This is a genomic window from Pelomonas sp. Root1217 (genome assembly GCF_001425705.1).
Taxonomy (GTDB): domain Bacteria; phylum Pseudomonadota; class Gammaproteobacteria; order Burkholderiales; family Burkholderiaceae_C; genus Pelomonas.
The window spans coordinates 1-442,784 of the sequence record NZ_LMDC01000001.1; the positions used below are offsets into that span (position 1 = coordinate 1).

Consider the following 442,784-nt stretch of genomic DNA (forward strand, 5'->3'; position numbering starts at 1 on the left):
CCCGCCAAGAAGGCCGCTCCGGCCAAGAAGGCTGCTGCGCCCAAGAAGGCCGCTGCCAAGCCCGCCGCGAAGCCTGCTGCGAAGCCGGCTGCCAAGAAGGCCGCTGCTCCGAAGAAGGCTGCTGCCAAGCCTGCCCCGGCTGCCAAGCCTGCCGCTGCTGCGACCGCTCCTGCGGCCAAGACGGCTCTGAGCCCGCAAGCTGCCTGGCCCTTCCCGACCGGCAACAAGCCCTAACCAGGCGATCCGCTGACTCGCCGCCGAGTGGTTAGTCCACCCGGATCCCGGCGAAGCAGGCAACCCGGCCCGAAATTTTCGGCGCCGGGTTTTTATTTCCGGCGTACTTTTCGCAGGGCCGGGATGCATCTGCTAACGGCTTGTCCGGGCGATGCGGCATGGTCCTACAGGGCCTGCTAACCTGCCGGCCTAAAGTCAATTCCGGGCGCAGACCCCTTGCCTCTCTCCCCGCAGCACGCCAGCGTGTTCCGGCCTGACGTCTGACGTTGGTCGAAGCGCTCAAGTCTCAGGGACTCGCATGGGCTCTGTGCCTTTCCCGTTGGGGATGCGACGAGGCCCATGACGCGGACGGCACCCGTTGGGCAGTCGGAATCGACGCTATCAGGGGTAGAAGATGTTGACGCTGTAGCCGCTGACCTTCTGGCCACCCGTTCCGAACACCAGGCTCAAGGCCTGCTCAGAATCGGCATTGACCTGCGTCAGCACCGGGTTCAGGGTTTCGGGACCGAGTACACGTCGGGAGAATGCCGCGCCGTTGGCATCGGTCAAGCTCAATTCCACCCAAGGTGCGGCGACGTCCACGCCGGTCTTGTTGCGCAAGGCGAGGCTGAGCTTGTAGCTGCCGGCGCCCACCGGGCTGAGGGCCGTTGATTCGATGCTGAGCGCCTCTATGCGCCGCCACGGCTTGACTTCGCAGCCGGCGGCGCCGCACAGCGCCTTCAATGGCTCGCGCAGGGGCGGGTGCAAGGCGGCGATGGCGTCGCGGAAGTGCAGCGTCACCTGCAGGGCCAGCAATGTGGCAAGCAAGAGGGATGCGACGCCGAGTGCCACACGCACGGCCGGGCGATTCCAGCGTGCGGTGTTCTCGGCCTTGCGCATGAACTCGGGCACGGGTTTGCCCGCCGCCTCGGCCTTGCCGGGCTTCTGCAGCCTGGCGGCTTTCGCGGCTTTTGCGGGCTTGCCTGGCCGCTCCGCCGGCTCGGCCGTGATGGGAGCCATCTCGGCCATCGACGGTTCCGGCCCGACGTCACGCGCCACCATGGGCGGGGACGCGGCAGCCGGCTCGCCGACGTGGTCGTCCCCTACCCAGTGAGGTTCGGGCCTGACGTCCTGCCGGCCATATTCCGAGGGCCAGCCGGTAGGCAAGGCCTCGGCACGGGGCTCGGGCTCGGGGGGCGGCAGCCAGTCCGCTGGCGGTGTGTAGGCCGGCGGTGGCGGCGGCGGCGGCAGGGGCTCGGGCTCCGGCACCACGGCGGCCGGCGCATATTGTGGCGGCCAGGGCGGCGGCGCATCGTGCTCGATGTCGAACAGCAGTTCGCGGGCGTCGAAGATCTCGGCGCAACGGCCACAGCGCACCCAGCCATCGGAAACGCGCAGCTGGTCCTCGACGATCCTGAAGATCGTTCCGCAGGCCGTGCAGCGCGTTGCGAGGCTCATGCCGGTCGTTGGGTCGTCATCAGGATCCAGCCATCCTCTTCGTCATTGACTTCAAGCGCCAGCCAGGGTGCGTAGGCGGCCTTCAGTTCTTCAGCCTGGCGGCTCAGGATACCGGCCAGGATCAGGTTGCCGCCGGGCGCGACATGTGCACAGAGCAGTGGTGCGAGCAGCTTCAGCGGCGTGGCCAGGATGTTGGCCATGACCAGCGGGTACTCGCCCCGGGCCAGTTCTGGCAGGCCGGGTTTCAGCGTGACGCTGTTGGCCGCCGCGTTGTCGCGCGACGAAGTGACGGCGGCCGGGTCGATGTCGACGGCGTCGATGTCACGCGCGCCGTGCAGGGCCGCACCAATGGCGAGGATGCCGGAGCCACAGCCGTAGTCCAGCACGCGAATCCATGGCTGGGAATGCGTCGCGATCCAGCGCAGGCACATGCGCGTCGTCGGGTGCGTGCCGGTGCCGAAGGCCAGACCGGGGTCCAGGCGCATGACGCGCTGGGCCTGCGGCGGCGCCTCGTGCCAGCTCGGCACGATCCAGAACTCGGGCGTGATCTCGACCGGCGCGAACTGGCTTTGCGTCAGGCGCACCCAGTCCTGCTCGGGCACGGCCTGGATGGCTTGTACATGCACATCTGTAGCCCAGTCCTGGGCCAGGATCAGCGTCGCCGCCTCGGTGGCCTCGGGTTCGGTGGGGAAGAGGGCCTTGACGACCGAGCGCTCCCAGCCGGCTGCGGGCGCCGGCATGCCGGGTTCGCCAAACAGGGCGTGCTCAGCCTCGGTGTCTGCATCGGCATCCTCCACCGAGACCGCGAGAGCGTCGATCTCCATCAGCGCATCGCTGACGATCTCGACGTCGGCCTCGCGGCAGACCAGGGCCAGTTCAAACAGATTGCTCATCAGCGTTTGTGGGCAGCCATCCAGCCTTCGAGGTAATGGATGGATGTGCCACCTTCGATGAACTTGGCGTCCGCCATCAGCTCGCGATGCAGCGGGATGTTGGTCTGGATGCCTTCGACGACCGTCTCGCTCAGTGCGATGCGCATGCGCGCCAATGCCTGCTCGCGCGTGTCGCCGTGGACGATGATCTTGCCGATCATGGAGTCGTAGTTGGGCGGCACGAAGTAGTTCGTGTAGGCATGCGAGTCCACGCGCACGCCGGGGCCGCCCGGCGCGTGCCACATCGTGATGCGGCCGGGCGAGGGCACGAACTTGACCGGGTCTTCGGCATTGATGCGGCATTCGATGGCGTGGCCGCGCATCTCGATCTGGCGCTGTGTGAACGGCAGCTTTTCGCCGGCTGCGATCTTGATCTGCTGCTGCACGATGTCGATGCCGGTGACCATCTCGGTGACCGGGTGCTCCACCTGCACGCGCGTGTTCATCTCGATGAAATAGAACTCGCCGTTCTCGTACAGGAACTCGAAGGTGCCGGCGCCGCGGTAGCCCATCTTCTTGCAGGCAGCGGCGCAGCGGTCGCCGACCTTCTCGATGTTGCGGCGGGGAATGCCGGGCGCCGGCGCTTCCTCGATGATCTTCTGGTGGCGGCGCTGCATGGAGCAGTCGCGCTCGCCCAGCCAGACAGCGTTCTTGAAGGTGTCGGCGAGGATCTGGATTTCCACATGACGTGGGTTCTCCAGGAACTTCTCCATGTAGACCTCGGGGTTGCCGAAGGCCGCACCCGCTTCGGCGCGTGTCGTCTGCACCGCGTGCACCAGAGCCGCCTCGGTGTGCACGACGCGCATGCCGCGCCCGCCGCCGCCGCCGGCCGCCTTGATGATGACGGGGTAGCCCACCGATCGGGCGATCTTGATGATCTCCTTCGGGTCCTCGGGCAGGGCGCCTTCGGAGCCGGGCACGCAGGGCACGCCGGCGCGGATCATGGCCTGCTTGGCCGAGACCTTGTCTCCCATCAGGCGGATGGACTCAGGCGTTGGGCCGATGAAGGTAAAGCCGCTGCGCTCGACGCGCTCGGCGAAGTCGGCGTTCTCGCTGAGGAAGCCGTACCCGGGGTGGATGGCTTCAGCGTCCGTCACCTCGGCCGTCGCAATGATGGCCGGCATGCTGAGGTAGCTCTGGGCCGAGGGCGCCGGGCCAATGCAGACGGCCTCGTCGGCGAGGCGCACATATTTGGCGTCGCGATCGGCTTCTGAATAGACGACGACGGACTTGATGCCGAGTTCTCGGCACGCTCGTTGAATGCGCAGAGCGATCTCTCCGCGATTCGCAATAAGGACCTTCTTAAACATCGAGTGGCCTCACTCGATCACGAACAGCGGTTGTCCGAACTCTACGGCCTGGCCGTTCTCGCACATGACCTTGGTGATCGTGCCGCTCTTGTCGGCTTCGATCTCATTCATGATCTTCATCGCTTCGATGATGCAGATGGCTTCGCCTTCCTTGACCTGCTGGCCAACGTCGGCAAACGGCTTGGCGTTGGGGCTGGACGCACGGTAGAAGGTGCCGACCATCGGCGACTTGACGATATGGCCGGTCTCGACCGGCGCGGCGGCCGGGGCCGCTGCGGCGGCGGGCATGGCGACCTGGGCCGGTGCATGGGCGACGGGAGCGGCGGCGTAGACCGGCTGCATGGCCACGGCGGCGGCCGGGTCAGCCTTGACGATGCGGACCTTGCCGTCGGCCTCGGTGATTTCCAGTTCGGAAATATTGGATTCCGAAACCAGGTCGATCAGGGTTTTGAGCTTGCGAAGGTCCATCTTGGCTCCAGGCGGTGTTGTTGTTGTGGGGGAAGAGAAAAAGCGGCGCGAGACCGGAGGTCAGGCGCCAGCTTCCAACGATTCGAGGGCGTGGCGCAGCGCAAGGCGGTAGCCGTTGGCGCCGAGGCCGCAGATGACGCCCACCGCCAGCTCACTCATATAGCTGTGGTGGCGGAAGGCTTCGCGGCGGTGGATGTTCGACAAATGAACTTCGATGAAGGGCAGGGCCACAGCCGCCAGCGCGTCACGGATGGCGACACTGGTGTGGGTGTAGGCGGCCGGATTGATGATGATGAAGCGCGTGCCGTCGGTGCGCGCAGCCTGGATGCGGTCGACCAATGCTCCCTCGTGGTTGCTCTGGAAGCTGTTCAGCGTGGCGCCGGCATCCGTGGCGATCTTGCCGAGTTCGGCATCGATCTGCGCGAGAGTCTGCGCGCCGTAGACCTCGGGCTCGCGGGTGCCGAGCAGGTTGAGGTTGGGGCCATGCAGGACGAGAACTTGCATCAAACATGTGGCGGCGCGCCTGCCCGAAGGTCTAGAGAGTCGCTACTAAATTGAGGAAGGGCGAACTTTACGCGTTTTGGACCCGATTTCCTGCTGGATAGGGAAATTCTCGGGTCGCTTCAGCTTTGAGCCAATTGGCGCAGTTCTTCCAGGCGACTCACGCCAAGTCGCCGCCAACTGATCTCGCCGGTCTGATCGAAAACGACGGAAAACGGCAGGCCGCCGGCTGGGTTGCCCAGCTCGCGCACGAGGCTCAGGCCTTCCGGCCCGGCCAGCGCCACGGCGAAGTCCAGCGGTGTCTTCTGCAGGAAGGCCTTGACCGGCCCGGCCTGGTCCACCGCCAGGCCCAGAACCTGCCAGCCCTTTCCCTTGGCCTCCTTGTAGAACTGGTTGATCTCCGGCAGTTCCTTGATGCAGGGCGGGCACCAGGTGGCCCAGAAATTGACCAGCAGGGGCTGGCCACGCCAGCGGGCGACGTCCAGATCGCTACCGTCCAGAGCAGGGAAGTGCCGCGCCCAGAATGCTTGGGCGACGGCGGAAGCGACCGGTGGGTTCAGCTTGCGCCAGGCGAAAGCGGCACCCAGCGCTGCGGCCCCGGCGCCGGCGCCGGCCAGGATCAGGCGGCGGTTGATGGGCGTCATTCGGCGGCGTCCAGCAGGTTTTGCAGCGCGGCGAGGTCGCCGCGCTCGGTCATGCCACGCGCGTCGGGCTTGAGAGCGCCGCGCAGATCGTCGAAGTCCAGGATCGTCAGGCAAAGAGTCACCCGCTCGCCCAAGGCGGCGCAGGGCGCGTCGAGGATGAGCATGTCGACCTGGCGCCCGCGGCCGGCTGTGGTCTCGGCCACGTCGAAGTTGATGCCGCGATCCAGCAACGCGATCTCGGCGGCCTTGCTGTCGTCGCAGTACAGCTGCAGGTGCACGTTGGACAGCCTCGTCGCCGTGCCGCGCCAGACAGCGCCGGTGAGATGCGGGCGGAACTCCGCCAGCCGCGCCATCCATTGCGCGGCCAGTTCACGCAGGGCACGCAGCTCGGCCGGCTGGGTGTCGGCATGGAAGATGGCGATGTGCTCGCGCACCGCGTCCTCCACTTCGTCGTTGCCGGGCAGGGCGGCGCGCGGCGCGCCCAGATCGCGCGCGGCGCGCTGCTTGGCGGGCCCCCAGTCCATGCCTTCATCGACGATGAGCCGCGCGGCCACGGCAGCAATCTCGGCGGCGATGCCTTCACTCATGGCAGTTGGGCGCTGTTCATGCGGCTGGTGATGATGCCAGCCCGCCCCATCACATAGGCCGACCCCGGCTGGCGTTCGAAGCGCTTGGGCGCCGGCAGCATCACCGCCAGGCGTGCGGCCTCGAAGGCGCCGAGGCGGGCGGCATCGGTGTGGAAGTAGTGCCGCGCGGCGGCCTGGGCGCCGAACAGGCCTTCGCCCCATTCGACACTGTTCAGATAGATCTCCAGGATGCGGCGCTTGTCGAGCAGGGCCTCCAGCATCAGCGTCAGGATGAGTTCCTGGCCCTTGCGCAGCAAGGTGCGCTCGCCGGAAAGAAAGAGGTTCTTGGCCAGCTGCTGGGTGATGGTCGAGCCGCCAATGACCTTGGCGGTGGGCTTGCCGCGCGCTTCGGCACGGGCCTGCGCCTTCTCGTTCTTCTTCCAGGCGCCCTTGAGCGCCTCCCAGTCGACGCCACCATGCTCGGCAAAGGAATCGTCCTCGCTGGCGATGACGGCGCGCTTGAGCGTGGTGGGCAACTGGGCGTCGCTCACCCATTGCTGGCTCCAGGCGACCTGCTGCTTCTCCTTCAGCAGGCGCACCACCTCGCTGCGCTGGAAGCTGGTCGACTGCGGCGCGATGAAACGCATCAACGCGATGCGGCCGGCAAACCAGAGCTGCAGGCACAGCACCGCCAGCGCCAGCACGGCGAGCAGGCGGCCCAAATGGTTGAACATTGGGCGGATCACAGTGCTGCCCTCAGGGCCTTCAGCACCGCCGCAGTGTCCGGCCGCACGCCACGCCAGAAGAAAAAGGCCTCGGCCGCCTGCTCAACGAGCATGCCCAGGCCGTCGCGGGGCTCGGCGCCGTGGGCGGCGGCCCAATCCAGGAAGCCTTGGGCCTTGGGCCCGTACATCATGTCCAGCGCCAGCGCGCCGCGGCCCAGCACGCGGGCATCGACCGGCGAGGCCGCGCCGGCCAGGCTGGTGCTGGTGGCGTTGATGACGATGTCTTGCGCAGCGGGTGCCTCCGCCAACGTGACAGCAGCGAGGGGGACGCCCAGGTCGGCGTGGCTGGCCACCAAGGCCTGGGCCTTGTCCACCGAGCGGTTGGCGATGGTGATGCGCCCCGGCTTGCCAGCGATTAGGCTGCCCAGCACGCCGGCCGCTGCGCCTCCGGCGCCCACCAGCAGCACCTGCAGGCCTTCCAGCGGCCGGCGGGCGTTGCGCTGGATGTCGTTGACGAGACCGACGCCGTCGGTGTTGTCGCCCACCCAGCCCCCTTCGTCGAAGCGCAGCGTGTTGACGGCGCAGGCCAGCGCGGCGCGTTCCGTATGCTCGGTGGCCAGCGCAAAGGCATCGAACTTGAAGGGCACGGTGATGTTGCAGCCCTTGGCGCCCGCAGCGGCGAAGGCGCGCAGGGTGGGCTCGAAGGCATCCAGCGGCGCGAGCAGCCGCTCATAGATGAGCTGCTGCCCCGTCTGCTCCGCAAACATCGCATGGATGGCCGGCGAGCGGCTGTGCTCGACCGGGTTGCCGACGACGGCATATCGATCAGTCATTGCGGCTGCCCCTGCAAGGTCGTTTCCAGGCTCTCGTCACGCGTGAACTTGAAGCGTGATGTGATGACCAGCACCTCGGCACCCCGCAGCATCTCCTTGCTGAAATTGCCGAAGGGCGAGGCCGCCTGCACGATGGCAACGGCACGCTTGTCCAGCGTCGGGTTGCCGCTGGAGGCGACGATCTCGGTTTCGATGACGCGGCCCTTGTGGTCGATATGGATGTTCATCGTCAGTTCGCCATAAAGCTTCTTGCCGCGCGCTTCGGGGAAGTCGCGCGTGCCTCGCTCCTCGATGCGGCGGCGCAGGCCGTCGTAGTACTGGGCGTAGACCACCTCGCGCGTGGCCGGGCTGACGTAGCGCTTGCGCGGCCGGGCGCTCTCGTCGTTGACGCGCTTCTCGATCTCGGCGAGCAGGTCGACGAGCTGGCGGCGTTTCTCGGCCAGGGCGCGCTCGGCGGCGTCGGTCTTTTCACGCCTGGGGTCGGGCGGGGGCAGCAGGGCCAGCTCGCGCCTTACCTGGGTCAGCAGCTGCTGTTGCTGCTGCTGCAACTGGGCGATCTGCGAGCTTTGTGCCTCGGCCGCATCGCCCACTTCGCTTTGCCGCGCCGGTGGCAGTGGCGAGGTCGCGCGCCCGGTTTCCATGTTGCCGCCACCAGCCAGATTGGCCTGGGCGAGGGCCTGGGCCTTGACGGGCGCCTCATTGGAGCGCGTGTTGACGAGCACCACCTCCAGTGGCGTGTCTTGAAAGATGCGGTTGAAAGCCTCGGGCGCGGCGATGCGCATGAACATCAGCGCGATATGCACGCCGAGTGAAAACGCGAGCGCGATCTGCAGCGTGCTCGGGCGGCGCATGTCAGCTTTGCGAGGCCGCTTCGGCGGGTTCTGCCTCGTTCACATCGATGGCCAGCGTCAGCGGCGCCGCCGCAGCCTCGAGCTCGTCCTCGTCGCCTTCCGGCCCTTCAGCTGCCGGCGCTTCGTCCAGCCGCTCGACCAGCGTCGCATGCACATCCAGCGTCATCTCGTCCAGGCCGGTGATGCGCACCTTCACATGGCTGCCGCGCGGCAGCGAGTCGCAGCCCAGCGCCTTGAACACTAGCGGCAGGTCGTCGGCGCGCACCAGGCCGTCCTTCATGACGGCTGCGGTCAGCTCGGTGGTGCCGCTCTGCTGCAGCCAGCGCAGCGTCCAGAAGCGCTCGATGCCGTTCTGGAAGCCGTTGTAGGCCATGTAGGCGGACTCGAAGCCGGAGATGATGGAGAACAGTTGTGCGTCCTTGGGCTTGAAGGGCGCGGCCAGTGCTGCCATCTTGCCGTGGCGCGCGCAGGCAATGATCTGCCACTGGTTGACCAGGTCGACATAGCGGCGCAGCGGCGACGTGGCCCAGGTGTACTGCGCCACGCCCATGCCGGCATGGGGCAGTGCCTTGACGCCCATGCGCACCTTGATGCCCGGCGCGAGGCTGGCCTGGCTGCGGTAGATGCCCGGCAGGCCCAGCTCGGCCAGCCAGCCGCCCCAGGCGGAGTTGGCCAGGATCATGGCCTCGGCCACGATCAGGTCCAGCGAACTGCCGCGGGCGCGCATGCTGATCTCGACGGACTCCGTGCCGTTCGGCGCCTCCGAGCGTTCGCCGGCAAGGCGGAAGTTGTAGTCCGGCCGGTTGAAGTTCTCGGGTTTGCCGCGCACGACCTCGCGCTGGGCCTTCAAGTGCTTGGCCAGGCGCCAGGTGAAGGCGAGTTCGGGTGCGAAGGCGTAGTCGGCCGGCGCATCGCCCGACAGTGTGGCGTCGGTGACGACGCCGTCGAGCTTGTCGTGGCGCAGGTTGGCGGCGATGTGCACGCGCTCCAGCCTGGTCTCGCGTGCCTTGATCTCGAAGGTGGCCTCATCCATCGTGAAGTAGATGGAGACTGCCGGGCAGTCGCGGCCCTCGATCAGCGTGTAGGCCTGCACGACGTCGTCGGGCAGCATGGTCAGCTTCCAGCCCGGCATGTAGACGGTGGACAGCCGCTCGCGGGCGACCTTGTCGACAGCAGAGTCTGGCGTGATGGCCAGGCCCGGTGCCGCGATGTGAACGCCGAAGGTGACAGTGCCCGTGCCCAGGCCCTGCACCGACAGCGCGTCATCGATCTCGGTGGTCTGCGAGTCGTCGATGGAGAAGGCGCGCGCCGGCGACAGCGCCAGCTCGTCCTTGATCTCCGGCGCCGTCAGCGCGGGGAAGCCGGCGCCCTTGGGGAAGTTCTCGAACAGGAAGCGCTTCCAGTGGAACTGGTAGGCGCTGGTGATGGCGCCGGCGCCCTGCAACAGGTCCAGCGGCGCTTTGTGCGACTTCTTGCTGGCCTCGACGACAGCCTTGTATTCCGGGCCGTTCTTGTCGGGCTTGAAGAGGATCTTGTAGATCTGGTCCTGGATGGGCGCGGGGCAGGTACCTGCCGCCAGTTCGTCAGCCCAGGACTCGATCTGCAACTGTTGCTGGCGCTTGCGCTCGATGCCCAGCAGCGCAGCCTTGACGATCTCCTCGGGCGCCTTCTTGAACTGGCCCTTGCCGGCGCGGCGGAAGTAGTGTGGCGCCTCGTACAGGCGAAACAGCGCGGCGGCCTGCTGCAGCGTGCCGGCCTTGGCGTCGAAATAGTCGCGCGCCAGGTCAGCGAAGCCGAATTCGCCCTCGGGGGCGAACTCCCAGGCCAGGTCGAGGTCGATGTCGTCGGCCAGCTTGCGGGCCTCCGTCAGCAGCACGGCTGGCGCCGGCTGTTCGAATTTCAACAGCACATTGGCCGACTTGACCTTGACCCGCTTGCCCGAGTCCAGCTCGACCTGCAGCGAGGCATCGGCCTCCGACATCACCCGGCCGGCGAGAAACTTCCCGGCGTCATCAAACAGCGCAAACATAGGAGGGCGATTGTCGCCTTAGCCTTGCAGGTGTTTGAGCACGCCCGGCAGATGGTCTTCGAAGTCGGTCAAGCCGTGGTCGCTGCCCTCCAGCACCTCGCCGGCGCAACCCGCATAACGGGCCAGCATCTCGCGCCAGTCCAGCAGCTCGTCGCCCTTGGCGATCAGCGCGTAGTAGCGCAGCGGGTTCGTCAGGCGCGCCGGCGGCGTCAGCGCCGCCAGCTCGGCCACGTGCTGGGCCGTGAACTCGAACTTCAGCTGCGGGTCGTGCCATGCGGTCAGCGTGCCGATGTGGCGGGATAGATCGCGCGCCGGGTCCACGGCAGGGTTCAGCACGGCGACGCGCCAGCCGCGGTGGGCGCGCTGTTCGGCCAGCGACGTGGCGTAGAAGCCGCCGAGCGAGCTGCCAACGACGGCCGCACCTTCGGCCGGCCAATCCGCCACGATTCCGGCGACGAGGGCCATCGCGTCCAGCGGGGACGGCGGCAGCTGCGGGCAGGCGAAGGTCAGGCCCGGCTGGGTGGCCGCCCAGGCGGCCATTCGCAGCGCCTTTGCTGAGCTGGGCGAGGAACGGAAGCCGTGCAAATACAGCAGATGTGTGAGATCCATGACGGAAGTTTTGACGTGAAGTTTTGTGCCCCCGCGACGCGGGAGTCATCGTATTGACGCGAGTGTCGCTGCCAGCCACAGTGCCTGCCTTTGCGCAATCCCCGGACCGTCACCTCATGATTCCGATGCCCCGCACCGCCCTGGCCGCCGCCGCCCTGCTCGCGCTGGCCGCGGTTGCTCAAGCCCAGACCCCGTCCGCGCCCAACGGTGCCGCTTCGGCCCCCGGCACTGCTGCGTCGGCGCCCGCTCCGGCCCGTCCGCCGGCCGACCCGACGGCGCCCAAGCCCTTTGCCGACGTCATCAAGGGCGCCAAGGAGCAGCCCGGCCTGTTCCCGATCTGGCGCAAGGACGAAAAGGTCTGGATCGAGATTCCCAAGGAGGCCTTCAACAAGCCCTTCCTGTTCAGCGTCAACGTCGCCAACGCCGTCGGTGAGCGAGGCCTGTACGCCAGCCAGATGCTGGGCGACGAACTGGCCGAGTGGCGTCGCATTGGCAACCATGTGCAGCTGATCGCGCTGAACACCAAGTTCCGCACGGACAACCCGTCCAGCAAGCTGGCCATCGAGCAGGCTTTCTCGCCCAGCCTGATCGGCGGCGTGCCGGTCGCCAGCGCCGACCACCCCGACCGCAAGTCGGTGCTGATCGACGCCAGCAACCTGCTGCTGGGTGACATCCCCGGCTACTCGACGCGCCTGGAATTCGCCTACCGGCTGCCGTTCGCGCCCGACCGAGCCAACTCCTTCATCGAAGCCACACGCGCCGATGCCCAGGTTTCCACGCTGACTTCACGCGTGCACTTCGCGACTCAGCGCATTCCCGCGCCGCCGCTGGTTCCCGTGCCGGTGCCTGTGCCCACGCCACCCCAGGCCACGCCGGACCCGCGCTCGATGTTCTTCAGCTTCGTCTACAGCTTCCGTGCCTTGCCCGAGCAGCCGGCCGCCGCGCGCCATGCAGACCCGCGCCTGGGTCACTTCATGGAGAGCTACAGCGACTTCGGCGACGACCTCAAGGCCAACCCGCGCGTGCACATGATTGCCCGCTGGCGCCTGGAGAAAAAGGACCCGGGCGCGGCGCTGTCCGAGCCGGTGCAGCCCATCGTCTACTGGATGGACAAGAACATCCCCACCAAATATCGCGCGGCGGTCAAGGCGGGCATCGAGGAGTGGAACAAGGCCTTCGAGAGGATCGGCTTCAAGGACGCCGTGCAGGCCAAGCAGCAGCCAGACGACGCCGACTGGGACAACATGGATTCGACGCACGCGTCCATCCGCTGGTTCACCGGCTCCGACGTGGGCTTTGCCATCGGCCCGAGCAACCGTGACCCGCGCACCGGTGAAATCCTCGATGCCGACATCGGCATGAGCGACGTCTTCGGCCGCGGCACCCGCCGCCTGGCCGTCGATGACGTACTGCCCGGCGGCCAGCAGGCCCTGACAAGCTGGATGGGTGAGCGCAGCCAGCACCTGGCCGAGCAGCAATGCAGCTATATGGCGGATCAGGCCAACGAACTCGGCTTCGCGCTGGACCTGCTCGCTCTGCGCGACGGCATGGACATGAACGGCCCCGAGGCCGAGGCGCTGGCCCAGGCCGTCATCAAGGACGTGGTCATGCACGAGGTCGGCCACACGTTGGGCCTCAAGCACAACTTCCGGTCCTCCACGACCGTCACCCAGGCCCAGCTCAAGGACAAGGCCTTCACCGAGGCTAATGGCATTTCCAACTCGGTGATGGACTACAACGCCTACAACCTGCCGCTCAAGGGCGAGCCCAAGGCCAGCCTGACGAACACCACGCTGGGCGCCTATGACTATTGGGCCATCGAGTACGCCTACAAGCCCATCGCTGCCGAGCAGGAAGCGGCGGAACTTGCCAGGATTGCCGCGCGTTCGACCGAGCCCAGGCTGGCCTATGGCGACGACTTCGACCAGGGCGTTGGTGGCCCCTACGATGGCTTCGACCCGCGCACCAACCAGCGCGACCTGGGCGACGACCCGCTGGCCTACGCCAGGAAGCGCCTCAAGCTCAGCCAGGAGCTGTGGGAGCGCGTGCAGTCGCGCCCGGCCGTCGTTGGCGACGACCCACTGCGCAACCGCCGCTCCATCTTCGAGAGCTTCCGCCAGCTGGGCATGACGGCCAACAACATCAGCAAATACGTGGGCGGCCTGTATGCGGAGCGCGTGGTGCCGGGTGTCACGACCGGCCCGGCCTTCAAGCCGGTGGACAACGCCCAGCAGCGCGAGGCCCTGCGCTTCATCGCGACAGGCCTGCTGTCCAGCGATTCCTTCAAGTTCAAGCCTGAGTTCCTCGTGACCCAGACGCTGGACTACAACGAGTGGGACCGCGGCCTGCCCATCTCCATCCCGGACAGCGTCAGCGCGCTGCAGGGCCGGGTGCTTGACCGCCTGATGTCGCCCAACACCGCGCGCCGCCTCATCGAGCAGGGCGCCTACCTGTCCGAGGCCCAGCGCAAGGGCGCGGTGTCGCTGAGTGAGGTCTATGGCACGCTGCAGGGCGCGATCTTCAGCGAGCTCAAGACCGGTACCGAGATCGACCGCATGCGCCGCAGCCTGCAGCGCGAATACCTGCGCCGCCTGCAGGCCCAGCTGAACCGTGCGACCAATGGGGCGACGGTGTACGCCGACGCTTTCTCGATGGCCCGCTGGCACGCAACCCAACTCGCGAACGAGCTGCGCGTGGCTTCGGCCAAGCCGGGCCTGTCGGTCGAGACGCGCGCGCATCTGGCGGAGACGCTGGACATGCTGAACTCGATGCTGAAGGCGTCGTTGGTGCGCAGCTGATCGGCTTCGCGCAGTCGATCAAGGGCCGGCTTCATGCCGGCCTTTTTTCTTGTCTTAGCATCGTGCGCATTGCGAGGATCAGCGATGTCCACAACCGACCAACTCAATCAATTCGGCGCGAAGAATCTGCCTGGCTATCTGGGCATCGTCTTCACGCAAGCTGACCCCGCCGAGATCAAGGCCGAACTGGTGGTGCGCGAGGAACTGATGGCACCTAACGGCTATCTGCACGCCGGCAGCATCGTCACGCTGGCGGACAGCTGCGCCGGCTACGGCTGCATCGCCAACCTGCCGCCGGGCGCCGTGGGCTTCACGACCATCGAGCTGAAGTCCAACCACCTCAGCACGGCGCGCGAAGGCACCATCATGTGTGTGGCCCGGCCGGTTCACCTGGGAAAGACGACGCAGATCTGGGATGCGGTGGTGACGAACAAGGAGACTGGGAAGACGATGGCTTTGTTTCGGTGTACGCAGATGGTGTTGTATGGGAATTGAATTGGTGCGGGTTGCTTTCGCCTAGGTCCTTTCGACCCGGCGTAGTGCCGCGGGAATCCGCCCCGCGAAGGCGGGTAACTTTTCTCTGACGCGCCAGGAGGGTGTCGAAGAAGAAAGTTACCCGGCCGCCGGGACGGGCTCCCGGCAATGCACCGAGCAGACGCTATTTGGTCAGAGCGTCCAACAGCTTCTCGTGAATCCCACCAAAGCCGCCATTGCTCATGCACAGCAGATGGTCGCCCGGCTTGGCCGCCTTGACGACGGCAGCCACCAGCGCATCCACATCCGCGCCGACGAAGCCCTGGGCCCCCATCGGCGCCAACGCCTCCTTCGCGTCCCACGTCAGCCCCTGCTGATTGCAGAACGCCAAGTCCACTTCCTCCAGCGCCCACGGTAGCTGGGCCTTCATCGTTCCGAGCTTCATCGTGTTCGAGCGCGGCTCGAAGATGGCGAGGATGCGTTCGACCGGTGCGATGCGGCGGCGCAGGCCGTTGACGGTCGTGCGGATTGCCGTGGGGTGATGCGCAAAGTCGTCGTAGACCTTGATGCCTCGCACCTCACCGCGCAGTTCCATGCGCCGCTTGACGTTCAGGAACTCGGTCAGAGCCGCCGCCGATTGCTCGGGTGACACGCCGACATGCTCCGCTGCGGCGATCGCAGCCAGTGCATTCAGCTGGTTGTGCTCGCCCATCAGCCCCCACTCGACACGCGCCACCTTCAGGCTGCCGCGCAGCACGTCAAAAGCCTGAGGCTCGCCGCGGGCGCGCAGCATGCCGGCTTCTTCCTTCTTGGCGCCAAAGCGCAGCACCTCGCTCCAGCAGCCGCGCGCGATGACGCGCTGCAAGGCCTCCTCGCGGGCGTTGACGACCAGGCGGCCGCTGGCCGGCACGGTGCGCACGAGGTGATGGAACTGCGTCTCGATGGCGGCCAGGTCCGGGAAGATGTCGGCGTGGTCGTGCTCAAGGTTGTTCAGCACAGCCGTGCGCGGCCGGTAGTGCACGAACTTGCTGCGCTTGTCGAAGAAGGCGGTGTCGTACTCGTCCGCTTCGATGACGAAGGTCTTGCCCTCGCCGAGCCGCGCGGAGACGCCAAAGTTCTGCGGCACGCCGCCGACCAGGAAGCCGGGCTTCTGGCCCGCATGCTCCAGGATCCACGCCAGCATCGACGTCGTCGACGTCTTGCCATGCGTGCCGGCTACGGCCAGCACGTGGCGGCCCTGCAGCACGTGTTCCGCCAGCCATTGCGGGCCGGAAACATAGGGCAGGCCGGCGTCGAGGATGGCTTCCATCAACGGAAAGCGCTCGCCGCGGGTGATGACGTTGCCGATGACGAACACGTCGGGCTTCAATGCCAGCTGTTCCGCATCAAAGCCGGTGATGAGCTCGATGCCCAGGGCCTCGAGCTGGGTGCTCATCGGCGGGTAGACATTGGCGTCGCAGCCGGTGACCTTGTGGCCGGCTTCGCGTGCGAGCGCCGCGAGGCCGCCCATGAAGGTGCCGCAGATGCCGAGGATGTGGAGATGCATGTCAGCGCGCCACCAGGGGCGTCAAAGGATCAGCGCAGGGCGGTGCGCGCGGCCGTCAGCGTGGCGTCGATATCGGCGGGGCTGTGCGCCGCCGACACGAAGCCCGCCTCGTACAAGGCCGGAGCAAGATAGATGCCGGCGTCCAGCATGGCGTGGAAGAAGCGGTTGAAGCGCTCCTTGTCCGTCGTCATGACGGTGGTGTAGTTCTGCGGCAGTTCGGGCAGCAGGAAGAAGCCGAACATGCCGCCCTCGCAGTCGGCGCTGAACGGCACGCCGTTCTCGGCAGCAACCGCCTTGAGGCCATCGACGAGCTGGCGGGTCTTGACCGACAGCGATTCAAAGAAGCCGGGCTTCTGAATCTCGCGCAGCGTCGCCAGCCCGCAGGCCGTCGCCACCGGGTTGCCGGACAGCGTGCCGGCCTGGTAGACGCCGCCCAGGGGTGCCAGATGCTGCATGACCGCGCGCCGCGCGCCGAAGGCTGCCAGCGGCATGCCGCCGCCGATAACCTTGCCGAAGACCGAGATGTCGGGTGCAAAGCCGGGAATCAGCTTCGCGTAGTGGGCCTGCGCCGAGCCGAGGCCGACGCGAAAGCCCGTCATCACCTCGTCCAGCACCAGCAGGGCGCCGTGCTGGGTGCACAAGCGGCGCATGGCGCTCATGAAGGCGACCGACGAGCGCACGAAATTCATGTTGCCGGCGATGGGCTCGACGATGACGCAAGCCAGTTCGCTGCCGTGCTGGGCGAAGACGGCTTCCAATTGCTCGACGTTGTTGTACTCAAGAACGACCGTGTCGGCTGCCGCACCGGGCGTCACACCGGCGCTGGTCGGGTGGCCGAAGGTGGCCAGGCCCGAGCCGGCCTTGACCAGCAAGGCGTCGGTGTGGCCGTGGTAGCAGCCCTCGAACTTGATGAACTTGGCGCGGCCGGTGGCGCCGCGCGCCAGGCGGATGGCGCTCATGGTCGCCTCGGTGCCCGAGCTGACCAGGCGCACCTGGTCCATGCTGGGCACGAGCTTCAAGATCTCCTCGGCCAGCTCGATCTCGCGCTCGGTCGGCGCGCCGAAGGAGAAGCCCTCGGCTGCGGCCTTTGTGACTGCTTCGAGCACGGCCGGGTGGCCGTGGCCGAGGATCATCGGCCCCCAGGAGCCGATGTAGTCGACATAACGCTTGCCTTCGGCGTCATGGATGTAAGCGCCTTCGCCGCGCTGGATGAAGCGCGGCGTGCCGCCGACGGCGCGGAAGGCGCGCACGGGCGAATTCACGCCCCCGGGAATGACGCGCGCGGCGCGCTCGAAGAGCTCTGAATTGCTGGCCATGAGAGAAAAATCAGGAGATCAATGCATGCGCCGCGGCGTCTTGGGCGGCTGCTCGGGTTCGGGATCGGGCTCGAAGTCGGGCGGCTCGCCGCCTTCTTCGTCCGCCGCGGGCAGAGCCCAGAAGAAGCGGTCGGGGATGACGTTGCCCATGCCGGGACGGAACCCCGCGTCCAGCGACTGGTCCAGGAAGGACAGGGCTTCGCTGACGGCCGAGTGCAACTCTGCGCCCACCGACAGCAGCGCCGCGAGCGCCGCCGACAGCGTGTCGCCGGCGCCGACGAAGGCCGTCTCGAAGCGCTCGAACTTCTCGCCGGTGATGGGCCCTTGCGAGTTGGCCAGTACGTTGTCCACGAACTGGTTGGGCAGCTGGATGCCGGTCACCAGCACATGCTGGGCGCCGGCCTGGGCGGCGGCGACGGCCAGCTCGCGGGCCGACGGCGCGCGCTCGTTGTCCCAGTCGGGCAGCAGGAAGTCCGTCATGGTCTTGTGGTTGCCCACCAGCACGGCGGTCTGCGGCAGCACCAGCTCGCGCAGCGCGTCTAGATACTGCTGCTGGTCGTCCTCGTCGATCCAGGCGACGGAGGGTAGATAGGTCACCAGCGGCACGTCGGGGTAGTCGCTCAGCACCTCGGCCACTGCGCTGACAGCCTCGGCATTGCCCAGGAAGCCGACCTTCCAGGCCGTAATGGGCACGTCTTCCAGGATGTGGCGTGCCTGCTCGGCGACGGTGTCGGCGTCGAGGTTTTCATGCTCGAAGATTTCGGCCGTGTCGCGCAGCACGATGGCGGTGACGACGGGCAGGCAGTGCGCGCCCATGGCCGCAATCGTGGCCACATCGCCGGCCAAGCCGCCTGCGCCGGAGGCGTCGCTCGCATTGAAGCTCAGCACGCAAGCTGGCGGCGGGCTTTCCTGTTCGTCTTGGGCATCTTCGGCCGCGGGGTCGGTGGGGAGGGGTGTTGGGCTCATGTGGAAGTCATGGCGGTCGCGGCCAAATAGCAGCCGCAAAGCGTGGAGTCTGCCGCTAAAAGGGCGCTTCTGAGGCCCGGGGCACAGGCGTTTGCCCTCAGCATTGCGCTTTCGGGCCCTGGCTAGAATGATTCGATTGTAGTGAGCAAACTCTAAGCACCGTGAGCGAACCCAGTACCTGGATGTGCCTGATCTGTGGATGGATCTATGACGAAGCAGCGGGCGATCCGGAGCACGGCATCGCGCCGGGCACCGCCTGGGCCGACGTGGACATGAACTGGACCTGCCCCGACTGCGGCGCACGCAAAGAGGATTTTGAGATGGTGCGCATCTGACTCGGCCTCACAAGCCTCACAGGGGGCCGAAAGGGCCGGGCCCCGAGCTGAAGTTCCGAGGAGACGACGTTTGAACGAGCAAGTTTCCGGTGCAGGACCCACCCGCATCCTGGTCATCGACGACAGCAACACCATCCGCCGCAGCGCGGAGATCTTCCTGAAGCAGGGCGGCCATGAGGTGGCCCTGGCCGAGGACGGCTTCGATGCGTTGGCGAAGCTGGGCGACTTTCATCCCGATCTCGTGTTCTGCGACATCCTGATGCCCCGCCTGGACGGTTATCAGACCTGCGCCATCATCAAGCGCAACCCGCAGTTCTCGGGAGTGCCGGTGATCATGCTGTCGTCAAAAGACGGCCTCTTCGACAAGGCCCGCGGGCGCATGGTGGGCTCGCAGGACTATCTGACCAAGCCTTTCACCAAGGACCAGCTGCTTCAGGCGGTGCTCCAGCACCGTCGGCAAGAAGCGCGTACCTAAAGAGAACTGCCATGAGCATTCACAACATCCTGCTGGTTGACGATTCCAAGACCGAACTGCATGCCCTCTCGGAAATGCTGGGCAAGCGCGGCTTCACGGTCCGCACGGCCGAAAACGCCGAGGAGGCCATGAAGCGCCTGGCCGAGGCCAAGCCCGACCTGATCCTGATGGATGTCGTCATGCCCGGCCAGAACGGCTTCCAGCTGACGCGCGCCATCACCCGCGACGAGCGCTACATCGGCATTCCCATCATCATGTGCACGAGCAAGGGCCAGGAGACCGACAAGGTCTGGGGCATGCGCCAGGGCGCCAGCGACTACGTCGTCAAACCCGTCAAGGCCGAAGAGCTGCTGGCCAAGATCAAAGCCCTGGGCTGAAATGATGAGGCCCCCACGTTCACTTCGTTCACTGCCCCCCGCGGGGGCGCTTCATCGCCTTCGGGCGGCCGGGCGGCGCTGAGCATGGCAAACAAGACGGCACTCCGCGAACTCCAGCAGCGCTTGGCCGAGCGCATGGCGGCCGCGCGTGAGCAGACGCTCGTGGCGAACTGGCTCGCCGTGGAATGTGCCGGCGTCGGCCTGCTGTTCTCGCTGAAGCAGGCCAGCGAAATCTTCGCGCCCGTGCCCATCAAGCCGGTGCCCTATGCCAAGCCATGGCTGGCGGGCGTGGCCAACCTGCGCGGTGGCCTGTTCACCGTGGTCGACCTGGCCGTCTACCTGGGCCTGCGCGATCCCGCGCCCGGCCGCGCCGTGGCGGTGCAAAGCCGCCTGGTGTCGCTGGGCAGCGATCTGAACCTGAACTGCGCGCTGCTGGTGGACCGCCTCGCCGGCCTGCGCAGCGACGAGCAACTGCCGCTGGCTCCGCAACAGCCTGCCGGTCCTCTGCCGCGCTTTGCGGGCTCGCTGCGTCGCGACGAAACCGGTCGCAATTGGCAGGAAATCAATCTCGAAGCGTTGTCGCGGCAGGAGAATTTCCTGCACATCGTCGCGTGATGCGCGCATCTGTTTCCAAGCTTCAAGCCGCGTGCAAGTGCGGCACCACAAACACTGAAGGACGAGGGTGAGATGAGCCTGCTGGACAAAATCAGGGGAAAGTCCGAAGCCGATGACATGCCGCTGGCGCCGCCGGAAGGCGTCGACACGACCATCGATTCGCGCAGCAACGTCGGCTTCGACGCCACCCGCAACGCCGACTCCACCCTGGCCGGCGTCGAGATTCCCGCGCGAACCGAGGTGTATCCACGCACCGAGGCGCCGTCCATCATTTCGCAGGCCGTGCCCACCGAGCCGGGCCCGAACAGCGAGTTCCCGCCAAGCAGCACGATGAGCTTCGCGCCCACCACGCAGGCTGCCGACCCGACCATGCTGCCGCCCCGGGCGGCCACCGGTGCCGAGAAGCTGACCGATCTGTTCGGCCGCCATCGCCAGCGTGCGCTGACCGGCCTCGTCGTCCTTGGCCTGGTCGGCACGGCCGTGTCGGTCAGCCTGGTGCTGGCCAGTTCCAGCCGCAGCGCGGCCCAGGTGCGTGCCACCGGCCAGGCGCTGATGCACTCGCAGCGCATGGCCAAGTCCGTGTCCGCGGCCCTGGTCGGCAATCCAGCCGCCTTCGCGGAACTGCGCGAGTCGGTCAGCACGCTGAGCGGCGTCGTCAACAACCTGCGCACCGGTGAAGGCGACCTCGCGGTCGCGCCGGCCGCCGTGCAGCCGACGCTGGACATGGTCAAGCCGCTGGTTGAACGCGCCGAGAAGAACGGCAAGGTCGTGCAGTCGCAGGAAAAGATCCTGACCCAGGTCGGCCAGGCGCTGCGCGCCATCAACCGCCAGTCCAGCGACCTGCTGGAAAGCGCCGAGGCCGTGTCATCTCAAGCCCTGCAGATCGGCTCGTCGGCGGGTGAAGTCTCTGCCGTCGGCCAGCTCGTCATGCTGACCCAGCGTATCGGCAAGAGCGCCAACGAATTCCTGACCCAGGAAGGCGTCAGCCCCGAGGCGGTGTTCCTGCTGGGCAAGGACTTGAACTCCTTCAAGCTCATCACCGAAGCGCTCATCAGCGGCAGCCCCGAGCTGCGCCTGAACGCCGCGCGCGACCCGCAGCTGAAGGAACGCCTGCAGACCCTGCTCAAGCAGTACGAGCAGACCCGTACGCAAGCCTCGGCGATTCTGGGCAACCTGCAGGGCCTGGTGTCGGCACGTGAAGCGCAGACCGCCATCCTGAACGATTCCGAGCCGCTGCGTAAGGGCCTGGAGCAGGCCGCCGGCGAGCTGGAAAAGTCCGGCGGCGCGGGCTGGGGCCTGATCGCCTTCATGGTGCTGTCGCTGATCGCTCTGGTGCTCGGCGCCTTGGGCTTCCTGCGCCTGTTCGTGGCGGACCAGTCCGAGCGCGCCGCGCTTGCTGAAAGCCAGCGCCGTGAAGCCGAGGCCCAGGAGCAAGAGGCCAAGCGCGTCAACGACGCCAACCAGGCCGCCATTTTGCGGTTGATGAACGAACTGGCCAGCGTCGCTGAAGGCGACCTGACGCAACAGGCCACGGTGACGGAAGACATCACCGGCGCGATCGCCGACTCCGTGAACTACACGGTGGAGGAGCTGCGCAACCTGGTCGGCCAGGTGCAGGCGACGGCAGCGCGCGTGACCGACACGACAGGCGCGGTGGACCAGACGTCCACCGACCTGCTGGCCGCGTCCAAGGAACAGCTGCACGAGATCCGCGCCACCGGCGAGGCCGTGCTCGGCATGGCGAGCCGAATCACCGACGTGTCCGCGCAAGCGCAGACAACGGCCGGCGTTGCGCGCCAGAGCCGGCAGGCTGCCGAGCAGGGGCTCTCCGCGATGCAGAACAACATCGCCGGTATGAACACCATCCGCGACTCCATCCAGGAGACCTCCAAGCGCATCAAGCGCCTGGGCGAGTCGTCTCAGGAGATCGGCGAGATCACGGAGCTGATCTCGGACATTACGGAACAGACCAACGTGCTGGCCCTGAACGCCGCCATCCAGGCTGCGTCCGCTGGCGAAGCCGGTCGCGGCTTTTCCGTGGTTGCGGAAGAAGTGCAGCGCCTGGCGGAACGCTCGGGCGACGCGACGCGGCGAATCGCTGCGCTGGTCAAGACCATTCAGACCGACACCCACGATGCGGTGGCCGCCATGGAGCGGTCGACGCGCGGGGTGGTGGAAGGTACGCAGCTGTCTGACGCGGCCGGCAAGGCGCTGGAAGATATCGACAGCGTGTCCCGCCAGTTGGACAACCTGATCGGCCAGATCTCGACCCAGGCCCAGCAGGAAGCCGAGCACGCCAACGAGGTGGCCTCCAACATCCAGCACATCTTCGCGGTGACCGAGCAGACGTCGGAGGGCACGCGCTCCACCGCCCAGATGGTGCATGAGCTGTCGCGCTCTGCCGAGGCGCTGCGCACGTCCGTGTCCCGATTCAAGGTCGCCTGACATGGAGCCCCTCGCCCAGTCTTGCCGCGCTGGACGCGCGCAAGCCCAGTCGGTCCCCCGAGGGGACGGCGATGCTTGCCGGATCGACCGGCAAGCACATCGCCCATCGGGCCGGCTTGGGGCGGCCCGGCGCTCGGCCCGCAATACCAACATCTCAGGGCTGGCGCACGGCGCCATGAATCACTGACATGGACAGCTCCCTGCGAGACTCCGAACTCCCGGCCGACCTCAGCCCGCTGGCCTGGGTGCAGGAGGAGTTGCGCCGCTCCCTGGAGTCGGTGCACAAGACCCTGCGCCGCCTCGTGCGCGACACTGGCGACAACCGCCTCTCCGCCTTTGGCGGTGATGCCCAGCCCAGCGCGCCGCTGCAGCAGGCGGCCGCGCAGTTGCACCAGGTCAGCGGTGTGTTGTCGCTGGTCGGCTTGCCGGCCGGCGCCAGCGTGCTGCGCGCCGCCGAAGTGGCCGTCGCGCGCCTCGCCGAGCGGCCGCTGGAGGTCGAAGCCAGCACCGTCGACACCATCGAACGCGCCGACTTTGCCCTGCTGGCCTATGTCGCCCGCCTGCTGGCTGGCAACAAGACCTCTTCGCTGGCCCTCTACCCGGGCTATCGCGCGCTGCAGCAGCTCAACGGCGCTGAGCGCATCCATCCGGCCGACCTCTGGCAGTACGACTGGTCCTGGCGCAGCATTGCGCCCGAGGCCGGCGTGCCGCCGCGTTCGCCGGAGGCCGTGCGCGCGCCTTTTGAAGCCGCGCTGCTGCGCCATATGCGCGAGCCCAGCTCGCAGCATGCGGCCAATCTTTCCGGCCTGTGTGCTGGTCTGGCCGCGGCTTTGCCGGCTGGCACGACGCGCACGCTGTGGCAGCTCGCCGCCGCCGTCTTCGAAGGCCAGGCGCTCAAGCTGATTCCCAGCGACGGCTATGCCAAACGCCTGGGCTCCAAGCTGCTGCATGAACTGCGCCTCGTTGGCCATGGCGACCAGATGGACCCGGCGCGCGAACGCCTGGCCCAGGACCTGCTGTTCTTCTGCGCCCAGTGCCGCGTCACCCAGGGCGCTGGCCCGCGCCTGAAGGCGGTGCATGAAACCTATCGCCTCACCGACGAGCATGTCGGCGACTACGAGGACGCCAGCCTCGGGCGCATCGATCCCGCCTGGGTCGCGCAAGCCAAGCGCCGCGTGATTTCAGCCAAGGAAAGCTGGTCCAGCGCCGCCGAAGGCGACCAGCACCGCCTGGCCGGCCTGGACGAGCAGTTCGCCGGCCTGGCCGACTCGCTGACCCGCCTCTTCCCAAGCGGTGAAGTGCTGGCTCAGACGCTGCAGCGCGCCGTCGTCGCGACGCTGCGCTCGCGCAGCACGCCGCCGCCCGCGCTGGCCATGGAAATCGCCACCAGCCTGCTCTACGTCGAAGCCGCGCTGGAAGACGCCGCCTTCGACCAGCCCGAGCAAGCCGATCGCGTGCGCCGCCTGGCGCGCCGCGTCGAGGCCGTGGCCCATGGCCAGACGCCCGAGCCGCTGGAAGACTGGATGGAGGACCTGTACCGCCGGGTTTCCGACCGCCAGACATTGGGCAGCGTCGTGCACGAGCTGCGCGCCAGCCTGTCGGAAGTCGAAAAGCAGTGCGACGAATACTTCCGCGACCCGGCCCGGCGTGAACTGCTGATCCCCGTGCCCGGCCAGTTGCAGGCCATGCGCGGCGTGCTCAGCGTGCTCGGCCTGGACCAGGCCGCCCAAGCCACCGTCCGCATGCGCGACGAGGTCGACGGCCTGGCCAACACCGAGATCGATTTCGAGCGCGCCAGCGCCCGTGATGTGTTCGAACGCCTGGCCAACAACCTCGGTGCGTTGGGTTTCCTCATCGACATGCTCAGCGTCCAGCCTCAGCTGGCCAAACGCATGTTCCAGTTCGACGACGCCAGCGGCCGCCTGGACGCGGTCATGGGCCGCCGCGAAGGCGCCGTCGAGCTGCCGAGCTTCGAGGCCAGCGGCTTCCACGTCGACCTGGGCGACGAATCGCCCCAGACTGCCGCCCCCGCCGCTTACGACGCCACCCAGCCCTTGCGCATTGACCTGGGGACGCTGGACCTGCCCGACCTCAGTCTGCCCGATGTCGACCTGTCGCAGCCGGTTGCGCCCGCGCCGGCTCCCGCCGCTGTCGTTGCGCCGCCGCCGCCCGCGCCCAGCGTCGCGGACGACCCTGAGATGCGGGAGATCTTTCTCGAGGAAGCCGACGAGGTCATCGGCAACGCCCGGGCCGCGCTGGAAGAGCTGCGCCAGGCTCCCGCCGACCATGGTCAGCTCACCATCGTGCGTCGCGCCTTCCACACCCTCAAGGGCAGCGCCCGCATGGTCGGCCTGGATCCCTTCGGTGAAGGTGCCTGGGCCTGCGAACAGCTCTACAACGCCCGCCTCGCCGAAGCCACCCCGCAGGCGGACGCAGCCTTGCTGGGCTTCACCGCCGAGGCGCTGGACTACTTTGCCCACTGGCGCAACCAGATTGCCGGCACGGAGCCGGGCCTCGGCCTGCCCGACCCGGTGCGACGCAGTGCCGATTCGCTGCGCCTGCATGGCCAGCCGCTGCCTATTGCCGTTTCGGCGGCCGAGGCCGCTGAGACTGTCGGCGCCGCCGAAGTGGTGGAAGCCCAAGGCCTCGACCTGCCGCTGGACGCTGCGACCCCGGTCGAAGCCATCGAGCGTGGCTCAGAGGCCATGGCCGAGCCGGCCGCAGAACCCGTCGTCGCCGCGCTGCCGGCGGAGATGGAGGAGACGCCGCCGCTGGTGCCCGACTTTGTTCTCGAGCTGGGCGCACCGGCCAATGAGGCTTCCATCGAGGCCAACATCGACCTCGCCCTGCCCGAAGTCACGCTGGATCTCGATCCGACCGAACTGCCTGCCGAGCTGGTCAGCGAGTTCGGCGCCCACGCGCCGACCGAACCCCTGCCGCTGCCACCCACGCCGGATGAAGAACCGACCCTGGCCAACTTCGGCGTCGTGCTGGATCTGGACGAGGAGCCTGAGCCTGTCGTTGCCGCCGAGCCCCTGGCCGAGCCCCCGGTCCGGCCGGAGGAGTCCACGCTGGCCTTGCACAAGCTGCTCGAGGAGGATGAGGAGCCTGCCGCGCCGGTTCTCACGCTGGTCAGCCCTGCCGAGCCGGAGCCCGAGCCTGAACCCGAGCCGGCCGACCCCGACGAAGGCTTCAAGGTCATCGGCTCGCTGCGCATCAGCATCGCGCTGTTCAACATCTTCCTGAACGAGGCCGACGAGCTGTCGCGCAAACTGTCCATCGGCCTGGCCGAGTGGGCCGTCGAGCTCAGCCACCCGGTGCCACAGAGCTGCGAAGTGCAGGCTCATGCCCTGGCCGGCAATGCCGCCACGGTGGGCTACGAGGACCTTTCCATCCTGGCCCGGGAACTCGAGCACACCCTGGGTCGCGCGCATCGCGCCGTGCGCTACGAGCAGGCCGACGCCGACCTGTTCGTGCGCGCCGCCGACGACATCCGCCGCCTGCTGCACCAGTTCGCAGCCGGCTTCCTGAAGCCCAACGATCCCGAGGTCGTTGCGCAACTGCATGCCTACGAGCCGCAGGAAGAGGCCTTCACGGCGTCCGCGCCGCTGGACGCGCTGCCTTTGCCGGCCCTGCACGACACCCTTGCCGGCGATCTGGACGACCAGGTCACCGTGGCTGCTGATTTGCCGGAGCCCGGCGTCGACCTTGTCGACTTCGTCGATCTGGCCGAACCCGTCATTGAGCCCGTCGCCGTGCCGATCGCGGAGACGGTTGCCGAGGCTGCGCCGGAAACCGAGCCTGCCCCGCTGTTGGCGGCCGAGGATGAGCCCGAGCCGGGCCTGCCCGACCACATCGAACCCGACCTCTATCCCATCTTTGAAGAGGAAGGCCGCGACCTGCTAGAACAACTGCACGGTGCGCTGCGCGACTGGCTGGCCCATCCGGGCGAGCTGGGCCGCTCCGACGCCTGCATGCGTGCTCTGCACACCTTCAAGGGCGGCGCCCGCCTGGCCGGCGCCATGCGCCTGGGCGAGCAGGCTCACAACCTCGAGTCCGCCATCGAGAACCTGCTGAGGGCCGGCAGCGCCGATCACGGCCAGGTCCAGGCGTTGCAGCATGAGGGTGATGCCCTCGAGCACGCCTTCGAGGAACTCGGTCGCCGGCTCGCATCCGCGGCCGTGCCCGCCGTCATCGCCCCACCGCCGCCCGCGCCCGCGCCCGCTGCCAAGCCGCCGGTCGTTGTCGAGGCGGCTGCACCGGCGCCCGAATCCGACCGCCCGCTCGCCGAGATTGCCCAGGCCGATGTGCGGCCGGTCGCATCCACCTTCGTCGAGAAGCCCGTCGAACCGGCGCGCGAAATCGACTGGAGCCGCTTCACCGACACCGCCGAGATCGCTGCCGGCAGCGACAACCTCGCCATCGGCCAGGCCCTGGTGCGTGTGCGCGGCAGCCTGCTGGAGCGCATGGCCACGCAGGCCGGTGAGGTCAGCATCCGCCGTGCGCGGATGGAGTCCGAGCTGGTCCAGATGAAGGGCGCGCTGCTTGACCTGGACGACAACCTGGAGCGCCTGCGCGCCCAGCTGCGCGAGCTGGATCTGCAGGCCGAGGCCCAGATGCACGCCCAGCAAGAGGCGGCGCAGCAGGGCGGTCGCGAGTTCGACCCGCTGGAGTTCGACCGCTACACGCGCTTCCAGGAACTGACCCGCATGCTGACCGAGTCGGTCGGTGACGTGGCCACGCTGCAGCGCACACTGGGCCGCAACGTCCAGACCGGCGAAGACGAGCTGGCCGCGCAGTCGCGGCTGACGCGCGAGCTGCAGGACGACCTGCTGCGCACGCGCCTCGTCGACTTCGACAGCATCGGCGAGCGCATGCACCGCGTCGTGCGGCAGGCTGCCCGCGATGCCGGCAAGCAGGTCAAGCTGGAGATCACCGGCGGCCAGACCGAACTGGACCGCTCGGTACTGGAGCGCACGGCAGGTGCCTTCGAGCATCTGCTGCGCAACAGCGTCGCTCACGGCATCGAGTCGCCCGAGGTGCGCACGGCTTCGGCCAAGGACCCGGTCGGCACGTTGCGCATCGAGGTCAGCCAGCACGGCAACGAAGTGCTGCTGAATTTCTCCGACAACGGCGCCGGCCTCAACCTCGGACGCATCCGCGAGCGCGGCCTGCAGCTCGGGTTGATCTCGCCCGACGCCGAGCCTGACGACGCGCAGCTCAAGCGCCTGATCTTCGCGCCGGGCTTCTCCACGGCCAGCCAGGTCACCGAGCTGAGCGGCCGCGGCATCGGCATGGACGTCGTGCGCGCCGAGGTTGGCACGCTCGGCGGCAGCATCGAAACCACGTCGACAGCCGGGCAGGGCACCAGCTTCCTGCTGCGCCTGCCGCTCACCACGGCGCTGACCCAGGTCGTGCTGCTGAAGAGCGCCGACCAGGTCATCGCGGTCCCCGCGGCGCTGATGCAGTCGGTGCAGCGCGTGCCTGTGGATGCAGTCGAGGCCGCCTATGCCACCGGCAAGCTGCAGCATGGCGGTGTCGAAATGCCCTTCTACTGGCTCGGCGGCCTGCTCGGCCACGCGGGTCGTGGCCATGTCCATGGCCGCCACACCCACGTGGTGCTGGTGCGTAGCGCCCAGGGTGCACTGGCCCTGCATGTGGATGAGGTCGTCGGCAACCAGGAAGTCGTCGTCAAGAACCTCGGCGCCCAGCTCAACCGTGTACCGGGCCTGGCAGGCATCAGCCTGCTGGCCTCGGGCGAGGTGGCGCTGATCTACAACGTCGTGGCACTCGCCGACTGGTACGGCCTCGACGCCCAGGCCCGCCTGGCGGCGGCCCATGCCATGTCGCTGGGCGAAGCGCCGCAGCAGGCCGCACCGGTCGTCGAGACGGTGACGCAGGCGCCGCTCGTCCTCGTCGTCGACGACTCGCTGACGGTGCGCCGCGTGACCCAGCGCTTCCTGGAGCGCGTCGGCTTGCGCGTCATGCTGGCCAAGGATGGCCTGGATGCGATGGAGAAGCTGTCGGGCGACGAGTTGCCTTCGGTGGTACTGTCCGACATCGAAATGCCTCGCATGGACGGTTTCGACCTGGTGCGCAATATGCGCGCCGACTCGCGGCTGGCTGCTCTGCCCGTCATCATGATCACTTCGCGCATTGCCCAGAAGCACCGCGACTACGCGGCTCAGCTGGGTGTCGACCACTATCTGGGCAAGCCTTACGATGAGGAGTATCTGCTCGGGCTGATCCGGCAGTTCACCCAGCAGGCCGTGCCGGCCTGAGCACCCGCCCCATGTCCCAGGTTGTCGACCATCTTGCCGAACTGACCGGTTTTCGTGACCGGGACGTCATGGACGTCACCCTGGTCATGGCGTTGCGTGACCTGCTGGAGCCCGAGTCCGTCGCGATCTACCGCAGCGTTGGCGAGCCGGGCGACGAACGCTGGCTGACCCGCGCCCATCTGCGCGCAGGTGATGCGGTCGCGTCGGCCGACCCGCTGTGGGCCAAGCCGAACGCATTGCCGAAGGCGACCGACCATCCGCTGCGTCTGGAGGCCATGCGCAGCCGCAGCGTCACCCAGGTGGCCCAGGGTGGCCAGTGGTTGTATCTTTTTCCGATTGCCACCGATCGCGACGTCATCGGCGTCATCGAGATCCTGTCCACGCGGCGCCTTGGCACCGGTGCGCAGCGCATGGTCAGCAGCGTGCTGCGGATCTATCACAACTTCCAGGGCCTGCTCGACTACTCCGAGCGTGACACGCTGACGGGGTTGTTGAACCGCAAGACCTTCGACGAGAGCTTCCTGAAGGTGCTGTCGGACATCCCGACGCGTGCCGACGTGACGCACGAGGCCGAGGACCGTCGCCACGAGACGGCCATCCAACACTATGTGCTCGGCGTGATCGACATTGATCACTTCAAGACCGTCAATGACCGCTTCGGGCACCTGATCGGCGACGAAGTGCTGTTGTTGCTGTCGCGCCTGATGCGCGGCTCTTTCCGCTTTCACGACATGCTCTATCGCTTCGGCGGCGAGGAGTTCGTCGTGCTGATGCGCTGCGACGAAGAGATCCACGCGGGCGAGGCCTTCGAGCGCCTGCGCCTGAATACCGAACGCTATGCCTTCCCGCAGGTCGGCCGCATCACCGTCAGCATCGGCTTCACCGAGGTGCGACCGGGCGACGGGCCGGCCGATGCGTTCGAGCGCGCCGACAAGGCGGTCTATCACGCCAAGGGCCATGGCCGCAACCAGGTCCACAACTACGCGGCCCTGGTGGCCAGCGGCGTGATCCAGGAATCGGCACAGCTCAGCGACGTCGAGCTGTTCTGAAGCCGCCGCGCTGAAGCATTCGTCACCCGCGCAAGACCGCAGGCTGACCTTTTTGCTCTCCGTTCATCGCCTGACGACGGCGTAGCGGGCCAGCGTGCGCTCCCGTGCGATGGCGTGGTCGACGATGGGGCGCGGGTAGACGCTGCCCTGCATCTGCAGCGGCGCGCGCGTCCAGGGCTCGTGGATGGTCTTGGCCGGTAGCTCCGCCAGTTCGGGGCAGTAGCGGCGGATGAAGCGGCCCTGCGCGTCGAACTTCTCGCTCTGGCTCACCGGGTTGAAGATGCGGAAATAGGGCTGGGCGTCGCAGCCGCTGCTGCTGGCCCACTGCCAGCCACCGTTGTTGGCCGCGAGGTCGAAGTCCAGCAGTTGCTGCGCGAAATAAGCCTCGCCGCGTTGCCAGGCGATGCCGAGATCCTTGGTCAGGAAGCTGGCTGTCACCATGCGCAGGCGGTTGTGCATATAGCCCGTCTGGTTGAGCTGGCGCATGGCGGCGTCCACCAGCGGGTAGCCGGTGCGGCCCTCGCACCAGGCGGCGAACAGCGCGTCGGCTTCAGCGCCCGTCTCCCAACGGATGGCGTCGTACTCGGGCTTGAAGGCCGCCGTCATCGCATGCGGGTGGTGGTGCATGACCTGGTGATAGAAGTCGCGCCAGATCAGCTCCGACAGCCAGATCTCGGCGCCATGGTCGCCGCCCAGCATCCGCTGGTGCGCGATGCGCGCCAGGCGCCGGATCGACACCGTACCGAAGCGCAGGTGCACGCTCAGATAGCTCGGCCCCTTCATCGCCGGGAAGTCACGCCTGCTGTCATACGCGTCGATGCGGTCCAGGAAGTCCTCCAGCAGCGCTTCGGCGCCGCGGCTGCCGCGGCCGACGTGGTCGGTCAGCCCAGCGGCCCGGAAGGCGATGTCTTCGAGTGCGGGGACGCCCTTGGCCAGGGCGCTGTCTGCCAGGGCATGCGCATGGCGCTCCACCGGGTAGCTGCTGAGGTAGAACTCGTCGACCTTGCGCAGCCAGGCGTTCTTGTAGGGCGTGAACACGCCATACGGCCCGCCGGCGGCGGTCATCACCTCGCGGCGCTCGAAGATGACATGGTCCTTGAAAGTGCGCAGCTCGGCGTTGCAGGGCTTGAGCAGGTCGGCAACCCGCGCGTCGCGCATCAGCGCCTGCGGTTCGTCGTCGTGGTTGGTGAACACGGCCTGCACGCCGAGCTCGGCCGCCAGGCGCGGGATCTCGTCGGCCGCAAAGCCATGCCGCACGATCAGCGCGCCGCCGAGCTTGCGCAGATCCTCGTCCAGCACCTGCAGCGCGCCCAGGATGAACTCGACACGCCGGTCTGCGCGGGGCAGGGCGTCGAGGATGTCGCGGTCCAGGATGAAGGCGCAGGAAACCTGGTCGGCGACCTTCAGCGCCTGGTACAGCGCGGCCTGATCGGCCACGCGCAAGTCGCGGCGGAACCAGACGAGCGCACGGTCGATGCGGATGGTCATGACCAGCAGAATAAAATGTCTTTCATGCCCGCCGACCGGATCGTCCTGACCAACCAGTTCCTCATCGCCATGCCTGGCATGGCCGACGAGGCCTTCGCAGGCACGGTGGTCTACCTCTGCGAGCACAACGACAACGGCGCCCTGGGCCTCGTCATCAACAAACCCATCTCTCTGACGCTGGGCAATCTGTTCGAGAAGGTCGAGCTCAGCCCACCCGCGGAACCGCTGGCCGACAGCCCCGTCTTCTACGGCGGCCCGGTGCAAACCGACCGGGGTTTCGTGCTGCACGAGCCGCTGGACGAGGAGGGCGGCCACTACAACGCCACGTTGGCCGTGCCTGGCGGCCTGGAGATGACCACCAGCCGCGACGTGCTGGAGGCCCTGTCCAATGGCGCCGGCCCCAGAAAGATCTTCGTCACCCTCGGCTACAGCGGCTGGGCCGCGGGCCAGCTCGAAGAGGAAATCGGCCGCAATGGTTGGCTGACGGTCGACGCGGCGCCCGAGATCATCTTCGACACGCCGGTCGAGCAGCGCTACGAGCGCGCGCTGGCGCTGCTGGGGGTGGACCCGCGCATGCTCAGCTCGGACGCGGGGCACGCATGATGGCGGCCTTGGCGCCGTCGCATCAGATCTTTCTTGCTTTTGATTTCGGCACCCGTCGCATCGGCGTGGCCTCGGGCACGCGCCTGCTCGGTTCGGCCGAGCCGCGCGGTACCCTCAAGAGCGGCGACTTTGACGCGATTGCCGCCCTCGTCAAGACCTGGCAACCCGACGCCCTCGTCATCGGCGTGCCGCGCCATCCCGACGGAGCGCCTCACGAGATGACGGCCAAGGCACAGAATTTCGGCCGCCGGCTGGCCGGGCGCCATCACCTGCCGGTCTTCGAGGTGGACGAGCGCTACACCAGCGTCGAAGCCGAGGCCGAAGGCGCGCACGACGTGGATGCCGCGGCCGCCGCCCTGATCCTTGAACAATTTTTCCGGGAACACCCATGAGTGACCTCAAGCTGGATGCTGAAGGCCTGTACCTTGAACTCAAGCGCGGCGTGCAGCGGCTGCTGACCGCCGACACCGCCCTCGTCGGCATCTGGAGCGGCGGCGCCTGGCTGGCCGAGCGCCTGGCCGTTGACCTGGGCCTGGCCGACGCCGGCACCATCTCCAGCGTGCTGCACCGCGACGACTTCGGCTCACGGGGCCTGGCCAAGGCCGACCACACCTCGCTGCCTTTCGACGTCAACGGCCGCGACATCCTGCTCATCGACGACGTGCTCTACACCGGCCGCACGACGCGGGCCGTGCTCAACGAGTTGTTCGATTTCGGCCGCCCGGAGAGCGTGCAGCTGGCGGTGCTGGTGGACCGCGGCGGGCGGCAACTGCCGATCGAGCCGGCATTCTCTGCGGCCCGCGTCACGCTGAACAGCGAGCAAAGCCTGCGCCTGGCGCGCAAAGACGATGGCCGATTCGCGTTCGAGGTGAAGTGATGCTCAGCAAGCGAAATCCCCAGCTCAACAAGCACGGCGAGCTCATCCACCTGCTGTCCACCGAAGGCCTGCCGCGTGCGGTCATGGAGCAGATCCTGGACACGGCCGGCAGCTTCCTCTCGGTCAACGACCGCGAGGTCAAGAAGGTGCCGCTGCTGCGCGGCAAGTCGGTGTTCAACCTGTTCTTCGAGAACAGCACCCGCACCCGCACCACCTTCGAGATCGCTGCCAAGCGATTGAGCGCCGACGTCATCAACCTCGACATCGCGCGCTCCTCCACCGCCAAGGGCGAGACGCTGCTGGACACGGTGGCCAACCTCAGCGCAATGCACGCCGACATGTTCGTCGTGCGCCACAGCGAGAGCGGCGCGCCCCACCTGATCGCCCAGCATTGCGCGCCGCATGTGCACGTGGTGAATGCCGGCGACGGCCGGCACGCACACCCGACGCAGGGCCTGCTGGACATGTACACGATCCGGCACTTCAAGAAGGACTTCCGCAACCTGACGGTGGCCATCGTCGGCGACATCGTCCACTCGCGCGTCGCCCGCTCCGACATCCACGCGCTCAACATCCTCGGCGTGCCCGAGATCCGCGCCGTCGGCCCCAAGACCCTGGTGCCGGGCGACCTGCGCGACATGGGCGTGCGCGTCTGCCACGACATGGCCGAGGGCGTGAAGGGCGCTGACGTCATCATCATGCTGCGCCTGCAGAACGAGCGCATGAACGGCGGCATGCTGCCCAGCAGCGGCGAGTTCTTCAAGCACTTCGGCCTGACACCCGACAAGCTGGCCCTGGCCAAGCCCGACGCCATCGTCATGCACCCCGGGCCGATCAACCGCGGCGTCGAGATCGCGTCCGAGGTGGCCGACGGCAAGAGCAGCGTCATCCTGCCTCAGGTGACATTCGGCATCGCTGTCCGAATGGCTGTCATGGCCATCCTTGCCGGGAACGAAGCATGAAGATCCTGATCAAAGGCGGCCGGCTGATCGACCCGGCATCCAGTCTCGACCGCATCGGCGACGTCGCCATCGCCAATGGCCGCATCGTGCACCTGGGGGATGTAGGCGACTTCGTTGCCGACCGCACCGTGGACGCGACCGGCCTCATCGTCGCGCCCGGCCTCGTCGACCTGTGCGCCCGGCTGCGCGAGCCCGGGCACGAGCATGAAGGCCTGCTCGAAAGCGAACTCGCCGCCGCGGCCGCTGGCGGCGTGACCAGCCTGGTCTGCCCGCCCGACACCGACCCGGTGCTGGACGAGCCCGGCCTGGTGGAGATGCTGAAGTTCCGCGCCCGCAAGCTGAGCCGCTGCCGCCTGTTTCCGCTCGGCGCGCTGACGCGCCAGTTGAACGGCACCGCGCTGACCGAGATGGCCGAGCTGACCGAGGCTGGCTGCATCGGCTTCTCGCAGGCCGAGGTGCCGATCAAGGACACGCTGGTGCTGAGCCGCGCGCTTCAATACGCCGCCACCTATGGCTACACGGTCTGGCTGCGCCCGCTGGATGCCTACCTGGGTGGCGGCGTCGCGGCCAGCGGCGCGGTCGCGACGCGGCTGGGCCTGTCCGGCGTGCCAGTTAGCGCCGAGACGGTGGCCCTGCACACCGTTTTTGAATTGGTCCGCGCCACGGGCGCCCGTCTCCATATCTGCCGCCTCAGTAGCGCCGCCGGCGTCGAGCTGGTGCGCGCGGCCAAGCGCGAGGGCCTGCCGGTCACGGCCGACGTGTCCATCAATTCCCTGCACCTGAGCGACGTCGACATCGGCTACTTCGACTCGGCCATGCGCTTGACGCCGCCGCTGCGCCAGGGCCGTGACCGCGACGCGCTGCGCGCCGGCCTGGCCGACGGCACCATCGACGCGCTGGTGTCTGACCACATGCCCGTCACGACCGACGAGAAGGCCGTGCCCTTCGCTGAGGCCACGCCGGGCGCCACGGGCCTGGAGTTGTTGCTGAGTCTGGCGCTGCGCTGGGCCAAGGATGCCGAGTTGCCCCTGCAGCGGGCACTCGCCGTCGTCACCGCGGAGCCAGTGCGTGTGCTTGGCAGCGCACTGGGTTCACTGTCCGCCAGCGCGGGTCGCCTGGTGGAAGGCGGCGTCGCCGACGTCTGCGTGTTCGACGCGAACGCGAGCTGGTCGGTCACGCCCGAGGCGCTCGCCAGCCAGGGCAAGCACACGCCGTTCGCCTTCGCCTCCAGCGGCTTCGAGCTGCCAGCCAAAGTGCGCTGCACGCTGGTCGCAGGCCACATCGCCTACGAGGCCTGATGAGCGCCTGGATCGCCACTTGGCGCCTCGCGCGCCTTGTGCCGCATGTGCTGCACGGCCTGTGGATCGTCAGGCGCCGCTTCGAGCTGCTGACGACGGCCGAGCGGCACGGGCTGATCCAATGGTGGTCGGTCAAGACGCTGCGCATCCTCGGCATCGCGCTGAAGTCCGAGGGGCAAGCCCTGCCCACGGGTCATCTGGCGGTGGCCAACCATGTCTCATGGCTGGACATCGCCGCCGTCCACGCGGTGCTGCCGCAGGCGCGCTTCGTGTCCAAGGCGGACGTGAAGCACTGGCCGGTGGTCGGCGCCCTCGTCGAAGGCGCCGGCACGCTCTTCATCGAGCGCGCCAGCAAGCGCGACGCGTTGCGCGTCGTTCACCAGACGGCTGCGGCATTGCAGGCGGGCGATTGCGTGGCCGTCTTTCCGGAAGGCACGACCGGCGCGGGCCCCGAGCTGCTGCCCTTCCACGCCAATCTGCTGCAGGCGGCGGTGTCGACGGGGGCGCCCGTGCTGCCGGTCGTGCTGCGCTGGCACGGACCGGGCGAGCGATTCAGCAGCTCCGCCCGCTTCATTGGTGACACGACTCTGGTACAGAGCCTGTGGCGCATCGCCTCGGCCAAAGGCCTGGGCGTCGACGTTCAGATCCTGCCCAGCGTGATGACAGAAGGCCAGGACCGCCGCGCCCTCGGCGAGGCGTTGCGCGCGGCGATCAGCGCGCGGCTCTGAGCCAGGCCAGGCCGGCCGAGGTCGCGCCGCGCGGGCGGTATTCGAGGCCGATGGCGCCGGGCCAGGCGCGTTCGTCCAGCAGCGTGAACTCAGCGGCGTAGTCGCCCGCCTCGGGTTCATGGCGTCCGTTGACGCCGGCGACCTGTACATGGCCCAGCAGGCCCAGATCCAGCGCCCTGGCCAGATGCATCAGCGATTCGCCCTCCGCGACGCGGCAGTGGTAGAGGTCGAGCTGCAGTTGCACGCGCGGCGTGTTCAAGGTCGCCAGCAGCGCGAGCGCCTGGGCCTGGCGGTGCAGAAAATAGCCAGGCATGTCGCGGCGGTTGATGGGCTCGACAACCAGGGGCAGGGGCGACTGCTCGGCGGCCCAGCCGAGGTTGGCCAGCCAGGTTGAGCGGTGCTCCGGCGCGTCCTCGGCCAGGCCTGACAGCAGATGCACGCGGGCCGCGCCGAGGCGGTGAGCCAAGTCCAGGCCGCGCAGTGTCGCGTCGCGAAACTCAGCCTCGCGGCCGGGCAGGGCGGCGAAGCCGCGCTCGCCGACGGCCCAGTCGCCGGCAGGGGCGTTGATGAGGACGACCTTCAGCCCCGCCAGCGCGGCCGTCAGCGGTGGGCGGTCGTGCAGATGCGGTTGCTGCAGCTCGACGGCGGCAAATCCGTCGGCCCGTGCCACCGCCGGCCGGTCGAGATAGGCGTGCTCGGTGTAGAGCCAATCGAGATTGGCTGCGAAGCGTGGCGGGATCACTGCGATTGCGCTGCCAGGGCGGCGTCCTGGATGGCGATCACTTTGACTGAGGAGGGCAGGGTGATCTCGGGCACGGAGGACGGGCCGACGCAGAGAGAATCCCGCGTCACTTGTAGAGATTTGTTGATGATAGAAGCCCGACCGTTGATCGTCCGCCTGCGCAACTTCGTTGGCGACACGGTTTTGAGCATTCCGGCGCTGCGGCTGCTGCAAAGCCACGGCTATCGCCTTGAACTGGTCGGCAAGAGCTGGGCACGCGGGTTGTTGGAGACGGAAGGCTGGCCCGTCCATGTGCGGCCCGAGAGGCTCGGCGAGCGCGTGGCGCAGTTGCGCGCGCTGCGGCGGCAGCTGCGTGCGCAAGACCCCGGATTCGACCGGCGCTCCAATACGCTGCTGTTTCCCTACGCGTTCTCAGCGGCGCTGGACGCGCGACTGGCCGGCCTGCGCGCCGAGGGCCATGCGGTGGAGGGGCGCACCTGGCTGATGCGCCGTGGTCACCCGCGGCGCCCGGGGCGGCACACACTGGTCGAATACTGGGAACTGGCCTGCGACTTCCTCGGCATCGACGAGCCGCCGCCGCCGGCCATCGGTCTGCAGGTCAGCGAACCCCAGCGGGAGCGGGCCGCGGCCCTGCTGGCGGCGCAAGGCATCGCGCCGGGGCGCTACGTGATGATCTGCCCGTTCGCCAACGGGAAAACCGAGGTCCTGGACCGGACGTGGCCGGCTTTCCCGGAATTCGTGCGCCGCCTGAATGCGGCGGGGCGCCGCATCGTGATGGTGCCGGGGCCGACCGAACTGGAGGGGGCCCGCCAGCTCTACCCCGACGTGGTGCGGTTCGAAGGCGTGGGCCTGGGCATCTACGCCGCGTTGCTGCAAATGGCCGGCATCGTCGTCTCCAACGACACCGGGCCGGGCCACATCGCCGCCGGCGTCGGCGCACGGCTGCTCACCCCCTGGGGGCCGGCCGATCCCGCGGTCTGGGCGCCGTGGGGGCCGACGGTCAAGCTGCTTCAGTACTGGCCCGGCTGGGCCAGCGTGGAAGAGATGCTGGCCGAGGTGGATCAGGCCTTGCCCTGATTGGCCACCGCCGCGGCGGCCTTGGCGGCGGCTTCGGCGTCGCCCAGGTAGTAGCTCTTGATCGGCTTCAGGTTCTCGTCCAGCTCGTAGACCAGCGGGATGCCGTTGGGGATGTTGACGCCAACGATGGCGTCGTCGGCGATGTTGTCGAGGTATTTCACCAACGCGCGGATGCTGTTGCCGTGGGCGGCGATCAGCACGCGCTCGCCACCCTTGATGGCAGGCGCGACCGTCTCATTCCAGAACGGCAGCACGCGGGCGACCGTGTCCTTCAGGCATTCGGTCAGCGGAATGTCCTCGGCATCCAGGCCGCGGTAGCGGCGATCGCTGCGCTCGCTGCGCGGGTCGGTCGCTTCCAGGGCTGGCGGCGGCGTGTCATAGCTGCGGCGCCAGATCAGGACCTGCTCGTCGCCGTACTGCTTGGCCATGTCGGCCTTGTTCAGGCCCTGCAGGGCGCCGTAGTGGCGCTCGTTCAGGCGCCAGGCGTGGCGCACCGGCAGCCAGGTGCGGTCCATCTGGTCCAGGCAGTGCCACAGCGTCCACACGGCACGCTTGAGCACCGAGGTGTAGGCGATGTCGAAGTCATAGCCCGCCTCCTTCAGCAGCCGGCCGGCCGTCTTGGCCTGCTCGACACCGGTGGGCGTCAGGTCCACGTCGGTCCAGCCGGTGAAGCGGTTTTCCAGGTTCCAGGTCGATTCGCCGTGGCGGATGAGGACGAGCTTGTACATGGGCAAGGCGCGCGAAGGTGGTGGGAAGCGGCGGATTATCGGACCCAGCGATAATCGCCGGCTTCGTTGAATTACACGGGATGCTTGCTTGAACTTCCTGATCGAGAACTGGGTTTTGATCGTCGCCGCGCTGGTCTCCGGCGGCATGTTGCTGTGGCCCCTGCTGGTGTCGGGCTCTCAAGGTGGCGGCCTCAGCCCTGCGGAGGCGGTGCAGTTGGTCAACCGCGAGAAGGGCGTGCTGATCGATGTCAGCGAGCCGGAGGAGTTCGCCAAGGGCCATGCCGTCGGCGCGCGCAACATCCCCTTTGGCCAGGTCGAGGGCCACAAGTCCCTGCCATCCAACAAGGCCCTGCCGCTGGTATTGGTGTGCCCGACCGGTGCACGTGCCGGCCGCGCCGCGGGCATGCTGCGCAAGCTGGGCTATGAAAAGGCCCAGGTGCTGGCAGGTGGCCTCAAAGCCTGGCGGGAGGCCAATTTGCCGGTGGAGAAGTCTGCATAAGCAGACTTTCGCCAAACTGGACTGCATTCTGTTTTCCATTTGGCAAAAAACGGCCTCGAGGAGATAGAGATGGCTGCCGTCAAGATGTACACCACCCTGGTCTGCCCTTTCTGCGTGCGCGCCAAGATGCTGCTCAAGCAACGCGGCGTCGAGCAGATCGACGAGATCCGCGTCGACCTGAATCCGGGCGAACGCCAGGAGATGATGGCCCGTACGGGCCGCCGCACCGTGCCGCAGATCTTCATCGGCGACACCCATGTCGGGGGGTGCGATGACCTCATCGCCCTGGATCAGCGAGGCGGCTTGCTGCCCTTGCTCCAAGCGGCCTGAAGGGTCGCTTTGGGCATCCTTGCCTGATTTCAACACCGGACAAGCCCGATCGGCTTGTCACGTGGCCTCGCCCATAATCCAGCCACCGCCCGCAGCACGCCGCCTGCGGGCTTTTGTTTGACGCTTCGCTAGAAAGAATTCCATGGCCGACGAGATCCAAGCCGCCGCAGAAGGCACCCCCGTGTTCCAGATCCAGCGCATGTACCTGAAGGACCTGTCGCTGGAGCAGCCCAACGCGCCGCACATCCTGCTGGAGCAGCAGCAACCTCAGGTCGACATCAACCTGACGCTGTCGGCCGAGAACGTCACCGACGGCATCTTCGAGGTCTGCGTGACGGCCACGGTCAACACCAAGGTCGGCGACAAGACGCTGTTCCTGGTCGAAGCCAAGCAGGCCGGCATCTTCGAGATCCGCAACGTGCCGCAGGACCAGCTCGAAGGCATCCTGGGCATCGTCTGCCCGCAGATGGTCTACCCGTATCTGCGCGCCATCGTGTCGGACGTCTGCACCCGCGCCGGCTTCCCGCCCGTGCTGCTGACCGAAGTGAACTTCCAGGCCATGTTCGAGGCCCAGCAGGCGCAGCGCGCCGCCCAGGGCGGCCAGGCCGTCAACTGAGCATCGAGGCTCGCCTCGTGACGACGCCCCGCCTTGAGCGGGGCGTTTTACTTGGGTGACACTTCTGCGCATGACGACGATGAAGATCAGCGTTCTTGGTGCCGGCGCCTGGGGCACGGCCCTGGCCATCCAGGCGGCCAACGCCGGCCATGACGTGAGCCTGTGGGGCCGTGATGCCGCCGCCATCGGGCAAATGCGGGTGAGCCGCCGCAACGCGGCCTATCTGCCCGACGGCGAACTGCCCGCCGCCCTCGACCTGACCAGCGACTGCGCCGCAGCCATTGCGCACGCCGCCGACGGATTGACCATCGTCGCGACGCCGATGTCCGGCCTGCGCGAAACCCTCGCCGGCCTGCCGTCCACGCAGCGCGTGCTGTGGCTTTGCAAGGGCTTCGAGGCAGTCACCGGGCGGCTCGGCCATGAGATCGCCCGCGAGTTGCAGCCGTCAATGCGCGTGGGCATCCTGTCTGGCCCCAGCTTTGCGCAGGAAGTGGCCGCTGGCCGGCCCACGGCCCTCGTTGCGGCGAGCGAGGATGCCGACCTCGCCCAGGCCGCCGTCGATGCCTTTCACGGCGAACGGCTGCGCGTCTACACGTCCAACGATCCGGTTGGCGTCGAAGTCGGCGGCGCGGTCAAGAACGTCATGGCCATAGCGGTGGGCGTCTGCGATGGCCTCTCCGGCGCCGCACCTGATGCGCCGGGGTTGAACGCCCGCGCCGCGGTCATCACGCGCGGTCTGGCCGAGATGCTGCGCCTGGGCCTGGCCCTGGGCGCCAAGGCCGAGACCTTCATGGGTCTGTCGGGCCTGGGCGACCTGGTGCTGACCGCCACCGGTGACCTGTCGCGCAATCGCCGCGTCGGCCTGATGCTGGCGCAGGGGCTCGCATTGCGGGACATCCTGGCCAAACTCGGCCACGTGGCCGAAGGCGTCTATAGCGCGCCGACGGTGCTGGCGCGTGCGCGTGAGGCCGGCATCGAGATGCCGATCACCGAGGCCATGGTGGCCTTGCTGGATGGGCGGCTGCGTGTCGGCGAGGCGGTCGAGCACCTGATGGGCCGCGAGGCCCGCGCCGAGTAGTTCAGGCGCCGCCTGCGTAGCCGTTCTGCCGCCAGGCTTCGAACACGGCGACCGCGACGCTATTGCTCAGGTTGAGGCTGCGCTGGCCCTCGCGCATCGGCAGGCGCACGCGCTGCTCGACGGGGAAGCTTTCTCGCAGTGCCGGCGCTAACCCGGCCGTCTCGCTGCCGAAGACAAGCCAGTCGCCCGGCTGCCAGGCTACCTCGCCAAAGGGCCGGCTGCCGCGCGTGGTGAAGGCGAACATGCGCGCGGCATCGGGCGACTCGGCCGCCAGGAAGGCTGCCCAGCCCGTATGGCGTTGCACGCGGGCGTACTCGTGATAGTCCAGGCCGGCGCGTTGCAGCAACTTGTCTTCCATCGAGAAGCCCAAGGGCTCGATCAGGTGCAAGCTGCAGCCGGTGTTGGCAGCGAGCCGGATGACGTTGCCGGTGTTGGGCGGGATCTCCGGCTTGACGAGAACGATGTTGAACATGAGGCGGAAGTATCCCGCCAGCTCGCGGCGATCACCGTGTTGCATTCGGGCCGAGCGCCGGGCCGCTACCAAGCCGGCCCGTCGTGGCGATGTGCTTGCCGGTCGATCCGGCAAGCATCGCCGTCCCCGTGGGGGCTGAGGCCGGACACGGCAAGTCCTGTGGACTTGTCGTGCCTGCCGAAGAGCAGCCGCTCCGTCGGCTGCGCGGTCTGCAAGACGGGCCAGGCCTGCCGCGTCCAGCGGGGCAGGATGGACGAGGGGCCTCATTCTCCTGGCTCGGGCGTGCGCGCAATGACCCAGGCCTGCACGCTCATCGCACCGGCCTGCAGCAGCACATGGGCCAGCTCGAACAGCGTCGCGCCGCTGGTCATCACGTCGTCGAGCAGCGCGACGCAGGTGCCGCGCAACTGCGCCGCGCGCAGCGGCTCGACGGCGAAGACGCCGCGCACATTGGCTGCGCGCGCCTCCAGCTTCAGGCTGGCTTGGGCAGCGTTGTGGCGTACCCGCAGCAGCATCTCCGGCTCGCAGCGCAGGCCGCGCCGGCGCGCCAGGGCCTTGGCCAGCTCGTGTGCCTGGTTGTAGCCGCGCTCGCGCAGGCGGTCGTTCGACAGCGGCACGGGCAGCAGCCAGTCTGGCGCGTCGACCTCGGCCGCGGTCAGCGCCGTGTTCAGGCGCTCCAGCAGGCTCTCGCGCAGTTCCAGGGCCTGGTGGTATTTGAAGTGCTGCAGCAAGCCGTCCCAGGGGAAGCGGTAGTCCAGCGCAGCCACGGCGCGGTCCAGCGGTGGTGCCGCGTGCAGGCAGCGCCCGCATTGGGGACGGGGCCTGCCGGTCAATTCGATGGGCAGCCTGGCCGCGCAGGTCCAGCAGCGCGGCTGCGGGCGTGCGTAGAGGGCCAGGCAGGCTTCGCAGATGGTCTGGTGGCTCCAGGCGCGGCAGACGGCGCACTGGCCGGCGCAGCGCAGCAGGACTTTCTCGATCAGAGCAGGCTTCGTTGCCGACAGGGAGCGCTCGGGCATCGGCTCAATATACTGACCGCTCCATGAGTGAACCGGCTTCGACCCCTACTTCAAACAAGGGGCCGCGGCCCCAGGACCTCGACGCCGCCGCCGTGCGCCACCAGGCGCGCCGCCTCGCGGCCGCTGCGCAGCCGCCGTGGTTGCACGACGAGGTCGCCGGGCGCATGGCCGAACGGCTGGTCTATATCAAGCTGCAGCCCAATCGCGTGCTGGATGCATCGCCGGCGCTGGGCGCCAGTGGCGAGCTGCTGCGCCTGGCCTACCCCAGCGCGGAGCTGCTTTGGCATGAGGCCGATACGGCGCTGGCCGCTCGCGCAGCCGAGAAGCGCCAGCGCAACTGGTGGCAGAAGTTGCGTGGCACCTCCTCCGGCCATGTCGATTCGCTGCCGGCGATGCCCCAGGTCGACCTGCTGTGGTCCAACATGGCCCTGCATGCCTGCGCCGACCTGCCGGAGCTGCTTGACGCCTGGCAGGCCAGCGTCGCGGTCGGCGGCTTTGTGATGTTTTCCTGCCTGGGCCCGGACAGCTTCATCGAGCTGCGGCCGTTGTATGCGCGCGCCGGCTGGGGCCGGCCGGCGCCGGACTGGTGGGACATGCACGACATCGGCGACCTGGTGCTCAAGGCCGGCTTTGCCGACCCCGTCATGGACCAGCAGCGGCTGCGCCTGACCTGGGCCACGCCCGAAAGCCTGCTGGCCGACCTGCGGGCGCTGGGCGGCAACCTGGCGCCTGCGCGCTTTGCCGGCCTGCGCGGCCGCAAATGGAAGGCGGCGCTGCTGGCGCAGCTGGAAACGCTACGCGACGGCGAGGGCCGGCTTGCGCTGACGCTGGAGCTCGTCTTCGGCCACGCCTTCAAGGCGGCGCCGCGGCTGACGATGGCGGCCGAGACCCATGTGTCCATCGATGCCATGCGCGCAACGCTGCGTAAAGGCCGTGAAACCGGGTGAAGGGGGATGAAGGGGGTGAATCCCCGGGGGCGGCATGGGCCGTCCCTCTCGGAGCCTGGGCTAAAATCCCGCGCCGCATAGAGGGCTTTGGGGCAACACCCGGCTCAACCCACGGAACTTGCCTCCCAAATCCGGCTGTCGGGCTGGACAAGCAAGCCCCGCTCTTCAAAGAACCAAGTGACAACCATGACGATGATGAACGCACGAGTGCATAGCGCCTCACGCGCTTGGGGCCGTTGGGCCACGGCGGCGATGGCGGCCCTGGCAGCCGGCCCAGCCCTGGCGGTCAACGACCTGAAGGGCGGCCCCGGCGTCAATCAGCTCAATCTGCACGAGCCGGTCACGCGCATCGCGGCCGACCAGATGTGGCTGCACAACTTCGTGATGATCGTCTGCCTGGTCATCTTCGTCGCGGTGTTCGGGGTGATGTTCTATTCCATCTTCAAGCACCGCAAGTCCAAGGGCGCGGTGTCGGCCAACTTCCACGAGAGCGTGGCCGTCGAGATCGCCTGGACGGTGGTGCCCTTCCTGATCGTCATCGGCATGGCGCTGCCGGCCACCAAGGTGGTCGTCGCAATGAAGGACACCACCAATGCCGACGTGACCATCAAGGCCACCGGCTACCAGTGGAAGTGGGGCTATGACTACCTGAAGGGTGAAGGCGAAGGCATCGGCTTCCTGGCTACGCTTGACACCGCGCAACGCGAGTCATCCAACACCGGCAAGCCCGAGCCGGTCGACAACTACCTGCTCAAGGTCGACAACCCGCTGGTCGTGCCGGTGGACAAGAAGGTCCGCATCATCACGACGGCCAACGACGTCATCCACGCCTGGATGGTGCCAGCCTTCGGCGTCAAGCAGGACGCCATCCCCGGCTTCGTGCGCGACACCTGGTTCAAGGCCGAGAAGATCGGTGACTACTACGGCCAGTGCGCCGAGCTGTGCGGCAAGGAACACGCCTACATGCCCATCCACGTGAAGGTCGTGTCCGCCGCGGACTACACGGCCTGGGTCGATAGCGAGAAGAAGAAGATCGCCGCCAAGGCCGATGACCCGAACAAAGTCTGGGAACAGGCAGCCCTGATCGCCCGTGGCGAGAAGGTCTACGGCGCCAACTGCGCCGTCTGCCACAAGGCCGATGGCTCGGGCGCCGGCCCGATCAAGCCGCTGGACAAGTCGCCCGTCGTGCTGGCCGAAGACAAGCTGCAGCAGATCCAGGTTGTGCTGAACGGCCGCATGGACAAGGGCATGCCCGCCTGGAAGCAGCTCAGCGACACCGACATCGCCGCCGTGATCACGTACACGAAGAACAGCTGGTCCAACAAGACGGGCCAGACGGTGCAACCGGCCGAAGTGCTGGCCGCCCGCAAGTAATTCCGAACACCGAATCAGAGGAATCCAAATGAGTGCAGTGCTTCCCCCCCACGGTGTTCACGCTGGCCATGGTGACGGCCACGCCCACGACCACGACGAGCATCACGGTGCCCCCCACGGCTGGCGCCGCTGGGTGTTCGCGACCAATCACAAGGACATCGGCACCCTCTACCTGCTGTTCTCCTTCACGATGCTGATGGTCGGCGGCATCCTGGCGCTGTGCATCCGCGCCGAGCTGTTCCAGCCGGGCCTGCAGTTCTTCAACCCCGAACTCTTCAACCAGTTCACGACCATGCACGGTCTGATCATGGTGTTCGGCGCCATCATGCCGGCCTTCGTCGGCTTCGCGAACTGGATGATCCCGCTGCAGATCGGCGCCGGTGACATGGCCTTCGCGCGGATGAACAACTTCAGCTTCTGGCTGCTGATTCCCGCCGCGCTGATGCTGGTGGGCAGCTTCTTCATGCCGGGTGGCGCTCCCGCCGCCGGCTGGACGCTGTATGCGCCACTGACGCTGCAGATGGGCCCGTCCATGGACGCCGGCATCTTCGCGATGCACATCATGGGCGCCTCGTCCATCATGGGCTCCATCAACATCATCGTCACCATCCTCAACATGCGCGCCCCCGGCATGACGCTGATGAAGATGCCGATGTTCGCGTGGACCTGGCTGATCACCGCCTACCTGCTGATCGCCGTCATGCCCGTGCTGGCCGGTGCCATCACGATGACGCTGACAGACCGCCACTTCGGCACCGCCTTCTTCAACCCCGCAGGCGGCGGCGACCCGGTCATGTACCAGCACATCTTCTGGTTCTTCGGCCACCCCGAGGTCTACATCATGATCTTGCCGGCCTTCGGCATCATCAGCCAGATCGTGCCGGCCTTCGCCCGCAAGCGCCTGTTCGGCTATGCGTCGATGGTTTATGCAACGGCCTCCATCGCCATCCTGTCCTTCATCGTCTGGGCTCACCACATGTTCGCCACCGGCATGCCGGTGACGGGCCAGCTGTTCTTCATGTACGCGACCATGCTGATCGCCGTGCCCACGGGCGTGAAGATCTTCAACTGGCTGGCGACGATGTGGCGCGGCTCGATGACCTTCGAGACGCCGATGCTGTTCGCCGTCGGCTTCATCTTCGTGTTCACGATGGGTGGCTTCACCGGCCTGATCCTGGCGATGGCGCCGGTCGACATCCAGCTGCAGGACACTTACTACGTCGTGGCCCACTTCCACTACGTGCTGGTGGCGGGCTCGCTGTACGCCCTCTTCGCTGGCGTCTACTACTGGGGCCCGAAGTGGACCGGCGTCATGTACTCCGAGACGCGCGGCAAGATCCACTTCTGGGGCTCGCTGATCGCCTTCAACGTGACCTTCTTCCCGATGCACTTCCTGGGCCTGGCCGGCATGCCGCGCCGCTACGCCGACTACCCGATGCAGTTCGCCGACTTCAACGCGATCGCCTCGATCGGCGCGTTCTGGTTCGGCCTCATGCAGGTCTACTTCTTCCTGTTCGTCGTCGTGCCGATGATGCGCGGCAAGGGCGAGAAGGCCTCGCAGAAGCCGTGGGAAGCCGCCGAAGGCCTGGAGTGGGAAGTGCCGTCGCCGGCCCCCTTCCATACCTTCGAAGAGCCGCCCAAGCTGAACGCTTCGGCCACCAAGATCGTCGCCTGATGGCCATGACGCCCGAACAGCGCAAGGCCAACCGTCGGCTCGGCCTGATCCTGTTGTCGATTGCATTGGTTTTCGGCATCGGTTTCGTCACGAAGATGGTGCTGCTGGCCCACTGACATGCGCTTCCTGGCCGCTCTTCATCGCGACAACCGGCAGCTCGTCATGAAGCTGGCGGTGGTGGTCGCGTTGATGTTCGGCTTCGGTTACGCGCTGGTGCCGCTGTACAAGGCCATCTGCAATGCGCTGGGCATCAACGTGCTGTCGCTGGCTGAGCGCCAGACCGCGCTTTCAGCCAAGGGCATCGCCGACGGCAACGGCCAGATCGACTTCAGCCGGGAGATCACGGTCGAGTTCGACACCAACGCCCGCGGTCCATGGGACTTCAAGCCGGCGGTGCGCCACCTGACGGTGCACCCGGGCGAGCTGACCCAGGTCATGTACGAGTTCAAGAACGTGCAGGACCGCACGATGGCCGCCCAGGCTATCCCGAGCTATGCGCCCATGCAGGCGAGTGCGCATTTCAATAAGCTGGAGTGCTTCTGCTTCAACGAGTACACGCTGAAGCCGGGCGAAAGCAAGCAGTGGCCGGTCGTGTTCGTCATCGACCCCAAGCTGCCCAAGGATGTAAAGACCATCACCCTGTCCTACACCTTCTTCGAGGTGGCGGGCAAGGGCGGTGTGAAGTTGGGCCAGGCGCCCAAGGCTACGGGAGCGGCGCTGTGAGCGAAGCCGGCAAGGATCTGAAGGAAGCCGTGGGCCGCAAGGCCTCGTTCGCCCAGACGATCTCGGCCGTGGCCTGGAGTTTTTTCGGTGTGCGCCGGGGCAAGGACCATGAGAGAGACATGGCCAAGCTCAACCCGGTGCATGTATTGATCGCGGGCGTGCTTGGCGCCGCCCTGTTTGTATTGGTGCTGGTGCTGTTGGTCCGTTGGGTCATCAGCAGTGGCGTGGCCGGGGCCTGAGGGCCCGCGCCGCAACAGAGTTCAGAACGAGCGAGTACTAGGAGAACAACATGTCGGCAGCGACTACCCCGGGCAAGACCCCGTACTACTTCGTCCCGGCGCCTTCACGGCATCCGGTGATGGCCGCGATCGGCCTGTTCTTCGTCATCCTCGGCGCCGGCCAGTGGGTCAACGGCCATGGTTGGGGCATGTACTCGCTGTTCGGTGGCCTGGCCTTCTGGGCCTTCGTGCTGCAGCAATGGTTCCGCCAGGCCATCGGCGAGAGCGAGGGCGGCCTGTACAGCGATCGCATCGATGTTTCGTTCCGCTGGAGCATGGGCTGGTTCATCTTCTCGGAGGTGATGTTCTTCGCCGCCTTCTTCGGGGCCTTGTTCTGGTCGCGCCTGTACTCGGTGCCGGTGCTGGGCAGCCTTGAGAACGCGCTGCTGTGGCCCGACTTCAAGGCCATCTGGCCGAGCACGGCGCCCGGCTTTACCGCTGCGCCCGCCGGCACCGTCGAAGCCTTCAGCACCATGGGTCCCTGGCCCATCCCGACGATCAATACGGCACTGCTGCTGACCTCCGGTGTCACGCTGACGATTGCCCACCACGCGCTGATCGCCGGCAACCGCGGCAAGACCATTCTTTGGATGTGGATCACCGTGCTGCTGGGCGCGACCTTCGTCGGCTTCCAGGCCTATGAATACCACCATGCCTACACCGAGCTCAACCTGAAGCTGAACTCCGGCATCTACGGCTCGACCTTCTTCATGCTGACCGGCTTCCACGGCTTCCACGTCTGCGTGGGCGCGCTGATGCTTCTGTTCATCACCATCCGCCTGATGAAGGGCCACTTCACGCCCGAGCGCCACTTCGGCTTCGAAGGCGCCGCCTGGTACTGGCACTTCGTGGACGTGGTGTGGCTGGGCCTGTACGTCATCGTCTACTGGCTGTGACGGCGCTGTGCCCACAATGAGAAAGCGCCGCAGCAGCGGCGCTTTTTTGTTGCTGAAGCTCAGGATTTCACCGGCAGTCCGGTCGGCTGTATCCAACCCATCTTCCAGCTCAGCAGGATGATCAGGAACAGCGTCACCGACACGGCGACCCGCACCGCCAGCGCACGGGCCATGTTGGGGCTTTTCTTGTTGCCGCCTTTGCGCAGCATGAAGAAGCCGGCCGCGCCGAGCGCGCCAAGGATGCCGATGAAGGCGATCAGGATCACGAATTTCATGGTGTCGAATTATCCGCCCCGGGGTTTTGCATGACCGGCAAGCGCTGGCTGGTGCTGCTGGCGGCCCTGCTGGGCGCGGCGCTGACAGCGCGGCTTGGTGTCTGGCAGCTCGACCGTGCCGCGCAGAAGATCGCGCTGCAAGCGGCCATCGAGGCCGAGGCCGGCAAGCCGGCGCTCACCCAGGCCGAATTGGGCGGCGAAGGCCAACTGCACCGCCGTGTGGCCCTGCGTGGCACCTGGATGGCCGAACGCACGATCTGGCTGGACAACCGGCCCATGGACGGCCGCACGGGCTTCTTCGTCGTCACGCCGCTGCGCCTGGCGGGCCGCGACGACGCCGTCCTGGTACAGCGCGGCTGGGCGCCGCGCAATCAACTCGACCGCCAGCAGCTGCCCCCATTGCCCACGCAGCCCGGCGAGGTTGCCGTCGAAGGGCGGCTGGCGGCGTCGCCCTCCCGGCTTTATGAGCTGGGCGAGGGGTCGGCCGGCACGATCCGGCAAAATCTCGACCCTGCGGCCTTCGCCGTCGAGTCCGGCCTGACGCTGCTGCCGCTGACCGTCGTGCAGACTGCCGGGGATACGCCCGACGACACGTTGCTGCGCCATTGGCCAGCGCCCGACCTCGGCCTGCAAAAACACTATGGCTATGCCTTTCAATGGTTCGCGCTCTGCGCGTTGATCGTCGGTCTCTATGTCTGGTTCCAACTCATCCGCCCCCGGCTCCGCCACCAGCAGTCCTGAACCGCTGACCTTCGCGGTGCACAGCCTGCCCGATCCGCGCACGACGGGGCAGCAGCGCGTCGGCCGCTGGAAGATGCTGCTGGTGCTGGCCATGTGCGCGGCGCCGGTCGTCGCCTCCTACTTCACCTTCTACGTCGTCAAGCCCAGCGGCTCGGCCTATGGCGAACTGATCGCGCCGACCATCGACATGCCTGCCGACCTGTCGCTGACCGACCTGCAGGGCCGGGCGGTCGCCCCGGCTTCCTTGCGCGGCCAGTGGCTGCTGGCCGTCGTGCACGGGTCCGACTGCCCGGCCGCCTGCGAGCGCCAGCTCTTCGTGCAGCGCCAGCTGCGCGAGATGTTGGGCAAGGAGCGGGCGCGTGTGGACAAGCTCTGGCTCATTCCCGATACCGGCACGCCGCGTCCCGAAGTGATGGCTGCCGTCAGCCAGAAGGGCGCCGAAGTCACCATGCTGCGCGTGCCCAAGGACCGGTTGGACGCCTGGCTCAAACCCGCCCCGGGCAAGGCGCTGGCTGACCATTTCTACATCGTCGACCCCATGGGCAACTGGATGGAGCGCGCGCCTGCCGAGCCCGAGCCCAAGAAGCTCAAGGCCGACCTCGACAAGCTGCTGCGTGCCAGCGCCAGCTGGGACACGGCAGGCCGATGATCGACAGCTTGCTCCCGCTGGGCCAGGTGGCTGCCATTGGTGGTGCCGTGGCCATCGGCCCGCTGCTCTGGTGGCGCCAGCGCTCGCGCGAGAGCACGCCAGCGGGGCGTCTGCGCGCGCTGACCCTGCTGACGCTGTTCCTGACCTTCGACCTCATCGTTTTCGGTGCCTTCACGCGCCTGACCGACTCCGGCCTGGGCTGCCCGGACTGGCCAGGTTGCTACAGCGCCGCCAGCCCGGCCGGCGCCCACGCCCATATCGAGGCCGCCCAGACCGCGATGCCAACAGGCCCCGTCACGCACGGCAAGGCCTGGATCGAGATGGTTCACCGCTACCTGGCCAGCGGCGTGGGCCTGCTCATCCTGGTCATGGCCGTGCTGAGTTGGCGGCTGAAGCGTCGCAGCGCCGAGAGCGCGCCGTCGCCCTGGCTGCCGACGCTGACACTGGCCTGGGTCTGCGTGCAGGGTGGCTTCGGCGCGCTGACGGTCACGATGAAGCTCTTTCCGGCCATCGTCACGCTGCACCTGCTGCTCGGCATGGGCCTGCTGATGCTGCTGGCCTGGCAGCACGAGGCCTACCAGCCGCAGCCGGTCGCGGCGCCGTTGGCGTTGCGCCGTGCGGTCGCCGTCGTCTTCGTGCTCGCACTTGTCCAGGTTGCCCTTGGCGGCTGGGTCAGCACGAATTACGCCGTGCTGGCTTGCGATGAGTTCCCCACTTGCCACGGCGGCCAGTGGTGGCCGCATCTGGACTTTGCTCAGGGCTTCCAGCTCTGGCGGGAACTGGGCCAGCGTGCCGACGGCGGCTGGCTGGGTTTCGAGGCGCTGGCTGCCATCCACATGGCCCACCGCATCGGCGCGGCCGTCGTCTTCGCCGCCATCCTCTCGCTCGCCTGGGCCTTGCGTCGGCATGCACCAAGCTGGTCGCGCTGGCTGCTGGCCGCCGCCGGCTGGCAGCTCGCCTCGGGCCTGTCCAACGTCGTGCTCGACTGGCCTATCGTGGCCGCCCTGGCCCACACCGCAGGCGCCGCCATGCTGCTGGCCTTGCTCATCACCTTGCTCGCTCGCCTGAGATGAAACGACCCCTCGCCCAGTCTTGCCCTGCTGAACGCGGACAAGCCCAGTCGGTCCCCCGCGGGGACGGCGATGCTTGCCGGATTGACCGGCAAGCACATCGCCTCACGGGCCGGCTAGGGAGCGGCCCGGCGCTCGGCCCGAAAACCGTCAGAGTTACGGACAACTGATATGGCTTCCACGTCCACCGCCAGTGCCTTCGTGCACAGCCCGCGCTGGCAGCAGTTCTACCAGCTGACCAAGCCGCGTGTCGTCCAGCTCATCGTCTTCTGCGCCGCCATCGGCATGGCCCTGGCCGTGCCCGGCATGCCGTCGCTGCAACAGGCCCTGACCATGCTTGCCGCCGTCGCCGGCATCTGGCTGGTGGCCGGCGCCGCCGCAGCCTTCAACTGCCTCATCGAGGACGGCATCGACGCGCGCATGAAGCGCACCGCCTGGCGCGCCACGGCCAAGGGCGAGCTCAGCCGTACGCAGACCCTGACCTTCTCGGCCCTGCTGTGCGCGGCCGGCATGGCGCTGCTGGGCTTTTACGTCAATGTGCTGACGATGTGGCTGACCTTCGCCACCTTCATCGGCTACGCCGTCATCTACACCGTCATCCTGAAGCCGATGACGCCGCAGAACATCGTCATCGGCGGCGCCTCGGGTGCCATGCCGCCGGTGCTGGGCTGGGCCGCCTTGCGTGGCGACCTCGGCCCTGAGCCCTGGCTGCTGTGCTTGATCATCTTCCTGTGGACGCCGCCGCACTTCTGGGCGCTGGCCCTGTACCGCGCCGAAGACTACGCGCGTGCCGGCCTGCCCATGCTGCCGGTCACGCACGGCAACGACTACACGCGGCTGCAGATCCTGCTCTACACCTGGGTGCTGTTCGCGGCCACGCTGCTGCCCTTCCTGACCGGCATGAGTGGCTGGTTCTACCTCGCCAGCGCCGTCGCACTCGGCCTGGGCTTCTGCGGCTATGCCTTCCGGCTGTGGCGCTCATATTCGGAGATGCTGGCAAGGCGGACCTTCTGGTTCTCCATCTGGCATCTGTCGCTGCTTTTTGCGGCCTTGTTGATCGACCACTACATCGCATGAACACCCGCCGCTTTGCGCTGGCCGCGCTGACCGCCTTGGCTCTTGCTGGTTGCCAGAAGGCCGGGTCCGACAAGCCCGCCTTCAAGGGCATCGACCTGACCGGCGCCGAGTACGCCCGCACGCTGAACCTGACCGACCAGGACGGCCGGGCCCGCTCGCTGGCCGACTTCAAGGGCAAGGTGCTGGTGGTCTTCTTCGGCTACACCCAATGCCCCGACGTCTGCCCGACGACGATGGCCGAGGTGGCCGAAGTCAAGCGCAGCCTGGGCGCGGACGGCGACAAGGTGCAGGGCATCTTCGTCACCGTCGACCCGGAGCGCGATACGGCGCAGCTGCTCAAGGCCTATCTGGCCAGCTTCGACCCCAGCTTTGTCGGCCTGCGTGGCAGCGAGGAGCAGACGAAGGCCGCGGCCAAGGAGTTCAAGGTCTTCTACGCCAAGGCGCCGGGCAAGACACCCGAGACCTACACGATGGACCATACGGCGGCTAGCTTCATCTTCGACACCGAAGGCCGCGTGCGCGTCTATGCGCGCTACGGCTCGGGCGCCCAGCCGCTGGCGGACGACATCAGGCTGCTGCTGGCCGAAGCCAAAAAGTAGAAAAGGCCCCGAGGGGCCTTTTGCTTGGAGCGGAAGAGGGTCAATCAGGCCGCTTCGGTCAGCGCCTTCTTCATCTTCTTCATCGCCGCCACCTCGATCTGGCGGATGCGCTCGGCGGACACGCCGTATTCGGCAGCCAGCTCGTGCAGCGTCATGCCGCCCGACGAGTCGTCGTTCACCTTCAGCCAGCGCTCCTCGACGATGCGACGGCTGCGCGGGTCCAGCACGTCCAGCGCGCGGTGGATGCCGTCGCCGGCGAGTTCGTCGCGCGAGCGGGCCTCGATGACACGGGTCGGCTCGTGGCTGTCGTCGGCCAGGTAGGCGATGGGCGCGAAGGTCTCGCCTTCGTCGTCGGTCTGAGGCTCCAACGCCACATCGCCACCCGACATGCGGGTTTCCATCTCCAGCACTTCTTCGCGCTTGACGTTCAGCGTGCTGGCGACATGGGCCAGTTCGGCCTCGGTGAGCGTGTTGCGATGCGTCTGGCCGTCGGCCTGGTCGGCCTTCATCTGGTGCTTCATCGAGCGCAGGTTGAAGAACAGCTTGCGCTGGGCCTTGGTCGTCGCGACCTTGACCATGCGCCAATTCTTCAGGATGTACTCGTGGATCTCGGCCTTGATCCAGTGCATGGCATAGCTCACCAGGCGCACGCCCTGGTCGGGGTCGAAGCGCTTGACGGCCTTCATCAGGCCGACATTGCCTTCCTGGATCAGGTCGCCCTGCGGCAGGCCATAGCCCATGTACTGGCGGGAGATGGCCACCACCAGGCGCAGATGCGACAGCACCATGCGGCCGGCGGCTTCCAGGTCGCCCTTGTCGCGCAGGCTGCGCGCGGCGGAACCTTCTTCCTCGGCCGTCAGCAGCGGCAGGCGGTTGACGGCGGAGATGTATGCGTCCAGATTGCCCAGCGAGGGCACCATGGCCCAGGGGTCGCGGACGGCAATGGCAGAAGAGGCGGACATCGTCATGAATCCTTGCTAAACCGCGGCGCGGAATGCCGCGGTGAATAAGATATTAGCACTCTGGTTTGGAGAGTGCTAAGTCAGTTCGTGACGCTGCTGGAATGCAATGTTTCCAACGGTGAAACAGTCAGCAATCGCTAACTTCCATCAGTCGACCAAGCCGAAATCCGGGCTTTTGATCATCGCCTCGATGTCCAGCAGGATCAGCATGCGCTCGCCGAGCTTGCCCAGGCCGGTGATAAAGCGTGCGTCCAGCGCCGCGGCCACTTCTGGGCGGGGCTTGATCTCGTCGGCGCTGAGCTCCAGCACGTCAGACACCGAATCGACGACGACGCCGACGACGCGGCCGGCCACGTTGAGCACGATGACGACGGTGAAGGCGTTGTATTCACCGGCCTGGCCGAGGCGGATGCGCAGGTCCACGATGGGCACGATGACGCCGCGCAGGTTGACGACGCCCTTGACGAAGGCCGGCGCGTTGGCAACGCGGGTGGGCGGCTCGTAGGAGCGGATTTCCTGCACGCGCAGGATGTCCAGGCCGTATTCCTCCGCGCCGATGCGGAAGGTCAGGAACTGGCGGCCATTGGTGCGTGCCAGGGCCTGCACGGCCTGGGCACCGGTGCTGGGAACGAGGTCGGTGGAACTCATCGGGCGCTGATGCGTGTTGGGGGCTGGGCCCTCATTCTGCCCCCGCCGCACCGCCGCCCGCCGCCAACAATTCGTCGACCAGGGCGAGCAATTCACGCACGTCCAGCGGCTTGGTCAGATAGTGCTGGGCGCCCGCCACCTCGGCGGCGGCGATCTGCTCGGGCTGGGCATTGGCCGACACGACGACGACGGGGGGGAGCGGCTGGCCCAGGTCGCGCATGCGGCTCAGCAGCGTCAGGCCGTCGCCGTCGGGCAACTGCCAGTCCAGCAGCAGCAGGGCCGGCGGGCGCTCGCGCAGGGCGCGCAGGCCGGCTTCCACGGTCGGCGCCACTTCCAGCTCGATGCCGGGCCGCTGGTCCAGGATGCCGCGCATGACTTCGGCATTGAGTGTGTTGTCTTCCACGTAGAGCACGCGCCGCTGAGGGCTGGGGCGCGGGCTGGTGGGTTCTTGCAGGGCCGTCTCCTGGGGCAGTGCAGCGGCCGCGCCGCTGGCCGGCAGCCTCAGCACGAAGCAGGCGCCGGGGCCGTCCTGCGCTTCGGCGCGCAGGCTGCCGCCCATCATCTCGGCCAGGCGCTGGCTGATGACCAGGCCGATACCCGTGCCCGGCAGGCCGCTGCGCTCGCGGCCGAGGCGGTTGAACGGTTGGAAGAGAGCGGCGCGCTGCTCCGGCGTGAGCCCCATGCCGGTATCGCGAACGGCGATCTCGACCCAGCCCGGCTCGGGGCAGGCCGCCTCAACGCTGACGCTGCCACCCGGTCGGTTGTACTTGACCGCGTTGCTGAGCAGATTGGTCAGGATCTGCGTGACCCGCGTCGGGTCGCCCACCAGCCGCACGGCCGACGGGTCGACGCGCTGGCTGATGGCCAGGCCGCGCTCTGTCGCCTGGCCCTGCACGAGTGCCAGTGCGCGGGCCAGCAGCGGCGGCAGTTCCAGCAACACAGGCTCCAGGCGCAGTGAGCCGGCCTCGATGCGCGACAGATCCAGCGTGTCGTTGATCATCTCCAACAGATGCCAGCCCGCCTGGGCGATCTGCTGGGCGCGTGCGCGCTGGCCGGGCGCGAGCGGTTCACCCGCGTCCATCTGCATCAACTGCGTGAAGCCGAGGATGGCGTTCATCGGCGTGCGCAGCTCATGGCTCATGCGCGACAGGAACTCGCTCTTCGCCTGGTTGGCCGCCTCGGCGGCCTCGCGGGCACGGTCCAGTTCCTCGATGCGCAATTGATCGGTGATGTCCTCGATGATGCCCACCAGCCGGTGCGGCCGGCCGTCCGCGCCACGCAGCAGGCTGACCAGCACGCGGGCGTGGGCGATGCTGCCATCGGGACGGATATAGCGTTTCAGGCGGCGGTAGAACGGGATCTCGCCGCGCATCAGCTGGCGTGCCAGGCGGATGTCCTCACGGCGGTCATCAGCATGGGTCACGTCGATGGAGCGCTTGGCCGCCAGCGCCTCGGCCGTGTAGCCGACCAGGTGGCAGAAATGGGCATTGACCTCCTGGAAGCCGCCGTTGAGGTCGGTGAAGGCGATGCCGATGGGCGCGGTCTCGAAGATGCTGTGAAAGCGCTGCTCGCTCTGGCTCAGCGCGCGCTCGCCCTGGGCGCGGTTGGCGACCTCGCGCTCCAGCGCGGCTGTGCGTTCCTGCACCAGCGCCTCGACATGCTGAGTGCGGCCCGACATCAGCAGCAGCAGCGCGCCCACCATGGCCGTGGCCAGCAGGCCGACGAGGGCGAAGGCCCAGCTGCGCCCCGGCGCTTGCACCAGGCCGGGCAGGTCATAGATGCGAATCTCCCATGGCCGGCCGCCGAACTCCAGCGGCATCTTGACCAGGGGCAGGTCGGCGCCCCCGCGTTGCACGGCCTCGCAGCCCAGGCGCCCACCCAGTCGCGGATAGAGCGCGCCGCGCTCCAGGTCGACGAGACAGGCGCCGAGATGCTCGGGCCAGTTGGCCGCCAGGCGCGACAGCAGCAGGTCGGGCCGCAGTGTGGCGAAGACGACGCCGTCCAGCGCCTGTTCGCTGGGCCCCGCCTGGCCCCGGTAGAGGGGCTGATAGACGACGACGCCGACCGCGGCCTCCTTGTCCTGCGACAGCTGGAAGGCCGCCGACGCCACCGGTTTCCCCAGCGCAGCGGCGCGCTCGATAGCCGCGCGCGCGCCGGGGATGGTGCGCACGTTCACACCCAGCGCACCGGCATTGCGCGACAGCGGTTCAATGAGGCGGATGGCCAGCATGTCCTCGTCCGCCGGTGGGCGCAGGTCGCCGGCACGCAGCCGGTCGCGCGCCTGGTAGCCGCCGGGAAAGGCATCGGCCGCGGCAGCCGCGTTGAAGCGGTCTACATCGGCACGCGCAACGCGCAGCGTCAGGCCCAGCGCAATCAACGGGCTCTCCTCGGTCAGAAAGCCGCTCGTCGCTTGGGCGAACTCCGCGCGCGTCGGCCTTGGCTTGACCTTGACGAGGCCGTGCACGCCCTCCAGTGCCAGCAGCGGCTCGCGCAGCCGGCCGGCCAGGTCCTGGGCGGCGCTGGTCGCGTCGCGCGTGAAGTCGGCGCGGTTGCGCTGGCGGTCCCATTCCATCGTGACGGCCACGCCCAGGCCCACGAGCAGCGTGGTCAGCAGCATCGGCAGGCCGACGCTGAAGCGCCGCGTTGCCCAGGCCGAACGCGGCTGGCCGATCAGGGCCAGGGTGATCGGCGTGGCGATGAGCACGCCCATCAGGTCGCCGGTCCACCAGATCGTCCAGACCAGGCCCATCTGCGCGGTGGCTATGACGCCGAAGGCCTTCAGCACCAAGCTCGCGCAAGTTGGGCTGACGACGCCCGCCAGCGCCGCCGCGAACAGATAGCCGGCGATCTCGCGCGGCGAGGCCAGCACCAGCGGCCGGCCGCACCAGCGCCGCATCAGCAGCGTGCCGGCCACCGCCTGGGCGGCGGCACCCAGGCCGATGCCCAGGGCCAGCGGCAGCACGCCGCTGAGTTCGTTCATCGTCGTGGCTTGCACGATGAAGGACCCGAGGGCCACGGCCGGCGTGTAGCGCAGGCCCCAGACCAGCAGCACGGCCAGGCCCCAGCCGGCCGCGGGGTAGATGGGCGCGACCTGGTAGGGCGGCAGCACCATCAGCAGGCCCAGCCGCGCCAGCACGTAATAGACGGCGACGATGGCCGCCGACAGCGCCAGGTAGCGGCCCACGGCGCGGGCGCTCAGCGGGCGCATGGCCTTCATTCGGCCTGGGCCTCCCTCAGCGTCTGCACGACGGGCCGCTGCAGCACGCCGCGCAGGCTCCACCAGCCGGCGCTCCAGGCCAGCAGTGCGCCGCAGGCCGCGCCAACCAGCGGCACCCAGGGTTTGATGTGCCAGTCGAACTCGAAGACGAAGCGCGCCAGCAGGGCCGCCAGCACCAGCGCCACGGTGCCGGCCAGGAAGCCGGCCAGGGCGCCGACACCCAGCAATTCGGCGCGCTGCACCTGGGCCAGCAGCGACGACGGCGCGCCCAGCGCCCGCATCAGCGCGAACTCACGCGTACGCGCCTCGCGCGTGCTGCCCACGGCTGCCAGCAGCACGACCAAGCCGGTCGCCAGCGTGAAGCCGAACAGGAACTGCACGGCCTGGATGACCTGGTCCAGCACACCCTGCACTTGGTTGAGCTGGGCCGACACGTCGATGACCGTCAGGTTGGGGAACTGGCGCGCCAGCTCCCGGTCCAGCCTGGTGGCCGGCGGGCTGCGGTAGGCGGCGATCTGCGTGGATGGCAGCTCGGGCAGTTCGGCCTTCTCGAACAGCACGAAGAAGTTGACCCGCATGGACGACCAGTCGACTTTGCGCAGGTTGGTGATGCGCCCCTGCACGGGCTGGCCGGCGATGTCGAAGGCCAGCGTGTCGCCGAGCTTCAGGCCGAGCGTCTGCGCCAGGCCTTCCTCGACGCTCAGGCCGGTCTCATCGGGCTTGGCATCACCCCAGCGGCCGCTGGTGATCTGGTTGTGGGCCGGCTTGTCGGCCGTGTGGCTGAGGTTGAACTCGCGCTCGGCCAGGCGCTGGGCGCGTTCCTCGGCAAAGCGCTTGGCCTGCACGGGCTCGCCGTTGATCGCCGTCAGGCGGCCGCGGATCATCGGGTACCAGTCGTAGTCCTTCACGCCGGCGTCCGTCAGCGTCTTGCGAAAGGCAGTCGCCTGGTCGGGCTGGATGTTGATGACGAAGCGGTCCGGTGCGGCAGCCGGCGTCGCGCGGCGCCAGCTGTCGATCAGGTCGGTGCGCAGCAGCACCAGCAGCGCCAGCGCCAGCAGGCCAACCGCAAGCGACGACACCTGCATGACTGCAAAGCCCGGCCGCGCCGCGACCTGGCGTGTCGCCAGCAGCAGCCAGCGCGGCACGCCGGCACCGCTGACATTGACCGGCACCAGTCGGCGCAGCAGCCAGACCGCGGCCCAGGCCAGCAGCGCGAACAGCAGCACCGCAGCGGCAAAGCCCGCCGCAGCGATGGCGCCGAGTTTCATGTCGCCCGCCAGCACGACGAGGATGGCCGCGAGGCCCGCCACACCCGCGCCGAGCACCAGCAGCGAGCCGGCCTTGGGCGCGCCGAGGTCGCGGCGGATGACGCGCAGCGGCGGCACGGCCGCGAGCTGCAGCACCGGCGGCAGACCGAAGCCCAACAACAGCGACAGGCCCAGGCCCAGGCCCAGCAGGGCCGGCCAGATGCTGGGCGGTGGCAGGTCGACGTCGATCAGCCCGGCCAGCAGCGACACGAAGACCTGGTGAAGGGCCAGGCCGCCCAGCACGCCGACGGCGCTGGCGCTCAGGCCTGCGAGCAGGAACTCCATGCCGTACGCCCAGGCGATGCGGCGCTGGGGCTGGCCGAGCACCCGCAGCATGGCGCAATCGTCCAGATGGCGGGCCGCGAAGTCGCGCGCGGCCAGTGCCACGGCGACGGCTGCCAGCAGGGCCGACAGCATCGCCACCAGGCGCAGGAAGCGGGCCGCGCGGTCCAGCGTCTGGCGCATCTCGGGGCGGCCGGACTCCAACGACTCCAGGCGCACGCCGCGCAGCTTGTCCTTCTCGACGAGTTGCTCGGCGCCGGCCACGAAGCGGCCGACGGCGCCCGGTGCAGCGCCCGGGCCGGGCACGACCGCCATGCGGTAGGTGAGGCGGCTGGCGGGCTGCACGAGATGGGTGGCGGCGAGGTCGGCCTCGGCCAGCATGACGCGCGGCGCGAAGCTCATGAACCCGGCGCCGCGGTCGGGCTCGGTCTCGATCAGCGCAGCGAGCTTCAGCTTCGCGTCACCGAGCAGCAGCGTGTCGCCGAGCTTCAGCCCCAGGCCATCGGCGACGGCCGGGTCGACCCAGATCTCGCCGACGGCTGGCGAACCGCTGCGCCCGGGCAGGGCCTCGCGCAGCTTGATGCTGCCGCGCAGCGGATAGCCGGCACTCACCGCCTTCACCGCCACCAATCGGCTCTCGCCGCCATGGGCCTCGTCGCTGCGCGCCATGCTGGGGAAGGTGGCCGTGCGCACGGTGGTCAGATTCTGAGCGGCGGCCAGGTCGACGAGGGCAGGGGCCGTGGGCTGGTCACTGGCAACGACGGCATCGCCGCCAAGCAGCTTGGCGGCGTCGCGACGCAGGCCCTGGTCGAGGCGGTCGGACAGGAAGGCCACGGCGCACAGGGCGGCGACCGCGAGAGCCACGGCCAGCATCAGCAGGCGCAATTCACCGGCCCGCCAGTCCCGCAGCAACTGGCGCCAGGCAATCAGCAAAGTGGCAGGCGGACGCTGGGCGGGCGAGGCAGGGGACGACATGCGCGCGACTGTAGCCGCGCGGGGCCGGATCAATGCGTGTCGGTCGCTGCCAATGTGGCGCGCGTCGTGTCTCGCCAGGCCGGCTCGGCGGCGTCCGCGCGCTGCACGGCCCGCTCGGCCGCCACGCGGGCGCCGGAGCGGTCGCCAGCGTCCAGGCGCAGGCGCGCGAGGTTGTTCCAGGCCACGGCGCTGTCATGCTTGAGCGTGACGGCCTCGAAGGCGGCGCGCGCGCCGATGAGGTCGCCGGCTGCGTGGCGGGTGTTGCCCAGGCCGATGCCGGCCAGCAGGTTGCCGGGCCAGCGCGCCAGCAGGGTCTCGTAGGCGAGGGCGGCACGGGTCGGTGGCGCGGCGCGTTCGAAACCGAGGGCGGCGTCCTGGGCTTCGGCCTCGCGAGCCGTTGCGGGCAGGCGATCCGGCGGCAGCACGGCAATGGCCCAGTGGCCGCCGCGGGCCCAGGTGTACTCGAAGGTGCGCAGTGCCAGCCGCTCGCGCGGCGTGGCGCCGCTGCGCAGCAGCAATTCGCGGCGGTCGAGGTCGTAGCCGACGACGACGGCGTAGTGCCAACGCGGCAGCCAGGCCAGGCCGAGGTTTTGCAGCACGACGACGGCGTGCCCCGCGGCGACCTCTTGCAGCACAGCCCGCAATTCACCAGGCAGGCGGGTCGCGACAGCTCCCCGGCGTCGCGCGCCGCCGAGCATGTCGAGCTGCAGGCTGCCGCCGCGCGAGGGCAGGAAGACGGCATCGGCCATGGCGTCCGGGTCAGCGGGCAGGCCGACGTCGGCAAGCACCGTCGCCAGGGCGGCCGGCCCGCATTGGTCGCGTGTCTGCGCGAAGAAGGGCACTGCGGCGAGCTCAACCTGCGACGCCAGTTCCGGTGGCGGTTCGGCCAGCAGCGCGGCCGTCTGGGGTGGCGTGAAGAAGGACGCGCAGCCGCTCAGCAGCAGCGCGCCGGTGACCGCGACAAGCCGTGGGATCAACGCACTGAGCGCGTGAACGGGAAGACCTTGGTCAGGCCCAGGATGTCGGTCACCAGCAGGACGATAAAAATGGTGAAGAGCACGCCGACAACGTCGCTGCTGCCGGCAGGCGCCTGGTCGATTTGGGTCAGCATCTGCTGAGCCTCGGCATCGGTCAGCGCATCGACGCGGGCACGCATCTCATCGGCCGAGACACCGCGCGCCTGCAGCATGGCGGCGAGGTCGGCACGGTCCAGTACGGCCCGCAACCGGGCATGGGCTTCGCTGTACGCAACGGCCTGGGTGGCTGCGGCGGCTTGCTCGGTGCTGATCAGCGCGGTCGGCGCGGCCTGCGCCATGCCGCTGAAGATCAGGGACGAGATCAGGACGGAAGTGAGGATGCGCCGGGCTTGGTTCTTCATGGAAGTCTCCTGCTTGGGGAGGCGGTTGTGGGTGCGGCATGCTAGGGCAGCCCTCGCCACGCCGGCCGCGCAACCACCATGTCGCGGCCTTGTCCTACACGCCGGATCGAGCTTTTTGGATCACGCAAACGCGCGGCCCATTGCGGGTTTAGCGAGGCCGAGGAATCGGCCCAGCCTATTCCGATCATTCCCAGCTGCCTCATGGCGTGCTTTCAAACATGACCTCGACCTTCCTGGTCTGAGGCCTTAGTCACGTAAACTCGCGGCCCATTGCGGGTGTAGTTCAATGGTAGAACTTCAGCTTCCCAAGCTGACTACGTGGGTTCGATTCCCATCACCCGCTCCAAATGCAGACGGCCCCTTCACGGGGCCGTTGGCATTTGGGGTGAGGGCTTGGGATGAGAACCCACCCGGGTTCGCTCAAGGACAGCCAGTGGCTGTCCTTGGACGGCGCCGTGCGCCGGGCCGAGTACCAGCGAGGCCGAGGAATCGGCCCGACCGATTCCTCGCATTCCGAGCATTCCTTTCCGCCGCCCATCACCCCTCCACCCAACTCACCCGCCCCCTTCCCGCCGCCTTCGCCAGATACAACGCCTTGTCCGCCGCCTCGACGAGCCCCTGGGCCTGCGACCCCGCCGACACCCCCAGGCTGATCGTCACGCAACCTTCCACCCCCGGATGCGGCAAGGACTGGGCCCTCACCGTGTCCTCCATCAACTGCGCCACCCCGATCGCCCCTGCCAGATCGGTGTCCGGCAGCAGGCAGACGAACTCCTCTCCGCCGTAGCGCGCCAACAAATCAGTCGGCCGCCGCAGGCAAGCGCGCAATGCCCCCGCCACACGTCGCAGGCAGTCATCCCCCGCCAGATGCCCCAGCGCATCGTTGTAGCGCTTGAAGTGGTCGACATCGGCCAGCACGATGGCCAGCGGCGAGCGCGAGCGCTGCGCACGCCGCGCCTCGGCGATGAAGCGCTCGTCGAAATGCCGGCGGTTGTGCACGCCGGTCAGCCCGTCGATGAAGGCGAGCTCGCGCAAAAGGTCCGACTGGGCTTTCAAGGTCAGCTGTGTCCGCACCCGCGCCCGCACGACGGTGGGGTTGAAGGGCTTGGTGATGAAGTCGGCCGCACCTGCGTCCAGCGCGCGGGTCTCGTCCTCGGGCTGGTCCTGCGCGGTCACGAAGATGACAGCGATGCTGCGCAGCAGCGGGTCAGCCTTGAGTTCGGCACACAGCTGGTGTCCGTCCATGCCGGGCATCTGAACGTCCAGCAGCACGAGGTCGGGCAGGCGGTCGCGGCACAGCTGCAGGGCGCGGGCGCCGTCGGTGGCCATCAGCACCTGGCAGTCGCTGGCGAAGACGCGGTGCAGGGCCTGGATGTTGACCGGCTGGTCGTCGACGATGAGCAGGCGCGGGCGGCGGCCGACAGGTGCGTGGCCAGGTGTCAGTGGCGCACGGTCGGGCAGGGAGAGCTGCATCATGTCGGGGCCTCCAGCGTCGTGCGCAGGCGGCGGCACAGCGTCAGTGCGGTGCCGAAGTCGAGGGCTTCCATGGCCGCATCGAGGGCAATCGTGGTGCCTTCATCGGTCTCCTGCCGCAGCCGCTCGCGCAGGCCCTGATGGAAATCGAGCGCAGCGAGGTCGGCGCCGTCGAGCAGTTCGGCGAGGGCGTCCACGCGCTGGGCGAGGCTGCCGGGCGTCGCAGGCCGCTGCTGTTCGGCGAGATCGTCATGCAGGGCTTGGCGGGCGTGCAGGTCGGCGGCGAGCCGGTCCAGCGCAGCAAGGTCGGCCTGGCGGCGCTCAAGAAAACGGCGGCGCCAGTCTTCGTCGGGCGCGGCGGCATGTTCTCCTTCGGCGGCCAGGGCAGCCAGTTCCCCCGCGCCCAGCATGGCGGCCAGCCCGCGGTAGCCATGCAGGCCGCGCGTGGCGGTGCGGCCGCCCTCGGCCAGGGCCCGGGCGAGCTTGCGATCCTGTTCGTGCAGGGCGGCCAGCGTGCGTTCAAACAGCTCGATGCGGCCGGACATGCGCGCGAGCGCCTCGGCCAGCGCGATGCCGGCACGGCCCGCGTCGGCCAGCAGGGCGGGGGGCAGGTCGGCGGCCGCGGTCCTGGGCGCCGTGGGCGCTGCGCCGCAGCGCCGGCTGATCACGGCGACCAGCACGTCGGGGTCGAAGGGCTTGCCGATGTGCTCGTCCATGCCAGCCTCCAGGCAGGCCTGGCGTTCGGCGTCCAGCGCGCCCGCCGTCATCGCGATGATGGGCAGGGTGAGGCCCAACTGGCGGCGGATCAGCCGCGTGGCCGTCGTGCCGTCCATGACGGGCATCTGCACGTCCATCAGCACGGCGTCAAAGCCGCGCCGCCCGCGGGTCTGGGCGAGCAGGGTCAGGGCCTGCTGGCCGTCGCCGGCCAGGCTGACCTGGGCGCCTTCCAGTTCAAGCAGTTCGCGTGTGACCTGCTGGTTGCCGGGGTTGTCCTCGACGACGAGGAGTTGCAGGCCGGCCAGGCGCTGCGGTGCCGGTTGGGGCGGCTCGCCGTCACTGCAGCGTGCCTGGATGGCCGCGCTGACGGCCTGGCTCAGCAGGGTGGCGGTGATGGGCTTGACGAGGAAGCCGTCGAGCAGGGCCTGCTCGGCCGCGCTGCGCTGGGCCAGGCGTTCGCGGTCGTAGCTGGTGACCATCAGGATCAGCGGCTCGGGGCCGAGGCGCTGGCGCAGGTGCACGGCGGTCTGCCAGCCATCCATGCCGGGCATGACCCAGTCGAGCAGCACGACCTCCGGCGTGCCGCTGGTGATCAGCTCCAAGGCCTCGGCGCCGCTGGCTGCCAGGCGCGCCGTCCAGCCCAGCGATTGGGCCAGCGTGCCGATGACCCGCCGCGCCTCGGCATGGTCGTCGATGACGAGGGCCTGCAGGGCCTGGCGCGGCGCCGGGGAGGGCTCCTCGGCAGGCAGCGGGAAGCTCAGCGTGAAGCTGAAGCGGCTGCCGCGGCCGGGCGTGCTTTCGAGGTGGATGTCCCCGCCCATCAGGCGCACCAGGCGGCGGCTGATGGCCAGGCCCAGGCCGGTGCCGCCGAAGCGCCGGGCCGTTGACGCCTCGGCCTGGGCGAAGCCCGAAAAGATGCGCTGCTGCTGCTCGGGCGCGATGCCGATGCCGGTGTCGCGCACCGAGAAGGCGAGCACGACGCTGCTGGCGTTCTGCGACACGAGCGAGATGCCGAGCACGACCTCGCCGGCCTGCGTGAACTTGAGGGCGTTGCCGGCCAGGTTGATGAGCACCTGCTGCAGGCGCAGTGCATCGGCGACCACGACCGGCGGCAGGGTGGGGTCGAGGTCGAACAGCAGTTCGAGTTCACGCTTGTCGACGTTGGCGGCCAGGATGACGGAGAGGTCGCGCAGCAACTCGTCCAGGCGTGTCGGGTGCGGGTCCAAGCCGAGATGGCCGGCCTCGATCTTGGAGAAGTCGAGGATGTCGTTGAGCAGGCCGAGCAGGCCACGCGCGGCGCCTTCACTCTTGACGGCGTAGTCACGCTGGCGGGCATCCAGTGGCGTCTTCTGCAGCAGCCGCAGCATGCCCAGCACGGCATTCATCGGCGTGCGGATCTCGTGGCTCATATTGGCCAGGAAGCGCGTCTTGGCTTGCGACGCGCGCTCGGCGGCGAGACGGGCCTGGGCCTGGGGCGTCAGGTCGAGGACCGTCAGCACGAGGCCACCATCGGGAAGGGGCGCTGTGCGGGCCTCGATGAGGCGCTCGCCGGTGCGGTAGGTCTCGAGGCGGTTGGCGCGCTGGTCGCGGCCCAGGGCCAGGGCCGCGTCGACCGCGGCGCGGGCCTGTTCGCCTTCGCCATAGTCGCCGCGCGCGGCGAAGAAGAGGATGAGGTCGTCGAAGCGCAGCGGCGGCTCTTCGAAGAGGGAGGCCGGCACATTGAGCAGGCGCTCGAACTCGGCGTTGTGCACGAGCAGGCGGCGTTCGGCGTCGAAGACGGCCAGGCCGCAGGGCAGGTGGGCGATGACCTCGCGGATCAGCGGGCTCGGCGTGCCGGGCGTGAAGCTCGCGGCTGCAGGACCGGCCTGAGGCTGGGCGTCACCGCCGGCTTGCATGTCCCACGCCATCACGCCCCCGAGCCGCTGCTGCCCGGCCAGCAATGCCGAGCGCTTCGAGTCTAGGGCGGCCCCGTCAGGGCGCCAGGCCGGGGTCGCTACAAGGAGTTACAGGTTTGCCCTAGTCGCGCACGATGCGGCCCGGCGCCGCCTGGGAAAGCGCCTGCGGGTTGTCGCGCAGCAGCTCGACGAGGGCGTCGATGTCGGTGCCGAGCACGGCGCGGTCGCGGCCATGCTTGAAACCCGCCTGGGCGTCGCCGCCTTCGGAGAGGAAGTTGTTGATGACGACGCGGTAGTTGCGCGCCGGATCGATCGGCTCGCCGTTGATGCGAGGGTCGACGAGTTGGGCGACGCCATCGGCCGCCGCGCGCCAGTGGTAGCGCAGCGTCGACGAGGGCTGCAGCATGCGCGGGGCCGCATCGGCCTTGGGCAACTGGCGTTGCAGGATGTCCAGCAGCTGCTGGCCGGTCAGCGTCACCGCGACGATGTCGTTGCCGAAGGGCTGGATGGCCAGCAGGTCGCTCATCGTCGTGGGCTTGCCGGGCTTCACGGCCAGATCGGCGCGGATGCCGCCCGGGTTCATGAAGGCCACGTCGGCCGGGCCCTGCTTGCGCGCAAAGGCGAGCTGGCTGTCCGCGATGAGGTTGCCGAGCGTGGAGTCGCCGTTGGGCTCCTTGGCGTTGCGCGAGGCGCCCTGCGTCAAGGTGGTGACCGGCTTGTTGCGGGCGGCTTCGGTCAGTGCGGCGGCTTGGGCCACCAAGGCGGCCAGTGCCGGGTTGGGCGCGTAGGCCGACTGCAGCACCGGGTGGTTGACGGCCTGGGCGTCAATCACGCGGCCGGCCGCGTCGAACTTGAGGTGGCTCTCGGTGATCCAGCCGCCATAGCTGCCGGCCTGCACGACGAGGCGGCCGTCGATCTTGCACGTGTAGGCCTGATGGGTGTGGCCGCCGATGATGATGGCGTAGGCGGGGTCCAGGCGCTTGGCGATATCCTGCACGCGGCCGGTCAGCGTCGGGCAGGCGTAGCTCGGGTCGTTGGCGCTGGCGTCCCTTCCTTGAACGCCACCCTCGTGCATGACGGCCACCAGCACTTGCGCGCCCTCCGCCTTGAGCTGGGGGACGAGCGCATTCAGCGTGTCGGCCTCGTCGGCGAAGCGGATGCCCTTGATCGCCCGGGCGACGATGACATGGGGCGTCTCCAGCGTCGCCACGCCCGCGATGGCGACCTTCAGCGCGCCAGCCTGTTTGATGACATGGCTGGGCAGCAGCGGCTTGCCGGTGTTTGCGTCCAGCACATTGGCGCCGAGATAGGGAAAGCCGGGGCCCTTGTAGCCCGGCCACAGGCAACCGCCCGCGCCGCATTCGCCGCGGGTCTGGCGCAGCAGCTCGGGCAGGCCGGCATCCAGCTCATGGTTGCCCAGGGCGCTGGCGGCGATGCCGAGCTGGGACATGGCGGTCAGCGTCGGTTCGTCGCGCAGCAGATTGGAGATCAGCGGCGAAGCGCCAATCAGGTCGCCGCCTGCCACAACCAGGGCATCGGGGTTCCTGGCCTTCAGCGCGGCCAGGGCCGTGGCCAGATACGCGGCGCCGCCGGCAGGCTGGGACTTGAGCGCGCCTGTGGCGTCGGGGAGGCGCGGCAGCAGCGGCGTGGGGTCGGCGGGCTGGATGTTGCCGTGGAAGTCGTTGATGGACAGCAGCGTCAGCTCTGTCGTGGCGGGCTGCTGCTGGGTGGCGCAGCCGGCGAGCACGGCGCCCAGCACGAGGCCGGCACCGAATCGGAAGGAATGGGTAAAGGCCATGGCGGAGCTGCTTGGAGGAGGCTGGGATCGTGGAGGTCGGTTTGTAGCGCGAGTTTGTCGCGGTTTCGCGACATCACGGGGTTCCAGCGCAAGGTTTACATTTCAGTAAAGAATGCACCATTGAGGTGCATTCAGGAAGCGAATTCGTGGCTTGGTTCCGCGATTCCCAAGTCAGCGGGCCCAAAAATGGGAGCAATGTCGCCGGCTGGCGACGCACTGTCACAGTGCTTCACGCCGGGCGCGGGTGTCTGAAACGGGCCACTTCTGACTTACCCGTAAAGTTCTGTCACAGAAAGTCATGACAATTCCGCCACCGTTGCAGCCACGCCCTCTTCGGCGGCCGGGAAACGCAACCGCGGCAAGCGCTTGATGACGCTTCCGTGACGACTTTCGACACATCAGCAGCGTGCCTGCCGCGCGCACAACAGGAGTGATTGGGATGAGCAACAGGTTTGGGTCCGGATTCCCGCTGTCGGCGCTGTGCGCCGCCGTGGCCATCGTGGCCGCCGCGCCGGCAATGGCGCAGAACACGACGGCCGCCATTGGTGGCCAGGTGGTCGGCGCTGATGGCAAGCCGATGGGCGGCGCCACCGTCACCATCGTGCACCGTGAATCGGGCTCGACCAACACGCTGACGACCGACGCTGATGGCCGCTTCTCCGCTCGCGGGCTGCGCGTTGGCGGCCCTTACACGGTCACCGCTATCAAGGGCAGTGATCGCGAAGTTCAAAACGACATTTACCTGGCGCTGGCCGAAACGCTCAATCTGGAACTGCGCGTGCGCGGCGCCAATGTGCTGGAGACCGTCGTGACGACCGGCTCCGCCACCGGCGGTGCCGCCAAGTTCGACGGCAGCGCCATGGGCGCCGGTACCAGCATCGGCAAGCAGGAACTGGCCGCCTACGCGTCCATCTCGCGCAGCCTGCAGGACTACGCCCGCAACGACCCCCGCGTCGCCCAGTCCGACAAGGGCAACGGCGAAATCTCGGTCGCCGGCCAGAACGGCCGCTTCAACACCGTCACGGTCGACGGCGTGAAGGTCAATGACACCTTCGGTCTGGAACTGAACGGCCTGCCCACGCTGAAGCAGCCGATCTCCATCGACGCCATCCAGGCGGTGCAGGTCAACGTCTCCAACTACGACGTGACGCAGCAGGGCTACACCGGCGCCAACATCAACGCGGTGACCAAGTCCGGCACCAACGAGTTCACGGGCAGCGTCTACTACGTCTACCGTGACGAGAAACTGACCGGCGACCGCTATGACCGCGCCCGCAACGTCACCTTCCGTACGCCGGGCTTCTACGAAAAGATGTACGGCTTCACGGCCGGCGGCCCGATCATCAAGGACAAGCTGTTCTTCTTTGCCGGCTATGAGGAACTGCGCAGCAGCCGCTCCGCCCCGGCATTCGGCCCGATCGGCAGCGACAGCGTCAACGTCGGCATCACGCAGGCCCAGATCCAGTCGGCCATCGACCTGGCCAAGAGCAAATACAGCATGGACATCGGCAACCTGTCCTCGCCCAAGGGTGTCGAGCTGGTCGCCAAGGACACGCTGCTCAAGCTTGACTGGAACGTCAGCGACAACCACAAGGTCAACGTCCGCTACACCAAGTCCGAGGAAAGCAACCCGATCTTCCCGAACTTCACGGCCAACCAACTGTCGCTGTCATCCGACTGGTACACCCAGGTCAAGACGCTGGAGACCGTCGTCGGCCAGTGGTTTGGTGACTGGACCGACAGCTTCTCGACCGAGCTGAAGCTCTCGCAGCGCGACTACAAGAGCGATCCGAAGAACAACAGCGACCTGCCCCAGGTCGGCCTGATCTGGACGACCGCCGCGCCCTCTGGCACCGCCAGCGGCAACCGCACGCTGACCTTCGGCACCGAGCAGAGCCGCCACTTCAACAGCCTGCAGACCAAGACCTTCAACGGCTTCTTTGCCGGCAACTGGTTCCTGGACAAGCACGAGATCAAGGCAGGCGCCGACGTCGAGCGCAACGAGATCTTCAACGCCTTCCTGCAGAACACCAAGGGCGTCTACACCTTCAGCGGCAGCGATCCCATCGACCTCTGGAACAAAGGCGTGCCGACGTCCTATCAGGCGCAGATGCCGCTGGCCGGCAACACGCTGCGCGACGGCGCCGCGAACTGGACGCTGTCCAACATCGGCCTGTTCGTGCAGGACACCTGGAAGGTCAGCAAGGCGCTGAACATCGTTGCCGGCTTGCGTCTGGACACACTGTCGACCGACGACAAGCCCAAGTACAACGCGGCCGCCTCGGCCCCGATGACCATCGGCACCAATGGCCGCCAGGCCGGCGGCTTCGGCTACGACAACAGCTATACGCTGGACGGCCAGAAGATCGTGCAGCCGCGCGTCGGCTTCAACTACCAGTTCGATCCGGTCGACAAGCTCAAGACCCAGCTGCGCGGCGGCGTGGGCCTGTTCATGGGCTCCTCGGCCTCCGTCTGGCTGACCAACCCCTACCAGAACACCGGCGTCACGACGGCCAACCTGAGCTGCGGCAGCGGCACGGTGGCCTGCTCGACCATCCAGTTCTCGGCCAATCCGAACGCCCAACCCTCGCTGCCGACAACCAACCCGCCGGCCGCCAACGTCGACTTCATCGCCCCGGGCGTGAAGCAGCCGACGGTCTGGAAGATGAACCTGGCCATCGACAAGGAACTGCCCTGGTACGGCCTCGTCGCCGGCGCCGAATGGTTGCACACCGAGGTCGACAAGGGCCTGTATTACAACTACCTGAACCTCGGCCCGGCCACCTCTACCTCGCCGGTCGATGGCCGCGAGATGTACTACAACAACAACGGCCGTAATCCGTTGTGCTATGCCGGCGGCAATGACAGCAGCCCGGTGAACTGCGGTGCGCCGGCACCCGCGGGCAACACCAATCCGCTGCTGGGGGCAGGTCGTGTGACCAAGGCACTGAACAACACCGCGTTCAACAACGTGACCGTGTTGAAGAACACCAGCAAGGGCGACGGCGATGTGCTGACCCTGTCGCTGAACAGCCCGAACCGCTCCGGCCTGGGCTGGGGCGTCGCCTACACCTACACCCGCGCCACGGAAGTCAGCGGCCTGACCTCGTCGACGGCCAACTCCGGCTGGCTGAACCGCGCCGTCTTCAACTCGAATGAGGAAGTCGCGGCCAACTCGGCCTCGCTGATCCGCAACCGCTTCACGGGCAATGTGAACTGGTCCAAGGCCTTCTTCGGCAAGTACAAGACCACCTTCGGCATGTTCTACGAGGGCCGCACGGGTCATGCCTACAGCTGGACGTTCAACAACGACGTCAACGGCGACGGCGTGGCCGGCAACGACCTGCTCTACATCCCGAAGGGCCCGGGCTCCGGCGAAGTGCTGTTCCGCTCGACCAACACCGGCGGCACGCTGAACCAGGCGCAGCTCGACAACCTGATGGCCACCACGTCCGCCACGGCCGAAGCCAAGTTCTGGTCCATCGTCGACGCCAACCCCAGCCTGCGCAACTCCAAGGGCCAGGTGGTCGGCCGCAACAAGGCGTTCTCGCCCTTCGTCAACAGCTTCGACGTGCGCGTGAGCCAGGAAGTCCCCGGCTTCTTCGGCAATAACAAGGGCACGCTGACGCTGGACATCCTGAACTTCGGCAACCTGATCAACAAGCGTTGGGGCCGCATCGACGAAGTCGGCTTCGGCACGGGCGGCGCAACCCGCCGCTGGATCAACTACGCCGGTATCGATCCTTCAACCGGCAAGATGATCTATTCGGTCAACGATCCGGGCGACTACGTGACCAAGCAGACCCGCGGCGAATCGCAGTGGGCCATGCAGATCACGGCCAAGTACGAGTTCTGAGGCCGCACCGAAGACAGCGCCTGCGCGCTGTCTGACGGCTGCCGAAGGCCCGAGCATGTCTCGCATGCGAGGGCATAAAGAGACAGAGCAGAAAGGCTGGGCCGCCTTATCGGTCCAGCCAAAGCAAAGGGGCCCCAAAAGGGCCCCTTTTTTACTGCCAGTCGAAACCGGGCCGGCTACTTCTGGATGTCACCCAGGCAGAGGTACTTCACCTCGACATAGTCCTCGATGCCCTGGCGCCCGCCCTCGCGGCCCAGGCCCGATTGCTTGACGCCGCCGAACGGCACCTCCGCGGTCGAGATCAGGCCGGTGTTGACGCCCACCATGCCGTACTCCAGCGCCTCGCCGACGCGGAAGATGCGGCCGATGTCGCGGCTGTAGAAATAGCTGGCCAGGCCGAACTCGGTGGAGTTGGCCAACCGGATCGCATCCTCTTCGGTCTGAAACTTGAAGATGGGCGCCACCGGGCCGAAGGTTTCCTCGCGTGAGCACAGCATCTGCGGCGTTGCGTCGGCCAGCAACGTCGGCTCGAAGAAGTTGCCGCCGGCCGTGTCGATGCGCTTGCCGCCCGCCAACAGCTTGGCGCCCAAGGCGATCGCGTCGGCCACGTGGGTCTCGACCTTCTCCAGCGCCGCCGCATCGATCAGCGGCCCGACGTTGATGCCGCTCTCAAAGCCATTGCCTGTCTTCAGCGCCGCCACCTTGGCCGCGAATTTCTCCAGGAAGGCGTCGTAGACACCCGCCTGCACATAGATGCGGTTGGCGCAGACGCAGGTCTGGCCGGCGTTGCGGTACTTGCTGGCGATGGCGCCTTCCACGGCGGAGTCGAGATCCGCGTCGTCGAAGACGATGAAGGGCGCGTTGCCGCCCAGTTCCAGGCTGAGCTTCTTGATCGACGGCGCGCACTGCTTCATCAGGATGCGGCCGACCTCCGTGCTGCCGGTGAAGGACAGGTGGCGCACGACGTCGCTTTCGCACAGCACCTGGCCGATCTCGATGGACTGCTGCGAGTCGGCCGTCAGCACGTTCAGCACGCCGGCGGGCATGCCGGCCTGCTGGGCCAGTTCGGCAGCAGCCAGGGCTGTCAGCGGCGTCGCCTCGGCCGGCTTGATGATGACGGTGCAGCCGGCGGCCAGGGCGGGGGCGACCTTGCGCGTGATCATGGCCAGCGGGAAGTTCCACGGCGTGATGGCCGCGCAGACACCCACGGCCTGCTTGATGACCAGATAGCGCTTGGTCGGGTCGGTCGTCGGGATGGTCTCGCCGTAGACGCGCTTGCCTTCCTCGGCGAACCAGTCGAGGAAGCTCGCGCCGTAGATGACCTCGCCACGTGCTTCGGCGAGCGGCTTGCCTTGTTCGGCCGTCATCAGCCGGGCCAGGTCGTCGGCATGCTTGACGAGCAGTTGCTGCCAGCGCACCAACACGGCGGCGCGTTCCTTGGCCGGTTTGCTGCGCCAGGCGTTCAGCGCATTGGCGGCGGCGGCGATCGCCGAATCGGCGTCGGAGCGGCCGAGGTTGGGCACCTGGGCCAGTTCGCGGCCGGTGGCCGGGTCGTTGACCGCAAACGTGGCGGAGCCGCCGACCCATTCGCCATTGATCAGCGCCTGCGTGCGCAGCAGACCGGGATTCTCGAGCGCCTCCAGCGGCGAATTCGCGTCCATCAAGGTTCTCCAATCGAATTGAGAGGCACTCTACCCGGGCGATGTAAAGCCCCCTCTCTACAATCGCCCCTCCTTGTCACAGACCTTTTCCAGGGAAGTCGCTGAATGAAAGCCGCCGAGATCCGCCAGACCTTTCTGAAGTTCTTCGAGTCGAAAGGCCACCAGATCGTCGCGTCCAGCCCCGTCGTCCCGGGCGACGACCCGACGCTGCTGTTCACGAATGCGGGCATGAACCAGTTCAAGGACGTGTTCCTGGGCTTTGACAAGCGCGCCTACACCCGTGCCACCACCAGCCAGAAGTGCATCCGCGCCGGCGGCAAGCACAACGACCTGGACAACGTCGGCTACACGGCGCGCCATCACACCTTCTTCGAGATGCTGGGCAACTTCAGCTTCGGCGACTACTTCAAGAAGGATGCGATCAGCTATGCGTGGGAGCTGCTGACCGTCAATTTCAAGCTGCCGGCCGACAAGCTCTGGGTCACCGTCTACGAAGACGACGACGAGGCCTACGACATCTGGAACAAGACGGTTGGCGTGCCCGCCGAGCGCATCGTGCGCATCGGCGACAACAAGGGCGCGCGTTACATGTCCGACAACTTCTGGATGATGGGCGACACGGGCCCCTGCGGCCCCTGCACCGAGATCTTCTACGACCACGGCCCCGACGTGGCTGGCGGCCCCCCGGGCTCGGCCGAGCAGGACGGCGACCGCTACATCGAGATCTGGAACAACGTCTTCATGCAGTTCAATCGGACTGAAGACGGCGTGATGCACGCGCTGCCCAAGCCGAGCGTGGACACCGGCATGGGCCTGGAGCGCCTGGCGGCCGTGCTGCAGCATGTGCACAGCAACTACGAGATCGACACCTTCGTGAACCTGCTCGCGGCGGCCAAGAAGGCTGTCGACGAAGCCGGTGGTGGCGACTGCGATGCGACGAGCCCGTCGCTGAAGGTCATTGCCGACCACATCCGCGCCTGCTCGTTCACCATCGTCGACGGCGTCATCCCCGGCAACGCCGGCCGCGGCTATGTGCTGCGCCGTATCGCGCGCCGCGCCATCCGCCACGGCTACAAGCTCGGCGCGCGCACGCCGTTCTTCCACAAGCTGGTGGCTGCGCTGAGCGCCGAGATGGGCGAGGCCTACCCCGAGCTGCGCCAGGCGCAGGCCCGCGTCACTGACGTGCTGAAGCAGGAGGAGGAGCGCTTCTTCCAGACCATCGCCACCGGCATGGAAATCCTCGAATCGGCGCTGGCCAAGGGTGGCAACGTCGATGGCGACACCGCCTTCAAACTGCACGACACCTACGGCTTCCCGGTCGACCTGACCGCCGACGTCTGCCGCGAGCGCGGCGTGACGGTGGACGAGGCTCGCTTCAATGAACTGCTGGACGAGCAGAAGAACCGCGCCCGCGCCGCTGGCAAGTTCAAGATGGCGCAAGGCCTGGCCTACAACGGCGCGCCGACCGAGTTCCACGGCTACGAGCACCTCGTCTGCGAGCACAGCAAGGTCACTGCGATCTACGTCGATGGCGCGCAGGTCAACGAGGCGCAAGCCGGTGACGACGCCGTCATCGTGCTCGACCACACGCCCTTCTATGCCGAGAGCGGCGGCCAGGTCGGCGACGCTGGCGAGCTGCGCAACGGCACGACGCGCGTCGTCGTCGCGGACACGATCAAGATCCAGGCCGACGTGTTCGGCCACCATGGCCAGGTCGTCGAAGGCACGGTCAAGGTGGGCGATGTGTTCGTTGCCCGCGTCGATGCCGAGCGCCGCGCCAAGACCGTACGCAACCACAGCGCCACCCACCTGATGCACAAGGCCTTGCGCGAGGTGCTGGGCGCGCACGTGCAGCAGAAGGGCTCGCTGGTGAACGCCGAGCGTACCCGCTTTGACTTCGCGCACAACGCGCCGATGACGGCCGAGGAGATTCGCGAGGTCGAGGCGCTTGTGAACGCCGAGATCCTGGGCAACGCCGGGGCCAACGCCCAGGTCATGGCGCTGGACGACGCGCAGAAGTCCGGCGCCATGATGCTGTTCGGCGAGAAGTACGGCGAGACGGTGCGGGTGCTGTCCATCGGCTCGTCCAAGGAACTCTGCGGCGGCACCCACGTGAAGGCGACGGGTGACATTGGCCTGTTCAAGATCGTGGCCGAGTCGGGCGTTGCGGCCGGCATCCGCCGTGTCGAAGCCGTCACCGGCGACAACGCGCTGGCCTATCTGCAGCAACTGGAGTCCACCGTGCAGGGCGCCGCGATGACGCTCAAGACCTCGCCGCACGAGCTGGGCGCCCGTCTGCATGCGGTGCTGGACCAGATCAAGGCGCTGGAGAAGGAGCTGACCGCCGCCAAGAGCAAGCTGGCCTCCGCGCAGGGTGACGAGCTGATGGCCCAGGCCGTCGACGTCAAGGGCCTGAAAGTGCTGGCTGCCAAGCTCGAGGGCGCCGACGCCAAGACGCTGCGCGAGACGATGGACAAGCTCAAGGACAAGCTCAAGACCGCGGCCATCGTGCTGGCGGCCGTGGACGGCGACAAGGTCCAGCTCGCGGCCGGCGTGACCGCCGACAGCATTGGCAAGGTCAAGGCGGGCGAGCTCGTCAACTTCGTCGCCCAGCAGGTCGGCGGCAAGGGCGGCGGCAAGCCTGACCTGGCCATGGCCGGCGGCACGCAGCCGGCCGGCGTGGCGGCGGCGCTGCAGAGCGTCGCGGCCTGGGTGGCCGAGCGCGTTTGATCGACGGTTCCACCCCGCACTGACCGAGGCCCGCGAATCGCGGGCCCTTTCTTTGGTGGGTGCGGCGGTCCGTGACCGACCATGCCGCAGATCGTGCATTTCGTCGGCCGGCGCTGGCATGCAGGGAGGGCGCCAACAACACTGCGCAGCCCTCCAACCCTCCTCATGCCTCAAGGGGGCGGTCCTGCTTCGTCGCTTCGAGCTGCGGGATCGGTGTGTCCCAACTGAATCAGCCGCCGAGATGAATCAAAGAATCTGCACGATCGCCCTGGCCGTTTGCGCCACCTCTTTCACCGCCCTCGCTGCCGATGCGCCGCAGACGCCCGCATCTGCAGCCAAGGCAGTGCCCACCTTCAGCCTGCAAGCCCGCCTCGAAGCCAGTCTGGGCGGCAAGGTGCCGGCCATGGGTGCCGTGTTGATACGTGGTGGACAGGTGACAGAGCTGGTGGTCGCAGGACTGCGCGCCCAGGGCGAGGCCGAACCGGTCCGGCGTGGCGACGTCTGGCATCTCGGCTCCAACGGCAAGGCCATGACGGCCACAATGGTCGCGCGCCTGGTGGAGCGCGGCCTGTTGTCGTGGGACACCCCGCTGAGTCAGTTGCTGCCCGAGCTGGCAGCCGACATGCAGGCCGCCTACCGTGACGTCACGCTGCGTGACCTGCTTGCACACCAGGCTGGCCTGCAAGCGGACATCGATGAATCCTGGGCGGCGGTCTTCTACAAGGACAAGCGCCCTTTGCATGAACAGCGCCTGGCCTTCGCCCGCATCGCGTTGGCGCAGCCACCCGCCTTTGCGCGCGGTACCGGCGACGGCTACTCGAACTCAGGCGTGGTGATCGCCGGCCTGGCCGCCGAGCGCGCCGCTGGCCTGCCCTACGAGACTCTGATGCAACGCGAGCTGTTTGAGCCGCTGGGCCTGCACAGCGCGGGGTTTGGCGCCACCCGGCGCGGCCAGCCCCTGGGGCACAAGGCTGGCGAACCTGTCGAAGGCGTCGAGGCGGACAACCCCGCCGTTATCGCGCCGGCTGGTGGCATCCATATGTCGCTGGAGGATTGGTCCAGATTCGCGATCGACCAGATGGCCGGCGAGCAAGGACGCGGCCAGTTGCTGAAAGCGCCGACCTACCGCCTGCTGCACCAGCCGGCGCGCGACGGTGGCAAGTTCGCTCTCGGTTGGCGGATGCAGGACAGCATGGCTGGCGTGAAGGGTCGCCACCTCGCCCACACCGGCAGCAATGGGGCTTGGTTCGCCCTGATCGTGCTGAAGCCGGACACAGAGGATGCCGTGCTGGTGACCAGCAATGCCAGCGAAGACGTCGAGGCCGACAAAGCCGTCCGCGCGGTGGCGGTTGGCGCCCTCAAGGCCATGGCGCCCTAAGCGCGCATCAACGGCAGCACGTCAAGCTCAAAAGGTTTCCCAGTCGCCTTCCTCGGCTGCCGGTGCGGGCGCCGGGGCCGGGCGAGGCGCGCTGACGGGCGCGGGCCTGGCGGCCGGCGAGGCAGGGCGGGATGCTGTTGCCTTGGGCGCAGGCGCTGCGGCCTTGGGAGCGGGCTTGGGCGCCGCTTTGGGTGCCAAGACGGGCGCGGGTGCCGGCCGCGGTGCCGAGACCCGATGCGACTCGCCACCAGCGACGCGGAAGACGGCGACCGCTTCGACCAGGCGCTGGGCTTGCTCCTTCAAGCTCTCGGCCGCCGCCGCCGATTCCTCGACGAGGGCCGCGTTCTGCTGCGTCATCTGATCGAGTTGCACGACCGAGGTGTTGACCGAATTGATGCCCTCGCTCTGCTCGGTGGCGGCCGAGCTGATCTCGCCGATGATGTCCTGCACGCGCTGCACGCTGGAGACGATCTCGCCCATCGTCGTGCCGGCCGTCTGCACCAGGCGGGCGCCGTTCTCGACGCGCTCGACGCTGTTGCCGATCAGGGCCTTGATCTGCTTGGCTGCCTCGGCGCTGCGGCCGGCCAGCGAACGCACTTCACCGGCCACGACCGCAAAGCCGCGGCCTTGCTCGCCGGCGCGGGCCGCTTCCACCGCCGCGTTCAACGCCAGGATGTTGGTCTGAAAGGCGATGCCGTCGATGGTGCCGATGATGTCGGCGATCTTCTTGCTGGCTGCATTGATCTCGTCCATCGTCGTGACGACCTGGCCGACCACCTCCCCGCCGCGCGTTGCGGCTGACACGGCCGACTGCACGAGTTGGTTGGCCGTGCGGGCCGAGTCGGCCGTCTGGCGCACCGTGCCGGTCAGCTCGCTCATCGACGACGCGGCGTTCTGCAGGTTGCTGGCCGTCTGCTCGGTACGCTGGCTCAGGTCGAGATTGCCGGTGGCGATCTCGGTGCTGGCCGTGCCGATGCTGTCGACCGAGTTGCGCACCGTGCCGATGGTGGTGGCCAGGCGCTGGCGCATGCCCTCGGTGTCCTGGATCAGTGAGCCGATCTCGTCATTGCGGCTGCTGCTGACCGACTGGGTCAGGTCGCCCTCGGCAATTGCGCCGACGGCCTTCTGCAGCGAGGCCAGCGGCTGGGCGACCCAACGGCGCATCATCCACATCAGGCCGAAGCCCAGGCCCACGGCGGTCAGTGCGAGGGCGCCCCAGAAGAACCACAACGTCGTGCGGCCGGCGGCCTGAGCCTCGCCGCGCGAGACCTGGGCGACGACCCAGTAGCCGGTCTTCTCGCTCTTGCGCGCCACGGCGAAGTTGTCGGTCTTGCCGTTGCCCAGCACATCGGGCACGTCGTCCAGTACTACTTCGTTGGTCGTTTGCTCGGCCAGCGTCTTCTCGAAGCCCGGCGCCACGCTGGACAGCAGCTTGCCCTTGGCCGTCGGGTGGGCGGCGAGCAGGGCCTTGGTCGGGTCCTTGGGCACCGCGACGATGTAGGTGCCGCCGTGCTCGAAGAACTTGGCGCTGCCGGCCATGCGGTCCATCGCCAGCTCGAAGGCGTCGAGGTCGAAGCCGACGAAGAGGATGCCGATGATCTTGCCGGCGTCGCTCTTGATGGGCTCGTAATAGGTCATGTAGGCGCGCCCGAACAGCAGCGCGCGGCCGGTGTAGGGCTTGCCGGCGGCGATGGATGCATAGGCGGGGCTTTGCTTGCCCAGCAGCGTGCCCATGGCGCGCTCGCCCTTCTCGTTCTTCAACGAGGTCGTGATGCGCTCGAAGTCGTCGCCCTTGGCCGCGAAGACCGTGGCCACGCCGCCGTTGACGGCTGCGAACTTGTCGACCTGGGTGAAGTTGCCGTTGAGCTTGGGGCCCCAGTCGCGCAGGTCGCCGGTGGCCTCGTCCAGCGTGAAGCTGGGGCCGAAGTCCTGGCGGAAGGAACCGAAGCTGCGCTGGATCTGCTTGGCGGCGACATCGTCCATCGCCTGCATCGCGTCGACCAGCGACGCGGCCTTGTCGCCGACCCAGGTCTGCACCTGGTCATTGGCGGAGCGCTTCAGCAGCGTGCCGACGATGAGGCTGACACCCAGCAGCACCACTGCGACGGCGGTTGCGCCGGTCAGAGACACCTGGCGGGCAATGGAGTTGTTGGGCTGACTCATGCGAATCTCCAGGGGCCAAAGCAAGCAAGGCTCCGCGCACCCCGCCTCGTTGCGGGGGCACGTGAACAGGAATCAGGGCAGGGCGGTCAAGCGGCGATGGCCGCATCCATCAGGCCCATCTCGGCACTGCTCATCAGGCCTTCGATGTCCATCAGGATCAACATGCGGTCGCCGACGGACCCGATGCCGGTGATGAAGCTGGTGTCCACCGACGCCGAGCTCAACTCGGGGGCCGGCTTGATCGCGTCGCGGCTCAGCTCCAGCACGTCGGAGACCGAGTCCACGACGGCGCCGACGACGCGGTTCTTCACGTTCAGCACGATGACGACCGTGAAGCTGTTGTACTCGGCGCTCGGGCAGTTCAGCTTCAGGCGCAGATCGACGATGGGCACGATGACGCCGCGCAGGTTGACGACGCCCTTGATGAAGTCCGGCGCATTGGCGATGCGGGTGGGCTGCTCGTAGGAACGGATCTCCTGAACTTTCAGGATGTCGATGCCGTATTCCTCGGAGCCCAGACGGAAGGTCAGGTACTCGCCGCTCTTGGGGCCGTGGGCCTTGGCGCTGAGAGCACCCGGTTGGCGCAGGGCAGGGACGTTGCTGGCTTCCATGCAGACCTCCTAGTTATGTGATGGTTCAGTGGCGCGAACGGCGCACGAGGCTGCCGACGTCCAGGATCAGCGCGACGCGGCCGTCGCCCATGATGGTGGCGCCGGATACGTCGTTGACCTTGCGGTAATTGGCTTCGAGGTTCTTGACGACGACCTGCTGCTGGCCGAGCAGTTCGTCCACCAGCAGCGCGACGCGGCCGCCTTCGGCCTCGACGACGACCATGATGGAGCTGACGTGCTCGAAGTCGAAGCGCGGCACGTCGAAGACTTTCTCAAGCTCGATGACCGGCATGTACTCGTCACGCACCTCGACGACGCGGCCGGAGCCGGCGACGGTCTTGATGGTGTCGGACTGCACCTGGAAGGATTCGACGACGGAGGACAGCGGCAGGATGTAGCACTCGTCACCGACGCCCACGCTCATGCCGTCCATGATGGCCAGCGTCAGCGGCAGGCGCACGGACACTTTCATGCCGTAGCCTTCCGCCGAGTCGATCTCGACGGTGCCGCCCAGCGACGTGATGTTCTTCTTCACGACGTCCATGCCGACACCGCGGCCGGACACGTCGGTGACCACGTCGGCCGTGGAGAAGCCGGGCGCGAAGATCAGGCTCCAGCACTCGGCGTCCGTCATCGTGTCCGGCGCGTCGATGCCCTTCTCACGCGCCTTCTTGATCAGCTTGTCGCGGTTCAGGCCGCGGCCGTCGTCGCGAACCTCGATGACGATGCTGCCGCCCTGGTGGGAAGCGACCAGCGTGATCGTGCCCTGCTCGGGCTTGCCGCGGGCGGTGCGGTCCTCCGGCATCTCGATGCCGTGGTCGCAACTGTTGCGCACCAGGTGGGTCAGCGGGTCGGTGATCTTCTCGACCAGGCTCTTGTCCAGTTCGGTGGCTTCACCCTGCGTGACCAGCTCGACCTTTTTGCCCAGCTTGGCCGCCAGGTCGCGCAGCATGCGCGGGAAGCGGTTGAAGACCGTCGACATCGGAATCATCCGGATCGACATGACCGATTCCTGCAGGTCGCGCGTGTTGCGCTCCAGGTCGGCCAGCCCCGAGGTCAGCTGCTGGTACATCGCCGGGTCGAGTTCGCGGCTGTTCTGGGCCAGCATGGCCTGGGTGATGACGAGCTCACCGACGAGGTTGATGAGCTGGTCGACCTTCTCGATCGACACGCGCAGCGTGGTCTGGTCCATGGCCGCCGGCTTGGCCTCGGCCTTGGCGACGGCGGTGGCCGGGCGGGACGGCACGATGGCGGCCGTGGGTGCGGACTCGGCGGCAGGGGCTGGCGCAGCGGCACTCTCGGGCACGCCGGGGGCATCATCGAAGAAACCGTAGCCGGGGTCGGCGGACGGTGCCTCGGCCGGTGGTGCGCCGGGCGCGCCGTCGTAGAAGCCGAAGCCGGGGCCGAGCGGGATCAGCTTGACCTGTTCGCGGGCGACGTGGAAGGTGAAGAGGTCCAGCAGGTCGTTGTCGGTCGAGCTGGTCAGCACCTTGAAGCGGCGCATGCCGTCGGAACTCTGGCCGGCGTCCAGCGGCTCGATGTTGCCCAGGTCGGTGATTTCCTTGAACAGCTCGACCAGGTTGTCGGCCAGGCTGAGGTCGGTCAGCGGGCCGACCTGCAGCTCCAGCAGTCGCGCGCCGGACTTGAGCGGTACGGCGGGCGCGGCGGCAGCGGGCGCGGGTGCCGCCTTGGGCGCCGGTGCGGCTGCCGCAGGTGCGGGCGCGCCACCGCCTTCAACAAAACTCTTGATGCTGACCAGCAGGTCGGTCGTGTCGAACACGTCGCCGCCGGAGCCCTGGTGGCGGGCAAGCTGGGTGCGCAGCGCGTCGCCGGACTGCAGCAGCACGTCCACCATGGCCGCGTTGGGCTGCAGTTCGTGGCGGCGCAGCTTGTCCAGCAGCGTCTCCATCTGGTGGGTCAGCTCAGCGACATCGCTGAAGCCGAAGGTTGCCGCGCCGCCCTTGATCGAGTGGGCGCAGCGGAAGATGGCGTTCAACTCCTCGTCGTCGGCCGCCTCGACGTTCACATTGAGCAGCAGCCGCTCCATGTTGTCGAGGTTCTCGCCGGCTTCCTCGAAGAAGACCTGGTAGAACTGGCTGAGGTCGATCCCAGCACTGATGCTGGCGCCTTCGGTGGTCATGTCGCCCATGGCTGGTGCTCCGGTGGACCGAATTTCAGCGAATGACCTTGCCGATCACTTCGATCAGCTTGGCCGGGTCAAAGGGCTTCACCAGCCAGCCGGTGGCGCCGGCAGCCCGACCCGCCTGCTTCATCGCATCGCTGGATTCGGTGGTCAGGATCAGGATGGGCGTGGTCTTGAACTTGGGGTTCTCGCGCAGCTTCTTGGTCAGGCTGATGCCATCCATGCGCGGCATGTTCTGGTCGGTCAGCACAAGGTCGAAGTCACGCTGCCCCGATTTCTCCCAGGCGTCCTGCCCGTCCACCGCTTCCACCACGTTGAAGCCGGCATTCTTGAGCGTGAAGGCCACCATCTGGCGCATCGAGGCCGAGTCGTCGACAGCGAGGATTGAGTGCATTTGAGTTTTCTCCGAGGGACTTGTTGCCGGGGGGGGCTGAGATTGGCGGGGGAGTCAGAAAAGTTCGATGGAGCCAGCGTCCATCTCGTCCTGGGTGACCGGGTTGGGCCGCAGCGGCGCGATCTCGACGACGGCCGCGCCGTCCTCGTCATCTGCGCCGAAGGTGTCGCGGGCCAATTGATCGGCGCAGTTGCGCAGGCGCTGGCTGGTGTGGGCGATGAGCTGGGTCGCCATGTCCTGGAACTGCAGCGCGGTGATGGCGCCGGCGATGTCCTGCATGATCTGCTTCAGGCCCTCGGAGGCGGGTGTGCCGTCGCTGCTGCTGAGCAGGGACATGACCTCGCCGGACGCGCTGTAGAAATGCGTGGACAGGGCTTCACCGGCGTCGTCGAGAAGGCGCTGCAGGCGCTCGAGGTCGTTCGTCACCGTCATCAGGTGATCCTGCAGTTCCGCGGCCGCCAGCAGCGGCATGGCGGCCACGGCTCCATCGAATTCGGCGGCGGTGGAAGGTTCTGTCTGCATCGTGTCTCCGCGAGGGGATGCTGCTTCTTGTCCCAGCCCTGTGGATACCCTCAGGGCGAATGCATCATGGCATGTTCACTCCTTTTTTGGCCCCTGTCGACCTGGAGATGTCACGAGAACGAGCCGTATTACCGCTCTGACCCGCGTCAAGTGTGGCGACGGGCCACCTGCCGCGAGCGGCGGCATACTGCGCCCCCATGACCATTTCTGCTGTGGAGCAGGCGCCCCGGGTCCTGCGTGTGCTGCATGTCGAGGATTCCGAACTCGACCATCAACTCATCCTTGCCCAGCTCGGCCGTGCAGGGCTCAAGGTCGAGATGCAAAGGCTGGACGCGCTGCCCGCGGTGCTGGCCGCGCTGGAGCGCCCCTGGGACGCCATCATCTCGGACTACAACCTGCCTGGCTACTCGGGCCTGGATGTGCTGGAGGCGGTGAAGGCACGCCAATTGCTGACGCCCTTCATCCTGGTTTCCGGCGAGATCGGCGAGGACACCGCCGTAGGCGCCATGCGCAATGGCGCCTCCGACTATCTGCTGAAGAACAACCTGAACCGGCTGGCGCCCGCCCTGCTGCATGCCATCGACGCCACCGAGAACGAGAAGGCCCGGGTGGCCGCCGATCACGAACTGGTCAAGTCGAAGCAGCGCCTGCACCAGCTGGCCGGCCACCTGCAGACCAGCGTCGAGCTGGAGCGGGCTGCCATCGCGCGGGAGATCCATGACGACGTCGGCGGGTCATTGACCGCCGTCAAGTTCGACCTCGCCTGGATCGACCGCCATGCCCAGGAGCCCGAGGTGCGCCAGCGCGTCGCCGCGGCATTGGAAACCGTGAATGCTGCCATCGAGGCCAGCCAGCGCATCATGCACAACCTGCGTCCGGCTATCCTGGAGCAGGGCCTGGTCGCCGCCCTGCAGTGGATGACAGCCCGCTTCGAGCGCCGCACCGGCATCGAGGCCGGCCTGCGCATCGGCGAGGAGCGGCTGGAGCTGCCATCCGGCGTGCCGCTGGTGGCCTACCGCACGGCGCAGGAGGCGCTGACCAATGTATCCAAGCATGCGCTGGCGACCCGGGTCGACATCGAGCTCAGCCAGGACTCCGGCGTGCTGACGCTGGAGATCCGCGACAACGGGCGCGGCATGGGGCGGGGCGACCTCGCCAAGGAGCGGTCCTTCGGCATCCGTGGCCTGCACGAGCGCGCCGCGACGGTGGGCGGCTGGGTCGACCTGTCCAGCCCGCCGGGCGGCGGCACCAGCCTGATCCTGACCGTGCCGCTGGCCCAGGACGCCATCGACGCACTGGACGACTCGACCGACTTCGGCAAGGATGACCCCAACTCAATCTGGGGACGCGTGTGATCAAGGTCATCCTCTGCGACGACCACGGCCTGATCCGTCGCGGCATCCGCGACACGCTGGCCGATGCCCAGGACATCGAGGTCATCGGCGAAGCCGGCGACTACACCGAGCTGCGTGGCCTGCTGCACACGCTGGGCAAGGACAACCCCTGCGACGTGCTGGTGCTGGACATCAACATGCCCGGCCGCTCCGGCCTGGACGTGCTGCATGTGCTCAAGGACGAGGGCAACCCGGTGCGCACGCTGATCGTGTCCATGTATCCCGAGGACCAGTACGCCATCCGTGCACTCAAGGCCGGCGCCTATGGCTATGTCAACAAGGGCGGCGACCCCGCCACGCTGGTGCAGGCGGTGCGCACAGTGGCCCAGGGCCGCAAATATGTAACGCCCGAGATCGCGCAGATGCTGGTCGAAAGCCTGACCGCGCCCGTCACCGAGCAGGCCCACCACAAGCTCTCCGACCGCGAGCTGCAGACCCTGGTCATGATCGCCTCGGGCAAGCGCCTGTCCGACATCGCCGAGGAGCTGATGCTCAGCCCCAAGACCGTCAGCGTCTACCGGGCGCGCATGCTGGAGAAGCTCGGCCTGAGCAACAACTCCGAGTTGACGGTCTATGCCATCCGCAACGGACTCGTCGCCAGCTGAATGACGCCGGGCTGGCGGCCGGGGTGAAACCGGCGCGCCAGGACTGACGGCCGCCGTTCATCGCCTCTGGCTGTCGATTCGCCACCGCCAGCCGCCGTCCATCGATTGATGACATGCTGTGGCAGCAGCCGCTGCACAATGCGCCCCGGTTCCAAATGGGTGGTCGAAAGACCGGTGCTGCTGCGGGCCTGAGGGTCCGCCCAAGCCAACTGTTCAAGGGGGCGTGTCATCGATACCGGATTGCTGAAGGAATTGCGCATTGACGGTGCGCATCGCGAGGACCACGGCGGCGGTGGGCCGCCGAAATGGGTCTGGGGTCTGGGGGCTGCGCTCGCCGTGCTGGCCCTGGCGGGCGGGGCGGCCTGGTGGTACTGGGCGGGCAACAAGCCCGTCCCCGTGCAGACGGCCACCGTGCGCGCCAACGGCCAAGGCGCCAGTGCTGACACGGTCCTGCAGGCGACGGGTTATGTGACAGCGCGCCGGATGGCGACCGTCTCGGCCCAGATGACCGGCACGTTGACTGAGGTGCTCATCGACGAGGGCTTCAAGGTCAAGAAGGGGCAGGTCCTGGCCCGGCTCGATGACACCGGCTTGAAGGCGGGCCTCGCCGCGGCCGAGGCGCAGATCCGCACGGCCGAAGCCAATCTCGGCCAGGTGCGCGCCCAGCTTGCCCAGGCCCAGGCCGACGAGCGGCGGCAGGTCGAGCTGAACGCCAGCGGCATGACTACGCGCCAGTCGCGCGAGCAGGCGGCCACGGCGGTGAAGACGGTGAGCGCCCAGTTGGAGGCCTCGCAGCGCCAGGTGGAAGCTGCCCAGGCCCAGGCCCGCCAGGCGAAGGTCAATTTCGACTACGCCACCGTGAGGGCACCGTTCGACGGCGTCGTCACGGCGCGCGCGGCCCAGGTCGGCGAGATCATCTCGCCGCTGTCGGCCGGCGGTGGTTTCACCCGTACCGGCGTGGGCACCATCGTCGACATGGACTCGCTGGAAGTGAACGTGGACGTCAACGAGGCCTATATTGCCCAGGTCAAGCCCGACATGCCCTGCGAGGCCGTGCTCGACGCCTACCCGGACTGGAAGATCCCGGCCCATGTCGTCGCCGTCATCCCGAGCGCTGATCGTGGCAAGGCCACCGTCAAGGTGCGCGTGGCACTGGAAAAGAAGGACGAACGCCTGGTGCCCGACATGGGCGTGCGCGTGAGTTTCCTGGCGGCCAAGCCCAGGACCGAAGCCAAACCGGTACCCGGCGTGCTGCTGCCGCCGGAAGCCCTGGTGCAGCGCGACGGCGGCGACGCCGTGTTCGTCGCCCAGGATGATCGCGCGGAGCAGCGCGCCGTGAAGCTGGGCGCCGACGTGGGCAAGTTCAAGCTGGTCACCAGTGGGTTGAAGGCGGGTGAGACGGTCGTGCTGTCGCCGCCCACCGAGCTGAAGCAGGGTTCCAACATCGTGAAGAAGGACTGAAGAGATGAGCGCACTGATCGAGATCCGTGACCTGTCCAAGGTCTACACCCGTGGCAAGCAGAAGGTGGAGGTGCTCCACCACATCGAACTGGATGTGCAGCAGGGCGACTTCCTTGCCTTGATGGGCCCCTCGGGTTCCGGCAAGACGACGCTGCTCAACCTCATCGGCGGCCTGGACACGCCCAGCGGCGGCGCCATCAGCGTTGGCGGCGAGCGCATCGACAAGCTCTCTGGCGCGGCCCTGGCCAAGTGGCGGGCTTCGCGCGTCGGCTTCGTCTTCCAGTTCTACAACCTGATGCCCACGCTGTCGGCGCAGAAGAACGTCGAGCTGCCGCTGCTGCTGACCAAGCTGTCGGCGGGTGAGCGCAAGAAGCGCGCGGCGATTGCGCTGCAGCTCGTCGGCCTGGCCGACCGCGCCTCGCACAAGCCGACCGAGCTGTCGGGCGGCCAGCAGCAGCGCGTGTCCATCGCGCGGGCCATCGTGTCGGACCCGACGCTGCTGGTCTGCGACGAACCCACCGGCGACCTGGACCGCCAGTCCGCCGAAGATGTGCTGACGCTGCTGCAGGCCCTCAACCGCGAGCATGGCAAGACCATCGTCATGGTCACCCACGACCCACGCGCCGCCGCCAGAGCGAGCCACACGCTGCACCTCGACAAGGGGACTTTGGTCACCGAGGCTGACACGGCCGCGGCCTGAAGGGAACAAGCATGAAGCCCCCACGCAAACTTCATTTGCTGCCCCCCGAGGGGGCGCCCAGCCTCCTTGAGGCGGCTCTGCGGAGACTGGCATGAAATACCTCCACCTGATCTGGGCGGCGCTGTTCCGGCGCAAGGGGCGCACCTTCCTGACCCTGGTGTCAATCATCACGGCCTTCCTGCTGTTCGGCCTGCTGGACGCAGTCCGTGTCGGCTTCGACCAGGCCGGTAAAAGCGCCAATGGCGCCCAACGGTTGCAGACCGGCTCCAAGCTCAGCTTCATCCAGTTGCTGCCGATGTCACTGCAGGGCCGCATCTCGCAGATCGACGGCGTCAAGGACGTGGCCTTCGCCAACTGGTTCGGCGGCGCGTACCAGAAGCCCGAGAACCAGGTGTTCAGCTTCGCCGTTTCGCCCAACTACCTGGACATCTATCCGGAGATGGAAGTCTCGGCCGAGCACCGCAAGGCCTTCGCCGAGACCAAGGACGGCGCCATCGTCGGCGAGGGCCTGGCGCGCAAGTTCGGCTGGAAGGTTGGCGACCAGGTGCCGATGCAGTCCACCATCTTCCCTGACCGCAACGGCAGCCAGAACTGGCCGTTCAAGATCGTCGGGCTCATCCATGTGACCGACAAGAAATCCGGCGCCTGGTACGACCAGATGTTCCTGCTGAACTGGAAGTATTTCGACGACACCACGCCCTGGAACCAGGGCCAGGTGGGCTGGTACGTGACGCGGGTCAAGGACGTCAACCAGGCCGACCGCGTGCTCAAGGCCATCGACGAGATCTCGGCCAACTCCGACCACGAGACGCGCACCCAGACCGAGGCGGCCGCCATGTCCAGCTGGATGAAGCAGGTGGCCGACATCAACCTCATCGTCACGTCCATCATGGGCGCCGTCTTCTTCACGCTGCTGCTGCTGGCCGGCAACACCATGATGCAGGCCGTGCGTGAGCGCACCGGCGAGATCGCGGTGCTGAAGACGCTGGGCTTCTCGGGCGAGAGCGTGCTCTCGATGGTGCTGGCGGAGTCCGTGCTGCTGCTGCTGATCGGCGGTGCGGTCGGCCTGGGCCTGGCCAGCGTCATCGGCCCCATCGTCAGCAAGGGCAGCGGTGGCGCACTCAACCTGCCGGCCGCGGGCTTGGACAGCTGGCTGATCGGCGTGGGCCTGGCCCTGGTGTTCGGTCTGGTCGTCGGCGCGCTGCCGGCATTGCGCGCCATGCGCGTGAACATCACCGATGCACTGGCCGGGAGGGCATGAGCATGAAATTCCTGAAGAACTTCGGTCTCATCCTCCTCACCGTCCTGATGCTGGCCGCGTGGATCCTCATGCCTTGGTATGGCGCTCTCGCGCTGGCGGCACTGCTGGCGCTGTGGATGCTGCTGTTCCGCAGCGGCGCACAGGCCCGCTCGGTCACCGCGGTGGGCATCAGCACGCTGACGCAGCGGCTCGGTTCCTCGGCCGTCATCGTCGTCGGCATCGCCGGCGTGGTGGGCGTGCTCGTGTCGCTGCTTGCCATGGCCGAGGGCTATGCGCAGACGCTGCGCAACTCGGGCAGCCTGGACACCGCCATCGTCATGCGCGGCGCCTCGGCCAACGAGGTGTCGTCGTCGCTGACGCGGGAGGACGTCGTGCAGATCGGTCAGGCGCCGGGGGTGTCCCGCAACGCCAAGGGTGAGCCCATCCTGTCGGCCGAAACCGTCGTGGCGGCCAACCTGCCGGTCAAGGGCGGCAAGACTGGCGACCAGGGCAGCGCCCAGGTGCGCGGCGTCAGCGAAGCCGCTTTCACGGTGCGGCCCAATGTCAAGATTGTCGAGGGCAAGGTCTTCCAACCGGGCCTGCGGGAATTGGTTGTCGGCAAGGGCGCGGTGCGGCAGTTCGACGGGCTCACGGTGGGCGCCACGTTGAAGCTCGGCAACCAGCCCTGGACCGTCGTCGGCATCTTTGCCTCGGGCGACGCGATGGAATCTGAGTTGTGGGGCGACGCGACGATGGTCAACGACGCCTACCGCCGAGGCAACGGTGCCAACTCGGCCACGGTGAAGCTGGACAGCCCGGCGGCGATCAAGGCGTTCAGCGAATCGCTCGAGAACAACCCGCAGCTCAAGGTCAAGGCCACCACGACGGTGGAGTTCTTCGCCAAGCAGAGCGAGCAAATGACCAAGATCCTGCGCATCATCGGCATCGTGGTCGGCTCCATCATGGCCGTGGGTGCGGTGTTTGGCGCGCTGAACACCATGTTCGCCGCCGTGGCCGCACGGGCCCGCGAGATCGCCACGTTGCGCGCCATCGGCTTTCGTGGCCTGCCGGTCGTTGTCGCCGTGATGCTGGAGACAACGCTGCTGGCTTTGATCGGCGGCCTCATCGGTGGCGGCATCGCCTGGCTGATCTTCAACGGCTATGAGGCCTCCACGATGGCGGCCGGCTCGGTCGGCAAGCTCAGCTTCAACCTGGCCGTGTCGCCTGGCCTGCTGTGGGAGGGCATCAAGTGGGCGCTGGCCATCGGCTTCGTCGGCGGCCTGTTCCCAGCGGTGCGGGCGGCTTCCCTGCCGGTGACGACGGCCTTGCGGGAAGCCTGAGTCCGCGCGCAAGAGGCGGGGGCGGGCGCTTCGGACTTCCGGAAGCCCAAGGCACTGCCACCGTCCAACAGTGCCTTTTTTTCACAGCCTGTCCGCCGCAGACGGGTTTCCCAACCGAATTGCCCGGACGCATCTGGGGATGGGGCGCGACGGCGGAACGGACCGGCAGAACGCCGCCGCGCCGCTTGTTGATCAGTCGGTCGGTCCGTCCGTTGGCCGGGACCTCTGCGCCATCAGGCGCTTGCGCACCGCATAGATGTTGTTGCGCAGCGCGTAAAGCTCTTCGGCATAGGACAGCGGCACCGCAATGCGGTGTGTGACGCGGTCCAGCTCATCGAGCTCGTCGAGCAAAGCGTCGCGCTCGCCTGCGCCGGTTTCAAGCTTGGCTTCCACCTCGCGCAGCCGTGCATACCAGCGGAACACGCGCGAGCGCACACGGAAGGTGTAGAGCGGCGGCACCACGCGCGACAGCGGCAGCATCAGCACCAGCAGGCCGCCGATCACCAGCCACATGCGTTCCAGCAGATTGCCGGCCCAGAAGGGCAGGTAGCGCGCCCAGGCCGGTGGCGTGCCGTTGATCGCGCGGTCGCCCTCGGCGCTGACGGGCAGCTCGCTGGTGCGGGTGTTGGGAAAGTCGCGAGCGCCATTGAACCAGCCCGCCTCACTGTGCTGGCTCAGGGCCGCCTGCGCGAACAGCTGGCGCAGCGCAGGGTGCGTCTGCTCGCGCGCCAGCAGTGCGGTGGTGGTGGCGAGCAGCGGTACGTCGTGCGATGGCAAATCGGCCGCCAGGTCCACCACACCGCGCGGCAGCGTCACTGTGGACAGAAAGGGCAGATGGCGCGAATAGGCCTCGTTCTGCTCGAAGGCCATCAGCGCGATGGCCGGGTCGCGCAGCAGCGCGCGGATCAGGCCGGACTGCGGCGCCGAGATCAGCACCGCGGCGTCCAGCCGGCCCTGGCGCAGCGCTTCACCCGCGGCGTCGGGCGCCAGATTGGACAGCCGCAAATCGGTCGGCTTCAGGCGGTTCAGCGCTAGCAGCTTCTCGACAATCTGCGGTACACCGCTGCCGTCCTGATCCACATTGACCCGCAAGCCGCGCAGCTGGTCCAGGCGCTGCAGTTCACCGTCGCGCTGGCGGCGCGCGATGCCGAGATCGCGGCGGTAGAAGATCCAGATCGGCTCGTAGAACAGACTGCCCAGCGAGACGATGCCGGCCTCGGTATCGGCCACCGGATCCGCCATGCCGCCACGTACGAAGCCCACATCGGCCGTGCCCGCGCGCAGAGAGGCCAGATCGTCCTGCGCGCCTTCGCTGGCGATCAGCTCCACCTGGATGCGCTCGCGCGCCAGCGCTTTCGCATAGCCCTCGCCGAAGCCGGCGTAGGCACTTCCGGCCGGGCCGGTGGCCAGCCTCACCTGGCGCGGCGGCTGCGGATCCAGCCACCAGTAGGCCGCTACCAGCAGGCCTCCGCCGAGCAGCAGCAGCGGCCCCATCGAGACCATCAGGTCGCGCAGCGTCTGCAACAGCAGGTGCAGGCTGCGGGTGGCTTGCCATTGCTGAATCGGGGTCACGGCTTGCCGTCCTGAGTCGGCAGCGACTTGGCCTGCTTGTTGCAGAGTCGCTCGCATTCCCGCGCGCCCGCTTGAGTGGTGGCTGTAAGGGTGAGGATGATCGTGATGCCGAGGCGTCGCACGGGCTGGGCCTTTGCCGATGGAGGACTGGCCGATCGTATGGGAGGCGCGCTGGCCGGACTGTTCTGCCCTGCAGAGCCAACTTCTGCCGTTGCAGCCTTCCCAACTAGCTGAACGCCGCCAGCAATCTCTCCAATGCCACCGTGAAGGGCGTCTGCATCAAGGGCAGCGTCGCGACCATGCCGATCAGGCCAATGCTGACGGTCAGCGGGAAACCGACCGAAAACACGCCGATCTGCGGTGCGACGCGCGAAATCACGCCGAGTACGAGGTTGACGAACATCAGCATCGTGATCAGCGGCAGCGCGATCCACAGGCCGATGCTGAAGATCTCGGCGCCCCATTGCTGGGGCGTGGCCACGCGCAAGAAGGCGAAGGGCTCGCCCCCCACCGGGAAGGCGTGGAAGCTCTGGATCAATGCGTTGATCAGCAGCAGATGGCCGTTGATGGCGATGAACAGAAAGGCCACCATGCTGCCGAAGAAGCGTGCGCTGGCCGTGCCCTGGGCGCCGGTGCTGGGGTCGAAGAAGCCGGCGAAGTTCAGGCCCATCTGCAGGCCGATGATATCGCCGGCGAACTCCAGCGCCGCGAAGACGATGCGCACCGCGAAGCCCATCGACAGGCCGATCAGCAGCTGCTGAGCCACCAGCAGCGTCAGCGCGGGCAGGGAGTCCAGCGGCGTGACCGGCATCACCGGCAGCGAGGCTTGCGCGGCGACCGAGATGAACAGGGCCAGGCCGACGCGCAGGCGCAGCGGCACATTGCGCTGGCTGAAGGTGGGCATGCCGGCGAACAGGGCCAGCGTGCGGATGAAGGGCCACAGGAGTGGGTTCAGCCAGGCGAGGAGTTGGGGTTCGGTGACGGAGAACATTTGGTGTTTGTTGCTCCGTTCAGGGCTTGTCGCCAGGGGGCGTGCGATTTTCGGTGCTTTGGGTGGGCGCCACGTTGCCGGGAGTCCGTCCCGGCGGCCGGGTAACTTTCTTCTGCGGCGCCAGAAGAAAGTCACCAAAGAAGAGGCGCCGAACCGCACACGACCGGGGCGCCGCCACGAGCGGCGCGCGAAAACGTCCACTGCGATTCCGGGCAGACGCGACCCGCTGCGCTCTCGCTGCTGTCTTTTTGACGACCGCCACGCATCGCCGCTTCATGCCGGTTAACGCCGGCTGCACGCCGGGCTCATCAGGCAATACCACGTCGCTGGGGCGACGCCTCGGTGGATGCTGCGCAGCGATCGCGTCGCCCGAGCGACGCTGCATTGGCTGTTCTGGTGAGCCCGGCGTGCAGCCGCGCGTTAAGCGGGCAGGTGGTGCGATGGATGGTGCAATTGATAAGGACAGCAGCGAGAGCGCAGCGGGTCGCGTCTGCCCATTCACCGAGCGGCTGTTGCACGGCGCAGCTCGTGCATGTGGTGCTGGTGTGCGGTTCAGGGCCTCTTCTTTGGTGACTTTCTTCTGGCCCCGCAGAAGAAAGTTACCCCGCCGCCGGGCGGGACTCCCGGCACCGTGGCGCGAGCCTAAAGCAGCGGATGGGCACCAGCTCATGGCGTCAGCTATCCCACCACGTTAGGAATTGTCATTAGCGTGCGCTGGATGTACTCCACCAGAGTCGTCATCATCCACGGCCCAGCCACAGCAAGTGTCAGCACCGTGGCGATGACTTTGGGCACGAAGGACAACGTCGCCTCGTTGATCTGCGTAGCCGCCTGGATCACGCTGACGACGACGCCGACGAGCAGCACGACGATCAGCACCGGCGCGGCCACCAGCATCATCATGTACAGGCCTTGCTGGCCGAAGGTGAAGACTTGTTGAGCATCCATGATCAGGTCACAAACGAAGCGGCAAGAGAACCGAGAAGCAAATTCCAGCCGTCCGCCAAGACGAACAGCATCAGCTTGAAGGGCAGGGCGACGAGCACGGGCGACAGCATCATCATGCCCAGGCTCATCAGCACGCTCGCCACGATCATGTCGATGACGAGGAAGGGGATGAAGATCAGGAAGGCGATCTGGAAGGCGCTTTTCAGCTCGCTGGTCACGAAGGCCGGTACCAGCACCTTGAAGGGCACGTCCTCGGCCTTGACGCTGGCGTCCAGCTTGGCCAGGCGCGAGAACAGGGCCACGTCGGCCTGGCGCGTCTGCTTCAGCATGAAGCCGCGCATCGGCACCTCGGCGCGCTTCAGGGCCTCGTCGAACTGGATGGTGCCGGCGCTGTAGGGCTGCCAGGCCTCGGCATAGACCTTGTCCAGCGTCGGGCTCATGACGAAGAAGGTCAGGAACAGGCTCAAGCCTACGATGACCTGGTTGGGCGGTGCGGCCTGCGTGCCCAGCGCCTGGCGCATCAGGCTCAGCACGATGGCAATGCGCGTGAACGCCGTCATCATCAGGATGACCGCCGGCAGGAAGCCCAGGGCCGTGAAGAACAGCAGCGTCTGGATCGGCACCGAGTAACTGCCGCCGGCGCCTTGGCCGATCAGCAGCGGCACCGAGGCGGGTGGCGGCTGGTTCTGTGCATAGGCGGCACCGGCCGCGAGCAGCAGGCCGGCCGTCAGCAGGGGCTTAAACCGCATCACCGCGCTCCTTGCTCAGCAGCTTGGCGAAGCTGGCGGGCGGGACCGGTTCGGCCTGGGGCGGCATCACATGCAGCGTGGTGATGTTCTGGGCGGTGGCGCCCAGCACCAGCCAGCGGCGGTCATCGCCCTGGCCGACCTCGACGACGAGGATGCGCTGGTTCGGCGCCGTGGGCAGTTGCGCCACGACACGCAGCACGCCGATGGCCGCCGCACCACCCAGCGGCGTGCGCTTGAGCAGCCACAGCGCGACCGGGATCAGCGCGACGATGCCGAGGAACCAGAGAAAGGGGAGCAGGCCGGAAGCATTCATGCCTCGGCATTCTGCGGACGGACTTGAGTTGCCGAACCCCCTAAATGGCCCGGCAAACCCTTGGTTGTCCGAAGACCATGCCTCGGGCGTGGTCTCAAGCGGCCTTGGACAGGCGGCGCATGCGCTCCGAAGGCGTGACGATGTCCGTCAGCCGGATGCCGAACTTGTCGTTCACGACCACCACCTCGCCCTGGGCGATCAGGTAGCCGTTGACCAGCACGTCCATCGGCTCGCCGGCCAGTGCGTCCAGCTCCACGACCGAGCCCTGGGCCAGTTGCAGGATGTTCTTGATCGGGATGCGGGTGCGGCCCAACTCCACAGTCAGCTGGACGGGGATGTCCAGGATCATGTTGATGTCGTTGCCCGGCCCCGCGCCGCTGGTCGGCGTGAAGTTGGCGAAGCTGGGCGTGGACACCTGCTCCGGCACCTCGGTAACGACCTCGGTGGCGACGGAAGGCGCGGGCGCGGCCTCGGCCAGCGCTGCGGCCCATTCGGCCGCCATCGCGTCTTGTTCTTCTTGGCTGGGTGAATCAGGGCTCATGTTTGGCTCCCAACCAGCTCTCTTGAGGGCCGGTCAGCATCTTGTCGATCTTGAGGGCGTAGCGCCCGTTGGACGTGCCGTAGTGGCAGTCGAAGACGGGCACGCCGTCCACCTTGGTCTGGATCATGGGGTCCAGGTCCAGTTCGATGAAATCACCCGGCTTGAACGCCAGCAGTTGCTCCACCGTGGCCGGCGCCGTGCCCAGTTCGGCCACCAGTTCAACTTCGGCCGATTGGATCTGGGTCTTGAGCAGATTGATCCAGCGCCGGTCCGGCTCGGAGGAGTCGCCGACCGTCGTCGAATACAGCACGTCGCGGATGGGTTCCAGCGTCGAGTAGGGGATGCAGAAATAGATGGTGCCGCTGGTCTCGCCGATTTCCAGCGTGAAGGATGTCGACACGACAATCTCGCTGGGGGTGGCGATGGTGGCGAACTGGGGCTGCATCTCCGAGCGCTGGTATTCCAGCTCAAGCGGATAGATGCCCTTCCAGGCCTTGTGGTACTCGGCAAGGATGACCTCGACGATGCGGGTGATGACGCGCTGCTCGGTGGGCGAGAAGTCGCGGCCCTCGATGCGGGCGTGGAACTTGCCGATGCCGCCGAACAGGGAATCGATGACCGCGAACACCAGTGTCGGGTCGCAGACGATCAGCCCGCTGCCACGCAACGGCTTCACCGACACGATGTTGAAGTTGGTCGGGACGACGATCTCGCGCAGGAAGGCGCTGTACTTCTGCACCTTGATGCCGCCGATGGCGACTTCCGGGCTCTTGCGGATGAAGTTGAACAGACCGACGCGGATGTTGCGCGCGAACCGCTCGTTGATGATTTCCATCGTGGGCATGCGCCCACGAACGATGCGTTCCTGGCTGGCGAGGTTGTACTCGCGTATGCCGCCAACCTGCTCCTCTTCCTGCTCGAGCTTCTGGCTCTCGCCGGTGATGCCCTGGAGCAGTGCATCGACTTCGTCTTGGGAAAGGATCTGCTGATTCATGGTCGAACCAGGGCTTACTGGACGATGAAGTTGGAGAACAGGACTTGCGTCACGGGGCTTTCGACATGGGCCTTTTTCTTCTTTTTCTTCTTGGGCGCGTCGGCGGACCCGGGCTCGTCTTCCTCGTCGAGCTCGATGCCCATGGGGCGCACCGACTCGCGCATGATGTCCTTGGCGAGCTTTTCCTTGCCCTCGCGGGTCAGGAGCTCGGCGGCGGTCTTGTGCGCCAGCACCATCAGCACATTGCTGCGGATGGCGGGCATGTAGGCCTTGATCTGGTCGGCGAACTTCGGGTCGTCGACCTGCAGCGTGACGCCGATCTGGGCGAAGCGGTCCACGTCCTTGTCGGCCAAGTTGACCGTGAAGGGGTCCAGCGGCACGAAGGTGGGCGGATGGTCGCTCTTGGCGTGGGCCTTGGGCTTGGCCGGGCTCTCGGTGGCGGCTTCGGCGCCGTCTTCACCGTCCTCGGCCACGGGCTTCTTCTTGAGCAGCATGACGGCCGCGCCGCCGCCCACCAGCACCAGCACCAGCACGGCGGCGAGGATGATGATGAGCTTCTTGCTGCCTGCCCTCTTGGGTACGGCAGTTTCCGCAGCAGCCGGCGCAGTCGCCATGAGCACTCCTTGAGACGTCCATCGCCCAGGCCAGCCACTGCAGGCCGTGGGCACATGCGCTCGATTATTGACCCCGGGCCCGCCGGGCAAGCGCTGATTAGCTGGAGCGAGGTGTGCCTATTTCCGCTTCAGCTTCAGGCAAATGTGTCGAGCAGGCCGACGGCGCGCCGGGCGGGCGCTGCCGCGGTGCCGGCGGCGATGCGCCCGCCGCCCGTCGTTGTTCGCGAACTGCGGCCGTCACCGCTGTTGCCGGCGTCGGCATCGCCGCCCTCCGAATCCTTCGGGTCCTTCTGGGCCTGCTGGAAGACGCCCCCTCCCGACAAGGTCAGGCCCTGGCTCTGCAGCGCGGCCGCCAGGTCAGGCAGGCTCTGCTCCAGCGCCTGGCGGGTTTCGGCCTGTGCGGCATGGAAGGAGACCTGGGCCTGGGAGCCGTCGATGACGATCTGCACGGCCACCGGGCCCATGTCGGCCGGGTTGAGCTGCAGTTCGGCCTGCTGCACGCCGTCCACCGCCAACAGGCTGACCCGCGCGCCAAGCTCGGGCGCGAAGGCATTGCTGTGAACGGCGGCCTGCACCTGACCCCTGGCGCTGACCGGGGCTGCGGCCGCCATGGCCGGCATGGCCTGGGCGAGCATCGCGGCGAAGCTGGTGGGGAGGGCGTCAGGCGAGGTGGCCGCGTGAGCCGTGCTGGTATCGCCGGGGGAGGCGGCTTGCAGGGCGTCACTGAGGGTGGCCGCGCGTGCCGCCACCTTGTCGGCGGCAATGGCTTGTTCCAAGCCCTTGGCGCGAGGCGCGACGTCCTGCGAGGCGGCATCCGCGGGGCGGCGCTCGAAGGCTCCGACCGAAGCGGCGTCGGCGCCGGTACTGGCGCGGGCCGCTGATGGACTGTCGTCGTCGGCCAGGTGGTTGATGCGTCCGCGGGCGACGTGCTTGCCGCCAGGCGTGTCGTCTGCCGCGGCCTCGCTGCCCGGCAGAGCGGCCGCGACGGCCTGAGCGGCCTGAGCGGGCAGGGCTTGCTGCGTCAGACCGATGAGCTGGGTGAACTCGTCCAGGCCCGAAGTTTCTGGGCCTTGCGCGCCGTCGCCGTCGGCCGTGGCGACGGTGCTGTCGTCGCCTGCCTCGCCGCTGACGGCTTCCTGCTCGGGTTTGGCCGAGGCTGCAGCGTCAGGCGTGCGGGCCTGCGCCGGTTTGGCGGGTGCAGGCGCAGCAGCGCGGCGCGTCGTGGCTGCGGCGACAGTCGGCGCGGGCTCGTGGGTCGCCGACTCTGGTTCGCGCGGCACCGGGTCGGCGTGGGGCGGCGGCGTCGGCAACCCGGGCTGGTCGTTCAGGAATTGCGCAAAGCTCGGTCCGCCGGCCGAACCGCTGCCGGGCAGTGCGGATTGGGCGGGCTGAGAAGGTTGCGCGGAGGCCGGCAGGCCGGCCGGCTTGGGAGCGATGGTCTGCGAGGAGGCGAGCATGACGGCGACCTCCTCCTCAGGCGTGTGCCATGCGGCGCAGGTGGGCGCGCGCGGCAAACTCGTCGGTGGCGCGCTGTTCGCTGCGCTGGGCGGCCTTGGCGGCTTCGGCCTGGCGGCGGGCGATCAGCTGGCGCAGGGCGGCGACGCGCATCTCGGCCTGGCCGAGGGCCTCGCGGGCGCGCACCTGGCGCTGATCGGCGTGGCTGGCAACATGGCCCTGCGTGTCCACGGCCTGGTCGATGCGGCGGCCAAAGCTCTGGTAGCAGCCGACGATGTCCATGGTTGCGGCCTGAGAGAAGGTCTGCGTCCAGCGCTGCTGGTAATCCTGGCGGTAGCCGGCCAGCTCACCATGCTGGGCACGGGCGGCCTGCGCCTGGGTGCTGGCGGCATGCAGGGCCTGGGCGGCGGCGTCGCGCTCGTTCTCGGCGCGTTCCAGCAGCAGGCCCAGTGTGTCTTTGGCGGGTGCACTCATTCAAAACTCCAGCACAGCACCCGGCCGGTGGCCTGATGCTAAAGAGGTATCGGCGGCCAGACCCGGAGGTTTAGGCGCCTTGGACCACGGCCTGCAATTGGCTGACGCTGGCGTGAAGAAGTGCCGGGCTGTGCATGTCCTGCTGCAGCAGCCGCGTCATGTCGGCATGCAGGCGTACGGCCAGGTCCAGCTCAGGGTCCGCGCCCGGGGCGTAGGCGCCGAGCTGGATGAGGTCGCGGGCCTTGTTGTATTTCGCCAGAAGCTGGCGGAATCGACGCGCGGAATCGACCTGGTTTTGGGGTGCAACACTGGTCATCACCCGGGAAATGGAGCGCTCGATGTCGATAGCCGGGTAGTGGCCGGCCTCAGCCAGGTCGCGCGACAACACGATGTGGCCGTCCAGGATGCCGCGCGCCGCGTCGGCGATCGGGTCCTGCGGATCGTCGCCCTCGGTCAGCACCGTGTAGAAGGCCGTGATCGAGCCCTCGCCCGGCAGGCCGTTGCCACTGCGCTCCACCAGCTGCGGCAGCTTGGCGAAGCAGCTCGGCGGATAGCCCTTGGTGGCGGGCGGCTCGCCGATGGCCAGCGCAATCTCGCGCTGGGCCATCGCGTAGCGGGTCAGCGAATCCATCAGCAACAGCACATGGCGGCCCTGATCGCGGAAATGTTCCGCGATCGCCGTGGCGTAGTGCGCGCCCTGCATGCGCATCAGCGGCGGCGAATCGGCGGGTGCGGCGACGACGACACTGCGCTGGCGACCCTCAATGCCGAGGATGTCCTCGATGAATTCCTTGACTTCGCGACCGCGCTCGCCGATCAGGCCGACGACGATGACATCGGCCTGGGTGTAGCGGGCCATCATGCCCAGCAGCACCGACTTGCCGACGCCAGTGCCGGCGAACAGCCCGAGGCGCTGGCCCCGGCCGACGGTCAGCAGCGCGTTGATGGCGCGCACGCCGGTGTCCAGCGGGATGCGCACCGGGTCGCGGTCCATCGCGTTGATGGGGCGCCGCACCATGGGTTCGTTGTGGATGTCGGCCAGCTCGCCGCCGCGGTCCAGCGGGTGGCCGTGGGGGTCGACGACCCGGCCGAGGAGGCCGTCGCCCATGGGCAGGTGCAGGCCGCGGTCCTCGCCGCGCCGCCAGGGGTGCAGCGGCTGACCCAGCTGGGGAGCGAGCGGTGGCAGGTGGCGCGGTACGACGGTGGCGCCGCTGGACAGACCCTGGACCTCGTCGGTCGGCATCAGGTAGGCGCGGTCGCCCGAGAAGCCGACGACCTCGGCATTCACCGGCGCAGAGCCGCGGCGCGGGTTGTTGCCGCTGCTGGGCATCTGGATGCGGCAGACCGAGCCCATCGGCACCTTGATGCCGGTGGCTTCCAGCACCAGGCCGGCCACGCGCACGAGCTTGCCGTGGGATTCCAGCGGCGCGGTGTTGGCGGCCAGCGTTTCGAGGTCGGCCAAGTAGCGCTGCCAGCGGTCCGTGCGGGCGGAGGTCATTCTTCCTCGTCCTGGCGGCGGTCTTCCCAGATCGACTGCTGGCCGATGGCCGAGACGGCGTGCTGCCAGCGCGTGGCAATCGTCGCGTCGACGCTGGCGATGTCGGCATCCACCTTGACGCCGCCGCGCGGCACCTCGGGATCGGGGATGAGCTGCGCCTCGCGAGCCTGCAGTTCTTCACCGGCGCCATCGCGCACGAGCGGGTAGTCGTCCGGATGCACGCGCAGGCGCACGTGGCGCGCCGACAACTGCAGGGCCTCGACGGCATCGTGGGCCACCCGGGCGATCAGCTCGGGGCGTTGCTCAAGCTCGCTGCGCACGACCTGGCGGGCCAGCTCGACGGCGATGCGGGCGATGGACTGGGCCATCTCGTCTTCCAGCGCGCGCATCTCAGTGTCAAAGCCGGTCACCAACGTGCCGAGCTGCTTGCTCATCTGCTGGGCAAAGCTCTGCTTGAAGGCGTCCAGCGCAGCCATGCCATCGCGGTAGCCGTCCTGGTAGCCGCTTTGGCGGGCGGCATGCAACAGCTCGTGCGGGCTGGGCTCGGGCGGCGGGGGCGGTTCCACCGGCGCAGCGGCGGGGGACGTGGCCGGCGGGTTGCCCGGGCGCATCGGCGCGAAGGGCGAGGGCGCGGCGTTGCCCAGGTTGTCGAGGTTCCAGGCCTTGGCGCCTTGCAGCTCCTCGCCCGGGATGAAGCGGGCATAGCTGCCGCGCCGGTCGGTTTCGCGGCGATCGGGTGGCGGCACTTGCCGCGGGGGTTGGCGACCGGTGGCCATGTCGCGACCTTAAACGAATTGGTCGTCGCCGCCGCCAACGAGCACGATCTGGCCCTCGTCGACGAGGCGGCGCACGATCTTGAGCATTTCCTTCTGCTCGGCCTCGACCTCGGACAGCCGCACCGGCCCGCGGGTCTCGAGGTCCTCGCGCAGCGTCTCTGCCGCGCGCGTGGACATGTTGCGGAAGATCTTTTCTCGCAACTCGGCACTGGAGCCCTTGAGCGCGACGATGAGGCTCTCGCTCTGCACTTCCTTGAGCATGGACTGGATGCCCTTGTCTTCGATCTTGTTCAGATCGTCGAAGGTGAACATGTTGTCCATGATCTTCTGCGCCAGGTCGGAATCGGCCTCGCGGATGTAGTCCAGCACAGAGGCCTCGACGCTGGAGCCCATCATGTTGATGATCTCGGCGGCCGTCTTGGCGCCGCCCAGCGAGCTCTTCTTCATGCGCTCGCCGCCGGCCAGGATCTGGCTCATCACTTCGTTGAGGTCCTTCAGCGCCGTCGGCTGGATGCCGTCCAGCGTGGCGATGCGGATCAGCACCTCGTTGCGGCCGCGTTCGGTGAACATCTTCAGCACCGAGCTGGTCTGGTCGAAGTCCAGATGGGCCAGGATGGCGGCAATGATCTGCGGGTGCTCGTTGCGCAGCAGTTCGGCCACGCTGGCGGCGTCCATCCACTTCAGGCTTTCGATGGAGGAGACGTCGCTGCCCTGCAGGATGCGGTCCAGCAGCAGGTTGGCCTTGTCCTCGCCGAGGGCCTTGCGCAGCACGGCGCGCACGTATTCGTCGGTGTCGGTGACCAGGGTGCTCTGGGTCTCGGCGACGGCGTCGAACTTGTCGAGCACGGTCTCGACCTGGGCCCGCTTGATGACCTTGAGCTTGGCGATCTGCTCACCCAGCGCCTGCACCTCCTTGGGCGACAGATGCTTGAAGACCTCGCTGGCTTCTTCTTCGCCCAGCGACATCAACAGGATTGCAGCGTTCTCTATGCCCTTGTCATCCATGATCAAACCTCAAACACCCGACACGTAGTGCCTCCCGGGCCGAGCGCCGGGCCGCCCCCGAGCCGGCCCGCCATGGCGATGTGCTTGCGGCTGAATGCCGCGAGCATCGCCGTCCCCTCGGGGGACCGACCGGACAGACCCGCGTTCAGCGCGGTCGGGATGGGCGAGGGGTTCATGTTTATGCGGCGGTTTCGCCGGCCATCCAGTCGCGCATGATGTTGGCGACCGCGACCGGATTGTCGCGGGCCAGGGCGCGGGCACGCTCGAGTTTTTCGTTATGAATCGGCGCTTCAAGGCGCGGCATGCCGGCGCCCCCAGGCAGCAGCTCCTCGTCATCGACGACTTCATCCACAGTCTCGGCCTTGTCCTCGGACGGCTGTGGTGCGGCGGCCTTGATGGCGGGGCGGATCATGCCGAACACGGCGATCAGCGCGATGGCGACGAAGGCCAGCGGCACGATGGCGCTGCGGGCAACGTCCAGCAGCCAGGGCTGCTTCCAGATCGGCACATCGGCCGGTTCGGTCTTGTCGACGACGAAGGGGGCGCTGATGACCTTGACCGAGTCGCCCCGTTCGGCGCTGAAGCCCATGGCTTCCTTGACGAGATCGGTCAGGCGGGTGATTTCCTCGGCCGGTACGGGCTGCTGCGTCGTCTTGCCCTTGGCATCGGTCACCGAGCGGTGGTTGACGACGATGGCCGCGTTCAGGCGCTTGACGTTGCCGACTGCGCCGCGCGTGACGCGCACCGTCTTGTCGAGCTCGTAGTTGGTGACCTGTTCGCGGCGGCTGTTGCCGCCGGCTCCCGCTCCTTGAGCGGCCTGCAGCGGGGCACTGGCGCCGTTGACGGGGGCGGTGGCCGGCACTGGCGGCTGGTTGGTGGCAGCACCGGGCACGCCGGTGGGCGTGGCATTGCTGGCGTTGTTGCTCTCGTTGCTCTGGCTGGAGCGCACCGAGGCTTGGGTGTTGGGCCCCTGGTTGGGGCGGTATTCCTCGGCGGTCGCCTCGGTCTGGGAGAAATCCACGTCGGCGGTGACCGAGGAGCGCAGGTTGTCACGGCCGACCACCGGCTCCAGCAATTCGAAGATGCGCTTGTTGAAGCCGGCTTCGACCTGCTGCTTGTAGAGCAGTTGCTGGCTGTCCAGCCCGGTGGCGGCGTCCGCGCCGGTCTGGGAGATCAGGGCGCCGGTCTGGTCCAGCACGCTGACGGCCTTGGGATTCAACTCCGGCACGGCGCTGGAGACGAGGTGCACGATGCCGGCGATCTGGTTGCGGTCCAGCGTGCGGCCGCCGCGCAGAGTCAGAACGACGGAGGCGCTGGGCTTTTGCTGCTCGCGGAAGAAACCGTTTTGCTGCGGGATGGCCAGGTGCACGCGGGCATCGGCCACGTCCGACATGGCGGTGATGGTGCGAGTCAGCTCGCCTTCCAGGCCACGCTGGAAGTTCAGGCGTTCGTTGAACTGGGTTTGGCCGATGCTGGACTTGTCCATCAGCTCGAAGCCGACGGCATTGCCGGTGCCGCCTGAACCCGATTTCGGCAGGCCCATCGCCGCCAGCTTCATGCGCAGCTCGTAGACCTGGCCGGCGGGCACGAGGATGGTGCCGCCTGCCTCATGCTTGTAGGGCACCTGCAGGGCCGACAGCTGGCCGATGACGGCGCCACCGTCCTTGTCGGCCAGGCCGCTGAACAGCGGGCGGTAGTCGCCCTGGCTGGACCAGAGCGTGATGGCCAGCACGGCGCCGGCCAGCGCGGCCAGGCCGGCGCCCATGGTCAGCTTGCTGCGCAGCGGCAGGCCGTTCAAGCGCTGCACGAAGTTGGGCTGGGCGTTGATCGGGGTGATCATCACCGGGGCAGCAGCAGCAGAGGCGCTCAGGGCGTTGTCCATCGGGTGGGCGAATACAGCGAGGGCCGGGGAATCCGGCGATGGCGCAAATTATTCGTGCCGGGCCCCTAAAGAAAGCGCCGAAGTGGCCGACTGAGCCCGCGCATCTCCGCCCTTAGTGCGCGTGACTTGCTGCCAAAGTCCTGGCCCATGGACATGAAGTTGCGCCCCTTCGACTTTGCACAGGCCGCCGCCCGAGCGGGCCTGGCGGTCAATGGCACGCCGCTTGCGCCCAAGCCGGCCGCCACGTCAGGCGCCAGCTTCGGCGATGCGATGACGCAGGCGCTGAAGAACGTCAGCGCCTCGCAGAACGAGGCCGCCCGCCTGCAGCGCGAGGTGCAGCTGGACAATCCGACCGTCAGCCTTGAAGAGACCATGGTCTCGATGCAGAAGGCGCAGATCGGCTTCCAGGCCACGCTGCAGGTCCGGAACCGCCTGGTCTCGGCCTACTCCGAGATCATGAACATGCAGATCTAGCGATCGCTGGTTTGTTGCGGAGCGTGCGGGCCGAGCGCTGGGCCGCCCCGAGCCGGCCTGCAGGCGATGTACTTGCGGCTCGACGCCGCAAGTATCGTCGTCCCCTCGGGGGACCGGTCAGGCTTGCCCGCGTGCAGCGCGGCAAGCCTGGGCGAGGGGCTTCTAGCAGGCGCCTTTTCGTGCGTCTGCTCCGCAGATCGCCGGCCGGCCCAGGGGGTTCAAGTCCAGATACAGCTGCTGGTTGCGGTCGTTGGAGATGCCGATGCGCGTCCATTCCAGCGCCCGGCCCATGCCGGCCTGGAAAGTGACGCTCTGGCCGGACTGCAGGAGCGTGCTCTTGTGGTCGCGGTAGTTGACGGCACCGAGCTCGCAGCGCGGCGCGCCGGTGGCGCAGTCGCAGGGCGCGGTGCGGCTGGTGCCCCAGCACCATTGCGCGCCACTGCTGAAGCTGACATAGATGTTGCGGCCCTCGTCCACGCTGAGGCCGCGGGCGCGGCGCAGATCCTGCTCCAGCATCTCGGCCACGTGGCGCAGGCGCTGGCGGGCCAGATAACTCGCGTAGCTGGGCACGGCCACCGACAGGATGATGCCCAGCACGGCCAGCACGAAGACCACCTCGAGAAGCGTGAAACCTTGCCCCTCGGCGCGCGAGTACGCGCACCGGCCTTGCAGGCCGCGCTGAGGCATTTGCCGCAGCTCTTCGGCAGGCGCAGCCGTTCCACTGGAACGGCTGTGTCCGGCCTCAGCCCCCGAGGGAACGCGGGCTGGCTTGGGAGCGGCCCTGCGCTCAGCCCGTCCGCCGGCCGCGTTCATGGATCCAGCTTCAGCAGGCGACGGCGCTTTTGCGTCTGGTCCACATAGACCTGCAGCGAGCGGCTTGCGTTGGCATCGAGGTCGACGAAGGAGCATCCCAGCTGCTGCATGCCGCTTGCATCGCCGGCGATGGGGCTGACATGGTGGGGCAGCAGGGTGACGCGCAAGGCGCTGATGCGATCCAGCTCGAGCACCAGGCCGTCGCTGATCTCGCCCACGGGCAGGGGGCTGAAATCGGGCGGCAGCGCCAGCGCGAGACCGCCGATGCTGAGGTCCAGCACGCGCAGTGCGCGGCCGGGTTGTTCGGTGCCGGGCAGCACGATGCGCGGATAGGCGCTGCCGGCCGGTTGCACGCGGAAGGACTGACGGCGCTGGAAGCGGTACAGGCGGGCCGGCAGCGCGCTGCGCAGCACCGTGCCTTGTTCCCCGCTGACGAGGACGGGCCCCTCGAGTTCGAATTGCAGCTTGATGGCGCCGAGGTAGGCAACGGCGGTGATCTCGCCGTCGGCCACCAGGGCCTGGCTGATGCCTTCGGGATCGGTACCGATCTCCAGGCCGATGAGGTCGGCGCCGATGTCCAGCGCCACGATGCGGCTGGACAGGCTCTGGCCCTGGGGGCCACTCAGCAGCACGCCGGAATTCTCGCGCTGCAGCTGCTGCAGATACGCCGCGATCTCGGCAGAAGAGGCGACGCGCAGTTCCTCGGAGGTGGGTTCAGGAGCGGTCATTGCAGGATGGTAGCCGTCTTGCCTTTTCGGGCCGAGCGCCGGGCCGCTCCCAAGCCGGCCCGCCTGGCGATGTGCGTGCGGCTCAATGCCGTACGCATCGCCGTCCCCCCGGGGGACCGGCTGGGCACGCCCGCGTTCAGCGCGGCGAGACCAGACGAGGGGTCAATGGACCATCCGGCTCTTGCCCTTCATCACATGATCCAGGTCTTCCAGCCAGGGTTCGGCCAGATGGCGGATCTCGGCGTCATTGAGCAGGATGCGCTGCATGATGCGGGTCTTCAACGCCGACTCGCTCGGGGCCAGCTGGGACTGGTTGGCGGCGGACTTGAGCTGGGAGATCAGCAGCACGCAGGCGCCTTCAAGCTTGACGACTTCATCCCAGTTGCCGGTGCGGGCAGCTGACAGCATGTCGGCGCTGGCTTGTTCGATGGCCTCGTAATAATTGAGCAGTTGGGAATTCATGGTTCGTACCGGAAAAGCGTAGGCAGGGCGGGGCGAAGAGGAATCAGGCGGCCTTGGGCGCGCGCACAGCCGGGTTGTCGGCAATGGCGTGCCAGGCGTCACGCACCGGTTGCAGCAGGCGCTTGCATTCCTCGATCGCGGCGGTGTCGCTGTGCAGGTTGGCGTGGGTCAGCCGCACGCACAGATAGGCATAGAGGTCACGCAGGTCGTGGGCGAGCGGGGTGGATTCGAGGTTGAGGGCCGCCTTGAGGCCCTCGTCCAGGATGCGTACGCAGCGGCACAGTGAGTTGTTCTTGACCGGCGTGTTACCAGCCTGGATCGCGGCCAGGGCCAGATTCATACCTTCCATGACGCCGTCGAACAGCAGGGCGACAAGGCGGTGCGGGCTGGCGCTGAGGACATCGGTCTCGACGCCGACCTTGCCGTAGGCGGAGCCGGCGCGGTGAGCTCGGGAAGCAAACGGGGAGGAGGATCCGTACATGGGGGCTCTCTGGGCTGGATACCTACAAATTTCGGCGCCCGACCGGGGAACTTGAGGCGGCCGACCCCCGCTGGCGGCGTGAAAAAGGCGCCCTAAGGCGCCTTGTTCGCAAATCTTTCACGGGCTCAGCTCGAAGAGTTGCTGCCGAACTGCTTGGAGACATAGGACGACAGCGCGCTGAGCTGGCTCATCTTGGTGTCCAGCGCGCTGTACTGGGCACGCAGGCGCTTTTCCGTCAGCGTCAGCGAGTCCTGCATGTGGCTGATCGTGTTGTCGTTGCTGGCGATGCGCTTTTGCAGGCTGCTCTGGCCGTTGGTGATGGCGCCGTCCGTGCCCAGGATCTGGGTGGCGAAGCTGTTCCACTGCAGCGCGAAGCCCTGGTTGCGCGGCGTGGCGGCGTCGGGCGCCGCGAACAGCTTCTTCAGGTCGGTGAGATTGGTCAGCGCCTTGTCGAGCTTGGTCGCGTTGATCGTCAGCGCGCCGTTCTGGCCCGGTTCCAGCCCGATGTCGGCCAGGCGGCCGAAGGCACCGGCGAGTGTCGTGCTGCCGCCGGTGATGCCGCGCAGCATCTGCTGCACCGAGACCGCCTTGGTGTCGCCCTGCAGCACGCCGGCGGTCTTGGTGCCGGCGTCGTACTTGGTCTGGTCGCGCATCAGGTTGAGCAGCTTGTTGTAGGAGTCTGCGAAATCCGTGATCGCCTTCTTGATGCTGGTCGTGTCGTTGCTGGTACCGACAGTGATGGTGCTGGCCGTCGTCTTGAGCAGCGTCACGCTCACGCCATCGGTGATGCCGGTCAGCGTGTTGCTTTCGGAGGTCAGGTCCAGCCCGTCCCAGTTGTACTGGGCATTGCTGGCGGCCTGGGTCTGGGTCATGCCGGCGCCGTTGGCGGGGTCATAGGTCAGGTCGGCCAGAGCGGCATCGGGGCTCGTGATCTGGAAGGCCTGGTTCTCGCCGGTGCTCAGCGACCGGATGACCAGGCGCGTGCCGGCCGCGTCGTTAACCAGGCTGGCGTTGACACCGACATTGGCGGCGTTGATCTTGTCGCGGATGCTGGACAGCGTGTCGGTGGCGTTGACGGTGATGGCGGCGGGCGTGCCGCTGCCAGGCGTGAAGACCGGCGGGTCGCCGGCCCAGCGGCCCAGGGCGATGGTCAGCGTGCCGTCGCCGATCGTGCTGCTGCCGTTGGTGAAGATGCGGCTGGCCACCGATTGTGCCGAGGCCAGCTGGCTGACCTTGAGCAGGTGGTTCTGGCTGCCAGCGCTGCTGGCGCTGACGGTGGCGACCGTGGGGTCGGAGACGCTGACCGTGGAGGCGTTCCACAGGTTGGCGTCGGACAGCTTCTGGGCGGCCGTCTGCATGCTGGATACGGCCGACTGCAGCTGGCCGTAGGCGGAGATCTTGGTCTGAAGCTTGGCAGAAGCCTGCTTGATGTTGTTGATCGGCTGCTGCTCGATCGACATCAGCTTGCTGACCAGGCTCTCGACATCAAGACCACTGCCGATACCGAGCGATGAGATGGTGGCCATAGCCCTTTCCTGTTAAGACCCGTTCCGTAGGGCCTTCGGCATGCCGGTGGCGAACTTTAGGAAAATTTTGGCCAACTCAGCGCCAAAATGACAACGCCGGGACTTCCGACACGCGGATCCCGGCGTTTTGGTACGGCGTGCGACTCAGCCCTTGAGCAGTTGCAGCACCTGCTGCGGCAGCTGATTGGCCTGGGCGACCATGGCGTTGCCAGCCTGCTGCAGGATCTGTGCCCGCGACATGTTGGACGTTTCCTGGGCGTAGTCGGCATCCATGATGCGCGAGCGGGCCGCGGTCTGGTTCTCGACGGCGACCTGCAGGTTGCCGATCACCGAGTCGAAGCGGTTCTGGATCGCACCGTAGGTCGAGCGGGCCAGATTGACCTGGGCGAGTGCGAAGTCCAGGAACTGGACAGCCACCGACGGGTCACCCTGGTCCGCGCTGGCGCCAGTCAGGGCAGGCGGCGCGCCAGCTGCGGCGAAATCCACCGCCGCGGTCGGCGGTACGCCCCCCGTACCGCTGCCAGCGGCGCCCAGGATGTTGATCTTGGTGCTGTTGATGGCGGCTTCCAGGGCACCGTCATTGCCGTTGGGCGTGCCGGTGGTCCCCAGGGTCGTCGTCAGGATGTCGCTTTGCCCGATGACGATCTGGTCATCCACCGTGGCGTTGGCGCCGACCTGGAAGGTGAACGAGGTCGATGCGCCGGTCAGGATCTGTGAACCGTTGAAGTTGGTATTGCGTATGAGGCGCCCCACTTCGGTCTGCAACTGCGTGAACTCGTTGTTCAGCGCCGAGCGGTCCTGCACGTTGTTGGTGCCGTTGGCCGCTTGCACGGCCAATTCACGCATGCGTTGCAGCATGTCGCCGACCTTGCCGAGCGAGCCTTCAGCCGTCTGCGCCAGCGAGATGCCGTCATTCGCATTGCGCATGGCGACCGACATGCCACGGACCTGGGTGTTCATCCGTTCGGCGATCGCCAGACCGGCGGCGTCGTCCTTGGCGGAATTCACACGCATGCCAGAAGACAGGCGCTGCATCGACACCGCCAGCAGTCCTTGGGAACTGTTCAAGTTCCGCTGCGCGTTCATCGATGCGATGTTGGTATTGATCGTCTGGGGCATTTAAGCACTCCTGCAACAGCCCGGTTGATTCCGGTGTCCGCGCCGCAGAAGTCAGCGACGCGATGGAGTGAATTGTGTTGGTGCCCTCCGCAGGTCAAACCCGCGAACAACGGTCAAAACCACGGCTATTAAGGAAGCGTTGTTCAACGCTTCTCAAGCCCGTGCCGGCGGCGCCCCACCGCCGGTGGCCTTGCTTCTATCAGCCGCGCAGCAGCGTCAGCACCTGCTGGGGCAGTTGGTTGGCCTGCGAGATCATCGCCGTGCCGGCCTGCTGCAGGATCTGCGCGCGGCTCAGATTGGCGGTTTCGCTGGCGTAGTCGGCGTCCATGATGCGGCTGCGTGCGGCCGACTGGCTTTCCACCGACACCTGCAGGCTGGAGATGACGGCGTCAAAGCGGTTCTGGGCGGCACCGAAGGTGGAGCGGGCCGTGTTCACCTGGGACAGCGCCTGGTCGATCTTGGCGACCGAGTCCAGCGCACCCTTGGTGCCTGTGCCGGTGTAGAGATCGAAGGTGGCGCCGGTACCGGCCGCGCCAACCAGCAGGATGTCGGTGTTGGTCGTGTTGGTGACCTCGGCCAGGGCGCCCTGGTTGGTGCTGGCAGCGGTGGCGGCATTCAGGATGTCGGCACCGGTGATCGTGATGGTGTCGTTGGCCGTCGCGTTGGCGCCCACCTGGAAGGTGGTGGCTGCGGAGCCCGTCAGGATGGAGTTGCCGTTGAAGTTGGTGTTGCTGGACAGGCGCGTGATTTCGGACTGCAGCAGTGAGAACTCGTTGTTCAGCGCGGTGCGGTCGTCGGTGTTGTTCGTGCCGTTGGCTGATTGAACGGCCAGTTCACGCATGCGCTGCAGCATGTCGCCGATCTTGCCCAGCGCGCCTTCAGCGGTCTGCGCGAAGGAGATGCCGTCGTTGGCGTTGCGGATGGCCACGCTCATGCCGCGCACCTGGGTGTTCATGCGTTCGGCGATGGCCAGGCCAGCGGCGTCGTCCTTGGCCGAGTTGACACGCAGGCCCGACGAGAGGCGCTGCATGCTGACCATCAGCGAGCCCTGCGAGGCGGACGTGTTGCGCTGAGCGTTCAGCGAGGCGAGGTTGGTGTTGATGATTGCGGACATGGCGCGTTCCTTTTCAGTGCCAATGGATTGAATCCGAGCCCTGGGCAGCCGGCGCATGGGCCTGTTGTGTGGCCTGGTGCGTTGGCTGACGAGCTGGGACCCGTTGAATCCGTTATCGGAACGGTCGGGGGAACGCTTGAGAGTGATCCTTTGTAAAACGGGCCGCTCAATCTCGCGAATTGCGGGGTGATTGGCGGCCTTTTAAGGTGCTTGAGCTGGCGGGCTTTGCCCTCGGGGGTCGACGACGACGGCTGTCGCGTCGGAGCTCAGGGCCAGCGTCGAGGCTGGCCCAGGATCATCGAAGAAGCGACAGCACTTGCTGCGGTTGCTGGTTGGCTTGGGCAATCATGGCCGTACCCGCCTGCTGCAGGATCTGCGCGCGGCTCAGGTTGGCAGTTTCCATCGCGTAGTCGGCATCCATGATGCGGCTGCGGGCGGCGGACTGGTTCTCGACCGCGGTGCCCAGGCTTTCGATCACGGCGTCGAAGCGGTTCTGGGCGGCACCGAAGGTCGAGCGGGCCACGTTGACCTGGGCGATGGCCTGGTCGATCTTGGCGATCGAGTCCAGGGCGCCCTTGGTGCCGGTGCCGGTGTAGGCATCGAAAGTGGCGCCGGTGCCGGCCGCGCCGACGTTCGAGATGTCGGTGTTGGTCGTGTTGGCCACTTCAGCCAGCGCGCCGTCGTTCTTGCCGACTGCGGTGACGGTGCCCAGCATGTTCTGGCCGCTGATCGTGATGGTGTCGTTCGTGGTCGCGTTGGCGCCGACCTGGAAGTTGAACGCCGTCGTGTTGGTCAGCACCGCCTGACCGTTGAAGGTCGTGTTCGTGCTCAGGCGGGTGATTTCGCTCTGCAGCTGCGTGAACTCGTTGTTCAGCGCGGTGCGGTCGTCGGTGTTGTTGGTGCCGTTGGCGGACTGCACGGCCAGTTCACGCATGCGCTGCAGCATGTCGTTGACTTTGCCGAGGGCGCCTTCAGCCGTCTGTGACAGCGAAATGCCGTCATTGGCATTGCGGATGGCCACATTCATTCCCTTGACCTGGGAATTCATGCGTTCAGCGATGGCCAGGCCGGCGGCATCGTCACGTGCGGAGTTCACCCGCAGACCGGACGACAGACGTTGCATGGAGGTCGCCAGCGCGCTTTGCGCGGAACTGGCATTGCGCTGCGCGTTGAGCGACAGCAGGTTGGTATTGATAACTGCGGGCATGATGCGCTTCCTTTTAGCTAGAGATGACCCGGCAAAGCGCCGGCGAAGACCCGAGTGCCCGGGTGAGGCACCCGTGCTGCCCACGCAGACTCGCCTTACTAACTAATAGGCAAGCCCTTGTGGCTACGCCCGACGCCAGTCAACCGTTGAAGCTCGTCCGCCGCCTGGGCTTTGGACATCGCCTCGGCTTTCCAGCCGGACCACGGAACCGTTGCCGGCGCCGTTGCAATGGCTATCGGACGGGCTGACACGTTTCTTGAGGCGCTTTTGTCAAGGGGTGTGATCTTTTGAACAGAGGCATCTGCAAAGCCTTGTTCATCGGATCAGTCCAATGAAAACTTTTTGGGCTGCTCGGGCCTGCCTTTTCCTTGGATCGGTCGTCTGAGGCCTGCCTAAAGTCCGCTCCATCCCGGCCGAACCCGCACGCCGGACTGGAGCCTGCGATGCCCGCCTTGTCCGCCTCGACCCGTCAAAAAGCTGTTCACCTTCCCACCGCTGCCACGCAGCCGGAGGAACCCCTGATGCTGCTGGCCCGCGCCCGCAATGCCGCCTTTGCCGAGGCTGCCCGAGGCAATCTGGGTCAGGGACTGGGCATCCTGCAGGACGCCCTGGCCGACGAACCCATGAGCCACGAGCTGCTGGCCGACATGGGCGCGCTGCTGCTCGTGGCCGGCCGCCACGACCAGGCCGCTGCCAGCGCCGAGCGCGCGCTGAAGATCCAGCCTGATCACGGGCCCAGCCTGTACACCCTGGGCTTTGCGTTGTCCGGCCGCGGCGAAAAGAAGCGGGCCATCGAGGTGCTGACGACTCTGCAGTCCGGCCCCGGCGCTGACAGCCTGCGCGCCGAGTCGCCGGAGCTGATGCCGGTCGCCATGACGGAATTGCAGCGCTTGCAGCGCGTCTGACGCGACTAATTTCACACCTTCAAGGCCCCGGCCAGCGCGAGCTGCCGGGGCCTTGGTTTTTGGGCGCTGGCCGGCCCGACGCGGCTGTAGGAATTTGGCTGACAAGGCCTTCCACAAAAGGTGACGCCGGGCACCGACGCTGCCTGATATCGCGAAAGAAGAGGGGTCAACACAATCCGTTTCACTGATCCGCAACACCCCATCACCTCTGACGGAAGCCGCCATGAACACCGACCAAATGCTCGCCGAGATCCGTGAAGCCAACCTGTCCTACCTGATGCTGGCCCAGAGCCTGATCCGCGCCGACCGCGAACAGGCCCTGTACCGCCTGGGCATCAGCGAGGACACGGCCACGCTGATTGGCACGCTGAGCCCGGCGCAGATCATGAAGATCGCTTCCGGCAACACGCTGCTGTGCGCCTTCCGCATGAGCGACGACCTGGTGTGGGGCCTGCTGACCAACCACAGCAAGCCCGGTGCGAACGAGAGCGTCAGCCGCCTGCACGCCTCCATCCTGATCGCCGGCCGCCACGAGCACGCCTGATCTAGAACCGCCCTTACTGATTCCGGAGCCACACCATGCGCGTCAAAAGCATCCTCACCGAAGCCAAGCAGATCGACCGTGCCGTTCAGCTGATCCACCTCGGTGCCCGCCTGCAGGTGCTGGAATCGGAAACCGACCTGTCCTACGAGCGCCTTCTGCGCCTGTACAAGGAAGTGAGCGGCAAGTCGCCGTCCAAGGGCCAGCTGCCCTTCTCGACCGACTGGTTCATGACCTGGCAGCCCAACATCCACGCCAGCCTATTCCTGAACATCCACGAGTACCTGAACAAGGCCGCGGAGATGGACGAGATCGACACCGTCATCAAGGCCTACCAGCTCTACCAGGAGCAGACGACGGCCCAGGGCCTGGAAGCCATGCTGTCCGTCACGCGCGCCTGGCGCCTGGTCAAGTTCGTCGACAACGGCATGCTGACCCTGACCAAGTGCGCCAAGTGCAATGGCCAGTTCGTCACCCACCCGCACGAGATCGCCCGCCATTTCGTCTGCGGCCTGTGCAATCCGCCCGCACGTGCCGGCAAGGGTCGCGCGCAAGGCTCCATCCAGATGCATTGACTGATAACAAGGCGACACTGTCGCCATGTGGATCACCCGTTGGCCGCTGCCGGCTCTGTTGAGCTGGCTGGCGGCCTGGTTCATTTATGCGGCCGCGCTTTTTGCCGGCTTGTCACCCGGGCCGGCCCTGGCGTTGGGCGCGGCCGTCGCTGCGGCCCTGGCCTGGCTGCATGGCGAGCGCTGGCGGCGGCTCATCGTCGCGCTGGGCTTCCCGGCCTCCGTGCTGGCGCTTGGCTGGCAGGGCGGTGAAGGCCTCACGAGAGGCCTGCTGTGGCTGGCGCCGCTGGCGCTGCTGTGGTGGCTCTACCCACGCAGGACCTGGTCCGAGGCGCCCCTGTTCCCGACCCCGTGGGGGGCGCTCGGCCGCTTGCCTGCCCTGGCGCCATTGCCGCCGGGCGCCCGGGTGCTTGATGCCGGCTGTGGCGTTGGCGATGGCCTGCGTGAACTGCTGCACGCTTACCCGCAGGCACGCGTCGAGGGCGTTGAATGGAGCAGGCCGCTGGCACTGCTGGCAGGCTGGCGGCTGCGTGGCGCCAGGGTGCGCCAAGGCGACCTCTGGGCCGACAGCTGGACGCCGTTCGCCCTGGTCTATGTCTTCCAGCGCCCCGAGTCCATGCCGCGCATCTGGGCCAAGGCCTGCGCTGAACTGGCGCCCGAGGCCTGGCTCGTCAGCCTGGACTTCGCCGTGCCCGGCGCCGTACCGGTTGCCAGCTGGCAATTGTCCAGCGGGCAGTTCGTGTGGCTTTACCGCCCGGTGCAGAAAGCGGCGTCAAAGACCGCCAATTGAGGCGTTCACAACGCCTGCTGCGCGGCATACTTTCTTCAGCCCCCCGGCACCGGGCCGATAAGGCCTGAACTCCCACAACCCCACAGCACATGTTCGTCATCATTGGCTGGGCCGTCTCGATGGTCTGCATCTTCGGCGTGTTCATCGCTCACGGCGGGAACATCGGCGTGATCCTGCACGCCCTGCCGTTCGAGATGATCACCATCTTCGGCGCCGCCATCGGCGCCTTCCTGGCCAACAACCAGATGAAGGTCGTCAAGGCGACGGCCAAGGGCCTGGGCCTGTGCTTCAAGGGCAGCAAATACAGCAAGGCCCGCTACATGGAGCTGCTGGCGCTGATGTACGACATCCTGCAAAAGGCCCGCAAGGAGGGCCTGATGTCCATCGAGAAGGACGTCGAGGACCCGCACAACAGCCCGCTGTTCCAGAAGTACGCGGTGGTGGGCAATGACCACCACGTCACCGAATTCATCACCGACTACCTGCGCATGATGGTGTCGGGGAACCTGAACGCCCATGAGATCGAGTCGCTGATGGACAGCGAGATCGAGACCCATCACCAGGAGGAACACGCCGCCGTAGCCGCGCTGCAACGCCTGGCGGGCGGCCTGCCGGCCTTCGGCATCGTGGCCGCCGTGCTGGGCGTCGTGAACACCATGGGCTCGGTCGGCCAGCCGCCGGCGGTGCTGGGCGGCATGATCGGCTCGGCCCTGGTCGGTACCTTCCTGGGCATCCTGCTGGCCTACGGCTTTGCCGAGCCGCTGGCCGGCCTGCTGGAGCAGAAGGTCGAGGACGGCGGCAAGGAATTCCAGTGCATCAAGACCACGCTGCTGGCCAGCATGCAGGGCTACGCTCCGCAGGTGGCCATCGAATTCGGCCGCAAGGTGCTGTTCTCGGGTGACCGCCCGAGCTTCACCGAGCTCGAAGGCCACGTCAAAAAGAAATGACGAGGACCTGACATGGCGGGGGACGCGAAAAAACTCCAGCCCATCATCATCAAGAAGGTGAAGAAGGGCGGCCATGCGGTGCATGGCGGTGCGTGGAAGATCGCGTATGCCGACTTCGTCACGGCCATGATGGCCTTCTTCCTGTTGATGTGGCTGCTCGGCTCCACGACCGAGGGCGACAAGAAGGGCATCGCCGACTTCTTCCAGTCGCCGCTGAAGGTGGCCATGCTCGGCGGTTCCGGCTCGGGGGACTCTTCCAGCGTCATCCGCGGCGGCGGCAAGGACCTCACGCGCGAGACCGGCCAGGTCAAGGAAGGCGAGAGCGCCGCCAAGCGGGCCAGCTACACCTTGCGTGCACTGAAGGAAGAACAGCGCAAGGCCGAGAAGGCGCGCCTGGAGCAACTCAAGACCAAAGTCGAGCAGGTGCTTTCCGAGAACCCCAAGCTGGCCGCTCTGGGCGGCCAGATCCGGCTGGACATGACCAAGGAAGGCCTGCGCATCCAGATCGTCGACGAGGGCAACCGGCCGATGTTCGACAGTGGCAGTGCCATCGTGAAGCCCTATATGCGTGAACTGCTGCGCGAGCTCGGTAGCGTGCTGACCGAGGTGCCCAACCGGCTCACCGTGGAGGGGCACACCGACGCCCAGCCCTTCTCCGGCGGCGACAAGGGCTACAGCAACTGGGAGCTGTCGGCCGACCGCGCCAATGCCTCGCGCCGCGAGCTCGTCGCGGGCGGGCTGTCGGAGGCACGCATGCTGCGCGTACAGGGCCTGGCTGCCAGCAAGCTGCTCGACGCCAAGGACCCCAACGGCGCGCTGAACCGGCGCATCAGCATCATCGTCATGAACCGCGATGCCGAGGACGCCGTGCTGAAGAATCTGCCCGACGAGCCCGAAGGCGACGCTGCGCCCGCGCAGACCGAGTCCACGCAAGTGCCGCAGAACGGAAAAATGCCGCAAACTCAATCGTCGGCGCCGGCTCGCTAGAAACTAGACTGCGTGCTGACCCTGAAATACCGCCTGCACCCGAGAGAGGATCGCCATGAGCACTGATATGAAATTCCTGGTCGTCGACGACTTCTCCACCATGCGCCGCATCGTGCGCGGCCTGCTCAAGGAGATTGGCTACAACAACTGCGAAGAGGCCGAGGACGGCGTCGAGGCGTTGAACATGCTCAAGGGCGCCAAGTTTGATTTCGTCGTCAGCGACATCAACATGCCCAACATGACGGGCTTCGAGCTGCTGAAGGCCATCAAGGAAGACCCCAACCTCAAGCACCTGCCCGTGCTGATGGTCACCGCCGAGGCGCGCAAGGAAGACATCGTGCTGGCCGCCCAGTCGGGCGCTGCGGGCTACATCGTCAAGCCCTTCACGAAGGCGACGCTGGAAGAAAAAGTCCTCAAGATCATGCAGAAGCTGGCCGCCGCGGCCTGACAACACCAAAAAGGGGACTGTCATGTCGATGGATCAACTGGAGCAACTGGGCAAGGCCCAGGAGCCGCTGCTCGTCTCGCCCGAAGTCTTTCAGCAACTCGGCACGATCACGCGCACGCTGCATGACACCATGCAGCGCCTGGGCGTCATGCCCAAGCTGCAGGTGGCCACCGACGGCCTGCCCGACGCGCGCAGCCGCCTGAGCTACATCGCCGAGAAGACCGCGGCCGCCGCCGAGAAGGTGCTGAACTCCGTCGACCAGGCCAAGGGTGAGCACGCCGGCATCAGCCGGGCGACCAAGGAATTGGCTGCTGCCATCGTTGCCGACCCTGTGCGCGCCGTTGCCAGCGGCGCCGTGATGAACTTCGTCAAGGACGTCGAGAACCGCACCGCGAGCATTGATGGCCACCTGACGGACATCATGCTGGCCCAGGACTTCCATGACCTGACCGGCCAGGTGGTGGCCAAGGTCGTGAAGCTGGCCAACGACCTGGAAGACAGCCTCGTCAAGCTGCTGGTGCAGGTCGTGCCGCCCGAGCAGCGCGAGAAGGTCGACCCGACCATCCTGCAGGGCCCGGTCGTCAATGCCGAAGGCCGTACCGACGTCGTCACGAACCAGGGCGAGGTCGACGACCTGCTGGCCAGCCTCGGCTTCTGAGGCGCTGCTTCGCGTGCAAGGCCGGCCTCGTGCCGGCTTTTTGCTTTGTCACTCGGCCTCGGGTACCAGCTCGCGGATGGCCTGATTGAGCTTGTCCAGCGTCTGTGGCTTGACCTGCAGGGAGCAGGCCAGGTAGCGCAGTTCCCCGCGCGGCATGTCGGTGAACTCGACGCGCACCAGGGGCAGGGGGGCGAATTCGGGGTCCTTGCGCAGCCAGTTCAGGTCTTCTTCGTCGATCAGCATGTAGTCGGCGCGGCGCACGCCCACCATGCGCGCCAGCTGCAGTGGCGCCAGCTGGGCGCGCAAGGGCGGCTTGGCCGCCGTGGCGAGGAACTGGTCCAGCTGTGAGCCGTAGGACACACCGTCCAGGATGCCGGGTTGCAGCGAAGCATCCGCAAACAGCTGGGCGACACGCGGGATGGCGCGGATCTGTGCTGCGACGCTGGCATGGGCCAGCACCACATGCGGCCGGTCGCGGTGAATGGGCAGGGAGAAGCGGGCAAAGGCCTCGCGCTCGGGATTCTTGTACAGGCCCGGTGAGCACAGGGCAGCCTGGTTGGCCTGCAAATTCTGAAGCGTGCGTCGTATCGGCACTTCGGCATAACGGGGCTCGATGCCAGCGCGCTTGAACAGTTTGGCGGTGCGCTCCATCAGAAAGCCGGCCGGCTTGCCGTCCACCGTGTAGCTGTAGGGCGGCTTGTCGCGGTACTCGATGGCCAGCGGGGCCGCCTGGGCCAGGGCTGCGCCGGCGCAGGACGCGGCCAACAGGGTGAGCAGGCGGGTGGAGCGGGGCACGGCCCAAGGTTAGCGCCAGCAGCGCCGGCCTCGCCACCCCGGCGGCGGCAATCCTGCACACCTGGGCCGGCGCGCTGCGGCCCGATTGGGAATAGCCGGGCATCCCCCCTGTTTTTCTCGCTCAAGTTTCAGCGGCTGCCTCGAACAATTCGGTTCAGCTGCAGCACCACCATGGCCGACCACGACGCACAGGATCGCAACTTACCCGCCTCGCCCAAGAAGATCAAAAGATCTCGGGCCGAGGGCCAGGTGCCGCGCTCGCGCGACCTGCCGCATTTCGCCATGATGGTCGCCGGTGGCGCCGCGTTGTCCGTGGGTGGGCCGCAGATCGTCGAGAAGCTGCGCCAGACCATGATCACCGGCCTGCATTTCGACGCACGCCTGCTGGCGCAAAAGGGTTTCATGGGCGAGCGCCTGGCCGAGATGACGCTGGCCTTCGCCGCCGTCATGGGGCCGATCGCCGCGCTGCTGGTGATCGTCGGCATCGCCAGCAACCTGGCCAGCGGCGGCTGGAACTGGACGATGAAGCCGCTCGCCCCCAAGTTCTCACACCTGAATCCTCTCGCCGGCCTGGGCCGCCTGTTTACCGGCCAGGGCTTCGGCTCGGCCCTGAAGGCGGTGCTGCTGGCCCTGGTGCTGGGCATCGTCGGCGCGATGGTGCTGAAGGACCGCCTGGCGGCTTACGTCGGCATCATGTCCGTGCCGCTGCCGTCCGCCCTGGCCTACGCGGGCCAGCAGCTGATGGGGGGACTGGGTCTGCTGGCCGTGACGCTGGCGGTGTTCGCCGCCATCGACGTGCCGCTGCAGCGCCAGCTCTGGCTGCGCCGCATGCGCATGAGCCGCGAAGAGGCCAAGCAGGAAATGAAGGAGGTCGAGGGCAACCTCGAGATCAAGGCCAAGATGCGCGCCATCATGCGCGAGATGGCCAAGCGCCGCATGCTGGCTGCCGTCCCGCAGGCCGACCTGGTCGTCATGAACCCGACCCACTATGCCGTCGCGCTGAAGTACGAGGAAGGCAAGATGGCCGCGCCCAAGGTCATCGCCAAGGGCGCCGACCTGCTGGCCATGAAGATCCGCGACCTGGCCAAGGAATCGAAGGTGCCGGTGCTGCAGCAACCGGTGCTGGCCCGCGCCCTCTACGCCCACGCCAAGGTCGACCACGAGATCCCCGCCGCGCTGTTCGGCGCCGTGGCCCAGGTGCTGGCCTACGTCTACCAGCTGCGCGCCGCCCTGGCCTCGCGCAACATGGCCCGCCCGGATGTGCCGCATCCGCATGTGCCGCCGGAGCTCGACCCGCACAACAATCCGGGCTGGGCACCCGAGCCCGAGGAAGACTTCACGGAGTGAGCGCTGCGGGGAGAACAGCCCGGCTTTCCCGCCGTTTCTCCGGCTCAAGTTTTCCGGGCCGCCGCGAAGAATGCAGGTGAGACCCCACCTGCCGCATGAACCAGCTCACCGCCAAACTCCAAGCCCTGCTCGGCCCACGCGCGGGCATCATCGCCGCGCTCGGCGCGCCCATCGCGGTGCTGCTCGTGCTGTCCATGATGGTGCTGCCGCTGCCGCCCTTCGCGCTGGACCTGCTGTTCACCTTCAACATCGCGATGGCGGTGATGGTCATGATGGTCGCCGCCCACATGGTGCGGCCGCTGGACTTCGCAGCCTTCCCGACCGTGCTGCTGCTCACCACCCTGATGCGCCTGTCGCTGAACGTCGCGTCCACGCGCGTCGTGCTGCTGGAGGGCCACACCGGCACGGGCGCCGCCGGCAAGGTCATCGAATCGTTCGGCCACTTCCTCATCGGCGGCAACTTCGCGGTCGGCCTGATCGTCTTCGCCATCCTGGTGGTCATCAACTTCATCGTCGTGACCAAGGGCGCGGAGCGCATTGCCGAAGTCGGCGCGCGCTTCACGCTGGACGCCATGCCCGGCAAGCAGATGGCGGTGGACGCGGACCTGAACGCCGGCCTCATCAACGAGGCCGAGGCCAAGCGCCGCCGCGTGGAACTCTCCGACGAGGCCGACTTCTTCGGTTCCATGGACGGTGCCAGCAAGTTCGTGCGCGGCGACGCGGTCGCCGGCATGCTGATCCTGGCCATCAACATCGTCGGCGGCTTCATCATCGGCGTGGCCCAGCATGGCCTGTCCGCCGGCCAGGCCGCCGACAGCTACATCCTGCTGGCCGTCGGTGATGCGCTGGTCGCCCAGGTGCCGGCCCTGCTGATCTCGGTCGCGGCTGCCATGGTGGTGTCGCGCGTCGGCACGGACAAGGACATCGGCAGCCAGATCGGCAAGCAGGTCTTCGGCTCGGCCAAGTCGCTGGCCATCACGGCCGGCGTCATTGCCGCGCTGGGGCTGATCCCTGGCATGCCCCACGTCGTCTTCCTGCTGATCGCCGCCGGCCTGGGTTACCTGGCCTACTGGCTGCGCAGCAAGGAGCAGGCGCTGGAAGCCGCCAAGGCCGTCAAGCCCATCATGCCCAGCAGCGAAGGCGCCGGCGAGGCGAGCTGGGAAGACCTGGTGCCGGTCGACACGCTGGGTCTGGAAGTTGGCTACCGCCTGATCACGCTGGTGGACAAGAGCAAGGAAGGCGATCTGCTGTCCCGCATCAAGGGCGTGCGCCGCAAGTTCGCGCAGGAAGTCGGCTTCCTGCCGCCGCCGGTGCACATCCGCGACAACCTGGAACTGCGCCCCAGCCAGTACCGCATCTCGCTGCGCGGCGCCGTCGTCGGCGAGGCCGAGGCCTTCCCCGGCATGTGGCTGGCCATCAACCCGGGCCATGCGACGCAAAAGCTCATCGGCACGCCAACGACCGACCCGGCCTTCGGCCTGCCGGCCGTGTGGATCGAGGAGCGGCAAAAGGAGATGGCCCAAATGAGCGGGTTTACGGTCGTTGATTGCTCGACCGTGGTGGCCACCCACCTTTCACACTTGATGCAAGTGCACGCGGCCAAGTTGTTGGGCCGCGTGGAGACACAAGCCCTGGTGGAACACCTCACCAAGCAGGCACCGCAATTGATCGAAGACGTGATTCCCAAGATGGTCAGCATCGCCACACTGCAACGCGTTCTCCAGCTGCTGCTGGAGGAGGGCGTGCACGTTCGCGACATGCGCTCCATCGTCGAATGCCTGGCCGAGCATGCCGCCGCCGTCACCGACCCGGTCGAGCTGGCCCGCCGCATCCGCACCCATATCGCGCCGGCCATCGTGCAACAGATCTACGGCTCCACCAAGGAGCTGGACGTCATCGCGCTCGAGCCCGAGCTGGAGCGCCTCGTCACCCAGGCCCTCAATTCGCCGCACGGCGCAGCCCTGGACCCGGGCGTGGCCGACACGCTGGCGCGCAGCGCCGCCGAGAACGCCCAGAAGCAGGAAGACCGCGGCGTGCCCGCCACGCTGCTGGTGCCCGACCTGATCCGCGCGCCCATGGCCCGCCTGCTCAGGCGCGCCGCGCCGCGACTCAAGGTGCTCGGCCACAGCGAGATTCCTGAGACCCACACCATCCGCATCGGCTCCATCATCGGAGGCACAGCATGAACGTCCGCAAATTCACCGCTCGCACATCCCGCGAGGCGCTCGCGCTCGTCAAGCAGGCGTTCGGCGCCGACGCCGTCGTGCTGTCCAACAAGTCCGTGCCGGAAGGCGTGGAAGTGCTGGCCATGGCCCCCGAGGGTATGGGGCAGATCGAGCAGATTGCCTCGAGCGCGCCGCGCACCGCCGCGCGCCCGCAGATCGCACCGCCGCCGACCCAGCCCGCCCAGGCCCCAGCCCGCGCCAGCTTTGCCGACCGCGCCCGCCAGGAGCCCAGCTTCGGCGCCCCTGAAGTGCAGGGCGACGTGGAACAGCTGGCCATGAGCACGCTGAGCTTCCAGGACTATGTCCGCGAACGCGTGCTGCGTCGCCGGCAGGCCGAGATCAGCGGCCAGCCCGATCCCATCGCACCGGCACCTCGGATCGCACCTCCGCCGACTCAGCCCGCTGCCAGCTCGCTGGACGCCGCCCGCCAGCAGCGCGACCGCCGCGCCGCGGAGGCGATGGCCGCGCTGACGCCCAAGCGCGCCGTGCCGCCGCCCACGGCACCCCAGGCCCGCCCCGCGCCGCCGGTGCTGCGCGACGAGATCCGTATCCCCGCTCCGAACGCGCAGCGTGCCGTGCCGAAGCTGAGCGACATCGGCGCCGTGGAGCCCATGCCCCTGCCCGGCCAGCCCAATGCCAGCCAGCGCAACCAGATGGACATGGCCTCCGAGCTGCGCCAGATGCGCGGCCTGATCGAAGAGCGTTTTTCGTCGCTGGCCTTCATGGAAAAGCTGCAGCGCCAGCCCGTGCAGGCTCGTTTGACGCAAAAGCTGCTGGAACTGGGCTTCAGCCCGGCCCTGGTTCGCAAGCTGGCCGAGTGCTGCCCGTCCGAGTTCAAGCCCGGCTCGCCCGCCGACCCGGCCGACGAGACCGCCTGGGCCGCCCATGTGCTGTCACGCAACCTGCAGACCGATGAGGCCGCCCCGGCCATCGAGGACCGCGGCGGCGTGTTTGCGCTGATCGGCTCCACCGGCGTCGGCAAGACGACGACGACCGCCAAGCTGGCTGCCCACTTCGCCACCAAGTTCGGTGCCAGCCAGCTCGGCCTCATCACACTGGACGCCTACCGCATTGGCGCCCACGAGCAGCTGCGCGCCTACGGCCGCATCCTCGGCGTGCCGGTGCACACGGCCCACGACCGCGCCTCGCTGGACGATCTGCTGGACCTGCTGTCCAGCAAGAAGCTGGTGCTGATCGACACCGCCGGCATGGCCCAGCGCGACAGCCGCACCCAGGAGCTGCTGGAGATGCTGGCCCACCCCAGCATCAAGAAGCTGCTCGTCATCAATGCCGCCCAGCAGGGTGAAACCATTGAAGACGTCGTCAACGCCTGGAAGGGCGCGGCCTGCGAAGGTGTCGTGCTCAGCAAGATCGACGAAGCCGTCAAGCTCGCCCCGGCCCTGGACACCCTGATCCGCCACAAGCTCAAGGTGCTGGGCGTGGCCAACGGCCAGCGCGTGCCGGAAGACTGGCACCGCCTGCCCAGCGTCGGCCTGGTGCAGCGCGCGCTGAAGGGCGCCGCCTCCGGCGCCTGGCGCATGGACAACACGGACGTCAACCTCATCTTCGCCGGCGGCCCGCTGACCGAAGGCATGAGGGCAGTCCACTGATGTCCATCATGCAAGACCAAGCCCACGGCCTGCGGCGGCTGTTCGCCGCTTCCAAGACCCGCTTCGTGCCGGTCGTCAGCAATCCGCGTGTCATGGGGGCCGGCGTGCTGCTGGAAGGCCTGTGCGCGGCCTTCGCCGAGCTGAACCTGAACACCCTGGTCGTCGACGCCGGTGAACACTCGGCCAAGCCTTCCGAGCTGGCCAGTGTGGATTTGTCCAACTGCATCGAGCGCCTGTCGCCCAAGGTGTCCTACCTGGCCGCGCGCGGGCTGCCGCTGCGCCACATCAATGCCCATGGTTCGGCGGCCTCTTTCCTGGAGGCCGTGGCCGACGCCGCACCCGACGCCGACGTCATCCTGCTGCATGCTCCGGCGGCCGAACTCGCCCGCATCGTGGCGCTGCGCGAGGTGCGCCCGCTGCTGCTGGCTGATACCGAGCCCGCGAGCGTCACGGAAGCCTACGCAGGCATGAAATGGCTCACACAACGAGCGGGGCTGATGGTCTACAGTCTGCTGATGGCCTGCCACCCTCAGCTGCGCGTGGCCACCCGCATCGCGCAACAGCTTCATTCCTGCGCCGACGGCTTCCTCGGCGCGGTGCTGCGCGACTGGGCCTGCCTGGACCCGCGAGCCTCCCAGCATGCACCACTCACGCCCGAGTTGCGCCATCTCGCTCGCGAGCTGCTGCTTGCGGCGCCCCCGGGAGCGGCCGTTGACGCCGCCTCCGACGCGACTCCGCTGCGCCCGGCGCGCAAGACGTCTTCCCCGTTCATCGCTGCGCATTGATCTCGCCGGAGACCAAACATGATGCCCCCACGCTCACTGCGTTCGCTGCCCCCCGCGGGGGCGCTTCAGCCCCTTCGGGCGGCCGTGCGGAGCTGACCATGTACACACCCAAAGGCCGCCTCGACAACAGCACGCTGATCAAGCAGTACAGCCCGCTGGTCCGACGCCTGGCGCACCAGATGATTGCCAAGCTGCCGGCCAATGTGGAGGTGGATGACCTGATCCAGGTCGGGCTGATCGGCCTGACCGACGCGCTGTCGCGCTTCGATGCCGAGCAGGGCGTGCAGTTCGAGACCTTCGCCACCCAGCGCATCCGCGGCGCCATGCTCGACGAGTTGCGCGGCGGTGACTGGATGAGCCGCGGCACACGCCGCCAGCAGCGCGAGATCGAAGTCGCGGTGCACAAGGTCGAGCAGCGCCTCGGCCGTGCGCCGCGCGAGGATGAGATCGCTGCCGAGATGGGCCTGCCGCTGGCGGAATACCAGGAGCTGCTTGGCAAGGTGCGAGGTACCCAGCTGGTCTATCTGGAAGACATGTCGGGCGCCGACGGCGACAACGACTATCTCGACCGCCATGTGGCCGACGAGGGCGCCAACCCGGTCGCCCAGCTGCAGGACCACCGCATGCGCGAGGCGCTGGTGGCCGCCATCAAGAACCTGCCCGAACGCGAGCAGTTCGTCATGAGCATGTACTACGAGCACGACATGAATCTCAAGGAGATTGCGGCCGTGCTCAAGGTCACGGAGTCCCGCGTGTGCCAGTTGCACAGTCAGTCGATTGCAAGGTTGCGCGTTAAGCTGCGTGACTGGTAATCCACGGGGCCGCTTCTTGCCGAGCCCCGGCCAATAAGCGGGGACAAATGCATGTTCAAGTGGCCCAAGGGCGGGAGTTCTTCCCCCGCCATCACTCGGGATGAGCCGGTCCGGCGAGATGACAGTGCGGCGTTGAATGTCGTCAAGCGGCTGGCCCGCTCGATTTCCACGGTCGGCAAGGATGCCGCGGAAGTGCGCGGTGCCCTGGAAGATACCCAGCGCATCGTGCAGGCCCAGAGCCAGGCCATGCAGGCCCTGGCCCAGCAGCTCAACCAGATCGGTCAGGCGCAGACCGCCATCACCACCGCCACCGCCCAGAGCACCGCCGCCGTTCAGCGGGCCCGTGGAGCACTCGGCGTCGTCGGTGGCGAGGTCGTCGGCATGGCGTCCACGCTGGCCCAGGTGTCAGGCGCCGCGGCCGAGATCACCAAGATTTCGTTGCAGACCCGGCTGGTCGCCTTCAATGCCGCCGTCGAGGCCAAGCATGCGGGCGATGCTGGGCGCGGTTTCGCTGTCGTTGCCGAGGCGGTCAAAGCCCTGGCCGGCCAGGTCGAGTCCTCGTCCAAGGCCATCGTCAGCGCCATCGCCAGCCTGCAGGAGCGTATCGACCGCTTCAGCGCCGAGCTGACCGAGAACCCGTCCAAGCCCAGCCAGATCCACGCCGCCTTCCATGAGGTCGAGCAGGACGTGCAGCGCATTTCTGCATCGGCCGGCGAGAGCGGCCAGCAGATGAGCCTGCTCAATGAGCGCGCCCATGAGCTGGAGCGCGAGGTGTCCCAGGCCTCGCACGGGCTCAAGGTGGCCTTCGACGGCAGCGACCGTTTCCTGCGCATGTCCGAGGAGCTGGTCGAGCAGATCGCCGAGAGCGGTGTCGAGGTCGACGACATGCCCTTCATTCGCACGGCACAGGCCGCCGCCGCGGAGATCAGCGGGCTCCTCGAAGAGGCGCTGCGCAGCGGCCAGATCAGCCAGGCCGACCTGTTCGACGACAAATATCGCCCCATCGACGGCACCAGCCCGCAGCAGCACACGACGCGCTTCTGCCAGTTGACCGACCGCCTCTTCCCCGCCGTGCAGGAGAAGATGCTGGCCTTCAGCGACAAGGTGGTGTTCTGCATTGCGGCCGACCGCAATGGGTATATCGCGACGCACAACCGCAAGTACTGCCAGCCGCAGCGCCCGGGCGACACAGTCTGGAACACGGCCAACAGCCGCTACCGCCGCATCTTCAACGACCGCACCGGCCTGGCGTCGGCGCGCAACACGCGCCCTTTTCTGCTGCAGACCTATCGCCGCGACATGGGGGGTGGCCGCTTCGTCATCCTGAAGGAAGCCGCGGCGCCCATCATCGTCGCCGGCAAGCACTGGGGCGGCTTGCGCCTGGCGTTCAATTTCTGATCGGAAGCTACTGCACGGTGACGAAGAAGCTCGATGCATCCTGCCCAGCCACCACGGTCGCCCCATTGCTGCTGATCGAGCTGAACGCACCGCTGAGGCCGCCGCTGGCCTGGATCAGCACGAGCTTCTGCCCCCGGGCGTAGCTGCCGCTGAAGTTCAGCACCAGGCTGCCACCGAGCATGGCGGGCCCGGCAACGCTGACATGGTCGTGGGTGACGCCGGGTGCAGTGCCGGCGATAGAGAGCGTGAGCTGGCCGGTCGCGCCCTGCCGGAAGCTACCCACCAGCGCCAGTTCATGCTGGCCGCTGGCCAGCCCCAGGGCCGCGTTGCTGACGACGTCGCCCGTGCCCATCGCATTGGCGCTGCCAGCCCAGGTGGTGCCCCCATTGAGCAGCGTGGTACCTCTGTAGCTGTTGTTCTGCAGCGTGAGCGCAGCAGCGCCGTTGTGAGCTAGGCTGCCACTGCCGCTGATGTTGGACAGCGTGATTGCGGTCGTGGTGTTCTGGACGATCAACTTGCCGTCGTTGACGATGGCATTGCTCGCCAGGCCATTGGGCGACTCGGCCGTCAGCAGGCTGGCGTCACCGCTGTAGGTAGCCTGCAGGAAGGTCGATTTGCCCTTGCTCGCATTGACGGTGATGTAGTTCAGCGGCACGGGTGTTCCTGTGCCCAGGCGCAGGATGGCGTTGGCGCCGATGGTCGTGGTGCCGTTGTAGTTCTGTGGTTGGGCGAAGGTCACGTCGTTGCCTGGCGTCGGCATGATCTTGACGTTGCCCGTACCGACCGCGCCGTCCCGGTGCGGGCCTCCCCCGCCGCCGGTGATGCCCACGTGCAGCGTCACCGGTCCGTTGTAGTTGAAGGCCAGCGTGCCGCTGCGCAGGTTGATATAGGCGTTCTTCTTGCCAAGCGGCGGGTAGGGGTCGGCCGGCGACGGTGCCGACGGCAGAAAGAAGTTGGCATGTGTGCCGTCGCCCCATTGGACGATGCCGGCGCCGCGCTCGATGTTGATGCCGCGGTAGCTGCCGTCGTTGCCGTTGACGTCGTTCGCGCCGCCCCGGTAGATGACCTTGGCGAAGTTCAGGCTGGGGTCGCTCAGGCCCGGGTCGAGCAGGTTGGGATGGTTGTGCGGGCTGTTGTCGGTGTGGCTGTAGACGCCCGACATGACGATGGTCGACGGGCCGATGGCGTGGAAGTTGATGTCGTTCCCGTAGGCCGCTTCATAGATGTTCTGCGTCACCGTGACGACGCTGCCTGGCGGGCTCCAGACCAGCCATGAGCCTTCGTTGAGGACCGCCTTGGCATTGGCCAGCGATGCAGCGACATGGTTGCTGCCGAAATCCTGCCCCACGGTGAGAGCGAGCACACCCGAGTAGGTATTGACGCCACCCGATGAGTTGCCGCCCCAGACGTCCGGGGCCTGGACGATGCTGCCGCTGCCGCTGATCTGGCCCAGCAGCACGAACTGCGCACTGCTGAGGATGATCGTGCCGTTGTTCAGGATGTTGTTGAGGTTGATCTCCCCGTTGATCAGACTCGCGTCATTCTTGCTGTCGGACGTCGCGATGACGTTGGGGGAGCTGTCGGCACTGGTGTTGGTGCCGATCTGCAACGTGACGCCGGGATCGATGGTCAGCACCGGCGGGTTCAAGCCGGTGCGGGTCAGCGCGTAGCCCGCGCCGGGATAGATGGTCTTTTTGATGACCTGGACTTGCTGGGCCGCCGGTAGCGTGAACGTGCTGGTGCGCGTGATGGTCAGCGTGCCCGTGCCGGCGGCGGGCATGAGGCGCAACGTGCCTTGTCCGCTGATGACACCGGAATAAGTCGTCGTGCCCGCGGGCAGCTTGATGACGGCGCTACCGTCCAGCGTGATGTCGCGATTGGCGAGAACGTCCGCTGTGATATCTCTGGTGGCCTGGACCGCCTGGGCGGAGGCGTCCGCTGTCGAGCTCGTGCTCTGGGCGTCCCCACCGCCGCCACAGGCCGTCGTGAGGACGGCGCAGCCGGCCAACAAGATTCCGCGCCGGCTGGCGCCAGTAAAGGTCGAACGCAAGGAGGCTCCTGCTGCATGGTCTGCGAGCGCCGGTTGCCGCGCCCGCGCGCATCATGCCGGCGAGCCCGCTCTCGGTCGGAGCGCCAATTGCAACTTTCCGTTCACTCCAGGGGAACCGCGTCAAAGTTGGCGTGCAGCCTGTTTTGGCACGCGCCCGTGCAAATCACTCCGCGATACACGCCCGGTTCTTGCCGGTGTGCTTGGCCTCGTACAGGGCCACGTCGGCGCGGTCCAATGCGGCCTCCAGCGTCTCGCCGGGGCGGTAAAGCGTGACGCCGGCCGAGAAGGTCACGAAGACATCCTTGCCTTCGTGGTTGAACAGCGCGCTGGACAACGAGCGCTGCAGCCGCACGAGCACCTGCTGGGCCTCGTCCAGCGGCGTGTTGGGCAGCATCAGCACGAACTCTTCGCCACCGTAGCGAGCCACCATGTCGCCAGGGCGGAGGGACGCCTGGGTGCGCTCGGCCAGCGACTTCAGCGCGATGTCGCCGGCGTGGTGGCCGAGGCTGTCATTGAGCTTCTTGAAGTTGTCGATGTCCAGCAAAGCCAGGGCCACGCGAGTTGACTCCCGTTCGGCCTTGGCCTGCTCGATGCCAAAGGCCTGGATCAGGCCGCGGCGGTTGGCCACTTGTGTGAGCTGGTCGGTGTGGACTTCGTTGGACAGGCGGCGCAGTTCGCCCTCCAGCTCGTCGACACGCTGGTTCAGCGCGGCCGCGCGGTCGTGCTCGAGCGTCAGGCGCGCCTGAGTCTGGGACACCAGGCTCTGCACGCTGCGGCTCTCCTCGACCATCTCGCGCACGGTGCCGGTCAGGCTTTCCAGCGAATCGGCCTGCTCGATGGCCTCGGCATAGCGGCCGACACTGCTCTGGAAGCGGTCGGTGTGCTGGCCCAGCTCACCGAGTTCGGCCAGCATGCGCTGGATGAGGCCCTTCAATGAGTCTCGCGCCTTGGAGCGTTCCTCGCGCAGCGCGCGCTGGCGCTCGCGTGTGCCCGACAGCAGTTCGGACACGGTGCGCACGCCGCGGCCCGACAGGCCTTGGGCGAGTGTGTTGTTCATCGCCTCGGCCTGGCCTCGGGCCCAGGAGTCGTCCTCGGCCAGATCGACGAGGCTGCCGCTGAGTTCGCGGCACAGGCCGCCCAGTTCATCGAAGAGATGGCGGCGGTGGTCCAGCAGGTGGCGCGCGCGCAGGCACAGCGCCGCCATCTGCGTGGCGCGCTCAGGGCTGGCACCATGAGATTTCAGTTCGGCCTGTGCGGCGTCGAGCTCGCGCATCAACGCGTCGGCCGGCGTTGCCTCGGTCTGCGGCGAGCGCAGCGCATGGCGCACGGTGCCGTTCAGCTCGCTGCTGACGTCGGCCCAGTGGGGGCTGGTATCGACCGGCGCCGGCGTGTCGCGCAGGCCGGTGCGGCTCAGCTCCCCAAATCCAGTGCTCTCGCGGAATCCCGTCTCGGCAAAGGTGCTCTCGGAGAAGAACTGGCTGGGTGTGCCACCGTCCTCATCCGTCTCCACGCCGCTGCCGTCGCCGTCCTTGTCCCAGCTCGCGACGAGCTGGCCCAGGCGCTTGACGAGTTTGCCGCTGTCGTTGCGGCCCAGCTCCAGCACGCGGCTGACGCCATCCTTCTTGCGCGCCAGCGTCCAGTGCTTGCCACCGCGCTCCAGGCCGCGCACCAGGCGCTCGATGGCCTGGGCCAGGGCCTCGGCCTGGGCCGCGGGACCGGCCACGTCGAGCAGCTTGTCGACCTGGCGTTGCAACTCGTCGAGCTTTTGCTCACGCAAGGCGGTCTGCAGCTCCTGGCGCGTGCTGCCCGAGGGCAGGGCCAGGCTGATCAGCTTGGACATCAGCTGCTGGAGGCGCTCGGAGACGGCGCTGTTGGCGCCGCCGGCGGCCGGTGCCGGCTCGCCGCCATTTTCGATGGCGTAGGCACGCGCGTAGTTTTCGGGGGTAGGTTCCAGCCGGGCCTGGGCGAGGCGTTGCAGCGCGGCCTTGGCCAGTTGGGCCGGCGGCAGTTGCGAACGCATTACCGTTGCCCGCGAGATGCCGCGTCGGTACTGCCGTCGGCCTGCGTGATCCAGGGGGCCTTGCGTGGCAGCACGGTCTGGGCGATCCAGCGCTCCAGCTCATCCGCCGGTAGCGCCTTGCTGAACAGGAAGCCCTGCATCAGCGAGCAGCCCAGGCGGTGCAGCACTTCCATCTGGCGCAGCGTCTCGACGCCCTCGGCAATGACGCGCAGGCCCAGCGCCCGCGCCAGCGCAATGATGGCCGTGACGACGGCCGAGCTCTGCGGCGTGATGCCGAGATCGCGCACAAAGGTGCGGTCGACCTTGACCTCGGAGATGGGCAGCGTCGTCAGATAGGCGAGTGATGAATAGCCGGTGCCGAAGTCGTCGATGGAGATCTCGACGCCCACTTCGTTCAGGCGGTGCAGGGACGGGATGACGTTCTGCAGGTCCTTCATCAGGTTGTTCTCGGTGATCTCAAGCTGGATCGACCGGTGCGGCACGCCATAGGCGCTGACGCACTGGTGGATGTGCTCGACGAGATCGGTGCGCTCGAACAGCCTGCTGGGCAGGTTGACGGCGATGGAGTCGCTGAAGCCGAACTGCAGCGACCACAGCTTGGCTTGGCGGGCCGCCTCCTTCAGCGCCCATTCGGACAGCGGCACGATGAGGCCGGTTTCCTCGGCCAGCGGGATGAAGTCGGCCGGCGGTACCAGCACATTACCGCGCTGCCAGCGCATCAGCGCCTCGGCGCCCACCATGCGGGCGGCGCGCACGTCGATCTTGGGCTGGTAGTGCAGCACGATCTCGTTGCGCTCCAGCGCCTTGTGCAGGGCGCTTTCCAGCTCGAGCTTTTGCTTGCCGTGGCCGGCCAGCTGCGGCGAATAGACGGCCGAGGCGTTGCGGCCCTGGCTCTTGACCGCGTACATGGCCACGTCGGAGTTGCGCAGCAGGTCGGCCATGGTCTGGCCGTCGCGCGGGTACAGGGCAATGCCGACGCTGGCCGTGACGAAGCATTCCTGGCCGCCGACGAAGATGGGTTCGCGCAGGGCGTCAAGCACGCGCTGGGCGACGCGCTCGGCATCGCGCTCATCGGTCACCTCGGGCAGCAGGGCGACGAACTCGTCGCCACCCAGGCGCCCCACGGCCTCCAGGCCGCGGTGGCTGCGGTTGCCCAGGCCGTCGAGCACGCCTTCCAGGATCTGGTCGGAATGGCGCACGCAGCTGCGCAGGCGCCGGCCCACCTCGACGAGGAGTTCGTCGCCGGCGGCGTGACCCAGGGTGTCGTTGATGACCTTGAAGCGGTCGAGGTCGATCAGCAGCAGGCCCACCTCGTGGCCGCCGCGGCGCGCGCTCTCGATGGCGCGCTCGACACGGTAGATCAGCTGGCGGCGATTCGGCAGGCCGGTCAGCGCGTCGAAATGGGCGAGCTGGCGGATGCGGTCCTCGGCCTGGCGACGGTCGGTCACGTCCTGCAGGATGCCGGTGTAGCCGTTGACGCCGCCCTGTTCATTGAATTCGGGCTCGGCCTCGATGTGGACGACGCGCTGGCGACCGTCGGGCAGGATCAGCGGCAGGTCGGTGACCAGCACCGAGGTATGGGCGATGACGTCGCGCAGCAGGCGCAGGAAGACATGGCGGTCATCGGCCGGCACCATGCGCATGACGCCGATGAAGTCCAGCCGGTCCTGCGGGCCGCGGCCGAAGACGCGCAGGCCCTCGGCGGAAATGACGAAGCTGGCGGCCGTGTCGCGCCACCATTCAAAGCTGCCCATGCGCGCCAGATCCTGGGCGCGCGCCAGCTTGGCCTTGCTGCGCTCCAGCTCCAGCCGCGTGCGCGAGCTGCGCAGCAGATAGCGCAGCCGGCCGTCGAGCAGGCTCCACTGCGGCGACTTGACGAAGAAGTCGGTCGCACCGGCCTGGTAGGCGCGGTTGATGGAGGCCTCGTCGTCCAGACCGGTCAGCATCAGCACGGGCAGGGATTCGAAGCCAGGCGTGGCGCGCAGCAGCGAGCAGGTTTCGAAGCCGTCGAGTTCAGGCATCAGCGCGTCCAGCACGACGACGTCGGGCGTGCGTGCGGACAGCAGCCCCAGGGCCTCGCTGCCGCTGGAGGCTTCGGTGACTTCAAAGCCGCGCTCGCGCAGCGCGGCGGCGGTCAACAGCAGATTGACCTCGTCGTCGTCCACCAACAGCACGCGCGGGCGCGGCGGGAGGTCGTCGAGGGCTTGACCGGTAGGCAGCATGCTTCTCTTAGAGCAACGCGGCCAGGGCCGCGCGTACCTGTTGGATGTCTTGGAGCATAGCGTCCAACTGTTCGGAAAGGCCGTCCACGCGGCCATCGCGCACCATGGTTTCGATGTCGGCGCAGCGCGCAGACAGCGCCATGGCGCCCAGGCTCGCCGACGAGGATTTCAGCGTGTGGCTCACGTGGCGCACGACGGTGAGGTCAGGTGTGGCGCCTTCACGGGCACGGGCGAGGTCGGGCAGCAAACGGTCCAGTGAGTTGGAGAACGCCGCCACGACGCGTTCCAGCAGCTTGTTGCCGCCGCTCGGGTCGAGCTCCCGCAGGCGACGAATCGCCTCGGGATCGAGCAGGGCTGCGGGCTGTGAGGCGGTCATGGACTGGTCTGCGGGTCAGGGACTCGGCACGCCTAAATGTATCTCGGGTGGGAGGGGGGTCAAACGCGAAGGAATGCACACTTTCGGCCGGCCGCGCTGTGGTTATTGACATCGGGCGACACCGGGCATGCCCAGGCCCTGTTGCCGGGGAAGCGCTGCCTACAATGAAGCGCATGAACAGCCTCAGCGACGACAGCGCGCTCATCTCGCGCCGCCAGGAGCGACGACTGCCGATGCGGCTGCTGATGCTGACCCTGGCCACGGTCTCCATCCTGATGCTGGTGTTGGGCGGCCTGGTGGTGCTGGCGTTGATGCGGGTCTGGGGCGGCGAGGTTGGCCTCGTGCACGCGGCGCTGGTGCTGACGGCATTCTTCACCGGAGTCCTGCTGCTGGTTGCGGCCGCGTTGGGTTGGCACGCCGGCGTGCGGTTGACGCGACAGCGCCTGACCGAGCCCCTGCGCGAAGTGCGCCAGCAGTTGCTGATGCAGACCCAGTTGCAGCGTGACTGGCAATGGGCCACCGATGCCGAGCACCGCCTGGTGCGCTGGCAGGCGCCGCAGGGGGCACCGTCATCGAGCTGGGTGGGTGTGGGCGCCAGCACCCAGCAGCTGTGGGAGCGCTTCGAGGTTGCCGAGCCGGCCGCCCAGTTGCGCGAGCGCCTCGATGCCCATCAGCCCTTTGCCGACTTGCTGATCACCGCTGCCGATGGCGGCACCGCCTGGCGCCTGCGCGGTCTGCCCTGCATCGACTCGCACGGCCATTTCTCTGGTTATCTCGGCACGGCCCGCCCCGACCAGCCTGCTGAGGCGGCGCCAGCGCCCCAGCCGGCGCAGGCCGGCGACCTGGCCGCCGAGCACGAGTCCTTCAGCTACACGGTTTCCCATGATCTGCGCGCGCCACTGCGCGTTGTCGAGGGATTTGCGCGCATCCTCAAGGAAGACTACGGCGCGCGGCTGGATCGCGTCGGCAATGACCATCTCGACCGCGTCATGAGCGCGGCCGCTCGCATGAACAGCATGATCGACGCGCTGCTGTCGCTGAGCCAGTTGTCGACCCGGCCACTGGCCTGCCAGCCTGTCAACCTGTCACAGCAGGCCGGCTATGTGATGGAAGAGCTCAGGCGTGGGGCGCCGCAGCGCGAACTGCTGCTGGACATCGAGCCGGGCCTGACGGTGCAGGGCGACCCGACGCTGCTGCGCATGGTGCTGGAGAACCTGCTGGGCAATGCGTGGAAGTACAGCGGCAAGGTCGAGTGCCCGCAGATCGGTTTCGGCTGCGTGCAGCAGGGCGGGCGGCGCGTCTTCGTCGTGTCGGACAACGGCGCGGGCTTTGACATGCGCTTTGCCGAGCGTCTGTTTGGCGTCTTCCAGCGCCTGCACAGTGCCAGCGACTTCCAGGGCACCGGTGTCGGCCTGGCCCTGGTGCGGCGCATCGTCCGCCGCCATGGTGGTGACATCTGGGCCGAATCCGCCGTGGGCGAAGGGTCCCGTTTCTACTTTACGCTGGGCTGAGTAGGCCCCTCGTCCGGTCTCGCACCGCTGAACGCGGGCGCGCCCAGCCGGTCCCCCGAGGCAACGGCGATGCATGCGGCGTTGAGCCGCATGCACATCGCCTGAGCGGGCCGGCCAGGGAGCGGCCCGGCGCTCGGCCCGCAGAAGGGCACTACGGCCACCCAAATTAGCGGGTCAGCGTGCGCCTGGCCTGGCCAGCAGTTCCAGCGCATCCACGACACGCCGAGCCTGCTCGGGCAGGCTGTGGCCGTCGGCAGAGGCCAGGCTCATCAAGCGGGCGAGGGCCTCGTCGCGTGGCAGGGAATAGCGGTGCATCAACACGCCGACGGCCAGGGCCGTCACGTCCATTGACGGCATTTCGGAAGGCGCCTCAAAGGCCTCGGCCATCGCGGCCGGTGCCGCCGGGGCTGAGGTGGCGACGGGCGTCGTCGAACGCGTGGTTGAACGTGCAAAAGCGGCCTCGACGGCCGGCACGATCTGCGAGATGTCCAGCGGCTTGACGAGGTAGGCGACGGCGCCCAGCTCCTTGACCTTGGCCACTGTCGCCTCATCCGCGAAGGCGGACAGGAACATGAAAGGCGTCTGCAGGAATTCGCGCAGATAGGCGGCCACATCGAAGCCGGTCAGGCCTTCCATGCGGATGTCCAGCAGCGCCAGTTCGGGCCGGTGTTCGCGGGCGAGCAGGATGGCGTCGTCGCCGTTGTCGGCGTCGATGACCTCGAAGCCGGCCTGCGTGAGCCCATAGCTCAGCGTCGCCAGTACCAGACGGTCGTCATCGACGACCAGGATCTTGCCCTTGCTCACCGTGCCCCTCTATCCAGAACTTGGTTTTGTGGCCGGATTGTGAACCACGCTGGGTGGAATCAGTTCCAGCCGGCAGACCACGTCCTCGCCTTGCTGTTCCAAGCTCAGGATGGCGCTGCGCCGCGGCAGCAGGGCACGCACCAGGCCCAGGCCCGACACGCCGCTCTTGACGTTCTGCAGCAGGAAGCCCTCGGGCAGGCGCCCAGGGTTGGTGATCTCGACGGTGATGCCTGCCGTGTCGCAGATGAGCTGGCAGCGCACCTGGGCGCCGTTGCTGTGCCGCAGTGCATTGCCGAGCAGTTCGTTGAGGCTGAGCGCGATCGGGATGGCCTCGGCCTCGGGCAGGCACCAATCCTCCAGCAACGCGCCGCCCTCGGTGGCCGTGGTGATGACGCGGCCCTGCATGCGTTGCACCGAGCCGACGATGGCGTCGAACACCCGCTTGAGCACCAGCGGCCCGGCGGCGCCGACCTGCAGGCCGTAGACCTGCGCGATGGCCTGCACCTGGCCCACCGCCTCCTTCAGCACCCCGGCCACCTCGGGCCGACGCACGGCAATCTGCTGCAGCAGCCCGGCCACGCCCTGCAGGTTGTTCTTGATGCGGTGGTGTACCTCGCGCACCAACAGCTCGCGCTGCGAGATGGCGGCCTGCAGCCTGGCCTGCTCGGCGGCACGCTGCTCGGTGACGTCGCTGGCCACCAGCAGCAGCAGTTCGGGCGTGTCGTCGCCGCCGACACCGGCCAGGTGCAGCAGCCGCGCGTCCCAGATGCGCGTCGAGTTGCCGGCCGGCACGTGGTATTCCCGCTGCACGACGGTCTGGGATTCCAGGGCCTCGCGCATGTCGGCGACCACCTGCGCCCCCTGTTCGTCGCCGAAGAGCTGCGCCGGCGTGCCGCCCAGCATCGCGGCCTCGGGGCGGCCGGCGAGCGTGGCGGCAGCATGGTTGAGCTTGACGATGCGCAGGCTCTGCGCCTCGTGCAGCGTGATGGCCAGCGGCGCGCCTTCGATGATGCGGGCCAGTGACGCCTGGGCCAGCCGGCTCTGGGCCTCGGCCTGGCGGCGGCGGTCGATGTCCAGCAGGGCATAGGTCAGCTGCGTCTGACCGTCTTCGCGCGGCGTCTGCACCGCATTGCCGATGACCCAGAACTCGCGCCCGTCGCGGCCGCGCAGCCGGCACTCGAAGACATCGGCGCCGGGTTCCGTGTGAAAGGCGTGTTCGTCATCCTCCGGCGCCAGCACGCCCATGGGCTGGCCCTGCACGTCCTCGAGTTCGCAGCCGAACATGCGCCGCGCCGAGCGGTTCATCCACTCGATGCCATCAGGCCCGACGGTGACGATGCCCACCAGCACCGAGTCCAGCACCGCGCGCTCGCTCTCGGCGCGCAGCAGCAGCGCGTTCTCGGCCTGGGCCTGGGCCGTCACGTCGAGCGTGACGACCGACGTGGAGCGCCGCCCGCCGGCCAGCAGGCCCGGCGCGACGCGGGTCAGCAGCCAGCGCCGGCCGAGCTCGGGGTGGCGCACGGCATAGCGAACCTCGACGGCGTCGCCCTTCTTGAGCGCGCGCTGCAGGCGCTCGAACTCGGGCAGGGAGGCGGGCTCGACGATCTCACGGCTGATGCCCTGCAGCGAGCCGGCCGTACCTGTCGTGCCACCTGGCTGTTTGCTGCCGGTCTTGAAGGGCGAGCCCTTGCGATGGGCCTTGAGCCAGCCGGCTTCGGGCTGGAAGGTGGCCAGGCCCACAGCTGCGGTGTCCATCAGCGCGTCGAGCTGCTGATGGGCGAGGTCGCGCTCATGCAGCGTGCTGTGGTCCTCCAGCACGGCCAGCAGCAGGGCGCGGCCGGCATGGCGCCACAGGCGCAGCCGCGCCTGCAGCCAGCGGTGCTGGCCCTGCGGGTCGACGTACTCGGCCTCGGTGATCAGCGGCCCGTCCTGCGGGCGCTGCGCCGTCAGCGCCGGCAGCGGTGTGCCGCGATGCCAACCCAGCAGGGCCTGCAGCAGATCGGGCAGGTCGTTGAGGTGGCGGGGTGCGCCGGCGTAGAGGCCGGCAAAAGCGGCGTTGTGGCGCAAAAGCGTGCCGCTGGCGGCGTCGGCCAGCAGGGCGGGCAGCGGCAGCAGGGCCAGCCACTCGGCCAGCGGTGGCTCGCCGGGGTCGGTGGCGCTGAGGCGGGCATGCAGCACCCAATTGGGCCGTTCGCGCAGCAGGTGCAGGGTGGCACGCTGGCCGTCGGCGAGCTTGAGCGGTGGCGCAAGTGGCGGCGCGCGACCGGCGTCGATGGCATGGGCCGCCTCGCGCAGCCAACTCTCCAGCCGCGCTCCGGCGGCATGGCGAAGCAGCCGCCAGCCTTCGGCGGCGTCGGCGCCCAGCCATTCGCGTGCCGCTGGATTGGCGCGCAGTGCGGACAGATCCGCCCGCAGCGTCAGCACCGGGTCGCCGACGAGGTCGAGCAGGGCTGTGGAGGCGGGCGGGCCGAACATGGCTCAGCCGGCGTGCGGACGGGTTCGCACGGAGCGGCACGCTCCTGGAAAAGGCGCCCCGCTCATTCGAGCTGAGTGGCCTTGTGCAAGGCCCGCAGCACGCAGGCATTGATCTCGCCGGCGCCCAGCATCAGCGCGTCGGCGCGTTCGCGGTAGTCGAACACGCTCTCGGACTCGATGGCGCGCACCAGCTCCAGATAGGGATGGAAGGGGCCGGCATCGTCCACCAGGGCCTGGCGAACCCGCTCGGGCACGGGAATGCTCTGCAGCAGCTTCTCGAACGGCGCCTTGAGCATGTGGTCCAGCAGCGAGAACAGGCCACAGATGAACATCTCGTCGCGCTGCTCGCGGTCTTCCATGCCGGCGGCGAATTCCTCCATCAGCAGGCCGCGGCGCACGGCGCCGAACATGATGGGACGCATGCTGTGGTCCTTGCTGGCCGTCGTCAGCAGCAGGGCCAGCCAGCGCTTCAGCCGCGCATAGCCGAGCAGCATGATGGCGTGGCGAAAGCTCGACACCTCCACCGGCAGGCCGAAGGCGGCCGAGTTCATGTAGCGCAGCAGCTTGAAGGCGAGGCTGGGGTCGCGCTTCAAGGTCTGCTCCAGGCGCTCGACGTCCTCGCCCTCGTCGACGCGTGAAATGAGCTCCATGATGACCTGCAGGTCGGCCGCGATCTCGGTCTTGGGCGCGCCGGCGGTCGCTTCGTAGGGGCCGTCCATCGGCCAGCCGATGACGATTTCAGCGCCGGCCTTGAAGCTGGCGTCGATGGCTTCGGCGCCACGCACGCCGGCATGCACGACGGCAACGCCGGCCGGCGCGGCCTGGCCGGGCTCCAGCACCACCTGCCTGAAGGCGGCGCCCACAGCGGCCGGCAGCGGTGCATTGGGCAGGCCCTTGAGCAGGCCGGTGTGGCCAGCCGCCTTCAGCGCGGCGATGGCGTCGGCGTGGGCGGCGTCGGCGGCGATGAAGGCCGGTACCTCGATCTGCGTCGGCTCGGCCGGCGGCTGGGCCAGCAGGGCGGACAGCAGGGCCTCGCCCTGGGCGCTGATGACGGCGCCACCCTTGGGCCAGGTCGCGGCCAGCGCGGCCAGCAGTTCGGCGTGGTCGATCCGGGCATCGGCACGCAGCGGCACCAAGGTCAGCCTGGTGCCGGCAATGTTGCGCTGGCGGTCAATGACCGGGGCATAGCCCAGGGCGACACCTGGCAGGATGGCGTGATCGAGGGCGGCGGGGGAGTTGTCGGGCATGGCGCGGCGCGGGGGGCGATGAATGCGGCAGTCTGCCACGCCCACCCGGACTCCATGACGCCAAATCGTGACAGCTTCACGCGCAGCTGCCCGTGAAACGCGTGATCAACCCTGGATGTACTGGAACAGCGTCATGCGCTGGACCATGGCATAGGTCTTGAGCGCCGTCTCGTAGCCGGTCTGCTGGTTCTGGAAATCGGAAATGCCTTGCACCATGTCCAGATCCTCGGCGGCGCTCTTTTCCTCGGCGCTGTACTGCTTCAAGGCGGCCAGGCGGCTTTCGGTGCCGTCGAGGTTGTTCAGCCGCTCGCCCACCTGGCTGCGCATGCTCTGCATATTGCCCATGACCGCGTCGATGTCGCGGATGCTGGCCGTGTTGGCCTGGGTCACCTGCGTGGGGGTGCGCTGGGTGGTGTTGAGGTCGGCGATGGCCTTGTCGATGACGTCGAAGACCTTGAGGCCGTTCCTCGAGCCGGCGATGGCGAAGGCGTCGCCGTCGACCGGCGTGCCTGAAACGGTGAAGGCCATGCCGTCGCCCGTGATGGCCTGGCCCGGCTTGAAGCTGCCGCTGGAGACGACGCTGCCGAGGTCGGTGTCGGTCAGCGTGTAGGTCTGCGAGGGCGTGGCGCCGGCGATGTCGACACGGTAGTTGTGGCCGGTCAGCAGTTTGGGGTCGATGGTGCGGCCGCTGTCGATCCAGCCCGAGGCCACATTGCCGGTGATGCCGTTGACCAGCGGGCCGCCGGTGGCGGGGTCGATCAACTGCACGACGGACTTGCCGGTTGTGGGGTCGGTGGTCAGCGTGCGCGGCGCCGTCTCGAACGAGCCATTGCCACTGCCCGCCTGCTCCCAGGATGCGCGGCCATCGATGGTCAGCTGGAAGTTGTCGAGGTTGCCGGTCTGGATGTTGCCGGGCACGCCGATGTAGCTGACGCCGCCGGCTTGATCCAGGAAGGGCGGGGTGGAGGCGCCCTGGCCGGAGAAGATGTAGCCGCCGGAGCCGTCGGGCCGGTTGGCAATGGCCAGCAACTGGTCGCGGATGCCCTTGAGCTTGGTGGCCAGCCCCTGGCGTTCGGCGTCGGAATAGCTGGCATTGCCGGCCGAAACCATGGTTTCACGGGCCTGCTGCAGCAGCTCGTTGGCGTCGCCCAGGGCCGATTCGCCCAGGGTCATGCTGTTGCGGCTGGCCTCCAGTGCGCGCTGGTTGGCCTCGACGCGGCCGATGGAGGCCAGAGCCCGCTCGGCACGCGCGGCGCCGGTGGGGTCGTCGCTGGCCAGGGCGATGCGCTTGCCCGAGGTCAGCTGCTCCTGCTGGGTCTGCATCGCGGTCTGACGGCGCTGCAGATTGGCGATGGACGCGTCGAAGAGGTTGGCGGTAGCGAGTCTCATGATTTACCTCTGCGCCTAGCGCTGAGCAATACGCATCAGTTCGTCGAACAGGGTCTGGGCCGTCTGCAGCACCTTGGCGGCGGCCTGATAGCCCTGCTGGAACTGCATCAGCCGCGAGGCTTCCTCGTCGAGGTTGACGCCGGCCTGGCCGGCGCGGCTGGTCTCGGCATCGCCGGCGACGCTGGTGGACACGTCGGACAGGTAGTTGGCGCTCTGCACCCGTGCGCCGATGTCGCTCATCGCCGCGGCGTAGGTGTCGTTGATGGTCGAACCCGGCGTGAAGCCGCCACCAGCCAGCACCTGGCGGCCGACGAAGGTCTCGCTCTGGATGTTGAGGAAGGCCTTGGCGTTGCCGTTGTTCGTGGCCGTATAGATCGTCGGGTCGATGGCGATCTTGTCGCCGCTGCGCGGCACGCCGTTGGTGCGCAGCTCGAAGCCGAGGTCGATGCCGGCGGCCGGTTGGTTGCCGATGGGCTGGCCAGAGCTCCAGATGCCGCTGAGCACGCTGCCGTTGGCCAACGTCAGCGTGTACTGCACATTGTTGGCGTTGGCCGGATCGGGGGCGCCGAACTGCACGGTCATCGGCGCATTCGCTGGATCGAAGTTCTGGTTGACCGCGTAGATGCTGTCGACGCTGAGAGTGCCGGTGTTGTTGACGTTCGTGGAGGCGGTCAGCGGCGAGGCAGCAGCAATGCCGGTGGGGGCATCCAGCACGCGCTTCATGTTGACGGCGGCGGAACCCACGGGCTCGATGAGGAAGCTCTCGCCCGCGGCCGGCACCCCAGGCGTAAAGACGATCTTGAAACCGTCGATGGTGTCGCCGTCGTTGACGGTGCGCACCAGCCCGTCGGACAGGCGGGTCAGCTCATAGCTGCCGGGCGTGCTGGAGCTCAGCTTGTAGCTGCTGGCCTGCAACTGGCTGGCGTCGACGATGCTGGCCGCCACGCCGTTGGTGAAGCCACCGCCGGGGTTGCGCTGGTTGCTGGCCGCCGGTAGTACGTTCGGCACGGCGACGCTGAAGATGGCGGCACCCTTGCCGGGCGGATTGGACAGGTCCAGGCCGAGGGCGTTCTGGTCGTTGACGCGCGTGCCGATGGCGGCTGCGAGCTGGCCCAGCAGGTTCTTGGCGTCCTGCAGATCCTTGTTCTGGAAGCCCAGCAGCGCGGTCACGGAGCCGCCGGTCAGCACGCTCTCGTCCAGCGGCCGGCTCTGGCCACCTTCGTTGAGCGACACCACGGCGCGCAGCGGGTCGTAGGCGTCGGCCGAGACCTGCAGCGACGAGGCCTGGTTGCCGAGCACGAGGCGCTGGCCGCCGCCGATGAAGACGCCAACGGTGTCGTCGTCAGCGGCCAGCGTCGTGACAGCCACATGCTCGCCGAGCTGTGAGATCAGCTGTTCGCGCTGGTCCATCAGGTCGTTGGGTGTGTGGCCGCTGCCGCGGGTCTTGGAAATCTGGTCGTTGATGTTGGCGATCTGCCGCGCGAGCTGATTGACGACGACGACATTGGCCTTGAGGTCGCTGACGACGCCGGCCTGCAGATCGGTGACCTGCTGGCCGGCGTTGGAGAAGCGCACGGCCAGCTCGTTGGCGCGGCCCAGGGCGACCTGGCGTGCCGACGGGTCGTTGGGGCGGCTGGTCACGTCGACCATGGCGTTCAGGAACTGGCTGGCGGCATAGCCCAGGCCCTCGGTGCCGGGCGGGAAGATCTTCTCCATGCGCGCCAGCTGCTCGGCGCGGGTGGAGTCAGCCATGGCGGTGGCCTTGGAAGAGGCGGCCTCCTTGGTCAGGAACTCGTTGTGCGAGCGCACGACGGTCTGCACGTCCACGCCCTTGCCGAAGAAGCCCGCACCGGTGTATTGGCCGGCCGAGGTCGTCAGCACCACGGACTGGCGCGAGTAGCCCGGCGTGTTGGCGTTGGCGATGTTCTGGCCGATGGTCTGCAATGCCGCCTGGTTGGCGAACATCGCGCGGGCGCCGAGAGTAAGCAAGCCGGCCATCTCAGTTCTCCGTTCCGCGCTCGCGGCAGTTGCGATGCATCAGGTTTGCGGGCCGAGCGCCGGGCCGCTCCCTAGCCGGCCCGCGCTGGCGATGTGCTTGCCGGTCGAGCGGGCAAGCATCGCCGTCCCCGCGGGGGACCGACCAAGATTCTTCTTGGGCGAGGGGCTTCATGTCAGGCCATCAGCGTGCTTTGCACGCGCTGGGTGGTTTGGATGGTCTTCGCCAGCTTCTCGGCGTAGGCCGGGTCGGTGGCGTAGCCCGCCTGCTGCAGGCCGCGGGCGAAGCCGGCGGCGTTGCCGTTCTGGGCCTGGGCGACGACCTTGGCATAACGGTCGTTGCCGCTGATCAGCTTGGCGTAGTCCTTGAAAGCCTCGTCGTAGCTGCCGTAGGCGCGGAACTTGGCCGTGACCTTGACGGCCTGGCCGTTGATGACCTCGGTGGTCTTCACGTCGACGGTCTTGCCCTTCCAGCTCGGCGTCGCCTTGATGCCGAAGATGTTGTGCGAAGGAGTGCCGTCTGCGCCAGTGATCTCACGCTTGCCCCAGCCGCTCTCGTGGGCGGCCTGGGCCACCATGAAGCTGGCCGGGATGCCGGTGGCGGCGGACGCGGCACGGGCCGCGGCGTCGTGCTTCTGGATGAAGCCTTGCACGTGGTTGGGAATGCCCTTGGTGGCCAATGCAGGCAGCGCCTGAGCCAGCGTCGTCTGGCTGTTCTTCTTGATGTTCTCGGGCGACAGGTCCTGGATGCCCATCTGGCGCTGCAGCTGCTTCTGGATGGCCTCCGACAGGCCGCCGGGCAGGCCACTCATCTTGCCGGCGAACTGCGTGTCCAGCATTTCGGTACCGAGTTGGGTTGCGTTGTTGTCCAGCATGCCGCTGGACAGCGTGGACGCACGCATGCTCTTCATGACCTCCTGCATGAAGAGCGACTCGAACTGCTTGGCCGTCTCGCGGATGCTCGCCTTGGGGTCGCGTGAGGCCTGGGCCTTCAGCGAATCGAGGCTGCCCAGGCTCTGGCCGGAAATGGACTGGAACGACGACGACATCAGATCACCTCGAGCTCGGCATTCAAGGCGCCCGCGCTCTTCATGGCCTGCAAGATCGCGAGCAGATCCTGTGGTGTCGCGCCGAGGGAGTTCAGGGCCTTGACCACGTCCGCCAGGCGCGCACCGGCGGCCAGCTGGATGAGGCTGCCGGGCTCCTGGCGGATGGAGATGTCGGCCTTCTCGGCCACCGTGGTCTGTCCGCCGGACAGTGCATTGGGCTGGCTGATGATGGGCGTTGAGCTGATCGTCACCGACAGGCTGCCGTGGGCGACGGCGCAGGACGACAGCGTGACGGCCTGGTTCATGACGATGGAGCCGGTGCGCGCGTTGATGACGATGCGGGCCGCAGGTGTCGCCATGTCGATGGCGAGGTTCTCGACGTCGGCCAGGAAGCCGACGCGTTCGTCCGGCGTGGATGGCGCCTTCACGCGCACGACGCGGCCGTCCAACGCCTGGGCGATGCCCGCGCCCTTGGCCTTGTTGATGGCCTGGGCGACGGCGCGCGCGGTGGCGTAGTCGCTGCTGTTCAGGTCGAGCTGGATGCTGTCGCCCTGGGACAGGGGCGTGGGCACCGAGCGCTCGACCAGAGCGCCTGCGGGGATGCGGCCGGCGCTGAGGTGGTTGATCTGCACCTTGGAGCCGCCGGCGGAAGCGCCCGCGCCGCCGACCACGAGGTTGCCCTGCGCGATGGCGTAGATCTGGCCGTCCGCGCCGCGCAGCGGCGTGGCGACCAGCGTGCCGCCGCGCAGGCTCTTGGCATTGCCGATGGAGGAGACGTTGATGTCCAGCTGCTGGCCGGGCTGGGCAAAAGGCGGCAGCGAGGCCGTCACCATGACGGCGGCGATATTGCGCGGCTGCATCGTGACGCCCTGGGGCAGCAGCACGCCGAACTGCTGCAGCATGGCCGTCAGGCTCTGGCCGGTGAAAGGCGCCTGCGTCGTCTGGTCGCCCGTGCCGTCCAGACCGACGATCAGGCCGTAGCCGGTCAACGGGTTGGAACGCACGCCGGCGACCGAGGCGACTTCCTTGATGCGGGCGGCCCGGGCAGGAGCGACGGGCGCCAGCACGATGGCCAGGCTGAGGAGGAGGGCTTGCAGGTACTTCACTCGACCGATTCTGCGGATCCTTGAGCGCGCGAAGCCGTCGAAAAGGACGTGGTCAGCCCCGCTTTTCCAAACCACTGGTCGTGGCTGCGGCGAAGGGCGGGGATTTTTCACACCCCGCCGGGGCTGTAAGGCCGGCGACCTTTGCCCGACCACTGACCACCTGTGAGCACTGAGGCGCCCAGTCAGCACAGCAACTCTCTTCCACCATCCTTTCTGGAGACTGATATGACACGCCTTTCCCTGCTGACCCTTGTGCTGGCCACAGCCCTCACCGCCGTCTCGGCGCCCGTCCAGGCCCAGGGCCTGACTCGCGAACAGGTCAAGATGGAGCGCGACAGTTTTCTGGCGTTGATGCGCTGGGACGAACTCACCGGCATGTGGGTGCTGAAGTCCGGCATGGAGCCGCCCAAGGGTGTCATGTCCCGCGCCGAGGTTCTGGCGATGCGCGACCAGTTCCTGCGCATGAATGTCTACGACGACACCGTCGGCAGCTGGGTGCCGATCAAGGCGCCACGCGACATGAGCACGTTGACGCGTGAGCAGGTCAACATGGAAACGCTGCGCTTTTTGATGATGCATCGCTACGACGAGCAGCGCAACGAGTGGGTCAGCAAGATGCGCTGAGCCCCAGCCCTGTCAGAGCAAACAGGAAATGGATGCCCGACCGCTTGGTCGGGCATCTTTCGTGGACGTCTCCGTGGACGTCTGCAAGGTCCCGCTAAGCCCTTGGGCAAGCGTGCGTGAGATCCTGTCAATCCCGACTTTCGGCCCGCCGTCGATAGCTGGCGGCCACGACGTCCGCGCCGGCTCAGCGGCGCTGATAAACGTTTTCCCGCATTGGAGCCAATTGCAGCCGTTTGAGAGCAATTAGCGGTTAAGCGGCACCCGTTTGGGGAGTGACGTGACAGGTTTCTGAATGTGTATATCGGTAAAGTTTTGCTTACCGATTCGAGCTGCATTCAGTTGCCAGACCTGCCATGCCCCCGCCCTTCGAACCGTTGACCCTGGTTCATGTCGTGTTTTCATCCCGCATTGCGGGCGGTGAGCGGCATTGCATCGACCTCGCCAATGCCCAGGCCGCGCTGGGCCATCGTGTCCACGTCATTGGCACGGCCAATTCCGCTGTTGCCGCTGCGCTGGCCCCCGCCGTGCGCTTCCATGGGTTGAAACTGCCGCTGCTGCGCGGCTGGCGCGTGGCCACCCTGGCGCGCCGGCTGAAGGCCGACGTCTGCCATGGCCACCTCGGCCCGGCCTGCAAGGCCGTCGCTCACGCCCGGCCTGCGACCCGCATCGGCACCCTGCATGTCGGCTACAAGGCCCATCACCATGCACGCCTGGACGGCCTCATCTGCGTGAACCGCGCTCAGTACGAGAGCCTGCCAGAGGGTGACCCGCTGGCCAGCGTCATCTACAACTGGGCGCCGGAGCGCGACGCCGCTGCCGCCGCCCGTCACACCGATCTGCGCGCTGAACTGCGCCTGGCGCCCGGCCAGCTGCTGGTCGGCAGCGTTGGCCGCCTGCACCGCAGCAAGGGCATGGACTTGCTGATAGCCGGCTTCAAGGCCCATGCGCCGGCCGACGCCGTGCTGGCCATCCTGGGCGAAGGGCCGGACGAGGCCGCGCTGAAGCAACTCGCGGAGGGCGACTCGCGCGTGCGCCTGCTGGGCTATCGCGGTGATGTCGATCAGGCGTTGAAATCCTTTGATCTCTTCGTGTCGCCGTCGCGCGAGGAGGCTTTTCCGCTCGCCATCCTGGAGGCCATGCGCGCCGGGTGCGCCGTGCTGTCCAGTGCCACCCAGGGCCCACGGGAGATGCTGGCCGGGCAGCCTGCCCGGTTGGTGCCGGTGGGGGATGCCCACGCTCTGGGCTACGCGATGGCCGAGGAACTGGCGCGGTTGCGCAGCCTGCTGCCTCAGGAGCGCGGCGTGCGTTACGCGACGGCGGCCTACGACCGCATCAATGCGGTTGCCCGCACGCTGGGCTTCTATCGCGACGTGATGCTGCATCAGTCTGGCCGGGCCAGGGGCTTCGACGCCGAGGGTGAGGTCCACGCCGCCTGGCACGTTTGATGTTCAAGCGGCCGCGCACCGACTTCTGGCAGGTCGGCATCGTCCCTGTTCCCATTGAAGACATCGATGCCGGCCGGCTGAGCGCCGCCAGGGAGCGCATCACATGGTTGCCCGATGCCGGCCGCTGGCGCTACCTGGCCGACCCTTTCGGCCTGGTGCGTGGAGACGCCCTGCACGTGTTCGTCGAGGCCTTCGACTACCGCGTCAAGCGTGCCACCATCGAGCGCCACGAGTTCGGCCTGCCGGACCTGGCCTGGCGCCGCCACTCGACAGTGCTGGACCGGCCCTTCCACCTGTCCTATCCCCAGGTCTTCGAGCATGACGGCGAGACCTGGATGGTGCCGGAGAGCTACCAGGCCGGTGAGATTGCCCTCTACCGCGCCTGCGACAGCTCCCTCGATCACTGGGAACGCGAATGTGCCTTGCTGAGCGGCCTGCCCGGGGCGGATGCGTCCGTCATCGAGCATGAGGGGCGTTGGTGGATGTTCTACACCCTGGTCGGGCCGGGAGCGCGCGACCAGCGTGAGCTGCACATCGCCCATGCACCTGCATTGGTCGGGCCCTGGGTGCCACTGCCCGCCAACCCGGTGCGCGTGAACCGCGAAGGTGCCCGCCCGGCCGGCCGGCCCTTCATCGGCCGTGACGGCGTGCTGACCCTTCCGGTGCAGGACTGCTCCACCGGCTATGGCGGCGCGACGCGCCTGCTGCGTTTTCCGCGCCTGACGCCCGGGCAGGTCGAGATCGAGGCGGGCCCTGAGCGGCTGACGGGCGATCTGGTCAGCGACAGCCACCAGGCCGGCCTGCACACACTGACGGGCTGCGGCGGTTACACGCTCATCGACGTGAAGCGCATCGACCGCTCGCGGGGCAAGCAGTGGTTGGATCTGAAACGTCGCTTTACACGGATAGGGCGCCTGTTGGATCGCTGAGACGCCGCCCGCACACACCTGGGCCGCGCAGGTCTACCATGGCTCTTCATGAGCCCCCAGCCCCCTTTTAGCGAGCGCATCGCCGCGCTGACGGCGGCCCTGGAGCCCCAGGTCATCGCCTGGCGGCGCGACCTGCACCAGCACCCCGAGCTCGGCAACCGCGAATTCCGCACCGCATCCGTCGTCGCCGAGCATCTGCGCAGCCTGGGCTTTGACGAGGTCAAGACGGGCATCGCCCACACGGGTGTCGTCGGCCTGCTCAAGGGGGGCCTGGCCGGTGGTGTCGTCGCGCTGCGGGCCGACATGGATGGCCTGCCGGTCACCGAAGAAGTGGAGCTGCCGTTCGCATCCAAGGCCCGCGCGGTATGGAACGGTGAGGAGGTCGGCGTCATGCATGCCTGCGGGCATGACTGCCACGTCGCCATCCTGATGGGCGTTGCCAGCATCCTGGCCAGCCTGCGCGCCGACCTTCCCGGCACGGTCAAATTCATCTTCCAGCCGGCCGAGGAGATGCCACCCGAAGGCGAGGAGGGCGGGGCGGCGCTGATGATCAAGGAAGGCGTGCTGGAAAGCCCGACGCCCAGCGCCATCTTTGGGCTGCATGTCACCTCGCGCCAGCCGGCCGGTGTCATCGGCTACCGGCCCGGGCCGACGATGGCGAGCAGCGACAGGCTCAAGATCACCGTGCAGGGCAAGCAGACCCATGGCGCCGCGCCGTGGCTGGGCATCGATCCCATCGTCACGTCCGCGCAGATCGTGCTGGGCCTGCAAACCATCGTCAGCCGCACGCTCGACCTGAACCGCGAACCGGCCGTCGTGACCATCGGCGCGATCAAGGGCGGCGTGCGCGAGAACATCATCCCGGACTCGGTCGAGATGCGCGGCACGATCCGCAGCTTCGACGAGGGCATGCGCGAGGCCATCCATGAGCGCGTGACCCAGCTGGCCGAGGGCATCTCGGCCGCGTCACGCGCGACGTGCAAGGTCTGCATCACGCGCAACTACCCCGTCACGCGCAACGATCCGGTGCTCACCGAGCAGATGGTGCCGACGCTGACCCGCGTCGCCAGCACCGGCCCGAGGCCCATGGGCATCGAGGTCGTGCCCAAGGCGACGGGCGCGGAGGACTTCTCCTTCTTCCAGCGCCTGATCCCCGGCCTGTTTTTCTTCGTTGGCGTGACGCCGCCGGACATTGAGCCTAGCAAGGCCTACTCCAACCATTCGCCGCGATTCATCGTCGATGAACGTGGGCTGGAGGTGGGCGTGCGCGCACTGGCCAATCTGGCGGTCGACTACCTGGCCAGCAAGGCTTGATCAGGTGATTCTTGCGAGGCGCCGTTATCACGCAGGCGTCTCAGTTTATCGAGCGTCTCGACCGTCTTTTCATCCGGTTCAGGCGCATCCCACCGCCACGTCATTGATCCGCCGCAGAGCCCTACATGACGATTCTCTTGAATAAAGAAGAGATACGTTTGACCTGGACTCAGTGCAATGTCGTGCACCTCCGACGTGGAGTAGACGTCATCCCGATTGACCCCAGACTGCTTGAAGGACTCTAAGACTACGTACTTAGCTATGTACTTCGCACCGTATCGCCCCTCACCTTCCTTTTTCGTCTCGGTGACGCGAACAATCATCACTTCTTGAGCGCGCTGGAATTGTCTCTCCAGGGTCATCGAAATGCACATGGCCGAAGCGGTGCCCTGGTTTAGAAATAGGGCCAAAGCAATCGCGATGTACTTCATTGGGTGTCAACGCTTGAGTGCAGCCGACCAGCCAGCGGGGTTGGCGCTGGTCGGCTGCAATGAATGGTGAGACCGCCGCATGAAGTGCCTCAGACCCGCCCTTGATGACCGGACTTTGCCGAGCACCGATGCTGGTCACCGCATCGTAGTCGCGAAGGGTGGACCGGTCCTGGCAGCGAACTACCACCCGTGGCCTGCGCGCTGATCAGCGGCAATGGCAAGGGCTGCGCAGAGGGCACTTCTGAGCGTGCCTGCGCCGCCCGCTCAGCTCGGCGCAATATTGAGGAAGAAGCGCGACAGCCAACCCACCGCGTGAGCGTCCGCCGCCGCGCCGCGACCGCGCTGTTCGATGCGCACATTGGCCACCGACGTCGATGGCACGGCATTGCCCTGGGCAATCATGCGCGGGTCAACCTGGCCGGAGAAGCGCAGCACGTCGACATTGCGGTTCACGCCGATCTGCTTTTCGCCGCTGATCATCAGGTGGCCGTTGGGCAGCACACCGGTCACGACGGCCGTGATGGCGCCGGTGAACTCGTTGGTGTTCTGGTTGCTGCCCTTGCCCTTGTTGTCGTTGGAGGAGGTTGCCTCGGCGGTGGCTCGGGCGAAGGCCTTGGGCGAGATGCCCGGCACGGCGCTGATGCCGGCCGACAGGCCGCCGGTCTTGCTCAGCTCGCTGGTGCTCGTCTGCGAAGCCGAGACGCGTTCGGTGATGTTGACGGTCAGCGTGTCGCCGACGAGGCGTGCGCGGTGGTCTTCGAACAGCGGACGGTAGGCGGCGGCCTGGTAGATGGAGCCGTTGGTGGGCACCATGGCCTGGACCGGCGGCAGGTTGACGACCGGCGTGTGGGCCAGTTCGACCTGGGGCTCGGGGTAGGGCGTGGCGCAGCCGGCGAGCAGGGCGGGGATGGCGATCAGGGCGAGGTACTTCATGGCGATTGCCTTAGATCTGGGCGAGCTTCTGCAGCATCTGGTCGGAGGTCTGCACGGCCTTGGAGTTCAGCTCATAGGCGCGCTGGGTCTGGATCATCTGCACCAGTTCCTCGACGACGTTGACGTTGGAAGTCTCGACGAAGCCCTGTTGCACCGCGCCAATGCCGTTGTTGTTGGGTGAGCCGGTGTTGGGCGTGCCGCTGGCGGCCGTTTCGGTGAACAGGTTCTGGCCCTTGGGGTCCAGGCCGGCCGGATTCACGAAGGTGGCGAGCTGCAACTGGCCGACGGTCTGCGGCGCAGCTTGGCCGGGCAGCGTGACGCTGACGGTGCCGTCGTTGCCGATGGTCAGGCTTTGCGCGTTCTGCGGGATCGTGATGCCGGGCAGCAGCGTGTAGCCGTTGTTGGTGACCATCTGGCCATTGGCATTGAGCTGGAACGACCCGTCGCGCGTGTAGGCGGTCGTGCCGTCTGGCTGTTGGATCTGGAAGAAGCCATCGCCCTTGATGGCCAGGTCCAGGTTGTTGCTGGTCTGCTGCAGATTGCCCTGCGTGTAGATGCGGGCAGTGGCCACCGGGCGCACGCCCAGGCCGACTTGCAGGCCGGTGGGCAGCGTGGTCTGGTCGGTGCTGTTGGCACCGGCCTGGCGCATGTTCTGGTAGATCAGGTCCTCGAAGACGGCGTGCGAGCGCTTGTAGCCATTGGTGGCGACGTTGGCGAGGTTGTGCGAGATGTTGTCCAGCTGGGTTTGCTGGGCTTCCATGCCGGTCTTGGCGATCCAGAGCGAGCGCATCATGGTCAGGTACTCCCTAAAAGTTTGGCGGACTGCTGACCCTGGGTCTGCGCGATCTGCAAGAGCTTCATCTGCTGCTCGAACTGGCGGCCCGCGGCGATCATGGCGACCATGGTCTCGACCGGGCTGACATTCGAGCCTTCCAGCGCACCGTCCTGCAGGCGGGCGGCCTGGTTGGCAGGCAGGTCGCCCTCTAGAGCGCGGAACAAGCCGTCGTCCCCGCGCGCGAGTTGGTTGGCCGCTTCGGGCGTGACGAGCTTGAGCCTGCCCACCGTCGTCGGTTTCTGGTTCGGTGCCTTGGCGCTGACGGTGCCGTCGCTGCCGATGGCCACCTCGCTGTTGGCTGGCACGTTGATCGGCCCGCCGTCCCCAAGCACTGGCATGCCGTTGCGCATGACGAGGATGCCTTCGGCGTTCACGTCCAGCGAGCCGGCACGGGTGTAGGCCTCGGTGCCGTCATTGGCCTGCACGGCCAGCCAGGCATTGCCCTGCATGGCCACGTCGAGGTTGCGGCCGGTGGGCGTGAGCGGCCCCTGGGCGTCGTTGTAGCCGATGGTGGTCTCCAGCGCGAAGGCGCGCGTGGAGGCGCCGTCGCCGCGCACCGGCACGGCGCGAAAGGCCTGCAGCTCCGCGCGAAAACCATTCGTGGTGACGTTGGCAAGATTGTGCGAGAGCACGTCCTGCCGCTGCATGGCCGCCTTGGCGCCGGCCATCGAGAGGTAGATCATGCGGTCCATCGCGCGTCCTCAGTCGTCGTGATCAGCGCAGGTTGACGATGGTCTGCAGGACCTGGTCCTGCGTTTTGATCGTCTGCGCATTGGCCTGGTAGGCGCGCTGGGCCGTCACCATGTTGACGAGCTCGGCGGTCAGGTCGACGTTGCTTTCCTCGAGCGCGCCGGATTGCAGCGCACCCATGTTGCCGTCGCCCGGCACGCCGACGACCGCGTCACCCGAGGCCACCGTGCGGATCCAGACGTTGCCGCCCATGGTCTGCAGGCCTTGCGGGTTGCGGAAGCTGGCGAGTTCGACCTGGCCGGCCGGCTTGCTCTGGCCGTTGGAATAGCGAGCCTGGACGATGCCGTCGTTGGCGACCTGGATGCCGGTCAGCTGGCCCGGGGCATAGCCGTCCTGGGTCAGGTTGGTGACCGCGAAGCTGCTGCCGTTCTCGGTCGCGCCGGTCAGGTTGAGCTGGATGCCGGGAATCGCCAGCGTCGGGTTGCCGCGCGTGCTGGTGCCGGCCGGCACGGACATGGAGATCGTGCCGGGCGGTGTCGTCGCGCTGCCGGCGATGGCCGAAGGCGCGCCGCCGGTGGGCGGGAAGGTGACGGTGGTGTAGGGGATCGTCGGGTTGCCGTTGGCGTCCAGCGGGATGGCGTTGCCGGAAGCATCGGTATCGAAGGGCGTGCCGTTGGCGGTCGCGTAGACGTTCCAGACGTCATTGGGCGGCACGGCGCCACTGGGGTCGGTCGCGCGCTGGAAGTAGAAGGTCACGGCGACGTCCTGGCCCTTGGCGTCGTAGGCCGTCATGGACGTCGCGTTGTTGTAGGTCGTGCTGTCCTTCAGGTCCATGCCGGTGCCCGTGCCGCCACCCGGGGCGGTGGCCTTCAGGCGGGAGTCGAGGTTGAACTCCATGCTGACCTTGGTCGTCACGGCGGGCGGGATGCCGCCGGTGGGCAGTTGCAGCGGCTGAGCGGTACCGGGCTGGATGACACCAGCGCCATTGGCCGGATAGCCCATCAGCTTGAGGCCTTCGTTGTTGACGATGAAGCCATCCTTGCTGACCTTGAACTGGCCGTTGCGGGTGTAGCGCGTCGGGTTCACGCCGTCGCTGACCTGGAAGAAGCCGCCACCGTTGATGGCGAGGTCCATCGGGTTTTCGGTCGTCGTGATATTGCCCTGGGTGAACTGCTGGGCGACGGACTGCAGGCTGGTGCCGATGCCGACCTGGTTCGCGCCGGCGCCGTTCAGCGCGGCGGCGTAAACGTCGGAGAACTCGGCCCGCGAACCCTTGGCACCAAAGGTGCCGGAGTTGGCGATGTTGTTGCCGATGACGTCCAGGTTCTTGGAGGCGGCATTGAGCCCGGAAAGGCCTTGCTGGAAGCTCATGAGGAGTCCTTGCTATGCAGGAGGGGTGATCAGTTGACCGAGGAGACGGCCGTGTAGTCCACGGGACCGAGGCGTTCGAGATTGAGCTTGAGGCTGCCGTTCTCGCTGTAGACGGCGTCCACCTTGTCGTGGGCGTAGAGCGTGGACGTGACGGCCTTGGCGCCGTTGGCGGCCGTGATGCGGTACTTGACCTCGGTGCCCTCAGGCACCTTGGTGCCGGCGGGCCAGGAGAAGGTCTGGCGGCCCGAGCCCTGGGCACCCAGCTGCACGGTGTCGATGACGTTGCCGGCCCCGCCGAGGATCTCCAGCTTCACGGTCTGGGCCGCGCCGTCGAGCTCATAGCTGCCGTCGGCAGCGCCGTTCTCGACCTGGATCTTGTCGCTGGGCACACTGACCTCGCGGCCCACCAGCGAGATGGATTGCAAGGCCTGCATCTGGCCGAGCTGGCCGCCTAGGCTCTTGATGCTGGTGTCCAGTGTGGACAGGCTCGTCACCTGCTGGATCTGCGCCATCTGGCTCGTCACCTGGGCGTTGTCCATGGGGTTGAGCGGGTCCTGGTTGTTCATCTGCGCGACGAGCAGCTTCAGGAAGCGGTCCTGGGTTTCGGCGGCGTTCTTGGCGGAAACGGTGGGCGTGCCCGTCGTGCTGCCGTTGAGTGCGGTGATGTCCATGGCGGGCTTTCAGCGGTCAGGACTGGCCGAGTTGCAAGGTCTTGAGCAGCAGGTTCTTGGCCGTGCTCATCACCTCGATGTTGTTCTGGTAGGAGCGCGACGCCGAGATCATGTTGACCATCTCTTCCACCGGGTTCACGTTGGAATAGGTCACATAGCCGTCGGCATCGGCCTGCGGATGCTTGGGGTCGTGCACGCGGCGGCCGGGGGTCTGGTCCTCGGTGACGCTGGTCACGCGCACGCCGGCGCTGCCGCTGTCGTTGCCGGCGCCCATCAATTGGGTCTGGAAGACGACCTGGCGCGCCTTGTAGGCCTGGCCATCCGGGCCGGCCACGGTGTCGGCATTGGCCAGGTTGCTGGCCACGACGTTGAGGCGCTGGCTCTGGGCGCTGACCGCGCTGCCGGCGACGTGAAAGATCTGGAACATGGACATGGTTCAGCTCTCCTCAGCTCTGGTTGTGCGACTTCATCGCATCCAGCGTCGTGCGTACGGCGCCGTTGATGAAGCGCAGCGTCGCCTCGTACTTCACCGAGTTGTCCGCGAAGCTGGCGCGTTCGCGGTCCATGTCGACACCGTTGCTGTCCAGGCTGGTCTGGGACTGCAGAGCGTATTCCTTACCGCTCTCGCCGCGCGCACCGGCCAGCGGCGCGATGTGACCGCGCTGCGTGGCGGCAAGAGCGCCGGGCGTGCCGATCTCGCCAGTGGCTTCGCGCAGGGCCTTGGCGAAGTCCATGTCGCGAGCCTGATAGCCAGGCGTGTCGGCATTGGCGATGTTGCTGGCGAGCTGGCGCTGACGCTCCGCCCGCAGCGTGAGCGCCTGGGTCTGGAAGTTCAGCGTGTCTGTCAATCGGTTCAACATCTGGGGGCCTCTTTCGAGGTTGCTTTCGAGCTGAAGGGCCGGGATGGCTCTTCTCGCAAATTGTCTGGAGCTGACCCGAAAACATGAGCGGGATTAGCGGCAGCAAAGCAGCTCAATTCCGACCTAGGGAGCGCCCCTGCTCTCTCTAGAGTTGCGGCCATGCTGCGTCGAACTGCGTTCCTGTCTTGCTTGCTGCTCACCGGGCTGGGTGCCCGGGGACAGACCGTGCTCGACCCGGCACTGTTGGAGCGTGTGCGGATGCTGGCCGAGACCGCCGCCCGCGCTGCAGCACCACCCAACACCCGCGTTGCCGTCGAGATCGGCGCGCTCGACGCCCGCCTGCGCTTGGCGCCCTGCCAGCAGATCCAGCCCTATCTGCCGCCTGGCATGGCCGTTTGGGGCAAGAGCCGCATCGGCCTGCGCTGCACCGATGGCATGGCGCGCTGGAATGTCACGCTGCCGGTACGCGTTGCCGTCTTCGGCCGCGCCGTTGTCGCCAGCGGCCCGCTGCCGGCCGGTGTGAATTTGTCTCAAGAACAGCTGGCCGTGGCCGATATCGACATCGCTGCCGAGCCCGGCGCCGTCTTCACCGATCCGGCCCTGTTGATCGGCCGCACGCTGGCCCGGCCGCTGGGCGCCGCCGAGGCGGTGCGCGCGCCGGCGCTGAAGTCGCGCCAATGGTTTGCCGCCGGAGAGACCGTGCAGGTCCGGGTTGCGGGTGAGGGATTTGCTGTCGCCTCCGAGGCGCAGGCTCTGTCGGCCGGCATCGAGGGCCAGGAGGTCAGGGTGAGGTTTGAGAGTGGTCGCGTCGCCAGCGGCCGGCCGGTCGGCGAACGCCGGGTGGATGTGCTGCTATGAGCAAACTGCCACGAATCTTGAGAACTGGCCGGAAAAACCGGCCAAATCCCGCTCAAGTTCCTAGGCCTGGGGCCGATACAGGAGGAAACTCCCCTGCAATGCCCTCTGCGGGGCCCGCCCCGCACCCTGGAGAAGCTCATGAAGATCGGTAACAGCCCAGACGGCACCGCCAGCCCGCCCAAGGCCGAGCGCCCCGCCTCGCGCAAACCCGAGGCCAGCACGGCCGACGTCGTCCGTCAGACCGCCCAGGCCGCCACCTCCGCGCCCAGCGCCCAGGTCGCCATTTCCAACACCGCCAAGCTGGCTGCCAGTGGCAGCGCCGACGACGGCAGCTTTGACGCCGCCAAGGTCGCACGCATCTCCAAGGCCATCAGTGAGGGTAAGTTCACGGTCAACGCGAACGCCATCGCCGACAAGCTGGTCTCAAATGCGCAAGAATTGCTGGACAGCCGCGTCAATAAGCACTGAACCATGACCGCCATCGCTCCGTCCAACCTTGGCACCGAACTCGAACAGCCTCTGCTGGCTGTCGAGGCCGCGCTGAACCAGCTCGGTGATGCGCTGGCCCGCCGCGACGCGATGGCCATCGAACAGCATGCCGCCGAGCTGCACCAGCACCTGGCCCGCGCTGTGCAGAGCTTCAGCGAAGCCGCCCGCACCGGCAGCGTGCCCAGCGCCTTGCGCAACCGCCTCGTGCGTGCCGGCGGCCTGCTGGCTGCCCAGCGTGAAACCCTGGCCCGCGGCAACGCCTCGCTGGACCGCGCGCTGGACGTGCTGATCCCGAGCGAGCCCACCGGCCTGTATGGCGCTGGCGGCAAGGCCGAGCGCCGCAGCGTCGGCGGCGGCAGCTACCAGGCCTGATCGGTCGCTGAATACAGGAAGCCACCTGCGGGTGGCTTTTTTTCGCCTTGTCGCCCCACAAGCGCCAAAAAGAAGAGCGGCCCCGGAGGGCCGCTCGTCATGGTGCAGGGCTCCGCTTACTTGGCTGCCAGCGCAGTGGCGCGGCGCACGACCGGGGCCGGGAAATCGCCCAGCTCGCGAGCGGCGTTCTCGCCATGGTCGGCGGCCAGCGCAGCGGTCTGCTCGACTTGCAGTTCGGTGGCCTTGACTGTCAGGATGGCCTGACGGGGCAGCTTGACGGTTGCAACGGCGGCAGCCTTGGCGGTGGCCGGTGCGGTCGTTTCGACACCCTTCTCACCTTGGAGGGCGGCCAGTTCGCCACTGTTGCGAGCGGCCGCCAGGTCGGCGATGACGGCTTCGCGGGTCGTTTGTGCGGAGGCGGCGCCGGCGGCGATCAGCAGGGCGGCGGCAAAAACGGTAGACAGCTTGTTCATGATGATTTCCTTCAAGTTCCGTGGCGGATCGTTCCGCCTGGTTTGCTTGGGCATCGCGACCGCGGTGTCCATGGGCTGAACTCTAGGCAGTGCGACTCGGTAGAAACACCAGGGGCGCAGCAACGCGTCGTTCAGAAAAGGAAAACAATCAACGAACCGAATTGGCTGTTGTGCCGAAAAAATATGGAATTTCTCCGGTGCTGACCGGGCTCAGCGAGTCGCCGCCTGGCGCACCTTGTCCAGATAGGCGTGCCCATCGGGCGGCAAGCCGCTTCGCTGGGACGCCCACACCATTTCCCCTAGTGCTTCCATGGCCACATGGTGGGCCTCGTGGCGGGAACTTCGCTTGGCGGCCAGAAGGTCGACGGCCTGGCGGATGCCCGAGGGCTGGTCGATGGCGTGTTGCTCGGTGATGGTCAGGTGCATGGACAGGTGCAGGAAGGGATTGGTGCGGCCTTCCTCCACCGTGTAGACCTTCTCCAGCGCAGCGGCTTCGTCGGCGAGATCGGCGTGGTACTCCGGATGCTCGGCAATCCAGTCCGCGGCGATCGCTTCCATCGGGATCAACGGCGCGCCGTCGCGCCACTTGCGGTAGGTGGCGCAGAAGAAGCGCCGGACTTCGAGCTGGGAGGGGGCGAACATGATTCGATTGTCGCCGCGCACCTTCCAACCCTGCGCTCAAGGAGGCGGTGCGGCGTCCTGCCTGTCCCAGCCGCCGCGCTGCGCCTTGCGGTGGGCGTCCTCGGCCTCGCGCTCGGCGGCGATCAGCTGCTCGAACTGCTGGCGGCCCAATCGGGCGGCAGCGATCAGCGCGCCTTCGTCGCCCTGCAACGGCACCATGGTGTTGAGCACGTCGATGTTGTGGCGCCGGAAGCGCATGGCCTGGCGGCGTGCGGCGTGCGGTTCCATGCCGGTCAGCTCCAGCACGCTGCGCGCGCTCATCAGCGCGGCGTCGAAGGTTTCACGTTCGATGTGGCGCACGCCGGCCTCGTGCAGCTGGTAGTAGTGCTGCACATTGCGCGCCCGGGCGACGACGGTGAGCTGCGGGAAATGCTCGCGCGCCAGCTCGGCGATCTCGACGCTCTGGGCGATGTCGTCAATGGCGATGACCAGGATGCGGGCCGTCTGTGCGCCGGCCGTCTTGAGCATGTCCAGCCGCGTGGCGTCGCCGTAGTAGACCGTCCAGTCGAAGCGGCGCAGGCTCTCGATGGCTTCGGAGTCATGGTCCAGCACCGTGGCCTCCAGGCCGTTGGTGCGCAGCATGCGGGCAACGACCTGGCCGTAGCGGCCGCTGCCGGCAATGATGATGGGCGAGGGCGGCGGTGGCGTCGCCTCGGCGCGCTTCTTGAGGCCGCGGCGGGCAAGCTTTTGCGACATCAATCGGTCGCCGCCGGTCAGCAGCAGCGGCGTCAGCGCCAGTGACAAGGCCACGGCTGCCACCAGGGCCGAGTTCTGCGCCGCGCTGATCATGCCTTCGCTCTGCGCGAGCTGGAAGACGACGAAGCCGAACTCACCGCCCTGGGCCAGCAGGATGACGAAGGCCGGGCGCTCGACCAGAGGAATCTTCATGGCCTTGGACATGGCCACGAGCACGAAGATCTTGCAACCCAGCAGGGCCAGCACCAGCAGCGCCACGAAGCCGGGCTGGGCGGCGACGGCCTTCAGGTCCAGTCCCATCCCGACGGCAATGAAGAACAGGCCCAGCAGCAGGCCCTTGAAGGGCTCCAGGTCGGTCTCCAGTTCGCGGCGGTATTCGCTTTCGGCGAGCAGCACCCCGGCAAGGAAGGCGCCTAGGGCCATGGACAGGCCGACCAGCTGCATCAGCGCTGCCGTGCCCAGCACCAGCAGAAGCGCCGCGGCGGTGAAGATTTCGGGCGTCTTGCTCTGGGCAATCCAGCGCAGCGCCGGGCGCAGCAGCAGGCGGCCACCGAAGACGATGACGACGATGGCGCCGATGGCCTTGGCCGCAGCCAGCCAGGTCTTGCCGGCGCCGTCGTCAGGAGCGCCGCTCAGCGCCAGCACCGGGACGAGGGCCAGCACGGGAATGGCTGCAATGTCCTGCAGCAGCGCCACCGACAGGATGCTCTCGCCCGCCGTCGTGCGGCCAAGGTTGCGCTCGGCCATGACCGCTAGCGCCACGGCGGTGGACGACATCGCCAGGCCCAGGCTGACGACGACGGTCAATCGCCATGGGTAGCCCAGCAGCAGGCCCACGGCTGCCAGCGCCGCCGCGCAGCCCAGCAGCTGTACGCTGCCCCAGCCGAAGATGGGCCGGCGCATGGCCCACAGCCGCTTGGGCTCCAGCTCCAGGCCGACGAGAAAGAGCATCAGTACCACGCCGAGCTCGGCGACCTCGGGGATGGCCGTTGATTCAGGGATCAACCCGAGCACGGCAGGGCCGATCAGCAGGCCGGCCACGAGGTAGCCGAGGATGGAGCCCAGACGCAGCCAGCGCGCCAGCGGCACCGCCAGCACCGCGGCGGCGAGGAAGACGAGAGGCAGTTGCAGCCAGTTGCCATGGCTCATTGCTCGCTCCCTCCGTCCAGCGTCGAGAACAGCGCTGGCCGCTCGTCCAGCGCGACGTCCTCCTCATCACCCACAGCCGGCTCGGCCAGGTGCTCGCACCACTCGGGGTAATGCGTCAGCCGCTTCACGAACAGCTCGGCATGGGCGGTGATCTCGGCGTCCGTCGCGCGGTGCGCGCCTTGCAGGATCTGCGGCGGCAGGTAGTTCATGCCGCAGGTGTGGGCTGACTGCCGGTAAGGCAGCAGGAATTCGTCGATGGGATGGTGGTTGTGGCCGCCCGGAGCATAGGCCTCGGCGCCGCCGCCGGTGGAGGCGACCAGCCAGAAGTCCTTGCCGTGCAGGGCCGTGCCGCCGGGGCCATAGGCCCAGCCCAGGCGCGGCACGTCGTCCAGCCAGAGCTTTTGCAGCGCCGGCATGCTGTACCAGTAGATGGGATGCAGCATGACGACCAGCTTGGCGGCTTCGAGGGCGCGTTGTTCGGCGTCGATGTGGATGTGGAAGTCCGGGTAGAGGCGGTAGAGGTCACGCAGATCGACGCGGTCGGCCGCGGGCGAGGCGCGCAGTGCGTCGAGCACGCTGCGGGTCGCATGGGAGCGGGCCAGGTCGGGATGGGCGGCGAGGACGAGGATGTCGCGAGCGGTACTGTCAGGCATGGCCGGCTAGGTTACCGTCCCTGGACGACACATCCACCCAGGTCAGCCCGAATGCGCATCTTCGAGACCCTTGCCGACCTTCAAGCCCTGATCGGCCAGCCCCTGGGCCACAGCGACTGGATCACCGTCGACCAGGACCGCGTGAACGCCTTTGCCGAGGCGACTGAGGACAGGCAGTGGATCCACGTCGACCCCGAGCGCGCCAGGGCGGGGCCTTTCGGCGGACCGATTGCGCATGGCTTTCTGACGCTGTCGCTGATTCCCTATTTTTTCGAGACGGGATTTGCGGTGCGTGAGTCGCGCATGGTCGTCAACTACGGCCTCAACAAGGTGCGCTTCACGAAGCCGGTGCCGGTGGGCAGCCGGTTGCGCGCCGGCTTCAAACTGCTGGCCATGGACGACGTGGCCGGCGGCGCCAAGCAACTGACGGTGGAAGTGGCCATCGAGGCCGAGGGCAGCCCGAAGCCGGTCTGCGTGGCGGAGAGCCTCGCGCGGCATTACCGCTGACCGGCCAGCTAGCATGGCGGTCTCTTAACGACCGCTCCGCGCTGTTCCATGGCCTCCAGCCTCCTCGTCCTGCTCGACGACATCGCGACCATCCTTGACGATGTGGCGACCATGACCAAGGTCGCCGCCAAGAAGACCGCCGGCGTGCTGGGCGACGACCTGGCGCTCAATGCCCAGCAGGTCACCGGCGTCAATGCCGACCGCGAGCTGCCGGTGGTGTGGGCCGTGGCCAAGGGCTCGCTGCTGAACAAGGCCATCCTCGTCCCCGCCGCCCTGGCGATCTCGGCGTTCGCGCCGTGGGCCATCACGCCGCTGCTGATGCTGGGCGGCGCCTACCTGTGCTTCGAGGGCTTCGAGAAGCTGGCGCACAAGTTCCTGCACAGCACTGAAGAGGACAAGGCCCACCACGAGGAGCTGGTGAAAGCCATCGCCGACCCGCAGGTAGACATGGCCACCTTCGAGCGTGACAAGGTCAAGGGCGCCATCCGCACCGATTTCATCCTGTCAGCCGAGATCATTGTCATTGCGCTCGGCACGGTGGCCAGCGCGCCGCTGCAGACCCAGCTGGCCGTCCTGGTGGCGGTGTCCATCGCGATGACGGTGGGCGTCTATGGCTTCGTGGCGGGCATCGTGAAGATGGACGACGTCGGGCTGTGGCTGTCTCGCAAGCCCGGCGCGGCGGCACGGGCGGTGGGCCGCTTCCTGCTGGCCGCCGCGCCGCGGCTGATGAAGCTGCTCACGGTGCTGGGCACGGCGGCGATGTTCCTCGTCGGCGGCGGCATCCTCGTGCATGGCATTGCGCCACTGCATCACGTCATTGCACATCTGGCTGAGGGCCAGGCTTGGGTTGTTGGTCTGGTGCTGGAGAACGGCGCGAACGCGCTGCTCGGCGTCATCGCCGGCGCACTGGTGCTGGCTGTCGTGACGGCGGTGCAGAAGCTGCGCCGGCGCTGAGGGGCTTACAGGAATCGCGACCAGTATTTGTCCAGCGGTTCCTTGGCGTGGGAAAAGCCTTCCTTGTCCAGTACCTCGTACACGTAGAGCAGGTACATCGCAATAGCCTGGCACTGCGATGGGGAGAAGATTTCGTGTGGTTGGAGCCATCGATCGCTATCGCGCCTTCCCTGCGCGGGGAACGCCAATTGCGCCTCGGCCGCAGAGTTCCATTCGGTGGCATGGCCGGTACGCAATAGCCAGCACATGTAGGCAGGCGCATAGAAGACGTAGCCCGTGAGGTCAAGAAACGAGAGGACGGCCTCATGGCGTCCGAGGTGTTCGTCGGGGACATCCTGCCAGTGCTGCGCCGTGTCCAACCGTCTGGCAGCCTGCCGCTCGGTTGCTGAAGCGCCATCATCGATAGCTAACGCCTCGTGCAGCGTCACGCCATCGCCTAGCCTCACGTCGCGGAACGCTTCGTGAATCTGCTGCAGAACTCGGTCCCGGCGATTCACGGCGCGTCGGTGCCTCAATTGGCCGAGTAGGCCAACCTCACATAGATCGGCGCAAACGCCTCGGCCTGCGTGATTTCGAGCAGGCGCTCCTTGGCGAGCTCCAGCATGGCGATGAAGGTCACGACGAGCACGGCCTGACCGCGAGTGACGTCGAACAGGGCCTCGAACTCGACGAAGCGCTGGCCCTGCAGGCGGCGCAGCACGATGCTCATGTGCTCGCGCACCGACAACTGCTCACGGCTGATCTTGTGGTGCTGGTTGAGCTTGGCACGCTTGAGGATGTCGAGCCAGGCTTCGCGCAGATCGTCGGCGTTGACGTCAGGGAAGTGGGGCGTCAGCGACTGCTCGATGTGCACCTGGGCGCGCAGGAAGTCTCGGCCCAGCTGGGGCAGGCGGTCCAGCCGCGCGGCGGCGAGCTTCATCTGCTCGTACTCCAGCAGGCGCCGCACCAGCTCGGCACGCGGATCCTCGGCCTCCTTGCCATCCTCGCTCTTCTTGGGCGGCAACAGCATGCGCGACTTGATCTCGATCAGCATCGCGGCCATCAAGAGGTATTCGCTGGCCAGCTCGAGGTTGTGCTTGCGGATCTGCTCGACATAGCTCAGGTACTGGCGGGTCACGTCGGCCAGCGGGATGTCGAGGATGTTGAAGTTCTGCTTGCGGATGAGGTACAGCAGCAGGTCCAGCGGGCCCTGGAAGGCCTCAAGGAAGACTTCCAGCGCATCCGGCGGGATGTAGAGGTCCAGCGGCATCTGGAACAGCGGCTCGCCGTACAGGCGCGCCACTGCGACCGCGTCGACCACCTCGGGAAGGTCAGACGCGGCTTGGCTGGATTCCTCAGCCATGGCCGTCAACGCTTACTTGCCGGACGTTTGATAGACGTAGGGCTGCTGCGGCACGCGGGCGTCGTCGAAACCGGCCTGGGCGTTGCGGTCCTGCTCCTTGTCCCACAGCAGGGCACGGCCGGCGCGCTGTTCGGCCTCCAGCGTGGGGCGCTGGGCCTTGAGTTGCTCAATGAAGTTCGTGACTTCGGACTTGTAGGGCTTCCAGAACAGCGGCATGGGGGTCTCTTTGACTAAGGGGCTGATTTTAGATCGGCGATGCTGGGCACGATGGCGGCGTCGCCCAATTCGGCCGCCAGACCGGAGCGGCGCAGCAGATCCAGGGGCTGGGCGTTGATGTTCGCGAGCACCAGGGCGACGCTGCGCTTGGCCAGCGTGCGGTGCAGTTCGCGCAGGGCCTCCACGCCCGAGGTGTCCATCACGATGAGGCGGCGCATCTCGAAGACGACGGCCCGCGTGCCAGCGGGCAGCTGCTCGGCCAGCGCCTCGATCTTGCCGACCGCGCCAAAGAACAGGGCGCCATAGAGCTCGTAGGCCACCACGCCCTCGGGCAGGACGCCGGCGTCGAAGCGGCTGATCGTGAACAGCTGGCCCATGCGCCAGACGAAGAACACGCAGGACGCGATCAGGCCCACCTCCACCGCCACGGTCAGGTCGGTCACGACCGTCAGCATGAAGGTGCCGACCAGCAGCGTACGGTAGGTGAAGTTGAAGCGCCGCAGCCGCGCGAACTCGTGCCAGTCGCCCATGTTCCAGGCGACGACGAGCAGGATGCCGGCCAGGGCCGCGAGCGGCACATGCACGGCCAGCGGCGCGGCCACCAGCAGGATGATCAGCAGGCTCAGCGCATGCACGACGCCGGCGATCGGGCTGGTCGCGCCGGCACGGATGTTGGTCACCGTGCGGGCGATGGTGCCCGTGGCCGGCATGCCGCCGAACAGCGGCGCCACCAGGTTGGCGATGCCTTGCGCCATCAACTCCTGGTTGGGGTCATGGCGAGGCAGCTCAGGTGTGAGCTTGTCGGCCACGCGGGCGCAGAGCAGGGATTCGATGGCACCCAGCAGCGCCAGCGTGAGCGTCGGGATGACGAGCTGGCGCAGGCCCTCCCAACTCGCGTCCGGCCAGGCCAGGGCTGGCAGGCTGCGCGGAATGCCACCGAAACGGCTGCCGATGGTTTCCAGCGGCATGTCCAGCAGCGCGGTAGCCAGCGTCGCCGCCACCAGCACGATGACGGTACTGGGCAGCAAGGCCAGCCAGCGCCGCAGGCCGCTCAGGGCCTGCTGGCCGATGTTCTTCGGCCAGACGAGCACCACGGCGACCGCCGCGGCGGCCGTGGCGACGGCCCACGGATTGAAGCCGGCGGCGTGCGCGCCGAGCACGCCGACCTGGCCGAAGAAGTCGGCCGGCATGGGCACGTGGGACAGGCCCAGCGCGTCCTTCAGCTGCGCCAGCGCGATCAGCACGGCGATGCCGTTGGTAAAGCCGGTGACGATAGCCACCGGGATATAGCGCACCAGCACGCCGAGCCTGAGCGCGCCCATGGTGAACAGCAGCACGCCAGCGCCCATGGTTGCCAGGAGCAGATTGGCCAGACCGTGGCGCTGCAGGATGCCGTAGACGACGACGATGAAGGCGCCGGCCGGCCCGCCGATCTGCACGCTGGAGCCACCGAAGACGGAGATCAGCAAGCCGGCGACGATCGCCGTGGCCAGGCCCTGTTCGGGGCGCAAACCGGAGGCGATGGCGAAGGCCAGCGCCAGCGGCAGCGCGACGATGCCGACCGTCAGGCCGGCGCCGAGATCAGCGAGGAAGCGCTGCCGCGAATAACCCGCCCGCAGCGCGAGCAAGCGGGGGCGGAAGGGGTGCAATTGGGGCAGTGGCATGGAACCTCCGGAGTGGCGACGGCGCGAGGAGCGAGGTCGCGGCCGGAGGCCCGCAGTGATAGCGCTCTGCAATGAAGCGCCGGCGCCGCGACAGACCCAGGGGCAGCCGCGGCGAATCGCTCACTCAGCGCACCCGCATGCCGGGCTGGGCGCCGGGGAAGGGCTCCAGCACGAAGATGCCCGGGTGGGCTTTCTCGTCGGCATGGCTGGCGGCCAGCACCATGCCCTCGCTGATGCCAAACTTCATCTTGCGCGGCGCGAGGTTGGCGACCAGGACGGTCAGCTTGCCTTCCAGGGCCTCGGGTTTGTAGGCGCTCTTGATGCCGCTGAAGACATTGCGCAGGCGACCTTCGCCGGCGTCCAGCGTCAGGCGCAGCAGCTTGTCGGAGCCTTCAACATGCTCGGCCTTGACGATCCTGGCGATGCGCAGGTCGACCTTGGCGAAGTCGTCGATCTTGATTTCTGCCGCAAGGTCCTCGCCACCTGGGCTGACGTGCACCGGCGCGGGAGCTTCGAACAGCTGCTCCACCTTGGTCAGGTCGACGCGCTGCATCAGGTGCTGGTAGACGCCGATCTGGTGGGCGCCCAGGGCGCGGGCACTGTCGCTCCACTTCAGCGGCGCAATCTTCAAGAAGGCCTCGACCTGGGCGGCCAGCGCCGGCAGCACCGGCTTGAGGTAGAGGGTCAGCAGGCGGAAGGCTTCGATGCAGACGCTGCAGACGTCGTGCAGGGCAGCGTCCATGCCTTCCTGCCTGGCCAGCTCCCAGGGCTTGTGCTGGTCGACGAACTCGTTGACCCTGTCGGCCAGCAGCATGATCTCGCGGATGGCCTTGCCGAACTCGCGGTCCTCATAGAGCTGGGCGATCGAATCGCTCTGGCCGCGCAGCGCGTCCAGCAGCATGCGGCCTTCCACGCCAAGGTCGCCGCTGAGGTGGCCGTCGAAACGCTTGGTCAGGAAGCCCGCGGCGCGCGAGGCGATGTTGATGAACTTGCCGACCAGGTCGCTGTTGACGCGGGCCGCGAAGTCCTCGGGGTTGAAGTCGATGTCCTCGACCTTGGCATTGAGCTTGGCGGCGATGTAGTAGCGCAGCCACTCGGCATTCAGGCCCAGCGCGAGGTACTTCAGCGGGTCCAGGCCCGTGCCGCGGCTCTTGCTCATCTTCTCGCCGCCGTTGACGGTCATGAAGCCGTGCACGAAGACGTGGTTGGGCGTCTTGCGGCCGCTGAAATGCAGCATCGCCGGCCAGAACAGCGTGTGGAAGTAGGTGATGTCCTTGCCGATGAAGTGGATCTGCTCCACCGTTGGGTCGGCCATGAAGGCGTCATAGTCTTTGCCCACCTTGCCGAAGTAGTTCTTCAGCGAGGCGAGGTAGCCGATGGGCGCGTCCAGCCAGACGTAGAAATACTTGCCCGGCGCGTCGGGGATCTCGATGCCGAAATAAGGCGCGTCACGGCTGATGTCCCAGTCGCTGAGCTTGTTGTTGCCGTCCTCGTCGGTCTCGAACCACTCGCGGATCTTGTTCAGCACCTCGGGCTGCAGGCGTCCCGGCTCCTGCGTCCACTGCGTCAGGAAGTCGACGCAGCGCGGGTCGCTCAGCTTGAAGAAGTAATGCTCGCTGGTCTTGAGCACCGGCGTCGCACCCGACAGCACCGAGTAGGGATTCTTCAACTCGGTCGGCGCATAGACGGCGCCACAGACTTCGCAGGAGTCGCCGTACTGGTCCTTGGCACCGCACTTCGGGCATTCGCCCTTGATGAAGCGGTCCGGCAGGAACATCGACTTCGCCGGGTCGAAGAACTGCTCGATGGTCTTGGTCGCGATCAGCTCGTTGTGGCGAAGGGCCAGGTAGACGGCCTTGGACAGCTCATGGTTCTCCGGCCCGTCCGTCGAATGCCAGTTGTCGAAGCTGATGTGAAAGCCGTCGAGGTATTGCTTGCGGCCCGCGGCGATGCCCGCGACGAACTCCTGCGGCGACTTTCCGGCCTTCTCGGCCGAGATCATGATCGGCGCGCCGTGGGCGTCGTCCGCGCAGACGAAGTGCACGTCGTGGCCCGCCATGCGCTGGAAGCGCACCCAGGTGTCGGCCTGGGTGTACTCCATGATGTGGCCGATGTGGAAACCGGCGTTCGCATAGGGCAGGGCGGTGGTGACGAAGAGCTGGCGGGGCATGGGCGCGAGTGACGGGGGGCTGCAGGCGGAACTGCGGATTCTAGGTTTGCGGGTCAGCGGGAGCGGCCGGGTCGGTTGCGGCCTCGCCATCGGCCTGAGGCTCGTCGGGTGCATCCGGTTCGTCGGGCTTGCCGCTGGCCTTGCGCTGGCGCTTTTCTTCGGCCTTGCGCTTCTTGGCCAGCTCACGCTGGCGTTTTTCATAGCTGTAGTTCGGGGTAGCCAAATGGACTCTCCTTGAGGTGGCCGGCCCAATGTAGCTTGCGATGGCGCATCGAGCGCTCCCAAGTTGCAGCCGAAAGCTCCACGGCGCCTCAAGGATCTCGCTTAAGTCACTGATTTGTAACGCTTCTGAAAGCTATCCACCGAGTCTGTGGAAAACTTTGTGGAGAACCCCCCGCCATCGCGGCCAAGCCCTTATGGAATGCGGGTCCGCTTAGGTTGCTCAATTTCTAGGCAGTCTCGGTTCACTTATATGAATCAATAACTTAGCGACATGGCAGGGCGAGCTCACGGGCCAGGGCGCATGAAGGCTGGCGGGGCTTGACGCCTTCCAGATTTGGGGATAAGTCAAGGCACCAAGTGCGGATGTCACGGTTTGGAAGGACATTTCGACGCGGTTTGTCCCCGTCCGCTGTGGACAAGTCTGTGGGCCATCTGACCACAGCGCCGCTAAGTGCTTGATCGGCATGCCCGTCAGCTCCCGTGCCCGTTTTTGAGGCGCCGGGATGGTTGGCCCTGGGGGCAGTCCCCAGCAGCCTTGACGGGAGCGGCGGCTAAACTCGCGCCCTTTTGAACGGGCGGCAGCGGCGCAATGGCGGATTTGACGAAGGAAAGTGGCGGGCGCGGCAAGAGCGCAGCGCGCGCCGGCACTTTCGAATTGAAATCGCGCCGCTTCAGCCTTTTGGGCCTGGTACTGCACAGCGCCGACATGACCGAGCTGGCGGCCGACTGGGCCCAGCGCGCCGGCGCCGGCGGCTTCGAGCATGAGCCGGTCGTCATCGACCTGAGCCAGCTGGCGCGCGCGCCGGCTGCCGTCACTGAGCCGATCGAAGGCCAGGCGCCTCTGGCCCTGGATGGCCCGGCGCCTGTCGACCTGCGGGCCCTTGTCGAGCTGCTGCGCAACAGCCAGCTCCAACCGGTGGCCGTGGCCGGTGCGACGGCCGAAGAGCTGGCCGTTGCGCATGAGCTGGGCCTGGCCGACGCGGCCGACGAGCCGAGCAGTGACCGCAGCCTCGCTCCCGTCGAGAGCGTGCGCGAGGTGGTGCGCGAGATCACCGTCGAGAAGATCATCGAGAAGCCCGCCGCGCCAGCGCCAACCATGGTCATCGACAAGCCGCTGCGCTCCGGCCAGCGCATCTATGCCAAGGGCGGCGACCTCGTCGTGCTGGCGCTCGTCAACCATGGCGCGGAGGTCATCGCCGACGGCAGCGTGCATGTCTACGCCCCGCTGCGCGGCAAGGCCATCGCTGGAGCCCGCGGCGACACGTCGGCGCGCATCTACGCGCACAGCCTGGAGGCGGAGCTGCTGTCGATTGCCGGCATCTACCGCACGACCGAGAACCCGCTGCCGGCCGACGTGGCGGGCAAGCCCGCACAGGTCCTGCTGGATGGCGAGAAGCTGCTGATGCAGCCGCTGGCCTTCTGAACACCCGATTGAACTGAACGAACAGGAAAGCTCCAGATGACCAAGATCGTCGTCGTCACCTCCGGCAAGGGCGGGGTCGGCAAGACCACCACCAGCGCGAGCTTCGCCACCGGCCTCGCCATGCGCGGCCACAAGACCTGCGTCATCGACTTCGACGTCGGCCTGCGCAACCTCGACCTCATCATGGGCGTCGAGCGCCGTGTGGTGTACGACCTCATCAACGTCGTCAACGAAGAGATCAAGCTGACCCAGGCCTTGATCAAGGACAAGCAGCTCGACAAGCTCTACATCCTGGCCGCCTCGCAGACGCGCGACAAGGATGCGCTGAAGCAGGAAGGCGTCGAGCGCGTGCTGAACGAACTCAAGGCGATGGAGTTCGACTTCATCGTCTGCGACTCGCCGGCCGGCATCGAGACGGGCGCGTTGATGGCCATGCACTACGCCGACGAGGCGCTGGTCGTGACCAACCCCGAGGTCTCCTCGGTGCGCGACAGCGACCGCATCCTCGGCATGCTGAGCAGCAAGACCAAGCGGGCCATCGAAGGCGGCGAGCCGGTCAAGGAGCATCTGCTCATCACGCGCTACAACCCGAACCGTGTCGAAGGCGGCCAGATGCTGAGCCTGGACGACATCCACGAGATCCTGCGCACGCCGCTGATCGGTGTCATCCCCGAGAGCGAGAGCGTGCTGCAGGCCTCCAACCAGGGCACACCGGCCATCCACCTGGCCGAGACCGATGTGGCCGAGGCGTACAAGGACGTCGTCGCGCGCTTCCTCGGCGAGGACAAGCCGATGCGCTTCACCGAAGCCGTGAAGCCCAGCTGGTTCAAGCGCGTCTTCGGCGCCAAGTGATGGGAGCCGCGCAATGGGATTCCTGAACTTTTTCCTCGGCGAAAAGAAGAGCTCGGCCAGCGTCGCCAAGGAGCGGCTGCAGCTCATCCTCGCCCACGAGCGCAATGGCCGCAGCAGCAGCCCCGACTACCTGCCGCAACTCCAGCGTGAGCTGGTGGCCGTCATCAGCAAATACGTGTCGATCAACCCCGACGACATCAAGGTGCACATGGAGCGTCAGGGCGACCTGGAAGTGCTCGAGGTCAAGATCGAGCTTCCGGAACCTGGCGGTCGCTAACCAGCGGGTCGCGCGGCGCGGGCCTGCTCGCGCCGCATGAAGAGATAAAGGCTCTCGACCTTGGCGCGCGCCCACGGCGTCTTGCGCAGGAACTTCAGGCTCGACGCCACGCTGGGGTCGATGCGAAAGCACTTGATCTCGATGCGCTGGCCAAGTTCGGCCCAACCGAAGTGCTCGACCAGCGCGGTCACGATGGCCTCGAGGGTGAGGCCGTGCAGCGGATCTTTGGGCAGGTTCGTTGGCATGGCAGCACTGTGCGAAGTAGGTGTTTCGGTATTCGGGCCGAGCGCCGGGCCGCCCCAAGCCGGCCCGCGCAGGCGATGTGCGAGCGGCTCAATGCCGCGAGCATCGCCGTCCCCTCGGGGGACCGGCTGGGGTTGCCCGCGTACAGCGGGGCAAGACCAGACGAGGGGCGCATTATTCGTGGGTGAACTGGTCTGAATTCTTGCCCTTGTACTGGGCGTAGTAGCGCTTGATCTCGGCCATGTCGGCGTCGACGTCGCCGGTGGGCCGGAACAGCGGGCCCAGGCCGACGAGCTTGCTTGGGTAGTCCATGTGCGCCATGACGATGGGCAGCTTGGCCGTGACGGCGATCCAGTAGAAGCCGGTCTTCCAGTAGATGGTCTTGCTGCGCGTGCCCTCGGGCGGCACGATGAGCTGCACCGGGCCGTCGGCGGCCTGCAAGGCTTCGGCCGAGGCGGCAACGAGATTGCTGGACTTGCTGCGGTCCACCGGGATGCCGCCCAGCCAGCGCATCAGCCCGCCAAACGGGAAGCGGAAGATCGAAGCCTTGCCCATCCAATAGGGCGTCAGGCGCAGCGCAAAGGAAGCGAACAGCGTGTAGGGCAGGTCCCAGTTGCTGGTGTGCGGAGCGGCGATGAAGACGCTCTTGCGCGCCTCGGGCTGCAGTTCACCCTGAACGGTCCAGCCGGCCAGCCTCAGCCAGGCCACGGACAAACCACGCAACAGGGTGCTGAGCCCCGGCGTGGTGAAGATGGTGCGATGCATGGCCGCGATTGTCCGGCCGGGCCGTGCTGCCTCAATCTGCGGCAGCGCAAGAAAAGCGCTGTAGCGCCAAGGACTTGGGCTTGCGGCCCGCAGGCTGTGCACGCAGTTGTCCACAGATGCTGTGGATGGCCGTTGCGGCTCATGCCTTCTTTCGTGCCGTTCGTCGCACGGCGGCTTGCCGGGCCGCGCGCCAAACGCCATGCTGCGCGGCGTCTCACCACCTGCCCACTGCCATGCGCCAACACGCCACGCCCGCCTTCGCTCTGTCTGTTTTGCTGGTCGGCACGGCCCACGCCGGCCAACCCGCCACGCCCGCGGCCATGGCAGCCTATGCCGACCAGGTGCTCGACGCGCAAAAGCTCAACCGCGACGGCCCCGGCGTCACCGTGCTGGTCGCTCGCGGCGACCAACTGCTCTACAAGGGCGCCCGCGGCATGGCCAGCATCGAACTCGGCGTGCCCATGCAGCCCGACCAGCTGATGCGCATCGGCTCGGTCACAAAGCAGTTTGCCGCCGCAGCGCTGCTCAAGCAGATCGACGAAGGCAAGGCCAGGCTTGACGACCCGCTGTCCAAATACCTGCCCGACTATCCGGGCGGCAGCCGGATCACGCTGCTGCAACTGCTCAACCACACCTCGGGCGTCAAGAGCTACACCGGCATTCCTGGATATATGGGCAACCCCGTGCGCCGCGACCTCAGCACGGCCGAGCTGGTCAAGGAATTCAAGGATCTGCCGGTGGACTTCCAGCCCGGCGAGAAGTGGGCCTACAACAACTCCGGCTATGTGCTGCTCGGCGCCGTCGTCGAGGCCATCTCGGGCAAGAGCTGGTACCAGTCCGTCGACGATCTTTTGCTCAAGCCCGCGCAGATCACCAGCGTGCATTACCAGGCCGGCGACAAGCTCTTCAAGGGCATGGCCCAGGGCTACACGCTCAATGCCCAGCGCGAGGTGGCGCCGGCCGGCCTGCTGAGCATGACCCAGCCGCATGCGGCGGGCGCGCTGATCGCCAACACCGAAGGCCTGTGGCGCTGGAACCAGGCGCTGCATGGCGGCAAGCTCATCAGCCAGGCGAGCTACCAGCGCATGACCACGCCGGAAGGCCCGGCCAAGGCGCATCACTATGGCTTTGGGATCGGCACTGACGTGCTGCGCGACCAGCCCGTGCTGGCCCACAACGGCGGCATCCACGGTTTTGGGTCGCTGCTGAACTACCTCCCCAAGAGTCAGACTACCGTCGTCATCCTGCGCAACAGCGACGCCCCTGGCTTCGCGACGGACCTGGTGGCGCGCAAGCTCGCGGCTTTTGCCATCGGCGAGCCCTTTGCCGAGCACAAGCCCGTGGCGGTGCCGACCGAGCAGCTTGCGAGCGCCGAGGGCGTCTATACCCGTGAGGACAAGCGGTCGCGCACGCTGCGGTTGAAGGACGGCGTTCTGCAAGGGCAGCGTGCCGGTGGCGGCACCGCGGCTTTGATCCCGCTCGGGCAGGACCGCTTCGCTTTTCCCGATTCCGTCGACGAGCTGCAGCTTGAACGCACGGCCGACGGCAAGGTCATCGGCATGCGGGTGTTCAACAACGGCGAGAAGGAAGGCGGGCGCTGGGCGCGCAGTGGCGAGCTGCCGCCCGAGCCCGCCTTCATCACGCTCAACCCGGCGCAAATGCAGGCTTTGGTGGGCGACTACAGCTCGCCGCAGTTCTCCATCAAGGTCTTCATCGACGACAAGGGCCGCCTGCAGGGCCAGGCACCAGGCCAGCCGGCGTTTGAACTGATGGCCACCTCTCCTCGCCAGGTCCATGTGCCGCAGGTCGCGGCGCAGCTCGACTTCAGCGCCGAGGAGGGCAAAGCCGCTTCGGTGACGCTGAACCAGGGCGGCAACAAGCTCGTCATGCCCAGGAAGTAGTCAAACGCACTGCAGCGTCACGTCGCTGCGCGGGCAGGCCACGCAGGGCAGCACCCAGCCCTGCGCCTTCTCTTCAGCGGAGAGGCCGGGCCAGGGAATGTTGTGCTCGATGCGGCCCTGCAGCAGCTGCGAGATGCAGGTGCGGCAGGTGCCGTTGCGACAGGACCAGGGCAACGCGACCCCGGCGGCCAGGCCGGCCAGCATCAGGGGTTGATCGGCGGCGCAGTCGAAGGTCTCGCCACCGGGCAGCAGGGTCACGCGGAAGACGGGTTGCGGAGCTGTCTCGGACATGACCGTCATCATGCCCGGCCGCCCGTTAGCATCCGCGTGCCGGTTCGCAAGACCGGCAGCGTTCTCAGGGCGGGGCGGAATTCCCCACCGGCGGTATGTGCGCAAGCACGAGCCCGCGAGCGCCTTCGCCGCGAAAGCGGCAAAGGGTCAGCAGACCTGGTGCGATGCCAGGGCCGACGGTCACAGTCCGGATGAAAGAGATCGCGTGGCGACGGCGTGCCTGTGTTGAGCAGGCGCGCCGCTGCGGCGTGCGCTTGCCCTGATTCTGGAAAAACCGTCTTTCAAGAGGACACCATGAATCAGCCCCTCAATCCCGGCTTCAACCTGACCCGCCTGCCGCGCGTGGCCATCGTGGCCGCGAGTTGGCACAAGGACATCGTCGGCGTGGCCGTGTGGGCCATCCGCCATGAGTTCGACCGATGTCGAATCCCGCCTGACCAGGTCAGCGTCATCGACGTCCCCGGCGCCTTCGAGATCCCGCTGCATGCCAGGCGCCTCGCGCGCAGCGGCCGCTTCGATGCCGTCATCGCCTGCGGCCTTGTCGTCGACGGCGGCATCTACCGGCATGACTTCGTCGCCCAGACCGTCATCCAGGCGCTGATGGACGTGCAACTGGAAACTGACGTGCCGGTGTTCTCCGCCGTGCTGACACCGCACCACTTCCACGAGCATGGCGAGCACAAGCGCTTCTTCGCCGAGCATTTCTCCACCAAGGGCGTGGAGGTGGCGCGCGCCTGCCTCGCGACAATAGCGAGCCTGGACAGCCTTGATGCGCTGACCACCTGACCTCGCCCCGCGCGGCGCCTTCGTGACGTCGCGCCTTTTGAATCGATCCATGCTCGCCGCCCGCTACCTCGCCGGCTATCCCGCCGAACTCATCCAGCAGGCCGAACAGCTGCGCCTGGACGGCCGCTTGGCCGATCACCTGGCTCGCCGGCTGCCTGACGCCCACGAGGTGCGCAGCGACTCGGCCCTGTTCGACTATGTGCAGGAGCTGAAGAACCGCCATCTGCGCAACGCCGGCCCGCTGAACTTCGTCGGCTTCGACGCCAAGCTGCGCGTGCTGCAGCAGGCGCTGGGCACGCACACCCGCCGCACCCAGGTGCAGGGCGCCAAGCTCAAGACCCGTCGCGAGATCCGCGTCGCCACCTTGTTCAAGGAGGCACCGGCTGCGCTGCTGAACATGATCGTCGTGCACGAACTGGCCCACCTGCGCGAGCTGGACCACAACAAGGCCTTCTACCAACTCTGCCAGCACATGGAGCCGGACTACTTCCAGCTGGAGTTCGACCTGCGTCTTTACCTGATGCACCTGGAGGAGAGCAAATGATCTTGCTCGCCCCAATGGAGGGCCTGCTCGACCACATCCTGCGCGACGTGCTGACCCGCGTCGGCGGCGTGGACCGCTGCGTGTCCGAGTTCATCCGCGTGACCGACCAGCTATTGCCCAAGCGCGTCTTCACGCGCATCGTGCCGGAGTTGCACACCGGCGGCCGCACCTTGGCTGGCGTGCCGGTGCACCCGCAGCTGCTTGGCTCCGACGTGACTTGCCTTGCCGAAAACGCCGCGCGGCTTGCGGAGTTGAAGCCCGAGGGCATCGACCTGAACTTCGGTTGCCCGGCCAAATGCGTGAACCGCCACCGCGGCGGCGCCGTGCTGCTGGACGAGCCCGAGCTGATCCACGAGATCGTGTCCGCCGTGCGCCGTGCCGTGCCCGCCGACGTCATGGTGTCGGCCAAGATGCGCCTCGGCTACATGGACGCGAGCCGCACGCTCGACGTCGCCCGTGCCATCCACGCTGCCGGTGCGCAGGAGATCGTCGTGCATGCGCGCACCAAGGCCGATGGTTACAAGCCGCCGGCCTATTGGGAGCGCATCTCCGCCGTCCGCGAGGCCGTGCCCCTGACCATCATCGCCAACGGCGAGATCTGGACCGTCGAGCACGCTGCGCTCGCCCGCGAACGCAGCGGCTGCGAGCACCTGATGCTGGGCCGCGGCATGGTGGCCGACCCGGGCCTGGCGCTGCGCGTGGCCGGTGCGCGCGCCGAGCCAGTGCCCTGGCGCGAGCTGCTGCCGCTGATGCAGGTCTTCTTCGACCAGGTCCGCGCCACGGTCGCTGCCAAGCATCAGGGAGGGCGGCTCAAGCAGTGGCTGCACTACCTGAAGCGCGCCTACCCGGAAGCCGAGGCGGCCTATGCCGAGTTGCGCACGGTGAACGCGGCCGACGAATTGGCGGCCCGCCTGTTCTTGGCTGCCTGAGTCAGAGCTCGAAGGCCGCCCGCATCGCATCGGCCAGGCTCATGCGCCGGCCTTCCTGCGCCAGCCGCTCGACGTCGCCGGCGGGCAGCCGATCGGCCAGGCCCTGGGCCAGCGCGGCGCGGTCGGCCGCCTCGTTGGGCTGGCGCTGCATCTGCCCATGGGCCTCGAACTCGCGGTCCGCGGTACCGGCCAACTGTGCCGCCAGTTCCGTGCGGCCGGCCTGCAGATGCAGCAGCGCCAGCGCGTCCAGCGACACCCACAGCTGGTCGTCCAGCGTCAGCCGCCCCAGCCTGACCGGTGCTTGCAAGGCCACCTCGCGAGCCCGCTCCCAGCGGCCCTGGGCGATCAGCGCGCCGATCAGGTTGCCCATGATGGACGCCAGGCAGGCCAGGTCGCCCGCATCGCCCGGCTCGGCCAGCAGCGCTTCGCCCAGCTGCACGGCCAGGTCCAACTCGCCGGCGGCCCGCGCCTGGTCGGCCAAATTCAGCCGCGCGCGGATGACGCCGGCATCAAAGCCGCCGCGCTCGCACAGCGCCAGCGCCGCCTGGTAGCAGCGGCGCGCCTCGTCGTGCCGGCCCGAGGTCAGGTGCAGCACGGCCTCGGTCGTCAGGCCGCGCTCCAGCACGGCGGCGGGCCAGCCGGGGCTTTCCAGCAGGCGGGCAGCAGCCAGCGTGGCGCGCGCCTCGGGGCCGTCCACGCGCCAGTTGAAGGCGTGCTCGACCAGGGCCAGGTACTCGCCGCGTTCGTCGCCCAGCTCGCGGTACAGGCACGCGGCGCGCTCGGCGGCCTCGCGCGCCAGGCCCGGATGCACGACGCTGTGGCAGCGCGCGCAGGCCCACCAGAAGCGGGCCAGCTCTGGCTTTGCCAGATCGGCGCCCGCTATCACCCGTGCGGCCAGCGCCAGCGCATGCGGGCGGGCCTGGGTGGCGCGCGGCAGCCACAGCGGTGTGGCGGCGCCGAACAGCGAAACAGCGGCGGCGAGGTCGTGGGCCTCGCCCCAGGCCAGCGCCGCCCACAGGCCCGGCAGCTCGGGCTCGTAGCGCGCCTTCCAGCCGGCGTAGGGAACGCGCCAGGACTCCTCGTAGGCGTCGTCCAGCAGCCAGCCCAGGCCGGCGCAATGGCGCGCCTCGGCCAGCGCCGTCTCGCCGGCGGCGGCGAGCTTGTCCAGCGCGAACAGGCGCATGGTCTCCAGCAGCCGAAAGCGCCGCTGCGCCGCGCCCCGGTCGATGCTGACGAGGGAGCGCTCGAGCAGGCTCAGCACCGCGGCCACCGCCGCGGCGGCCGGCAGCGCGTCGTCGGCCAGCACCAGGGCCGCACCTTCGAGCGAGAAGCTGCCCGGGAAGACGGCCAGGCGGCGCAGCACCCGGCGTTCGCGCTCGGCCAGCAGGTCGTGCGACCAGCTCAGCGCCTCGGCCAGGGCGTTGCGTCGCGAGGGCGCGCGGGCGTCACTCGGGGCCAGCAGCGTCAGCCGCTGGTGCAGCCGCGCGGCCAGGCCGTCCAGCCCTAGCACGTCCAGGCGCGACGCGGCCAGCTCGATGGCCAGCGGGTTGCAGTCCAGCGCCTCGCAGATCTCCTCGGCCCGGGGGGTGTCGGCCGCGTCGGCCTCCCCCGTGCGCGCTGCCAGCAGGCGCACCGCATCGGGCAGCGGCAGCGGCGCCAGGCGGACGACGCGCTCGCCCGGCGCCTGCAGCGGCAGCTGGCTGGTGACAAGCAGGCTGACGCGCTCGGTGTCGCGCACCAACGTCGCGGCGAGTTCGGCCACGTCGGCGGCGCGGTGCTCGGCGTTGTCCAGCACGATCAGCAGCGCCAGCGCCGACAGCCTCGCCGCCAGTGCCGCCAGCGGATCGGGGCCGGTCGGCAGGCCCAGCGCACGAGCCACGGCGGCGGCGACGGGCTCGTCCTCGCGCAGCAGCGTCAGGTCCACCCACCAGGCACCGTCGGCTTGGTCGCCGCGCAGGCGCAGCGCCAGCTCCTGCGCCAGCCGCGTCTTGCCGATACCGGGGCCGCCGCACAGCGTGACGATGGGCTGGCCGCGCAGCAGGGCCTGCAGCTCGCTCAGTTCGGCCTCGCGGCCGATCAGCGGTGGCAGGCGCACCGGCAGGCGGCCGCGGGCGCCCAGGCCGGGTTCGCCGGGCGCGGCCTCGGCCACTTCCAGCACCGGCAGCGCGAAGCGGTAGCCGAAGCCGGGGAGGGTGGTAATGGCCTCGGCGCCGAGCAGCTTGCGCAGCACGCCCACCTGCACGGCGAGGTTGTTCTCCTCCACGACGACGCCGGCCCAGACGCGCTTCATTAGCTCGTCCTTGCCCAGCAACTGCCCCGCGCGCTCGACGAAGGCGACCAGCAGCTCGAAGGCGCGCGCCGTCAGCGCCACCTCGGCGCCGCGGCGGAACAGCAGGCGCTCGGTGGGCAGCAGCTTGAAGTCGCCGAAGCGGTATTGGGAAGTGGCCATCGCGGGCCCGAATTTAGCCAGATTTCAAGCCGGCTAAAGGACGTCACCCACCCCCAGGAAAGAGGATGACGCCAGGCCGGTCGGTGTCCGGCAGGCCGTTCAACCCAGGAGTTCCTCATGCCCAAGTTCGTCATCGAAAGAAACATTCCCGGCGCCGGCCAGCTCACGCCCGAGCAGTTGCAAGGCATCTCCGCCACCTCCTGCGGCGTGCTGCGCGACCTGGGCCCCAGCATCCAGTGGGTGCACAGCTATGTGACCGACGACAAGATCTACTGCGTCTACAACGCGCCCGACGAGGCCAAGGTGCGTGAGCATGCGCGGCTGGGCGGCTTCCCGGCGGACCAGGTCAGCCAGGTGCGCCGCATCATCGACCCGGTGACGGCCGAGCTTTGAAGCTCAATATTGCAGCTTGGGGTACCAGTCGGTGCCCCGCCCCTCGGGCGTCAGGTCCAGCACCGACCACAGCGCCGCGATGTCCGGCGCGTCGCGCGGGTCCTGATCGGGGTCGGCCATGTCCTTGGTCATCGCGCTGGACCAGAACAGCCGCACCTGGTCGCCGTCGCGCTTGAACACGACCAGGGCCGGGTTCTCGCTGCCGTCGGGGTTGAGCAGGCCCAGGTCCTTCGCGTAGTCGTCGCCGACCGTCTGCACGAAGTTGAGGTCGCGCCAGCCGCGCTGCTGGGCGAAGGCGTATTGCCGCTCGACCGGTGAGCGGCCGAGGATCTTCAGCGCCACGCGCTGCTTGATGTCGGCCGCATTGCCGTTGACGGCGCCCAACCAGTTGGTGCACATCGGGCAGGGCCGCTCGCGCTGCGGGCCGTACATCCAGAAGTAGGTCACCAGGGCCTGCTTGTCGCCGAACAGGTCGAGCAGCGTCGCATCGAAGCCCTGCTCGTCCTTGAACTTGTAGTCCTTCGTGATGACGGGGCCGGGCGGCAGTGCACGACGCTGCTCGGCCAGCCGCGTCATGTGGCGACGGAACTCGATCTCCTCGGCGAGCAGGGCCTTGCGTGCTTGCTCGTACTCGGCAGAGGCGCCGGGGAAGGGCGTCCTGGCCTGGGCGGCCAGTTCGGTGGCAGAAGTGAGCTGAGACATGCGGTGACTCCCGCTGCGGACATCGCACGATGGTCGTCGCATCACTGTGGCAGGCAGCATCGGTCGCCGCCACGCCGGCGTGCAGGCCGGCGCCTACAGCCCGCAGGGCAATAGCTCACGATGCATGCAATCTCAGACGCTTTGCCGCGCAGATGTGCCGCTAGCATCTCTGGCTTTCTACGTGGAGCGTCTCTTGCGAATGATCAATCTCGGCCGGTTGCTGACAGCAGTCTTTGTAGGCTTGGTGCTGGCCGCGTGTGGCGGAGGCGGAGGCGGCGGCAGCGGCTGCGAGCAGACCGGCACTGTGGAATTCGTCTACACCCCGGCCGTTCGTACCGACGGCGATGACGCACTGACCTATCGCCTGGGCCAGGCCAACACCTGGACCCTGCAGTTGCGGGGCGTTTCGTCGGCTTGCCTGGCCGGCTTGAACGTGTCGGTCCCGAGCGGGCGCCCGGCGTTGCCGACGGGCTTCAGCCTCGATGCCGGCACGGGCGAGATCCGCACCGGCGTGTTGAACAACCATGTCGAGGGCTACTGCCACGTCAACGGCAGCATCAGCGGCCCGTCGGTCAACCGCAAGTGCGGCGCCGGCCTGACCTTCCAGGACGAGCGCTACGTGCTGGTGATCAAGACGAACACGGTCAACAACACGTCGCTGATCAATACGCCCATCACCTTCCAGCCCGCGCCGTAGCAACGCGGCTGCGCGGCGACGCGGCTTGCGATCAGCCCGGCTGCTTGGTGATGCGCAGATAGGGCTTGGGCGCCTTCCAGCCGGCCGGGAACAGCGTCTTGGCATCCTCGTCGGACACCGAGCCGGCAATGATGACGTCGTCGCCCTGCTTCCAGTTCACCGGCGTGGCGACCTTGTGCTTGGCGGTCAGTTGCATGCTGTCCAGCACGCGCAGGATCTCGTCGAAGTTGCGGCCCGTGGTCATCGGGTAGGTCAGCATCAGCTTGATGCGCTTGTCGGGGCCGACGATGAAGACCGAGCGCACGGTGGCGTTGGTCGCCGCGGTACGTCCCTCGGACGTGCCCTCGATGTCGGCCGGCAGCATGTTGTAGAGCTTGGCCACCTTCAGGTCATGGTCGCCGATCATGGGGTACTTGGGCAGATGGCCCTGGGTCTCCTCGATGTCCAACGCCCATTTGTGGTGGTTGTCCACCGGGTCCACCGACAGGCCGATCAGCTTGGCGTTGCGCTTGGTGAACTCGGGCTCGATCTTGGCCATGTAGCCCAGCTCGGTCGTGCACACCGGCGTGAAGTCCTTGGGGTGGGAGAACAGCACGGCCCAGCTGTCGCCGATCCAGTCGTGGAACTTGATCTCGCCCTGGGTGGTCTGGGCGGTGAAGTCGGGGGCGATGTCGTTGATGCGCAGGGACATGGTGGCTCTCCTTGGGTGGCTGGGGGCGGGGGGTGAATGATAGGAAGTAAGCAAGGGCCTGTTCCGCATGAGCTTGATCGAAACAGGTCTATGGGATTCAGTGGGCCAGGCTCGGTACTTCGGCCAGCACGGCCGACCAGACGTCGACCGGCGCCGCACGGCGGGCGACAGGCCCATAGCGCGCCCATTGCTCGGGCGTGCAGACGGTCTTGAGCGAATGCACGAACACGCGCGTGGCGCCGACGGGCGAGTTCTTGGTGCTGCCGAAGGCGGCCAGCGAGGCGACGCCGTGGGCCACGAGGTGGTCGAAGCCGCCGTGGGCGATGCCGGCCGACACGCACCACTGGGCGAAGAGGGCGGCCTTGCCTTCCTTGGACAGGCGGTTGACCAAGGGCATCATGATGTCCTCCTCGTGCAGCAGGTGCGCCTCGGCGCAGGCGCGGTAGGCGGCGAAGGCATCTCGCAGCGCGCCGACGCCCAGCGGGATGGCACGCGTCACGGCGGCCTGCAGTTCGTGCTCGTCGACATGCTCGGCGCGGAACAGGGCCGCGTTCGCGGCGCCGTCGAAATGCAGGTCCAGCATCGACGTGATGCCGCCGCCCGCGCCCTCGACGCCGTCCTCCATGGCCGCATGCACGGCGATGGCGTCGACATACGCGGCCCAGGCCGGCGCGAAACCGCCCAGGTCGCCGCGCTCGGCCAGCGGCGCCAGCACCTTGGCCAGGTCGTTGCGCAGCACCTCGTGGTAGTTGCGCATGATGGCGGGCACGGAGACTTCGGGTTCGGTCATGGTCGGCTCCTGGGTGGCGTGTTGCTGTCGGACGAATGCTCGCGGCAGGCGCAGTTCGATGGTTGTTCAACGTTGTTAAACCGGCGGCTTTAAAGTGCCCGGCGCAATCACCGGAGCCGCCTTGCCCGCCACCGAACCTGCCCGCCCGCCGACCCAGCCGCTGCGCTTCGGCCCGGGCGGCCGTTTCGAGCTGCGCCCGGCCGAGTACCGGCTGCTGGTGGACGGCGAGCCCTCGGCCCTGGGTGGCCGCGCGCTGGACTTGCTGCTCACGCTGGCCGGCCGGCCCGCCGAGCTGTTCACCAAGGCCGAGCTGATCGAGCGCGTCTGGCCGGGGCTGGTGGTGGAAGAGGGCAACCTGCGCGTGCAGATCAACGCGCTGCGCCGCCTGCTGGGCGAGGACGCCATCGCCACCGTGCCCGGGCGCGGCTACCGCTTCACGGCCGCGCTGCACGACGACACCCAGGCCGCTGCAGCGCCGCCGCCCGCGCCCGCCACCACCACGCTGTTCGGCCGCGATGCCGACCTGGCCCGGGTGCGCCAGGCGCTGGCCACTCCGGGCTGCGTGAGCCTGGTCGGCAGCCCCGGCGTGGGCAAGAGCAGCCTGGCGCGCGAGGCGCTGGCGCGCTGGCCGGGCCGCAGTGCCTGGGTCGACCTGGCGCCGCTGACGCTGCCCGCACAACTGCCCGACGGCGTCGCCCGTGCCTTCGGCGGCCAGCTGAGCCCGGGCGAGGCGCTGCCCCAGCTGCTCAACCTCATCCCGGCCGACGACGACCTGCTGCTGGTGCTGGACAACGCCGAGCACCTCGCCGCGGCCTGCGCCGAGTGGGCCGCGCACCTGACCGCGCTGCCCCGGCTGCGCCTGCTGGTCACCAGCCAGTTGCCGCTGGGCGTAGCCGGCGAACGGCTACTGCGCCTGGAGCCGCTGCCCGTGGCCGAGGGCGTCGACGGCCCCGACCCCCGTGAGGGTGCACTGGCGCTGCTGGTGGCCCGCATCCGGGCGGTGGACGCGCGCTTCGACGTGTCTGCCAGATCATTGCCGGTGCTGGCCGCGCTGTGCCGGCAGCTCGACGGCCTGCCGCTGGCGCTGGAGCTGGCCGCCGCGCGCGTGCCGCTGATGGGCCTGCAGGCCGTGCACGACGCGCTGGCCGAGCGCTTTGCGCTGCTGTCTCGCGGCCGGCGCGATTCGTCCGCCCGCCACCGCAACCTGCTCGACGCGCTGGACTGGAGCCATGGCCTGCTGGAGCCGGCCGAACAGCGCCTCTATCGCGCGTTGGGTGTGTTCGCCGGCGGCTTCACGCTGGACCTGGCCGTCACGCTCAGCAGCGACGAGCACACCAGCCGCTGGGACGTCGTCGACGGCCTCGCAACGCTGGTGGAGCGCTCCCTCGTCAGTGTCGCCAGCGAAGACCCGCCGCGCTACCGTCTGCTGGAGACGATGCGTGCCCACGCGCTGGCCCGGCTCGGCGACGCCGACGGCCATTCCGCGCGCCGCCGGCATGCCGCGGCCGTGCTCGCGCTGATCGCGCCCAGCGACGACGCGGCACTGTGGCTGGCCGACATGCAGAACGTCCGCGAGGCCTTCCTGTGGGCCCGCGAGCACGACCTCGGCACCGCCGCGCAGATCGGCGCCCGCGCCGCGCGGGTGATGGTGTTCACCGTCTGGCGCCACGAGGTGACGCAGTGGCTGCTGTCGCTGCTGCCCGCCATGGAGGCGCGGGGCGAGGCGGTGCCACCGCAGGTGCAGGCGCTGTGGTGGTCCATGCTCGGCTACCTGCTGCTCATCCGCGCCGACCCGCGCGCCGTGCCGGTCTCGCGCAAGGCCGTCGACCTCTGGCGGCCGCTGGGCAACCCCGCCGAACTGCTCATCGCCGCGGCCCACTGGGTGCGCGCCTTCACCGAAGACGAGCCTGAGCTGGACGAGGCCTGCACGCTGCTGCGCGAGCTGGCCGCGGGCGACGACTCGGCAGCGACGCGGCTGCGCCTGAACGGCGCGCTGGCCGTGGTGGCCCGCCTGCGCGGCGACACCGCCGAACTGCTCGCCTGCATGGAGCGCGAGCAGCTCGCCGCCCGCGAACTCGGGCAGTCACAGCGCGTGCAGGTGGCCGAGAACAACATCTGCCTGACGCTGGTGCGCCTGGGCCGCTTCGAGGAAGGCGCCACGCGCACCCGCGCCCTGCTCGACGCGCTGGACGCCGACGGCAGCGGCAGCAACGGCAGCCTGCCCTGGGTGCTGAACGCCCTCGTCGAGGCGCTCGTCGGTTTGGGCCGGCTGGACGAAGCGCAGGCCCTGCTGCCGCGGTCCCTGGCCGCGCAGCGGCGCTTCGGCACGACGGTGGCCTGGCTCGGCATCCTGCCGCTGCTGGTTGCCCAGGGCCGCATCGAAGCCGCCTGCCGCCTCGCCGGCCATGTGCGCGGCCGCTGGATGGCCAACGACACCACCCTGGACCCGCTGGAGCTGCGCGCATTGGACGGTGCGCTGGACGCCGGCCGAGCCTTGCTGGGCGGCGACATCACCGTGGCACTGGAGGCCGAGGGGAGGGCGCTGGGGGATGAGGCGGTGGAGGGGCTGGTGTTGCGGAGATAGGCGGGTGTGGCTTGTGGCAGCTGCTCAACGGTGGCAGGAACGCTGCATCGATCAACTCCCACTGCCGCCGCAGCGTAAGCGCGCGGTGAACTCACCTTGACGGGCAACAAGCGAGGCTGGTTGGCCTGTCCCCTGACACCGGGGATGGGAATCGGCATCCGACGCGAAGAGGCTTCAGGTCGGTGACCAGCGGTGCGGTAGCAGTTCGTCGATGCGGCTGGCGGGGTGAGTCGGCAAGCGATCCAACACGTCCTTGAAGTAGGCGTACGGGTCGTGCCCGTTGATGCGGGCCGAGTGCAGCAAGCTCATGATGGCCGCGGCGCGCTTGCCCGCACGCAGGCTGCCGGCGAACAACCAATTCGATCGTCCAACCGCAATCGGGCGGATCTGGTTCTCGACCCAATTGTTCGAGATCGGCACGTCGCCGTCGTTCACGAAGTGCGTGAGTTCCTTCCAGCGCTTCAAGCTGTAGTCGATCGCCTTGATGGTCGCGGAGCCGGGCGGCACGAGCTGTCGCTTCGCTAGCAGCCAGCGGTAGAACACGGCCAGAACCCGTCGTGACTTGCGCTGCCGAATCCGCCGGCGCTCGTCACTGGTGAACTGCTCGGTCTGGCGCTCGATGCGGAACAGGGCTTGGTAGAAGCGCAGTGCTTGCTCGCCGACCTTGCTGCCGTGGTTGGCCCAGAGCTCGTGGAACTTCCTGCGGCTATGGGCCATGCATTGAGCGGAGGTGACCCCCTTGTCGACACAGGCCGAGTAGCCACTGAAGCCGTCAGTGACGAGCGTTCCTTGCCAGGCGTTGGGCGTGTCCAGGCGCAGGAAGTCTCGGACGTTCTCGCCACTGCGGGTCTCGCTGAACTCGAACACCACCGCCTTGACGGGGTTGGTGCTCGGCGTGCAGTACGACCAGATGTAGGCCTTGTGGGTCTTGCCGTTGCCCGGTTTGAGCATGGCCACCGGCGTCTCGTCGGCGTGCAGCACCATGTGGCGCCGGAGTTCGTCGGCCAGGGCCTGCACCAGCGGCTGCAGCTGCGCGCCACAGGCGCCCACCCACTCCGCCAGCGTCGAGCGGGCGATCACGTGGCCGGCCCGCGCGAACACGGCTTCCTGCCGGTACAAGGGCAAGTGATCCATGAACTTGGCCACCAGCACGTGGGCCAGCAGGCCAGTCGTCGGGATGCCCTTGTCGATCACGTGTGCCGGCACCGGCGCCTGCACGATGCGCTCGCAGCACTTGCAGACCCACTTGCCGCGCACATGGCGCTCGACCGTGAACACGCCAGGCTGGTAGTCCAGCTTCTCGGACACGTCTTCGCCGATGCGCTGCATGGCCTGGCCGCAATTCGGTGTCGGGCAGCTCGTGTCTGTCGGCTCGTGCGGCACGTCGCGACGCGGCAGGTGGGCGGGGAGCTGGGCGCGCTTGGGTTGTTGCTTCTCGTCCTCGTCCTTCTTGTCGCTCTTCTTGCGATGGCGCTGCAGCTCGCCGTCGAGCTCATGGATGTCGGTGTCCAGCGTCTCCTCCAGCAGGCTTCGCTGCTCGGGTGAGAGGGTGCTCGCGAAGCGCTCACTGGTGGCAGCGAACTTCATCCGCTTGAGGATCGCCATCTCGTGCGTGAGCTTGTCGATCAGCGCCTGCTTGAAGGCGATCTCGTGGTCACGCTGCTGCACCTGGGCGAGCAGCGACTGCACGGCCTGCCGCGTCTGCGGGTCCAAGGCGTCCAGTTGCTGCGCACTGATCATGGACGGCCATCGTGCCGCATCGTCGCTCTCAGCACATCGGCACATCCAGCAATTGCCCGTGCCAGGGCACTGCACTTCAGATCGTGCGGATGACGCCGGCCTCGCCCAGGCGTTGCCACGGCAGGCCCAGCACCAGCGCGTCGAGCTGCACGCGCGTCAGGCTCAGCGTGCTCGCGCCGTCCTGCGGCCACACGAACTTGCCGGCGTTGAGCCGCCTGGCGGCGAGCCACACGCCGATGCCGTCATGCACAAGGCACTTCAGGCGGTTGGCGCGCCGGTTGGTGAACAGGTAGGCATGGTGGGGATGCGCGGCACCGAAGATGCCGACCACGCGGGCGAGCGCCGCTTCGGAGCCGAGTCGCATGTCCAGCGGCTGCACAGCCAGCCAGACGGCGTCGACGCGGATCAACCCAGGACCTCGCGCAGCCAGGCGGCGCTGCGTGCGTCCATCGGCAACTCGGCGTGCACCGTGGCGCCGCCACGGCGGATCTCCACCGAGATGCAGCTGTGCACTTGCGCAGGTGCAGGCGCCAAGGAGGCCGGCACCTCTTGCGGCATGGGCAGTTGAACGAACGCCGGCACGGCCGCAGCGTCCTTGTGTGCACTGCTCAGCACGCACTCATCAGCTTCCCGCACCCAGCGGCGCAGCATGTTGGCGTTGAGGCCGTTGGCCAGAGCCACCGCCGCCGTCGAGACGCCAGGCTGGCGCGCCAACTCGATGACTCGTGCCTTGAACTCGGCCGAGTGCCGCCGCCAGCTACGCCCTGCAGGGGTTGCCGGTTTGTCGATGTCGAAATTTGAAGTGCTCATGTGTCCACGCATTACTCGTGGACACAAGCATCCAGGGCCGTTCACGCGACTTCAAGATGACTTGGGCGGACGCCTACGCCGCAGCGGCTACCGCGCGAGCGGTTTAGTCCTCGGACAGGAAGCAGTCGTCGAGTCACCTGTCGACATGGCAGCAACGACTGCTTTCGAGCGGCGAGGGTGCGCCACACGCACCTCACCCCGACATCTCTGCAGCGGAAGCTGCAAGCAACCGTCCGATCGCTCAAGCGTCATCTGGGTATCCCTGAAAGAGCCTTCCTGCCGAAGGCATCAGGGCAGTTCCCGCAGGGACTCCCAGGACTGTTTCAAGTGGTCAATGAACCACCTGCCCGCGGGCCCGGGCGGTTCGGAAGCCGGGTGATACGCGGACATGGTCAACATGAAGCCCGTCCGCGGCATGTCGTCCACATCGAGGACAACCAGGGTGCCGTCAGCGATGTCCTTCTCGACCATGTGCAGTGGCATGCCGCCCCAGCCGACGCAGTCCTTCAGGAAGGCGTACTTGGTCGACAGATCGGCTAGGCGCCAGGTCGACGGCGACACCACGCCGTAGTCGCGTCCTGCCATCAGGTCTGATCGGTCGGTGAGCACCAGCTGGACGTGCTTCGCCAGCTCGCTCCGGGGAATCCGATCTGCCCATGCCGCGAGCGGATGGTTCGCCGCGGCGACCGATACCAGGGGCAATTCGCCCAAGCGCTCGCTCACCAGCGACGGGAACGTCACAGCCGGCAAGGTCGAGAGAATGCCCAAACTGCACCGCCCATCCAGCACGGGCTGGTAAGCCGCTCCCAGGCCCTCCACGAACAGGCGCAACGGCGTAAGAGGGAATTGGCTCGCAAATGCCTTTGCGGCAGCGCTGACGAGCGCAGTGGGGAAGAACACGTCAACCACCACCGAGAGCTCGGTCTCCTGGCCTGCCGCCATCAGCTTGGCTCGGGCCTTCAGCGTGTCCACACCAGACACGATGTTGCGGGCGTCGGCCAGCAGAAGCACACCCTCCGCGGTGAGCTTCGGAAACCGGCCTGAGCGGTCGAAGAGCACCACGCCGATTTGCTGCTCCAACCCGCTGACCCAGCCGCTCACCGCTGACTGCACGCGGTTGAGCTTGCGTGCGGCGGCGGAAAAGCTGCCCTCGTCCACCGCGGCGATGAACGTCCTGAGCTGGTCCAAGGAAACGCCGTCGAGCAATTGAGACTCCTTCCATCTCTTAAACAGATGGATCGAATCTCAATATACCGGCTTCTCAGAATGGAAGCCGGTCTCCATCATTCGTTCCCATGCAGTCATCGCTGCAAAGGATAGGAGGCAGCAGGGACTCATCTCTGTTTTAGCCCCAGTTCCTGCAAGCCACCCTCAAAGGACCCGTCCCATGCGCAAGACCCTCATCGCGGCCGCACTGGCCGCCGCCACCGCACTCGTCGGCACTGCTCACGCGGAAGTCGCAACCTACAGCATCGACCCCACGCACACCTTCGTGACCTTCGAGGTCACCCACTTCGGCACTTCGACCAACCGCGGTCGGTTCGACAAGAAGGAAGGAACCGTTCAACTCGACAAGGCGGCCAAGACCGGCAAGGTCGAACTGACGCTCGAGACCGGCTCCATCAGCACCGGCACGGCCGCGTTCGACCAGCACCTGCAGAGCGACAACTTCCTCAACGCCGCCGCGTTCCCGACCGCCAAGTTCGTCGCCAGCACGTTCAGCTTCAACGGCGACAAGGTCAGCGAAGTGGCGGGGCAACTCACGCTGCTGGGCAAGACCCTCCCCGTCGTGCTGAAGGCCTCCAACTTCAACTGCTACACGAACCCCATCCTCAAGCGCGAGGTGTGCGGCGGTGACTTCGAGACCACGATTCAGCGCAGCCAATGGGGCATCGGCTGGGGCATCAACTTTGGCATCCCCGACACCGTGAAGCTCGCCGTGCAGGTCGAAGCCGTCAAGCAGTAAGCCCGCTGCGAACCACCCCCACCCACTTCGAGACCCAACATGCAACTCCTTCATCTTGACTCCAGCGCCCTCGGCGCCGCGTCCGTCAGCCGCCAGCTGACTGCTGAAATCGTCGCTCGCCAGAAGGCGCTGCACCCTGACATCGCCGTGACCTATCGCGACCTGGCGGCCGACCCCGCTTTGCACCTGACCGGCGCTCACATGGCCGCGCGCATGGGTGCCACCAGCGATGACGCCACCATCAACGCCGACCTGGTCAAGGGCAACGCCTACATGGATGAGCTGTTCGCCGCGGACGTCCTCGTCATCGGCGCCCCCATGTACAACCTGTCGATTCCGACGCCGCTCAAGGCCTGGATCGACCGCGTCGCTGTGGCCGGCAAGACCTTCCAGTACACCGCGACCGGGCCGCAAGGGTTGCTCACGGGCAAGAAGGCCTTCATCGCATCGGCGCGGGGCGGCGTCTACTCGGCCGGCAGCCCGGCTGCTGCGCTCGAGCACCAGGAAAGCTACCTCATTGGCCTGCTGGCCTTCCTCGGTGTGACCGACGTGAAGGTCGTGCGCGCCGAAGGCATCGCGTTCGGGCCGCAAGCCAAGGACGCCGCTATTGCCAAGGCCTTGCAAGACATCGAGGCGATTGCGGCCTAAAGGGCACGCGCTTCGCAAATCTCAAACCCCCATCGAAAGAATCATCATGACCTCCTACTCCATCATCGGTTCCGGCAACGTCGGCACCGCCCTGGCCCGTCACTTCGCCCGCAGCGGCATTTCCGTTCGGATCGCCAACACGCGCGGCCCCGAGTCCATTGCATCGCTTGCCGCTGAACTTGGCGACAAGGTGGTTCCCGTCGCGTTGCAGGACGCTCTTGCCGCCGACATCGTCATCCTGGCCGTTCCGTTCCTTGCTCACGCAGCGGTCGGCGGAGCCCTCCCGAACTGGTCTGGCAAGGTCGTTGTAGACGCGATGAACACCTACGGCATCTCGCCGGAAGAGTTGAAGGGACAGGCTTCCACGGACGTGGTGGCTGCCGCTTTCCCAGGCGCGAAGGTGGTCAAGACGCTGAACCAGCTGCCGGCCAAGCTGCTCGCGCAAAACCCTGCGGTCAACGGTGGTCGGCGTGTCATGTTCGTGTCGAGCAACGACGCCGGCGCTGAGGCGGCGATGGCCAAGCTGGTCGCGGACCTGGGCTTCGCGCCGGTCCCTTTGGGCAAGGCGAACGAGGGCGGGCTGCTGATCGGTATGGGCGGGCCGCTGATCCTGCAGAACCTCATCAAGCTGAGCTGACTGCCGGCCAAGGGCGTCTCGCCTCTGCTCACTTCGGATTCACCATGCCCCGTTCCATCATCAGCGTCGCCCGGCTCGGCACCCCCTGGGAAACCATCGACCCGTTTCTCGTCTGCGCCTATCACCTCGACCACTATCCAGCTGGGAACGCCGACTTGGGACCGGTTGAGCCACCACCTACCGATACAGGTGCCGGAAAGCCCTGGCGCATGTACTTTGGGCAGACGGTGCCAGGCTTCCCTGCCCACCCGCATCGCGGCTTCGAGACCATCACCATCGTCCGCCAGGGCGTGGTCGACCACTCGGACTCACTGGGCGCCACAGCCCGGTATGGCGCGGGCGATGTGCAGTGGCTGACTGCGGGGCGTGGTGTCGTGCATGCGGAGATGTTCCCTTTGCTGGACCCCCTCGAGCCGAACACGCTGGAGCTGTTTCAGATATGGCTGAACCTGCCGGCGCGCGACAAGATGGCTGAGCCCAGCTTCAAGATGTTCTGGGCCGAGGACATCCCGAGGCATGTTGAAGCCGGCGTCGACGTCACATGCATCGTCGGCGCCTTGCACGGAGTGGACATGCAAGAGCCGCCGTCACCGCCTTCAAGGTCATGGGCATCAGACCCTAGTTCGGACTTGGCCGTGTGGACGTTGAAGATGGCCCCGGGTGCGAGGTGGCAGCTGCCGGCTGCCTTGGGTAGCGGCACGCGCAGGCAGCTCCTCTTCTTCAAGGGCTCCACGCTGACCATCGACGGTGAGTGCGTCGACGCGCGTTCTGCTATCGAGGTCGACTGCTCCGCCGTGGTCGAGCTTGTAAATGGGTGCAAGGAAACCGAGGTACTGCTGCTCCAAGGCCGCCCGATTGAAGAACCCGTCGCGCAGCACGGGCCGTTCGTGATGAACACGCTCGACGAAATCAGACGTGCTTACGCAGACTACCGAGACACCCGCTTTGGAGATTGGTCTTGGGGCGTCTACGACCCGAACCATGGCTCGAAGCAGGGAAGGTTCGCGTCAACCGATTGACGTTCGAGGACCGTGGTCAAGCGACTGCTCCCATGGGCGAAGCTGCCGGTCGGTGCCAGCAGCGCTCAACGACCGGTCCGGACGGATGCTGTCGCTGCTGCATTGGCATGTGAATGACTCAGCTCAGCCTGAAGCGGCCCCCCGCGCACGTCAGCTTGCAGGCGGACCGTACTACCGCCCCAACCCAAAACTGCTCCGATACGCCCGCGGCGCCAGCCCCAGTCGCGCCTGGAAGTGGTGCCGCAGCGCCTGCACGCTGCCAAAGCCGGCCTCGGCCGCGACGCTCTCCACCGGCAGGCTGCTGGCTTCCAGCAGCCGCTGCGCCTCGGCGACGCGCTCGGCGATCAGCCAGTCGCCGGGGGACTGGCCGGTGGCCTCGGTGAAGCGCCGCAGCAGCGTGCGCGGGCTCATGGCGCTGGCCGCGGCCATGCGCTCCAGCGTCCATGGCGCGCGCAGGTCGGCGCGCACCTGGTCCATCAGACTGGACAGCCGGTTCGTGCGGTCGCGCGGCACCGGCCGCTCGATGAACTGCGCTTGCCCGCCGCCGCGGTGCGCGGGCATCACCAGCCGGCGGGCGACGCTGTTGGCGGCCTCCACGCCGAAGTCGCTGCGCACGAGGTGCAACATCAGGTCGATGCCCGCCGCGCTGCCGGCCGACGTGAAGACGCGGTCCTCCTCGGCGTAGAGCACGCCGGCATCCACGGCTATGGCCGGGTGGCGCTCGCGCAGCTGGTCGGCATAGCGCCAGTGCGTGGCCGCGCGGCGGCCGTCCAGCAGGCCGGTGGCGGCCAGCACGAAGGCGCCCGAGCAGATCGACGCCAGCCGTGCGCCGCGCTGCCAGGCCTTGCGCAACCGCTTGGCCAGCGCCTCGGGCACCGGCACATCCGCACCCTTCCAGCCGGCCATGACGATGAGGTCGGCCTGGTCCAGCAGTTCGATGCCGCCGTCGCTCGTCACGCTCAACCCGCCGTGGGCGCGCAGCGGCCCGGACTCGACGGCGGCGCTGGCGAAGCGGTACCAGCCCGGGCCCATCTCCGGCCGCGCCAGGCCGAAGACCTCGGCGGCGATGGCGAACTCGAAGGTGCACAGGCCGTCGTAGACCGGGGCGACGACAAGCGGCCCGGCGGTGGTGGTGGCGTTTGGCGCGATCTTGGCGATACGGGTCATGGACGCCAATTGTGGCCCGGGCCGGCTGTCGCGACCATGGCGGCACCTGTTCAACGGAGCCCCACCATGCCTTCTCAAGTGACCGCCATTCCCGCCGCCCCGTCCGCGCAAGCCGAGGCGCACTTCGCCGCCGAATTCACTTTCGAAGCCGACTGCTGGGACGTGCACGACGCGCTGGCCCAGGGCGCCGATTTCGTGCTGCTGGATGTGCGCTCGGCCGAGCTGTTTGCCCGCGGCCATGTGCCAGGCGCCATCCACTTTCCGCACGGCAAGCTCGTCGAGAGCAAGCTGGCCGCGTGGCCGGCCGACACCTTGTTCGTGACCTACTGCGCCGGCCCGCACTGCAACGGCGCGGCTCGTGGCGCGCTGCGGCTGGCGCGGCTGGGCCGGCCGGTGAAGATCATGGCCGGCGGCATCACCGGCTGGCTGGACGAAGGCTTTGAGCTGGCGCGCGAGGCCGTTCCTGCTTGAGTCGACGCTCGCTTCGGCTTCAATTCGCCGCGGCGGCTTCCTTGCGCGCGCCAGGGCGGCGGCACTTCCACAGCCCCAGCAGGGCCACGCCGGTCAGGGCCAGGGTTGCGGGTTCGGGCGTGGCCCGGTGGTCGTCAGTCCACCAGGACTCGAATTTGAATTCGGCCGGGATGACCGGGACGTCCACGCTGACGAAAAACTTCGAGCCGGGATCCAGAATGCTCGCCGCCGAATGGAAATCGAAGTCAATCGTCTCCGCCGCGGCGTCCAGTGTTGCATCCCAGAATTCAAGGGAATCGACGTCGAGAAATTGAGTCCGGGCCGACTTGAGCTTGATGTGCCCGCAACCGGCGAGGCAACGGAAGTGGAAGTCCGTCGCAACGCCCGTCCCCAGAAACACTTCACCCGCCGAGCCCGTGCCGAAGGGGGGCATGCTCCATCCCCGTACCCCATCGAGCGCCCAATGATGGCCCAGGCAGTCGGTGCCGGAGGTCGCCCCGGCCGTGGACGTTGTCGTGCAAATGATGCCGGCTTGGGCGCCAAGGCAAACCATTGAACATCCGGCCACCAGCAGGCGGGCCATTCGGGAGCTCAGCATGATTGCCTCCTCGGCTTTGCGAGTCACCGAAACGCTCGGCCCCGTCAATTCAATCTAGTGCGGCAGTCCCGGACACCGCCGCTCCAAAACCCTCAGTACCCCTCGGACGCGGCCCCGTCCACCGCAAGTGGAATGAGGCGCGCGTGTCGTTGTGGCGGCGGTTGGCGGGGCATCCGCGCCGGGAGGCGTCCGTCGGCGCCGGCTAGCATCTGGCGCCATGAACATCCTTGCTGCCCGCCTCTTTGCCGTGTCCACCTTGTTGTGGATCGCGGCCGGCGCCCAAGCCCAGCCCCAAGTTCCGGCCCCCAATCCGCTCACCCTCGAACGCCTCACCGCCGACCCGCCGCTGGCCGGCCGCCTGCCGCGCCAGGCCGAGATCTCGCCCGGCGGGCAATGGGTCAGCTTCCTGCGCCCCTCGGCGGCCGACAGCGAGGTGCTGGAGCTGTGGGCCCAACCCGCGGCCGGCGGCGAGCCGCGCAAGCTCGTCAGCGCGGCCGACCTGCTGGGCGGCGCCGCGCAGAAGCTCAGCGAGGCCGAGAAGATGGCCTTGGAGCGCCAGCGCATCAACCAGCGCGGCATCACCGGCTACCAGTGGTGCGGCAGCGATGACAGCGCGCTGCTGTTCCCGCTGTCGGGCGACCTCTACCTGGTGCGCCTCGGTGCGGCCGGCCCACAAGCGCAGCGCCTGACGAATACGCCCGACTCGCCGGAACAGGACCCCCGTTGCACGGCCGATGGCAAGAGTCTGGCCTTCGTGCAGGGCGGCAATCTCTTGGTGCTGCCGCTGGCCGAGGGCGCCCAGCCGCGCGAGCTCACAAGTGACGGCAGCGGCACGCTGAGCTGGGGCCTGGCCGAATTCATCGCGGCGGAGGAGCTGTCGCGCCAGCGTGGCTTTTGGTGGTCCAAGGACGGCAAGTCGCTGCTGGCGCTGCGCGTTGACGAGTCCGGCGTGGCCGTCAAGACGCGGGCCCAGATCTTTGCCGACCGCACGGCCATGACCGAGCAGCGCTACCCGGCCGCCGGTGAGGCCAATGCCAAGGTCACGGCCTTCGTCATCGACGCCGCCACCGGCCAGCGCCGCGAGCTGCCGTTGCCGGCGACCGCCGAGTACGTCGCCCGCGCCGGCTGGTTTGCCGACGGCACGCCCTGGCTGCAATGGTTCAACCGCGAACAGACGCGGTTGACGCTGACGGAGTTCAAGGGCGCGCCACGCGACATCGCGGTAGAGACAGATGCCGCCTGGGTCGAAGTCCATGACGATCTCATCGAGACGCCGCGCGGCCTGCTGTGGTCCAGCGAGGCCTCGGGCCGTCGCCAGCTGCTGCTGGTCAACCGCGCGACCGGACATCGCACGCCGCTGACGCAGCAGGCCGAAGCGGTGGCGCATGCCGTGTGCGTGGGTGAGCGAGGTGTCGTCTTCGCTGCCGCCGGCGACCGCGGCAAGACCAGGGACCTTTACCTGCAGGCGCTGACCGGCGGCAAGGCCCAGGCCCTGCCGGGTATGACCGAACGCCAGTGGCGCGATGCCAAGGGCGACACCGCCTGCGCCCGCCTGCTCATCACCCGCTCCGCCTGGGGCCAGCCACCGCGGCTGGAGTTGCGCAGCCTGGGGCGCGACGGCGCCATCGCGCTGGCCGGCGACGCGCCGGCTCCGGAGCTCGCGGCCTTCAGCAACACGCCAATCGTGCTGGACCTCACCGCTGCAGACGGCAGCACGCCGTTGAACGCATTCTTCTTCGCCGCCCAGGGCAGCCGCGAGACCAAGCGCCCCGTCATCGTCCTGGCTTATGGCGGCCCGGGCTCCGCGACGGTGAACTGGGGCTGGGGCCGCGACATGCCGCTGGTCGCCTATTGGCAGCAGCGCGGCTATGGCGTGCTGATGCTGGACGTGCGCGGCATGGAGCACCGCGACCGCGCCTTCACGCGCGCCCACTTCCGCAGCTTCGGCCAGCACGAGGTGGCTGACCTGTTCGCTGCCGTGCGCCAGCTGCCCGGCCGCGTGCCAGGCGTGGACGCGGTGCGCATCGGCTTCTTTGGCTGGAGCTATGGTGGCTTCCTGGGTGCGCGGGCGATGCTGGATGCTGACACGCCCTTCGCCGCAGCTGTTGCCGTGGCTCCCGTGACCGACTGGACGCTCTACGACACCGCCTACACCGAGCGCTATCTCGGCCTGCCCGAGGGCGGCAAAGCGGCGACCTACGCGAACGCCAACCTGCCCGCTCGCGCGTCGCTGCTGTCCAAACCGCTGCTGCTGATGCACGGCACGGCCGACGACAACGTGCTGTTCGAGCACACGCTGCGCCTCGTCGAGGCCCTGCAGACCGCCGGCAAGACCTTCGACCTGCAGATCTACCCGGGCAAGGCCCATGGCATCGCCGGCCGCGCGGCGCGGTTGCATCTCTATCGCACGATGGACGCCTTCTTCGACCGGCATCTGAAGTCCGCCCCATGACGCTGGTCTATTCCACCGATGTCGGCCGGGTCTGCCCCGGCTGCGGCCAACCCATTGGGCAATGCGTCTGCAAGGCCAAGACGCGCCCGGCCGGCGACGGCGTCGTGCGCGTCAGCCGCGAGACGGCGGGCCGCAAGGGCAAGGGCGTCACGGTCATCAAGGGCCTGCCACTGGATGATGCGGCGCTGACGGTCCTGGGCAAACAGCTCAAGGCCCTGTGCGGCAGCGGTGGCACGGTCAAGGACGGCGTCGTCGAGATCCAGGGCGACCACCTTGACAAGGTGCTGGCCTGGCTGAAGGCGCGGCCCGAGGGCTGGACGGTCAAACGGGCCGGCGGCTGAGCGCCAACGACAATCGCGGTATGACCGATACCGCTTTCGACCGCCTGCCTCTCAGCCCCGCCATGCTGGCCAACCTCGGCCAGCTCGGCTACACGCAGATGACGCCCATCCAGGCGGGCAGCCTGCCGCTGGCGCTGGCCGGCAAGGATGTCATCGGCGAAGCGCAGACCGGCTCGGGCAAGACGGCCGCCTTCGCCATCGCACTGCTGCATCGGCTCAAGGCCGACCTGCCTCGCGTGCAGGCGCTGGTGCTGTGCCCCACGCGCGAGCTGGCCGACCAGGTCACGCAGGAGATCCGCCGCCTGGCCCGCGCGGCCGACAACATCAAGGTGCTGAGCCTGTGCGGTGGCAACCCCATGAAGCCGCAGATCGAGAGCCTGTCCTTCGGCGCCCACATCGTCGTCGGCACGCCGGGCCGCCTCATCGACCACCTGGAGCGCGACACGCTGGACCTGTCGGCGCTCAACACGCTGGTGCTGGACGAGGCCGACCGCATGCTGGACATGGGCTTCCTGGACGACATCAAAGCGATTGCCAAGCGAGCGCCCGCCAACCGGCAGACGCTGCTGTTCTCTGCGACTTTCCCCGAAGGCGTGACCGAGATTGCGGCCAAGTTCATGCGCGAGCCGCAGACGGTCAAGGTTGCCGGCTCAACGAGTGCTGCCGCATCCACCATCCGCCAGATCGCCTTCGAGGTGGGCGAGAGCGAGCGGCTGGACGCCGTGCCGCGCCTGCTGCGTGCCTTCCGGCCCGAGTCGACCATCGCCTTCTGCAACACCAAGCAGCAGTGCCGCGACCTGGAGGCCGTACTCGCCGCGCAAGGATTCATCGCGCTGGCCCTGCATGGCGACCTGGAACAGCGTGACCGCGACCAAGTGCTGATCCAGTTCGCCAACCGCAGCGCCTCGGTGCTGGTGGCCACCGACGTGGCCGCGCGGGGCCTGGACATCGCCAACCTGGCCTGCGTCATCAACGTCGACATCAGTGCCGACGTCGAGCAGCATGTGCACCGCATCGGCCGCACTGGCCGAGCGGGTGCAGAGGGTCTGGCGCTGAGCCTGGCCAGCCTGGACGAGATGGGCCGCATCGGCCGCATCGAGCAGCTGCAGGGCCAGGAGTTCAAGTGGGAGCCGCTGGACGGTCTGAAGGACGCCCCCGGCGGGCCGCTGCTGCCGGCCATGGACACGCTGCAGATCCTGGGCGGCCGCAAGGAGAAGATCCGCCCCGGGGACATCCTGGGCGCGCTGACCGGCGAGGCCGGTTTTGCCGGCACGCAGATCGGCAAGATCAATGTGACCGACTTCCACAGCTATGTGGCCGTGGAGCGCGACATTGCCAAGGAGGCGGTGCGCCGGCTGTCGCTCGGCAAGCTCAAGGGGCGCAAGGTCAAGGTCCGCCGGATGGCCGACCTCGAATAACAGGCGCTAATTCAGCCCCTGCTTGGCCCGTTCGCGGGCCATGTAGTTGGCTTGGTCGCGATCACGATCTCGCTGCACGCGGGCTTCGCGGGTTTCCCAGTCGCCGCAGCTGAAATAGGAGCCGCCGAACAGCCAGCCCAGCAGGCTGGAGTCGTCGACCGCTTTGCCTTCACCGCCGGTGCAGACCATCGCCGCCTTGGAGCTGCTCTGCTCGGTCAGGGCTTCCTGCACGAGCATGGAGCGCGACATCAGCACCGAGGCCGGCATGCCCATGGCCAGCAGCACGCCGCCGATGACAACGCCCTTGGCCCAGCGCGGCAGCGCGCCGCTGGCGGAGGGAGCGGGTGCCGCCGCCGGACGCGTGGTTGCCGGCTGGGGCCGGTTGAAGGGAATCGTGGCGGCGAAAGACGTCGCTTCGGTTGCCGTGGTGGCGCCCGAGCGGCCGCCCGCGCCGCTCAGCAGCCGCGGCTGGGCAGTTCGTTGGAGCGGGTTGGTGGTGGCGGCTGGCATGGGGTTCAAGGGCCTTCCGAAGAGGGCCGGAGGCGATGCTAGGGAGGCCGTTGCGGGTCGATTGTGAGCAATTGCAAGGTTGCGGCGCTGTAGGCGGAAATGCGTGGAGGAAGTCACGACCGGCAACCTGGTCACCCCTGGAGCGCATTGCCTGCGCCTGCGCCAGGCCTATGCGGACGGCTCAGCCGGCCTTTCCAGATCGAAGCGCTGCGCGAGCCGCTGCGTTAGGACTTGCTACGGGCGTGACATCTTGGCGCCCGGGCAGTCAACTGCGGGGGGCAGCAAGTTCTGCTGCGACCTTTTCACGCGCAAGGGGGCAATGCGGCGCCTAGTCTTCAAGCAAGACGAGGTGCCCCATGAACTCACGCCCCATGCCCCTGATGAGCGACAACTACGAGTTGCGCTTCGAGTCCCTGTTCCAAGCCGGCCGCGGATTGGCCTTTCCTTGTGACGCGCAGGGCGGCGTGCGCTTGGATGCCCTGAGCGACCGGGCGCGGCAGAACTATCTGTTCGCCCGGGCCGTCGTCGGCCGCGAATACGCCACGCCGATCGTGCTGCGCTGCGGTGGCGCCTGTGACTGAGCAGGTCTGCGATCCGCTCCTTTGCGCCAGATCAAGTGCCGGGCTGTCTGGCCCTGATGCAATGTCTGCATGCACAAAAAATCGGGGGGCTCGCCCCAGGGCTTGATGGCCGTGCGCCGGCGCACGGTGTGCGCCGCAGGCCTGTCGCTTGGGGTGCCGGCCGGGCCGCTGCGTGCGGCCGAAGGCTTCGTGCTGCGCATCCAGACCATCCAGTCCGAGCCGTTCGGCAGCATTGGGCCTCAGGGGCCGCGCGGTCTGATGTACGACATCGGCAACCTGATTGCCCAGCGTGCCGGTCTGACGGCGCAGAACCGTGTGGTGCCCTATGCCCGCACGGTGCTCAGCCTGCAGGATGGCACGTCTGATGTGGTGCTGCGTTTTTCCAACGACGAGCTCAAGGCCATCGCTCACCAGGTGGCGCCGGTGCTGACCCTGCCGACGATGGTGGTGAGTCGTCGTGACGCCCCGCTGCGGCGGCTGGAGGACCTGGCGCATCTGTCCCTGGCCGTGCCGCGCAGCTTCCCGATGCCCGATAGCCTGGCCGGCCTGCCTGGGCTTCGCGTGCAGTCGGTGAACAACAATGAACATTCCGTCCAGATGCTGATGGGCAGGCGCGTGGACGCCGCCTATGGCAGCAATCTGGGGCTGTTTGGCGCGGCACGGGGACTGGGTCTGCGCATGGAGGAATTCGCGCGGCCCTTGCTCGTGGAGCGGCAGGCCTTCTGGCTGCATCTGTCCCGGCGCAGTGCCACGCCCGAGCTGGTTGATCGACTGATGAAGGCTGTCGAGTCCCTGCAACGCGACGGCAGCATCAATCGTCTCTACCAGCTCGCGCTGCAGGAGTTCGGCGACGACCGCATGCCGGCCTGAAGGCCGGCGTGTTCGGTCAGCGGCTGAAGCTGTCCTTCAACCCGGTGATCTTGTTGAACACCGGCTTGTCGGCACGGTGGTCGACGCGGTCGGTCACGAAGTAGCCATGGCGTTCGAATTGCCAGCGCTGGTCGGCTGCGGCACCGGCCAGCGACGGCTCGACGAAGGCCTGCACCACACGCAGCGAATTCGGGTTCAGGAACTCGATGAAGTCGCGCCCGCCGGCATCGGGCTGGGGTTCGGCGAACAGGCGCTCGTACAGGCGCACTTCGGCCGCCACGGCCTCGTGAGCGCCGACCCAGCCGATCGTGCCCTTGACCTTCACTGCGTCGGCACCGGGTGTGCCACTCTTGGTGTCGGGGATGACGGTGGCGAGCGCGGCGGTGATGTTGCCCGCGGCGTCCTTCTCGGCGCCGGTGCATTCGATGATGTAGCCGGCCTTCAGGCGCACCTTGTTGCCCGGGAACAAGCGGAAATAGCCCTTGGGCGGCACTTCGACGAAGTCTTCGGCCTCGATCCACAGCTCGGGGCCGAGCGAGAACTTGCGCTGGCCGAGTTCCGGCTTGTGCGGGTGGGCGGCGGTCTCGCAGAGCTCGCGGTGGTCGGCGCTGCCGAAGACCTCGGCGTAGTTGGTCAGCTTCAACTTGAGCGGCTGCAGCACGGCAAAGGCGCGCGGTGCCTGCGGCTCCAGGTCGGCGCGCAGGGCCTGGTCGAGCACGGTGTCGTCGATCCAGGCGTTCTGCTTGCTGGCACCGGTGGACTCGACCATGGCGCGCACGCTGGCCGGCGTGAAGCCGCGGCGGCGCAGGCCCACCAGCGTCGGCATGCGCGGGTCGTCCCAGCCGCTGACGTGACCTTCTTCCACCAACTGGCGCAGTTTGCGCTTGCTGGTGACGACGTAGTTCAGGTTCAGGCGGCCGAACTCGATCTGCTGCGGCAGCGGCCGGGCCAGCAGGCCGAGGTCCGCGAGGTGCTCCAGCAGCCAGTCGTAGAAGGGGCGCTGGTCCTCGAATTCCAGCGTGCAGATGCTGTGCGTGATGCGCTCCAGCGCGTCCTCGATCGGGTGGGCAAAGGTGTACATCGGGTAGATGCACCACTTGTTGCCGGTTGCGTGGTGTTCCGCATGCTTGATGCGATACAGCGTCGGGTCGCGCAGGTTGATATTGGGCGAGGCCATGTCGATCCTGGCGCGCAGCACCATGGCACCGTCGCCGTGCTGGCCGTCCCGCATCTCGCGCAGGCGGGCCAGGTTCTCGGCCGGCGTGCGGTCGCGGAAGGGGCTGTTGACGCCGGGCCGGCCGAAGTCGCCGCGGTTGGCGCGCATGTCCTCGGCGCTCTGCTCGTCGACATAGGCATGGCCGGCGTTGACCAGGGCCTCGGCGGCGGCGTACATGAAGTCGAAATAGCTGCTGGCCTCGAACAGGTTGTCGCCCCAACTCCAGCCCAGCCACTGCACCATTTCCTTGATGGCGTTGACGTACTCCAGCTCTTCCTTCTCGGGGTTGGTGTCGTCAAAGCGCAGGTGGCAGGCGCCGCTGTAGTCGCGCGCCAGGCCGAAGTTCAGGCAGACGCTCTTGGCGTGGCCGATGTGCAGATAGCCGTTCGGTTCGGGCGGGAAACGGGTGCGGATGCGCGCTTCATCGAGCGGGCCGGCCGCGTGATGGGCGGCGTCGCCCGGCGTGCCGGCGAAGTGGCGGCCGGCAAAGGCGCCGGTTTCGAGGTCGTGCTCGATGCGCTGGCGCAGGAAGTTCGTCGCGGGGGCGGCGGGGGCGGCAGGGTTGCTCATCGTCGGCTTTGGAAATGGAAGCGGGCCGCTTTTCCGGCCCGCGATGGCGACGATTCTAAGGACGGGGCTGCTCGGCCCTCAGCGGCAGCCTCACGTGGGCCAGGCCAATGCTGATCCAGACGGCCACGCTGAAGTACAGCGTCATCCAGACCACCTCGCTGCGCCAGTGCGCCCAGTCATGCGACACCGTCCAACGGCTGCCGGCGTCGGCCATGCCCGCCGCGAGGCCGGGGTAGGTCCGCCCGGCGGCCTCGTCGGCCAGCCAGCGCGCCCAATACATGGGCACGTCGATCGCGAACATATAGGCCGCGTAGAGCGAACCTGCCACGATGGCCAGGCCCAGCCAGCGCCGCGCCGCCCGCGTGGCGTGCGGCCACATGGCCAGCAGCGCCAGCACGCTGAGCAGGGCGACCGTGCCCCACAGGGTCTCCTCGACGACATGGCCGATGTTGCGCGTCGTCAGCACGGCATACCAGGAATTGATCTCGGCAATGGCGATCAGCGGCACGACGGCATGGGCCACCCACAGGCCGAAGCGCTGCCCGGTCGTGATCGCGGCGCCGCGCAGCAGCAGCGCCCATTGCGCGGCAAAGCTCAGCTCCGCAATGGTGGCGACGGTGCGACCGACCAGCACGCTCGATGCCCAGCTGTCCACCATGACGACCCGCGGCACGTCGAAGACCGGCAGCAGGGAGCGGTAGCCGCAGCCCAGCACATACAGGGCCGACAGCAGCAATTGCAGGCGCTGGTGGGGCCAGGTTGTCCCATCGGGCCGATTGCGGTGCAGCCAGGCGGTCGAGGCTGTCCAGGCGATGAGATTGATGCCGGCGATGGCGCAGAGCAGATGCCACCAGTAGGTTGCGTCAGGCATGGTGTTCTCCTCAGCCCGCCTTCGGTGGCCGCCCCGTCTTGACCGGCTCCAGCCGGTCCAGCGCCGCAGCCAGGGACTGGGCATCCAGCAATGCGAGTGCCTGCAACCCGGCGCGCAGCAGCTCGCTTTTCTTGGCTTCACGCTTCACGTCGTGCAAGCGCAGCTTGAGTTCCTTGAGCAACGCGTAGTCGGCTTCAGGCATGGTGAAGCCGTCGCGCACGAGCTTGGCGCGTTCGAGTGGAGCGGGTTTGCGGGCATGGCTCATAAAGATGGAAACCGTTTATACGGTTTCTATCCCGGCCCCGCTATCGCGCGGCTACAAGGCTTTGAAACGATTTGCGTGCACGCGGCTGACGGTCAGCTTCTCGGGCCGCTGGCGCAGCTCCAGCAGCACCGTGCCGTTCTCCTGGCGCAATGCGCGCGCGACGGCGTCGATGTGCACGACGGTGGAGCGGTGCACCTGCCAAAAGCGTTCAGGGTCGAGCTGCGGTAGCAGTTCGCGCAGCGAGACACGCACCCAGTAGTCGCGCCCGATCGTCACGGCGCGCACGTATTTGTCGGCGGCTTCCAGGTAGACGATGTCGTCCAGCGGCACCAGCTCGATGGCATCGCCGATGGCGGCCTGCAGATGGCGCAGCCGTGGCACGGGCGTGATGGCCTGGGTCAGCAACTGGCGCAGCGAGGCCAGCGTCGCGTCACCGGTGGCAGGCCCAGCCAGGCGGCCCCGCAGCCGCGCCACACACTGGGCCAGGCGCTCGGGCGTGACGGGCTTGAGCAGATAGTCGGCCGCGGCGGTCTCGAAGGCCTGCAGGGCGTACTGGTCATAGGCGGTCACGAAGACGAACAGGGGCAGGGCGCCCGCGTCCTCGGGCCAGTCCTCGCTGATGGCCTGGGCGGCCTCCAGGCCGGTCATGCCGGGCATGCGGATGTCGAGGAAGCAGACCTGCGGGCGGTGCTGCAGGGCCAGCTCGACGGCGGCCGTGCCGCTGCGGGCCTCGGCAACAACCTGCAGCCCAGGCCAGGCGGCGGCCAGTTCGGCGCGCAGGTTCTCGGCGAGCAGGGCTTCGTCTTCGGCGATCAGGGCGGTGGCGGTGGTCATGCGGGGATCTCGATGCGGGCGACGCTGCCGCCGCCGGTTTGAGGTTTCAGCTCGAAGCTCGCGGCGGCGCCGTAGCGTTGCGCCAGGCGCTCGCGAACCTGGGCCAGGCCAAAGCCCGTGCCGACGCTGGTCAGCTCGGTCGCGCCCGCCAGCCCGGCGCCGCTGTCCGCCACTTCAAGCACAAGGCGTTGGCCCTCGCGGGCCGCCGTCACGCGCAGCTCGCCGCCCTCCACATGGGGCTCCAGCCCATGCTTGATGGCGTTCTCCACCAGCGGCTGCAGCAGCAGCGGCGGGATGGCGACACCGCTCAGGTCGGCCGGCAGCGCCAGCTTCACACGCAGCCGCTCGCCCATGCGCAGCTGCATCAGCGCGAGGTAGTCCGACAGGCGCTCGAACTCCTCGCTGAGCGGGTGCTCGGTGGCGCGGCTGGCCTGCAGCGTGGCGCGCAGGTAGGCGATGAGCTGGTCCAGCATGCGCTGGGCCTCGTCGGGCCGCAGCTTGATCAGCACGCGCAGGTGGGCCAGCGTGTTGAACAGCATGTGGGGTTCGAGCTGGCTCTGCAGTAGCGTCAACCGCGCCTCGGCGGCCTGGCGCTGGGCCTGGGCCTGTTCCAGCTTCAGCGTCTGCAGCTTGAACAGCGACACGAAGAACAGCGTGGCCAGCAGCGAGATCAGCAGCGTGAAGCCGACCGACAACGCGACCCGCCGGTCACCCAGGTTCCATGGCTGCAGCGTGTGGTTGCCGCTGATCAGGTCGCCCAACCAGAGCCCGCCGCTGTAGCCGGCCAGGGCACCCAGCACGATGCAGGGCAGCATCCAGCCCCAACCCACCCAGCCGTGGCGCTGCTCCGGCAGATCGCCGCGCCAGCGGCGCAGCAGCCAGGCCAGCCCCGCCTGCAACAGCTGGATATAGGCCGAGATCTGCATGCCGACGGTGAACGAATACAGCATGCTCAGCTGCAGGCTGCCGCTGCCGCGGATCAGGTAGTTCAACAGACCGACGATGAAGCAGATCGCGACCGTGCCGCCGATGTGGGTCAGCCAGCTGTGCGAGGAGGTCGGGGGCGTCATGGCGCCAGCATCATGGCGCCGGTGCGCCGCTGCCAGCGGCTTGCGATGAGCGGGGTTGGTGCGGCGTGGGAGGCGCCATGTCAGCGCCGCCGGCCGCCACCGCCACCCAGGATGCTGCCCAGCACGCCGCGGATGATCTCGCGCCCGACAGCCGAGCCGATGCTGCGCACGGCCGACTTCGCCGCTGCCTCGGCCAGGCCGGGATGGCGGCCGCCGCGCGGACCGGTGGTGCCGAACAGCACGTCCTTGAGCCCGCCGAGCATGCCGCCGCCTTCTTCGGCCGGCGCCGGTGCCGCAGGGCCGCCCTTGAACACCTGGCCGCCTTCCGCCGCGATGCCGCCGCCGCCCTGTGCCGCCGCGGGCTTGCCGGCGAGTTTCTCGTAGGCCGATTCGCGATCCAGCTGCTTCTCGTAAACGCCGGCCACCAGCGAGTTGGCCAGCAGCGCCTGGCGCTGCGGCGGCGTGATGGGGCCGATCTGGCTGCCCGGCGGCAGCACGAAGACGCGCTCGGTGATGCTGGGCCGGCCATTCTCGTCGAGCAGGCTGACCAGCGCCTCACCGACGGCCAGTTCCATGATGGCGGTGGCAATGTCCAGGCCCGGCTTGGCGCGCATGGTGTCGGCGGCGCTCTTGACGGCCTTCTGGTCACGCGGCGTGAAGGCGCGCAGCGCGTGCTGCACGCGGTTGCCGAGTTGGCCAAGCACGGCGTCCGGGATGTCCAGCGGGTTCTGCGTCACGAAATACACGCCCACGCCCTTGGAGCGCACCAGGCGCACGACCAGCTCGATGCGCTCGACCAGCGCGTCAGGCGCGTCCTTGAACAGCAGATGGGCCTCGTCGAAGAAGAACACCAGTTTCGGTTTCTCCAGGTCGCCCACCTCGGGCAGGGTCTCGAACAGCTCGGACAGCATCCACAGCAGGAAAGTCGCGTACAGGCGCGGCGCGTTCATCAGCTTGTCGGCGGCCAGCACGTTGATGACGCCCAATCCCGACTCCGTTTGCATGAAGTCGGCGATGTTCAGCATGGGCTCGCCGAAGAACTTGTCGCCGCCCTGGGCCTCGATCTGCAGCAGGCCGCGCTGGATGGCGCCGACGCTGGCGGCCGAGACATTGCCGTACTGGGTGGTGAACTGACTCGCGTTGTCGCCCACGTGTTGCAGCATGGCGCGCAGGTCCTTCAGGTCCAGCAGCAGCAGGCCGTTGTCGTCGGCGATCTTGAACACCATCTGCAGCACGCCGGCCTGGGTCTCGTTGAGGGCCAGCATGCGGCTCAGCAGCAGCGGGCCCATGTCCGAGACGGTGGCGCGCACCGGGTGGCCCTGTTCGCCGAAGATGTCCCACAGCGTTGTCGGGCAGGCCAGCTTCTCGGGCGCCTCCAGGCCGCGGTCCTTCAGCGTGGCGAGCAGCTTCTCACCGGGGTTGCCGGTCTGGCTGATGCCGGTCAGGTCGCCCTTCACGTCGGCCATGAAGACCGGCACGCCGAGCTTGGAAAAGCTCTCGGCGAGCTTTTGCAGGCTGATGGTCTTGCCGGTGCCGGTGGCGCCGGTGATGAGGCCGTGGCGGTTGGCCAGCGCGGGCAGCAGCAGGCATTCGGTGTCGGCGTGTCGGGCCAGCAGGATGGGGTCGGCGGCGGGCATGGGAGGGTCTCCGGATCGGGGGGCAGCTGGGCTGCGGCGAGTCTAGCGGTCCGCCTCGACCGCGTCGCCGCCCCCGGCCGCCACCCTCCGCAGGCCGCGATGCCCGCCCGCGCTCAGGGCGAGCGGCGCTTGGCCAGCCCCAGCAGCAACGAACCACCCAGCAGCAGCATCAGGCCCGACGCGGGCTCCGGCACCGGCGCCAGATGCACGTCGGTGACCGCCAGCGCCGAGGCGCCGAGGGCGTCGAAGCCGTCGAACACGCCGAGGCTGACGCTGTGCGACCCCGCGGTCAGCGGCGCGCTGCTGAAGGTCAGATAAGCGGTCTCGTCGAACAGCGGGGAGGCCGAACCGCCGACGAAGGCGGCGCTGTTGACGCTGGTCAGCTTGATGACGGTCGTCTTGTCCAGCACCACATAGGCGGTGTCGTCGGCGGGCGTTCCCGGCGGGTCGTTGCTCATGAACTTCCACGAGAAGATCAGGCGCTCGCCAGCCGCGGCCGTGAAGTCCGTGCTCAGCCCGGAGCCCACGGTGGCACCCATGCCGCTGAGGGCGCCGGCACCGAGCCCGACGAAGGATTCCAGGGTGGCCGCGGCCACCGCGCTGCCGCCGAACAGGAAGCCGGCCGTGTCGGCCGTGCCGAGCACGGCCTGGGCGCCGAACCCGGCGGGTGGCGAACCGAATTGACTGGTGGTGTCCACCGCGACATTGCCGGCCTTGGTCCAGCCCGCCAGGCCGCCGGCGAAGTCGCCATTGCTGACCCCCGCTGCCAGCGCCGTCGATACCGCCATGCTCAGGGCCGTGCCCAGGCTCATTGCGGCCAGCGTGAATTTGAATTGCTTCATCGATATCTCCAAACAACTGGGTTGAAAAAGGGTGCGGCGTTCAGCGCACCGTGCCGATCTGCGTGATCTGCAGCGTGCTCTGCTGCTCGACGCCCAGGCCGGCCTTCGCGCAGTCGAGCGCATTGGTGCTGACTTCGGGCTTGAACGACACGGACTGGCGCGAACGCAGGTTGGTGCAGGTAACCTTGGCGATGTCCAGGCCACCCACCTGGACGGCTGGCACTTGCGTGTTGACCAGCCCCACCTGCGAGACCTGCACCCGCTCCCCGTGCAGGGAGACCAGGCCAGCCTTTTCGCAGTCGAAGCTGCCGTCGCTGTTGGCCTGCACGCTGACCGATTGCCGCGTGTTCAGGTTGGAGCAGACCACCTTGCCGCGCAACAGGCCGATCAGGATGCCGTCCACCGGCTTGGCGCGCTTGCCGGCCATCTGCAGGAAGACGTGGGTGACCAGATCCTTGGTGACGAAGGTCTTCTTGTCCGCGTCCCATTGCAGCGCATCGGGCTCGACCAGGTCGCCCATGAGGAAGACCGAGGCGCCGGGGAAGGGGTCGGTCGCCAGCGCGCCCCTCACGTCGGGGTTGACCTCCTGAGCGCCGGCCGTCGCGTCGCCTGCTGCCGGGCCGCGGAACTTGATGCGCACGTTGTGTCCGTCCTTGAGCAGGTTGCCGATGAAGAAGTGGGCCTCGCCAGGCTTGTCGGGCGAGCCTGCGGGGAGTTCGACGCCCGCGGGCAGCTGCAGCTGGCGCCATGGCGTGATCGATTCCTGCTGGTTGTCGAACAGCTTCACGCCACCCGTGGCGTCGAACAGCATGCTGTCGATGTGCGCGGGCCGTGGCAACACGAAAGCCCGCCAGTTGCGCAGCACCAGATTGGCTGCCGCGAGGTTGGCCAGGCCCAGCGTGAAGTTGCCATTCGAGGACAGGGTGCCGGTGTCGAAGCTCGGTACGCGCGGATGCAGGGGCAGCGCGGCCCCGGAGCCGTCCAGCAGCGTCGCGTCCACGATGACCACCTGGTCCGAGGTATTGAGGATGTCTTCCTGCGCGAAATGCGTGCCGACGTGGAACTGTTCGGCACCCCGGACCTGGCCGGCGATGCTGCCGGGCTGGTTCGGGCTGGCCCAGCCCTTGGCGGACTGCCAGGTGACGAAGAAGCGGTTGTAGCTGATGCCCTTGTAGGTCCGCGTGCCGGACGCCACCACGCCCGGCGGGTTCCAGGGGCTCAGTGAACCGGTGTAGGTGGACACCGGCGTCAGCGACGTGCTGCGGCTGAGCACTTCCATGCGCAGCCGCGAGGCGGTGGCGGCATTGGGGTTGACGAAGTCCCAGTTGGCCAGCGACTGCAACGTCAGGCCGACGTTGTTGGCCAGGATGCCGAAGTCCTGGTCGCTGAAGTGGCGCCGTTCGCCGACGCGATTGGTGCAGGGCATGGATGGCCCCGCCGGCATGATGTGGTGGACGAAGGCGTCCTCGCCGGTGTGCACCACGGCGCTGTGCGAGAGGCCGTAGTTGTGTCCGGCCTCGTGCGCGGCCGTGCCGCCGATGCCCTTGGCCCAGCGATCCAGCGTGTTGTTGGCGCCGGAGAGCTCGGCGCTGCAGAACACACCGTAGGAGCCGCCGAAGACGCGCGCGTGGTCGATGACGTCGGCGTCACCGGTGTCGACCGCCTCGGCGATGCCGAACAGCGAGGGATCAGTGTCCGCGCCGATGGCGACCATGTTGCGCCGTGCAGGCGGGATGGCCAGCGAGTCCGGATTGGTCGTCGTGGGCGGCAGCACCTGGACGTTGAACTCGCAATAGTCAGTGGCCACCACGTCGAAGATGCGGTCGCGCAGCTGGGCCGTGGTGCCGGCGGGCGCGCCGGGCAGCGAGCCGATGGCAAAGGTGCGCGCCGGCGACACGTTGGTCGCGTAGGCCGGGAAGGTGGCGTCATTGGCCGTCGGGTAGTAGAGGAAGAGCTTGTTCGGCTTCATCGCGTCGATGGCGCCGTAGTTGTGATAACAGGTCGGAGCGGCCTGGGCGGACGTGGCCAGCAATGCGGCGCCGAGGCAGCCGGCCAGCTTGAAATGAACGGGCAAGCGAATCATGAAAAACCTCCTGAGAGCGAGTCCTGCGAGCAGGGACGCATCAAACTTAGGCGGCCGGTTTTCGGGCTTCACCCAACCTTCACCCTTCATCGAGAGGAAGACTGCCGCTCCTAGGGGGACGTTGTTAGGGGGAGCTTTCTAGGGGGGCTGGCGGGCGCCGGATGCCGTTTATCCCCGTAGTTAGGCCATGCAGCGCTACCGATGCGTGATGCCATGCGTTGAAGGGCATTTGGCACGTTGAAATGCGCAGCAACGCATGCAGGGTGGCTACGAAGGCGCGCGCGGCGCGCCGGTCGAGCCTCGTCTTCGGGGGGGCGGGAGGTCGGGCGGCCGGGAAGCGGCCTCGTAGAATCGAGGGTTGCACGGCACCAGCGCCGTGCTGCCAAAGGAGCTAGAGCCACATGGCCGGACATTCCAAATGGGCCAACATCCAGCATCGCAAAGGCCGTCAGGACGAGAAGCGCGGCAAGATCTGGACCCGCATCATTCGTGAGATCTCCGTCGCGGCCCGCCAGGGCGGGCCCGACATCAAGGACAACCCGCGCCTGCGCCTGGCGGTGGACAAGGCCAAGGCCGCCAACATGCCGGCGGACCGCATCAAGTACAACATCGACAAGGCCAGCGGCAACATCGATGGGCTGACCTACGAAGAAATCCGCTATGAAGGCTATGGCATCGGTGGCGCGGCCATCATGATCGACACGATGACGGACAACCGTGTCCGCACCGTGGCCGAGGTGCGCCATGCCTTCAGCAAATACGGCGGCAACATGGGCACGGACGGCTCGGTGGCCTTCCAGTTCAAGCATTGCGGCCAACTGCTGTTCGCGCCCGGCACGTCGGAAGACAAGCTCATGGAAGTGGCACTGGATGCCGGCGCCGAGGATGTCATCACCGGCGACGATGGCGCCATCGAGGTGCTGACCTCACCCGCGGATTACGAGATCGTCAAGGCGGCGCTTGAGGCTGCCGGCCTGGTGCCGGAGCTGGCCGAAGTGACGATGCGCGCAGAGAACACCATCGAGCTGAGCGGCGAAGACGCTGAACGCATGCAGAAACTGCTGGACGTCATCGAAGACCTCGACGATACGCAAGCCGTCTATCACAACGCTGAGCTGAATTGATGCGAGTTCTTGTCATTGGCAATGGTGGCCGCGAGCACGCGCTGGCCTGGAAACTGGCCCAGGGCGAGCGCGTCAGCCAGGTTTACGTCGCGCCCGGCAACGGCGGCACGGCTCGCGACGAGCGGATCGAGACGGTGCCCATCGGTATGACCGACGCGCGCGCGCTGGCCGATTTCGCCGCCGAACAGAAGATCACGCTGACCGTCGTCGGCCCCGAGGCAGCGTTGGCCGCGGGTGTCGTCGACGAATTCCGCTCGCGCGGCCTGCGCATCTTCGGCCCCACCAAGGCCGCCGCCCAGCTCGAGAGCTCCAAGGCCTTCGCCAAGGACTTCATGAAGCGCCACGGCATCCCGACGGCCGCCTACGAGACCTTCTCGGATGCCGCCGCGGCCCATGCCTACGTGGATAACCGCGGCGCGCCCATCGTCATCAAGGCGGATGGCCTGGCGGCAGGCAAGGGCGTCGTCGTCGCGATGACGCTGGCCGAGGCGCACGAGGCGATCTCGTGGATCCTTGAGGACAACAAGCTGGGCGTGACGCACAACGCCGGCGCGGATGGGCTGGCAGTGCCGCGCGTCGTCATCGAGGATTTCCTCGAAGGCGAGGAGGCCAGCTTCATCGTCGTCTGCGACGGCAAGCATGTCGTGTCGCTGGCCACCAGCCAGGACCACAAGCGCCTGCTGGACGGCGACGCCGGCCCCAACACCGGCGGCATGGGCGCCTACTCGCCTGCGCCGGTGGTCACGCCGAATGTGCATGCCAAGGTCATGCACGAGATCATCCAGCCGACCATCACCGGCATGGCGCGGGACGGCCATCCGTTCACCGGTTTCCTTTACGCCGGCCTGATGATCGACGACCATGGCCAGCCGCGTACCGTCGAGTTCAACACGCGCATGGGCGACCCCGAGACCCAGCCCATCATGATGCGGCTCAAGAGCGACCTCTTCGAGCTGATGATGCACGCGACCGACGGCACGCTGGACGAGGTCGAACTGCAGTGGGACCGCCGCGTGGCGCTCGGCGTCGTGCTGGCGGCCGAGGGCTACCCGCTCAACCCGCGCAAGGGCGACGCCATCAGCGGCCTGCCGGAGGACGACGACGAGGCTATGGTCTTCCACGCCGGCACGGCGATGGTCGATGGCCAGCTCGTCACCAGCGGGGGCCGCGTGCTTTGCGTGACGGCCCTGGGTGAATCCGTGCGCACCGCCGCGCAGAGCGCCTATGAGCTGGCCACGGGCATCCAGTTCGCAGGCCGCCAGTACCGCAGCGACATTGGCCACCGGGCCATCAAGCGTTGAACGCAGCACCCATTGTCCTGACCGGGCCCCTGCGCCCGCATGGCCCGTCCAGCGCCCTGGCGCGCTGGCTGCTGGGCCTGTTCGGCTGGACGGTGGATGCACCTGGCGTGCCGGCGGAGCAGGGTGTCATCCTGGTCTATCCGCACACCTCCAACTGGGACTTCGTTGTCGGGCTGATGGCCAAGTGGGCCGTCGGTATCCAGCTGCGCTTCTGGGGCAAGGACAGCCTGTTCAAGGCGCCCTTGCTCAGCCACTGGATGCGCTGGATCGGCGGTGTCGGTGTGGACCGCAGCAGCTCGCATGGCATCGTCGCCGACACGGTGCGCCAGATGCGGGCCGCCGCGGCGCGTGGCGAGCGCTTCTGGCTGGCCGCCGCACCCGAGGGCACACGTTCGCTGAAGAGCGGCTGGCGCACTGGCGCTTACCAGGTGGCCGTGCAGGCCGGCGTGCCGGTGGGGCTGTGCTATTTCGATTTCGAGCAGCGCGTCGTCTCGGTGACGCGCTTCGTCATGCTGACCGGCGACGTGCATGCCGACTTCGCGCTCTTTGCCGCCTATTTCGGCAGGCGCGTCGGCAAGCACCCCAAGCTGGCCAGCCCCATCCGCCCGCGCACATGAACACCCAAGCCGTCCGCGACTATCTGCTCGAGTTGCAACAGCGCATCGTCACGGCGCTGGAAGGGGTCGACGGCAATGCCTTCGCGTCCGACGGCTGGACACGCGAGCCCGGTGGCCGGCTCGAAGGCGACGGCCTGTCGCGGCTCATCGAGGGCGGCCCGGTGTTCGAGCGCGGTGGCGTCAACTTCTCGCATGTGAAGGGCCGCGTGCTGCCGCCGTCGGCGACGCAACATCGCCCCGAACTCGCCGGAGCGCCCTTCGAGGCCTTGGGCGTGTCCCTGGTGCTGCACCCGCACAACCCCTTCGTTCCGACGGTGCACATGAATGTGCGTGCCTTCATCGCCTTGCCGCCCAATGCGCCGGCCGTAACGTGGTTCGGCGGCGGCATGGACCTGACGCCCTACTACGGCTACGAGCGCGACGCGCAGCACTTCCATCGCATCTGTCGTGACGCGCTGCAACCGCATGGCACCGAGCTGTACCCGAAGTTCAAGGCCTGGTGCGACGACTACTTCTTCCTGAAGCACCGCCAGGAGCCGCGCGGCATCGGCGGCATCTTCTTCGACGATTTCGCCGAAGGTGGCTTCGACGCGGGCTTTGCGCTGATGCGCTCCGTCGGCGATGCCTTCCTGCAGGCCTACCTGCCCATCGTCGAGCGCCGCCAGGGCTATGCCTATGGCGAACGTGAGCGCGACTTCCAGGCCTATCGCCGTGGCCGCTATGTCGAGTTCAATCTCGTATGGGACCGCGGCACCCTGTTCGGCCTACAGTCGGGCGGCCGCACCGAATCCATCCTCATGTCCATGCCCCCGCGAGTGTTGTGGCGCTACGACTGGGCGCCCGAGCCGGGCACGCCCGAGGCGAAGCTGTACAGCGACTTCCTGCGCCCACGCGATTGGGCCGACGAAATACCCACCGCACTGTGGCTGTGAAGCTCGCAATCTTCGGCGGCAGTTTTGACCCGCCCCATCTCGGCCACCTGGCCTTCGCCCGCTTTGCGCTGGACGCACTCGCACCGGACCGCATGGTCTGGCTGCCCGCCGGGCGGCAGTGGCAGAAGCCCGACCAGATCATGGCCGCCGCCGTGCACCGCGCCGGGATGATCAAGCAACTCATCGCCAGTGAGCCGCGCTTCGTGATCGACGAGCGCGAGCTTCACCGCCGCGGCCCCAGCTTCACGGCCGATACTTTGCGTGAGTTCGCCAGCCAGAACGCTGGCACGGAGCTGATGTTCCTGATCGGCCAGGACCAGTACGCCCGGCTGCCGAGCTGGTACCAGGTCGAGACCATCACCACGCTGGCCACGCTGGTCGTCGTGCCGCGTGCTGGTGAGGCCGTCGTGACCCCGCCGGGCCTGCCGGCACACCGCCTGCAGGTGCTGGACTTGCCCGAAATTCCCCTTTCGTCCACCGCCGTGCGCGACGCCGTCGCGCACGGCGAGGACATCAGCCCCATGGTGGGCGCCGAGGTGGCGAGCTATATTGCCTCGCACCGCCTCTACGAGAAGAAGCACTGAATGGACATTCGCAAGCTGCAACGAGCCATCGTCGATGGTCTCGAAGACGTCAAGGCCCAGAACATCGTTGTGTTCAACACCGAGCATCTGTCGCCTCTGTTCGAGCGCGTCATCATCGCTTCGGGCACGAGCAACCGGCAGACCAAGGCTCTCGCGTCCAGCGTGCGTGAAACGGTCAAGGGGCGCGGCATGCAGGTCATGCGCACCGAGGGCGAGGACAACGGCGAATGGATCATCGTCGACTGCGGCGCCGCCGTCGTCCACGTGATGCAGCCGGCCATCCGCGACTACTACCACCTCGAAGAGATCTGGGGCGACAAGCCCGTCAAGCTCAAGCTCGGCAGCACCGAGACCAAGCTGGTCAAGGCCTCCGAGGAGCCCGCTGCACCGGTCAAGACGGCGCGCAAGGCCACGGCGTCCAAGCCCATCACGACCAGGGCTGCGGCCAAGCCTGCCGCGAAACCTGCAGCCAAGGTAGGCGCCAACAAGGCGGTACCGTCGGCTGCTGCCAAGAAGGCGGTTGCCAAGAAGGCCGCAGCAGGCACCCAGGCGCCCAAGAAGGGCGTGACCCGCAGCGTGGGCGTAAAGACAGCGACACCCGTCAAGACCGTGAAGGTCGGCGCCGGCCAGGGTGTCGGCAAGGCGGCAACGGCCAAGCGGATCACGCCTGCGGCCAAGCCAGCCGCCAAGGCAGCACCCCGCGCGCCTGCCAAGCCTGCCGGCCGCGCGGCTTCGAAAAAGGGCTGATGCGCCTTTTCCTTGTCGCCGTGGGCCAGCGCCAGCCGGCCTGGGCCGACACCGCCTACGAGGACTTCGCCAAGCGCTTCCCGCCCGAGCTCAAGCTGGAGCTGAAGGCCGTCAAGGCCGAGGCGCGAGGCAGCAAGACGGCCGAGCAGCTGATGGCGGCCGAGGCGGCGCGCATCGAAGCAGCTTTACCCAAGGGCGTGCGCCGCATCATCCTGGACGAGCGCGGCGAGCGCCGCACCTCGGTGCAGTTGGCTGAGCGGCTGCAGCTGTGGATGGGTGAGGGCCGCGATGCCGCCCTCATCATTGGCGGGCCCGATGGCTTGCATCCCGACCTGAAGGCCACGGCCGACGAGACCTTGCGCCTGTCGGACCTCACCTTGCCCCATGCCTTCGCCCGCGTGCTGCTGGCCGAAGGGCTGTATCGCGCCTGGACCGTGACTACCGGCCACCCGTATCACCGCGAATGAAGCCAAGTTTCATCTACCTCGCCTCGCAAAGCCCGCGTCGCCGCCAATTGCTGGAGCAACTTGGCGTCAGGCATGAGTTGCTGCTGCCCGGCGCCGACGAGGATGCCGAGGCGCTGGAGGCGGTCCAAGCCGACGAGGTGCCCGAGACCTATTGCGCCCGCGTCACCGCGGCCAAGCTGGATGCGGCGTTGGCCCGTCTGGCCGGGCGTGGGCTGCTGTCGGCGCCCGTCCTGTGCGCAGACACGACCGTGGCCGTCGACGGCCTCATCCTCGGCAAACCCGCCGACGATGCCGACGCTGCGCGCATGCTGGCCTTGATGTCTGGTCGCACGCACCGCGTCATCACCGCCGTTGCGGTGGCCGATGCGACGCATCGCGCCGCGGCGCTGAATGTGTCCCATGTGGAATTCGCGCCGCTGTCGGCCACGCAGATCGACCGCTACGTCGCCAGCCGGGAGCCGTTCGGCAAGGCCGGCGCCTATGCCATCCAGAGCCAGGCAGCCGCCTGGATCGTGAAGATTGCCGGCAGCTACTCGGGCATCATGGGGTTGCCCCTCTTTGAGACGGCGCAGCTGTTGGACAAATTCGGTTTTGAGTTCTGATTTCTGAGTGCCCCCAGGTCCGGGTTGCGCCCAGCCCGCCCCCCGAGGGGGTCAAGGAAACTTGGGGCGGCCCGGCGTTTCCTTGCGAGTTTTGATGCGTGCTGCCTCGGCCGGCGGCACGCATCAGCATTCAAAGGCGAGAGATGGAAGACATCCTGATCAACTGGTCACCGCAGGAGACGCGGGTGGCCGTGGTCGAGAACGGCGCCGTGCAGGAACTGCACATCGAGCGCACGTTGGAGCGGGGCCTGGTCGGCAACGTCTACCTCGGCAAGGTGGTGCGCGTGCTGCCCGGCATGCAGAGCGCCTTCATCGATATCGGCCTGGAGCGCGCCGCCTTCCTGCATGTGGCCGACCTGCACAGTGCCTCGCAGTTCGGCCATGGCCGGCATCAAAACGGCCATGGCGTCGAGGTGCCGCCCACGCCCATCGAGCGCCTCATCTTCGAAGGCCAGCCGCTGACGGTTCAGGTCATCAAGGACCCCATCGGCACCAAGGGTGCCCGGCTGTCCAGCCAGATCAGCATCGCCGGCCGCATGCTGGTCTATCTGCCGCAGGACGAGCACATCGGCATCAGCCAGAAGATCGGCTCGCCCGAGGCGCGCGAGGCCTTGCGCGCGCGCATGGTCGCGCTGGTCGGCACCAAGGAGCAGGGCGGCGGCGGTGGCTTCATCCTGCGCACCAATGCGGAGGACGCCAGCGACGAGGAGCTTGGCGCCGACATCGCCTACCTGCGCAAGACCTGGCAGCAGATCCGCGCGGGTGCGTTGACGACGCCGCCGGCCAACCTGTTGCACCAGGACTTGAGCCTCGTCGAGCGCGTGCTGCGCGACCTGACGAGCGAACGCACGGGTTCCATCCGCATCGACTCCAAGATGCAGTACGACGTGTTGCGAGGCTTCGGTGAGACCTTCATGCCGGCCGCGACGGCCAAGCTGGAGCATTACCGCGGTGAGCGGCCGATCTTCGACCTGTGCAATGTCGACGCCGAGATCGCCCGAGCATTGGCGCGCAAGGTGGAGCTGAAATCCGGCGGCTCGCTGGTGTTCGACCAGACCGAGGCCATGACGACCATCGACGTCAACACCGGCGGCTTCGTCGGTGCCAAGAACTTCGACGACACCATCTTCAAGACCAACCTCGAAGCGGCGGGCTCCATTGCGCGCCAGCTGAGGCTGCGCAACCTGGGCGGCATCATCATCGTCGACTTCATCGACATGACGCGTGAGGAGCACAAGACGGCGGTGCTGGCGGAGTTCCGCAAACAGCTGGGCCGCGACCGCACCAAGGTGACGGTGGGCGGCTTCACGCAGCTGGGCCTGGTCGAGATGACGCGAAAGCGCACGCGCGAGTCGCTGGCCCGCATGCTCTGCGAGCCTTGCCCGACCTGCGAGGGCCGCGGGCAGGTCAAGACGGCGCGCTCGGTCTGCTACGACATCCTGCGCGAGATCCTGCGCGAGGCGCGCCAGTTCTCGCCCCGCGAGTTCCGAGTCGTGGCGGCGGCCAATGTCGTCGAGATGATGCTCGACGAAGAGAGCGCCCACCTGGCCGGCCTGTCCGACTTCATCGGCAAGCCCATCTCGCTGACCGCCGAGCCGACCAACCAGACGGAACATTACGACATCGTCCTACTCTGAGTCGGGACCAAGGACAGCACACTGCGTGCTGTCCGCCGCCCTCCGAAGGATTTGCCGCCTGCCCGCGGCAAAGCATGAAATGGTGCGGCGCTGCGGCAGAATTCCGGACCGCACTGCAAAGTCAACTGCATGATCTCTCGCCGTCTCAGCCTTGCCGCGCTCGCGGCCTTCCCTGCCGCCTCGGCCCTGGCCCAGGTGCGCATCGACATCGCCGGCACGGGCGGCACTCGCATCCCGGTGGCCATCGTCGATTTCCGCGATGACGCCAAGGCCTCGGGCCAGCCCATCGCCGCCATCGTGCGCGCTGACCTGGAACGCAGCGGGCTGTTTCGCAGCGTCGATGCGCCCGCCGGCCTGAGCGAGACGAGCAGCCCGGCCTGGCCCGACTGGAAGGCCAGGCAGGCCGATGCACTTGCAGCGGGTTCGATCACCCGACTGGCCGACGGACGGCTGGATATCCGCTTCAAGCTCTGGGACGTCGTCAACCGCACCGAGCTTCTTGGCGAAGCCCATGCCGTGCACCCCGACGATGCCCGCCTCGCCGCGCATCGCATCGCCGACACCATCTACCAGAAGCTCACCGGCGAGCGCGGCGTATTCGCCACCCGCATGGCCTATGTGACCAAGGCCGGGCCGCGCTATAGCCTGGTCGTCGCCGATGCGGACGGCGAGGGCGCCAAGGTCGCATTGACCAGCCCCGATCCCATCATCTCGCCGGCCTGGGCCCCCAATGGCCGAGAACTCGCCTACGTGACCTTCGAGAGCCGCAAGGCCACGGTGCGCGTCCAGGACGTGCAGACCGGTGGCCGCCGGGTGCTGGCCGATTTCAAGGGCACCAACAGCGCGCCGGCCTGGTCGCCCGATGGCTCGCAGCTCGTGCTCAGCCTGTCGCGCGACGGCGGCACCCAGCTCTTCGTCATCAACCGCGACGGCTCGGGCCTGCGTCGCCTCACACAAAGCGGCTCCATCGATACCGAGGCGTGCTACTCGCCCGATGGCAGCAAGATCTATTTCGTCAGCGACCGTGGCGGCGGCCCGCAGATCTACCGGATGCCGGCCAGCGGCGGCGCTGCCGAACGCGTGACCTTCAGCGGCAACTACAACATCAGCCCGGCGGTCAGCCCCGATGGCCGTACGCTGGCCTACATCACCCGCATCAGTGGGGCCTTCCGCTTGTCGGTGATGGACCTTGGCACCGGCCAGTCACAGCAGATCAGCGAAGCCAACGACGATGAAAGCCCGGCGTTCGCGCCCAATGGCAAGCTCATCGTGTATGCGAGCCGTGCCGGCGGCAAGGAAGTGCTGATGACGACCACGCTGGACGGCAAGATGAAGACGCCGCTGCTGGTCACATTGGTAGAGGTTCGTGAGCCCACGTGGGGTCCATTTACACGCCAGTAACTTGACAGTTCATACCATGTTGGACAATGGCGCGCCCGCGCCGCTGATGGCGCAGTGCTCCCCATCCCCTGCCCCCTGTCTGTTGTGGAGACTATTCGAATGAAACTGACCCGCTTTGCGCTCACCCTGACTGCCGTCGCCGTGCTGGCTGGCTGCAGCTCCGCCGTCAAGCTGGACGAGCCCGCGCCGGTCGAGACGCGCCAGACCACACCGCCCGCGGCGACCCCGGCGCAGCAGCCGACGACCGCGCAGACCGCTGTGCCGACAGTTGACCTGTTCAGCCAGTACACCCAGGAAGTCAACAAGGGCGCCAATCGCGTCGTCTACTTCGACTACGACAGCGACGTCGTCAAGGAAGAGTACCGCCCGCTGGTCGACCTGCACGCCAAGCGCCTGAACGCCAACAAGCGCGCCGCACTGAACCTCGAAGGCCACACCGACGAGCGCGGCGGCCGCGAGTACAACCTGGCCCTCGGCCAGCGCCGTGCCGAAGCCGTTGCCAAGTCGCTGACGCTGCTGGGTGTCGGCGCCAACCAGGTTGAAGCTGTCAGCTACGGCAAGGAGCGCCCCGCCGTTCAGGGCAGCGGCGAAGAAGTCTGGGCCAAGAATCGCCGCGTCGAGCTCAAGGACAAGTGAAAGTGATGCGCGCTCTGCGACTGTCGTTGATGACCCTGGCCGCGAGCGCGGCTTTCATGCAGCCCGCGAAGGCGGGCCTGTTCGAGGATGATGAAGCCCGCAAGGCCATCCTCGAACTGCGTGGCACGGTGAAGGCCAACGAGGACGCTGCCAAGCAGCGTGCCGAACAGCTCAACACGCTGGTCCAGGACCAGCTGCAGCCACTGCGCCGCAGCATGCTGGACCTGAACGGCCAGATCGATGCCCTGCGCAGCGAGATCGCCAAGCTGCGCGGCGCCAACGAGCAGCTCGCCCGTGACCTGGCCGACACCCAGCGCAAGCTGGCCGATCAGTCGCAGTCCGTCGAAGCCCGCTTCAAACCGTTGGAGCCGCAGAAGGTCAGCCTCGATGGCCGCGAGTTCCAGGTCAACCCGGACGAGCGCAACCAGTACGAAGCCGCCATCGGCCTTGTGCGCCGTGGCGACTTCACCGAGGCCGTCGCCGCGCTCAATGCGTTTCTGAAGCGCTATCCGGCCAGCGGCTATACCGACTCTGTGCGCTTCTGGCTCGGCAACGCTCAGTACGGCAAGCGCGACTACAAGGACGCCGTCGCGACCTTCAAGGCTTTCATCGCCGGCAACCCTGACCATCCCCGCGCGGCCGAAGCCCTGCTCGCGCTGGCCAATTGCCAGATCGAGCTGAAAGACAACAAAGCCGCCCGGCGCAGCCTTGACGAGCTCATCAAGGCGTATCCCGGCACCGAGGCCGCGCAGGCCGCCAAGGAACGGCTGGCGGCACTGCGCTGATGACCGCAGATCAGCTGGACGCTGATCTGGAGCGCCGCTTCGGCGGCCTGCGCCGCCTGCACGGCGACGCCGCCTACCAGCGCCTGCGCGCCGCGCGTTTCGCGGTCGTGGGCCTGGGTGGCGTCGGTTCCTGGGCCGTAGAAGCCCTGGCGCGCAGTGGCGCCGCCGAGCTGACGCTGATCGACCTGGACCAGGTCTCCGAATCCAACATCAACCGCCAGATCCAGGCCTTGGGCTCGACCGTCGGCATGGCCAAGGCGCAGGCGCTCAAAGAACGCATCGCCGATATCCATCCCGGCTGCGCGGTGCGCGTCATCGAGGAATTCGTCGAGCCCGACAACTGGCCGGGGCTGATTGACGATGCCGAGTTCGACGGGCTCATCGACTGCTGCGACCAGGTCCGCGCCAAGGCCGTGCTGGCTGCCTGGGCTCGCGAGCATGCGCTGCCTTTTGTGACCGTCGGTGCCGCTGGCGGCAAGCGCGAGCCGCATCGCGTCGAACTCGACGACCTCAGCGCGACGACTCACGACCCTTTGCTGGCCTCACTCCGCCAGCGCTTGCGCAAGCATCACGGCGCGCCGCGTGCCGGCAGGATGGACGTCGCCTGTGTGTATTCGCGCGAGCCGGTGCATCTGCCCCAGCAAGGAGAGGGTGAAGCCTGCGACATCGTCGGCGTTGGCGACGGCAGCCTGAACTGCCATGGCTATGGTTCCAGCGTCACCGTCACGGCGACCTTTGGCCTGTGCGCCGCGGCCGAGCTGCAACGCCTGCACCTGAGTCGAAATCCGGGTTGACGGCCGTTCAAGAACTTCTTGTGGAGCCTCAAAAAACCTGCCTATAATGGCGGGCTCTGCTTGACACGGGACGTTAGCTCAGTCGGTAGAGCAGCGGACTTTTAATCCGTTGGTCGCAGGTTCGAATCCTGCACGTCCCACCAGAATTTTGAGCGGTGATTCGACGGAATCCACGCTACAATCTTTGGCTCAGCTAGGTCCGCTTAGTTGAATCAGGGCTCTTAGCTCAGTTGGTAGAGCAGCGGACTCTTAATCCGTAGGTCGAGTGTTCGAGTCACTCAGGGCCCACCAAAATTTAAGAAGCAAAAAGGCACTTGGCGAACCGCCAAGTGCCTTTTTTGCGTTTGGAGTGCGGCGTCGGGAGAAGCCGCAGCAGCTTGAGGTTCAAAGCCCCAGCAGCGCCTTGGCACGCGCCAAGTGCTCCAACCGGTCATCCAGGCCGTTGTAGCCGCCATTGATCCGCTTGGTGACAGCCTTGGCGTCGTCGGCTTCGGCGAGCGGGCCGATGCCGCGCGTCTTCCAGAACCAGCACGCCACGTCGACGCAAGCGAACGGGTCCTGGGCAAGCTGCGTGGGGTCGCTGACGTAGTCGGTGCCGGTGAACTTGCTGTAGTCGCGGTAGTTGTTGCGTCCGGTGAGCTGGATCAGGCCGCGGCCCTTGAAGCGTGGGCCGTCACCGGGCTCCGTGTTGCCGAGATCGGTGCGGCCGTCGTAGGCGTTGCCGCTGGCCAGCTCCTCGGCGTAGAGCAGCGAGCCCGATTCGTGTGCGAGCTGGGCGATGAAGTGGGCGATCTGCCGCGGCGTGTCGATGCCATAGCGCGTCATGCCCTTCACCAGGGGCTCGAAGTAGAGGTCGATGCGTTTTTGCATGGCCCGTGGCATCACGATGCCGAGCTTCTCCTTGGTCGCGCCGGGAGGCAGGCCCGCCAGCAGCCGCGTCATCGTGGCGTCGCCCGGCGTCACCAGGCCATCCGACTCCGGCAGGCCCATGGCCTGGGTCTCGAAGGCGCGGATCGCGTCGATGGTGTTGGGGCCGATCTGCCCGTCCACCCCCAACTGCTTGAGCGCCGCGCCGCTCCAGGCCTCGCTGTTCATGTTGAGCAGGACCTGGACGATGCGGACATCGGCGACATCGTTGCGGGCACCCAGCCCGACGCTCTTGGCAATGCACATGGCAACGGCTCCCATCAGGAAGAAGAGGTGTCGACCTTATGCGCCCGCCGCGGCCAGCGAATCCCCAATCAGCAGGATGAGATTGCGATTGCCGCCTCTAAGCTGCAGCGGCTGCCGCTGGACGACGGCAACCAGGTGCGCTGAAGGCGTAGCCTCAGGGCGTCAGTGGTCGGATGCTGACACCCAGGCTGCCGGGCGGATGCAGCTCATTGAAGAGCTGCCAGATTCGCCCGCTACGCGCCGCCTGGGCAAGGGCCTGGCGCAGTGTGCGCCGGTCGGCCTCATTGAGACTGCGACGCGACAGATAGAGGCCGCTGGCGTGCCAGCCCAGCTCCTCCAGCGGTTCGACGCGCAGGCGCTTCAGCAGCGGCGTCAGCTCGCCGTCCACGACCAGGGTGCCGACGAGGATGGATGCCGTCATGACGGTGGCGTGGGCCAGGCCCTGGCGCAATGCGCGGGCGACGCCGCTTGGGTCGGCCTCCTCGACCAGGCGCTGGCGCTGGCGCAGCGTCGCGATGGTGCTGTCATAGGCAGCGCCGAAGGAGAAGCCTCGCACGACGGCCAGCTTGTAGTCTGGCCGGGCCAGCAGCTCGGCCAGCGAGCGCGGCACGGGCGCGTCGGTGTCCAGGGTCAGCAGGCTGGCCCGCACCTGGATCAGCGGCACGAACTCGGCGATCGCATCGCGTGCGGGCGTGGCCGAGGCCGGCACGAGCATGTCGGCCTGGCCGGCGTCAAACAACGACTGCAGCCGTGCGCGGGGCACCCGGTGCATGTCGAACTGGCAGCGTCCGTCGGCGGCGGCCACCTCGCGCAACAGTGTCGGGTAGATGCCCTGGGCGCGGCCGTCCTCGAAGCTCACGCTCAGGCCGATGGGAGACATGGGCACGTGGATGGCGCGTGAGCAGTCGGCCCGGGCGGACATCGCCGCCAACAGCATGCAAGCCATCCACCAGCCGGATCGCGCCCTTGCGTTCATGCCCCTCGACCTCGATATTCTTGTGACCCATTGTGCGCGCCCCGCCGTTCCAGCGCATCAAAAAGCAGTTGCACGATGACGGCCAGGGCCGCGGCGGGCAGAGCGCCGGCCAGCATCAGCGTGCTGTCGTTGACGGCCAGGCCCGCGACGATGCGCTCGCCCAGGCCGCCCGCACCGACGAAGGCCGCCACGGTGGCCGTGCCGACGTTGGTGACCGCTGCCGTCTTCACCCCGGCCATCAGCGTGGGCAGGGCCAGTGGCAGCTCGATGGCGCGCAGCGTCTGGCCGCGGGTCAGGCCCAGCGCCAGTGCGGCATGGGTCAGCCCGCCAGACACGGCCTGCAGCCCTGCATGGGTGTTGCGCACGATGGGCAGCAGCGCATAGACGAACAGCGCCAGCAGGGCCGGCACGAAGCCGATGCGGCCGACGAGGGCGATCAAGAAAGCCAGCAAAGCCAGCGAAGGCAGTGTCTGCAGCAGGCCCGCCACCGCCATGACGGGCGCCGCCAGCCGCGGCAGGCGATGCGCCGCGATGCCCAGCGGCACGGCGACGGCCACGGCCAGGGCGAGCGAGGCCAGCACCAGCGCCAGATGTTGGGCAAGCAGCTTGAGCAGGTCGGGTGCAAACAGTCGGTCCATCAAGCCCTGGTGACCCGTGCCGCCCGAGCCCGATTGCAGGAAGCCCTGCGCCACGTCGGCGAAGGGCCGCCCGTCCAGCTCGGCGGCGGCGTTCAGGCGGGTCATTTCGGCTTCGGGCAGGCGGCCGGCCAGGCCCTGCAGCGGCCTGTCGTCGACGGCCGCGCGCATCAGCAACACGGCGTCGTAGCGCGGGAAGAAGCCGCGGTCGTCGCGCAGCACCCGCACGGGCTGGCGGGCGAGCTGGGCGTCGGTGGTGTAGACGTCGATGAGGTCGACCTGGCCATTGGCGAGGGCTTGATACGCCAGGCCATGGTCCAGCCCGGCGCCGGGTTGCAGCTTCAGGCCGTAGGCGCGCTGCAGTGCCGGCCAGCCGTCGGCGCGGGCCAGGAATTCATGCGACAAGCCGGCCTTCAGCGCCGGCGCCTTGGTCGCCAGCTCGGAAATGCTCGTGATTCCCAGCCGCGCCGCGTCGGCCTCGCGCAAAGCCAGCGCATAGCTGTTGTTGAAGCCCAGCGGCACGCCGGCCTTCAGGCCGAGCGGCTTCAACCACGTGTTGATCTGCGCCAGCGGGGCCTGTGCATCCGCAGATGACTCGCGCTTGAGCAGCTCGCGCACGATGGTGCCGGTGTACTCCGGGTAGAGATCAATCTGGCCTCGCTGCAAGGCCGCGGCCAGGATGGCGGTATTGCCCAGGCCCTGGCGGTGTTCGGCGGCGATACCCTGGCCATTGAGCGTCTGCGTGACGATCTCGCCCAGCAGATAACTCTCGGTGAAGCGCTTGGAGCCCACCTGCAGCGCTGCCGGCGCGGCCTGCGCCATGCCGGCAAACCACGCGGTTAGCAGGGTCAACAACCAAAGTGCTTGCCGGCTGGTTCTCATTGCCGCATGGTGCCTCATGGCATGCGTTGCAGTGTCAGACAAGGCCTACACACGGCCGCCTTGGTGTCCGAATGCAACCAAGCCAAGTTTTCTCTAGAGTTGAAGGCATGTTTTCAGAGGAGGTCACCCATGTCCCGCGCCACCGATCATCTGCTGCGTCAGCACCTGGACAGTCTGGGCGTTCATCTGCGCCAGTGCCGCACGCTGTCAGACCGCAAGCAGCGCATGCTGTGCTCGCTGGAATTCCTGGACAGCGCCATCGGCGACCGGCTGTTCACGACCGTCGTCTTGGGTAGCGTCCTCATGGCCGCGTTGTTGAGCCTGGTCGTCTGATCTTCCCCTGCTTCGCTGAGGCGGCCCCAGTCGGGGCCGCTTGCTTTTTGGGCATTCAGAACGCTGCCGCCGGTTCCGGTCTGCGGGCCGGCAAGGCATCGGTGACCGGCACCCAGAGCTGCAGGTCGCCTTCAACCTCTCCGAGCGCCAGCGTCGATCCGGGTACCAGGGTGCGGTAGCCACTTGGCGGCGCGATACCGGCGCCGGTCGGCGCACGCTGCAGCAGCATCTCGATGCGCCGGCCCTGATGCACCAGACGCAGCCGGGCCTGCGGCCAGTGTGGCGGCAGGCAGGGCTGCACGCGCAGCAGGCCATCGGCCAGCTTGACGCCGCATAGCGATTCGACCGCCGCGCGCAGCAGCCAGCCCGCGGCCCCCGTGTACCAGCTCCAGCCGCCTCGGCCCGCGTGCGGCGCGGCGGCCTCGATATCGCCGGCCACAGCGAAGGGTTCCAGCCCATAGGCCGCGCCATGGGCGCCGCGGTGGGCCGGGCTGATGGCCGTGAAGGCTGCCCAGGCGCGCTCGGCCTGGCCGAGCTTGGCGCTGGCCATCAGGGCCCAGGTGGCGGCGTGGTTGTACTGGCCACCGTTCTCGCGCACGCCGCCGGGGTAGGCCTGGATGTAGCCGGCCGGTGGCTGGTGGTCCTTCAGCGGCGGCCACAGCAGGCGCAGCAGGTGGGCATCGCGGTCGTGCAGCTCGCGCCAGGCGCTGTCCAGGGCCAGGCGGGCGCGGTCGGCCTCGGTGACGCCGGTCAGCACAGCCCAGGCCTGCACGATGAGGTCGATGCGGCATTCGCTGGCGTCGTGGGTGCCAAGGATGCTGCCGTCGTCGAACCAGCCGCGGCGGTACCAGCGGCCGTCCCAGGCCTCGGCGTCCAGGGCCTTGGCCAGCTTGTCGCGGGCCTGGCGCCAGCGCGCGGCACGGGCCTGCTCGCCGCGGGCGATGGCCAGCGGGTGCAGGGCGTCGATGACGGCGCACAGGAAGAAACCCATCCACACCGACTCGCCACGGCCCTCGGCGCCGACGCGGTTCATGCCGTCGTTCCAGTCGCCGGTGCCGAACAGCGGCAGGCCATGGGCGCCGACGGGCAGGCTGACGTCGATGGAGCGCGCGGCGTGCTCGTAGATGCTCGCCTGCTCGTCGCTGACGGCCGGCACCTCGTAGATGTCCTCGGCGCCCTCGGGCACGGGGCGGCCCTGCAGGAAGGGCAGGATTTCGTCGGCCAGCGACGTGTCGGCGGTGCGTTCGACGTAGAGCGCCAGCGCCAGCGCCAGCCACAGCCGGTCGTCCGCGAAATGCGTGCGCACGCCGGCACCGGCCGGGTCATGCCACCAGTGCTGCACGTCGCCAGGCGGGAACTGGTGGGCCGCGTGGCGGCGGATCTGCGCGGCCAGTCGCTCGGGCGCGTGCTGCACCAGCGACATGGCGTCCTGCAGCTGGTCGCGGAAGCCGAAGGCGCCGCCGGCTTGGTAAAAGCCCGCGCGTGCCCAGATGCGGCAGCCGAGCACCTGGGCCGGCAGCCAATGGTTCACCAACGCGTCGAAGGCGGGGTCGGGCGTGGCCACCTGCACGGGCGCGCTCAAGGCCCGCCAGACCTCGCGCTGGGCGGCCAGGCGGCGCAGCGGGTCGGCCGTCCAGGCGCTGGCGGCCTGCTCGCGCGCGGCGGCCAGGCTCTGCGCATGGCCGAGCAGTACCGTGCCATGCCAGGCATGGCCGGCCTCCAGGCGGATCGGCACCGCCAGCAGGGCGGCCGGGTCGGTGGCCGGGCCGGCCTGGCCGTCCAGCGCGTGCGGCATGACGAGGCGCCCTTCGTCGTCGAACAGCAGGCGCCGGTCGCCACTGGCTTCGATGGCGGCCGTCCAGGGGCGCGGGCGGTTCAGGTCGGGCGTGAAGCCGGCGTCCGCGGGCCAGGGCCACAGGGCCTGATCGCTGGAGAGGACCTCGATCTGGTCGGCCGTCGCATCGCCCTCGCGGGTCGGGCGCAGCGCCATCCAGGCCGTGTGGCCGCCGAAACCGTTGAGGCCATCGGCCTGCGTGGCAAGGGCCACCAGCGGGCCGTCGCCCTGCGGTGCTTCCAGCCGAGTCACGACGCTGCGGCGCGCGCTGCTGTCGGCGCCCAGCTGCCACTGCGCCGCAGCCAGCAGCCGCAGCAGCCGTGGCGGGCGGCCGGGCGCCGCGTGCAGCTCCACCTGGCATTGCTTGACGGCGGTTGTCGCGTCCACCGTCCAGCGCAGGCGCACCACCATGCCCGGCAGCTGGAAGGCCATGGCCGTGGCTCCCGGCAGGTGGGACACGCTCTGGTGCGGGCTGGCGCGGCCGAGCAGCCAGGCCTTGCCGCTGGACAGGCAGTGCAGGATCAGCCACTCACCGGGCGAGTCCAGCAGCGCGTCGTTCGACCAGGGCGTGATCTGGTGCAGCCGGCTGTTGCCGGCCCAGGCCATGCCGGCACCGCGCTCGGACACCTGGCAGCCGAAGTTCTCGTTGGCGATGACGTTGATCCAGGGCCGCGCCGGCTGGCTTTGCTCGGTGAGTTCGAAGCGGCAGGCACCGCTGTCGACCTCGAAGTCGCTGTCTGGCGCCTGGGCTCCGGGCGGGGCGGCGAGGCTGGACACCAGCGTCGCGCCGGCGCCGCGCCGGGCCTTGGCGGCTTGCTCGTGGCTCTGCCCCAGGCGCTCGAGCTGCTGGGCCAGCGGCCGGCCATCGGCGAACCAGCGCACGCGCGCCAGCAGGTTCAGTGCAAAGCGCGTGTCCGGCCCCACGGTCTCGTCCGACAGCACATGCACGCGGCAGCGCCCATGGGTCTGCTGCTCGGCGAGGGACCGCAACGCGCGCGACACCGGCGCCAGATAGGACGGCGGCTCGGCGTCCAGCACGACGACGTCCACCGGCAGCGGGCTACCCTGGGCCTGCAGCAGTGCACACAGCTCGCGCACCATGATGACGCCGGTGGGATCAGCCACGCGCATCAGGATGATGGGGTCGTCCCCCGAGATGCCATGGCGCCACAGCGCGTCGCGCTCGTAGCCCGTCTCGGGCAAGGGCAGGTTCTCGCGGGCGGCCTGCGAGGTCAGCAGGGTCTGCAGCATGAGGCCGGCCCGCCACGCGCCCGGCGCCAGGCTGGCGCCCTGCGTACGCACGCCGGCCATGGTGTGGGCCAGCGTCAGCGCTCGCTCGACCAGGGCCGGCTGACGCAGCTTGTCCAGTAGATGGCTGAGGGTCTGCGGCTCGCGGGCTGCGGCGGTGGCCAGCGTCAGCGTCACGCTGGCGCCGGGCGGCAGCTGCAGCACCAGATGCAGCAGCGAGATCGGGTCGTTGCCGGTGTCCAGCATGCCGGACGCGGTGTTCAGGCCGGCCACATCGGTGCCGAGCAGCGCTTGCACGCCGGCATGCGCAATGACACCGCCGGGCTGGCCGGGCATGCCGCCGCGGGCCAGCCAATGGGCGCGGTCGGCGCCGGCTCGCACGCGGTCCAGCCGCGCGCCGCCCTCCAGCTCCACGCCCACCAGAGCATGCACCGCATGCAGGGCCGCCTCGTTGGGGCTGCGCGGCAGGCGCTGCCAGTTCAGGGCCTGCTGGCCGGGCTCCCAGCGCGCCTGCAGGAAGAGCTTGCCGAAAGCCGGATGGGCCAGGTCGGCCTTGGCCGGGGCCAGCACGGGCTCGAAGCTGGACACCAGCGCCAGGCGGCGCGGCCGGTGGGCCAGGTTGCGCAGCGTGATGCGGCGCAGCTCGACGTCGTCCTCGACGGCCACCCAGGCCTCGGTGTGCGCGTGCAGTTCCTCGCCCTCGGCGGTGAACTGCGCGCTGGCCGGATGAAGGCGACAGCCATAGCGCCACTGCGGGCCGGGCGTGGGCCGCAGCGTGAGCGAACGCCACGGGCTGGACTCGGGCGCGCCATTCCAGTGCAGGTCCAGATCGCGCAGATGCAGGTGGTGGCCGAGCAGGTCCTGCGGCAGGTCATCGCGCCAGCGGCTCACCAGCACCAGTGAGCCCGGCTCGCCCCAGACCAGCGTGCCGCCACCGTGCTCGCGAACCATCGCGCTCAGCCGGCCATGGCCCAGCCAGGCAGTGGCGGGCAGGGCGCGGCCATGCAGCTCGGGCACGACCAGCGAGATGCGGGCGCGGCGCGGTGCGCTGCGGGTCGGCTGTGGCGGTGGTTCGCGCAATGGCGCCACCTTGTGCGGGGCGCGCTCGTGCAGCAGCCAGCGTACCGCGCACAGCCGCGGCTCGGCGTCGGCCCAGCGCTGCGGCGCGCCGCCGCACAGCACCTCGGTCAGTGCGACGAGGGACATGCCGTGGTGGTGGGCCATCGTCGTGCCGATGCGCTGGAAGCGACGCCCTTGCTGGGGTGCGTCGCTGGTGGCTTCGGGCTGGCGGCCGACGGTGTAGTCCAGCGCCTCCATGAAGCCGCCCTCGTGGCGGGCTCCCAGCGCCTGCAGTGCACGCAGGTTGGCGACGGCTGCGCGCGGCATCACCATGGTTGCCATCAGGCTGGCATAGGGCGCGATGACGATCTCTTCCATCGGCGTGTCGCGCAGCGCCAGGCTGGCCACGCCCTGCGGGCCGTACTGGTAGGCCAGGCTGTGGTCGCGCTTGGCATAGGCGCTCTCGGACACGCCCCACGGCAGGCCGGCCGCGCGCCCGGCGCGGATCTGCTCCATGACGGCCGCGCGGGCGGCGTCCGCCAGCGCGCTGCCGGTGGGCTCGTCCAGCACCAGCGAGGGCATCAGCATCTCGAACATCGAGCCCGACCAGCTCTTCAACCCCGTGACGCGCCCGCGCGAGAAGAAGGGCCGGCCCAGCGCGCCCCAATGCGCCGGTGGGATGTCGCCCTTGGCGATGGCCACGAGGCTGGCCAGGCGGGCCTCGGAGGCGAGCAAGTCGTAGTGGTTCTGGTCCAGCCTTTCGGTGCCGGGCTCGGACCCCTGCGCCGCGATGGCGCCGATGTGCAGCAGGCGGCGCTGCGGGTCGTAGAGCCAGCTGAAGTCATGGGCCAGCGCGAGGGCGCGGGCCCGCGTGGCGACGGCGTTCAGCGCCTCGGCCACGGCCGGCGGCGGCGGCATGCCCTCGCCACCGCGCGCAAAGCCCTCGCAGGCCGCTGCGACGACGAGCAGGTGGGCGCAGAGGTTGCCGCTGTCCACGCTGGAGATGTAGGGCGGCTCCAGCACGGCCAGGCGCTGGGTGTCAATCCAGTTGTAGAAATGGCCGCGGTGGCGGGGCAGCTTGTCGAGCGTATCCAGCGTGCGGCCGATGCGCTCGGCCAGGCCGACGTCATGCAGCCAGCCGAACTCGCGCGCGCAGCAGGCCGACAGCAGGTACAGGCCGATATTGGTGGGCGACGTGCGGTGGGCGACGGCGATGTCGGGGTCGAACTGCACGTTGTCCGGCGGCAGGTCGTTGTCATCCTTCGTGACCCAGCGCTCGAACCAGCGCCAGGTGTCGCGGGCGACGCTGAGCAGGTACTGGCGCTCATCGTCGGTGATGGCCTCGCGGCGCGGCCGGGCGCGCGGCCGGCTGGCCAGGCCTATCCACAGCGGCGTCAGGGCCCAGGCCAGCAGCAGCGGCAGGGCTTGGTCCCAATCGACCTGACGGCCGATCAGGGCAGGCGTCATCAGCAGCAGGGCCAGCGCGCCGGTGGCGAAGGTCACATGCTTGTGCTGGCGCCACAGCGAGCGCCAGTCGGTGCGCGCGGCGGCTTCCGCTGCGTCGGCGGTGGTCCATTCCAGCAGATGTTGGTGGCTGACACGCTGACGCCACAGCGCGCGCACGATGGCGTCGATGCTGAGCCAGCTTGCCGACGGCAGCAATGCGATGTGCCAGACGACGCCACCGACGGCGCGCCCGAGTTCGGTTGCCGCCTGCCGGTAAAAGCGCGGCAGGGAGATGCGGTCGCCCGACGGCGCGCAGGCGGCCAGGGCGCCCATCAACGGCCCGGCGCCGAAGGTGGCGGCCACCAACCCGAGCGCCCACGCCGGTGCCAGGCCCAGGCCCATCCACGACGCGACCAGCAGCAGCAGGGCGGCCGGAGCGACGAGCGAGCGGCGCAGGTTGTCCAGCATCTTCCAGATGTGGATGCCGTGCAGGCCCCACCGGCGCGGGTGGCCGAGGAAGGGCAGCAGCTGCCAGTCGCCGCGCGTCCAGCGGTGGATGCGCGAGGCCGCCACGTCGGCATGCATGGGCGCAGGCTCCACCAGCACCACGTCGCTGACGCCGGCGCAGCGCATCAGCGAACCCTCCAGCAGGTCATGGCTGAGCACCTGGCCCTCGGGGAAGCGATGGGCCAGCACCTGCGCTGCGGCCTGCACGTCGATCAGCCCCTTGCCGGTGGCGCTGCCTTCGTCGAACAGATCCTGGTAGACCTCGGAGCTGGCAGCGCTGTAGGGGTCCAGCCCCGGCTGGCCTGCGAACAGGCTGTGGAACCAGGTGCCATGCACCGTGGAGCTGCCGGCGGCGGTAGCCAGCGGTGTGGCCACGCGCGGCTGCAGCATGCCGTGGCCGCGCACGACGGTGACGGCACCGCTGGCCGTGCGGCTCAACCGTGGGCGGTTCAGCGGGTGGGCGGCGATGGCAACCAGCTCACGCAGCGCACCGGGGGGCAGGGCGTTGTCGGCATCCAGCGTGATGATGTGGCGGATGCCCGGCGCGGGCGTGGACAGTTCGCCCAGGTCGACAAAGCGGTCGGGCAGCAGCTCGGGGGGCTGGCCGGCCAGCAGGGCGGCCAATGCCTCGGTCTTGCCGCGCTTGCGCTCCCAGCCGATCCAGCGCTGTTCCGTCTCGCTCCAGCGCCGCTCGCGGTGCAGCAGCAGGAAACGCGGGCGGCCCTCGCAGGCCGTGCCGTGACGCTGGTTCAACGCCTCGATGCCGGCGCGCGCCTGGGCAAGCAGGGCCGCATCTTGCGGCAGGTGCTCGGCCTTGGCATCGCTAAAGTCGCTGAGCAGCGCGAATTGCGCTTCGTCTTCCAGATTGGCCAGGTGGTGGCGCTCCAGCTGGGCGAGCAGGGTCGCAATGCCCTTGGGCCGCGTCAGCATGCAGGGAATGACAACGATGCTGCGCGCCCCGGCCGGAATGCCGTGATGCCAGGTCAGGCGCGGCAGCTGCGCCGGCGCTACCGACTCGCTGATGAGGCGGTTGGCCAGCGCGACCACCGCCTCGCTGGCCGGCAGCAGCGACAGCAGCACGGCGGCCACGACCATGGGCCAGCCGACACCCGGAGGCAGGCCCAGCAGCAGCAGTGTCAGCTCGGCCAGGATCAGCAACCCTGCCAGGCTGGTCAGATAGAGGGCGGCGCGGTGGCGGCGCAGCCCGGCGATGAAGCGCTCGCCGGCGGTAGGCTTGAGGCGCAGTTCGCTCAGCAGGCGTTCGCGGCCGGGGCCGGCCAGCCAGTACAGCGGCGCCCGCTCCTCGGCGTCCTCGGCCCAGGCGGAGTCGTTGCAGAGCAGGCGCAGCACCTGGGCCACGTCGGCCTCGGGCACGTTATGGCGCTCGGTCAACGCCTCGATGGCATGCATGGCCATGTCGCGCGTGGCCTCGTGCTCCTGGCGGTAGACGTCGATGCGGCCCAGGGCGCGCAGCGTCGGGTGCACGGCCTCGAACAATCCAGCCCAGTTGGCCGCGCCGAGGTTGCGCAGGCTGCCAATGGCGTTGCGAATGCTCTGGTGGTCGGCCGCGCTCTCGGCCTGCTCGCTGGCCTGCGCAGCGGCCGGGTCGGGCAGCACCTCGGTCAGCCAGACCTGCACGGCGGCCCAGGACGAGTCATCGGGGTCACGCTGCTCGGCTTGGCCCAGGGCGCGGTCGGTCAGCCGTTCGTGCAGGCGCAGGGCCAGGGCTGTGATGGCGGGGTCGCGCGGCCAGGCTGATTGCCATTGCCGCAGCTGGTTGCGCACCGCTGCCGCGTTCAGCTGCGGCAGCGCCTCGAACAGGTGCTGGGCGGCGCGGCGTGCCAGATGACGCCAGGCGGCGCGCTCGGCCAGCCGGCGCAGGTTCTCCACAAGCACGACGCGCAGTGTGGACGGCAGGGCCCACAGCTCGCGCAATGTCAGCGCCTCGGCCTCGTGGTGGCCGGCCAGGAAGTGGTGCAGCAGGGCCAGGTCCAGCGAGCTGTCGGCGTGGGCTACCCAGGCCCAGGCGACGCCGTAGATGCGTGGCAGGCCCTGCAGCGGCTCGTCGGCCAGCCGTGGCAGGCGCTGGAAGTAGCTGCGTGGCAGGTCGTGCAGCACCTCGTCGAGCTGCTGCTGCACGATGCGGGCGTTGTCCAGCAGCCAGGCGTGGGCGGGGTCGATGTCGGCCTGCAGGCCTTCCTCGGACAGCACGCCCAGCGCGGCGGCCCAGACCTGAAGGTTGCTGCGCAGACGCGGCGAGAAGGGGCGGGGCTGCTGCCGCGGGTCGTCTACCCGCTGCGCGGCGGCCAGGCTGCGGCCATGTTCGGCGAAGCGATCGGCACCGAACTGCACGGCACGCACCGGAGCGGCGGCGGCTTCGGCGCCGCCGGCCAGGCGCAGGAAGGCTTGGGCAGCGCCCGGGGGCGTCAGGTCATGCGGCGGGTGTTGCGGGGGTGCGGACATGGTCCGACTTTGGGTGCCGGCGCGCCGGCGGCACAGCAGCATGGGTCGCGTGTCTCTGTCAGCGCAGTCCTACGTGTCCCCCATGAAAAACGATGGTTCTGCCGCATAGTGGAAAGGTCGCAGCTTTGTCAGCTCGGACAGGCCGTTTTGGGCCGGCCGGCCCAAGTCGGCTCAGGCTTCGCTGCGCAGGCGCGCGGCCAGTTCGACGTAGGCCGGTTCGACGGGCATGGGCCTGGCGTCCGCCAAGTGCGCCCGCAAGACGCGCTTGAGCGTCTCCGGCTGCGGCGTCAGCGGCCCGGCGAAGCGGATGTGCTCGCCGTCGGCGATCAGCAGCGTCGGGAAGGTCTCGATGTCCAGGTTGCCGATGAGTTCGGCCTCATCCTCGATGTCGATCCAACGTACGTGCAGGCCGGCCTGCGGCAGCTCGGCGCAGGCGGCTTCGAAAACTTCTTGGTAGGACTCGCAGGTACGGCACCAGGCGGCGCAAAGGCAGGCGATGTGAAGCGGCATGGGCCAACATGGTGCCATGGCGGGACGACGGGCTGCCGTCGTGCTGGAATTCGACAGACTATGCTGCCCTCAACCCCTGGAGACATCGGATGCACAACAACACGCTCCAACCCGCGTTCCTGAGTTCGCTGATGACAGCCGGAGCGAACCTCGAGTTGTCCTACAACGACCTGGCGCCTCATGCCAACGACAGGATGACGGCGGCGTTGGCGCTGGCCAAGCACGCCCGAGAAACTCAAAGACATGTCAGATTCGTCGGCATCAGTGCGGGCACGTCGGGCATCAAGCACTTGGCCGAGGAAGGTGAGGGTCACGTCACCTTCTCGCTCGTGTATTGATCGTCAGTCGAGCGCAGCCAGGGCCTGGCGCCGCCAGCGCCGGCTTTCGGCCGTTGCCCATTGCGCGAAGGCATGCAGCTCGGACGAGCCTTCCCGGTCGACCCGTCGGCAGAGGTAGAAGCCGCGCCCGGACGACACCCAGCCGCTGAACGGCACGACCAGCTGCCCGGCAGCCAGCTCCCTTTCGATGAGGCAGAGCTGCACGACCGCGATGCCCATGTCGGCGACGACAGCCTCGATCAGTGCGGCGGCCAGGTCGAACCCCGAGCCCAACGAGAGCTGGCCGGCCTGCATGCCCTGGGCCTTGAGCCAGAGCGCCCAGTCGCCGGGATGGGCGCTGTGATGCAGCAGCGGGTGCTGCAGGATGTCCTGCGGCCGGACCAACCGGGCGGCGCGCGCCGGACGGCACACGGGCACCAGTTCACGCCCCAGCAGGTATTGCGCGACGACGCCTTCGGGCCAGTGGCTGTGTGCGCTCAGCTTGGGGTTGATCCAGCAGTCGACGTCATCGCGCTCAAAGCGGTCGTCGTGGCGCCAGCGGCGGAACTCGACCTTGAGCTGTGGATGCTGCGCCTGCAACGCCGGTTGCCGCGGTACCAGCGCATACAACGAGGGCACGGGTGCCAGCGCAGTGACGGGCCGGCCGGGGCCGCCTGCACGGGAACGGCCCGTTCCAGCATGTCCAGCTGCGCGTGGCGGACTTCGACCGCCTGGAGAAGAAGCTGCAGCGCCGCGTGCAGCAGCGGCGCCTGGCTGACGCCAAGGTGCAGCTCAAGTTCGAAGTGCGCCGCCCGCCGCTGGAGGCCACCGACGCGTCACGTGCGCTGGACAAGCGCGCGCAGGCGATCTACGCAGAGCCGGGCCTGACGATGCAGGTGGCCGAAGTCGCCACGGGCGGCGGCACGGACGCCTCCTTCGCGGCGATGCAGGCACGAGGCCCGGTGATCGAAGGCCTGGGCCTCACCGGCTTTGGTGCCCACTCCAACGATGCCGAGTACGTCGACATCCGCTCCATCGCCCCGCGGCTCTACCTGGTGGCGCGACTGATCATGGAGATTTCCGGCGCGAACCCTTGAGCCAGACTGACTGGGAGTGGGAATTTGCGCATCGAGTTCGGCAATTTGGGCGACCCTGACGGGCGGGCCGCTCTGCAGCGGGTGCTGACGGCCGCGGTCGGCATCCGTCCGGCAGCAATGTGCCCAAAGCGGAAATCCGGCGACGCGCAGCAGCGGGCGGGCTGCGACATTCGCAGGCCGAGGCATGAGCGGCAGCAGCCACGAAAACCTGTCATTGAGTGCCGCTGGGCCTGACCGGCAGCTTCTCCCCTGGACCGGTCGCTCGACCGCGGCGCAAGCATCGTGGCGGTACGAGCGACCGCTCTCACCCGCCGCGACAGTCGGATCACGACCCGTTTCGGTCCTACCGCCCGTGCAAATCGGGTCCCGGTAGCAGTCGTTAAGCGCTCAGCTTGAGCAGCGGCTTTGCCGAACGGGTGGCATCGATGATCTGGCCTCCGCGTGGAATGCAGCCATGGCGCTTTCTAGTACGGAAGCCCGTCTTCGTGCAGCACAGGCGGCGGGCCGAACAACGAAATCAAATCATCGATATAGGCTTTAAGGATCTGCGACCCTTGGACGTAGGCGATGTCGGAGAAGGGGCGTACGCACTCCGGATCCTCAAAAAAGTTCTCGATGAATCTTTGGCACTCAAATTCGGCCTTGTCATCTTCAATGTAGAACCACTCAGAACATCCCCCGCTTAGGAACTGTATTCGGGAGGGTCCGAATGCAACGTGTAGACGTCTCTCGAGCGCCCCGGCATCTACCGGACAGTCATGCGGCAGGTAAAAGGCGACTCGGAGAAACAAGAATGGGTCGCCACAACGCAGAGTTGCAAACCGTCTCATCGGGTTGCTTTGCGTCGTCATTCCGATCTTCGCTCTCCCATAGTCTCTGCTGCTTGCCATCACGTAAAGCCAAGAGCCACGCGGCGGCAGCTGATACGCTGAACCTTCAATTTGCATCATCTTCAGATTCCACGAATCATTGCTGGTCTTCATCCAGCGGGTGCCAGCCGACTTTGAGAAGCCTGAATAACAAGAGGCGAAGACCCGACAACGACAACGGTGAGCGTCCTGCTCGCGTAGCGCGCATCAGGCTGGCGCGACGAGGCGCACGCCGCGAAAGGGCTCGCTCTGTTGCAAGGCCGCGCTCCGACGGTCGCCAAGATCAACGAGCGCGTCGAGCACCTGCAGCAGCTTACGGGCCAGAGCAGCCGGCAACGGATGCTGTCGGTCGGCGTGCGCCTGCACCAGCGCCGCGATCCCGGCTGGTACCAAGGAGCCCTTCCAGCCCGCAGGCAGGTGCCCATAGACGATCTGCGCCAGCACTTGGTCGGCGAATGTGTCAGCCGGGTAGGCGGCACCGGAACGTTCGCATAGCGTGACGAACTGGCGAGCGACGTAGGGGTGCCAGCCGGCGACGCGAACCATGCGGTCAACCAGCGACATCGCTTGGCCAAGATCATCCCAGACGCCGTTGGCGAAACGCGTGGCGCCGGGGGCGTGCTCGACTACCACGAACATCAGCGAATCGACTAGGGCCTGTTAACACTAATTGCGTCGAGTCGGGTTCACTGTGACAGTGTCTGCATGGAGATCACAGCAGCGCAATTCAAGTTGATTGAGCACTGTCTGCCACGGCAGCGCGGCAACGTCAGTCTGACGAATCTGCAGGTGCTCAATGCCATCCTGTACGTCGCTGAGCACGGCTGCAAATGGCGCGGCCTGCCCAAGCGTTTCGGCAACTGGCACACGATCTACACGCGGATGAGCCGATGGGCGAAGTCGGGCGTGCTGGATCGAGCCTTCGAGCAGCTCCAGCAGGCGCAGGTGGTGCAGATCAAGATCGAGGCCGTGTCGCTGGACAGCACCAGCGTGAAGGTGCATCCGGACGGCACTGGTGCGCCAAAAAAAACGGTCCGCAGGCTATCGGCAAATCCCGTGGCGGGTGGAACACCAAGATCCACCTCCTCGCCGCGGACGCGCGCACGGCCATAACCTTCTCGCTCTCGCCTGGACAAGCGCACGACGCGCCAGAAGGTCGCGAGTTGCTCAAGCGGCTCGGGCCGCCCAATCGGCCCTTGCACTTGCTCATGGACCGTGCCTATGAAGGCAACGAGACCCGCCAACTGGCCCTTGACTTGGGCTTCATTCCCGTCGTACCGCCGTTGCGCACGCGCATCCAGCCTTGGGAATACGACCGCGAGATGTACAAGCGTCGCAATGAGGTCGAGCGCCTGTTCCGCAGGCTCAAGGGCTATCGCCGCATCTTCTCCAGATTCGAGAAGCTCGACGTCATGTTCATCGCCTTCATCTGCTTCGCACTCATCGCAGATGGCCTGCGGTAGTGTTAACAGGCCCTAGCTTCGGCAGGTCGAAGCCGCCCATGCGCCCGTCGTTGTAGGGCGAACGGCGCAGGTCATCATTCTCCAACGTTCGATCGAGCACGGCCTGCAGCAGGTACAGGGTGTCTTCGCGGACCTCCGGCGCATCGAGGACTTCGCCGCAGACCAACGACACAGTGAGCGGCGCGAGCAGCCGCATCGCGATCTCGTCAGGCTGCGCAAGGATCGGCCGCAGCAACCTCTGCAAGATCTCGTCGACCGGAAGATGGGGGGCAACGCTTGCCACCATCCGACCCAGCTGCTCCTCCCATTCGTACAGGTTTGCATCGCCACGCTCGCGGCCCCGACGCCGCTCTTTTCGCCACACCGGGTTGATCGTGCCGAGCGTCCAGCCGATATACGCCTCGAGGGCGTCGACAAAGTGCGCACGGCCAGCGCTCGCCATGACCACCGCCACTGGGACTCTCTGCAAGACGTTCGCGGCGTACCGGCCGTCCCACAGATCATCGGTGCTCTGCCACCCTTCGTCTTCTTCCCCGTCGAGAGTCTGCGGATTCTCAGCGTCCGGCGCGGCCCGCACCCACGAAGGCCGTGGGCGCACCCAGGCAGGCAGCGGCCCTTGCGCACGGTACTCGTCGAGTGCCGCGGCCATCGTCGCGGCACGGTGGTCCGATTCCACCTGCCGCCGTGCCTCGGTGTCTAGCCGGTGCATCTCTCGCCTGCTTACGAGCTGTGCCAAACGCAACCCCAGGTTCAGGCCACACCAGGCGAACCGCGCGTCGCGCTGCCAGCAGCCAGCGACGCCAGACAGCGCAACGAACGAAACCGCATCGAGTGGGTGCGCAATCAAGCGATAGAGCGCTTCGCGGTCGGCAGGATACTCGCGGGCCGATCGGATACGCGCGGCCAACGCATGCGCCACGAAGATCTTCGGGTGCCAAGGGATCACAGATCCAGAAAACGTGTCGTCGGAGATCTCGTCCTGCGTGACGCGGAAGCTTTCGATGATGGCATCGGCCCAGGCCTCATGCCCGCTCGCATCGGCGAAACAAATCACTGCCGCTGCCGTTCCCGCAATCGCGCCTTCCGTCAACTCACTGCCAGGCATCGGCGACATCGACCTCCCAGCAGCAGCCGCATCAGCCATCTCTTTCGCACGCCCGATGGCGTCGTCCACCGAGAAGCGCGGCGCCCATTGGCGCAACGTGAAGCACTTATCAACCCACAGCCACAGCTCCATCTCGCGCGCCGCCTGCGCATGGCGGTGCAGGGCCGCTTGCACCTCGGGAGCTTCGTGTCGCGGACTGCTCATCGATATCTGGACCACATCACTGCGGCCGGGGATCGGAGCTGCGGTGTAGTTCTCGGCGTGGCCCAACTCCGACCATAGTTCGGCGGTGCGGCGGAGCTCGGCCACATGTTCTGGGTTCTGCGCCTCTTCCTGATAGGCGAATTCCAGCTTGTTCGGGAAGTCGTCGAGAGCGGCGCGGCACGCCTCCCGCAAGGCCGTGTCGCCTCCGAGGACGAAGAGCGGTACCAGGTCGCGCAGTTCCAAGCGGCGCGACGTCATCTGGCTGCTGTCGGCGACTGCTTGACGGTGCACCGCGTCGACGCTTGCGTTGTCGAAGCCCATCAGCCCCGCGCTTTGCAGTTGGTGCTCTTGGACCTGGCGCTGCAGGTCGATCCGCCACAGGCGCGGGCTGCGCAGCAGCGCCAAGGTCGTTGGCGAAACTTGCTTGGCCCGCAAGGCGAGGTGCACCGCAATCCCCACGATGCCGATGCTCGTGTGCCCTTCCAGCAGCTGTTGCAGTACTTCGTCCAACGGGCGTCCGGCATCGAGCTGCGCGATGCCCCAGTGCTCCAGCGTCATGAGGGCGCACTCCACGACCTGCGGCCCGCCATGGCCGCGGAACCAGAAGTAGTGCCGGTTGTCGCCCCAGAACTCCTGTTGCCCCCACGGAAACACGAATACGAGCGGCATCGGTGTCGCGCTGCCATGCCAGTGCCCATGCAACTGACGCCACGCCGTGGTGGCGTGGTTCGTCACGTCGCGGATCAGCGCTAGCGCCGTCGCTGGATCGCGCATGAGCAGCGAGTGGAACGGTTCGCGGAGAGGCGAGGCGGGGAAGAAGCCCTGATGGTCGCCGCCGATCGACAGCCGGTCCCAATCGTGGTGGGAGAACGAGTGGTGCATGATCGACGTGCTCGAAAGCGCGAGCTTGTCCCACCGCGATCTCTTCTCCGGCGGGACGGCCTCGGCTTCCCTGCGCCGGCGACCCTCTTCACGCGCTTCGCGACGCCACCGTGCCGATATGTCGTCCGGCAGCTCCATCATGAACCAGCGCTTAGCGACCCTCGCGAGCAGCGCAGCATGCGTCTGCGCCAGCACCGGCGCGTAGGTCATGAGCTCGCGGAACGCGCCATCGGACCAGCGCTCGATTGTCTCGACCTTCGCGAGATAGGCGTTTACCACATCAGGATAAGCGCGCGCTGCGCGGAGCACCAACGCACGGAGCTCCGTCTCCAGCTGCGTCGGCACCCGCGGGCGCGGCGTGCCATCGTTTTCAGGCGTGGCGTATCGAAACCGGTGGTCCACATGCTCGTCCTCGATCGCGTGCAACCACGTTGCGCACCGGGCTACGATGCGCTGCGACACTGCGTTGGGGTAGTCCGCGAGAGCGACCTGCCAGGTTTCGAACAGCGTGACGAGATCCCGCAACTGTGCGTCAGGAATCGACTCGACCTGTTCGATCGCCCATGTGAGCAGGCGGCGCCACGCCGCGAAGTCGGAAGGCCAGCCCAGCGAGTCCGCGATACGGATACGCGCGGCGGCATCCAGATCGCCGCCCAGGACTCCGGAGAGCACCATGGGGTTGGGTGTCGTCTTCTCTGCCTGCATCCACACCAGGAGCTTTCCGAAAAGCCGGTGGCCGTTCGACGCCAAAGACGCAGCGAACATGTCGGCGTGCTCAGCGAAGCGTGGGCTGAACACGGGCGCCACGAGCCAAGCGCGCAGCCACTGCGGCCGCACCTGAGCCCGCTCGAGCGCATGGAGCTCGCGCGGCCACTGGTCAGGGAGCGGATAAGTCGCCTGCGACAGCAGCTCCACCACGCGCGCCAATGCGGGCGGTTCCCCGGCCGCAGTTAGGGCCGCGATCCAGTCGTCACCCTGATCTAGCAGCAGGTGAAGGAACGACCACTCGAAGAAAATATCGTGACTGAACTGGGCGGTATGACCCGTGCGCACTTGCTGCACCAGGCCATCCTCCTCCAGCGCCGGGAGCACGTCCTGCGTTGCAGTCGACAGGTCGCGGATGCGGACATTGCGACCCAGGTCGGGCGCGCTGCGGTGAGCCAGCTCGATAAGCCCCCGCTGCCGCGCCAGGGCCTGGGGCGCGTGGGCGTCGTAGCCGCCCCGCGTCCACCAGGCCTCCACGAGGTCCACCTCCGACTGAGGCGCGAACCCGGAGGGGTACGCTGCCCGAGAGAACCCCCGTGCCAGCACCGCCGCGAAGAACGGGCGGCGTGCCAGTGTGCGCACGCGCTCGTTTCCGCCAGTCAGGAGCGGCCGCAGCGCCGGCAGCGAATCCGCGAGTGAGCTGGCCTCTTCGTCCGTCAAGTTCTCCACATCGACATAGCCCACGCCGCCGCTAGCGAGCAGCGCAGCAGGCACCCAGTTGCGCAGGGGCTCGATGCCGGCGTCGCGCGCGGTGGCGACCACGCGCCAGTCGGAAAGCGCCGGGTTCGTCAGAAGCTGGCCGAGCAAGTCGGTCACGATCGCGCGCTGTTCCGGCGCGATGCGGTCGAGGCCATCGATCAGGACCGTGGCATGACCGGTTGCCGCGACCTCCACGAGCAGCGGCTCGATCGATATCGTCGCTAAGCCCATCGCGCGGGCATGTTCTGACCAGCTGCGGCCAGAGAGCCGGTTGGCGGTGAGGAACAACGTGGTGCCATCGGCGGCCAGCTCTTGCACCACGTCGCGCAGCAGCACCGTCTTGCCGGTGCCGGGCAGGCCTTTGATCAGCGTCAGGCGGTGGGCCGCCATCTGAGCGCCAAGCTGGTCGCGCAGCACCTGGCGCGTGAGGTGCGTCCCTCCGATGTCGTCGACCTGCTGGTCGAGCCAGTGGCGAGTGTTGTCGCGCAGCGTCTGCATGTCGCCGGCGAACGCAGGCGCCCCCGTGAAGCGCCAGCCAGCCAGCGCGCGCACGAGCGATGCGCGGGTGTGCACTGCGCTCCGCCCCGCCCCATCGCGAGCGACCTGGCGCAGCAAATCCCATAAGTCGCCGGCACGCATCACTTGCTGCGGCGCCAGCGCGCGCTGCAGGCTGACGATTGCCTCCGCTTCGTGCGTCGATCCGGCGTGGGGGGGGTCAAACCGGATCAGCACCAAATGCGCGAGCAGGCGGTGCAGCTGTTCGTCGGACAGGGGCGTTCCTGTGTCCTGTGCAGCCATTCGAACCGCGTCGGTCACAGCGCGGTGACTGGTCGAGGCGTTCCCGCCGTCGACAAACCGTTGCATGAAGGCCGCAGTCGTGTCGGAAGCCCGAGCCCATTCGCACACGGTCGTGAAAGCTCGAGACGTCTCTTCCGCCACTGACCCCGTGACTGCTCCAACGCGGTCCACGTTCTCGCGAAAGTCCAGCTTCTGCAACGTCTGCCAGCTGCGTTGAATCACTTCTCGGAAGTCGCTGTTGGTCGCCGCGTCCGAGATGGTGAGTGAACGCTTGACCTGCAGCGACAGCCGCATGACGGCTCCATCGGCCAGGGAGGCGGCATCGACGATCACGTCGTCGAGCGGTTCGCCGAAGTCGGCCTGCTGCTGGGCAACCCGCTGCACGATCCTTCCGTCGAGGCCCGCCGCCGTCGTGCCGCTGATCATCGCCGCGAGGTACTGCGCCGCGACCGCGTCTTCGTAGGTGAATCCGGCGCCGCCGGTGAGTTCAGGCGAAGTCATGCTTTATCCGTGAGTCTCGTCTGATTGTCATCGCCTCGCCAGCAACGCTTCCTCGAGTCGCACCGCGCCATGTGGCTAACTCCTGCCGCGCCTCAGTCGCTCCGAATGCTGCCATCCAGCGTGTGCCCACCGCTCCGGGGCCTCCTTCGGGTGGCTCTGCATGGGTCCGATCGGCTCGCGCCAGCGGCAGCTTTGGGGCGACGAGCCCATGGCCGCGAGCGTCGCTGATGGGTCGATAGCGCCAGCTCGAAGCCGTTCAGAGCTGCCGTTGACCGACGTGCGGCGTTGGACCTCTGGCGTCGCTGGGACGAGTTCCACCGAGCGGCAGGTCCTGGATGGCAGTCACTCGGCCCGCGGGGTGGCGAATGGCCGGTAACGGCGGCCGCGCCCGTCGAATCGCCAAAACTGGAAGTCGGCAGCCAGCCCAGAACCGCGGACCGGCGGATTTCCGCTATGGGCACATTGTTGCCGGACGGATGCCGACCGCGGCCGTCAGCACGCAGCCTGCAGCAGTCATCGGCTTGGCCGAGCTTGCAACCTGCCAGCTATGCCGCTGGAGGATGGCCGACGATCTGCCGCAGCACCCGCTCCTCCAGCTCCGCAAACCCCGCCGCCATGCGCGAGCGCGGTCGCGGCAGGGCCACGGTCGCATCGAGCGTGATGCCGCCGCGGTCGATCAGCAGCACGCGGTCGGCTAGGGCCGCGGCCTCGGCGACGTCGTGCGTGACGAGCAAGGCCGTGAAGCCGTGATGGCGCCAGAGCTGCTCTATGAGGCGATGCATCTCCAGCCGCGTCAACGCGTCCAGCGCGCCCAGCGGCTCGTCAAGCAGCAGCAGGCGAGGGCGGTGCACGAGAGCGCGGGCGAGGGCCACGCGCTGGCGCTGGCCGCCTGACAGCGTCGCCGGCCAGTCGCTGCCGCGGCCGGCGAGGCCGACCTGGGACAGCGCCTCCATCGCGCGGTCCCAGGCATCGGGGCCGGCCAGGCCGAGTGCGACGTTGTCGACAACGCGCTTCCAGGGCAGCAGGCGGGCGTCCTGGAACATCAGCCGGCGTTCGCCCGCCGTGCCCGCTTCGACGAGGCCGGCGCTCGGCGAGTCCAGCCCGGCGATGAGGCGCAGCAGCGTGCTCTTGCCACAGCCGCTGCGGCCTACCAGGGCGACGAATTCGCCGGGGGCGACCGTCAGGTCCAGGTCCTGCAGCACGTGGCGCGTGCCGAAGGATTTGGCAACGCCGCGCAACTGCAGCGCCAGGCCGCCTGAGGTGTCGCGCGGCGGCGTGTCGGCAACCCAGGGCTCGCGCGGCAGCACAGGCGTGTCGAATTCAGTCAGCCACATGATCAGTTCCCCTCGGCGGCATAGCCGCGGTGCCAGGGCAGCCAGGCCTTCTCCAGCCCGCGCGCGACGACGTCGGCCAGCTTGCCCAGCACGGCGTAGAGCAGGATGCCGACCAGCACGACATCGGTCTGCAGGAATTCGCGCGCATTCATCGTCAGGTAGCCAATACCGGCCTGGGCCGACAGCGTCTCCGCCACGATCAGCAGCACCCACATCAGCCCCAGCGAGAAGCGCAGCCCGACCAGGATGGACGGCAGCGCGCCGGGCAGGATGACCTGCCGGTACAGCTGGAAGCCCGACAGGCCGTAGCTGCGCGCCATCTCGATGAGGTCGCGGTCGACGTTTCGGATGCCGTGGAAGGTGTTCAGGTAGACCGGGAAAAACACACCCACCGCAACCAGCACCAGCTTGGCGGCCTCGTCGATGCCGAACCACAGGATGACCAGCGGGATCAGTGCCAGCGCGGGGATGTTGCGCACCATCTGCAGCGTCGTGTCCAGCAGCGTCTCGGCCGCGCGCCAGGTGCCGGTCAGCAGGCCCAGCAACAGGCCGAGGCCGCCGCCGATGGCCAGCGCCGAGAAGGCCCGCGCCGTGCTGACGGCGACGTGATGCGCCAATTCGCCCGAGCGCAGCAGCTGCCAGAAGGCGGCCAGCACCGCGGCGGGCTCGGGCAGGATGCGCGCGGACAGCACACCGCTGCGCGAGGCGATCTCCCAGGCGACGAGGAGAGCTGCGGGCAGCAGCCAGGGGATGAGGCGGCGCAACATCGGTTCAGCTCGCGGAAACGGCCTTGGGCACGTAGCTGTTGGCCACGACTTCGCCGAACGGGCCGGTCAGCACGGGCGCGGTGAGCTTCTCGCGCACGCCCAGCGGCAGCAGCGGGAACACCAGTTCCGCAAAGCGGTGGGCCTCGTCCAGATGCGGATAGCCGCTGAGGATGAAGTACTCCAGGCCGATGTTCGAGTATTCCTTGATGCGGTCCGCCACCTGCTGCGGGCTGCCCACCAGGGCCGTGCCCGCGCCGCCGCGCACCAGGCCCACCCCGGCCCACAGATTCGGCGCGATCTCCAGCCCCTGGCGCACATCGGCCTTGTTGAACTGGCCGCCGTGCAGTTCGGCCATGCGGCGCTGGCCGACCGAGTCCATGCTCTTGAAGCGCGCCTGGGCCGCGGCCACGGTGGCTTCGTCCAGCTCGGACAGCAGCTCGCCGGCGGCGCGCCAGGCTTCATCTTCGGTCTCGCGCACGATGACATGCAGGCGGATGCCGTAGTGCAGGCGGCGGCCTCGTGCCGCAGCGCGCTCGCGCACATCGGCGAGTTTTTTCTCGACCTCGGCCGGCGGTTCGCCCCAGGTCAGGTACGTGTCGACCTGCTCCGCAGCCAGGTCGTGCGCCGGGCCTGAGGAGCCGCCGAAGAACACCGGCGGGTAGGGCTTGTTGATGGGCGGGTAGAGCACCTTGCCGCCCTTGACGCTGAGATGCTCACCATCCAGGTCCAGCGGCTCGCCGGTGTGCGAGCGGGCCAGCAGTTCGCGCCAGATGCGGATGAACTCGGCGCTCTGCTCGTAGCGCGCCGCGTGATCGAGGAACTGCCCGTCGCCGGCCAGCTCGTCGGGGTCGCCGCCGGTGACGAGGTTGACGAGCAGGCGGCCGCCCGAGAGGCGGTCCAGCGTGGCGGCCATGCGGGCGCTCTGCGACGGCGCGACGAGGCCGGGCCGCAGCGCGACAAGGAACTTCAGGTGCTTGGTGGCGTCGATGAGGCTGGCCGCGACGATCCAGGAGTCTTCGCAGCTGCGGCCGGTGGGCAGCAGCACACCCTCGTAGCCGAGGCTGTCGGCGGCAATGGCGATCTGCTTGAAGTAGGCATGGTCGGCCACGCGGGCGCCGCGCGAGCTGCCGAGGTAGCGGCTGTCGCCGTGGGTGGGGATGAACCAGAAGATCTTCATGCTTTCACCTGTGCAATGGCATCGGCAACGCGGATGGAGCGGGGAATCAGCGCGAGCTCGGCGAAGGCGTCGGCCACCTGTTGCTGCTCGCGGACCAGGTCGGGTGTCAGCGGACCGACGGGCGCGGCACCGCGGCGCTCGACCATGCGCTGCACGATGGCCGCGGGCAGGCCGGCGAATTCGGCGTAGCGCTGTACGGCGTCCTCGCGATCGGTGCGCACGCGCGTGTCTGTGTCCGTCAGGGCCTGGAACAGCGTCTTCACCAGGGCCGGCTGCTGGCTCAGCGCGCGCGACGCCAGGTAGAAGGTGTTGTTGCTCGTCAGGCCTCGGCTGGTGGCCAGCGCGCGCAGCTCGCCGCTGATCTCGGCGGCGGCGTAATAAGGGTCCCAGACGGCCCAGGCGTCCACCGAGCCGCGCTCGAAGGCGGCGCGCGCGTCGGCCGGTGGCAGGTACATGGGCTGGATGTCGGCCCAGGTCAAGCCCGCCTTCTTCACAGCCTGCACGGTCAGGAAGTGGGCGCTGCTGCCCTTTTGCAGTGCCACCCGGCGGCCCTTCAGGTCTGCGAGCTTCTTCAGCGCCGAATCGGGCTTGACGAGGACGGCCGAGCTGTCCGGCTTGGGCGGCTCGGCGCCGACGTAGACGACGTCCTTGCCCGCGGCCTGCGCGAACACCGGTGGCGCGTCGCCCGTGGCGCCGAGGTCGACGCTGCCCAATGCCAGGGCCTCCAGCAACTGCGGGCCGGCGGGGAACTCGGTCCACTGGATGCGGGTGCCAGGCAGGCGCTGTTCCAGCAGGCCGTAGCTCTTCAGCAGCGCGAGGTTGAGCGAGCCCTTCTGGAAGCCAATCCGAAGTTGCTGGGGAGCGTCCGCCTTGGCGCGCGTCCAGACCGCGGCCGTCGTGGCCAGAATGGCGATGGCTGCGCGCCGGGTGGCATTGGCGCTCATCGCACGGCCTCCGCAACGGTGGTGGTGGGCAACGCGTCGGCGACGCGAATGGGCTTGGGAATCAGGCCGAGGGCGTGGAAGGCATCGGCGATCTTCTGCTGCTCGGCGGCGACGGCGGCGGTCAGCGGCTTCACGCCGAACTGGTAGCGCGTCAGGCTCTTCTCGACGACCTCGGGCTCCAGCCCCTGCAGCGGCGCGATGACGGCCGCCGCGGCCTTGACGTTGGCCTTCACATGGGCGGCCTGGGCCTGATTGTCGTCGAACAGTGCCTGGATGACCTGCGGGTGCTGCTGTGCGAAGCCGCGCTCGGCCAGGTAATAGGCGTAGTTGTTGACCAGGCCGCGGCCGTCCTGCAACAGGCGCGCACCGCTCTGCTTCTCGACGGCGGCGAGGAAGGGGTCCCAGATCACCCAGGCATCCACCGCACCTCGCTCGAAGGCGGCGCGTGCATCGGCCGGCGGCAGGTAGACGGGCTGTACGTCGCTGTACTTCAGGCCCTGCTTCTCCAGCGCCTTCACGAGCAGGTAGTGCACGTTGCTGCCCTTGTTCAGCGCGATCTTCCTGCCCTTCAGGTCGGCCAGCGTCTTGATGGCGGAGTCCTTGGGCACGACGATGGCCTCGGCCTCGGGCGCGGCCGGGTCGAAGCCGATGTAGACGAAGCGGGCACCGGCGGCCTGCGCAAAGATGGGCGGCGCCTCGCCGACAAAGCCCACGTCGACGGCGCCGACGTTCAGGCCTTCGAGCAGTTGCGGGCCGGCGGGGAACTCCACCCACTTGACGGTCACTCCCAGGGGAGCGAGCTTCTTCTCGAGCGAGCCCGAGGACTTCTGCAGCGTCAACAGGCTGGCGGATTTCTGGAAGCCGATGCGCAACGTTGTCTGGGCGGAGGCGTGCAGGCTGGAGGCCGCGATCAGCAGTGGCGCGGTCCAGCGAAGGAGGGAGCGGAAGAGCATCTGATGTCCTGTGAAAAGAATCCCGGCGCTCGGGCACACCCGATCAGCGCCCGAGCGCCGGGATGAAGTCGCCGGTCCCGTGCGGGAGGCGAGGAGACAAGCGGTGGTGAAGCTGGCCTTGCGGCGTCAACAGCTGAGTGCGGGCTCCGGCAAGCTCCGCATTCGCGGAGCCAGCGGAGCAAGGGCACGGTCCAGCCGTGCAATCAGATCGGGCTCCGGCACGAAGCCGCCGGCTTCATGACGGCGCAATTGAGCGTCAGTGGCGAACACGCCGTCCAGCACGTGGCGGGCGCCCAGGGCCGACAGCACGGGCTTGAGGGCGTAGTCCAGTGCCAGGAAATGAGCCGCACTGCCACCCGTGGCCAGTGGCAGCACGACCTTGCCGCGCAGCGCGTCAGGCGGCAGCAGATCGAGGAAGACCTTGAGCAGGCCGCTGTAGGCCGCCTTGTAGATGGGCGTGCCGACGACGATGAGGTCGGCCTGCTCGATGGCCTGCACGGCGGCGGCTATGGCCTGGTCCTGCACGTCCGCCGTCAACAGCGCTGCGGCGGGCAGCTGGCGCACCAGGATGTCGTCGTGACGTGTGGCGCGGCATTCCAGGCGCGTCAGCGCAAATTGCGTGAGCCAGGCGGAGCGCGAACGTTCGCTGGGGCTGGCTGAGAGGCTGGTGATGTGCATGGCGGCCGGTATCGGTTGATGCCTTGCACGATAGGGAATCCGCCTTCCTCTCGGAACGAAGGAAAGCGGGGATGCTTATTCGCAGAGCGTTGGCGCGCGTTTGGCCGGCGCGCCGGGCACGACGGTTGCCGTGACCTTGTGGCCTGCCAATATCGAAGGAACAGCCGTGAACACCAACCCCCTGCGCCACGTGGGCCAGACCGCGAGCCCGACAGAAGCCGCACAGACACCCGACGAGCAGGCAGGCGACGCCGGCTCCGAGGCCCGCCAGCAGAACCAGACCGACGGGACCGCCGGCACGCTGGGCCAGCATCCGGTACCGAAGCAGCCGCCGCAGAAGGATTCGGCGGCTGCCGCACCGGCCGGGCCGGCCCCGGGCGGCAAGCCGATCCGCGACCTGAAACCGGGCGAGCCGCCGCCGGAGTCGAGCGCCGGGTCCTGAAGGCCGGCGCGCTGCGCTGGCACGTCGCCTGCCCCGTCGTGCCATCGACAAGCTTCGGAGCCATCACGATGTCCGACGACAGAGCCCAGCGCGGCGGCCAGGACCGCGACCGCATCGACGTCCGTGAGGACCATGAACTGCGCCACTGGTCGAAGAAATTCGACGTGACGCCCGAGCAGATCAAGGAGGCGGTTGACGCCGTCGGCACGCGGGCGTCAGAGGTCGAGCTGTACCTGAAGGGCAGCCGCGCCTCCAGCAACGCCGACCAGGAGGCTCGCGGCGGCCCCTAGCCGGCGCGATGCGGCGACGGGTCGAGCGTGGCCATCACCTTGGCGAGCTGGCGCTGCCGGGCCGCTTCGCCGCGCGCTGTCAGCAGCTTCAGGATCAGGGCGTACTGCTGTGTCCGGCCGAGGGCCTCGAACGCCCGGGCCGCGGGCGCATGGCCGGCCAGCGCGGCCGCGAGGTCGGGGGGCATGACGGCGTGGCGCTGGGGCGCGTAGGCGGCATCCCAGCGCCCGTCGGCCCGGGCCGCGTCGACCTCGGCCTGGCCGGCGGGCCGCATCCGCCCGGCGGCGGTGAGCACCGCCACCTTGTCCACATTGACCTGCGACCAGCGGCTGCCCGCGCGGCGAGGCACGTACTTCTGCAGGTAGTGGTGCTCGTCCAGCGACCGGCGCTGGCCGGAGATCCAGCCGAAGCACAAGCCCACGTCGACCGCCTCGTCGCTCGTCAGCGACGGCAGGCCCGACCCTTTCTTGGCGATCTTGAGCCAGACGCCTGCCTGGAGATCGACATGCGCTTCCAGCCAGGCCTCGAATTCAACGGCGTCGCGAAAGGCGATCACCGGTGCTTCAACCACGACTGCCGCTCACAGCCGCTCCCGCAGCACGAGCACGACGCTGCGGTGCTCGGTGCCGCGACGCATGCCCAGCGCGATGCGCTCGCCGTCCGCCCGGGTGCGCAGCAGCGCGCGTGTCGCGGACAGGTCGTCGGCCCGCACCGCCCGGGCGTCGAGAGTGAGGAGCCGGTCGCCGACGGCGATCCCTGCCGCCTCCGCCGGGCCGCCGGGGGAGACGTGGGCCACGACGAAGCCCTCGTCGGCCGCGTTGAGCCACATGCCCGAGCGATCGAAGCGGCCCGCGTCGACAGGCGGCGGGACGATGGGCTTGAGGTACATGCGCTGGCGCGAGTAGTCAAAGCTTGTCACGAAGCGCTTGAGCAGCCCGCTGCCGATGTTGCCGTCGAAGTTGGCGTCGCTGAAGGAGCCCGCCTTGGCGCCCGACAGCGCCGCCACCGGTGCGGTGATGTTGACCGGCCCGATCGACAGCGACGGCAGCCGCACGACCTCCGACATCGACGGGCCGCCGACGCCCCAGCCGGTCATGGCGGTGATGGCGCCGGGGAAACGCTCCCGCAGTCGGTGGGCGGCGACGAAGGGGCTCGTCAGGTCCACCTCGCTGCGCGAGCCGGTGTCGATGTCGAACAGCGCCGGGATGTCGCCCACGCGGCCTTCGACCTGCGGCAGGTGGTCGTAGAACATGAAGGGGATGGCCGTGCCCGCGTCCTTGGCGTCGAAGGCGTCGAAGCGGCTGAACGTCAACGTGTTGTGCTGGTAGTCAATGCGCAGCGCCAGGCGGCGCAGCAGCTCGAAGCCGACCATGCCGTCGACCTTGATGCCTTCGACCGCCGGGTCGTAGATGTCCATGGTGATCGCAGTCTGGTCGTGCATGCGGACCGGGCCGAGCGCGATCTCGCGCACCTTCGCATAGCCGCTGGTCGTCGTCTTCTCGCCGGCACCCGCGGACGGTGAGGCGCCCTGGGCGTCGAGGCCTGCCTCGGCCACTACCCGGGACGAAAGGATGGTGTGGCCACCCGTGTCGACGATGAAGGTGTAGGGGCCGTGGCCGTTGACGTTCGCCTCGACGTAGATGTGGTTGTTCAGCAGCCGGAACGGCACGGTGGCTGCGCTCGCGCCGTCGGCCAGGGTGACGCCCTGCGGCGGGTCGGCCGGCATGGCGTAAGCGGTGCGGGGCCGGCGCGGTGAGGAGCTGACGTCGAGCAGGCGCATCGTCGCCAGGCCGGACTCACCGGTGCCGCCGTCGATGACGACGCGGCCAGCCACCTGCGCGCCGCCCTGACGGACGTAGTCGTCGTAGCTCGTGCGGGTGTCGAAGAACATCTGGCGCTCGGCGATGCGGGCGAGCAGCCCGCTGCCGGCGTCGAACCAGGCGTCAAAACGCAAGCCGCCGCGAGGCGTCACGGCGAGGTGCTCCAGCGCGCGGCCGTCCAGCGTCTCGCGGCCCAGCGCCTCGATGCGGGCGCCGCCGCGATCCGGGCGCCACCACAGGTTGGCCAGTCGGTAGGCTTCGTTAATCGCCAGGCGCACCCGGTCGCCGCCCTGCTGGGGCGTGCAGGCGCCCGAGATGTCGCGTATCCAGGGCATGCGGCCGTCGAAGCCGTTCGCCACCGTGATCGGGCCGAGTTCACTGTCCGTGACGAAGGCGCCGCTGGCTGTGTCGAAGCGCGTGGTGACGGTGCCGGCCAGCCCCTGGCCCGAATAGGCGTAGCGCAACGCCAGGCTGCCCGACTTGGCGGTTTGGCCCGTCGCAGCCCGGTGCGCGGCAAGCACCTCCTGTGCGGTGGCCGCACCCGACGCGCAGGGCAGGGCCAGCAGGGCGGCGGCCATCCACCAGGTGCGCCAACTTGAAAACATGGTCATGCAGGCATCCCTCAGAATCAGGCCAGTTTGTGGCCGATCGCACCGCCCGTCTTGAACCGAATTCACCTGCCCGAAAGCGCACCCGGCGCCACCTGCCGCCCGCTGACCGCCGGGCCGATGCGCCATCCGCCGCTTGAGCGGCTGGGCCGGCACCGGCATGACGAAGCCTTCATTGCGCTGGTGCTTGCCGGCAGCTATGTCGAGGCGGGCGACACGGGGCGGCACCACTTGCGGGCGGGGGATGTACTCGCCCACCGCCGCTGGGAGTACCACCTGGATGAAGTGGCCGGCAGCGGCGCCCAGGTGCTGATACTGCCTTTACCTGCGGCCTGGGGAGGCGCCGTCCACGCCACCGCCAGCGATCCGGACGCGGTGGTCAGGCTGGCGGAGCGGGACGTACCTGCGGCGCTGGACCTGCTGACTGCCAGCCTGGTGGAGGCACCGATTCCCCCCTCCGACTGGCCCGATCTGCTGGCGGCACGGCTGCGCCAGGATCCCGATGCGCTGGTCGCTTCATGGGCGTGCGAACTCGGCCTGCACCCAGGCAGCCTGGCGCGTGGCTTTCGCCAGGTCTTCGGCGTGACGCCGGCAGCTTACCGCCTGTTCCAGCGCACCCATCGCGCCCTCGGCCACATCGCCCGGGGCGACGCCGGCCTGGCGGCCGTGGCGGCCCAGTGCGGCTTTGCCGACCAGGCCCACATGAGCCGCGCCATCCGCCGCATGACCGGGCTGGCGCCCTCACAGCTGCTCGGCGCCCTCAGTGGCAAGGGCGACCGGCCAACGGGATGACGTCTTGCTGGCTCAGCGCACGCCCTGCAGCGCGGCGCCACGGGCCCGGACGACGGGCCAGTTCGCGACGATCTTGGTGGGAGTCAGCTGGACCTCGCCCTTTTCCTCGGCCGCCAGCACGGCCTCCTCGGATTTGAGCGTGTGCGGTGTGACGCCGGGCTTCCAGCGCACCATGACCAGCACCCACAGCGGGCTGTAGGTCGCGTCCGCATTGGCGCCGCCCACGGGCCGCGGGATCGAGGGCAATACGGTGGCCTGCTCGTCGCCCGGGAACTTGTAGGCCTTCTCGACGGGCATGCCGGGCTTGAGCGTCTGGGCCAGGGCGGGCACGTAGTTGATGCCCTGCTTCTTGGCGATGCCCGGGTCGGAGATGTCCGTGCTGACGTAATGCACGATCTCGCCCTCGAACCACGCTTCCTTCAGGGGCAGGGTGACTTCGTCGGCTGCCCAGCTGGTGGCAGCGCCCAGCAGCAGGGCAGCACTCAGTGCACGGATGACGGGTTTAGGCATTGCGGTTTCTCGTAGAAGGCGAGACGCGATTCTTGCGCACTGGCGGCAGCTCTGATCGAGCGCCTGGACCTCAAGAATGCCGGACGATCTCAACACCCACGTTGACGAGGATCAGTTGCCCACCCATCAAGCGGCGGATTTCGCATTGAGCCGCCTGTCATCGATGCCCGGCGGCCCGGGCAGCCAGCTGTGTCTGCAGCTGCGTTGATACAGCCGAGTGAACTCGCGCCCCTTCTGTGCCTTTGCAACAGCGTGGGCGGTGCCTATCGTGATTCATCGCTTTCGAGCCTCACGAAGGAGCACCCATGCAACGTACCGTCACCTTGTTCCCAAAATCTGCCGTCACCGGTTCGACGTCGCGCTTGGGCGCATGGCTGCTGACCCTGCGGGACGCGTTCACACGGGATGACGACGAGCGCCTTCTCTGCGAAGCCCGGGATCTCGCCGATCTGGAAAGACGGCTGCGACGCCTGGAACAGGGCCGCACAGAACGCTTTGGCCCGCTTCCTGGCGTTTTGTGAGGCCGCATTGCCAGGTCGAGCCTTCGTGGTCCCTCCGACAGGGACCGAAGATCGGCCGCTAACCCGCATGGCTACTAGCGATGCGATCCAGGCTGGTCGGCTTGTTCCCCTATTTGTTCCCCTACCTTGGAGGCGCTAGCCCCTCGGTGGCGCTGCGATCAATGCTCGTACAGGGAAAAGGCGCGGTCGATCCACACGACATAAAACGTGTCGTGAGCTTTGAAGCCAACCATCGGCGCCTTCCCGATGCATCGGAAGGCGATGATCGTCACGTCCTCTGTGATCACAGCTGGAATAGGCGACTTGATTGCCTTGCGGCTAATTGTTTCGCTACCCTGTCCGTGGCGCGGCGCTTGAGCGATCTGCTGCCAGTTGAGCTGGCTTAGTTCATGCAGACGGTCCGCAAACGCGGCCTTCTCCTCTGCCGTGCACGCGGACAAGCAATGCTCTTTGGCCAAGTACTCCAAGGAAAACTTGGGCTTCAGATGATGTGATGAGCCGGTGCCGCTATCAGGCGGAGCTAGACGTGCTCCGCCGCTGGCCCTCTGTGCCTGAATGCGCTTCACCACGGTGGAGCGTCAGTTGAGCCGCGTCTTGAAAAACCTCTGCAGCGCGCCGTGCGGAATTTGAGAGCTAGGCTCCTCGTCGTAAGCGTCCTTCCACGGATCTTCATCGTGGGTCATGTTGCGGAGCTTCCAAGCCGAGTACTGCCCGTAAACCTCATAGACCTCATCCAGCAATTCGCGTGTGCCCGCATCGAGTGACATTGGGTCGAAATCGCCTGGAAGCGGGATCGGGCCGCTGCCGTAACTTTTGAACAGGTGATAGACGTCCGGCACAACTGGTCCGTGCGTCCATGCCTCAAGGCGTTCGCCAAAGAGAGGCTGGTCGTCGATGGCAAGAGAAAAGCCCTGCGCGTAGTACAGGAGCTTCTGCAGCTTCAAGTTGGACAGGGTATCGCCCGCCTCTTCATCGGCAAGGGACAGGAAATAGCGGGCAACGTCTGCTGCGGTCTGCATTGGTGGGGTGTCCTTGTGCTCGGACCAGTGGAGTGTATTGGCACTCCCTCAATCAGGAAATGCCGGCGCCTGAGATCGGGTTTCGGCCGGAGATGTCGTGGTGTCCATGCAGCGCAGTCTGCAGCATGGGTAGCTCATGAGGTGAACCTATTCCTCGCGAAGGAAGTCCGCGGTCATCCACCGGCGAATGTGGGTCACCAAGGCGTGAAAAAGCCCGCGCGCGGCGGGCTCTTGATGGGTGACCGAGCGTCAGGCGGCGAGACGGCTTTCTTCTTGAACAGCAAGCGACTCAGCCATTGCGACAGCTGCCGCCGCGGCCTTCTCTGCTTCAAGGGCGAGCTCTTTGTCGCGCTCAAGCTCCTGCTGACGGCGCACAGCCTGGTCCCGGAGGATCGCGCGCTTCTCAGCATCCACAAAGCGCTTGCAGATCTCGCGGATCAGCGGTTGATACCCCATTCCGTTCAGTTGCGCGATCGCCTTCAAATCGCGCACCAATTCTTTGGTGAATCGAATAGAAATGGGATGCAGTCCGAGGACATCGTCGACGTTGCTCGACTCCTCAGCCTTGCGGGCGTGGGCTGGATCGTTCCCAAGCGGTCCAGTAGGCCCCCAGTCATCCGCCGACGCTTCGACTCGAGCGAGCAGATCTTGGTTGATGGGCATGCGTTGACTCCTAGTGTGCGAGAAATTCAAAAAGGTCTTGTATGGTCTTCGTGGCCGGGTAGGCGGACTTCAGATAAACGTTCTCATCGTCTTCCACGTACACAATCTTGAGCAATTTTCCGAGGTGAGTCTCTGAGACGAACCATTGCGTCGCAGGGTCCGTTTTGTGCTCTTCTCGATCATCCTCGGCGACCCTGCCACACCGGTTCAGGAAGCACTCTTGGACTTCCCTCTCGGTGACTGACCCGTGCGAAGGATCCCCAATCTTGGCGCGAATGGTTGGCGAGATGATGAGCATGTGTAAATTGTATATACAGAAGCATTTCACCTCCATCGGCTACGGACATTCACCCAGGTAGGCGCTGGTCAGTCCGGTCAACGGACTGTATATACAAACGGGTTGACCTGACGTAGGACAGGGCGAAAAAAACGGGTGAAAAGCACCCCCTGTTCACGGGACGCGACGCATGAGCGTTCATGGGCTGTATGGAAGCCCAGCGTGGGTCAGCGGTCGATCAGCCCGCCCTCAATCGCTTGCAGCAACGCCTGCGGCCCCGTGGTCACGGCCAGCTTGCGAGCGGCTGTCTCACTTGCTGGCGAGCCTAGATGTCGGATTCACGAGCTTTGGTGGCCTTTGCACGGCGCAGGAGCGCGCCCTCGGAATGCAGACCAAGGGCTGACGTCTCGATGTCCCCAGTGAAGCGCTTGATCATCAGGCTGGCGCCTGCTTGCCTAAGGTTGCAAGTGACTTGCTGGAACTTCCCGCCCATTCGGTTTTCGATTTGGCTGGTGGTGCACTGAAGCTTCGGGTACTTGCCCTTCACGGCCCCAAGAACGGCATCAAAGTTCTCGGCCTTGAAGAAGAACAAAAGGCCCTCCAAGCGTCCTTCGTTCCAGTCAAGGTTGAACGGGTCCTGGTAGCCCTGGGTCGACATCACGCCGCCAATGGTTGGCTCCGATTTCGGCAGGGCTATGAACTCGGCCGTGGTCATGCCGATGAACATGCCCTTTATGGCTATGGGTTCGCCTTTCAGTGGCGCCTTGGCCATGGACGCCGCTGGGGCGGGCGCCTCGGAAGCGGGAGGTTTGCCTGCAGCGTGAGACCAGGCGACTGACCAGGCGATCAACGCCATACAAAACCGCTTCACTCCCATCCTCCCAAGGATTGCCTGTCTGCTCAGCCTATCAGCGACTGCGCCGCCAGCATCCGGGGAAACCAAGGGCTTCTGCTGGCGTCGGCCCAAAAGAAACCCCGGCACTCGGTCGGGGCTGAACCCTCTTCGCTGTCACGTCGAGGCCTGCTCAGGGAGGTGAAGCAGGGGGCCGTGGCCCGCCGCTACTGTACGCGTTCAACGCCCGCGAAGCTCGCGGCAGGCGGTGCCGATGCTGGAGGGGATCCACCGAGTAAAACGTTTAAGAGATTCGCCCCCTCAGCCGGCGAGCAAATTGCTCTACTCGTCCTCGAGCCATTGCGGCTCGGATCGCTGTAGCGCCCGCAGTTCGGGCGGCACCGCGGCGAGATCGGCATGCAGCTTTTGGCCGATGGCCTGCAAGCGCGGCGCCTGTGCCCGTTCTGCCAGGATGACGCTGCGGCGGAGGGTCTCAAGGCGGAGGAACGCTTGAGTTCGCAACTGCAGCAACTCCTGAACGGTGCCCAGGTATTCCTGGACCCGATAGCGGTGGTCGCTGAACTCGCGTGCCGTCTTGCCAGACCGCGACACCTTGAAGGTGGACACGACCACGCCGCGCCAGCGCCTCGTCGTGCGGTGCTGGATCCACTTCACGGCCATCGGGGCATAAACACTTATGCCGGCCTTGGTGCGCTTCCAGCGCTCAATCCGGATCTTGCCGGTCCTCGGTGGCTGGTACAGGTTCAGCAGTTCGTTGATCTGGTCCAGCAGGTGATCGATGCGGCGGATGTAGGCGAGTTGCGCCGCGACGGCGGTGAGGGCGCGAAGCTCTAGGTTGCCCTGCGGCGCCGCGCAGCGTGCAGTGAAGCTGGGTCAACAGATGTGGCCAGGGATGAGCCGTCAGGCGGTGATCGATCGGCTGGTAATCGACGGAATCAGCGCCGTCCTTCACCAGCCATGGCGAGAGCCAATACTGCACGGGTCGCGCCACAGATGGGAGCTGCCACCGGATGTCGCCGCGCTTGCGGAAAAGTCGATCCCGGGAAAAGGGCGGGTCTAGGGCCGCGTTAGGACCCATTTTCCCGGAAGTGCTTGAAGGGGTAGGAGGTGCGGTGTGAAATGTTTTCACACTGATCAAGGCGACCCCATGGAACACCTCAAGACCTCCGACATGGACCCGCTGCTTACGCCGCGTGAGGCAGCTCAGCGCCTGCTTGAAGAGGCGACGAAGACTGCCGTTCGCACTGGCGGTGTCGCAGGTCTGCGCCCGGTCGTCGTTGATGGTCGGCGCATGTTCCGCTTCTCAGACGTTGACAGCTTTGCGCGGCTGGCGCTTGCAGCATGAGCGACCTTTTCAACATCCTGCGCGTTTGCGATGAGGCGAATGCTACGGAGCCTCTCACTACCAGCGAGGTTCTGACAGCTCTTCGCATCGCCATCGCGGCCGGCATGGGTGAGTACGCCACGCAACTGCTGGCGACCTTCGTCGAGATGGAGGGCGCGGACGCAGAGCTGCGAGAAAGCACCGCTGCGCTGATCTTCAACCAGGCGACGGCGAACCCTGGCATTCACAAAACCCATTGATTGAAGGAGCGCCTGTGGGCCTGCTTGATTTTCTTTTCGACGACCGGAGCAACGCACCCCAACCTGGCGCCGGAGCACAAGGCGGGTTGCTCAGCACTGCCGCACCCGCGCGTCCCGCAGGTTTGCTTGGCACAAGTTGGGAAGATCCGCGGACCGCCGCCAGCCTGAATGCGGCCATGGGCCTACTTACGCCGACGACGCGACGCAGGGGCGTCATGGAAGGGCTGGCACAGGCGATGGGCGCTTATCAGTCCACGCTGTCAGATGGCCGGCGTCAGCAGGAAGCCGACCAACTCAAGCAACTTCAGCAGCGCGTTGCGCTTCAGCAGGCCCAGCGCCAGGCCGAGCAGCAGAAGCGGCAACAGGACTTCATCACCAACTTGCCTTCGTTGCAGATGCAAGGTGCACAGTCCGCGCTGGCCGGCGGCGGTGGTCCGACCATGGCCAATGCCTCCAAGATGCCCGCGGTCGATCCCCAGCAAGCCCAGCTGCTCGAAGCCGTGCGGGCAGGCGTGATGCCCTACGGGGACTATCTCGCGGCCACTCGCAAGGACAACACGCCGGTTCAGGTGGCGCCGGGCGGCACGCTGTACGACGTGCGCGCTGGCAAGCCAATTTACACGGCGCCCAAGGAAGAGGCGAGTCCGAGCGCGCTCAAGGAATACAACTTTGCCAAGGCGCAGGGCTACCCCGGCTCATTCATCGACTTCCAGTTGGCGCAGAAGCGGGCCGGCGCCACCAACGTGACGGTCAGCACCGAGAAGGGCTACGGCGAGAAGATCGCCTCCGGCATGGCGGACCGCGACCTGTCGGCTATCGACGCCGCCAGGAACGCGCCGGACCAGATCGCATCGGCTCAGCGCATTCGTTCCATCCTCTCCAGTCAGAAGCCGATCACCGGCACCGGCGCAGACACGCGCCTCGCGCTGTCGAAGGCTCTCTACACGGCTGGTCTGACGAAAGGTGAGGATGTAGTCGCGACGGAGAACCTGCAGCGCGAGCTATCGCAAGCGACGCTGGCAGCTGTCAAGTCGTCCGGGCTTGGGGCCGGCAGCGGCTTCAGCAACGCAGACCGCGACTTCCTGGAGAAGGCTGCGGCCGGCACTATTGCGGTCAACGCGGAAACGTTGGCCAAGACGGCCGAGCTGAACGAACGCCTCGGCCGCCGCCACATCGACGTGGGAAATGCAGCGCTGAAGCGCGTAAAGAGCGCGCCGGGCATGGGCACCTTGCCCTTTGGCCCTGAAATCGCCCAACCGGCTGGCAACGTTGTGGACTTCGGGAGCCTCAAGTAATGGACGTGCGCCTGCCTGACGGCACCCTCATTCAGAACGTGCCCGACGGCACGACCAAGGCCGACCTCGTCGCCAAGCTCAAGAACAACGGCATGAATGTGCCGGCGGAATGGATGAGCACCACTGCGCCGCCAACGCCGGCCGGCCCGCCAATGTCGCGGATGGAGAAGATCGGGCAGGGCGTTGTAGATCCGGTGAATGGTGGCGCACAGTTGCTGACCCACCTGCTACCTGATGGCGTCGTCAAGGCCGGGAACAACTTCAACAACTGGCTCGCTGACAAGACCGGCCTTGTTGCTAAGCTGCCTGAGGGCGGCGTTGACAAGCAGGTTCGCGAGCAGGAGAAGGCGTATCAACAGAAGCGGGCGGCCGCTGGCGAGCAGGGCGTTGACTGGTGGCGCGTCGGCGGCAATGTGGTCAGCCCGGTGAACCTGACTGTGGGCCGACTCATTCCGGGCGGCGGCGGTCTCGGTATGCGGACGATCAAGGGCGCGGTCAACGGCGGTGTATCCGGTGCTCTGTCGCCCACAGTGACCGAAGGGGACTACTGGGACGAGAAGGCAAAGCAGGTCGGTCTGGCCACCGTTGGCGGCGGGATCGTGCCCTCGGCCGTGGCCGGCGTTTCTCGCGTCGTCAGCCCTCTGGCCTCACGCGCCCAAGACTTGGCCCTGCTGCGGTCAGAAGGTATTCGCACGACGTTGGGCCAGACTCTGGGAGGCTTCGCCAACACCGTCGAGCAGAAGGCAATGTCTCTGCCGCTACTGGGCGATGCCATTCGGGCGGCTCGGCAGCGAAGCGTCGATGACTTGAACCAGGCGGTGGCCAATCGCGCGTTGACGCCGGTCGGCCAGCAACTGCCCCCGGGGATGAAGGGTCGTGAAGCTGTGGACGCCATCAAGACCGCACTGGGCGACGCCTACGACAAGGTCTTGCCCAACCTAACGGTCAAGGCAGACGGTTCGTTCATGCGCGAGCTGGCGCAGACCCACAGCATGGTGCAGACCGGCGCACTCGCCCCCACAGCGGTGCAAGCGTTTAACCGCATCCTCACCAACGATGTTCTGTCGAAGCTGCAAGGGCAGGGCGCGATGACGGGCCAAACCCTGAAGGCGGTGGAAAGCGACCTCGGCCAGCAGATCAGCCGGCTTGGGGCGTCCACCGATGCTGACCAGCGCCTGGTTGCTGACGCGCTGAAGAATGTGCGCGCCTCCCTCCGCGACTTGGCCACGCGATCCAATCCCGGCGCGGCGAAGGAACTGGCTGCCGTCAACAGCGGCTATGCGAACTTCAAGCGCCTGGAGAAGGCGGCGTCATACGTTGGCGCTGAAGATGGCGTGTTCTCTCCGTCGCAGCTGCAGACGGCCGTCAAGGCGCTGGACCGGAGCAAGGACAAGGGGGCCTTTGCCCGCGGCGACGCACTGATGCAAGACCTTTCAGATGCCGCAAAGGGGCGGCTTGGCAACGGCGTGCCAGATAGCGGCACCGCCGGACGGTTGGCGCTTCCGGCAATGCTTGGTGCGGCGCTGTACGACCCATCGAAGTGGCCCCAGCTAGCGGCGCTGCCTGCTGCCTCGCTGCTGTACTCGCGCCCGGCGCAATACCTCGCTCGTGGCCTATTGGCGTCGCGCCCAGCGTCGGCCGAGAAGGTAGCAGGCCTGCTCGATGAGGCCTCGCCCATGCTTGCGCCTGCAGGCGGCTTGCTTGCGGTCGGCGTAGGCAAATAGCAGGCCCCAAGCCGCGGCGGCGGCGCCTGTGGCGACCGCTCTGACAACCTGATCGTCGTTCATGATGAGGAAGTGTCCGTTGACGCCTATCCGCGGTCAACGAAACCGGGCTTGCGGATCAAACTGACCGACATCGTTGTAGCAAAGGCAAGACTCGAGGCCAAAGCTTTGCCAAAGCACGTCAAGTATGGGCCGGGCGACTGTGTCCAAGTTAACTTCCCCTGTGTTCTCAATCCATTGCTCATTCAGCGCCAGTTGATCCCGGTCCGCTCTATAGCTGGCCGTTAGGTCCGTAATCGTTCCTAGACTGAACAGAAGCCCATCCACGCCACTGACGCTCGCAGATACCAGCGTCCCGCCAGCCGCGCCGACAGAGCGTGCAGCTTGGAGACCGACCCGAATCGCGTTTCTGACGTCGTCTGTGACATACAACCCCCCAACTGCGCGTGGGCCGTGTTGAGTCGAAAATTCGTGCCCCGCACTGAAAAGCTCGACTGCTCCAGAGCGAAAAAGCTGGGTGTACGCCTGTCGCTGGCGGTTCGCTGCTTGGGCCGACACGAGGAGGCCATCAAAATTGAATGCCCAGTCTGCCGAACTCCAGCGCCCAAACACCAGTTCCTGAGCCCGTTCCTTCGCGGCACGAACATCCACGGTGCGCATGCCACTGAATCCAGCGAGCGGCATGACGTGCACTGTGAGGGCTGCCCCACTAACCAGCCATCCGTCTTGTTGGCTTTTCGCTATGGTGGCAACCTTATGGTCCCGCGACCCGGTGACGGCGCGTGCCACCCTTGCGGCAATCTTGCGGTTCCACACCCTTGCTGAAACGTTGCGGTCCTCTCGCGCGCGTACCGGTCCCGGAATGCCCGCCGCCCCGTTGTTCCTCGTTGTTCTCAACGACCGCCGCGACTGATTTCCGATGATTGTTTATCAACCGGTCCGGTCTATCTCGCTCTACTTCAGACGCCTCGCGCGCGCGTACTGGTCTCGAAACGGCGGCCTGGCCGCCGCAGACTCCTAGAGCAGTGCTCATTCCGCGACGATGAACCACCCGCGCGAACCTGTGTTCGGTTCAGCCATGCCTTCTACACAAACAACGTGCTGATCTTTGTCGTTGATGACGTTAGTCTGCCTATGTATCGCTCCCCAGCCAATGTTGCAGTTTGACGTGTCGTAGAACTTCGTACCGCAGCTTGGCCTCTTGAGCCGCTCTGCTGGCGAGAGATTGCTGTCGGCGCTGGAGTATTGGTTGTACATGTGGCAGGAGACGCGTTTGATGCGAGCACCAGGCGCGGTCGTGATGCACGCTTTTACGTCGCCCGTGCGTTCGCCGAACAGCTCTCGAATCTCGCTTGACCATTTGGGATTCGTGATCGACGTTGGAGGCGCGCAAAATTCGACGGGCGGCCCATCTTCTCCGGGCAATTTCCGGCAAGTGCGGTCGCCATATCCCACCTTGTCACCGCAAATGCTCCTCCCGAAGCTGCGGCAAGTGTTTAGTGCGTCAACGAACGCCGCTTCCTCTGTAGCACCTAGGCCCGAAAATCTCCGTTGTGTACCGTCGTCTCCGGTCCACACTGCGCTGCAGGAGTACGTTGCAGCGTATGCCTGCAACGCAGCAAGGCTTGTCAAAAGCACTGCTACCAGACGTAGAGGGTTACCCATGTTTGCGTACCTGATGTTCGGCGATGCTGATGGTGGTCATGTCCGACGGGTTCGCCAAGCTAACAATTCAGGATGACAAAGGTTGCGGTTCCGGTTAGGTGGTCCGAGTAGCGCGGAGGCCCAGATCCGCCGCATCGGCCCGTTCTTTACGGCGCATGCCCGGAAGGCCTGGCTATCGACCTTGCGTGCCTTCCACCCCTACTCCGCCTCAGGCGGATCGCTACTGAACGAAACCGAGGCGATAAGCGAACTGCCGTAGTACGGCTCTTGAAAGCTGACATAGATGGAGGCCAGCTTGCCTGCGGCGGCCATGGTACGAACGAGGTCGAACTCCCGATCTGACAAGTAGACGCTGCCGTCTAGCGCCGGCTTGGCCGAAGTCCAAACGCCAACGGCTGGGATCTCGGCATTCCCCGAGCTGGGGCTGATCTCTGGTGTCACGCGAAGCCTGAACGCAGTGACCCCCTTAACTGGCGTTTTGAGCTCCCCGCGAATGTCCATCGACATCAGGGTCGTTCGACACCCGTCGCCTGCCCTGCGGTCGCCATGAATGAAGATGTGGCCGCCCCAATCCTCGACCACCCCTGACCGGGCAACCAGTTCGCGCTTGCGCTTGGACTTCGCTGGTGCCGCCATATGGTTCCTTTCGTCGAGTTGGGGGGCTGGTTCACTTCCAGATCGCTACGGCCAGCGCGACCACTGAAACGACACAGGACAGCTGCGCCCACCTGGCGGCCCGCTCTGCCGCCCTCACCTCGCGGATGTAGAGCGCGTCCTTCACCGCCTTCTCAGCGTGTTCGCTCAGCGCATCGATACGCTGGAGGTAGTGCAGGGGCATCAATGCGCGCTCGCCGCGAAACTCTCCTCGGCTCAGCGCTTGTCGGAGCTTGTCCACGCCGCCCGGGTTGTGGTCCGAGATCCAGGCCATGACGCTCTCTTCGGTCAGCATGCTGTGGCTGTCTCTGCTGTTGCTCATGGGCTGTTCCTCCGTCGTGCAGCGAGTCTAGGACGCGCCACGCCGGAAGGCGCTACGGCACAATTTCGCACATGCGTCGGCAACTGCCCGTTAGCCGGCGACGCTGCCTCGAGGCTAGACGGCGCTGGCGTCCATCGCGAAGGCCCAGGCGAACTGGGAGACGCCAAGAGCATCCCCGTCCGGCTCCGGATATTTTGCTGCCAGAACTCGGGCCTTCGTTGGCTCAAAGTCCAGCGGGACGGTCTGGAGGCCGTCAAACAGGCTGTTTTGCAAGCGCGTCCAGGCGTGGGACCAATGGACCCTGTCGCGCAGGGTACGAACCAGGATCCTCAGATGCGCCGCCAGCTCTTCGGTGTCCCAGTCAAAGCGGCTGAGTAGGATGACGTAGGCCGACGCCTGCGAATAGCTGTGCTTCGTGAGCGCCTGCGGGTCCGGCGCCTCTTCGCGCTGAAGCAGCAGGATCGCGGGATCGAAGGTCTCAGGCGCCGTGAGCAGTTGCGCCATGGTGTGCGCGGTCGAGTCGGCGTCTTCCTTGTCCCAGTCCTTGTCCAGCTTGACGGCGTAGCGGACTTGCTTGTCCGCATACTTGACGACCTCGTTGTGAAGCCAGCCCAGCACCAACTCCTGATCGGTGCGAAGGCTGAAGTTGATCGGTGCGCCGCGCTTCGAAGCGATGCGATCCGCGATCAGCCAGGCCTCGTTCTCAACGTCCTCGGGCGTGTGCTCTCCGCGGGTCATGCGCGCGATGCGACGAAGCTCGCTGCGGCGCTGGACGAGAAAGGCCTGGAACGGGTCCATTGGCATGCAAGGAATCTCCTGCCACGCACCTTCGCGGGCGGCGCATTCTTGCCGAGGCGTGTGATGGCCAGAGGCGCAAGCGGATTGGCTTGCACCGGACCGGTCAAGATGGCCAAGATGGCCAAGATGGCCAAGGTTCAGGGTGGCACCCTTGATGGCAGCCTTGACCGGCCAGAGGCTCTGCGCCGCTCTCGGGCGAATAACTCAAGGCGGCCAAGATGGCCAACGGATGGCCACCTTGCACCCCTGAGGCGCATCTAACGTGAGCCCCAGTAGCGCCGGCAACCCGCGGACCGCAGAATCGGGCGAAATACAGGGAGGGCCAAATGGCAGAAACAGCACTACTCACGGATGAACCGGGGATGCCGGTCGATACGAAGCACGCCGCGGCACGCCGCTATTCGTATACCGGGCCGGCACTCATCTTCTTCGCGTTCGTGGCGCCGTTAATGGCGACCGCCTTCGGCCTGGGCAGCGCATACACGGTCGGCCAGGATCTCGTCCGAACCCTCGGCTCTCTGTTCGGCCTTGCGGTGGTGGCTTGGCTTGTGATGCGCAACCGCTCGGACCTCGCAAAGGCGAAGGCCAGGCTGGTAGTCGGCCTGCTGCTCTGCCTGACTGTGGCGAACAACATCGCCAACACGGCACGCGAGAACAGCGTCGCGAAGGACTTCATGCGCGGCGCCATCGCGTTCCAGGCCAAGCACGCGGGCAAATTCGAGGATCTCGGCAAACGCTTCGAAGAGAACACGGTCAACCAGTACGTCACGCCCGCAGCGCTGACCTCAGCTCAGTCCATTGCTGCTGGCCAGGCGGCGCTAGAGCGATACCGATCGCTTCTGCAGGAGCGGAACCTGCTGCTGCAAACCTACATGGCGGATTACCGGGCCTACGTGAACAGCGTTCCAGAAGGCGAAGCCCGCCGCGGCGCCGAAGCGTCCATGGGCCCAGCAATGGACAGCGCGAACAACCTTTACAAGACGCTGGACGTTGCGCAGCGTGCCCACGCGGACGCGCTGGGAGCCGTTTTCACCTGGGCTCAAGCCAACGTCGGCAAGCTGTCGAATCGGGGCGGCCAACTGGTTTTCCAGAGTGCTCAGCAGCAGACCGAGCTGACTGCGCTTGCGCAACGGTTGCAAGCTGCAGAGAACAGTGTTGATGAGGCCACGAAGTTTGCGCAGGCTGAGCAGGTGAAGGCAGCGGCCAAGCGCGACGCGGCGATGAAAGAGGCCGAGACGTTCCTGGGAAAGTAGCCAGCGTTCCAAGAGGGAGAGAACAATATGAACGCTCGCTCAACAGCGCTGCGGGGTCTTGCCGTCGTGGTCCTGATGATCGTTTCGGTTGACCTGACGGCTCACCCAGGCGGACTGAATGCCGAGGGGTGCCACAACAACCGCAAGACCGGCGACTACCACTGCCACCGCGCCTCGGCGATTCAGCGCGCCCAACAAGCTGCAGCAACGCCCGCACCGCCGGCCAGCGCCGTTCCCCAGCCGTCAGCACCGGCCGCGCCGACGTGCCACACCGGACCGCGAGGCGGCAGGTACACCATAACCAAGTCGGGCAAGAAGAACTACCACGGCTGCTGAACAGCAGCCCCGCAGCCTTCACCACAGCCGCGGCGGCGCCCGCGCAGGGAGATCCTCCAATGAGCAACACTGAAGAGCCCGTCCCCGGACGATGGTTGTACGCCTTGGGCGGCGCCCTCACTCTGGCTTATCTTGTATTGCTGGGCTTGTACTGCTTTGGTCGCTGGGCCGAGATCCGCGGCTTGGCGCCCAACAACATTGGCGACTTCCTGGCCGGTGCGTTCTCACCCCTGGCCTTCGCGTGGCTTGTCTTAGGCTTCATCCAGCAGGGGATTGAGCTCCGTCAGAACAGCGCAGCTTTGCGTTTGCAGGCTGAGGAACTGCGGTCAGCAGCAGAGCACGCGGGCGCGATGGTCGAGCTGCAGCGCAAGGAATTCGACCTTCGAATCGAGGAACTGGAAGACGCTCGCGCGAAGGCTGATGAGGCGGCCGCCGCGCAGGCTAGACGGCGTGAACAGCAGGCCAAGTGGCGTGAAGAGGAAGCCATCAAGCAAAAGCAACCGCGGTTGCGATTCACCCTTTTTCACCGCGACCATCGCCAGCACCACATCGCACGTGGGACGCTCGAGAACGACGGGCCGGCATGCACGAACGTCTCCGTCGAACTTGAGGGCATTCCAGATGTACTGTCGCTCGAGCGCCCCTTCAGCCTAGCCAACTTTCCTTCCAAGCTCAAGGAGCCGATGGCGTTCGTCAGCCACGGTTCTCACTCACTGACTCAGCCGCTAACCGTCCGCTACACCGATTCAGATGGTGTAGTCCGAACGGTTGGCTTCATTGTGTCGGTGACGAACTCCGTGATTTCCGTAGATGAAGCTGACGACATATAGAACCGAAGGCTGCTTGCGTGGCACTCGCAAACCCGTTCGATGGTTGCTCGTCGCCCTATGTGCAGTCAGCGTGTCCAGTGCTCGGGCCTGGGGTGCCGAAGGCCATCGCCTCATCGCCGAGCTGGCGCAGAAGCAGCTGACCCTCTCAGCCACCGCCGAGGTCGACCGCCTGCTGGGCCTGGAACCTGGCGCGACGATGGTGTCGGTGTCCACGTGGGCCGACGAGAAGCGGGCGCCCGCCACGGCGCCGCTGCACTACGTCAACCCGCCTGAAGGAGCCTGCGACTACGACCGGCAGCGCGACTGCCGAGACGGTCGCTGCGTCGTCGAGGCGATCACGGCGAAGGTCGCCATCCTGAAGTCGAGGGCATCGGACGCCGAGAGGCTGGCGGCGCTGAAGTGGGTCATCCACCTGGTGGGCGACGTTCACCAACCGCTGCATGTTGGCCTGGCGCACGACAAGGGCGGCAACCTGTACCAGGTTCGCGCCTTCGGCCGTGGAAGCAACTTACACGCGGTGTGGGATAGCGCGATGCTAAAGCGGCTGCCCTACAGCGCAGAGCTGGTGGCCAGCGCCGCAGCGGCTGTGCCGGCCGTGTCGGTGCGTTCGGACCCGGCAGCCTGGGCGAGCGAGTCGTGCGCCCTAAGCCGCAGCGCGGACTTCTACCCCGAGGACCGGAAGGTGGACGCCGCGTACCTAGCTCGGTGGGACGCCACGCTGGTCCGCCAACTGGCACGCGCCGGCATGCGCCTCGCCGCCACCCTGAATGAGGCCCTGGGTTCAGCGCCCGCTGCCCGCGACAAAAAGTAGGGCGAGGACGATGAAGCCGCCAACCCACTTGATGGTGCTGCGGAGCTGATCAACGCGCATCGCTAGAGCCGTGATGGCTGTGGCCATTGGATCAGGCTCTTCGACGCGAAATTCCTCCTCGCTGGACGGCTCAACCACGTCCGCCGGCTCTGGCCTGCGTAGATCGCGTGGCGAAGAAGAGAAGTGAATCGCCCGCACGTAGCCACGCGCCATGTCAGGAAACGACAGGCTGTTGTCCTCGCGGTTGGGCCGTATGAATAGGTCACCGCGCGCCGACACAGGTTCCCAGTGATGCGACGAGGTGTATAGACCGCGAAGCGACAGGCTCAACTTCACAGCGTACAACTGACCGCTACGGACATCAGCGATCAGGGAGTCAATGAAGGCGGGCGGGAGGTAGCAGGCGATCCACCATTCGTCGTCGTTGCCAATTTCCCAGTCTGCGCGGCTGAAGCTCAGCATCGCACCGCCCAATTGAGTGTCAAGACTCGACAGCGCTGCTTCGCCCTCTGGGGCGGGTTTTGACTTCCAGTCGCCCGGGTCGAAGGAAATGGTCAGCCGGCGGGACTTGGACCTAGGGTCACCGACTACCGAAATTGACCGGTCCTCTAGCACCGCAACCCCGCGCAGCCGCCTGCCGATTGACGGCTCGGCACCTTCGGCCGGTTCGTTCAAAACGGTCAGCACCTCGAGCGTCTGGACATCGAGCCAGATGCTGTGACTGGGGTAGTAGGTGGCCTGCTTGCCGTCCTTGTCGGTGAAGAGGATTTCGCCGCTGTCCCCATCCTTGAGGTCGATGATGACCTTCTCGTCGCCATAATCCATTGCTCGCCCTCCCCGTCCTTCAACGCATCGTAGAGCGGCGCCAAACGCCTTCCAAGCCGGTCACGCCGGCGCATTGATGGGCGGCGCCTTTAGGGGCTCAAGAAACTCGGCACCCTTGCTGAAACCTTGTGGTCCGCCAACAGCCCTACTCCCTCTTTAGGGCATGACAAAACCTGGGCTGCGTTCACGCAGAAGGCTTGGTGCTGGTGCTGGTGCTGCGCAAAGCCTTCCACTGTTCCTGAGTGGTTCGCGCTCGTGACGGCCCTTTAGGGGCTTGGAAAACGAGGCGCGATGGGTGCACAAATCTGTGCAGGGGGGTGCAGGAATTCCGGCAGGCCCCTGGCCTTAGGGTGCCGGCTTTGATTTCGGCTGATTGTTTTCAACCGGCCGGCCTGTAAATCCCTGTACTTTGCTGGAGCCCACCCGCCGCCTCGCATAGAGGTTTGTGGCCATCAATCACGCTGTTGCAAGAGAGGAAGTGCGGTTGCCGGCATCTGCGCCCAGCCCAGAATGGGTCCGCGTAGATCACCGCCACCAAGGGAGACGAAATGGAGCTGATTGAGTTCGATGCTGACCGCCTGGCACGCCTATCGCGCCAATGCGGTCAAGTGCGCGACCTGTTCGCATCGCTGATGCAGTACCTACCGGCATTGGCGGAAGACGACTTCCCGGTCAAAGGGATCACCGCCAGGCTGGCTGACGATCGCGAATGCATACATGTTCAGTACCGCTCTATTGGGATAGACCTCGTGCTTACGCAGCTGCGGGTGGACGGCACCAGCAAGGGCAAGGTCACAGCCATGCTGGTGAAGCATCCACTCCTCGCCAAGCCGCACAGTTTGGGGAGCTTCACGTTTGATCGCACTGGGATAACCGATCTGCAGAACACCGGAGACTTTGATACCGCGATTGGCAGCCTGGGTGTGCCCGTTGTGATGACGTTCCTAGAGAAGGCCGTGTACTTAGACGCTGTGCCGGCCCAAAGCTAGTCACAGACCACAGGCCGCCGACGAAGGTCACGCGCCGCCAGGCCTGCCGACCGGCGTTGAAGGCAAGACGGCGGACGCAGCGCAAGAATCCGTACTTTTCAAGCTCGCAAGGGAGGCACCGTGCCAATTCAAATGAAAGTCGTCTACATCGCCAAGCCAGCGCTGGAGGGGAAGTTCACTGGTCAGGCCGTCATGACCTGGGAAGACCACGTCGGATCGCAGCCGAAGACCTTCACCTTTGACACGCCCTTCGCCACCCGGGACGAAGCAATGGTTGACGCAAGGAAACGCCTTGTTGATGCATTCGCAGACGGAACGAATCGCAACTACTAGCACCAGCATCAAGGGAGGTTTTTATGAGCCGATGTGAGCGATGCGACCCGGTGCTTGAGCATCCAGAGAGGAACTGGGACTCGACGCTTGATGAGGTCCGGACCTTGCGCTCCGGCATAGGGTTCAACATGACACTCTGGCGCTGTCGCGACTGCTTTGCGATGTACACGCGCAGCGAAAAGGCGAACCCTAAAAGCGTCATTTGGTCTACCGGAGACTAGGACAGCTGCCGCGCCTGCGCTACCGCAACCAGCCCACCATCAGGGCGCTTCTCGGGGATTCAATTGATTCACGACCAGTTTGAGGAAATTGACGCGACGATCATTGAATCTCTAGTGGAGAACCGGCTGTCCGAATCGACGACGGTAGAGTTCAAGGCAACCCTTCCGGACAGGTCTGACAGAGGCATCGTCGAGTTCCTGAAAGACGCCTGCGCCATGGCCAACAGCGGTGGTGGCGACATCGTCTACGGGGTACGTGAGCTCGACGGCGTCGCCGACTCGCTACAGCCGATAGAAGACGAAACTGAGGACAAGGCGTTGCTGAGGTTGGGGCAGATGCTTGACTCCGGCATCGAGCCTCGCATCGCTGGAGCGCGCTTCCTCCCAATCAAGACGGGCAACGGCTATGTACTAGTGCTGCGGGTGCCGCAGTCTTTCGCAGGCCCGCACCGAGTCAACCGCAATGGGATGCACCGCTTCCCTCTTCGCAATGAGAGGCATGTCTCAGACATGAGCTATGACCAGCTGCGTACTGCGTTCGATCGCACATCAAGCTTGGCAGTTGCCGCGCGCGAGTTCCGCAGGGAACGGCTTTCCATAAGGTCCAGACAGGACGGGGAGGCAGCGGGGAGGGGCTGACACAGCCCGACAAAAGGCCTTCTGTCAGTTTTGGCAGTGGCTCGCAGAGGGTGCGCGTGAAAATTCTTCACGGCCCGGCGTGCTGATCCTGGCCTTTTTAAAAAAGGCTGGAAAAGGCGATGCGCAAGGTAGGGGCAAGGGTGAGCGTCTGAAGTAGACCTAAGTAGACGGCGGCCGGCGCATCGTCGCGTTGGCTGATCCGTCAGCCCGCACCTCAGGCGCTTGAAAACAATCAAAGGAAATCAAAGCGGCGGCTTTCTTGAGTCCCTAAAGGGGCCGAGGTTCGGCACAGTGCCGGAAAGTGCCAAAGCCAGCGGCTCAGCAAAGTGCTGATGAAGTGCTGAGGCAGGCCAAGGAGTCAGCTCGAAAAGCTGCACGCCATCAACGACATGGCGGAATAAACAACGGTGGAAATTGGGCGGCTGGCGGCTTGCTGCGCAGTACGCGCGCGTGAGGCGCTGCGCGAATCTGTGCACCGCTCGGCTCAACTACCGACTTTCCGGTAGTTGGTGGCCCCGACCCTGAGCGTTCCGCGCGCGCGTGAGATCGGCCCCGCACCGTTGCGGCGTCCTTTCCACAGATGCAGGAAAGGCCAGCAGCACCGCCCGGAGTTTTCCGAGTCCCTAAAGGACGGGGAGTTTTCGGAGTCCATAAAGAGCCGTGGTGCTGGCGCCCCAGGTGGCCAGGCTCAACCGGTCAGAAACACCGAATGGTCAAGGCGGGCCTGCGCCGGCACCAAGGAGTTTTGTCACACCAGAAAGCGCCAGCGCAGCGCGTTGCAGCGAGCGGTTTTGTCAGCCCTTAAAGGGGCGCCATCCACTCAGGAACAGTGGAGGAGGCGCGCGCTAAGGTTGCACTAAGGCTCATCGCTTGGCGCTGGCGAGCGCAATCACCTTGGCGCCATCGCGAAGCTGATCAAGGTAGTCCGCCCACACTTGCATAAGTTGACGGCGCAGCACCATGTATTCCGCTCGGTCGTATGCCTCGCCCAGGGGGCCGCTTTTCGTGTGCGCTAGCTGAGCCTCAATGACCTCGGGGTCAGTGCCCGGAATCCGTTCGACCATGACAGTTCGTGCCATCGCTCGGAAGCCGTGGGCGGTCATCTCGTCTCCGTCAAAGCCGAGGGACCGAAGCGCTGCGTTCAGCGTGTTGTCGCTCATAGGCCTGCCGCCGCCGCGGACGCTGGGGAAGACGTACTTCCCTTGCCCGGTAAGCGGGAGCAGATTGCGCAGCATCGCCACAGCCTGCAGCGGCAGTGGGACGAAGTGAGGAGGACCGTTGAGCTTGCCGTGCTTGCGGCGCTTCATCGCCCAGGGCGGCAGCGTCAGCATGGCGTCCTCAAGGTCGATCCACGCCCACTCCAGCGCCCGCATGTTCCCTGGACGCTGGAAGAGCATGGCGCTGAGCGCCAGTGCCACCACTGTCGTCGGCTGGCCGGTGTAGGTCGGCAGAGCCAGCAGGAGGCGTCGCACATCCTCAGGCTTCTTCAGTGCGGGGTGATGCCGGACGACGTGGGGCTTCAGTGCGCCGATGAGATCGCCTGCGGGGTTCGTCCGGCCGCGACCTGTCTGGATGGCGTAGCGGAAGACCTGGCCGGCGTACTCCCGAACGTCGTGGGCCATCTGCGTAGACCCGCGCCCCTCGATGCGACGGATTGCCGCCAGCAGGACCGGTGCGTCCACGTCCACGATCGGCAGCGGGCCAATCCAGGGGAAGAGGTCCTTCTCGACGGCGCGCAGCCACTGGGCCGCATGGCTTTCGCTCCAGCCGGGCGCCTTGATGCCGTGCAGCTCGCGGGCGATCGCTTCGAAGGTGTTCGCGGACTTTGTCGCCTGCGTGGCGCTCTCGATCTTGCGGGCCTGGACTGGATCGGTGCCGGCTTCGTGAAGCTTGCGAGCCGTATCGCGACCCTCTCGGGCGTCCTTCAAGCCAACCGTCGGATAGGCCCCGAGGGCGAGGCGCTTCTCCTTGCCCCCGCTGAAGTACTTCCAAAACCAACGCTTGGAGCCGCTGGCGGCCACCTCAAGGTACAGGTTGCCAGAGTCGGCGAATCGAGCCCGCGGCTTGTCGGTGGGGCACTTGGCATTTCTGCATGCCGCGTCGGTGAGCATGGAAACCTCGGTAGGGGAACAGACCGCGCTAAGTCTACGGCGGCGGCGAACGTTCCCCTAAATATTCCCCTTGTTCCCCTGCGATGTATGGCACGGCTTCCGGATGCTTGGAGAAGAAAAAAGCGCCTCGGCCCTATGAAGACTGAAGCGCTTTGGATGCTCTAAGAGACTTGCGGAATTGATTGTGGTCCCTCCGACAGGAATCGAACCTGTATCTGCCGCTTAGGAGGCGGCCGTTCTATCCATTGAACTACGGAGAGCACCGTTGGCGCCGTGAGGACGCCGGTCAGGCGGCGCGCATTCTCGCATGGGGTCTCGCGGGCTTTCTGGCAGCATCCGCCCTACTCAAGGAGACACGCGACATGACGCACCAAGGAAGTTGCCACTGCGGCCGCATCAAGTTCGAGGTCGAGGGCGAGATCGGCTCTGCCTTGTCCTGCAACTGTTCGATCTGCCAGCGCAAGGGATCGCTGCTGTGGTTCGTGCCGCGCAGCGCATTGAAGCTGCTGACGCCGGAGCAGAACGCCAGCAGCTACACGTTCAACAAGCATGTCATCCAGCACCGCTTCTGCCCGACCTGTGGCATGCATCCCTATGGCGAAGGCAAGGGGCCGGACGGCTCGGCGATGGCGGCCATCAACATCCGCTGCCTGGAGGACATCGACCTGAAGGCCGTGCCCGTCACGGAGTTCGACGGGCGCTCGAAGTAGGCCTTCAGAACTGCGCGACCAGATGGGGTTGGCCGCCCACGCGCGTCAGCACGCGGCGTGGTTGATGCAGGGTGCCGCCCCGCGTTGCGCGGGCCACAGCGGCCTGGACGGCGTCGAGCAGGGCGGTGAGAAGCGGGCGCTCGCCATTGCAACGCGAGCGGGGAATGACCAAGGCGAGGTCCACGGCCTCGCTGCTTTGCAGTTCCAGGCTGGCGTGAACGACCAGCGTGGACGGTGTGCTGAGGGAGACGTCGAGATCGGCATCGACAACATCGGCAGCGACCGGCAACTGGGGCACGGTCTGCGCAGAGAGTGAGTTTGTAAACATGGCCGGAATCCTCGGGGAGGGGTTTGGCGCCCGCTGTCGGGCGGGCCAGGTTGCGGCTGTAGGACGGCGCCTGATCGCTCAGGAATGCATCGCCGGCAGCGCCTGCTTGACGGTCGGTTTGTCGAACAGGCGGCCGATCAGCGCCCGCGCAAAAAAGTAGTCGTTGCGCAGCTTGTCGCCGAGGGCATCAAGGCCGACGCGGCCTTGGCGATCGCAGGGGATGTCCAGGCCGGCGCCTTGGTAGGTCAGCGGCTCGAAGTGCAGCAGATGGGTGAGCTCTGGCTCAGCCGGCAGGGTTTCGGCGATGGTCGCCTTTTGTGCGGACTGAGGAAGCGGTAGCGAAGCGGGTGCTGTTGTTGGAGTGGCGAACTGAACCTGGGTCATGGTGAACCTCCATCGGAATCAACAGGGGTTGGTGAAACAACTTTGGTCTCAACGGGGTTCCAGATGTGTAGGCAGGCCGGGATGGCGTAGGGGTGCGCCATCGCGTCGCCTTGTAGGAGGCCGCTGGCTCTCAGCAGATACAAAGCCGGCCCGGATGCGGCTTTGTCTGACAGGCTGTTCGGTCTTGCCTCATGCCATCCGGCAAGCATGCCGGATGTCCTTCGGCAGGCGTCGAACAGGCCGCAGGGCCTGTTCTCGGTCCTGCCTCAGTCCCATTTCCACTGCCAGATCAGGTCCAGCGCGTTGTCGTCCCCGCCCTGGGCCCGCAACGTGAAGCGCTGGGCGATGCGGTAGATGAGCTGCCAGGAGCCCGTGGTGGCGTTCAGGCCGCGTTCATAGCCGACATACCAGCGCCGCGAGATCTGCTTGCCCAGGCGCACGATGGTGGCCTTGGTGTCATCGTCGCTCTGCGACAGCGACAGCTCATCCAGGCCGAGGTTGCGCAGCACCTTGCCCGTCGGGCCTTCGCCTTCGCCGCTGAGCAAGGCCAAGGCGGCGCGTTGCAGCAGCGCGGTGTCGGTGCGGCCCAGGCCGTCGGGACCGCGGCCGAGCAGCAGCCAGGAGAGCTTGTCGGTGTCGCTCATCTCGGGCGAGGAATACAGGCTCACGCGCGGCGCCAACGCCGTGCCGCCCACGTAGACGCCGACGCGCACATCGAGGTTGGGCCGCACGGCCAGCAGGTCCAGCGAAGGGTTGTCGTAGGCGCCGGTGAAGCTGATGTCGCCGCGCTCGATGTCCAGCTTCTGGCCATAGGCCGCGTACTGGCCGCCATCGGCGTCGAGCTTGCCCGTCACGCGCAGCGGGCCGTTGTTCTGGCTGACCTGCAGCTGGCCACGCAGCGTCGTCGCCAGGCCCCGGCCGCGCACCTTGAAGTCGCGGCCGAAGTCCAGCGCGACGTTGACGACGCTGTTGCGTGCGGCCCTGGGTGCGGGCGGTGCGGTGGGCGCAGCGTCTCTCGGGCCGCGCAGCACGATGACGTCATCGGCCAGGGCCGGCGCGTCGCCGCGGCTGAAGTCGAACAGGCCTTCGTCGGCGTGCAGCTTGCCTTCCAGCTTGAGCCCCTTCGCGTCGAGGTCCAGCGCCGCCTGGCCGCTGGCGACGAGGCGGCGGTCCACGCGCGACAGCACGCGCAGCTTGTCGGCCGTCATCTCGATGTGGGCCTTGGGCTGGGCGCCCAACTCGGCCGTGCCGCTGGCGCGCAGCCAGCCATCGCCGCCGCGCGCTTCGAGCTTGGAGAGCTCGGCATGCTGGCCCTTCAAGTCGAGCGTGAAGCGGCCTTCGGTCACGTCCACGCCGAAAAGCAGATGGCGCAGCGCGAGGTTCTCGCCTTCGGCGCGGCCGGTCAGGTCGGGTGCACCCAAGCGCCCCGAAAGCTGCACGGTGGCCGCGGCGCGCCCCCCCAATCGCCAGCCTGCGGGCACCCAGCTGCCCCAGGTGCCCAGGTGGGCAATATTGGCCTGCAGCACGCCCTGCACCGGCGTTTGCGCATCGGGCCACATCTTGGCCGGGCGCAACGTCAGCGCGCCGCCAAAGCTGCCCAACTCGCTGCCGGCGATGCCTTGCGCGAACTGCCAGATGCCGTCGCGCACGTTGACGGCCAGGCGCAGGTCGGTCAGGCCCAGCGCCCGCTGGCCGAATTCGTCGGTCACGCGCAGGTCGCCGCTTTGACGCTCGATCAGCAGCTCGGCCGTCAGCCGGTCGGTCAGCAGCAGCGAGGCATGGCCGGCCACGTGCAGGTCGCCGCCCCAGCCGAAATCGGGTTGCCAGCGCGCCATCAACGGCGCGGCGGCCACGTCCTCGAGCTGCAGTTCGGCGCGGGCCTCGGGGTGATCGCCGCCGGTCCAGCTCAGGGCCTGCCAGCGCACGAAGGCACCGCCCACCTCGGCGCGGCCGGGTTCGGCCTGCAGGCGCGGTCCGTCGCTGGCCCAGCGCAGGGCTATGTCCTTGGCAGCCAGCAGTGGCGGCGTGTTGGGGCGCAGCGGGCCGATGGCTATGCGTGCAATGCGGCCGCTCCAGGCCTGCCCATCCCAGCGGCCGCGGGCCTGGAGCTGGGCGTTCAGCGCCAGGTCTTGCGAGTCGCGCGCCGATGCATCCCGAATGATCTTGCCGTTGACCTCGGCCTTCACATCATGGGCGCTGCGCCGGCCCTGCAGGTCGAGCTTGGCGCTGGTGAGCTGGGCGAGCGGGTCGCGCAGCTGGCTGATGTCCAGGTTCAGCGCGACCGGGCCGTCACCGTCGGCGCCGGGCAGGGGCAATTCCCAGCGCGCCTTCAAGTTGGCGATGCTGGTGCCCATGGCTTTGGCGGATGCGAGCGTCAGCCGCCCCCCGCCGCCTGCCTGCCAACCCTTGGTGCCGCGCACCAGCTGAAAGCTGCCCTCGCCCTCGCCCTGGCCAGCGATCGGCTGCTGATCAAACAGGGCCAGCAGCGGGTTCAGCTCGGCCAGCGCGCCGGCCTTCAGTGCGGCCGTGCCGGTGATGGCTTCGGCCCGAGCCAGGCCGCTGGTCTGCACGCGGTTGTTGCCCAGGCGCCCATCGATGTCGAAAGCCGCCGGGTCGGTCGCGCGGTCCCGCGCCAGTTTGGCGCGGCCTTCAAGCGGCAAGCCGGCGAACTGGCTGGGCAGCAGGCGGACATAGCTGTTGCCGCTGAGCGTGGCCAGGGTCTTGCCGCGCACGTCCACATCGGCTTCGGCACTGAGTCGTGTCGGGCCGGGCAGGCGAGCCCAGGCCGAACCGGGCGCGCCGCGCCATAGCAGATGCGGGTCGAACTGGCGCAGCTGAACCTTGAGTTTCGCGGCACCGGCGGTGTCGACGCGACCGCTGAACTGCAGCGTGGCGTCGCCGCTGGCCAGCTGGGCGTCCTCGATCTGCCACTTCGTGCCTTCGCCCTGGGCTTTGGCCTTCACGCGCAGCGGGCGGTTCTGCACCGTGCCGGCGAGGTCAAGCCTGGCGCTCAAGGGGCCGGCCCTGCTGCCCGCGAGCGTGAGCGGCCCATCCAGGCGCGCCGGCGTGGCACGCGCGTCCAGCGCTTCGGGGCGCAGGCCGTGCACGCGGGCATCGAGCTGCCAGCGGCCATCGGCCTCACGCGCTCCCTTGCCTTGCACTCGGCCACCGCCGGGCAGTTCGGCGTCCAGCGCGGTCAGGCGCACGCTGGTGAGTTGGTCGGGGCGGCCGGCCAGTGCGATGACGAGGCGGTTGACGGGCAGGGCGCCCTGGTCCCAGCGGCCAGCAGCGCTGTTGTGCAGGTCGGCCTGCAACGTGGCTTCGGCATCACGGGCCGGTGCCTTCAGCTGCGCTTCTCCGCTCAGGGCCGTGCGCGGCAGGCCAGGCATGAGGGCCGCCAGGTCGAGCTTGTCGGACTTCAGTTGCAGCGCGTTGAGGGGCCAGGGCGCAAAGGGCTGGACCTCGCCGTCGGCCTTCAGCGTCTGGTGGGCGGCTTCCAGTTCAGCCTTGGCCTTGAGCCTGGCGAGAGGGCCAGTCACGGCGGCGACTGCCGTCCAGGGCAGGTCGGTCGCCTCGGTCTGCTGCACGCGCAGCGTCGCGTCGGTCTGCAGCGGCGCGGCGCTGTCGATGCGGGCCTTGCCGGCCAGCGTCAGGTGTTGCCAGCGAGCCGCCTTCAGCTCGATGTGATGGGTGCCCCGGCGGGGCAGGCTGAGCTGGGCATCCAGGCCGAGCAGCGGTGGCTGGTCCGGCGACCAGCTCAGCTTGGCGATGCGCAGGCTGGCGATCTGCCCGCCCAGCGGCAGCGTCAGGTCGGGTGGAATGACGACAGGCTTGTTGCTGGCCTCGCTGCGAACGATGACTTCATCCACCGACAACTCGCGCGCCAGCAGCAGGCCATCGCCGGCACTGACGCCCAGGCCTTTCCAGCGCAGGCCGCGCAGCTCGGCCGAGCCACCGGCCCAGGTGAGGATAAGGCGGCGCGCGCTGAACTCGCCCATCAGCGAACCCTCGGGGGCCTCGATCTGCACGCCGGGCAGATGGGCCAGCAGCCAGGCGCCACCGGAAGGGCGCTGCAGCAGCCAGGCGATGAAGCCGGCGATCAGCGCGAGCAGCAAGGCCAGCGTGATCAGGCTGGCGCGCAGGATGCGAAGGGACCGCCTCATCGAGCGCTCCAATCGCCACAGACGAAACAGCCAACAAAGCCACAGAGGCACAGAGACACAGAGGTGCAGTCTTTTCTCTGTGCCTCTGTGCCTCTGTGGCTGTGTTCAAGAAAGGCCATCACAACGTGATCCCCACACTATTCGACGACGTCGCAACGCCTAGCTTCACAGCGTGATCCCCACACTGAAGTGCAGCCGCCACTTGCCGGTCTCCTGCGCTCGCGCCAGGTCTACGCGCAGCGGGCCGACGGGGCTGCGCCAGCGCACGCCGGCGCCATAGCCGACGACGGCGCGGTAGTCCTGCCAGCGCGAGGCAGCATTGCCGGCGTCGACGAAGACGGCGCCCCACAGGCTGGGGAAGCTCGGCATGATCGGGTGAGCAATCTCCAGGCTGCCGGTGGCCAGCACGCGGCCGCCGACGGTCAGGCCGTTCTTCTGCGGGCCCAGGCTGCGGTAGGCATAGCCGCGCACCGACTCGTCGCCGCCGGCCAGGAAGAGCAGCTTCTCGGGCACACCGACCTGTTCCTTCGACACCACCTGAGCCACCTCGGCACGCGCCGACGCGAACCAGCCACCGAAAGGCTTGTAGACGCCCAGCTTGAACTGCATGCGGCCGAAGGGACCGCTGTCGTCGGTGCCGCCGCCCTTCGCATAGCCGAAGCCGACAAGGGCCAGGGCTTGATGGCCATCGGTAGGCAGCAGGGTGCTGTCCAGCCGGCGGCGTATCCACTGCTGGTTGATGGAAAGCGCCAGGTTGGTGTTGACCTCGCTGCCAGCGGTCTCGCGGGCACGCAGCAGCTCGACATAGCTCAGGCGCTCGTCGCGCGTCGACTCGTAGAGGCGGCCCAGGCGCACGCCGAGATTGGTGGCGATGGTGTCGCCTGTGCGGTCCTGCTCGTACTGCAGCGAGGCGAGGTTGCGTTTCAGGTCGGGCTGCGGGTGGGAGCTCAATTCCAGCTCGGCGCCGCGCAGGTCGCGGCTGAATTGCAGCTTGGTGCGCGCACGCACGGGCAGGTCGAAGGGGCGGCGGTGCAGGTGCTCGACGCTGATGCTCTGGCCGGTGTTGCTGTGATAGCCCACCGCCACCGTGGCCTGCTGCAGGGCCGACTCGGTCAGCGTGACCTGCACGGGCGTGGTGCCGTCGGCGGCCGGCGCCTCGGGCAGCAGCTGCACGCGTACCGCGTCGAAGAGCTGGGTCTTGGCCAGGCGCTCCTGGAACTCGGCGAGTTTTTGCTCGGTGTAGCCGTCGCCGGTGTCGAAGCCGGCCAGGCGCTCGACGGTATTGCGGCTCTGGCGCTTGAGCCCTTCGATGTGCAGCGCGCCGAGCCTGGCGCGGTTGCCGCTGGCCAGCACGAGGTGGAGTTCGGCGGTCTGCGTGTCGGGGTCGACGCGGGCGGCCGTCTCGGCCCAGCGCGCCAGCGGATAGCCGCCATTGCGCGCGCGCAGCAGCAGATCGCTCTTGGCCGAGGCCCACTGCGATTGCGTGAAGGCGGCGCCGTTCTTCAGCGTCCAGGCGCCGCGCAGGACCTCGCGCAGGGCTTGGGCCTGCTCGTCGGCCAGACCTTCGGTGAACTCGAGCTCGAGCTTGTCGACCCTTGTCACCGGGCCCGGCTTGACGGTGAGCAGCAGCCGCGTCTCGTCCGCCGGGTCGCGGTCCACATCGGCCTTGGCGTTGAAGTAGCCCTCGGTCTCCAGCAGCGTCTCGGCCTGGGCGGGCGCGGCGGCGGCCAGGCGAGCCAGCTCCACCCGGCTCAGCGCCGCCTCGCTGGCGCGGTAGCGGGCGAGGTCGAGGTTCTGGGCCAGCAGCGTGCGCAGGCGCGCGGCCTCGCGGCCTTCGCCGTCGATGCGGATGTCGACGCTGTAGACGGCCGGTGCATCGGCAGGGATGTCCGGTGCCGGTGGAGCAGGGGCCTGCGGCGGAGCCTGCGTGGCACAGGCACTCAGCAGCACTGCGGCGAGCAGTGCGGGCAGGAGCCTGGGGGGCGGCGGGTGTAGCCCGCGTTGGACCTGGCAGGGGCCGTGGGCTAGGCGCCGAGGAGGCCGCGGGCTCGCGCCCGCAACGACGAGCAACAACGCCCACGCCCCCTGCCAGGCCCAACCCGAAGGGCCAGGGCGATTTGCGGCATCCGTCGGCGTTGCCGGCTCTTTGCGTGGCGCCTGCCACGCCGCATCGCCCGCGCCTTGCCGCATGCCGCAACTCGCTCTGGAGCGGGCTGCACACGTCGCCCTCCAGGCTCCTCCGATCATTTGCTGAGCAGCCGCATCGCGCCTTCGAGTCCGGAAAGGGTCAGCGGGAACATGCGCTGCTGCATCAGCTGCTGGATCAGCGCGATGCTCTGCCGGTACTGCCAGACGCCTTGCGGCTCGGGGTTGATCCATGCGTACTTGGGGAAGGCGTGAGTCAGGCGTTGAATCCATTCCGCGCCAGGCTCGTCGTTGTTGTATTCGACGCTGCCGCCGGCCTGCAGGATCTCGTAGGGGCTCATGGTCGCGTCGCCGACGAAGATGAGCTTGTAGTCGCGGTTGTACTTGCGGATCAGGTCGAAGGTGTTGAGCTTCTCGGCGAAGCGGCGCCGGTTGTTCTTCCAGACGAAGTCGTAGACGCAGTTGTGAAAGTAATAGAACTCGAGGTGCTTGAACTCGGTCTTGGCGGCGCTGAAGAGTTCTTCCACGCGGCTCACGTGTTCGTCCATCGTGCCGCCCACGTCCATCAACAGCAGCACCTTGACCTTGTTGTGGCGCTCGGGCTGCATGCGGATGTCCAGCATGCCGGCGTTGGCGGCGGTGCCGTGGATGGTGCCGTCGAGATCCAGCTCCAGCTCCGAGCCCTCGCGCGCAAAGCGGCGCAGGCGCCGCAGGGCCACCTTGATGTTGCGCGTGCCGAGTTCCAGCGTGTCGTCGTAGTCGCGGTAGGCGCGCTGCTCCCAGACCTTGACGGCGCTCTTGTTGCCGCCCGAGCCACCGATGCGGATGCCTTGGGGGTTGTAGCCGCTGTTGCCAAAGGGGCTGGTGCCACCGGTGCCGATCCAGCGGTTGCCGCCCTCGTGGCGCTCCTTCTGCTCCTCGAAGCGCTTCTTGAGCGTCTCCATCAGCTCGTTCCAGCCCATCTTCTCGATGGCGGCCTTCTGCTCGGGCGTCAGCTCGATCTCGAGCTGCTTGCGCAGCCATTCCAGCGGCACCTCGGCCGTGAAGTCGGTCAGCATCTCCACGCCCTTGAAGTAGGCAGCGAAGGCGCGGTCGAACTTGTCGAACTGGGTTTCGTCCTTGACCAGGGACGTGCGGGCCAGGTGGTAGAAGTCGTCGATGCTCGCCACGCCGCCGTTGTCGGGGCCGCCGATGACGCCCGCTTCCAAGGCTTCCAGCAGCGTCAGGTACTCGGGCACCGTCACCTTGAGCTTGGCGGCACGCAGCGTGTAGAAGAACTGGATCAGCATCGGTGCGGACTCGGGGACTGCAGGTCGAAAACGATTATGCAGCGCGAGTCTCGTCGGAGTTAGGGATGCCGTCTTTCGGGCCGAGCGCCGGGCCGCTCCCTAGCCGGCCCGCGCTGGCGATGTGCTTGCGGCTCAATGCCGCAAGCATCGCCGTCCCCTCGGGGGCTGAGGCCGGACACGACAAGTCCTGTGGACTTGTCGTGCCTGCCGAAGAGAAGCCGCTTTGCCGGCTTCGCGGTCTGCAAGACCGGTCAGACGCACCGCGTTCAGCGGGGTGCGGCTGGACGAGGGGTATCAGTTACAGGGCACCACACGGAACTCGACACGCCGGTCCAGGGCATCCACCGCGTTGTCGCTGCCACTGCCGACCAGGTTTTCGCGCCAGCCCATGCCGCTGGCCTTGACGCGCTGGGCCAGGGGCGAGGCTTCGGCGGCCAGACGCTGCTGGATGAAAGTGGCGCGCTGCAGCGAGAGCGCGTCATTGGTCTGCTCCGAGCCGGTATGGCTGGTGTGGCCGACGATGACCATGCAGACCCGGGCGCCGGCGCCCTCCTTGGCGATCTGCCTGAGCCACATCGGATACGCGCCGCTGACCTTGGGGTCGGACCAGAACTCCGTGCTGCCGGGGTTGAAGAGGAACTTCACGTCCAGCTTGTTGGCGCGCAGCCCGTAGGCCACGATCTGGCCAAAGGCCCACTCGGCCTCGGCGGTGCGCCCGAGCTTGACGTTGTTGAGGTAGATGCCATTGAGGGTGCGCAGCTGTTCACCCCCGCTCTGGGTGCGGGCCTCCTGGTACTTGGCCAGCGATTCCGGGTAGCGCTCGGCGTTGTAGAGGGAGCCGGCTTCGTTGATGACGCTGGCCACGGCGACGCGTTCCATGTAGACGCTGTTGGCCGCTCCGCCCGGCGCCGTCAAGGCCGTGCTGATGTAGCCGTCGACCACCTTGTCCTTCACCAGCACCGGGCTGTCCTGATAGATGGCCAACGGCGTGTGGTTGAGGCCATCGTCGCGGGCCAGCGCCGAGGCCTGGGCCACCACCTGGCCCGTCTTGATCTCCACCAGGGACAGGTTGATCTGCAGCGACTTCTTGCCCGGAACGCCGAGCAGCCGCGTCAGCGTGCCGGTCAGCAGGTATTGCACCTTGGCCAGGTTCTCGGTCTTGAAGGGCAGCAGATCAAAACCGCCTTCCTTTCGCGCGGCCAGGCGCTCGCCAATGCGGTGCTCGAGCAGTTGCGTGGTCTGGGTCTGCTGGCCGCTGGTCGCGTCGATCATGGGGTCGACGACGACGTTCTTCCTGACGATCTTGGACTCCATCTTCGCCAGGAAAGCGGGCAGTTTCTGCGTCTGGCCGACCAGGCCATCGGTGGCCACGACGATGGCCTCGCTGAAGGACAGCTCGTTGGTCGAGACGGTCGGCTGCGTCGGCGCCGTCGCGAGGCATCCTGCCAGCACGGCCAGGATGCCGAGCAGGGCGGTGCGCCCCAAGTGCACTGAAAAATTGATGCGATTCGTGTGGCCGGCGCTACTCATCGACATTCCTTTTTCAGGTAAGCGGTCTCACTCGCCGTCAGCGGCTCTAGTGAGGCTTTTTGCAGAATATCACTGCACTTTGCGCCTTTGGCCTCGCCGGGCGCGGGCGCGGTCACGGCAGGGCGCGGCTTGGGTGCGGCCGGCGCCACGGCGACGGGCGTCGGCGCTGGGGCTGTGGGCGCGGGCATCGGCGCAGTTGGCGCTGGGGCCTTGGAAGCGGGCGTGTCCGGTGCGGAGGCTGCCGAGGCGGCCTGGACTGGGCTGGAAGCGATCAGCTCTGGAGCTGGAGCCGCAGCGGCGGCCGACGCCGGCGCGGGTGGCGGCGCCGGCTCGGCGGGTGCCGGTGCCCGGAGCAGGCGATATCCACCCCAGGCCGCCGCAGCCAGGCCCACCACGCCCGCCGCGCTCAGGACGAGAGCGCGGCGCGGCGGGGCCGGCACGGACGCTTGCACAGGCGCAACGCTGGACGTTGGACGAGGTGTTGGCGGTGGCGGAGCGGGCAGCACCGGGGGCGGCACCACAGGCGGGTGCACAGGAGCCGCGGCAGGCGGCGGCGGTCGCGGGATCGGACGTGTCGGCTCCCGTGGCGCGAGCAGCGGGTTGTTGGGTGCCACCTGGGTCGGGTCGAAGTCCGGCAGCAGCACCGTTTCGTCGCCGGTCGGGAGGCCCAAGGCCTGCAGCTCGAGCAGATCGATGGCCTGCGTGTCGTCGGCGGTGAGCAGCGTGCGGAACTCGGCAATGGATTGCGGGCGGTCCTTCGGGTGGATGGCCAGCGCGCGGTCGACGGCCCCGAGGAAGGCGTTGCCGCAGCGGCCCGCCGCCACGGTAGCGAGCGGCTGCAGTTGGTCGTTGAGCAGCCGCTCGACGGAAGCCACCGTGCGGCGGCCGCTGATGGCCGCGTAGAGCACGCTGGCCAGCGCGAAGATGTCGGTCCAGGGGCCCTGCGTGACGCCGGGCATGTCGCCGTATTGCTCGATGGGCGCAAAGCCCGGCTTGAGCATGGCCGTCAGCGCGTGCGTGAGGTCGCCGATGACGCGGCGTGCGGCGCCGAAGTCCAGCAGCAGCGGCCCGTGGTCGGTGAGCAGGATGTTGTCCGGCGCGATGTCGCGGTGGTAGCAGTGCTCGTTGTGCAGCACTTCCAGCGCATCCAGCAGCGGCATCAGCCAGGCGCGCACCTCGGTTTCGGTCGACGGCCGGCCGAGCCTGGCCAGCGCCTCCTTCAGCGTCTGCCCCTGGTAGTAGGGCATGGCCATGTAGGCGGTGCCGTTGCCCTCCCAGAACTGATGCACCTTGAGCAGCGCCGGGTGGTCGAAGCGGGCCAGCAGCTTGGCCTCGTTGACAAAGCTGCGCAGCCCGATCGCGAAGGTCTCCGCGTGGTTGGGCGACTTGACCAGCACCGTCAGCGAATTGCCGGCGCGTGCAGCCATCGACGACGGCAGGTATTCCTTGATGGCAACCTGCCGTTCCAGCGCGACGTCGGTGGCGAGATAGACGATGCCGAAACCGCCTTCTCCCAGCACCCGGTCAATGCGGTAGTCGTGGATGCGCGTGCCGGGCGGCAGGGTGTGTCCCGGCGTCAGCGGGGCCTGCATGGCGACGGTGGGCTCTGCCGGGTCTTCTGGGGCTTTGCGCCCGGGTGGACCGCCCGCCGCTTCGCTCATTGCTGCGGCCGACCGGACGGCGGCGCTTCATGCAGGGCAGGCAGCGTGGAGCGGAACTGGATCAGCATGGGGCGGCGCCGGGATCGAGGTTCTGGAGATTATGCAGAGCCGGCACCGTCTCGCCCGCCTGCTGGACGTCGGGCTTGTCCTAGGCGGTGTAGCGGGCCAGCCAGTTGAAGAACTCGCCGTACCAGAGCCGGCTGTTGCGTGGTTTGAGCACCCAGTGGTTCTCGTCCGGGAACCACACCAGCCTCGAAGGCACTGCCAGCGATTTCAGCGTGTTGTAGTAGGCCAGGCCCTGCGCGTCGGGCACGCGGTAGTCCAGCTGGCCGTGCATGACAAGCGTGGGCGTCTTGAAGTGCTTCGCGAATGCGTGAGGGCTCTGCGCGGCGACGCGGGCCGGGTCATCCCAATAGGCTGCACCCAGCTCCTTGCGGTGCCAGCTGTAGGCGTCGTCGGCATACATGGCCTGCCAGTCGTAGCAGCCGGCGTGGCAGACGTAGGCCTGGTAGCGCCCGGCCTTCACGTGGCCGTTCATCCAGGCCACCATGTAGCCGCCATAGCTGCCGCCAGCGGCGACGACGCGCTTGCGGTCGACCCATGACTTCTTCAACAGCCAGTCAGTGCCGGCCTCGACATCCTGCAACTCGTACTCGCCCCAGTGGCCGGTGATGCTGTCCAGGAACTCGTGGCCGAAGCTGGACGAGCCGTGGTAGTTCACGCAGGCCACCACATAGCCTTGCGCTGCGCCGCCCGCTGGGCCGCTCCCGAGGGCGGCAGCGTCCCCACGGGGGACCGCTGCTGTACCCAGCGGCGAGGGGCTGGCAAACACCTGGTGGTTCCAGCGCCAGTGCCAGCTGTCGCCAAAGGCAGTGTGCGGGCCGCCGTGGATGACGTGCATCACGGGCCACTTCTTCTTCGGATCGAAGTCCGGCGGGTAGGTCAGCCACATCTGCACATCGTCGCCACGCGCGCCCTGAATCGTCACTTCCTCGTGGCGGCCAAAGGCATGGGCCGCGAGGCGCTCGTCATTCAGCGACTCGATGCGGCGCAGGCCATCGTCGGCCAGCACCGACAGCCGCGGCGGGAACTGCATGCCGTCGTGGTTGACGACGAGGAAGCCGGCCGACAGCGCGAAGCTGCCGACATGGCCTCCCTCGAAAACCCGTTCGGCGGTGCGGTCGCCGAGCGCGAACTGCCAGAGGTGGCGGCGGCCGCGCTCCTCGGCGGCGAAGTACACCGACTGGTCGTCCTCGGCCCAGCGCAGCGGTGCGCTGACCTCATGGTCCCAATCCTCGCTGAAGACGGCCCAGCGGCCTTGCTGGTCCAGCACGGCGAGCTGGTTCGGGTGGTTGTGGCCCAGGGCTTGGTGGCTGGCCAGGAAGGCCAGATGCGCGCCACCATGGCTGTAGCGCGGTGCGGCGAAGTCCCAGTCGCCGTCCTGCAGCAGCGTCTGGCCCTGGCGCGTTTTCACGTCGATCTCGGCCAGCGCAAAGCGGCCGTCCAGCTTCTTCTCGGGCGCCGGGTCGAAGGCGAAGGCGATGCGCCGGCCGTCGGGCGACACGTCAAAGCAGTTCACATCCGGTTCGGCGCGGCTCAGTTCCCAGGCCGTGCCCTCGAACAGGTCGCGCACCTTGCCCGTCTCGACATCCATCACATGCAGATGCGGCACACGGTCCATCGGCAGGTGATGGTCCCAGAAGCGGTAGAAAGGCTCGTCGGTGACGTAGGCGCTTTCCTTGCGGCTCTTGAAGTCGCGCAGCCGTGCGGCTTGGGCCGCGCCCTTCAGATCGGGCCAGACCCAGGATACGAAGGCGATGCGCCGGCCGTCGGGAAACCACTTGAAGGACTCGACGCCGGTGGGCACATGGCCGACGCGACGCGCCTCGCCGCCGTCCGGCGGGATCACATAGAGCTGCGTCTCCTCGTCGATAAATCGACCATTCGGACCGGCCTGCTCGCGCTTGGCGGTGAAGGCAATCAGGTCGCCGCGCGGGCTCCATTGCGGGTTGCCGTCCTTCTCGCCTGCTTCGGTCAGGCGGCGCGGCTCGCCGCCCAGTGTCGAGAACAACCACAGGCTGCTCTGCGCCCGATTGGCTTCCATCGAGTAGCGCGTGACGCCAGCGGTGGCCTGGGCGCCATCGGGGCTGAGGCTGGGGTCGCCGATGCGATCCAGGGCCCAGAGTGCATCAACATCAAAGGCCCTGGATTTGTTCTTCATGGTCTCTGTCGAGTCAGTTGCCAGTTCAGGTGGGCCTTGACCTCGGGCCATTCGCCCACGGTCAGGCTGTACATGACGGTGTCGCGCACCGTGCCGTCGCGCCGCGGCGCATGGTGGCGGATCACGCCGTCGCGCCTGGCGCCAAGGCGCTCGATGGCGCGCTGCGAGGCGTGGTTGAAGTTGTCGGTGCGCCAGCCCACCAGCTTGGCGCCCAGAGTCTCGAAGGCATGCGTCAGCAGCAGCAGCTTGGCGGTCGTATTGACGGCACTGCGCTGCACGCGCTGGGCATACCAGGTGTAGCCGATCTCGACACGCTCGATGGCCGGCACGATGTCGTGGTAGCTCGTTGACCCCAGCACCTCGCCGGTGGCGGCGTCCAGCACGGCGAAGGGCAGGCGATGGCCGGCGGCCTGCCCAGCCAGGGCCGCTTCGACATAGGCGACGGTCTCGTCGGGCGCCGGCACGCTGGTGAAGCGCAAGTTCCAGAGTTCGCCGTCCGCGGCCGCGGCCTGCAGGCCGGGCACATGGTCCAACGTCAGTGGCACGAGGTGGATGGGGCCGGCGGCCAACGTCACGGGCAGGACGGGTTTCATGGCTTGCCCTTCAACATCAGCCGCCGTGCCAGCCAGCGACCGCCGCCGCAGCCGGCGACGATGAGCAGCAGGCCGACGAGCTGCCGCGCGTCCCATGCCGTGCTGGCGATGAAGTCGATGCCGAACTGCCGGCCCAGCCACCAGCCGGCCAGAGCACCCAGGACGAAGCCGACGGCATCCGCCAGCCCTTCGCGCATCGCGCGGTCGAAATCCTGCTGTGCCATCAGCGGTTGTTGCGCTGCATGAAGACGAGCTTCTCGAACAGCGTCAGGTCCTGCTCGTTCTTCAAGAGCGCCCCCACCAGCGGCGGGATGCTGACCTTCTCGTCCTTGGCCTGCAACGCGTCCACCGGCACGTCCTCGGCCAGCAGCAGCTTGAGCCAGTCGATGAGCTCCGACGTGCTGGGCTTCTTCTTCAAGCCGGGCAGGTTGCGCACGTCGTAGAAGTTCTTCAGCGCGGCGGCCAGCAGGTCCTTCTTCAGGGTCGGGAAGTGCACGTCGACGATCTTCTTCATCGTCTCGGCATCGGGGAACTTGATGTAGTGGAAGAAGCAGCGGCGCAGGAAGGCGTCCGGCAGTTCCTTCTCGTTGTTGGACGTGATGAAGACGAGCGGCCGGTGCCTGGCCTTGATCAGCTGGCGCGTCTCGTAGACATAGAACTCCATGCGGTCGATCTCGCGCAGCAGGTCGTTGGGGAACTCGATGTCGGCCTTGTCGATCTCGTCGATCAGGAGCACGACCGGCTCGTCGGCCTCGAAGGCCTGCCACAGCACGCCTTTGACGATGTAGTTCTCGATGTTGCGAACGCGCTCGCTGCCCTCGATGCCGGCGAGCTGGCTGTCGCGCAACCGGCTGACAGCGTCGTACTCGTACAGGCCCTGCTGGGCCTTGGTGGTGCTCTTGATATGCCACTGCAGCAGCGGCATGCCTAAAGCGCCGGCCACCTCCTCGGCCAGCATGGTCTTGCCGGTGCCGGGTTCGCCCTTGATGAGCAGCGGGCGCTGCAGCGTGGCCGCCGCATTGACCGCGAGCATCAGGTCGGCCGTGGCGACGTACTGGTCGGAACCTTGGAATTTCATTGGGAAAACCGGGGCAAAACCCGAACTGAAGAGGGGCCGGACCAGTATAGGAGGCCTCCTATAATCGCCGCCGCTCCGGAATACGACACCAACCCGAACCTCTTGGGACCATGAAAAAACTGCTGCAGATCTCGCTCGCCCTGGCCACCGCCGTTGCTGCCTTTGCGGCCCAGGCCCAGGATGTGAAAGCGGGCGAGAAGAAGGTCGCGATGTGCATCGGCTGCCACGGCATCGTCGGCTACCAGGCCAGCTTTCCCGAGATCCACAAGGTGCCGATGATCGCGGGCCAGAACGCCAAGTACATCGTCTCTGCCCTGCAGGCCTATGCCAAGGGCGACCGCAAGCACCCGACGATGCGCGGCATTGCCGCCTCGCTCAGCGAGCAGGACATGAACGACGTGGCCGCTTTCTACGAGCAGCAGGCCAAGCTGCCGGCGGTGGCCGACAGCATTCCGGCCGCGCCGGCCAACGTGGCCGAATTGCTGACCAAGGGCGCCTGCGTGTCCTGCCACGGCGCCAACTTCAGCAAGCCCATTGACCCAACCTACCCCAAGCTGGCTGGCCAGCACGCCGACTATCTGACCGTCGCGCTGAAGTCCTACAAGACCGAGCACAACGCCAGCGTCGGCCGCAGCAATGGCGTCATGGCCGGCCAGGTCAAGCAGTTCAGCAATGCCGAGCTGAAGGCCATCGCCAGCTACATCAGCACGCTGCCCACCGAGCTGGCCACCGTGCCGCAGGGCAAGTTCCGCTGACCAAGCGCGACTGCCGCACCAACGAGCCGCCTTCAAGGCGGCTTTTTGTTGCCCGCAGCAAAAGCGTGCAGGGCTGCACGATCGTTGCGAAGCTTTTCATGCGTCACGCGCGGATACTCGGCGCGCACAGACGACGCTGTCATGTTGAAAAAGATCTCGACCTCTGAAGTGAGGCTGGGCATGTATCTCCAGGCGATGGAGGGGGCCTGGCTCTCTCATCCGTTCTGGAAGACCAAGTTCGTGCTGCTCGATCCGGCCGACCTTGCCGCCCTGCAAGCCAGCGGCGTGCCGGCCGTCTGGATCGACGACAGCAAGGGCGGGGATGTGGCCGCGCCTGCACCGGTCGCCGCCGTGGCGGTGGCCGCGTCGCCGCCCGCGGTTGCCGCCCCGCCGCCGCGTGTCAGCATGGAGTCCGAGCTCGACCGCGCCACCCAGGTGCTGGGCCGGGCCAAGGTGGCCGTCATGGCCTTGTTCAACGAGGCGCGGCTGGGCAAGGCCATCGACAGCGAGGTCTGCCTGCCCATCGTTGACGAGGTCACGTCTTCGCTGGCGCGCAACCCGTCGGCCTTCCTCAGCCTCGCTCGGCTCAAGGACAAGGACACCTACACCTATATGCACTCGGTCGCCGTCTGCGGCCTGATGGTGTCCCTGGGCCGGCAGATGGGGCTGTCCGATGCCGAAGTGCGTGAAGCTGGCCTGGCCGGGCTGCTGCACGACGTCGGCAAGATGCAGATGCCCATGGAGGTGCTGAACAAGCCCGGCGCGCTGACCGATGCCGAATTCAATGTCATGCGCGGCCACCCCGAGCGCGGCTTCGACTTGCTCAAGGACGGTGCCAAGGTGCCGGCCTCGGCCCTGGACGTCTGCCTGCACCATCACGAGAAGATGGACGGCACGGGCTACCCGCACAAGCTGGCCGGCGACCGGATCAGCCAGTTCGCGCGCATGGGCGCCGTTTGCGACGTCTACGACGCCATCACGTCCACCCGGCCCTACAAAAACGCCTGGGATCCAGCCGGCTCGCTGCAGCGCATGTCGCAGTGGAAGGGCCAGTTCGACCCGGCGATCTTCCAGGCCTTCGTCAAGAGCGTCGGCATCTACCCGACCGGCACGCTGGTGCGCCTGCAGTCCGGCCGCCTGGCGGTGGTGGTCGAGCAGAACGCCGCCTCCCTCGTCGCGCCTCGCGTCAAGGTCTTCTACTCGACCAAGTCGAGCATGCCGATCCCCTTGCAGCTCATCGACCTGGCCACTTCCACCGATCGCATCGCCGGCCGCGAGCCGCCCGAGGACTGGAACTTCACCCACCTCGACGAGCTCTGGAACCCGAACGCCAAACGGTAACGAAGGGGCTTTGTCCGCCCTCCTAAACTGCCAGCCCTGCAGTTGGGAGATCGGTAATGAAGCGATGGCTAGGTGTAGCTCTTTTGGCATGGGCCTGCGGTGTGCCCGCGCAGACGCTGCGCTGGGCCAGCCAGGGCGATCCGCAAACCATGGACCCGGATTCGCAGAACGAGAGCCTGACCAACATGGTCAACGGCCAGATCTACGAGCGGCTGACCAACCGCGATGCCAAGCTGGGCCTGGTGCCGGGCCTGGCCACGGAGTGGAAGCAGACCGGGCCGCTGGCCTGGCGCTTCAAGCTGCGCCCCGGCGTCAAGTTCCACGACGGCACGCCGCTGACGGCCGACGATGTGGTGTTCTCGGTTCAGCGCGCCAAGGAGCCGACTTCGCAGATCGCCGTCTGGGCCAATGCCGTGGGCACAGCCAAAAAGGTCGACGATCTGACGGTGGACTTCCAGCTGACCACGTTCAATCCCATCTTCCTGCAGCACATCGACCAGTTGTGGATCATGAGCCGCAAGTGGTGCGAGGCGCACAAGGTCACCAAGCCGCTGGATTTCAAGAACAAGGAAGAGAGCTTCACGGCCCTGAACACCAATGGCACCGGCCCCTTCATGCTGGCCAGCCGCCAGCCGGGCATCAAGACGGTGCTCAAGCGCAACCCGAACTGGTGGAACAAGTTAGCAGGCAATGTCCAGGAGGTCGTCTACACCCCCATCGCCACCGACGCGACCCGTCTGGCCGCCCTGGTGTCTGGCGAGGTCGATTTCGTGCTCGACCCCGCGCCGCGCGACATCGCGCGCCTGCGCAACACCGCCGGCGTCAAGGTCATCGAGGGCCCGGAGAACCGCCTCGTCTTCATCGGCATGGACCAGTCGCGCGACAAGCTGCTCTACGGCAATGTGCCGGGTGACAAGAACCCCTTCAAGGATGTGCGCGTGCGCCGCGCGCTGTACCAGGCGATCGACATCGAGACGATCCGGGCCAAGCTGATGAGCGGTCTGTCCGTGCCCACTGGCGCCTTGACGCCGTCCAGCATGGCCTCCTTTGACGACCCGGCCCTGCAGGCCCGGCTGCCTCACGACCTTGCCGGTGCGAAGAAGCTGATGCAGGAGGCGGGCTATGCCGACGGCTTCGAGGTGACGCTGGACTGCCCCAACAACCGCTACATCAATGACGAGGAGATCTGCACGGCGCTGGCTTCGATGTGGGCGCAGCTGAAGATCAAGGTCAAGGTCAACGCCATGCCCCGCGTCATCTACTTCCCCAAGCTGGAGAAGTACGACACCAGCCTGTACATGTACGGCTGGGGCGGCTCGGTGACGGATGCCGAGAGCATCCTGACGCCGCTGTACCGCAGCCGCGGTGACAAGGGTGTGGGCAACTACAACTTCGGCGGGTTTCGCAACGACAAGGCGGACGCACTGGCGGCGCAGTCCAGCGTCGAGCCCGACCCGAAGAAGCGGGAGCAGCAGATCCGCGGCGCGCTGACCGAGCTGCGCGAGCAGGTCAACGTCATTCCGTTGCACCGTCAGGTGGTGCCGTGGGCCGCGCGGGCAAATGTCACGGCCGTGCACCGGCCGGACAACTGGCTGGAACTGGCCTGGGTGCAGATCAACCGCTGATTTCGGCCCTTTAACCGGCCACCACCTGCGAGGCCGGCGCGGCAAACTGGCTCAAGCCCAGATTCCTGTCCGCGCCATGCTGTACCGCCTTGCTGCTTTTGCCCTGACCCTGCTGCTCGCCTCCTGTGGAGGCGGCGGTGGCGGTGGTTCGGACGCGCCGGTGCTGGACAAGCCGCCCACGTTGCGCGGCGTGGCCGCTACCGGCGCCCCGCTGGTCAACGCGCAGGTCAGCGTCGTCGACGGCCAGGGCAAGGCCGTGGGCACGGCCACCACCCATGGCGCCGACGGCAGCTACAGCCTGACGCTGAGCACCACCAGCCCCACCGCACCGCTGTTCATCCAGGCGCGCGGCATGGATGCCGCGGGCACCATGCAGGTGCTGCATTCCACGGTGCCGACCATCAGTGCCGCCATGGTCGGCCATGTGACGCCGCTGACCAACGCCGTCGTCGCGCTGGCTCTCGGCACCGAACCTGCCCCGGTGTTCGCGGCCGCTGCCACCAGTGCCAGCCAGCTGACCCAGATGGCCAGCGCCGCCTCTGCCGCGGGTACCTTCCTGAAGACCCTGGTCAAGACCCAGGTCAGCGACCTGAAGATCACCGACGCTGCGGCCCTGGACCTGCTGGCGGATTCGACCTTCGCCGCCAACAAGGGCGCCCACGATCTGCTTATCGAGAGCGTGCGCATCGACCTCGCGCGCTCCAAGCTCAATATGCCGGTGCTGCAGATCGGCAACAAGTTCCTCGCCGCGCCGACGGCCGAAGTCGTCGTCGAGCTGCCCACGGCCCAGACTGAGTTGCTCAAGGCCAGCGGCACGCCGGCCACCGCCATCACCTCCACGTTGAAGGCCGCGACCAGCGCGACGACATTGCTCGGCACCTTGGCCGGGCTGGATGACCTTGGCGCCGCGCTGAACCAGCTCATCGCCCAGGGGCGCGACGTCAGCACCATCCTGACGAACACACTCGTCACTGGCTACGACAAGCACAACGGCCGCAGCAAGGTCGATATCGCCGGCATCCTGTCGACCTACACGACGGGCAATCGCCAGTTCGGCCGCTTCCAGCTGCTGGGCTGCGCCGACGACGCACCGACCGCCGGCAACTGCGCCAAGGTGCTGGTGGGCGCCGTCATCAGCGATTCCACCGGCGCAGTCGTCGACCTGTTCAGCGACGCGGTCAGCTACAACAAGTCGGCCACGACGACCAACAAGTGGAACCTGATCGGCAACGGCAAGAAGCTGGCCGTCGACGTGTATCCGCTGGGCTTTCTGGCGCTGGCTGCCGATGGCACGCCCAGCAGTGCCGTGGTGCCCAACCCGGGCATCGGCCTGCAGGTGGAGGTCCAGGCGCAGACGGCCGATCCCGTGCCCGGCATTCCGGCGACGCAGCTGCTCAGCTCGGCCACGGTGCAGTTGCCCGGCGGCTTCAGCATCCCCTTCGGCTATTGCAACCGGCTCCTGCTGTGCGTGTCCTCCACGCCCGGCGCCACCAACCTGATCCCGACGGGCGGCGTGGGTGACATCGCCATCCAGCGCTCGGCGGTCGGCTGGATCGGCAGTGCCGACAGCGTGCGGGGCGCCAAGTTCATCACCAGCTACACGATCTCCGGCGTGGCCGAGACGCGCAACGCCTGGCTGCGCGCCGATGTGCTGGGCGAGCCGGCTGCCACGCGCTTTCCGAGCCTTGACAGTGTGTCGGCAGCCAGCCCGGTGTTCGCCGCCTCGCTGCAGAGCGGCACGCTGATGATCAACTGGTCGGCCTGGGCGGCGGCCAACCCCGACCTGCGCCTCATCGAGATCAAGCGCGTCTTCACGCCTGCCGCCGGCGGCGCGCCCACGGTGCTGGACACGACTGTGCCGCTGCCACCCAAGACGGCGGCGACGCTGAGCGCGGCGTATACGCCAGTGGGCAGCGTCACTTCCGAGCTGTGGCTGCAGGCCATGGACGCGCAGGGGCGACGTTTCCATACCCGTTACAGCGGCAAACCGTGAATTGAGTCGCGGACCGGTTCGCAACCGGCGTTGTTGTGAAATGTGACAGCGACTGCGAGCGGGGCCAAAGCTAAGCTTTCGGCACCGTTTCCCATCGCCGCCGACCTTGCCGGCGACCGCCCCCGTGAAAAGCCGCCTAACTGCGCTGGCGTGGTTGTCCACGCTGGCCCTGACTTCAGCGGCCCATGCCGCTCCAGCCGCCGCCGACGCCTCGGACGACCAGGCGCTAGAAGCGCTTCTGAAACGGGAAGTGCAGGGCCCGTCCCGCTATGCCCAGAGCCTGATGGACGCGCCGGCGTCGGTCAGTGTGCTCGAGCGCGGTGTCTCCGATGCCCTCGGCCACCAGACTGTCGGTGACCAGCTGGCCCGACTGCCGGGCGTCTACCTCAGTAACTCGCGCACCTACAGCGCCCTGGGGCTGCGCGGCTTCAACAGGCCGGGCGACTACAGCGCCCGCCTGCTGATGGCCATCGACGGCCAGCGCGTCAATGACGCCATCTTTGACCAGGGGCTGCCGCAGCTGGAGCTGCCCATCGTCGCCGAATGGGTCAAGCGGGTGGAACTCGTCCACGGCCCGGGCTCCTCGATCTACGGCAGCAATGCGCTGCTGGGCGTCGTCAACGTTGTGACCCTGAATGGCGCCGACGCGCCGGGCCTCACGGCCCAGGGCAGCGTGGGCGAAAACGGCACGCGTCGCGCCGAGATGCATTACGGTGCCTCTGCCGCCGACAGTGACTTGTTCATCGGCCTGAACCTGCAGCGCACCGCTGGCGAGGACCTGTTCCTGCCCGAACTCGGCACGGCCGATGGCTGGGTGCGCGGTCTCGATGGCGAGCGCCAGGTGGCGCTGCTGGCCAAATTCCGCAACGGGCCATGGCGGGTCGCGTTGAACGCGGTGCGCCGCGACAAGGATGCCGCGACCGCACCCTACGGCACCGAGCCCGGCGTGCCTGGCACCCACTACACAGACAGCCTGGTGCTGGGCGAGCTCAGCTACGACGGGGGCTGGCAAGGTGATGTACGCCCCTCGGCGCGACTCAGTGTGGCTGGCTATGAGTTCCGCGGCAGCTATGTCTTCGGGCCCGCGCCCGATCTCGTCAACAGGGACCTGGCCCGCGCCCAATGGACGACGCTGGAGGCCCGCATGCTTTGGCGAGGCCTGCTCAACCACCAGCTGATGGTCGGCGCCGAGCTGCGCACCTCGCCCCAGGGCGTGCAGCGCAATTACGACGTCGATCCCTATGCGCTGCAGCTGGATTCGCATGTCACCCAGGACGCCGCGGGCGTCTACGCGCAAGACCAGTGGCGACTTTCATCGGTGCTGCAGCTGACCACCGGCCTGCGCCTGGACCATGTGCGCGGCTTCGCGCCCGCCGTGTCGCCGCGCGCCGTGCTGGCTCTGCGGCCCGACGAGCGCGAATCCTTCAAGCTGATGTGGGCGCAGTCCTTCCGTACGCCCAACCTGTACGAGCGCTTCTACGACGACGGCGGGGTTTCACAGCTGCGCAACAACGACCTGAAGCCCGAGCGGCTCAATTCCGTCGAGGCTGCCTGGGAATATGTGCTTTACAGCGGCCATGCGCTCAGTGCCAACGCCTACTACACGCGCATGAACCGCTTGATCGAGCAGCAGCCCGTTGGCAGCGAGAGCGAGGCGGTGGTGCAGTACCGCAATGTCGGCAGCGTCAGGCTGCGGGGCGTGGATGTGGGCGTGGAGAAGCGCGCAACGGACGGCTGGCTCTGGCACCTCAGCGCGTCCTGGATGGATGGCCGCGACGACGCTGGCCAGCGCCTGAGCAATTCGCCCTCGTGGATGCTCAAGGGCGACCTCGTCTCACCGGTGTGGCAGCGCTGGCAGCTCGGCATGGAATGGAACCTGGTCGGCCGCCGTACCGGGCGCGTCGAGGTACCCGCCACGACCCTCGTCAATGCTCATCTGCGCTACCACGTCGACCCGCGCCAGAGCCTGGCCTTGCACGTAAGCAATGCGCTGGACCGCCGCAACCTCGACCCGGCGACCCCCGACACGTCGCTGAGCGCCATCCCTCAGCCCCGGCGCGCCTGGCGCCTGGACTGGCGCTTCACGCTCTGAGCCTGGCCATGCGCGGCAGTCGAGCAGCGGTGAGGGGTAGAGCGGGCTGGCGCTGGCGTGCCGGCTGCACGATCCTGCTCGGCCTGCTGTCGGGCCAGCCGGCCATGGCGCAGAGTGCCAGCCCGGAGGCTTTGAAAGCCGAGGTCGTCTACCGCCTGCTGATGTTCGTCACCTGGCCTGCCGACCGCGAGCTGGCGGGGCGGCCGCTGCAGCTGTGCACCCTCGGTGAAGGCCGGATGGACAGCGCGCTGCAGTCCCTGGCGGGCCGGCCGATCCGGCACCTCACCGTCGATGTGCGCCCTCAGGCCCGTGCCGACCAGCTCGCCGGCTGCCACCTGCTCTACCTGCCCACACCGCAGCCGGCCTTGCGCCCGGTGCTGGCCGACCTGCCGGTGCTCGTGGTGTCGGATGTGGCGGTGATGCTGGAGCAAGGTGCCATGATCAACCTGCAGATCGAGGACGGCCGTATCGTCTTCGACGTGGACCTCGACGCCGCGCGCCGCGTCGGCCTGGCCATCAGCACCAAGCTGCTGCGCCTGGCCCGCTACGTGCGCCACCAGACGACATCGCCGTGAAGCCGCAATTTGCCGATGCCTTTGAGCGCCTGCGCGAACTCGTTGTCGCGCTGGCCGCCTTGGTGGTCTTTGCGCTGTTGCTCAGCGTGCTGCAGTACTGGCGCCTGCATGGACGCCAGCTCGAGGACCTGCGCACCCAGGCCGACATCGTCGCCCAGACGGTCTCGGCCGCGCTGGTTTTCGACAGCCGCAGCGATGCCGGCGAAAGCCTGGCGGCCCTGCAGCAAAGCCCGTCCATCGTGCATGCCCGGCTGCTGAAGGGCGACGGCGGCGTCTTCACACAGTTCTCGCGCACCGCGGCCGAGGTCTCCTGGTTGCACGAGGCTGCCGGCACGGCGAGCGTGCAGGTGCCGGTCATGGCTGACGGCCGGCGCGTGGGCATGCTGGTCGTAGAGGCCAGCCGCCTGCCGATGTGGATGGACGTGGCGCAGTTCCTTGCCGCCACCATGGGCACCCTGCTGGCCACGGCCGGGCTGGCCTGGTGGCTGTCCAAGCGGCTGCGGGTGCAGATCAAGGAGGTCGAGCGCCGCACCCGCTATCTCGCGCGCTTTGACGCATTGACCGACCTGCCCAACCGTGAGCACATGCGCGGGCTGCTGGAGCGCGTGCTGCACCAGCAGGGCCGCACCACCTTGCTGATCCTGGACCTCGACGATTTCAAGCAGATCAACGACCAGCACCGCCATGCTGCCGGTGACGCCGTGCTGCAGGCCATTGGCCAGCGGCTCAGGCTGCTGTGCCGGCCCGGCGACCAGATCGCCCGGCTGTCTGCCGATGAATTCGCGCTGCTGCTGGTGCCAGGCATGGAGGACGAGGCCTTGCGCACCCATGTCGCCCAGTTGCAGGCCGAACTCACGCAGCCGGTGCTGCACGACGGCCATTGGCTGCACCTGCATGTCTCCAGCGGCGGCGTCTCATTGCCCGAGCACGCGCGCGATGCGAGCGAGGCCTTGCGCAGTGCCGATGCCGCACTGCGGCATGCCAAGCAGATTGGCAAGGACAGCTTCCAGCTGTTCACGCCGCAGATCGGCGAGGCCCTGCGCCTGCGGCTGGCGCTGGAGCACGATATGCGCGAAGGCCTGGCGCGCGGGCAGTTCGGCCTGGCTTACCAGCCGCAGTACGACGCCGCGCGCCGCATCCACGGCTTCGAAGCGTTGGCGCGCTGGCGCCACCCCGAGCGGGGCTGGGTGCCGCCGGCCGAGTTCATTCCGGTGGCGGAGAACTCGGGCCTGATCGTCGAGCTCAGCCTGGCGCTGCTGGCCGTGCTGCGCCGCGACCTCGACGGCCTGCGTGCCCGGGGCCTGAGCTGCCCGCCCGTGGCCGTCAACCTGTCCTGGGAGCAATGCCGCAAGCCGCAGCACCGCGAGCGCTTCCTGCAGCAGCTCAAAGCCCTGCAGCTGGGGCCGGACGAGGTCGAATTCGAGCTGACAGAAAGCGCCGGCTTTGAGGACATCGACAAGCCCGACTCCTTCGTCTTCACGCTTCAAGGCCTGGGCTACCACCTGGCCATCGACGACTTCGGCACGGGCTACAGCTCGCTGGCCTATCTGCGCCGCATCCGCTGCCGCAAGCTCAAGATCGACCGCCTTTTCGTGCATGGCCTGTCGGGCAATGCCGACTCCCACATGCTGGTCGAATCCATGGTGCGCGTCGCGCACGCGATGCGCATGGTCGTCGTGGCCGAAGGCGTGGAATTGCCGGCGGACGAGGCGGCCCTGATCGCGATGGGCTGCGACCTGATGCAGGGGTTTGGTTTCTGCAGGCCAGTGCCGCCGGATGAGATGCCGGGATTGCTGTCGGCCGACTGATCTAACTGCACAGCGCCAGCATCCCGGCCCACGCGAGTTGCAGGCCCGCGTTCTGCCAAGCGCACCATGCGCCAACCAGGGCCACCAGAGCGAGCAGCAACCAGCGCACCGTCATGCCAGCACCGGCCGACCGGTGTGCTCGACGGACTGGTCGCGGATGGGCAGGTGCAGCAGCACGGAAGCCACGCCCAAGCCCACCGAGATGAACCACATCCACGCATAGGACCGCGTTGCGTCATACACCAGGCCACCCAGCCAGGCGCCCAGGAAACCGCCGAGCTGGTGGCCCAGGAACACCAGGCCGAATAAGGTGCCGATGTAGCGCACGCCGAAGATCTGCGCGATGACGCCGCTGGTCAGCGGCACGGTGCCCAGCCACGTGGCGCCCATGACCAGCGCGAAGCCGTACAGCGAGGCATTGCTGAGCGGCAGCGCCATGAAGAGCAGCATGGCCACCGTCCTGACCGCATACAGCCCAGCCAGCAGGTACTTGCGGCGGTACAGGTCGCCCAGGCGGCCGCAGACATAGGTGCCCACGGCGTTGGCGGCGGCGATCAGCGCGATGGCGTTGACGCCGGCGGACGCGTCCATGCCCGCATCCTGGAGGTAGGCCGGCAGATGCGCGCCCAGGAAGGCGAGCTGGAAGCCGCAGCTCAGGAAGCCGAGGTTCAGCAGCCAGAAGCCGCTGTGCCCCAGGGCCGTGCCCACCACCGACCGAGGCGAAGCGCCTGCGTCCATCGCACCCACCGCGCCGGCCTCCGTGCGAGCTCTCCTGTCGTCCAGGCACCAGGCCGTGGCGGCGGACAGTGCGATGACGGCGGCCATCGCCTGCAGTGTGCGTGACCAGCCCAGCCCGTCGATGCCAACCTGACACAGCGGCACGAGCATGAACTGGATCAGCCCGCCGATGGCGCCGGCCACGCCCTGAGCCGTGCCGCGCGAGGCCGCCGGCACCAGACGCGACAAGGCGCCATAGACCACCGCGAAGGTCGTGCCCGTCAATGCCACGCCCACCACCAGGCCCGCGCCCAGCGCCAGCATCGTGGTGGACGGCGCCCAGGCCTCGATCACCAGTCCCGCGGCATAGAGCAGGCAGCCGGCAGCGATGACCTGGCCGGTGCCGCGCCGGTCCGCCAGATAGCCGGCCAGGGGCTGCACGGCGCCCCACACCAGCACCTGCAGGCCCAGCGCGAACGAAAAGCTCGTCCGGCCCCAGCCATGCTCCGCCAGCAGCGGCAGCATGAACAGCCCCTGCACGTGGCGCGTGCCCATGGACAGGCCCAGCACGATGCCGGCGCAGGCCAGCAGCAGCGTGGGCGGCACGGGAGAGGAGGCGGGTGGCTTGAGGGGCATGGCGAGCAGGTGTGGAGGGCGGGAACCCCCATGGTCCTGATCTCTGCATGCCGTGGGCTGAAGCCTGGCCCCGCGCCGCGCAGCCGCGCTCAGCTGACGTTCTTTTCGGCGGCCTGTTCCGCCAGCCAGTGCACGAAGGCCTGCAGCGGCGCTCGCTCGGCCCGCTCCCGCCACAGCACGGCCTGGTAGGCCTTGCCCGGCGCCGCATGCGTGCCCACCCGGCGCAGTTGGCCGTTGGCGATCTTGGCGCCCAGCAAGCGCGACGGCGCGATCACCAGGCCCAGGCCCTGGCAGGCGGCCTCGATGGCCAGGTGCAGGTCGTTGCAGCTCAGCAACGGGTCGACGCTCGCGAGCGCTGGGTCGATGGTGACCAGCCACTGGCGCCAACTGGCCACCGGGTGCTCCACGAGCGGCAGCAGCCGAGCGATCTCGCCGGGTGAGAGCCCATCGGCGCGGGCTGCCAGGGCCGGCGCCGCGGCGGCAATGTGCTCGTCGGTCCACAGCGGCACGGCCAGCATGTCCTCGTCCACGCTGCCACCGTAGCGCAGCCCGATGTCCACGCCGCCGTCCTTGAGCGACTGGAACTTCGCCGTGGAGGTGAGGATCACGTCGATGCGCGGGTGGCGTTGCGCGAATAGCCCCAGGCGCGGTGCCAGCCAGAGTCGTGCCAGGGCTTGCGAGGCGGTCACGTGCAGTTGGGCCCGGCCTACGGGCAAGCGCTCGTACAGCCCATCGCGCAGCCGGTGGGCAAAGGCCTGCACCGCATGGAAGTAGTGTTCGCCCGCGTCCGTCAGTTGCACCGCCGGCGCCAGCTGGCGCACCAGCTTCACGCCGAGGCGCGCCTCCAGCGCGGCGATGGACTGCGTCAGCGCGGCCGCCGACAGCCGCAGCTCGCCAGCGGCCCTGGTCAGGCTGAGATGGCGCGCCGTGGCCTCGAAAGCCTGGACGCAATGCAGCGGGGGCGGGCTCAGCGACGCTGCACCGCGTGGACCGACCGTCTGACGAGCGCCCTGCATCCAGATAATCTTAGCCATGCCGACATCCAGGCGCACCGCCACGCCGACCGCTGCCGTCGTGCCTCCGGCCAGCGTGCCGGACCTGCCGATGCACGAACTGCTGGCGCTCGAGGCGGTGTTCCGGCTTGGGTCCGTGCAGGCGGCCGCCGAGGCGCTGCACGTCACGCCGTCGGGCGTCAGCCACCGCATCGCCAGCCTGGAGCAGCGCATTGGCAGCCCGCTGCTGCGCCGCCGCGGGCGCGGGGTGGTGCTGACGGAGCTGGCCGAGTCCTGTGTCGCCGCCATCAGCCCGGGCCTGGTGGCCTTCGCTGCCGCCACGCAGGCGCTGCTGGATCGCGAGCACCGGGTCATCCGCATCGCGACCGCCGCCGCCATCGGCGTGGCCTGGCTGCTCCCGCGATTGCAGCGTTATGCCCAGCTGCACCCCGAGGCGCGCTTCGAGCTGCTGACCGTGGCGACGGCCGATGAACTGGCGACCGACCGCTGGGACCTGCTCATCCACTACGGCAACGCGCCGCGCCGGGGCGCACGGCGCGGCACACTGTTCCAGGAGACGCTGATCCAGGTCGGCGCGCCCGTGCCGGCCAAGCAGACCGGGCCGCGCCCCTTGCTGCGCCTGAGCCAGCTCGACCTTGCCGGCCCTGCCGCCGAGCGCCGCAGCACGCGCGGCGACGCTCATCATGCGCAACTCGTCTTCGACGACGCGCTGGCCATGCTGGAGGCTGCGTCAGCCGGTGCGGGCCTGGCCTGGGCCACCGAAACCGCCGCACGCCCCTACCTTGCGCAAGGGCGCCTCGTGCGGTCCAGCCCCGACGATCGCGAGGGCCTGCGCTATACGGCGGACCTGTCGGAGGCCGGTCAGCTCAAGCCGCTGGCGGCGGCGTTTTATGCGTGGTTGCTGGAGCATGTGGGCGAAGGCCAGGGCGGAGCGGTGACGCCCGGTTGCACGAAAAAATAGATGCGCCCGCCGCGCGGCGTGCTTCCTGGCTAGGCTGATGGGCAAACCGGCCCCTGATCGGACCCCAACAATGAAGCGCAGAGACATCCTCCACTGGGCCACGTCGGCAGGCGCCTTGAACGTGATCGGCAGCGCAGCCACCTCAGCCTCGGCGGCCGTGCCTGTCACCAAGCCCGTGCTGCCGCAGAAGGCGGACCTGATCAGCGCCACGGCGCGGCGGCTGCAGCTCGTCACGCAGCAGGCGCAATACCTGTGGACCGAGTCTCACCGTAACCTCGCCGGCGTGCCCATGGCAGCCGCGGTGCCCGCGGGCGAGTCGCCCACGCTGGAGCATCAGCTCAGGACCTCAGCGCTCGCGATGGAGGCAGTCACCAACCTCGCGGCGTCCATGGCGCCCAGTGCGCTTGCGGCCAGCAGCCTGCCGACGCTGCAGGCCTTGCGCAGCCGGCTCGCGGCCACACAGGCCAGTTTCGACAGCCTGCCTGCGGCCGAGCTCACGCCGCTGGCCAATCTCACGGCGACGGTGGGCGGCATCGCAACGCAGCTCCAGCAGATCCACTACCAGCTCACCGTGCGGGTCTCCACGGCACCTCAGCCCAAGACGGTGGCGCAGTACGACGCACTGTTCGTGACGCTGGACAAGCCAGCGATAGCGAGCCAGCTGCATGACGACGACACCTTCGCGTACATGCGTGTGGGCGGGCCCAACCCCATGCTGATCCGGCAGGTGGCTGCGCTGCCGGCCAAGTTCCCGCTGAGCGATGCGCAATACCGCCAGGCGATGGGTGGTGAGGGCAACAACGACAGCCTGCTCGACGCCGCCGGCAGTGGCCGGCTCTACCTGCTGGACTATGAAAGCCTGGGCGGCATGGCGCCGGCCGGCCCGGTGAACAAGCCGCTGACGGGCGCCGGCTACGGCTATGCGCCCATCGCGCTGTTCGCGCGCCCCCAGGCCGGCCGCTCGCTGGTGCCGGTCGCCATCCAGGGCGGGCAGGACCCGGCCCTCAGCCCCCTGGTGCTGCGGGCCACCGATCCGGCCAACGCCAACGCCTACTGGGCGTGGCAGTCGGCCAAGACCGCGGTGCAGGTGGCCGACTTCAACTACCACGAAATGTTCGTGCACCTGGGCCGAACGCACCTGATGTCCGAGGCCTTCGCGATGGCCACGCAGCGCCAGCTCGCGGTCGTGCACCCGCTGAACCGGCTGCTCGCGCCCCACCTCGAGGGCACGCTGTTCATCAACGATGCGGCCGCGCTGGTCATCATGGGGCCGCTCACCACGGGCGACACCATCCTGGCCGCGTCCATCGAGACGCTGCAGCGCGAATGCGGCCGTGATCGCCTGGCCTTCGACTTCTACGACAACATGCTGCCGAACGATCTGCGCGCACGCGGCGTGGATGACGCCGGTCGGCTGCCGGACTACCCCTACCGCGACGACGCGCTGCTGGTCTGGAATGCCATCCAGCAATGGGTGAGCGAATACCTCGCCGTGTACTACGCCAGCGACGCCGACGTGACGAGCGACTACGAACTCAAGGCCTGGGCCAGCGAGCTGGCCGTGAGTGGCAAGGTCAAGGGCTTCCGGCCCATCACCACGCGCAGCCAGCTCGCCTTGGTGGTGACGGCCATCATCTTCAATGCCAGCGCCCAGCACGCGGCCGTCAACTTCCCGCAGTCCTCGTTGATGACCTACGCCCCGTTCTACGCCGGCATGGGCGGCGCGTGGGCGCCTGCCGGCGCGGTGGGGCAGAGCGAGGCCACCTGGTCGCAGATGCTGCCCAGCCGGCTGGCGGCGCAGGAGCAGATCCTGCTGTTCCACATCCTCGGCGGCGTGTACTACCGCATGCTGGGCGAATACCGCGACAACGTGCCCCCGTACCCGCCGGTGCTGCTCGACCCCGCCATCACCCGGCCCGGCGGCCCGCTGGAGCGCTTTCGCAGCGCGCTGGCCGGCGTCGAGAACACCATCCGGCAGCGCAACCTGGCGCGCACGCGGCCGTATGAACACCTCCTGCCGAGCCGCATCCCGTCGAGCACCAACATCTAGAGTGGCGCAAGGCGGGCGTGAACGGCCTCAGTTCGACCCGTGCCCGTAGCTGAAGGCGCGCGTGATCGTCCAGGCATTGCCCTGCTGGCGCCACAGCATGGTGAACTCGGCGCGGCCCTCGCAGGGATGCGTCGTGCCGCCCGGCTTGTAGTGGCAGAAGCGATGCTCGCCGCGGGCCAGCGCGCCGAAGCCCTTGATCGGCCATACCTTCAGCGTGCCCGGCACGAGCTCGCGCTGGAACTTGCCGCAGACATTGGCCCGGGTCTGCGCGATCATCACGTCGCGCGTCCACGTGACGCCGCCGAGGTCGTGATAGAACTCGACGGCAGGGTCGAAGAAGCTCGCGTATTTGTCGAGCTGGCCGGCTGCCTCGCAATGGTTGAAGGCCTCAAAGGCCGCGGCGTCGAGCGCGGCGATCGTGGCACTGAGATCGGCCTCGGCCGGCGAGGGCTCCGCCGCGTGGGCGGCCATGGCGACGCCAGCGAGGGTGCACGCGATAAAGCGGTGGCGTAGAGAGTTCATCGGTCTGCCTTGGGGCGCGTGAAGAAGGCCGCATCCTCGCGAAGGCCTGGCGGCCCCGCCATCATGCCGCGACGGTCGGTGGCCTGGCGCCGACAGGCTGTCGATGGGGCACGACGAAACGTGCCGCGCAACGCTCCATCCGTTCGGCAGCGCCACCAAAGCGCCTCGCGCTATGGCTTGGCTCCGAGCACAACCGGCACCGTGTCGATCAAGCGGCGAGACACCACCATGGGCAAGGTCGATTCAAAGAACTTTCTGAAATGCGCGGTCTGGATGTGCTGTGCGTATGCTTGCTCGTCTGCGTAGATCTCGAAGACGCGTATGTGAGTCGGACGTTCCCGTTCAGCCACGGCGTAGAGGGCCAGGACTTTGGGCTCGATCCGCACCGCGGCTTCAACGCCCTCCGCGATGGCAGCCTTGAAAGCCTCGAGTTGCGCCGGATCAATCTCGAGCTCGGCGATTCTGATGAAGGGCATCTTCGACTCCACGGCGGTTGCGCTGCCCGGAAGGGCCAGCATGGAAAGTGTCGACGCGACGGCAATCGCGGCGGCGCGCGTGCTCATGAGTGACGGCTTGCGATTCCACACGGCGTCCATCCCTTCTGTCGGCGTTCTGCCTGCGCGTTCAACGCTCGGAACTCATGTCAGCGGGCGGCCCTCAGCGGACTGAAATCGTAGGTGGCCACCCGCGATGCCATTGGAGAAGGAAAGTCGCGGCTGATGTGCCGCCACTTCTACAAGGCCTGACCTTCAAGCGCTCAAGAGGCGCTAGCCTTCGACGGCGCCTGGAAGCCTGGACACCAACGTGTCGATCGCCAGGCGCAGACGCAAGGGCATGTGCTGGCTGACCGGCCACAGCGCATGGCATTCAACCGACGCATGCGGACGCTCCTCGAAGAGCGCGATGAGGCGACCGTCTTGCAGACTGTCCCGAACGAGCCAATGCGGCAGCCATGCGATCCCGAGCCCGGCGGCAGCCGCGTCGGCGACGACGGCAAGGTCATCAAAACGGAAACGGGAACTCAAGGTGACCTCGATCAACTTGCCTTCGACGTCCGGCAGCGTCCAGGGCTGCACATAGTCGGCCCGCCAATACAGCAAGGCGTCATGCCCATCGAAGGACTGGGTGTCGGCCGGATGGCCGCGAGCCGCGAGGTAGTGCGGCGAGGCGCACAACACCTTTCTCTGGCTACTCAGCCGGCGGCTGCGAAGCTGCCCCGTCGCCGGCCCCAACTTGCCATTGCGGATCGCGAGATCGATGCGCTCGGCAATGATGTCCGTCGGGCGGTCGCTGAAACACAGGTCGAGTTCCAGATTCGGGTGTTCGCGCGCGAGTTCCAGCAGGATGGGTGCCACGCAAAGCCGACCGAAGAGCACGGGCATCGCGACGCGCAGCCGCCCGCTGACCTCTTGCCGGCCGGATTCAAGCAGCGCCTCCGCTTCGCGGAGCTCATCCATGGCGCGAACGCAGCGCTCGTAATAGATCTGGCCGTCTTCGGTCAGGCTCAGCGCCCGCGTCGTGCGGTGAAAGAGCCGCACGCCCAGCCGGGTTTCGAGCCGTGCAATGGCCTTGGCGACAGCGGAACGCGTCAACGCCAGCCGCTCTGCGGCGCGCGCAAAACCACCGGCATCCACCGTTTCCACAAAAACCGCCACGCCGTCGAGTCTGTCCAGCATCGTTCTATTGTCGAATTTTGGGAATCATAACCAAGACGTTAATGCGCCACTGACGAATTAATGGAAACCGTAGCATGCCGCGAGCGTCCCGCCACGGGGACCGGCCTGACCCGTTCTTCTACAAAAGACCACTCATGAAACTGCTTTGCCTCGACATCCCCCAGCCCAGCGCCACGCTGGAACAGTACCAACCGCACCTGCACGGCGAAGCCCGCCACGGTTGGCAGCTCTACAAGAGCGGCATCGTCCGTGACATCTATTTCCGCCAGGACCGCCCGGGCGTCGCCATCCTCGCCGAGGCCGAGTCCGTCGAAGCCGCCAGGAAGGCCCTGGCCGAGTTCCCGTTGGCCAAGGCCGGCCTCATCGGCTGGGACGTCATCCCGCTGGGCCCGTTCCTGAACTGGGAAATGCTTTTCGCCGCCGGCAACGCCTGATTCGCGATGCTCCAAGCCGTCTCGTTTCCGAATCGAGCAATCCAGCTCTCAGGGCACCTTCACCTGCCGGACGACTTCCGGGAGGACAGGCAATACCCCGCCCTCGTCGGCATTCACCCCGCCGGCGGCGTGAAGGAACAGACGATAGGCCTGTATGCCAGGAGGCTGGCGGCGCATGGCTTCGTCGTTGTCGTCTTCGACGCGTCCTACCAAGGTGCGAGCGGCGGCGAGCCCCGCCTGCTGGAGGACCCGTCGGCGCGCGTGGAAGATGCCCGCGCTGCCGCCGACTTTCTCTCGACGCTGCCCTACGTCGACGTGGAGCGCATGGGGGTCTTTGGCGTTTGCGCCGGCGGCGGCTACGCGCTCGCCGTCGCCCAGTCGGAGCGCCGCTTCAAGGCGGTGGGCGTGGTCAGCGCCACGCCGATGGGCGAGGCAGCCAGGACCATTGTTGGCAACCCCATCCCCGTTGCTGCCTTGATCGGCACCCTGCAAGCGGCGGCGCAGCAGCGCACGGCCGAAGCCAGGGGTGCAGAGCCGCTCTACGCGCCATTCGTTCCCGAGCAGTTGGAAGACATCGACGACAACACGCCGACCTTTCTTCGCGAAGCCTACGATTACTACCGCACACCGCGGGGCCAGCACCCCAACGCCAAGGGCCGCTTCCTGATGACCAGCCTGGACAAGATGCTGGCCTTCACGGTCTTCCACCTGATTCCGGATCTGCTGACCCAGCCGCTGCTGCTGATTGCCGGGAGCATCGCCGACACCAAGGTCTACAGCGAGCAGGCGTTCGCACTGTCGAAAGGCCCGAAAGAGCTGTTCGTCATCGAAGGCGCCACCCACGTTGCGCTCTACGACCGGCCTGAGTACGTGGATCAGGCGATTGCCAAGCTCGCCTCCTTCTTCAGCAACCTGTGATCACAGCCCTCACCCATGACCCGACAAGCCTCTGAACTCAAGCCCGTCCTCTTCGTCGTCACCAGCAACCCGTTCAAGGGGGCGACAGGCATCCCCACCGGCTTCAACCTGGCGGAGGTCACCCACCCGCTGGAGAAGCTGCAGCAAGCCGGCATCCGCGTCGAGATCGCCTCCATCCAGGGCGGTGCGGCGCCGCTCGACGGGCTGGAGGACATGGCGGACCCGGTGGTTGCCCGCTATTGGGCGGATGCCGATTTCCGCCACGCCATTGCCAACACGCTGCGCATCGACGATGTCGACCCTGCGCGCTACTCGGCGGTCATGTTCGCGGGTGGCCACGGCACGATGTGGGACTTCCCCGACAGCGCCGGCGCGCAGAAGGTCATCCGCGAGATCGACGCGGCGGGCGGCATCGTCAGCGCCGTGTGCCACGGCCCGGCGGCCCTGGTCAATGCGCGCCGTGCCGACGGCAGCCTGCTGGTGGCGGGCAGGCGCGTGGCGGCCTTCACCGATGGCGAGGAAGAGGAAGTCCAGTCCACCCACGTCGTGCCCTTCCTGCTGGCATCCACGCTCAACGAGCGCGGCGCGTTGCATCAGGACTCGCCCAACTGGTCCAACAACGTGGTGGTCGACGGCCGGTTGATCACGGGCCAAAACCCGCAGTCCGCCGCCAGCCTCGGCGAAGCGCTGCGCGACACGCTGCTGGCGTGATCGGCCGCCGGGGTACGGCATGAAGCTGATGTGCGTCGAAGAGCATGTGCTGGATGCCGCCATCGGCGCGGCGTCGCAAAGTCTCGTGCGTGCCGACGCGCCGTATCTCCCCGACTGGGGCAGCCGCGTCATCGACGGCCAGCAGGCGTCCGCCCCTGGCCGCCCGCATGTCGTCGCGCCCAGCGAGTCGGCGCGCAAGGCGCTGGACATGGGCGCGGCCCGCCTGGTCGATATGGATGCGGCAGGCATCGCCATGCAAGTCCTCTCCTACGGCGGCTTCCCGCAGCTGCTGCCGGCGGCGCAGGCCATAGACCTGAACCGCGCCGCCAACGACAAGCTGGCCGCGGCCGCGCAAGCCCACCCTTCGCGATTCGCCGGGTTCGCCACGCTGCCCTGGCAGGCGCCCGAGGCCGCCGCCCGTGAGCTGGAGCGGGCAGTGAAGGAATTGGGCCTCAAGGGGGCCCTCATCAACGGGCGCCCCGGCGAGACCTTCCTGGACGACCCGCGCTACGCGCCCGTGCTTGCCGCTTTCGACGAGCTGAACGTGCCGCTGTACGTTCACCCCGGCCTGCCGCTGCCGGCCGTGCAGGCGCCTTACTACGGCGGCTTCGAGCGCGAGCTCAGCGCACGCCTGTCGATGTTTGCCTGGGGCTGGCACAACGAGGCCGGCATCCAGGTGGTGCGCATGCTGCTGGCCGGCGTGTTCGATCGCTACCCCCGCTTGCAGGTCATTAGCGGCCACTGGGGTGAGATGGCGCCGTTCTTCCTCCAAAGGCTGGAGGACGCCATCCCTCAGGAAGCCTCCGGCCTGAAGCGCCCCATCGTGCAGACCTACCGCGAGCACGTTTACGTGTCGCCCAGCGGCATGCTCACCTTGCCGCATTTCCAGTTCATCCATGCGCTGATGGGCGCGGAGCGCATCCTGTACTCCATCGACTACCCCTACCAAAGCCTGGACGGCGCGCGCGCCTTCATCGAGGGCCTGCCCGTCAGCGACGCGGACAAGGCCCTGATCGCCCATGGCAACGCCGAGCGCCTGCTTGGCCTGTAGAGCTGGGCCCAGGACAGTCGAACAAGCGCACGAATCGGCGCGGGGCTCGAAGAGATGGACTGCGTGGTGTCGCGGTAGGAGCTGATTGCGCTGTTCAGCCCATCATGTCCGAAGGCCGGCTTGGCCGGCCGGCTGAAGCACCGGCATCATGCCCACAACAAAGTCGATGAAGGCTCTGACCTTGGCCGGGACGTGGGTCCGGCTGGGGTAGTAGACGTAGAGGGGAAAGGTCTCGTCAGCCCAGTCCGGCAAGACGGGCTCCAGCGTGCCTGCGCGCAGATGCGAGTCGACCCCGATGTCGATCACCTGGGCGATGCCGTGGCCAGCGAGACAGGCGCCAATCTTGATTCCGGCGTCCGTGACCGTCAGGTTGCCGCGAACGGCCACCTTCACTTTTTCGTCGCCTCGCCAGAACTCCCATTCGAAGGGCCTGCCGGTGGCGGGATCGATGGCCATGATGCACTCATGACCGTCGTCCACCAGATCCTGCGGCGAGCTGGGTCGACCGCGGTGCGCCAGATAGGACGGCGCGGCAACGGTCAGAACGCGCGGGCTGTAGAGCCTGCGGCAGACCAGGGTCGAGATGGATGGAGGGCCAAACCTGACGGCGAGATCAAATCCGTCGCTCACCAGGTCCGACAGACCGTTCCTCGTCTCCAGCCTCAGTTCGAGAGACGGGTGGCCCTTCAGGAACTGCGCCAGCTCCGGCGCCAACACGAGGCTGGCGAACCGGGCATCGCAGGCGACGCGCAGCGTGCCGCTGACGGCCGAGGCCTGGCAGGAGGCGGCGGCCGTCGCATCCTCTATCCCCTGGAGCAGAGGCAGCACCGTGGAGAGCAATGCATGCCCCGCATCCGTCACTTCGACGTGTCGGCTTGTGCGATGCACGAGCTTGGCGCTGAGACGGTCCTCCAAGCGCTGGATCGAGCGGCTCACAGCAGGCTGCGTCTTGCCCAGACGAGAAGCCGCACGGCCAAAGCTCTTCGCTTCGGCGATCGCATTGAGCGCCAGCAGGCCGATGACAAGCGCCCCATCAAGGTCATCCATGATCGATGTGTTCTGGTAATGGCAGCGATAACCCGTTCGCTGTAGCGGAGCGCGGAAGGATTCCTCACTATACGAATCGTTCGAATACTGATGAAAGCCAGCGATGACCCAGACCCAAGCCGTAGCCACTCTGATCGAGGACTATTTCAACCTGGCCTATGAGCCGAAGAGCCGTGACTTCAACAAGGTCTTCCACCCGAGCTGCTTCGTGCAGTGGCTCGACGGGGGGCGGTTGAACATGCTGTCCTCACAGGACTATGCAGCGCTCATCCATGGGCGGCCGAGCCCCGAGTCGACGGGTGCGCCGAGGGACGAAGCGATCCTCTCGGTCGAGCACGTCTCGGACAGCCTTTCAACAGCGAACGTGAGGGTGCGGATTGGCCAAAAGCTGTTCAACGACCACTTCGTCCTGCACAAGGTGGATGGCAGCTGGCTGATCACGGTCAAGGCATCCTTTGTGGCGGGTACTTTCGACTGAAAGGGGCGTTTTGCTGTCGCGGTGACTTGATGCAGCGCAAATGCCGCAGCCTGTACCACGCGCAACATGCCGGCACCCGCCACGCTGAAAGGGTCGCCATGAAGATCGTTCTCGCAGTCGACGGCAGCGCCTATACCAAGCGCATGCTCAGCTACATCGCCGCCCACGACGAGCTCGTGGGCAAGGGCAACGAGTTCGTTGCGCTGAACGTCACGGCGGAAGTGCCACCTCACGCCGCCCGACATCTCCCGCGCGATGTGCTGCAGCAGTACTACGCCGACGAGGGTGAGAAGGTGCTCGCCCCGGTGCGTGAGTTTGCGCGCATGCAAGGCTGGCCGCTGCGTGAGCGCCACGCGGTGGGCTACCCGGGAGACATGTTGGCGGAGATCACCAACGAGGAAAAGCCCGACCTGCTGGTAATGGGCTCTCACGGTCACGGCGTACTCGCCAGCGCATTGCTGGGCTCGGTGTCGTCGCGCCTGCTGGCCCACACCAAGGCTCCGGTGCTGCTGATCCGCTGACATGGGGAGAGAGAGTCATGCGTGAAGACTTCAATCACGTGCTGGTGGCGACCGACGGGTCGCCGCTTGCGGATGTAGCACTCGAACTGGCGCAGCGTGTCGGCTGCGGTGGACGGGTCACTGCGCTGCTTGTGATGCATGACTACGGGCTGCCTGAATACTTGCGGGCAGCCATTGCTCATCGCCCCGATGCGCAGGCGCTGCGCGAGGAGATCGCCGCGGAGGGGCGCCGCTTGCTGGACGAAGCCATCGCGCGGACCACCAGGGACGGCGCGTGGATCGAGCGGCGCGTGGTGCTCAGTGACAAGGCGCCGCACCATGAGATCGTCACCGCCGCACAACGGGAGGGGTGTGACCTCATCGTGATGGCGACTCATGGCAAGGGCGGGCGCATGGCCGGCCTGGTGGGCAGCCAGGCACAGGCCGTTGTCTTGCAGGCGAGCGTGCCGGTGCTGGTGGCGCGTTGACGCCTCAGGCCTCCCGCAGCCACCTTGGCGGGTACGTGCTTGACGTCCACTTTCACCCCGTGACGCGCCAGCCAAAGGCCGATGTGTGCGCCAGGGATGTCGCCATGCGCCAGGTCGGCGCCCTCCGGTGTCTCGAACACGGCCACTTCGACGTTCGTGGCCTTCTTCAGGAAAGGCAGCGCATCGTGCATGGCCCGCGCGGCCTCCCGGTGGCAATCGGTCGCGCCGTGCCTGAGCTGTGCTTGGACGCCATGTCGGCGCCGAGGATGTTGAGCTGCATCAATGCGGCGCGCCGGGCAGTGCCTACCCTTGAACACATGAGCAAGATTCTCGTCGTCACCTGCTCCTTCACCGGCACCGGCGCTCGACTGACGGAGTTGCTGTGCCGGTCGCGCAACCGGACATCGGCTCAGGTAAGTCCTGGGTCACGACTTGAGAGGTGGGGTGCGGCCCTTCGTGCTGTCGCCTGAAACGGCGGGCTGAACCTCTCAGGAAACATCATGGGTGTACTGCTGTGGCTGTTGCTGATCGCCGTGATTGTGGCGTTGCTGTGGGCCGGATTCCTTCTGTTCATCGCCTTGCTCACCCGCGATTGAAAGCGTCATCATTGACGTGCGGATTGGCTCGTGAGAGCTGGCGAGCCAGGCCGTGCATCGCGGCCCGGTCGGTGGCACGTCGACGTTGGCGCGGGCTGGGATCGATCCACGCCGTTCGTCTGAGTTGAGCCAGCGCAAGCCAGACGGCTTTGCGCCATCGCAACATGGTGACGCCATGATCGTCCCCGAGTCGTCCCTCCAGCCGCGCTGCGCCGCTGCACTTCGGTCTTCCGGCCGGAAGTCGGCTGTCTTGCCATGACCGGGCAGGGGACGGGGACGGACCTCTTCCGGGCGCGCGGGCTGAGCAAGGTCTACCGCACCGGCGAGATCGAGGTGCAGGCCCTGCGCGGCGTCGACCTCGACGTGGCCCGGGGCGAATTCATCGTGCTGCTGGGCGCGTCCGGCAGCGGCAAGTCCACGCTCCTGAACATCCTCGGCGGCCTGGACACGCCGACCAGCGGCGAGATCCTGTTTGCAGGCCAGGCGCTGAATGGCGCCAGCGAGGCGGTACTGACGGCTTATCGGCGCGAGCACGTGGGTTTCGTCTTCCAGTTCTACAACCTGATCCCCAGCCTGACCGTGCGCGAGAACGTCGCCCTGGTCACCGACATTGCGCGTGACCCCATGCCTGCCGACGAGGCGGTCGACCTCGTCGGCCTGACGCCGCGGCGCGACCACTTCCCGTCGCAGTTGTCGGGCGGCGAGCAGCAGCGCGTGGCCATCGCTCGCGCCATCGTCAAGCGCCCTGAGGTGCTGCTGTGCGACGAGCCGACCGGTGCGCTGGACTACCAGACCGGCAAGCTCGTGCTCGAGGTCATCGCCCGCGTCAACCGCGACATCGGCACGACGGCCATCGTCATCACGCACAACGCCGCCATCGCCGCCATGGCCGACCGCGTCATCTACCTGGGCGACGGCCGCATCCAGCGCATCGAGACGAATGCGCGGCGACTCTCGCCCTCCGAGCTGAGCTGGTGATGCGGGCGCTGGATCGCAAGCTGCTGCGCGACCTGCGCCAGATGTGGAGCCAGGCGCTGACCATCGCGCTGGTGGTGGCCAGCGGCATCGCCGGTTTCGTGACCAGCCTTTCCGCGGTCGACTCGCTGGCCCTGGCGCGTGACCGCTTCTATGCCGAGGGCCGCTTCGCCGACCTGTTCGCCGGTGTGAAGCGTGCCCCGCGCGCCCTCGAGGCGAGCCTGCGCGAGGTGCCGGGCGTGGCCGACGTGCAGACGACGGTCGAGGCCGCCGTGCGCGTCTCCATTCCGGGGCTGCCCGACCCCATCATTGGCCAGCTCATTGGCCTGGACCGCCGGCAGCCGCCGCGCATGAACCTGGTCAGCGTCAGCGCCGGGCAGCGCCTGGAAGCGCTGGGCGATGCCGGTGCCGACGGCTCCCTCCCGGCGCTGGTCAATGAGGGTTTCGCACAGGCCCGCGGCCTGCACCCCGGCGACACGGTGGACGCCCTCGTCAACGGCAAGCAGCGCCGGCTGCGCATCGTCGGCACCGCGCTGTCACCGGAGTACATCTTTGCCGGCCTGTGGGGCATGCCCGACCTGCGCGGTTTCGGCGTGTTCTGGCTGGACCGGGACGCGCTGGCTGCGGCTTACGACATGCAGGGCGCCTTCAACCGCGTCGCGGTGAAGCTCGCACCCGGCGCGTCGGCCGACGACGCCATCGCGGGCCTGGCGCGCCAGCTGGCCCGCTACGGCGGACGCGACGTGCACGGCCGCGAAGACCAGGTGTCGCACCAGATGCTGGACAACGAGATCAAGGAGCAGCGCGTGCTGGGCACGGTGCTGCCGGCCATCTTCCTGGGTGTTGCCGCCTTCCTGCTCAACGTCGTGGTGACGCGCCTTGTCGGCACGCAGCGCGAACAGATCGCCGCGCTGAAGGCGCTGGGCTATCCGAATGCACGCATTGCCGCCCACTACCTCAAGCTGGTGCTGGCCATCGTGGCGGTGGGCCTGGTGCTGGGGTTGGCGCTCGGCGATCGCCTGGGCAGTGCCTTGACCGGCCTGTACGCCGAGTTCTTCCATTTCCCGCACTTCGAGCACCGGCTGGCCGCGCCGCTGGTGTTGGTCAGCACTGCGATCACGGTCGGCACCGCCGTGCTGGGCACGCTGAGCGCCATCCTCGCCACGGTGCGCCTGGCGCCCGCCGAGGCGATGCGGCCGCCGTCGCCCGGCCGCTACCGGCGCACTCTGCTCGAGCGCCTGGGCGTGCAGGCCATGGGCCCGGCCCTGCGCATGACCGTGCGCAACATGGAGCGCCGGCCGCTGCGCGCATCGCTCGCCGTTGGTGGCGTTGCCGCAGCCGTGGCCATCACCATCCTCGGCAACTACTTTCGCGATGCGATGGAGGCCATCATCGACACGCAGTTCACGCTGTCGCTGCGCGGTGACTTGACTGTGTGGACGGCAGAACCGGGCGATGCCATGGCAGCGCGGCTGGTGCTCGCCAGGTTGCCCGGCGTCCGGGGCGTGGAGACGACGCGCTTCGTGCCCGTGGAAATGAGCTTTGGTCACCGGCACGAGCGCGTGCTGGTGCGGGGCTTTGCCCCGCGGCCGGAGCTGTACCGCGTCGTCGACGTCGACAACCACCAGATCCCGCTGGAAGGCCGCGGCCTGCTGCTGACTGACCGGCTAGCGGCCAAGCTCGGCGTCAAGCCCGGCGAGCGCGTGTGGATCGAGGTGCTGGAGGGCGAGCCGCGCCGCGTCGCGCTGGAGGTTGGTGGCACGGTGCGCGACATGATGGGCTTGAATGCCTATATCGACCGCAACGCGCTGAACCAGGCGCTCGGTGACGGTGACCTCGGCAGCGGCCATGTGCTCAGCGTCGAGCGTGGCCGCGAAGCCGAGGTGTTGGCCGCCACGCAGCGCCTGCCCCGCGTGGCGGGCGCCTTCAGCAAGGCCACGATGGTGCGCAATATGCAGGAGATCAGCGCGCGCAACGTGCGCATCATGAGCACCATCCTGACGGTGTTCGCCAGCGTCATCGCGGTGGGCGTGGTCTACAACAACGCCCGCATCGTGCTGGCCGAGCGCGGCTGGGAGCTGGCCAGCCTGCGGGTGCTGGGCTTCACGCGCGCCGAGGTGTCGGCCATGCTGCTGGGCGAGATGGCCATCACCATCGCCATTGCGCTGCCGCTGGGCATGGCGCTGGGCTGGGCGCTGATCCACGCCATTTCCGAACTGCTGAAGTCGGATCAGTTTTTCTTTCCGGTCGTCATCCGCGCGCGCACCTATGCCTGGGCGGCGCTGTGCGTCGTCGCGGCCGGCATCACCAGCGGGGCCGTCGTGCGCCGCCGCATCGACCGGCTCGACATGGTGGCCGTCCTCAAGACCAGGGAATGAACATGAAGACCTCGACCCAGCTGGCCGTTGCCAGCGTCGCCCTCGCCGCCGTGCTGGCCATCGCCTGGGCGTTCTCGCCGCGCCCCCTGGAGGTGGAGGTCGCGGCGGTCAGCGAAGGGCCGTTCGAGGCGACGGTGGATGAAGACGCGCGCACCCGGCTGCGGGACCGCTACGTCGTTTCCGCGCCGCTGTCCGGGCGGCTGGATCGCATCGCGCTGCGCGAGGGCGACACGGTGGCGGCGGGTGACGTCGTCGCCACGTTGACGCCCGCGCTGTCGCCGCTGCTGGACGAGCGCAGCCTGCGCGAGCTGCGCGCCCGCGTGGAGGCCGCGCAAGCGGGTGTGGAGCGTGCATCGGCCCGGCTGGAAGGCGCCAAGGTGGCCGTCTTGCAGGCCCGCAACGAGGCCCGGCGCAGCGAGGAGCTGGCGCGGCAGGGTTTTGTCGCACCGACCAAGCTGGAGGCCGACCGCCTCGGGCTGATGGCGGCGCAGAAGGACCATGAGGCCGCGGCCGCGGAGCAGCACGTCGCCACGCACGAGGTCGAGCAGGCCCGCGCGGCGCTGGGCGCTGCGCAACGCGGTGGCAGCCCGGCGTTTGTGCTGCGCGCGCCGGTGGCGGGCCGGGTGCTGCGCGTGGTGCAGGCCAGCGAGGCCAGCGTGCCGTTGGGGACACCCCTGCTGGAACTGGGGGACACCGCGCACATGGAGGTGGTTGCCGAACTGCTGACGACCGAGGCGGTGAAGCTCAAGGTCGGGCAGACCGTGCACATCGAGCGTTGGGGCGGTGCCGGAGAACTGCAGGGGCGGGTCCGCCTCGTCGAGCCGGGGGCGTTCACCAAGGTGTCAGCGCTGGGCGTGGAGGAGCAGCGGGTGCGGGTCTTGATCGACCTCACCAGCCCGGCGGAACAGTGGCGCACGCTCGGGGACGCCTACCGCGTGGGCGTGCGCATCGTCGTGCTGTCCGAGGCCCGCGCGCTGCAGGTGCCGCTGGCGGCGGTCTTCCCGCGCAGCGACGCGCCCGGCATGGCGGTCTTTGTGCTGGACGGCCAGCGCGCCAGGCTGCAGCCGGTCGACGTGGCCGCGCGCAGCAGCAGCCACGCATGGGTGCGCAAGCTTCCCGCTGCGGGCACGTCCGTCATCCTGTATCCGGCTGCCGCCGTGGCGGACGGGGCGCGGGTGAGGCCGCGCAAGATCTGACGGACCGCCTGGCCGCGTCAGGTGGCGATCTTCATTCGCCGCGCACGAGCAGCACGGGCACCTGGGCGCTGCGAAGGATGTGCTCGGCATCGCTGCCGAGAACCAGCCTGCGCAATCCGCGCCGGCCGTGCGTGCCGATCACGATCAGGTCTGCCGGCCAGTGGGCTGCCTCCTCCAGCACCGAGTCACCGACTCGGCTGCCGAAGACTTCGCGCATTTGCACGTCCACTGGAATGCCCTCGGCTACCACCCGCGTGCGCGCGGCATCGAGGACCGACTGCCCGCCTTCGCGCATCAAGGCGATGACCTCCGCGCTGGTGTTGGGAAATCCCTCAGCGCCAATGATGATGGACTGCTCATTGACGATATGGACCAGGCGCAGCTGCGAGCCGGCCAGCTTGGCCATGGCGATGGCCTCCGTCAGACCCTTGTCGGCCGTCGGGCTGCCGTCCACGGGGACCAGGATGCGCTTGTACATGGTGGAAGCTCCGGTTGAGGCTAGAGACGCGAGAACTCGTCGAATGCGCTGACCGCCTGGGCCGCGTACATCAGTGACGGGCCGCCGCCCATATAGGTCGCCACGGCGAGGGTCTCATCGACTTCCTGGCGGGTGGCGCCCAGCTTCACCAGGGCCTGCATGTGAAAGCCGATGCAGGCGTCGCAACGCGCCGCCACGCCAAGGGCCAGCGCGATCAGTTCCTTGGTCTTGCGGCTCAGCGCCCCGTCGGCGAGGGCGGCACGGCCCAGGTCGTTGAAGGCCTTCATGGTGTCCGGCGTGCTCGTGCGCAGCGACGCCAGATCGGCGCTGACGCCCTGCGTGAGCTGGCGGAAGTGGGTGCCAGACATGGGTCAGGCGTCTTTGCGATGTTTGATCGAGCAGGTGCTGAAACCGAACGGCAGATAGGCCGGGCAGGAGCCGATGAGGCCGGTGAACAGCGGCAGCAGGCCGATCCAGCCCCACGCGCCGATGCTGCCGAACCAGACGGCGGCGATCAGGGCCAGGCCGACGAGGACCCGCATGAAGCGGTCGAGGGTACCGACATTGAACATGGAACCTCCTTGTGAAAGTCTTCATCATCAACGTCTGCGGCCACGCCGCCTTGACGGCGATCAATGTTGGGACCGGGTCTCAGCGACCTAGTGAAGAGGGCGCCTGACCTCAGGCGTTTCGAATTCGCGGCCCACCATGGCACGCGCATAAAAGTAGTTGCAGCGTGCCGGTTCGCTCATGGCATCGAGCACGACCTTTCCCTGCGGGTCGCAGGGGAAGGCATAGCCGCGCCCTTCGTCGAACAGGGAACGAAAGCGCAGTTCGCATGGCGATTCATCGCGGCCCGTGGGCATGGAGGTGTTCATCACAGCTCCTAGATTGGCGTCCCGTACAGAAAAGTTAGTCGTCGCCGGAAAATGGCACGTCACGGGTCTGGAGCGGCCTGGAACAGAGTGTCAACCGTCCGTCCCAACCGCGTAACACAAGCGCCGTGCGGCAGCGGCGGCGAATCGGGTGCCCTGTGCCGTTGCGCGGAGCGGGTGTCGCATGCGACAGGGCGCTGCGTTGACCTGACGCAAACGGCGGCGCACGTGCCGAAGCTAGTGTGGGGGCCTGTCAAGGCCGGGCAACGCCACGGAAAACGCATGGACTACAAGGACTACTACGCCACCCTGGGGCTCGACCCAGGGACGTCGGGCGACGAGGTCAAGAAGGCCTACCGAAAGCTGGCGCGCAAGTACCACCCCGACGTCAGCAAGGAGGCGGGCGCCGAGGCACGCTTCAAGGAAGTCGCCGAGGCCTACGAGGTGTTGAAGGACCCCGAGAAGCGGGCCGCCTACGATGCCCTGCGCCAGGACCTGGCGCGCCGACGCGCGGCGGGGCAGGGTGCGTCGCCGCCTCCGGACTGGGACGCGGGTTTCGAGTTCCGCGGCGCCAGCCCGGCTGACGGGTCCTGGGACGAGCACAGCGACTTCTTCCACGCCTTGTTCGGCGCGGCGCGGCGGGGAGCCCGCCCGGCGGCACACCGGCGCGGCGAAGACCACCACGCCCGCGTCGCGGTCGAGCTGGAGGACCTCTACCACGGCGCGACGCGCAACCTGTCGCTGCGCGCACCGGTGTTGGACGGTCAAGGTCGCGTGACCCTGGCCGAGCGCCGGATCGAACTGCAAATCCCCAAGGGCACGCTGCCCGGCCAGCACCTGCGGCTGCAGGGCCAGGGCATGCCCGGCATCGGCGGCGGTGCACCGGGTGATCTTTACCTCGAGGTCGACGTGGCGCCACACCCGCGCTATCGCGTGTCGGGCCGTGACGTCTTTTTCGACCTGCCGCTGGCGCCCTGGGAGGCCGCGCTGGGTGCCGAGGTGCGGGTGGCTACGCCCACCGGCCCGGTCGCGCTCAAGGTGCCCCGCGGCAGCGCCCAGGGGCGCCAGCTGCGGTTGAACGGCAGGGGCTTGCCAGGCTCACCGGCCGGCGACCTCTACGCCGTGCTGTGCATCGTGCTGCCACCGGTCATGTCCGTGGTCGACGAGGAGGCGTGGCGCAACCTGGCCGGGGCCTTCGCCGGCTTCGATGCCCGCAACATTCCCAAGGAGTAGCCATGGACACCCAGGAACCCGGTGGCGCCGACACTTGTACCGTCATCGTCGTGGAACGAGACCTTCGGCTGTCGCTCGCGGAGCTGAGCGCGGCCTGTGCCTGCGAAATGGGCTTCATCGAGGAACTGGTCGGCGAAGGCGTCCTGGCGCCGGTCGGCGAAGGGCCGCAGGGCTGGTGCTTCACGGGCACGGCCTTGGCCCGAGCCCGCATCGCCTCGCGCCTGGCGCGGGACCTGCACGTCAACGTGCCGGGCGTCGCGCTGGCGCTGGAGCTGATCGACGAGATGGCGGCGCTGCGCATGCGCCTGCGGGACTGAGGCAACCTATCGGCCGCTGTGCGTCTAGCGGGAACCACGCCGCCGTCATACATGGCCCTATTCGCCCGCCATGCAACCGATGCCATGTGGGCTTCCGTTCAGCAGTTGGTGTTCGGTGCCGAACTCCCCTCGATCAAGATCGGTGAGCCATCACGAATCAACGCGCAAAGAGCCAAAGAAAACAGCCCCTGGCGGGGCTGTTGAACTTAAGACTTGCATCTGCGAAATGAACTTAAAACTTGCACCTGGTGCAAGTCAATGCTTCAAGTCGCACGGCCTTGACCGAACTCACGAAAACCTGGCGGAAGCGGTGAGATTCGAACTCACGGAAGGCTCACACCTTCGACGGTTTTCAAGACCGTTGGATTAAACCACTCTCCCACGCTTCCTCGGGGAGGCGGCATTCTACGGTGCCAGTTCAGCCGCCAGGCTGCTGTGCCTGTTCGCACTGCACCTGGATGATCTCGCGAGTCGCGCCGTCCACCCGGGCCGCCGTCAGCTTGCCGCCCCAGACGCAGCCCGTGTCCAGGCCGAGCAGGTTCGGCTGGTCCAGCAGGCCCAGGGTCGACCAATGGCCGAAGGCGATGGGCGTGTCGGCGGTCTTGCGGCCGGGCGCGTCGAACCAGGGCATGAAACCCTCGGGTGCGGCGCCGGCGCCGTCCTTGGTCTTGAAGTCCATCTCGCCATCAGCCGTGCAAAAGCGCAGGCGCGTCAGCGCGTTGACGGTGAAGCGCAGCCGCGCGGCGTCGGTCAGATCAGGATCCCAGCGCGCCGGTTCGTTGCCGTACATGGCATGCAGGAAGTCGGGCAGGGCAGGGCCGCTCAGCACGGCCTCGACGTCGGCAGCCAGGGCCAGGGTGTCGTCGCAGCTCCACTGCGGCACGACGCCGGCGTGCACCATCAGCCAGCCGGCCTCGAAGACGGCCATGCGCTGGCGGCGCAGCCAGTCCATCAGCGCCTCGCGGTCGGGTGCGGCCAGGATGTCGTCCAGCGTGTCGCCACGGTGCGGGCGGCGCACGCCGTGATGGGCGGCGAGCAGATGCAGGTCATGGTTGCCCAGCAGGCAGGTCGCCGTCTCGCCCAGGCCGGCCAGGCGGCGCAGTGTCGTCAACGAGGCGGGGCCGCGGTTGACGAGGTCGCCCAGCAACCAGAGGCGGTCGCGCGAGGGGGAGAAATCGATCTGCTGCAGCAAGCGATCCAGCGCATCGCAGCAGCCCTGGAGGTCGCCGATCAGGTAATTCATGTGCGGATTGTCCCGGTCCTGGGGTTCTGCGCGGCAGAGGCGCGGGCCACGCCCTCTGCCGCGCAGACCCCAAAGCGAGGGATCGCACGCTGGGCCGAGTCATGGCCTTCTGATAGTCTCCCGGGCTTCGTTTTTGCCTTGCGCCGCCTAGGGTTTTCCCCGGGTCTGGCGCCTTCGATGGATACCGCTCTCGTTCTCTTTCTGATCCTGATCAACGGCCTGTTCGCCATGTCGGAGATGGCGCTGACCGCCAGCCGCAAGGCGCGCTTGCAGGTGATGGTGGAGAGCGGCGAGGGCGGGGCGCAGGCCGCAATGGACCTGCACGACAACCCGACCAAGTTCCTGTCGACGGTGCAGATCGGCATCACCGGAATCGGCGTGCTGAACGGCATCGTCGGCGATGCGGCCTTCTCCGGCCCGCTGTCGCGCTGGCTGACCGAGACCTTCCACCTGAACCCGCATGCCACCGACATCGCCGCGACGGCCCTGGTCGTCGTCATCATCACGCTGCTGACCATCGTCTTCGGCGAGTTGGTGCCCAAGCGCGTCGGCCAGATCTACCCCGAGACGGTGGCCCGCCTCGTCGCGCCGACGATGAACTTCATCTCCATGGCCGCGCGCCCGCTGGTGAAGTCGCTGAGCTTCATGACCGAGGCGACGCTGGGCCTGCTGGGCCTGCGCAACAAGGGCCAGCGCGGTGTGACGGAAGAGGAGATCGCCGCCAGCCTGGAAGAAGGCCGTGACGCCGGCGTCATCGAGGAGCATGAGCACCAGATGGTGCGCAACGTGTTCCGCCTGGACGAGCGCCAGGTCGGCTCGATGATGATTCCGCGCACCGAGATCGCCTGGCTGGAGGTTGACGCCACGCCGGCCGAGGTGCTGGCGGTGTTGCGCGAGCATGGCTTCAACCGCTACCCCGTCTGCCGTGGAGGCCTGACCGACGTGTTGGGCGTGGCCAATGCGCCGGCGCTGCTGGCGGGGCTGCTGGAAGGCCTGCCGCTGGACCTGACCGTCGGGATGGAGGCGCCGCTGTTCGTGCCCGAGACGCTGTCAGGCATGGAGCTGCTGGAACATTTCCGCGTGTCGGATGCGCCCTTGGTCTTCGTCGTCGATGAATACGGCGAGGTGCAGGGCGTGATTGCTGTGCGTGACGTACTGGAAGCCATCGCCGGGGAGTTCAATGCCCCGAGCGATGGCGACGCCTGGGCGGTGCAGCGCGAGGACGGGAGCTGGCTGATTGACGGCCTGATCCCGGTGCCCGAGCTGAAGGACCGCCTGGCGTTGAAGGAACTGCCCGAAGAGGACCGTGGGCGCTACAACACCCTGGCCGGCATGATCATGCTGCTGCTGGGGCGCTTGCCGCGCACGACCGATGTCGTGGAGTGGGACGCGTGGAGATTCGAGGTCGTCGACCTCGATGGAAAGCGTGTAGACAAAGTGCTGGTCAGTCGTCTGGCCGAGGAACCTGGAGAGAGAGAAACATGAGCAACCCCCCGATGTACGGCGAACTGCAGCCGCTGGATCGTGAAATCCACAAGAACCTGAAGCTGGACACCGACCAGTCTGTCGTGCGCCGCGTGGCCGATCAGAACTCGGTCTTCCTCGCCGCCGTCGAGTTCGCCGACGCCTGCAAGGAATACCCCATCGTCTTCGTGCGCGCCGGCCAGCCCGGCGCGGATGGCAAGCAGCCCGTCGCGCCGCTGGCCGTGCTGGGTCTGCGCCCGGGCTCCAACCTCTTCGTCGAGGGCGACAAGTGGACGGGTGGCTATGTGCCCGCCTACGTGCGCCGCTATCCCTTCGTGATGGCCCGCATGGACGAAAGCTCGAACAACATGGCCGTCTGCTACGACATGAAGTGGCCGGCCTTCAACGAGACGACCGGCGAGGCCTTGTTCAAGGACGGACAGCCGACCGAGTTCCTGCTGAATGCCAAGGCCTTCCTGGAAAACTTCGAGCAGGAAGCCGAGCGCACCCGCCTGATCTGCAACCTGCTCGTCGAGATGGACCTGCTGCAGGACATGCGCTTCGAGGCGACCTTGCCGAATGATGAAAAGCTCGACGTCGAGGGTTTCATGGCCCTGGACGAGAAGAAGTACGCCGAACTGGCCGACGACAAGGTGCTGCAACTGCATCGCAACGGCCTCATCGCGATGATCGAGATGCACCGTCTGTCAATGACCAACATGAACCGCCTGGTGGGCAAGTACGCGGTCTGATCCCGCAGCGCGAGCCATCGCCCCGAATGCCACGCCGTGCGTGGCCTTTTTTTCCGGCGAGGGTCGCTGTCGCATATCCCGGCGACGGGAAAACCCCGGACACCCCCGATTTAGATGTATCGGTCTGTGAGCTTCAATGAAATGCGTCATTTCAATCCCTAGACTCCGCCGCTCGGTGCGTTGGGCACCAAGGATGTAGTCGATGACGCCCATGTTCGAAGAAAGCCGCCGCACGCCGCTGAACCCCTTCGGCGGACCGCCGCTGGAGCTCAACAGCGATTTTGGAGCGCTGGAGGGCGACGCGTACGAGCTCGTCGAGCGGCGCTATGGCGATCGCGGCCTGGCGGTGAAGCGGGAGACCTACACCAGCCGCAAGGAGGATGGCGACATCGTCTGCACGGCGCGCAACGGCGACAACATCATCGGCACGCTGTCGGTGCGTTTTGACGGTGTCGGCGGCCTGCATGCTGACCTGCTCTTCGAGGCGGAACTTGCCGAGTGGCGCTCAGCCGGCATCAAGCTTTGCGAATTCGGCCGGCTGGCCGTAGACAAGCATGCCTTCGAGCCCAAGCGCGTGCTGGCCCAGGTGTTTCACCTTGGCTATCTGCACGCCCACCGTCGCGCGCGTTGCGAGCGCCTCATCATCGAGGTCAACCCGCGCCACGTGGCCTTTTACAGGCGCTGGCTGGGCTTGTTGCCCTACACGACGGCCCGGCACAACCCGCGCGTGAATGCGCCGGCCGTGCTGATGAGCATCGATCTGGCGACCGTGCGCGAGCAAATCGCCCTGTGGGGCGGCCGGCCTGAGCTGCTGACCCAGGCCCGTTGCCTTTATCCGTTGGCTTGGGACGAGGCCACCGAGGCCTCCATGCTGGCCAAATTGAGCTGAGCGGTCAGCAGGGTCCGCCCCGGCGCCATGCCGGCCAGCTGCTCCGCGGCAAGCGGCGCCGTAGCGAATTCCTTGCGCAGGCGCTGCAGCAAGTCCTCGCGGTCCGGCGGCGGCGCGCCACAGGACGTGCGCGCGGCGATGGCGCGGTCCAGCGCACCTTCCAGGCCATTGCACTGCACCGAGAACGAGGTGTGGTGAGGCTGGCCATGCCGGTCGGTCCAGGTGGCCACGACGCGCAGCACCGGCCCGATCGTGCGTGTCACCCACTCAAAGCGTATGCCGGCCGTGCGCGTGCGGCTGCGCCGCATCAGCCGGCCGGTGCTGCTACCGCCTGGCCGGCGTGAGCGCTCCAGGCGCATGTCGTTCAGATAGCGCCCCGCCGCGCCCATGTTGGAGGCGTCGGTCATGGAGGAAGTACCCATGAGGTCAATCGTCATCGCAGAACTCCGAGTTGCTGAATAAACCCGAGGGCTTGTGGCAAACGGGGTGCCAGCTCAAAGCAATGGCTCTACCAGGCGGGCAAAGCCCTGCAGCAAGCGCTGGCCCAGGCCGCGCTTGGCCCATTGCGCTGGATCGATGCGCTGGGACACCGTCAGGTCGCGCTCGAACAGGGCCTGCATCTGCTGGCCGAAGTCGTCGCCGAGGACGATGACGTCGATCTCGTGGTTGCCGACGATGCTGCGCCAGTCGAGGTTGCTCGAGCCGACGCTGGAATAGACGCCGTCCACGACGGCCGTCTTCGCGTGCATGACGGACTCCGTCATCTCGTGGATCTGCACGCCGGCTTCCAGCAACTGGGCATAGCGCGAGCGCGCGGCGTGCAGCACCATGGCGACGTCGCTGCGCCCCGGCAGCACCAGGGAGACGGCGACACCGCGGCGGGCCGCGTCGCACAAGGCCTGGATGAGCTCGGACCCTGGCGCGAAATAGGCCATGGTCAGCTGCACGCTGCGCTGCGAGGCATCGATGGCATGCAGCAGCGCCGTGTAGCTCGGGTTGATGCCGTTGGCCGGGTCGCCCGCCACGAGCTTGATGACACGCTGCCCCGGCGTGGCCACACGCGGCGGCGGCGCCGGCGCCAGTTCACCCGGGCAGCCCTGCAGGGCCCAGGATTCGCGGAACAGCACGGCCAATGCCGACACCACGGGGCCGCGCAGCTCCACCTGGGTGTCGCGCCAGCCCTGCTTGTCGGCGTCGGCCGGTGGGGCCTTGCGACGGGCACTGCTGAAGGAGCCTTCGGCGTAAACGTTGCTGAGATTGATGCCACCGGTGAAGGCCACGTCGCTGTCGGCAGCCAGCATCTTGCGATGGTTGCGCTGCAGCACGCCCCAGTGGCCCGGTCGCTCCAGTGGATTGATGGGGTTGAAGGCGCACACGGCGATGCCGCCCTTGCGCAGGCGGTCGAAGAAAGCGCCATCCGTGCCCATCGAGCCCAGGCTGTCGTACATCAGCGCCACGCTGACGCCCTCGGCGGCCTTGCGCAGCAGCAACTCGCCGATCTCGGCGGCCACGCCCGCGTCCTCGACGATATAGAACTCCACCAGCAGACGGTGGCGAGCAGCGGCGATGGCTGCCTTCATCGCTGCAAAGGTCGCGGGGCCGTCGACCAGCAGCTTGGCCGTGTTGCCACGCAGCAGCTGGGTGTCGCCCCGGGCTGCCAGCGCGCCGAGATGGCGTTCAAGCAGCGCGCCGTTGCCCTCGTCGCGCACGCGAGCCAAGTCCCTGGCCTCAACGGCATCGGAGACGGGACCGTCGCGGCCCTGCAGACTGACGCGCTCGGCGGTCAGGCGCGCCGACGCCGGCTGCGCCTGGCGCTCCCGTTCCAGCAAGGTGCCGCAGGCCACCGTGCCCGCCAGGGAGAACACCACCGCGAGGGCCCATGCCCAGCCGCCGAGGTGCCAGCCGCGAGATTGCTTCATGAGGCCCGCCAATGCACCAATGTTGAGCTTGGCAGGCAGGCGGCGTGCCCGCCCAGGCGCTCGTTGCCGACGCCGATGAAGTCAGGGGGCTGCAGCGGGCGGCGCAACCGGTAGAACTTGCAGCAATGCTGGCCGCACGGCTTCAGTCGTCGGTGGGCGTTGGGCGTCCGCCTTCGCCTTCCCAGGTCTGCACTGCGACCGGTGCGCGTGCGGAATGGGCGCTGCGGCGGCGATGATGATGGCCATGGCAGGTTCGCCAGGCCAGCACTAGCACGGCGCCCAGCGCCAGCGCGTCCAGCAGCCTCGTCAACGAGCGGCCGGCGGTGTCGCGGCAATCAGCGTCTCGTAACAAGGGGTTGCTCATGGGCGGGCATAACGTTACGGTGGCTGTCAGTGTCGGCAGCTGGCATGCCTGACCGGTTTACCTGCCGATACACGTCCCGCAGCGCCAAAATTTCTCATGTGCGGTTCGAATTTGTTGAAAATGACCAATCCAGGCGCACCTGGACCACCTCGATAAAGCTGAAAGGAAACGATGCCGCATGCCCTGGTAGTGGACGATGACCACGACTCAGCCGCCTCCTTGCGCGAGTTGATCGCGGGCGAACAGTTCACTGTGGCGGTCGCTCATACCTTGCGCGACGCGCGCAAGCAGCTCGCATTGCAGCCGCCCGACATCCTGCTGCTGGACCTGCGCCTGCCCGACGGCAATGGCATGGACCTGCTGGCCGACCCCAAGCTGGTGGCCAATTCCGAGGTCGTGCTTTGCACCGGCCACGCCAACCTCGAGACCTCCATCCAGGCGCTGCGCCTGGGTGCGGCCGACTATCTCGTCAAGCCCGTCAATCTCAAGCAGCTGCAGGGCGTGCTGTCACGCATCATGAAGCCGGCGGCACTGCAGGCCGAGGTGGAGGACCTCACCGCCAATCTGGACGAATCCGGTCACTTCGGCCATCTGTGGGGCCGCAGCGCGCCGATGAAGCGCATCTACGAGCAGATCTCGCGCGTGGCCGGCACCAGCGTGTCGGTTTTCATCACGGGCGAATCGGGTACCGGCAAGGAGGTGGTCGCGCAAACCGTGCACGACCTCAGCCGCCGCCGCAAGCGCCCCTTCCTGGCGGTGAACTGCGGGGCCATCAGCCCCAACCTGATCGAGAGCGAGATCTTCGGCCACGAGAAGGGCAGCTTCACCGGCGCCGAGCGCCAGCACCAGGGCTTCTTCGAGCGCGCCAGCGGTGGCACTCTCTTCCTGGACGAGATCACCGAGATGCCGCTGGAGCTGCAGGTCAAGCTGCTGCGCGTGCTGGAGACCGGGCGCTTCATGCGCGTGGGTAGCACCACCAGCCAGGAGACCGACGTGCGCATCGTCGCGGCCACCAACCGCCTGCCTTACCAGGCCGTGGCCTCGGGCAAGTTGCGCGAAGACCTGCTCTACCGCCTGAACATCTTCCCGATCGCGCTGCCGCCGCTGCGGGACCGCATCGCCGACATCCCGCTGCTGGCCAACCATTTCCTGGCCGCCATCAGCGAGCAGGAGGGCACGGTGCGCCGCTTCACGCCCGAGGCGCTGGCGACCTTGGTGGGCTATTCCTGGCCGGGCAATGTGCGCGAGTTGCGCAATGTCGTGCAGCGCGCCTATGTAATGGCCCAGGGCGAGCTGATCGACGAGACCTGGCTGCCCGGCAGCGAAGAGGCGGGGGTCACTTCGGCATGGGGAAGCCTGGCGCCGCAGGACCTGCCAGCGGCGGCGCCGGTCAGTGTCCCGCCCTCGCCGCCGCGGATGTCCGAAACGCTGAACGCCGATGCCGACGTGCCTTTCATCACCCTGCCCATCGGCTCCAGCGTGGCGCAGGCCGAACGCGCGCTGATGCTGGCCACGCTGCGCCACTTCAACCACCACAAGGAACGCACCGCTGCGGTGCTGGGGATCAGCCTGAAGACGCTGTACAACCGGCTGAAGGAATATGCAGCCGAGGGCAGCGCGGCTGCGGACGTCAGCCCCCCGCAACGCGACTGAGTGCGGCATGAGGGGCAGGTCGGCGTTGGCAGCGCTGCTGCTGGCGGCTGGTTGTCGCCCAAGCGCCGAGGCGCCGGCCCCCAGCCTCGCCCGCGCGCGCTGCGCCTGACGCCAAACCAGTGCTGCATGACGCGTCGCGCCTGACACGGCCGAGCGGGCCGGTGTCGGCGCCATTGCCCAGCGTGTGGAAGGCGCTACCGCCGTCGTCAACGAGGTCAGCGTGCAACTGTGGCCTTCCTGAGTGCAGGCAAGGCGCGCGGATTGCCCCACTGCATTCCGATACTCTGACAAAGGAAGCACCATGGGTCACGCAGATTGGATTGACGATGCGGCCGACACCTCACGGCTTGGCCTGCAGAAGGCGCAGAGCGCCGCGCGGCGCGGCCTGGACCACCTGGCCGACGGCGTCAGCGAGGCGCGCGACGCCGTGGCGCCGGTCCTGCGCAACATGCGTTCCGGCGTCTCGCAGGTCCGCGAGCGGACCGTGGGCTATGTGCGCGACGAGCCGGTGCGCTCCGCCCTGGTCGCGGTGGCGGTCGGCACGCTGGTTTTTGCGCTCTGGCACCTGTTGAGCTCGCGCAGCAACTCGCGCTGATGCCCCGCCAGCACCCGCGCCATCTGCGCCGCTTCGGCCAGGCGCAGCGGCGTGCGCGTGCGCAGGGCTTCGTCCAGCAGCCGCGTCCAGCAGCGCACCACGGCGCGGTGATCGGCGTCGCCCGGGTGCAGCTCCAGGCGCAGCAGCGGCGCCTCGCGGGCGCGGCGTGCCTGCAGCTCGTTCCAGGCCAATGACAGACCGCGGCGCCAGGCCGCGCGTGTGCTGAACACCAGGCTGGGTGCCGGCAGCACGTGCCGGTGGGGCAGGGCGATGACTTCGGTCAGCGTGCAGGTGTGGCGAAAGCCCGCGTCAGCAACGGCTTGCAGCGCCGGTGGAGCGAGCAGCCAGGCCGGCGCGACGAAGCCGTCCATGGCCAGGCCGTGGTCGCGGGCCCAGGCGCGGCCCTCGAGCAACCGCTGCGTGGCCTGCGCGTGGGACAAGGCGGCAAACTCGCCCTCGCCCGCCGTGTAGTGGCGGCGCAGCAGATAGTCGCCCAGGCCACGCAGCGGCGGCCCTTCGTCGCGGTGGGTGAGGCCGTGCAGCAGCAGTTCATGGCCGGCACCGGCCATGCCGTGCAACCAGCGCAGATAGCGCGGCGGTACCTCCGCATCGCCGTGCATGCGTGGCACCACGAGCAGGGACAGCGGCAGCCGCACGCCGGCATGGCTGGCGCAGCGGCGCAGTTCGGCCAGCACGCGCAGGCAGCCGTCCCAGCGCGCCGGTGACACATCATGCAGCACGACGCACACGGCGCCGGCCGCTCGGGTCGGCGCGGTCAACGCTGGCGTGCCAGCTGATTGGCCAGCTGATTGGCCAGCGGCAGTGCCGGGCGGGCCGGCGCGGCCGGCGTGGGATGGCGGCCGAGCAGGGCGCTGTAGCGCCGCGTCATCTGCGCCATCACATGCGGCCAGTCCTGCGCCTGGGCACGCGCCAGGGCGTTGCGGCGTTGAACCGCGTGGTTGCCGGCCAGGCTGGCGTCCATCGCTTCTGCCCAGGAGCCGGCGCGTGGCCTGTCCACGAGCAGGCCCGCGTCGCGTGCCAGTTCGGCCAGGCCGCCGGCGCCGGCGACCACCACCGGCGTGCCACAGGCCATGGCCTCGATCACGCCCAGGCCAAAGGTCTCCTGGTCACCGGCGTGCACATAGGTGTCACAGCTGGCCACCATGCGGGCCAGTTGCCGGCTGTCGTGCTCCGCCGGCAGCAACAGCACCTGCTCGCCAACGGGCGGCGCCGGCCCGTCGCCCACGGCCAGCAGCACGTGGCCGCGGCCCAGCAAGGCGACCGCATCGGCCAGCAGTTGCAGGTTCTTCTCCAATGCGAAGCGGCCGGTGTAGATGAACAGGCGCGTATCCGGCGCCAGGCCATGGTCGCTGCAAAGCTGCAGCCGCCAGGCGGCGTCGCGGGCGCAGGGCGTGAAGGCCGAGCAGTCGACGCCCAGGGGCTGCAGCGTCACGCGCGGCACACCCCAGGACTGCAGCAGTTGCACCATGCCGCTGCTGGGGGCCATGACGAGGTCGAAATGGCGGTAGAGGTTGACCAGGTAGCGCCGTGCCCAGCGCTCGGCGCCGCGCGCCAGGCGCGTGCGTTGGGGGCCACCCACTAAGCGCGCCGCCAGCTCGGGCAGGTTGCTGTGGCAGAAGGCCACCGCCGGGATGCGCAACTGTTCCGCCGCGGCCAGCGACGCCCAGGCCAGTACATAGGGATCGGCGGATTCGACGATGTCGGGTGCCACGAACTCAATCTGCCGCAGCGCGCGGCCCCGGCTCAGCACCATGCGGTAGCCGCCGCTGCGGGGCAGGGGCATGCCGCCGCAGTCCACCATGCCGGGGCCCCGGGCGCCTGGGGCGATGACCGTGTGCCGCCAGCCCAGCGGGCGCAATCGTTCATGCTTGGCTGTCAACACGCGCCGCACGCCACCTGTGGCGCCCCAGAACATCGATACATCCAGCAGATGGGGGCCCGCACCAGGAGGCGTCTCCTGGACCTGCTGCTCGGGCGCGGCGTGGTTCGCATGCATTGCGGCGCGGGGGCAATCGGCGTGCCTGGCACGTCGCCTGCCAGGGCGCGGCATGCCCAACCCGCCGTCATCCCAAGCTCCGGAGGTTCGCCAGGCGCGCCAGGCCGGCCTGCGCTGGCTCAGCGACGCAGGTCCCGGCATCCGCCGAGAGCCGGCGACGTCCGGCGGCTTCCAATACCGGGACGCGCACGGCCGGCATGTCCGTGACGAGGCCACGCTCGCGCGCATCCGCAAACTGGCCATTCCACCGGCATGGCAGCAGGTCTGGATCAGCCCGTTTGCCGACAGCCATCTGCAGGCCACCGGGCGGGATGCGCGGGGGCGCAAGCAATACCGGTATCACGCCGAATGGATGGCCGACCGCGGCCAGACCAAGTTCGACAGCCTGCTGCACTTTGGCGCCGTGCTGCCACGGCTGCGCCGACGCGTGCAGCGCGCGCTGGCGGGGCAGGGCGAGCCCACCCGCGAGCGCGTGCTGGCCACTTTGGTGCGCCTGCTGGACACCACCTGGCTGCGCATCGGCAACAGCGCCTATGCGCGCGAAAACGGCTCCTATGGGCTGTCGACGCTGCGCAACCGCCATGCTGGCGTGCGGGGTGACGCCATCCAGCTGTCCTTTGTCGGCAAGAGCGGCGTGCGCCATTCGGTCCAGGTGAGCGACCGCCGGGTCGCCCGCATCGTGCGCCGCTGCCGCGAGCTGCCCGGCCAGGAGCTGTTCCGCTATCTCGACGAGGGCGGGCAGACCCATGCCGTCGACTCCGCGGACGTCAATGCCTGGCTGGCCGAGGCCGCCGGCCGGCGCGTCACGGCCAAGGATTTCCGCACCTGGCATGGCAGCGTGCTCGCTCTGCAGTTGACGCTGCAGGCCTGTGCCGAGGGCGCCGAGCCCTGCCGGCCTCAGCAACTGCTGGCCGCCGTCGCCAAGCGCCTGGGCAACACCCCCGCGGTTTGCCGCAAGGCTTACATCCACCCGCGCGTGCTGGCTCTGGGCGAAGCGCTGGACGATGAGGCGGCCCGCGCCGCGCTGCGCGCCCAGCCCTGGGCGGCGGCGCCCTCGGCCCGGCCCGGCCTGAGCGCCGCCGAGCGCCAACTGATGGCCCTGCTGCGCTCCCGGGCGGCAGCTCGGTCGACCTGAGGTGCAGGGACCGGGAAGGGGCGGGCATTCCGCTTGCCATGACGGCCGAATGCAACAGCCGGAGTGAAGCGTCGTGCGCATTGCCTATGTCACCGAGACCTTTCCGCCGGAGATCAACGGCGTGGCCCTGACGGCCGAGCGCGCGCTGCGGCATCTGCGCGATGTCGGGCACGACGTGCAGCTGATCCGGCCGCGCCAGCCGGGCGAAGCGGCCCGCCGCGACGAACGGGAATGGCGTTGCGGCGGCGGGCCGATTCCGATGTATCCCGAGCTGCGTTACGGCTGGGCCACGCCTGCGGGCCTGAGCGCGCTGTGGCGCGAATGCGGCGGTCCGCCCGACCTCGTGCATGTGACGACGCCCGGCCCGCTGGGTTGGGCCGCGCTGCGCGCCGCACGCGCCGAGGGCGTTCCCCGCAGCGCCGATTTCCGCACCAATTTCCACGCCTACTGCGGCCACTATGGCCTGGGCTGGCTGGAAACCGTCGTACTGGGCTATCTGAAGCGCTTGCACGGCATGGCCGACCTCAACTTCGTGCCGACCGCCGAGTTGCAGCGTGAACTCGCCGCCCACGGCTTCGAGCGCCTGCAGGTGCTCGGCCGGGGCGTCGACGCCAAGCTGTTCTCGCCGGATCGGCGCGACCTGCGGCTGCGCCGCGACTGGCGCATCGGCAACGATCACCGCGTCATGCTCTATGTCGGCCGGCTGGCGCCGGAGAAGAACGCGAGCCTGGCGTTGCAGACCTTTGAGCGCCTGAGCGCCCGCCGCCCGGGGCTGCGCATGGTCGTGGTCGGTGACGGCCCGCTGCGCGCGAAGCTCGAGCGAGCCCACCCGACGGCGCGCTTCGTTGGCATGCAGACGGGTCTCGCGCTGGCCCGCCACTACGCCAGCGCCGACGTCTTCCTCTTTCCCAGCCAGACCGAGACCTTTGGCAACGTGACGCTGGAAGCCCTGGCCAGCGGCCTGGCCCTCGCTGCGTTCGACACGGGCGCCGCCGCGCAACATGTGCGCGACGGCGTCAGCGGTTGCCTGGCACCGGTCTGCCAGGGCCTGGATGCGGCCGATGCCTTCCTGGATGCGGCCACTCGCGCCCTCGATGCCTCCGAGCCCGACGGCCTGCTGCGACTGGAAGCGCGCCTGGCTGCCATCCAGGCCGACTGGGGCAGCGTGCAGCGCCGCTTCGAGCAGCAGCTGCTGCAGCTGGCCGCGACCGCCCGGACGGTGCCGCGCTATGCCGCCCTGGCTTGACGCCGGTCGCCTGCGCAGCGCCGAGCTGGACCTGCGCGGCGCCCAGGCGCTGCACCGGGCCGCCACGCGGCCGCTGTTGCTGCATGCGCTGGCGCTGTGCAGCCGGCTCGCCGATGGGCCGCTGTGGGTGGCCTTGATCCTGCTGCTGCCCTGGTTGGACCCGGCGCGGGGCGGCCGCCATGCGCTGCTGATGCTGGCGCTGGGCGCGGTCGACCTGGGCCTGTACTACACGCTCAAGCGCAGCACGCGGCGGCAGCGCCCCTTCGAACGCTGCGACAGCATCCGTGCCTGCCTTAAGGTGCCCGACGCCTTCAGCTTCCCCAGTGGCCACACGCTGCATGCCTTCGCCTTCGCGCTGCCGCTGTCGGCGTTTTATCCGGCCCTGGCACCGCTGCTGTGGAGCTTCGCGGCGCTGGTGGGCCTGGCGCGCGTCGCGCTAGGCCTGCATTTCCCGAGCGATGTGCTGGTCGGTGCCCTGCTCGGCAGCGCAACGGCTGGCCTGATGCTGTTCTGGAGCGCCTGATGGGCCCCGTTGCAGCGACGCGGCACGCCGTGCCGTCACCGACGACGCCGCGGGCGTTCAGCTGCGCCTGCGGCCGGCCGGTGTTCTTCCGCAACAGCGAATGCCTGGCCTGCCACCGGCCGCTGGGTTATGCCCCCGCCCGGGGCCAGTTGCTGGCGCTGGAGGCCGCACCCACACGCTCAGGCCGTGGCGGCTGGCGCGAAGCCGGCGTGCCGGCACGCCGCGCGCCCCGCTTCGCGCGCTGCGCCAACCTGGACAGCGCGGCCGCATGCAACTGGCTGCTGGATGTGACCGAGGTGATGGCTGGCTTCACGCTGTGCCGCTGTTGCCGGCTGACGCGTACCGTACCTGACCTGTCCCAGCCCGAAGCCGGGCTTTGGTGGGGGCGCATCGAAGCGGCCAAGCGCCGCTTGGTGTCATCGTTGATCGGCCTGGGCCTTCCGGTGCTGTCGCGCGCCGAGGATGCCGAGCACGGCCTGGCCTTTGACCTGCTGCTGGCGCCCCTCGACGGGCCGGCCGTCGTCACCGGCCATGCTGATGGCGTCATCACGCTGGACGTCTCCGAGGCCGACGACGCACGCCGCGAGGCCCGGCGCCATCAGCTCGGCGAGCCCTACCGCACGCTGCTGGGCCATCTGCGCCACGAGACCGGCCACTACTACTGGCAGCGCCTTGTCGAGCCGACGAACTGGTTGCCCGCCTGGCGCGAACTCTTCGGCGATGAGCGCGAGGACTATGGTCAGGCGCTGCAGCGCCACTACGCCCACGGCGCGCCCCCCGACTGGGGCCAGCGTTTCGTCAGCGCCTACGCCAGCGCCCACTCCTGGGAGGACTGGGCCGAGACCTGGGCGCACTACCTGCACCTGGTCGACACGCTGGACACGGCGCGCAGCTTCGGCCTGGATGGTGAGCGGGTGGAGCTGAACTACGAACGCTTCGATGCCAACCTGGTGTCGGATGCCGGCTTCCTGCAGCTCATCAACAGCTGGATGGAACTGACCGGCGTGCTCAACGAGTTGTCGCGCAGCATGGGCGTGGCGGACTTTTATCCCTTCGTGCTGTCGGCACAGGCGGTGCGCAAGCTGCACCTGGTGCACCGCATCGTGCAAGGGGCCCGGGCCTGACCCGGGCGATGCCGTCAATGGCGGTCGGTTCGTGGAGCCTGGGTGCCATCGGCATTCCAGGTGCTCGTCGACGTGGTGCTCGACGTCGTGCCGGTGGGCGCGCTGGTGTTGGCACCGGTGTTGAAGCGCTGGTCCGTGGGCTCGGTGTTGACCGGGGTGCTGGCGGCGGGGCTGTTCGGGTCGGTCGCCTGTGCGTAAGCCATGCCGCCGGCCACCGCCGCGCAAACGGCGGCCGCGCCAACCAAACGGGTGAAAGTCTTGCTCATGCCAATCTCCTTCAAGAGTGATCTGGACAGCGCCCGCCGCGTACGGTCGGGCCCCCGATGACGGGCAATGGCGGTGCCCGCGGCGCCGCCTTCAGCGCCAGTGCGACGTGAGGGCGCGCGGGCCAGGCTGGGCGATCAACTCGGGCAACTGCGGCGCAGGCGCAGGCTGGGTGCCGACCAGCGCGTCCAGGCGGGCCAGCACTTCGTCGACATTCAGCGGCTTGGGCCACAGTTCGCAGAAGCCCCAGTCCTCGACCGGGAAATTGATATCGGCCGTCACGGCCACGGCCGGTACTGACTCGCAGCCCGGCAGCGCCCGCAGCAGGCCGAGCAACCGGCTGCCGTGGCAATCGGGCAGGCCCAGGTCGAGCAGCAGCAGGGCGGGGTGCAGGCCGGCCGCCATGCAAAGTGCCTCCTCGCCCGTGGTGGCGACGAGGAGTTCCAGCTCAGGCCGTCGTTCAAGGATCGCGGCCATCAGCAGCGCATTGACCGGGTGATCCTCGACATAGAGAACAGGTCGGCGGGCTGGGCTGGGCATGGATCCTCCGGAATGAAAGCTCAGCGCTGATGGCAAGCCGCGTGCCCGGCGCCGCGATTGCAGGCCGGGCACCGCCCTTGCCACTGACGGCTCTCGCTAACCAAGGTCCATCTATGTCCACTTCCGCCGCCACCACCGACGCGCCGCGCAGCTTCGGCGTCTTCAAGCCGGTCGGCCACGTCGTCATTTCGTTCCCCGAGGCGGGCCAGGCTGCCCGGGCCGGCCAGGCCATGGCCGAGTTCGGCCTGCCTGATGGCGCGGTACGCCACTACAGCGACCAGGAGATGCTCAGGCAGATCGACGAGGACATCGCCAACGCCAGCCCGATCGCCTCGGTAGGGCAGGAGATGAATCTTGTGCTGGCCCACCGCGCATTGGCTGCCAAGGGCTATCACTGGCTGGTCGTGCGTGTTGCCAACGACGAGCAGGCTGCGCGGGTGGCCAAGGCCGCACGCGCCTGTGGCGCCGAGCGCGCCCAGCACTATGGCCACTTCATCATCGAAGAGCTCATCGAGCGGCCCGGGAACATCGCCCAGGTCGCCGAGTCGCCCGACCGCGGCCTGGACGCACAAACGCCCTCGGGCAAGGAAACCGAAGCGGCCCAACTGAAGAAGGATCCACGATGACGACAGTCGACAAGACGCTTCAGACCCAGCGCGACATCCAGAAGCGCCAGGACCAGGCCGATGCGCGGCACGGCAAGAAGGAAGAAGAGAGCGGCGCCATGCAGGCCGGCGCCCGCAAGCAACCCGAGAACCTGCCGGCCCAGCATCTGCAAAAGCCCGGCCGGGAAGCTGATCTCGAACTCGCGCCGCGCTTCCTCGCGCCCGACTACCGCGGCAGTGGCAAGCTGCAGGACTTCGTCGCCCTCATCACGGGCGCCGATTCGGGCATCGGCCGTGCCGTGGCGGTGCTGTTCGCGCGCGAGGGCGCCGACGTGGCCGTGGCCTACCACTCCTCCACCGAGGACGCCGAGGAGACCCGCCGCTGCATCGAGGCCGAGGGCCGTCAATGCCTGCTGCTGCAGGGCGACGTGAAGGACAGCCGCTGGTGCGAGGACGCCGTCGACCAGGTCATCGAGCGCTTCGGCAAGATCGACGTGCTCGTCAACAACGCAGCGTTCCAGGAGCACGCTTCCTCGCTGGAGGACCTCGACGATGAACGCATCATGGAGACGCTGGACACCAACATCGGCGGCTATCTGCGCATGGCGCGCGCCGTGCTGCCGCACATGAAGGCCGGCGCCTCCATCATCAACACGGGCTCGACGACGGGCCTGAAGGGCAGCGCCAAGCTGATCGATTATTCGGCCACCAAGGGCGCCATCCATGCGCTGACCAAGTCGCTGGCCAGCAACCTCATCGAGCGAGGCATCCGCGTCAATGCGGTGGCGCCCGGCCCGGTGTGGACGCCGCTGAATCCGGCCGATTCGCCCGCCGACAAGGTGGCCGAGTTCGGCAAGCAGACCGACCTGAAGCGCGCCGCCCAGCCCGAGGAGCTGTCGCCGGCCTATGTCTTCCTCGCCGCGCCGGTCTGCGCCGGCTACATCACCGGCATCGTGTTGCCCGTGACCGGCAGCGTTGGCGCCATCTGAGCATGCGGTTGGCAAGCCCTGCTGCAAGTTCTTCCGCCGCCCGCGTCGCGCGAGCGGCATCCCGTTTGCCTGATGCCTTTGGCCTCATCTCTAACAGGAGCACACCATGAATCTCATTGTCTGGCTCATCGCAGGGGGCGTCATCGGCTGGATAGCCAGCCTGTTGATGCGCACCGACGGCGAACAGGGCGTCATCCTCAACGTCCTCGTCGGCATCGTCGGCGCAGCCATTGGCGGCTGGCTGATCTCGCCGATGGTGGGCATTCCGAGCATCAACCAGGGTTCGCTCAGCCTGGGCGCTCTGGCCGTGTCACTGCTGGGCGCGGTCGTGCTGCTGGCCATCGTCAACCTGATCCGCCGCGGCACCACCCGCTGACCCGCCCCCCGCTTTCCAACCCCAAGGACCACCATGGCCACCACCACTGCCAATACACCCTTCCCGACCTCGTCGGCCTCGCCCGCCACGCCCGCACCTGCCGCAGCTGCCATCAACGACACGGCCTCGAAGGCCGGTGACGCTGTCGACAAGGGCGCTGCCGTCGGCCACGACGTGCTGAACCGCGTCGTGCAGGGCGCGCACAGCGCCATCGATCGCGTGGCCGAGACGGCCGCCCCCGCCGTGCAGCGCTTGCAGGACGGCGTGCAGGCGGCCGGCGAATCGCTGAGTCAGCGCGCCAGCGATGCGCGCGAGCTGGGCGACGAATGGGCCGAGAGCCTGCGCAGCACCGTGCGTGAGCATCCGCTGGCCGCCGTCGCGACGGCCCTGGCCGTCGGCGTGCTGGTGGCACGGCTCGCCCGCTGAGGCGGCCTTGGCCGACTCACCGCAAGACCAGCCCGCCCCACTGCTGGAGCAGCTGCAGTCGCTGTGGCGCGAGCTGCCCGGCCTGGTCAGCGACCGGGTCGAGTTGCTGTCGCTGGAGCTGCAACGCGCGGTCCAGGCGCTGGCCCAGATCGTTGCGCTGATGGTGGCCGTGGCCATCCTCGGTGTGACGGCCTGGCTGGTGCTGTGGGCCGGCGTCATCCGCTTGCTGGTCGCGGCCGGGCTGCCACTGGAGGTGGCTCTGCTGCTGGTCATCGCCGTCAATGTGCTGGCCATCGTGCTGGCGCTGCAGCGCGTGCGCAGCCTGCTGCCCAGGCTGCGCCTGCCCGCAACGCGGCGCCATCTGATGCTGGCGCCCGACCCGCAACCCACGGAGGCCAGCGATGAGCGCGCCGCTGCCTGAGCCCGATATCGATGCACGCATCCTGGATGTCGAGCACCGGTTGATGGCGCGCGAGGCGAGGCTGCGCGCCGGTGTCGAAGATCTCACAGGCCAGCTGCGCCACCGCCTGCAACCGAAGAAGCTGCTGCTGCCGGTGGGTGGCGCGCTGCTCGGCATTGCAGCGCTGCTGGCGCTGCGCCGGCAGCCTCACGCCGAGCCCACAACGCCGCGCCCCGCCAGCGCGCTGCGGAACATTCCCTGGGTGCGCCTGCTTGGCCTGGCCTGGCCGCTGTTGCCGGAGCGCTGGCGCGGCCGTGTCAGCCCGGCTGCGGCAAGCAGCTTCGTCACGCTGGGTCTGCCCCTGGTCGAGACCTTGCTCGGCACGCGGCGGTCTGAGCCGCTGGCCACCGTTGCCGAGGTCGACCTGGCACGGCTCAGCGGCCGCTGGTTCGTGGTCGGCGAGTTGAAAGCGCACGGTGCGCCGGCCTTGCGGCCGCCGGAGTTCGGCCTGCTGCCGCGCGATGACGGGCGGCTCGATCTGCTCGAACGCCGCGTCGACCGCAGTGGCACCCACGGCAGCGAGGCCTTGGTCGAGCCGGTGCCAGGCAGCCACGGCGCCCGGCTCAGGATCAGCCACTGGCCCGAGGCGCTGCGCTGGCTGCCACTGGCTTGGCTCGAGCATGGCGTGCTGCATGTCGATCCGGCCTATGACGAGGCGTTGATCGGCAGTACCGGGCGGGACGCGCTGTGGCTGCTGTCACGCCGGCCGGCGCTGCCCGCGGAACGCCGCCAAGCGCTGCTGCAGGTCGCACGAGATTGCGGCTTTGCGGCAGAAAAGCTGCACTTCTACGACGACGCTGGCTGATCCCAGGCGTGGCGGCACACGCCTTGCCTCGCACAGGCGCGGGGCCGTCCCGCGTTTCACAGCCGGAGGTTTTCATGGCACGCAGCAGCCTGCTAGGTATCGATCCCGCCGCGGCCGAGCCCGCTGGGCGGGACAAGGCGAGCCTGGGGCCCAGCGACAGCTCGGATAGCGGCAGCGACGTGATGGGCATGGATGGGGAAGACGACGGCGCCGACCCCGGCCTGCCGGTCGACGTGGCCCTGCGCGACGACCAGGCGGCACCCTTGCCGCTCGGCGAATCGCTGCCGTCCAGCGAAGGCGAGACCGGCGTGCGCGACGGCGCCGACATCGGCGTGGACCGCGTCTTCACGCCGGACGAAGCCAATGATGATGAAGCCTTGCTCGCAGTCATCGACGAAGCGCCGCTCAGCGAGGACGACGAGGAAGATGAAGGGCAGGAAGAGGGCGAAGAGGCGGCGGGTGAAGCCAACCTGGCGAACACCCCAGCCAAGCCTCGCCGGCGCACCAGCAAGGGCGCACCGGCGCAAACCGACAGCGAAGAGCGGCCCGGCGATGCCGACGCCGAGTCCTCGCACCGCCCCGGCCGAAGCTAGGGCGGCGCGTGGCGTGGCGCGATCAGACCGCGGCGCGGGCCTGGTCGCGCAGTGTGCGCACCTGCAGGTGGTTGCGCTTCACGCCTTCGTACTGGCGCTCCACGATCGTGCGCACTTCGGGCGGCAGGGCCTCTTCCAGCGCCTTGCGATAGGCACTCATCGCGGTGTCCTCACCGCGCTCGGTTTCCTCGAGGATGGCCTTGTCGGTATAGCCAGCCAGCGTGCCCTTGACGGCCACCCAGCCGCGGTGCATGGCGCCGGCGGCTGTGCCGCTGTCCTCGGCCTTGCCACCCAGGCGAACGACCTGCGACTGCAGTTCGGCGGCCGCCTGGCGGCAGTCCTCTGCGCGGCGCTCAAAGATCTGCTTGATCGACGGGTCCTTCAGGTATTCCGCCGAGGCATGGAAACCGTATTCGCCGTCCTTGCAGGTTTCGATGAGGTCGTTCAGCGTGTCGATGATGTCGTCGTTGCTCATGGCATGTCCTTTCGCGGTTCGATGAAGGCGCGCCACCCGGGCACAGCCGCGCAGCGCGTCCAGCACGCCATGGGGCATTTGGCATGCCCGCCAGCGCTGCGGCGGATTGCGGTGGGACTCCCGGCGACGCTTACGGTCTGTGGCCGGCCGTGGGCGGTGGGTGGGCGATGCGCGCCGCCGTGATGACCGCCTGCAGCGCCGCCAGCAGCTCGGCCGGCGCGCAAGGCTTGTGCAGCGTGATGAACTCGCCCTCGCCGACGGCGGTGTTGTTGAAGCCGGTGATCAGCACGACGGGCAGGCGTGGGCGCTGCTCGCGCAGCCGGCGTGCGAGCGCGACGCCGTCCATCGCGCCGGGCATGACGACGTCGCTCAACACCACGTCGACCTGCGCGCCGTCATCCAGCTGCCGCAGCGCGGCGCCCACGTTGCCAGCGCGCAGTACACGGGCGCCATGGGCCATCAACAGCGCCGCCGTCACGTCGCCCAGCGCTTCATCGTCCTCGACCAGCAGCACGGTGGCGCCGGCGATGCTCTGCTGGGCGGTGTCGGCAAAGGCCGGCGCAGGCAGGTCATCAGCAAGGTTCGCCACCGGCAGCAGCAACGAAACCGTCGTGCCCACGCCGGGCGTGCTGGCCAGGCGCGCCGTGCCGCCGGCCTGGGTCGCGAAACCGTAGACCTGGCTCAGACCCAGGCCGCTGCCCTGACCCACCCCCTTCGTCGTGAAAAAGGGCTCGAAGGCATGCTCGACCAGGGACGGATCCAGCCCCATGCCGTCGTCCCCCACGGTCAGCAGCACGTAGTCACCCGGCGGCAGGCCTTCCTTGTCATGCGCCTCGGCATTGCAGGCCCGCAGCCGCAGCTCGCCGCCCGTCGGCATCGCGTCGTGGGCGTTCAACGCCAGGTTGACGAGGGCCAGATCCAGTTCATTGGCATCCACCCGCACCGGCCAGATGTTGGGCGCCACCTGTACCTGGATTTCGATGCGCCGCCCCAGCACGCTGCGCATCAGCTCCTGCACCTCGGGCAGGTAGCGGGCCAGTGACAGGGTCTGCACCCGCACCGGCCGGCGGCCGGCAAAGCGCAGCAGATGCTGGGTCAGTGCGCTGCCCCGGTCGACCGAGCGCTGCGTCGCGCTCAGCGGCCCCTGCAGCTCGGCAGCACTGGGGTGGCGCTGCATCAAGTGCATGCTGTTGCTGATGACGCCCAGCAGATTGTTGAACTCGTGGGCCACACCGCCGGTGAGCCGGCCCAGCGCGACGACCCGCTGGCTCTGCGCGCCGCGCTGCTCCACGTGGCGCGTGCGCTCCACGGCCTGGGCCACGCTGAGTTCCAGTTCGGCGCGGCTGCTCGCCATGTCGCGCGCAGCGTTGGCCAGGGCTTCGGCGACCTCGTCGCACTCGGCCATGCCGGTCGGGTTGGCCTGCACGGGGCGGCCGGCCTGGAGGGCCTGGGCGAGGCGTTTGAGGGCACGTATCGGTCGTTCGATGCGGCGTGACACCCAGATGGCACCGCCCATGGCCAGGGCCAGCAGCGCCAGCGCACCCACCGCCACGCGCTGCACGGCCTGAGGGATGCGGCCGGCGAATTCCTCGCGCGGCATCGCGCTGACATAGCTCCAGCCGAGCGCCGAGGTGCTGAAGTAGCCGGCCGTGGCGCGGCCGTCCAGCGACATGGATTTGAAAGCACCTTCGCGCGCCGCGGCCATGCGCTGGCGCAGATCGGCGCTGCTCTCACGGCCGACGTAGGCCGCACCGCCCGGCAGTCGGGCCACGAGGCGGCCGCTGCTGTCCATGACGGTGCCGATCCAGCCCGGTTGCGGAGACTGCGCCTGCACGATGCGCTGCAGCTCCGAGGGCCGCACCGTGACGACCAGGTTGTAGACCAGGCGGCCGTCGCGGGTCACCGGCTCCACCCAGGCTGCATGCGGCTCAGCAGGCACGCCCGTACCGTGGGGAGCAACGGGTTGCAGCGGCAGCATGACAGGAGTGGCGCTCAGCGCCTCGGGTGCACTGGCTTGGGTGCTGGCGCCAGCGCCCGGACGAGTGCTCAGCAGCAGCTTGCCCGGTGCCCTCAGCTCCACCCAGCCGTCCAGCCCCTGCATGGCGCGCCGGGCCAGGCGCTCGAAGGCCTGGCGGTTCTCCTCGTTCAGCGGCCGTGGGCCGTCGAGCGCGGGTGACTGCGCCAGCACATGGGCGATGGCCGCGCGGCGCGACAGCTCGCCGTCGATCAGCATCGACAGCGCGCGGGTCGTGTCGCGCAGCGTGCGTTCATGCGCATCGCGTTCGGCCTCGTAGATGCTGGCAATCAGCCAGGCGACGCCCAGCATGCCGGGCAGCAGCACCGACAGCACGAGCAACAGCAAGCGGGAACGAATGGTGACCGGCATGGCGGGTCCAAGTGCGGGCAGGCCAGCACGGATTGCACGGTTGCAACCATAGCGCCATGGCCCGCCCCGGCCACAAAGAAGTATCAGGCCGCCTAGGCAATTGGCGTGCCCGAAAGGCCGTTAGGCCTTAGGTGTAGCGCTTGCGCGAACGGGATTTCGAAGGCCCGCGCAGCAGCGAGCCCAGCGACGGCGTCGGCGTGCGGCGGTCACCTTCCAGAAACAGCCGCAGCAGCGCCAGGCCGCGTTGGCGCTGGCACACGCTGCGCAGCCCGATCAGCAGCGGCACGGCGATGAGGGCGCCGACGATGCCCCACAGCCAACCCCAGAACAGCACCGACAAAAAAACCGACACGGTGCTCAGCGACAGCCGGCGCCCGACGATGACCGGGCTGACGATATTGCTTTCCACCGCATGGATGGCCATGAAGGACAGCGTCGGGCCGAAGATCTCCGGCCCTGTCTCGAAGGCTGCAATGCCGGCGAGCAGCAGCAGCACCATCAGCGTCATCGGACCGAGGTAGGGAATGAAGCACAGCAGCGCGGCGATGAAGCCCCACAGCGTCGGGTTGGGTAGGCCCAGCATCCACAGCACCAGGGCCAGGATGACGCCCACCACCGCATTGATGATGCCGACGGCGGCGAGGTAGTGGCTGATGTCGCGCTGGGCGGCACGCACGCCGCCCAGCAGCAGCGCGCGGGTGCGCCGGCGCGGCAGGGCCTCGATGCTGCGGGACAGCAACCATTGCTCGGAGGCGAGCAGGAAATAGGTCAGGATGACCGTGGCTGCGGCTGCCAGCAGGAAGGACAGGCCCCGCGTCAGCACCAGGCCGGTCAAGGCCACGCCCTCGGTGGCCAGCCTTTCCTTCAGAGGGTCCGACGCCGGCGTGGCCGGCGCCCGGCCGAGCCGCGCGGCGGGTTGCGGCGGGCTCAAGCCTGGAATGGCGGCCCGCAGCTTCTCCAGCTGTTCCAGCAGTTGCGCGACGGTGGTGGGCGCGGCCTGCCACCAGCTGGCGGCCGGGCGCGCCAGGCTGCTGGCAACGGACACGGTGGACAGCAGCAGCGCCAGCACCAGCAACAGGGCGCCGATGGAGGGCGGCACGCCACGACTGTGGAGCCAGCGCACGGCAGGCGCCAATGCGAAGGTCAGCATGACAGCGATCAGCACCGGCGCCAGCAGCGGCCGGGCCTCGCGCACGGCGAAAACCAGAGCGACAAGAAAAATGCCGCGCAGGGCCCAGGCGCTGCGCGGCGGTTGGGACGGCTCGAGTCGCGGGTCGGGCGCCGTCATGGGATCCCCGACCTAGCGCGGAGTCACCCTGGCGGTCGCCGTGGCTGGGGTCTGCATGGCGCTCACTTCTCCGGCGGGCGCACGATGATGTTGTTGCGCACTTCCTTCACGTCGGGCGTGCTGCGAGCGAGCTGACCGGCGCGATCCTTCTCGGCCTGCGAGGTGGCGAAACCGGCGAGTTGCACGGTGCCCTTGAGTGCCTCGACCTGGATGCGCATGGCGCTGACCTGGCTGTCTTCGGCGAAGCGCGCCTTCACGCGGGTTGCGACGGTGGCATCGTCGACATACTGGCCCACGCTGCTCTGGCCGCTGGTGACGGCGCAGCCGCTGGTGCCGAGGGTGGCCAGGGCGACCATCGAGACGATGAGGATCTTCTTCATGCGTTCTCCTATTGCGAGGGATCTCGCGCCGGGCCAACGGCAACCGTTGTGCCTGCGCCCGCCGAACAACGGAAAACAAGCCGCGCCGAACGCCAATGAACATGTTGTGACAGACGGCACACTTTGCCGAAATTGCGGGTCCAGCTGCTCAGCCTCGGTAAATCTTGCAGTGGCGAGCATGACGGGCGGCGGCTTTCCCGAGGCTTGACGCTTGCCATGCAGTGATATTCCCTGGGAGCGGCGCCGAACTGTTTCGGAATGCGACAAGCAACGCGCGCCGGCACGGAGGTTGCATTGACCGAAGTTCCCGCGCGCCGTCCACGCACGGCGCGGCAAAAGCGATGTTGCCAACAGGAGCCCCCGTGCCCTCCATGGACCTCCGTGCCGACCACCGGCAGACCCAGACCCTGTCCCCCCGACTTCAACATGCGGTGCGCCTGCTGCAGATGTCCTCGCTCGACTTTGCGGCCATGCTCAGAGACACGCTGGGCCGCAACCCTTTCCTCGAAGCCGAAGAGGGCGAGGCCGGTGACGGAGAGGGCGGCACGGCACTGCCACTGGCTGACGGCGCCGAGGCCGGCTCGATGGAGCAGCCGTCGGCCCTTTCCAACCTGATCGAAGAAGGCATTGCGGCCGACGCCAGTGCCGAGCTGCCCGCCGCGGCCAACGATCCCGACACCGGCAGCGGGCCTGAGGACGGCAGTGACCGGGACCTGTGGACGGCCGACAGTGCCGGGCAGCGTCGCGCCGAGGACGGCGAGCTCAGCGCGCTCGACATGATGGCCGTCGAGACTTCGCTGGCGACGCATCTGCACGGACAGCTGAACGTGCTGCCGCTGTCCGAGCGTGACCTTGCGCTGGCGCGGACCATCGTCGAATCGCTGGACGACGACGGCTATCTGCGCACGCCGCTGGAGGAGCTGATCGACGTCGCCGGCCAGGAGCCAGCGCCCGATTTGCAGGAGATGCAGTTCGCGCTGAAGCTCGTGCAGTCGCTGGACCCGGCGGGCGTGGCGGCGCGCGACGTCGGCGAGTGCCTGCTGCTGCAGTTGCCCGGCATCGACTGCGCCGACACGCGGGCCTTGGCCCAGGCCATCGTCACCAACCACCTGTCAGCGCTCGCCGCGCGCGACGTGGGTTCGCTGGCGCGCCAGCTGGGCGAGTCGCCGGCGCGCGTCGAGGCGGTCTGCGACCGCATCCGCCGCCTGGACCCGCGGCCGGGTTGGCGCTTCGGCTCCACGCAGGTGCCGTATGTCGTGCCCGATGTGATCGTGAAGAAGGTGCGCGGCCATTGGACCGTGCAGCTCAACCCGGCGATCGTGCCCCGCGTCAGGCTGAACCAGGTCTACGCCCAGCTTTTTCAGCGCCACCGCACGGCGGCCAACGCCGAACTTGGCGCCCACCTGCAGGAGGCGCGCTGGACGCTGCGCAACGTCGAGCAGCGCTTCTCGACCATCCTGGACGTGGCCGAGGCCATCGTCAGGCGCCAGCACAATTTCCTGGACTATGGCGCCATGGCGATGAAGCCACTGGGGCTCAAGGAAATCGCCGAGGAAGTGGGCATCCACGAGAGCACCGTCTCGCGCGTGACCAACAACAAGTACATGGCCACGCCGGTGGGCGTGCTGGAGCTGAAGTACTTCTTCAGCCGCGCCATGATCAGCGCCAATGGCAGCGCCTGCTCCGGCACGGCCATCCGCGGCCTCATTAAGGACATCATCGAGGCCGAGAGCCCGGATGCGCCGCTGTCGGATGCCGAGATCACCCGCCAGTTGGCCCAACAGGGCCTGGTCGTTGCGCGGCGTACCGTCACCAAGTACCGCCAGATGCTGAAGATCGAGGCAGTGGACCGCCGCCGGCGCGTGGCCTGATGCAGCGATGGCCGCCGCCCGGTGCTGCCGGGCCGGCGGCCTTATGTGCTCAGGCGAGAGCCTTACTTCGTCTTGCTGCCGGACGTGGTGGCCGATGTCGGGGTGTCGGTGCGGTCGCTACCGTCGCTGCCTTGCTGCTTGCCCGACGACTGGGCCTGCTGCTGGCGCCATGACGAGAACTCGTCGGAGAACTTCTTGTAGCGGTCCTGGCGCCAGTTGCGGTAGTCGCTGTCCAGCGCGCGCAATTGCTCGTTGCGCCATTGGTGGTAGTCGGGATCGAACCCAGAGGCTTCGTTGCCCTGTGTGTTGTAGCCGCTGCCCTGGCTTCCCGTGCCGTAGCTCTGCGGGCCATAGTTCTGTTGGCCATAGTTCTGGCCGCGCTGGTTGCCGTAGCCGCCCTGGTAGCCACCACCTTGGTAACCACCGCCTTCGTGGCCACCCCTCTGGTATCCGTCGCCCTGATACCCGCCACCCTGGTAGATCTGACCGCCAAAGTTGCCCGGGCTCCCATAGCTGCCGCCTTGCGGGCCGGAGCCGCCGTAGCTGCCATAGCTGCCGCCCTGGTCGGATTGCTCGCGGAAGGTACCGCCCTGGTAGTAGTCGCGAGATTCGTCGTAGCCACCGCTGTAGCCGCCTTGCTGACCGCCGTAGCCACCCTGCTGGCCACGATAGCCGCCGGACTGCGCGTATTGCTGGGCGCGATCGTGCTCGTAGTTGCCGTGCTGGGCGTTGCCGCTCTGGCGGCTGCGTTCATGTTCGCCGAAATTGGCCTGCTGGCCGCTCGTGCGGCGGCCCTGGTCGTCATGTCGAGACATGGAGTTTCCTTTCAACAAAGTCCGTGATCCTCAGACTCTCTGCCCCGCCTTCGGAGGCAGGCGCCTGCACCGATGGGCGGCAAAACGCATTCCCATCGACGCGCCGTTATGCATGCTGAACGCAGCATGCGGGTGCTGGAGCCGCGTGGCCGCCGGCTGTGCAGGCACATGAGCAGGCACTGCGCACCCACGGCGCACCGCGCAAGCGCATCGGCGCGCAAACGGCCGCGGCTGCGCCGCTGGCCTGAGCTGCCGTCAGTGCGGCGCCGTGTTGTCGCCGGGTGCGGAGATCTCGCGCAGGGCGCGATCGATGTGGCCGGACTCGCGCACCGCCAGGTCGCCCAGGGACACGATGCCCACCAGGTGCCCGTTCTTGTCGACCACCGGTAGGCGGCGCAACTGGCGGGCGCCCATCAGGCGCTTGGCGTCCTCGGCATCCTGATCGGCGGTACAGGTCTGCACCTCGGGGCTCATGATGTCGGATACGCAAGCTTGATCGGGATTGAGGCCGTCAGCGATGCCACGCACGGTGATGTCGCGGTCGGTCAACATGCCGAGCAGGCGTTCACCGTCGCAGACGGGCAGGGCGCCGACGTCCAGTTCCTGCATGCACTGCGCTGCGCGGCGCAAGCTTTCCTGCGGCTGGATGGTGCGCACGTGGGTGGACATGATTTCTGCGATGGTCGACATGATGGTCTCCTGAATGGGTGCGGGCAGCCGGCAAGGCCGAAGCCAGACTGCGAACACCTTTGTGGCGCTGAAGCGATGCTGGTCCACCGCGGGCCCGGCACAAGCGGGCCCGCGTCGCCGCTGTCAATGGAAGAAGAGATAGACCAGCAGCAGCACGATGCCGGGGACACCCAGCAGCCAGGCGAGAAGGTATTTGCCCATGATGGTCTCCAGTGGGTTGGGGTAGGCAAAGCATCGCTGCGTGAGCAGCTGCAGGACAGCAGACGAGGCGCGGCACGCTCGTAGGAAGAGCGGCAGCAGACCTGGCCTTGCTGAGCCGCACCGTAGGACTGGACCCACCCGCTGACCCGGCCCAGGCTGGCCCGCTTGCACCGGCTTGCTCGTTAGTCTGATGCCAGTCCCCAGGCAAGTCGCCACGGGGTCGTCGCAAAGGAGCACACCATGAACACCGACCAAGTCAAGGGCAGCGTCAAGGACGTCGCAGGCAAGGCGCAACGCAAGCTGGGTGAGGCCATTGGCAGCACCGACCAGCAGGTCAAGGGCGCCGCGACCCAGGTCGAGGGCAAGGTCCAGAAGGCCGTGGGCGATGCCCGCGAGGCCGTCAAGGATGCCCGCGACCAGCGCAAGATCTGATTGCTCGCACACCATGCCACCGCCGCCGGGCCTCAGGGCCCGGCGGCGCTTTTTCCTGTCGTGAGGTACACCATGCGTTCTTCCAAGATTGCGTTGCGCCACGGCGCGACGGTCACCCTGATCGTGGCGGCCCTGCTGGCCGCTGGCTGCTCGTCGATGAGCGAGCGTGAACAAGGCACCGCCAAAGGGGCCGGGGCCGGCGCCGTGGCCGGCGCCATCATCGGTTCGGTGACTGGCGGCAGCGCCGGGCGAGGTGCCGTCATCGGCGGCGCCGTCGGCGCGGTGGCCGGCAACCTGTGGTCAAAGCGCATGGAAGACAAGCGTGCCGCCCTGGCCCAGGCGAGCCAGGGCACGGGCGTGGAGGTCGCGCGCACCGCTGACAACCGCCTCAAGCTCAACGTGCCCAGCGACGTGTCCTTCGACACCGGCCGCGCCGACATCAAACCGCAGATGCGCCCGGTGCTCGACGAGATCGGCCGCAACCTGGACCCGGGTGTGCATGTGACCGTCGTCGGCCACACCGACAGCACCGGCAGCGATGCCATCAACGAGCCGCTGTCGCGCGAACGCGCCGCGGCCGTGCGCGACTATCTGTCGGCCCGCGGCGTGTCGAGCTCGAGAGTCGCCGTGGCGGGGCGGGGCTCGCATGAGCCGGTGGCCAGCAACGACACCGAGGCCGGCCGCGCCGCGAACCGTCGCGTGGAAATCTTCCTGGCTGAACAGGGCTAGTGCCAGGAGCCACCAAGCCCCGTAGCGGGGCGCACCGCGGTTGATCGATGAGGGTTGGTGCTAGGCATCCGGGGGCGGCAACTCGACGACCCCTGGCTATGGGGCAGCGCCTACGGCCTGCTCACCTGGGTGGCGATGGTCTACGTCGTCGTCCCGCTGTCTGTGGTCAACGGCTGGCAGCTGCCGCACGGATGGAACATCGTCAGCGGCCTGCTGTCGCACATCTGCTATGTCGGCGTGCCCATCGCCCACATCACGCGGCATGCCTTGCGCCCGCAGGCGGCCTGAGCGCTTGTGCCGGCTCAGCCGGGCTGGCGCCACACGCTGTCAGGCGTTGCCCGCGCGTGCGTGACGCCCCCGAGGGCTGACGCGAAAGAGGGCGGTTGAGCGGTAGCGAGCTTCTCGACATAGTCCGCCATTGAGGGCCAGTCGAAGAAGCGTGCGTCGGGCTCGCGCAGGGGTGAGCGACGCCAGACGGTCTCGCCGCCGCTGTCGAAGAGCAGGCCCTGGCAGCCTGCGCGGTGGCCGGCCTCGACGTCATCCAGCCTGTCGCCCACCATCCAGGAGCGCGCTAGGTCCAGGCCGTAGCGGTGTGCGGCGCGGATCAGCATGCCGGGTGCCGGAATGTGGCACAGGCAGGCCGGGCGGCCTTCGTCATCGGGGGCGTGAGGGCAAACCTCCGTGCCCTCGATGACCACGCCGAACTCCTGCTGCAACCGTTGCAACAGCGCCTGCTGCAGGCGTGCGAACTCCGCCCTGGTGAAGCGGCCGCGTGCCAAGCCGCTCTGGTTGGTGACGACGACCAGGGCCAGCCCCGCGCGTTGCAGCCTGGCCAGCGCCTCGCCGGCGCCGGGCATGAAGCGCAGCTGCAGGGGGTCGGCGTTGTGGGGTGCCCTCTCGACCAGGGTGCCGTCCTTGTCGACGAAAAGGCAGGCTCGAAGCGGCGCGCGTGCCGGCGCCGGCCGCTGCAGGTCGCGCAGCGTCAGACCGCTCAAGGCATAGGGCGCATAGCTCATGGACGCACCTCGGGCTCGGCAAGGGCGGAGGTCGGCAAACGGCAGTCGCTCATGTCGGGGGTCCGGGCTGAAGGTGCAGAGAGGTGCAGCACGGTTCCTGGCAATCGGCGTGCCCGGTCTTGAAACGTCCGCCGCCGCAGCGCGTGGCGACGGCGGCATCGTCAGCCTGCTTGCCCCGGCGGCGTGACGCGTCCGGGCGTCCTACACAGTGATGCGGCGCTGTTCCCTGACCCGACGCCGGCCGGGCGGCGTAGCTTGTCGAGACACAGGAGATTCCATGGCCACATCAGCTCGCTCCATCGCTTCCCTGACCCTGAGTTTCGGCCTGGTCAACGTGCCGGTGCGCTTGTTCTCGGCCACCGAGCCGGGCTCGGACATCCGCTTCAACCTGCTGGCCAAGGACGGCGCGCGTCTCAAGCAGCAATACGTCAACGAGCGCACGAAGAAGGTGGTCGAGCGCAAGGACATGGTCAAGGGCTACGAGGTGGAGGACAACCAGTTCGTGCTCTTCACGCCCGAGGAGCTCAAGGCGCTGGAAGAGGGCAGCAGCCATGTCATCGAGATCGTCAGCTTCGTGCCGCTGACTTCCATTGACCCGCTGTTCTACGACAAGAGCTATCTGCTCGCGCCGGACAAGCGCGGCGACAAGCCCTACGCCCTGCTGGCCGAGGCCTTGCGCCGCTCCGGCCGCTGCGCGCTGGCCAAGTGGTCGTGGAAGGCCAGGCAGTACGTGGTGCAGGTGCGCGCCAATGACGACGGGCTGATCCTGCAGCAACTGCGTTATGCCGCCGAGGTGCGCTCGCTGGCCGACCTGGACATCCCCAAGGCCAGCGTGTCCAAGCCGGAGCTGCAGCTGGCCCTGCAGCTGGTGGACCAGATCGCGGCGGACAGCTTCGAGCCGGGGCTGTTCCACGACGAGGAGAAGGACCGGGTGCTGGCGGCCATCGAGGAGAAGGTCAAGGGCCGCAAGATCGTCGCCTCCACGCGCGAGGAGCAGGGGCCGACAGGCGGCGGCCAGGTCATCGACCTGATGGACGCGCTGCGCGCCAGCCTGGGCAGCAAGAGCGCCGGCAAGTCCGCGGCCAAGGCCGGCGCCAAGACGTCTGCCAAGGTCACACCGATGCCGGCGCGCAAGGCGGCCGCGCGCGATGCCGCCGAACCCGAGGCTGCAGCCCCCAAGCGGCTGCGAGCACGCAAGTAGCAATATCAAGTAGCAGCTGACTCATGAGCAAGCCCCGCCCCGCCTCCGCCGAGGCACCACTCGCGCGCTACAACGCCAAGCGCGACTTCAGCGGCACCGCCGAGCCCAAGGGGAGAGTGGGGCGCCGCAAGTCCAAGGCCTTGGGCTTCGTCATCCAGAAGCATTGGGCTTCGCACCTGCACTACGACTTCCGGCTCGAGCTGGACGGCGTCATGGTCAGCTGGGCCGTGCCCAAGGGGCCGAGCTTCGACCCCGCGAAGAAGCAGATGGCCATCCATGTCGAGGACCACCCGGTCAGCTACAACAGCTTCGAGGGCGAGATTCCCAAGGGGCATTACGGCGCCGGTACCGTCATCATCTGGGACCGCGGCAGCTGGACGCCGGTCGGCGACCCCCGCGAGGGCCTGGCCAAGGGCAAGCTCATCTTCGAGCTGCATGGCGAGAAGCTGGCCGGGCTGTGGGAGCTGGTGCGCATCTCCAAGCCGGGGCAGAAGAAGCAGGACCAGTGGATCCTGTTCAAGAAGCGCGGCGATGCCTGGACACGGCCGACGGCCGAGTACGACGTCATCAGCGCCCTGCCGGACAGCGTCGTCGAAAAGCCCCTGGGCCCCGTGGAGGAGCGCGAGCCGCGGGTGCGCGCACAGCCGCAGACGGCCGGCCCCGATCTGTCCCGCGCAAAGAAGGCGCCGTTCCCGAAGACGCTCGAGCTGCAGCTGGCCACCCTGGTTGCCGCTGCGCCCGCAGACGGCGACTGGGTGATCGAGAACAAGTTCGACGGCTATCGCATGGGCGTGCGCATCAGCAAGGGCAAAGTCGCGCTGATCACACGCAACGGCAATGACTGGACGGCGAAGCTGGCGCCGCTTGTCGATGAACTCGAGAAACTCGGCATCGATCAGGCCTGGCTGGACGGTGAGATCGTCGTGTTGAACGAGCATGGCGTGCCGGACTTCAACCGGCTGCAGAACGCCATCGACAACGCGCGCACGCAGGACATCAGCATGTTCCTGTTCGACCTGCCCTTCCTCGGCGACACCGACCTGCGCGAAGTGCCGCTGCGCAGCCGGCGCGCGGTGCTCAAGGACCTGCTCGAAGGCCGCACCTCGGCCCATGTGCGCTTCAGCGATGAGCTGCCGGCGGCACCCTCGCAGGTGCTCGCCGCGGCCTGCCAGCTGGGCCTGGAAGGCGTGATGCTGAAGAAGGCCGACTCACCCTATGTCTCCCGGCGCAGTGACAGCTGGCTCAAGCTGAAATGCCAGCGCCGCCAGGAATTCGTCGTCATCGGCTTCACCGACCGCACCAACTCACCCCAGGAAGTCGGGGCCCTGATGCTGGGCTATTACCAGGACGGCAAGTTGCGCTCGGCCGGCTCGGTCGGCACCGGCTGGGCCTCGGCGCAGGGGCGGGAGCTGCACTGGCAGTTGAGCAAGCTGCAGACGAAGACACCGCCGCTCGACCCGGCGGCCGTCGAGCCGGGCCGCTGGTCGCGCCGCGCCCGGGGCAGCGAACACTGGGTGCGGCCGGAGATGGTGGTGGAAGTGGCCTTCGGCGAGTGGACGCCCGATGGCCATATCCGGCACGCGCGATTTGTCGGTGTTCGCACCGACAAGGCCCCCAAGGCGATCCAGCGCGAGCAGGCGGCAGCGGTACGGCCTTCCCCCAAGACGAGCGTCAAGATCTCCCACCCCGACCGGGTCATCGACACCTCCACCGGGCTGCGCAAGATCGACCTGGTGCACTACTACGAGAGCGTCGCGGACCGCATCCTTCCGCACCTGAAGAACCGCCCGGTCTCGCTGGTGCGCGCACCCCAGGGCATCAGCGGGCAGCTGTTCTTCCAGAAGCATTCTGACAAGGAGATTCCGGGCATCACGACCCTCGATCCGGCGTTGTGGCCGGAACACGAAGCGCTGATGAGCGTCGACAGCGTGGAAGGGCTGATCAACGCCGCCCAGCTCAATGTCGTCGAATTCCACACCTGGAACTCCAAGGTCGGGCGCATCGACCTGCCGGACCGGGTCGTGTTCGACCTGGATCCGGGCGAGGGCGTCAGCTGGGCTCATCTGCAGGAGGCGGCCGCCCTCACGCACACCATGCTCGAGGAGCTGGGTCTGAAGGGCTGGCTCAAGACCAGCGGCGGCAAGGGCCTGCACGTGGTGGTGCCACTGGCGCCCAAGCTGGACTACGACACCGTCAAGGCCTTCTCGCAAGCCGTCGTGGCCCACATGGCCGAGACCCTCCCACAGCGCTTCGTCGCCAAGAGTGGCGGCAAGAATCGCGTCGGCAAGATCTTCATCGACTACCTGAGGAACGGCCACAGCCAGACGACGGCGACGGCGTTCTCTGCGCGGGCCCGGCCCGGGCTGGGCGTCTCCATGCCCATCAGCTGGGAGCAGCTCGGCTCACTGAAGAGCGGCGCGCAATGGACCATCACGACGGCGCGCGAGTACCTGTCCTTCGAGAAGGAAGACCCGTGGCGCGACTACGCGAAGTCGCGGCAGACCCTGTCCACCGCGAGAAAGCGGCTCAAGCTGCCGTAGGCTCGCCCATCAGCACGCGCTTCAGCGGTGCGCCGCTGACAGTCTCCTGGCCGAGCAGCAACTCGGTCAGTGCGTCCAGGCGGTCACGCTTTTCTTCGAGCACACGTCGGCACTCGGCCTGTGCGCTCTCGAGCAAAGCGCGGGCTTCGTCCAGCACCGATTTCTGCACATCCGGCCCAATCAGTTCCTTGGGCACGCCCGCCATGCTGAGCAGGCCAAAGGTCTTGCCGAACCCCATGGAGCCGATCATGTTGGTGGCCAGCTCGGACGCGCGCTTGAGGTCGTCGGCCGCGCCCGAGGAGGCATTGCCGAAGGCGATCAGTTCGGCCTCGCGGCCTGCCAGCATCATGGCCAGGCGCGAGCGCAGCTCGCGTTCGCCGTACAGCGGCTCCTCGTGGGTGCGGGTCACATAGGTCACGCCCAGGGCCGGGCCGCGCGGCTCGATGCTGACGCGCTCGACGCTGCCGGCCTCCAGCACATGAGCCACCAGCGCATGGCCGGACTCGTGGAAGGCGATGCGGCGCAGCGTCTCGGGCGTGATGACGTCCTTGCTGTTGCTGACCTCGCCGCCCAGCTGGTGCGTCTCCAGCGACTGGTAGACGCGCTCCTCGCTGACATGGACTTCACCCGCTTCGGCGGCGTACGCGGCGGCTCGGTTGACGCAGTTGGCGATGTCAGCCGGCGACATGCCGGCCGCCGTGCGGGCGATGGACGGGAGGTCCATGCCGGTCGCCGCCTTGATCTGGCCGAGATAGAGGCCGAACAGCTGCTGGCGCTCAGGCACCGTGGGCATGGCCGTGCGCACGATGAGGTCGAAGCGGCCGGGGCGGCGCATGGCCTCGTCGATGTTGTCGATGTGGTTGGTGGCGCCGACGATGACGACGTTCTCCAGCGAGGAGAAGCCGTCCATCTCCACCAGCAGGCGGTTGATGATGCGGTTCTGCTCCTGCTCGCCGCCACCCCCGCCGGCTTCCTTGCCGTTGCTGCGCCGGCCGATGCCGTCGATCTCGTCGATGAAGACGATGCAGGGCGCTGCGTCGCGGGCCTTCTTGAAGAGCTCCTTCACCTTGCCGATACCGGCGCCGTAGAACATGGAGCTGAAGTAGGAGCCGTCCACGCTGATGAAGCTGGCGCCGCATTCGCCGGCCAGGGCCTTGGCCAGCAGCGTCTTGCCGGTGCCCGGCGGGCCGTCAAGCAGCACGCCGCGCGGCGCCTTGGCGCCTACGGCGGCGTATTGCTTGGGATCCTTCATGAAGGCAGCCACGCGGCGCAGGGCCTTCTTGGCTTCGTCGGCGCCGATGACGTCGTCGAATCGGGTCTTGGGTTTGTCGGCCAGGCGGGTGCGCTGGCTCAGGGGGCCGCGCAGTTGCAGATAGACCAGGGGGCCGGCGATCAGCAGCATGACGAGCAACGGCGCCAGCGCGCTCCCGGCCCGCTCCAGGGACTGGAACAGGCGCTGGCCGCCGGTACGCGCGTCGACGTCGATATCGGTCAGCGCAAAGCCCTGGGCCACGCTGAGCTCGCCCAGGCGTGAGCCGATCTCGTTCTTGCAGCCCAGGCCGCAATCGATGAGCCGTGTGCTGAATGGATGGCCGGCGCGGTCGGTATAGAGCACCAGGCCGCCGCTGACACCGACGGCCGCGACGTCCTTGGCCTGCAGGGCGCGCTCGAACTCCGAAGCTTCACGCGGGTGGGCCAGCCATTGTTCGGGCGCCTTCTCGAAGGCGAGGGCGGTCGCGTTCTTGCGGGCCTGCATCTCGCTGGCCGTGCGCTCGTGCAGCGTCGACAGGCCGAACAAGGCCAGCAGCGCCGTGACGACGATGGCGGCAATGATGAGTTTCTGACGCAAGCCCGGCGTGGGGGTGTTGCTGGCGCTGTCCATGGTGTTCGGGCGACTTCGGGGAACTGCAATCCATGCAGACTAACGGCCCGATGCCTGCGCTGCGCGTGCGTTATCGAGGTTGGGCTGAGGTCGTTTGCAACAGCTGTTCCAAGTGCGGAAAACTGCCCAGAATGCAAAAAGGGCCTGATCGCGAGATCAGGCCCTTGGTGCTTGTTCTGGTGCCGGCAAGAGGAGTCGAACCCCCGACCTTCGCATTACGAATGCGCTGCTCTACCAACTGAGCTATGCCGGCCTCACGCGTCCCGCAGGCGGGATCAGCGAAGCCCGAGATCATAGCGCAACTGCCGTGAGCCGCCAAGATCGGCTTGCTTTTCGGGCGGCTGGACGCAAATTCCGGCGCATGAAAAAGATCAGAAATCTGCTGCTGGCGGCCTGGATGCTGGGCGCTGCGGCGCTGGTCCTGGCTGAGGACGGGCGTTTCGATGTCGCCACGCGCGAGGGCGTCGTCACGCCGGTGTTCTGGCAGGCTGCCGAAAGTGCGCGGGCGACGGTGCTGCTGTTTCCTGGCGGCAGCGGCGGCTTCGGGCGCATTGAAGCGGGCCGGCCGACGAGCCGCAATTTCCTGGTCCGCTCCGCCGGGGAGTTCGCCGCGCGCGGCTACAACGTCGCCATCTTCGGCAAGCCGAGCGACACGCCCGATCTGGGCTACAGCGAGCGCATCTCGGATACCCACATGACCGATATCCGCGAGGTGCTGGCGGCGGTCAGGAAGAAGTCACTGCTGCCGGTCTGGCTGGTCGGCACCAGCCGCGGTACGGTCTCGGCCACCGCGGCCGCCATCCGCCTGCAGGGCGACATCGCCGGCCTCGTGCTGACGTCCAGCATCGTCGCCTGGGACAAGCCGGGCGCCGTGCCGCGCCAGGAGTTGGCGGCTATCCGCGTGCCGGTGCTGGTGTTGCACCACGCCAAAGACCAGTGCCGGCAGACCCTGCCGCGGGACGTGGGCTACGTCCCACGTGGGCTGACGGCTGCACCAGTGAAGAAGCTGGTCATGGTGGACGGCGGTGCCGACCCGACGGGCGACGCCTGCGAAGCCCTGCACTGGCACGGCTTCATTGGCATGGAGACCGAGGCGGTCCAGCTCATCACAGGCTGGATGGACCGGCCTATGCCATAGACGCTTCTTGGTACGCTTCTCAGGACGCGTCGAGATGATAGGCCGCGATGCGCTCGACCTCGTTCTTCGAACCCAGCGCGACGGCCACGCGTTCGTGCAGCTTGGTCGGCTTCAGGTCCATGATGCGTTCGCTGCCGGTGGTGGCCACGCCGCCGGCCTGCTCGACGAGGAAGGCCATCGGGTTGGCCTCGTACAGCAGGCGCAGCTTGCCGGGCTTGTCGGGCTCGCGCTGGTCCCAGGGGTACATGAAGACGCCGCCGCGGGTCATGATGCGATGCACGTCGGCCACCATGCTGGCGACCCAGCGCATGTTGAAGTCCTTGCCGCGAGGCCCCGTGGAGCCGGCCAGGCACTCGTCGATGTAGCGGCGCACCGGCGGCGCCCAATGGCGCAGGTTGGACATGTTGATCGCGAATTCCTTGGTGTCCTCTGGGATGCGCACCTGGTCCTGCGTCAGCACCCAGGAGCCGGTCTCGCGGTCCAGCGTGAAGACGGCCACGCCGTCGCCCACCGTCAGCACCAGCATGCTCTGCGGGCCGTAGACGCAGTAACCGGCGGCCGCCTGCTGCTTGCCCGGCTGCAGGAAGTCTTCCTCGCTGACGCCGCGCGAATGGCCGACCTTGCGCAGCACGCTGAAGATGGTGCCGATGGACACGTTGACGTCGATGTTGCTGGAGCCGTCGAGCGGGTCGAACAGCAGCAGGTATTCGCCTTGCGGATAGCGATTGGGCACGACGTAGATGCCGTCCATCTCCTCGCTGGCCATGGCGGCGAGGTGGCCGCCCCATTCGTTGGCCTCGATCAGCACCTCGTTGGCGATGATGTCGAGCTTCTTCTGCACCTCGCCCTGCACGTTCTCGCTGCCGGCGGTGCCAAGCACGTCACCCAGGGCTCCCTTGTTGACGGCGATGGCGATGCGCTTGCAGGCGCGCGCGACGACCTCGATCAGCAGGCGCAGTTCCTGCGGGATGTGGCCGTGCTCGCGCTGCTGCTCGACGAGGTACTGGGTCAGGCTGGTTTGACGAGACATCGGTTCAGCCTCCCGAAGCCAGCGCGCGCTCGACGATCTCGCGCACGTCGCTCGACAGGTCGGGCTTGGCGGCAACGCGCGCAACGGCTTCACGCGCTGCCGTGCGATAGGGCTCGGCCAGCACGGCCCAGCGGTCCATCGCGCGGGCGATGCGGCTGGCCAATTGCGGATTGATGGCATCGATGGCCAGCACCTGTTCGGCCCAGAACACATAGCCGGCCGCATCGGCGCGGTGGAAGGCGGCCGGGTTGAACATGCACAAGGAAGCGAGCAGGCTGCGCGCCCGGTTGGGATTCTTCAAGCTGAAGTCCGGGTGCTTGAGCAGGGACTTGGCCCGGGCGAAGACGCGGCCGTCCGCCTCGGGCGCGCGGGCCTGCAGCGAGAACCACTTGTCGACCACCAGCGCATCGTCCTTGAACAGCGCGTGGAAGCGCTGCAGGGCCGGCGCGGCCAGTTCGGCGTTGGCGTTGACCAGTGCGGCCAGTGCGCCTAGGCGCTCGGTCATGTTGGCCGCGTCCTTGAAGCGCTGGTAGGCCTTGCCGGGCCACACGGTGTCGCCGGTGGCTTGCGCGTCCAGCACGAGCATGGACAGGGCCAGGTTGGCGAGAGCCCGCTTGCCCGAGGACACCGGGTCGGGCGTGTAGCCGCCCTGGACTTGGTGGGCCTCGAAGGCGGCCGCCCAGTCATCGCGCAGGGCGCTGGCGAGCTGGGTTTGCGCGGCCATCACGGCGGCGTGGATGGCTTGCGGGTCGACGACGTCAAGCTGCTCGGCGATATAGGCCTCGCCAGGCAGCGTCAGCGCCAGCTCCTTGAAGGCCGGGTCCAGTTCGGGATGGTTGAGGATGCCGCGCATCGCGTCGATGAAGACGGGGCTCAGCACCAGCGGCTGGCCGGCGCGCAGCGCGTGCAGGATGCGGTTCAGCGCCAGGCGCTGGCCGGCTTCCCAGCGGTTGAAGGGGTCGCTGTCGTGGCGCATCAGCACGATCAGGCCGGCGTCGGACAGGCCGTCTTCCAGCACCACCGGCGCCGAGAAGCCGCGCATCAGCGACGGCACGGGCTCGCTGTCGATGTTCTCGAAGACGAACGTCTGCTCGGCCTGGTCCAGCACCACCACGCCATCGGTGTCGCCGTTGGTGTTCACGGGCAAGGCGGCGCCATGGCGGTCCAGCAGGCCCATGACGATGGGGATCACCTGCGGCTGCTTGTCGCCCTGACCCGGCGTGGCCGGTGTTGTCTGCGTGAAGCGCAGCGTGAAGGTGCGGGCAGCGGCGTCATGCTCGCCGCGGGCGGTCACGCGCGGCGTGCCGGCCTGCGAGTACCAGCGCTTGAAGGTGTCCAGGCGCGTGGCGAGGGCCGAGCCGGGGTTGGCGTCGGCAATCGCCTGCGCGAAGTCGTCGCAGGTCACGGCCTGGCCGTCGTGGCGCTCGAAGTAGAGCTTCATGCCCGCCTCGAAGCCCTTGCGGCCGACCAGCGTCTGGTACATGCGCACGACCTCGGCGCCCTTCTCGTAGACGGTGGCCGTGTAGAAATTGTTGATCTCGCTGTAGCTGTCCGGGCGCACCGGATGGGCCATGGCGCCGCTGTCCTCCGGGAACTGCGCGGCGCGTAGCTGGCGCACGTCCTGGATGCGGCAGACGGCGCGTGCCGACGGCGTGCCGGCCATGTCCATCGAGAACTCCTGGTCGCGGAAGACGGTGAGGCCCTCCTTGAGCGACAGCTGGAACCAGTCGCGGCAGGTGACGCGGTTGCCGGTCCAGTTGTGGAAGTACTCGTGGGCGACGATGGACTCGATGCGGTTGAAGTCGGCATCCGTTGCCGTGGCGGGCGAGGCGAGCAGGGCGCTGGTGTTGAAGATGTTCAGGCCCTTGTTCTCCATCGCGCCCATGTTGAAGTCGGACACGCCGACCACCATGAAGCGCTCCAGGTCCAGCGGCAGGCCGAAGCGGGCCTCGTCCCAGACGATGGAGGCGATCAGCGAGTTCATCGCGTGCTCGGTCTTCTCCAGGTCGCCGCGGCGCACGTAAACCTGCAGCAGGTGGTCCTTGCCGGCGCGGGTGCGGATGCGCTGCTCGCGCGCCACCAGGTCGCCCGCAACGATGGCGAACAGATAGCTGGGTTTGGGGAAGGGGTCGGCCCAGACCGCGAAATGACGTCCGTTGTCCAGCGTGCCGCTGTCCACCAGGTTGCCGTTGGACAGCAGCACCGGGTAGAGGGTGGCGTTGGCGCGCAGCGTGACCGTGTAGACGGCCATCACGTCAGGCCGGTCCAGGAAATAGGTGATGCGCCGGAAGCCTTCGGCCTCGCATTGCGAGAAGAAGCCGCCGCCCGAGGTGTACAGGCCTGACAAGGCCGTGTTCTTGTCGGGGCAGGTGGTGTTGCGGATCTCGAGCGCGAAGTCGGCGTCGGGTGCGCCTTCGATGATGAGTTCGTGGCCTTCCTGCCGGAAGGAGACGCTCGCGCCATCGATCAGCACGCGCAGCAGGTTCAGTTCCTCGCCGTGCAAACGCAGCGGGCCGTGGGGCACGGCGCGGTTGCGCTCGATCTGCATCTTGCTGGTGACCAGGGTCTTGGCCGGGTCGAGATCGAAGGTCAGGTCGACCTTGCGGATCCAGAACGCCGGTTGCTGGTAGTCCAGGCGTTGGATCAGGGTGGCGGTACCTTCACGCATGAGGGGCGTCCTTGGGATGAGGAAAACGAAAGGGCCGCCGCGGCGGCCCGGAGGCGTCAGACGCCTTGCTTGAGCGACTCGGTGATGAACGGATCGAGATCGCCGTCCAGCACCTTCTGCGTGGCAGACGTTTCGTAGTTGGTGCGCAGGTCCTTGATACGGCTCTGGTCCAGCACATAGGAGCGGATCTGGTGGCCCCAGCCGACATCGGTCTTGGTGTCCTCCAGCTTTTGCTGCTCTTCCTGGCGCTTGCGCATCTCATGGTCGTACAGGCGCGAGCGCAGGCGCTTCCAGGCGACGTCGCGATTGCTGTGCTGGCTGCGGCCGTCCTGGCACTGCACGACGATGCCGGTCGGGATGTGCGTCAGGCGCACGGCCGAGTCGGTCTTGTTGATGTGCTGGCCGCCGGCACCGGAGGCGCGGAAGGTGTCGGTGCGCACATCGGCGGGGTTGATGTCGATCTCGATGCTGTCGTCCACCTCGGGGTAGACGAACAGCGACGCGAAGGATGTGTGGCGGCCGCCGGACGAATCGAAGGGCGACTTGCGCACCAGGCGGTGCACACCGGTCTCGGTGCGCAGCAGGCCGAAGGCGTACTCGCCCTCGACCTTGATGGTCGCGCTCTTGATGCCGGCCACGTCGCCGGGCGTCTCGTCCTCGAGCGTCGCCTTGAAGCCCTTGCGCTCGCAGTACTTCAGGTACTGGCGCAGCAGCATGCCGGCCCAGTCGCAAGCCTCGGTGCCACCCGCGCCGGCCTGGATGTCGACGAAGCAGTTCAGCGGGTCGGCCGGGTTGTTGAACATGCGGCGGAACTCGAGTTCCTCGACCTTGGCCTGCAACTGCGCAGCGTCGGCCTCGATGGCGAGCATGCCGGCCTCGTCGCCTTCCTCGCGGCTCATCTCGAAGAGCTCCGCGTTGTCGGCCAGCGAGCTGGTCAGCTTCGTGATCGTCTCGACCACCGCCTCCAGCGTGCGCTTTTCCTTGCCCAGTTCCTGGGCGCGCTTCTGGTCGTTCCAGACGTTGGGGTTCTCCAGGGAAGCGTTGACCTCGTTCAGTCGCAGTGCTTTGCGGTCGAAGTCAAAGATACCCCCTTAGCGCGTCGGTACGCGCTGTGAGGTCGGCCAGGTTGTTGCCGATTTGGTTGATGTGTTCGATGTCCATGACGGTCGCTTGGTTCTTGGCGAAACGCGGATTTTCTCTCAAGAGGACGAAGGGCCGCTCCCGAGCCCTCTTGACCCCCTCGGGGGGCCTGACGCGCGGCGGCAGGTTTGGGGCATCCATAAGCCAGAATGACCGCATGACCGCACCGCCACGAGACGATTACTGGCGCCGCACCCGCCGCCTGACGGCGTGGCTGCTGCTGGCGTGGGCGATCGTCGGTTTTGTGCCGGTGTTCTTTGCCCGCGAACTCAGCGTCGAGGTGTTCGGCTGGCCTCTGGCCTTCTGGCTGGCCTCGCAGGGCGCGCTGCTGGGGTTTTGTGCCATCGTCGTCATCTATGCGAGGCAGATGGACAAGTTGGAGGCTGAGTTCAGCGAGCCTCGGTCCTGAACAGGCGCCGGGATTCGGCCTCGCCGACATAGCGCGCGTAGAGCTGCTGGATCCAGCCTTCACGCCGCAGCAGGGCGATCTGCGCTTGCAGCAGCTGAACGTCGTCCTCGGTGACGGTGGTGCGGTTCAGGTAAAGGCCGATCGGTTCGGCGCCGGCCTCCGGCAGGTCGACGACGATGCTCTGCGCCGGCAGCGCCCCATCCCGCTTGAGCTTGGCATGGATCATGTTGGGAATGATGGCGGCCTGGATGCGCCCGGCCGACAGCTTGGCCGCCAGGTTGTTGAAGTCGGGCGAATACTCGGCCTGGCGCGAGGCCAGCAGCGGTGCGATCCGTTCCTCCAGCGCATCACCCAGGCGCACGCCACGGACGATACCGAGCTTGAGGTCGGGCCGGCCGACGAAGACCTCCAGCGAGCTCGGCCCGCGTTCCGACGCAACGATCAGGTCCAGTTCCGTGAAGGCGTAGGGCAGGAAGTGCCCGACCCGATCGCGGTCGGCAGCGCGCATGGCCGAGGTCAGCATGTCGATGCTGCCGTGCTCGAAATCCAGCAGCACACGCGCACGAGGCGCGTAGCGCAGAGTCAGCTTGCAGCCGCTGCGCCGGGCCAGCTCGTCCAGCAGGTCGGGCACGACGCCCTGGACATGGCCGTCGCGCAGGAAGGCTGAATAGCCGAGGTCGGAGATACCGACGCTGAGTTCACGCGAGCAACTCGCCTGCGCGCCCGCGGCAGCCAGCGCGAGCAGCAAGGCGAGCGCAGGCTGTCTCATGCCTTCGAGAGGAAACGCTCGAGCACCGCGGCCAGCGCTTCGGGCTGGTCGTGATGCAGCATGTGGCCGGCGTCCTGCAGCACCGCCTTCTCGAGTTGCGGCACCAGCGCCAGGCGGGCCTCGAAGTCTTCGCGTGGATAGCGTGTGCCCCAGAAACGCGTCAGCTGGTCGTCGCTGCCCTCGACCCAGAGCGTGGGGGCGGCGATGCGCTGCCAGCAGGCCAGCACCTCGGCCTTGCGGTAGAGCATGGGATTGGCCAGCTTGTGGGCCGGGTCGGCGTTGAGCTGGAAGCCTTCGGGTGTTTCACGCGACCAGTGCTGAGCCAGCCAGGCGGCCTTGGCCGCCGGCAGGCGGGGATTGTTCTTCATCAACCGCTCGGCCACGTCGGCCAGCGTCGCATAGGGTCGCAGTGAGGGCGGGTCTTTCAGCTCGTCCAGCCATTTGGCCAGGCGCTCGGGCGCGGCAGCGGGCGAGATGTCGGGCATGCCGAAGCCTTCGAGATTGACGAGGCGACGGATGCGCTGCGGGCGAACCCCGGCATAGCTCATGGCCACATTGCCGCCCATGCTGTGGCCCAGCAGGTCCACCGGCGCACCCGGGCTGAGTGCATCGAGCAGGGCGTCGAGGTCGCCGAGGTAGTCTGGGAACCAGTAGCTGTCGGCGCCCGTCGTTGCGCTGAGGCCGAAGCCGCGCCAGTCCAGCGCGATGACCTCGCGCTGCTGCTGGAGGGCATCGACGACGAACTGGAAGGAGGCGCCAACGTCCATCCAGCCATGCACCATGACGAGGGGCGGGTGGCCCGGCTGGGGCGGGCCCCAGCGCAGGATGTGATGGCGCAGGCCGCGCAGGCTCAGAAATTCGCTGCGGTGGGCGCGGCGAGGGATGTAGACATCGGGCATATCCGCACTGTAGGACACGGCAGTGCGCTGACAATGGCCACCATGCCCGCACCCCGCCACGACATCCGCGCCGCCGAGCCGCGCGACCTGAAAGCCATCGTCCAGCTCATCAGTGAGCTCGCCGAGTTCGAGAACCTGACCCATCTGCTTGAAGTCACGCCTGAGAAGCTCGAGCCGCATCTGTTTGGCGATGCTCCCGCGGCCGAGTGCCTGGTAGGCCTGGTGAACGATGAGGTGGTCGCCTTTGCGCTGTTCTATACCAACTTCTCGACCTTCCTGGCCAAGCCTGGCCTGTACCTGGAAGACCTGTATGTGCGCCCCGCCCATCGCCGCAGCGGCCTGGGCAAGGCGCTGATCATCCAGCTGGCCCAGACGGCCTGCGAGCGCGGCTATGGCCGTTTCGACTGGACGGTGCTGGACTGGAACGAGGACGCCATCCGCTTCTACGAGGGCCTGGGTGCCGACGTGATGCCGGAGTGGCGCATCTGCCGCCTGACCGGCGACGCGCTGGAGCGCTATGCCGATGGCGACCGGCCGAGCATGTGGTCGCCGTCCGCGTGGCTCGGTCTCTGACCTGACTGACCGGCGTCGGCCCAGGGCAATCCACTAGGCCGGGCCCGGTCGGGCTGGCTAGCATTCGCCCCCTTGTCCCAACCGGGGGTGGCCCATGGCGGAAGACCGATACGAGCAGCTGCACGGCGCCTTCCGCTGGCAGGTGCCCCGGGACTTCAACATCGCCGAGGCCTGTTGTGGCCGCTGGGCGCGGGACACTCCCAACGCCACGGCTATCCACTTCGACAGCGAAAGCGGCTGCCGCACGCACTACAGCTACGCGCAATTGCAGCGGGCCGCGAACCGGCTGTCCAACGCGCTGCTGGACCAGGGGGTGCGCCGCGGCCATCGCGTGGCCATCGTGTTGCCGCAGCGCTTCGAGACGGCTGTCGCCCACATCGCCATCCAGCAGATCGGCGCGGTGGCCATGCCGCTGTCCATGCTCTTTGGCGCCGAGGCGCTGGAGTACCGGCTGCAAGACAGCGGTGCCGTGCTCGCCATTGCCGCCTGCGAAGCCCTGCCGACCCTGCGCGAAGTCAAGGCGCGCTGCCCGGCGCTGCGCCGCATCCTGGTCGTGGGCGAATGCCCGGTGGATTGCGACGAACTGCCGTGGATGCAGGCCCTGCAGGCCGAGGAGGCCCGGTTCAAGCCGGTCGCGACCCAGGCCGACGACCCGGCCATCCTGATCTACACCAGCGGCACCACCGGCAACCCCAAGGGCGCACTGATTCCACAACGGGCGCTGATCGGCAACCTGACCGGCTTTGTCGCCAGCCAGAACTGGTTCGGCTTCGATCCTTTCGATGCCAGCAAGCCCAGCGACGCCGTGTTCTGGAGCCCTGCCGACTGGGCCTGGACCGGCGGCCTGATGGATGCGCTGTTGCCCACGCTCTACTTCGGCCGTCCTATCGTCGCCTGGCAGGGGCGTTTCTCTGCCGCCAAGGCCTTCGAGCTGATGGCGGCCTACGGCGTCACGCATGCCTTCCTGTTCCCGACCGCGCTGAAAGCCATGATGAAGGCCGAGCCGCGCCCGAAGCGCCATGCGCTGAAGCTGCGCGCGCTGATGAGCGCCGGCGAGGCGGTCGGTGACGCGGTGTTCAGCTGGTGTCGCGACGCGCTGGGGGTGCCGGTCAACGAGATGTTCGGCCAGACAGAGATGAATTACGTGGTTGGCAACTGCCAGGCCTTGTGGCCGGCCAAACCGGGCAGCATGGGCCGGGCCTACCCCGGCCATCGCGTGGCCGTCATCAATGACGAAGGCCGGGAATGCGCACCGGGCGAAACCGGTGAGGTGGCCGTGAACGCGCGTGACCGTCACGGCGATCCCGACCCGGTCTTCTTCCTCGGCTACTGGAACAACGAGGCAGCGACCAAAGCCAAGTTCACGGGGGAATGGTGCCGCACCGGCGACCTCGCCCGCAGCGACCGGGACGGCACGCTCTGGTACGAAGGCCGGGCGGACGACGTCTTCAAGGCCGCCGGCTATCGCATCGGCCCCGGCGAGATCGAGAACTGCCTGCTCAAGCATGCGGCTGTGGCGAACGCGGCCGTCGTGCCCAAGCCCGACGCCGAACGCGGCGCGCTGGTCAAAGCTTATGTCGTGCTGGCCGACGGCCATGCCGGCAGCACCGCGCTGGTGGAGGCCTTGCAGGCCCATGTGAAGGCGCGCCTGGCGCCCTACGAGTACCCGAAGGAAATCGAGTTCATCGACGCGCTGCCGATGACGACGACGGGGAAGGTGCAGCGGCGCGTGCTGCGGCTGCGCGAGCAGGAACGGGCCACGGCAGGCGCGGCGTCGCCGTAGCGCCGCCGGCGTTGGCCGGGGTTCAGTCCTTCAACGGCGAAATGCCTTGCACCGGCCCGATCAGGCGCTCGAACAGGCTTTTGAGCCGCTCGACCCGTGCACGGTCACGCATGAAGGCGTGGAAGTCCTCGGGGCTGGTGTTGTATTTGTCGATCGATTGGTAGCCGGTTGGCGGCGCGACGTCGTCGCGGATCGGGAACCGTTGCGGGTTTGAGGCCACCGGCAGCGAAAGCGTCCAGCTGACGTACAGCTTCGCCGCTGCGGGGTGCTTGGCATCCTTGAAGATCGCACCGGTCTGCGCCCAGGTCAGGAAGGGATCGTGGCTCGGCAGCACAAAGCGGATGCTGGACGGCTCCGCCGGCACGAGGTTGCCCGACGTCCCGGTTGACACGGCGTACTTGCCGGCTTCCACGGCGTCGCGCGGCGTCTGCGTGCCGCGCACCCACTGCACGCCATTGGCCTGCAGCTTCTCGATGAAACCGATGCCGTGTTTCTGCACGATCTTGTCGAACACGTACAGCACCGCATCGTCGTCGTGGGGGTAGGTGATGATGATCCGGTTCTTGAACTCGGGCTTCAGGAAATCGGCGTAGTCGCGCGGCGCGTTCTCCGCCGTGACCAGGGTCTTGTTGTAGCTGTTCGCGAAGGTCAGCATGAACAGGCCCGTGAAGCGCGCCTGCGGATCCTTGTAGGCCGCCGGGACGTGGTCCCAGCCCATCGGCTTGTACGGCAGCAGCAAGCCGCGCGCTGCCCAGTCGTCGAAATCGTGCAGCGTCTGCAGGTGGGCGACGTCGACCTTCAGGTCCTTGCGCAGCAGTTCCTCCTCGATGCGCGCATCGTGGTACTTGCTGAGATCGACGACGAGGTTCAGCTTCATGCCAGGAAACTGGCGCTCGAAACCCGCCTTGATGCCGAAGCCCTGCGTGACCTCGTCGCCGCCGGCATACACCGTCAGCGCGCCGCCTTCCTTCAAGGCGGCCTGGTAAAGGTCTTGCAACGTGTGGCCGGCGCCGTCGCGCTCTGCGACGACGGTGGCGGGCGCCGCAGCCTGGGCCTGTGCCGGCAGAGATGCGGCAGGCGCCAACGACACGGCCAGGGCCAGCCACGCCAGCTTGAGCGCGAGGACAGTGCCGGCGGTTGGGCTGGGAACCTCGGAGTCGGAGTGGGGAATGGTGCGTGCCTTCATCGGGGCTCCTTGGCGGGCGGATGGTCGATGGCGGCACTCTATTGATTCGAAATCAGCCGATAAAGCCGGTTTCGATCAATTGGTTGTCAACTGAATCGCTTTAATGGAGCCCTCCGGGCTGCAAAGGACGAGCCGGTTCAGGCCGCGCGGTTGCGCAGTCTCAGCAGGCTCAGCCCCAGCAGCACGAACAGCCCGCCCGAGATGCGGTTGAACAGCCGCAGATGCCGTGCCTCGGTCAGGAAGCGGCGCAGCGAGCGGAACAGGCCCACATAGGTCGCGTGGGACACCAGGGCCAGCACGGTGAAGGTCAGGGTCAGCAGCAGGGTCTGCAGCAGCAATGAATGGCCGGGCGTCAGGAACTGGGGGAACAGCGCCGTGAAGAACAGGATGGCCTTGGGGTTGGTGACGGCCACGCCCATGCCTTGCAGGAAGAGCCTGGCCGGCGTCGTCGGCTGGTTGACCGATGTGGCGGCGTCCAGTCGCATCGGCGCGCTGCGCCATTGCCTGACGCCCAGATAGATCAGGTAGCCGGCGCCGATGAACTTGACGACGAGGAAGGCCGAGGCGGACACCGCCAGCAGCGCCCCCATGCCGGCCGTCGCCGCGCCCGACACGATGAAGAGCCCCGCTGCGTTGCCCAGCGAGCTGAACATCGTGTGCCGCGGCCCCACGGCCATCGCATTGGAGATCGCCAGCAGCACGCCGGGGCCAGGCGAGAAGGTGGCGAGCAGGGCGACGCCGCAGAACAGCAGCCAGGTCGAGAAGGGCATGGGACGTGCGAATGGAGCGGCGACCCGACCAGTCTATGCAAGGCCTCAAGACCGTGCGCGCTGGTAGTGCAATCGCCAGAGCAGTGCCCAGGTCTTGCCGCCGTCATTGCTGCCTTCCCAGTCCCAGTTGAAGCTGTCAGGCTTGATGTCGTAGAAGCGCATGCGCTGGCCATTGAGCTGCTCGCCCACGGGCTTGAAGTCGGTGGCGAAGATGCGCGTCTCGCCGATGCTGCTGCCTGTCAGCGCGAAGAAGCCGCCCTGGTTGTCGGCCCAGGCCTGGCGCCAGACGCCGGCCTTGTCGAGCACCGACAGCGAGCGGCCCAGCAGCCGCGGCGCGCTGGCCGGGTCGCCTTCGAAGTTCTCCTCGATGACCTGGCCATCGAGGATCTTGCCGACCCGGTTGTGAGCCCGGCCCGGGCTGCCGTTGGCGTTCTGCCAGGTGACGATCCAGTCGCCGATCCAGAAATCAAACAGCTCGGCCGGCGTGGCGGCCTGTGCGGGCGAGAGCAGGGCGGCAAACAGGGCGGCGGCAAGGAGCTGGCGCATGGCGGGTGTGGGCAGTGACGAAGGCAGCAGCCTAGGCGTGCAGCGCCGCCACCGGTGTTGCAGAAATTGCTGCTCGACACCGGCTTGTCGAAAACGACGCCCACCGTTCGTCGTAGCGTGGGCACTCCCGCGGGTGCCCTGTTTCGCAACTCCGAGGACCGCCATGCCACTCCAGATCATTGACCGACCCGCCATCACCGTCGTGGGCCTGCAGATCCGCACGATGCCGATGTCGCCCGATATCCCGGCCCTGTGGCCGCGCTTCGTGGCCCGCATCCCCGAGATCACGCCGGCCACCGAGGCCAAGACCACCTACGGCGTCATGCACAACCAGTCTGACGCCGGCTTCGACTACCTCGCCTGCGTGGCCGTCGAGCCGTCGGCCGCCGTGCCGGCGGGCATGACGAAGCTGACGTTGCCAGCCGGGCGCTATGCGCTTTTCAGCTTTCCGTTTTCAAAGCTGGGAGAGGGCTTCGGCGACATCTTCGAGCGCCAGCTGCCGGCTTCGGATCACGTCCAGGCCGCCGGCCCGCTGTTCGAGCGCTATGGCCCAAACTTTTGTCCTGACGAACCCGCATCGCCGGTCGAGGTCTTTGTGCCGGTGGCGCCCAAGGCCAAAGGGGGTTGAAAGGAGCAGGGCACGAGGATTGCCCTGGCGGCCGTGTCGCCAGGCTTTCAGTCAAGGAGCAAACCATGCCCACCCAGCCGATCCGTCGCCTGAACTTCGCGCTGCCGGCCGTGCTGATGCTGGCCTTGCTGGGCGCCTGTCGGCGCGAGGTGCCGCCGCCCCCTGCGCCGCCGGCCGAGCCGCTGCCCAAGGTGGCGCCCAGCACCGATCTGCGCGGCGCCTCCGACCACCCGCAGGCGCCGCCCGCCGTGGGTGCGATGACGGCCGGGCAGGACGCGGGCGGCGCGCGCCAAGGGCCCATCCAGCCCAGCGGCGGCGACGGCACGACAGCTGCATCGGCGGCTAGCGGGCCGCGGTAAGCCAGGCAGTCTCCTAGACTTGCGCGCATGATTCTGCGCGAGCTGCCCGACCTGGCGCCGCGGCCGCTGACGGCCGCGAACGCGGGCTTCCGGCAGTGGTTCGCGCAGCACTGGGGGCATGAGAACGCCGTCGTCATGGGTTGGTCCCGTGACGTCGAGTTCCCGCCGCACACGCAGACGCTGTCCATCAAGCGGGCTTGGGGCGGCGAAGGCGAGGACTATCTGCTGCCGGGCCGGCGTCTGCGTGTCGATGCGAAGCACTGCCTGATCCTGAACCAGGGCGGCCACTACGGTGCGCGCATCCGCAGCCGCGAGCCGGTGCTGAGTTTTGGCGTCTTCTTTCGGCCCGGCATGGCTGAAGAGGTCGCCCATGCGGCGCGCCAGACCGTGCCCGAGGCGCTCGTGGCCGACGGCGAGGGCGGGCTTCTGGCAACGGGGTTTGCCGAGCATCTGCGCCCAGCTGATGGCGCAGTGAATGAGGAGCTGACCGAGCTGCGCGACGCCCTCTTCGCCGGCCGGGGCGAGCTGCTTGGTGATGCCGACGATGAAGCCTGGCTGGAGGAGCGCATGCAGTCGCTGTTGTGGCGCATGTTGGAAGCCGAGCCCGGCTGGCGTTCCCGTGGCGGTCATCTGGCGGCGTTGAGCCGAAGCCAGCATGCCGAGCTGCTCGCCCGCCTGGACCATGCGACCGATTTCATGCTGAGTTGCCATGCCGAGCCGCTGACGCTGGACGCCATCGCCGCGGTGGCGCGCCTGTCCAAATACCACTTCGTGCGCTGCTTCCGCGCGCTGCAGGGCTGCACGCCCATGGCCTGGCTCGCGCAGCAGCGCACCGAGCGCGCGTTGCGGTTGCTGAAGGATCCGGCGCTGTCGCTGGACGAGGTCGCAGCGCGCAGCGGCCTGGGCTCACGCCAGACGCTGTTCCGCCAGCTCAAGCGGCGCGGCGGCGCCAGCGGGCAGGCGCTGCGCGATGCCGCTCACTTGCACTTGTAGGGCTTGCCCACCATGCCGATCGCCCGCGGGGCGACGCTGCCGTTGAACTGGTCCATGTCGGCAATGCGTGAGCGGAAGATCTCGACGCAGGTGTTGCCGCGGCGCATGACGGTGCGGCGGTCCCCGAGTGCGCCGACGGCCTGGGAGCGGTTCTCGCTGGTGCTTTCCTCGACCCAGGCGCCTGCGCCGCCGGTGGCGTCGCCGATGCGGTCCTCGAACGTCGGGCGTGCCGTGTTGCTGCGCGGGTCACTCAGCGCCGGGTTGCGTGCGGCGGCGGACGACGCGGCATAACCGGGCGGCAGGGTCAGTCGCAGCGTCGTGCGGGGCGGCTCCGCGGGTGCCGTGGCCGCAGGGGCGGGGTCCGCAGGCACGGCGGGTGCAGGGATGGCGGCACCGGGCGCCTCGGTTTTGAAGGGCAGGGGTGCGACTTCGGGCAGCTCGGGCTGCGGCTTGCGCGGCGCTGGGGCTACGGACGGTGCGGGCGGCGGCGCCTGCTGCGGGCGTGGCGCCAGCAGGCGCACCGTCGTCACGCGCCGCTCGCCCGGGTGGTGCAGCGGTGGCGGCCGGTGCAGCCACAGCGCGACCAGCAATGCCAGGTGCAGCCCGCCAACCAGGCCGCGCGCAATCCAGCGGTGGTTCATGCCTTACAGCTTGACGCTGAGCTTGCTGTTGGCCGGTGGCAGCAGCCGGGCCGCGTCGGGCCAGTTCTCCTGGCCGGTCAGCAGCGTGCAGGGGCGGCCTTTCTCGCCGGGCTTGGCCTCAGGGTCGCGCTCGCCCGGTGCCTGTGGCAGCGGCAAGCCGAGCAACTGGCCACTCTCACGCCACTCCAGCTCCCAGGTGGGCGTGGCCGAGCACACGCGCACGGCTTCGATGCGCGGGAACAGCCAGCGCAAATACCAAGGCAGCAGTTCCTCGCGCAACGTGCGCGCCACCCGCATGATCTGGCGCACTTTTGCCATGGTCAGCTGCTCGGGTGGGATGGTCAGCTCGATGGTGCCGCGCACGGCCATCTGGCCCTTGGGCGCGTTGGTCGCGAAGTCGGCCGTCTTCGCTTCGGCCTCCGGCAGCAGGGGCAGGTCGAAGCGGCCATCGCCCTCGACCCGGATCGGATGGTCGGCCTCGTCGCTTCGCACCACCATGCGTAGCTCAGGCAAAGACAGTTTGGTCTTCTCGGCGTCGACCTTGAAGTCCATGCGGAACAACCCCTCGCCATGCTTGCTCAGCTTGGTCAGCAGCTCGTTGATGCGCGCATAGGGCAGCACGCTCTTGTCGCGCTTGAGGTCGGTCTTGACGGGCGGCAGGACTTCGGTCTGAGCGTGGGCGGCGCAGGCTGCGAGCAGCAGGCAAGGGATCAGAAAACGCATGGGCAGGAGCAGGTCAGGGTTCTTCGGGCGGCTCGGGGCCGGGTTCCCAGGCGAGCAGATCGCCCGGCTGGCATTGCAGGGCGTCGCAGATGCGCGCCAGCGTGTCGAAGCGCACGCCGCGCACCTTGCCGCTCTTGAGCAGGGACAGGTTGGCCTCGGTGATGCCCACGCGCTCCGCCAGCTCGCGCGAGCGCATCTTGCGGCGCGCGAGCATGACGTCGAGGGTGACGACGATGGGCATTCAGTTGTCCGTCGCAGCGTGCGCCGCCCGCAGCGAATGCAGGAATGCAACCACAGAGCCACAGAGACACAGAGAAGAACTGGGTGGCTTCCTCTGTGCCTCTGTGCCTCTGTGGTTGCCTTTGGCTTTCATCTCAAACGAACTCGGCGTTCTCGTCAGCTACGCGAGCCGCCTCGTGCAGCACTTGCGCGAGAGCCAGCAGCAGCAACCCGAAGAGCAGCGCGAGGTAGTGGTCGCCCGACAGGCCAAACCAGAGCTGGCGCTCGCCCTTGGGATTGCCCCAGGTCAGCGCGAGGATGGCCAGGGTCTGGCCCAGCGGCTGCGCGGCGGCCAATGCGCACAGACCCAGGCCGAGCCGGCGCAGATGTTGGGCCGGCCGGCGCGCCAGCAGCTCGCCCTGGGCAAAGCAGCCGAACAGCGACCACATCTGCCACAGCGCGAACAGGCTGGCCAGCGTGGGCAGCATGGAGGCTGCAAGGCCGCACAGCCGCGTGCCCGTGTCGAGCTGTATGCGGCTGAGGTTCCAGGTGCGTGCGGCCACGTCAGCCACCCAATCGGCCTCCGCCCAAAAGATGAAGGGCAGGGTGCCGATGACCACGACGCCGAACAGGCAGAGCAGCCGCACGACCCAGGCCAGGCGGCGGATGCGGCGCAGGCCGTCGGCGGAGAAGGAGTCGGGCATGGGGGTCTTCGAAAACCTGAAAAAACTTACTGTAAAACAATAATTCATTGCCGCGAAACAGAATTATTTCAGCGAATCGCGCCATGGGCGAGGTCTCAAACCTGCGTGCCGCGCGCCGGGCCGCTCCCAAGCCGGCAGGCTGGCGATGTGCTTGCGGCTCAATGCCGCAAGCATCGCCGTCCCCACGGGGGACCGACTGGGCTCGCCCGCGTTCAGCGGCGCGGGGACCGGGCGAGGGGTCCCAGTCCCCGAGAATGAAAGGATGAGCAAGAAGACCGCCCATGTCAGCGAAACCCCGGCGACCCAGGCGCTGAAGCGCGCTGGTGTCGCCTTCACCGAGCACGTCTACGACTACATCGAGCATGGCGGCACGGCCGAGTCGTCCAAGCAGCTGGGCGTCGAGGAACACGCCGTCGTGAAGACCCTGGTCATGCAGGACGAGAAGGCCGAGCCGCTGATCATGCTGATGCATGGCGACCGCACGGTCAGCCTGAAAGAGCTGGCGCGGCAGATCCCTTGCAAGAAGGTCGAGCCCTGCAAGCCCGAAGTGGCGCAGCGCCACAGCGGCTACCAGGTCGGCGGCACCTCGCCCTTCGGCGTGCGCAAGCCCATGCCGGTGTTCGTCGAGGCTTCGATCCTGGCGTTGCCGAAGATCTGCATCAACGGCGGCCGGCGCGGCTACCTGGTCGGCATCGAGCCCCAGGTGCTGACCGAGCTGCTGGACGCGCGGCCGGTGACCTGCGCGAACTGAACCGGCGCGGGCGCGCGGCTTGCCAAGCAGGCGGCCATGTGGGCCACCGTTCTCCAGACCCTGCAGTCCGAGTTCTCTGACGCGCCCGATGTGGAGCAGGTCACCCGCCTCATGACGCGGCTGCTGCTCGCGGCGCTGCTGGGTGGCGTGCTGGGCTATGAGCGCGAGAGCCAGGGCAAGGCGGCCGGCATTCGGACGCACATGCTGGTGGCGATGGGTGCAGCCTTGTTCGTGCTGGTGCCGCAGCTCGGCGGCATGGCCGTGGCCGACATGAGCCGGGTCATCCAGGGCATCGTCACCGGCATCGGCTTCCTCGGCGCCGGGGCCATCATCAAGCACCGCACCGAGGAGGACACCCAGGGCCTGACAACGGCGGCCGGCATCTGGATGACGGCAGCGATCGGCGTGGCCTGCGGCCTGGGCCGGGAGACGACGGCGCTGATCAGCGCGCTGCTGGCCCTGGCGGTTCTTGCGGTGCTGCCGCGGCTGGTCGGCCGGGGCAGGCGCTGAGCATTCGCGGCCTCGTCCTACGGGATGCCTGGCAGGCGCTCGCGAAACTGCCCGCGATGTCGACGCGAAGCTCCGCCATGAACGGTCGCGAAACGCTGGACCTGGCGTACTCCCAGTTGGAGGCCCTGCTGCCCAGGCGCGCCGCGCGCTGCCTGGCCTGGTTGCACAGCCCCCGGGGGGTGTGGGTGCGCATCCCTGCTGGCCTGCTGTGCATTGCCGCCGCTGTCTTCTGGTTCCTGCCCGTCATCGGCATCGAGTGGTTGCCCATCGGCCTGCTGCTGCTGGCCGAGGACCTGCCGTTCCTGCGCAAGCCGGTGGGGCGCTTCATCCTGTTCCTGCTGAAGCAGGGGCGGCGGCTGCAGGTCTGGTGGCGGGCTCGGCAGCATTGACACGGCCGGGCTGCATGACAATGCCGCCCCATGCAAACCGTCCTTCCCCTGCTGGCCGCCCTCGTCGGCTACCTTGTCGGCTCGTTGTCCTTTGCCGTCATCGTCAGCCGCGCCATGGGCCTGTCGGACCCGCGCTCCTATGGTTCGGGCAACCCCGGTGCCACCAACGTGCTGCGCTCGGGCAACAAGGCCGCGGCCATCCTGACGCTGGTGTTCGATGCGCTCAAAGGCTATTTGCCGGTGCTGGCTGTCTTCATCTGGGGGCCTCGATTCGGCCTCGGCGAGGGTACCGCGGCGCTGGTGGGCCTGGCGGCCTTCCTTGGCCATCTGTGGCCGGTGTTTTTCAGATTCCAGGGCGGCAAGGGTGTGGCCACGGCGGCCGGCGTCATCTTCGGGCTCAACCCCCTGCTAGGGGTTGCGACGCTGGCGACCTGGCTCATCATTGCCTGGTTCAGCCGCTATTCGTCCCTGGCCGCCATCGTGTCGGCCGCCTTCGCGCCGATGTATCAGTTGCTCATTTGGGAAGCCGGCCCGACCGCGCTCGCCCTGATCATCATGGGCTTGCTGCTGGTGTGGCGCCATTCGGCCAACATCAAGAAATTGCTGGCCGGCACCGAGAGCAAGCTCGGGCACAAGGCAGAGAAAGCTGTGCCGGCATCGCATCCCGTCAAATCCACCAAGCACCGGAAGAAAGCATGACCGCCTCCACCCCCGTTGAACGTTTCGACATCGGCGCCCGCCTGTCGGAGATGGCCGTGTACAACGGCGTCGCCTACCTGGCCGGCCAGGTGCCTGAGGACGCCAGCGCCGACGCCACCGGCCAGACGGCCCAGGTGCTGGCCGCCATCGACAAGCTGCTGGAGCGCGCTGGCACCGACAAGAGCCGCATCCTGCGCGCCCAGATCTACCTGGCCGACCGCGCCGACTTCCCCGGCATGAACGCCGCCTGGGACGCCTGGGTGCCCGCCGGCCACACGCCGCCGCGCGCCACCGTCATCGCCGGCCTGGCGCGGCCGGAGTGGAAGGTGGAGATCGTCATCACGGCGGCGGTCTGAAGGGCTACGCCGGTGCGCCCTGCGCGCGCCGGCGCCAGAACTCCGCGTCGATCAGTTGCTCCGCGCCGGTGCGCGCGTTGATCAGCCAGAACTGACGCCCGTCGGCGCTGATGCGCGCCACCTCGCCCACCTGCCGCCCGGCGGCCACGCGCCGCCCCAGCGCATTGGCGGGAAAGCCCGGCTCGCGCGCCAGTTCCTGCAGAGGCAGGGCGTCCCGGGTGTCTCCGGCCAGGCGCAGCCGCTGCACCAGCGGCGCCAGCAGCGGGCTGGCCGCATCGGCGGGCGACACGAACAGCACCAGCTTGGCCTGCGCCCGGCTCAGCGCGACGTTGAGCAGGCGCTGTGCCTCGTCGCCGTGCAGGAAGGGCTGGGCGCCATCCGCCGGGTCGAACAGCACCACCGGCGCCTCGCTGCCCTGGGCGCGGTGCACGGTGCTGACCCGCAGCGTCTCGGGCAGGCCGCGCGCACGCAGCCGCTGGCGGATCAGCGCCCGTTGCGCACGGAACGGCGTCAGCACGATCAGTTCCTCGGCCTGCCAGGAGCCGCTGGCCAACGCACGCTCCACCAACTCGGCAATGGCTTCGGCCGACTCGCGCCGCACCGGCCCGCGCTCCGCGGCCGACCAGCCGCCATCCGTCTTCAGATGGTGGACATGCACATGCACGTTGGCGCCGATGTCGCCCAGACTGCGTTGGCGAGCAGCCTGCCAGCTGGCCGAAGCCTCGGCGTCTGCTGCCACGCGCAGTGCGCCGTCGTAGAACAGCTGGCTGACCAGCTCGCCGATCGGCGGCGCCATGCGCGACTGTTCGTCCAGCAGCGCGACGGACGGCCCGCGCGGCATCTCGGCGAAGGCCGAGCGGCCCAGCCAGCGCCGGGCCAGACGGTCGTCGCTGCGCAGCACGGGCGACAGCTGCTGCGGGTCACCCGCAAACAGTCGGGCGCGGCCCAGCGGCATCAGCACGAGGGCATGCGCCAGGTTCACCTGGCTGGCTTCGTCGAACACCAGCAGGTCGAAGGGCGGTTCGCCATCTGGCTGCAGCTCGCGCAGCGTCTTCAGCGTGAAGGCTGCGCGCGTCGTCGTCATGCTGGCCAGGCGGCAGCGTTGCAGCACCTTCAGCGAAGCGGCGCGCAGCTCGTCGCGCAGTGCGGCGACGCGGTCGGCCCAGGCCTTGAGCGCGAGCGCATCACGGGCTGATGGCCGCTGGCCTTCAGCGCGAGCCAGGCGGGTGATGAGATCGCGGTCCTGCGTCGGGATCAGGTGCTCGCGGCCTTCGTAGGCCGCGGCGTCGAAGCGTGTGCCCAGGCGCTGCACTTCGGCGCGCAGGTGCTCGCGGCGGCCTCTGTGCAGGGCCTTGTCGACGGCCAGCGTGGCCTGGTCCACCGCCTGGTTGGTGGTGGACAGCAGCAGCACGCGGGCGTGCGGGTGGCGGTCCAGGTATTCGGCCAGCAGCACGCCCAGCGTCGTGGTCTTGCCCGTGCCCGGTGGCCCCCACAGGAAGCCGCTGCTGTGGCCCGCCAGCGCGAGCGCCGCGCGTTGCGCCGGGCGCAGCCAGCGGAAGGGCTCACCGGTCAACGCCGTGCCGCCGTGCAGAGGTCGTGGGTTCGAAAGGTCGGGCAGGCAGGCCAGCGCCTGCTCGGCCCAGGCCGTGTCCCACCAGGCGTCGGCCACGGCGTTCAGGAAGCGCGTCGGGTAGAGGCGGATCAGGTGCCCGGCCGGCGGCGGCGGGCCACTGGCGTTCTGCAGCACGAGCTGGTCGTCCTCCGCCAGCACGGCCAGCACGCTGGCGCCGCCCTTGCTCGGCGCGCCCCACCAGGCGCTGGCACCGTCCAGGCTGTCATCCAGCAGCGCCTGCGCCGAAGCGGCGCCGGGCCGCTGGCCCTCGGCGAACACATGGCCGGGCTCCAGCGTCACCCGCCACAGCGCACCGTCGCGTTCGGTGTGCTGCACCTTGAAGTCGTAGTACTCGGGCGTGGCCGACAGCTCGGCTTTCAGCGCCGCGCGGAGGTCGGCGAGGCTCATGGGTCGGGGTGATTCGGGAGGGCGCGACTGTAGCGGTCCCGTCAAAGCACCTGCCCTTGACCGCAGTCAAGGGCAGGTGCTGCGCGGCCGCGTAGCCTGCGCACCCCGCCACTGCCAGAGTCCTTTCGCATGTCCATCGAGTTGTTTCGTCAGGGCCGGCACGTCTGCGTCATGTTTTCGCGCCTCGGCGACGAGGGCGGCAACGCCGTGCAGTCCAACCAGTTCCTGCTGGTCAATGGGGACACCGGCGCCATCCTCGACCCCGGCGGCAACATCGCCTACAACGAGCTCTACCTCGGCATGTCGGCCTTCTTCCCGCCGCACAAGCTGGCCGCCATCCTGGCCTCGCATGCCGATCCCGACATCATTGCCTCGCTGGACCGTTGGATGACGGCCACCGACGCACCGGTCTACATCTCGCGGCTGTGGGAGCGCTTCGCGCCGCATTTCTGCAAGGCGGGCAAGACGGTGGGCCGCGTCGTCGGCCTGCCGGACGCGGGCGAGCGCCTGCATCTGGGTGTGGGGTCGGAGCGCTTCGAGCTCTGGGCGCTGCCGGCGCACTTCCTGCACGCCGAGGGCAACTTCCAGTTCTACGACCCGGTCAGCCGCATCCTGTTCTCGGGCGACCTCGGGGCCTCGCTCGGCGCGAGCGTCAACCCAGAGAAACCGGTCAGGTCACTGGCCGAGCACATCCCGCGCATGGAAGGCTTTCACCGCCGCTACATGGTCAGCAACAAGGTGCTGCGCCTGTGGGCGACCATGGTGCGGCAACTCGACATCGCGATGATCGCGCCCCAGCACGGCGCGCCAATGGTGGGCGCCGCGGTGGGCGAATTCATCGACTGGGTGGAGCGGCTGGAATGCGGGATCGATCTGTTCGGGGCGGCGAATTACCGGGTGCCGGGTTGAGCACTGGCGGCCTTGGCCGGCAGCTTGAAATCCGCTGGCAGCAGGGTGACGACGCGCGTCATCTGCAATGCGGGTATGCCGTCAGCGCCGCCGATGCGGTGCCCGAAAGACTTGCCGGATGCCTGCACGCCGGTGTGCTGCCCCAGCGCCTTGCCGCCGTAGCTGGGCTGGGTCAGGACCCGCAGCATGCCATCCTCGGTGCGTGTGACGGTCAAGTCCAGCCGCCAGCTTTGGGCCGCCGTGGCGCCCCATTGCAGGCTGCTGCGGGTGCCCAGCGTCGTGATCAGCCGGGGTGCGGCCTTGAACTCACCTGACGACACATTGAGGCGGATCTCCACCTTTTGCTGCGCGGCGGCGTCGGCCGCCGATGCTGGCACCGAGCTCTGCGCTGCATAGGCCAGGCCGGCAACGCCCAGTAGCGCCAGCCCGAGTGCGGCGCCACGCCGGCGTGACGAGAAGTGCGGGCGGTTCAACATGGCGATCCTTTCGACGAGAGGGTGGGAACTGCCCCAGCGGCTCGCCAGTGGCGCGCCGAGGCTGTGGAGATCATGGGCGGCCAGCAACGCGCGGACATAGTCGGCCAAGGCGCCCGGCCTTGAGGCCAGCACCGCGGCATCGCAGCTGAGTTCCTGGTCAGCCTGGAAGCGCCGCGCGGCCCACCAGGCCAGCGGGTTCCACCAGTGCAGCGCAGTGAGCAGGCAGGCGAGGAGGTTCCACAGGTTGTCCAGCCGCTTGCGATGCACTTCCTCGTGGGCCAGGATGAGTTCGCGCTGAGTGGGCGGGAAGCGCTGCTCGAAATCGGTCGGCAGCACGATGCGTGGCCTCAGCAGGCCGACGAGGGCGGGGCTGCTGCCGGCGGGCAGCACATCGCCCAGGTGGGCGAGCTGCCATTGCTGGTGGGCGCGAGCCAGGGCGACCAGCACCGCGCCCGCGAGCCACAGTGCCAGCCACACAGCTGCCATGTCCGTCGTCGGCGCCGGCAGTGCAGGCAGAGCCGGCGTTGCAGGAGCACCCGCGGCCTGCAGCACAAGATGCAGCGGCTCCTGCGCCAGGCGTGGCAGCGCGGGCGTCAGCAGCAATGCCGGCACGAGCAGCCATGCCGTGTAAGCGGCGGTTGCGCCCAGGCGCTTCAACAACAGCGGCCGCAGCGCCCACAGCAGCAGCATAGCCACGCTGAAGAGCAGTGCCTGTCGCGCGAGCATGGCGAGCAAAGCCTCAGTCATGGCCCTGCTCCTTCAACAGCGCCTTCAGCGCCGCGATGTCGTCCGCATTCAGCTTGCGCTCCGACGCGAACTGCGCCACCAGTGGCGCCAGGCGCCCGCCGAACAGCCGGTCGATCAGCGACAGGCCGGTGTCGGCCACCCAGGCGTCCTCGGGCACGGCGGGCGCGTACAGAAAGCGCCGGCCGTCGCGCTCGGCCGTCACGGCGCCTTTGCTCAGCAGCCGGTTCAGCAGCGTCTTCACGGTGGCGAGCTGCCAGCCTTGCCGGGGCCCGAGCACCGCGGCGATCTCGTCGGCGGCCTGGGGTGCGCGCTGCCAGAGCAGGCGCATGACCTGGGCTTCGGCGTCGCTGATGGGAGTGGGTGGCCTGGTCATTGATTACGGGCGTAAACGATGGTGAATGATTACGCGTGTAAACGACGTCGTCAAGCCCCTTTGTCACGGCCGTGCCATATCTTCCGCCTAGGCTCGCGGCCTACAGCCGCTGTTGCGGCCGGGAGCCCTCGTGAGCCACATCGAAGACGAACTGGTGAAGCGCATTCACCGCGACCTGCAGGACGATTTCGACGAGGAACTGGAGCTTGAGCTCGAGGACCGCGAACACGGTGTGATGGCCAGCGACGTGCCGACCGGTGAAGCCATTGAGCGGCGGCGCTACTTCCGCGAGCTGTTCCGCCTGCAGAGCGAACTGGTCAAGCTGCAGGACTGGGTGCAGCACACGGGCCACAAGGTCGTCATCCTGTTCGAGGGCCGCGACGCGGCGGGCAAGGGCGGCGTCATCAAGCGCATCACGCAGCGGTTGAACCCGCGTGTGTGCCGCGTGGCCGCGCTGCCGGCGCCCAACGACCGCGAGCGCACGCAGTGGTACTTCCAGCGTTATGTGTCGCACCTGCCGGCGGCCGGCGAGATCGTGCTGTTCGACCGCAGTTGGTACAACCGCGCCGGTGTCGAGCGCGTGATGGGCTTTTGCACCGACGAGCAGTACGAGGAGTTCTTCCGCTCCGCGCCCGAGTTCGAGCGCATGCTGCAGCGCTCAGGCATCCAGCTCATCAAGTACTGGTTCTCGATCAGCGACGACGAGCAGCGCGTGCGCTTCCTGGGCCGCATCCACGACCCGCTCAAGCAGTGGAAGTTGAGCCCCATGGACCTGGAGTCGCGCCGGCGCTGGGAGGCCTACACGTCGGCCAAGGAGGTGATGCTGGAGCGCACCCACATCCCCGAATCACCCTGGTGGGTCGTGCCGGCGGATGACAAGAAGCGCGCGCGGCTGAATTGCATCCATCACCTGCTGGGCCAGATGCCCTACCAGGAGGTGCCGCACGCCGACATCGATCTGCCCGCGCGCGAACGCCGCGAGGACTACCTGCGCAACCCCGTGCCGGACGACATCATCGTGCCCGAGGTTTATTGAGCCGGTCTAGCATGGGGCCATGAAGTGGCCCCCGCTTTCACTGCTCGCCGTCGTTGCGCTGACCGCACTGGCCTCCTGGGCTTGGCGCGGGCATGTTGCAGCGCAGGACGGTGAGTTGCTGAAGCAGCGCGCCAGGCCGGGCGATATCCGCATGATCTCGTCCGAGACCTGCCCCTATTGCCTGGCAGCCCGACGCTGGATGACTCAGGAGGGCGTGCCCTTCAGCGAGTGCTTCATCGAGCGCGATGCCCAGTGCCTGAGCGACTACCAGGCCCTCGGCGCCGTCGGCACACCGACGCTGGTCGTGCGCGGCCAGCGCGTCATCGGCTTTGACCGGGCGCGGCTGCTGGAGATCCTGAAATAGGCCGAACCGAGTCGGCAACGCTGGCTCAGCAGCGTTGGCGACTCGGCTCGACGGCAGGGAGAAAAGGCGTCATCTGCATAGGGATCGATGCCGGTTCAGATGCGCTTGGTGCTGGTCTTGGCAGCGGCCAGGGTCTGGCGGGCCAGCGTGGCTTCGCTGAAGCCGACGACCACGACGCGGGGCAGTTGCGCTACTTCACGCTGTGCGTGGCCGGTCACGACGACGCGCGGCAGCTGGGCGACAACTTGAGTTTCAGCACGCACGGCCTTGCCGGTGATGACGACGCGTTCCAGCTTGACGGTGGGCTGCGGGCCGGCTTGCGCGGCGACGGCGAAAAGGGCAAGGACGGCGGCGGTGAAGGCAGTTTGCAGGCTCATGATGGACTCCGTTCGGTGGGTTTCGAACCGCGTGATTGCTTGTTCGATGGAGTCAGTTTCGTCATTGGGCGAGGGCTCTTCCAGGCGCCTGCGATCAAGCGCGAGCCGCGCTGGATGAACTGCAGGCGCGGCGGATGAACTGAGGATGTGAATATCGCCGGCGGGTCGCGCCGGGCGCTTCCTACACTGCGTCGCCATCACCACCACACCGGCGTCGCCCGGTACACCGCCATGGGAGCCTGGAGCCATGAAGCCTTTGGCAACGACGACGCCCTCGATTGGGTCCATGGCCTGGAGGCGGTGGACGACTTGTCGCTGCTCGAAGCGGCGCTGGATGCGGTCCTCGACGAGAGTGGCGGCTGTCTGGAAGCGCCCTTGGCGACCGAGGCCCTGGCGGCTGTCGAACTGATCGCCCGGTTGCGTGGCCACGCCGGGGAGGAGAGCTGCCCTGACATCGCCGAGGACTGGATCGCGCGCACCCGGCTGGTGCCGCCGGAGCCACTGGTGAAGCGGGCGCTCGCCGTGCTGGAACGCATCGGTGGCGACGAATCCGAACTGAAGGAGCTGTGGGACGAGAGCGACAGTGCCGAGGCCTGGCAGGCCTCCCTCGCCGACCTGCGCCGGCGCCTGCTGGCGCCGCCACAGCCGCTGCAGGCAGCGCTGGATGGCGTCGGCAAGCTGCTGCGCGGCCTGGCCGGCCTGTCGTTCGCGGTGCCGGACTTTCCGCCCGACGAGATGACCCAGGGCCCGTTTGCCAGTGCGGTGAGGCCCCAGCTCTTTGCGGCCATCGTGGCGGCCGAGGCCCTGGGCGACCCGGCCAAGGTGCGCGAAGGCATTGCCAGAATGTGGCGCCTGCTCGCTGCCGGGAACGAACTGAAGATCCTGTGGGACTTGGCGGTGCGGGAAGCCAAGACCTGGGCCGCGGAAGGCCGTCTGGACGCAGCCCTGGCCGGGTTGGCCCCGTGGCGGGACACCGCCGAGTCGTTTGCGCCGGGCACCTTCGACATGCGTTGCATGGCGGTCTGTCAGGAGGCCGGCGAACATGAGCAGGCCGAGCAGTTGCGCCAACGGCTCATCGACGCCGGCCAATGGGCCGCGATGCAATTGCTGGACCTCGCGCTGCGGGAAGCGCGCGCCGGTTCACCGAAGGCCGCACGGTCGCTGCTGTCGACCCATGCCGGGCACTTTGACAACCCTGCTCTGGCGCCCTGGCGGGACTTTGCGCTCGGCATCCTGGAGGTGCGGGACCGGCAGCCCGGCGCCCTCGAAAGGCTCACGCCCTGGATGGAAGCCAGGGTCACTCAAGCCTCGGCGGGCCCTGCGGTCTGGCCCTTTCTCGGCATCGGCGCCGGCTGGTGGGCGCTGGCCCTGCACCAGGCCGGCCGCACGGACGCCGCACGGGCGGCACTGGCAAGCACCAGGCCCTTGCTGATGACAGCCGAGAACGCGCTGCTCGTGGACGAGTTGAAGGCCGCCTGGCTGCTGGAGGCGACTGCCCAGGTCCCCGCGCTGCCCCGCCCGCCCTCGACCGAGGCGCAACGACCCGGCTTGCAGGCCGACCACGGCGTGTTCAAGACCGTCAGCGTGCGCGGCGTGAATGCGCTCCAGCAGGTCCATGCCTTGCGGCGCGCCTTCGCGCAGGGCAGCCGGCTCTACCCCTTCCTCATTGGCGATGCGGCCGACCTGGCAGCCCTGCTGGAGAGCCTGGAGCCACCCACGGACGGCGGCCAGGCCACCCTGGCCGCGTCGCGGGATGTGGACGCTGAGCAGTGGCTGCGCGCAAACGGCCAGGCGAAGGCGCCGCGCTGGCGCGATGGCGACGCCGAGCCGGCCCGGTTGGTGCAGACTCAGTTCGACGTGCTGTCAAACCACCTCAAGCCGCTGCAGTTCATCGGCCTTGTCGAGCTGGATGATCCCTGCGAGCTGTTTGCCCGCCTCGGCTACGGCGGCTGGAACGACTGCCCCGGGCCCGAGGTGCATGTGGCGCTGCACCGCCACTGGCGCGAACGCTGCGGCGCCGATCCGATCGCGATCAGCGAGGCTGTGGTGGAGTGTTGCGTTGCCCGCCCACCTGCAGACCGCAAGGCCGCCCTGGCGCTGGCGGTCGAGCAGCAGGCCTATTGCCCGGACATCGTCGAGCAGGGCGTGGGCACGACGGCCGCGCTGGCGGCGACGCTGCTCGAAGCCCCGGTTTGGTACTTCTGGTGGGACTGAGTCAGGACCGAGGACAGCACCTGCGTGCTGTCCGACGCCTGACGAAGGACTGCCGCATGCAAAGCGGCAGGCATGAGCTCCCGTCAGTCCAGCTGAAGCCCCAGCCTCGCCAGGTCGCCCCGCCCCTGACGCACCAGCACGGGCTCGTCGCCCTGGCTCAGGTCCAGCACCGTGGTCGGCTGGGCCGGGCAGGCGCCGGCGTCCAGCACGAATTGCAACTGGCGGTCCAACCGGGCGCAGACATCGGCCGCGTCGTTCATCGGCTCGGTCTCGCCGGGTGGAATCAGCGTCGTTGACAGCAGCGGCTCGCCGAACAGGGCCAGCAGCTCCTGGAGGACCTTGTGCTCCGGCACCCGCAGGCCGATGGTGCGCCGGCTCGGGTGGGACAGGCGGCGCGGCACCTCCTTGGTGGCCGGCAGGATGAAGGTGTAGGCGCCGGGCGTGGCGAGCTTGAGCAGCCGGTACTGGCGGTTGTCCACCATCGCATAGGTGGCCAGCTCCGACAGGTCGCGGCACAGCAGCGTCAGGTGGTGCTTGTCATCCACGCCGCGCACGCGGCGCAGGGCCTCAGCGGCGCCCTTGTCGTTGAGGTGGCAGACAAAGGCATAGCTGGAGTCGGTCGGCACGGCGCCGATGCCGCCTGCCTGCAGCATCTGGGCGCACTGGCGCAGGAAGCGCGCTTGCGGGTTGTCGGGGTGGACTTCGAAGAGCTGGGCCATGGTTCAGGTGTGAATCCGATCGGCCAGTTCTGCCCACACCGGCGTCAGCCGGCCCTGCAGCGCGGGCAGGGTGCCCAGGTCGATGCGGCTTTCCTCGGGGCAGTGGAAGTCCGAGCCGCGCGAGGCCAGCAGGCCGAACTCGATGGCCGTGTCGGCGTATTGCACGAACTCCGCCGCCGTGTGGCTGCCGGTGACGACCTCGATACCGCGCCCGCCGTGGGCCATGAACTCGGTGATCAGTGCGTACTCTTCCGTCGGCGTGAAACCATAGCGGCCCGGATGGGCGATGACGGCGACGCCGCCGGCGCGGGTGATCCAGCCCACTGCGTCTTTCAGCGCCGCCCACTTGTGCGGCACGAAGCCGGGCTTGCCTTCCGTCAGGAAGCGCCGGAACACCTCGGGAATGTCGCTGCAATGGCCGGCATCGACGAGGAAGCGCGCGAAATGGGTGCGCGAGATCAGGTCAGGGTTGCCGACGTACTTCAGCGCGCCTTCGAAGGCGCCGTGGATGCCTACCTCGGCCAGGCCCGCAGCCATTTCCCGGGCGCGGGCTTCGCGGCCGCCGCGGGTGGTGCGCAGCCCCTCGATGATTTCGGGCGCCTCGTGGTCGAAGCCCAGGCCGACGATGTGCACGACGCGGCCGGCAAAGCTGACCGAAATCTCGGTGCCGGTCAGATAGGCCAGGCCGTTGGCGCGGGCAGCAGCGATGGCGCGGGCCTGACCGCCGATCTCGTCATGGTCGGTCAGCGACCACAGGGCCACGCCGCCTGCCTTGGCGCGTTCGGCCAGGGCCTCGGGCGTCAGCGTGCCGTCCGAAATCACGGAATGGCAGTGCAGGTCGGCGTTCAGGGTGGGGTCGAGGTTCACCGTGCCATTGTAGGAAGCGCTTCTCCTCCCTCCTGCTCAAGCGGCCTTCCGACGGCCCTGACCCTGACGTGAGCACGCGCAGGTTGCTTGTAGGGGAAAAGCTCAGGCCGCGAGCAGGGCGCGCTGCGGCATGCGTCGGTCGACAAAGAAGCGGCTGCCACCGGCGCGGCCCTTGGCGACGCGCTTGGGTTCGGCCAGGGCGGCGCTCAGCGCGCGGGCGCTGTCGAAACTGCCGGGCAGATGCAGTACCGCGCCGGCCGAGATGGTGGGCAGCGGGTGGAAGCTGGGCTGGTTCTGCCGGTTCAGTGTGATGTAGCCACCAGCAGCCAGGTGTTCGGCGGAGAAGAAGCTGCGCACGCCGGCATCGAAGGCCTGGCAGACGCGGTTGAGCCTGTCCTCCCAGTCGGTGCTGCCCAACACCATGACGAAATCGTCGCCGCCGATGTGGCCGACGAAATCCAGCTGCGGGTCGGCGGCCTGGGTCAGCGCGCGGGCGGCCAGACGGATGATGTCGTCGCCAATGCGGTAGCCATACACGTCGTTGAAGGGCTTGAAGTGGTCGATGTCCCACACCACCGCGGCAAAGGTCTCGGCGGCCTCGATGAGGCGGTCCAGGTGGTTGTCGATGGGCACGTTGCCAGGCAGCAGCGTCAGCGGGTTGGCGTAGCGCGCCGAATGCACCTGCAGGTCGGACACGGCCTTGAGCAGGTCGGAGCTGCGGCCCGAGCCGAGGTAGCCGCCGTCGCGCGTGACGATGAAGCCGTCGATCAGTAAACGCTCGTCGAGGTTGGCCATGGCATCGCTCATCGCGCGCAGCGGCGTGCTGACGTCGAACACGAGCGGGTTGGGGTCCATCAGCTCGACGCAACTGCGCTTGTCGAAGATGTCCATGAAATAGCGCTCGGTGCTGCGCTTGAGCACATGCAGGGAGCGCAGCAGGCCAATCGGCCGCTGTTGGGCGTCCAGCACGGGGATGGCGAGCAGTTGCTCGTCGCGGTGGAAGAGGTCGACGATGCTGCGGCAGTTGGTCTCGGCCGTGACGGTCAGGTTGCGGCGGGCCAGCTGCGCGGCGCTGCTGATGGCGCCTTGGCCCAGCGGCAGGGCCAGGTCGTTCTGCAGCAGGCGCGGCTGGGCGTCGGCGGCCAGCCGCCCGCTCCACTGCGCGCTCAGGGATGCACGCGGCGCCGCGCTCGGGCGGGCGAACAGATAACCCTGGCAGATGGTCAGCCCCAAGCGGCGCAGCACGTCCAGGTCGGGCTCCTGCTCCAGGCCCTCGGCGACGACTTCGCAGCCGCTGGTGGCGGCCATCTCGACGATGGAGCGCACGAATTGCTGCTTGAGCGGCTCCTGGGCGATGCCGTCGATGAAGTGGCGGTCGATCTTGACGAAGTCCGGCCGCATTTCCATCCAGCGGCGCAGCGAGGCGAAGCCCTCGCCGAGGTCATCCAGCGCCACGCGAAATCCGAGGTCGCGCAGCGCCTGCAGCGCATCGTCGAGCTGGGCCAGGTCTTCGATGGGGCGGGTTTCGGTCAGTTCGATGACGACGCGCGAGGTCGGCAGGCCCAGCTCGGCCAACTCCCGCGCCAGCAGGCCGGCATGCTCGCGGGCGCCGAGCAGGGTGTCGGCCGTCACGTTCATGAAGAGCTGGCCCGGCAGGCCCAAGGCCTTGAAGCGCTGGATGGCGCGGCGCACGATGAGGTGCTCCAACTCGACGAGACGGCCCAGTCGGGCGGCGGCTTCGAACAGCACCAGGGGCGAATGCAGCGGCCCGTCGGCAGGCGCGCGGGTCAGAGCCTCGAAACCAAAGATGTCCGCCCGGTCGATGGCGACCAGGGGCTGGAAGTGGATGTCAAAACTGCGCTGCTCGATCAAGCGATCGAGAGCGTCGGCAAGGGGATCGGGCGCGGTGGCGCGCATGAGGAGGCTCCGGGCTGGCTGGCCGGGCGGATTCTTGAAAGCTCCCGTGACAGTCCGGTGACTTGGGGTGGCAGGGCGCACGGCTCTGCCAACTCCGTCACATCTCAGTTGTCAGCGCAGGCTTCGATGACGTACTGCACACGCTGCTGGCCCTGCCATTCGTCCAGGCTCAGCCGGTAGGCCAGCATGACGCGCTCGGGCAGCATGTCGACATGGTTGAACCAGATGGCGTCGATGAGCTGGGCGCCGCGGCGCAGGCGCAGCTTCAGGTGCTTCTCGCCGACGAGGCGCTGCGAGATCAGCTCGAAGCGATCACAGAACACCGGCGCCTCGAAGCCCTGGCCCCAGACCTGGGCGTCCAGCAACCGGGCTGTCTCGGCCGTGGCGGCATCGGGTGCGAGCGAGCCGTCGTGGCGCAGCGTGCGGGTCAGGTCCTGCTCGTTGAGCCATTCCTCGGCCACGCGCGCGAAGGCCAGCGCGAAGCGGTTCACGTCGTCGACCGCCAGCGTCGCGCCGGCCGCCATCGCATGGCCGCCAAACTTGGCGAGCAGCTCGGGCTCGCGCTTGCTGACGAGGTCCAGCGCATCGCGCAGATGGAAACCCGGGATGGAGCGGCCCGAGCCCTTGAGGTTGCCGTCGGCGCCGCGCGCGAAGACGAAGGTGGGGCGGTGCACGCGGTCCTTGATCCGCGAGGCGACGATGCCGACGACGCCCTCGTGGAAGTCAGCATCGAACAGCGCCACCGCGGGGGGCAGGGCGCCCTGCAGCGCCTCGACCAGGGCGTCCAGCCGCGCCTCGGCCATCTCGCGCATGCCAGTCTCGATCTCGCGGCGCTCGCGGTTGATGGCGTCGAGCTGGGTCGCCAGCTGCAGCGCGCGCTCGGGGTCGTCGGTGGTCAGTGTCTCGATGCCCAGCGTCATGTCCGCCAGGCGGCCGGCGGCGTTGATGCGGGGCCCGAGCGCAAAGCCGAGGTCGAAACCCTGGGCCTTGCTCGCGTCGCGCTTGGACGCGCTGAACAGCGCCATGACGCCCGGCTGCGCACGGCCGGCGCGCATGCGTTTGAGGCCTTGGGCGACGAGGCGGCGGTTGTTGGCGTCGAGCTTGACGACGTCGGCCACGGTGCCGAGGGCCACGAGATCGAGCAGGCCGTCCAGGCGCGGTACCTCCGTGAACGCGCCTCGGGAGCGGAGTTCAGCGCGCAGGCCCATCAGCACATAGAAGGCCACGCCGACGCCGGCCAGTGACTTGCTCGCGAAGGTGCAGCCCGGCTGGTTGGGGTTGACGATGGCCGAAGCCTCAGGGACGACGACAACGCCATCGACCAGGGCTGGCAGGTGGTGGTCGGTGACCAGCACCTTCAGCCCCAGCGATCGGGCATGCGCCACGCCGGCGAGGCTGGCGATGCCGTTGTCCACCGTCACGAGCAGGGAGGGCCGCTGCGCCATCGCCAGGTCGACGATGGTGGGTGTCAGCCCGTAGCCATGCACGGCGCGGTCGGGCACGACATAGCCGAGCTGCTCGGGCTGTGCGCCCAGCAGGCGCAAGCCGCGCAGCATGACGGCGCAGGCCGTGGCGCCGTCGCAGTCGTAGTCGGCGACGATGACGAGGCGCTCGCCGCCCTGGATGGCGTCGGCCAGCAGCCGGCCGGCCTCCAGCAGGCCTTTCAGGTCAGTGGGCGGCAGCAGCTGGGCCAGGCTCTCGTCCAGCTCGCCCGCCTCGCGCACGCCGCGGGCCGCGAGCAGGCGGGCCATCAGGGGTGCGACGCCGGCCTGTTCCAGCGCCCAGGCCGTGCGCGGTGGCACGTCGCGTTCGACAAGGCGGGGCGAAGTCATAGCGCCTCCAGCACGGCGCTCACATCGGGCGTCTGCCAGCGCCGCTTCAACTTGTCGACGAAGGACAGCGGCTGGGTCGTGAAACGACGCGCGAAGCGTTCGCCGCACAGCGTCAGGCTGGTCAGGGGTTGAGCTAGCGGGCCGGCATCCAGGCGCTGCCAGGCTTCGGCCCAGGCGGCGAGGTCGCCATTCAGCAGCGGCTCGGTCAGCCGCGCATCCACCGTCACGCCGGCTGGCCGGCCATTGCAGCGCCCAATATCGCCGATCCAGACCGAATTGATCACGTGTTCGCCGCGTGCTTCGCGCTCGGCGTTCAGTGCATGCTCATGCAGCAGCATCTGGGCCTCGTTTTGCCAGCGGCGCAGCACGCGGCTTGGCGGCAGCCAGGGCTCGATGGGCCGCCCGACAACGCGCTCGATGCTCGCAGCGTGGATGCCATCCAGCGCCGTTGGATGCCCGATGGCCCAATGCGTCGCGTCCAGCAGCCGCCAGTGCCAGCCCTCGCTTGCGGCCCAAAGCTCGTGCAGCAGCGCGGCAAAGCGGGCCGCATCGGATTCGGACAGCCGCAGCGCCGCGGGCGGCAGCACATCGACGCCATCGGTGCCGACGGCCAGGTGCACGGGGCTCATCAGCGCCCAGGCCAGTTCGGGCCCGGCCTCGACGGCCCAGGCTGCGGCGCTTGGCTCCGCCTGCTGGCGCAGTGCGGCCAGCGCAACGTGATGCGGTGGCTGCGGCGACAACTCGTCGCTCCCCCAGGTCTCGGCTGGAGTGAGCCGGTTCAGCTGCGCAGCCAGGTTGGGCAGGGGCAGGGTGCCGAAGGCATGCCGCGCGGCTTCGTCCAGCGCGCTGGCATGGGGGATCATCAGATGCATGGGTCCGGATTATCCCGGGGGCATTTCAAGCCGTTGTCACACAAGCTTCATACACTTTTCTTCATGACCGACCCGACCCCGCTGAAGCTGCTCAACCGTGAGCAGGCCATTCTTGAATTCAATCGTCGCGTCCTTGCCCAAGCCCAGCGTGAAGATGTGCCGCTGCTGGAGCGGCTGCGCTATGTCTGCATCGTGTCGAGCAACCTGGACGAGTTCTTCGAGGTGCGCTTTGCCGACATGCTGGAGGCCGTGCGCGACCCGCTCAGCACCATGACAAGCCAGGACGTCGACCGCGTCGGCCGCGCGGCGCACACGCTGATCGACGAGCAATACCTGATCTTCAACGAGCAGCTCACGCCGCTGCTGCGCAAGCGGCGCATCGTCGTGCTCAACCATGCCGACCGAGACGAGCCGCAGCGGCACTGGGTGGCCAAGTACTTTGAGCGCGAGGTCAGGCCGCTGCTGGTCCCCGTGGGCCTGGATCCGGCCCACCCCTTCCCTCAGGTGGCCAACAAGTCGCTGCACTTCATCATGCGGCTGTCGGGCAAGGACGCCTTCGGGCGGGACAACCGCATCGCCATCGTCAAGGTGCCGCGGGTGCTGCCGCGCGTCATCAAGCTGCCAGCCAACCTCAGCGAGGGCCGCCAGGCCTTCGTGCTGCTGACCAGCGTCATCCGCGCCCACCTCGAAGAGCTTTTTCCCGGCCGCAAGGTCGAGGCCTTCTCGCAGTTTCGTGTCACGCGCGACTCCGATCTCGAGGTCGACGAGGAGGAGATCGCCAACCTGCGCCACGCACTGCGCTCGGGGCTGACGACGCGCCATTTCGGCCGTGCGGTGCGGCTGGAGGTCGTCAACACCTGCCCGGCCGAGCTGTCGGAATTCCTGCTCGAGCAGTTCGGCCTGCCCAATGCGGCGCTCTATCGCGTCAACGGGCCGGTCAACCTCGTGCGCCTGAACGAGTTGATCGACCAGACCGACGCGCCGGCGCTGCGTTTCAAGCCTTTCGAGCCAGCTTGGCCGACTGGCCGGCTGCCGCGCCACAAGTCCATCTTCGAGAAGCTCAAGAAGGGCGATGTGCTGCTGCATCACCCCTTTGAGAGCTTCGATCCCGTCGTGCAGATGCTGCGCGAGGCCGTGGTCGACCCCGAGGTGCTGGCCATCAAGCAGACCATCTACCGCACCGGCGCCAAGTCGGAGCTGATGGACCTGCTGATCGAGGCGGCACGGCGTGGCAAGGAAGTGATGGCCGTCGTGGAGCTGAAGGCGCGCTTCGACGAGGAGGCCAACATCAACTGGGCCGAGCGGCTGGAGGCCGTCGGCGCCCAGGTCGTCTACGGCATCGTCGGCTACAAGACCCACGCCAAGCTGCTGCTGATCACGCGGCGCGAGAACGGCAAGCTGCGCCGCTACGGCCACGTCTCCACTGGCAACTACAACCCGAAGACGGCGCGCCTGTACACCGACCTCGGCTTGCTGACGGCCGATGCCGACCTGACGGCCGACGCCGATTCGGTGTTTCGCCAGCTTGCGTCGCTGGGCAAGTTCAAGGCGCTGCGGCGCATGCTGTTGGCGCCCTTCAACATGCACAGCCGCATGCTGGAGCTGCTGACCCAGGTGGAGGCCGCGGCGCTGGCCGGCTACAAGGGCGCGCGCGTGGTCGTGAAGATCAATGCGCTGACCGACGCTGAACTCATCCACGGCCTGCTGCGCACGGCCCAAGCTGGCGCGAAGGTCGACCTCATCGTGCGCGGCGCCTGCATGCTGCCGCCGGGGCTGCCGGGCGTCAGCGACAACATCGTCGTGCGCTCCGTCGTCGGGCGCTTCCTGGAGCACACGCGGGTGCTGTATTTCCGCTGGGCCGATGCCGATGATGGCGAAGCCCTCTTCCTGTCCAGCGCCGACTGGATGAGCCGCAACATGTTCCGCCGCATCGAGGTGGCCTGGCCGGTGCAGGACGCGCGCCTGCGCCAGCGCGTCATCGACGAGGCGCTGCAGCCCTATCTGCACGACACCATGGACGCCTGGCAGCTCGGCCCCGATGGCCGCTCGGCGCGCATCAGCGACAGCGGCGTCAGCGCCCAGCAGGCCTTGATGCGACGCTATTCGGAAGGGTAGACCGCCATGGACCTGATCCTGTGGCGCCATGCCGAAGCCGAGATTGCCGCGACCGGCCAGGATGACCTGCAGCGCGCGCTGACCCCCAAGGGCGAGCGCCAGGCCCGGCGCATGGCGGCCTGGCTCAATCACCGCCTGGCCGCGACGACGCGTGTGCTCGTCAGCCCGGCGCTGCGCTGCCGGCAGACGGCCGAGGCCCTGGGCCGCGAGGTGCGCATCCTGCCGTCGATTGCGCCCGATGCACCGATCTCGGCCCTCATCGAGGCCTCGCGCTGGCCCAGGTCGGCCGAGCCGGTGCTGATCTGCGGCCACCAGCCGACGCTTGGCCAGCTGGCTGCCCATTTGCTGGCCGGCGTGGAGCAGGAGTGGGCCGTCAAGAAGGGCGCCGTGTGGTGGCTGCGTTGGCGCCAGCGCGACGGAGAGCCGGAGGTCACCCTGCATGCAGTGCAGGGGCCGGACGCGCTCTAGAGGTGCCGTGTTTCTTCGGGCTTGTGCCACCAGTTGTTGTGCAGCCCGTCGAAGTACTGGATGGGCGCTGCGACCAGCTCCTCGGGCGTCACGTCGTCCAGGCAATTGACCTTGACCGACACGAAGGCGCCGCCCACTTCCTCGATATAGCCGTGGCCGTAGGACCTGACGCCGCAGGTCTTGCAGAACAGGTTGTGCACGCTGTTCGAGCCGAACTGGTAGTCGCTCTGCGCGTCCTCGCCAGCCAGCAACCGGAAGGCATCGGGCTTGACGCTGGCGCTCCAGTTGCGCGTCTTGAAGCAGATCGAGCAGTTGCAGCGGCCGGTGCCGGCGGCGAGGTCGAGGTCGACTTCGAAGCGCACGGCCTTGCAGTGGCAGCTACCGGTGTAGGTCTTGAGCATGGCTGTCTCCTGTGGAAGGGGCGGGCCCTGATGGTCACCAGCGGCGGTGTCAGGTCTTGGCAGCAGTGTCCCCAACCGGGCGGCAGCCTGACATCCCAAGGATGCCGGAGGTCAGGCGAGCGCCAGCTCCAGCACGCCGGTGCGCGACCAGGCCTCGGCCTCTTCCTTCAGCAGGTAGCGCGTGCGCGCCTGCTCGCCCGACCAACCCTTGGGGCCGTGCAGCGTCAACTGCTTGCCCTTGCGTTCAAGCCTGGGCGTCGCCACTGCCACCGGCGTGCGGGCGTGGCAGAGGATGACCGCCAGGCGCAGCGCGATGAGCTGGTCCAGCAAGCTGGGATCGTTCAGCTGCGCCTCCAGCTTGCGCAGGCCGCCGCGTTGGCCCAGGGCCAGGCCCGCCAGCCGCTGCAGCTGGTTGGTTGAGAAGCCGGCCGCGTCGACATGGGCGATGACATAGGCGCTGTGGCGGTGATGGTCGTGGTGGGAGACCAGCATGCCAACCTCGTGCAGGGCCGCGGCCCAGCCCAGCTCGCGCAGCAGCTCGGGCGCGGCCTTGGGCGAGAGCTGGCGGTACAGCAGCTCGGCCTGCGTGGCCACACGTTCGGCCTGCGCCACGTCCACCTCGAAGCGTTCCTGCAGCTCGGTGACGGAGCCCGCCCGCGGGTCGCGCGCGCCGCTGGGCTGCAGGCGCTCGGCCAGGTCGAAGATGACGCCCTGGCGCAGCGCGCCCTTCGTGGGCAGCAACTCGTCGATGCCGAACTGGGTCAGCAGGGTGTAGAGGATGCACAGACCGCCGGCGACGACGGGGCGTCGGTCGTCCTTGAGGCCGGGCAGTTGCAGCTTGTCCTGCGAACCAGCCTCCAGGCACTGGGCCACGCACCAGCGCAGCGCGTCCGGCGTGATGCGGCCGTCGGTCTTGCCGCTGGCGGCGAGGATCTGCGACACCGCGCCCACGGTGCCCGATGAACCCAGGGCTTCCTGCCAGAGCTCGGGGCGGAACAGGGTCAGCGCTTCTTCCAGCTCGGCGCCGGCCGCCACCTGCGCGGCGCGGAAGGCCTCGGCCGTGTAGCGGCCGTCGGCGAAGAAGCGCACCGACAGCCCGACGCTGCCGACGCCGAAGGACTCGGCCAGCAGCGGCTTGCGCCCGTGGCCCAGGATCATTTCGGTGGAGCGACCGCCGATGTCGATGACCAGGCGGGGCTTGTCCGAGGGCTGCAGCCGGGCGACGCCGGCAAAGATCAGCCGTGCTTCCTCGCGGCCGGCGATGACCTCGATGGGATGGCCAAGCACGGCTTCGGCGCGCGCCAGGAAGGCGTTGCGGTTGCGCGCCTCGCGCAGGGTCTGCGTCGCGACGGCGCGGATGCGCTCCGGCGCGATGCCCACGAGCTGCTCGCCGAAGCCCTGCAGGCAATTCAGGCCGCGCTGCATCGCCTCTTCGGTCAGCATGCCCTGTGCATCCAGGCCGGCGCCCAGGCGCACCGCCTCCTTGATGTAGCTGACGCGCTGGTAGCGCTCGCCTGACAGCCGGGCCAGTTCCAGGCGGAAGCTGTTGGAGCCGAGGTCGATGGAGGCCCAGATTCGGCCGGCTGGATCAGGGCGCGTCGTCATGGCGGCGGATTGTCGGGGCAAAATTTGACGCTCCCTTCGTATCTCACCCTGGAGCCCCCACCTTGAAAGACGAGATCGACAGCCTCGCGCCGTCCCGCGACTTCAGCCGCCGCAGCTTTGTGCAGACGACGGTGGGCAGCGGCTTCGCGGCGGCCGTGCTGCCGGTAACGGCCCAGACGATCACCACCGACACGTTGGGCCTGGAGGCGGGCGTCGTCAGTATCCCCGTGGGCGACTTCCAGATGCCGGCCTACCGGGCGGCGCCCGCCGGCCGGAAGAACCTGCCGGTCGTGCTGGTGGCCTGCGAGATCTTTGGCGTGCACGAGCACATCGCCGATGTCTGCCGGCGGCTGGCCAAGCAGGGCTACCTGGCCATCGCGCCCGAGCTGTTCGCACGCCACGGCAATGCCGGCGCCTACACCGACATTCCCAAGCTGATCAGCGAGGTGGTAGCCAAGGCGGCCGACGCCCAGGTCAACGGCGACCTGGACGCCACCGTCGCCTGGGCGGCGGCCCAGGGCGGCGATACGAGCAGGCTCGCCATCACGGGCTTTTGCTGGGGCGGGCGCACCACCTGGTCCTATGCCGCCCACAACCCCAAGCTGACGGCTGCAGCCGCCTGGTACGGCCCGGTGGCGCGCAACTACAACGCTGGCGACAAGACCGTCATCGAGCGTGCGGCGAGCATCAAGGCACCGGTGCTAGCGCTGTACGGCGCGGCCGATGGCGGCATCCCGGTAGAGACGCTCACCCAGCTCGAAGTCGCGCTCAAGGCGGCGGGCAACACGAAATGCGAGTTCGTCGTCTACCCCGACACGCCGCATGGCTTCTATGCCGACTACCGCCCCAGCTACCGCAAGGCTGCGGCCGACGACGCCTGGGCGCGGGCGCTGGCCTGGTTCCGCAAAAACGGTGTGGCTTGACCCGTCTGCTACGCTGACCGCCCCTCGGGCCGCAGTCCATGGCTGTGGCCCGTTGCTTTTGCCTGATTCCATGACCCTTCTCTACATCGTGCTCGCCACCTTCGCGGGCGGGCTGCTGTCGGTGCTCGTTGCCGCGAGCCTGACCGTCGGCGTGCTGACCCGCCTCGTCAAGAGCCTCGTCAGCCTGTCGGCCGGCATCCTGCTGGGCACCTCGCTGCTGAACGTGCTGCCCGAGGCCTTCGAGAGCCACACCGCCAAACCGCAGGTGCTGTTCGCCGTGCTGCTGGGCGGCCTGCTGTTCTTCTGGCTGCTGGAGAAGGTGGAGCTTTACCGCCACGTTCACCATCACGAAGGCGATGGCCACCATCACCATCACCACTTCGACGCCGAGCAGGCCGGCCGCGGCGGCCTGACCGTGCTGGTGGGCGACAGCATCCACAACTTCTGCGACGGCGCCATCATCGCGGCCGCCTTCCTGGCCGACACGCGGCTGGGCTTCGCCACGGCACTGGCCATCGTCGCGCACGAGATCCCGCAGGAGGTGGGCGACTACATCGTGCTGCTCAACGCCGGCTTCAGCCGCGGCAAGGCACTGCTGTTCAACGCGATCTCGGGCATGGCGGCGGTGGTGGGCGGCGTGCTGGGCTACTTCCTGATCGGCGGCTTCGAGGGCGTGCTGCCCTATCTGTTGGTGCTGGCGTCCAGCAGCTTCATCTACATCTCGGTGGCCGACCTGCTGCCCCAGCTGCAGCAGCGCCTGGCCTGGCGCGAGACCATTGCCCAGGTCGCGTGGCTGGGCGTGGGCCTGGGCGTGGCCTTCGCGGTGTCCCAGCTGCTGCATGGCACTCATTGACGCAGGGCTGCGCGGCGCGCTGGTTGCCGTGCTGATCCTCGTTGTGCTGGTGTTGCTGCCGCATTGGCGGCACCCACGGCACGCCGATCTCGTGCGCACGGGCATCGCGTTGTCGCTGTCGTCTGCTGTGCAGGCGGTTTCTGCCTCGCCCTGGGTCGAGCACGAGCTGCGCTGCGCCGCCCAGGCACCCGGCATCGGCATCTCGCTCGGCTCCGCCGTGCTGTTCTGGCTGTTCGCGCGCGCCGTCTTCGAGGACGGCTTTCGCCTGCGCGCCTGGCATGCCGCGCTGTGGGCCGCCGTCGCGCTGTACGGCGCGACGATCTGCCTGTGGTGGGGCTGGTGGCCCGCCTTCGTGCTGTTGCGGGCCTTGCCCATCGCTTTCGCGGCACTGGGCCTGGCCGCCGTGGTGGGGCCATGGCGGGTGGACCTGGTCGAAAAGCGCCGGCGCTTGCGCGGCCTCGTCGTCGGCGGTGGCGCAAGCTATGCCGTCGTCATGGTGGCTTTGCGCATCGGCTCACCGGACGGCGCGTTGAGCGGTGCCGCGGCACTTGGCGACGTGGCCATGCTGCTGACGCTGACCAGCCTCATCGCCTGGCAGCTGCTGCGGCCGCGCCTGTCGGGCCTGTGGGACGAAGCTGTCGCAGCGCCGCCGCCTCCCGCGCCGCCGGCGGAGGACCCGCAGGACCGGGCGATAGCCGCCGCGCTGGCCACGCTGATGGGCGAGGGCCGCGGCTACGCCCAGGAGGGCTTGAGCCTGGCCAGCCTGGCCGAGCGGCTCGGCACGCCGGAGTACCGGCTGCGCCGCGTCATCAACCAGGGCCTGGGCCACCGCAACTTCAATGCCTTCGTCAACGGCCTGCGTTTGGCCGAGGCCAAGCGCCGCCTGGCCGACCCGGCCGAGCGCAGCCTGCCGGTGCTGACCATCGCGCTGGACGTGGGCTTTGGCTCCATCGGCCCCTTCAACCGCGCTTTCAAGGCCGATACCGGCCTGACGCCCACCGAATTCCGCCAGAAAGCACTGGCCGATTCTTAAAAAGCAGCGCCGAAACCTGCAAACGGCGGTTTTCGGCCAGACGTGGCGGGCCGGGTGGTTGAGGCTGAGGGCTTCTCAACTCCCGAGGAGCCAGCCATGTTCTTCCGCTTCCTGCTCATCAGCCTGGCGCTGAGCGCCTCCGCGCACGCCGCCACCGTCGGCACACTGACCTTGCCGGCTGACGATGACGGCGGCGCCGTCACGCTGTTCTATCCCACCGCCGCCGCCGGCGGCCGCCCTGAAACCCGCGGCGACCTGCAGCTGATGCTCGCGCCCGACGCGCCACCGGCACCCGGCAACGGCCGCCTCATCGCCATCTCGCACGGCTCGGGCGGCGGCCCCTGGGTGCACACGACGCTGGCCAAGGCCCTGGTCGAGGCCGGCTTCACGGTCGTGCTGCCCCTGCACCGCGGCGACAACTGGACTGACCCCGGCCGCCCCGGCCCCGACAGCTGGAAACAGCGCCCCGCCGAGATCAGCCATGCCATCGACCGCGTCGTCGCCGACCCACGCTTTGCCGGCCTGAAGCTGGACCGCGTCGGTGGCTTCGGCATGTCGGCCGGCGGCCACACCATGCTCAGCCTGGCCGGCGGCGCCTGGTCGCCCGAGCGCTTTCGCGCCCATTGCGAGAAGGACCTCGCGGAAGACTTCTACAGCTGCATCGGCCTGGCCACGCGGCTGACCGGCGGCGCGCTTGACGGCCTCAAGCTCTGGGTGGCCCGGCACGTGCTCGACTGGAAGTTCCGTGACGCGACGCCGCAGGTCCACAACGACCCGCGCATCGCCGCCGTCGTGGCTGGTGTGCCGGCGGCAGCCGACTTCGATCTGGCGACCCTCGCCAAGCCGCGCGTGCCGCTGGGCCTGATCACCGCCGACGGCGACCGCTGGCTGCTGCCGCGCTTTCACAGCGACCGGGTGCTCGCCGCCTGCCAGGGCTGCGAGTTGATCGCTGCGCTGCCAGGCGCCGGCCATGGCGCCTTGCTTGCACCGCCTCCAGCCGCCAGCAACCTCGGCCGCCTGGAATGCGAACTGTTGTGCGACCCGCGGGGCTTTGATCGCCCTGCCGCAACGACGGTATGGGTGCAGGCCTGCGTGGCCTTCTTTCGCAGGCATCTGCTTCAGGCCAAGATGTGACTATTTGAAACAATCACTAAACCGTCCATCCCATCCCTGGATTACCAAGCAATACCGATCCTTGGGGAGAGAGACATGGTTTCAGTGGTCACCGGCAATGGCAACGGCTTGATCAACACCTCCAAGGACGTGTTGGGCGGGGCAGGCGGGATGGGACAGGCCGCCACGGGGCGAGCCGGTGAACAGATCACCGTCAACGCGGCCAACGGCAACCTGGTCATCCAGGACCGCGACGAATACCTGGTCGGCGTCGGCCCCGACGTCGACCTGCTCCGTACCTACAACAGTCAGGGCGGTTGGGATGGTGATAACGGGGATGGCTGGCGCGTCGGCTACTACCGGCGCGTGTCGGGCCGCGTGGGCACCGTCAACACCGCCGGCAGCAGCATCAAGCGCACCGATGCGGACGGCCACGAGGCGTCGTACGCCTTTGATACCGCCAGCGGCAAGTACTTCACGGCCGAGGGCTCGGGCCAGTTCGACAGCCTGAGCTACAGCGCTGGCGTCTGGACCTGGACCGATGGCGATACCGGCACGACAGAAACCTACGCCAATGTCGACGGGGAGATCTACCGGCTCAATCAGATCACTGACGCCCAAGGCAACTTCGTCAAGGTCGACTACGACGGCGCTGGCCTGATCAGCTCACGTCATCCGCTACGCCTACGACAAGGTTGGCAATCAGCGGTTCGTCGTCAATGCAGAAGGTTTCGTGAGCGAGCGGCGCTACGACGCGGCAGGCCGGATCGTGGCGAGCGTGGAGCACGAGCAGCCTTGGACCTGGAGCGTCGGCGCCGTGCCGAGCGAGGCGGACCTCGCGGCGATCTATTCGCCAACCAAACGCGAGTTCAACAAGGACATGGACGGGCTCGGGGGTTCCGTCGGCATCTGGGAAGCCGGAAGGCTCAAGCTGGTCAGCGAGCCCCTGCCAAACGGCGGCTATGCGCTCATGACCAGCCCAAAGCAGATGCCGGTGGGGTCAGTACTCAAACTCGACTATCAGCCGGTTCACCTCCAGCAGTTGATGCACATCATGCTCAAGGATGGGGCTGGTGGTATGAGCCGAGCGGCCCTGATTTTCAAGAACAACGGACACGTCTATACCCAGCGCCGACAGCTAGAAGCGAACATACCCACCGGAACGTTCGTGGAGGTGGACATCGGGGTCTACGTTCCGGGCAAGACGTACAGCATCGAGATGGAGTCGACTGCCACCGGCGCGCGAGTGTTTATCTATGAAAAGGGCACGTCGCGCGCCAGTGGCTTGGCGGCAACGATTGTCGAGCCGACGACGGACTGGCAGTCCGTTCGGGCTGAGTTTGCCGTTTTGCGTGCGGCCAATTTGCCGCCAGGTCAGACGGTCAGCTACATCGACAACATGGAGGAGATTCCACCGCTCAACGGCCGAGTTACTCAATTTTCCTACGACGCCGCAGGCCGCCAACGCTTTGCGGTGGACGCCGAAGGCTATGTCACCGAGACGCGCTACGACGACGCCAATGCCCGCATGACGACGCTGCGCTACGCCAGCCGGCTGAATGGCAGCAGCAGCTACACGCCTGCTGCCTTTGCCCCTGCGCTGAACACGTTGACGGCTGCACTTCCGGGTCTGGGTGCGGCGACCAGCGTCATCCGTGAACTCGACCGCGCCGGGCGACTGAGCGTTGAGACCGATGGCAATGGCGTGCAGACCCAGTTCACCTACGACGCCGCCGGCCAGCTGGAGACCGAGGTCCTGGCTAGCAACGTGGTTGGGCAAGCCAGCACGACGCGCTACGCCTACAACGGCGCCGGCCAACGCATCTCGATCACTCGCGCCGACGGCACGGCGCTGGCCAGCACCACGCGCTACGAATACGACGCCCAAGGTCGCCTGTGGCACGAGATCGACCCCCGCGGCGTCGCGCTGGCCGAAGGCACCGGCGCCTGGGAGCAGGCCGAGCGCGTGCGGCTGGGCTACGCCACGGACCTCTCCACCCTGGCCGCCGACGCCAAGGCCGCGGCGCAAACCGCGCTGCGCAAGCTCTACACCACCGACTACGGCTACGACGCCGCCGGCCGCGTCACGACAGTCACCGACGCGCTGGGCGGCGTCACCGCGACGGACTACGACGCCTTCGGCCGCGCCAGCGTCATCACCGATGCGCGCGGGTTCAAGCGCTATCAGGTCTACGACAAGACCGGGCGCCTGCTGCAATCAGTCGATGCACAGCGCTACCTCACCGCCTATGGCTACGACGCTTTCGGCAACCTCACCAGCAGCCTGCGCGTGGATGCCAAAGTGCAAGGCACGCTGTCGGGCGGCCAAGCCGTCGTTCTGGCCACCTCGGCGCAGGCCAATGGTGCCTACGTGCTCACCAACGCCACGGCCGACGCCCTCACGAGCCGCACCTACGACCGCAACGGCCGCCTGCTCAAGGAAACCGACGCCGAGAACTACCTTGAAGGTAGCGACGCGCTGGACGCCTTCGGCCAGCGCCTGAGCGTCAAGAACAAGCTCGGCGCCACCGTCACCTACACCTACGACCGCCTCGGGCGCCTGCTCACCGAAACCCTGCCCGTGCAGGCCAAGGACGGCACCGGTGCGCTCAAGGACGTCGTCAACGAATACCAATACGACAGCCGCGGCAACCGCATCGTCAGCATCGAGGCCAAGGGGCTGACCGAACAGCGCACAACGCAGATGGCCTACGACGCCAACGACCGCCTGGTCCGGCGCATCGGCATGAGCTACACGGCCACCGCCGCTGACGGCAGCACCAGCACCGTCACGCCGGCCGACGCGATGCGCTACGACGCCCGCGGCAACCTCATCGAGCAGGTCAGCCATGGCCAGCTCCAGGCCGACGGCCTCACCGTCAATGGTGGCAGGCGCTCCGTGGCCTGGTATGACGCGCTCAACCAAAAGACGCTGGAGATCAGCGCCGACCGCGTCGCCTCGCGCGCCAGCTACGACGCCGCGGGCAACCAGATCATGCAAACCGTCTACGCCACGCGCATCGCCGACGGCGTGACCCTCGACCCGGTGGGCAGCGCGCCTGCGGTCACCGCCGACACCGCCAACGACCGCACGCTGCGCACCCTGTACGACGCGCTCAACCGCAAGACCCAGACCTCGCTGGATAACCTCTACGCCTGGAGCAGCGGTGACGGCACCAACCTCGTCATCAGCGGCCTGACGCCGCTGAACACGGTGCTGCAGAGCTTCTTCTACGACGCGGTGGGCAACCTGACCGAGCGCAAGGATGGGCGCGACAATTCCAGCTTCGAGTACTTCGACGGCAACGGCCGGCGGACCCTGTCGATCGACGCCGGCGGCGCGGCCATCGCGTGGGAGTACGGCCACGCAGGCAACGTCGCTACCAAACAAACCCGCTACGCCGCGATGCTGCCCGGCGGCTACGCCCGCCAGGCTAACAAGCTGGCCAGCGCCGGCGCCACCAACGACCCGGCGCAGCTCATCCCCGTCATCACCGGGCAGTTCGTGCCTACCGGCGAGCAAAACCGCATCACCGAGGTCAGCCTGGACCGACTGGACCGCGTCACCGAGCAGCGCCTCTTGAACGTGGCGCAGGACACCATCGACGCCAGCGGCACCCGCACGCAGAGCACGACGACCGCCATCACCCGCTACCAGTACAACGGCCTGGGCGCCGTCACGCAGACCCAGGCGCTGGCGGCGGAGGTCGGCACGACCCTGACCTGGGAGCAGACCGACATCAGCTACGACAGCCTGGGCCGTGAGACACGGCGCGAGGCGCCGGGCTATAGAGACTTCGAGGGCGCCGACGTTCGGCCCACCACCGACACCGAGTACGACGGCCTGGGGCAGGTCAAGCGGCGCATCCAGCGCGGCAAGGACACCACCGTCGAGACGGACGACCGCGTCACGCTCAGTGGCTACGACGCCAACGGCCTGCTCGTGCAGACAACGGACGCGGCAGGCGCCATCACGACCTATGCCTACGACGCCAGCGGCAACCTGAGCCGGCGCGTGAACAAGGACGTGCGCCGCTCGGACAGTACCGCCAGCGCCCCCAAGCTGCGCGACATCATCACCAGCTACGAGTTCGACGCGGCCGGGCGCATCGTCGTGGAAAAGCACTGGGAGAGCGACAAGGCGGCCGCGGCCGAGACCCGCAAGACCCGCTACAACGCCTTCGGCGAGTTCAGCGCCAAGGGCATCGGCGACGGCTGGGAGGAGTTCGCCGAGTACTCCACGCTGGGGAAGGTTGTGAAGACCAACGCGGGTGACGGGGCGATCAAGTTCTACGTCTATGACGCCAATGGCAACCAGACCCGCGAGATCCGCGGCAATGGCGACGCGACCTACAAGGTGGCCGGGCTGGACGTGGCCATCGACCTGCGTAGCCTCACCCTGCAGCAGGCTACATCCGGCAAGCGCAACCCTGCCGACACCGCCTTCCTGCCGCTGTACTCGCGTGTCAGCGTCTACAACTCCCGCAACCTCATCACCCAGACCATCGATCCGCAGATCGATGTGCTCAAGAGCGCGGTGACGATGGGTGGCCTTTACAACGAGCAGTGGGTGCCGACTTGGACGCCGCCAACGCCCACCATCATCAACGAGACAATCATTCCTCAAGGTGCAGTCACGGCCACAAGCGGAGCTTCGCCACGGCTGAATATTTCTGTGCCGGGCGTCAGAATGATCGCCTGGGACTTCAGCCACAACGTGCCGAGTACCGATTCAATCTGGCCCCCGTTCTACGCTTTCGGCTCCGACAGTTTTTCTATCGATCTGTCAGCGTTCAAAGGCAAGGGTGAACAGTTGTTCTCGTACTCGACGGATGCGCCTCGCACGTTGGGACGTGGCCGGTTCACAGTGGATGCGCAAGGCACGGTCAGTTTTTCTTTCGATCCGCAGTTCGACACAGACCGTTTCACTGGCTCCATCTCAGTGCCAGGGGAGCCCGCCTATGTAAATCCGGGGCAGTACACGCAATACAAGTTCAGCGTGACCGACGAGGCGACGGGTCAACTGCTCAGAGAAGGACAGTTCGAATCCGTGTATGGCCAGTTCGCGGGACAAATATCGCTATGGCAACTCCGCCCAACAGGGTCGCAGCCGTCCCCGCGAGTCCTGCAGATCCAGTATTCGACACCCAAGTTCACAATTCCGTATGCCGGCGGCGGCTCGGCGACGATGCGAGTTCTTTTCTACAAGGACGGAACGATCTCGTACTCGCAGTCGGCGGATCCTCTCAAGCGGCCCGTCACCTTGACCATCAAGGGACGCCAGGCCGTTGGCGCGTCTCTGACCTTTGCCGGCCGCGACATCGAATTGCCCGCCAGCAGCAGCGTCTACACACCGGCGACCGCTACGACGCCGGCCTATACGACCTTCACGTTCGATGCAGCCAGCTACGTCGGCACCAGCGGGATCTACAGCTACGACCTGCGTCCCTATGACGGCATGGGCCGCATCCTTCGGGATGAGGCGGGCGTGGAACTGACCCAGTCGGGCCGCATCGTCTTCGACGCAACGGGCGGCAAACCGCCGCAAGTCCAGCAGCTGATCACCGTCCTGTCCAACCAACCCAGTGTCACCATCAAACGCTTCCAATCCTTCAACGCCTTCGGCGACGTGGTGGAAGAACGCGACGAACGCGTGGCCGAGCGGATGCTTGCGGCCATCAACGACGACCGCAAGAGCAAGAGCCAATCCGCGCTGACTGCCCTGACCGCCGACCAACTCGCCAGCGCCAAGACCACGCTGCAATACAACACCCTGGGCCAGCTCATCGCCAAGCTCGACCCCGAAACCTTCGTCACCGCAGAAAACGGCTACCGCTACCGAGCCCGCCCCGAGACCCGTTTCGGCTACGACCTGCTGGGCCGGCACACCACCATGCTGGATGCCAATGGCAACTTGAGCCGCGTGCAATACCTGGCCGGCAGCCGCGGCGACGATGCCCTGGTCGTGAACGAATTCGACGCCGCCGGCGGCAATGCCGACGCGTACAACGCCACTGGCGGTGGCATCCGCACGAGCCAGTACGACATCTTCGGCGACGCCCGCAAGATCACCGACGCCGAGGGCGCCGTCACCGAGCGCAACTTCGACAGGCGCGGCCTGCTCACCACCGTTACTCGCAAGGGCGTGCAGCGCCTGGCCAATGCCACGACTGGTGCGCTCGACGCTGGCCGCGACCTCAGCGACAGCTACGCCTACGACGAACTCGGCCAGCGCCTGACCGCCACGAACGCGCTCAACATCACCACCCGCACCGACTACGACGCCCTGCAGCGCGTCGTGCAGACCGTCTCCGGCAGCGGCTTTATCACTGGCTATACCTACGAGCTGCGCCAGGCCGGCGCCACCGGCATCACCAGCGTGGCTGGCGCCGGCGGCGCGGCCACCATCACCGGCGGCTATGTGCGCACCACGCTGCAGGCCGACGGGCGCAGCCTCATCGACAAGGTCGACTACTTCGGCCACACCACCTGGCACCAGGACCTCAGCGGCGCGCAGTTCACCTACACCTTCAACAGCGCCGCCCAGCTCGTCAAGCAGACCAGCACCGTGCACACGGGCCAGAGCGCCGCGCAGAGCGTCGACTACACCTACTACGCCAACGGCTACATCCGCTCCTTCACCGACAACACGCAAGGCATCACCAGCGAGTACGCCTACGACAACGCCGGCAACCGCGTCGCCGAAGGCACTTTCAGCCTCGTCAACGGCACCAAGGCCACGGCCTACCAGAACGCCACCATCACCTACGACGAGCTCAACCGCATCTCGCGCGTGCGTGACGCCAACTTCTTCGACGTGGCCTACGAGTTCGACGCCGTCGGCAACCGCCGGCGCATCACCGCCACCTACTGGGACGGCCTGGCCGGGCTGCTGGGCGGGGGCACGCAGGACTACTGGTACGCCTACGACAAGCTCAACCGCTTCACGGTCAGCAAGGGACGCCTGGAAACTTCCGTCGGCGTGGCCACCACGGCGCGGGGCACGAGCGCAGGCGACACCGGCATCGTCATCAAGCGCGGCACCGAGGGCACGCTGCTGGGCTACGACAAGGTCAGCCAGCGCCGCTTGGCCACCTATAACGACCCTTACCTCGTCGCCGGCGCCCAAACCGTCAGCGAAACCTATACCTACAGCCAGGACGGCTACCTGCTGACCACCGCGCAAACCACCGCGTACATCAACGGTCTTGTTGCCACGCGCAAGGTCGATGACGTGGGCCGCACCACGCTGCTCACCGACATCTTCAACCATCAGTCCACCCAAAGCACCTACGACAACGACAACCGGCTGCTCACCCAGAGCTTCGTGGGCGACATCCGCAACCTCAGCGACACGAGCAAGAACTACACCGTTACCTACAGCTATTACAAGGACAAGACCGACGCCACGACCAGCCAGACGGGCACCGGGGCACTCGCCAGCGTCGTCCAGCAGCCTGCAGCCAACATTGCGAGTGCCTTTGCGACCACCACGACTTACAAGTACGACTACTGGGACGACGCCAAGCAGACCGTCATCACCAAGTACACGGCCAACCAAAACACGGCTAACACACTCAAGTACGACGTCAACGGCCATCTCAAGAGCAACACCGACGCCGGTACCGGCCAGACTCAGAGCTACCGCACCAACGCCAACGGCCAGGTGCTGCAGCGCACCAGCGGCTCGATGGCGCACTACTTCTACTACGCCGATGGCCACCGGATCGGCGACGTGGGCAACACGCCCGAAGACAAGCTGCGCGTGAGCTACGCCGAGCAACTGCACCGCAAGGGCTTCCCGGAGACCGCCGATCAGCGCCGCGAGCGGTACAAGCGCCCCAGCCCGGCCACCAGCGCCGACTTCGACCAGAACTACGAGCCCATCAACGACAGCTACCCCGGCAGCGCCGCCGGCAGCTACACCGTGCGCCAGGACGGCGAGACGCTGCGCACCATCGCGCAGTCGCTGTGGGGCGATTCCAGCCTCTGGTACGTCATCGCCGAGGCCAACGGCCTGCTGGGCGATGGCGCGCTCAAGGCCGGCCAGGTGCTGGTGATCCCCAACAAGGTCACCAACATCCACAACAACAGCCAGACCTGGCGGCCCTACAGCGCCGGCGAAGCTATCGGGGCGGTGGACCCGAACTGGTCCGAGGCCAATATGGCGGGGTTCAAGAAGCTGGGCGAGGATATCCAGCGCTCCATCGGCAGCGCCATGAACAACCTGGCCATGGGCAATTGGATGATGCAGATAACCGAGCAGGCGGCGTCAATGGCTTCGGCCAACTTGAACTTCTTCTATGCGATGAAGGGAATCGACGCTCGCCTGGATGCGGCCAAAAAGGAAAGCGAGAAATATTCCCTCGCGCCGCCGCCACCGCCACCGCCCTCGGGCAAAACCCGGCTGGGCAATCCGAGTGGTCCCCGCCTCAACATCCCAACGGGGGAGGGCTCAAGCCGATATAGCCTGCCTTCGGGATCTTCGGGCCTTGCGGTCAATCAGGGTGGGTTCTGGTCAAGCGCTCAAACCTTGACCAGTGGGTACAGCTTCTCGGCGTCGCTCGGTTTTCAGCTCGCCGGCTGGGGCAGCGATGTTGGCATCGGCGGGGCAAGTGTTGCGGCGCTGGAATGGCGGGGGACGGCGCAGAGCGCGCTTGGCAACGCGTTAGGCGACTCCATGGTGGCCAACGCGCAGTCCGACGTGAACTCGAGCAAGGCGCTAGATCAGTTTGACGCTGAGACCGCAAGACTTACGAGGTACCAGGAGGCCGCACCAGCCGCTGATGATGAAAGGGGTATGGCCTTCAGAAACGGTGTTCCTCCACGTGCGGGCATGAAGTTCACCGATTATGGATGGCAATACATTGACGGCAACGCGCCTGGCGGATATGGCGACCAAGCGGTGCTTGCCGCGAATCAAGCAGTGACCAAGCAGGTTGGTCCGGGCCAATTCAAGCATGTGATGCCTGACGGCCACACCGTCTATGACGCAAGCCCATACGCCCCACCGACCGAGGAAAGTCGCAGGGTGCGTGACCAGTTGCAGGAGCGCTATGAGGTAGAGCGCACGGCCGAGAACACAGCAGTTCGGGCGGCCACCTACTCACGATTCCAGTCCTTTGCCGAGGACATGGCGGCGCGCAAGGTGGCCTTACCTCTCCCTGAGAGCTTGCGAATGTCCAGCATGGAAAAGGCGCATCTTTTCTTGGATGGCGTCAACCTCCTTGCCGATGGTCCATTCGCTTTAGTCGGTGCCTTCGCCGGGATAGTCGATGCGGGCCTCTACTTCTACGAGGGCAAGAATTTCGATGCAGGGCTATCCCTTGCTGGAGCCGTTCCTCTGCTGGGCGCGACGTTCTCTGTTGGCCGTTCTGTTGTGCGCATGGGCGATGATTTGGCGAGTGGCCTTGTCGCTGCGCGCGTGACGGATCTAGGTCGAGAAGGGCACGCGCTCGTTCGCCATGGTGGCTCCGTGACAAATGAGCAGTTATTCACTCGAGCAGTTACTGGCGTAGCACCTGACGGATCAGTTGCGTTGGCGAGCAACGGGTTAGTCAGACTTCCACCCTCCTCATCGGCGTTTTACTCTGATCAATTGCTTGCCCAATCAGACCTATTGATTCGAAACAAGTACCTAGATCAAGCAATCGCGTTCATGCCGCCCGGCGCTACGCGGGTTGTTATTGAAGCGGTGGATACTGGTACAGTAGTTGGACGTGGATATGATCGTGTTATTTCCACCGTCGGCGGTGTTGGGCCGCTTCGCTACCATGACTCATTGACGCACGTGCAAGGCGTTTACGACTATCACGCGCAGTCCGGAACTTGGCTAACCATCACAATCTTTCCGGTGAGGAAATGACAGACTTTCTCTATATAGATCACGTGCTGGCGAGTTACTTTGCCGCAAGCACCGGCGCTTCGGATGCTGAGGCAGTTGCGCAACTGCGACAACATATGCTGTCTAGCCCATCGCTCGCGAGAGGCCTTTCGGAAGAGGTCAAGCGCGCATTCAGTGAGCACACGTATTCATGGCGAGCTGTGCTTGCAAAATGCGACGTGTTATGCGCAGAAGATGAGGGCGAGGCGAAAAAATATGCACAGCAGCTGTTCGCGGAAATATTTGCTCCTGCGTAGGGTTGCTCATTGTGGCAATTTAGGTGTTGGGTCCCATGTGATTGTGTTCCCCTTCGAAATCGGACCCTGTTCAAAGCAAAAGGCGTGATGCGCGAGCTTATTCTCAGCAGGCTCGCAAGAGGCTCGGGGTCAAAGAGGTTCGAGGTCAAGGTTCGCAATGTCCGCAAGGTTCACACAAGGTTCGCGCGAGGTTCGAGGTTACCCATTAGCCGCCCCCGTCAAGTGGCAAACCCGCGCCCCTGCACCGTAAGAGCGCACCTTTTCTCCTTCAAGACTGCATTCCCCGGCGTCGAACTCACCGCGCACTTGGTTCTCGCAGTATTGGCTGGGCCACAGCGCACCAGTCACCCATCAGGATCAAGGCCTTGAACTCAGCGTTTGAAGCGCCGAACTCGCCACCCTGGCGGCATTCACCGTCCCAGACAACCGTCTGTTCCCCAGCCCGTCCACTCATTGCGGGGCGCGACGGCCCCGCACAGGTCTTGTGGCTACGTGCCCGTGGTCGCCACGCGCGACACGCTCCAACCCCATCTGGCTCACGCTGCGGGCGTTGCGAACTCCTTCCACTCCAGGGTGGGATCGACGCGGGCAGTGACCTGCAACCGGCCAGCCGTGCCAAGGCAACAGAGAAAAATCCGCACAACCCCAGAGCTCAGCCAAGCGCTGTGACGTCAGGGCAGTGCGCCGTCCACCCAGGCGCCCAGTTGCGCAGCCGTCATCGCACCGCTCTGCCGCCCAACCTCACGGCCGCCAACGAACAGAACGGTTGTCGGGATGCTGCGGATCTGCAGGCTGGCGCTGGTGCGCTGCGCTGCATCGCTGTTCACCTTGACGAAGCGGATTTCCGGCCGGGTGGCGGCGAGTTGCTCGAAGTGCGGGGCATAGGAGCGGCAGGGTCCGCACCAGGCGGCCCAGAAATCCACCAGCACCGGCGCCTCGGTGCCCTGAAGGTAGGGGCCGAGGTCAGCGTCGCCCAGGGCTACGGGCTTGCGCGGCGCAACGGGCCCGCCGCAACGCCCGCAGGTGGGATCGTCGGCCAGGCGTTCGTCGGGCACGCGGTTGCGGGTTCCACACTGGGGGCAGACGAGCAGCATGGGGTGAATTTAGTCCACGGGACTGGGTGCGGCTGCGTGCGCGCCGCCGCATGCCCGCGTAGGCCTCGCCTGACAGCGGAGGCTCAGTGGCGTTCGACGCTCGCTTGACGTCTATTTGACGATCAACACCGGCGTTTCGATATGCGACAGCACCTTCTGCGCCTCGCTGCCCAGCAGCAGCGCCGCGAAGCCCTTGCGGCCGTGCGAGGCCATGACGATGAGGTCCACGTTCTCGGCCTTGGCGTGGTCGACGATGGCTTCCCAGGCGTGCAGGGCTTCGGTGGTGTGCCCACGGCAGGACAGGCCCTGTGCCGCTGCCGCCGCGCTGACGGCCTCGACGCGCTGGGTGGCGACGCGCAGTTGCGCGTCGATGAACTCCTGCGGCGGCACGGGCTGGATCTCGGAGACGGCGCTGTACGGGAAGGGCTCCATGACGCTGAGCGTCAACAGCTGGGCGCCGTGAATCTTGGCGAGCTGGATGGCGGTGTCCACCGCGTGGGCGGTGATGTCGGAGCCGTCAGTGGGGACGAGGATGCGCTTGAACATTCGGTCCTCCAGTCGTTACGAAGAACCACAGTGTGGCCGATCAGGCGCCGGAATGCTTGTCGGAGATCAACGCTTTGCTCCTCCCCTGGCCTAACCTTTGGCGATAGGGCGGGCCGGGTCTGACGACCATTCGCTCCAGGAGCCGGGGTAGAGCAGGCTCTCATTCGATTCATCCAGGCCGGCAACGGCCATGGCCAACAGGTTGTGACAGGCGGTGACACCAGAGCCGCATTGCTGGACCACCGCGCTGGCACTGTGCGGTGCCAGCAAGGGCTGGAATTCGGCACGCAACTGGGCAGCAGGCTTGAAGCGGCCGTCGGCGCCGAGGTTGTCCTTGAAAAAGCGGTTGCTGGCGCCGGGGATGTGCCCGGCGGCCTTGTCCAGCGGCTCGACCTCGCCACGGAAGCGCTCGGCGGCGCGGGCATCGATGAGGCGCACGTTGCCGAGCTTCTTGAGCAGGGTGGCGGCGTCGATCTGGCCGACCAGCGGCTGGCCGGGTTGCCAGTCGGTCGGCGTGGCAGTTGGCACATCCGCCGTCATTTCGCCGTCCCAGGCGCCGTCCAGCACGGCCACCTCGGCGTGGCCCAGCCAGCGCAGCATCCACCAGATGTGGGCGGCGTAGGGGCCGCCCTGGCGGTCATAGGCGACGACCTGGCGGCCGGCGGCAAGACCGAGGCGGCGCATCAGCGCGGCGAAGGCCTCGCGCTCAGGCAGCGGGTGGCGGCCGCGGAAAGACCCGTCGGGGCCGGTCTTGTCGCCGCAGAGGTCGCGGTCCAGGTGCAGGTAAAAGGCGCCGGGGATGTGGCCGGCCGCATAGGCGCGCTCGCCGGCGTCGGTGTCGGCGAGGTCGAAGCTGCCTTCGAGGATCAGCGGCGGCTCGGGGGATTGAAGCAGCGCGCGCAGCTCGGCGGGGGTGATCAGCGTGGTGTAGGTCATGACTCGGCGGGGTTGAACTGGCTGTCCTTTGGCGGCGGGGCGACCTTGGAGCGCAGCAGCGTGGCCGCAAGGCCGGCGCCGATGATGAGCAGCATGCCGAAGGTGGCGTGCCAGGTCAGCGGGTCCTTGAACAGCAGCATGCCGTAGATGAAGGAGAAGACGATGCCCAGGTATTGCAGGCAGGCATTCACCAACGGGCGGCCGATGGAGTAGGCGCGTGTCAGGCAGACCTGTGCGGTCGTAGCCAGCACGCCGACGGCGAGGAGCAGAAACGCGCCCCACAGCGTGTGGCTTTGCAGGCCGCCCTGGGTCACGGCCGTGATGACGGCGCCGGCCACGCAGCCGCCGACCGAGAAATAGAAGACGACGCGCAACTCGGGCTCGCCGACGCGGCCCAAGGCCGTGACCTGCAGATAGGCCATCGCGGCGATCATGCCCGACAGCAGGCCGGCCAGGCCGTACCAGAGCTGCTGCTGGTCCAGCGTCGGGCGCAGGATCAGCGCGACGCCGACAAAGCCCAGCAGCACCGAAGCCATCAGCCGCCAGTCCAGCCGCTGGGCACCCATCAGCACGGCGCCGCCGAGCAGGAAGAGGGCCATCCACACCGAGGACATGTAGTTCAGCGTCATCGCCGTGGCCAGCGGCAGGTGGCTGATGGCGTAGAACCACAGGCACAGCGAGGTGACGCCGGAGATGCTGCGCCACAGGTGCATGCCGGGCAGGCGGGTCTTGAGACTCAAGCCCTGGCGGTGCGACAGCAGGGCCATCATCACGGAGCCGACCAGGCCGCGGTACATGACGATCTCGCTGGCCGCGTAGAACTCGCTGGCCAGCTTGACGCAGACGCCCATGGTGGCGAACAACAGCGTCGCCGCGACCATGAGCACCGAGGCGGGCATCAGGCGCTGGCGGCCGGGTCCATGCCCATTTGCCCGCGAAACCATTCATGGAAGTGCTGCATGCCGTCTTCCATCGGGCTTTGATAGGGGCCGGTCTCGTTGTCGCCACGCATCATCAGCGCCTTGCGGCCGGCGTCCATGCGCTCGGCGATCTCGTCGTCTTCCACGCAGGTTTCCATGTAGGCCGCCTGGTGGGCCTCGACGAAGTCGCGCTCGAAAGCGGCGATCTCCTCGGGATAGTAGAACTCGACGAGGTTGACGGTCTTCTGCGGCGACACCGGGTGCAGCGTCGACACGACCAGCACATGCGGGTACCACTCCACCATGATGTGCGGGTAGTAGGTCAGCCAGATCGCGCCGGCTTCCGGTGGGCGGCCCTCGCGGAACTTCAGCAGTTGGTCGTGCCAGCGCTGGTAGACCGGCGAGCCGGGGCGCTCCAGTTCCTTGTGCACGCCGACGGTCTGCACCGAGTGGTGCTTGCCGAACTCCCAAGCCAGGTCGTCGCAGCTGACAAAGCCGCCCAGGCCGGGGTGGAAGGGGCCGACGTGGTAGTCCTCGAGGTAGACCTCGATGAAGGTCTTCCAGTTGTAGTTGCACTCGTGGACCTGGACCTTGTCGAGCACATAGCCGGAGAAGTCCAGCTGGGCGCGCGGGCCCAGCTTGGCCAGCTCGGCCGCCACGTCATGGCCGTTGTCCTCGAACAGCAGGCCGTTCCACTCCCGCAGCTTGTAGCGGTTCAGGTTCAGGCAGGGGTCTTCGGCAAAGTGAGGCGCGCCGATCAACTCGCCCTGATGTGAATATGTCCAGCGGTGCAGCGGGCAGACGATATTGGCCTGGGTGTTGCCGCGACCCTTGAGCATCAGCGCCTGGCGGTGGCGGCAGACGTTGGAGATCAGCTCGATACCCTGGCTGGAGCGCACCAGCGCCCGGCCTTCGCCCTCCTGCGGCAGGGCGTAGTGGTCACCGATTTCGGGGACGGCCAGTGCATGGCCGACGTAGCGGGGCCCTCGCTGGAAGATGCTGGCCTGCTCGCGCTGGAACAGATCGGGGTCGAAATAGGCGCTCACCGGGAGCTGGGTCTGGCTGCGTTTGAGCGCCGAGACGGGAAGACTCAGGTCGGACATGATCCAGGCGGGTCTTTCAGGCGGGTAGAGGTGCTGCGTCCCTCCGGCGCATCTCGGCGGTGCCGAGTCGGCCAGGTTGCTAGGTGTGGAAAGGGGTTCGAAGCCACGCGCGTGCGCGCTCGAGCGAGAGGTCCGGGATTCTACGCATGCCCGCGTCCTCCGTCCGACGGTTACGTCCGCATGCACCAAGCTGAGGAAACCCGCTGACTACAATTGCCGTTTCGCGTTTTGAAATGACCAAGTCCTCTCCCCGCACCAAGGCCGCCACGAGCGACGGCGATGCCGACCTCAGCTACGAGCAGGCGCTCGACGAGCTGGAACGGATGGTGGCGGCCATGGAGGGGCAACAGCTGCCGTTGGACCAGCTTTTGCACAGCTACAAGCGTGGCGCCGAGTTGCTGGCGCTGTGCCGCGGGCGGCTGCAGGCGGTGGAACAGCAGGTCAAGCTGCTGGACGGCGCCGAACTGAAGGCCTGGGAGGGCCCCGAATCTTGAATGCACAGGACTTTGACCGCTGGGTGCAGGCGTCTTTGAACGCCTTCGAAGCGGCGCTGGATGATCTCGTGCCCGCCACCGCACCGGCTGGCCTTGGCGAGGCGATGCGCTATGCAGTATTGGGTGGTGGCAAGCGGCTGCGCCCCTTGCTCGTGCTGGCAAGCTGCGCGGCCGTGGGCGGCGACAGCTTTGCGGCGATGCGCGCGGCCTGCTCGGTCGAACTGATCCACGCCTATTCGTTGGTGCATGACGACATGCCCTGCATGGACAACGACGTCATGCGCCGCGGCAAACCGACGACGCATGTGGCGTTCGGCGAAGCCCAGGCCATGCTGGCCGGCGACGCGATGCAAGCGCTGGCCTTCGAAGTGCTGACGCCCGACACGGGCATCGCCCCGGCCCTGCAAGCGCGGCTGTGTGCGCTGCTGGCCCGCTCGGCCGGCCACGACGGCATGGCCGGCGGCCAGGCGATCGACCTGGCCAGCATTGGCAAGCAGTTGGACGAAACCACGCTGCGCGACATGCATCGACGCAAGACCGGTGTGCTGCTGCAGGCCAGCGTTCTGATGGGCGCGGCCTGCGGGTCGGTGTCGACGCAGGCGACCCAGTCGCTGTCCGACTACGGCGCTGCGCTCGGCCTGGCCTTCCAGGTTGTCGACGACATCCTCGACGTGACCCAGGATTCCGAAGTGCTGGGCAAGACGGCCGGCAAGGACCAGGATGCCAACAAGCCCACCTACGTCAGCGTGCTCGGCCTGAACGCAGCACGCGCCCTGGCTCAAGCGCTGCGCGCCGAAGCCAAGGCGGCCCTGGCCGCCAGCGGCCTGGCCGATGTGAGCCACCTCAGCCTGCTGGCCGACTCCGTTGTAGAGCGGGACAACTAAAGAGGACCGCCATGGAATACACGCTGCTCAAAGGCATCGACAGCCCGGCCGACCTGCGCCGCCTGCCGCGCACCGAACTGCGCAAGCTGGCCGACGAGGTGCGCGCCTTCGTGCTGGAGAGCGTCTCCAAGACTGGCGGCCACCTCGGCTCCAACCTTGGCACGGTCGAGCTGACCGTGGCCCTGCATTACGTGTTCAACACACCGGACGACCGGCTGGTGTGGGACGTGGGCCACCAGACCTATCCGCACAAGGTGCTGACCGGCCGGCGTGACCGCATGCCGGGCCTGCGCCAGATCGGTGGCATCAGCGGCTTCCCGCGCCGTGACGAGAGCGAGTACGACACCTTTGGCACCGGCCATTCGTCGACCAGCATCTCCGCGGCCCACGGCATGGCCATGGCCTTCAAGCTCAAGGGCGAAGACCGCCGGGCCGTGGCCATCATTGGCGATGGCTCCATGACAGCCGGTATGGCCTTCGAGGCGCTGAACAACGCCGGCGTGGCGCACGGCGGCCTGATGGGCGACCTGCTCGTCATCCTGAACGACAACGACATGTCTATCAGCCCGCCGGTCGGTGCGCTGAACAAATACCTGGCGCGGCTGATGAGCGGCAGCTTCTACGCCGCCGCCCGCGAGAGCGCCAAGAGCGTGCTGAAGAACACGCCGCTCTACGAGTTCGCGCGCAAATTCGAGGAGCACACCAAGGGCATGGTCGTGCCGGGCACGATCTTCGAGGAATTCGGCTTCAACTACGTCGGCCCCATCGACGGCCACGACCTCGACTCGCTGATCCCGACGCTGGAGAACCTGCGCGAGAAACGGGGCCCGCAGTTCCTGCACATCGTCACCAAAAAGGGTGCGGGCTACAAGCTGGCCGAGAACGACCCGGTCAAGTACCACGCGGCCTCCGGCAAGTTCGACCCCGCCGTGGGCTTCGTCAAGCCGGCCACGCCGCCCAAGCTAACCTTCACCCAGGTCTTTGGCGACTGGCTGTGCGATATGGCCGAAGCCGACCCGCGGCTGGTCGGCATCACGCCTGCGATGCGCGAGGGTTCGGGCATGGTCGAGTTCCACAAGCGCTTCCCGCAGCGCTATCACGACGTCGGCATTGCCGAGCAGCACTCGGTCACCTTCGCCGCTGGCCTGGCCTGCGAGGGCATCAAGCCCGTTGTCGCGATCTACTCGACCTTCCTGCAGCGCGCCTATGACCAGCTGATCCATGACGTCGCCATCCAGAACCTGCCCGTGCTGTTCGCGCTGGACCGCGCCGGCCTGGTGGGTGCTGACGGCGCCACGCATGCTGGCAACTACGACATCGCCTACACGCGCTGCATCCCCAACATGGCCGTGCTGACGCCGGCCGATGAGGACGAATGCCGCCAGTCGCTGTACACCGGCTTCATGCACGACGGGCCGGTGACGGTGCGCTACCCGCGTGGCGCAGGAGCAGGCATCACGCCCGTCAAGGCGATGACGGCCCAGCCCTGGGGCAAGGGCGAAGTGCGTCGGCACGGCCAGCGCATTGCGATCCTGGCCTTCGGCACGCTGCTTTATCCGGCGCTGGAAGCCGCGGAACGGCTGGACGCGACAGTGGCCAATATGCGCTTCGTGAAGCCGCTGGATGCTGAGCTCGTCGCCGAACTGGCGCGCTCGCATGACGCCATCGTCACCCTTGAAGACGGCTGCATCATGGGCGGCGCAGGCAGCGCCGTCACCGAGGCGCTGAACGCTGCCGGCCTGAATGTGCCGGTGCTGCAGCTCGGCCTGCCCGATGAGTTCGTCGAGCATGGCGACCCGGCCAAGCTGATGAGCCTGTGCGGCCTGGACGCTGCCGGCATCGAGGCCAGCATCGTCAAGCGTTTCGGGACAAAGCCGACGGTCGTGCGCGCCGCAGCGCGCTGAGCAGGGCATCGACCAGCGGCTGCGCGGGCCGATGCAGCGGAATCAAGGCGCTGACGCGGTAGGGAATCGACACCGCCAGCGGTCGCACGACCAAGCCTGAGTCGGCGCAGGCGGCCGCGGTCAGCGGATTGACGATGGCGGTGCCCAGCCCCGAGCGGACCAGCTCGCAGACGGCCACTGCGCTGTGCGTCTGCACGCGCAAGCGGCGCTGGATGCCTGCCGCGTCAAAGCGCGCATCGATCTCCCGCCGGTAGGGGTCGTCCTCGGCGAGGCTGATGAAGTCCTGGCCCTCGAAATCCTTCAGCGCCAACCGCTTGCGCGAGGCGAGCGCGTGGTCGGCTGGCAGCACGGCCACTTCGTCCGCTTCCAGCACCGGCTCGACGCGCACGCCAGGCAAGGGCGTCGCCTGCTCGGCCAGGCCGAGGTCGAAGCGTTGCTCGCTGATCCACGCATCCAGCAGCGGCGGCTCGGCCGGCGTGATGTTGATGCGTGCACCGGGGTGCCCAGCCAGCAGCACGGCAAGCGCGCCGGGCAGCAAGGCGTGGCTGAGGGCGGGCAGGCTCAGCACGGTCAGTTCGGCATCTTCGTCTCGCCCGAGGGCCTCGGCCCGCTCAATCACGCGGGCCAGGCCCTGGAAGCTGCGCTCTACTTCGTCGAACAGGACCCGCGCTCTCGCCGTGGCCTTGAGCCGGCCGTGCTCGCGCTCGAACAGGGCATAGCCCAGCAACTGCTCCAGCCGCGCGAGGTCGCGGCTTAGCGTCGGTTGTGAAGTGTGCAGCAGCGAGGCGGCGCCGGTGACGCTGCCGGCGGTCATGACGGCGCGGAAGACCTCGATGTGACGGTGCTGGATATCCATATCAGGAATGAATTGTCGCTGCACAAATTTCAATTTGATTGAATGGATGGCCGCGGGCATGCTTCGATCCATGACAAAGCCCCTGCCTGCCGCCCTGAACCCCGCCCGCCTGCAAGCTCTCGCCGCCGAGCACGGCACGCCGCTGTGGGTCTACGACGCAGCCACCATCCGCGAGCGCGCCGCGTCGCTGCAGCGGTTCGACGTCGTGCGTTTCGCGCAGAAGGCCTGCTCCAACATTCACATCCTGAAGCTGCTGCGCAAGGCCGGCGTCAAGGTCGACTCGGTGTCTCGCGGCGAGATCCTGCGAGCCTTGGCCGCTGGATACACCACCGGCGGCGATGACATCGTCTTCACCGCCGACCTGCTCGACCACGCGACGCTGGCCACCGTCATCGAGCACCGCATTCCCGTCAACGCCGGCTCCATCGACATGCTCGATCAGCTCGGCGCCGCGTCACCCGGCCATGCCGTCTGGCTGCGCATCAACCCGGGCTTCGGCCACGGCCACAGCCACAAGACCAACACCGGTGGCGAGCACAGCAAGCATGGCATCTGGCATGCCGATCTGGGCGCCGCGCTGGCGGCCATCCGCCGCCATGGGCTCAAGCTGGTCGGCCTGCACATGCACATTGGTTCGGGCGTGGACTACGAGCATCTGGCCCAGGTCGGCCAGGCCATGGTGGGCCTGGTGCGCGAAACGGTCGCGGCCGGCCACGACCTGCACGCGATTTCGGCCGGCGGTGGCCTGTCGATTCCCTACCGCGATGGCGATGCGCGCATCGACGTGGCTCACTACTTCGGGCTGTGGGATGCCGCCCGGCGTGAGGCTGAAGGCGTCGTGGGTCACGCACTGAAGTTGGAGATCGAGCCTGGCCGCTACCTCGTCGCCGAAAGCGCCGTGCTGCTGGCCGAGGTGAGGGCGGTCAAGAACTCGGGCGCCAACCGTTTCGTGCTCGTGGACGCCGGCTTCAACGAATTGATGCGCCCGGCCATGTATGGCGCCTTCCATGCCATGAGCGTGATCGGCGCCAGCGGCCCCGAGCAACCCACCGTCGTGGCCGGCCCGTTGTGCGAGTCGGGCGACGTGTTCACCCAGGGCCCCGGCGGCGAGGTGCTGACCCGCGACCTGCCGGCGGCCAGCGTTGGCGACCTGCTTGTCATCCACGACGCGGGTGCCTACGGCGCGTCCATGTCCAGCAACTACAACAGCCGCCCGCTCGCAGCCGAGGTGCTGGTGGACGGCGATGCCGGTCGGCTGATCCGTCGCCGGCAGACGGTGGAGGAATTGCTGGCGCTGGAAATCTGACACGGATACCGCCTGCCAACGGCTGAAGCCGTTAGCCCAAAGTCCGGAGATCATCCGGCCATGAAGCTCGTTCCGATCCAACAGGTTGGCGGCCATATCAAGGCCGGTTCGCCTCTGCCGTTTGGGGTACGTGATGGCGAGGGCAAGCTGCTGCTGGCCAGGGGCCAGCCGGTACCCAGCGAGCAGATGCGCGAGGCGCTGCTGAACCGCGGCGTGTTTGTCGATATGGAGGAAGTGCGCGATGCGTCGGCCCGCGGCCATGAGGGCGGCGCGGGCGGCGAGGACTTCTTCGCGCGCTGGGAGGCCCTGCAGACGCGGTTGTCCGTGCTGCTGCGTGCGCCGCAGGAAACCCTCTTCCTCCCGCGCGTCAAGGAATGCGCCGCCCAACTCCTCGTGTGGGCCGAGCGCTTCCCGGATCAGTTGCTCTTTGTCGTCGTCCAGCACGACCACAGCCGCCATGAGGTCTATGGCCTGGCGCATCTGCTGCACACGGCCACCGTCGGCGCGTTGCTGGCGCGGCGCCTGGCTTGGACGCCGGAGCGCCAGAAGAGCCTCGTCGGCGCCGCGCTGACGATGAATCTGTCCATCATCGACCTGCAGGGGCGCCTGGCCTCGCGCGGCGGCAAGCTGGCGCCGCCTCAACGCGCGGCCATCGACCGCCACCCGGACGAAGCCGTGGCCTGGCTGCGCAACGCCGGCCTGGATGACGCCGAGTGGCTGGCTGCGGTGGCCCAGCACCATGAGCAGCCGGGCGGTGGCGGCTACCCGCAAGGCTTGGTCGAACCCGACGAGACGGCCCAGTTGCTGCGCCTCGTCGACATCTTCCTGGCCAAGCTCGCCAGCCGGGGAGGGCGAGCCGGGCTGCCAGCGCCGCAGGCGGCCAAGTCGCTCTACACCGGCAGCAACGGCCATCCGTTTGCTGCGCTGCTGGTCAAGGAGGTCGGCATGTTCCCGCCCGGCACGCTGGTCAAGCTGGCCAGCGGCGAGATCGCCGTGGTGGTGCGCCGCGGTACATCAGGCAACACTCCCATCGTCAGCGCCGTTATGAATCGTCATGGGGATGCCTTAGGCTCTCCTGTCAGGCGTGATACGGCGTTGGCCGAGCATGCGATTACGGGCTTGGTGGCCGCGCAGGTGCTGCGTGTGAAGCTCAGTCCGCATCACCTCTACGACCGCCGCTACGAGGCCTGAGGATCTGGCTTCATAGGCTGGGTCAATGATGCTGATTTGATAAATGTTTTCTACTGAAAACCTCGATTCGATATAGTTCTAGCCATCCCATCAACCAGCCCCCACGGAGCCTTCGAATGTCCCTGATCAACACCCAAGTCCAGCCCTTCAAGACCGAAGCCTTTCACAACGGCAAGTTCATCACCGTTAGCGACGAGACGCTGAAGGGCAAGTGGTCTGTGCTGATCTTCATGCCGGCCGCCTTCACCTTCAACTGCCCGACCGAAGTTGAAGACGCGGCCGACAACTACGCCGAATTCCAGAAGATGGGCGCCGAGGTCTACATCGTCACGACCGACACGCACTTCTCGCACAAGGTGTGGCACGAAACCTCGCCGGCCGTCGGCAAGGCCAAGTTCCCGCTGGTGGGCGACCCGACCCACACGCTGACCAACGCCTTCGGCGTGCACATCCCCGAAGAAGGCCTGGCGCTGCGCGGCACCTTCGTGATCAATCCGGACGGCGTCATCAAGACCGCCGAGATCCACTCCAACGAGATCGCCCGCGACGTCAAGGAAACGTTGCGCAAGCTCAAGGCTGCCCAGTACACCGCCGCCCACCCGGGTGAAGTCTGCCCGGCCAAGTGGAACGAAGGCGCCAAGACCATCGCACCGTCGCTGGATCTGGTCGGCAAGATCTAAGCTCGTCACGTGACGAATACCAGGAACCCGGGAGGGTTCCTGCCTTCCGCAGAGCCTCACAGGTTCTGCTGAAAGGGCCTCCGGCACCGGGGACCCTTTCAGCAGTGGCCCGCCTCGCCACGCCTCACTGAAAGGACCTCACCATGTTGGACGCCGCACTGAAGACCCAGCTCCAGGGCTACCTGGACCACGTCAAGCTCCCGTTCGAAATCATTGCCTCGCTGGACAACTCTGCGTCGAGCGACGAGATGCGCGAGCTGCTCGAAGAGATCGCCGGCATGAACGACAAGATTTCGTTCCGCGCCGATGGCGTCGACACGCGCACGCCGTCCTTCCTGCTGCGGCGCACCGGTACCGAGCAAAGCCTGCGTTTCGCGGCCATCCCGCTGGGCCATGAGTTCACGTCGCTGGTGCTGGCCCTGCTGTGGACCGGCGGCCATCCGCCCAAGGTCGAGCAGGCCCAGATCGATGCCGTGAAGGCGCTGGACAGGGACCTCGACTTCGAGATCTACATGAGCCTGACCTGCCATAACTGCCCGGACGTCGTGCAGGCGCTGTCGCTGATGTCCATCGTCAACCCGCGCATCCGCACCACCATCATCGATGGTGGCCTGTTCCAGAGCGAGGTCGAAGGGCGCGACATCATGGCGGTGCCGGCCGTCTGGCTGAACGGCCAGCCGTTCGCCTCGGGCCGCATGTCGCTCGAAGAGATCGTCGCCAAGCTCGACACCGGCGCTGCCGTGCGCGATGCGAAGAAGCTCGATGCCGAGGCCCCCTACGACATGCTGATCATCGGCGGCGGCCCGGCCGGCGCCGCTGCGGCCGTCTACGCCGCGCGCAAGGGCATCCGTACCGGCGTCGCGGCCGAGCGCTTTGGCGGCCAGGTCAACGACACGCTGGGCATCGAGAACTACATCTCCGTCTCGGTGACCGACGGCCCGAAGTTCGCGGCCGCGCTGGAAGGCCATGTCAAGGACTACCAGGTCGACATCCACAACCTGCAGCGCGCCGAGAAGCTGACGCCGGCCGCGCAGCCGGGCGGCTTCGTCGAGGTGGAACTGGCCAACGGCGCCAAGCTCAAGGGCAAGACCGTCATCCTGTCGACCGGTGCGCGCTGGCGCAATGTCGGCGTGCCCGGCGAGGCCGAGTACAAGAACAAGGGCGTGGCCTACTGCCCGCACTGCGACGGCCCGCTGTTCAAGGGCAAGCCCGTGGCGGTCATCGGTGGCGGCAATTCCGGCGTCGAGGCGGCCATCGACCTGGCAGGCATCGTCAAGCATGTGACGCTGATCGAGTTCGGCGCCGAACTGCGTGCCGACGCGGTGCTGGTCAAGAAGCTGCAGAGCCTGCCCAACGTCACCATCATCGTCAACGCGCAGACGACCGAGTTCACGGGTGGCAGCAATGGCAAGCTCGACGGCCTGAACTACACCGACCGCATCAGCGGCGAGAGTAAGCGCGTCGAAGTCGACGGCTGCTTCGTGCAGATTGGCCTGGTGCCCAACACCGAGTGGCTGCGCGGCACGCTGGAGCTCAGCAAGCACGGCGAGATCATTGTGGACGCCAAGGGCGCCACCTCGCTGCCCGGCGTATTCGCGGCGGGCGACGTGACGACCGTGCCCTTCAAGCAGATCATCATCGCCGCCGGTGATGGTGCGAAGGCGGCGTTGGGGGCCTTTGACTTCCTGATGCGGAGCTGACGCCGGTCCGCCTAGACTGCGCTCACAGCGCCCGCCAAGCGGCGCACAGGGAGAGCGGATGAGACTCGCATTGCTGATCGCGCAGCTGGCGCTGTGTTGCGTCGCGCTAGGTATGTTGTGGCTGATGTGGCAGCGCGAGCGCCGCACGAAAAGGCTGCAGGATGCGTTGTTGAACGAGCTGCTGCCGGGGCTGGCGCCCCAGCATCGCTGGTTTCGCATCAACCTGGCGCGGGCGCCGTTCTTTGCCCGGCGGATGCGCGTCGCCGGTTTCGAGGCCAAGGGCCTGTTGATCGACCAGGGCGAGCAACTGCGCATCGTGGCCGTGCAGCCGGACGGGCAGCGCCTGGAACGGCTGCTGCCCAAGACAGCACAGACCATCCGCTGGAAGGGCAACGTCGGCCTGCGCTCCGCCAATCTGCATTGGCTGGAGATGGGAAGCGGCTCCGACGCTTTCCTGGTTACGGCGGACACCGGCCTGAATGCGATGCCCTCGCGCGAGGCGACTGCCGACCTCATGCGCACGCTGTTGCCGCGGCAACCCCTCGATGCGTCAGCGCTCAGCGACTTCGCGTTGGAGAGGCACCCGGCGACGCTTGCCCTCGTCGTGGTCTGCCTGGCGCTGTTGGTGCTCGCCCTCATCGACATCACGCTCAGCTCGCATCAACTGCTTCAGCCGCGCAGCCTTTACGCCATCGGTTTGCTGGCTGCGCCTGCCGGACTGTTGATCTACCCGCTGCTGGTACGGCACAAGGTGCCGGGCAGAGAGGCAACGGCGCTCAGCGGCTTGCTGGCCGTCGCGTTGAGCATCGCAACTCCAGCGGCTGTCTTGCGGCTGGATCAATGGCTGTCGGACGGGGCTGTCGCCACACCCTACCGCCTCGTCCGCGGCGCTCACCTCCAGCCCGTCGAGTCCGGTCCGCCGGAGGTGACGCTATCCAACGTGAGTGAGTACTGGAACCAGTTCGAGCCCGGGTCCATCCACAACCTCGATATCGTCCATGGCCCCCTGGGCCTGTGGCAGTTGGACCGCAGCCGCCTCAACGCGATCACGCGGGACTGGTATCGCCGCGAGGACGGCGCCACGCCAGCCGCAAGCCATCCAGCGAGTACAGCGCCAGCGCCGCCCAGATGAAGCCGAAAGCGATCAGACGGCTCGCGCTCATCGGTTCGTGGAACAGGAACACGCCCAGCAGGAATTGCAGCGACGGCGACACGTACTGGACGACGCCCAGCGTCGCCAGCGAGAGGCGCCGTGCGCCCGCCGCGAACAGCAGCAGGCTGCCGGCCGTCACCGGGCCGGTGCCGATCAGCCAGGCCCAGTCCACCGCCGTCTGCCCGGCCATGCTGCCGTCCTGCGACCACCAGATCAGGCCGGCGGCGGCCAGCGGCGCCAGGATCAGCGTTTCCAGCGTCAGCCCCTCGATGGCACCGAGCGCCGCCGTCTTGCGCATCAGGCCATAGAGGCCGAAGCTGACTGCCAGCACCAGGGCCACCCAGGGCAGCTTGCCGCCTGCCACCGTCAGCCACAGCACGCCAAAGGCCGCCAGCCCCACGGCCAGCCATTGCACCGGGCGCGGGCGCTCGTGCAGCACGGCGAATCCCAGCGCCACATTGACCAGCGGGTTGATGAAATAGCCCAGGCTGGCGTCGATGACATGGCCATGCCCGACAGCCCAGACATAGGTCAGCCAGTTGATGGCGATCAGCGTGGCCGACAGTGCAAAGCGCCGCCAGGTCGCCGCGCTGACGTCCTTCAGCCAGGACAGATTGCGCGTCACCAGCAGCACGACGGCCACGAAGGCCAGCGACCACAACGTGCGGTGGGCCACGATCTGCAGCGCGGGTATGGAAGCGATCTGGCGGAAGTAGAGCGGGAACAACCCCCAGCTCAGATAGGCGCCGAGGGCGAAGAGGACACCGGAATTCATCGGCCGCATTCTGGCCGTGCGGGTAAGCCCGGGGATATTTGAGGGGTACGGCGTCGTCGAATCCGATGGCCGTCGTTCGTCGTCTGCCATGGCCCTTGTCGAATTCACCCCTCAGTTGCGCCGCTTTGTGGACGCGCCTTCCTGCCAATGCGAAGCGTCCACGCTGCGCGAAGCGTTGGATGCCGCGTTTGCCGAGCAGCCCCGGCTGCGGGGTTACATCCTCGACGAGCAGGGCCATCTGCGCGTCAACGTGGTCGTCTTCATCGACGGCCAGCGTGCGCGTGACCTGCGGACCTTGAGCGACCCGCTGCGGGTCGACAGCCGCATCCACGTCCTGCAAGCACTCTCGGGAGGCTGACACCATGACTTCACACGACCGCGCCTGGGCCGCGACCCGCAAAGGCCTTTTCGAGCTGCGCCACCGTGGCAGCACCTGGCACATCGAGAACCTCAGCTTCGTGGCCGACCCGGTCACCATGCTGCTGCCGCCCGACGACTCGGGCCGCATGCTGGCCGGCCTCAACCTCGGCCACTTCGGCGCCAAGCTGCAGGCCAGCGACGACGCCGGCAGGACGTGGAAGGAAGTGGCGGCACCGAGCTTCCCGCCCCAGCCCGAGGGCGCTGAAGGGCCGGCCTGGAAGCTCGACCACGTGTTTTCGCTGGAGCGTTCGGGCGACGCGATCTGGTGCGGTACCGTGCCGGGCGGCCTCTTCGTCAGCCGCGACCGCGGCGAGTCCTGGCAGCTGGACGAGACGCTGTGGAACGATCCGCGCCGCCTGCAGTGGATGGGCGGCGGCAACCCGGCGCCGGCCCTGCATTCCATCTGCCCCCATCCCGCCAAGCCGGAGGAGCTGCTGGTGGGCGTGTCCTGCGGCGGTGCCTGGCGCACCACCGACGGCGGCCAGACCTGGGGACTGCGGGCCAAGGGCATGCGGGCCGACTTCATGCCGCCGGAACTCGCCGGCGACGAGAACTCCCAGGACCCGCACCTCATCGCCCGCTGCCGCGGCGAACCCGACGTGCTCTGGTGCCAGCACCACTGCGGCATCTTCCGCAGCAGCGACAACGGCGCAACCTGGGAAGAGCTGCAGGCGCAGCCCTCGAGCTTCGGTTTCGCGGTTGCCGCTCATCCGGCGGATGGGCAGACGGCCTGGTTCGTGCCCGCCATCAAGGACGAACGCCGCATCCCGGTTGACGGAGCTTTGTGCGTGACCCGCACGCGCGACGGCGGCAAGAGCTTCGACATCCTGCGCACCGGCCTGCCCCAGCAGCACTGCTACGACCTGGTCTTCCGCCACGGCCTGGCGGTGGACGACAGCGGCGAGCAGCTGATGATGGGATCGACGACCGGCGGCCTGTGGGCCAGCGGCGATGCCGGCGACAGCTGGCAGGCCGTGTCGGCCCACCTGCCGCCGATCTACGCCGTCAAGTTCGGCTAGGCCTTCAGACGCTTGCGCGCCGCGACCAGGGCCTTGGCGTCCAGCGCCGGCGGCGGGTAGCTCATCTTCAGCGCCGCCAGCGCGTCCACGATGACCTGCGACACGATCAGGCGCGCATTGCGCTTGTCATCGGCCGGCACGGCGTACCAGGGCGCGTGCTCGCTGCTGGTCGCTTCCAGCGCCGCCGTGTAGGCCTTCATGTACGCAGGCCACTGTTCGCGCTCGTCGAGGTCGGCGGCAGCGAACTTCCAGTTCTTGCTCGGGTCGTCCAGGCGCGCCAGGAAGCGCCGGCGCTGCTCGTCGCGGGACAGGTGCAGGAAGAACTTCAGCACGCGCGTGCCGTTGCGGTGCAGGTGGCGCTCCAGGCCATTGATGGAGTCGTAGCGTTGGGCCCAGAAGTCCTTGGCCCGCGTCGTCTCCAGCGGCAGCGACTGGGCCGCGAGGATCTCCGGGTGCACGCGCACGATCAGCACCTCCTCGTAGTAGGAGCGGTTGAAGATGCCGATGCGGCCGCGCTCGGGCAGGCACTGGGTCGTGCGCCACAGGAAGTCGTGATCCAGCTCCTGCGGGCTGGGATGCTTGAAGCTGAACACCTGGCAGCCCTGCGGGTTAACGCCCGACATCACGTGCTTGATGATGCTGTCCTTGCCCGCCGCATCCATGGCCTGGAAGACCAGCAGCAGCGAGTAGCGGTTGTGGGCGTAGAGCAGGTTCTGCAGCTCGCTCAGGCGCTCGACCTGCGCGGCCAGTTGGCGCTTGTAGTCGTCCTCGTCGCGGTACAGGGCCTCGACCGCCGTGGGCCGGTGCTTGAGCTTGAGCTTCTCGCCCGGGACGACGCGGAAGGCCTCGGTGTCTAAGGTCATGGCGGGTTTTCTCCAGGCTGGCGGCATGCCAGCCTAACGCGGCCAGGTACTGCGGCGGTGTCAGACTTCGCCCCTCTCTCGTTTCGCCTGCCATCGATGCTGCTGCGCGCCTCCCTCCTGTTGCTGCTGGGCTTTGCCGGCTCCGCTGTCCGTGCCTCCGACGACGACAAGCCGCCGGCCTACGAACCGCGCGAGCACTACACCAAGTACGAGTACCGCGTGCCGGTGCGTGACGGCAGGAAGCTCTTCACCGCCGTCTACGTGCCCAAGGACCAGAGCCGGCGCTATCCCTTCCTGATGGTGCGCACGCCCTATGGCTGCGGGCCCTATGGCGTGGACCGCGATGGCATCAAGGGCCTGGCGCCGAACGAGGAGTTCCTGAAGGCCGGCTACATCTTCGTCTGCCAGGACGTGCGTGGCCGCAATATGTCCGAGGGCGAGTTCATCGAGATGACGCCGCACAAGCCCGTCAAGAAGACCCTGGCCGATGTCGACGAGAGCTCCGACACCCACGACAGCGTGCAATGGCTGCTGGACCGCATTCCCGGCCACAACGGCCGCGTCGGCCTCTGGGGCGTGTCCTACCCGGGCTTCTACACCTCGGCCTCCATCATCGACTCGCATCCGGCCATCAAGGCCGCGTCGCCACAGGCGCCCATTGCCGACCTCTTCAAGGGCGACGACAGCTATCACGGCGGCGCCTTCATGCTGGCCGCCAACTTCGGCTTCTACACCGGCTTCAAGCCGCAGCAGGCACCGGTGCCGCCGCCCAAGCAATGGCCGCAGTTCGACTGGGGCACGCTGGACGGCTACGAGTTCTACCTGCAGCACGGCAACCTCGAGGCGCTGACGCGGCGGCTGGCCAAGGAGGGCGGCCCCAACCCCTACTTCGACGTGCAGCTGGAGCATGACCGCTATGACGAGTTCTGGAAGTCCCGCGCCATCACACCCCACCTGAAGAACATCCGCGCCGCCGTGCTGACGGTGGGCGGCTGGTTCGACGCCGAGGACCTGGCCGGCCCGCTGGCCACCTTCCGTGCGATCGCTGGGCAGAGCCCCGCCACCGATAACCGCCTCGTCATGGGCCCCTGGGTGCACGGCGGCTGGGTCGGCGCGCCGGGGCGGCAGCTGGGCCGCGTGCAGTTCCAGCAGCCCACCGCCGAGCAGTTCCAAAAGGAGGTGCTCTTCCCCTTCTTCGAGCAGCATCTTCGTGAGGTGGCGCCCAAGGCGCCCATCGCGAAGGCGACCGTCTTCGAGACTGGCACCAATGTCTGGCGCCGCTACGACGCCTGGCCGCCTGCTGAAGCCAAGACGCGAACCCTCTACTTCGCGCCCGGCGGTAAGCTCAGCTTTGCGCCGCCCGACGCGATCGAGCCCGCTTTCGATGCCTGGGTCAGTGACCCTAACAAGCCGGTGCCCTACGTCGGCTATGCGAGCTTGGGCGTGCCGCAGGAATACATGGTCAGCGACCAGCGCTTTGCGGCCACCCGGCCGGACGTGCTGACCTTCCGCAGCGACGTGCTGGAGGAGGACACCACCATCGTCGGCCCGATCGTCGCGCGCCTGTTTGCCTCGACGACGGGCAGCGACGCCGACTGGGTCGTCAAGCTCATCGACGTCTATCCGCCCGAGCTGGAAGACGAAGCCGCGAAGAAGCGCAAGCCGCGCACCGAGGACGTCGAGCCGCCCGAGGCGCCCTTGGGGGGCTATCAACAGCTGGTGCGTGGCGACCCGCTGCGCGGTCGCTTTCGCAACAGCGTCGAGGTGCCCGAGGCCATGGTGCCGGGTCGCGTCGAAGAGCTGCGCGTCGGCTTGCAGGACATCAACCACAGCTTTCGCCGCGGCCACCGCATCATGGTGCAGGTGCAGAGCAGCTGGTTCCCGCTCATCGACCGCAACCCGCAGACCTTCGTGCCCATCCGCAGCGCGAGGCCCGAGGACTTCCAGGCCGCGACGCAGAAACTCTACCGCTGGCGCGACCAGGCCTCGGGGCTTGACGTCAGGGTGCTGGAACCACACTGATGCCCCGTGCGAGGCTATCCTCAGTCGATAGCCGCCAAGGACCACAGCCGAGATGTTCCGACGACTGCTGCTTGCGCTGATGCTGTTCGCGCCGCTGCTGGCCCAGGCGGCCTGCACGCGGCCGTTGCGTGTGCCCTTCGAGGACTGGCGGCCCTATTCCTTCATGGCCGACGGCCATCACACCGGCCTGGAGACCGAGCTGCTGGCCGCCGTGGCCAAGGAGGCCGGCTGCCGCGTCAGCTATGTGCGCGAAGTGCCGCGCAACCGCCGCCTGCCCATGCTGCTCGCGGGGCAACTCGATCTGCTGATCGCCGCGACACCCCGCGCTGACGCCGCCTGGTACACGCGCCCTTATCGCGACGAGGTGCTGGGCGTGTTCATGCGTGCCGACGAGGCCCGCATGGACGTGCATTCGCTGGATGAACTGTTGCGCGCCAACCTGCGCCTTGTCACCCACCGCGGGCCGGCCCTGGTGCCCATCATCAACGACTTCAAGGCCCGCGGCCTGCTGAGCTGGTTCGAGGAGTACGCCATGGGCGTGCAGCTGATGCAGATCGGCCGCGGCGATGTGCTGCTCGGCGACAGCGTCGCCATCGCCTTTGCCGCGCGCGCCGCCGACGTGCCCCTCATCGAGCTGCCCATCCACCTGCTGCGCGACCCCGTCACCTACAAGCTCAGCCGCAAGTCGCTGACCGAGGCCGACCTGCGCGCCTTCAACCAGGCCATCCAGCGCCTGGAGTCGCGTGGCGAGCTTCAGCGCATCCGTGCGCGCTGGCTGGGCTCGGTGCCGAGACGCTAGAGAGCGGTGCCCGCCGCGGCTCCGGCGGACTCAATGCCTGGGCACGACAAGGATCTTGCCGTCGCGCTCGCCGGTCGCGGCAGCAGCGATGGCTTCCTTGATCTGCTCTACCGGGTAGGTCGCATGGATGCGCGCCTTCAGCTGGCCGGTGGCGATCAGCCGGGTCAGCTCGCTATACAGCGCCATCTGCGCCTCGCGCGATGCGACGCGGAACCACTTGGCCAGCCAGAAGCCCCGCAGCGTCAGGTCATTGAAGACAAAGGACTGCGGCGACACCACGCAGGGCTCGCCGCTCATGAGGCCGTAGTTGACGACGGTGCCGCCCTCGGCGACGCAGCTGGCCAGCCGGTTGGTCGCCTTGCCGCCGACGGCGTCTATCCCTAAGCGGATCGGCGCACCCGACACGGCCTCCTTGACGCGCTTGGCCAGGTCGTCGCCATCCACCAGCACCACGTCGCCGCCGTCCGCCTTCACAACCGCTGCTGCGCCCTCGCGCCGCACGATGTTGACGGTGCGCAGGCCGCGCAGCTTGGCGAGCTGCGTGAGATAGCCGCCGACGCCAGAGTTCGCGACGTTCTGGATGACCCAGTCGCCCGGCTGCAGCGTGACGAACTCCGACAGCATCAGCGAAGCCGTGGCCGGATTGACGGTCAGCATGGACAGCTGCTGCGCATCGGCACCGGCCGGCAGCGGCACGAGGCGTTTGGCGTCGGCGACGAGATGGCTGGCCCAGGTGCCGCTGCCGGCGGGCAGCAGAACCGTCTGGCCTGCAGTCAGATGAGTCACACCCTCACCGACGGCCACGACACGGCCCACGCCCTCGCTGCCGCCCACAGCCGGCAGCGGCGGCAGGATGCCGTAGCCACCGGTCAGCATCAGCACGTCCGACGGGTTGATGGGTGCGGCAAGCACGGCGACGAGGGCCTGGCCGGCGCCGGGTGCGGGCGGCTCGAAGGGCAGGGCCCCGATGACGTCCTGCGGCACCGGCCCGCGTTGTTCGTATTGCGCCTTGATGCCCTGGATCGTCATGCCGGTCTCCTGCTATTGGATGGAACGGGCGATTCTGAGCCCGCCCGGTGCGTCGTGGCATCGCCGACGCGACAGGGTTTCAACCCGTCCAGTCCCTGTCAATGCCGGGCCAGGTGGCGCCCGGCTGCGCCTCCAGTTGCAGTGGCGATCCAGTGACCGGGTGGACCAGCTTCAGCTCGCGCGCATGCAGCCACAGCCGCTGTGTGCCCAGGAAGGCTGCGACGGCTCGATTGAGCGGCCCCTTGCCATGCGTTGCATCGCCGAGGATGGGATGGGCGATGTGCTTCAGATGGCGGCGGATCTGATGGCGGCGGCCTTGCAACGGTTCGGCTTCGAGCAGGGCGACGCGGGTGTTGGGGAAGCGCGGGTCGGTGGCCAGTGCCCACTCGATGCGCTCCAGCACGCGCCAGCGGGTCTGCGCCGCCAGCATCGTCTGCCCCGCCGACGGCTGCTCAGGGTCGCGCGCCAGCGGATGGTCGATGAGACCGGCGTCTTCCTGCGGCCAGCCACGTGCAAGCGCGAGGTAGCTCTTTTGCATCAGCCCCTGCTCGAACATCGCGCCGAGCAGCGAAGCAACCTCTGTTGACAGCGCAAATAGCAGCACGCCCGAGGTGCCCCGGTCCAGACGGTGCACGGGCCAGACTGGGCGGCCGAGCTGGTCGCGCAGCAACTGCAGCGCGGCTTCGTCCTCGCCAGCTGCGAGCTGGGTGCGGTGCACCAGCAGGCCGGGTGGCTTGTCGATGGCGACGAGATGCTCGTCCTGATAAAGCAGGGTCAGAGTCAATTTTTCAAGTCGCCATCGACATAGAACCATTCGCCGTTCTCGCGCACGAAGCGGCTCACTTCATGCAGCCGATGCGCCCGGCCGCCGAGCTTGCTGCGGGCGACGAACTCGACGCTGCCGTGATCGGCGTCCTGCATCGCGGTGCGCTTCACGTCAAGGCCCAGCCATTTCAGCTCCGGCTCGGGCGCCTCCAACTCGGCAGGTCGCGTGCTCGCATGCCAGCTCGCCAGCAGATAGTCGCGCAGGTCCAGCGCGAAGGCCGAGTAGCGCGAGCGCATCAGCGCTTCGGGCGTGGCTGCGGTCAGGCCCTGACCAGCCGCAAAGGCCTCGTGCAGGGCGCCGCAGCAGTGGGCATAGGCGGCGCGGCGACCGCAGGGGCAGGGCATGGAGGTGTCCATGTCGGCACTCTAGCGGGGGTATCAGCGGCCGAGCGGCCGTCGGGAAAAGACTCGATGAGCCTTGGCAAAGGCAACGGCCGGCCGAGCAGATAGCCCTGGCCGAAAGCGCAGCCGCATTGGCCCAGCACCTCGAGCTGGTCTGCGCTCTCGATGCCCTCGGCAATGACCTCAAGCTGCAGGTGCCGGCCGAGGTCGACGATGGTCTGGGCAATGGCGCGGTCACGCTCGCCCGTGGCCAGGTCGCGCACGAAGCAGCGGTCGATCTTCAGCGAGCTGATGGGCAGGCTTTTCAGCATGGCCAGCGACGAGTGGCCCATGCCGAAGTCATCCAGCGAGATCTCGAAGCCGATTTCGCGCAGCTGGTGCATGACGCGCCTGACCTGTTCCGGCTGGCGCATCAGCATGCCTTCGGTGAGCTCCAGCACCACCTGGGAGGCCGGCACTTCGAGCCCGGTCGACATGGCGCCGAGCATCTCGGGCAGGGCACTGCTCGTGAACTCGGACGCCGCCATGTTGACGTGGACCTTGAGCTTCTCCAGTGCGCCGCCCTTGAGCGAGGCCAGGTCGCGCAGGGCCTGGCCCAGCACCCAGCGGCCGATGTCGACGATGAGGTCGCTCTGCTCGGCGATCGGAATGAACACGTCCGGCGGCACCGTCGTGCCATCGGGCTTTTGCCAGCGGATCAGCGCCTCTGCGCCGTGCAGCGCGCCGGTGGCGATGTCGACGATGGGCTGGTAGACCAGGCGCAGCTGCCCGGCCTGCAGCGCCTCGTGCAGTTCGGTCTCGATGGACAGGCGCTGGGCCAGCTTGGCGCGCTGCTGGGCCAGGGTGTCGGGGCTGCTGGTCGAGAAGACATTGCTGCCGTTGCGGCCGTTCTGCTTGACGCGGTACATGGCCGCGTCGGCGCTGCGCAGCAGCTCGGGGCCGGTCTGGCCGTTCTCGGGAAAGCGGCTGACGCCAATGCTGGCGGACACGGTCAGCGCCACGCCCTCGTAGCTGATGGGGCGGCTGGCGGCGGCAAGCACGGCATCGGCCAGGGCCGCCAGGGCCTGCTCGTCGCCGCTGTCAGGCACCAGCACCGCAAACTCGTCGCCGCCCAAGCGGCCGACGCGGGCTGGCGGCGGCGCCAGCTCGCGCAGCCGCTGCGCAAATGCCTGCAGCACCGCATTGCCGGCCTCGTGGCCGAAGGCATCGTTGATGGGCTTGAAGCGGTCCAGGTCAATGAACATCAGCGCAAAGCGGCGGCCCTGGCGGTGGCTCAACGCGCAGTGGCGGTTCAGCTGGGCGTAGAAGTGGGCGCGGTTGTCCAGCTCGGTCATCTCGTCGATCTGGGCCAGGCGGTGGATGACGGCCTCGGTCTCCAGGCGTTGCGCGGTCTGGGCGATCAGCGCGCCGATGGTGGCCGAGACCTTGGGCAGCTGGGCCTCGGGCTGGCGGGCCAGGCTGCTGTAGAACTCCAGCACGCCGGGGCGGTGGCGTTCGCCGTTGTCCGACACATAGGTGACCGGGAACACATAGCCCGACCACAGCCCGCACATCTGCGCGCTGCCACGGCGCAGGAAGCGCGGGTCGGTGCTCATGTCCTCCACCCACTCGGCGCTGCCCGTGGCCCAGACGCGGCCAACCAGGCCCTCGCCGGGCGCCATCTTCAGTGTCGAACTCACCGCGCTGAATTGTTCGAGCCGCGCGTCGGGTTGGTGCCAGAAGTGCCGGCAATGCAGGCGGCCACCGCCGTCCTCCATGCTCCAGTAGGCACCCCATTCCCAGCCGAGATTGCGGCAGATCAGCTGGATGACGTTGCTGATCGCATCCTCCAGCGTGTGGGTGCCGATCAGGTATTCGGTCAACGCATAGCCCAGGCGCTCGCGCACGGCCGCGTGGGTGAGGGCGGTCACGTCTTGCAGCAGGCCGTGGTGCCAGCGCGGCCGCGCCGGGTCAGTGGGCAGTGGCGTCACGCGCAGCCAGCGCAGGCCGCGGGCCAGGCCGATGACGCGGATGTCCAGTGGGCGCTGGAGCTTGGCGCCGGTCCAGAGCCGGATCAATTCCGGCAGATCGTCCTCGACGACATGGCCCAGGCAGGCGCCCAGACCATTGGCCGAACGGGTCGGCATCTCCAGGTATTCGGCCGCCGTGGGCGAAAGATGAGTGACGCCAGTCTGCGGGTCGTACCACCACTGGCCGAAGCCGGCGGCCTGTTCCAGGTGCTGAGGGCAGGCAGCAACGGGTGCGGGAAGGTGTCGCGGCGGCCCTGGCTGCATGGATGCGGTCGGCGTGCAGACTTCCCGATTGCTTGTCATCGCGGTCACTGCGCAAATCGCATGCCAGCACCAGGTCGGTCCGGAATGCGCAGAACCGCACGGCTGCAGCGGTGTACGCGGTCAGGAGCCCCGCAAGCGTGCAATGGCCCGCACAGGACTGGTGCGGGGCGCTAGAGGGTCAGTTCCCAGGTTTCGCTGATGACGTCCTGGCCAAAGCTGTTCACGGGCTCGCTGTGCACCAGCCGATAGCCCTCCACCGCGTAGATGGCGCGGGCGGCGGTCAATGCGCTCTGCGTCCACAGCTCGATGCGCTTGTAGCCGGCGGCGCGAGCAAAGTCGCTGCACTGGCGAACCAGGCGCTTGCCCAGGCCAAGGCCCCGCGCATGGGGCTCCAGCAACAGCAGGCGCAGCTTGGCGACGCCGGGGCGCGGCTTGCCGACGGTCCCATCTCGGGTTTCATTGCGCGCCTGCACGAGCATCACGCAGCCCAGGCGCTCGGTGCCTCGCGCGGCAATCCAGCAGGCCTCGCGTTGGGGCTGGAAGCGGTCGACGAAGTCGGCGCAGATGCGCGCCACCAGCGCCTCGAAGTGTGTGTCCAGGCCGTATTCGGCGGCATAGAAGGCGCCGTGCCGCTCCACGATCCAGCCGAGGTCGCCGGGCTGGGGCTCGCGCAACTCAACGGCGGCCGCGGCGTCGGGCTCCAGCACGGCCTGGATCCGCGACATCGAGCCCAGCAGTGCGTGGCGTTGCGTGGCGGACAGGGGGGCCAGCATCGCCTCGGCCTTGGCCGTGCCCGCGCGGTCCAGCGGCACGAAGGCGCGCTTGCCGGCGGCGCTGAGCTTGAGCAGCGTCTGGCGGCCGTCGCTGGGGTGAGCTTGGCTGGCCAGCAGGCCGCGGTTCTTCAATCCGCGCAGCAGGCGGCTCATGTAGCCGGCGTCCAGTTGCAGGCTCTTGCTCAGCGCGGCCGCGCTGATCGGCGCGTGATGCGCCAGCTCCCACATCAGCCGGGCCTCGGGCAGCGTGAAGTCGCTGTCAGGCAGCTTGGGCGCCAGCACGCCGATACGGCTTGTGTAGAAGCGGTTGAAGGCGCGAACGTCCAGGGCTTGATCGGCGGTCATGGGCCATCATCTTCAAAATACTTGCTTTTGGCAATCAATTGCCGAGCCGCTACGCTGCGGCCTTCAACGCAGACGGAGACGCGCTTGGGCATCGTGGTGTATTGGCTGGAAGGTGAGGGCGAAGAGGCGACCCCGGTCTGCCAGTTCTTCAGCAGCAAGGAGCTGACGCAGGCCCTGGCCTGGGCCGAGGACCGGCGCAGGGCAGGGCATCGCCACGTCAGCATCTCCACGGAGCTGGACGAGAGCGTGGGACGGCCCGGAGTGTCCTCGGTCGAGGGCGGGCGCACACCGGACGGCGAAGCCTACGAGTGGTCCAAGGCGGGCCGGGCCGGCAAGGTGCGCAAGGGCCGTTGAGGAGCGGCGCTTGCCGCGTCGTTCAAAACTTGTAGCCGAAGCCCATGGTCAGCAGGTTGTCCGTCTTCTTGGTGCCCACGGGCACGCGGCTGGTGTAGCGGCTGGACAGGCCGGCGTTGAGCGTCCAGGCTCCGCTGATCTGCGTGGCCAGCCCGGCGTCGAAGGTGGCGCGGTTGCCGAGGTCGCCGCCGCCGGGGTAGTAGACTAGACGCTGCTTCAGCGTCGTCGTCTCGCTGGCCTTGTGGCTGGACTCTTCGCCGAACAGCACTTGCGCGCCATTGGCCGAGCTGCCGTCGGTGAGGCGGGTGACCGTGTAGCCGACACCGCTGAAGATGTCCCAGTTGGTGGCATCGTCCTTCACCAGGTGGTAGCCAAGACCGCCGTTGAGGCTGTAGCGGTCGCGCACGCCACCGGCCTTGTTGGTCTCGGCGTCTGCACCGCCGAAGGAGAACCACTGCGGGCCGAAGTTGAAGTCGTAGCGGCCGCCCAGGCGCAGCAGGTCGGCGGTGGTGGTGTCTACGCCCGCGTTCTTGTTGCGGCCGTAGTTGGCGATGCCGAAGAGGCTGAGCTTGTCTTCGACCGTCGCGACGCTGGCATCCGCATTGGCGGCGAGGGTGCGACTGCTGCTGTTGCCGCTGGCCAATGCGCCGGAGACGCTGAGCCCGCCATGCCATTTGCCGTCGGGCGTGTCCTGGGCCTGGGTGGCCTGCGAGGCGAGGGTGAGGGCGATGGTGCCGAGGGCGAGAGTGAGACGTGGCATTCCGAAAGCGCTTTAGGGGAAAACCAGCAGTATCCCCAACGACCCCGCACGGTCAGCGGCGGGCGCCGGCCAGGCTGTAACGAGGGGCTTCCCTAGAATGCCGGGATGACTTCTTCCCCTGTCGACGCTGTGGTCGACGCTGCTTCCAGCCCCCTGCTGCGCAATCTCAACCCCGAACAACTGGCCGCAGTGACCGCGGCGCCGGAACCCGCCCTGATCCTGGCCGGTGCCGGCTCGGGCAAGACCCGTGTGCTGACCACCCGCATCGCCTGGCTGCTGCAGACCGGCCAGGTCAGCCCTGGCGGCATCATGGCCGTGACCTTCACCAACAAGGCCGCCAAGGAGATGCTGACGCGGCTGTCCACCATGCTGCCCTTCAATGTGCGCGGCATGTGGATCGGCACCTTCCACGGCCTGTGCAACCGCTTCCTGCGCGCGCACTGGAAGCTGGCCAACCTGCCCCAGGCCTTCCAGATCCTGGACGCGAGCGACACGACCTCGGCCGTCAAGCGTGTCATCAAGGCGATGAAGCTGGACGAGGAGCGCTTTGTGCCCAAGCAGGTCGGCTGGTTCATTGCCGGCCGCAAGGAAGAGGCCCAGCGCCCCGGCGACGTGGAGCAGCGTGACGAGCAGACCAAGACCCTCGTCGAGATCTACGCCAACTACGAGGACCAATGCCAGCGCGAAGGCGTGGTGGACTTTGCCGAACTGATGCTGCGCAGCTACGAACTGCTGCGCGACAACGCGGCAGTGCGCGAGCACTATCAGCATCGGTTTCGCCACATCCTCGTCGACGAGTTCCAGGACACCAACAAGCTGCAGTACGCCTGGCTGAAGATGTTCGCGCCGCCGGGTGTGGGAAGCGGCCAGAGCATCCTGGCGGTGGGCGACGACGACCAGAGCATCTATGCCTTTCGCGGTGCCCGCGTCGGCAACATGGCCGATTTCGAACGCGAGTACCGCGTCAGACGAGTCATCAAGCTGGAGCAGAACTACCGCAGCTTCGGCCACATCCTGGACGCCGCCAACGAGCTGATCAGCCGCAACAGCCAGCGCCTGGGCAAGACGCTGCGCACCGACGCCGGCCTGGGCGACCCGATTCGCGTGCAGGAGTCGCCGAGCGACTTCGCCGAGGCGCAGTGGGTCATCGAGGAGATCCAGAGCCTGCACCGCGGCGGCATGGACCGGCAGGAGATCGCCATCCTCTACCGCAGCAACGCGCAGTCGCGGGTCATCGAGTCGGCGCTGTTCAACTCCGGCATTCCGTATCGCGTCTACGGCGGCCTGCGCTTCTTCGAGCGCGCCGAGGTCAAGCATGCGCTGGCTTATCTGCGCCTGTTGGAGAACCCGAGCGATGACACCAGCTTCCTGCGCGTCGTCAACTTTCCGACGCGCGGCATCGGCGCCAAGACGCTGGAGAACCTGCAGGACGCCGCCAAGGCCTCAGGCCGCAGCCTCTACCAGAGCGTGGGCGCCATCACCGGCAAGGGCGGCGCCAATCTGGTCGCCTTCACCAACCTGATCGACTCGACGCGCAACCTCACGCAAGGCATGACGCTGCGCGAGATCATCGAGCAGGTGCTGGAGACCTCGGGCTTGCTGGACTTCTACCGCACCGACAAGGACGGCGCCGAGCGGCTGGAAAACCTGGACGAACTGATCAACGCGGCCGAGGCCTTCGTCATGCAGGAGGGCTTCGGCAAGAACGCCGTCGGTCTGCCGGTGGACGAAGTGGCCCCAAGCGTGCAATCCACGGGCACGCCAGGCGCGGTACCCGATGCCGAGACCGGCGAGATCATGTCGCCGCTGGTCGCCTTCCTGACGCACGCCTCGCTGGAAGCCGGCGACAACCAGGCGCAGGCGGGCCAGGATGCCGTACAGCTAATGACCGTTCACTCGGCCAAGGGCCTGGAGTTCGATGCGGTCTTCATCACGGGCCTGGAAGAAGGGCTGTTCCCGCACGAGAACTCCATGTCCGACCATGACGGGTTGGAGGAAGAGCGCCGCCTCATGTACGTGGCCATCACGCGGGCGCGCAAGAAGCTGTCACTGAGTTTCTGCCAGACCCGCATGCTGCACGGACAGACGCGTTATCACATCAAGAGTCGTTTCTTCGACGAGCTGCCCGAGGAGGCGCTGAAGTGGCTGACGCCGCGCAACCAGGGCTTCGGCTCGGGCTTTGCGCGCGAGTACCAGCAGGCCTGGCAGCGGGGCTCGGGGCTCAAGGGCATGGTGGGCGCGGGCAATGTGCCCAATCGTGGAGAAAGGGCCGCCTGGGTGGAGCCACCCGTGCCGGCCAGCATGAAGCAGAAGGTGTCCGAGGAGCACGGCGGCCTGCGCGTGGGCAAGGGCGTCTTCCACAACAAGTTCGGCGAAGGCGTGCTGCTGACGCTGGAAGGCTCGGGCACGGATGCGCGGGCGCAGGTGAACTTCGGCCGGCATGGCACGAAATGGCTGGCTCTTTCAGTTGCGAAGCTCACCCCAATAGACTGAGTCGGCGGGATCTTCGGGCCGAGCGCTGGGCCGCTCCCGAGCCGGCCCGGTTGGCGATGTGCTCGCGGCTCGATGCCGCGAGCATCGCCGTCCCCTCGGGGGACCGACCAGACTCGCGCGCGTTCAGCGCTGCGAGGTTGGGCGAGGGGCTTCAGTGCCCCACGATCACCACGTGGGCCTGCATGCGCGAGTCGATGGCGCCGACGCCGAAGCGGTCGGCGATGGCGCGGGCCGCGAGGGCCGTCATCTCGGGCAGGCGGCCCGGCGCGCGCTTCTCGATCTCGGCGCGCAACGGCGTGCCCTGGCAGAAGCCCAGGGCCGGCTGAGAGGGTGACTCCGCGCAGGCGCGCAGCGGCAGCGTGACGAAGTCCGCCTCGTGCTCGAAGCCGGCGTCGCTGAGCTCCTGGCGCAGTGCGTGAATGTCGTGGCAGCCGTGCGGCGCGCGCGCGAGGAAGCGCGGCGGGTCGTCCGGGAAGGCCTGGGCCAGGGCCTGCGTGATCGTCTCGGCCAGCTCGTTGCTGTCGAGGTGATCCCAGACGTTGAAGAGGAACACGCCGTCGGCCCTGAGCACGCGGCGGATCTCGGCAAAGGCGCGCGGCCGGTCGGCGAAGAGGCTGACGCCGAACTGGCAGGCGACGAGGTCGAAGCTCTCGTCGGCAAAGGGCAACTGCGCCGCATCGGCCAACCGCCACTCGACGGGCCTGTCTGTGCCACGGGTGGCCGCCATGTCCAGCATGGTGGCGTTGAGTTCGCTGGCCACAATGTCGACGTTGTCGGGCAGCTCCCCGACGAGATGGCGCGTCAGCACGCCGGTGCCTGCAGAGATCTCCAGCAACCGCCCCGGGCGCAACGCAGCTGCCCGCGCGGCCAGGTCCTCGGCATAGGGATCGAAGAGCATGGGCACCAGATAGTGCTCATGGAGTTGGGGGATGGAGCCAGTGAAGCCCCGGTCGGCGAGGTTCATGCGGGTCATTCTGGACGCGGTGCTAGGCTGGCGGCCGCTTCCCTCGCAATTGCTTGCAAAACGCCATGTCTGAACACCGCCCCTCACATGCGCAGCTGCTGGCCTTTCTGAAGGCCGAATTCCCGCAGAACCGCTGCACGCTCGAGGAGGTGGACGAGGACGGCAGCGTCGTCGTCGCCCATCCGGTGGGCGAGCGCGAGCTCCGCCCCGGCAACACGGTGTCGGGCCCAGTCATGATGACGCTGGCCGACGTGGCCCTCTACCTCGCCATCCTGGCGCGCATCGGCATCGTGCCGCTCGCGGTTACGACGAATCTCTCGATCAACTTCCTGCGCAAGCCGCGCGCCGACCGGCGTGTCATCGCGCGTTGCCGGCTGATGAAGCTGGGCAAGTCGCTGGCCGTGGGCGAGGTGTGGATCTTCTCGGAGGGCGAGGACGAGCCGGTGGCTCATGCGACGGGCACCTACGCGATTCCGCGGGAGCGCTGAGAGCCTTCGCTTTCGAGCGCGCTGGCGCGGTGGGATGCGGCGCAACCTGTTGGCTGGCCCAAGCATTTGAATAGCCGCCACCGACCCGAAGCGGAAATAATCTCAGCCGAAGTGGATCGCTGGAAAGCAACCGCTCAACGGTTGATTTAGCGCCGTCAGGCAAAGTTTGAAGGGGCTAGCTCTCAACGCGAGGACTTCGGACTTCGTGAATCTGGACGGTTTTTCCGACTTCACACAGGAGCTTCGAGCCGAGCACGAACACTCTATCGAAAGTGGCAAAGACGTTGGCCTCGGAGCACTTGGCAGCAAGAATTGCGCTTGCTTCCGCATAGTGAACTCTGGGTAAAGACCAGTTGTCATAGATAAGCAGCCAGTTACGGCGATGCAGCGAATAGCCGGCCTTGTGCGCCTTCTCAACTTTGACGGTTGTGAAGTGCAACATAGCAGCGGCCCATTCACGCTCTGGCTCGTCGCCTATCCATGGAGGACCTGCTTTGTCTAGCTCGATCTCCCTTCGAAGCTCGGCGGTGCTTTTCGATGGCTCGCCCGGCAGGGCACGAGGAATGAAGTACACCGAGGGACCGACACCGGCCTGACGCAGGACGGAAGCGCGAGCAACGTTTTCTGAGATCGCCTCAGTTAGCTCGATTCCGATCGAACTCCCATTGGATGTCACAACGCAGTCGGGCCGATCTCGGTGCTCCACGGTGAGTGGAAAAGCAAGACGATCTGGAGGAAGCGACGCTAGAAGATGAGCGATGCTGAATCGCTCAGTCTGCTCCTTTGTGCGGCCCGCCGAGCGAGGTGAGACGTCAATGCGTAGGAGAGCTAATTTGCACCGTAGATCGTCCGCGGATTCGGCGCGAAGGAGTTGTGTCATTAGGAGCTAACTCGTAGCGATTCTTGCCCAATATTTGAGCACTGCCTCAAAGCGGGGCTCGACAATGCCAGTTCCCGCCGGCAACTGTCGCCCACCGCCGTCACGGACCTCGCAGGACGCACAGAAGCGCCGCACGGCATGCCGCTTGCCCCTTTTCTTTCAAGCGCGCGACTTCCGTACGCCGAAAGGAATGCAATGCAGGTGCAAATCGAGACCGACAACCACGTGGAGGGCCGTGAGAAGCTGATTGAGCATGTCGAGAGCGTGATCCGCGGCGCGGTCGACCACTACAAGGGCCAGGTGACGCATGTGGAGGCGCATCTGGGCGACATGAACAGCGGCGAGAAATCGGGCCCTGACGACATGCGCTGCCTGCTGGAGGCGCGCGTGGTGGGGCTGAAGAACATCGCGGTCAAGCACCAGGCCGAAAGCATGCACCAGGCCATCGAGGGCGCGGCCGACAAGTTGACGAGGGCCCTCGAATCGGCGCTGGGCAAGCAGCAGGACCGCCAGCGGCGCCATGCGGGCACCGGTGAGCTGAGTGCCGACGTGGCCCGCGAGTTCGGCGAGGGCGTGCAGCCTGCGGCCGAGCCATGGTGATGCGATAGGTGCCGGGCGCAATGACCCACGAGAAAGGGCTGCTCACGCAGCCCTTCGGTCACACGCCTGCAATCAGCCGATCTTGGCCAGCTTTACGCTGGTGACGGCGCCCGTCAGATAGCCCACCTGGGCACCGAAGCGGTCCTTGTAGTTGGCGCGCACCAGTGGGTCCAGCGTGGCCTTGACCACGTTGTGCAGCGGCACGCCCCAGTCGCCGGGATGCTGGAAGTTACTGGTGATGTAGGTCCAGCCGTTCAAGTCGTCCACCACGCCCAGGCCGGTCGCTTCGGCGCCCGAAGGCATGGACACGAGGCGGGTCAGCGTCTTGGTGTCGACGTTGTAGGCCCAGACGAAGTTGTTGACGTGGTAGCTGCTGTCCTCGCCGATGAAGAGGGTGCGCAGCTTCTCCGAGAACTTCAGGTTGTCCGGCGCGCCGATCTTGTCGGGATTGGCGAGGTTGCCCAGCGCATCCGCCGTGGCGAGGTCTTCGCCGATGAGCAGGGTCTTGGTCAGTGACGGCACCCAGTCGCTGGTGATGGCACCGCCTGCCGTGTCCTTCTGGCCCGTGCTCAGCGTGTGGGCCAGCACGCCACCGGCGTTCAGGGCCTTGTCGATGGTGATGTTGGCGGCCTCGTTCCAGGCGGCGTTGCCGCGCACCATGGAGCTCTGCATGTTCTGCAGCGCGGAGTAGGCGATCTTGTCCTTGGCGTTGACGGTCGTGCCCTCCATCTTGGTGAAGGCCATCGAGCCGCCCTTGAGCGCGGCGTAGCGGTGGGTTTCGAGGAAGGCGGCGGCCTTGTCCATGCCGGCCTTCACGCGCACCCACTGCACCTTGCCGCTGAGCCAGATCTTGGTGAAGCTGGCGTCCAGCGGGTCGGTGGTGGCCACGTCCATGATGTCGGTGGCCTTGAGCGTGTCGGCCAGGGCCTTGATCTCCGCGCTGGTGGCCGAGCCGAGCTTGATCCAGCTGATGGGCGCGCCGGCGGCAGCCGTGTCCAGCGAGAAGCCGGCGCCGAACTTGGCCACAAACAGCGAACCGGCGGAGAGGTCCTTCTCCTTGTCGGCCACGAACATGAAGAAGCCGCCATTGGTCGCGTCGTCGCCCATGATGGCGGTGCGGTTGTCGGGCATGACCTGGATCAGCTCATGCGAGATACGGCCCAGGCAGTAGTGCTTCTTGATGGTGCCGGTGCCATCGGGGTTGACCGTCACTTCGGGCAGGTGGCCGTAGTGGTAGGGGTTGGCCTGGGTTTCGCTGCCGAACAGGTTCTTGCTATAGGCCTTGAACTGCGCGTTGCCGGCGATGGTGAAGGCGTCGGGCTCGTACTCCTCGCTGGACAGGTGGGTGCCCCAGGGCGACAGGCTGGCGCCGCAGGTGATCCACAGGCCCATGGCGGGCGCGGTGTCGACGTTGTGGTACTTCACGAGCGACAGCTTGCCCGTGGCGGGGTCCTGGTCCAGCGTCAGCACGGCTATGGGCGAAGGCAGCTTGCCGTACATGTCGGTCTTGCCGTCCTGGGCCCAGGTCGTGTATTCGAACTGCACGACGGCGAAGACGGCGTTGCCCTTGACGCCGGCAACGGTCGCGTTGTCGAGCTTGAGCAGTGAAGTGCCGTCGGGCGAATCGCTGAAGAACTGGCGGGTCTTGTCGACCACCGTCGCGTCGATGATGGGCTTGCCGGCGAAGTCGACATAGCCGCCGGCCAGCAGGGTGCCGCCCTTGCCGTCGGGGACGGGGTCGCCCGTCGTGAAGAAGGGGGCATACGACAGCGAGAAGCCCTGGGTGCTGTCGTCGCTGAACTTGACCATCAGCGTCGAGTTGACGAGGGTCTTGGCCATGTCGGCCGGGGTGGCGAGGCTGGGGGCGGCCATCGCGACGAAGCTGGCGGACGCGAAGCTGGGGGCGGGGGCTTTGTCGTCGTCGCTGCCACCGCCGCAACCGGTCAACAGACCGGCGACGGCGGTGCCGCCGAGGGGGAGCATCAGGGGGACGCCCATGTACTTCAGGGCGTGGCGGCGATTCAGGGTCTGGGACATGTTGGCGGCTGCTGTTCAGGGACTGCACAGCCAGGCCCGTACACAACTGTGCGCCGGCCTGGCACAAGCCGCGCA

At 67.6% G+C, this 442,784-nt stretch carries 422 protein-coding genes, 6 tRNA genes, 2 pseudogenes and 1 riboswitch; of the genes and pseudogenes, 208 read left to right on the forward strand and 222 right to left on the reverse strand.

What is annotated here, in order from left to right:
- Window positions 1-234, forward strand: a pseudogene (locus ASC95_RS00005) (histone); the annotation flags it as partial.
- A gap of 381 nt (window positions 235-615) precedes the next feature.
- Here ASC95_RS00005 and ASC95_RS00010 read toward each other — a convergent pair.
- The 12 genes from ASC95_RS00010 to ASC95_RS00065 form a co-directional block, all read right to left on the reverse strand.
- On the reverse strand, window positions 616-1,671 hold the full coding sequence (locus ASC95_RS00010; RefSeq protein ID WP_057295775.1) for a zinc-ribbon and DUF3426 domain-containing protein: 1,056 nt from the start codon (window positions 1,669-1,671) through the stop codon (window positions 616-618).
- A complete protein-coding gene (prmA, locus tag ASC95_RS00015; protein WP_057296985.1) occupies window positions 1,668-2,555 on the reverse strand; it encodes a 50S ribosomal protein L11 methyltransferase in 888 nt (295 codons plus the stop codon). Before prmA ends, ASC95_RS00010 begins: the two co-directional genes overlap by 4 nt.
- An 8-nt stretch (window positions 2,556-2,563) precedes the next feature.
- On the reverse strand, window positions 2,564-3,913 hold the full coding sequence (gene accC / locus ASC95_RS00020; protein ID WP_056203555.1) for an acetyl-CoA carboxylase biotin carboxylase subunit: 1,350 nt from the start codon (window positions 3,911-3,913) through the stop codon (window positions 2,564-2,566).
- 9 nt (window positions 3,914-3,922) lie between these two features.
- Complete coding sequence (gene accB / locus ASC95_RS00025) at window positions 3,923-4,381, reverse strand: acetyl-CoA carboxylase biotin carboxyl carrier protein (RefSeq protein ID WP_056203557.1); 459 nt, start codon at window positions 4,379-4,381, stop codon at window positions 3,923-3,925.
- A gap of 60 nt (window positions 4,382-4,441) precedes the next feature.
- Window positions 4,442-4,888, reverse strand: a complete 447-nt coding sequence (gene aroQ / locus ASC95_RS00030) for a type II 3-dehydroquinate dehydratase (RefSeq protein WP_056203560.1) — start codon at window positions 4,886-4,888, stop codon at window positions 4,442-4,444.
- 116 nt (window positions 4,889-5,004) lie between these two features.
- A complete protein-coding gene (locus ASC95_RS00035; RefSeq protein ID WP_057295776.1) occupies window positions 5,005-5,526 on the reverse strand; it encodes a TlpA disulfide reductase family protein in 522 nt (173 codons plus the stop codon).
- Window positions 5,523-6,113 carry a hypothetical protein gene (locus ASC95_RS00040; RefSeq protein WP_057295777.1) on the reverse strand — a complete coding sequence of 197 codons (591 nt, stop codon included), beginning with the start codon at window positions 6,111-6,113 and terminating at the stop codon, window positions 5,523-5,525. Before ASC95_RS00040 ends, ASC95_RS00035 begins: the two co-directional genes overlap by 4 nt.
- Window positions 6,110-6,826 carry a monofunctional biosynthetic peptidoglycan transglycosylase gene (gene mtgA, locus ASC95_RS00045; protein WP_057295778.1) on the reverse strand — a complete coding sequence of 239 codons (717 nt, stop codon included), beginning with the start codon at window positions 6,824-6,826 and terminating at the stop codon, window positions 6,110-6,112. The genes ASC95_RS00040 and mtgA overlap by 4 nt, the downstream gene beginning before the upstream one ends.
- Before the next feature lie 8 nt (window positions 6,827-6,834).
- A complete protein-coding gene (gene aroE / locus ASC95_RS00050; protein ID WP_057295779.1) occupies window positions 6,835-7,650 on the reverse strand; it encodes a shikimate dehydrogenase in 816 nt (271 codons plus the stop codon).
- Entirely contained in the window at window positions 7,647-8,501 is an 855-nt protein-coding gene (locus ASC95_RS00055; protein ID WP_057295780.1) for an energy transducer TonB, read from the reverse strand. Before ASC95_RS00055 ends, aroE begins: the two co-directional genes overlap by 4 nt.
- 1 nt (window position 8,502) lies before the next feature.
- Entirely contained in the window at window positions 8,503-10,530 is a 2,028-nt protein-coding gene (locus tag ASC95_RS00060) for a ribonuclease catalytic domain-containing protein (protein WP_057295781.1), read from the reverse strand.
- Window positions 10,531-10,548: 18 nt separating this feature from the next.
- Window positions 10,549-11,139 carry a YqiA/YcfP family alpha/beta fold hydrolase gene (locus ASC95_RS00065; protein ID WP_057295782.1) on the reverse strand — a complete coding sequence of 197 codons (591 nt, stop codon included), beginning with the start codon at window positions 11,137-11,139 and terminating at the stop codon, window positions 10,549-10,551.
- Window positions 11,140-11,264: 125 nt separating this feature from the next.
- Between ASC95_RS00065 and ASC95_RS00070 the strand changes: the two genes are divergently transcribed.
- Complete coding sequence (locus tag ASC95_RS00070; protein WP_162250690.1) at window positions 11,265-13,937, forward strand: zinc-dependent metalloprotease; 2,673 nt, start codon at window positions 11,265-11,267, stop codon at window positions 13,935-13,937.
- Window positions 13,938-14,021: 84 nt separating this feature from the next.
- Window positions 14,022-14,432, forward strand: a complete 411-nt coding sequence (locus tag ASC95_RS00075) for a PaaI family thioesterase (RefSeq protein WP_057295784.1) — start codon at window positions 14,022-14,024, stop codon at window positions 14,430-14,432.
- Window positions 14,433-14,595: 163 nt separating this feature from the next.
- On the opposite strand, the gene mpl is transcribed toward ASC95_RS00075, so the two are convergent.
- Genes mpl through ASC95_RS00090 form a run of 3 tightly spaced genes read right to left on the reverse strand, consistent with a single transcriptional unit; the run spans window position 14,596 to window position 18,239 of the window.
- Entirely contained in the window at window positions 14,596-15,957 is a 1,362-nt protein-coding gene (gene mpl, locus ASC95_RS00080) for a UDP-N-acetylmuramate:L-alanyl-gamma-D-glutamyl-meso-diaminopimelate ligase (protein ID WP_057295785.1), read from the reverse strand.
- A 29-nt stretch (window positions 15,958-15,986) separates the two neighbouring features.
- Window positions 15,987-17,273 (reverse strand): glutamate-1-semialdehyde 2,1-aminomutase, encoded by a 1,287-nt coding sequence (gene hemL, locus ASC95_RS00085; RefSeq protein WP_057295786.1) that lies wholly within the window; start codon window positions 17,271-17,273, stop codon window positions 15,987-15,989.
- An 18-nt stretch (window positions 17,274-17,291) separates the two neighbouring features.
- A complete protein-coding gene (locus tag ASC95_RS00090) occupies window positions 17,292-18,239 on the reverse strand; it encodes a bifunctional hydroxymethylpyrimidine kinase/phosphomethylpyrimidine kinase (RefSeq protein ID WP_057296986.1) in 948 nt (315 codons plus the stop codon).
- Window positions 18,240-18,421: 182 nt separating this feature from the next.
- Here ASC95_RS00090 and ASC95_RS00095 point away from each other — a divergent pair, with 182 nt between their 5' ends.
- The 7 genes from ASC95_RS00095 to ASC95_RS00125 all read left to right on the forward strand — a co-directional run bounded on the left by ASC95_RS00095 (window position 18,422) and on the right by ASC95_RS00125 (window position 29,816).
- A complete protein-coding gene (locus ASC95_RS00095; protein ID WP_056199756.1) occupies window positions 18,422-18,574 on the forward strand; it encodes a rubredoxin in 153 nt (50 codons plus the stop codon).
- A gap of 70 nt (window positions 18,575-18,644) precedes the next feature.
- On the forward strand, window positions 18,645-19,049 hold the full coding sequence (locus ASC95_RS00100; protein WP_056199476.1) for a PleD family two-component system response regulator: 405 nt from the start codon (window positions 18,645-18,647) through the stop codon (window positions 19,047-19,049).
- A gap of 11 nt (window positions 19,050-19,060) precedes the next feature.
- Entirely contained in the window at window positions 19,061-19,426 is a 366-nt protein-coding gene (locus ASC95_RS00105; protein ID WP_056199473.1) for a response regulator transcription factor, read from the forward strand.
- Window positions 19,427-19,510: 84 nt separating this feature from the next.
- Complete coding sequence (locus ASC95_RS00110) at window positions 19,511-20,041, forward strand: chemotaxis protein CheW (protein ID WP_057295787.1); 531 nt, start codon at window positions 19,511-19,513, stop codon at window positions 20,039-20,041.
- 72 nt (window positions 20,042-20,113) lie between these two features.
- Window positions 20,114-22,486, forward strand: coding sequence for a methyl-accepting chemotaxis protein (locus ASC95_RS00115; protein WP_057295788.1), 2,373 nt, complete (start codon window positions 20,114-20,116; stop codon window positions 22,484-22,486).
- A gap of 188 nt (window positions 22,487-22,674) precedes the next feature.
- A complete protein-coding gene (locus ASC95_RS00120) occupies window positions 22,675-28,767 on the forward strand; it encodes an Hpt domain-containing protein (protein ID WP_057295789.1) in 6,093 nt (2,030 codons plus the stop codon).
- Between the two features lie 11 nt (window positions 28,768-28,778).
- Window positions 28,779-29,816 carry a GGDEF domain-containing protein gene (locus tag ASC95_RS00125; protein WP_057295790.1) on the forward strand — a complete coding sequence of 346 codons (1,038 nt, stop codon included), beginning with the start codon at window positions 28,779-28,781 and terminating at the stop codon, window positions 29,814-29,816.
- 63 nt (window positions 29,817-29,879) lie between these two features.
- On the opposite strand, the gene ASC95_RS00130 is transcribed toward ASC95_RS00125, so the two are convergent.
- Window positions 29,880-31,304, reverse strand: coding sequence for a deoxyribodipyrimidine photo-lyase (locus tag ASC95_RS00130; protein ID WP_057295791.1), 1,425 nt, complete (start codon window positions 31,302-31,304; stop codon window positions 29,880-29,882).
- Window positions 31,305-31,328: 24 nt separating this feature from the next.
- Between ASC95_RS00130 and ASC95_RS00135 the strand changes: the two genes are divergently transcribed.
- From ASC95_RS00135 to ASC95_RS00160, 6 genes are read left to right on the forward strand one after another with little or no spacing between them, the layout of a single operon-like run.
- Window positions 31,329-31,907 (forward strand): YqgE/AlgH family protein, encoded by a 579-nt coding sequence (locus ASC95_RS00135; RefSeq protein WP_056199455.1) that lies wholly within the window; start codon window positions 31,329-31,331, stop codon window positions 31,905-31,907.
- Window positions 31,904-32,299 (forward strand): Holliday junction resolvase RuvX, encoded by a 396-nt coding sequence (gene ruvX / locus ASC95_RS00140; RefSeq protein ID WP_057295792.1) that lies wholly within the window; start codon window positions 31,904-31,906, stop codon window positions 32,297-32,299. The genes ASC95_RS00135 and ruvX overlap by 4 nt, the downstream gene beginning before the upstream one ends.
- A complete protein-coding gene (gene pyrR / locus ASC95_RS00145; RefSeq protein ID WP_057295793.1) occupies window positions 32,296-32,784 on the forward strand; it encodes a bifunctional pyr operon transcriptional regulator/uracil phosphoribosyltransferase PyrR in 489 nt (162 codons plus the stop codon). The genes ruvX and pyrR overlap by 4 nt, the downstream gene beginning before the upstream one ends.
- A complete protein-coding gene (locus tag ASC95_RS00150; protein WP_057295794.1) occupies window positions 32,784-33,746 on the forward strand; it encodes an aspartate carbamoyltransferase catalytic subunit in 963 nt (320 codons plus the stop codon). The genes pyrR and ASC95_RS00150 overlap by 1 nt, the downstream gene beginning before the upstream one ends.
- Window positions 33,743-35,044 (forward strand): dihydroorotase, encoded by a 1,302-nt coding sequence (locus ASC95_RS00155; RefSeq protein ID WP_057295795.1) that lies wholly within the window; start codon window positions 33,743-33,745, stop codon window positions 35,042-35,044. Before ASC95_RS00150 ends, ASC95_RS00155 begins: the two co-directional genes overlap by 4 nt.
- Window positions 35,044-35,772 carry a 1-acyl-sn-glycerol-3-phosphate acyltransferase gene (locus ASC95_RS00160; protein ID WP_057295796.1) on the forward strand — a complete coding sequence of 243 codons (729 nt, stop codon included), beginning with the start codon at window positions 35,044-35,046 and terminating at the stop codon, window positions 35,770-35,772. Before ASC95_RS00155 ends, ASC95_RS00160 begins: the two co-directional genes overlap by 1 nt.
- Here the strand turns inward: ASC95_RS00160 and ASC95_RS00165 are convergent.
- Window positions 35,756-36,514 carry a hydroxypyruvate isomerase family protein gene (locus ASC95_RS00165; protein ID WP_235537644.1) on the reverse strand — a complete coding sequence of 253 codons (759 nt, stop codon included), beginning with the start codon at window positions 36,512-36,514 and terminating at the stop codon, window positions 35,756-35,758. The two genes, ASC95_RS00160 and ASC95_RS00165, sit on opposite strands and share 17 nt — an antisense overlap.
- Before the next feature lie 144 nt (window positions 36,515-36,658).
- On the opposite strand from ASC95_RS00165, the gene ASC95_RS31080 reads away from it, so the two are divergent.
- On the forward strand, window positions 36,659-37,591 hold the full coding sequence (locus ASC95_RS31080) for a glycosyltransferase family 9 protein (protein ID WP_057295797.1): 933 nt from the start codon (window positions 36,659-36,661) through the stop codon (window positions 37,589-37,591).
- Here ASC95_RS31080 and gpmA read toward each other — a convergent pair.
- Window positions 37,576-38,319, reverse strand: a complete 744-nt coding sequence (gene gpmA, locus ASC95_RS00175) for a 2,3-diphosphoglycerate-dependent phosphoglycerate mutase (RefSeq protein WP_057295798.1) — start codon at window positions 38,317-38,319, stop codon at window positions 37,576-37,578. The genes ASC95_RS31080 and gpmA overlap by 16 nt on opposite strands.
- Before the next feature lie 88 nt (window positions 38,320-38,407).
- On the opposite strand from gpmA, the gene ASC95_RS00180 reads away from it, so the two are divergent.
- From ASC95_RS00180 to ASC95_RS00195, 4 genes are all read left to right on the forward strand, one after another.
- Entirely contained in the window at window positions 38,408-38,818 is a 411-nt protein-coding gene (locus tag ASC95_RS00180) for a rhodanese-like domain-containing protein (RefSeq protein ID WP_057295799.1), read from the forward strand.
- A gap of 69 nt (window positions 38,819-38,887) precedes the next feature.
- Window positions 38,888-39,148, forward strand: coding sequence for a glutaredoxin 3 (gene grxC, locus ASC95_RS00185; RefSeq protein ID WP_057295800.1), 261 nt, complete (start codon window positions 38,888-38,890; stop codon window positions 39,146-39,148).
- 142 nt (window positions 39,149-39,290) lie between these two features.
- Complete coding sequence (secB, locus tag ASC95_RS00190) at window positions 39,291-39,764, forward strand: protein-export chaperone SecB (protein WP_057295801.1); 474 nt, start codon at window positions 39,291-39,293, stop codon at window positions 39,762-39,764.
- Between the two features lie 79 nt (window positions 39,765-39,843).
- Window positions 39,844-40,842 (forward strand): NAD(P)H-dependent glycerol-3-phosphate dehydrogenase, encoded by a 999-nt coding sequence (locus ASC95_RS00195; RefSeq protein WP_057296988.1) that lies wholly within the window; start codon window positions 39,844-39,846, stop codon window positions 40,840-40,842.
- Window position 40,843: 1 nt separating this feature from the next.
- On the opposite strand, the gene trmL is transcribed toward ASC95_RS00195, so the two are convergent.
- Window positions 40,844-41,314, reverse strand: coding sequence for a tRNA (uridine(34)/cytosine(34)/5-carboxymethylaminomethyluridine(34)-2'-O)-methyltransferase TrmL (gene trmL, locus ASC95_RS00200; RefSeq protein WP_057295802.1), 471 nt, complete (start codon window positions 41,312-41,314; stop codon window positions 40,844-40,846).
- Window positions 41,315-41,577: 263 nt separating this feature from the next.
- Entirely contained in the window at window positions 41,578-42,330 is a 753-nt protein-coding gene (locus ASC95_RS00205; protein ID WP_057295803.1) for a ComF family protein, read from the reverse strand.
- A 23-nt stretch (window positions 42,331-42,353) separates the two neighbouring features.
- On the opposite strand from ASC95_RS00205, the gene ASC95_RS00210 reads away from it, so the two are divergent.
- The 7 genes from ASC95_RS00210 to ASC95_RS00235 all read left to right on the forward strand — a co-directional run bounded on the left by ASC95_RS00210 (window position 42,354) and on the right by ASC95_RS00235 (window position 48,223).
- Window positions 42,354-43,277 (forward strand): hypothetical protein, encoded by a 924-nt coding sequence (locus ASC95_RS00210; protein ID WP_057295804.1) that lies wholly within the window; start codon window positions 42,354-42,356, stop codon window positions 43,275-43,277.
- Window positions 43,278-43,472: 195 nt separating this feature from the next.
- Window positions 43,473-44,651, forward strand: a complete 1,179-nt coding sequence (gene coxB, locus ASC95_RS00215; protein WP_369820585.1) for a cytochrome c oxidase subunit II — start codon at window positions 43,473-43,475, stop codon at window positions 44,649-44,651.
- A 28-nt stretch (window positions 44,652-44,679) separates the two neighbouring features.
- Complete coding sequence (gene ctaD / locus ASC95_RS00220; RefSeq protein ID WP_057295806.1) at window positions 44,680-46,326, forward strand: cytochrome c oxidase subunit I; 1,647 nt, start codon at window positions 44,680-44,682, stop codon at window positions 46,324-46,326.
- Window positions 46,326-46,442: a cytochrome oxidase small assembly protein gene (locus ASC95_RS31580; protein WP_369820572.1), complete on the forward strand. Its 117-nt coding sequence runs from the start codon at window positions 46,326-46,328 to the stop codon at window positions 46,440-46,442. The genes ctaD and ASC95_RS31580 overlap by 1 nt, the downstream gene beginning before the upstream one ends.
- Before the next feature lies 1 nt (window position 46,443).
- Window positions 46,444-47,049, forward strand: coding sequence for a cytochrome c oxidase assembly protein (locus ASC95_RS00225; RefSeq protein ID WP_057295807.1), 606 nt, complete (start codon window positions 46,444-46,446; stop codon window positions 47,047-47,049).
- On the forward strand, window positions 47,046-47,288 hold the full coding sequence (locus tag ASC95_RS00230; protein ID WP_057295808.1) for a DUF2970 domain-containing protein: 243 nt from the start codon (window positions 47,046-47,048) through the stop codon (window positions 47,286-47,288). The genes ASC95_RS00225 and ASC95_RS00230 overlap by 4 nt, the downstream gene beginning before the upstream one ends.
- Before the next feature lie 50 nt (window positions 47,289-47,338).
- Window positions 47,339-48,223, forward strand: coding sequence for a cytochrome c oxidase subunit 3 (locus ASC95_RS00235; RefSeq protein WP_057295809.1), 885 nt, complete (start codon window positions 47,339-47,341; stop codon window positions 48,221-48,223).
- Window positions 48,224-48,282: 59 nt separating this feature from the next.
- Here the strand turns inward: ASC95_RS00235 and ASC95_RS00240 are convergent, their stop codons facing one another.
- Entirely contained in the window at window positions 48,283-48,498 is a 216-nt protein-coding gene (locus ASC95_RS00240) for a DUF2909 domain-containing protein (RefSeq protein WP_057295810.1), read from the reverse strand.
- 30 nt (window positions 48,499-48,528) lie between these two features.
- Here ASC95_RS00240 and ASC95_RS00245 point away from each other — a divergent pair, with 30 nt between their 5' ends.
- The 5 genes from ASC95_RS00245 to ASC95_RS00265 all read left to right on the forward strand — a co-directional run bounded on the left by ASC95_RS00245 (window position 48,529) and on the right by ASC95_RS00265 (window position 52,634).
- Window positions 48,529-49,239: an SURF1 family protein gene (locus ASC95_RS00245; protein ID WP_057295811.1), complete on the forward strand. Its 711-nt coding sequence runs from the start codon at window positions 48,529-48,531 to the stop codon at window positions 49,237-49,239.
- The gene (locus tag ASC95_RS00250) at window positions 49,190-49,888 is read left to right on the forward strand and encodes a hypothetical protein (RefSeq protein ID WP_057295812.1); all 699 of its coding nucleotides are present in this window, start codon (window positions 49,190-49,192) and stop codon (window positions 49,886-49,888) included. The genes ASC95_RS00245 and ASC95_RS00250 overlap by 50 nt, the downstream gene beginning before the upstream one ends.
- Window positions 49,885-50,961, forward strand: a complete 1,077-nt coding sequence (locus ASC95_RS00255) for a heme A synthase (RefSeq protein ID WP_057295813.1) — start codon at window positions 49,885-49,887, stop codon at window positions 50,959-50,961. The genes ASC95_RS00250 and ASC95_RS00255 overlap by 4 nt, the downstream gene beginning before the upstream one ends.
- Window positions 50,962-51,129: 168 nt before the next feature.
- Window positions 51,130-52,035, forward strand: coding sequence for a heme o synthase (gene cyoE / locus ASC95_RS00260; protein ID WP_057295814.1), 906 nt, complete (start codon window positions 51,130-51,132; stop codon window positions 52,033-52,035).
- The gene (locus tag ASC95_RS00265) at window positions 52,032-52,634 is read left to right on the forward strand and encodes an SCO family protein (protein WP_057295815.1); all 603 of its coding nucleotides are present in this window, start codon (window positions 52,032-52,034) and stop codon (window positions 52,632-52,634) included. The genes cyoE and ASC95_RS00265 overlap by 4 nt, the downstream gene beginning before the upstream one ends.
- A 44-nt stretch (window positions 52,635-52,678) precedes the next feature.
- On the opposite strand, the gene rpoH is transcribed toward ASC95_RS00265, so the two are convergent.
- The 6 genes from rpoH to ASC95_RS00295 form a co-directional block, all read right to left on the reverse strand.
- Window positions 52,679-53,596 carry an RNA polymerase sigma factor RpoH gene (gene rpoH / locus ASC95_RS00270; RefSeq protein WP_369820573.1) on the reverse strand — a complete coding sequence of 306 codons (918 nt, stop codon included), beginning with the start codon at window positions 53,594-53,596 and terminating at the stop codon, window positions 52,679-52,681.
- Between the two features lie 147 nt (window positions 53,597-53,743).
- Window positions 53,744-54,244: a chemotaxis protein CheW gene (locus ASC95_RS00275; RefSeq protein WP_057295817.1), complete on the reverse strand. Its 501-nt coding sequence runs from the start codon at window positions 54,242-54,244 to the stop codon at window positions 53,744-53,746.
- Between the two features lie 31 nt (window positions 54,245-54,275).
- On the reverse strand, window positions 54,276-57,452 hold the full coding sequence (locus tag ASC95_RS00280; protein ID WP_235537647.1) for a CHASE domain-containing protein: 3,177 nt from the start codon (window positions 57,450-57,452) through the stop codon (window positions 54,276-54,278).
- Window positions 57,453-57,457: 5 nt separating this feature from the next.
- Complete coding sequence (locus ASC95_RS00285) at window positions 57,458-60,025, reverse strand: ABC transporter permease (protein ID WP_057295819.1); 2,568 nt, start codon at window positions 60,023-60,025, stop codon at window positions 57,458-57,460.
- Between the two features lie 29 nt (window positions 60,026-60,054).
- Entirely contained in the window at window positions 60,055-61,002 is a 948-nt protein-coding gene (locus ASC95_RS00290; RefSeq protein WP_057295820.1) for a PA2778 family cysteine peptidase, read from the reverse strand.
- Window positions 60,999-61,403: a PA2779 family protein gene (locus ASC95_RS00295; protein ID WP_057295821.1), complete on the reverse strand. Its 405-nt coding sequence runs from the start codon at window positions 61,401-61,403 to the stop codon at window positions 60,999-61,001. The genes ASC95_RS00290 and ASC95_RS00295 overlap by 4 nt, the downstream gene beginning before the upstream one ends.
- 272 nt (window positions 61,404-61,675) lie before the next feature.
- Here ASC95_RS00295 and ASC95_RS00300 point away from each other — a divergent pair.
- Window positions 61,676-61,749 (forward strand) — tRNA-Gly (locus ASC95_RS00300).
- A gap of 191 nt (window positions 61,750-61,940) precedes the next feature.
- Here ASC95_RS00300 and ASC95_RS00305 read toward each other — a convergent pair.
- The 3 genes from ASC95_RS00305 to ASC95_RS00315 all read right to left on the reverse strand — a co-directional run bounded on the left by ASC95_RS00305 (window position 61,941) and on the right by ASC95_RS00315 (window position 67,286).
- The gene (locus ASC95_RS00305) at window positions 61,941-62,879 is read right to left on the reverse strand and encodes a diguanylate cyclase (protein ID WP_369820574.1); all 939 of its coding nucleotides are present in this window, start codon (window positions 62,877-62,879) and stop codon (window positions 61,941-61,943) included.
- Window positions 62,876-65,488 carry a response regulator gene (locus ASC95_RS00310; RefSeq protein ID WP_162250692.1) on the reverse strand — a complete coding sequence of 871 codons (2,613 nt, stop codon included), beginning with the start codon at window positions 65,486-65,488 and terminating at the stop codon, window positions 62,876-62,878. Before ASC95_RS00310 ends, ASC95_RS00305 begins: the two co-directional genes overlap by 4 nt.
- 121 nt (window positions 65,489-65,609) lie before the next feature.
- Window positions 65,610-67,286 carry a bifunctional UDP-sugar hydrolase/5'-nucleotidase gene (locus ASC95_RS00315; RefSeq protein WP_057295823.1) on the reverse strand — a complete coding sequence of 559 codons (1,677 nt, stop codon included), beginning with the start codon at window positions 67,284-67,286 and terminating at the stop codon, window positions 65,610-65,612.
- A gap of 439 nt (window positions 67,287-67,725) precedes the next feature.
- Between ASC95_RS00315 and ASC95_RS00320 the strand changes: the two genes are divergently transcribed.
- The gene (locus tag ASC95_RS00320) at window positions 67,726-71,142 is read left to right on the forward strand and encodes a carboxypeptidase regulatory-like domain-containing protein (protein ID WP_057295824.1); all 3,417 of its coding nucleotides are present in this window, start codon (window positions 67,726-67,728) and stop codon (window positions 71,140-71,142) included.
- A gap of 176 nt (window positions 71,143-71,318) precedes the next feature.
- On the opposite strand, the gene ASC95_RS00325 is transcribed toward ASC95_RS00320, so the two are convergent.
- Complete coding sequence (locus ASC95_RS00325; protein WP_057295825.1) at window positions 71,319-72,803, reverse strand: NAD-dependent succinate-semialdehyde dehydrogenase; 1,485 nt, start codon at window positions 72,801-72,803, stop codon at window positions 71,319-71,321.
- Between the two features lie 105 nt (window positions 72,804-72,908).
- Between ASC95_RS00325 and alaS the strand changes: the two genes are divergently transcribed.
- Together alaS and ASC95_RS00335 are read left to right on the forward strand one after the other, a co-directional pair.
- Window positions 72,909-75,533, forward strand: coding sequence for an alanine--tRNA ligase (gene alaS / locus ASC95_RS00330; protein ID WP_057295826.1), 2,625 nt, complete (start codon window positions 72,909-72,911; stop codon window positions 75,531-75,533).
- A 241-nt stretch (window positions 75,534-75,774) separates the two neighbouring features.
- On the forward strand, window positions 75,775-76,911 hold the full coding sequence (locus ASC95_RS00335; protein WP_057295827.1) for a serine hydrolase: 1,137 nt from the start codon (window positions 75,775-75,777) through the stop codon (window positions 76,909-76,911).
- Window positions 76,912-76,938: 27 nt separating this feature from the next.
- On the opposite strand, the gene ASC95_RS00340 is transcribed toward ASC95_RS00335, so the two are convergent.
- The 5 genes from ASC95_RS00340 to ASC95_RS00360 all read right to left on the reverse strand — a co-directional run bounded on the left by ASC95_RS00340 (window position 76,939) and on the right by ASC95_RS00360 (window position 82,744).
- Window positions 76,939-79,074: a methyl-accepting chemotaxis protein gene (locus ASC95_RS00340; RefSeq protein ID WP_082567378.1), complete on the reverse strand. Its 2,136-nt coding sequence runs from the start codon at window positions 79,072-79,074 to the stop codon at window positions 76,939-76,941.
- An 86-nt stretch (window positions 79,075-79,160) separates the two neighbouring features.
- Window positions 79,161-79,685, reverse strand: coding sequence for a chemotaxis protein CheW (locus ASC95_RS00345; protein ID WP_057295828.1), 525 nt, complete (start codon window positions 79,683-79,685; stop codon window positions 79,161-79,163).
- Between the two features lie 25 nt (window positions 79,686-79,710).
- On the reverse strand, window positions 79,711-81,834 hold the full coding sequence (locus ASC95_RS00350) for a chemotaxis protein CheA (protein WP_057295829.1): 2,124 nt from the start codon (window positions 81,832-81,834) through the stop codon (window positions 79,711-79,713).
- Window positions 81,835-81,859: 25 nt separating this feature from the next.
- Entirely contained in the window at window positions 81,860-82,222 is a 363-nt protein-coding gene (locus tag ASC95_RS00355; RefSeq protein WP_056199337.1) for a response regulator, read from the reverse strand.
- 54 nt (window positions 82,223-82,276) lie between these two features.
- Entirely contained in the window at window positions 82,277-82,744 is a 468-nt protein-coding gene (locus tag ASC95_RS00360) for a hypothetical protein (RefSeq protein WP_057295830.1), read from the reverse strand.
- A 197-nt stretch (window positions 82,745-82,941) separates the two neighbouring features.
- Here ASC95_RS00360 and ASC95_RS00365 point away from each other — a divergent pair, with 197 nt between their 5' ends.
- From ASC95_RS00365 to ASC95_RS00390, 6 genes are all read left to right on the forward strand, one after another.
- On the forward strand, window positions 82,942-84,099 hold the full coding sequence (locus tag ASC95_RS00365) for a histidine kinase (protein WP_057295831.1): 1,158 nt from the start codon (window positions 82,942-82,944) through the stop codon (window positions 84,097-84,099).
- Window positions 84,096-84,743, forward strand: a complete 648-nt coding sequence (locus ASC95_RS00370) for a response regulator transcription factor (protein ID WP_056199324.1) — start codon at window positions 84,096-84,098, stop codon at window positions 84,741-84,743. The genes ASC95_RS00365 and ASC95_RS00370 overlap by 4 nt, the downstream gene beginning before the upstream one ends.
- Window positions 84,744-84,983: 240 nt before the next feature.
- On the forward strand, window positions 84,984-86,204 hold the full coding sequence (locus ASC95_RS00375) for an efflux RND transporter periplasmic adaptor subunit (RefSeq protein WP_200960052.1): 1,221 nt from the start codon (window positions 84,984-84,986) through the stop codon (window positions 86,202-86,204).
- 4 nt (window positions 86,205-86,208) lie between these two features.
- A complete protein-coding gene (locus ASC95_RS00380; protein ID WP_057295833.1) occupies window positions 86,209-86,904 on the forward strand; it encodes an ABC transporter ATP-binding protein in 696 nt (231 codons plus the stop codon).
- A 91-nt stretch (window positions 86,905-86,995) separates the two neighbouring features.
- Window positions 86,996-88,165, forward strand: coding sequence for an ABC transporter permease (locus ASC95_RS00385; RefSeq protein WP_057295834.1), 1,170 nt, complete (start codon window positions 86,996-86,998; stop codon window positions 88,163-88,165).
- A gap of 2 nt (window positions 88,166-88,167) precedes the next feature.
- Window positions 88,168-89,484, forward strand: coding sequence for an ABC transporter permease (locus tag ASC95_RS00390; RefSeq protein WP_057295835.1), 1,317 nt, complete (start codon window positions 88,168-88,170; stop codon window positions 89,482-89,484).
- 192 nt (window positions 89,485-89,676) lie between these two features.
- On the opposite strand, the gene ASC95_RS00395 is transcribed toward ASC95_RS00390, so the two are convergent.
- The 14 genes from ASC95_RS00395 to fliF form a co-directional block, all read right to left on the reverse strand.
- Entirely contained in the window at window positions 89,677-90,987 is a 1,311-nt protein-coding gene (locus ASC95_RS00395; RefSeq protein WP_057296990.1) for a TAXI family TRAP transporter solute-binding subunit, read from the reverse strand.
- A gap of 295 nt (window positions 90,988-91,282) precedes the next feature.
- A complete protein-coding gene (gene fliR, locus ASC95_RS00400) occupies window positions 91,283-92,047 on the reverse strand; it encodes a flagellar biosynthetic protein FliR (RefSeq protein WP_057295836.1) in 765 nt (254 codons plus the stop codon).
- A gap of 678 nt (window positions 92,048-92,725) precedes the next feature.
- Window positions 92,726-92,995 carry a flagellar biosynthesis protein FliQ gene (fliQ, locus tag ASC95_RS00405; RefSeq protein ID WP_056199307.1) on the reverse strand — a complete coding sequence of 90 codons (270 nt, stop codon included), beginning with the start codon at window positions 92,993-92,995 and terminating at the stop codon, window positions 92,726-92,728.
- Window positions 92,996-92,997: 2 nt separating this feature from the next.
- A complete protein-coding gene (gene fliP, locus ASC95_RS00410; RefSeq protein WP_057295837.1) occupies window positions 92,998-93,744 on the reverse strand; it encodes a flagellar type III secretion system pore protein FliP in 747 nt (248 codons plus the stop codon).
- Window positions 93,734-94,057 (reverse strand): flagellar biosynthetic protein FliO, encoded by a 324-nt coding sequence (locus tag ASC95_RS00415; RefSeq protein WP_057295838.1) that lies wholly within the window; start codon window positions 94,055-94,057, stop codon window positions 93,734-93,736. Before ASC95_RS00415 ends, fliP begins: the two co-directional genes overlap by 11 nt.
- A 94-nt stretch (window positions 94,058-94,151) precedes the next feature.
- Complete coding sequence (gene fliN, locus ASC95_RS00420) at window positions 94,152-94,598, reverse strand: flagellar motor switch protein FliN (RefSeq protein ID WP_057295839.1); 447 nt, start codon at window positions 94,596-94,598, stop codon at window positions 94,152-94,154.
- Window positions 94,588-95,592, reverse strand: coding sequence for a flagellar motor switch protein FliM (gene fliM, locus ASC95_RS00425; RefSeq protein WP_057295840.1), 1,005 nt, complete (start codon window positions 95,590-95,592; stop codon window positions 94,588-94,590). The genes fliN and fliM overlap by 11 nt, the downstream gene beginning before the upstream one ends.
- A gap of 14 nt (window positions 95,593-95,606) precedes the next feature.
- A complete protein-coding gene (locus ASC95_RS00430) occupies window positions 95,607-96,206 on the reverse strand; it encodes a flagellar basal body-associated FliL family protein (RefSeq protein ID WP_057295841.1) in 600 nt (199 codons plus the stop codon).
- A 134-nt stretch (window positions 96,207-96,340) separates the two neighbouring features.
- Entirely contained in the window at window positions 96,341-97,663 is a 1,323-nt protein-coding gene (locus ASC95_RS00435) for a flagellar hook-length control protein FliK (RefSeq protein ID WP_157255882.1), read from the reverse strand.
- 16 nt (window positions 97,664-97,679) lie between these two features.
- Window positions 97,680-98,135, reverse strand: a complete 456-nt coding sequence (gene fliJ, locus ASC95_RS00440; protein WP_057295843.1) for a flagellar export protein FliJ — start codon at window positions 98,133-98,135, stop codon at window positions 97,680-97,682.
- Window positions 98,136-98,205: 70 nt separating this feature from the next.
- Window positions 98,206-99,633 (reverse strand): flagellar protein export ATPase FliI, encoded by a 1,428-nt coding sequence (fliI, locus tag ASC95_RS00445; protein WP_057295844.1) that lies wholly within the window; start codon window positions 99,631-99,633, stop codon window positions 98,206-98,208.
- Window positions 99,630-100,409 carry a FliH/SctL family protein gene (locus ASC95_RS00450; RefSeq protein ID WP_057295845.1) on the reverse strand — a complete coding sequence of 260 codons (780 nt, stop codon included), beginning with the start codon at window positions 100,407-100,409 and terminating at the stop codon, window positions 99,630-99,632. Before ASC95_RS00450 ends, fliI begins: the two co-directional genes overlap by 4 nt.
- A 9-nt stretch (window positions 100,410-100,418) precedes the next feature.
- Window positions 100,419-101,414, reverse strand: coding sequence for a flagellar motor switch protein FliG (fliG, locus tag ASC95_RS00455; RefSeq protein ID WP_057295846.1), 996 nt, complete (start codon window positions 101,412-101,414; stop codon window positions 100,419-100,421).
- A 178-nt stretch (window positions 101,415-101,592) separates the two neighbouring features.
- A complete protein-coding gene (gene fliF / locus ASC95_RS00460) occupies window positions 101,593-103,296 on the reverse strand; it encodes a flagellar basal-body MS-ring/collar protein FliF (protein WP_057295847.1) in 1,704 nt (567 codons plus the stop codon).
- A gap of 147 nt (window positions 103,297-103,443) precedes the next feature.
- Here fliF and fliE point away from each other — a divergent pair, with 147 nt between their 5' ends.
- Complete coding sequence (gene fliE, locus ASC95_RS00465) at window positions 103,444-103,770, forward strand: flagellar hook-basal body complex protein FliE (RefSeq protein WP_056199272.1); 327 nt, start codon at window positions 103,444-103,446, stop codon at window positions 103,768-103,770.
- 162 nt (window positions 103,771-103,932) lie between these two features.
- Here the strand turns inward: fliE and ASC95_RS00470 are convergent, their stop codons facing one another.
- From ASC95_RS00470 to ASC95_RS00505, 8 genes are all read right to left on the reverse strand, one after another.
- Window positions 103,933-104,457, reverse strand: coding sequence for a Tfp pilus assembly protein FimT/FimU (locus ASC95_RS00470; RefSeq protein ID WP_057295848.1), 525 nt, complete (start codon window positions 104,455-104,457; stop codon window positions 103,933-103,935).
- Between the two features lie 122 nt (window positions 104,458-104,579).
- The gene (locus tag ASC95_RS00475) at window positions 104,580-105,311 is read right to left on the reverse strand and encodes a flagellar brake protein (protein ID WP_057295849.1); all 732 of its coding nucleotides are present in this window, start codon (window positions 105,309-105,311) and stop codon (window positions 104,580-104,582) included.
- 162 nt (window positions 105,312-105,473) lie between these two features.
- Window positions 105,474-105,773: a flagellar protein FliT gene (locus tag ASC95_RS00480; RefSeq protein WP_057295850.1), complete on the reverse strand. Its 300-nt coding sequence runs from the start codon at window positions 105,771-105,773 to the stop codon at window positions 105,474-105,476.
- Between the two features lie 43 nt (window positions 105,774-105,816).
- Window positions 105,817-106,254, reverse strand: coding sequence for a flagellar export chaperone FliS (gene fliS, locus ASC95_RS00485; protein WP_057295851.1), 438 nt, complete (start codon window positions 106,252-106,254; stop codon window positions 105,817-105,819).
- A gap of 125 nt (window positions 106,255-106,379) precedes the next feature.
- Window positions 106,380-107,780 (reverse strand): flagellar filament capping protein FliD, encoded by a 1,401-nt coding sequence (fliD, locus tag ASC95_RS00490; protein WP_057295852.1) that lies wholly within the window; start codon window positions 107,778-107,780, stop codon window positions 106,380-106,382.
- 144 nt (window positions 107,781-107,924) lie between these two features.
- Complete coding sequence (locus tag ASC95_RS00495) at window positions 107,925-108,899, reverse strand: flagellin (RefSeq protein WP_057295853.1); 975 nt, start codon at window positions 108,897-108,899, stop codon at window positions 107,925-107,927.
- Window positions 108,900-109,098: 199 nt separating this feature from the next.
- The gene (locus ASC95_RS00500; protein ID WP_057295854.1) at window positions 109,099-110,013 is read right to left on the reverse strand and encodes a flagellin; all 915 of its coding nucleotides are present in this window, start codon (window positions 110,011-110,013) and stop codon (window positions 109,099-109,101) included.
- A 295-nt stretch (window positions 110,014-110,308) separates the two neighbouring features.
- Complete coding sequence (locus ASC95_RS00505) at window positions 110,309-111,220, reverse strand: flagellin (protein WP_057295855.1); 912 nt, start codon at window positions 111,218-111,220, stop codon at window positions 110,309-110,311.
- A gap of 521 nt (window positions 111,221-111,741) precedes the next feature.
- Here ASC95_RS00505 and ASC95_RS00510 point away from each other — a divergent pair.
- From ASC95_RS00510 to ASC95_RS00545, 8 genes are all read left to right on the forward strand, one after another.
- Window positions 111,742-112,125, forward strand: coding sequence for a tetratricopeptide repeat protein (locus ASC95_RS00510; protein ID WP_057295856.1), 384 nt, complete (start codon window positions 111,742-111,744; stop codon window positions 112,123-112,125).
- A 223-nt stretch (window positions 112,126-112,348) separates the two neighbouring features.
- Window positions 112,349-112,669, forward strand: coding sequence for a flagellar transcriptional regulator FlhD (flhD, locus tag ASC95_RS00515; protein WP_056199242.1), 321 nt, complete (start codon window positions 112,349-112,351; stop codon window positions 112,667-112,669).
- Window positions 112,670-112,704: 35 nt separating this feature from the next.
- Window positions 112,705-113,241 carry a flagellar transcriptional regulator FlhC gene (gene flhC, locus ASC95_RS00520; RefSeq protein WP_056199239.1) on the forward strand — a complete coding sequence of 179 codons (537 nt, stop codon included), beginning with the start codon at window positions 112,705-112,707 and terminating at the stop codon, window positions 113,239-113,241.
- Window positions 113,242-113,266: 25 nt separating this feature from the next.
- Complete coding sequence (locus ASC95_RS00525; RefSeq protein ID WP_057295857.1) at window positions 113,267-114,028, forward strand: trans-aconitate 2-methyltransferase; 762 nt, start codon at window positions 113,267-113,269, stop codon at window positions 114,026-114,028.
- An 89-nt stretch (window positions 114,029-114,117) separates the two neighbouring features.
- Entirely contained in the window at window positions 114,118-114,975 is an 858-nt protein-coding gene (gene motA / locus ASC95_RS00530; protein WP_057295858.1) for a flagellar motor stator protein MotA, read from the forward strand.
- A gap of 12 nt (window positions 114,976-114,987) precedes the next feature.
- Window positions 114,988-115,962 carry a flagellar motor protein MotB gene (gene motB, locus ASC95_RS00535; RefSeq protein WP_057295859.1) on the forward strand — a complete coding sequence of 325 codons (975 nt, stop codon included), beginning with the start codon at window positions 114,988-114,990 and terminating at the stop codon, window positions 115,960-115,962.
- A gap of 55 nt (window positions 115,963-116,017) precedes the next feature.
- Window positions 116,018-116,410: a chemotaxis response regulator CheY gene (gene cheY, locus ASC95_RS00540; RefSeq protein ID WP_056199225.1), complete on the forward strand. Its 393-nt coding sequence runs from the start codon at window positions 116,018-116,020 to the stop codon at window positions 116,408-116,410.
- 28 nt (window positions 116,411-116,438) lie between these two features.
- On the forward strand, window positions 116,439-117,068 hold the full coding sequence (locus ASC95_RS00545) for a protein phosphatase CheZ (protein ID WP_157255979.1): 630 nt from the start codon (window positions 116,439-116,441) through the stop codon (window positions 117,066-117,068).
- A gap of 48 nt (window positions 117,069-117,116) precedes the next feature.
- Here the strand turns inward: ASC95_RS00545 and ASC95_RS00550 are convergent, their stop codons facing one another.
- Window positions 117,117-117,863: an ABC transporter substrate-binding protein gene (locus ASC95_RS00550; RefSeq protein ID WP_057295860.1), complete on the reverse strand. Its 747-nt coding sequence runs from the start codon at window positions 117,861-117,863 to the stop codon at window positions 117,117-117,119.
- Window positions 117,864-118,034: 171 nt separating this feature from the next.
- Between ASC95_RS00550 and flhB the strand changes: the two genes are divergently transcribed.
- The 6 genes from flhB to ASC95_RS00580 all read left to right on the forward strand — a co-directional run bounded on the left by flhB (window position 118,035) and on the right by ASC95_RS00580 (window position 126,040).
- Window positions 118,035-119,210: a flagellar biosynthesis protein FlhB gene (flhB, locus tag ASC95_RS00555; RefSeq protein WP_057295861.1), complete on the forward strand. Its 1,176-nt coding sequence runs from the start codon at window positions 118,035-118,037 to the stop codon at window positions 119,208-119,210.
- 95 nt (window positions 119,211-119,305) lie between these two features.
- Window positions 119,306-121,396 (forward strand): flagellar biosynthesis protein FlhA, encoded by a 2,091-nt coding sequence (flhA, locus tag ASC95_RS00560; RefSeq protein ID WP_057295862.1) that lies wholly within the window; start codon window positions 119,306-119,308, stop codon window positions 121,394-121,396.
- Complete coding sequence (gene flhF / locus ASC95_RS00565) at window positions 121,393-123,045, forward strand: flagellar biosynthesis protein FlhF (protein WP_057295863.1); 1,653 nt, start codon at window positions 121,393-121,395, stop codon at window positions 123,043-123,045. The genes flhA and flhF overlap by 4 nt, the downstream gene beginning before the upstream one ends.
- 8 nt (window positions 123,046-123,053) lie before the next feature.
- Window positions 123,054-123,830 (forward strand): flagellar biosynthesis protein, encoded by a 777-nt coding sequence (locus ASC95_RS00570; RefSeq protein ID WP_200960053.1) that lies wholly within the window; start codon window positions 123,054-123,056, stop codon window positions 123,828-123,830.
- Window positions 123,831-123,928: 98 nt separating this feature from the next.
- A complete protein-coding gene (locus ASC95_RS00575) occupies window positions 123,929-124,642 on the forward strand; it encodes an RNA polymerase sigma factor FliA (protein WP_056199199.1) in 714 nt (237 codons plus the stop codon).
- Window positions 124,643-124,693: 51 nt separating this feature from the next.
- Window positions 124,694-126,040 carry a methyl-accepting chemotaxis protein gene (locus ASC95_RS00580; protein WP_057295865.1) on the forward strand — a complete coding sequence of 449 codons (1,347 nt, stop codon included), beginning with the start codon at window positions 124,694-124,696 and terminating at the stop codon, window positions 126,038-126,040.
- A gap of 7 nt (window positions 126,041-126,047) precedes the next feature.
- Here the strand turns inward: ASC95_RS00580 and ASC95_RS00585 are convergent, their stop codons facing one another.
- From ASC95_RS00585 to ASC95_RS00600, 4 genes are all read right to left on the reverse strand, one after another.
- Window positions 126,048-128,090, reverse strand: coding sequence for an autotransporter (locus tag ASC95_RS00585; RefSeq protein ID WP_157255883.1), 2,043 nt, complete (start codon window positions 128,088-128,090; stop codon window positions 126,048-126,050).
- 163 nt (window positions 128,091-128,253) lie between these two features.
- Entirely contained in the window at window positions 128,254-130,110 is a 1,857-nt protein-coding gene (locus tag ASC95_RS00590) for a GGDEF domain-containing protein (RefSeq protein WP_057295867.1), read from the reverse strand.
- Window positions 130,110-132,332, reverse strand: coding sequence for a bifunctional diguanylate cyclase/phosphodiesterase (locus tag ASC95_RS00595; protein ID WP_057295868.1), 2,223 nt, complete (start codon window positions 132,330-132,332; stop codon window positions 130,110-130,112). The genes ASC95_RS00590 and ASC95_RS00595 overlap by 1 nt, the downstream gene beginning before the upstream one ends.
- A 7-nt stretch (window positions 132,333-132,339) precedes the next feature.
- Window positions 132,340-132,708 carry an Hpt domain-containing protein gene (locus ASC95_RS00600; RefSeq protein WP_057295869.1) on the reverse strand — a complete coding sequence of 123 codons (369 nt, stop codon included), beginning with the start codon at window positions 132,706-132,708 and terminating at the stop codon, window positions 132,340-132,342.
- Between the two features lie 173 nt (window positions 132,709-132,881).
- On the opposite strand from ASC95_RS00600, the gene ASC95_RS00605 reads away from it, so the two are divergent.
- Complete coding sequence (locus tag ASC95_RS00605) at window positions 132,882-134,219, forward strand: ATP-binding protein (protein ID WP_057295870.1); 1,338 nt, start codon at window positions 132,882-132,884, stop codon at window positions 134,217-134,219.
- 174 nt (window positions 134,220-134,393) lie between these two features.
- Here ASC95_RS00605 and ASC95_RS00610 read toward each other — a convergent pair whose 3' ends face one another.
- The 7 genes from ASC95_RS00610 to ASC95_RS00640 all read right to left on the reverse strand — a co-directional run bounded on the left by ASC95_RS00610 (window position 134,394) and on the right by ASC95_RS00640 (window position 144,284).
- Window positions 134,394-135,023, reverse strand: a complete 630-nt coding sequence (locus ASC95_RS00610) for a response regulator (RefSeq protein ID WP_057295871.1) — start codon at window positions 135,021-135,023, stop codon at window positions 134,394-134,396.
- Window positions 135,024-135,032: 9 nt separating this feature from the next.
- Window positions 135,033-137,498, reverse strand: a complete 2,466-nt coding sequence (locus tag ASC95_RS00615; protein ID WP_057295872.1) for a sensor histidine kinase — start codon at window positions 137,496-137,498, stop codon at window positions 135,033-135,035.
- A gap of 62 nt (window positions 137,499-137,560) precedes the next feature.
- Window positions 137,561-138,745 carry an EAL and HDOD domain-containing protein gene (locus ASC95_RS00620; RefSeq protein ID WP_057295873.1) on the reverse strand — a complete coding sequence of 395 codons (1,185 nt, stop codon included), beginning with the start codon at window positions 138,743-138,745 and terminating at the stop codon, window positions 137,561-137,563.
- Between the two features lie 105 nt (window positions 138,746-138,850).
- Entirely contained in the window at window positions 138,851-140,134 is a 1,284-nt protein-coding gene (flgL, locus tag ASC95_RS00625) for a flagellar hook-associated protein FlgL (RefSeq protein ID WP_057295874.1), read from the reverse strand.
- 15 nt (window positions 140,135-140,149) lie between these two features.
- The gene (flgK, locus tag ASC95_RS00630; RefSeq protein ID WP_057295875.1) at window positions 140,150-142,132 is read right to left on the reverse strand and encodes a flagellar hook-associated protein FlgK; all 1,983 of its coding nucleotides are present in this window, start codon (window positions 142,130-142,132) and stop codon (window positions 140,150-140,152) included.
- Window positions 142,133-142,305: 173 nt separating this feature from the next.
- Window positions 142,306-143,178 (reverse strand): flagellar assembly peptidoglycan hydrolase FlgJ, encoded by an 873-nt coding sequence (gene flgJ, locus ASC95_RS00635; RefSeq protein ID WP_057295876.1) that lies wholly within the window; start codon window positions 143,176-143,178, stop codon window positions 142,306-142,308.
- Complete coding sequence (locus ASC95_RS00640; RefSeq protein WP_057295877.1) at window positions 143,178-144,284, reverse strand: flagellar basal body P-ring protein FlgI; 1,107 nt, start codon at window positions 144,282-144,284, stop codon at window positions 143,178-143,180. Before ASC95_RS00640 ends, flgJ begins: the two co-directional genes overlap by 1 nt.
- Window positions 144,285-144,509: 225 nt before the next feature.
- On the opposite strand from ASC95_RS00640, the gene ASC95_RS31585 reads away from it, so the two are divergent.
- The 4 genes from ASC95_RS31585 (at window position 144,510) to ASC95_RS00660 (ending at window position 148,596) form a co-directional block, all read left to right on the forward strand.
- A complete protein-coding gene (locus ASC95_RS31585; RefSeq protein ID WP_057295878.1) occupies window positions 144,510-144,908 on the forward strand; it encodes a hypothetical protein in 399 nt (132 codons plus the stop codon).
- Window positions 144,909-145,261: 353 nt separating this feature from the next.
- Window positions 145,262-146,353 carry a glycosyltransferase gene (locus tag ASC95_RS00650; protein ID WP_057295879.1) on the forward strand — a complete coding sequence of 364 codons (1,092 nt, stop codon included), beginning with the start codon at window positions 145,262-145,264 and terminating at the stop codon, window positions 146,351-146,353.
- Entirely contained in the window at window positions 146,353-147,282 is a 930-nt protein-coding gene (locus tag ASC95_RS00655; RefSeq protein ID WP_057295880.1) for a hypothetical protein, read from the forward strand. The genes ASC95_RS00650 and ASC95_RS00655 overlap by 1 nt, the downstream gene beginning before the upstream one ends.
- A 48-nt stretch (window positions 147,283-147,330) precedes the next feature.
- Entirely contained in the window at window positions 147,331-148,596 is a 1,266-nt protein-coding gene (locus ASC95_RS00660) for an amidohydrolase (protein ID WP_057295881.1), read from the forward strand.
- On the opposite strand, the gene ASC95_RS00665 is transcribed toward ASC95_RS00660, so the two are convergent.
- The 8 genes from ASC95_RS00665 to flgB all read right to left on the reverse strand — a co-directional run bounded on the left by ASC95_RS00665 (window position 148,575) and on the right by flgB (window position 154,387).
- On the reverse strand, window positions 148,575-149,027 hold the full coding sequence (locus ASC95_RS00665) for a hypothetical protein (protein WP_057295882.1): 453 nt from the start codon (window positions 149,025-149,027) through the stop codon (window positions 148,575-148,577). The two genes, ASC95_RS00660 and ASC95_RS00665, sit on opposite strands and share 22 nt — an antisense overlap.
- Before the next feature lie 264 nt (window positions 149,028-149,291).
- A complete protein-coding gene (locus ASC95_RS00670; RefSeq protein ID WP_057295883.1) occupies window positions 149,292-149,960 on the reverse strand; it encodes a flagellar basal body L-ring protein FlgH in 669 nt (222 codons plus the stop codon).
- A gap of 10 nt (window positions 149,961-149,970) precedes the next feature.
- Window positions 149,971-150,753 (reverse strand): flagellar basal-body rod protein FlgG, encoded by a 783-nt coding sequence (gene flgG, locus ASC95_RS00675; RefSeq protein ID WP_057295884.1) that lies wholly within the window; start codon window positions 150,751-150,753, stop codon window positions 149,971-149,973.
- Window positions 150,754-150,755: 2 nt separating this feature from the next.
- Window positions 150,756-151,487 carry a flagellar basal-body rod protein FlgF gene (gene flgF, locus ASC95_RS00680; RefSeq protein WP_057295885.1) on the reverse strand — a complete coding sequence of 244 codons (732 nt, stop codon included), beginning with the start codon at window positions 151,485-151,487 and terminating at the stop codon, window positions 150,756-150,758.
- Window positions 151,488-151,509: 22 nt separating this feature from the next.
- Window positions 151,510-152,856, reverse strand: coding sequence for a flagellar hook protein FlgE (gene flgE / locus ASC95_RS00685; protein WP_057295886.1), 1,347 nt, complete (start codon window positions 152,854-152,856; stop codon window positions 151,510-151,512).
- Window positions 152,857-152,885: 29 nt separating this feature from the next.
- Complete coding sequence (locus tag ASC95_RS00690) at window positions 152,886-153,527, reverse strand: flagellar hook assembly protein FlgD (protein WP_056199134.1); 642 nt, start codon at window positions 153,525-153,527, stop codon at window positions 152,886-152,888.
- Between the two features lie 16 nt (window positions 153,528-153,543).
- Window positions 153,544-153,960 carry a flagellar basal body rod protein FlgC gene (gene flgC, locus ASC95_RS00695; protein WP_056199131.1) on the reverse strand — a complete coding sequence of 139 codons (417 nt, stop codon included), beginning with the start codon at window positions 153,958-153,960 and terminating at the stop codon, window positions 153,544-153,546.
- A gap of 13 nt (window positions 153,961-153,973) precedes the next feature.
- Window positions 153,974-154,387 carry a flagellar basal body rod protein FlgB gene (gene flgB / locus ASC95_RS00700; RefSeq protein ID WP_056199128.1) on the reverse strand — a complete coding sequence of 138 codons (414 nt, stop codon included), beginning with the start codon at window positions 154,385-154,387 and terminating at the stop codon, window positions 153,974-153,976.
- Between the two features lie 159 nt (window positions 154,388-154,546).
- Between flgB and flgA the strand changes: the two genes are divergently transcribed.
- The 3 genes from flgA (at window position 154,547) to ASC95_RS00715 (ending at window position 156,106) form a co-directional block, all read left to right on the forward strand.
- Window positions 154,547-155,245, forward strand: coding sequence for a flagellar basal body P-ring formation chaperone FlgA (gene flgA, locus ASC95_RS00705; RefSeq protein ID WP_082567384.1), 699 nt, complete (start codon window positions 154,547-154,549; stop codon window positions 155,243-155,245).
- A gap of 138 nt (window positions 155,246-155,383) precedes the next feature.
- Window positions 155,384-155,713 carry a flagellar biosynthesis anti-sigma factor FlgM gene (gene flgM / locus ASC95_RS00710; RefSeq protein WP_057295887.1) on the forward strand — a complete coding sequence of 110 codons (330 nt, stop codon included), beginning with the start codon at window positions 155,384-155,386 and terminating at the stop codon, window positions 155,711-155,713.
- Window positions 155,714-155,716: 3 nt separating this feature from the next.
- Window positions 155,717-156,106, forward strand: a complete 390-nt coding sequence (locus ASC95_RS00715; protein ID WP_057295888.1) for a hypothetical protein — start codon at window positions 155,717-155,719, stop codon at window positions 156,104-156,106.
- A gap of 116 nt (window positions 156,107-156,222) precedes the next feature.
- Here the strand turns inward: ASC95_RS00715 and ASC95_RS00720 are convergent, their stop codons facing one another.
- From ASC95_RS00720 to ASC95_RS00735, 4 genes are all read right to left on the reverse strand, one after another.
- The gene (locus ASC95_RS00720) at window positions 156,223-156,579 is read right to left on the reverse strand and encodes a DUF4148 domain-containing protein (protein WP_162250693.1); all 357 of its coding nucleotides are present in this window, start codon (window positions 156,577-156,579) and stop codon (window positions 156,223-156,225) included.
- Between the two features lie 210 nt (window positions 156,580-156,789).
- On the reverse strand, window positions 156,790-157,221 hold the full coding sequence (locus ASC95_RS00725) for a DUF1841 family protein (protein WP_057295890.1): 432 nt from the start codon (window positions 157,219-157,221) through the stop codon (window positions 156,790-156,792).
- A 36-nt stretch (window positions 157,222-157,257) separates the two neighbouring features.
- The gene (gene kefC / locus ASC95_RS00730; RefSeq protein ID WP_057295891.1) at window positions 157,258-159,105 is read right to left on the reverse strand and encodes a glutathione-regulated potassium-efflux system protein KefC; all 1,848 of its coding nucleotides are present in this window, start codon (window positions 159,103-159,105) and stop codon (window positions 157,258-157,260) included.
- A complete protein-coding gene (locus ASC95_RS00735; protein WP_082567385.1) occupies window positions 159,102-159,758 on the reverse strand; it encodes an NAD(P)H-dependent oxidoreductase in 657 nt (218 codons plus the stop codon). The genes kefC and ASC95_RS00735 overlap by 4 nt, the downstream gene beginning before the upstream one ends.
- Window positions 159,759-159,809: 51 nt before the next feature.
- Between ASC95_RS00735 and ASC95_RS00740 the strand changes: the two genes are divergently transcribed.
- Window positions 159,810-160,265: a MaoC family dehydratase gene (locus ASC95_RS00740; protein ID WP_057295892.1), complete on the forward strand. Its 456-nt coding sequence runs from the start codon at window positions 159,810-159,812 to the stop codon at window positions 160,263-160,265.
- Window positions 160,266-160,313: 48 nt separating this feature from the next.
- Complete coding sequence (locus ASC95_RS00745) at window positions 160,314-161,219, forward strand: DUF808 domain-containing protein (protein WP_057295893.1); 906 nt, start codon at window positions 160,314-160,316, stop codon at window positions 161,217-161,219.
- Between the two features lie 5 nt (window positions 161,220-161,224).
- Here the strand turns inward: ASC95_RS00745 and ASC95_RS00750 are convergent, their stop codons facing one another.
- From ASC95_RS00750 to ASC95_RS00775, 6 genes are all read right to left on the reverse strand, one after another.
- Window positions 161,225-161,716, reverse strand: a complete 492-nt coding sequence (locus tag ASC95_RS00750) for a DUF6714 family protein (RefSeq protein ID WP_057295894.1) — start codon at window positions 161,714-161,716, stop codon at window positions 161,225-161,227.
- 14 nt (window positions 161,717-161,730) lie between these two features.
- Window positions 161,731-162,561: a ScpA family protein gene (locus tag ASC95_RS00755; RefSeq protein WP_057295895.1), complete on the reverse strand. Its 831-nt coding sequence runs from the start codon at window positions 162,559-162,561 to the stop codon at window positions 161,731-161,733.
- Window positions 162,562-162,573: 12 nt separating this feature from the next.
- Entirely contained in the window at window positions 162,574-162,777 is a 204-nt protein-coding gene (locus ASC95_RS00760; RefSeq protein ID WP_056199099.1) for a DUF3460 family protein, read from the reverse strand.
- A 14-nt stretch (window positions 162,778-162,791) separates the two neighbouring features.
- Window positions 162,792-164,441, reverse strand: coding sequence for a SulP family inorganic anion transporter (locus tag ASC95_RS00765; protein WP_057295896.1), 1,650 nt, complete (start codon window positions 164,439-164,441; stop codon window positions 162,792-162,794).
- Between the two features lie 124 nt (window positions 164,442-164,565).
- Complete coding sequence (metG, locus tag ASC95_RS00770) at window positions 164,566-166,611, reverse strand: methionine--tRNA ligase (RefSeq protein ID WP_057295897.1); 2,046 nt, start codon at window positions 166,609-166,611, stop codon at window positions 164,566-164,568.
- A gap of 40 nt (window positions 166,612-166,651) precedes the next feature.
- Complete coding sequence (locus ASC95_RS00775) at window positions 166,652-166,834, reverse strand: hypothetical protein (RefSeq protein WP_057295898.1); 183 nt, start codon at window positions 166,832-166,834, stop codon at window positions 166,652-166,654.
- 588 nt (window positions 166,835-167,422) lie between these two features.
- Here ASC95_RS00775 and minC point away from each other — a divergent pair.
- The 3 genes from minC to minE are packed head-to-tail and all read left to right on the forward strand — an operon-like array spanning window position 167,423 to window position 169,385.
- Complete coding sequence (gene minC / locus ASC95_RS00780; protein ID WP_057295899.1) at window positions 167,423-168,256, forward strand: septum site-determining protein MinC; 834 nt, start codon at window positions 167,423-167,425, stop codon at window positions 168,254-168,256.
- 36 nt (window positions 168,257-168,292) lie between these two features.
- On the forward strand, window positions 168,293-169,108 hold the full coding sequence (minD, locus tag ASC95_RS00785) for a septum site-determining protein MinD (protein WP_056199085.1): 816 nt from the start codon (window positions 168,293-168,295) through the stop codon (window positions 169,106-169,108).
- Between the two features lie 13 nt (window positions 169,109-169,121).
- On the forward strand, window positions 169,122-169,385 hold the full coding sequence (gene minE, locus ASC95_RS00790) for a cell division topological specificity factor MinE (RefSeq protein ID WP_056877362.1): 264 nt from the start codon (window positions 169,122-169,124) through the stop codon (window positions 169,383-169,385).
- Here minE and ASC95_RS00795 read toward each other — a convergent pair.
- Complete coding sequence (locus ASC95_RS00795) at window positions 169,382-169,630, reverse strand: VF530 family DNA-binding protein (protein ID WP_057295900.1); 249 nt, start codon at window positions 169,628-169,630, stop codon at window positions 169,382-169,384. The genes minE and ASC95_RS00795 overlap by 4 nt on opposite strands.
- A gap of 172 nt (window positions 169,631-169,802) precedes the next feature.
- Window positions 169,803-170,393, reverse strand: a complete 591-nt coding sequence (locus ASC95_RS00800; RefSeq protein ID WP_057295901.1) for a 1-acyl-sn-glycerol-3-phosphate acyltransferase — start codon at window positions 170,391-170,393, stop codon at window positions 169,803-169,805.
- A 233-nt stretch (window positions 170,394-170,626) separates the two neighbouring features.
- Between ASC95_RS00800 and ASC95_RS00805 the strand changes: the two genes are divergently transcribed.
- The gene (locus ASC95_RS00805; protein ID WP_057295902.1) at window positions 170,627-172,294 is read left to right on the forward strand and encodes a serine hydrolase; all 1,668 of its coding nucleotides are present in this window, start codon (window positions 170,627-170,629) and stop codon (window positions 172,292-172,294) included.
- Here the strand turns inward: ASC95_RS00805 and ASC95_RS00810 are convergent, their stop codons facing one another.
- Window positions 172,295-172,585, reverse strand: coding sequence for a 2Fe-2S iron-sulfur cluster-binding protein (locus ASC95_RS00810; protein WP_057296992.1), 291 nt, complete (start codon window positions 172,583-172,585; stop codon window positions 172,295-172,297).
- A 56-nt stretch (window positions 172,586-172,641) separates the two neighbouring features.
- A riboswitch (FMN riboswitch) is annotated at window positions 172,642-172,792 on the forward strand.
- Between the two features lie 87 nt (window positions 172,793-172,879).
- Here ASC95_RS00810 and ASC95_RS00815 point away from each other — a divergent pair.
- From ASC95_RS00815 to ASC95_RS00825, 3 genes are read left to right on the forward strand one after another with little or no spacing between them, the layout of a single operon-like run.
- A complete protein-coding gene (locus ASC95_RS00815; RefSeq protein ID WP_057295903.1) occupies window positions 172,880-173,371 on the forward strand; it encodes a 6,7-dimethyl-8-ribityllumazine synthase in 492 nt (163 codons plus the stop codon).
- Between the two features lie 49 nt (window positions 173,372-173,420).
- Window positions 173,421-173,915 carry a M48 family metallopeptidase gene (locus ASC95_RS00820; RefSeq protein WP_057295904.1) on the forward strand — a complete coding sequence of 165 codons (495 nt, stop codon included), beginning with the start codon at window positions 173,421-173,423 and terminating at the stop codon, window positions 173,913-173,915.
- Window positions 173,912-174,844: a tRNA-dihydrouridine synthase gene (locus tag ASC95_RS00825; RefSeq protein WP_057295905.1), complete on the forward strand. Its 933-nt coding sequence runs from the start codon at window positions 173,912-173,914 to the stop codon at window positions 174,842-174,844. Before ASC95_RS00820 ends, ASC95_RS00825 begins: the two co-directional genes overlap by 4 nt.
- A 1-nt stretch (window position 174,845) precedes the next feature.
- On the opposite strand, the gene ASC95_RS00830 is transcribed toward ASC95_RS00825, so the two are convergent.
- Window positions 174,846-177,293 (reverse strand): winged helix-turn-helix domain-containing protein, encoded by a 2,448-nt coding sequence (locus ASC95_RS00830; RefSeq protein WP_057295906.1) that lies wholly within the window; start codon window positions 177,291-177,293, stop codon window positions 174,846-174,848.
- Between the two features lie 117 nt (window positions 177,294-177,410).
- Here ASC95_RS00830 and ASC95_RS00835 point away from each other — a divergent pair, with 117 nt between their 5' ends.
- Window positions 177,411-177,686, forward strand: coding sequence for a DUF4242 domain-containing protein (locus ASC95_RS00835; protein WP_057295907.1), 276 nt, complete (start codon window positions 177,411-177,413; stop codon window positions 177,684-177,686).
- Between the two features lie 3 nt (window positions 177,687-177,689).
- On the opposite strand, the gene ASC95_RS00840 is transcribed toward ASC95_RS00835, so the two are convergent.
- Window positions 177,690-178,388, reverse strand: coding sequence for a DUF899 family protein (locus ASC95_RS00840; protein WP_057295908.1), 699 nt, complete (start codon window positions 178,386-178,388; stop codon window positions 177,690-177,692).
- A gap of 193 nt (window positions 178,389-178,581) precedes the next feature.
- Here ASC95_RS00840 and ASC95_RS00845 point away from each other — a divergent pair, with 193 nt between their 5' ends.
- Complete coding sequence (locus ASC95_RS00845; RefSeq protein WP_157255885.1) at window positions 178,582-179,085, forward strand: hypothetical protein; 504 nt, start codon at window positions 178,582-178,584, stop codon at window positions 179,083-179,085.
- 31 nt (window positions 179,086-179,116) lie between these two features.
- Here the strand turns inward: ASC95_RS00845 and ASC95_RS00850 are convergent, their stop codons facing one another.
- Together ASC95_RS00850 and ASC95_RS00855 are read right to left on the reverse strand one after the other, a co-directional pair.
- Entirely contained in the window at window positions 179,117-179,776 is a 660-nt protein-coding gene (locus ASC95_RS00850) for a peroxiredoxin (RefSeq protein ID WP_057295910.1), read from the reverse strand.
- Window positions 179,777-179,873: 97 nt separating this feature from the next.
- The gene (locus ASC95_RS00855; RefSeq protein ID WP_057295911.1) at window positions 179,874-180,566 is read right to left on the reverse strand and encodes a hemerythrin domain-containing protein; all 693 of its coding nucleotides are present in this window, start codon (window positions 180,564-180,566) and stop codon (window positions 179,874-179,876) included.
- Window positions 180,567-180,687: 121 nt separating this feature from the next.
- On the opposite strand from ASC95_RS00855, the gene ASC95_RS00860 reads away from it, so the two are divergent.
- The gene (locus ASC95_RS00860; RefSeq protein ID WP_057295912.1) at window positions 180,688-183,150 is read left to right on the forward strand and encodes a winged helix-turn-helix domain-containing protein; all 2,463 of its coding nucleotides are present in this window, start codon (window positions 180,688-180,690) and stop codon (window positions 183,148-183,150) included.
- A gap of 174 nt (window positions 183,151-183,324) precedes the next feature.
- On the opposite strand, the gene ASC95_RS00865 is transcribed toward ASC95_RS00860, so the two are convergent.
- From ASC95_RS00865 to ASC95_RS00880, 4 genes are all read right to left on the reverse strand, one after another.
- A complete protein-coding gene (locus ASC95_RS00865; protein WP_057295913.1) occupies window positions 183,325-184,890 on the reverse strand; it encodes an IS66 family transposase in 1,566 nt (521 codons plus the stop codon).
- A gap of 76 nt (window positions 184,891-184,966) precedes the next feature.
- Window positions 184,967-185,299, reverse strand: coding sequence for an IS66 family insertion sequence element accessory protein TnpB (tnpB, locus tag ASC95_RS00870; protein WP_057295914.1), 333 nt, complete (start codon window positions 185,297-185,299; stop codon window positions 184,967-184,969).
- Window positions 185,296-185,700, reverse strand: a complete 405-nt coding sequence (locus tag ASC95_RS00875) for a transposase (protein WP_057295915.1) — start codon at window positions 185,698-185,700, stop codon at window positions 185,296-185,298. The genes tnpB and ASC95_RS00875 overlap by 4 nt, the downstream gene beginning before the upstream one ends.
- A gap of 288 nt (window positions 185,701-185,988) precedes the next feature.
- Window positions 185,989-186,906 carry a LysR family transcriptional regulator gene (locus tag ASC95_RS00880; RefSeq protein WP_057295916.1) on the reverse strand — a complete coding sequence of 306 codons (918 nt, stop codon included), beginning with the start codon at window positions 186,904-186,906 and terminating at the stop codon, window positions 185,989-185,991.
- Window positions 186,907-187,087: 181 nt separating this feature from the next.
- Here ASC95_RS00880 and ASC95_RS00885 point away from each other — a divergent pair, with 181 nt between their 5' ends.
- The 4 genes from ASC95_RS00885 to ASC95_RS00900 are packed head-to-tail and all read left to right on the forward strand — an operon-like array spanning window position 187,088 to window position 189,970.
- Window positions 187,088-187,666, forward strand: coding sequence for a YceI family protein (locus ASC95_RS00885; protein WP_057295917.1), 579 nt, complete (start codon window positions 187,088-187,090; stop codon window positions 187,664-187,666).
- A gap of 39 nt (window positions 187,667-187,705) precedes the next feature.
- Window positions 187,706-188,314, forward strand: a complete 609-nt coding sequence (locus ASC95_RS00890; RefSeq protein ID WP_057295918.1) for an FMN-dependent NADH-azoreductase — start codon at window positions 187,706-187,708, stop codon at window positions 188,312-188,314.
- A gap of 46 nt (window positions 188,315-188,360) precedes the next feature.
- On the forward strand, window positions 188,361-188,951 hold the full coding sequence (locus ASC95_RS00895) for an NADPH-dependent F420 reductase (protein ID WP_057295919.1): 591 nt from the start codon (window positions 188,361-188,363) through the stop codon (window positions 188,949-188,951).
- 44 nt (window positions 188,952-188,995) lie between these two features.
- Window positions 188,996-189,970, forward strand: coding sequence for a pirin family protein (locus ASC95_RS00900; protein WP_057295920.1), 975 nt, complete (start codon window positions 188,996-188,998; stop codon window positions 189,968-189,970).
- 171 nt (window positions 189,971-190,141) lie between these two features.
- Here ASC95_RS00900 and ftrA read toward each other — a convergent pair whose 3' ends face one another.
- On the reverse strand, window positions 190,142-191,137 hold the full coding sequence (gene ftrA, locus ASC95_RS00905; RefSeq protein WP_057295921.1) for a transcriptional regulator FtrA: 996 nt from the start codon (window positions 191,135-191,137) through the stop codon (window positions 190,142-190,144).
- A 66-nt stretch (window positions 191,138-191,203) separates the two neighbouring features.
- On the opposite strand from ftrA, the gene ASC95_RS00910 reads away from it, so the two are divergent.
- Complete coding sequence (locus ASC95_RS00910) at window positions 191,204-191,608, forward strand: rhodanese-like domain-containing protein (RefSeq protein ID WP_057295922.1); 405 nt, start codon at window positions 191,204-191,206, stop codon at window positions 191,606-191,608.
- 19 nt (window positions 191,609-191,627) lie between these two features.
- Here the strand turns inward: ASC95_RS00910 and ASC95_RS00915 are convergent, their stop codons facing one another.
- A complete protein-coding gene (locus tag ASC95_RS00915; protein WP_162250695.1) occupies window positions 191,628-192,191 on the reverse strand; it encodes a PEP-CTERM sorting domain-containing protein in 564 nt (187 codons plus the stop codon).
- Between the two features lie 232 nt (window positions 192,192-192,423).
- Here ASC95_RS00915 and ASC95_RS00920 point away from each other — a divergent pair, with 232 nt between their 5' ends.
- Genes ASC95_RS00920 through dbpA form a run of 3 tightly spaced genes read left to right on the forward strand, consistent with a single transcriptional unit; the run spans window position 192,424 to window position 196,417 of the window.
- Window positions 192,424-194,658, forward strand: a complete 2,235-nt coding sequence (locus ASC95_RS00920; RefSeq protein WP_057295924.1) for an alpha/beta fold hydrolase — start codon at window positions 192,424-192,426, stop codon at window positions 194,656-194,658.
- Window positions 194,655-194,999, forward strand: coding sequence for a translation initiation factor Sui1 (locus ASC95_RS00925; RefSeq protein ID WP_057295925.1), 345 nt, complete (start codon window positions 194,655-194,657; stop codon window positions 194,997-194,999). The genes ASC95_RS00920 and ASC95_RS00925 overlap by 4 nt, the downstream gene beginning before the upstream one ends.
- 20 nt (window positions 195,000-195,019) lie before the next feature.
- Window positions 195,020-196,417: an ATP-dependent RNA helicase DbpA gene (gene dbpA, locus ASC95_RS00930; protein ID WP_057295926.1), complete on the forward strand. Its 1,398-nt coding sequence runs from the start codon at window positions 195,020-195,022 to the stop codon at window positions 196,415-196,417.
- Window positions 196,418-196,423: 6 nt separating this feature from the next.
- Here dbpA and ASC95_RS00935 read toward each other — a convergent pair whose 3' ends face one another.
- Window positions 196,424-196,927, reverse strand: coding sequence for a hypothetical protein (locus ASC95_RS00935; protein ID WP_057295927.1), 504 nt, complete (start codon window positions 196,925-196,927; stop codon window positions 196,424-196,426).
- Between the two features lie 356 nt (window positions 196,928-197,283).
- Here ASC95_RS00935 and ASC95_RS00940 point away from each other — a divergent pair, with 356 nt between their 5' ends.
- A complete protein-coding gene (locus tag ASC95_RS00940) occupies window positions 197,284-197,508 on the forward strand; it encodes a hypothetical protein (RefSeq protein ID WP_057295928.1) in 225 nt (74 codons plus the stop codon).
- Between the two features lie 69 nt (window positions 197,509-197,577).
- The gene (locus tag ASC95_RS00945) at window positions 197,578-198,378 is read left to right on the forward strand and encodes an ABC transporter substrate-binding protein (RefSeq protein ID WP_082567391.1); all 801 of its coding nucleotides are present in this window, start codon (window positions 197,578-197,580) and stop codon (window positions 198,376-198,378) included.
- Window positions 198,379-198,394: 16 nt separating this feature from the next.
- On the opposite strand, the gene ASC95_RS00950 is transcribed toward ASC95_RS00945, so the two are convergent.
- The 8 genes from ASC95_RS00950 to ASC95_RS00985 form a co-directional block, all read right to left on the reverse strand.
- A complete protein-coding gene (locus tag ASC95_RS00950; protein ID WP_057295930.1) occupies window positions 198,395-200,164 on the reverse strand; it encodes a glutamine--tRNA ligase/YqeY domain fusion protein in 1,770 nt (589 codons plus the stop codon).
- 55 nt (window positions 200,165-200,219) lie between these two features.
- Entirely contained in the window at window positions 200,220-201,035 is an 816-nt protein-coding gene (locus ASC95_RS00955; protein WP_057295931.1) for a hypothetical protein, read from the reverse strand.
- Window positions 201,036-201,045: 10 nt separating this feature from the next.
- Complete coding sequence (locus ASC95_RS00960; RefSeq protein ID WP_057295932.1) at window positions 201,046-201,300, reverse strand: hypothetical protein; 255 nt, start codon at window positions 201,298-201,300, stop codon at window positions 201,046-201,048.
- A 51-nt stretch (window positions 201,301-201,351) separates the two neighbouring features.
- On the reverse strand, window positions 201,352-202,134 hold the full coding sequence (locus ASC95_RS00965; RefSeq protein WP_057295933.1) for a LytTR family DNA-binding domain-containing protein: 783 nt from the start codon (window positions 202,132-202,134) through the stop codon (window positions 201,352-201,354).
- On the reverse strand, window positions 202,131-203,204 hold the full coding sequence (locus ASC95_RS00970; RefSeq protein ID WP_057295934.1) for a sensor histidine kinase: 1,074 nt from the start codon (window positions 203,202-203,204) through the stop codon (window positions 202,131-202,133). Before ASC95_RS00970 ends, ASC95_RS00965 begins: the two co-directional genes overlap by 4 nt.
- 80 nt (window positions 203,205-203,284) lie before the next feature.
- On the reverse strand, window positions 203,285-204,841 hold the full coding sequence (locus ASC95_RS00975) for a helicase HerA-like domain-containing protein (RefSeq protein WP_057295935.1): 1,557 nt from the start codon (window positions 204,839-204,841) through the stop codon (window positions 203,285-203,287).
- 113 nt (window positions 204,842-204,954) lie between these two features.
- Window positions 204,955-205,683: a PEP-CTERM sorting domain-containing protein gene (locus ASC95_RS00980; RefSeq protein ID WP_057295936.1), complete on the reverse strand. Its 729-nt coding sequence runs from the start codon at window positions 205,681-205,683 to the stop codon at window positions 204,955-204,957.
- A 40-nt stretch (window positions 205,684-205,723) separates the two neighbouring features.
- A complete protein-coding gene (locus ASC95_RS00985; RefSeq protein ID WP_057295937.1) occupies window positions 205,724-207,766 on the reverse strand; it encodes a hypothetical protein in 2,043 nt (680 codons plus the stop codon).
- A 401-nt stretch (window positions 207,767-208,167) separates the two neighbouring features.
- Here ASC95_RS00985 and ASC95_RS00990 point away from each other — a divergent pair, with 401 nt between their 5' ends.
- The 15 genes from ASC95_RS00990 to ASC95_RS01060 all read left to right on the forward strand — a co-directional run bounded on the left by ASC95_RS00990 (window position 208,168) and on the right by ASC95_RS01060 (window position 219,684).
- Window positions 208,168-208,890, forward strand: a complete 723-nt coding sequence (locus ASC95_RS00990; RefSeq protein WP_057295938.1) for a YebC/PmpR family DNA-binding transcriptional regulator — start codon at window positions 208,168-208,170, stop codon at window positions 208,888-208,890.
- Window positions 208,890-210,191 (forward strand): phosphoribosylamine--glycine ligase, encoded by a 1,302-nt coding sequence (gene purD, locus ASC95_RS00995; protein WP_057295939.1) that lies wholly within the window; start codon window positions 208,890-208,892, stop codon window positions 210,189-210,191. The genes ASC95_RS00990 and purD overlap by 1 nt, the downstream gene beginning before the upstream one ends.
- Complete coding sequence (locus ASC95_RS01000; protein WP_057295940.1) at window positions 210,188-210,808, forward strand: 1-acyl-sn-glycerol-3-phosphate acyltransferase; 621 nt, start codon at window positions 210,188-210,190, stop codon at window positions 210,806-210,808. The genes purD and ASC95_RS01000 overlap by 4 nt, the downstream gene beginning before the upstream one ends.
- On the forward strand, window positions 210,805-211,740 hold the full coding sequence (gene hemF / locus ASC95_RS01005) for an oxygen-dependent coproporphyrinogen oxidase (protein WP_057295941.1): 936 nt from the start codon (window positions 210,805-210,807) through the stop codon (window positions 211,738-211,740). Before ASC95_RS01000 ends, hemF begins: the two co-directional genes overlap by 4 nt.
- Complete coding sequence (gene nadD, locus ASC95_RS01010) at window positions 211,737-212,324, forward strand: nicotinate-nucleotide adenylyltransferase (RefSeq protein ID WP_057295942.1); 588 nt, start codon at window positions 211,737-211,739, stop codon at window positions 212,322-212,324. The genes hemF and nadD overlap by 4 nt, the downstream gene beginning before the upstream one ends.
- Window positions 212,325-213,071: a ribosome silencing factor gene (rsfS, locus tag ASC95_RS01015; RefSeq protein ID WP_057295943.1), complete on the forward strand. Its 747-nt coding sequence runs from the start codon at window positions 212,325-212,327 to the stop codon at window positions 213,069-213,071.
- On the forward strand, window positions 213,071-213,538 hold the full coding sequence (gene rlmH, locus ASC95_RS01020) for a 23S rRNA (pseudouridine(1915)-N(3))-methyltransferase RlmH (protein ID WP_057295944.1): 468 nt from the start codon (window positions 213,071-213,073) through the stop codon (window positions 213,536-213,538). The genes rsfS and rlmH overlap by 1 nt, the downstream gene beginning before the upstream one ends.
- The gene (locus tag ASC95_RS01025) at window positions 213,535-214,140 is read left to right on the forward strand and encodes a nucleoside triphosphate pyrophosphatase (RefSeq protein ID WP_057295945.1); all 606 of its coding nucleotides are present in this window, start codon (window positions 213,535-213,537) and stop codon (window positions 214,138-214,140) included. The genes rlmH and ASC95_RS01025 overlap by 4 nt, the downstream gene beginning before the upstream one ends.
- Before the next feature lie 143 nt (window positions 214,141-214,283).
- Window positions 214,284-215,777, forward strand: coding sequence for a ribonuclease G (gene rng, locus ASC95_RS01030; protein ID WP_057295946.1), 1,494 nt, complete (start codon window positions 214,284-214,286; stop codon window positions 215,775-215,777).
- 129 nt (window positions 215,778-215,906) lie between these two features.
- The gene (tolB, locus tag ASC95_RS01035) at window positions 215,907-217,178 is read left to right on the forward strand and encodes a Tol-Pal system beta propeller repeat protein TolB (protein WP_057295947.1); all 1,272 of its coding nucleotides are present in this window, start codon (window positions 215,907-215,909) and stop codon (window positions 217,176-217,178) included.
- A 99-nt stretch (window positions 217,179-217,277) separates the two neighbouring features.
- On the forward strand, window positions 217,278-217,814 hold the full coding sequence (pal, locus tag ASC95_RS01040) for a peptidoglycan-associated lipoprotein Pal (RefSeq protein ID WP_057295948.1): 537 nt from the start codon (window positions 217,278-217,280) through the stop codon (window positions 217,812-217,814).
- A gap of 5 nt (window positions 217,815-217,819) precedes the next feature.
- Entirely contained in the window at window positions 217,820-218,599 is a 780-nt protein-coding gene (gene ybgF / locus ASC95_RS01045) for a tol-pal system protein YbgF (RefSeq protein WP_057295949.1), read from the forward strand.
- Window positions 218,599-219,393 (forward strand): ThiF family adenylyltransferase, encoded by a 795-nt coding sequence (locus ASC95_RS01050; protein ID WP_057295950.1) that lies wholly within the window; start codon window positions 218,599-218,601, stop codon window positions 219,391-219,393. Before ybgF ends, ASC95_RS01050 begins: the two co-directional genes overlap by 1 nt.
- A 67-nt stretch (window positions 219,394-219,460) precedes the next feature.
- Window positions 219,461-219,536: transfer RNA gene (locus ASC95_RS01055), tRNA-Lys, on the forward strand.
- A gap of 72 nt (window positions 219,537-219,608) precedes the next feature.
- Window positions 219,609-219,684: transfer RNA gene (locus tag ASC95_RS01060), tRNA-Lys, on the forward strand.
- Between the two features lie 93 nt (window positions 219,685-219,777).
- On the opposite strand, the gene ASC95_RS01065 is transcribed toward ASC95_RS01060, so the two are convergent.
- The 3 genes from ASC95_RS01065 to ASC95_RS01075 form a co-directional block, all read right to left on the reverse strand.
- Window positions 219,778-220,566, reverse strand: a complete 789-nt coding sequence (locus tag ASC95_RS01065; protein WP_057295951.1) for a glycoside hydrolase family 19 protein — start codon at window positions 220,564-220,566, stop codon at window positions 219,778-219,780.
- A gap of 154 nt (window positions 220,567-220,720) precedes the next feature.
- Complete coding sequence (locus ASC95_RS01070) at window positions 220,721-221,446, reverse strand: ABC transporter substrate-binding protein (RefSeq protein WP_235537649.1); 726 nt, start codon at window positions 221,444-221,446, stop codon at window positions 220,721-220,723.
- A 92-nt stretch (window positions 221,447-221,538) separates the two neighbouring features.
- Window positions 221,539-223,059, reverse strand: coding sequence for a glycine betaine ABC transporter substrate-binding protein (locus ASC95_RS01075; RefSeq protein WP_057295953.1), 1,521 nt, complete (start codon window positions 223,057-223,059; stop codon window positions 221,539-221,541).
- Between the two features lie 129 nt (window positions 223,060-223,188).
- Here ASC95_RS01075 and ASC95_RS01080 point away from each other — a divergent pair, with 129 nt between their 5' ends.
- Window positions 223,189-223,392: a hypothetical protein gene (locus tag ASC95_RS01080; protein ID WP_057295954.1), complete on the forward strand. Its 204-nt coding sequence runs from the start codon at window positions 223,189-223,191 to the stop codon at window positions 223,390-223,392.
- A 55-nt stretch (window positions 223,393-223,447) separates the two neighbouring features.
- Here ASC95_RS01080 and ASC95_RS01085 read toward each other — a convergent pair whose 3' ends face one another.
- Window positions 223,448-231,949 carry a GH36-type glycosyl hydrolase domain-containing protein gene (locus tag ASC95_RS01085; protein ID WP_157255888.1) on the reverse strand — a complete coding sequence of 2,834 codons (8,502 nt, stop codon included), beginning with the start codon at window positions 231,947-231,949 and terminating at the stop codon, window positions 223,448-223,450.
- A gap of 171 nt (window positions 231,950-232,120) precedes the next feature.
- Window positions 232,121-232,459, reverse strand: a complete 339-nt coding sequence (locus ASC95_RS01090; RefSeq protein ID WP_235537651.1) for a thioredoxin domain-containing protein — start codon at window positions 232,457-232,459, stop codon at window positions 232,121-232,123.
- Between the two features lie 89 nt (window positions 232,460-232,548).
- Between ASC95_RS01090 and ASC95_RS01095 the strand changes: the two genes are divergently transcribed.
- Window positions 232,549-232,797: a hypothetical protein gene (locus ASC95_RS01095; protein ID WP_057295957.1), complete on the forward strand. Its 249-nt coding sequence runs from the start codon at window positions 232,549-232,551 to the stop codon at window positions 232,795-232,797.
- A 3-nt stretch (window positions 232,798-232,800) separates the two neighbouring features.
- Here the strand turns inward: ASC95_RS01095 and ASC95_RS01100 are convergent, their stop codons facing one another.
- Window positions 232,801-233,415, reverse strand: coding sequence for a LysR substrate-binding domain-containing protein (locus ASC95_RS01100; RefSeq protein WP_162250696.1), 615 nt, complete (start codon window positions 233,413-233,415; stop codon window positions 232,801-232,803).
- Window positions 233,416-233,483: 68 nt separating this feature from the next.
- On the opposite strand from ASC95_RS01100, the pseudogene ASC95_RS01105 reads away from it, so the two are divergent.
- Window positions 233,484-233,873, forward strand: a pseudogene (locus ASC95_RS01105) (M20/M25/M40 family metallo-hydrolase); the annotation flags it as partial.
- Window positions 233,874-234,337: 464 nt separating this feature from the next.
- Here ASC95_RS01105 and ASC95_RS01110 read toward each other — a convergent pair.
- Window positions 234,338-234,856 carry a GIY-YIG nuclease family protein gene (locus ASC95_RS01110; protein ID WP_057295960.1) on the reverse strand — a complete coding sequence of 173 codons (519 nt, stop codon included), beginning with the start codon at window positions 234,854-234,856 and terminating at the stop codon, window positions 234,338-234,340.
- Window positions 234,857-234,949: 93 nt separating this feature from the next.
- Window positions 234,950-235,381 (reverse strand): hypothetical protein, encoded by a 432-nt coding sequence (locus tag ASC95_RS01115; protein ID WP_057295961.1) that lies wholly within the window; start codon window positions 235,379-235,381, stop codon window positions 234,950-234,952.
- Window positions 235,382-235,447: 66 nt separating this feature from the next.
- Here ASC95_RS01115 and ASC95_RS30305 point away from each other — a divergent pair.
- Window positions 235,448-236,205, forward strand: a protein-coding gene (locus ASC95_RS30305; protein ID WP_157255890.1) for an IS5 family transposase whose coding sequence is annotated in 2 segments (ribosomal slippage) — window positions 235,448-235,763 and window positions 235,763-236,205 — 759 coding nt in all. Because the reading frame shifts where the segments join, the coding sequence is not laid out codon by codon here.
- Here the strand turns inward: ASC95_RS30305 and ASC95_RS01130 are convergent.
- From ASC95_RS01130 to ssuE, 7 genes are all read right to left on the reverse strand, one after another.
- Window positions 236,183-241,159, reverse strand: coding sequence for an NACHT domain-containing protein (locus ASC95_RS01130; protein WP_235537652.1), 4,977 nt, complete (start codon window positions 241,157-241,159; stop codon window positions 236,183-236,185). The two genes, ASC95_RS30305 and ASC95_RS01130, sit on opposite strands and share 23 nt — an antisense overlap.
- 545 nt (window positions 241,160-241,704) lie before the next feature.
- Complete coding sequence (locus tag ASC95_RS01135) at window positions 241,705-242,493, reverse strand: ATP-binding cassette domain-containing protein (RefSeq protein ID WP_082567395.1); 789 nt, start codon at window positions 242,491-242,493, stop codon at window positions 241,705-241,707.
- 2 nt (window positions 242,494-242,495) lie between these two features.
- The gene (ssuC, locus tag ASC95_RS01140; RefSeq protein WP_057295962.1) at window positions 242,496-243,260 is read right to left on the reverse strand and encodes an aliphatic sulfonate ABC transporter permease SsuC; all 765 of its coding nucleotides are present in this window, start codon (window positions 243,258-243,260) and stop codon (window positions 242,496-242,498) included.
- Between the two features lie 4 nt (window positions 243,261-243,264).
- The gene (gene ssuD, locus ASC95_RS01145; RefSeq protein WP_057295963.1) at window positions 243,265-244,437 is read right to left on the reverse strand and encodes an FMNH2-dependent alkanesulfonate monooxygenase; all 1,173 of its coding nucleotides are present in this window, start codon (window positions 244,435-244,437) and stop codon (window positions 243,265-243,267) included.
- Window positions 244,434-245,381: an aliphatic sulfonate ABC transporter substrate-binding protein gene (locus ASC95_RS01150; RefSeq protein ID WP_057295964.1), complete on the reverse strand. Its 948-nt coding sequence runs from the start codon at window positions 245,379-245,381 to the stop codon at window positions 244,434-244,436. Before ASC95_RS01150 ends, ssuD begins: the two co-directional genes overlap by 4 nt.
- Window positions 245,378-246,334 (reverse strand): sulfonate ABC transporter substrate-binding protein, encoded by a 957-nt coding sequence (locus tag ASC95_RS01155; RefSeq protein ID WP_057295965.1) that lies wholly within the window; start codon window positions 246,332-246,334, stop codon window positions 245,378-245,380. The genes ASC95_RS01150 and ASC95_RS01155 overlap by 4 nt, the downstream gene beginning before the upstream one ends.
- A 126-nt stretch (window positions 246,335-246,460) precedes the next feature.
- Window positions 246,461-247,012, reverse strand: coding sequence for an NADPH-dependent FMN reductase (ssuE, locus tag ASC95_RS01160; RefSeq protein ID WP_057295966.1), 552 nt, complete (start codon window positions 247,010-247,012; stop codon window positions 246,461-246,463).
- A 166-nt stretch (window positions 247,013-247,178) separates the two neighbouring features.
- On the opposite strand from ssuE, the gene ASC95_RS01165 reads away from it, so the two are divergent.
- Entirely contained in the window at window positions 247,179-247,454 is a 276-nt protein-coding gene (locus ASC95_RS01165) for a hypothetical protein (protein ID WP_157255891.1), read from the forward strand.
- 68 nt (window positions 247,455-247,522) lie between these two features.
- Window positions 247,523-247,744 (forward strand): DUF3606 domain-containing protein, encoded by a 222-nt coding sequence (locus tag ASC95_RS01170; RefSeq protein ID WP_057295968.1) that lies wholly within the window; start codon window positions 247,523-247,525, stop codon window positions 247,742-247,744.
- Here ASC95_RS01170 and ASC95_RS01175 read toward each other — a convergent pair.
- Both ASC95_RS01175 and ASC95_RS01180 read right to left on the reverse strand, forming a co-directional pair.
- The gene (locus tag ASC95_RS01175) at window positions 247,741-248,298 is read right to left on the reverse strand and encodes a YdeI family protein (protein ID WP_082567396.1); all 558 of its coding nucleotides are present in this window, start codon (window positions 248,296-248,298) and stop codon (window positions 247,741-247,743) included. The two genes, ASC95_RS01170 and ASC95_RS01175, sit on opposite strands and share 4 nt — an antisense overlap.
- A gap of 24 nt (window positions 248,299-248,322) precedes the next feature.
- Window positions 248,323-250,173, reverse strand: coding sequence for an aspartyl protease family protein (locus tag ASC95_RS01180; RefSeq protein WP_162250697.1), 1,851 nt, complete (start codon window positions 250,171-250,173; stop codon window positions 248,323-248,325).
- 51 nt (window positions 250,174-250,224) lie between these two features.
- Here ASC95_RS01180 and ASC95_RS01185 point away from each other — a divergent pair, with 51 nt between their 5' ends.
- Window positions 250,225-250,962 (forward strand): AraC family transcriptional regulator, encoded by a 738-nt coding sequence (locus tag ASC95_RS01185; protein WP_162250698.1) that lies wholly within the window; start codon window positions 250,225-250,227, stop codon window positions 250,960-250,962.
- A gap of 12 nt (window positions 250,963-250,974) precedes the next feature.
- On the opposite strand, the gene ASC95_RS01190 is transcribed toward ASC95_RS01185, so the two are convergent.
- Window positions 250,975-251,472, reverse strand: a complete 498-nt coding sequence (locus ASC95_RS01190; protein ID WP_057295972.1) for a hypothetical protein — start codon at window positions 251,470-251,472, stop codon at window positions 250,975-250,977.
- A gap of 76 nt (window positions 251,473-251,548) precedes the next feature.
- Here ASC95_RS01190 and ASC95_RS32170 point away from each other — a divergent pair, with 76 nt between their 5' ends.
- Both ASC95_RS32170 and ASC95_RS30310 read left to right on the forward strand, forming a co-directional pair.
- Window positions 251,549-251,680 (forward strand): hypothetical protein, encoded by a 132-nt coding sequence (locus ASC95_RS32170; protein ID WP_255355184.1) that lies wholly within the window; start codon window positions 251,549-251,551, stop codon window positions 251,678-251,680.
- Window positions 251,681-251,777: 97 nt separating this feature from the next.
- Complete coding sequence (locus tag ASC95_RS30310; RefSeq protein ID WP_157255893.1) at window positions 251,778-251,993, forward strand: hypothetical protein; 216 nt, start codon at window positions 251,778-251,780, stop codon at window positions 251,991-251,993.
- Window positions 251,994-252,151: 158 nt separating this feature from the next.
- Here the strand turns inward: ASC95_RS30310 and ASC95_RS31295 are convergent, their stop codons facing one another.
- The 6 genes from ASC95_RS31295 to ASC95_RS01220 form a co-directional block, all read right to left on the reverse strand.
- Complete coding sequence (locus ASC95_RS31295; RefSeq protein WP_200960055.1) at window positions 252,152-252,559, reverse strand: hypothetical protein; 408 nt, start codon at window positions 252,557-252,559, stop codon at window positions 252,152-252,154.
- Between the two features lie 12 nt (window positions 252,560-252,571).
- Window positions 252,572-253,012, reverse strand: a complete 441-nt coding sequence (locus tag ASC95_RS01200) for a Panacea domain-containing protein (protein WP_057295973.1) — start codon at window positions 253,010-253,012, stop codon at window positions 252,572-252,574.
- A 249-nt stretch (window positions 253,013-253,261) separates the two neighbouring features.
- Window positions 253,262-253,675 carry a hypothetical protein gene (locus ASC95_RS01205; RefSeq protein ID WP_157255894.1) on the reverse strand — a complete coding sequence of 138 codons (414 nt, stop codon included), beginning with the start codon at window positions 253,673-253,675 and terminating at the stop codon, window positions 253,262-253,264.
- A 10-nt stretch (window positions 253,676-253,685) separates the two neighbouring features.
- Window positions 253,686-253,973: a hypothetical protein gene (locus ASC95_RS01210; RefSeq protein WP_057295974.1), complete on the reverse strand. Its 288-nt coding sequence runs from the start codon at window positions 253,971-253,973 to the stop codon at window positions 253,686-253,688.
- Window positions 253,974-254,277: 304 nt separating this feature from the next.
- Window positions 254,278-254,724, reverse strand: a complete 447-nt coding sequence (locus tag ASC95_RS01215) for a hypothetical protein (protein WP_157255896.1) — start codon at window positions 254,722-254,724, stop codon at window positions 254,278-254,280.
- Window positions 254,725-255,126: 402 nt separating this feature from the next.
- A complete protein-coding gene (locus ASC95_RS01220) occupies window positions 255,127-255,459 on the reverse strand; it encodes a hypothetical protein (protein WP_157255897.1) in 333 nt (110 codons plus the stop codon).
- Between the two features lie 493 nt (window positions 255,460-255,952).
- Between ASC95_RS01220 and ASC95_RS01225 the strand changes: the two genes are divergently transcribed.
- The 4 genes from ASC95_RS01225 to ASC95_RS01240 are packed head-to-tail and all read left to right on the forward strand — an operon-like array spanning window position 255,953 to window position 259,408.
- Entirely contained in the window at window positions 255,953-256,150 is a 198-nt protein-coding gene (locus ASC95_RS01225; protein ID WP_057295977.1) for a hypothetical protein, read from the forward strand.
- Window positions 256,147-256,389: a hypothetical protein gene (locus tag ASC95_RS01230; protein ID WP_057295978.1), complete on the forward strand. Its 243-nt coding sequence runs from the start codon at window positions 256,147-256,149 to the stop codon at window positions 256,387-256,389. The genes ASC95_RS01225 and ASC95_RS01230 overlap by 4 nt, the downstream gene beginning before the upstream one ends.
- Before the next feature lie 14 nt (window positions 256,390-256,403).
- Window positions 256,404-257,684 (forward strand): hypothetical protein, encoded by a 1,281-nt coding sequence (locus ASC95_RS01235; RefSeq protein WP_157255898.1) that lies wholly within the window; start codon window positions 256,404-256,406, stop codon window positions 257,682-257,684.
- Entirely contained in the window at window positions 257,684-259,408 is a 1,725-nt protein-coding gene (locus ASC95_RS01240) for a hypothetical protein (RefSeq protein ID WP_057295980.1), read from the forward strand. The genes ASC95_RS01235 and ASC95_RS01240 overlap by 1 nt, the downstream gene beginning before the upstream one ends.
- Before the next feature lie 96 nt (window positions 259,409-259,504).
- On the opposite strand, the gene ASC95_RS30315 is transcribed toward ASC95_RS01240, so the two are convergent.
- The 5 genes from ASC95_RS30315 to ASC95_RS01255 all read right to left on the reverse strand — a co-directional run bounded on the left by ASC95_RS30315 (window position 259,505) and on the right by ASC95_RS01255 (window position 262,847).
- On the reverse strand, window positions 259,505-260,068 hold the full coding sequence (locus ASC95_RS30315) for a hypothetical protein (RefSeq protein ID WP_157255899.1): 564 nt from the start codon (window positions 260,066-260,068) through the stop codon (window positions 259,505-259,507).
- Window positions 260,069-260,437: 369 nt separating this feature from the next.
- Window positions 260,438-260,863, reverse strand: coding sequence for a hypothetical protein (locus ASC95_RS30320; RefSeq protein WP_157255900.1), 426 nt, complete (start codon window positions 260,861-260,863; stop codon window positions 260,438-260,440).
- Between the two features lie 408 nt (window positions 260,864-261,271).
- Window positions 261,272-261,709, reverse strand: a complete 438-nt coding sequence (locus ASC95_RS01245; RefSeq protein WP_057295981.1) for a hypothetical protein — start codon at window positions 261,707-261,709, stop codon at window positions 261,272-261,274.
- Window positions 261,710-261,740: 31 nt separating this feature from the next.
- Complete coding sequence (locus ASC95_RS01250; RefSeq protein WP_057295982.1) at window positions 261,741-262,049, reverse strand: hypothetical protein; 309 nt, start codon at window positions 262,047-262,049, stop codon at window positions 261,741-261,743.
- A 114-nt stretch (window positions 262,050-262,163) separates the two neighbouring features.
- Window positions 262,164-262,847, reverse strand: coding sequence for a hypothetical protein (locus ASC95_RS01255; RefSeq protein ID WP_057295983.1), 684 nt, complete (start codon window positions 262,845-262,847; stop codon window positions 262,164-262,166).
- 326 nt (window positions 262,848-263,173) lie between these two features.
- Between ASC95_RS01255 and ASC95_RS01260 the strand changes: the two genes are divergently transcribed.
- From ASC95_RS01260 to ASC95_RS01270, 4 genes are all read left to right on the forward strand, one after another.
- Window positions 263,174-264,100 carry a hypothetical protein gene (locus ASC95_RS01260; RefSeq protein ID WP_157255902.1) on the forward strand — a complete coding sequence of 309 codons (927 nt, stop codon included), beginning with the start codon at window positions 263,174-263,176 and terminating at the stop codon, window positions 264,098-264,100.
- A 27-nt stretch (window positions 264,101-264,127) separates the two neighbouring features.
- Entirely contained in the window at window positions 264,128-264,436 is a 309-nt protein-coding gene (locus tag ASC95_RS29690) for a YHYH domain-containing protein (protein WP_235537653.1), read from the forward strand.
- Window positions 264,437-264,495: 59 nt separating this feature from the next.
- Window positions 264,496-265,266 (forward strand): hypothetical protein, encoded by a 771-nt coding sequence (locus tag ASC95_RS01265; RefSeq protein WP_157255903.1) that lies wholly within the window; start codon window positions 264,496-264,498, stop codon window positions 265,264-265,266.
- A 70-nt stretch (window positions 265,267-265,336) separates the two neighbouring features.
- A complete protein-coding gene (locus ASC95_RS01270) occupies window positions 265,337-266,077 on the forward strand; it encodes a S1/P1 nuclease (protein WP_057295986.1) in 741 nt (246 codons plus the stop codon).
- Here the strand turns inward: ASC95_RS01270 and ASC95_RS01275 are convergent.
- The gene (locus tag ASC95_RS01275; RefSeq protein WP_057295987.1) at window positions 266,048-266,902 is read right to left on the reverse strand and encodes a hypothetical protein; all 855 of its coding nucleotides are present in this window, start codon (window positions 266,900-266,902) and stop codon (window positions 266,048-266,050) included. The genes ASC95_RS01270 and ASC95_RS01275 overlap by 30 nt on opposite strands.
- 548 nt (window positions 266,903-267,450) lie before the next feature.
- On the opposite strand from ASC95_RS01275, the gene ASC95_RS01280 reads away from it, so the two are divergent.
- The 3 genes from ASC95_RS01280 to ASC95_RS01290 all read left to right on the forward strand — a co-directional run bounded on the left by ASC95_RS01280 (window position 267,451) and on the right by ASC95_RS01290 (window position 269,084).
- A complete protein-coding gene (locus ASC95_RS01280; protein ID WP_057295988.1) occupies window positions 267,451-267,891 on the forward strand; it encodes a hypothetical protein in 441 nt (146 codons plus the stop codon).
- Window positions 267,892-268,023: 132 nt separating this feature from the next.
- Window positions 268,024-268,224: a hypothetical protein gene (locus tag ASC95_RS01285; protein WP_057295989.1), complete on the forward strand. Its 201-nt coding sequence runs from the start codon at window positions 268,024-268,026 to the stop codon at window positions 268,222-268,224.
- A gap of 284 nt (window positions 268,225-268,508) precedes the next feature.
- The gene (locus ASC95_RS01290) at window positions 268,509-269,084 is read left to right on the forward strand and encodes a helix-turn-helix domain-containing protein (RefSeq protein WP_057295990.1); all 576 of its coding nucleotides are present in this window, start codon (window positions 268,509-268,511) and stop codon (window positions 269,082-269,084) included.
- An 863-nt stretch (window positions 269,085-269,947) separates the two neighbouring features.
- Here ASC95_RS01290 and ASC95_RS01295 read toward each other — a convergent pair.
- Both ASC95_RS01295 and ASC95_RS01300 read right to left on the reverse strand, forming a co-directional pair.
- Window positions 269,948-271,195 carry an integrase arm-type DNA-binding domain-containing protein gene (locus tag ASC95_RS01295; protein ID WP_057295991.1) on the reverse strand — a complete coding sequence of 416 codons (1,248 nt, stop codon included), beginning with the start codon at window positions 271,193-271,195 and terminating at the stop codon, window positions 269,948-269,950.
- Window positions 271,196-271,380: 185 nt separating this feature from the next.
- Window positions 271,381-271,455: transfer RNA gene (locus ASC95_RS01300), tRNA-Arg, on the reverse strand.
- Between the two features lie 102 nt (window positions 271,456-271,557).
- Here ASC95_RS01300 and ASC95_RS01305 point away from each other — a divergent pair.
- Window positions 271,558-271,905 (forward strand): GFA family protein, encoded by a 348-nt coding sequence (locus ASC95_RS01305; protein WP_057295992.1) that lies wholly within the window; start codon window positions 271,558-271,560, stop codon window positions 271,903-271,905.
- 4 nt (window positions 271,906-271,909) lie between these two features.
- Here ASC95_RS01305 and ASC95_RS01310 read toward each other — a convergent pair whose 3' ends face one another.
- From ASC95_RS01310 to ASC95_RS01360, 11 genes are all read right to left on the reverse strand, one after another.
- Window positions 271,910-272,233, reverse strand: a complete 324-nt coding sequence (locus ASC95_RS01310; protein ID WP_157255904.1) for a hypothetical protein — start codon at window positions 272,231-272,233, stop codon at window positions 271,910-271,912.
- A 78-nt stretch (window positions 272,234-272,311) separates the two neighbouring features.
- Entirely contained in the window at window positions 272,312-272,617 is a 306-nt protein-coding gene (locus tag ASC95_RS01315; RefSeq protein WP_235537654.1) for a hypothetical protein, read from the reverse strand.
- A 266-nt stretch (window positions 272,618-272,883) separates the two neighbouring features.
- Window positions 272,884-276,780 carry a translocation/assembly module TamB domain-containing protein gene (locus ASC95_RS01320; protein WP_057295994.1) on the reverse strand — a complete coding sequence of 1,299 codons (3,897 nt, stop codon included), beginning with the start codon at window positions 276,778-276,780 and terminating at the stop codon, window positions 272,884-272,886.
- A 165-nt stretch (window positions 276,781-276,945) separates the two neighbouring features.
- Window positions 276,946-278,730 (reverse strand): autotransporter assembly complex family protein, encoded by a 1,785-nt coding sequence (locus ASC95_RS01325; protein WP_057295995.1) that lies wholly within the window; start codon window positions 278,728-278,730, stop codon window positions 276,946-276,948.
- Window positions 278,731-279,023: 293 nt separating this feature from the next.
- Window positions 279,024-280,214, reverse strand: coding sequence for a VWA domain-containing protein (locus tag ASC95_RS01330; RefSeq protein ID WP_057295996.1), 1,191 nt, complete (start codon window positions 280,212-280,214; stop codon window positions 279,024-279,026).
- A 294-nt stretch (window positions 280,215-280,508) separates the two neighbouring features.
- Entirely contained in the window at window positions 280,509-281,744 is a 1,236-nt protein-coding gene (locus tag ASC95_RS01335) for an OmpA family protein (RefSeq protein ID WP_082567401.1), read from the reverse strand.
- Window positions 281,741-283,336, reverse strand: coding sequence for a serine/threonine-protein kinase (locus ASC95_RS01340; RefSeq protein ID WP_057295997.1), 1,596 nt, complete (start codon window positions 283,334-283,336; stop codon window positions 281,741-281,743). The genes ASC95_RS01335 and ASC95_RS01340 overlap by 4 nt, the downstream gene beginning before the upstream one ends.
- 217 nt (window positions 283,337-283,553) lie before the next feature.
- On the reverse strand, window positions 283,554-285,626 hold the full coding sequence (locus ASC95_RS01345) for a S9 family peptidase (RefSeq protein WP_057295998.1): 2,073 nt from the start codon (window positions 285,624-285,626) through the stop codon (window positions 283,554-283,556).
- Window positions 285,623-286,219 (reverse strand): GNAT family N-acetyltransferase, encoded by a 597-nt coding sequence (locus ASC95_RS01350; RefSeq protein ID WP_057295999.1) that lies wholly within the window; start codon window positions 286,217-286,219, stop codon window positions 285,623-285,625. Before ASC95_RS01350 ends, ASC95_RS01345 begins: the two co-directional genes overlap by 4 nt.
- A complete protein-coding gene (locus ASC95_RS01355) occupies window positions 286,216-286,443 on the reverse strand; it encodes a hypothetical protein (RefSeq protein WP_057296000.1) in 228 nt (75 codons plus the stop codon). Before ASC95_RS01355 ends, ASC95_RS01350 begins: the two co-directional genes overlap by 4 nt.
- Window positions 286,443-287,297 carry a MoxR family ATPase gene (locus tag ASC95_RS01360; protein ID WP_057296001.1) on the reverse strand — a complete coding sequence of 285 codons (855 nt, stop codon included), beginning with the start codon at window positions 287,295-287,297 and terminating at the stop codon, window positions 286,443-286,445. The genes ASC95_RS01355 and ASC95_RS01360 overlap by 1 nt, the downstream gene beginning before the upstream one ends.
- Before the next feature lie 110 nt (window positions 287,298-287,407).
- On the opposite strand from ASC95_RS01360, the gene ASC95_RS01365 reads away from it, so the two are divergent.
- The gene (locus ASC95_RS01365; protein WP_057296002.1) at window positions 287,408-288,052 is read left to right on the forward strand and encodes a cytochrome c; all 645 of its coding nucleotides are present in this window, start codon (window positions 287,408-287,410) and stop codon (window positions 288,050-288,052) included.
- A gap of 32 nt (window positions 288,053-288,084) precedes the next feature.
- On the opposite strand, the gene ASC95_RS31085 is transcribed toward ASC95_RS01365, so the two are convergent.
- Window positions 288,085-288,234 carry a hypothetical protein gene (locus ASC95_RS31085; protein WP_162250689.1) on the reverse strand — a complete coding sequence of 50 codons (150 nt, stop codon included), beginning with the start codon at window positions 288,232-288,234 and terminating at the stop codon, window positions 288,085-288,087.
- On the opposite strand from ASC95_RS31085, the gene ASC95_RS01370 reads away from it, so the two are divergent.
- The 6 genes from ASC95_RS01370 to ASC95_RS01395 all read left to right on the forward strand — a co-directional run bounded on the left by ASC95_RS01370 (window position 288,194) and on the right by ASC95_RS01395 (window position 297,486).
- Window positions 288,194-289,393 (forward strand): HD-GYP domain-containing protein, encoded by a 1,200-nt coding sequence (locus ASC95_RS01370; RefSeq protein WP_082567403.1) that lies wholly within the window; start codon window positions 288,194-288,196, stop codon window positions 289,391-289,393. The two genes, ASC95_RS31085 and ASC95_RS01370, sit on opposite strands and share 41 nt — an antisense overlap.
- A gap of 56 nt (window positions 289,394-289,449) precedes the next feature.
- Window positions 289,450-291,018, forward strand: coding sequence for an ABC transporter substrate-binding protein (locus tag ASC95_RS01375; RefSeq protein ID WP_057296004.1), 1,569 nt, complete (start codon window positions 289,450-289,452; stop codon window positions 291,016-291,018).
- A 76-nt stretch (window positions 291,019-291,094) separates the two neighbouring features.
- Entirely contained in the window at window positions 291,095-293,011 is a 1,917-nt protein-coding gene (locus tag ASC95_RS01380) for a carboxypeptidase-like regulatory domain-containing protein (protein ID WP_057296005.1), read from the forward strand.
- Between the two features lie 124 nt (window positions 293,012-293,135).
- On the forward strand, window positions 293,136-295,103 hold the full coding sequence (locus ASC95_RS01385; RefSeq protein WP_157255905.1) for a TonB-dependent siderophore receptor: 1,968 nt from the start codon (window positions 293,136-293,138) through the stop codon (window positions 295,101-295,103).
- An 8-nt stretch (window positions 295,104-295,111) separates the two neighbouring features.
- Window positions 295,112-295,678 (forward strand): YfiR family protein, encoded by a 567-nt coding sequence (locus ASC95_RS01390; protein WP_082567404.1) that lies wholly within the window; start codon window positions 295,112-295,114, stop codon window positions 295,676-295,678.
- Complete coding sequence (locus tag ASC95_RS01395; RefSeq protein WP_057296008.1) at window positions 295,675-297,486, forward strand: bifunctional diguanylate cyclase/phosphodiesterase; 1,812 nt, start codon at window positions 295,675-295,677, stop codon at window positions 297,484-297,486. Before ASC95_RS01390 ends, ASC95_RS01395 begins: the two co-directional genes overlap by 4 nt.
- 111 nt (window positions 297,487-297,597) lie before the next feature.
- On the opposite strand, the gene ASC95_RS01400 is transcribed toward ASC95_RS01395, so the two are convergent.
- Window positions 297,598-298,839 carry an MFS transporter gene (locus ASC95_RS01400; RefSeq protein WP_057296009.1) on the reverse strand — a complete coding sequence of 414 codons (1,242 nt, stop codon included), beginning with the start codon at window positions 298,837-298,839 and terminating at the stop codon, window positions 297,598-297,600.
- Window positions 298,840-298,928: 89 nt separating this feature from the next.
- Entirely contained in the window at window positions 298,929-299,873 is a 945-nt protein-coding gene (locus tag ASC95_RS01405) for a LysR substrate-binding domain-containing protein (RefSeq protein WP_162250699.1), read from the reverse strand.
- Here ASC95_RS01405 and ASC95_RS01410 point away from each other — a divergent pair.
- Window positions 299,872-300,813 (forward strand): LysR family transcriptional regulator, encoded by a 942-nt coding sequence (locus ASC95_RS01410; RefSeq protein ID WP_057296011.1) that lies wholly within the window; start codon window positions 299,872-299,874, stop codon window positions 300,811-300,813. The genes ASC95_RS01405 and ASC95_RS01410 overlap by 2 nt on opposite strands.
- 70 nt (window positions 300,814-300,883) lie before the next feature.
- On the forward strand, window positions 300,884-302,863 hold the full coding sequence (locus ASC95_RS01415; RefSeq protein WP_057296012.1) for a lipoxygenase family protein: 1,980 nt from the start codon (window positions 300,884-300,886) through the stop codon (window positions 302,861-302,863).
- 27 nt (window positions 302,864-302,890) lie between these two features.
- Here ASC95_RS01415 and ASC95_RS01420 read toward each other — a convergent pair whose 3' ends face one another.
- The 3 genes from ASC95_RS01420 to ASC95_RS01430 form a co-directional block, all read right to left on the reverse strand.
- A complete protein-coding gene (locus tag ASC95_RS01420; RefSeq protein ID WP_057296013.1) occupies window positions 302,891-303,385 on the reverse strand; it encodes a nuclear transport factor 2 family protein in 495 nt (164 codons plus the stop codon).
- A gap of 170 nt (window positions 303,386-303,555) precedes the next feature.
- The gene (locus tag ASC95_RS01425; RefSeq protein WP_057296014.1) at window positions 303,556-303,948 is read right to left on the reverse strand and encodes a putative quinol monooxygenase; all 393 of its coding nucleotides are present in this window, start codon (window positions 303,946-303,948) and stop codon (window positions 303,556-303,558) included.
- 204 nt (window positions 303,949-304,152) lie between these two features.
- Window positions 304,153-305,061, reverse strand: coding sequence for a LysR family transcriptional regulator (locus tag ASC95_RS01430; protein ID WP_057296015.1), 909 nt, complete (start codon window positions 305,059-305,061; stop codon window positions 304,153-304,155).
- 134 nt (window positions 305,062-305,195) lie between these two features.
- Here ASC95_RS01430 and ASC95_RS01435 point away from each other — a divergent pair, with 134 nt between their 5' ends.
- Genes ASC95_RS01435 through ASC95_RS01450 form a run of 4 tightly spaced genes read left to right on the forward strand, consistent with a single transcriptional unit; the run spans window position 305,196 to window position 308,175 of the window.
- Window positions 305,196-305,495, forward strand: a complete 300-nt coding sequence (locus ASC95_RS01435; protein WP_057296016.1) for a hypothetical protein — start codon at window positions 305,196-305,198, stop codon at window positions 305,493-305,495.
- A gap of 6 nt (window positions 305,496-305,501) precedes the next feature.
- The gene (locus ASC95_RS01440; RefSeq protein WP_057296017.1) at window positions 305,502-306,413 is read left to right on the forward strand and encodes an alpha/beta hydrolase; all 912 of its coding nucleotides are present in this window, start codon (window positions 305,502-305,504) and stop codon (window positions 306,411-306,413) included.
- Between the two features lie 15 nt (window positions 306,414-306,428).
- Window positions 306,429-307,124: a type 1 glutamine amidotransferase domain-containing protein gene (locus ASC95_RS01445; RefSeq protein WP_057296018.1), complete on the forward strand. Its 696-nt coding sequence runs from the start codon at window positions 306,429-306,431 to the stop codon at window positions 307,122-307,124.
- 19 nt (window positions 307,125-307,143) lie between these two features.
- Entirely contained in the window at window positions 307,144-308,175 is a 1,032-nt protein-coding gene (locus ASC95_RS01450; RefSeq protein WP_057296019.1) for an amidohydrolase family protein, read from the forward strand.
- A gap of 102 nt (window positions 308,176-308,277) precedes the next feature.
- On the opposite strand, the gene ASC95_RS01455 is transcribed toward ASC95_RS01450, so the two are convergent.
- On the reverse strand, window positions 308,278-309,222 hold the full coding sequence (locus ASC95_RS01455) for a LysR family transcriptional regulator (RefSeq protein ID WP_057296020.1): 945 nt from the start codon (window positions 309,220-309,222) through the stop codon (window positions 308,278-308,280).
- 103 nt (window positions 309,223-309,325) lie between these two features.
- Between ASC95_RS01455 and ASC95_RS01460 the strand changes: the two genes are divergently transcribed.
- From ASC95_RS01460 to ASC95_RS01490, 6 genes are all read left to right on the forward strand, one after another.
- Window positions 309,326-309,700 carry a nuclear transport factor 2 family protein gene (locus ASC95_RS01460; RefSeq protein ID WP_057296021.1) on the forward strand — a complete coding sequence of 125 codons (375 nt, stop codon included), beginning with the start codon at window positions 309,326-309,328 and terminating at the stop codon, window positions 309,698-309,700.
- A 98-nt stretch (window positions 309,701-309,798) separates the two neighbouring features.
- The gene (locus tag ASC95_RS01465; protein ID WP_057296997.1) at window positions 309,799-310,221 is read left to right on the forward strand and encodes a universal stress protein; all 423 of its coding nucleotides are present in this window, start codon (window positions 309,799-309,801) and stop codon (window positions 310,219-310,221) included.
- A 17-nt stretch (window positions 310,222-310,238) separates the two neighbouring features.
- Window positions 310,239-310,688 carry a universal stress protein gene (locus tag ASC95_RS01470; protein WP_057296022.1) on the forward strand — a complete coding sequence of 150 codons (450 nt, stop codon included), beginning with the start codon at window positions 310,239-310,241 and terminating at the stop codon, window positions 310,686-310,688.
- A gap of 851 nt (window positions 310,689-311,539) precedes the next feature.
- On the forward strand, window positions 311,540-312,262 hold the full coding sequence (locus ASC95_RS01480) for an ABC transporter ATP-binding protein (RefSeq protein WP_057296024.1): 723 nt from the start codon (window positions 311,540-311,542) through the stop codon (window positions 312,260-312,262).
- Window positions 312,262-314,637 (forward strand): ABC transporter permease, encoded by a 2,376-nt coding sequence (locus ASC95_RS01485; protein ID WP_057296025.1) that lies wholly within the window; start codon window positions 312,262-312,264, stop codon window positions 314,635-314,637. The genes ASC95_RS01480 and ASC95_RS01485 overlap by 1 nt, the downstream gene beginning before the upstream one ends.
- A 2-nt stretch (window positions 314,638-314,639) precedes the next feature.
- Window positions 314,640-315,833, forward strand: coding sequence for an efflux RND transporter periplasmic adaptor subunit (locus tag ASC95_RS01490; protein WP_235537655.1), 1,194 nt, complete (start codon window positions 314,640-314,642; stop codon window positions 315,831-315,833).
- Between the two features lie 31 nt (window positions 315,834-315,864).
- Here ASC95_RS01490 and ASC95_RS01495 read toward each other — a convergent pair whose 3' ends face one another.
- From ASC95_RS01495 to ASC95_RS01510, 4 genes are all read right to left on the reverse strand, one after another.
- Complete coding sequence (locus ASC95_RS01495; protein ID WP_057296027.1) at window positions 315,865-316,311, reverse strand: universal stress protein; 447 nt, start codon at window positions 316,309-316,311, stop codon at window positions 315,865-315,867.
- A 20-nt stretch (window positions 316,312-316,331) separates the two neighbouring features.
- The gene (locus ASC95_RS01500) at window positions 316,332-316,679 is read right to left on the reverse strand and encodes a carboxymuconolactone decarboxylase family protein (RefSeq protein WP_057296028.1); all 348 of its coding nucleotides are present in this window, start codon (window positions 316,677-316,679) and stop codon (window positions 316,332-316,334) included.
- 3 nt (window positions 316,680-316,682) lie between these two features.
- Window positions 316,683-316,883 carry a DUF2892 domain-containing protein gene (locus ASC95_RS01505; protein ID WP_057296029.1) on the reverse strand — a complete coding sequence of 67 codons (201 nt, stop codon included), beginning with the start codon at window positions 316,881-316,883 and terminating at the stop codon, window positions 316,683-316,685.
- Between the two features lie 87 nt (window positions 316,884-316,970).
- Window positions 316,971-317,189, reverse strand: coding sequence for a hypothetical protein (locus ASC95_RS01510; RefSeq protein WP_057296030.1), 219 nt, complete (start codon window positions 317,187-317,189; stop codon window positions 316,971-316,973).
- Between the two features lie 279 nt (window positions 317,190-317,468).
- Here ASC95_RS01510 and ASC95_RS01515 point away from each other — a divergent pair, with 279 nt between their 5' ends.
- Together ASC95_RS01515 and ASC95_RS01520 are read left to right on the forward strand one after the other, a co-directional pair.
- Window positions 317,469-318,419: a DnaJ C-terminal domain-containing protein gene (locus tag ASC95_RS01515; RefSeq protein ID WP_057296031.1), complete on the forward strand. Its 951-nt coding sequence runs from the start codon at window positions 317,469-317,471 to the stop codon at window positions 318,417-318,419.
- Window positions 318,420-318,421: 2 nt separating this feature from the next.
- Window positions 318,422-318,736, forward strand: coding sequence for a chaperone modulator CbpM (locus ASC95_RS01520; RefSeq protein ID WP_057296032.1), 315 nt, complete (start codon window positions 318,422-318,424; stop codon window positions 318,734-318,736).
- A gap of 299 nt (window positions 318,737-319,035) precedes the next feature.
- On the opposite strand, the gene ASC95_RS01525 is transcribed toward ASC95_RS01520, so the two are convergent.
- Both ASC95_RS01525 and ASC95_RS01530 read right to left on the reverse strand, forming a co-directional pair.
- A tRNA-Ser gene (locus tag ASC95_RS01525) sits at window positions 319,036-319,125 on the reverse strand.
- 29 nt (window positions 319,126-319,154) lie between these two features.
- A complete protein-coding gene (locus ASC95_RS01530) occupies window positions 319,155-319,979 on the reverse strand; it encodes a symmetrical bis(5'-nucleosyl)-tetraphosphatase (protein ID WP_057296033.1) in 825 nt (274 codons plus the stop codon).
- A gap of 177 nt (window positions 319,980-320,156) precedes the next feature.
- Here ASC95_RS01530 and ASC95_RS01535 point away from each other — a divergent pair, with 177 nt between their 5' ends.
- From ASC95_RS01535 to ASC95_RS01545, 3 genes are all read left to right on the forward strand, one after another.
- On the forward strand, window positions 320,157-321,464 hold the full coding sequence (locus ASC95_RS01535; protein WP_057296034.1) for a hemolysin family protein: 1,308 nt from the start codon (window positions 320,157-320,159) through the stop codon (window positions 321,462-321,464).
- Window positions 321,461-322,195, forward strand: coding sequence for a SapC family protein (locus tag ASC95_RS01540; RefSeq protein ID WP_082567406.1), 735 nt, complete (start codon window positions 321,461-321,463; stop codon window positions 322,193-322,195). Before ASC95_RS01535 ends, ASC95_RS01540 begins: the two co-directional genes overlap by 4 nt.
- Before the next feature lie 202 nt (window positions 322,196-322,397).
- A complete protein-coding gene (locus ASC95_RS01545) occupies window positions 322,398-323,084 on the forward strand; it encodes a hypothetical protein (protein WP_057296036.1) in 687 nt (228 codons plus the stop codon).
- Here ASC95_RS01545 and ASC95_RS01550 read toward each other — a convergent pair.
- The 3 genes from ASC95_RS01550 to ASC95_RS30325 all read right to left on the reverse strand — a co-directional run bounded on the left by ASC95_RS01550 (window position 323,027) and on the right by ASC95_RS30325 (window position 325,367).
- Entirely contained in the window at window positions 323,027-323,521 is a 495-nt protein-coding gene (locus ASC95_RS01550) for a hypothetical protein (RefSeq protein WP_157255907.1), read from the reverse strand. The genes ASC95_RS01545 and ASC95_RS01550 overlap by 58 nt on opposite strands.
- Window positions 323,522-323,578: 57 nt before the next feature.
- Window positions 323,579-325,003 carry a phosphatidylserine/phosphatidylglycerophosphate/cardiolipin synthase family protein gene (locus ASC95_RS01555; RefSeq protein ID WP_057296038.1) on the reverse strand — a complete coding sequence of 475 codons (1,425 nt, stop codon included), beginning with the start codon at window positions 325,001-325,003 and terminating at the stop codon, window positions 323,579-323,581.
- A 142-nt stretch (window positions 325,004-325,145) separates the two neighbouring features.
- Window positions 325,146-325,367, reverse strand: coding sequence for a hypothetical protein (locus ASC95_RS30325; RefSeq protein ID WP_157255908.1), 222 nt, complete (start codon window positions 325,365-325,367; stop codon window positions 325,146-325,148).
- A 171-nt stretch (window positions 325,368-325,538) separates the two neighbouring features.
- Between ASC95_RS30325 and ASC95_RS01560 the strand changes: the two genes are divergently transcribed.
- Both ASC95_RS01560 and ASC95_RS29695 read left to right on the forward strand, forming a co-directional pair.
- Window positions 325,539-327,020 carry a sigma-54 dependent transcriptional regulator gene (locus ASC95_RS01560; RefSeq protein WP_057296039.1) on the forward strand — a complete coding sequence of 494 codons (1,482 nt, stop codon included), beginning with the start codon at window positions 325,539-325,541 and terminating at the stop codon, window positions 327,018-327,020.
- Window positions 327,021-327,321: 301 nt separating this feature from the next.
- Entirely contained in the window at window positions 327,322-327,615 is a 294-nt protein-coding gene (locus ASC95_RS29695) for a hypothetical protein (protein WP_082567407.1), read from the forward strand.
- Here ASC95_RS29695 and ASC95_RS01565 read toward each other — a convergent pair.
- Both ASC95_RS01565 and ASC95_RS01570 read right to left on the reverse strand, forming a co-directional pair.
- Window positions 327,510-328,394, reverse strand: coding sequence for a DUF2334 domain-containing protein (locus tag ASC95_RS01565; protein ID WP_057296040.1), 885 nt, complete (start codon window positions 328,392-328,394; stop codon window positions 327,510-327,512). The two genes, ASC95_RS29695 and ASC95_RS01565, sit on opposite strands and share 106 nt — an antisense overlap.
- Window positions 328,391-329,632, reverse strand: coding sequence for a glycosyltransferase (locus tag ASC95_RS01570; protein WP_057296041.1), 1,242 nt, complete (start codon window positions 329,630-329,632; stop codon window positions 328,391-328,393). Before ASC95_RS01570 ends, ASC95_RS01565 begins: the two co-directional genes overlap by 4 nt.
- Before the next feature lie 52 nt (window positions 329,633-329,684).
- Here ASC95_RS01570 and ASC95_RS01575 point away from each other — a divergent pair, with 52 nt between their 5' ends.
- The 4 genes from ASC95_RS01575 (at window position 329,685) to ASC95_RS01590 (ending at window position 333,660) form a co-directional block, all read left to right on the forward strand.
- Complete coding sequence (locus ASC95_RS01575; RefSeq protein ID WP_082567409.1) at window positions 329,685-330,767, forward strand: DNA topoisomerase IB; 1,083 nt, start codon at window positions 329,685-329,687, stop codon at window positions 330,765-330,767.
- Between the two features lie 73 nt (window positions 330,768-330,840).
- Window positions 330,841-332,013: a glycosyltransferase family 1 protein gene (locus ASC95_RS01580; protein ID WP_057296042.1), complete on the forward strand. Its 1,173-nt coding sequence runs from the start codon at window positions 330,841-330,843 to the stop codon at window positions 332,011-332,013.
- Window positions 331,997-332,536, forward strand: coding sequence for a phosphatase PAP2 family protein (locus ASC95_RS01585; RefSeq protein ID WP_082567410.1), 540 nt, complete (start codon window positions 331,997-331,999; stop codon window positions 332,534-332,536). The genes ASC95_RS01580 and ASC95_RS01585 overlap by 17 nt, the downstream gene beginning before the upstream one ends.
- The gene (locus tag ASC95_RS01590; protein WP_057296043.1) at window positions 332,536-333,660 is read left to right on the forward strand and encodes a putative zinc-binding metallopeptidase; all 1,125 of its coding nucleotides are present in this window, start codon (window positions 332,536-332,538) and stop codon (window positions 333,658-333,660) included. The genes ASC95_RS01585 and ASC95_RS01590 overlap by 1 nt, the downstream gene beginning before the upstream one ends.
- A gap of 14 nt (window positions 333,661-333,674) precedes the next feature.
- Here ASC95_RS01590 and ASC95_RS01595 read toward each other — a convergent pair whose 3' ends face one another.
- Together ASC95_RS01595 and ASC95_RS01600 are read right to left on the reverse strand one after the other, a co-directional pair.
- Window positions 333,675-333,926: a hypothetical protein gene (locus tag ASC95_RS01595; protein WP_057296044.1), complete on the reverse strand. Its 252-nt coding sequence runs from the start codon at window positions 333,924-333,926 to the stop codon at window positions 333,675-333,677.
- Between the two features lie 91 nt (window positions 333,927-334,017).
- The gene (locus ASC95_RS01600; protein WP_082567411.1) at window positions 334,018-334,464 is read right to left on the reverse strand and encodes a two-component system response regulator; all 447 of its coding nucleotides are present in this window, start codon (window positions 334,462-334,464) and stop codon (window positions 334,018-334,020) included.
- Window positions 334,465-334,577: 113 nt separating this feature from the next.
- On the opposite strand from ASC95_RS01600, the gene ASC95_RS01605 reads away from it, so the two are divergent.
- The 7 genes from ASC95_RS01605 (at window position 334,578) to ASC95_RS01635 (ending at window position 338,718) form a co-directional block, all read left to right on the forward strand.
- Window positions 334,578-335,090, forward strand: coding sequence for a hypothetical protein (locus ASC95_RS01605; RefSeq protein WP_057296046.1), 513 nt, complete (start codon window positions 334,578-334,580; stop codon window positions 335,088-335,090).
- Window positions 335,087-336,058, forward strand: a complete 972-nt coding sequence (locus tag ASC95_RS01610; RefSeq protein ID WP_057296047.1) for an SDR family oxidoreductase — start codon at window positions 335,087-335,089, stop codon at window positions 336,056-336,058. The genes ASC95_RS01605 and ASC95_RS01610 overlap by 4 nt, the downstream gene beginning before the upstream one ends.
- 106 nt (window positions 336,059-336,164) lie before the next feature.
- On the forward strand, window positions 336,165-336,434 hold the full coding sequence (locus ASC95_RS01615) for a GlsB/YeaQ/YmgE family stress response membrane protein (protein ID WP_057296048.1): 270 nt from the start codon (window positions 336,165-336,167) through the stop codon (window positions 336,432-336,434).
- Window positions 336,435-336,467: 33 nt separating this feature from the next.
- Complete coding sequence (locus ASC95_RS31590; protein WP_057296049.1) at window positions 336,468-336,860, forward strand: hypothetical protein; 393 nt, start codon at window positions 336,468-336,470, stop codon at window positions 336,858-336,860.
- Between the two features lie 7 nt (window positions 336,861-336,867).
- Window positions 336,868-337,281, forward strand: a complete 414-nt coding sequence (locus ASC95_RS01625; protein ID WP_057296050.1) for a phage holin family protein — start codon at window positions 336,868-336,870, stop codon at window positions 337,279-337,281.
- The gene (locus ASC95_RS01630; protein WP_057296051.1) at window positions 337,262-338,125 is read left to right on the forward strand and encodes a lipocalin family protein; all 864 of its coding nucleotides are present in this window, start codon (window positions 337,262-337,264) and stop codon (window positions 338,123-338,125) included. Before ASC95_RS01625 ends, ASC95_RS01630 begins: the two co-directional genes overlap by 20 nt.
- A 74-nt stretch (window positions 338,126-338,199) precedes the next feature.
- Window positions 338,200-338,718 (forward strand): hypothetical protein, encoded by a 519-nt coding sequence (locus ASC95_RS01635; protein WP_057296052.1) that lies wholly within the window; start codon window positions 338,200-338,202, stop codon window positions 338,716-338,718.
- Window positions 338,719-338,740: 22 nt separating this feature from the next.
- Here the strand turns inward: ASC95_RS01635 and ASC95_RS01640 are convergent, their stop codons facing one another.
- From ASC95_RS01640 to ASC95_RS01655, 4 genes are all read right to left on the reverse strand, one after another.
- Window positions 338,741-339,193, reverse strand: a complete 453-nt coding sequence (locus ASC95_RS01640; protein ID WP_057297000.1) for a PA2169 family four-helix-bundle protein — start codon at window positions 339,191-339,193, stop codon at window positions 338,741-338,743.
- A gap of 130 nt (window positions 339,194-339,323) precedes the next feature.
- Window positions 339,324-341,579, reverse strand: coding sequence for an ATP-binding protein (locus ASC95_RS01645; RefSeq protein WP_057296053.1), 2,256 nt, complete (start codon window positions 341,577-341,579; stop codon window positions 339,324-339,326).
- Between the two features lie 127 nt (window positions 341,580-341,706).
- Entirely contained in the window at window positions 341,707-342,867 is a 1,161-nt protein-coding gene (locus ASC95_RS01650; protein WP_057296054.1) for an AI-2E family transporter, read from the reverse strand.
- A gap of 62 nt (window positions 342,868-342,929) precedes the next feature.
- Window positions 342,930-343,247 carry a BON domain-containing protein gene (locus ASC95_RS01655; RefSeq protein ID WP_057296055.1) on the reverse strand — a complete coding sequence of 106 codons (318 nt, stop codon included), beginning with the start codon at window positions 343,245-343,247 and terminating at the stop codon, window positions 342,930-342,932.
- A gap of 371 nt (window positions 343,248-343,618) precedes the next feature.
- On the opposite strand from ASC95_RS01655, the gene rpoN reads away from it, so the two are divergent.
- Entirely contained in the window at window positions 343,619-345,118 is a 1,500-nt protein-coding gene (rpoN, locus tag ASC95_RS01660) for an RNA polymerase factor sigma-54 (RefSeq protein ID WP_082567412.1), read from the forward strand.
- 62 nt (window positions 345,119-345,180) lie between these two features.
- On the opposite strand, the gene ASC95_RS01665 is transcribed toward rpoN, so the two are convergent.
- Both ASC95_RS01665 and ASC95_RS01670 read right to left on the reverse strand, forming a co-directional pair.
- A complete protein-coding gene (locus ASC95_RS01665) occupies window positions 345,181-345,933 on the reverse strand; it encodes a hypothetical protein (protein ID WP_057296057.1) in 753 nt (250 codons plus the stop codon).
- Window positions 345,934-346,188: 255 nt separating this feature from the next.
- The gene (locus ASC95_RS01670) at window positions 346,189-346,623 is read right to left on the reverse strand and encodes a CBS domain-containing protein (RefSeq protein ID WP_057296058.1); all 435 of its coding nucleotides are present in this window, start codon (window positions 346,621-346,623) and stop codon (window positions 346,189-346,191) included.
- 441 nt (window positions 346,624-347,064) lie between these two features.
- Here ASC95_RS01670 and ASC95_RS01680 point away from each other — a divergent pair, with 441 nt between their 5' ends.
- From ASC95_RS01680 to ASC95_RS01690, 3 genes are all read left to right on the forward strand, one after another.
- Window positions 347,065-347,256, forward strand: coding sequence for a CsbD family protein (locus tag ASC95_RS01680; protein ID WP_057296060.1), 192 nt, complete (start codon window positions 347,065-347,067; stop codon window positions 347,254-347,256).
- Window positions 347,257-347,328: 72 nt separating this feature from the next.
- Window positions 347,329-347,985: an OmpA family protein gene (locus tag ASC95_RS01685; RefSeq protein ID WP_082567539.1), complete on the forward strand. Its 657-nt coding sequence runs from the start codon at window positions 347,329-347,331 to the stop codon at window positions 347,983-347,985.
- A gap of 57 nt (window positions 347,986-348,042) precedes the next feature.
- Window positions 348,043-348,273 (forward strand): hypothetical protein, encoded by a 231-nt coding sequence (locus ASC95_RS01690; protein ID WP_235537656.1) that lies wholly within the window; start codon window positions 348,043-348,045, stop codon window positions 348,271-348,273.
- 14 nt (window positions 348,274-348,287) lie between these two features.
- Here the strand turns inward: ASC95_RS01690 and ASC95_RS01695 are convergent, their stop codons facing one another.
- Complete coding sequence (locus tag ASC95_RS01695) at window positions 348,288-349,001, reverse strand: HAD-IIIA family hydrolase (RefSeq protein ID WP_057296062.1); 714 nt, start codon at window positions 348,999-349,001, stop codon at window positions 348,288-348,290.
- Window positions 349,002-349,278: 277 nt separating this feature from the next.
- On the opposite strand from ASC95_RS01695, the gene ASC95_RS01700 reads away from it, so the two are divergent.
- Window positions 349,279-350,202: a Ku protein gene (locus ASC95_RS01700; RefSeq protein WP_057296063.1), complete on the forward strand. Its 924-nt coding sequence runs from the start codon at window positions 349,279-349,281 to the stop codon at window positions 350,200-350,202.
- 23 nt (window positions 350,203-350,225) lie between these two features.
- The gene (ligD, locus tag ASC95_RS01705) at window positions 350,226-352,742 is read left to right on the forward strand and encodes a DNA ligase D (RefSeq protein WP_057296064.1); all 2,517 of its coding nucleotides are present in this window, start codon (window positions 350,226-350,228) and stop codon (window positions 352,740-352,742) included.
- Here ligD and ASC95_RS01710 read toward each other — a convergent pair.
- Together ASC95_RS01710 and ASC95_RS01715 are read right to left on the reverse strand one after the other, a co-directional pair.
- Complete coding sequence (locus ASC95_RS01710) at window positions 352,729-354,624, reverse strand: AAA family ATPase (protein WP_057296065.1); 1,896 nt, start codon at window positions 354,622-354,624, stop codon at window positions 352,729-352,731. The two genes, ligD and ASC95_RS01710, sit on opposite strands and share 14 nt — an antisense overlap.
- A 177-nt stretch (window positions 354,625-354,801) precedes the next feature.
- A tRNA-Thr gene (locus tag ASC95_RS01715) sits at window positions 354,802-354,877 on the reverse strand.
- A gap of 108 nt (window positions 354,878-354,985) precedes the next feature.
- Between ASC95_RS01715 and ASC95_RS01720 the strand changes: the two genes are divergently transcribed.
- Window positions 354,986-355,762 (forward strand): alpha/beta hydrolase, encoded by a 777-nt coding sequence (locus tag ASC95_RS01720; RefSeq protein WP_057296066.1) that lies wholly within the window; start codon window positions 354,986-354,988, stop codon window positions 355,760-355,762.
- A 19-nt stretch (window positions 355,763-355,781) separates the two neighbouring features.
- Here the strand turns inward: ASC95_RS01720 and ASC95_RS01725 are convergent, their stop codons facing one another.
- The 3 genes from ASC95_RS01725 to prfB all read right to left on the reverse strand — a co-directional run bounded on the left by ASC95_RS01725 (window position 355,782) and on the right by prfB (window position 360,621).
- The gene (locus ASC95_RS01725) at window positions 355,782-356,792 is read right to left on the reverse strand and encodes a class 1 fructose-bisphosphatase (protein WP_056198682.1); all 1,011 of its coding nucleotides are present in this window, start codon (window positions 356,790-356,792) and stop codon (window positions 355,782-355,784) included.
- 4 nt (window positions 356,793-356,796) lie between these two features.
- A complete protein-coding gene (gene pepN, locus ASC95_RS01730) occupies window positions 356,797-359,460 on the reverse strand; it encodes an aminopeptidase N (protein WP_057296067.1) in 2,664 nt (887 codons plus the stop codon).
- A gap of 56 nt (window positions 359,461-359,516) precedes the next feature.
- A protein-coding gene (gene prfB, locus ASC95_RS01735; protein WP_157255910.1) for a peptide chain release factor 2 occupies window positions 359,517-360,621 on the reverse strand; the annotation gives its coding sequence in 2 pieces (ribosomal slippage) (window positions 359,517-360,539 and window positions 360,541-360,621; 1,104 coding nt in all).
- Between the two features lie 136 nt (window positions 360,622-360,757).
- On the opposite strand from prfB, the gene ASC95_RS01745 reads away from it, so the two are divergent.
- Window positions 360,758-361,009, forward strand: coding sequence for a DUF4212 domain-containing protein (locus ASC95_RS01745; protein WP_057296069.1), 252 nt, complete (start codon window positions 360,758-360,760; stop codon window positions 361,007-361,009).
- Here ASC95_RS01745 and ASC95_RS01750 read toward each other — a convergent pair.
- Both ASC95_RS01750 and ASC95_RS01755 read right to left on the reverse strand, forming a co-directional pair.
- Complete coding sequence (locus tag ASC95_RS01750; RefSeq protein ID WP_082567414.1) at window positions 360,990-361,778, reverse strand: ABC transporter substrate-binding protein; 789 nt, start codon at window positions 361,776-361,778, stop codon at window positions 360,990-360,992. The two genes, ASC95_RS01745 and ASC95_RS01750, sit on opposite strands and share 20 nt — an antisense overlap.
- Window positions 361,775-362,677 carry an alpha/beta fold hydrolase gene (locus ASC95_RS01755; protein ID WP_057296071.1) on the reverse strand — a complete coding sequence of 301 codons (903 nt, stop codon included), beginning with the start codon at window positions 362,675-362,677 and terminating at the stop codon, window positions 361,775-361,777. The genes ASC95_RS01750 and ASC95_RS01755 overlap by 4 nt, the downstream gene beginning before the upstream one ends.
- A 33-nt stretch (window positions 362,678-362,710) precedes the next feature.
- Between ASC95_RS01755 and ASC95_RS01760 the strand changes: the two genes are divergently transcribed.
- On the forward strand, window positions 362,711-363,250 hold the full coding sequence (locus ASC95_RS01760; protein ID WP_369820575.1) for an N-acetyltransferase family protein: 540 nt from the start codon (window positions 362,711-362,713) through the stop codon (window positions 363,248-363,250).
- 94 nt (window positions 363,251-363,344) lie between these two features.
- On the forward strand, window positions 363,345-365,033 hold the full coding sequence (locus tag ASC95_RS01765; protein WP_057296073.1) for an acyl-CoA synthetase: 1,689 nt from the start codon (window positions 363,345-363,347) through the stop codon (window positions 365,031-365,033).
- 22 nt (window positions 365,034-365,055) lie between these two features.
- Here the strand turns inward: ASC95_RS01765 and ASC95_RS01770 are convergent, their stop codons facing one another.
- From ASC95_RS01770 to ASC95_RS01780, 3 genes are all read right to left on the reverse strand, one after another.
- Window positions 365,056-366,219, reverse strand: coding sequence for an ABC transporter substrate-binding protein (locus ASC95_RS01770; RefSeq protein ID WP_057296074.1), 1,164 nt, complete (start codon window positions 366,217-366,219; stop codon window positions 365,056-365,058).
- Window positions 366,220-366,356: 137 nt separating this feature from the next.
- The gene (locus ASC95_RS01775; RefSeq protein WP_057296075.1) at window positions 366,357-366,989 is read right to left on the reverse strand and encodes a LysE family translocator; all 633 of its coding nucleotides are present in this window, start codon (window positions 366,987-366,989) and stop codon (window positions 366,357-366,359) included.
- 45 nt (window positions 366,990-367,034) lie between these two features.
- Complete coding sequence (locus ASC95_RS01780) at window positions 367,035-367,535, reverse strand: hypothetical protein (protein ID WP_057296076.1); 501 nt, start codon at window positions 367,533-367,535, stop codon at window positions 367,035-367,037.
- Window positions 367,536-367,698: 163 nt separating this feature from the next.
- Between ASC95_RS01780 and ASC95_RS01785 the strand changes: the two genes are divergently transcribed.
- From ASC95_RS01785 to ASC95_RS31300, 3 genes are all read left to right on the forward strand, one after another.
- Complete coding sequence (locus ASC95_RS01785) at window positions 367,699-368,163, forward strand: GyrI-like domain-containing protein (protein WP_057296077.1); 465 nt, start codon at window positions 367,699-367,701, stop codon at window positions 368,161-368,163.
- Between the two features lie 65 nt (window positions 368,164-368,228).
- Entirely contained in the window at window positions 368,229-368,522 is a 294-nt protein-coding gene (locus ASC95_RS01790) for a hypothetical protein (RefSeq protein WP_057296078.1), read from the forward strand.
- 27 nt (window positions 368,523-368,549) lie between these two features.
- A complete protein-coding gene (locus ASC95_RS31300; RefSeq protein WP_057296079.1) occupies window positions 368,550-369,515 on the forward strand; it encodes an AraC family transcriptional regulator in 966 nt (321 codons plus the stop codon).
- Here the strand turns inward: ASC95_RS31300 and ASC95_RS01800 are convergent.
- From ASC95_RS01800 to ASC95_RS01815, 4 genes are all read right to left on the reverse strand, one after another.
- Complete coding sequence (locus ASC95_RS01800; RefSeq protein WP_057296080.1) at window positions 369,500-370,156, reverse strand: hypothetical protein; 657 nt, start codon at window positions 370,154-370,156, stop codon at window positions 369,500-369,502. The two genes, ASC95_RS31300 and ASC95_RS01800, sit on opposite strands and share 16 nt — an antisense overlap.
- A gap of 3 nt (window positions 370,157-370,159) precedes the next feature.
- Window positions 370,160-370,879, reverse strand: coding sequence for a hypothetical protein (locus tag ASC95_RS01805; RefSeq protein WP_057296081.1), 720 nt, complete (start codon window positions 370,877-370,879; stop codon window positions 370,160-370,162).
- 13 nt (window positions 370,880-370,892) lie between these two features.
- A complete protein-coding gene (locus ASC95_RS01810; RefSeq protein ID WP_056198653.1) occupies window positions 370,893-371,120 on the reverse strand; it encodes a helix-turn-helix transcriptional regulator in 228 nt (75 codons plus the stop codon).
- A gap of 133 nt (window positions 371,121-371,253) precedes the next feature.
- Window positions 371,254-371,802 (reverse strand): DUF2975 domain-containing protein, encoded by a 549-nt coding sequence (locus tag ASC95_RS01815; RefSeq protein WP_057296082.1) that lies wholly within the window; start codon window positions 371,800-371,802, stop codon window positions 371,254-371,256.
- A 262-nt stretch (window positions 371,803-372,064) separates the two neighbouring features.
- Between ASC95_RS01815 and ybaK the strand changes: the two genes are divergently transcribed.
- The 5 genes from ybaK (at window position 372,065) to ASC95_RS01840 (ending at window position 374,507) form a co-directional block, all read left to right on the forward strand.
- Entirely contained in the window at window positions 372,065-372,553 is a 489-nt protein-coding gene (gene ybaK, locus ASC95_RS01820; RefSeq protein ID WP_057296083.1) for a Cys-tRNA(Pro) deacylase, read from the forward strand.
- Window positions 372,554-372,589: 36 nt separating this feature from the next.
- Entirely contained in the window at window positions 372,590-373,063 is a 474-nt protein-coding gene (locus tag ASC95_RS01825) for an MgtC/SapB family protein (RefSeq protein WP_057296084.1), read from the forward strand.
- Window positions 373,064-373,140: 77 nt separating this feature from the next.
- The gene (locus ASC95_RS01830; protein WP_057296085.1) at window positions 373,141-373,452 is read left to right on the forward strand and encodes a hypothetical protein; all 312 of its coding nucleotides are present in this window, start codon (window positions 373,141-373,143) and stop codon (window positions 373,450-373,452) included.
- 30 nt (window positions 373,453-373,482) lie between these two features.
- A complete protein-coding gene (plsY, locus tag ASC95_RS01835; RefSeq protein ID WP_057296086.1) occupies window positions 373,483-374,151 on the forward strand; it encodes a glycerol-3-phosphate 1-O-acyltransferase PlsY in 669 nt (222 codons plus the stop codon).
- Window positions 374,148-374,507 (forward strand): RidA family protein, encoded by a 360-nt coding sequence (locus ASC95_RS01840; protein ID WP_057296087.1) that lies wholly within the window; start codon window positions 374,148-374,150, stop codon window positions 374,505-374,507. The genes plsY and ASC95_RS01840 overlap by 4 nt, the downstream gene beginning before the upstream one ends.
- Before the next feature lie 4 nt (window positions 374,508-374,511).
- Here the strand turns inward: ASC95_RS01840 and ASC95_RS01845 are convergent, their stop codons facing one another.
- Window positions 374,512-376,527 carry a DEAD/DEAH box helicase gene (locus tag ASC95_RS01845; protein WP_057296088.1) on the reverse strand — a complete coding sequence of 672 codons (2,016 nt, stop codon included), beginning with the start codon at window positions 376,525-376,527 and terminating at the stop codon, window positions 374,512-374,514.
- Window positions 376,528-376,656: 129 nt separating this feature from the next.
- Between ASC95_RS01845 and ASC95_RS01850 the strand changes: the two genes are divergently transcribed.
- Complete coding sequence (locus tag ASC95_RS01850) at window positions 376,657-377,436, forward strand: MBL fold metallo-hydrolase (RefSeq protein ID WP_057296089.1); 780 nt, start codon at window positions 376,657-376,659, stop codon at window positions 377,434-377,436.
- On the opposite strand, the gene ASC95_RS01855 is transcribed toward ASC95_RS01850, so the two are convergent.
- Window positions 377,418-378,659, reverse strand: a complete 1,242-nt coding sequence (locus ASC95_RS01855; protein ID WP_082567417.1) for a M56 family metallopeptidase — start codon at window positions 378,657-378,659, stop codon at window positions 377,418-377,420. The genes ASC95_RS01850 and ASC95_RS01855 overlap by 19 nt on opposite strands.
- The gene (locus ASC95_RS01860) at window positions 378,652-379,032 is read right to left on the reverse strand and encodes a BlaI/MecI/CopY family transcriptional regulator (protein WP_057296091.1); all 381 of its coding nucleotides are present in this window, start codon (window positions 379,030-379,032) and stop codon (window positions 378,652-378,654) included. The genes ASC95_RS01855 and ASC95_RS01860 overlap by 8 nt, the downstream gene beginning before the upstream one ends.
- Before the next feature lie 130 nt (window positions 379,033-379,162).
- Between ASC95_RS01860 and ppk2 the strand changes: the two genes are divergently transcribed.
- Entirely contained in the window at window positions 379,163-380,068 is a 906-nt protein-coding gene (ppk2, locus tag ASC95_RS01865) for a polyphosphate kinase 2 (RefSeq protein ID WP_082567418.1), read from the forward strand.
- Between the two features lie 19 nt (window positions 380,069-380,087).
- Window positions 380,088-380,432 carry a glutaredoxin family protein gene (locus ASC95_RS01870; protein ID WP_057296092.1) on the forward strand — a complete coding sequence of 115 codons (345 nt, stop codon included), beginning with the start codon at window positions 380,088-380,090 and terminating at the stop codon, window positions 380,430-380,432.
- A gap of 95 nt (window positions 380,433-380,527) precedes the next feature.
- Here ASC95_RS01870 and ASC95_RS01875 read toward each other — a convergent pair whose 3' ends face one another.
- Window positions 380,528-380,809: a hypothetical protein gene (locus tag ASC95_RS01875; RefSeq protein WP_057296093.1), complete on the reverse strand. Its 282-nt coding sequence runs from the start codon at window positions 380,807-380,809 to the stop codon at window positions 380,528-380,530.
- A 231-nt stretch (window positions 380,810-381,040) separates the two neighbouring features.
- On the opposite strand from ASC95_RS01875, the gene ASC95_RS01880 reads away from it, so the two are divergent.
- Entirely contained in the window at window positions 381,041-383,023 is a 1,983-nt protein-coding gene (locus ASC95_RS01880; RefSeq protein ID WP_057296094.1) for a DUF4253 domain-containing protein, read from the forward strand.
- 83 nt (window positions 383,024-383,106) lie between these two features.
- Here the strand turns inward: ASC95_RS01880 and ASC95_RS01885 are convergent, their stop codons facing one another.
- The 5 genes from ASC95_RS01885 to ASC95_RS01905 form a co-directional block, all read right to left on the reverse strand.
- Window positions 383,107-383,742, reverse strand: coding sequence for an L-threonylcarbamoyladenylate synthase (locus ASC95_RS01885; protein ID WP_057296095.1), 636 nt, complete (start codon window positions 383,740-383,742; stop codon window positions 383,107-383,109).
- A 3-nt stretch (window positions 383,743-383,745) separates the two neighbouring features.
- Entirely contained in the window at window positions 383,746-384,609 is an 864-nt protein-coding gene (locus ASC95_RS01890) for a 3',5'-nucleoside bisphosphate phosphatase (RefSeq protein ID WP_235537657.1), read from the reverse strand.
- A 102-nt stretch (window positions 384,610-384,711) separates the two neighbouring features.
- Window positions 384,712-386,526 (reverse strand): bifunctional diguanylate cyclase/phosphodiesterase, encoded by a 1,815-nt coding sequence (locus ASC95_RS01895; protein ID WP_057296096.1) that lies wholly within the window; start codon window positions 386,524-386,526, stop codon window positions 384,712-384,714.
- A gap of 104 nt (window positions 386,527-386,630) precedes the next feature.
- Window positions 386,631-388,358: a single-stranded-DNA-specific exonuclease RecJ gene (gene recJ, locus ASC95_RS01900; protein ID WP_057296097.1), complete on the reverse strand. Its 1,728-nt coding sequence runs from the start codon at window positions 388,356-388,358 to the stop codon at window positions 386,631-386,633.
- On the reverse strand, window positions 388,355-389,230 hold the full coding sequence (locus ASC95_RS01905) for a hypothetical protein (RefSeq protein ID WP_057296098.1): 876 nt from the start codon (window positions 389,228-389,230) through the stop codon (window positions 388,355-388,357). The genes recJ and ASC95_RS01905 overlap by 4 nt, the downstream gene beginning before the upstream one ends.
- A 63-nt stretch (window positions 389,231-389,293) precedes the next feature.
- Here ASC95_RS01905 and ppk1 point away from each other — a divergent pair, with 63 nt between their 5' ends.
- Together ppk1 and sixA are read left to right on the forward strand one after the other, a co-directional pair.
- Window positions 389,294-391,345, forward strand: coding sequence for a polyphosphate kinase 1 (gene ppk1 / locus ASC95_RS01910; protein WP_057296099.1), 2,052 nt, complete (start codon window positions 389,294-389,296; stop codon window positions 391,343-391,345).
- A 6-nt stretch (window positions 391,346-391,351) separates the two neighbouring features.
- Window positions 391,352-391,813, forward strand: a complete 462-nt coding sequence (gene sixA / locus ASC95_RS01915; protein ID WP_057296100.1) for a phosphohistidine phosphatase SixA — start codon at window positions 391,352-391,354, stop codon at window positions 391,811-391,813.
- On the opposite strand, the gene ASC95_RS01920 is transcribed toward sixA, so the two are convergent.
- Together ASC95_RS01920 and ASC95_RS01925 are read right to left on the reverse strand one after the other, a co-directional pair.
- Entirely contained in the window at window positions 391,810-392,214 is a 405-nt protein-coding gene (locus tag ASC95_RS01920; protein ID WP_057296101.1) for a GFA family protein, read from the reverse strand. The genes sixA and ASC95_RS01920 overlap by 4 nt on opposite strands.
- Window positions 392,215-392,325: 111 nt before the next feature.
- Window positions 392,326-393,819, reverse strand: coding sequence for a Ppx/GppA phosphatase family protein (locus tag ASC95_RS01925; protein WP_057296102.1), 1,494 nt, complete (start codon window positions 393,817-393,819; stop codon window positions 392,326-392,328).
- 62 nt (window positions 393,820-393,881) lie between these two features.
- On the opposite strand from ASC95_RS01925, the gene ASC95_RS01930 reads away from it, so the two are divergent.
- The 7 genes from ASC95_RS01930 to ASC95_RS31595 all read left to right on the forward strand — a co-directional run bounded on the left by ASC95_RS01930 (window position 393,882) and on the right by ASC95_RS31595 (window position 407,881).
- The gene (locus ASC95_RS01930; RefSeq protein WP_057296103.1) at window positions 393,882-394,742 is read left to right on the forward strand and encodes a dienelactone hydrolase family protein; all 861 of its coding nucleotides are present in this window, start codon (window positions 393,882-393,884) and stop codon (window positions 394,740-394,742) included.
- A 70-nt stretch (window positions 394,743-394,812) separates the two neighbouring features.
- Window positions 394,813-395,595: a ZIP family metal transporter gene (locus tag ASC95_RS01935; protein WP_057296104.1), complete on the forward strand. Its 783-nt coding sequence runs from the start codon at window positions 394,813-394,815 to the stop codon at window positions 395,593-395,595.
- Window positions 395,582-396,628 (forward strand): AraC family transcriptional regulator, encoded by a 1,047-nt coding sequence (locus tag ASC95_RS01940; RefSeq protein ID WP_057296105.1) that lies wholly within the window; start codon window positions 395,582-395,584, stop codon window positions 396,626-396,628. Before ASC95_RS01935 ends, ASC95_RS01940 begins: the two co-directional genes overlap by 14 nt.
- 96 nt (window positions 396,629-396,724) lie before the next feature.
- On the forward strand, window positions 396,725-397,762 hold the full coding sequence (locus ASC95_RS01945; protein WP_057296106.1) for a dienelactone hydrolase: 1,038 nt from the start codon (window positions 396,725-396,727) through the stop codon (window positions 397,760-397,762).
- 75 nt (window positions 397,763-397,837) lie between these two features.
- Window positions 397,838-399,001, forward strand: coding sequence for a DUF6531 domain-containing protein (locus tag ASC95_RS30335; RefSeq protein WP_157255912.1), 1,164 nt, complete (start codon window positions 397,838-397,840; stop codon window positions 398,999-399,001).
- Window positions 398,988-407,606 carry a LysM peptidoglycan-binding domain-containing protein gene (locus ASC95_RS01955; protein ID WP_235537658.1) on the forward strand — a complete coding sequence of 2,873 codons (8,619 nt, stop codon included), beginning with the start codon at window positions 398,988-398,990 and terminating at the stop codon, window positions 407,604-407,606. The genes ASC95_RS30335 and ASC95_RS01955 overlap by 14 nt, the downstream gene beginning before the upstream one ends.
- On the forward strand, window positions 407,603-407,881 hold the full coding sequence (locus ASC95_RS31595; protein ID WP_235537659.1) for a hypothetical protein: 279 nt from the start codon (window positions 407,603-407,605) through the stop codon (window positions 407,879-407,881). Before ASC95_RS01955 ends, ASC95_RS31595 begins: the two co-directional genes overlap by 4 nt.
- 671 nt (window positions 407,882-408,552) lie before the next feature.
- Here the strand turns inward: ASC95_RS31595 and trxC are convergent.
- The 5 genes from trxC to ASC95_RS01980 all read right to left on the reverse strand — a co-directional run bounded on the left by trxC (window position 408,553) and on the right by ASC95_RS01980 (window position 412,480).
- A complete protein-coding gene (gene trxC, locus ASC95_RS01960; RefSeq protein WP_057296109.1) occupies window positions 408,553-408,975 on the reverse strand; it encodes a thioredoxin TrxC in 423 nt (140 codons plus the stop codon).
- Between the two features lie 111 nt (window positions 408,976-409,086).
- On the reverse strand, window positions 409,087-409,521 hold the full coding sequence (locus tag ASC95_RS01965) for a universal stress protein (protein ID WP_056198567.1): 435 nt from the start codon (window positions 409,519-409,521) through the stop codon (window positions 409,087-409,089).
- Between the two features lie 90 nt (window positions 409,522-409,611).
- Window positions 409,612-410,457: a sulfurtransferase gene (locus ASC95_RS01970; RefSeq protein WP_057296110.1), complete on the reverse strand. Its 846-nt coding sequence runs from the start codon at window positions 410,455-410,457 to the stop codon at window positions 409,612-409,614.
- Complete coding sequence (locus ASC95_RS01975) at window positions 410,454-411,356, reverse strand: DMT family transporter (protein WP_235537660.1); 903 nt, start codon at window positions 411,354-411,356, stop codon at window positions 410,454-410,456. The genes ASC95_RS01970 and ASC95_RS01975 overlap by 4 nt, the downstream gene beginning before the upstream one ends.
- Complete coding sequence (locus ASC95_RS01980; RefSeq protein ID WP_057296111.1) at window positions 411,356-412,480, reverse strand: SRPBCC family protein; 1,125 nt, start codon at window positions 412,478-412,480, stop codon at window positions 411,356-411,358. Before ASC95_RS01980 ends, ASC95_RS01975 begins: the two co-directional genes overlap by 1 nt.
- 233 nt (window positions 412,481-412,713) lie before the next feature.
- On the opposite strand from ASC95_RS01980, the gene xseB reads away from it, so the two are divergent.
- Genes xseB through dxs form a run of 3 tightly spaced genes read left to right on the forward strand, consistent with a single transcriptional unit; the run spans window position 412,714 to window position 415,762 of the window.
- Window positions 412,714-412,974 carry an exodeoxyribonuclease VII small subunit gene (gene xseB / locus ASC95_RS01985; protein WP_057296112.1) on the forward strand — a complete coding sequence of 87 codons (261 nt, stop codon included), beginning with the start codon at window positions 412,714-412,716 and terminating at the stop codon, window positions 412,972-412,974.
- Window positions 412,971-413,858: a polyprenyl synthetase family protein gene (locus ASC95_RS01990; RefSeq protein ID WP_057296113.1), complete on the forward strand. Its 888-nt coding sequence runs from the start codon at window positions 412,971-412,973 to the stop codon at window positions 413,856-413,858. Before xseB ends, ASC95_RS01990 begins: the two co-directional genes overlap by 4 nt.
- A gap of 11 nt (window positions 413,859-413,869) precedes the next feature.
- A complete protein-coding gene (gene dxs / locus ASC95_RS01995) occupies window positions 413,870-415,762 on the forward strand; it encodes a 1-deoxy-D-xylulose-5-phosphate synthase (protein ID WP_057296114.1) in 1,893 nt (630 codons plus the stop codon).
- On the opposite strand, the gene ASC95_RS02000 is transcribed toward dxs, so the two are convergent.
- On the reverse strand, window positions 415,713-416,618 hold the full coding sequence (locus ASC95_RS02000) for a LysR family transcriptional regulator (protein WP_057296115.1): 906 nt from the start codon (window positions 416,616-416,618) through the stop codon (window positions 415,713-415,715). The two genes, dxs and ASC95_RS02000, sit on opposite strands and share 50 nt — an antisense overlap.
- A gap of 70 nt (window positions 416,619-416,688) precedes the next feature.
- Here ASC95_RS02000 and lysA point away from each other — a divergent pair, with 70 nt between their 5' ends.
- From lysA to ASC95_RS02025, 5 genes are all read left to right on the forward strand, one after another.
- Window positions 416,689-417,924 carry a diaminopimelate decarboxylase gene (gene lysA, locus ASC95_RS02005; protein WP_057297006.1) on the forward strand — a complete coding sequence of 412 codons (1,236 nt, stop codon included), beginning with the start codon at window positions 416,689-416,691 and terminating at the stop codon, window positions 417,922-417,924.
- Between the two features lie 60 nt (window positions 417,925-417,984).
- On the forward strand, window positions 417,985-419,115 hold the full coding sequence (locus tag ASC95_RS02010) for an HD-GYP domain-containing protein (protein ID WP_057296116.1): 1,131 nt from the start codon (window positions 417,985-417,987) through the stop codon (window positions 419,113-419,115).
- Between the two features lie 116 nt (window positions 419,116-419,231).
- Entirely contained in the window at window positions 419,232-419,795 is a 564-nt protein-coding gene (gene ahpC, locus ASC95_RS02015) for an alkyl hydroperoxide reductase subunit C (RefSeq protein WP_057296117.1), read from the forward strand.
- Between the two features lie 143 nt (window positions 419,796-419,938).
- Window positions 419,939-421,495: an alkyl hydroperoxide reductase subunit F gene (gene ahpF / locus ASC95_RS02020; protein ID WP_057296118.1), complete on the forward strand. Its 1,557-nt coding sequence runs from the start codon at window positions 419,939-419,941 to the stop codon at window positions 421,493-421,495.
- Window positions 421,496-421,553: 58 nt separating this feature from the next.
- Entirely contained in the window at window positions 421,554-422,627 is a 1,074-nt protein-coding gene (locus ASC95_RS02025; RefSeq protein WP_157255914.1) for a hypothetical protein, read from the forward strand.
- Here the strand turns inward: ASC95_RS02025 and rarD are convergent.
- Complete coding sequence (gene rarD / locus ASC95_RS02030; RefSeq protein WP_057296120.1) at window positions 422,542-423,423, reverse strand: EamA family transporter RarD; 882 nt, start codon at window positions 423,421-423,423, stop codon at window positions 422,542-422,544. The genes ASC95_RS02025 and rarD overlap by 86 nt on opposite strands.
- Before the next feature lie 88 nt (window positions 423,424-423,511).
- Between rarD and ASC95_RS02035 the strand changes: the two genes are divergently transcribed.
- The gene (locus ASC95_RS02035; RefSeq protein ID WP_057296121.1) at window positions 423,512-423,781 is read left to right on the forward strand and encodes a MoaD/ThiS family protein; all 270 of its coding nucleotides are present in this window, start codon (window positions 423,512-423,514) and stop codon (window positions 423,779-423,781) included.
- 4 nt (window positions 423,782-423,785) lie between these two features.
- Window positions 423,786-424,862, forward strand: a complete 1,077-nt coding sequence (locus tag ASC95_RS02040) for a sialidase family protein (RefSeq protein ID WP_057296122.1) — start codon at window positions 423,786-423,788, stop codon at window positions 424,860-424,862.
- On the opposite strand, the gene ASC95_RS02045 is transcribed toward ASC95_RS02040, so the two are convergent.
- Complete coding sequence (locus ASC95_RS02045) at window positions 424,859-425,725, reverse strand: ADP-polyphosphate phosphotransferase (RefSeq protein ID WP_057296123.1); 867 nt, start codon at window positions 425,723-425,725, stop codon at window positions 424,859-424,861. The two genes, ASC95_RS02040 and ASC95_RS02045, sit on opposite strands and share 4 nt — an antisense overlap.
- Before the next feature lie 96 nt (window positions 425,726-425,821).
- Between ASC95_RS02045 and ASC95_RS02050 the strand changes: the two genes are divergently transcribed.
- Together ASC95_RS02050 and ASC95_RS02055 are read left to right on the forward strand one after the other, a co-directional pair.
- A complete protein-coding gene (locus tag ASC95_RS02050; RefSeq protein WP_057296124.1) occupies window positions 425,822-427,747 on the forward strand; it encodes a CocE/NonD family hydrolase in 1,926 nt (641 codons plus the stop codon).
- 52 nt (window positions 427,748-427,799) lie between these two features.
- Window positions 427,800-428,546: an ABC transporter substrate-binding protein gene (locus ASC95_RS02055; RefSeq protein WP_057296125.1), complete on the forward strand. Its 747-nt coding sequence runs from the start codon at window positions 427,800-427,802 to the stop codon at window positions 428,544-428,546.
- Between the two features lie 30 nt (window positions 428,547-428,576).
- On the opposite strand, the gene ASC95_RS02060 is transcribed toward ASC95_RS02055, so the two are convergent.
- The 5 genes from ASC95_RS02060 to ASC95_RS02080 form a co-directional block, all read right to left on the reverse strand.
- Window positions 428,577-429,575 carry a zinc-dependent alcohol dehydrogenase family protein gene (locus ASC95_RS02060; protein WP_057296126.1) on the reverse strand — a complete coding sequence of 333 codons (999 nt, stop codon included), beginning with the start codon at window positions 429,573-429,575 and terminating at the stop codon, window positions 428,577-428,579.
- Between the two features lie 79 nt (window positions 429,576-429,654).
- Entirely contained in the window at window positions 429,655-430,359 is a 705-nt protein-coding gene (locus ASC95_RS02065) for a pseudouridine synthase (RefSeq protein WP_235537661.1), read from the reverse strand.
- Window positions 430,356-430,745, reverse strand: a complete 390-nt coding sequence (locus tag ASC95_RS02070; protein ID WP_162250728.1) for a YchJ family protein — start codon at window positions 430,743-430,745, stop codon at window positions 430,356-430,358. The genes ASC95_RS02065 and ASC95_RS02070 overlap by 4 nt, the downstream gene beginning before the upstream one ends.
- Window positions 430,661-433,054 carry a bifunctional diguanylate cyclase/phosphodiesterase gene (locus ASC95_RS02075; RefSeq protein WP_082567420.1) on the reverse strand — a complete coding sequence of 798 codons (2,394 nt, stop codon included), beginning with the start codon at window positions 433,052-433,054 and terminating at the stop codon, window positions 430,661-430,663. The genes ASC95_RS02070 and ASC95_RS02075 overlap by 85 nt, the downstream gene beginning before the upstream one ends.
- 131 nt (window positions 433,055-433,185) lie before the next feature.
- Complete coding sequence (locus tag ASC95_RS02080) at window positions 433,186-434,133, reverse strand: bifunctional helix-turn-helix transcriptional regulator/GNAT family N-acetyltransferase (protein ID WP_057296128.1); 948 nt, start codon at window positions 434,131-434,133, stop codon at window positions 433,186-433,188.
- 93 nt (window positions 434,134-434,226) lie between these two features.
- Between ASC95_RS02080 and ASC95_RS02085 the strand changes: the two genes are divergently transcribed.
- Complete coding sequence (locus ASC95_RS02085) at window positions 434,227-434,487, forward strand: hypothetical protein (RefSeq protein ID WP_369820586.1); 261 nt, start codon at window positions 434,227-434,229, stop codon at window positions 434,485-434,487.
- Window positions 434,488-434,509: 22 nt separating this feature from the next.
- On the opposite strand, the gene ASC95_RS02090 is transcribed toward ASC95_RS02085, so the two are convergent.
- Window positions 434,510-435,247 carry a YdiY family protein gene (locus tag ASC95_RS02090; RefSeq protein ID WP_057296130.1) on the reverse strand — a complete coding sequence of 246 codons (738 nt, stop codon included), beginning with the start codon at window positions 435,245-435,247 and terminating at the stop codon, window positions 434,510-434,512.
- 105 nt (window positions 435,248-435,352) lie between these two features.
- On the opposite strand from ASC95_RS02090, the gene ASC95_RS02095 reads away from it, so the two are divergent.
- The gene (locus ASC95_RS02095) at window positions 435,353-437,740 is read left to right on the forward strand and encodes a UvrD-helicase domain-containing protein (RefSeq protein ID WP_057296131.1); all 2,388 of its coding nucleotides are present in this window, start codon (window positions 435,353-435,355) and stop codon (window positions 437,738-437,740) included.
- Between the two features lie 151 nt (window positions 437,741-437,891).
- Here ASC95_RS02095 and ASC95_RS02100 read toward each other — a convergent pair whose 3' ends face one another.
- On the reverse strand, window positions 437,892-438,704 hold the full coding sequence (locus tag ASC95_RS02100) for a class I SAM-dependent methyltransferase (protein ID WP_056198489.1): 813 nt from the start codon (window positions 438,702-438,704) through the stop codon (window positions 437,892-437,894).
- 65 nt (window positions 438,705-438,769) lie between these two features.
- On the opposite strand from ASC95_RS02100, the gene ASC95_RS02105 reads away from it, so the two are divergent.
- Window positions 438,770-439,192, forward strand: a complete 423-nt coding sequence (locus tag ASC95_RS02105) for a PaaI family thioesterase (protein ID WP_057296132.1) — start codon at window positions 438,770-438,772, stop codon at window positions 439,190-439,192.
- Between the two features lie 175 nt (window positions 439,193-439,367).
- Here ASC95_RS02105 and ASC95_RS30340 read toward each other — a convergent pair whose 3' ends face one another.
- The gene (locus ASC95_RS30340) at window positions 439,368-439,898 is read right to left on the reverse strand and encodes a hypothetical protein (RefSeq protein WP_157255917.1); all 531 of its coding nucleotides are present in this window, start codon (window positions 439,896-439,898) and stop codon (window positions 439,368-439,370) included.
- A gap of 369 nt (window positions 439,899-440,267) precedes the next feature.
- Between ASC95_RS30340 and ASC95_RS02115 the strand changes: the two genes are divergently transcribed.
- On the forward strand, window positions 440,268-440,672 hold the full coding sequence (locus tag ASC95_RS02115; protein WP_082567421.1) for an HPF/RaiA family ribosome-associated protein: 405 nt from the start codon (window positions 440,268-440,270) through the stop codon (window positions 440,670-440,672).
- Between the two features lie 72 nt (window positions 440,673-440,744).
- On the opposite strand, the gene ASC95_RS02120 is transcribed toward ASC95_RS02115, so the two are convergent.
- Entirely contained in the window at window positions 440,745-442,709 is a 1,965-nt protein-coding gene (locus ASC95_RS02120) for a PhoX family phosphatase (RefSeq protein WP_057296134.1), read from the reverse strand.
- Window positions 442,710-442,784: the final 75 nt, after the last annotated feature.

Excerpts from the sequence above, each read along its gene's own strand:
- ASC95_RS00010 (WP_057295775.1), bottom strand. The coding sequence starts at position 1,671 with ATGAGCCTCGCAACGCGCTGCACGGCCTGCGGAACGATCTTCAGGATC.
- accC (WP_056203555.1), bottom strand. The coding sequence starts at position 3,913 with ATGTTTAAGAAGGTCCTTATTGCGAATCGCGGAGAGATCGCTCTGCGC.
- accB (WP_056203557.1), bottom strand. The coding sequence starts at position 4,381 with ATGGACCTTCGCAAGCTCAAAACCCTGATCGACCTGGTTTCGGAATCC.
- ASC95_RS00035 (WP_057295776.1), bottom strand. The coding sequence starts at position 5,526 with ATGACGCCCATCAACCGCCGCCTGATCCTGGCCGGCGCCGGCGCCGGG.
- ASC95_RS00040 (WP_057295777.1), bottom strand. The coding sequence starts at position 6,113 with ATGAGTGAAGGCATCGCCGCCGAGATTGCTGCCGTGGCCGCGCGGCTC.
- mtgA (WP_057295778.1), bottom strand. The coding sequence starts at position 6,826 with ATGTTCAACCATTTGGGCCGCCTGCTCGCCGTGCTGGCGCTGGCGGTG.
- aroE (WP_057295779.1), bottom strand. The coding sequence starts at position 7,650 with ATGACTGATCGATATGCCGTCGTCGGCAACCCGGTCGAGCACAGCCGC.
- ASC95_RS00055 (WP_057295780.1), bottom strand. The coding sequence starts at position 8,501 with ATGCGCCGCCCGAGCACGCTGCAGATCGCGCTCGCGTTTTCACTCGGC.
- ASC95_RS00060 (WP_057295781.1), bottom strand. The coding sequence starts at position 10,530 with ATGTTTGCGCTGTTTGATGACGCCGGGAAGTTTCTCGCCGGCCGGGTG.
- ASC95_RS00065 (WP_057295782.1), bottom strand. The coding sequence starts at position 11,139 with ATGGATCTCACACATCTGCTGTATTTGCACGGCTTCCGTTCCTCGCCC.
- ASC95_RS00070 (WP_162250690.1), top strand. The coding sequence starts at position 11,265 with ATGCCCCGCACCGCCCTGGCCGCCGCCGCCCTGCTCGCGCTGGCCGCG.
- ASC95_RS00075 (WP_057295784.1), top strand. The coding sequence starts at position 14,022 with ATGTCCACAACCGACCAACTCAATCAATTCGGCGCGAAGAATCTGCCT.
- mpl (WP_057295785.1), bottom strand. The coding sequence starts at position 15,957 with ATGCATCTCCACATCCTCGGCATCTGCGGCACCTTCATGGGCGGCCTC.
- hemL (WP_057295786.1), bottom strand. The coding sequence starts at position 17,273 with ATGGCCAGCAATTCAGAGCTCTTCGAGCGCGCCGCGCGCGTCATTCCC.
- ASC95_RS00090 (WP_057296986.1), bottom strand. The coding sequence starts at position 18,239 with ATGAGCCCAACACCCCTCCCCACCGACCCCGCGGCCGAAGATGCCCAA.
- ASC95_RS00095 (WP_056199756.1), top strand. The coding sequence starts at position 18,422 with ATGTGCCTGATCTGTGGATGGATCTATGACGAAGCAGCGGGCGATCCG.
- ASC95_RS00105 (WP_056199473.1), top strand. The coding sequence starts at position 19,061 with ATGAGCATTCACAACATCCTGCTGGTTGACGATTCCAAGACCGAACTG.
- ASC95_RS00110 (WP_057295787.1), top strand. The coding sequence starts at position 19,511 with ATGGCAAACAAGACGGCACTCCGCGAACTCCAGCAGCGCTTGGCCGAG.
- ASC95_RS00115 (WP_057295788.1), top strand. The coding sequence starts at position 20,114 with ATGAGCCTGCTGGACAAAATCAGGGGAAAGTCCGAAGCCGATGACATG.
- ASC95_RS00120 (WP_057295789.1), top strand. The coding sequence starts at position 22,675 with ATGGACAGCTCCCTGCGAGACTCCGAACTCCCGGCCGACCTCAGCCCG.
- ASC95_RS00125 (WP_057295790.1), top strand. The coding sequence starts at position 28,779 with ATGTCCCAGGTTGTCGACCATCTTGCCGAACTGACCGGTTTTCGTGAC.
- ASC95_RS00130 (WP_057295791.1), bottom strand. The coding sequence starts at position 31,304 with ATGACCATCCGCATCGACCGTGCGCTCGTCTGGTTCCGCCGCGACTTG.
- ASC95_RS00135 (WP_056199455.1), top strand. The coding sequence starts at position 31,329 with ATGCCCGCCGACCGGATCGTCCTGACCAACCAGTTCCTCATCGCCATG.
- ruvX (WP_057295792.1), top strand. The coding sequence starts at position 31,904 with ATGATGGCGGCCTTGGCGCCGTCGCATCAGATCTTTCTTGCTTTTGAT.
- pyrR (WP_057295793.1), top strand. The coding sequence starts at position 32,296 with ATGAGTGACCTCAAGCTGGATGCTGAAGGCCTGTACCTTGAACTCAAG.
- ASC95_RS00150 (WP_057295794.1), top strand. The coding sequence starts at position 32,784 with ATGCTCAGCAAGCGAAATCCCCAGCTCAACAAGCACGGCGAGCTCATC.
- ASC95_RS00155 (WP_057295795.1), top strand. The coding sequence starts at position 33,743 with ATGAAGATCCTGATCAAAGGCGGCCGGCTGATCGACCCGGCATCCAGT.
- ASC95_RS00160 (WP_057295796.1), top strand. The coding sequence starts at position 35,044 with ATGAGCGCCTGGATCGCCACTTGGCGCCTCGCGCGCCTTGTGCCGCAT.
- gpmA (WP_057295798.1), bottom strand. The coding sequence starts at position 38,319 with ATGTACAAGCTCGTCCTCATCCGCCACGGCGAATCGACCTGGAACCTG.
- grxC (WP_057295800.1), top strand. The coding sequence starts at position 38,888 with ATGGCTGCCGTCAAGATGTACACCACCCTGGTCTGCCCTTTCTGCGTG.
- secB (WP_057295801.1), top strand. The coding sequence starts at position 39,291 with ATGGCCGACGAGATCCAAGCCGCCGCAGAAGGCACCCCCGTGTTCCAG.
- ASC95_RS00195 (WP_057296988.1), top strand. The coding sequence starts at position 39,844 with ATGAAGATCAGCGTTCTTGGTGCCGGCGCCTGGGGCACGGCCCTGGCC.
- trmL (WP_057295802.1), bottom strand. The coding sequence starts at position 41,314 with ATGTTCAACATCGTTCTCGTCAAGCCGGAGATCCCGCCCAACACCGGC.
- ASC95_RS00205 (WP_057295803.1), bottom strand. The coding sequence starts at position 42,330 with ATGCCCGAGCGCTCCCTGTCGGCAACGAAGCCTGCTCTGATCGAGAAA.
- ASC95_RS00210 (WP_057295804.1), top strand. The coding sequence starts at position 42,354 with ATGAGTGAACCGGCTTCGACCCCTACTTCAAACAAGGGGCCGCGGCCC.
- coxB (WP_369820585.1), top strand. The coding sequence starts at position 43,473 with ATGAACGCACGAGTGCATAGCGCCTCACGCGCTTGGGGCCGTTGGGCC.
- ctaD (WP_057295806.1), top strand. The coding sequence starts at position 44,680 with ATGAGTGCAGTGCTTCCCCCCCACGGTGTTCACGCTGGCCATGGTGAC.
- ASC95_RS31580 (WP_369820572.1), top strand. The coding sequence starts at position 46,326 with ATGGCCATGACGCCCGAACAGCGCAAGGCCAACCGTCGGCTCGGCCTG.
- ASC95_RS00225 (WP_057295807.1), top strand. The coding sequence starts at position 46,444 with ATGCGCTTCCTGGCCGCTCTTCATCGCGACAACCGGCAGCTCGTCATG.
- ASC95_RS00235 (WP_057295809.1), top strand. The coding sequence starts at position 47,339 with ATGTCGGCAGCGACTACCCCGGGCAAGACCCCGTACTACTTCGTCCCG.
- ASC95_RS00240 (WP_057295810.1), bottom strand. The coding sequence starts at position 48,498 with ATGAAATTCGTGATCCTGATCGCCTTCATCGGCATCCTTGGCGCGCTC.
- ASC95_RS00245 (WP_057295811.1), top strand. The coding sequence starts at position 48,529 with ATGACCGGCAAGCGCTGGCTGGTGCTGCTGGCGGCCCTGCTGGGCGCG.
- ASC95_RS00250 (WP_057295812.1), top strand. The coding sequence starts at position 49,190 with ATGTCTGGTTCCAACTCATCCGCCCCCGGCTCCGCCACCAGCAGTCCT.
- ASC95_RS00255 (WP_057295813.1), top strand. The coding sequence starts at position 49,885 with ATGATCGACAGCTTGCTCCCGCTGGGCCAGGTGGCTGCCATTGGTGGT.
- cyoE (WP_057295814.1), top strand. The coding sequence starts at position 51,130 with ATGGCTTCCACGTCCACCGCCAGTGCCTTCGTGCACAGCCCGCGCTGG.
- ASC95_RS00265 (WP_057295815.1), top strand. The coding sequence starts at position 52,032 with ATGAACACCCGCCGCTTTGCGCTGGCCGCGCTGACCGCCTTGGCTCTT.
- rpoH (WP_369820573.1), bottom strand. The coding sequence starts at position 53,596 with ATGTCCGCCTCTTCTGCCATTGCCGTCCGCGACCCCTGGGCCATGGTG.
- ASC95_RS00275 (WP_057295817.1), bottom strand. The coding sequence starts at position 54,244 with ATGAGTTCCACCGACCTCGTTCCCAGCACCGGTGCCCAGGCCGTGCAG.
- ASC95_RS00280 (WP_235537647.1), bottom strand. The coding sequence starts at position 57,452 with ATGCGCCCGCTGAGCGCCCGCGCCGTGGGCCGCTACCTGGCGCTGTCG.
- ASC95_RS00285 (WP_057295819.1), bottom strand. The coding sequence starts at position 60,025 with ATGTCGTCCCCTGCCTCGCCCGCCCAGCGTCCGCCTGCCACTTTGCTG.
- ASC95_RS00295 (WP_057295821.1), bottom strand. The coding sequence starts at position 61,403 with ATGAAGAACCAAGCCCGGCGCATCCTCACTTCCGTCCTGATCTCGTCC.
- ASC95_RS00305 (WP_369820574.1), bottom strand. The coding sequence starts at position 62,879 with ATGATGCAGCTCTCCCTGCCCGACCGTGCGCCACTGACACCTGGCCAC.
- ASC95_RS00310 (WP_162250692.1), bottom strand. The coding sequence starts at position 65,488 with ATGCAAGCCGGCGGTGACGCCCAGCCTCAGGCCGGTCCTGCAGCCGCG.
- ASC95_RS00315 (WP_057295823.1), bottom strand. The coding sequence starts at position 67,286 with ATGGCCTTTACCCATTCCTTCCGATTCGGTGCCGGCCTCGTGCTGGGC.
- ASC95_RS00320 (WP_057295824.1), top strand. The coding sequence starts at position 67,726 with ATGAGCAACAGGTTTGGGTCCGGATTCCCGCTGTCGGCGCTGTGCGCC.
- ASC95_RS00325 (WP_057295825.1), bottom strand. The coding sequence starts at position 72,803 with ATGGACGCGAATTCGCCGCTGGAGGCGCTCGAGAATCCCGGTCTGCTG.
- alaS (WP_057295826.1), top strand. The coding sequence starts at position 72,909 with ATGAAAGCCGCCGAGATCCGCCAGACCTTTCTGAAGTTCTTCGAGTCG.
- ASC95_RS00335 (WP_057295827.1), top strand. The coding sequence starts at position 75,775 with ATGAATCAAAGAATCTGCACGATCGCCCTGGCCGTTTGCGCCACCTCT.
- ASC95_RS00340 (WP_082567378.1), bottom strand. The coding sequence starts at position 79,074 with ATGAGTCAGCCCAACAACTCCATTGCCCGCCAGGTGTCTCTGACCGGC.
- ASC95_RS00345 (WP_057295828.1), bottom strand. The coding sequence starts at position 79,685 with ATGGAAGCCAGCAACGTCCCTGCCCTGCGCCAACCGGGTGCTCTCAGC.
- ASC95_RS00350 (WP_057295829.1), bottom strand. The coding sequence starts at position 81,834 with ATGGGCGACATGACCACCGAAGGCGCCAGCATCAGTGCTGGGATCGAC.
- ASC95_RS00355 (WP_056199337.1), bottom strand. The coding sequence starts at position 82,222 with ATGCACTCAATCCTCGCTGTCGACGACTCGGCCTCGATGCGCCAGATG.
- ASC95_RS00360 (WP_057295830.1), bottom strand. The coding sequence starts at position 82,744 with ATGCAGACAGAACCTTCCACCGCCGCCGAATTCGATGGAGCCGTGGCC.
- ASC95_RS00365 (WP_057295831.1), top strand. The coding sequence starts at position 82,942 with ATGACCATTTCTGCTGTGGAGCAGGCGCCCCGGGTCCTGCGTGTGCTG.
- ASC95_RS00380 (WP_057295833.1), top strand. The coding sequence starts at position 86,209 with ATGAGCGCACTGATCGAGATCCGTGACCTGTCCAAGGTCTACACCCGT.
- ASC95_RS00385 (WP_057295834.1), top strand. The coding sequence starts at position 86,996 with ATGAAATACCTCCACCTGATCTGGGCGGCGCTGTTCCGGCGCAAGGGG.
- ASC95_RS00390 (WP_057295835.1), top strand. The coding sequence starts at position 88,168 with ATGAAATTCCTGAAGAACTTCGGTCTCATCCTCCTCACCGTCCTGATG.
- ASC95_RS00395 (WP_057296990.1), bottom strand. The coding sequence starts at position 90,987 with ATGGTCTCGATGGGGCCGCTGCTGCTGCTCGGCGGAGGCCTGCTGGTA.
- fliR (WP_057295836.1), bottom strand. The coding sequence starts at position 92,047 with ATGTTCTCCGTCACCGAACCCCAACTCCTCGCCTGGCTGAACCCACTC.
- fliQ (WP_056199307.1), bottom strand. The coding sequence starts at position 92,995 with ATGGATGCTCAACAAGTCTTCACCTTCGGCCAGCAAGGCCTGTACATG.
- fliP (WP_057295837.1), bottom strand. The coding sequence starts at position 93,744 with ATGCGGTTTAAGCCCCTGCTGACGGCCGGCCTGCTGCTCGCGGCCGGT.
- ASC95_RS00415 (WP_057295838.1), bottom strand. The coding sequence starts at position 94,057 with ATGAATGCTTCCGGCCTGCTCCCCTTTCTCTGGTTCCTCGGCATCGTC.
- fliN (WP_057295839.1), bottom strand. The coding sequence starts at position 94,598 with ATGAGCCCTGATTCACCCAGCCAAGAAGAACAAGACGCGATGGCGGCC.
- fliM (WP_057295840.1), bottom strand. The coding sequence starts at position 95,592 with ATGAATCAGCAGATCCTTTCCCAAGACGAAGTCGATGCACTGCTCCAG.
- ASC95_RS00430 (WP_057295841.1), bottom strand. The coding sequence starts at position 96,206 with ATGGCGACTGCGCCGGCTGCTGCGGAAACTGCCGTACCCAAGAGGGCA.
- ASC95_RS00435 (WP_157255882.1), bottom strand. The coding sequence starts at position 97,663 with ATGCTCGCCTCCTCGCAGACCATCGCTCCCAAGCCGGCCGGCCTGCCG.
- fliJ (WP_057295843.1), bottom strand. The coding sequence starts at position 98,135 with ATGAGTGCACCCGCCAAAGACACACTGGGCCTGCTGCTGGAACGCGCC.
- fliI (WP_057295844.1), bottom strand. The coding sequence starts at position 99,633 with ATGACCTCCGCCCGCACGGACCGCTGGCAGCGCTACTTGGCCGACCTC.
- ASC95_RS00450 (WP_057295845.1), bottom strand. The coding sequence starts at position 100,409 with ATGGCCACCGGTCGCCAACCCCCGCGGCAAGTGCCGCCACCCGATCGC.
- fliG (WP_057295846.1), bottom strand. The coding sequence starts at position 101,414 with ATGGATGACAAGGGCATAGAGAACGCTGCAATCCTGTTGATGTCGCTG.
- fliF (WP_057295847.1), bottom strand. The coding sequence starts at position 103,296 with ATGGACAACGCCCTGAGCGCCTCTGCTGCTGCTGCCCCGGTGATGATC.
- fliE (WP_056199272.1), top strand. The coding sequence starts at position 103,444 with ATGGACATGAAGTTGCGCCCCTTCGACTTTGCACAGGCCGCCGCCCGA.
- ASC95_RS00470 (WP_057295848.1), bottom strand. The coding sequence starts at position 104,457 with ATGCCTCAGCGCGGCCTGCAAGGCCGGTGCGCGTACTCGCGCGCCGAG.
- ASC95_RS00475 (WP_057295849.1), bottom strand. The coding sequence starts at position 105,311 with ATGACCGCTCCTGAACCCACCTCCGAGGAACTGCGCGTCGCCTCTTCT.
- ASC95_RS00480 (WP_057295850.1), bottom strand. The coding sequence starts at position 105,773 with ATGAATTCCCAACTGCTCAATTATTACGAGGCCATCGAACAAGCCAGC.
- fliS (WP_057295851.1), bottom strand. The coding sequence starts at position 106,254 with ATGTACGGATCCTCCTCCCCGTTTGCTTCCCGAGCTCACCGCGCCGGC.
- fliD (WP_057295852.1), bottom strand. The coding sequence starts at position 107,780 with ATGGCCACCATCTCATCGCTCGGTATCGGCAGTGGTCTTGATGTCGAG.
- ASC95_RS00495 (WP_057295853.1), bottom strand. The coding sequence starts at position 108,899 with ATGCCCCAGACGATCAATACCAACATCGCATCGATGAACGCGCAGCGG.
- ASC95_RS00500 (WP_057295854.1), bottom strand. The coding sequence starts at position 110,013 with ATGTCCGCAATCATCAACACCAACCTCGCCTCGCTGAACGCTCAGCGC.
- ASC95_RS00505 (WP_057295855.1), bottom strand. The coding sequence starts at position 111,220 with ATGCCCGCAGTTATCAATACCAACCTGCTGTCGCTCAACGCGCAGCGC.
- ASC95_RS00510 (WP_057295856.1), top strand. The coding sequence starts at position 111,742 with ATGCTGCTGGCCCGCGCCCGCAATGCCGCCTTTGCCGAGGCTGCCCGA.
- flhD (WP_056199242.1), top strand. The coding sequence starts at position 112,349 with ATGAACACCGACCAAATGCTCGCCGAGATCCGTGAAGCCAACCTGTCC.
- flhC (WP_056199239.1), top strand. The coding sequence starts at position 112,705 with ATGCGCGTCAAAAGCATCCTCACCGAAGCCAAGCAGATCGACCGTGCC.
- ASC95_RS00525 (WP_057295857.1), top strand. The coding sequence starts at position 113,267 with ATGTGGATCACCCGTTGGCCGCTGCCGGCTCTGTTGAGCTGGCTGGCG.
- motA (WP_057295858.1), top strand. The coding sequence starts at position 114,118 with ATGTTCGTCATCATTGGCTGGGCCGTCTCGATGGTCTGCATCTTCGGC.
- motB (WP_057295859.1), top strand. The coding sequence starts at position 114,988 with ATGGCGGGGGACGCGAAAAAACTCCAGCCCATCATCATCAAGAAGGTG.
- cheY (WP_056199225.1), top strand. The coding sequence starts at position 116,018 with ATGAGCACTGATATGAAATTCCTGGTCGTCGACGACTTCTCCACCATG.
- ASC95_RS00545 (WP_157255979.1), top strand. The coding sequence starts at position 116,439 with ATGGATCAACTGGAGCAACTGGGCAAGGCCCAGGAGCCGCTGCTCGTC.
- flhB (WP_057295861.1), top strand. The coding sequence starts at position 118,035 with ATGGCCGACCACGACGCACAGGATCGCAACTTACCCGCCTCGCCCAAG.
- flhA (WP_057295862.1), top strand. The coding sequence starts at position 119,306 with ATGAACCAGCTCACCGCCAAACTCCAAGCCCTGCTCGGCCCACGCGCG.
- flhF (WP_057295863.1), top strand. The coding sequence starts at position 121,393 with ATGAACGTCCGCAAATTCACCGCTCGCACATCCCGCGAGGCGCTCGCG.
- ASC95_RS00570 (WP_200960053.1), top strand. The coding sequence starts at position 123,054 with ATGCAAGACCAAGCCCACGGCCTGCGGCGGCTGTTCGCCGCTTCCAAG.
- ASC95_RS00575 (WP_056199199.1), top strand. The coding sequence starts at position 123,929 with ATGTACACACCCAAAGGCCGCCTCGACAACAGCACGCTGATCAAGCAG.
- ASC95_RS00580 (WP_057295865.1), top strand. The coding sequence starts at position 124,694 with ATGTTCAAGTGGCCCAAGGGCGGGAGTTCTTCCCCCGCCATCACTCGG.
- ASC95_RS00590 (WP_057295867.1), bottom strand. The coding sequence starts at position 130,110 with ATGCGTTCGCAACTGCCGCCGGCCCAACTGGCCAAGGCCGCGCTGCAA.
- ASC95_RS00595 (WP_057295868.1), bottom strand. The coding sequence starts at position 132,332 with ATGCTGCCTACCGGTCAAGCCCTCGACGACCTCCCGCCGCGCCCGCGC.
- ASC95_RS00600 (WP_057295869.1), bottom strand. The coding sequence starts at position 132,708 with ATGACCGCCTCACAGCCCGCAGCCCTGCTCGATCCCGAGGCGATTCGT.
- ASC95_RS00605 (WP_057295870.1), top strand. The coding sequence starts at position 132,882 with ATGAACAGCCTCAGCGACGACAGCGCGCTCATCTCGCGCCGCCAGGAG.
- ASC95_RS00615 (WP_057295872.1), bottom strand. The coding sequence starts at position 137,498 with ATGTTCGGCCCGCCCGCCTCCACAGCCCTGCTCGACCTCGTCGGCGAC.
- ASC95_RS00620 (WP_057295873.1), bottom strand. The coding sequence starts at position 138,745 with ATGCCCGACAACTCCCCCGCCGCCCTCGATCACGCCATCCTGCCAGGT.
- flgL (WP_057295874.1), bottom strand. The coding sequence starts at position 140,134 with ATGAGACTCGCTACCGCCAACCTCTTCGACGCGTCCATCGCCAATCTG.
- flgK (WP_057295875.1), bottom strand. The coding sequence starts at position 142,132 with ATGGCCGGCTTGCTTACTCTCGGCGCCCGCGCGATGTTCGCCAACCAG.
- flgJ (WP_057295876.1), bottom strand. The coding sequence starts at position 143,178 with ATGTCGTCGTCGTTCCAGTCCATTTCCGGCCAGAGCCTGGGCAGCCTC.
- ASC95_RS31585 (WP_057295878.1), top strand. The coding sequence starts at position 144,510 with ATGACACGCCTTTCCCTGCTGACCCTTGTGCTGGCCACAGCCCTCACC.
- ASC95_RS00650 (WP_057295879.1), top strand. The coding sequence starts at position 145,262 with ATGCCCCCGCCCTTCGAACCGTTGACCCTGGTTCATGTCGTGTTTTCA.
- ASC95_RS00655 (WP_057295880.1), top strand. The coding sequence starts at position 146,353 with ATGTTCAAGCGGCCGCGCACCGACTTCTGGCAGGTCGGCATCGTCCCT.
- ASC95_RS00660 (WP_057295881.1), top strand. The coding sequence starts at position 147,331 with ATGAGCCCCCAGCCCCCTTTTAGCGAGCGCATCGCCGCGCTGACGGCG.
- ASC95_RS00665 (WP_057295882.1), bottom strand. The coding sequence starts at position 149,027 with ATGAAGTACATCGCGATTGCTTTGGCCCTATTTCTAAACCAGGGCACC.
- ASC95_RS00670 (WP_057295883.1), bottom strand. The coding sequence starts at position 149,960 with ATGAAGTACCTCGCCCTGATCGCCATCCCCGCCCTGCTCGCCGGCTGC.
- flgG (WP_057295884.1), bottom strand. The coding sequence starts at position 150,753 with ATGATGCGCTCGCTCTGGATCGCCAAGACCGGCATGGAAGCCCAGCAA.
- flgF (WP_057295885.1), bottom strand. The coding sequence starts at position 151,487 with ATGGACCGCATGATCTACCTCTCGATGGCCGGCGCCAAGGCGGCCATG.
- flgE (WP_057295886.1), bottom strand. The coding sequence starts at position 152,856 with ATGAGCTTCCAGCAAGGCCTTTCCGGGCTCAATGCCGCCTCCAAGAAC.
- ASC95_RS00690 (WP_056199134.1), bottom strand. The coding sequence starts at position 153,527 with ATGGACATCACCGCACTCAACGGCAGCACGACGGGCACGCCCACCGTT.
- flgC (WP_056199131.1), bottom strand. The coding sequence starts at position 153,960 with ATGTCCATGTTCCAGATCTTTCACGTCGCCGGCAGCGCGGTCAGCGCC.
- flgB (WP_056199128.1), bottom strand. The coding sequence starts at position 154,387 with ATGTTGAACCGATTGACAGACACGCTGAACTTCCAGACCCAGGCGCTC.
- flgA (WP_082567384.1), top strand. The coding sequence starts at position 154,547 with ATGCTGCGTCGAACTGCGTTCCTGTCTTGCTTGCTGCTCACCGGGCTG.
- flgM (WP_057295887.1), top strand. The coding sequence starts at position 155,384 with ATGAAGATCGGTAACAGCCCAGACGGCACCGCCAGCCCGCCCAAGGCC.
- ASC95_RS00715 (WP_057295888.1), top strand. The coding sequence starts at position 155,717 with ATGACCGCCATCGCTCCGTCCAACCTTGGCACCGAACTCGAACAGCCT.
- ASC95_RS00720 (WP_162250693.1), bottom strand. The coding sequence starts at position 156,579 with ATGAACAAGCTGTCTACCGTTTTTGCCGCCGCCCTGCTGATCGCCGCC.
- ASC95_RS00725 (WP_057295890.1), bottom strand. The coding sequence starts at position 157,221 with ATGTTCGCCCCCTCCCAGCTCGAAGTCCGGCGCTTCTTCTGCGCCACC.
- kefC (WP_057295891.1), bottom strand. The coding sequence starts at position 159,105 with ATGAGCCATGGCAACTGGCTGCAACTGCCTCTCGTCTTCCTCGCCGCC.
- ASC95_RS00735 (WP_082567385.1), bottom strand. The coding sequence starts at position 159,758 with ATGCCTGACAGTACCGCTCGCGACATCCTCGTCCTCGCCGCCCATCCC.
- ASC95_RS00740 (WP_057295892.1), top strand. The coding sequence starts at position 159,810 with ATGCGCATCTTCGAGACCCTTGCCGACCTTCAAGCCCTGATCGGCCAG.
- ASC95_RS00745 (WP_057295893.1), top strand. The coding sequence starts at position 160,314 with ATGGCCTCCAGCCTCCTCGTCCTGCTCGACGACATCGCGACCATCCTT.
- ASC95_RS00755 (WP_057295895.1), bottom strand. The coding sequence starts at position 162,561 with ATGGCTGAGGAATCCAGCCAAGCCGCGTCTGACCTTCCCGAGGTGGTC.
- ASC95_RS00760 (WP_056199099.1), bottom strand. The coding sequence starts at position 162,777 with ATGCCGCTGTTCTGGAAGCCCTACAAGTCCGAAGTCACGAACTTCATT.
- ASC95_RS00765 (WP_057295896.1), bottom strand. The coding sequence starts at position 164,441 with ATGCCACTGCCCCAATTGCACCCCTTCCGCCCCCGCTTGCTCGCGCTG.
- metG (WP_057295897.1), bottom strand. The coding sequence starts at position 166,611 with ATGCCCCGCCAGCTCTTCGTCACCACCGCCCTGCCCTATGCGAACGCC.
- minC (WP_057295899.1), top strand. The coding sequence starts at position 167,423 with ATGGCGGATTTGACGAAGGAAAGTGGCGGGCGCGGCAAGAGCGCAGCG.
- minD (WP_056199085.1), top strand. The coding sequence starts at position 168,293 with ATGACCAAGATCGTCGTCGTCACCTCCGGCAAGGGCGGGGTCGGCAAG.
- minE (WP_056877362.1), top strand. The coding sequence starts at position 169,122 with ATGGGATTCCTGAACTTTTTCCTCGGCGAAAAGAAGAGCTCGGCCAGC.
- ASC95_RS00795 (WP_057295900.1), bottom strand. The coding sequence starts at position 169,630 with ATGCCAACGAACCTGCCCAAAGATCCGCTGCACGGCCTCACCCTCGAG.
- ASC95_RS00800 (WP_057295901.1), bottom strand. The coding sequence starts at position 170,393 with ATGCATCGCACCATCTTCACCACGCCGGGGCTCAGCACCCTGTTGCGT.
- ASC95_RS00805 (WP_057295902.1), top strand. The coding sequence starts at position 170,627 with ATGCGCCAACACGCCACGCCCGCCTTCGCTCTGTCTGTTTTGCTGGTC.
- ASC95_RS00810 (WP_057296992.1), bottom strand. The coding sequence starts at position 172,585 with ATGTCCGAGACAGCTCCGCAACCCGTCTTCCGCGTGACCCTGCTGCCC.
- ASC95_RS00815 (WP_057295903.1), top strand. The coding sequence starts at position 172,880 with ATGAATCAGCCCCTCAATCCCGGCTTCAACCTGACCCGCCTGCCGCGC.
- ASC95_RS00820 (WP_057295904.1), top strand. The coding sequence starts at position 173,421 with ATGCTCGCCGCCCGCTACCTCGCCGGCTATCCCGCCGAACTCATCCAG.
- ASC95_RS00825 (WP_057295905.1), top strand. The coding sequence starts at position 173,912 with ATGATCTTGCTCGCCCCAATGGAGGGCCTGCTCGACCACATCCTGCGC.
- ASC95_RS00830 (WP_057295906.1), bottom strand. The coding sequence starts at position 177,293 with ATGGCCACTTCCCAATACCGCTTCGGCGACTTCAAGCTGCTGCCCACC.
- ASC95_RS00835 (WP_057295907.1), top strand. The coding sequence starts at position 177,411 with ATGCCCAAGTTCGTCATCGAAAGAAACATTCCCGGCGCCGGCCAGCTC.
- ASC95_RS00840 (WP_057295908.1), bottom strand. The coding sequence starts at position 178,388 with ATGTCTCAGCTCACTTCTGCCACCGAACTGGCCGCCCAGGCCAGGACG.
- ASC95_RS00850 (WP_057295910.1), bottom strand. The coding sequence starts at position 179,776 with ATGTCCCTGCGCATCAACGACATCGCCCCCGACTTCACCGCCCAGACC.
- ASC95_RS00855 (WP_057295911.1), bottom strand. The coding sequence starts at position 180,566 with ATGACCGAACCCGAAGTCTCCGTGCCCGCCATCATGCGCAACTACCAC.
- ASC95_RS00865 (WP_057295913.1), bottom strand. The coding sequence starts at position 184,890 with ATGATCAGTGCGCAGCAACTGGACGCCTTGGACCCGCAGACGCGGCAG.
- ASC95_RS00875 (WP_057295915.1), bottom strand. The coding sequence starts at position 185,700 with ATGAGCACTTCAAATTTCGACATCGACAAACCGGCAACCCCTGCAGGG.
- ASC95_RS00885 (WP_057295917.1), top strand. The coding sequence starts at position 187,088 with ATGCGCAAGACCCTCATCGCGGCCGCACTGGCCGCCGCCACCGCACTC.
- ASC95_RS00890 (WP_057295918.1), top strand. The coding sequence starts at position 187,706 with ATGCAACTCCTTCATCTTGACTCCAGCGCCCTCGGCGCCGCGTCCGTC.
- ASC95_RS00895 (WP_057295919.1), top strand. The coding sequence starts at position 188,361 with ATGACCTCCTACTCCATCATCGGTTCCGGCAACGTCGGCACCGCCCTG.
- ASC95_RS00900 (WP_057295920.1), top strand. The coding sequence starts at position 188,996 with ATGCCCCGTTCCATCATCAGCGTCGCCCGGCTCGGCACCCCCTGGGAA.
- ftrA (WP_057295921.1), bottom strand. The coding sequence starts at position 191,137 with ATGACCCGTATCGCCAAGATCGCGCCAAACGCCACCACCACCGCCGGG.
- ASC95_RS00910 (WP_057295922.1), top strand. The coding sequence starts at position 191,204 with ATGCCTTCTCAAGTGACCGCCATTCCCGCCGCCCCGTCCGCGCAAGCC.
- ASC95_RS00915 (WP_162250695.1), bottom strand. The coding sequence starts at position 192,191 with ATGGCCCGCCTGCTGGTGGCCGGATGTTCAATGGTTTGCCTTGGCGCC.
- ASC95_RS00920 (WP_057295924.1), top strand. The coding sequence starts at position 192,424 with ATGAACATCCTTGCTGCCCGCCTCTTTGCCGTGTCCACCTTGTTGTGG.
- ASC95_RS00925 (WP_057295925.1), top strand. The coding sequence starts at position 194,655 with ATGACGCTGGTCTATTCCACCGATGTCGGCCGGGTCTGCCCCGGCTGC.
- dbpA (WP_057295926.1), top strand. The coding sequence starts at position 195,020 with ATGACCGATACCGCTTTCGACCGCCTGCCTCTCAGCCCCGCCATGCTG.
- ASC95_RS00935 (WP_057295927.1), bottom strand. The coding sequence starts at position 196,927 with ATGCCAGCCGCCACCACCAACCCGCTCCAACGAACTGCCCAGCCGCGG.
- ASC95_RS00940 (WP_057295928.1), top strand. The coding sequence starts at position 197,284 with ATGAACTCACGCCCCATGCCCCTGATGAGCGACAACTACGAGTTGCGC.
- ASC95_RS00945 (WP_082567391.1), top strand. The coding sequence starts at position 197,578 with ATGCACAAAAAATCGGGGGGCTCGCCCCAGGGCTTGATGGCCGTGCGC.
- ASC95_RS00950 (WP_057295930.1), bottom strand. The coding sequence starts at position 200,164 with ATGAGCAACCCTGCCGCCCCCGCCGCCCCCGCGACGAACTTCCTGCGC.
- ASC95_RS00955 (WP_057295931.1), bottom strand. The coding sequence starts at position 201,035 with ATGCCTGACGCAACCTACTGGTGGCATCTGCTCTGCGCCATCGCCGGC.
- ASC95_RS00960 (WP_057295932.1), bottom strand. The coding sequence starts at position 201,300 with ATGAGCCATGCCCGCAAACCCGCTCCACTCGAACGCGCCAAGCTCGTG.
- ASC95_RS00965 (WP_057295933.1), bottom strand. The coding sequence starts at position 202,134 with ATGACCACCGCCACCGCCCTGATCGCCGAAGACGAAGCCCTGCTCGCC.
- ASC95_RS00970 (WP_057295934.1), bottom strand. The coding sequence starts at position 203,204 with ATGACGCCCCCGACCTCCTCGCACAGCTGGCTGACCCACATCGGCGGC.
- ASC95_RS00975 (WP_057295935.1), bottom strand. The coding sequence starts at position 204,841 with ATGCCCGCCGCCGACCCCATCCTGCTGGCCCGACACGCCGACACCGAA.
- ASC95_RS00980 (WP_057295936.1), bottom strand. The coding sequence starts at position 205,683 with ATGAAGCAATTCAAATTCACGCTGGCCGCAATGAGCCTGGGCACGGCC.
- ASC95_RS00985 (WP_057295937.1), bottom strand. The coding sequence starts at position 207,766 with ATGATTCGCTTGCCCGTTCATTTCAAGCTGGCCGGCTGCCTCGGCGCC.
- ASC95_RS00990 (WP_057295938.1), top strand. The coding sequence starts at position 208,168 with ATGGCCGGACATTCCAAATGGGCCAACATCCAGCATCGCAAAGGCCGT.
- purD (WP_057295939.1), top strand. The coding sequence starts at position 208,890 with ATGCGAGTTCTTGTCATTGGCAATGGTGGCCGCGAGCACGCGCTGGCC.
- hemF (WP_057295941.1), top strand. The coding sequence starts at position 210,805 with ATGAACACCCAAGCCGTCCGCGACTATCTGCTCGAGTTGCAACAGCGC.
- rsfS (WP_057295943.1), top strand. The coding sequence starts at position 212,325 with ATGGACATTCGCAAGCTGCAACGAGCCATCGTCGATGGTCTCGAAGAC.
- rlmH (WP_057295944.1), top strand. The coding sequence starts at position 213,071 with ATGCGCCTTTTCCTTGTCGCCGTGGGCCAGCGCCAGCCGGCCTGGGCC.
- ASC95_RS01025 (WP_057295945.1), top strand. The coding sequence starts at position 213,535 with ATGAAGCCAAGTTTCATCTACCTCGCCTCGCAAAGCCCGCGTCGCCGC.
- rng (WP_057295946.1), top strand. The coding sequence starts at position 214,284 with ATGGAAGACATCCTGATCAACTGGTCACCGCAGGAGACGCGGGTGGCC.
- tolB (WP_057295947.1), top strand. The coding sequence starts at position 215,907 with ATGATCTCTCGCCGTCTCAGCCTTGCCGCGCTCGCGGCCTTCCCTGCC.
- pal (WP_057295948.1), top strand. The coding sequence starts at position 217,278 with ATGAAACTGACCCGCTTTGCGCTCACCCTGACTGCCGTCGCCGTGCTG.
- ybgF (WP_057295949.1), top strand. The coding sequence starts at position 217,820 with ATGCGCGCTCTGCGACTGTCGTTGATGACCCTGGCCGCGAGCGCGGCT.
- ASC95_RS01050 (WP_057295950.1), top strand. The coding sequence starts at position 218,599 with ATGACCGCAGATCAGCTGGACGCTGATCTGGAGCGCCGCTTCGGCGGC.
- ASC95_RS01065 (WP_057295951.1), bottom strand. The coding sequence starts at position 220,566 with ATGTGCATTGCCAAGAGCGTCGGGCTGGGTGCCCGCAACGATGTCGCC.
- ASC95_RS01070 (WP_235537649.1), bottom strand. The coding sequence starts at position 221,446 with ATGTCTCCCATCGGCCTGAGCGTGAGCTTCGAGGACGGCCGCGCCCAG.
- ASC95_RS01075 (WP_057295953.1), bottom strand. The coding sequence starts at position 223,059 with ATGAGAACCAGCCGGCAAGCACTTTGGTTGTTGACCCTGCTAACCGCG.
- ASC95_RS01080 (WP_057295954.1), top strand. The coding sequence starts at position 223,189 with ATGTCCCGCGCCACCGATCATCTGCTGCGTCAGCACCTGGACAGTCTG.
- ASC95_RS01085 (WP_157255888.1), bottom strand. The coding sequence starts at position 231,949 with ATGTCCGCACCCCCGCAACACCCGCCGCATGACCTGACGCCCCCGGGC.
- ASC95_RS01090 (WP_235537651.1), bottom strand. The coding sequence starts at position 232,459 with ATGCCGCTTCACATCGCCTGCCTTTGCGCCGCCTGGTGCCGTACCTGC.
- ASC95_RS01095 (WP_057295957.1), top strand. The coding sequence starts at position 232,549 with ATGCACAACAACACGCTCCAACCCGCGTTCCTGAGTTCGCTGATGACA.
- ASC95_RS01110 (WP_057295960.1), bottom strand. The coding sequence starts at position 234,856 with ATGAAGACCAGCAATGATTCGTGGAATCTGAAGATGATGCAAATTGAA.
- ASC95_RS01115 (WP_057295961.1), bottom strand. The coding sequence starts at position 235,381 with ATGTTCGTGGTAGTCGAGCACGCCCCCGGCGCCACGCGTTTCGCCAAC.
- ASC95_RS01130 (WP_235537652.1), bottom strand. The coding sequence starts at position 241,159 with ATGACTTCGCCTGAACTCACCGGCGGCGCCGGATTCACCTACGAAGAC.
- ASC95_RS01135 (WP_082567395.1), bottom strand. The coding sequence starts at position 242,493 with ATGTGGCTGACTGAATTCGACACGCCTGTGCTGCCGCGCGAGCCCTGG.
- ssuC (WP_057295962.1), bottom strand. The coding sequence starts at position 243,260 with ATGTTGCGCCGCCTCATCCCCTGGCTGCTGCCCGCAGCTCTCCTCGTC.
- ssuD (WP_057295963.1), bottom strand. The coding sequence starts at position 244,437 with ATGAAGATCTTCTGGTTCATCCCCACCCACGGCGACAGCCGCTACCTC.
- ASC95_RS01150 (WP_057295964.1), bottom strand. The coding sequence starts at position 245,381 with ATGAGCGCCAATGCCACCCGGCGCGCAGCCATCGCCATTCTGGCCACG.
- ASC95_RS01155 (WP_057295965.1), bottom strand. The coding sequence starts at position 246,334 with ATGCTCTTCCGCTCCCTCCTTCGCTGGACCGCGCCACTGCTGATCGCG.
- ssuE (WP_057295966.1), bottom strand. The coding sequence starts at position 247,012 with ATGCACATCACCAGCCTCTCAGCCAGCCCCAGCGAACGTTCGCGCTCC.
- ASC95_RS01170 (WP_057295968.1), top strand. The coding sequence starts at position 247,523 with ATGTCCGACGACAGAGCCCAGCGCGGCGGCCAGGACCGCGACCGCATC.
- ASC95_RS01180 (WP_162250697.1), bottom strand. The coding sequence starts at position 250,173 with ATGACCATGTTTTCAAGTTGGCGCACCTGGTGGATGGCCGCCGCCCTG.
- ASC95_RS01190 (WP_057295972.1), bottom strand. The coding sequence starts at position 251,472 with ATGCCTAAACCCGTCATCCGTGCACTGAGTGCTGCCCTGCTGCTGGGC.
- ASC95_RS32170 (WP_255355184.1), top strand. The coding sequence starts at position 251,549 with ATGCCGGACGATCTCAACACCCACGTTGACGAGGATCAGTTGCCCACC.
- ASC95_RS30310 (WP_157255893.1), top strand. The coding sequence starts at position 251,778 with ATGCAACGTACCGTCACCTTGTTCCCAAAATCTGCCGTCACCGGTTCG.
- ASC95_RS01200 (WP_057295973.1), bottom strand. The coding sequence starts at position 253,012 with ATGCAGACCGCAGCAGACGTTGCCCGCTATTTCCTGTCCCTTGCCGAT.
- ASC95_RS01205 (WP_157255894.1), bottom strand. The coding sequence starts at position 253,675 with ATGCCCATCAACCAAGATCTGCTCGCTCGAGTCGAAGCGTCGGCGGAT.
- ASC95_RS01210 (WP_057295974.1), bottom strand. The coding sequence starts at position 253,973 with ATGCTCATCATCTCGCCAACCATTCGCGCCAAGATTGGGGATCCTTCG.
- ASC95_RS01215 (WP_157255896.1), bottom strand. The coding sequence starts at position 254,724 with ATGGCCAAGGCGCCACTGAAAGGCGAACCCATAGCCATAAAGGGCATG.
- ASC95_RS01225 (WP_057295977.1), top strand. The coding sequence starts at position 255,953 with ATGGAACACCTCAAGACCTCCGACATGGACCCGCTGCTTACGCCGCGT.
- ASC95_RS01230 (WP_057295978.1), top strand. The coding sequence starts at position 256,147 with ATGAGCGACCTTTTCAACATCCTGCGCGTTTGCGATGAGGCGAATGCT.
- ASC95_RS01240 (WP_057295980.1), top strand. The coding sequence starts at position 257,684 with ATGGACGTGCGCCTGCCTGACGGCACCCTCATTCAGAACGTGCCCGAC.
- ASC95_RS30315 (WP_157255899.1), bottom strand. The coding sequence starts at position 260,068 with ATGCGCACCGTGGATGTTCGTGCCGCGAAGGAACGGGCTCAGGAACTG.
- ASC95_RS01245 (WP_057295981.1), bottom strand. The coding sequence starts at position 261,709 with ATGGCGGCACCAGCGAAGTCCAAGCGCAAGCGCGAACTGGTTGCCCGG.
- ASC95_RS01250 (WP_057295982.1), bottom strand. The coding sequence starts at position 262,049 with ATGAGCAACAGCAGAGACAGCCACAGCATGCTGACCGAAGAGAGCGTC.
- ASC95_RS01255 (WP_057295983.1), bottom strand. The coding sequence starts at position 262,847 with ATGGACCCGTTCCAGGCCTTTCTCGTCCAGCGCCGCAGCGAGCTTCGT.
- ASC95_RS01260 (WP_157255902.1), top strand. The coding sequence starts at position 263,174 with ATGGCAGAAACAGCACTACTCACGGATGAACCGGGGATGCCGGTCGAT.
- ASC95_RS29690 (WP_235537653.1), top strand. The coding sequence starts at position 264,128 with ATGAACGCTCGCTCAACAGCGCTGCGGGGTCTTGCCGTCGTGGTCCTG.
- ASC95_RS01265 (WP_157255903.1), top strand. The coding sequence starts at position 264,496 with ATGAGCAACACTGAAGAGCCCGTCCCCGGACGATGGTTGTACGCCTTG.
- ASC95_RS01275 (WP_057295987.1), bottom strand. The coding sequence starts at position 266,902 with ATGGATTATGGCGACGAGAAGGTCATCATCGACCTCAAGGATGGGGAC.
- ASC95_RS01280 (WP_057295988.1), top strand. The coding sequence starts at position 267,451 with ATGGAGCTGATTGAGTTCGATGCTGACCGCCTGGCACGCCTATCGCGC.
- ASC95_RS01285 (WP_057295989.1), top strand. The coding sequence starts at position 268,024 with ATGAAAGTCGTCTACATCGCCAAGCCAGCGCTGGAGGGGAAGTTCACT.
- ASC95_RS01295 (WP_057295991.1), bottom strand. The coding sequence starts at position 271,195 with ATGCTCACCGACGCGGCATGCAGAAATGCCAAGTGCCCCACCGACAAG.
- ASC95_RS01305 (WP_057295992.1), top strand. The coding sequence starts at position 271,558 with ATGACGCACCAAGGAAGTTGCCACTGCGGCCGCATCAAGTTCGAGGTC.
- ASC95_RS01310 (WP_157255904.1), bottom strand. The coding sequence starts at position 272,233 with ATGTTTACAAACTCACTCTCTGCGCAGACCGTGCCCCAGTTGCCGGTC.
- ASC95_RS01315 (WP_235537654.1), bottom strand. The coding sequence starts at position 272,617 with ATGACCCAGGTTCAGTTCGCCACTCCAACAACAGCACCCGCTTCGCTA.
- ASC95_RS01320 (WP_057295994.1), bottom strand. The coding sequence starts at position 276,780 with ATGAGGCGGTCCCTTCGCATCCTGCGCGCCAGCCTGATCACGCTGGCC.
- ASC95_RS01330 (WP_057295996.1), bottom strand. The coding sequence starts at position 280,214 with ATGCTGATCCAGTTCTTCTACACGCTGCGTGCCGCCAAGCTCAAGGTG.
- ASC95_RS01335 (WP_082567401.1), bottom strand. The coding sequence starts at position 281,744 with ATGAGTAGCGCCGGCCACACGAATCGCATCAATTTTTCAGTGCACTTG.
- ASC95_RS01340 (WP_057295997.1), bottom strand. The coding sequence starts at position 283,336 with ATGCAGGCCCCGCTGACGCCGGGACACACCCTGCCGCCCGGCACGCGC.
- ASC95_RS01345 (WP_057295998.1), bottom strand. The coding sequence starts at position 285,626 with ATGAAGAACAAATCCAGGGCCTTTGATGTTGATGCACTCTGGGCCCTG.
- ASC95_RS01350 (WP_057295999.1), bottom strand. The coding sequence starts at position 286,219 with ATGAAACCCGTCCTGCCCGTGACGTTGGCCGCCGGCCCCATCCACCTC.
- ASC95_RS01355 (WP_057296000.1), bottom strand. The coding sequence starts at position 286,443 with ATGGCACAGCAGGATTTCGACCGCGCGATGCGCGAAGGGCTGGCGGAT.
- ASC95_RS01360 (WP_057296001.1), bottom strand. The coding sequence starts at position 287,297 with ATGAAATTCCAAGGTTCCGACCAGTACGTCGCCACGGCCGACCTGATG.
- ASC95_RS01365 (WP_057296002.1), top strand. The coding sequence starts at position 287,408 with ATGAAAAAACTGCTGCAGATCTCGCTCGCCCTGGCCACCGCCGTTGCT.
- ASC95_RS01370 (WP_082567403.1), top strand. The coding sequence starts at position 288,194 with ATGTTGAAAAAGATCTCGACCTCTGAAGTGAGGCTGGGCATGTATCTC.
- ASC95_RS31085 (WP_162250689.1), bottom strand. The coding sequence starts at position 288,234 with ATGCCCAGCCTCACTTCAGAGGTCGAGATCTTTTTCAACATGACAGCG.
- ASC95_RS01375 (WP_057296004.1), top strand. The coding sequence starts at position 289,450 with ATGAAGCGATGGCTAGGTGTAGCTCTTTTGGCATGGGCCTGCGGTGTG.
- ASC95_RS01380 (WP_057296005.1), top strand. The coding sequence starts at position 291,095 with ATGCTGTACCGCCTTGCTGCTTTTGCCCTGACCCTGCTGCTCGCCTCC.
- ASC95_RS01390 (WP_082567404.1), top strand. The coding sequence starts at position 295,112 with ATGCGCGGCAGTCGAGCAGCGGTGAGGGGTAGAGCGGGCTGGCGCTGG.
- ASC95_RS01400 (WP_057296009.1), bottom strand. The coding sequence starts at position 298,839 with ATGCCCCTCAAGCCACCCGCCTCCTCTCCCGTGCCGCCCACGCTGCTG.
- ASC95_RS01410 (WP_057296011.1), top strand. The coding sequence starts at position 299,872 with ATGCCGACATCCAGGCGCACCGCCACGCCGACCGCTGCCGTCGTGCCT.
- ASC95_RS01405 (WP_162250699.1), bottom strand. The coding sequence starts at position 299,873 with ATGGCTAAGATTATCTGGATGCAGGGCGCTCGTCAGACGGTCGGTCCA.
- ASC95_RS01415 (WP_057296012.1), top strand. The coding sequence starts at position 300,884 with ATGAAGCGCAGAGACATCCTCCACTGGGCCACGTCGGCAGGCGCCTTG.
- ASC95_RS01420 (WP_057296013.1), bottom strand. The coding sequence starts at position 303,385 with ATGAACTCTCTACGCCACCGCTTTATCGCGTGCACCCTCGCTGGCGTC.
- ASC95_RS01425 (WP_057296014.1), bottom strand. The coding sequence starts at position 303,948 with ATGAGCACGCGCGCCGCCGCGATTGCCGTCGCGTCGACACTTTCCATG.
- ASC95_RS01430 (WP_057296015.1), bottom strand. The coding sequence starts at position 305,061 with ATGCTGGACAGACTCGACGGCGTGGCGGTTTTTGTGGAAACGGTGGAT.
- ASC95_RS01435 (WP_057296016.1), top strand. The coding sequence starts at position 305,196 with ATGAAACTGCTTTGCCTCGACATCCCCCAGCCCAGCGCCACGCTGGAA.
- ASC95_RS01440 (WP_057296017.1), top strand. The coding sequence starts at position 305,502 with ATGCTCCAAGCCGTCTCGTTTCCGAATCGAGCAATCCAGCTCTCAGGG.
- ASC95_RS01445 (WP_057296018.1), top strand. The coding sequence starts at position 306,429 with ATGACCCGACAAGCCTCTGAACTCAAGCCCGTCCTCTTCGTCGTCACC.
- ASC95_RS01450 (WP_057296019.1), top strand. The coding sequence starts at position 307,144 with ATGAAGCTGATGTGCGTCGAAGAGCATGTGCTGGATGCCGCCATCGGC.
- ASC95_RS01455 (WP_057296020.1), bottom strand. The coding sequence starts at position 309,222 with ATGGATGACCTTGATGGGGCGCTTGTCATCGGCCTGCTGGCGCTCAAT.
- ASC95_RS01460 (WP_057296021.1), top strand. The coding sequence starts at position 309,326 with ATGACCCAGACCCAAGCCGTAGCCACTCTGATCGAGGACTATTTCAAC.
- ASC95_RS01465 (WP_057296997.1), top strand. The coding sequence starts at position 309,799 with ATGAAGATCGTTCTCGCAGTCGACGGCAGCGCCTATACCAAGCGCATG.
- ASC95_RS01470 (WP_057296022.1), top strand. The coding sequence starts at position 310,239 with ATGCGTGAAGACTTCAATCACGTGCTGGTGGCGACCGACGGGTCGCCG.
- ASC95_RS01480 (WP_057296024.1), top strand. The coding sequence starts at position 311,540 with ATGACCGGGCAGGGGACGGGGACGGACCTCTTCCGGGCGCGCGGGCTG.
- ASC95_RS01485 (WP_057296025.1), top strand. The coding sequence starts at position 312,262 with ATGCGGGCGCTGGATCGCAAGCTGCTGCGCGACCTGCGCCAGATGTGG.
- ASC95_RS01490 (WP_235537655.1), top strand. The coding sequence starts at position 314,640 with ATGAAGACCTCGACCCAGCTGGCCGTTGCCAGCGTCGCCCTCGCCGCC.
- ASC95_RS01495 (WP_057296027.1), bottom strand. The coding sequence starts at position 316,311 with ATGTACAAGCGCATCCTGGTCCCCGTGGACGGCAGCCCGACGGCCGAC.
- ASC95_RS01500 (WP_057296028.1), bottom strand. The coding sequence starts at position 316,679 with ATGTCTGGCACCCACTTCCGCCAGCTCACGCAGGGCGTCAGCGCCGAT.
- ASC95_RS01505 (WP_057296029.1), bottom strand. The coding sequence starts at position 316,883 with ATGTTCAATGTCGGTACCCTCGACCGCTTCATGCGGGTCCTCGTCGGC.
- ASC95_RS01510 (WP_057296030.1), bottom strand. The coding sequence starts at position 317,189 with ATGAACACCTCCATGCCCACGGGCCGCGATGAATCGCCATGCGAACTG.
- ASC95_RS01515 (WP_057296031.1), top strand. The coding sequence starts at position 317,469 with ATGGACTACAAGGACTACTACGCCACCCTGGGGCTCGACCCAGGGACG.
- ASC95_RS01520 (WP_057296032.1), top strand. The coding sequence starts at position 318,422 with ATGGACACCCAGGAACCCGGTGGCGCCGACACTTGTACCGTCATCGTC.
- ASC95_RS01530 (WP_057296033.1), bottom strand. The coding sequence starts at position 319,979 with ATGAATTACCTGATCGGCGACCTCCAGGGCTGCTGCGATGCGCTGGAT.
- ASC95_RS01535 (WP_057296034.1), top strand. The coding sequence starts at position 320,157 with ATGGATACCGCTCTCGTTCTCTTTCTGATCCTGATCAACGGCCTGTTC.
- ASC95_RS01540 (WP_082567406.1), top strand. The coding sequence starts at position 321,461 with ATGAGCAACCCCCCGATGTACGGCGAACTGCAGCCGCTGGATCGTGAA.
- ASC95_RS01545 (WP_057296036.1), top strand. The coding sequence starts at position 322,398 with ATGACGCCCATGTTCGAAGAAAGCCGCCGCACGCCGCTGAACCCCTTC.
- ASC95_RS01550 (WP_157255907.1), bottom strand. The coding sequence starts at position 323,521 with ATGACGATTGACCTCATGGGTACTTCCTCCATGACCGACGCCTCCAAC.
- ASC95_RS01555 (WP_057296038.1), bottom strand. The coding sequence starts at position 325,003 with ATGAAGCAATCTCGCGGCTGGCACCTCGGCGGCTGGGCATGGGCCCTC.
- ASC95_RS30325 (WP_157255908.1), bottom strand. The coding sequence starts at position 325,367 with ATGAGCAACCCCTTGTTACGAGACGCTGATTGCCGCGACACCGCCGGC.
- ASC95_RS01560 (WP_057296039.1), top strand. The coding sequence starts at position 325,539 with ATGCCGCATGCCCTGGTAGTGGACGATGACCACGACTCAGCCGCCTCC.
- ASC95_RS29695 (WP_082567407.1), top strand. The coding sequence starts at position 327,322 with ATGGGTCACGCAGATTGGATTGACGATGCGGCCGACACCTCACGGCTT.
- ASC95_RS01570 (WP_057296041.1), bottom strand. The coding sequence starts at position 329,632 with ATGCATGCGAACCACGCCGCGCCCGAGCAGCAGGTCCAGGAGACGCCT.
- ASC95_RS01575 (WP_082567409.1), top strand. The coding sequence starts at position 329,685 with ATGCCCAACCCGCCGTCATCCCAAGCTCCGGAGGTTCGCCAGGCGCGC.
- ASC95_RS01585 (WP_082567410.1), top strand. The coding sequence starts at position 331,997 with ATGCCGCCCTGGCTTGACGCCGGTCGCCTGCGCAGCGCCGAGCTGGAC.
- ASC95_RS01590 (WP_057296043.1), top strand. The coding sequence starts at position 332,536 with ATGGGCCCCGTTGCAGCGACGCGGCACGCCGTGCCGTCACCGACGACG.
- ASC95_RS01595 (WP_057296044.1), bottom strand. The coding sequence starts at position 333,926 with ATGAGCAAGACTTTCACCCGTTTGGTTGGCGCGGCCGCCGTTTGCGCG.
- ASC95_RS01600 (WP_082567411.1), bottom strand. The coding sequence starts at position 334,464 with ATGCCCAGCCCAGCCCGCCGACCTGTTCTCTATGTCGAGGATCACCCG.
- ASC95_RS01605 (WP_057296046.1), top strand. The coding sequence starts at position 334,578 with ATGTCCACTTCCGCCGCCACCACCGACGCGCCGCGCAGCTTCGGCGTC.
- ASC95_RS01610 (WP_057296047.1), top strand. The coding sequence starts at position 335,087 with ATGACGACAGTCGACAAGACGCTTCAGACCCAGCGCGACATCCAGAAG.
- ASC95_RS01615 (WP_057296048.1), top strand. The coding sequence starts at position 336,165 with ATGAATCTCATTGTCTGGCTCATCGCAGGGGGCGTCATCGGCTGGATA.
- ASC95_RS31590 (WP_057296049.1), top strand. The coding sequence starts at position 336,468 with ATGGCCACCACCACTGCCAATACACCCTTCCCGACCTCGTCGGCCTCG.
- ASC95_RS01630 (WP_057296051.1), top strand. The coding sequence starts at position 337,262 with ATGAGCGCGCCGCTGCCTGAGCCCGATATCGATGCACGCATCCTGGAT.
- ASC95_RS01635 (WP_057296052.1), top strand. The coding sequence starts at position 338,200 with ATGGCACGCAGCAGCCTGCTAGGTATCGATCCCGCCGCGGCCGAGCCC.
- ASC95_RS01640 (WP_057297000.1), bottom strand. The coding sequence starts at position 339,193 with ATGAGCAACGACGACATCATCGACACGCTGAACGACCTCATCGAAACC.
- ASC95_RS01645 (WP_057296053.1), bottom strand. The coding sequence starts at position 341,579 with ATGCCGGTCACCATTCGTTCCCGCTTGCTGTTGCTCGTGCTGTCGGTG.
- ASC95_RS01650 (WP_057296054.1), bottom strand. The coding sequence starts at position 342,867 with ATGACGGCGCCCGACCCGCGACTCGAGCCGTCCCAACCGCCGCGCAGC.
- ASC95_RS01655 (WP_057296055.1), bottom strand. The coding sequence starts at position 343,247 with ATGAAGAAGATCCTCATCGTCTCGATGGTCGCCCTGGCCACCCTCGGC.
- rpoN (WP_082567412.1), top strand. The coding sequence starts at position 343,619 with ATGGACCTCCGTGCCGACCACCGGCAGACCCAGACCCTGTCCCCCCGA.
- ASC95_RS01665 (WP_057296057.1), bottom strand. The coding sequence starts at position 345,933 with ATGTCTCGACATGACGACCAGGGCCGCCGCACGAGCGGCCAGCAGGCC.
- ASC95_RS01670 (WP_057296058.1), bottom strand. The coding sequence starts at position 346,623 with ATGTCGACCATCGCAGAAATCATGTCCACCCACGTGCGCACCATCCAG.
- ASC95_RS01680 (WP_057296060.1), top strand. The coding sequence starts at position 347,065 with ATGAACACCGACCAAGTCAAGGGCAGCGTCAAGGACGTCGCAGGCAAG.
- ASC95_RS01685 (WP_082567539.1), top strand. The coding sequence starts at position 347,329 with ATGCGTTCTTCCAAGATTGCGTTGCGCCACGGCGCGACGGTCACCCTG.
- ASC95_RS01695 (WP_057296062.1), bottom strand. The coding sequence starts at position 349,001 with ATGAGCTATGCGCCCTATGCCTTGAGCGGTCTGACGCTGCGCGACCTG.
- ASC95_RS01700 (WP_057296063.1), top strand. The coding sequence starts at position 349,279 with ATGGCCACATCAGCTCGCTCCATCGCTTCCCTGACCCTGAGTTTCGGC.
- ligD (WP_057296064.1), top strand. The coding sequence starts at position 350,226 with ATGAGCAAGCCCCGCCCCGCCTCCGCCGAGGCACCACTCGCGCGCTAC.
- ASC95_RS01710 (WP_057296065.1), bottom strand. The coding sequence starts at position 354,624 with ATGGACAGCGCCAGCAACACCCCCACGCCGGGCTTGCGTCAGAAACTC.
- ASC95_RS01720 (WP_057296066.1), top strand. The coding sequence starts at position 354,986 with ATGAAAAAGATCAGAAATCTGCTGCTGGCGGCCTGGATGCTGGGCGCT.
- ASC95_RS01725 (WP_056198682.1), bottom strand. The coding sequence starts at position 356,792 with ATGTCTCGTCAAACCAGCCTGACCCAGTACCTCGTCGAGCAGCAGCGC.
- pepN (WP_057296067.1), bottom strand. The coding sequence starts at position 359,460 with ATGCGTGAAGGTACCGCCACCCTGATCCAACGCCTGGACTACCAGCAA.
- ASC95_RS01745 (WP_057296069.1), top strand. The coding sequence starts at position 360,758 with ATGACCGCACCGCCACGAGACGATTACTGGCGCCGCACCCGCCGCCTG.
- ASC95_RS01750 (WP_082567414.1), bottom strand. The coding sequence starts at position 361,778 with ATGAGACAGCCTGCGCTCGCCTTGCTGCTCGCGCTGGCTGCCGCGGGC.
- ASC95_RS01755 (WP_057296071.1), bottom strand. The coding sequence starts at position 362,677 with ATGCCCGATGTCTACATCCCTCGCCGCGCCCACCGCAGCGAATTTCTG.
- ASC95_RS01760 (WP_369820575.1), top strand. The coding sequence starts at position 362,711 with ATGGCCACCATGCCCGCACCCCGCCACGACATCCGCGCCGCCGAGCCG.
- ASC95_RS01765 (WP_057296073.1), top strand. The coding sequence starts at position 363,345 with ATGGCGGAAGACCGATACGAGCAGCTGCACGGCGCCTTCCGCTGGCAG.
- ASC95_RS01770 (WP_057296074.1), bottom strand. The coding sequence starts at position 366,219 with ATGAAGGCACGCACCATTCCCCACTCCGACTCCGAGGTTCCCAGCCCA.
- ASC95_RS01775 (WP_057296075.1), bottom strand. The coding sequence starts at position 366,989 with ATGCCCTTCTCGACCTGGCTGCTGTTCTGCGGCGTCGCCCTGCTCGCC.
- ASC95_RS01780 (WP_057296076.1), bottom strand. The coding sequence starts at position 367,535 with ATGCGCCAGCTCCTTGCCGCCGCCCTGTTTGCCGCCCTGCTCTCGCCC.
- ASC95_RS01785 (WP_057296077.1), top strand. The coding sequence starts at position 367,699 with ATGCCACTCCAGATCATTGACCGACCCGCCATCACCGTCGTGGGCCTG.
- ASC95_RS01790 (WP_057296078.1), top strand. The coding sequence starts at position 368,229 with ATGCCCACCCAGCCGATCCGTCGCCTGAACTTCGCGCTGCCGGCCGTG.
- ASC95_RS31300 (WP_057296079.1), top strand. The coding sequence starts at position 368,550 with ATGATTCTGCGCGAGCTGCCCGACCTGGCGCCGCGGCCGCTGACGGCC.
- ASC95_RS01800 (WP_057296080.1), bottom strand. The coding sequence starts at position 370,156 with ATGAACCACCGCTGGATTGCGCGCGGCCTGGTTGGCGGGCTGCACCTG.
- ASC95_RS01805 (WP_057296081.1), bottom strand. The coding sequence starts at position 370,879 with ATGCGTTTTCTGATCCCTTGCCTGCTGCTCGCAGCCTGCGCCGCCCAC.
- ASC95_RS01810 (WP_056198653.1), bottom strand. The coding sequence starts at position 371,120 with ATGCCCATCGTCGTCACCCTCGACGTCATGCTCGCGCGCCGCAAGATG.
- ASC95_RS01815 (WP_057296082.1), bottom strand. The coding sequence starts at position 371,802 with ATGCCCGACTCCTTCTCCGCCGACGGCCTGCGCCGCATCCGCCGCCTG.
- ybaK (WP_057296083.1), top strand. The coding sequence starts at position 372,065 with ATGAGCAAGAAGACCGCCCATGTCAGCGAAACCCCGGCGACCCAGGCG.
- ASC95_RS01825 (WP_057296084.1), top strand. The coding sequence starts at position 372,590 with ATGTGGGCCACCGTTCTCCAGACCCTGCAGTCCGAGTTCTCTGACGCG.
- ASC95_RS01830 (WP_057296085.1), top strand. The coding sequence starts at position 373,141 with ATGAACGGTCGCGAAACGCTGGACCTGGCGTACTCCCAGTTGGAGGCC.
- plsY (WP_057296086.1), top strand. The coding sequence starts at position 373,483 with ATGCAAACCGTCCTTCCCCTGCTGGCCGCCCTCGTCGGCTACCTTGTC.
- ASC95_RS01840 (WP_057296087.1), top strand. The coding sequence starts at position 374,148 with ATGACCGCCTCCACCCCCGTTGAACGTTTCGACATCGGCGCCCGCCTG.
- ASC95_RS01845 (WP_057296088.1), bottom strand. The coding sequence starts at position 376,527 with ATGAGCCTCGCCGACCTCCGCGCGGCGCTGAAAGCCGAGCTGTCGGCC.
- ASC95_RS01850 (WP_057296089.1), top strand. The coding sequence starts at position 376,657 with ATGTCCATCGAGTTGTTTCGTCAGGGCCGGCACGTCTGCGTCATGTTT.
- ASC95_RS01855 (WP_082567417.1), bottom strand. The coding sequence starts at position 378,659 with ATGACTGAGGCTTTGCTCGCCATGCTCGCGCGACAGGCACTGCTCTTC.
- ASC95_RS01860 (WP_057296091.1), bottom strand. The coding sequence starts at position 379,032 with ATGACCAGGCCACCCACTCCCATCAGCGACGCCGAAGCCCAGGTCATG.
- ASC95_RS01870 (WP_057296092.1), top strand. The coding sequence starts at position 380,088 with ATGAAGTGGCCCCCGCTTTCACTGCTCGCCGTCGTTGCGCTGACCGCA.
- ASC95_RS01875 (WP_057296093.1), bottom strand. The coding sequence starts at position 380,809 with ATGAGCCTGCAAACTGCCTTCACCGCCGCCGTCCTTGCCCTTTTCGCC.
- ASC95_RS01880 (WP_057296094.1), top strand. The coding sequence starts at position 381,041 with ATGGGAGCCTGGAGCCATGAAGCCTTTGGCAACGACGACGCCCTCGAT.
- ASC95_RS01885 (WP_057296095.1), bottom strand. The coding sequence starts at position 383,742 with ATGGCCCAGCTCTTCGAAGTCCACCCCGACAACCCGCAAGCGCGCTTC.
- ASC95_RS01895 (WP_057296096.1), bottom strand. The coding sequence starts at position 386,526 with ATGCGCGCCACCGCGCCCGATCCCCTTGCCGACGCTCTCGATCGCTTG.
- recJ (WP_057296097.1), bottom strand. The coding sequence starts at position 388,358 with ATGACTTCGCCCCGCCTTGTCGAACGCGACGTGCCACCGCGCACGGCC.
- ASC95_RS01905 (WP_057296098.1), bottom strand. The coding sequence starts at position 389,230 with ATGCATCTGATGATCCCCCATGCCAGCGCGCTGGACGAAGCCGCGCGG.
- ppk1 (WP_057296099.1), top strand. The coding sequence starts at position 389,294 with ATGACCGACCCGACCCCGCTGAAGCTGCTCAACCGTGAGCAGGCCATT.
- sixA (WP_057296100.1), top strand. The coding sequence starts at position 391,352 with ATGGACCTGATCCTGTGGCGCCATGCCGAAGCCGAGATTGCCGCGACC.
- ASC95_RS01920 (WP_057296101.1), bottom strand. The coding sequence starts at position 392,214 with ATGCTCAAGACCTACACCGGTAGCTGCCACTGCAAGGCCGTGCGCTTC.
- ASC95_RS01925 (WP_057296102.1), bottom strand. The coding sequence starts at position 393,819 with ATGACGACGCGCCCTGATCCAGCCGGCCGAATCTGGGCCTCCATCGAC.
- ASC95_RS01935 (WP_057296104.1), top strand. The coding sequence starts at position 394,813 with ATGACCCTTCTCTACATCGTGCTCGCCACCTTCGCGGGCGGGCTGCTG.
- ASC95_RS01940 (WP_057296105.1), top strand. The coding sequence starts at position 395,582 with ATGGCACTCATTGACGCAGGGCTGCGCGGCGCGCTGGTTGCCGTGCTG.
- ASC95_RS01945 (WP_057296106.1), top strand. The coding sequence starts at position 396,725 with ATGTTCTTCCGCTTCCTGCTCATCAGCCTGGCGCTGAGCGCCTCCGCG.
- ASC95_RS30335 (WP_157255912.1), top strand. The coding sequence starts at position 397,838 with ATGGTTTCAGTGGTCACCGGCAATGGCAACGGCTTGATCAACACCTCC.
- ASC95_RS31595 (WP_235537659.1), top strand. The coding sequence starts at position 407,603 with ATGACAGACTTTCTCTATATAGATCACGTGCTGGCGAGTTACTTTGCC.
- trxC (WP_057296109.1), bottom strand. The coding sequence starts at position 408,975 with ATGCTGCTCGTCTGCCCCCAGTGTGGAACCCGCAACCGCGTGCCCGAC.
- ASC95_RS01965 (WP_056198567.1), bottom strand. The coding sequence starts at position 409,521 with ATGTTCAAGCGCATCCTCGTCCCCACTGACGGCTCCGACATCACCGCC.
- ASC95_RS01970 (WP_057296110.1), bottom strand. The coding sequence starts at position 410,457 with ATGACCTACACCACGCTGATCACCCCCGCCGAGCTGCGCGCGCTGCTT.
- ASC95_RS01975 (WP_235537660.1), bottom strand. The coding sequence starts at position 411,356 with ATGCCCGCCTCGGTGCTCATGGTCGCGGCGACGCTGTTGTTCGCCACC.
- ASC95_RS01980 (WP_057296111.1), bottom strand. The coding sequence starts at position 412,480 with ATGTCCGACCTGAGTCTTCCCGTCTCGGCGCTCAAACGCAGCCAGACC.
- xseB (WP_057296112.1), top strand. The coding sequence starts at position 412,714 with ATGACCAAGTCCTCTCCCCGCACCAAGGCCGCCACGAGCGACGGCGAT.
- dxs (WP_057296114.1), top strand. The coding sequence starts at position 413,870 with ATGGAATACACGCTGCTCAAAGGCATCGACAGCCCGGCCGACCTGCGC.
- ASC95_RS02000 (WP_057296115.1), bottom strand. The coding sequence starts at position 416,618 with ATGGATATCCAGCACCGTCACATCGAGGTCTTCCGCGCCGTCATGACC.
- lysA (WP_057297006.1), top strand. The coding sequence starts at position 416,689 with ATGACAAAGCCCCTGCCTGCCGCCCTGAACCCCGCCCGCCTGCAAGCT.
- ASC95_RS02010 (WP_057296116.1), top strand. The coding sequence starts at position 417,985 with ATGAAGCTCGTTCCGATCCAACAGGTTGGCGGCCATATCAAGGCCGGT.
- ahpC (WP_057296117.1), top strand. The coding sequence starts at position 419,232 with ATGTCCCTGATCAACACCCAAGTCCAGCCCTTCAAGACCGAAGCCTTT.
- ahpF (WP_057296118.1), top strand. The coding sequence starts at position 419,939 with ATGTTGGACGCCGCACTGAAGACCCAGCTCCAGGGCTACCTGGACCAC.
- ASC95_RS02025 (WP_157255914.1), top strand. The coding sequence starts at position 421,554 with ATGAGACTCGCATTGCTGATCGCGCAGCTGGCGCTGTGTTGCGTCGCG.
- rarD (WP_057296120.1), bottom strand. The coding sequence starts at position 423,423 with ATGAATTCCGGTGTCCTCTTCGCCCTCGGCGCCTATCTGAGCTGGGGG.
- ASC95_RS02035 (WP_057296121.1), top strand. The coding sequence starts at position 423,512 with ATGGCCCTTGTCGAATTCACCCCTCAGTTGCGCCGCTTTGTGGACGCG.
- ASC95_RS02040 (WP_057296122.1), top strand. The coding sequence starts at position 423,786 with ATGACTTCACACGACCGCGCCTGGGCCGCGACCCGCAAAGGCCTTTTC.
- ASC95_RS02045 (WP_057296123.1), bottom strand. The coding sequence starts at position 425,725 with ATGACCTTAGACACCGAGGCCTTCCGCGTCGTCCCGGGCGAGAAGCTC.
- ASC95_RS02050 (WP_057296124.1), top strand. The coding sequence starts at position 425,822 with ATGCTGCTGCGCGCCTCCCTCCTGTTGCTGCTGGGCTTTGCCGGCTCC.
- ASC95_RS02055 (WP_057296125.1), top strand. The coding sequence starts at position 427,800 with ATGTTCCGACGACTGCTGCTTGCGCTGATGCTGTTCGCGCCGCTGCTG.
- ASC95_RS02060 (WP_057296126.1), bottom strand. The coding sequence starts at position 429,575 with ATGACGATCCAGGGCATCAAGGCGCAATACGAACAACGCGGGCCGGTG.
- ASC95_RS02070 (WP_162250728.1), bottom strand. The coding sequence starts at position 430,745 with ATGCCCTGCCCCTGCGGTCGCCGCGCCGCCTATGCCCACTGCTGCGGC.
- ASC95_RS02075 (WP_082567420.1), bottom strand. The coding sequence starts at position 433,054 with ATGACAAGCAATCGGGAAGTCTGCACGCCGACCGCATCCATGCAGCCA.
- ASC95_RS02080 (WP_057296128.1), bottom strand. The coding sequence starts at position 434,133 with ATGACCGCCGATCAAGCCCTGGACGTTCGCGCCTTCAACCGCTTCTAC.
- ASC95_RS02090 (WP_057296130.1), bottom strand. The coding sequence starts at position 435,247 with ATGCCACGTCTCACTCTCGCCCTCGGCACCATCGCCCTCACCCTCGCC.
- ASC95_RS02095 (WP_057296131.1), top strand. The coding sequence starts at position 435,353 with ATGACTTCTTCCCCTGTCGACGCTGTGGTCGACGCTGCTTCCAGCCCC.
- ASC95_RS02100 (WP_056198489.1), bottom strand. The coding sequence starts at position 438,704 with ATGAACCTCGCCGACCGGGGCTTCACTGGCTCCATCCCCCAACTCCAT.
- ASC95_RS02105 (WP_057296132.1), top strand. The coding sequence starts at position 438,770 with ATGTCTGAACACCGCCCCTCACATGCGCAGCTGCTGGCCTTTCTGAAG.
- ASC95_RS02115 (WP_082567421.1), top strand. The coding sequence starts at position 440,268 with ATGCAGGTGCAAATCGAGACCGACAACCACGTGGAGGGCCGTGAGAAG.
- ASC95_RS02120 (WP_057296134.1), bottom strand. The coding sequence starts at position 442,709 with ATGTCCCAGACCCTGAATCGCCGCCACGCCCTGAAGTACATGGGCGTC.